This window comes from Streptomyces sp. Z26, from assembly GCF_003665095.1.
GTDB lineage: Bacteria > Actinomycetota > Actinomycetes > Streptomycetales > Streptomycetaceae > Streptomyces > Streptomyces phytohabitans.
On the sequence record NZ_RCHV01000002.1, the window covers coordinates 3475914 to 3887500 of the forward strand.

At 72.8% G+C, this 411587-nt stretch carries 344 protein-coding genes, 4 tRNA genes, 1 other RNA gene, 11 pseudogenes and 1 riboswitch (1 of these 361 only partly in view); of the genes and pseudogenes, 168 read left to right on the forward strand and 192 right to left on the reverse strand.

Going from position 1 to position 411587, the window contains the following annotated elements; translation table 11 throughout:
* Positions 1–107: 107 nt before the first annotated feature.
* Positions 108–881 carry a PH domain-containing protein gene (locus tag D7M15_RS15475; protein ID WP_240649661.1) on the forward strand — a complete coding sequence of 258 codons (774 nt, stop codon included), beginning with the start codon at positions 108–110 and terminating at the stop codon, positions 879–881.
* A gap of 23 nt (positions 882–904) precedes the next feature.
* On the opposite strand, the gene D7M15_RS15480 is transcribed toward D7M15_RS15475, so the two are convergent.
* Positions 905–3223, reverse strand: coding sequence for an excinuclease ABC subunit UvrA (locus D7M15_RS15480; protein ID WP_121518054.1), 2319 nt, complete (start codon positions 3221–3223; stop codon positions 905–907).
* Positions 3224–3474: 251 nt separating this feature from the next.
* On the opposite strand from D7M15_RS15480, the gene D7M15_RS28485 reads away from it, so the two are divergent.
* The 6 genes from D7M15_RS28485 (at position 3475) to D7M15_RS15505 (ending at position 9243) form a co-directional block, all read left to right on the forward strand.
* A complete protein-coding gene (locus D7M15_RS28485; RefSeq protein WP_165906263.1) occupies positions 3475–3651 on the forward strand; it encodes a hypothetical protein in 177 nt (58 codons plus the stop codon).
* Positions 3652–3659: 8 nt separating this feature from the next.
* Positions 3660–4400, forward strand: coding sequence for a hypothetical protein (locus D7M15_RS15485; protein ID WP_121518055.1), 741 nt, complete (start codon positions 3660–3662; stop codon positions 4398–4400).
* Complete coding sequence (locus D7M15_RS15490) at positions 4397–5644, forward strand: hypothetical protein (protein WP_206337371.1); 1248 nt, start codon at positions 4397–4399, stop codon at positions 5642–5644. Before D7M15_RS15485 ends, D7M15_RS15490 begins: the two co-directional genes overlap by 4 nt.
* Complete coding sequence (locus tag D7M15_RS15495; protein ID WP_121518056.1) at positions 5641–6588, forward strand: hypothetical protein; 948 nt, start codon at positions 5641–5643, stop codon at positions 6586–6588. The genes D7M15_RS15490 and D7M15_RS15495 overlap by 4 nt, the downstream gene beginning before the upstream one ends.
* Positions 6589–6731: 143 nt before the next feature.
* Positions 6732–7853: a serine hydrolase domain-containing protein gene (locus D7M15_RS15500; protein ID WP_240649662.1), complete on the forward strand. Its 1122-nt coding sequence runs from the start codon at positions 6732–6734 to the stop codon at positions 7851–7853.
* Between the two features lie 136 nt (positions 7854–7989).
* On the forward strand, positions 7990–9243 hold the full coding sequence (locus tag D7M15_RS15505) for a lactonase family protein (protein ID WP_240649323.1): 1254 nt from the start codon (positions 7990–7992) through the stop codon (positions 9241–9243).
* Positions 9244–9276: 33 nt separating this feature from the next.
* Here D7M15_RS15505 and D7M15_RS15510 read toward each other — a convergent pair whose 3' ends face one another.
* From D7M15_RS15510 to D7M15_RS15560, 11 genes and pseudogenes are all read right to left on the reverse strand, one after another.
* Positions 9277–10548: a beta-ketoacyl-[acyl-carrier-protein] synthase family protein gene (locus tag D7M15_RS15510; RefSeq protein ID WP_121518058.1), complete on the reverse strand. Its 1272-nt coding sequence runs from the start codon at positions 10546–10548 to the stop codon at positions 9277–9279.
* Entirely contained in the window at positions 10545–11582 is a 1038-nt protein-coding gene (locus tag D7M15_RS15515; RefSeq protein ID WP_121518059.1) for an acyl-ACP desaturase, read from the reverse strand. The genes D7M15_RS15510 and D7M15_RS15515 overlap by 4 nt, the downstream gene beginning before the upstream one ends.
* Positions 11579–11917 (reverse strand): acyl carrier protein, encoded by a 339-nt coding sequence (locus D7M15_RS15520; RefSeq protein WP_121518060.1) that lies wholly within the window; start codon positions 11915–11917, stop codon positions 11579–11581. The genes D7M15_RS15515 and D7M15_RS15520 overlap by 4 nt, the downstream gene beginning before the upstream one ends.
* A gap of 191 nt (positions 11918–12108) precedes the next feature.
* Positions 12109–13134, reverse strand: coding sequence for a 3-oxoacyl-[acyl-carrier-protein] synthase III C-terminal domain-containing protein (locus D7M15_RS15525; protein ID WP_240649324.1), 1026 nt, complete (start codon positions 13132–13134; stop codon positions 12109–12111).
* Positions 13135–13230: 96 nt separating this feature from the next.
* A complete protein-coding gene (locus D7M15_RS15530) occupies positions 13231–14292 on the reverse strand; it encodes an NAD-dependent epimerase/dehydratase family protein (RefSeq protein ID WP_121518061.1) in 1062 nt (353 codons plus the stop codon).
* Positions 14289–16106 (reverse strand): fatty acid CoA ligase family protein, encoded by a 1818-nt coding sequence (locus D7M15_RS15535; RefSeq protein WP_127201755.1) that lies wholly within the window; start codon positions 16104–16106, stop codon positions 14289–14291. Before D7M15_RS15535 ends, D7M15_RS15530 begins: the two co-directional genes overlap by 4 nt.
* Positions 16099–17097: an alpha/beta fold hydrolase gene (locus D7M15_RS15540; protein ID WP_121518063.1), complete on the reverse strand. Its 999-nt coding sequence runs from the start codon at positions 17095–17097 to the stop codon at positions 16099–16101. The genes D7M15_RS15535 and D7M15_RS15540 overlap by 8 nt, the downstream gene beginning before the upstream one ends.
* A 322-nt stretch (positions 17098–17419) precedes the next feature.
* Positions 17420–18765, reverse strand: a pseudogene (locus D7M15_RS15545) (ABC transporter permease).
* A 452-nt stretch (positions 18766–19217) separates the two neighbouring features.
* Positions 19218–19976, reverse strand: a pseudogene (locus D7M15_RS15550) (ABC transporter ATP-binding protein); the annotation flags it as partial.
* 447 nt (positions 19977–20423) lie between these two features.
* Complete coding sequence (locus tag D7M15_RS15555) at positions 20424–21110, reverse strand: class I SAM-dependent methyltransferase (protein WP_121518064.1); 687 nt, start codon at positions 21108–21110, stop codon at positions 20424–20426.
* Positions 21111–21506: 396 nt separating this feature from the next.
* On the reverse strand, positions 21507–22430 hold the full coding sequence (locus D7M15_RS15560; protein WP_121520836.1) for a MerR family transcriptional regulator: 924 nt from the start codon (positions 22428–22430) through the stop codon (positions 21507–21509).
* A 242-nt stretch (positions 22431–22672) separates the two neighbouring features.
* Here D7M15_RS15560 and D7M15_RS15565 point away from each other — a divergent pair, with 242 nt between their 5' ends.
* The gene (locus D7M15_RS15565; RefSeq protein ID WP_121518065.1) at positions 22673–23269 is read left to right on the forward strand and encodes a CrcB family protein; all 597 of its coding nucleotides are present in this window, start codon (positions 22673–22675) and stop codon (positions 23267–23269) included.
* Positions 23266–23640 carry a fluoride efflux transporter CrcB gene (gene crcB, locus D7M15_RS15570; RefSeq protein ID WP_121518066.1) on the forward strand — a complete coding sequence of 125 codons (375 nt, stop codon included), beginning with the start codon at positions 23266–23268 and terminating at the stop codon, positions 23638–23640. Before D7M15_RS15565 ends, crcB begins: the two co-directional genes overlap by 4 nt.
* A 504-nt stretch (positions 23641–24144) precedes the next feature.
* Here the strand turns inward: crcB and D7M15_RS15575 are convergent.
* Complete coding sequence (locus D7M15_RS15575) at positions 24145–25110, reverse strand: alpha/beta hydrolase (protein WP_121518067.1); 966 nt, start codon at positions 25108–25110, stop codon at positions 24145–24147.
* Between the two features lie 119 nt (positions 25111–25229).
* Positions 25230–25688 carry an Rrf2 family transcriptional regulator gene (locus D7M15_RS15580; protein WP_121518068.1) on the reverse strand — a complete coding sequence of 153 codons (459 nt, stop codon included), beginning with the start codon at positions 25686–25688 and terminating at the stop codon, positions 25230–25232.
* An 82-nt stretch (positions 25689–25770) separates the two neighbouring features.
* Between D7M15_RS15580 and D7M15_RS15585 the strand changes: the two genes are divergently transcribed.
* Positions 25771–26628 carry an NAD(P)H-binding protein gene (locus tag D7M15_RS15585; RefSeq protein WP_121518069.1) on the forward strand — a complete coding sequence of 286 codons (858 nt, stop codon included), beginning with the start codon at positions 25771–25773 and terminating at the stop codon, positions 26626–26628.
* 106 nt (positions 26629–26734) lie between these two features.
* Here the strand turns inward: D7M15_RS15585 and D7M15_RS15590 are convergent, their stop codons facing one another.
* A complete protein-coding gene (locus D7M15_RS15590; protein ID WP_121518070.1) occupies positions 26735–27370 on the reverse strand; it encodes a TetR/AcrR family transcriptional regulator in 636 nt (211 codons plus the stop codon).
* A 353-nt stretch (positions 27371–27723) separates the two neighbouring features.
* Between D7M15_RS15590 and D7M15_RS15595 the strand changes: the two genes are divergently transcribed.
* The 3 genes from D7M15_RS15595 (at position 27724) to D7M15_RS15605 (ending at position 31544) form a co-directional block, all read left to right on the forward strand.
* Entirely contained in the window at positions 27724–29805 is a 2082-nt protein-coding gene (locus tag D7M15_RS15595) for a glycoside hydrolase family 97 protein (RefSeq protein WP_165906264.1), read from the forward strand.
* 140 nt (positions 29806–29945) lie between these two features.
* Positions 29946–30599, forward strand: a complete 654-nt coding sequence (locus tag D7M15_RS15600; protein ID WP_121518072.1) for a GPP34 family phosphoprotein — start codon at positions 29946–29948, stop codon at positions 30597–30599.
* A gap of 273 nt (positions 30600–30872) precedes the next feature.
* Positions 30873–31544: a DUF3159 domain-containing protein gene (locus D7M15_RS15605; RefSeq protein ID WP_346428811.1), complete on the forward strand. Its 672-nt coding sequence runs from the start codon at positions 30873–30875 to the stop codon at positions 31542–31544.
* A 60-nt stretch (positions 31545–31604) separates the two neighbouring features.
* Here the strand turns inward: D7M15_RS15605 and D7M15_RS15610 are convergent, their stop codons facing one another.
* Positions 31605–31817 carry a M23 family metallopeptidase gene (locus D7M15_RS15610; protein WP_206337372.1) on the reverse strand — a complete coding sequence of 71 codons (213 nt, stop codon included), beginning with the start codon at positions 31815–31817 and terminating at the stop codon, positions 31605–31607.
* A 90-nt stretch (positions 31818–31907) separates the two neighbouring features.
* Positions 31908–31992: transfer RNA gene (locus D7M15_RS15615), tRNA-Ser, on the reverse strand.
* 75 nt (positions 31993–32067) lie between these two features.
* Here D7M15_RS15615 and ffs point away from each other — a divergent pair.
* From ffs to D7M15_RS15640, 5 genes are all read left to right on the forward strand, one after another.
* Positions 32068–32158, forward strand: an RNA gene (gene ffs, locus D7M15_RS15620) — signal recognition particle sRNA small type.
* Between the two features lie 147 nt (positions 32159–32305).
* Positions 32306–34633 carry a DNA polymerase III subunit gamma and tau gene (locus D7M15_RS15625; RefSeq protein WP_165906265.1) on the forward strand — a complete coding sequence of 776 codons (2328 nt, stop codon included), beginning with the start codon at positions 32306–32308 and terminating at the stop codon, positions 34631–34633.
* A gap of 333 nt (positions 34634–34966) precedes the next feature.
* Positions 34967–35293 carry a YbaB/EbfC family nucleoid-associated protein gene (locus D7M15_RS15630; protein WP_121518075.1) on the forward strand — a complete coding sequence of 109 codons (327 nt, stop codon included), beginning with the start codon at positions 34967–34969 and terminating at the stop codon, positions 35291–35293.
* Positions 35294–35520: 227 nt separating this feature from the next.
* Positions 35521–36120 carry a recombination mediator RecR gene (gene recR / locus D7M15_RS15635; RefSeq protein WP_121518076.1) on the forward strand — a complete coding sequence of 200 codons (600 nt, stop codon included), beginning with the start codon at positions 35521–35523 and terminating at the stop codon, positions 36118–36120.
* The gene (locus tag D7M15_RS15640; protein WP_121518077.1) at positions 36113–36781 is read left to right on the forward strand and encodes a DUF5063 domain-containing protein; all 669 of its coding nucleotides are present in this window, start codon (positions 36113–36115) and stop codon (positions 36779–36781) included. The genes recR and D7M15_RS15640 overlap by 8 nt, the downstream gene beginning before the upstream one ends.
* Here D7M15_RS15640 and D7M15_RS15645 read toward each other — a convergent pair.
* A complete protein-coding gene (locus D7M15_RS15645) occupies positions 36762–38177 on the reverse strand; it encodes an ROK family protein (RefSeq protein ID WP_121518078.1) in 1416 nt (471 codons plus the stop codon). The genes D7M15_RS15640 and D7M15_RS15645 overlap by 20 nt on opposite strands.
* A gap of 52 nt (positions 38178–38229) precedes the next feature.
* Between D7M15_RS15645 and D7M15_RS15650 the strand changes: the two genes are divergently transcribed.
* Positions 38230–39585 (forward strand): MFS transporter, encoded by a 1356-nt coding sequence (locus D7M15_RS15650; protein WP_206337373.1) that lies wholly within the window; start codon positions 38230–38232, stop codon positions 39583–39585.
* Between the two features lie 107 nt (positions 39586–39692).
* On the opposite strand, the gene D7M15_RS15655 is transcribed toward D7M15_RS15650, so the two are convergent.
* From D7M15_RS15655 to D7M15_RS15665, 3 genes are all read right to left on the reverse strand, one after another.
* Positions 39693–40634 (reverse strand): hypothetical protein, encoded by a 942-nt coding sequence (locus tag D7M15_RS15655; RefSeq protein ID WP_127201756.1) that lies wholly within the window; start codon positions 40632–40634, stop codon positions 39693–39695.
* Positions 40635–40725: 91 nt separating this feature from the next.
* On the reverse strand, positions 40726–41112 hold the full coding sequence (locus D7M15_RS15660; protein ID WP_240649664.1) for a VOC family protein: 387 nt from the start codon (positions 41110–41112) through the stop codon (positions 40726–40728).
* Between the two features lie 89 nt (positions 41113–41201).
* Positions 41202–42215, reverse strand: a complete 1014-nt coding sequence (locus D7M15_RS15665) for a helix-turn-helix domain-containing protein (RefSeq protein ID WP_240649325.1) — start codon at positions 42213–42215, stop codon at positions 41202–41204.
* Between the two features lie 190 nt (positions 42216–42405).
* On the opposite strand from D7M15_RS15665, the gene htpX reads away from it, so the two are divergent.
* The 9 genes from htpX (at position 42406) to D7M15_RS15710 (ending at position 51922) form a co-directional block, all read left to right on the forward strand.
* Positions 42406–43314 (forward strand): zinc metalloprotease HtpX, encoded by a 909-nt coding sequence (gene htpX, locus D7M15_RS15670; protein WP_121518080.1) that lies wholly within the window; start codon positions 42406–42408, stop codon positions 43312–43314.
* 10 nt (positions 43315–43324) lie between these two features.
* Positions 43325–43930 (forward strand): hypothetical protein, encoded by a 606-nt coding sequence (locus tag D7M15_RS15675; RefSeq protein ID WP_121518081.1) that lies wholly within the window; start codon positions 43325–43327, stop codon positions 43928–43930.
* Between the two features lie 230 nt (positions 43931–44160).
* A complete protein-coding gene (locus D7M15_RS15680; RefSeq protein ID WP_121518082.1) occupies positions 44161–45210 on the forward strand; it encodes a hypothetical protein in 1050 nt (349 codons plus the stop codon).
* Between the two features lie 137 nt (positions 45211–45347).
* A complete protein-coding gene (locus D7M15_RS15685; RefSeq protein WP_121518083.1) occupies positions 45348–45926 on the forward strand; it encodes a Uma2 family endonuclease in 579 nt (192 codons plus the stop codon).
* A 326-nt stretch (positions 45927–46252) separates the two neighbouring features.
* Entirely contained in the window at positions 46253–47551 is a 1299-nt protein-coding gene (locus D7M15_RS15690) for an aspartate kinase (protein ID WP_121518084.1), read from the forward strand.
* Between the two features lie 95 nt (positions 47552–47646).
* Positions 47647–48675, forward strand: a complete 1029-nt coding sequence (locus tag D7M15_RS15695; protein ID WP_240649665.1) for an aspartate-semialdehyde dehydrogenase — start codon at positions 47647–47649, stop codon at positions 48673–48675.
* Positions 48676–49057: 382 nt separating this feature from the next.
* Positions 49058–49645, forward strand: a complete 588-nt coding sequence (locus D7M15_RS15700) for a SigE family RNA polymerase sigma factor (protein ID WP_121518086.1) — start codon at positions 49058–49060, stop codon at positions 49643–49645.
* Positions 49642–50946, forward strand: coding sequence for a DUF4232 domain-containing protein (locus tag D7M15_RS15705; protein ID WP_121518087.1), 1305 nt, complete (start codon positions 49642–49644; stop codon positions 50944–50946). Before D7M15_RS15700 ends, D7M15_RS15705 begins: the two co-directional genes overlap by 4 nt.
* Positions 50947–51019: 73 nt before the next feature.
* The gene (locus D7M15_RS15710) at positions 51020–51922 is read left to right on the forward strand and encodes an SURF1 family protein (RefSeq protein WP_121518088.1); all 903 of its coding nucleotides are present in this window, start codon (positions 51020–51022) and stop codon (positions 51920–51922) included.
* Here the strand turns inward: D7M15_RS15710 and D7M15_RS15715 are convergent.
* The gene (locus tag D7M15_RS15715) at positions 51813–53681 is read right to left on the reverse strand and encodes a prolyl oligopeptidase family serine peptidase (RefSeq protein ID WP_121518089.1); all 1869 of its coding nucleotides are present in this window, start codon (positions 53679–53681) and stop codon (positions 51813–51815) included. The genes D7M15_RS15710 and D7M15_RS15715 overlap by 110 nt on opposite strands.
* Before the next feature lie 224 nt (positions 53682–53905).
* Here D7M15_RS15715 and D7M15_RS15720 point away from each other — a divergent pair, with 224 nt between their 5' ends.
* The 4 genes from D7M15_RS15720 to D7M15_RS15735 all read left to right on the forward strand — a co-directional run bounded on the left by D7M15_RS15720 (position 53906) and on the right by D7M15_RS15735 (position 57919).
* Complete coding sequence (locus tag D7M15_RS15720; protein WP_121518090.1) at positions 53906–54319, forward strand: rodlin; 414 nt, start codon at positions 53906–53908, stop codon at positions 54317–54319.
* 390 nt (positions 54320–54709) lie between these two features.
* Positions 54710–56140 (forward strand): precorrin-6y C5,15-methyltransferase (decarboxylating) subunit CbiE, encoded by a 1431-nt coding sequence (gene cbiE, locus D7M15_RS15725; protein WP_121520846.1) that lies wholly within the window; start codon positions 54710–54712, stop codon positions 56138–56140.
* Positions 56137–56886: a precorrin-4 C(11)-methyltransferase gene (gene cobM / locus D7M15_RS15730; RefSeq protein WP_121518091.1), complete on the forward strand. Its 750-nt coding sequence runs from the start codon at positions 56137–56139 to the stop codon at positions 56884–56886. Before cbiE ends, cobM begins: the two co-directional genes overlap by 4 nt.
* A 160-nt stretch (positions 56887–57046) precedes the next feature.
* Positions 57047–57919 carry a cobalt-precorrin-6A reductase gene (locus D7M15_RS15735; RefSeq protein ID WP_121518092.1) on the forward strand — a complete coding sequence of 291 codons (873 nt, stop codon included), beginning with the start codon at positions 57047–57049 and terminating at the stop codon, positions 57917–57919.
* Between the two features lie 54 nt (positions 57920–57973).
* On the opposite strand, the gene D7M15_RS15740 is transcribed toward D7M15_RS15735, so the two are convergent.
* The gene (locus D7M15_RS15740) at positions 57974–59095 is read right to left on the reverse strand and encodes an aldo/keto reductase (RefSeq protein ID WP_121518093.1); all 1122 of its coding nucleotides are present in this window, start codon (positions 59093–59095) and stop codon (positions 57974–57976) included.
* A 196-nt stretch (positions 59096–59291) separates the two neighbouring features.
* Between D7M15_RS15740 and D7M15_RS15745 the strand changes: the two genes are divergently transcribed.
* Positions 59292–60155, forward strand: a complete 864-nt coding sequence (locus tag D7M15_RS15745; RefSeq protein WP_240649326.1) for a helix-turn-helix transcriptional regulator — start codon at positions 59292–59294, stop codon at positions 60153–60155.
* Positions 60156–60259: 104 nt separating this feature from the next.
* Here D7M15_RS15745 and D7M15_RS15750 read toward each other — a convergent pair whose 3' ends face one another.
* The 3 genes from D7M15_RS15750 to D7M15_RS15760 all read right to left on the reverse strand — a co-directional run bounded on the left by D7M15_RS15750 (position 60260) and on the right by D7M15_RS15760 (position 64196).
* A complete protein-coding gene (locus D7M15_RS15750) occupies positions 60260–61816 on the reverse strand; it encodes a precorrin-2 C(20)-methyltransferase (RefSeq protein WP_240649666.1) in 1557 nt (518 codons plus the stop codon).
* Positions 61817–61944: 128 nt separating this feature from the next.
* Positions 61945–62595 (reverse strand): precorrin-8X methylmutase, encoded by a 651-nt coding sequence (locus D7M15_RS15755; RefSeq protein ID WP_121520848.1) that lies wholly within the window; start codon positions 62593–62595, stop codon positions 61945–61947.
* Positions 62596–62702: 107 nt separating this feature from the next.
* A complete protein-coding gene (locus D7M15_RS15760) occupies positions 62703–64196 on the reverse strand; it encodes a hypothetical protein (protein ID WP_240649327.1) in 1494 nt (497 codons plus the stop codon).
* Positions 64197–64460: 264 nt separating this feature from the next.
* A riboswitch (cobalamin riboswitch) is annotated at positions 64461–64536 on the forward strand.
* Between the two features lie 95 nt (positions 64537–64631).
* Here D7M15_RS15760 and cobN point away from each other — a divergent pair.
* From cobN to D7M15_RS15795, 7 genes and pseudogenes are all read left to right on the forward strand, one after another.
* Complete coding sequence (gene cobN / locus D7M15_RS15765) at positions 64632–68426, forward strand: cobaltochelatase subunit CobN (protein WP_121518097.1); 3795 nt, start codon at positions 64632–64634, stop codon at positions 68424–68426.
* Positions 68427–68728: 302 nt separating this feature from the next.
* Positions 68729–70027 carry a saccharopine dehydrogenase NADP-binding domain-containing protein gene (locus D7M15_RS15770; RefSeq protein WP_121518098.1) on the forward strand — a complete coding sequence of 433 codons (1299 nt, stop codon included), beginning with the start codon at positions 68729–68731 and terminating at the stop codon, positions 70025–70027.
* Positions 70028–70355: 328 nt separating this feature from the next.
* On the forward strand, positions 70356–70919 hold the full coding sequence (locus D7M15_RS15775; protein WP_121518099.1) for a GNAT family protein: 564 nt from the start codon (positions 70356–70358) through the stop codon (positions 70917–70919).
* Positions 70920–71444: 525 nt separating this feature from the next.
* Positions 71445–72568: pseudogene (locus D7M15_RS15780) on the forward strand (NADH:flavin oxidoreductase).
* Positions 72569–72848: 280 nt separating this feature from the next.
* The gene (locus tag D7M15_RS15785) at positions 72849–73403 is read left to right on the forward strand and encodes a hypothetical protein (protein WP_121518100.1); all 555 of its coding nucleotides are present in this window, start codon (positions 72849–72851) and stop codon (positions 73401–73403) included.
* 116 nt (positions 73404–73519) lie between these two features.
* Positions 73520–73804 (forward strand): antibiotic biosynthesis monooxygenase family protein, encoded by a 285-nt coding sequence (locus D7M15_RS15790; RefSeq protein WP_121518101.1) that lies wholly within the window; start codon positions 73520–73522, stop codon positions 73802–73804.
* Positions 73805–73949: 145 nt separating this feature from the next.
* Complete coding sequence (locus D7M15_RS15795; protein ID WP_121518102.1) at positions 73950–74411, forward strand: RICIN domain-containing protein; 462 nt, start codon at positions 73950–73952, stop codon at positions 74409–74411.
* A 47-nt stretch (positions 74412–74458) separates the two neighbouring features.
* Here the strand turns inward: D7M15_RS15795 and D7M15_RS15800 are convergent, their stop codons facing one another.
* Positions 74459–75316, reverse strand: coding sequence for a LysR substrate-binding domain-containing protein (locus D7M15_RS15800; RefSeq protein WP_121518103.1), 858 nt, complete (start codon positions 75314–75316; stop codon positions 74459–74461).
* Between the two features lie 197 nt (positions 75317–75513).
* On the opposite strand from D7M15_RS15800, the gene D7M15_RS15805 reads away from it, so the two are divergent.
* A complete protein-coding gene (locus D7M15_RS15805) occupies positions 75514–76677 on the forward strand; it encodes a kelch-like protein (protein WP_121518104.1) in 1164 nt (387 codons plus the stop codon).
* 45 nt (positions 76678–76722) lie between these two features.
* On the opposite strand, the gene D7M15_RS15810 is transcribed toward D7M15_RS15805, so the two are convergent.
* The 3 genes from D7M15_RS15810 to D7M15_RS15820 all read right to left on the reverse strand — a co-directional run bounded on the left by D7M15_RS15810 (position 76723) and on the right by D7M15_RS15820 (position 78832).
* A complete protein-coding gene (locus tag D7M15_RS15810) occupies positions 76723–77121 on the reverse strand; it encodes a VOC family protein (protein WP_121518105.1) in 399 nt (132 codons plus the stop codon).
* Positions 77122–77130: 9 nt separating this feature from the next.
* Positions 77131–77376, reverse strand: a complete 246-nt coding sequence (locus tag D7M15_RS15815; RefSeq protein WP_121518106.1) for a hypothetical protein — start codon at positions 77374–77376, stop codon at positions 77131–77133.
* 160 nt (positions 77377–77536) lie between these two features.
* Positions 77537–78832: a helix-turn-helix transcriptional regulator gene (locus D7M15_RS15820; protein WP_121520850.1), complete on the reverse strand. Its 1296-nt coding sequence runs from the start codon at positions 78830–78832 to the stop codon at positions 77537–77539.
* Between the two features lie 186 nt (positions 78833–79018).
* Between D7M15_RS15820 and D7M15_RS15825 the strand changes: the two genes are divergently transcribed.
* The gene (locus D7M15_RS15825) at positions 79019–79483 is read left to right on the forward strand and encodes a hypothetical protein (RefSeq protein ID WP_121518107.1); all 465 of its coding nucleotides are present in this window, start codon (positions 79019–79021) and stop codon (positions 79481–79483) included.
* A 111-nt stretch (positions 79484–79594) separates the two neighbouring features.
* Positions 79595–80290: a class I SAM-dependent methyltransferase gene (locus tag D7M15_RS15830; protein WP_240649328.1), complete on the forward strand. Its 696-nt coding sequence runs from the start codon at positions 79595–79597 to the stop codon at positions 80288–80290.
* A 45-nt stretch (positions 80291–80335) separates the two neighbouring features.
* Here D7M15_RS15830 and D7M15_RS15835 read toward each other — a convergent pair whose 3' ends face one another.
* Positions 80336–81832, reverse strand: coding sequence for an alpha/beta hydrolase (locus tag D7M15_RS15835; protein ID WP_121518109.1), 1497 nt, complete (start codon positions 81830–81832; stop codon positions 80336–80338).
* 227 nt (positions 81833–82059) lie between these two features.
* Between D7M15_RS15835 and D7M15_RS15840 the strand changes: the two genes are divergently transcribed.
* Positions 82060–82800, forward strand: coding sequence for a MerR family transcriptional regulator (locus D7M15_RS15840; protein WP_121518110.1), 741 nt, complete (start codon positions 82060–82062; stop codon positions 82798–82800).
* Positions 82801–82809: 9 nt separating this feature from the next.
* Here D7M15_RS15840 and D7M15_RS15845 read toward each other — a convergent pair whose 3' ends face one another.
* Positions 82810–83175 (reverse strand): helix-turn-helix domain-containing protein, encoded by a 366-nt coding sequence (locus tag D7M15_RS15845; RefSeq protein ID WP_121518111.1) that lies wholly within the window; start codon positions 83173–83175, stop codon positions 82810–82812.
* A gap of 96 nt (positions 83176–83271) precedes the next feature.
* Here D7M15_RS15845 and D7M15_RS15850 point away from each other — a divergent pair, with 96 nt between their 5' ends.
* From D7M15_RS15850 to D7M15_RS15875, 6 genes are all read left to right on the forward strand, one after another.
* Positions 83272–84207 (forward strand): enoyl-CoA hydratase/isomerase family protein, encoded by a 936-nt coding sequence (locus D7M15_RS15850; protein WP_121518112.1) that lies wholly within the window; start codon positions 83272–83274, stop codon positions 84205–84207.
* Between the two features lie 127 nt (positions 84208–84334).
* Positions 84335–84829, forward strand: a complete 495-nt coding sequence (locus D7M15_RS15855) for a nuclear transport factor 2 family protein (RefSeq protein ID WP_121518113.1) — start codon at positions 84335–84337, stop codon at positions 84827–84829.
* Positions 84830–84953: 124 nt separating this feature from the next.
* Positions 84954–85652 carry a TetR/AcrR family transcriptional regulator gene (locus D7M15_RS15860; RefSeq protein ID WP_121520852.1) on the forward strand — a complete coding sequence of 233 codons (699 nt, stop codon included), beginning with the start codon at positions 84954–84956 and terminating at the stop codon, positions 85650–85652.
* 89 nt (positions 85653–85741) lie between these two features.
* A complete protein-coding gene (locus tag D7M15_RS15865; RefSeq protein ID WP_121520854.1) occupies positions 85742–86923 on the forward strand; it encodes a UDP-N-acetylglucosamine--N-acetylmuramyl-(pentapeptide) pyrophosphoryl-undecaprenol N-acetylglucosamine transferase in 1182 nt (393 codons plus the stop codon).
* A gap of 203 nt (positions 86924–87126) precedes the next feature.
* Entirely contained in the window at positions 87127–87771 is a 645-nt protein-coding gene (locus tag D7M15_RS15870) for a DinB family protein (RefSeq protein WP_121518114.1), read from the forward strand.
* Complete coding sequence (locus D7M15_RS15875; RefSeq protein ID WP_121518115.1) at positions 87768–88229, forward strand: VOC family protein; 462 nt, start codon at positions 87768–87770, stop codon at positions 88227–88229. Before D7M15_RS15870 ends, D7M15_RS15875 begins: the two co-directional genes overlap by 4 nt.
* A gap of 118 nt (positions 88230–88347) precedes the next feature.
* Here D7M15_RS15875 and D7M15_RS15880 read toward each other — a convergent pair whose 3' ends face one another.
* Together D7M15_RS15880 and D7M15_RS15885 are read right to left on the reverse strand one after the other, a co-directional pair.
* Positions 88348–88683 (reverse strand): hypothetical protein, encoded by a 336-nt coding sequence (locus tag D7M15_RS15880; protein WP_240649329.1) that lies wholly within the window; start codon positions 88681–88683, stop codon positions 88348–88350.
* 112 nt (positions 88684–88795) lie between these two features.
* Complete coding sequence (locus tag D7M15_RS15885) at positions 88796–89392, reverse strand: DUF1772 domain-containing protein (RefSeq protein ID WP_121518116.1); 597 nt, start codon at positions 89390–89392, stop codon at positions 88796–88798.
* Between the two features lie 81 nt (positions 89393–89473).
* Here D7M15_RS15885 and D7M15_RS15890 point away from each other — a divergent pair, with 81 nt between their 5' ends.
* On the forward strand, positions 89474–90517 hold the full coding sequence (locus tag D7M15_RS15890) for an AraC family transcriptional regulator (protein WP_121518117.1): 1044 nt from the start codon (positions 89474–89476) through the stop codon (positions 90515–90517).
* Here D7M15_RS15890 and D7M15_RS15895 read toward each other — a convergent pair.
* From D7M15_RS15895 to D7M15_RS15905, 3 genes are all read right to left on the reverse strand, one after another.
* Positions 90507–92552 (reverse strand): ABC transporter permease, encoded by a 2046-nt coding sequence (locus D7M15_RS15895; protein WP_121518118.1) that lies wholly within the window; start codon positions 92550–92552, stop codon positions 90507–90509. The genes D7M15_RS15890 and D7M15_RS15895 overlap by 11 nt on opposite strands.
* Positions 92549–93391: a molybdate ABC transporter substrate-binding protein gene (modA, locus tag D7M15_RS15900; protein ID WP_121518119.1), complete on the reverse strand. Its 843-nt coding sequence runs from the start codon at positions 93389–93391 to the stop codon at positions 92549–92551. Before modA ends, D7M15_RS15895 begins: the two co-directional genes overlap by 4 nt.
* 73 nt (positions 93392–93464) lie before the next feature.
* Positions 93465–93860 (reverse strand): helix-turn-helix transcriptional regulator, encoded by a 396-nt coding sequence (locus D7M15_RS15905; protein WP_121518120.1) that lies wholly within the window; start codon positions 93858–93860, stop codon positions 93465–93467.
* A 259-nt stretch (positions 93861–94119) separates the two neighbouring features.
* Here D7M15_RS15905 and D7M15_RS15910 point away from each other — a divergent pair, with 259 nt between their 5' ends.
* Positions 94120–94539, forward strand: coding sequence for a TOBE domain-containing protein (locus D7M15_RS15910; RefSeq protein ID WP_121518121.1), 420 nt, complete (start codon positions 94120–94122; stop codon positions 94537–94539).
* A gap of 153 nt (positions 94540–94692) precedes the next feature.
* Positions 94693–95064: a hypothetical protein gene (locus D7M15_RS15915; protein WP_121518122.1), complete on the forward strand. Its 372-nt coding sequence runs from the start codon at positions 94693–94695 to the stop codon at positions 95062–95064.
* A 41-nt stretch (positions 95065–95105) separates the two neighbouring features.
* On the opposite strand, the gene D7M15_RS15920 is transcribed toward D7M15_RS15915, so the two are convergent.
* Positions 95106–95768, reverse strand: coding sequence for a YdcF family protein (locus D7M15_RS15920; protein WP_121518123.1), 663 nt, complete (start codon positions 95766–95768; stop codon positions 95106–95108).
* Positions 95769–95988: 220 nt separating this feature from the next.
* Here D7M15_RS15920 and D7M15_RS15925 point away from each other — a divergent pair, with 220 nt between their 5' ends.
* Positions 95989–96393 carry an MYXO-CTERM sorting domain-containing protein gene (locus tag D7M15_RS15925; protein WP_121518124.1) on the forward strand — a complete coding sequence of 135 codons (405 nt, stop codon included), beginning with the start codon at positions 95989–95991 and terminating at the stop codon, positions 96391–96393.
* A gap of 108 nt (positions 96394–96501) precedes the next feature.
* On the opposite strand, the gene D7M15_RS15930 is transcribed toward D7M15_RS15925, so the two are convergent.
* From D7M15_RS15930 to D7M15_RS15965, 8 genes are all read right to left on the reverse strand, one after another.
* Positions 96502–97257 carry a response regulator transcription factor gene (locus D7M15_RS15930; protein ID WP_121518125.1) on the reverse strand — a complete coding sequence of 252 codons (756 nt, stop codon included), beginning with the start codon at positions 97255–97257 and terminating at the stop codon, positions 96502–96504.
* Between the two features lie 224 nt (positions 97258–97481).
* Positions 97482–99287, reverse strand: a complete 1806-nt coding sequence (locus D7M15_RS15935) for a histidine kinase (protein WP_121518126.1) — start codon at positions 99285–99287, stop codon at positions 97482–97484.
* A gap of 413 nt (positions 99288–99700) precedes the next feature.
* A complete protein-coding gene (locus D7M15_RS15940) occupies positions 99701–100561 on the reverse strand; it encodes an abortive infection family protein (RefSeq protein ID WP_121518127.1) in 861 nt (286 codons plus the stop codon).
* An 86-nt stretch (positions 100562–100647) separates the two neighbouring features.
* Positions 100648–101451: an aminoglycoside phosphotransferase gene (locus D7M15_RS15945; protein WP_240649668.1), complete on the reverse strand. Its 804-nt coding sequence runs from the start codon at positions 101449–101451 to the stop codon at positions 100648–100650.
* Between the two features lie 120 nt (positions 101452–101571).
* The gene (locus D7M15_RS15950) at positions 101572–101784 is read right to left on the reverse strand and encodes a hypothetical protein (protein WP_121518129.1); all 213 of its coding nucleotides are present in this window, start codon (positions 101782–101784) and stop codon (positions 101572–101574) included.
* Positions 101781–102884 (reverse strand): radical SAM protein, encoded by a 1104-nt coding sequence (locus D7M15_RS15955; protein ID WP_121520858.1) that lies wholly within the window; start codon positions 102882–102884, stop codon positions 101781–101783. The genes D7M15_RS15950 and D7M15_RS15955 overlap by 4 nt, the downstream gene beginning before the upstream one ends.
* 53 nt (positions 102885–102937) lie before the next feature.
* Complete coding sequence (locus D7M15_RS15960) at positions 102938–103390, reverse strand: ATP-binding protein (protein WP_121520860.1); 453 nt, start codon at positions 103388–103390, stop codon at positions 102938–102940.
* Between the two features lie 8 nt (positions 103391–103398).
* Complete coding sequence (locus D7M15_RS15965; RefSeq protein WP_165906266.1) at positions 103399–103827, reverse strand: hypothetical protein; 429 nt, start codon at positions 103825–103827, stop codon at positions 103399–103401.
* A 154-nt stretch (positions 103828–103981) separates the two neighbouring features.
* Here D7M15_RS15965 and D7M15_RS15970 point away from each other — a divergent pair, with 154 nt between their 5' ends.
* Positions 103982–105106, forward strand: coding sequence for a helix-turn-helix domain-containing protein (locus D7M15_RS15970; protein ID WP_121518131.1), 1125 nt, complete (start codon positions 103982–103984; stop codon positions 105104–105106).
* The gene (locus D7M15_RS15975; protein ID WP_121518132.1) at positions 105103–105771 is read left to right on the forward strand and encodes a YdcF family protein; all 669 of its coding nucleotides are present in this window, start codon (positions 105103–105105) and stop codon (positions 105769–105771) included. The genes D7M15_RS15970 and D7M15_RS15975 overlap by 4 nt, the downstream gene beginning before the upstream one ends.
* 90 nt (positions 105772–105861) lie before the next feature.
* Here D7M15_RS15975 and D7M15_RS28490 read toward each other — a convergent pair whose 3' ends face one another.
* The 4 genes from D7M15_RS28490 to D7M15_RS15995 all read right to left on the reverse strand — a co-directional run bounded on the left by D7M15_RS28490 (position 105862) and on the right by D7M15_RS15995 (position 108421).
* On the reverse strand, positions 105862–106002 hold the full coding sequence (locus D7M15_RS28490; protein ID WP_165906267.1) for a hypothetical protein: 141 nt from the start codon (positions 106000–106002) through the stop codon (positions 105862–105864).
* 200 nt (positions 106003–106202) lie between these two features.
* Positions 106203–106276 (reverse strand) — tRNA-Pro (locus tag D7M15_RS15985).
* 86 nt (positions 106277–106362) lie between these two features.
* Complete coding sequence (locus D7M15_RS15990; RefSeq protein ID WP_121518133.1) at positions 106363–107301, reverse strand: metallophosphoesterase; 939 nt, start codon at positions 107299–107301, stop codon at positions 106363–106365.
* 181 nt (positions 107302–107482) lie between these two features.
* Complete coding sequence (locus D7M15_RS15995; RefSeq protein ID WP_121518134.1) at positions 107483–108421, reverse strand: serine hydrolase; 939 nt, start codon at positions 108419–108421, stop codon at positions 107483–107485.
* 188 nt (positions 108422–108609) lie between these two features.
* Between D7M15_RS15995 and D7M15_RS16000 the strand changes: the two genes are divergently transcribed.
* Positions 108610–109074 (forward strand): GatB/YqeY domain-containing protein, encoded by a 465-nt coding sequence (locus tag D7M15_RS16000; RefSeq protein ID WP_121518135.1) that lies wholly within the window; start codon positions 108610–108612, stop codon positions 109072–109074.
* Positions 109075–109261: 187 nt separating this feature from the next.
* Here D7M15_RS16000 and D7M15_RS16005 read toward each other — a convergent pair whose 3' ends face one another.
* From D7M15_RS16005 to nth, 4 genes are all read right to left on the reverse strand, one after another.
* Positions 109262–111574, reverse strand: coding sequence for a transglycosylase domain-containing protein (locus D7M15_RS16005; RefSeq protein WP_121518136.1), 2313 nt, complete (start codon positions 111572–111574; stop codon positions 109262–109264).
* Between the two features lie 150 nt (positions 111575–111724).
* Complete coding sequence (locus D7M15_RS16010) at positions 111725–112924, reverse strand: MarP family serine protease (protein WP_121518137.1); 1200 nt, start codon at positions 112922–112924, stop codon at positions 111725–111727.
* 45 nt (positions 112925–112969) lie between these two features.
* Positions 112970–113671, reverse strand: a complete 702-nt coding sequence (locus D7M15_RS16015) for a CoA pyrophosphatase (RefSeq protein ID WP_121518138.1) — start codon at positions 113669–113671, stop codon at positions 112970–112972.
* A gap of 88 nt (positions 113672–113759) precedes the next feature.
* A complete protein-coding gene (gene nth, locus D7M15_RS16020) occupies positions 113760–114641 on the reverse strand; it encodes an endonuclease III (protein ID WP_165906268.1) in 882 nt (293 codons plus the stop codon).
* A gap of 252 nt (positions 114642–114893) precedes the next feature.
* Between nth and D7M15_RS16025 the strand changes: the two genes are divergently transcribed.
* Entirely contained in the window at positions 114894–115568 is a 675-nt protein-coding gene (locus tag D7M15_RS16025; protein WP_121518139.1) for a Crp/Fnr family transcriptional regulator, read from the forward strand.
* Between the two features lie 79 nt (positions 115569–115647).
* Here D7M15_RS16025 and D7M15_RS16030 read toward each other — a convergent pair whose 3' ends face one another.
* From D7M15_RS16030 to D7M15_RS16045, 4 genes are all read right to left on the reverse strand, one after another.
* Positions 115648–116496 (reverse strand): MBL fold metallo-hydrolase, encoded by an 849-nt coding sequence (locus tag D7M15_RS16030; RefSeq protein ID WP_121518140.1) that lies wholly within the window; start codon positions 116494–116496, stop codon positions 115648–115650.
* Positions 116493–117410 (reverse strand): NUDIX hydrolase, encoded by a 918-nt coding sequence (locus tag D7M15_RS16035; protein ID WP_121518141.1) that lies wholly within the window; start codon positions 117408–117410, stop codon positions 116493–116495. Before D7M15_RS16035 ends, D7M15_RS16030 begins: the two co-directional genes overlap by 4 nt.
* Before the next feature lie 96 nt (positions 117411–117506).
* On the reverse strand, positions 117507–117974 hold the full coding sequence (locus D7M15_RS16040) for a RidA family protein (protein WP_121518142.1): 468 nt from the start codon (positions 117972–117974) through the stop codon (positions 117507–117509).
* Positions 117971–118132, reverse strand: coding sequence for a DUF4177 domain-containing protein (locus tag D7M15_RS16045; protein WP_003975360.1), 162 nt, complete (start codon positions 118130–118132; stop codon positions 117971–117973). Before D7M15_RS16045 ends, D7M15_RS16040 begins: the two co-directional genes overlap by 4 nt.
* A 64-nt stretch (positions 118133–118196) precedes the next feature.
* Between D7M15_RS16045 and D7M15_RS16050 the strand changes: the two genes are divergently transcribed.
* Both D7M15_RS16050 and D7M15_RS16055 read left to right on the forward strand, forming a co-directional pair.
* A complete protein-coding gene (locus D7M15_RS16050) occupies positions 118197–119195 on the forward strand; it encodes an ArsA-related P-loop ATPase (RefSeq protein ID WP_121518143.1) in 999 nt (332 codons plus the stop codon).
* The gene (locus D7M15_RS16055) at positions 119192–120661 is read left to right on the forward strand and encodes an ArsA family ATPase (protein WP_206337375.1); all 1470 of its coding nucleotides are present in this window, start codon (positions 119192–119194) and stop codon (positions 120659–120661) included. The genes D7M15_RS16050 and D7M15_RS16055 overlap by 4 nt, the downstream gene beginning before the upstream one ends.
* Here the strand turns inward: D7M15_RS16055 and D7M15_RS16060 are convergent.
* The 7 genes from D7M15_RS16060 to D7M15_RS16090 form a co-directional block, all read right to left on the reverse strand.
* Complete coding sequence (locus tag D7M15_RS16060; protein ID WP_121518144.1) at positions 120640–120990, reverse strand: WhiB family transcriptional regulator; 351 nt, start codon at positions 120988–120990, stop codon at positions 120640–120642. The genes D7M15_RS16055 and D7M15_RS16060 overlap by 22 nt on opposite strands.
* A gap of 597 nt (positions 120991–121587) precedes the next feature.
* On the reverse strand, positions 121588–121773 hold the full coding sequence (locus D7M15_RS29060; protein WP_121518145.1) for a hypothetical protein: 186 nt from the start codon (positions 121771–121773) through the stop codon (positions 121588–121590).
* Positions 121774–121906: 133 nt separating this feature from the next.
* Entirely contained in the window at positions 121907–122845 is a 939-nt protein-coding gene (locus D7M15_RS16070; RefSeq protein WP_121518146.1) for an alpha/beta hydrolase, read from the reverse strand.
* Positions 122842–123318 (reverse strand): phage holin family protein, encoded by a 477-nt coding sequence (locus D7M15_RS16075; protein WP_121518147.1) that lies wholly within the window; start codon positions 123316–123318, stop codon positions 122842–122844. Before D7M15_RS16075 ends, D7M15_RS16070 begins: the two co-directional genes overlap by 4 nt.
* A gap of 419 nt (positions 123319–123737) precedes the next feature.
* Positions 123738–125702 (reverse strand): acetate--CoA ligase, encoded by a 1965-nt coding sequence (gene acs, locus D7M15_RS16080; protein WP_121518148.1) that lies wholly within the window; start codon positions 125700–125702, stop codon positions 123738–123740.
* 132 nt (positions 125703–125834) lie between these two features.
* Complete coding sequence (locus tag D7M15_RS16085) at positions 125835–126023, reverse strand: hypothetical protein (RefSeq protein ID WP_121518149.1); 189 nt, start codon at positions 126021–126023, stop codon at positions 125835–125837.
* A complete protein-coding gene (locus D7M15_RS16090) occupies positions 126014–128413 on the reverse strand; it encodes a SulP family inorganic anion transporter (RefSeq protein WP_121518150.1) in 2400 nt (799 codons plus the stop codon). Before D7M15_RS16090 ends, D7M15_RS16085 begins: the two co-directional genes overlap by 10 nt.
* A gap of 248 nt (positions 128414–128661) precedes the next feature.
* Between D7M15_RS16090 and D7M15_RS16095 the strand changes: the two genes are divergently transcribed.
* Positions 128662–129924 (forward strand): hypothetical protein, encoded by a 1263-nt coding sequence (locus D7M15_RS16095; protein ID WP_121518151.1) that lies wholly within the window; start codon positions 128662–128664, stop codon positions 129922–129924.
* An 86-nt stretch (positions 129925–130010) separates the two neighbouring features.
* On the opposite strand, the gene D7M15_RS16100 is transcribed toward D7M15_RS16095, so the two are convergent.
* On the reverse strand, positions 130011–130994 hold the full coding sequence (locus D7M15_RS16100; protein ID WP_121518152.1) for an ATP-binding protein: 984 nt from the start codon (positions 130992–130994) through the stop codon (positions 130011–130013).
* A 105-nt stretch (positions 130995–131099) separates the two neighbouring features.
* Here D7M15_RS16100 and D7M15_RS16105 point away from each other — a divergent pair, with 105 nt between their 5' ends.
* Positions 131100–131924 carry a Fic family protein gene (locus D7M15_RS16105; protein ID WP_121518153.1) on the forward strand — a complete coding sequence of 275 codons (825 nt, stop codon included), beginning with the start codon at positions 131100–131102 and terminating at the stop codon, positions 131922–131924.
* 348 nt (positions 131925–132272) lie between these two features.
* On the opposite strand, the gene D7M15_RS16110 is transcribed toward D7M15_RS16105, so the two are convergent.
* Complete coding sequence (locus D7M15_RS16110; RefSeq protein ID WP_240649669.1) at positions 132273–133088, reverse strand: HAD family hydrolase; 816 nt, start codon at positions 133086–133088, stop codon at positions 132273–132275.
* 465 nt (positions 133089–133553) lie between these two features.
* Between D7M15_RS16110 and ssd the strand changes: the two genes are divergently transcribed.
* Both ssd and D7M15_RS16120 read left to right on the forward strand, forming a co-directional pair.
* On the forward strand, positions 133554–134783 hold the full coding sequence (ssd, locus tag D7M15_RS16115) for a septum site-determining protein Ssd (RefSeq protein WP_121518155.1): 1230 nt from the start codon (positions 133554–133556) through the stop codon (positions 134781–134783).
* Positions 134780–135469, forward strand: a pseudogene (locus D7M15_RS16120) (ATPase, T2SS/T4P/T4SS family); the annotation flags it as partial. The gene ssd and the pseudogene D7M15_RS16120, both read left to right, overlap by 4 nt.
* A 155-nt stretch (positions 135470–135624) precedes the next feature.
* Here D7M15_RS16120 and D7M15_RS16125 read toward each other — a convergent pair.
* The 5 genes from D7M15_RS16125 to D7M15_RS28495 all read right to left on the reverse strand — a co-directional run bounded on the left by D7M15_RS16125 (position 135625) and on the right by D7M15_RS28495 (position 137610).
* Positions 135625–135867: a hypothetical protein gene (locus tag D7M15_RS16125; RefSeq protein ID WP_121518157.1), complete on the reverse strand. Its 243-nt coding sequence runs from the start codon at positions 135865–135867 to the stop codon at positions 135625–135627.
* A 32-nt stretch (positions 135868–135899) separates the two neighbouring features.
* Positions 135900–136361 carry a hypothetical protein gene (locus D7M15_RS16130; RefSeq protein WP_121518158.1) on the reverse strand — a complete coding sequence of 154 codons (462 nt, stop codon included), beginning with the start codon at positions 136359–136361 and terminating at the stop codon, positions 135900–135902.
* A gap of 387 nt (positions 136362–136748) precedes the next feature.
* Positions 136749–137225: a hypothetical protein gene (locus D7M15_RS16135; RefSeq protein ID WP_121518159.1), complete on the reverse strand. Its 477-nt coding sequence runs from the start codon at positions 137223–137225 to the stop codon at positions 136749–136751.
* A complete protein-coding gene (locus tag D7M15_RS16140) occupies positions 137222–137443 on the reverse strand; it encodes a hypothetical protein (RefSeq protein ID WP_121518160.1) in 222 nt (73 codons plus the stop codon). The genes D7M15_RS16135 and D7M15_RS16140 overlap by 4 nt, the downstream gene beginning before the upstream one ends.
* Complete coding sequence (locus D7M15_RS28495) at positions 137440–137610, reverse strand: hypothetical protein (protein ID WP_165906269.1); 171 nt, start codon at positions 137608–137610, stop codon at positions 137440–137442. The genes D7M15_RS16140 and D7M15_RS28495 overlap by 4 nt, the downstream gene beginning before the upstream one ends.
* A gap of 145 nt (positions 137611–137755) precedes the next feature.
* On the opposite strand from D7M15_RS28495, the gene D7M15_RS16145 reads away from it, so the two are divergent.
* Positions 137756–139009 carry a helix-turn-helix transcriptional regulator gene (locus D7M15_RS16145; protein WP_121518161.1) on the forward strand — a complete coding sequence of 418 codons (1254 nt, stop codon included), beginning with the start codon at positions 137756–137758 and terminating at the stop codon, positions 139007–139009.
* Between the two features lie 68 nt (positions 139010–139077).
* Here D7M15_RS16145 and D7M15_RS16150 read toward each other — a convergent pair whose 3' ends face one another.
* The 58 genes from D7M15_RS16150 to D7M15_RS16415 form a co-directional block, all read right to left on the reverse strand.
* Entirely contained in the window at positions 139078–139359 is a 282-nt protein-coding gene (locus D7M15_RS16150) for a hypothetical protein (protein WP_121518162.1), read from the reverse strand.
* A complete protein-coding gene (locus tag D7M15_RS16155; protein WP_121518163.1) occupies positions 139349–139834 on the reverse strand; it encodes a hypothetical protein in 486 nt (161 codons plus the stop codon). The genes D7M15_RS16150 and D7M15_RS16155 overlap by 11 nt, the downstream gene beginning before the upstream one ends.
* A gap of 1 nt (position 139835) precedes the next feature.
* Positions 139836–140060 (reverse strand): holin, encoded by a 225-nt coding sequence (locus tag D7M15_RS16160; protein WP_121518164.1) that lies wholly within the window; start codon positions 140058–140060, stop codon positions 139836–139838.
* Positions 140061–140071: 11 nt separating this feature from the next.
* The gene (locus D7M15_RS16165) at positions 140072–140998 is read right to left on the reverse strand and encodes an N-acetylmuramoyl-L-alanine amidase (protein ID WP_121518165.1); all 927 of its coding nucleotides are present in this window, start codon (positions 140996–140998) and stop codon (positions 140072–140074) included.
* 67 nt (positions 140999–141065) lie between these two features.
* Complete coding sequence (locus tag D7M15_RS16170) at positions 141066–141527, reverse strand: hypothetical protein (protein WP_121518166.1); 462 nt, start codon at positions 141525–141527, stop codon at positions 141066–141068.
* A gap of 13 nt (positions 141528–141540) precedes the next feature.
* Positions 141541–144024 (reverse strand): right-handed parallel beta-helix repeat-containing protein, encoded by a 2484-nt coding sequence (locus D7M15_RS16175; RefSeq protein WP_121518167.1) that lies wholly within the window; start codon positions 144022–144024, stop codon positions 141541–141543.
* 3 nt (positions 144025–144027) lie between these two features.
* A complete protein-coding gene (locus tag D7M15_RS16180; RefSeq protein WP_127201757.1) occupies positions 144028–144636 on the reverse strand; it encodes a hypothetical protein in 609 nt (202 codons plus the stop codon).
* Between the two features lie 15 nt (positions 144637–144651).
* Entirely contained in the window at positions 144652–145575 is a 924-nt protein-coding gene (locus D7M15_RS16185; RefSeq protein WP_121518169.1) for a hypothetical protein, read from the reverse strand.
* On the reverse strand, positions 145575–146678 hold the full coding sequence (locus D7M15_RS16190; RefSeq protein WP_240649330.1) for a phage tail protein: 1104 nt from the start codon (positions 146676–146678) through the stop codon (positions 145575–145577). The genes D7M15_RS16185 and D7M15_RS16190 overlap by 1 nt, the downstream gene beginning before the upstream one ends.
* A gap of 64 nt (positions 146679–146742) precedes the next feature.
* Positions 146743–147621 carry a hypothetical protein gene (locus D7M15_RS16195; protein ID WP_240649670.1) on the reverse strand — a complete coding sequence of 293 codons (879 nt, stop codon included), beginning with the start codon at positions 147619–147621 and terminating at the stop codon, positions 146743–146745.
* 25 nt (positions 147622–147646) lie between these two features.
* A complete protein-coding gene (locus D7M15_RS16200; protein WP_240649331.1) occupies positions 147647–149590 on the reverse strand; it encodes a transglycosylase SLT domain-containing protein in 1944 nt (647 codons plus the stop codon).
* A gap of 46 nt (positions 149591–149636) precedes the next feature.
* Positions 149637–150521 (reverse strand): IS982 family transposase, encoded by an 885-nt coding sequence (locus D7M15_RS16205; RefSeq protein ID WP_121517663.1) that lies wholly within the window; start codon positions 150519–150521, stop codon positions 149637–149639.
* 54 nt (positions 150522–150575) lie between these two features.
* Complete coding sequence (locus D7M15_RS16210) at positions 150576–152801, reverse strand: phage tail tape measure protein (RefSeq protein ID WP_127201758.1); 2226 nt, start codon at positions 152799–152801, stop codon at positions 150576–150578.
* Between the two features lie 18 nt (positions 152802–152819).
* Positions 152820–153179 carry a hypothetical protein gene (locus D7M15_RS16215; RefSeq protein ID WP_121518173.1) on the reverse strand — a complete coding sequence of 120 codons (360 nt, stop codon included), beginning with the start codon at positions 153177–153179 and terminating at the stop codon, positions 152820–152822.
* A 17-nt stretch (positions 153180–153196) separates the two neighbouring features.
* On the reverse strand, positions 153197–153553 hold the full coding sequence (locus D7M15_RS16220; RefSeq protein WP_121518174.1) for a hypothetical protein: 357 nt from the start codon (positions 153551–153553) through the stop codon (positions 153197–153199).
* A gap of 90 nt (positions 153554–153643) precedes the next feature.
* A complete protein-coding gene (locus D7M15_RS16225) occupies positions 153644–154609 on the reverse strand; it encodes a hypothetical protein (protein WP_240649332.1) in 966 nt (321 codons plus the stop codon).
* Positions 154610–154673: 64 nt separating this feature from the next.
* Positions 154674–155078, reverse strand: a complete 405-nt coding sequence (locus D7M15_RS16230; protein ID WP_121518175.1) for a hypothetical protein — start codon at positions 155076–155078, stop codon at positions 154674–154676.
* Positions 155075–155416 carry a hypothetical protein gene (locus tag D7M15_RS16235; protein WP_121518176.1) on the reverse strand — a complete coding sequence of 114 codons (342 nt, stop codon included), beginning with the start codon at positions 155414–155416 and terminating at the stop codon, positions 155075–155077. Before D7M15_RS16235 ends, D7M15_RS16230 begins: the two co-directional genes overlap by 4 nt.
* Entirely contained in the window at positions 155413–155754 is a 342-nt protein-coding gene (locus D7M15_RS16240) for a hypothetical protein (protein WP_121518177.1), read from the reverse strand. The genes D7M15_RS16235 and D7M15_RS16240 overlap by 4 nt, the downstream gene beginning before the upstream one ends.
* Positions 155754–156305 carry a hypothetical protein gene (locus D7M15_RS16245; protein ID WP_121518178.1) on the reverse strand — a complete coding sequence of 184 codons (552 nt, stop codon included), beginning with the start codon at positions 156303–156305 and terminating at the stop codon, positions 155754–155756. The genes D7M15_RS16240 and D7M15_RS16245 overlap by 1 nt, the downstream gene beginning before the upstream one ends.
* Position 156306: 1 nt before the next feature.
* A complete protein-coding gene (locus tag D7M15_RS16250) occupies positions 156307–156627 on the reverse strand; it encodes a hypothetical protein (RefSeq protein WP_165906270.1) in 321 nt (106 codons plus the stop codon).
* A gap of 21 nt (positions 156628–156648) precedes the next feature.
* Positions 156649–157587, reverse strand: a complete 939-nt coding sequence (locus D7M15_RS16255; RefSeq protein ID WP_240649671.1) for a major capsid protein — start codon at positions 157585–157587, stop codon at positions 156649–156651.
* A gap of 45 nt (positions 157588–157632) precedes the next feature.
* Entirely contained in the window at positions 157633–158331 is a 699-nt protein-coding gene (locus tag D7M15_RS28500) for a hypothetical protein (protein ID WP_165906171.1), read from the reverse strand.
* A gap of 66 nt (positions 158332–158397) precedes the next feature.
* Positions 158398–158649: a hypothetical protein gene (locus D7M15_RS16265; protein WP_127201759.1), complete on the reverse strand. Its 252-nt coding sequence runs from the start codon at positions 158647–158649 to the stop codon at positions 158398–158400.
* Between the two features lie 120 nt (positions 158650–158769).
* Complete coding sequence (locus D7M15_RS16270; RefSeq protein ID WP_121518182.1) at positions 158770–159744, reverse strand: hypothetical protein; 975 nt, start codon at positions 159742–159744, stop codon at positions 158770–158772.
* Positions 159741–161204 carry a phage portal protein gene (locus D7M15_RS16275; RefSeq protein WP_240649333.1) on the reverse strand — a complete coding sequence of 488 codons (1464 nt, stop codon included), beginning with the start codon at positions 161202–161204 and terminating at the stop codon, positions 159741–159743. The genes D7M15_RS16270 and D7M15_RS16275 overlap by 4 nt, the downstream gene beginning before the upstream one ends.
* 22 nt (positions 161205–161226) lie before the next feature.
* Positions 161227–162966 (reverse strand): terminase TerL endonuclease subunit, encoded by a 1740-nt coding sequence (locus D7M15_RS16280; protein WP_240649334.1) that lies wholly within the window; start codon positions 162964–162966, stop codon positions 161227–161229.
* Entirely contained in the window at positions 162944–163531 is a 588-nt protein-coding gene (locus D7M15_RS16285; RefSeq protein ID WP_121520872.1) for a phage terminase small subunit P27 family, read from the reverse strand. The genes D7M15_RS16280 and D7M15_RS16285 overlap by 23 nt, the downstream gene beginning before the upstream one ends.
* 104 nt (positions 163532–163635) lie before the next feature.
* The gene (locus D7M15_RS16290; RefSeq protein ID WP_121518183.1) at positions 163636–163917 is read right to left on the reverse strand and encodes a hypothetical protein; all 282 of its coding nucleotides are present in this window, start codon (positions 163915–163917) and stop codon (positions 163636–163638) included.
* Positions 163918–164284: 367 nt separating this feature from the next.
* Entirely contained in the window at positions 164285–164545 is a 261-nt protein-coding gene (locus D7M15_RS16300) for a hypothetical protein (protein WP_121518185.1), read from the reverse strand.
* Positions 164542–164763 carry a hypothetical protein gene (locus tag D7M15_RS16305; RefSeq protein WP_121518186.1) on the reverse strand — a complete coding sequence of 74 codons (222 nt, stop codon included), beginning with the start codon at positions 164761–164763 and terminating at the stop codon, positions 164542–164544. Before D7M15_RS16305 ends, D7M15_RS16300 begins: the two co-directional genes overlap by 4 nt.
* 265 nt (positions 164764–165028) lie before the next feature.
* Entirely contained in the window at positions 165029–165211 is a 183-nt protein-coding gene (locus D7M15_RS16310; RefSeq protein ID WP_121518187.1) for a hypothetical protein, read from the reverse strand.
* Positions 165212–165280: 69 nt separating this feature from the next.
* Positions 165281–165448, reverse strand: coding sequence for a hypothetical protein (locus tag D7M15_RS28505; protein ID WP_165906271.1), 168 nt, complete (start codon positions 165446–165448; stop codon positions 165281–165283).
* Positions 165449–165709: 261 nt separating this feature from the next.
* Positions 165710–165946: a hypothetical protein gene (locus D7M15_RS16315; protein WP_121518188.1), complete on the reverse strand. Its 237-nt coding sequence runs from the start codon at positions 165944–165946 to the stop codon at positions 165710–165712.
* A 93-nt stretch (positions 165947–166039) separates the two neighbouring features.
* Positions 166040–166717: a hypothetical protein gene (locus D7M15_RS16320; protein WP_127201760.1), complete on the reverse strand. Its 678-nt coding sequence runs from the start codon at positions 166715–166717 to the stop codon at positions 166040–166042.
* 46 nt (positions 166718–166763) lie between these two features.
* Positions 166764–167240, reverse strand: a complete 477-nt coding sequence (locus tag D7M15_RS16325) for a hypothetical protein (RefSeq protein ID WP_121518190.1) — start codon at positions 167238–167240, stop codon at positions 166764–166766.
* 14 nt (positions 167241–167254) lie between these two features.
* Positions 167255–167923, reverse strand: a complete 669-nt coding sequence (locus D7M15_RS16330; protein WP_121518191.1) for a hypothetical protein — start codon at positions 167921–167923, stop codon at positions 167255–167257.
* Entirely contained in the window at positions 167920–168192 is a 273-nt protein-coding gene (locus D7M15_RS16335) for a hypothetical protein (protein ID WP_121518192.1), read from the reverse strand. Before D7M15_RS16335 ends, D7M15_RS16330 begins: the two co-directional genes overlap by 4 nt.
* Complete coding sequence (locus D7M15_RS16340; protein ID WP_127201761.1) at positions 168186–168701, reverse strand: helix-turn-helix domain-containing protein; 516 nt, start codon at positions 168699–168701, stop codon at positions 168186–168188. Before D7M15_RS16340 ends, D7M15_RS16335 begins: the two co-directional genes overlap by 7 nt.
* Complete coding sequence (locus tag D7M15_RS16345) at positions 168695–168895, reverse strand: hypothetical protein (protein WP_240649335.1); 201 nt, start codon at positions 168893–168895, stop codon at positions 168695–168697. The genes D7M15_RS16340 and D7M15_RS16345 overlap by 7 nt, the downstream gene beginning before the upstream one ends.
* Before the next feature lie 60 nt (positions 168896–168955).
* On the reverse strand, positions 168956–169126 hold the full coding sequence (locus D7M15_RS28510; protein ID WP_165906272.1) for a hypothetical protein: 171 nt from the start codon (positions 169124–169126) through the stop codon (positions 168956–168958).
* The gene (locus tag D7M15_RS16350; protein ID WP_121518195.1) at positions 169126–169341 is read right to left on the reverse strand and encodes a hypothetical protein; all 216 of its coding nucleotides are present in this window, start codon (positions 169339–169341) and stop codon (positions 169126–169128) included. The genes D7M15_RS28510 and D7M15_RS16350 overlap by 1 nt, the downstream gene beginning before the upstream one ends.
* Positions 169338–169472 (reverse strand): hypothetical protein, encoded by a 135-nt coding sequence (locus D7M15_RS29425; RefSeq protein WP_276314458.1) that lies wholly within the window; start codon positions 169470–169472, stop codon positions 169338–169340. The genes D7M15_RS16350 and D7M15_RS29425 overlap by 4 nt, the downstream gene beginning before the upstream one ends.
* Positions 169469–169774, reverse strand: a complete 306-nt coding sequence (locus D7M15_RS16355; RefSeq protein WP_121518196.1) for a hypothetical protein — start codon at positions 169772–169774, stop codon at positions 169469–169471. Before D7M15_RS16355 ends, D7M15_RS29425 begins: the two co-directional genes overlap by 4 nt.
* A 132-nt stretch (positions 169775–169906) precedes the next feature.
* Positions 169907–170134, reverse strand: a complete 228-nt coding sequence (locus D7M15_RS16360) for a hypothetical protein (protein ID WP_127201762.1) — start codon at positions 170132–170134, stop codon at positions 169907–169909.
* Positions 170135–170175: 41 nt separating this feature from the next.
* The gene (locus D7M15_RS28515) at positions 170176–170349 is read right to left on the reverse strand and encodes a hypothetical protein (RefSeq protein ID WP_165906273.1); all 174 of its coding nucleotides are present in this window, start codon (positions 170347–170349) and stop codon (positions 170176–170178) included.
* Entirely contained in the window at positions 170346–170990 is a 645-nt protein-coding gene (locus tag D7M15_RS16365) for a hypothetical protein (protein ID WP_121518198.1), read from the reverse strand. Before D7M15_RS16365 ends, D7M15_RS28515 begins: the two co-directional genes overlap by 4 nt.
* Complete coding sequence (locus D7M15_RS28520) at positions 170987–171160, reverse strand: hypothetical protein (protein WP_165906274.1); 174 nt, start codon at positions 171158–171160, stop codon at positions 170987–170989. The genes D7M15_RS16365 and D7M15_RS28520 overlap by 4 nt, the downstream gene beginning before the upstream one ends.
* On the reverse strand, positions 171157–171765 hold the full coding sequence (locus tag D7M15_RS16370; RefSeq protein WP_121518199.1) for a GNAT family N-acetyltransferase: 609 nt from the start codon (positions 171763–171765) through the stop codon (positions 171157–171159). Before D7M15_RS16370 ends, D7M15_RS28520 begins: the two co-directional genes overlap by 4 nt.
* Before the next feature lie 5 nt (positions 171766–171770).
* Positions 171771–173402 (reverse strand): YfjI family protein, encoded by a 1632-nt coding sequence (locus D7M15_RS16375; RefSeq protein ID WP_121518200.1) that lies wholly within the window; start codon positions 173400–173402, stop codon positions 171771–171773.
* Positions 173402–174271 carry a toprim domain-containing protein gene (locus D7M15_RS16380; RefSeq protein ID WP_121518201.1) on the reverse strand — a complete coding sequence of 290 codons (870 nt, stop codon included), beginning with the start codon at positions 174269–174271 and terminating at the stop codon, positions 173402–173404. Before D7M15_RS16380 ends, D7M15_RS16375 begins: the two co-directional genes overlap by 1 nt.
* Positions 174272–174355: 84 nt before the next feature.
* Entirely contained in the window at positions 174356–174754 is a 399-nt protein-coding gene (locus D7M15_RS28525) for a hypothetical protein (protein ID WP_165906275.1), read from the reverse strand.
* Positions 174751–174957: a hypothetical protein gene (locus D7M15_RS16390; RefSeq protein WP_121518202.1), complete on the reverse strand. Its 207-nt coding sequence runs from the start codon at positions 174955–174957 to the stop codon at positions 174751–174753. The genes D7M15_RS28525 and D7M15_RS16390 overlap by 4 nt, the downstream gene beginning before the upstream one ends.
* Positions 174954–175388: a hypothetical protein gene (locus D7M15_RS16395; protein ID WP_121518203.1), complete on the reverse strand. Its 435-nt coding sequence runs from the start codon at positions 175386–175388 to the stop codon at positions 174954–174956. Before D7M15_RS16395 ends, D7M15_RS16390 begins: the two co-directional genes overlap by 4 nt.
* Complete coding sequence (locus D7M15_RS16400) at positions 175385–175585, reverse strand: hypothetical protein (RefSeq protein WP_121518204.1); 201 nt, start codon at positions 175583–175585, stop codon at positions 175385–175387. The genes D7M15_RS16395 and D7M15_RS16400 overlap by 4 nt, the downstream gene beginning before the upstream one ends.
* Positions 175582–175908, reverse strand: a complete 327-nt coding sequence (locus D7M15_RS16405) for a hypothetical protein (protein ID WP_127201763.1) — start codon at positions 175906–175908, stop codon at positions 175582–175584. The genes D7M15_RS16400 and D7M15_RS16405 overlap by 4 nt, the downstream gene beginning before the upstream one ends.
* 5 nt (positions 175909–175913) lie before the next feature.
* Positions 175914–176786: a hypothetical protein gene (locus D7M15_RS16410; protein WP_121518206.1), complete on the reverse strand. Its 873-nt coding sequence runs from the start codon at positions 176784–176786 to the stop codon at positions 175914–175916.
* 15 nt (positions 176787–176801) lie between these two features.
* The gene (locus tag D7M15_RS16415; protein ID WP_121518207.1) at positions 176802–177140 is read right to left on the reverse strand and encodes a helix-turn-helix transcriptional regulator; all 339 of its coding nucleotides are present in this window, start codon (positions 177138–177140) and stop codon (positions 176802–176804) included.
* A 195-nt stretch (positions 177141–177335) separates the two neighbouring features.
* Here D7M15_RS16415 and D7M15_RS16420 point away from each other — a divergent pair, with 195 nt between their 5' ends.
* On the forward strand, positions 177336–177776 hold the full coding sequence (locus D7M15_RS16420; protein WP_121518208.1) for a helix-turn-helix transcriptional regulator: 441 nt from the start codon (positions 177336–177338) through the stop codon (positions 177774–177776).
* Complete coding sequence (locus tag D7M15_RS16425; protein ID WP_121518209.1) at positions 177773–178297, forward strand: hypothetical protein; 525 nt, start codon at positions 177773–177775, stop codon at positions 178295–178297. The genes D7M15_RS16420 and D7M15_RS16425 overlap by 4 nt, the downstream gene beginning before the upstream one ends.
* Positions 178298–178321: 24 nt before the next feature.
* Here the strand turns inward: D7M15_RS16425 and D7M15_RS16430 are convergent, their stop codons facing one another.
* Positions 178322–179818 (reverse strand): recombinase family protein, encoded by a 1497-nt coding sequence (locus tag D7M15_RS16430; protein WP_121520874.1) that lies wholly within the window; start codon positions 179816–179818, stop codon positions 178322–178324.
* A 41-nt stretch (positions 179819–179859) separates the two neighbouring features.
* Here D7M15_RS16430 and D7M15_RS16435 point away from each other — a divergent pair.
* Positions 179860–180138: pseudogene (locus D7M15_RS16435) on the forward strand (ATPase, T2SS/T4P/T4SS family); the annotation flags it as partial.
* A gap of 464 nt (positions 180139–180602) precedes the next feature.
* Here D7M15_RS16435 and D7M15_RS29065 read toward each other — a convergent pair.
* Entirely contained in the window at positions 180603–180800 is a 198-nt protein-coding gene (locus D7M15_RS29065; RefSeq protein ID WP_121520876.1) for a hypothetical protein, read from the reverse strand.
* Positions 180801–180977: 177 nt separating this feature from the next.
* Between D7M15_RS29065 and D7M15_RS16445 the strand changes: the two genes are divergently transcribed.
* The 3 genes and pseudogenes from D7M15_RS16445 to D7M15_RS16455 all read left to right on the forward strand — a co-directional run bounded on the left by D7M15_RS16445 (position 180978) and on the right by D7M15_RS16455 (position 182591).
* On the forward strand, positions 180978–181232 hold the full coding sequence (locus D7M15_RS16445) for a hypothetical protein (protein WP_121518210.1): 255 nt from the start codon (positions 180978–180980) through the stop codon (positions 181230–181232).
* On the forward strand, positions 181210–181719 hold the full coding sequence (locus tag D7M15_RS16450; RefSeq protein WP_121518211.1) for a DUF6879 family protein: 510 nt from the start codon (positions 181210–181212) through the stop codon (positions 181717–181719). The genes D7M15_RS16445 and D7M15_RS16450 overlap by 23 nt, the downstream gene beginning before the upstream one ends.
* 24 nt (positions 181720–181743) lie before the next feature.
* Positions 181744–182591, forward strand: a pseudogene (locus D7M15_RS16455) (helix-turn-helix transcriptional regulator).
* Between the two features lie 55 nt (positions 182592–182646).
* Here the strand turns inward: D7M15_RS16455 and D7M15_RS16460 are convergent.
* The 9 genes from D7M15_RS16460 to D7M15_RS16500 form a co-directional block, all read right to left on the reverse strand.
* Positions 182647–183195: a transfer protein spdA gene (locus D7M15_RS16460; protein WP_240649336.1), complete on the reverse strand. Its 549-nt coding sequence runs from the start codon at positions 183193–183195 to the stop codon at positions 182647–182649.
* Between the two features lie 53 nt (positions 183196–183248).
* A complete protein-coding gene (locus D7M15_RS16465; RefSeq protein ID WP_127201764.1) occupies positions 183249–183461 on the reverse strand; it encodes a hypothetical protein in 213 nt (70 codons plus the stop codon).
* 1466 nt (positions 183462–184927) lie between these two features.
* Positions 184928–185392, reverse strand: coding sequence for a hypothetical protein (locus D7M15_RS16480; RefSeq protein WP_121518215.1), 465 nt, complete (start codon positions 185390–185392; stop codon positions 184928–184930).
* Positions 185393–185394: 2 nt separating this feature from the next.
* Positions 185395–185739: a hypothetical protein gene (locus tag D7M15_RS28235; RefSeq protein WP_127201765.1), complete on the reverse strand. Its 345-nt coding sequence runs from the start codon at positions 185737–185739 to the stop codon at positions 185395–185397.
* Between the two features lie 21 nt (positions 185740–185760).
* Positions 185761–185907 carry a hypothetical protein gene (locus tag D7M15_RS28530; protein WP_165906277.1) on the reverse strand — a complete coding sequence of 49 codons (147 nt, stop codon included), beginning with the start codon at positions 185905–185907 and terminating at the stop codon, positions 185761–185763.
* An 805-nt stretch (positions 185908–186712) separates the two neighbouring features.
* Positions 186713–187096 (reverse strand): hypothetical protein, encoded by a 384-nt coding sequence (locus D7M15_RS16485; protein ID WP_121518216.1) that lies wholly within the window; start codon positions 187094–187096, stop codon positions 186713–186715.
* 708 nt (positions 187097–187804) lie between these two features.
* A complete protein-coding gene (locus D7M15_RS16490; protein ID WP_240649672.1) occupies positions 187805–187954 on the reverse strand; it encodes a hypothetical protein in 150 nt (49 codons plus the stop codon).
* A gap of 1 nt (position 187955) precedes the next feature.
* Positions 187956–188444, reverse strand: coding sequence for a sigma factor (locus D7M15_RS16495; protein WP_165906278.1), 489 nt, complete (start codon positions 188442–188444; stop codon positions 187956–187958).
* Positions 188445–188497: 53 nt separating this feature from the next.
* Entirely contained in the window at positions 188498–190048 is a 1551-nt protein-coding gene (locus D7M15_RS16500) for a recombinase family protein (protein ID WP_121518219.1), read from the reverse strand.
* 45 nt (positions 190049–190093) lie between these two features.
* Between D7M15_RS16500 and D7M15_RS16505 the strand changes: the two are divergent.
* The 6 genes and pseudogenes from D7M15_RS16505 to D7M15_RS29430 form a co-directional block, all read left to right on the forward strand.
* Positions 190094–190411: pseudogene (locus D7M15_RS16505) on the forward strand (ATPase, T2SS/T4P/T4SS family); the annotation flags it as partial.
* On the forward strand, positions 190408–191319 hold the full coding sequence (locus tag D7M15_RS16510; RefSeq protein WP_121520878.1) for a type II secretion system F family protein: 912 nt from the start codon (positions 190408–190410) through the stop codon (positions 191317–191319). The pseudogene D7M15_RS16505 and the gene D7M15_RS16510, both read left to right, overlap by 4 nt.
* Positions 191316–192110, forward strand: a complete 795-nt coding sequence (locus tag D7M15_RS16515; RefSeq protein ID WP_240649337.1) for a type II secretion system F family protein — start codon at positions 191316–191318, stop codon at positions 192108–192110. The genes D7M15_RS16510 and D7M15_RS16515 overlap by 4 nt, the downstream gene beginning before the upstream one ends.
* Before the next feature lie 119 nt (positions 192111–192229).
* Positions 192230–192445 (forward strand): DUF4244 domain-containing protein, encoded by a 216-nt coding sequence (locus D7M15_RS16520; protein WP_121518220.1) that lies wholly within the window; start codon positions 192230–192232, stop codon positions 192443–192445.
* On the forward strand, positions 192432–192833 hold the full coding sequence (locus tag D7M15_RS16525; RefSeq protein ID WP_121518221.1) for a TadE family type IV pilus minor pilin: 402 nt from the start codon (positions 192432–192434) through the stop codon (positions 192831–192833). Before D7M15_RS16520 ends, D7M15_RS16525 begins: the two co-directional genes overlap by 14 nt.
* A 125-nt stretch (positions 192834–192958) precedes the next feature.
* Positions 192959–193276: pseudogene (locus D7M15_RS29430) on the forward strand (Rv3654c family TadE-like protein); the annotation flags it as partial.
* A gap of 78 nt (positions 193277–193354) precedes the next feature.
* Here D7M15_RS29430 and D7M15_RS16535 read toward each other — a convergent pair.
* Entirely contained in the window at positions 193355–195682 is a 2328-nt protein-coding gene (locus D7M15_RS16535) for a DEAD/DEAH box helicase (RefSeq protein WP_240649338.1), read from the reverse strand.
* Between the two features lie 201 nt (positions 195683–195883).
* On the opposite strand from D7M15_RS16535, the gene bldG reads away from it, so the two are divergent.
* The 11 genes from bldG to D7M15_RS16590 all read left to right on the forward strand — a co-directional run bounded on the left by bldG (position 195884) and on the right by D7M15_RS16590 (position 212289).
* Positions 195884–196225 carry an anti-sigma factor antagonist BldG gene (gene bldG, locus D7M15_RS16540; RefSeq protein ID WP_019547857.1) on the forward strand — a complete coding sequence of 114 codons (342 nt, stop codon included), beginning with the start codon at positions 195884–195886 and terminating at the stop codon, positions 196223–196225.
* A 152-nt stretch (positions 196226–196377) separates the two neighbouring features.
* Positions 196378–196827 carry an ATP-binding protein gene (locus D7M15_RS16545; protein ID WP_121518223.1) on the forward strand — a complete coding sequence of 150 codons (450 nt, stop codon included), beginning with the start codon at positions 196378–196380 and terminating at the stop codon, positions 196825–196827.
* A gap of 226 nt (positions 196828–197053) precedes the next feature.
* A complete protein-coding gene (locus D7M15_RS16550; protein ID WP_121518224.1) occupies positions 197054–199546 on the forward strand; it encodes a sodium-translocating pyrophosphatase in 2493 nt (830 codons plus the stop codon).
* 211 nt (positions 199547–199757) lie between these two features.
* Positions 199758–200330 (forward strand): small secreted protein, encoded by a 573-nt coding sequence (locus D7M15_RS16555; protein WP_121518225.1) that lies wholly within the window; start codon positions 199758–199760, stop codon positions 200328–200330.
* 290 nt (positions 200331–200620) lie between these two features.
* A complete protein-coding gene (locus tag D7M15_RS16560; RefSeq protein ID WP_121518226.1) occupies positions 200621–202246 on the forward strand; it encodes a methyltransferase in 1626 nt (541 codons plus the stop codon).
* 136 nt (positions 202247–202382) lie between these two features.
* A complete protein-coding gene (locus D7M15_RS16565; RefSeq protein WP_121518227.1) occupies positions 202383–202580 on the forward strand; it encodes a hypothetical protein in 198 nt (65 codons plus the stop codon).
* 148 nt (positions 202581–202728) lie between these two features.
* Positions 202729–205611: a type I DNA topoisomerase gene (topA, locus tag D7M15_RS16570; protein ID WP_121518228.1), complete on the forward strand. Its 2883-nt coding sequence runs from the start codon at positions 202729–202731 to the stop codon at positions 205609–205611.
* 118 nt (positions 205612–205729) lie between these two features.
* A complete protein-coding gene (gene tmk / locus D7M15_RS16575) occupies positions 205730–209014 on the forward strand; it encodes a dTMP kinase (RefSeq protein ID WP_121518229.1) in 3285 nt (1094 codons plus the stop codon).
* Between the two features lie 168 nt (positions 209015–209182).
* A complete protein-coding gene (locus tag D7M15_RS16580) occupies positions 209183–210391 on the forward strand; it encodes a DNA polymerase III subunit delta' (protein WP_121518230.1) in 1209 nt (402 codons plus the stop codon).
* A 106-nt stretch (positions 210392–210497) separates the two neighbouring features.
* On the forward strand, positions 210498–212105 hold the full coding sequence (locus tag D7M15_RS16585; protein WP_121518231.1) for an alpha/beta hydrolase: 1608 nt from the start codon (positions 210498–210500) through the stop codon (positions 212103–212105).
* 110 nt (positions 212106–212215) lie between these two features.
* Positions 212216–212289, forward strand: a tRNA-Thr gene (locus D7M15_RS16590).
* Positions 212290–212384: 95 nt separating this feature from the next.
* Here the strand turns inward: D7M15_RS16590 and D7M15_RS16595 are convergent.
* Positions 212385–212781 (reverse strand): annotated as a pseudogene (locus D7M15_RS16595) (tyrosine-type recombinase/integrase); the annotation flags it as partial.
* A gap of 138 nt (positions 212782–212919) precedes the next feature.
* Complete coding sequence (locus D7M15_RS16600; protein ID WP_127201766.1) at positions 212920–213795, reverse strand: GIY-YIG nuclease family protein; 876 nt, start codon at positions 213793–213795, stop codon at positions 212920–212922.
* A gap of 122 nt (positions 213796–213917) precedes the next feature.
* Between D7M15_RS16600 and dcm the strand changes: the two genes are divergently transcribed.
* Positions 213918–215234, forward strand: a complete 1317-nt coding sequence (dcm, locus tag D7M15_RS16605) for a DNA (cytosine-5-)-methyltransferase (protein WP_121518234.1) — start codon at positions 213918–213920, stop codon at positions 215232–215234.
* A gap of 395 nt (positions 215235–215629) precedes the next feature.
* Entirely contained in the window at positions 215630–216013 is a 384-nt protein-coding gene (locus D7M15_RS29075) for a very short patch repair endonuclease (protein WP_240649339.1), read from the forward strand.
* Positions 216014–216320: 307 nt separating this feature from the next.
* Here the strand turns inward: D7M15_RS29075 and D7M15_RS16615 are convergent, their stop codons facing one another.
* The 5 genes from D7M15_RS16615 to htpG all read right to left on the reverse strand — a co-directional run bounded on the left by D7M15_RS16615 (position 216321) and on the right by htpG (position 224813).
* Entirely contained in the window at positions 216321–218888 is a 2568-nt protein-coding gene (locus tag D7M15_RS16615) for an ABC transporter permease (protein WP_121518236.1), read from the reverse strand.
* A gap of 204 nt (positions 218889–219092) precedes the next feature.
* On the reverse strand, positions 219093–219920 hold the full coding sequence (locus tag D7M15_RS16620) for an ABC transporter ATP-binding protein (RefSeq protein WP_121518237.1): 828 nt from the start codon (positions 219918–219920) through the stop codon (positions 219093–219095).
* 271 nt (positions 219921–220191) lie between these two features.
* Positions 220192–220965, reverse strand: coding sequence for a response regulator transcription factor (locus D7M15_RS16625; protein ID WP_240649340.1), 774 nt, complete (start codon positions 220963–220965; stop codon positions 220192–220194).
* On the reverse strand, positions 220962–222704 hold the full coding sequence (locus D7M15_RS16630; RefSeq protein WP_121518238.1) for a histidine kinase: 1743 nt from the start codon (positions 222702–222704) through the stop codon (positions 220962–220964). Before D7M15_RS16630 ends, D7M15_RS16625 begins: the two co-directional genes overlap by 4 nt.
* A gap of 138 nt (positions 222705–222842) precedes the next feature.
* Positions 222843–224813, reverse strand: a complete 1971-nt coding sequence (gene htpG / locus D7M15_RS16635) for a molecular chaperone HtpG (RefSeq protein ID WP_121518239.1) — start codon at positions 224811–224813, stop codon at positions 222843–222845.
* A 342-nt stretch (positions 224814–225155) separates the two neighbouring features.
* On the opposite strand from htpG, the gene D7M15_RS16640 reads away from it, so the two are divergent.
* The 4 genes from D7M15_RS16640 to D7M15_RS16655 all read left to right on the forward strand — a co-directional run bounded on the left by D7M15_RS16640 (position 225156) and on the right by D7M15_RS16655 (position 231037).
* Positions 225156–226289, forward strand: a complete 1134-nt coding sequence (locus tag D7M15_RS16640) for a chitinase (protein ID WP_121518240.1) — start codon at positions 225156–225158, stop codon at positions 226287–226289.
* A 335-nt stretch (positions 226290–226624) separates the two neighbouring features.
* Positions 226625–229189: a glycoside hydrolase family 2 protein gene (locus D7M15_RS16645; RefSeq protein WP_121520884.1), complete on the forward strand. Its 2565-nt coding sequence runs from the start codon at positions 226625–226627 to the stop codon at positions 229187–229189.
* A 69-nt stretch (positions 229190–229258) separates the two neighbouring features.
* Positions 229259–230323 carry a glycosyl hydrolase gene (locus D7M15_RS16650; RefSeq protein ID WP_121518241.1) on the forward strand — a complete coding sequence of 355 codons (1065 nt, stop codon included), beginning with the start codon at positions 229259–229261 and terminating at the stop codon, positions 230321–230323.
* A 156-nt stretch (positions 230324–230479) separates the two neighbouring features.
* Positions 230480–231037 (forward strand): DinB family protein, encoded by a 558-nt coding sequence (locus D7M15_RS16655; RefSeq protein ID WP_121520886.1) that lies wholly within the window; start codon positions 230480–230482, stop codon positions 231035–231037.
* A gap of 47 nt (positions 231038–231084) precedes the next feature.
* Here D7M15_RS16655 and D7M15_RS16660 read toward each other — a convergent pair whose 3' ends face one another.
* The 3 genes from D7M15_RS16660 to D7M15_RS16670 all read right to left on the reverse strand — a co-directional run bounded on the left by D7M15_RS16660 (position 231085) and on the right by D7M15_RS16670 (position 233696).
* Positions 231085–231591, reverse strand: coding sequence for a DUF6624 domain-containing protein (locus D7M15_RS16660; protein WP_121518242.1), 507 nt, complete (start codon positions 231589–231591; stop codon positions 231085–231087).
* A 244-nt stretch (positions 231592–231835) separates the two neighbouring features.
* Positions 231836–232822, reverse strand: a complete 987-nt coding sequence (locus D7M15_RS16665) for a dihydrodipicolinate synthase family protein (RefSeq protein WP_121518243.1) — start codon at positions 232820–232822, stop codon at positions 231836–231838.
* Positions 232823–233003: 181 nt separating this feature from the next.
* The gene (locus D7M15_RS16670; protein WP_240649341.1) at positions 233004–233696 is read right to left on the reverse strand and encodes a FadR/GntR family transcriptional regulator; all 693 of its coding nucleotides are present in this window, start codon (positions 233694–233696) and stop codon (positions 233004–233006) included.
* A gap of 325 nt (positions 233697–234021) precedes the next feature.
* On the opposite strand from D7M15_RS16670, the gene D7M15_RS16675 reads away from it, so the two are divergent.
* From D7M15_RS16675 to D7M15_RS16690, 4 genes are all read left to right on the forward strand, one after another.
* Positions 234022–235227 carry a sialidase family protein gene (locus D7M15_RS16675; RefSeq protein ID WP_121518244.1) on the forward strand — a complete coding sequence of 402 codons (1206 nt, stop codon included), beginning with the start codon at positions 234022–234024 and terminating at the stop codon, positions 235225–235227.
* Positions 235228–235275: 48 nt separating this feature from the next.
* On the forward strand, positions 235276–236601 hold the full coding sequence (locus tag D7M15_RS16680; RefSeq protein ID WP_121518245.1) for an extracellular solute-binding protein: 1326 nt from the start codon (positions 235276–235278) through the stop codon (positions 236599–236601).
* 2 nt (positions 236602–236603) lie between these two features.
* Positions 236604–237515: a sugar ABC transporter permease gene (locus tag D7M15_RS16685; protein WP_240649342.1), complete on the forward strand. Its 912-nt coding sequence runs from the start codon at positions 236604–236606 to the stop codon at positions 237513–237515.
* Between the two features lie 122 nt (positions 237516–237637).
* Complete coding sequence (locus tag D7M15_RS16690) at positions 237638–238447, forward strand: carbohydrate ABC transporter permease (RefSeq protein ID WP_121520888.1); 810 nt, start codon at positions 237638–237640, stop codon at positions 238445–238447.
* Between the two features lie 31 nt (positions 238448–238478).
* On the opposite strand, the gene D7M15_RS29530 is transcribed toward D7M15_RS16690, so the two are convergent.
* The gene (locus D7M15_RS29530; RefSeq protein WP_346428812.1) at positions 238479–238955 is read right to left on the reverse strand and encodes a helix-turn-helix transcriptional regulator; all 477 of its coding nucleotides are present in this window, start codon (positions 238953–238955) and stop codon (positions 238479–238481) included.
* Positions 238956–239191: 236 nt separating this feature from the next.
* A pseudogene (locus tag D7M15_RS29535) lies at positions 239192–239458 on the reverse strand (AraC family ligand binding domain-containing protein); the annotation flags it as partial.
* A gap of 122 nt (positions 239459–239580) precedes the next feature.
* Here D7M15_RS29535 and D7M15_RS16700 point away from each other — a divergent pair.
* Together D7M15_RS16700 and D7M15_RS16705 are read left to right on the forward strand one after the other, a co-directional pair.
* Complete coding sequence (locus tag D7M15_RS16700; protein ID WP_121518247.1) at positions 239581–240438, forward strand: phytanoyl-CoA dioxygenase family protein; 858 nt, start codon at positions 239581–239583, stop codon at positions 240436–240438.
* A gap of 93 nt (positions 240439–240531) precedes the next feature.
* Positions 240532–241329 (forward strand): VOC family protein, encoded by a 798-nt coding sequence (locus D7M15_RS16705; RefSeq protein WP_121518248.1) that lies wholly within the window; start codon positions 240532–240534, stop codon positions 241327–241329.
* A gap of 22 nt (positions 241330–241351) precedes the next feature.
* On the opposite strand, the gene D7M15_RS16710 is transcribed toward D7M15_RS16705, so the two are convergent.
* Positions 241352–242557, reverse strand: coding sequence for a DUF2855 family protein (locus D7M15_RS16710; RefSeq protein ID WP_121518249.1), 1206 nt, complete (start codon positions 242555–242557; stop codon positions 241352–241354).
* Positions 242558–242625: 68 nt separating this feature from the next.
* On the opposite strand from D7M15_RS16710, the gene D7M15_RS16715 reads away from it, so the two are divergent.
* Positions 242626–243318 carry a TetR/AcrR family transcriptional regulator gene (locus D7M15_RS16715; RefSeq protein ID WP_121518250.1) on the forward strand — a complete coding sequence of 231 codons (693 nt, stop codon included), beginning with the start codon at positions 242626–242628 and terminating at the stop codon, positions 243316–243318.
* Positions 243319–243346: 28 nt separating this feature from the next.
* Here the strand turns inward: D7M15_RS16715 and D7M15_RS16720 are convergent, their stop codons facing one another.
* Positions 243347–243883, reverse strand: a complete 537-nt coding sequence (locus D7M15_RS16720; RefSeq protein WP_121518251.1) for a universal stress protein — start codon at positions 243881–243883, stop codon at positions 243347–243349.
* A gap of 236 nt (positions 243884–244119) precedes the next feature.
* Here D7M15_RS16720 and D7M15_RS16725 point away from each other — a divergent pair, with 236 nt between their 5' ends.
* From D7M15_RS16725 to D7M15_RS16740, 4 genes are all read left to right on the forward strand, one after another.
* Positions 244120–244509: a VOC family protein gene (locus D7M15_RS16725; RefSeq protein WP_121518252.1), complete on the forward strand. Its 390-nt coding sequence runs from the start codon at positions 244120–244122 to the stop codon at positions 244507–244509.
* A gap of 184 nt (positions 244510–244693) precedes the next feature.
* Positions 244694–246073, forward strand: coding sequence for an alpha-lytic protease prodomain-containing protein (locus tag D7M15_RS16730; RefSeq protein ID WP_121518253.1), 1380 nt, complete (start codon positions 244694–244696; stop codon positions 246071–246073).
* A gap of 129 nt (positions 246074–246202) precedes the next feature.
* Positions 246203–246276 (forward strand) — tRNA-Met (locus D7M15_RS16735).
* A gap of 332 nt (positions 246277–246608) precedes the next feature.
* A complete protein-coding gene (locus D7M15_RS16740) occupies positions 246609–246812 on the forward strand; it encodes a hypothetical protein (protein ID WP_127201767.1) in 204 nt (67 codons plus the stop codon).
* 27 nt (positions 246813–246839) lie between these two features.
* Here the strand turns inward: D7M15_RS16740 and D7M15_RS16745 are convergent, their stop codons facing one another.
* From D7M15_RS16745 to D7M15_RS16755, 3 genes are all read right to left on the reverse strand, one after another.
* Entirely contained in the window at positions 246840–247955 is a 1116-nt protein-coding gene (locus D7M15_RS16745; protein ID WP_121518255.1) for a rod shape-determining protein, read from the reverse strand.
* Between the two features lie 55 nt (positions 247956–248010).
* Positions 248011–250005, reverse strand: coding sequence for an ABC transporter ATP-binding protein (locus D7M15_RS16750; protein WP_121518256.1), 1995 nt, complete (start codon positions 250003–250005; stop codon positions 248011–248013).
* 111 nt (positions 250006–250116) lie between these two features.
* Entirely contained in the window at positions 250117–251175 is a 1059-nt protein-coding gene (locus D7M15_RS16755) for a DUF3048 domain-containing protein (RefSeq protein WP_121518257.1), read from the reverse strand.
* A 494-nt stretch (positions 251176–251669) separates the two neighbouring features.
* Between D7M15_RS16755 and D7M15_RS16760 the strand changes: the two genes are divergently transcribed.
* A complete protein-coding gene (locus tag D7M15_RS16760) occupies positions 251670–251909 on the forward strand; it encodes a DUF397 domain-containing protein (protein ID WP_121518258.1) in 240 nt (79 codons plus the stop codon).
* Between the two features lie 162 nt (positions 251910–252071).
* On the opposite strand, the gene D7M15_RS16765 is transcribed toward D7M15_RS16760, so the two are convergent.
* Positions 252072–252710, reverse strand: coding sequence for an ATP-binding protein (locus tag D7M15_RS16765; RefSeq protein ID WP_121518259.1), 639 nt, complete (start codon positions 252708–252710; stop codon positions 252072–252074).
* A gap of 345 nt (positions 252711–253055) precedes the next feature.
* Here D7M15_RS16765 and D7M15_RS16770 point away from each other — a divergent pair, with 345 nt between their 5' ends.
* The 8 genes from D7M15_RS16770 (at position 253056) to D7M15_RS16805 (ending at position 262399) form a co-directional block, all read left to right on the forward strand.
* Positions 253056–253895 (forward strand): helix-turn-helix transcriptional regulator, encoded by an 840-nt coding sequence (locus tag D7M15_RS16770; RefSeq protein ID WP_206337492.1) that lies wholly within the window; start codon positions 253056–253058, stop codon positions 253893–253895.
* A 263-nt stretch (positions 253896–254158) separates the two neighbouring features.
* Complete coding sequence (locus D7M15_RS16775; RefSeq protein WP_121518261.1) at positions 254159–254713, forward strand: DinB family protein; 555 nt, start codon at positions 254159–254161, stop codon at positions 254711–254713.
* Between the two features lie 131 nt (positions 254714–254844).
* Positions 254845–255456 carry a PadR family transcriptional regulator gene (locus D7M15_RS16780; RefSeq protein ID WP_121518262.1) on the forward strand — a complete coding sequence of 204 codons (612 nt, stop codon included), beginning with the start codon at positions 254845–254847 and terminating at the stop codon, positions 255454–255456.
* Between the two features lie 86 nt (positions 255457–255542).
* On the forward strand, positions 255543–256598 hold the full coding sequence (locus D7M15_RS16785) for an ATP-binding cassette domain-containing protein (protein WP_121518263.1): 1056 nt from the start codon (positions 255543–255545) through the stop codon (positions 256596–256598).
* Positions 256595–257389 (forward strand): ABC transporter permease, encoded by a 795-nt coding sequence (locus D7M15_RS16790; protein WP_121518264.1) that lies wholly within the window; start codon positions 256595–256597, stop codon positions 257387–257389. The genes D7M15_RS16785 and D7M15_RS16790 overlap by 4 nt, the downstream gene beginning before the upstream one ends.
* Before the next feature lie 106 nt (positions 257390–257495).
* Positions 257496–258263, forward strand: coding sequence for a MerR family transcriptional regulator (locus D7M15_RS16795; RefSeq protein WP_121518265.1), 768 nt, complete (start codon positions 257496–257498; stop codon positions 258261–258263).
* 254 nt (positions 258264–258517) lie between these two features.
* The gene (locus tag D7M15_RS16800; RefSeq protein WP_121518266.1) at positions 258518–260161 is read left to right on the forward strand and encodes a threonine/serine exporter family protein; all 1644 of its coding nucleotides are present in this window, start codon (positions 258518–258520) and stop codon (positions 260159–260161) included.
* 477 nt (positions 260162–260638) lie between these two features.
* Entirely contained in the window at positions 260639–262399 is a 1761-nt protein-coding gene (locus tag D7M15_RS16805; protein WP_240649674.1) for a SpoIIE family protein phosphatase, read from the forward strand.
* Positions 262400–262500: 101 nt separating this feature from the next.
* Here D7M15_RS16805 and D7M15_RS16810 read toward each other — a convergent pair whose 3' ends face one another.
* Positions 262501–262995 carry an inorganic diphosphatase gene (locus tag D7M15_RS16810; protein WP_121518267.1) on the reverse strand — a complete coding sequence of 165 codons (495 nt, stop codon included), beginning with the start codon at positions 262993–262995 and terminating at the stop codon, positions 262501–262503.
* Positions 262996–263080: 85 nt separating this feature from the next.
* Between D7M15_RS16810 and dacB the strand changes: the two genes are divergently transcribed.
* From dacB to folE, 6 genes are all read left to right on the forward strand, one after another.
* Complete coding sequence (gene dacB / locus D7M15_RS16815; RefSeq protein ID WP_240649343.1) at positions 263081–264661, forward strand: D-alanyl-D-alanine carboxypeptidase/D-alanyl-D-alanine-endopeptidase; 1581 nt, start codon at positions 263081–263083, stop codon at positions 264659–264661.
* Between the two features lie 119 nt (positions 264662–264780).
* Positions 264781–265938: a zinc-dependent metalloprotease gene (locus tag D7M15_RS16820; RefSeq protein WP_121518269.1), complete on the forward strand. Its 1158-nt coding sequence runs from the start codon at positions 264781–264783 to the stop codon at positions 265936–265938.
* Between the two features lie 143 nt (positions 265939–266081).
* Positions 266082–267101 (forward strand): tRNA lysidine(34) synthetase TilS, encoded by a 1020-nt coding sequence (gene tilS, locus D7M15_RS16825; protein ID WP_121518270.1) that lies wholly within the window; start codon positions 266082–266084, stop codon positions 267099–267101.
* Positions 267102–267154: 53 nt separating this feature from the next.
* On the forward strand, positions 267155–267694 hold the full coding sequence (gene hpt / locus D7M15_RS16830; protein WP_121518271.1) for a hypoxanthine phosphoribosyltransferase: 540 nt from the start codon (positions 267155–267157) through the stop codon (positions 267692–267694).
* Between the two features lie 217 nt (positions 267695–267911).
* Complete coding sequence (gene ftsH, locus D7M15_RS16835; RefSeq protein WP_121518272.1) at positions 267912–269945, forward strand: ATP-dependent zinc metalloprotease FtsH; 2034 nt, start codon at positions 267912–267914, stop codon at positions 269943–269945.
* A gap of 140 nt (positions 269946–270085) precedes the next feature.
* Complete coding sequence (folE, locus tag D7M15_RS16840) at positions 270086–270691, forward strand: GTP cyclohydrolase I FolE (RefSeq protein WP_121518273.1); 606 nt, start codon at positions 270086–270088, stop codon at positions 270689–270691.
* On the opposite strand, the gene D7M15_RS16845 is transcribed toward folE, so the two are convergent.
* From D7M15_RS16845 to D7M15_RS16860, 4 genes are all read right to left on the reverse strand, one after another.
* Positions 270678–271253 carry an ATP/GTP-binding protein gene (locus D7M15_RS16845; protein ID WP_240649675.1) on the reverse strand — a complete coding sequence of 192 codons (576 nt, stop codon included), beginning with the start codon at positions 271251–271253 and terminating at the stop codon, positions 270678–270680. The genes folE and D7M15_RS16845 overlap by 14 nt on opposite strands.
* Before the next feature lie 121 nt (positions 271254–271374).
* Complete coding sequence (locus D7M15_RS16850; RefSeq protein ID WP_121518275.1) at positions 271375–271749, reverse strand: DUF742 domain-containing protein; 375 nt, start codon at positions 271747–271749, stop codon at positions 271375–271377.
* A complete protein-coding gene (locus D7M15_RS16855) occupies positions 271746–272159 on the reverse strand; it encodes a roadblock/LC7 domain-containing protein (RefSeq protein ID WP_121518276.1) in 414 nt (137 codons plus the stop codon). The genes D7M15_RS16850 and D7M15_RS16855 overlap by 4 nt, the downstream gene beginning before the upstream one ends.
* Positions 272156–274165, reverse strand: coding sequence for an ATP-binding protein (locus D7M15_RS16860; RefSeq protein WP_121518277.1), 2010 nt, complete (start codon positions 274163–274165; stop codon positions 272156–272158). The genes D7M15_RS16855 and D7M15_RS16860 overlap by 4 nt, the downstream gene beginning before the upstream one ends.
* A 529-nt stretch (positions 274166–274694) precedes the next feature.
* On the opposite strand from D7M15_RS16860, the gene D7M15_RS16865 reads away from it, so the two are divergent.
* The 6 genes from D7M15_RS16865 to D7M15_RS16890 all read left to right on the forward strand — a co-directional run bounded on the left by D7M15_RS16865 (position 274695) and on the right by D7M15_RS16890 (position 312839).
* Positions 274695–284306, forward strand: a complete 9612-nt coding sequence (locus D7M15_RS16865; RefSeq protein WP_127201768.1) for a type I polyketide synthase — start codon at positions 274695–274697, stop codon at positions 284304–284306.
* Positions 284307–284352: 46 nt separating this feature from the next.
* Entirely contained in the window at positions 284353–294399 is a 10047-nt protein-coding gene (locus tag D7M15_RS16870) for a type I polyketide synthase (protein ID WP_121518279.1), read from the forward strand.
* Between the two features lie 7 nt (positions 294400–294406).
* A complete protein-coding gene (locus tag D7M15_RS16875; RefSeq protein WP_121518280.1) occupies positions 294407–300385 on the forward strand; it encodes a type I polyketide synthase in 5979 nt (1992 codons plus the stop codon).
* 105 nt (positions 300386–300490) lie between these two features.
* Positions 300491–301423, forward strand: coding sequence for a proline iminopeptidase-family hydrolase (locus tag D7M15_RS16880; protein WP_121518281.1), 933 nt, complete (start codon positions 300491–300493; stop codon positions 301421–301423).
* A gap of 7 nt (positions 301424–301430) precedes the next feature.
* Positions 301431–311552: a type I polyketide synthase gene (locus tag D7M15_RS16885; protein ID WP_165906279.1), complete on the forward strand. Its 10122-nt coding sequence runs from the start codon at positions 301431–301433 to the stop codon at positions 311550–311552.
* A gap of 42 nt (positions 311553–311594) precedes the next feature.
* Positions 311595–312839, forward strand: coding sequence for a cytochrome P450 (locus tag D7M15_RS16890; protein ID WP_121518282.1), 1245 nt, complete (start codon positions 311595–311597; stop codon positions 312837–312839).
* A 136-nt stretch (positions 312840–312975) separates the two neighbouring features.
* Here the strand turns inward: D7M15_RS16890 and D7M15_RS16895 are convergent, their stop codons facing one another.
* Entirely contained in the window at positions 312976–314679 is a 1704-nt protein-coding gene (locus D7M15_RS16895) for an MFS transporter (RefSeq protein ID WP_121518283.1), read from the reverse strand.
* Between the two features lie 99 nt (positions 314680–314778).
* Here D7M15_RS16895 and D7M15_RS16900 point away from each other — a divergent pair, with 99 nt between their 5' ends.
* Positions 314779–315375 (forward strand): TetR/AcrR family transcriptional regulator, encoded by a 597-nt coding sequence (locus D7M15_RS16900; RefSeq protein WP_121518284.1) that lies wholly within the window; start codon positions 314779–314781, stop codon positions 315373–315375.
* Here D7M15_RS16900 and D7M15_RS16905 read toward each other — a convergent pair.
* Positions 315358–316881 carry an AMP-binding protein gene (locus D7M15_RS16905; RefSeq protein WP_121518285.1) on the reverse strand — a complete coding sequence of 508 codons (1524 nt, stop codon included), beginning with the start codon at positions 316879–316881 and terminating at the stop codon, positions 315358–315360. The two genes, D7M15_RS16900 and D7M15_RS16905, sit on opposite strands and share 18 nt — an antisense overlap.
* Before the next feature lie 118 nt (positions 316882–316999).
* Between D7M15_RS16905 and D7M15_RS16910 the strand changes: the two genes are divergently transcribed.
* Positions 317000–317236, forward strand: coding sequence for an acyl carrier protein (locus D7M15_RS16910; protein WP_121518286.1), 237 nt, complete (start codon positions 317000–317002; stop codon positions 317234–317236).
* Positions 317237–317263: 27 nt separating this feature from the next.
* Here D7M15_RS16910 and D7M15_RS16915 read toward each other — a convergent pair whose 3' ends face one another.
* A complete protein-coding gene (locus D7M15_RS16915) occupies positions 317264–318205 on the reverse strand; it encodes an ACP S-malonyltransferase (RefSeq protein WP_121518287.1) in 942 nt (313 codons plus the stop codon).
* A gap of 246 nt (positions 318206–318451) precedes the next feature.
* Here D7M15_RS16915 and D7M15_RS16920 point away from each other — a divergent pair, with 246 nt between their 5' ends.
* The 5 genes from D7M15_RS16920 to thiO are packed head-to-tail and all read left to right on the forward strand — an operon-like array spanning position 318452 to position 334445.
* Entirely contained in the window at positions 318452–320044 is a 1593-nt protein-coding gene (locus tag D7M15_RS16920; protein WP_121518288.1) for an AMP-binding protein, read from the forward strand.
* Positions 320045–320087: 43 nt separating this feature from the next.
* Complete coding sequence (locus D7M15_RS16925; protein WP_165906280.1) at positions 320088–330665, forward strand: type I polyketide synthase; 10578 nt, start codon at positions 320088–320090, stop codon at positions 330663–330665.
* A gap of 2 nt (positions 330666–330667) precedes the next feature.
* Positions 330668–331231 (forward strand): FcoT family thioesterase, encoded by a 564-nt coding sequence (locus D7M15_RS16930; protein ID WP_121518290.1) that lies wholly within the window; start codon positions 330668–330670, stop codon positions 331229–331231.
* Positions 331232–331260: 29 nt separating this feature from the next.
* Positions 331261–333357: a type I polyketide synthase gene (locus D7M15_RS16935; RefSeq protein ID WP_121518291.1), complete on the forward strand. Its 2097-nt coding sequence runs from the start codon at positions 331261–331263 to the stop codon at positions 333355–333357.
* Positions 333354–334445, forward strand: coding sequence for a glycine oxidase ThiO (gene thiO / locus D7M15_RS16940; protein WP_121518292.1), 1092 nt, complete (start codon positions 333354–333356; stop codon positions 334443–334445). The genes D7M15_RS16935 and thiO overlap by 4 nt, the downstream gene beginning before the upstream one ends.
* A 306-nt stretch (positions 334446–334751) precedes the next feature.
* On the opposite strand, the gene D7M15_RS16945 is transcribed toward thiO, so the two are convergent.
* From D7M15_RS16945 to D7M15_RS16950, 3 genes and pseudogenes are all read right to left on the reverse strand, one after another.
* The gene (locus D7M15_RS16945; protein WP_121518293.1) at positions 334752–346145 is read right to left on the reverse strand and encodes a type I polyketide synthase; all 11394 of its coding nucleotides are present in this window, start codon (positions 346143–346145) and stop codon (positions 334752–334754) included.
* Positions 346146–346394: 249 nt separating this feature from the next.
* Positions 346395–346514 (reverse strand): annotated as a pseudogene (locus D7M15_RS29085) (leucine zipper domain-containing protein); the annotation flags it as partial.
* Between the two features lie 168 nt (positions 346515–346682).
* Entirely contained in the window at positions 346683–349529 is a 2847-nt protein-coding gene (locus D7M15_RS16950; protein WP_121518294.1) for a helix-turn-helix transcriptional regulator, read from the reverse strand.
* A gap of 2242 nt (positions 349530–351771) precedes the next feature.
* Here D7M15_RS16950 and D7M15_RS16955 point away from each other — a divergent pair.
* Positions 351772–352542, forward strand: coding sequence for an alpha/beta fold hydrolase (locus D7M15_RS16955; protein ID WP_121518295.1), 771 nt, complete (start codon positions 351772–351774; stop codon positions 352540–352542).
* A gap of 119 nt (positions 352543–352661) precedes the next feature.
* Here D7M15_RS16955 and D7M15_RS16960 read toward each other — a convergent pair whose 3' ends face one another.
* Together D7M15_RS16960 and folP are read right to left on the reverse strand one after the other, a co-directional pair.
* Positions 352662–353117 (reverse strand): nuclear transport factor 2 family protein, encoded by a 456-nt coding sequence (locus D7M15_RS16960; RefSeq protein ID WP_121518296.1) that lies wholly within the window; start codon positions 353115–353117, stop codon positions 352662–352664.
* Complete coding sequence (folP, locus tag D7M15_RS16965) at positions 353114–353974, reverse strand: dihydropteroate synthase (RefSeq protein ID WP_121518297.1); 861 nt, start codon at positions 353972–353974, stop codon at positions 353114–353116. The genes D7M15_RS16960 and folP overlap by 4 nt, the downstream gene beginning before the upstream one ends.
* A gap of 440 nt (positions 353975–354414) precedes the next feature.
* Here folP and folB point away from each other — a divergent pair, with 440 nt between their 5' ends.
* The 3 genes from folB to D7M15_RS16980 are packed head-to-tail and all read left to right on the forward strand — an operon-like array spanning position 354415 to position 355869.
* On the forward strand, positions 354415–354774 hold the full coding sequence (gene folB / locus D7M15_RS16970) for a dihydroneopterin aldolase (RefSeq protein WP_121518298.1): 360 nt from the start codon (positions 354415–354417) through the stop codon (positions 354772–354774).
* A complete protein-coding gene (gene folK / locus D7M15_RS16975) occupies positions 354771–355370 on the forward strand; it encodes a 2-amino-4-hydroxy-6-hydroxymethyldihydropteridine diphosphokinase (protein ID WP_121518299.1) in 600 nt (199 codons plus the stop codon). Before folB ends, folK begins: the two co-directional genes overlap by 4 nt.
* A 13-nt stretch (positions 355371–355383) precedes the next feature.
* Positions 355384–355869, forward strand: coding sequence for a DUF3180 domain-containing protein (locus tag D7M15_RS16980; RefSeq protein ID WP_121518300.1), 486 nt, complete (start codon positions 355384–355386; stop codon positions 355867–355869).
* A 92-nt stretch (positions 355870–355961) separates the two neighbouring features.
* On the opposite strand, the gene D7M15_RS16985 is transcribed toward D7M15_RS16980, so the two are convergent.
* Positions 355962–357134 carry a betaine/proline/choline family ABC transporter ATP-binding protein gene (locus D7M15_RS16985; protein ID WP_121518301.1) on the reverse strand — a complete coding sequence of 391 codons (1173 nt, stop codon included), beginning with the start codon at positions 357132–357134 and terminating at the stop codon, positions 355962–355964.
* 67 nt (positions 357135–357201) lie between these two features.
* Between D7M15_RS16985 and D7M15_RS16990 the strand changes: the two genes are divergently transcribed.
* The 5 genes from D7M15_RS16990 to D7M15_RS17010 all read left to right on the forward strand — a co-directional run bounded on the left by D7M15_RS16990 (position 357202) and on the right by D7M15_RS17010 (position 362103).
* Positions 357202–357885, forward strand: a complete 684-nt coding sequence (locus D7M15_RS16990; RefSeq protein WP_121518302.1) for an ABC transporter permease — start codon at positions 357202–357204, stop codon at positions 357883–357885.
* A complete protein-coding gene (locus tag D7M15_RS16995; protein ID WP_206337378.1) occupies positions 357882–358658 on the forward strand; it encodes an ABC transporter permease in 777 nt (258 codons plus the stop codon). Before D7M15_RS16990 ends, D7M15_RS16995 begins: the two co-directional genes overlap by 4 nt.
* A 159-nt stretch (positions 358659–358817) precedes the next feature.
* Positions 358818–359768, forward strand: a complete 951-nt coding sequence (locus tag D7M15_RS17000) for an ABC transporter substrate-binding protein (RefSeq protein ID WP_240649344.1) — start codon at positions 358818–358820, stop codon at positions 359766–359768.
* A 119-nt stretch (positions 359769–359887) separates the two neighbouring features.
* Entirely contained in the window at positions 359888–360916 is a 1029-nt protein-coding gene (locus D7M15_RS17005) for a hypothetical protein (RefSeq protein ID WP_121518304.1), read from the forward strand.
* Entirely contained in the window at positions 360916–362103 is a 1188-nt protein-coding gene (locus tag D7M15_RS17010; RefSeq protein WP_121518305.1) for a beta-eliminating lyase-related protein, read from the forward strand. The genes D7M15_RS17005 and D7M15_RS17010 overlap by 1 nt, the downstream gene beginning before the upstream one ends.
* Before the next feature lie 46 nt (positions 362104–362149).
* On the opposite strand, the gene D7M15_RS17015 is transcribed toward D7M15_RS17010, so the two are convergent.
* Positions 362150–362830 carry a response regulator transcription factor gene (locus D7M15_RS17015; RefSeq protein ID WP_121518306.1) on the reverse strand — a complete coding sequence of 227 codons (681 nt, stop codon included), beginning with the start codon at positions 362828–362830 and terminating at the stop codon, positions 362150–362152.
* Positions 362831–362908: 78 nt separating this feature from the next.
* Positions 362909–364132, reverse strand: a complete 1224-nt coding sequence (locus D7M15_RS17020) for a sensor histidine kinase (protein ID WP_121520896.1) — start codon at positions 364130–364132, stop codon at positions 362909–362911.
* A 240-nt stretch (positions 364133–364372) separates the two neighbouring features.
* On the opposite strand from D7M15_RS17020, the gene D7M15_RS17025 reads away from it, so the two are divergent.
* Positions 364373–365359, forward strand: coding sequence for an SAM-dependent methyltransferase (locus D7M15_RS17025; RefSeq protein WP_240649676.1), 987 nt, complete (start codon positions 364373–364375; stop codon positions 365357–365359).
* 36 nt (positions 365360–365395) lie between these two features.
* Here D7M15_RS17025 and D7M15_RS17030 read toward each other — a convergent pair whose 3' ends face one another.
* Positions 365396–366796 carry a PH domain-containing protein gene (locus tag D7M15_RS17030; RefSeq protein WP_121518308.1) on the reverse strand — a complete coding sequence of 467 codons (1401 nt, stop codon included), beginning with the start codon at positions 366794–366796 and terminating at the stop codon, positions 365396–365398.
* Positions 366793–367398: a PH domain-containing protein gene (locus tag D7M15_RS17035; protein ID WP_121518309.1), complete on the reverse strand. Its 606-nt coding sequence runs from the start codon at positions 367396–367398 to the stop codon at positions 366793–366795. The genes D7M15_RS17030 and D7M15_RS17035 overlap by 4 nt, the downstream gene beginning before the upstream one ends.
* 80 nt (positions 367399–367478) lie before the next feature.
* On the opposite strand from D7M15_RS17035, the gene D7M15_RS17040 reads away from it, so the two are divergent.
* From D7M15_RS17040 to D7M15_RS17085, 11 genes are all read left to right on the forward strand, one after another.
* Positions 367479–368621 carry an NADH-quinone oxidoreductase subunit D gene (locus D7M15_RS17040; protein WP_121518310.1) on the forward strand — a complete coding sequence of 381 codons (1143 nt, stop codon included), beginning with the start codon at positions 367479–367481 and terminating at the stop codon, positions 368619–368621.
* A 217-nt stretch (positions 368622–368838) separates the two neighbouring features.
* Positions 368839–369801 carry a DUF2520 domain-containing protein gene (locus D7M15_RS17045; RefSeq protein ID WP_121520898.1) on the forward strand — a complete coding sequence of 321 codons (963 nt, stop codon included), beginning with the start codon at positions 368839–368841 and terminating at the stop codon, positions 369799–369801.
* Positions 369798–370754 carry a pantoate--beta-alanine ligase gene (panC, locus tag D7M15_RS17050; RefSeq protein ID WP_121518311.1) on the forward strand — a complete coding sequence of 319 codons (957 nt, stop codon included), beginning with the start codon at positions 369798–369800 and terminating at the stop codon, positions 370752–370754. Before D7M15_RS17045 ends, panC begins: the two co-directional genes overlap by 4 nt.
* Entirely contained in the window at positions 370751–372571 is a 1821-nt protein-coding gene (locus D7M15_RS17055) for an L-aspartate oxidase (protein WP_121518312.1), read from the forward strand. The genes panC and D7M15_RS17055 overlap by 4 nt, the downstream gene beginning before the upstream one ends.
* The gene (gene nadC / locus D7M15_RS17060; protein WP_121518313.1) at positions 372568–373674 is read left to right on the forward strand and encodes a carboxylating nicotinate-nucleotide diphosphorylase; all 1107 of its coding nucleotides are present in this window, start codon (positions 372568–372570) and stop codon (positions 373672–373674) included. Before D7M15_RS17055 ends, nadC begins: the two co-directional genes overlap by 4 nt.
* Positions 373675–373676: 2 nt before the next feature.
* Positions 373677–374474, forward strand: coding sequence for a type III pantothenate kinase (locus D7M15_RS17065; protein WP_121518314.1), 798 nt, complete (start codon positions 373677–373679; stop codon positions 374472–374474).
* A gap of 159 nt (positions 374475–374633) precedes the next feature.
* Positions 374634–375413: a hypothetical protein gene (locus tag D7M15_RS17070; RefSeq protein ID WP_240649345.1), complete on the forward strand. Its 780-nt coding sequence runs from the start codon at positions 374634–374636 to the stop codon at positions 375411–375413.
* A gap of 139 nt (positions 375414–375552) precedes the next feature.
* Positions 375553–375702: a hypothetical protein gene (locus D7M15_RS28535; RefSeq protein ID WP_165906282.1), complete on the forward strand. Its 150-nt coding sequence runs from the start codon at positions 375553–375555 to the stop codon at positions 375700–375702.
* A gap of 31 nt (positions 375703–375733) precedes the next feature.
* The gene (locus D7M15_RS17075) at positions 375734–376123 is read left to right on the forward strand and encodes a BlaI/MecI/CopY family transcriptional regulator (RefSeq protein ID WP_121518315.1); all 390 of its coding nucleotides are present in this window, start codon (positions 375734–375736) and stop codon (positions 376121–376123) included.
* Between the two features lie 9 nt (positions 376124–376132).
* The gene (locus tag D7M15_RS17080; protein ID WP_121518316.1) at positions 376133–376660 is read left to right on the forward strand and encodes an amino-acid N-acetyltransferase; all 528 of its coding nucleotides are present in this window, start codon (positions 376133–376135) and stop codon (positions 376658–376660) included.
* 144 nt (positions 376661–376804) lie between these two features.
* Complete coding sequence (locus tag D7M15_RS17085) at positions 376805–377143, forward strand: Lsr2 family protein (protein WP_121518317.1); 339 nt, start codon at positions 376805–376807, stop codon at positions 377141–377143.
* Here D7M15_RS17085 and D7M15_RS17090 read toward each other — a convergent pair.
* Complete coding sequence (locus D7M15_RS17090) at positions 377074–377712, reverse strand: SCO3374 family protein (RefSeq protein ID WP_121518318.1); 639 nt, start codon at positions 377710–377712, stop codon at positions 377074–377076. The genes D7M15_RS17085 and D7M15_RS17090 overlap by 70 nt on opposite strands.
* A gap of 552 nt (positions 377713–378264) precedes the next feature.
* Between D7M15_RS17090 and D7M15_RS17100 the strand changes: the two genes are divergently transcribed.
* Positions 378265–380790: an ATP-dependent Clp protease ATP-binding subunit gene (locus D7M15_RS17100; RefSeq protein ID WP_121518320.1), complete on the forward strand. Its 2526-nt coding sequence runs from the start codon at positions 378265–378267 to the stop codon at positions 380788–380790.
* 183 nt (positions 380791–380973) lie between these two features.
* On the opposite strand, the gene D7M15_RS17105 is transcribed toward D7M15_RS17100, so the two are convergent.
* The 5 genes from D7M15_RS17105 to D7M15_RS17125 form a co-directional block, all read right to left on the reverse strand.
* Positions 380974–383652, reverse strand: coding sequence for an NACHT domain-containing protein (locus D7M15_RS17105; RefSeq protein WP_121518321.1), 2679 nt, complete (start codon positions 383650–383652; stop codon positions 380974–380976).
* Between the two features lie 172 nt (positions 383653–383824).
* Positions 383825–387007 carry an NACHT domain-containing protein gene (locus D7M15_RS17110; protein ID WP_121518322.1) on the reverse strand — a complete coding sequence of 1061 codons (3183 nt, stop codon included), beginning with the start codon at positions 387005–387007 and terminating at the stop codon, positions 383825–383827.
* A gap of 46 nt (positions 387008–387053) precedes the next feature.
* On the reverse strand, positions 387054–387674 hold the full coding sequence (locus tag D7M15_RS17115) for a GNAT family N-acetyltransferase (protein WP_121518323.1): 621 nt from the start codon (positions 387672–387674) through the stop codon (positions 387054–387056).
* Between the two features lie 79 nt (positions 387675–387753).
* Positions 387754–388314: a GNAT family N-acetyltransferase gene (locus tag D7M15_RS17120; protein WP_121518324.1), complete on the reverse strand. Its 561-nt coding sequence runs from the start codon at positions 388312–388314 to the stop codon at positions 387754–387756.
* 215 nt (positions 388315–388529) lie between these two features.
* Complete coding sequence (locus D7M15_RS17125; RefSeq protein WP_121518325.1) at positions 388530–389087, reverse strand: TetR/AcrR family transcriptional regulator; 558 nt, start codon at positions 389085–389087, stop codon at positions 388530–388532.
* Positions 389088–389231: 144 nt separating this feature from the next.
* Here D7M15_RS17125 and D7M15_RS17130 point away from each other — a divergent pair, with 144 nt between their 5' ends.
* Both D7M15_RS17130 and D7M15_RS17135 read left to right on the forward strand, forming a co-directional pair.
* Positions 389232–390926, forward strand: a complete 1695-nt coding sequence (locus tag D7M15_RS17130; protein WP_121520900.1) for an MDR family MFS transporter — start codon at positions 389232–389234, stop codon at positions 390924–390926.
* A 272-nt stretch (positions 390927–391198) separates the two neighbouring features.
* Entirely contained in the window at positions 391199–391654 is a 456-nt protein-coding gene (locus D7M15_RS17135; protein ID WP_121520902.1) for a VOC family protein, read from the forward strand.
* A gap of 55 nt (positions 391655–391709) precedes the next feature.
* On the opposite strand, the gene D7M15_RS17140 is transcribed toward D7M15_RS17135, so the two are convergent.
* From D7M15_RS17140 to D7M15_RS17160, 5 genes are all read right to left on the reverse strand, one after another.
* Positions 391710–393236, reverse strand: coding sequence for a HAMP domain-containing sensor histidine kinase (locus tag D7M15_RS17140; RefSeq protein ID WP_121518326.1), 1527 nt, complete (start codon positions 393234–393236; stop codon positions 391710–391712).
* A 244-nt stretch (positions 393237–393480) separates the two neighbouring features.
* A complete protein-coding gene (locus D7M15_RS17145) occupies positions 393481–394248 on the reverse strand; it encodes a response regulator transcription factor (protein WP_121518327.1) in 768 nt (255 codons plus the stop codon).
* Between the two features lie 11 nt (positions 394249–394259).
* Positions 394260–395162 carry a hypothetical protein gene (locus tag D7M15_RS17150; RefSeq protein ID WP_121518328.1) on the reverse strand — a complete coding sequence of 301 codons (903 nt, stop codon included), beginning with the start codon at positions 395160–395162 and terminating at the stop codon, positions 394260–394262.
* Entirely contained in the window at positions 395150–395659 is a 510-nt protein-coding gene (locus tag D7M15_RS17155; RefSeq protein ID WP_121518329.1) for a SigE family RNA polymerase sigma factor, read from the reverse strand. The genes D7M15_RS17150 and D7M15_RS17155 overlap by 13 nt, the downstream gene beginning before the upstream one ends.
* A 228-nt stretch (positions 395660–395887) precedes the next feature.
* Positions 395888–396814, reverse strand: coding sequence for an A/G-specific adenine glycosylase (locus D7M15_RS17160; RefSeq protein ID WP_121518330.1), 927 nt, complete (start codon positions 396812–396814; stop codon positions 395888–395890).
* 266 nt (positions 396815–397080) lie between these two features.
* Here D7M15_RS17160 and D7M15_RS17165 point away from each other — a divergent pair, with 266 nt between their 5' ends.
* Both D7M15_RS17165 and D7M15_RS17170 read left to right on the forward strand, forming a co-directional pair.
* A complete protein-coding gene (locus D7M15_RS17165) occupies positions 397081–397791 on the forward strand; it encodes a response regulator transcription factor (protein ID WP_240649346.1) in 711 nt (236 codons plus the stop codon).
* 230 nt (positions 397792–398021) lie between these two features.
* Complete coding sequence (locus D7M15_RS17170) at positions 398022–398852, forward strand: hypothetical protein (RefSeq protein ID WP_121518331.1); 831 nt, start codon at positions 398022–398024, stop codon at positions 398850–398852.
* A 102-nt stretch (positions 398853–398954) separates the two neighbouring features.
* On the opposite strand, the gene disA is transcribed toward D7M15_RS17170, so the two are convergent.
* The gene (disA, locus tag D7M15_RS17175) at positions 398955–400094 is read right to left on the reverse strand and encodes a DNA integrity scanning diadenylate cyclase DisA (RefSeq protein ID WP_121518332.1); all 1140 of its coding nucleotides are present in this window, start codon (positions 400092–400094) and stop codon (positions 398955–398957) included.
* A gap of 259 nt (positions 400095–400353) precedes the next feature.
* Complete coding sequence (radA, locus tag D7M15_RS17180) at positions 400354–401841, reverse strand: DNA repair protein RadA (protein WP_240649347.1); 1488 nt, start codon at positions 401839–401841, stop codon at positions 400354–400356.
* Positions 401842–402071: 230 nt separating this feature from the next.
* Between radA and D7M15_RS17185 the strand changes: the two genes are divergently transcribed.
* Entirely contained in the window at positions 402072–403727 is a 1656-nt protein-coding gene (locus D7M15_RS17185) for a hypothetical protein (RefSeq protein WP_121518333.1), read from the forward strand.
* 21 nt (positions 403728–403748) lie between these two features.
* On the opposite strand, the gene D7M15_RS17190 is transcribed toward D7M15_RS17185, so the two are convergent.
* Complete coding sequence (locus D7M15_RS17190; RefSeq protein WP_121520906.1) at positions 403749–404480, reverse strand: hypothetical protein; 732 nt, start codon at positions 404478–404480, stop codon at positions 403749–403751.
* Positions 404481–404729: 249 nt separating this feature from the next.
* Between D7M15_RS17190 and D7M15_RS17195 the strand changes: the two genes are divergently transcribed.
* The 8 genes from D7M15_RS17195 to D7M15_RS17230 form a co-directional block, all read left to right on the forward strand.
* On the forward strand, positions 404730–405662 hold the full coding sequence (locus D7M15_RS17195) for a Ppx/GppA phosphatase family protein (protein WP_121518334.1): 933 nt from the start codon (positions 404730–404732) through the stop codon (positions 405660–405662).
* A gap of 109 nt (positions 405663–405771) precedes the next feature.
* Positions 405772–406614: a sugar phosphate isomerase/epimerase gene (locus D7M15_RS17200; protein ID WP_121518335.1), complete on the forward strand. Its 843-nt coding sequence runs from the start codon at positions 405772–405774 to the stop codon at positions 406612–406614.
* A complete protein-coding gene (locus D7M15_RS17205) occupies positions 406611–407255 on the forward strand; it encodes a TetR family transcriptional regulator (RefSeq protein ID WP_121520908.1) in 645 nt (214 codons plus the stop codon). The genes D7M15_RS17200 and D7M15_RS17205 overlap by 4 nt, the downstream gene beginning before the upstream one ends.
* A 134-nt stretch (positions 407256–407389) precedes the next feature.
* Positions 407390–409234, forward strand: coding sequence for a dihydroxy-acid dehydratase (gene ilvD, locus D7M15_RS17210; RefSeq protein ID WP_121518336.1), 1845 nt, complete (start codon positions 407390–407392; stop codon positions 409232–409234).
* 81 nt (positions 409235–409315) lie between these two features.
* A complete protein-coding gene (locus D7M15_RS17215; protein WP_240649348.1) occupies positions 409316–409909 on the forward strand; it encodes a hypothetical protein in 594 nt (197 codons plus the stop codon).
* 145 nt (positions 409910–410054) lie between these two features.
* The gene (locus D7M15_RS17220) at positions 410055–410456 is read left to right on the forward strand and encodes a winged helix-turn-helix domain-containing protein (RefSeq protein ID WP_121518337.1); all 402 of its coding nucleotides are present in this window, start codon (positions 410055–410057) and stop codon (positions 410454–410456) included.
* Positions 410453–410743, forward strand: a complete 291-nt coding sequence (locus D7M15_RS17225) for a hypothetical protein (protein ID WP_121518338.1) — start codon at positions 410453–410455, stop codon at positions 410741–410743. The genes D7M15_RS17220 and D7M15_RS17225 overlap by 4 nt, the downstream gene beginning before the upstream one ends.
* A 122-nt stretch (positions 410744–410865) precedes the next feature.
* Positions 410866–411587, forward strand: partial view of an ABC transporter ATP-binding protein gene (locus D7M15_RS17230; protein WP_240649349.1) — the 5' portion only. It continues 55 nt past the right edge of the window; the window shows 722 of its 777 coding nt (coding positions 1–722); the start codon lies at positions 410866–410868; its stop codon lies beyond the right edge, outside the window.

Sequence of the window (411587 nt, forward strand, 5' to 3'; positions counted from 1 at the left end):
ACCGCCGTATCCGTGCGGACGCCGTACGGGAAGCGTGCGGGGCCCGTGCGGGCTTCCGTCGCCTCGGGACCCCTCCCCGCGCGCCACGGCTACTGTCGCCGCTCGTGATGGCAGACGGAATGAACCCCCGCCGTGAGTACCCCTTCACGGGAAGCACCGGCGCGCTCTGGATCGGGCTCGCCCCGCTCGTCCTTGGCGCGGCGGCGCTGGTGCGCGACATCGCCACGGACGACGGGGTGCCCGCCGCCGTGGCGCTGGCGGTCGGGGCGTTCTTCGTCGCCCTGTTCGGCCTCGCGGCGACACTGGTCGTACGGACGCCGGGAGTGACGACGCGGTGCGACGAGCACGGCGTGACGGCCCGCGCGGCGTTCGGCACCCGTACGACGGCGTGGCCGGACGTACAGGGCATCGAGGTCGACGCGCCCCCGTCCGGCCAGATCGCGGCGGAGGGCACCCCCCGGCGGTTCGCCGTGGTCTACGACGCGACGGGCAGGCGCTACTCCCTGCCGAACCTCGACGACCGCCGCTGCGCCGCCCTCGACCACGAGGTGGACCACCTCCGCGCCGTGTGGCAGCGGCACCGCGGCGCGGACTGGCAGCCGCTCACCGAGGTCCAGGACCGGATCACGCGCAGGCGGCACGTGAACGCGCGGGTGGGCCTGGCGCTGATCGTCTTCGTCACGGCGATGTCCGCCTTCGTGGTGGGCCTGGTGCTGTGCGTGGGCCTGCTGATCGGAGGCGCGTACCCGCAGATCGGAGACCCGGACCCGGGATTCGTCGTGGGCACGCTGCTGCACCCGGCGGCGCTGATGGGCGGCCTGCCCGTACTGGCCACGGCGGTTGCCGTGACGATCACCCTGCTCCGCCGCCGGAGCCACTGAACGGTCCGCGCGCCGGCACGCGCTCAGCCGCCCACGTACTCCCGCAGGTGACGGGCCGTCAACGTGTCGCCGTTCGTGACCAGTTCGCGCGGCGTGCCCGCGAAGACGACCTGGCCGCCGTCGTGGCCCGCGCCGGGGCCGAGGTCGATGATCCAGTCGGCGTGGGCCATCACCGCCTGGTGGTGCTCGATGACGACGACGGTGTTCCCGTCGTCCACCAACCGGTCCAGCAGCGCGAGGAGTTGGTCCACGTCGGCCAGGTGCAGCCCGGTCGTCGGCTCGTCCAGGACGTACGTCGCGGACTTCTCCGCCATGTGGATCGCGAGCTTCAACCGCTGCCGCTCGCCGCCGGACAGGGTGTTGAGGGGCTGGCCGAGCCGGAGGTAGCCGAGGCCGACGTCGTTCAGACGGCCGAGCACGGCGCGGGCCTGCCCGGTGGTGAACACCTCGGCGGCCTCGGCCACCGACAGCCCCAGCACCTCGCTGATGTCCATGCCGTGCAGCTTGTACGTGAGGACCTCGGGCGTGAACCGCTTCCCCTCGCACTGCTCGCAGACGGACGCGACCCCGGCCATCATGGCGAGGTCGGTGTAGACGAGCCCGATGCCGTTGCACTTCGGGCAGGCACCCGCCGAGTTGGCGCTGAACAGGGCGGCCTTGACGCCGTTGGCCTTGGCGAAGGCCGTACGGATCGGGCCGAGCAGCCCGGTGTACGTCGCCGGGTTGCTGCGCCGCGAGCCGCGGATCGGCGCTTGGTCCGCGACGACGACGCCGTCGCGCGGGGCGACGTACCCGTGCACCAGGGAGCTCTTGCCGGAGCCCGCGACGCCGGTGACGACGGTCAGCACGCCCAGCGGCACGTCGACGGCGACGTCCCGCAGGTTGTGCAGGTCGGCGCCCGTGACGGACAGGTGCCCGAGGGGTTCGCGCACGGTCGGGCGCAGCCGGGCGCGGTGCTCCAGGTGGCGGCCGGTGAGGGTGTCGGAGGCGCGCAGCCCGGCGAGGTCGCCGCTGTAGCAGACGCGCCCGCCCGCCGTACCCGCGCCGGGGCCGAGGTCCACGACGTGGTCCGCGATGGCGATGACCTCGGGCTTGTGCTCGACCACGAGCACGGTGTTGCCCTTGTCGCGGAGCCGCAGCAGCAGTTCGTTCATGCGCCGGATGTCGTGCGGGTGCAGGCCGGTGGTCGGCTCGTCGAAGACGTACGTGACGTCCGTGAGGGACGAGCCCAGGTGCCGGACCATCTTGACGCGTTGGGCCTCGCCGCCGGAGAGGGTGCCGGAGGGGCGGTCCAGGGAGAGGTAGCCGAGGCCGATCTCGACGAGCGAGTCGAGGGTGTGCCGCAGCCCGGCCACGACCGGCGCCACGGACTCGTCGTCGACGTCGCGCAGGAAGTCGGCCAGGTCGCTGATCTGCATGGCCGAACACCGGGCGATGTTCACGCCGTTGACGGTCGAGGAGAGCGCGGGCGCGGCGAGCCGGGTGCCGCCGCAGGCTTCGCAGTCCGCGAAGACGACGGCCCGGTCCACGAACGCTCTGATGTGGGGCTGCATCGAGTCCCGGTCCTTGCTCAAGTACGTCCGGTGGATCTTGTTGACGAGGCCCTCGTACGAGATGTTGAGCCCCTCCACCCTCACCTTGGTTACCGGCTTGTGCAGCAGGTCGTGCCACTCGGTCTCGGTGTAGTCGCGGAGCTTCGTGTCCGGGTCGTAGAAGCCGGACTTGGCGAGCACCTGCCAGTACCAGGAGTCGACCTGGAAGCCCGGCGCGGTGACGGCGCCCTCGTTCAGGGACAGGTCGCGGTCGAGGAGTTGGTCGAGGTCGATCCGCGAAGTGCGGCCCATGCCCTCGCAGTCGGGGCACATGCCCTCGGGGCTGTTGAAGCTGAAGGCGGTCGAGGTGCCGATGTGCGGGGTGCCGAGGCGGCTGAAGACGATGCGCAGCATCGTGTACGCGTCGGTCGCGGTGCCCACGGTGGAACGGGAGTTGGCGCCCATCCGCTCCTGGTCCACGACGATGGCCGCGCTGAGGTTGTGCAGGCTGTCCACGTCGGGGCGGCCGAGGTCGGGCATGAACGACTGGACGAACGCGGTGTACGTCTCGTTGATCAGGCGCTGCGACTCGGCGGCCACGGTGCCGAAGACCAGCGACGACTTCCCGGAGCCCGACACCCCGGTGAACACGGTGAGTCGGCGCTTCGGGATGTCGAGGGAGACGTTCGCGAGGTTGTTCTCGCGGGCGCCGCGCACCTGGATGACGTGGTTCGCGTCGGCGGTCGTGACGGGCGCGGGCGCCTGCGTGACCTGCGGAGACGGCTGAAGCAGGGGCGGTTGGGCGGGCATACGGGCGCTCCGGGGGAAGTCGGGGGAGGGCGTCGGGGCGGGCGGCGGCCAGGTGACGCTACTCGGCGCGGGCCCGGTGGGGCGAGCGGATTGCGCGGGAGCGGGCGCGGTGCTGGGCCCGTACGGAGCCGTCGTGCGCGGGCCGAGGGGCGGGCGCCGTGGGGACCTGTCCGGCTGCGTTTGCGAATCGGACATAAGGGTCTTTTACTGGACATGCACGACGTAATCGAGTGCTACAGGAGTGATCCAGGATGTCGGTCGAGACAACTCTCCCCCTCGCGACAGAAACCATGGCGGACGACGTCGAAGCCCTGCTGAACCCGACGGAGGCGGACGGCACGTTCCGTGACTCGGCCGAGTGCGCGGTGCTGCTCCTCGCCGGAGGCAAGGTCCTCCTCGCGCCCCCGACCCCGCGTCCGAAGGGCTGACGCGGATCGTGGAAGCGCAGCGTTCCGACGCCACGAGCCGACTCCCGGACGTGGTGCAGGAGTTCGCGTCAGCGGTCGTCCCCGCCCTTCGGGGCGGGGACGGCCGTTTCGACGTGGTGGGCACGGTGCTCACCCCGGCGGACGACCCGGTGGCGGTGGCGGCCGTACGCGTACTCGGCGCCGACGTACTGGCACCGCGCACGCTCGCCGGGCGGACACCGACGGAGGCCGACCTCGCGCTGTTCGAGCACGCGGTGCGGGCGTTCCCGCCGAAGGCGGGAGGGTCGGCGCTGAGCGCGTGGAGCCACCGCGGCATGCGCGCGGCGCTCGCGGCGGCGCGGGCCGACGGCACCGCGAGAGCGGGCGACGGCGACGTACCCGACACCGCGTGGGTCGCCGAGCTGAGCTGGCAGCGGATGACGCACCAGCTCGCGCAGTTGGCCGCCCTCGCCGTACCCGGTCTGGCGCCGCCCCTCGCGGAGGCCGTCGCCGCCCGCCCGGTGGACCTGGCACGCGGCTTCGTACGGGCCGTACGCCGCCGCGACTGGCTCCAGGCGGCCGGTGCGGGGCGCTGGCTGGCGATGACGCCCGGTACGCCGGAGTCCCTCGGGCTGGCCACGGGGCTCGACTTCGTGCACCACATGGGCGGGGCCGACGCGCGCGTCGCCCTGCACGTGCAGGCCGCCGCGGTGCTGCGGTCGCGGGGCGACGGAGCGGCCACGCCGTACGCCGGGTCGGTGCGCGCGTGACGGCCCCGGGCGGCGGGCCGCCGGGGCGCGCACGGGAGCCGGGTCCGAACCCGCGGAACGGGTCCGGGCAGGGGCGGGGGAACGAGCCGGGGCCGGGCGCCGAGCGGCACGGTGAGGAGACGCCCGGCCCCCCGCCCGCCCTGCTGGAACGCGTGTCGCTCGCCGCCCTGTCCTGGCTGCGCGCGCACCTGACCGACTTCCGGCTGCCGGAGCGGGTCACCGACCCGCACGTCGACCGGAACACCACGCTGAAACCCCTCGGCGAACTCGCCCAACTCACCCTCTCCACTCTCCGGTCCAGCCCGCCCGGCAGCGAACAGCACCGCCTGTCACGGGAGATGCTCGACTTCGCGTGGCGCGAGACGGGGCGCGGCGACCTGTTCCTCAGCCTCGTACGGGGCGAGCCGCACGCCACGTACCCCATGGAGCTGTACGGCGCGTTCGCGGAGGCCGGTCTGCGGCACGCGGCGTTCGAGGAGTACGCGCGTTTCGCCGTCACCACGCGCGCGTGGCAACTGTGCGAGTACGAACCGACGCGCGCGCTGGGCCTGTTCAACACCCTGCGCCGGATGGGCGTCGCGACCCACGGCTCGGTCGGCCTCGGCGGGACCGAGGCCGCGGAGCACGCCGAACTGGCACGTCGTACGTGGCTCGGCGGGCTGGCCGAACCCTGGGCCTTCGAGGTGCACGCCGGGTACGCGATGACGCACCACGTCTTCCACGTCACCAACTGGGGCGAGGCGCCCGCCCAACTCCCCGCCGACCTCGGTGAACACCTCGCGCGCTGGCTGCCGCCCTGGCTCGACGGGTGCGTCGAGTGCGAACAGTGGGACCTCACGGGCGAACTCCTCGCCGTGGCCGCCTGCCTGCCCGAGCCGTACGCGCGGGCGGTGCCCGTCGCGGACGCCTGGCACGCCTTCGCGGGCGCGCAGAACGTCGCGGGAGCCGTGGCGGAGGACGGGCCGCCGCCCGTACGGGAGACCGCCGACACGTTCCTGGACTGCTACCACTCCACGCTGGTCGCGGCGTTCGCGGGCGTGCTCGCCGCCGACCGGCTCCGTACGCCCGCGAGCGCGCCCGCCGGAACGGGCGCGGGTACGCCCGCCGGAACCGGCGGGGGCGGCGACCCCGGGCACGCGCCCGCGCCCGCACCCGTACGGCACCGCGCCGCCGCCGCGCCCACCGGCGCGGGCCCGCACGCGCCGCACGTGACCACGACCGCCCCCGGTGGAGGACGCCCATGACGACGCCCACGGCCCCCGCGACGGCGAGCCCCCAACTCCTGCACCAGGTCGGTGCCGGAGCGCTCGACTGGCTCGCCGCGCACCGCACGTACTTCCGCGCCCGTACCGACGCGGACACCCCCGGACTGGAGATCATGGAGCGGTTCAAGCCGCTCGGTGAACTGGCCATCATCGGGAAGGTCCTCTTCCGCGAGGGAGTGGCCGGTTCGCAGCAGTCCGTGCTCGTCCGCGACCTGCTGGACTACGCCTGGCGGGAGCTGCTGGAGGGCGGCGAACTCCTCGTGTGGGCACAGCAGAAGGAGTTCCTGTCGCCCGTCTCGCTGGAGCTGTACGCCCCCTTCAACGAACTCGGCTACCACCACCCGCGGGTCGAGGAGAACGCCCGCCTCGCCCGCGCCACCGCCAGCTGGGCCGCCGTCGAGATGCACCCGAACCGGCGCCTGGGCATGTCCCGTGTCGAGGCCCGCGCGGGGCTGGCGCCGAGCGTCGACGTGGCGGAGGCCGCCCGCCGCACCTGGCTGGGCCGTACGCCCGAACCGTGGTCGGTGGAGTACCACATCGCGTACGACATCACCCACACCGTCTTCCACCTCACCGACTGGGGCGAGCACCCCGAGGGGCTGCCCGCCGACATGGCCGACTACCTCGCGCTGTGGCTGCCCGTCTGGATCGACGACTGGGCCGACATCGGGCACTGGGACCTGCTCGGCGAACTCCTCGTCGTGGACGCCTGCCTGCCACGGCCCGCGCTCGACGCGCGCGCCTGGGAGCGGTACGCGGCGGCGCAGACGCCCGGCGGGGCCATGCCCGTACGGGGGCCACTGCCGGAGGGCGACCCGTCGGACGTGTTCGACGTGGTGTACCACCCCACGCTCGTCGCCGCGTTCGCGTCCGTCATGGCCACCTCGCGCGCCATGTCGGCGCTGACGGGGGCACCGTCGTGAGGGAGGCCACCGGGCAGGAGGTGACCGGGCGCGAGGCGACCGGGCGGGCGCCGGGCACGGACGGATCTCCGCGCGCGCGGGCCGCGTTGCCCGCGGCGGGCGCCACGGGTGTCTCCGACGCGGCCGTCTGCGGCGACCGTACGGTGGCGGAGCGGCTGCGCGCCGTCGCCGCCGAGGTGGACGCCCCGGACGTCGTCCTCGCGTACAGCCGCCACGGCGACCGTACGGTCGTCACCGGCGGCACGGCGCCCTGCCCGGCGACCGCGCGCGAGGAACTGCGGTACGAGATCGGGTCCGTGTCGAAGACCTTCACCGGCCTCCTGCTGGCCGTGCTCGCGGACCGCGGCGACCTGCGCCTCACCGACCGCGCCGCCGCGCACCTGCCCGGCCCGTCCGGGGCACCTCGTACGGCGGGCCACCGGCGCGGCCGCCACCGGCGCACGTCGCGCCCGTACCCGCACCCGCGCCCGTACGTGCCGCCGCCCGCGCCACTGCCCCTGGCGGCACGGGCACGCGCGCACCCGCACCGGGACGCGATCACGCTGCTGCACCTGATGACGCACACCGCCGGACTGCCCGCGCTGCCCCGGGACTTCTACCCGCAGGGGCTGCCGCGCTGGAACACCGCCCCGTACGCGGGCTACGGCACCGAACGCCTCCTCGACGCGTTCGCGCGCAGCCGCCCCCGGCACGCGCCCGGCAGCCGCTGGCACTACTCCAACTTCGGCGTCGCGCTCCTCGGCACCGCCACCGCGCGCGCGACCGGCACCCCGTACGCGGAGCTGCTGGCACGGCACGTACTGGCGCCGCTCGGGCTGTGGCACACGGGGCTCGCCCCGGCGGGGCCCGGCGTGGACGCGACGGGGCGGCGGAAGGACGGGGTCACCGAGCTGCCGCCGTTCGAGGCCGGGGCGTTCACGGCGGCGGGCGGCGTCCGGGCCGCCCCCGGTGACCTGTTGACGTTCCTGGAGGCCCAACTGCGGCCGGAGGAGACGCCGTTGCACGCTGCGCTGACCGCCGTACGGCTGCCGCTGCTGCGCCGTGGTCTGGGGCACCGGCACACGCACACGTTGACGTGGTTCCAGCACTCCGCCGGGGACGGCCCGCTGTACTTCCACGGGGGCGCCACGCTCGGGCAGGAGGTGTTCCTCGGCTTCCGGCCCGACACGGGCACGGCGCTCGTCGCCCTCGCCACCCGCCGCCACACGCACGCGTCCGTGCTCGCGCGAAGGGCGTACGACCTGCTCGCGGAGGCGCCGCTCTGACACCTGCGCGCGGCGGACCGGGGACGTCCGGGCCGTGCGCGGCGCACCGTTCCGCGGCAATGGTCTGGACCTCCTGCCCGTAGCGGTCCATGCTTCTGGTCGGTACATGCCATGCCGTCCCGTGAAAGGCCGCAACGTGTCCCCACGACCCGAGCGCACCCCCCACGCGCACCCCGGCACCACACCCGCCCCCGAGAACACCCGCGGCCCCGGCCGCCGTGCCGTCCTCGGCGCCGCCCTCGGCGCGGGCGTACTGGGCGCCGGAGTGCTCGGCGCGACCGGCTCCGGCGGCGCCTCCGCCGCCCAGCCGAACCCGGCCGGACGCCCCGCGGACGCCCGCCGCGGCGCCGCCGAGACGAAGGCCGCGTTCCTCGGCACCTTCGGCGCGGGCATCGTCAGCTGCACCTACGACACCGCCACCGGCGCGCTGACGCAGACCGGCAGCTTCACCGAGGTGACCGATCCGACGTTCCTCGCGCTCGGCCCGTCCGGCGACGTCCTGTACGCCATCGACGGCGCCGGACCCGAGGGCGCCGTACGGGCGTTCGGCGTCGGGGAGGACGGCGCGCTCACCCCGCTGGGCTCGGCGCGGTCCACCGGCGGCGCCGGAGTCACCCACCTGTCGGTGCACCCCGGCGGCGGCCACCTGCTCAGCGCCAACTACGAGGCGGGCAGCGTCGCCGTGCACCCCCTCGGCGACGACGGGGCGCCCGGCGAGCGCACCGCGCTCGTCCAGCACGAGGGCTCCGGGCCCGACCCCCGGCAGGAGGGCCCCCACGCCCACCAGGTCGTCACCGATCCGGAGGGCGCCTGGGTCTTCGCCGTCGACCTCGGCACCGACCGGGTCTACACGTACAAGCTGGACACCGGCAGCGGCGCCCTCGAACCCGTCTCGGAGGCCGCGTCGGAGCCGGGCGCGGGCCCGCGGCACCTGGTGTTCCACCCCACGGAGCCGTACGCCTACGTGGCCAACGAGCTGGACAGCACCGTCACCGCGTACGCCTACGACGCCGCGACCGGCAAGCTCACCCCCGGCGAGTCCTGGCCGACGCTCCCCGACGGTGAGGACCCCGGCGACCGCAACTACCCGGCGGAGGTGGTCGTCTCGGCCGACGGGAAGTACCTGTACCTCTCCAACCGGGGGCACGAGAGCGTCGCGTGGTTCGCCGTCGAGGACGGCGGCGCGAAGCTCGCGATCGCCGGGACCGTACCGTGCGGCGGCTCCTGGCCCCGGCACATCAGCCTGTCGCCGTCCGGCGGCGTGCTCTTCTCCGGCAACGAGAAGGGCAACAACGTCGGCGTCTTCACCGTCGACAAGGAGAGCGGCGAACCGACCGCGTCCGGCGACCCGTTCGCCACCGCGTCCACCGGCTGCGTCCTGCCGACCTGAGCCGCGCCGCGCCCATCCGACCCACGAGAGCGCCTACGCGGTGGTGAACAGCGCCGCGTAGTTGTGCCCGCCGAAGCCGAACGAGCAGTTCAGCGCGGCGGACATGGCGACGGGGCGCGGGACGGCGGCCACGACGTCCAGTTTGTGGTCGCCGTCCTGGTGCCCGAAGTTCGCGGTGGGCGGCACCAGTTGGTGTTCCAGCGCCAGCACCGTGTACGCCGCCTCGATCGCGCCCGCCGCCCCCAGGGCGTGCCCGATGACGCCCTTGGGCGCGGTCACCGGCGGCGGCCGGTCCCCGAACACCCGCGTCAGGGCGGCGGCTTCGGCGTCGTCGTTCAGCCGTGTCGACGTACCGTGCGCGTTCACGTGCCCGACGTCCTCCGGTACGCAGCCCGCGTCCCGCAGCGCCGCCCGTACCGCGCGCACCGCGCCCGAGCCGTCCGGCAGCGGCGCGATGGGGTGGTACGCGTCGGTGGACGCGCCGCAGCCGCGCAACAGCGCCCGCGTACGCGCGCCGCGCGCCCGCGCGTCGGCCTCCCGCTCCAGCACCAGCACCGCCGCGCCCTCCCCGAGGACGAAGCCGTCCCGGTCGGCGTCGAACGGGCGCGACGCCAGCTCCGGCCGCTCCCGCCGCCCGGACAGCGCGCGCATCCGCTGGAAGCAGGTGGCCGCCATCGGGGACCGCGACGACTCGCTGCCACCCGTCAGCACCACGTCGCACGTACCGGCGCGCAGCAGATCGCGCGCCACACCGATCGCCGTGGCCCCGGACGCGCAGGCGCTGGCCGTGGTGAACGAGGGCCCGCCCGCGCCGAGATCGATGGCCACCTCGCCCGCCGCCATGTTCGGCACGCTGCGCGGCAGCGCCAGCGGCGACACCCGGTGCGGCCCGCCCTCCGCGAGATGCCGGAACTCGCCCAGGTACGTCTGGAGGCTGTTGGAGCCCACGCCGAGCACGACCCCGACGCGCTCCCCGCACCACGTACGGGCGTCCAGACCCGCGTCCGCCACCGCCCGGCGCGCGGCGACCAGGGCGAGGCAGCCGAACCGGTCGATACGGCGGGCGCGGGACCGGCCCAGCTCGGCCACCGTGTCGAACTCGGGCACGCGGCACGAGAAGTCGACCGGCAACCCGGCCAGTTCGGGGTCGCGGGCGGCGACCGAGCGGCCCGCGCAGAGGGTCGCCCAGTTCTCCGCCACGGTGAGCCCGGCGGGCGTCAGCAGCCCGAGGCCGGTCACGGCGACGGCGTCCGCGCGCGCGGACGTGGCGGTGGACGGGGTGGCGGGGTGCGCTGCGGTGGTCACGGGTGTTCCCCAGGGGTGCGGGCCACGGCGGCGCGTGACGCGGGCGGGGCAGGGGTCGGGTCCGGGCCCGGTCGCGGGTCCGGCGTCGGGCCGTCCGGGGGCGCCGTACGGCTCGTACCACCCGTACGGCGGGACAGGCGGGCGTCCAAGTCGTCGAGGTGGCGGCCGAGTTCGTCGCGGGCCCGCTCGCCCTCGGGCCCGAGGCCGGTCCGCTCCAGCAGCGACAGCGCCCGCACCAACGGCCGCAGCACCCGGTCGAGATGCGTACGCGGGTCGTAGATGCCCGCGACCGCCATCCGCGCCGCCTTGCCGGTGAAGCCGGGCATGCCGTGGCCGGGCATCCGGAACGTCCGCACCACGTCCGTGAACGCCCGCAGGAACGCGTCCGGCACCAGCTCCACCGCGTGCCGGCACAGGTCGCGGTAGAAGACCATGTGCAGGTTCTCGTCCGCCGCGATCCGCGCCAGCAGCCGTTCACCCGCCGGATCGCCGCACGCCAGACCGGTGTTGCGGTGGCTGATCCGGGTCGCCAGCTCCTGCACGGTGACGTACGCGAGACCGTGCAGCAGGGTGGGCTGCTCCAGCGCGTAGCCGCGCGACAGGTGGCGCATCCGCGCCTCCTCCAGCGCGACCGGGTCCACCGCGCGCGTGACGGTGAGGTACGACCGCAGGGCGTGGCTGTGCCGGTCCTCCTCGGCGGTCCACCGGTGCACCCACGTGCCCCAGGCGCCGTCCCGGCCGAACCGGCGGGCGATCTCGTGGTGGTAGCTCGGGAGGTTGTCCTCGGTGAGCAGGTTGACGACGAGCGCCTCGCGTACGGCAGTCGGCAGCGCCGACTGCTCCGGCCGCCACGGCTCGCCGCCCAACGGCCCGTCGTAGGGGCGCCCTTCGCCCCAGGGCACGTACTGGTGCGGGAACCAGGGCCGCGCGGCGGCCAGATGGCGGTCGAGGCCGCGCGCCACGTACGGCTCCAGCTCCACGGCCACGTCCAGCCGCCCGGCGCCGGTCACGGTGCCGGGCCCGACACCGGTCACGGGGCGGGTACGGCGGGCGCGCGACCGGCCTCGGCGTCCGTACCGGCGTCCGTACCGGCGGGCGCGTCCGTACCGGCGGCCTCGGCCGCGTCCGTGCCGTGGCGTTCCAGCAGGGCGGCGGCCTCCGCCAGGGTGCTGGTGGGGCCGAGGTCCGCGTCGGTGTCGGCGAGGACCATGCCGAGTTCGCCCTCGGCCACCACCAGCATCTCCATCAGCGCCAGCGAGTCCATCTCCAGGTCCCCGAAGGTGGTTTCGGGGAGGAGCCGCGCGCGGTCGAGGTCGAAGTGCTCGGTGAGCAGGTTCGCGAGGGTGTCGAAGACGGGCTGCTGTTCCATGGTGAGTGCCCTCCGGATAGGGGGAGTTCGGGTCTCGTACGTCGAAGTGCCGGGTACGTGTGGTGAGTCGGTCGGGTCGCTGGGGTGCGCCGCGGTGCGGGGTGGTGCGGTCGGGTGCGGTCGTGGGGAGCGTCACGCCGGGCGGCGGCCGTACGCCTCGCGCGCGCCCACCGCCCGTACGGCTCCGCCCGTCACAGCCGCAGCAGCGCCAGGCCGACGCTGAAGCCGCTCGCCAGCCCGACGAGCGCCACCAGGTCGCCGGGCCCCGCCCGCCCCGACTCCCGGGCCAGGGCCAGTTGGAGGGGCAGCGAGGCGGAGGCGACGTTGCCGTGCTCGACGACGGTGGCGAGGCTGCGTTCCACCGGCAGGCCGAACTCGGCGCAGCAACGCCGGTACTGCGGCAGCGAGATCTGGTGCACCGCGACGAACGCGCTCTCCCGCGCCCGCGCGACCTCCTCGGCGTGGGCGTCGAGGAAACGCGGCACGTGCCGCCGCCCGGTCTCCACCAGGTCGCCGTTGAGCCGCAGGGTGCACACCTCCTCGTCGTCGCCGCGCGGATGCATCGAGCCGCCCGCCATGACGGTGCACACGTCCCAGGAGGCGGAGTCGGCGCTGAACACCGTGGCGAGGACGCCCGGTTCGCCGTCGCCCGCCGGTCCGGCGGTGAGCAGCAGGGCGGCGCCCGCGTCGCTGACGGTGTAGCCGGGGGAGGCGGTACGGAACGCGCGCAGGTCCGGCAGGTGCCAGCGGACGGCGAGCGTCGGGGCCTCGCCGCAGGCGATCAGCACCGTGCCGTACTGGCCGGTCTCGATCAGGGCGCGGGCGACCTGGAGGGCGTTCAGCACGCTGTTGCAGGCGTTCTTCACGTCGAACGCCGGGCAGGTGGCGCCGAGTTTGGCGGCGACCACGTGCGCGGTGGCCGGTTCGATCAGGTCCTGCCCGGAGGACGCGAACAGCAGCAGGTCGACGTCCGCCACCGTCACCCCCGCCTCCTCGAGGGCCTTGCCCGCGGCGGCCACCGCCAGGTCGGAGCACTGCTCGTCCGGTTCCTTGACGTGGACGCCCCGGATGCCGGACAGCTCCAGCGCGCCGGGCGGCGGGACGAACGGGCTGCCCGCGGCGGCGATACGCGCCCGTGTCTCCGCCATGGTCCGGTACCCGTGCGGGAGATGGACCGAGGTCGCCAGCAGCCGGGCTTGTGAGGAGCGCTTCAGCACCGGTTCACCGTAGCGCCGTGTGACCCGTTTCACCTCTTCTGCGGGAGTATCCGGCTGGATGCAACACAGGAGAGTGAATAGGTGTGTTGTACCGCTTTACCGCGTGCCCGTCGCCCGCCCGTACGCCGTCCCCCGCCCGGTCCCGTACGCCGCACCGCGCGCTCTCCCGCGCGCCCTCGCGTACGCCTCCGCCGTGCGCCGCAGACCCTCCTCCGTGGAGACCTCCGGCACGTGACCGAGGTCGCGGCGCGCCGCCGAGACGTCGAACCAGTGCGCCGTGCACAGGTAGTCCACCAGGCCGCGCGTCACCACCGGTTCGCCCGGCAGCCGCAGGACGCGGTGCGCGGGCTCCAGCACGGCGCCCGCGGCGCGCACGAGGACCGGCGGCACCGACCGTTCCACGGGCGGCAGACCGGCAGCGGCCAGCAGGGAGTTGAGGCAGTCCCGTACGGTGCGCGGCTCGCCCTGGCTGACGAAGTACGCGCGGCCCGCCGGGGGCGCCCCCGGCGCCAGCAGCGCCAGCGCCCGCACGTGCGCGTCGGCGGCGTCGTCCACGTACACCGTGTCCGTCAGTTTCCGGCCGCCCCCGGGGAGGCGCAGCAGCCCACCGCGCGCGCGGCGCACGATCCGCGGCAGGAAGTGCGGGTCACCCGGCCCCCACACGAGGTGCGGCCGCAACGCGACCGTGCCCAACCGGGCCGGGTCGGCCGCCAGCACGAGCCGTTCCGCCACCGCCTTGCTGCGGGCGTACGGGGTGGTGTGGCGGCGCGGGTACGGGTGCGACTCGTCGACGCCCGCCAGGTCGCCGCCGCCGAAGACGACGCTCGGCGTGGACGTGTGGACCAGCCGGGGCACGCCGTGGTGGAGGCAGGCGGCGACGACGTTCCGGGTGCCCGTCACGTTGACGGACCGGAACTCGTCGGGCGGCCCCCACAGCCCCGCCCGCGCCGCGCAGTGCACCACCGCGTCGCACCCGGACACCGCGGCGGCGACCGCGTCCGCGTCGCGCACGTCGGCGAGGTGCTGCCGTACGGCGAGGGCGTCCGGCAGCGCGTGCGGCGTACGGCTCAGCCCGTGCACCTCGTGGCCCGCCGCGGCGAGCCGCGCGCACACCGCGCCGCCGAGGAAGCCGGAGGCGCCCGTCACCAGGACCCTCACCGGAACCGTCCCCCACGCAGCCCACGGGCGGCCCAACGGGCCAGCCGCGGACGGTCGATCTTCGAGTTGTGCCGTACGTCGACCGGCAGCCCCGGGTGGAACAGCACGTGCCGTACGGCCCGGGTGTGCGGGAACTCGTCGAACCGCGCCAGCACGTCCGCCGCCAGCCGCCGCCGCTCCTCGCGGTCCGGCCGCCCCTCCGCCTCGACGCACAGCACCGGCACGTACGCGACGGGTGCGCCCGCCGCGTCCCCGGCGTCCTCCGGGGCGACGCCGACCAGCGCGCTGCGGCGCACCCCGGGGACGGTGTGCGCGACGGGCTCCACCTGCTCCGGGTACAGGTCGCCGTCGGCCGTCCGCACCCGCTGCACCGCGCGCCCGCACAGCCACAGCCTCCCGTGCTGGTCGAACCGGCCCAGGTCGCCCATGCGGTGCACCGTGCGCCCGCCCTCGCGGATCTTGGCGAGCGCGGTGCGGTCCGGCAGGCCCTCGTAGCGCTCGGTGGTGCTCGGCCCGGCGACGGTGATCTCCCCGACGGTGCCGGGCGGCACCTCCAGCCCGTCGTACCACTCCGGCAACGGGCCGGGGGTGTCGACGATGACCCGTACGGTGCTCTCCCGCAGCGGCCACCCCACGCACGTACCGTGCCCGGCCTCGGTCAACCGCCTTACGTCGCCCAGCAGTTCACGGCTCTCCAGGGCGCTCACGGGCATCACCTCGGTCGCGCCGTACACGGACGTGACCATCGCGTCCACCGGCAGGAACGGGCGCAGCCGCTCCGCCGTACGCGGATCGAGGGACGCGCCGCCGCACACCACCGCCCGCAACGAGTCGAGCACGACGCCGTGTTCGGCGCAGTACCGCGACAGCCGGTCCAACGGCACGGGCGACGCGAACAGGCCGACGACACCGAAGCGGCGGATGTCCCGTACGAGCAGCGCCGCGTCCATCGTCGCCGGGTGCAGGAAGTCCATCTCCGGGACGACCATGCTGTAGCCCAACGCCGAGCCGCCCAGCGCGAACGCGGGCAGCGTCGACATGCCCACCTCGCCCGGCTCCAGCGGCCACACCTCGCCCGCCATGCGCAGCTGCGCGGACATGTGGCGCGCGCGGTACTCGACGGCCTTGGGGAGCCCGGTGGCGCCCGAGGTGAAGGCGAGCATCGCGACGGGGTCGGAGTCGGGGTCGGGCGCCGGTACGTCCGTATCCGGCGCGAACTCCCCGTCCCCCGCCATCCGTTCGGCGTCCGCGTCCTCCGGCGACACCTCCCGTTCCGCCGCCGCGCTCCGCGCGCACAGCCGCTCCAGCGGCACCCCGTACAGGCGCGACGCCTGCCCGCCGACCACGATCGGCAGCCGTACGCTCCGCCGCCCCCACCCGAGCAGCAGCCGCGCCGCGTGGGCGCGCGGGACGCCGATGAACGCCTCCGGCGCCACCCGTTCCAGGCACGCCTTCACGGCGGACTTCGCGATCCCCGGGTCGATCAGCACCGGCACCGCGCCGATCCGGCTCAACGCACCCGCCAGCGCCACCAGTTCGGCACCGGGCGGCACCATCAGGCACGTACGGGTGCCGGGCCGCAGCCCGCCGTACGCCAGCGCGCGGGCGTACGTGTCGCAGCGCGCGCTCAGCTCCCCGTACGTCGTCTCCGTGTGCTCGCCGTCGCCCGTCGGACGGCGCAGGGCGACCGCGTCCGGGTGGTCGCGTGCCATCTCCTCGACGACCGCGAGGAGTTCGGCCGCGCGGGCCACCCCGGCGTCCGGGCCCACCGACCCGTCCGCCGCACCGTTCCGTCCCTCCAGCCCGTCAAGCACGCGTCCCCCCAGGGGTGTTCGCTGCGTCCGTCGTGCCCGTCGTGCCCGCCACTCCCGCCGTCTCCGCCAGGAACGCCCGTACGTCCCGCGTCACGCCCGACGGCGCGTCCTCCAGCAGCAGATGGCCCGCCTCCGGGTACAGCCGCGGCCGCGCGTGCGGCATCCGGCGCAGCCACTCCGCCAGCACCCGGTCGTCGAAGACCGGGTCGCGCATGCCCCAGCACAGCAGCGTCGGCACGTCCCGCAGCACCTCCAGCCCCTCACCCAGCCGGTGCGCCAGGTCCCAGCCGGGGTCGGCCGGGCGCAGCGGGATCGCCCGTACGAACTCCTCGACGGCGCGCCGCTCCTCGACCCGCGCGTACGGCGCGAGGTACGCGCTGCGCACCGCCCGCGGCATCCGCGTCCGCAGCCCCAGGTACGTGACGCCGCGCGCGAACAGGTTCCCCCGGTGGCTCAGCCGCGCCAGCGCCGCCGAACCCCGCACCGCCCGCAGCCCCCAGTGCAGGCGGTGGCCCTCCGGCCACGGGAACGCCATGGAGTTGAGGACCACCAGCCGCGCCACCCGCTCCGGACGCGCGCACGCCCAACGCAGCCCCAACGGCCCGCCCCAGTCGTGCACGACGAGCGTCCAGCCGTTCTCCGGCGCGCCCTCCTCCCGTACGAGATGCCGGACGAGCCCCTCCACCCGTTCCGCGCGGGCCTCGAAGCCCTCCGGCGTGAACGGCTCCGCGGGACGGCTGGAGAGGCCCATCCCGCCCAGGTCGGGGGCCACGCAACGGTGGTCGGCGCGGAGGCCGCCGACGAGGTGGCGCCAGTAGTAGCTCCAGGTGGGGTTGCCGTGCAGCATCAACACGGGCGGGGCGCCCGAGGGGCCCTCGTCGACGTAGTGCTGCCGTCCGGCGGAGCTGTCGAACCAGCGGCTGCGGAAGGGGTAGTCGGGGAGGACGCGGGGGCGCGGCCGTGCCGTACCGGCCGTCAACTGGTCTGTCATCGCTTGAACAATGGCAGCGCCGGGGCGGCGGCGACCGCCCCACGGAGCGCCGCACCCGGCATTTCACGCGATGGGATGACCGCGGACGCGACGGCCTGACGGCGGGCCCGGAAACACGTACGGCCGACACCGCCGGACCACCTCGGGTGGGGTCCTGTGCTGCGGGCGTCGACCGGAAACTCGTCGCGGGTTGGGTGTGACGGGGTGGTGTGGGTGTGTGTCGTAAGGGGGTGGGGCGGTGTGTGTGCATGGGTGGAGGGCAGCCCCCGGGGGTGTGGGCTGCCCTCCTGTCTGTGGGCCGGTGTGTCCGGCTGGTGGCTGTTCAGACGGCCGCCGTGATGGTGTCGACTGCGGGGGTCTGGAGGGAGCGGCGGGTGGTGCCGAGGCTGGTGAGGAAGGTGACGGTGGCGGCGAGGGCGGTGACGGTGATCCAGGTGCCGGGGCCTTGTTCGGGCCAGACGGTGTCGGTGCGGACGATGTTGTAGGGGAGGATCCCGACGATTCCGGCGAGGGTGCCGAAGGTGACGCCGGTGGCGGTGAGGACGAGGGATTCGACGGCGACCATGATCTGGACCTGGCGGGGGGTGGCTCCGGCGAGGCGTTGGCCGCCGAATTCGCGGTTCCGGTAGGAGGTCGCGGCGTAGAGGGTGTTGATGAGCATGATGCAGGCGAAGGCGATGATGATGCCGACGATGACGAGGTTGAGGGATTCGAGGTTCTTGTCGTCGGCGGTCTTTTGGACGCCGTTGGCGTCGAGGGCGTCGCTGGCGATGAGTTGCATGTAGAGGGTGGCGATGGCGACGCCGGTGAAGAGGATCATCGGCATGAGGATGCCGGCGAGTTGGTCGGCGCGGCGGCGCATGTTGTGGACGGTGAGGTATCCGGCGACTCCGGCGAGGAGTTGGATGGGGCGTCCGTAGATGGCCAGGAGGGCGCGCAGGAGGTGGGGGAGAAGACGGCGAAGCCGATGGAGGTCATGACGGCGGCGTAGGCGGCGGGTGCCATGAGGGCGGGTTCGGTTTCGTCGATGGCGAAGGTGGTGGCGGCTGCGCCGGCGGCGAGGACGAGGGCGGTGATGCCGCCGATGGTGCGCCAGCGGGCGCGGGCGGCGTCCTTGGCGGCGGTGGTGGTGGGGTCGCTGGTGGCGCGGCGGACGGCGAGCCAGGCGGCGCCGACGGAGGACAGGAGGGTGATGGAGGTGCCGGTGGACAGGGCGATGGAGCCGAAGGCGTAGTCGACGTTGTCGGCGACCTGGTTGGAGTCCTTGAAGGAGGAGACCAGGAGGCGTCCGGCGAGCATGGCGGGGAGGATGGCGAGGGTGGTGGCGATGACGGCGACGAAGGCTGCTTCGCCCATGATCATGCGTTTGATCTGTGCGGGGGTGGCGCCGGAGCAGCGCAGGAGGTGGATCTCGTCGCCGCGTTGGCGGACGTTGACGGTGAGGGTGGAGGCGACGGCGAAGAAGACCAGGAGGGTGCCGTAGCTGCCGACGACGCCGCCGGTGGTGGAGAGGATCTCCTCGCTCTGGGCGTCGATCCCGGCTTGTGCGGCGGTGTCGTGGAGGGAGTTGAACATCATCACGATGCCCGCTCCGAGGAACGCGGAGAGCAGGGTCGCCGCGAATCGTCCCGGGCGTTCCTTCACGGAACGGAAAGCCAGCTGCAACATCAACCTCACGCACCCATCCGCAGAACGCTGTAGTCATCGAACCGGTAGTCGTTCTTGTACGGGTTGTCGTAGACGGGCGCCGCGTAGAGGGGCGTCGAGTACGTCGGGGCGCTGTGCACCGCGGCGGCGGGCGCCGGCGGGGCGGGCGGCGGGAACGGCATGACGATCGTGGGCTCGTCGTAGGTGGGGGCGCTGTACGTACGGGGGCGGTGCGTACGGGCGGCGGCGGGCGCGGCGGCAGCGGCGGGCGTACCGGCCGTACCGGGCGCGGACACCGTGGCCATCCGGGACATCGGCCGTACCGAGGGCATCGGCGGCACCGACGCGAGGGGGGAGGCGGGGGCGGGGGCGGCCGGGGCGACCCGGATGCCCGAACCGCCGTCGTCGCGACCGCCGTCGCCGTGGTGGCCACCGCGCGGCCCGCCGTGGTGGGGGGTGGTGTCGTGGTCGGGGTCGCCGAGGTGGGCGAGGCGTTCCGCGACGGCGTCGGCGGTCGGGGCGGTCATCTGACCGGCCAGCTTGCCGTCCGCGAGGAAGATCACCGAGTCCGCGTACGACGCGGCGACCGGGTCGTGGGTCACCATGACCACCGTCGCCCCGTGGAACCGCACCGTCTCCTGCAACAGGCTCAACACGTCCCGCGCACTCCGGGTGTCCAACGCCCCGGTCGGCTCGTCCGCGAAGATCACGCTCGGGTCGGTCACCAACGCCCGCGCCACCGCGATCCGCTGCCGCTGACCACCCGACAACGTGTCCGGACGGTGGTGCAGCCGGTCACCCAACCCCACCTGCCCCAGGATCCGTTCCGCCCGCGCCCGGTCGATCCGCCGACCCGCCAACTTCAACGGCAACGTCGTGTTCTGCACCACGTCCAACGTGGGCAGCAGGTTGTACTGCTGGAAGATGAACCCGATCCGGTCCCGACGGAACCGCGTCAACTGCGCCTCCGTGGCGCCCGACATCCGCTCACCGTCGACCAGGACCATCCCCTCGTCCGCCCGGTCCAACCCCGCCGCGCACTGCAACAGCGTGGACTTGCCCGAACCCGACGGACCCATCACCGCGGTGAACGATCCCGACGCAAGACTGAGGCTCACATCGTCCAACGCCTTCACCGCGTTCTCCGACGTGCCGTACGACTTCGTGACATTCACAAGACGCAGCGCCTCCGCACTCTTGACGGCACCCGCCCCACTCTTGCGACCAAACATCACTACCCCAATCCGTCGGACGCTCTCTGCGCCACACCCACAACCTACGCAGCCGCAACCGCCCACACATGGGGCCCACAACCCAAACCCGGGGTGGTGTTACGTACACCCCTACAGCCGTTCGACAACCCCTGTTCGGGGGGTGTGCGGCGCCGACAGGGGAACCGTTTCGGCACCCGGGGGACGGGGCCGGCCCACGGGTGCGCCGGGCCGGAACGGGTGTGAGCAGGCGCAACGCGGCGGACGTACGGGTGCGGGGTCGCGCGGGCGTACGGGGCGCGGGCGGGCGGCGGTGGCGGGCGCGCGGGGACGGCCGGTCGGCGGGCGGGGGGACGTACGTACCCCCACCGCGAGCGCGTACGGGAACGGGGCGGGGGCGCGTACGGGGACAGGGACGGAGGCGGGCCCGCCGGGGCAACGGGGCGGTCGCGTGCGGGAGTTCGCGCGCTACGCCGCGTCGCCCGCCGCCGGGGGCTTCCGCGCCAGCAGGAACGCCTGCGCCGTGCGCTCCGCGAACGGTCCCTCCTCGTCGCGCTCGCGCGAGAGCCGCGCCCGTACCGGGAGCCCGGCCCCCGCCAGCAGCTCCTCGATCCGTTCCGGGCGCCGCCGGTGGAAGTCCAACGACACCGGGTGGCCCCATGCCTCCGTCAGCCGCAGCGGCTCGTCCCCGACCTGGAACGCCAGCAGCAGATGCCCGCCGGGTGCCAGCACCCGGCTGAACTCCCCGAAGACCGTGGGCAGTCGGTCCAGCGGGATGTGGATCACCGAGTACCAGGCGAGGATGCCGCCGAGCGTGCCGTCCGGCACGTCCAGCGCCTCCATCGAGCCCACCTCGAAGCGGAGTCCGGGCTCCGTCTGCCGCGCCACCCCGATCATCCCCGGCGACAGGTCCACCCCGGACGCGGTCAGCCCGAGCCCGGCCAACTGCGCGGTCATCCGCCCAGTACCGCAGCCGACGTCGAGCACCGGCAGACCGCCCTCCGTGCCGTGGCCGCGCACCAGCTCCGCGAAGGACGCGAGCATCGCGCGGTCGAGGGGCTTGGCCGCCAACTCCCCGGCCGCGCGCCGGGCGTACTCGGTGGCGATGGTGTCGTACGAGGCGCGGGTGTCGCGCGCGTAGTCCGGTTCGGTCACGCCGGGACCCTACTCCCGCCGCGGACCCGTGGTCGGCGCGGGGCGGCGCCCGCCCGACGCCCCCGTACGGGGTGCCGGGCGGACGCCCACCGGGTACACGGCGGTCGCCGGACCTGCGACGACGCCGCGTCGCGGCGCGCGGCGCGGGGGCGCGCGGGACGCGCCGTGGACCGGGTCGAGGCACGCGGCGGGCGAGGGGCGCACGGGAGCGCGGCAGGGAGCGTACGCGAGGCGGTACGGGGGTGCCGGCGGCGGACGGCCGTACGGGACACCCGATCCGGCACCCGCACGGCGCGCACCTCGGCGCCGACTCCGGCCGCGCGCCCGCCGACTGCCCCGACATCCGTTCGCCGTCCGCCCGACGCCCCGCCCGACGCCCGTCCGCCGCGTGCTCGTTCAGGCGGCACGCAGAGCCGCGACGAACCACTCGAAGGCCGGTACGGACTCCGGGAACGGCGGCCGTCCGTTGAGCACGCCCAGCAACTGCCAGTAGCGCTCCACGCGTCGGTCCGTGAAGGTGTCCACCTGGTCGGCCAGACGCAGCCGTTCGGCCCGCGGCAGGTCCGCCGTCAGGACGTGGCCCAGCACCGCGCGGGCCTCCGCGCCGCCCGGGTCGGTACCCGCCGCCAGCGCCGCCCCCGCGTGCTCGACGACCCGCGCGGGGTCGTACGGCATGGCCGCCGGTCCACCCGCCGCGCCGTCCGCGTCCCGCGTGCCCGCCTGCGCCATCTCCCGTACGCGCTGCCGGAATCCGGCGTCACCGACCAGTTCGGCCAGCTCCACCCAGGCGTCGACCTGCTCCCGGGTCGGGTCCTCGGGCAGTTCGGCGGGCAGTTGCCGCATCGCCTCGGCCAGCCCGGCGCCCGGCGCGTCCGGGTCGATCCCGTCGAAGACGCGGTCGACGAAGTCGTCGACGACGCGCTGCCGTTCCGCCGCGGACAGTTGCGCGAGCTTGTGCATGAGTGCCATCTCCTCGGTCGTGTCGTGTCGTTCGGCGACCGACCACAGGACCGCGCGGCGCAGCTTGAGCGTCCGGATCTCCGCGTCCAACGCGAGGGCGTGGCGGCGCGCGATCTCCCCGACGCCCACCCGCCCGTCCAGCACCCGCCGTACGGTCTCCAGCCCGAGCCCCAGCTCCCGCAGCGTCCGTACGAGGTCGGCGCGGGCCGCGGCCTCGACGCCGTAGCAGCGGTAGCCGCCGGTCGTACGGGCGGTGGGCGGGACGAGCCCGAGGTCGGACCAGTAACGGATGGTGCGCACGGGGATACCGGTGCGGGCGGAGAGCTGTCCGATGGTGAACAGCTCGCTGTGGTCGTTCACGGACACACCCTCGGCCTTCCAGCGGCTGGAGACTCAAGTCGCTTTCAGGGAAGCACAGCCGCAGCCGGTAACGTGGCCCCGCGAACCACGGTGGCCCGTCGGCCACCGACGGCGGTCCCACGGGCCGCCGTACGGCGGTGGGGCCCGCCGTACCCGAACCGCGGCACCGGCGCCGCCAACGGTCCCTGCTTGCGGTGGACGCACCCGTGCGCGGGTGCCCTGCGGGTGGGAGGAGTGTGTCCGTGGAAGCCAGACGTTCCCGAGCGGTGAACGAGCCCGTCGACCCCGACGTGGACCCCGTCGGCCCCGGTGAGGGCGGGGAGCGGGACCCCGGCGCGGGCCCGCCCGCGCCCCCCGCACGCGGGGAGGCGCCCGTCGTGGCGGCGGTCGCGCTGGGCGGCGCCCTGGGAGCCGCCGCCCGCTACGGGGCGTCGCTGCTCTGGCCGACCCCGGACGGCGCCTTCCCGTGGACGACGCTCGCCGTCAACGCCGCCGGGTGCGCGGTGATCGGCGCCTTCATGGTGCTCCTCAGCGAGGAGTGGTCGGCGCACCGGCTGGTACGGCCGTTCTTCGGCACGGGCGTGCTCGGCGGCTTCACGACGTTCTCCACGTACGCGGTGGACGTACGGCAGCTGGCGGACGCGGGCGCGGGGCGTACGGCGCTGGCGTACCTCGGCCTGACCCCCCTGGTGGCCCTCGCGGCGGTGTGGACGACGGCGGTGGCGACCCGCCGCGCGCTGGCGCGGGGGCGGTCGGCGCGTACGGGCGGCGGGGCGGACGGAGACGGCGACGGTACGGGCGCTGGCGCGCGGGACGGCGAGGGGGAGGCGGGCACGTGAACTGGCTCCTCGTCCTCCTCGGCGGCGCCCTCGGCGCCCCCCTCCGTTACCTCACCGACCGCGCGCTGCGCCGCCGCTTCGGCCCGCACTTCCCGTGGGGCACGTTCGCCGTGAACGTCGCGGGCTGCCTCGCCCTCGGCCTCCTCACCGGCGCCGCCGCGGCGGGCGCCGCCTCGTCCGACCTGCGCCTGTTCGTCGGTACGGGCCTGTGCGGGGCGCTCACCACGTACTCCACGTTCAGCTACGAGACCCTGCGGCTCACCGAGGAGGGCGCCCCGCTGCTCGGCGCCGCCAACGTGGCGGGCACCCTCGCCGCGGGCATCGCCGCCGCCTTCGCGGGCGCCGCGGCGGCCGGGGCGCTGTGGGGGTGACGCGCGGTGGGCCGGGCGTATGCGGCGCTGCGGGGCGGACACCCGTGAGCGGTCACCGTGCGTGTGCTCGCGCGCCGCACACCGTAGGGGTGACGTTCACCGTGCGCAGGCGAGCGGTGCCGTACGGAAGTGGTTGACGGGAAACCGTGTGGCCTTGGTCACGTCGGGTCGCGCTCCGGGACTGTCCTAGTGCAGAGTCCAGCAGCGAGGACGCCGTTCGACGAGCGGCTGTCCTAGTACACCCGGCCCGTTCCCGCTGTTCGGGAGCTGCCGTGGAGGTCACCGTGTCGAGTACGTTCTGCCTGCGGCTCCGATCGGGACTTCCACCGACGGGCGTTGCCGCACCGGCTCCACAGCGGGCTGCTCCGCCTTCGTCTGCCGGTGAGCGCGGAGCGGGCTCCGGCTGCCGTGACCGCCAGGAGGGGAGCGGTCACGGTGGTCGGAGCCGGTCTCCCGCCCGCGCGGCGGGACCGGCCCCGCGCCGCCCGCCCGCCACCGGCCCGCCTACGCGCCCGCGGCCTCCGCCGCACCACCGGCCCCTGACGTACCGCCCGCCTCCGCCGTACCACTCGCTTCCGCCGTACCGCCCGCCTCCGCCGTGTCCGTACCGGCGAGGACCGCGCGCAGCCGGTGTGCGAACTCCTCCGGCTTCCCCTCGAACCCGAACTCGCCGCCCACGAACCCCCCGTGGTGGCTCGGGAACACCACCGCCCGCCGCCCGAACAGCGCGGCCGTCGCCTCCGCCGTGCGCGCCGTCAGCGTGCCCGACGACTCCTCGCCCACCGCGAGCACGACCCGCGTCGGCGCCGCGCGCAGCGCCGCCACGTCCGGGTGGTGACCGCTCACCGCCCAGCAGCGGTCGGACAGCAGCGGGTCGTCGCGCGTGCCGTCGTCCTCCGTCGGCAACCCGAACGTGGCCGGGTCCGGAGCGGGCTGGGCGAAGTACGCCTCGGTCAGCTCGCCCTGCCACGACGTCATCGCGATGAACGCGGCCATGCCCGCGCCCCAGCCCCCGGCCTCGTACGCGTCCCGTACGCCCGCCCGTGCGCGCAGCGACGCCTCGGCGTCCGGCAGGACGGGCAGCAGGGGCGGTTCGTGGGCCACGAGGGTCGTCACGTCGTCGGGGTACGCCGCCACCAGCGCGAGGGCGACCACCGCGCCGCCGCTGCTCGCGAACATCTCCACCGGTCCCGCGCCCAACGCCCCGATGAGCGCGTGCACGTCACCGGCCTGCGTCTCGGGCGTCTGGTCGACGCGGCCGTCCTTGCGGGAGCTGCGGCCGAGGCCGCGCGGGTCGTACGTGACGACGGTGCGGTCGGTGAAGTGCGCGCTGAGCGCGCGGAAGCCGCTGGCGTCCATGGGCTGGCCGATCATGAACAGCGGCGGCCTGCCGTCGGCGGTGGGCAGTGGGCCGTGGACGTCGTAGACGAGGTCGGCGCCGGGGGTCGCGAGTGTCTGGGTGTGCGTCATGCCCGTGCAGACCCGGGCGGCGTCCGGAACTCATCGCGGCGCGCCCCCGGCCCACCGTTCGCCGCCCCGCCCGCCGTACCGCCGTCCGCCGTACCGGGGTGACCCTCACCCGCCGCCCGTCACCCGCCGTCGCGGGGAGGTGCCGTGAGTCCGTGCTCCGGCACGGGCAGCCCGTGCAGCACGTCGCGGACGGTGAAGCGCCGCAGCTCGGCGGAGACCGCGGCGGCGACCCTGCGGTCCAGGTCGGTGAGCATCGACTGGATGTTCCGGCCGACGGGGCACTCCGGTGCGGGTCCGTGCAGGCCCAGGACCGGGTCGTCGCCCTGGAGCAGCTGCCAGACCCGTTCCAGCGTGATGTCCCCGGCGTCGGCCGCCAACTCCCAGCCCCCGTGGGCCCCCGGGCGCGACCGCACCAGCCCGGCGCCGCGCAGCGGGCCGAGGACGCGGCGTACGTAGACGGGGTTCACGTTCGTGCTCGCGGACAGCTCGTCCGAGCTGACGACGCGGCCCTCCGCGCCGCCCAGGTACGTCAGCACGTGCACCGCGACGGCGAACTGGGTGTTGGTGGATCTGGCCATGGAGCCATCTTGCCATTTCGCAATCACTGTGGCTACGGTTGGGTCATTCGTAACCACGGCGATTACAGATCGGAGCTCCACCATGATCGGCATCACCGGCGCGTCCGGCCCCCTGGGGCGGGCCACCACCGAGTTCGTCCTGAAGACCGTCGACCCGTCCCAGGTCGTGCTCACCACACGCAGGCCGGAGGCCCTCGCCGACCTCGCCGCCCGCGGCGTGCAGGTGCGGCGGGCCGACTTCGAGGAGCCGGACACCCTCGGCCACGCCTTCGAGGGCGTCGACCGCCTGCTGCTCATCTCCACCGACGCCGTCGGCGCCCGCCTCGCACAGCAGCAGGACGCCATCGAGGCGGCGGTGAAGGCGGGCGTCAGCCACATCGTGTACACGTCGGTGCCCGAGCCCGTCCCCGGCAACCCGGCCGCCGTCGTCGACGACCACGCGGGCACGGAGCAGGCGCTGCGCGAGAGCGGCGTGCGCTGGACGTCGCTGCGCAACAACCTCTACGCCCACATGCAGGTCGCCACCGTCGAGCAGGCCGCCGCGTCCGGCCGCCTCGTCACCAACAACGGCGCGGGCGCCGCCGCGTACGTCACCCGCGAGGACTGCGCGGCGGCGGCAGCCGCGGTGCTGACCCGCGGCGGGTACGAGGACCAGGCGCTGGACATCACCGGCCCCGAGGCCGTCACCGTCCAGCAACTGGCCGCCCTCGCGAAGGAGTTCGGCGGACGGGACGTCGAGGTGGTGGAGGTCGACGACGAGGCGTACACGGCGGGGCTGACCGAGCACGGACTGCCGGAGCCGGTGGCCCGGGTCGTGGCGTCGTTCGGCGCGTCGATCCGCGGCGGCCACCTCGCGCACGTCAGCGGCGCCGTTGCCGAACTGACGGGCACGGCCCCGACGCCGCTCGCGGAGGTCGTACGGGCGGCGCGCACGTCCTGACCCGTACGGGGCCTCGCGGGGCCGCTCCCCCTCCCGGACGCCACGTCCGGGCAGGGGGCCGTAACCGGTGGCGCGACCGCTCCCGAGGAGTGGCCGCCCCGCCGTCTCAGTCCTGGGCCGCGTCGCCCACCGCGTTGCCCACCGCGCCGCTGGTGGCGGTCCGTACGGCGCGCGCGATGCGGTCCGGGGCGTCCACGAACTGCGCGGGGTCGGCGCCTCCCAGGAGGGCGGCGCCGATGTCCTCGTTGATGACCCGCAGCGCGGCCGAGGTCGCGGCGGCGTGCAGCCGTACCTCGATGCTCTCCGCCGGGAGGCCCAGCCGTTTCCCGACGATCTCGGCCAGCTCGCCCTCGACCTGGTCGCAGGCCATCAACCAGGCCGTACGGAGCGCCGGTTCCTTCTCCGCCAGCAGCACCATCTGCGTCGCCAGGATGGTGTCCACCTGCTCGACGGTGGACGACTCGCGCGCGAACCTGGCCGTCTCCTCCTTGAAGTGCTCCTCCAGGGAGAGGTGCGGGGGCCAGTTGCGCAGGACGGCCATCTCCCACTCGACGCTCCACGCGACGATCGGCTCGGCGCAGCTCTCCTTGCTGCGGAAGTGGCGCCAGATGGTACGGGTCGACAGCCCCACGGCCTCGGCGATCTGGTCACCCGTGGTGCCGTCGACGCCCTGCTTCCAGAAGAGCCGCGCCGCCTCCCGGGAGATCTCCATCCGTACGCGATGGCGCCGCTGCTCGCTCATCCCGCCTCCGCCGCTCCTGGCCGCTGCCACTTCCTGGACCTCCGGTTCCCGTGTGCCGTCCCCCGGGTGCCAGTCTGGCAGTAAGTGACACCGTGCGGCCAGTGCCGCATCCGTGCGCGCCGTTCCCCGTACCCCTCCGCGCCCGTTTCCCGCGTCCCTCCGCGCCCGTTTTCCGCATCCCTCCGCAGCCGCCCGCGCGCCCCTCCGCCGGAAAAGCGACCGCCGCGCGCGCGGAGAGCACGTTCCGGCGGGAGGGGCTACGGAATCGTTGCCGCGCGCGGGGTGTCGAGGACAGGATGACTCCCGTCCGGCGCCGTGTCGGGCATGTCGGGTTGATCGTGATGGAGGGTGACGTGGTCAGCAAGCCGAATCGCCGCAGGGTCCTGGGAGCCGCCGCGGGCGGCGCGTTCGCCGGCGCACTCGCGGGCCCCGCCGCCGTGGCCGCCCCCTCCGCCGGAGGAGCCCCCGCCGCGCCCGCCACCGCGCCGTACACCCGCCGCCCCGTCACCGTCCGCTCCCCGGACGGCGCCCTGCGCGTCACCCTCCGTGTCACGCACGGCCGCCTCACGTACGAGGTGCGCCGCCGCGGCCGTACGGTCGTCGCCCCCTCCGGACTCGGCCTCGACCTGGCCGGACTGCCGTCGCTGACCGGCGGCCTGGTGGTCACCTCCGTACGCCACCGGACGATCGACGAGCGCTGGCGCCCCGTGTGGGGCACCGACGCGACCGTCCGCAACCACGCGCGGGAGTGCGTGCTCCGCACCGTGCAGGCGGCGAGCGGCGTACGGCTCGACCTGGTCGTACGGGTCTTCGACGACGGCGTCGGCATCCGCTACCACCTCCCGCGGCAGGCGGCGCTCGGCGACACGTACACGGTGACCGCCGAACGCACCGAGTTCGCGCTCCCGCCCACCGCCACGAGCTGGTCACTGGCCGCGGGCACCGACTGGAACGCCGACGAACGGCACTACGGACGCGCCCCGTTGGCCGAGGTGCGAACCGCGCAGACACCGCTGACCCTGGTCACCGGGGGCGGCGACCACGTGGTGGTCCACGAGGCGGCGCTGATCGACTACCCGAGCATGACGCTGGCGGCGGACGCGGACCGGCCGGGCACGTTCACCAGCGAGCTGATCAGCCTGCCCGACGGTACGAAGGCACGGCTGTCGGGCGAGTTCTCCACACCGTGGCGGACGTTGACGATCGGCGGCCGCCCCGGCGACCTCGCCGAGTCGCACCTGATCGAGAACCTGAACGAGCCGTGCGCCCTCGCGGACACCTCGTGGATCACGCCCGGCACGTACGTCGGCGTGTGGTGGGAGCTGCAACGCCGCCACACCACCTGGACGGAGGGGCCGCGGCACGGGGCGACGACGGAGCGCGTCAAGCAGTACATCGACCTGGCGCGCGAGGCGGGCGCCCGCCACGTACTGGCCGAGGGGTGGAACACCCGCGCGGGCGGCGAGTGGACCGGCCAGGACTTCCTCACCCCGCAACCGGACCTCGACCTGCCCGAAGTGCTGCGCTACGCCCGCGAGAACGGCGTCGGCTTCGTCGCCCACAACGAGACCCGCGGCTACGTCGACGACTACGAGCGCCACCTCGACGAGATCTTCGCGCGCTACGAGGAGTGGGGCGTCCACGCCGTCAAGACCGGCTACGCCACCCGCTTCGAGCTGGGCGGCGTCCAGCGCAGCCACTACGACCAGGAGGCCGTACGCCACTACCAGCGCGTCATCGAGACCGCCGCCCGCCACCGCATCGTGGTCAACGCGCACGAGGCCATCAAGCCGACCGGTCTGGCGCGCACGTACCCGAACATGATGACCGGCGAGGGCGTCGCCGGGATGGAACAGCACAACTACAAGGGGAAGAACGGAAATCCGCCGGAGCAGGCGACGATCCTCCCCTTCACCCGCTACATCGGCGGGCCCGCCGACTACACGCCGGGCGTACTGGACGTGACGTGGGACCCGGCCGGACTCGGCACCCGCGTACAGACGACGTCGGCGGCCCAACTCGCCCTGTACTCGGTGTTCTTCAGCCCGTTGCAGATGCTGGCCGACACGCCGGAGAACTACCGGGCGCACCCCGGGTTCGCGTATCTGAAGGACATGCCCGCCAGTTGGGACGAGAGCCGGTTCCTGGACTGCGTGATCGGTGACCACACGGTGGCGGCCCGCCGCAAGGGCGACACCTGGTACCTGGGCGCGCTCACCGACGAGCACGACCGCACGCTGCGGGTGCCGCTCCGCTTCCTGGGGCGCGGGCGGTACGTCGCGGAGATCTACCGCGACGCCGCCGACACCGACTGGCACGACAACCCGCTGCCCGTGGCGGTGGAGACGCGGACCGTACGCGCGTCCGCGGCGCTCACCCTCCGGCTCGTCGCGGGCGGCGGCGCGGCGGTCCGCTTCCGCCCGGCGCGCTCCTGAGGGACGGGCGGGCCATCCTCGCCCGATGTGTCACCAAGTGCTACGTTGTCATTTGGTGACACTCGCGATCCCGGTCGCCGTACCGCTCGTACGGCACCCGGGATCGCCGCCCCGACCGGCCCCGGACGTGAGGAAGACCCATGCCCCAGACCCTGCCGCAGCGGCTCTACCTGCTCTGCTACACCGTCGACAAGGGCAAGTTCGAACTCGACAGCATCCAGGGCCGCGGCCAGCTGCTCCGCGCCGGAGCCCTGACCGAACTGGCCCTGGCCGGGCTCATCGGCACCGAGGGCGGCAAGGTGCTGCGCCTCCCCGCCGCGCCGCCGCCCGAACCGTTCGCCGCCCAGGTCTGGCACGACCTGCCCACGGAGAAGCCGAAGAACTGGCTCCGGTTCCTCCACAACAAGGCGCACCTGGCGGAGACCCCCGTACGCGACCAGCTGGTGGCCGACGGCGCCGTCGGCGTCACGCGCACGAAGGTGCTCGGCGTACTGCCCGCCGACCGCGTCGTCGTACACGAACCGGAACGGGTCGCCGCCCTCCAGAAGACCGTACGCGCCGCGGTCGCGCCCGGCGCCGACCCGGCGGCGCTCCCGTTCGACGAGCTGACCATGGCCGTACTCGCGGCGGAGGTCGAGGTGACGAGCGTCTTCGCGCGGAAGGAGCTGCGCGAACACAAGGCGGCGCACGAGGAGTTGGCCGCGCGTTTCGACAAGGTGGTGCCGGGGCTCCGCAAGGCGCTGCGCGACTCGTACCTGTCGAGCCGGGCGGTCGGCGGCGGCTGGAGCGCCTGAGTCCCGCTGGGGTGTACGGGGCCGGTCGCGTACGGGGGTCGGGATCGACCGTACGCCCGCGCGGGGGATGGGCGGGCGAAGTGGGGGCACGTGGACCGCATCCGCGCGACGGCGGGTGCGGTCCTTCGCCGTCCCGTCCCGGCCTCCCGAGCTGACGTGTGACCCAGGTCACTCGACTCGGGGTGGCCATGAGTGTCACTTAATGCCAAGATGGCATTAAGTGACTGCACGGGATCGTGACCGCGTCCCCACCCGAACCCGGAGAACCTCACCATGAACACGCCGCGCACCGAAGAGACCATGACCCTCACCCCGCCCCAGCAGGCCCCCGCGCACCGCCGCAAGCAGGCGACACCGCTGGACCAGATGGGCGGCACCCGGGGCCTCGTCTACTCGACGTTGCCCGTCGTGACCTTCGTCGCCGCCAACGGCGCCCGTGGCCTCAGGACCGCGACCATCGCCGCCATGGCGGTGGCGGTCGGCATCGGCGTCGAACGACTCTGGCGCAAGGAATCCGTACAGCCCGCCCTCGGCGGCGTGTTCGGCGTCGCCGTCGCCGCGGGCGTCTCCTGGTACACGGGCTCCGCCAAGGACTACTTCCTCATCGGCATCTGGGCCAGCCTCGGCGGCGCACTCCTCTTCCTCGCCTCGGTCCTCGCCCGCCGCCCCCTGGCCGGCGTCCTCTGGAACGCCGCCACCGGCCACGGCGACGCCTGGCGCACCGACCCCGTCTCGCGCCGCTACTACGACATCGCCACCCTCGTCCTCGCCACCGTCTTCGGCGCCCGCTTCGCCGTCCAGCTGTACCTCTACGAGGCCGACGAGGTGGGCTCCCTCGGCGTCGCCAAGGTCGTGATGGGCTACCCGCTGCTGGGCCTCGCCCTCCTGGTGGTCGCCTGGGCGGCCCGCAAGTCCAAGCACCGCCTCGCCACCCTCCCCGCCTGACCCCCCCACCCCCGTCGGGCCCCGTCGCGCGAGCGACGGGGCCCGACGGGCGTGTACTCCTCAAGCCGGGGGTGGGGTGAAGTACGTGCCGTCCTTCGGGACTCGGGTGTGCTCCGCCCGCTCGTCGTCGAGGTACTGCCACTCGAAGTGCAGGCCCCGCGCGACCTCCGAGTCGGGGCCTGCCCTGAGTGGGAAGTGCACGTGCGGCTCGGAGGAGTTGCCGGAGTTGCCGCACTCGGCGAGCGCCTGCCCCGTACCGACCCGGTCGCCCACGGCGACCGGCAGTGGTCGTCGCGGGCCAACGACGAAGGCCCCGACCGGCGGACCGGTCGGGGCCTTCGTGACAGCCCGGTGAAGGCTGGGCGGAGGATACGAGATTCGAACTCGTGAGGGGTTGCCCCCAACACGCTTTCCAAGCGTGCGCCCTAGGCCACTAGGCGAATCCTCCGTGGAGAACAGTACAAGACGTCGGAGGGTGCTCGCGAACTCGATCCCCGGTGCCGTCATCGGGTACGGTGAGCGCAGCCCCTCACGTGGCGCTATCTCTCTGAACTCCCCCAGGGCCGGAAGGCAGCAAGGGTAGGAGGGCTCTGGCGGGTGCGTGGGGGGTCCTTGCGTTCCGGGGCTGCGGGCGTGCGGGTCGCGCGTACGGGTCCCACCGGCCGTACGGCCGGTCCGTGCGGCCCGCCGGGTGGTGCGGGTGTGCGGTCGGGGGCCGTGGCCGGACCCGGATGTCGGTGGCGGCCTATATCGTCGGTGTCGTGTCGTCCCTCGCCCTGTATCGCCGCTACCGCCCCGAGTCCTTCGCCGAGGTCATCGGCCAGGAACATGTCACCGACCCCCTCCAGCAGGCGCTGCGCAACAACCGGGTCAACCACGCGTACCTCTTCAGTGGGCCGCGCGGCTGCGGGAAGACGACCAGCGCGCGCATCCTGGCCCGGTGCCTCAACTGCGTGCGGGGGCCCACGCCCACGCCCTGCGGGGAGTGCGACTCGTGCCGCGACCTGGCGCGGAACGGCCCCGGTTCGATCGACGTGATCGAGATCGACGCCGCCTCGCACGGTGGTGTCGACGACGCGCGTGAGCTGCGCGAGAAGGCGTTCTTCGGCCCGGCAGCCAGCCGCTACAAGATCTACATCATCGACGAGGCGCACATGGTCACCTCAGCGGGCTTCAACGCCCTGCTGAAGGTGGTCGAGGAGCCGCCCGAGCACCTCAAGTTCATCTTCGCGACGACCGAGCCGGAGAAGGTCATCGGCACGATCCGTTCGCGGACGCACCACTACCCCTTCCGGCTCGTGCCGCCCGGCACCCTCCGCGACTACCTGGCGGAGGTGTGCGCGAGCGAGTCGATCGCGGTGGACGAGGCGGTGCTGCCGTTGGCCGTACGGGCGGGCGCGGGGTCCGTACGGGACTCGATGTCCGTCATGGACCAGCTGCTGGCGGGCGCGGCGGAGGACGGCGTCACGTACGCGATGGCGACTGCCCTCCTCGGCTACACGGACAGCGCCCTGCTGGACTCCGTGGTCGAGGCGTTCGCGACGGGGGACGGCGCGGCGGCGTTCGAGATCGTGGACCGGGTGGTCGAGGGCGGCCACGAGCCGCGCCGTTTCGTCGCGGACCTGCTGGAACGGTTGCGGGACCTGGTGATCCTGGCGGCCGTCCCGGACGCGGTGGAGAAGGGCCTGCTCGAAGCGCCCGGCGACGTCGTCGAGCGGATGCGGAGCCAGGCGGAGGTCTTCGGCGCGGCGGAGTTGAGCCGGGCGGCGGACCTGGTCAACGCCGGGCTGACGGAGATGCGCGGTGCCACGTCGCCGCGGCTCCAGCTGGAGTTGATCTGCGCGCGGGTGCTGCTGCCGGCGGCGTACGGGGACGAGCGTTCCACGCAGGCGCGCCTGGACAGGTTGGAACGGGGCGTGCCCGGCGGTGTCGGCGGCATGGCCGGTGCGCCGGGTGCGGCCGGGATGCCGGGCCCGGCCGTCGCGCCGCCGCCCCCCACGCCCGCACCCGCACCCACGCCCCACGCCCCGGTGGACGCGCCGCCCCCCGCGCCGACTCCGCCCCCCGCCGCCCCGCCCACGCCGCCCCCCGCGGCCGCCGAGCCCGCCCCGGCGGGCGAGGCGCGGCGCCCGGGTGCCTGGCCCGGCGCCACCGCCCCCGCCGGCGCGGGCGCCGGGACCCCGCCCCCCGCGGAGGGCGCGCGCCGACCCGGCGCGTGGCCGGGTGCCGGTGGCGGCGCGGGGGCGAACTCCCCGGCGGCGCCCGCCGGTACGGGCCCGGCCCCCGGCGCGGGTACGGGTGCGGGTACGGCCCCTGCCCCCGGCACGTCGCCAGGACCCGCCGTCAGCGCGGACAGCGCCCAGGGCGCCGCGCAGGTGCGGCAGATGTGGCCGCAGATCCTGGAGGCCGTGAAGAACCGCCGCCGCTTCACCTGGATCCTGCTCAGCCAGAACGCGCAGGTCGCCGGGTTCGACGGTACGACGCTCCAGGTCGGCTTCCCCAACTCGGGCGCGCGGGACAGCTTTTCGAACGGCGGCAGCGAGGACGTACTCCGCCAGGCCCTCTCCGACGCCCTCAACGTGCAGTGGAAGGTCGAGGCCATCGTCGACCCGTCGGGCGGCGCGGGCCACGGCCAGCCGGAGGGCGGCCGGGGCGGCGGCTTCGGCGGAGGTCACGGCGGTGGCCACGGTGGTGGCCAGGCCCCGCCGCCGGGCGGCGCCGGTACGGGAGGCTTCGGCGCGGGCGGTACGGGCGCGGGCGGCGCACCGGGCCCCGGCCCCGGCGCGGGCCCGGCGTTCCCGCCGGGGCAGCCGCCCCAGGCGCCGCCCGGCGGCTCCGGCCCGACCGGCGGTGGCGGCGGCGCGGCCGGTGCGCGCCAGGCCCTGGCGTCGGCGCAGGCCGCCCCCGCGGCCCCGGCCGCACCGGCCGGGGGCCCGGCGGCCTCGGCGCCCGCGCCGCGTCCGGCGTACGACGACGACATGCCCGCCGAGGACGACGCGGACCTGGACGAGTCGGCCCTGTCCGGCCACGACCTGATCGTCCGCGAGCTGGGCGCGACGGTGATCGAGGAGCTGCACCACGACGGGTGAGCGCCGTCGGACGCGTTCGCGCGGACGGCCGCGCCCGTCGCCCGTTCCGGTGAACGGCCGGGGGACGTACGGCCGTTGCGCGCGGTACGGGAGCCGGGCCGGGCGGACCGTACGCGCGCCCAGCACGTTCCCGCACGCCCCCAGCCCCCGTACGTCACCTCCGCGCCGTGCCACCGCCCCGCCCGCCCCCCGCCGCGCGTCGAACGCCCCCTTCCCGAGGGAAACCGGGCGGAACGGACCACCGCGGCGGCGCACCACGTAGGCTCGGGCGCGGACATACGTCGTCGACGAGCCAGGAGCCCAGTCGTGATTCCCGGTGGTGGCCAGCCCGACATGCAGCAGCTGTTGCAGCAGGCCCAGAAGATGCAGCAGGACCTCGCCGCGGCGCAGCAGGAGCTGGCCGAGACGCCCGTCGAGGGGAGTGCGGGCGGCGGCCTGGTGAAGGCGACCGTGAACGGCTCGGGCGACCTCCAGGGCCTCGTCGTCGACCCGCAGGCGGTGGACACGACGGACGCCACCGCCGAGGAGGTCGCGGAGACCCTCGCGGACCTCGTCGTCGCCGCCGTGCGCGACGCGAACGCCGCCGCGCAGGCGCTCCAGCAGGAGAAGCTCGGCCCGCTCGCGCAGGGGCTCGGCGGCATGCCGGGGATGCCCTTCTAGGGACATCGCCTGGGCCGCCCGCCCGGACGGTCCCAGGCGCGTCGCCCGGACATCGCCTAGTCGGAGGCTGCTCCGGGCAACTACGGTACGGATACGGTACGGAGAGCTGTTCCGGCGGTGTTCCGGCCGGTGCGCGGCGTGCCGTGCGCCGTGCCCGTACGCTCCGCGCGCCACGCGACGCGGGGAACCGTCGAAGCGTGGTCCGGCGAGAGGAAGGAGGGAGATCCGTGTACGAAGGCGTGGTCCAGGACCTGATCGACGAGTTGGGCAGGTTGCCCGGCGTCGGTCCCAAGAGCGCGCAGCGGATCGCGTTCCACATCCTCCAGGCCGAGCCCGCCGACGTCCGGCGCCTCACGCACGTGCTCGCGGAGGTGAAGGACAAGGTCCGCTTCTGCGCGGTCTGCGGCAACGTGGCGCAGGAGGAGCGCTGCCGCGTCTGCGCCGACCCGCGCCGTGACCCGGCGGTCATCTGCGTGGTCGAGGAGTCGAAGGACGTCGTCGCGATCGAGCGGACGAGGGAGTTCCGCGGTACGTACCACGTGCTGGGCGGCGCCATCAGCCCGATCGACGGCGTGGGCCCGGACGACCTGCGGATACGGGAGCTGCTGGCCCGGCTCGCGGACGGTTCCGTCACCGAGCTGATCCTCGCCACCGACCCGAATCTGGAGGGCGAGGCCACGGCGACGTATCTCGCGCGTCTGGTCTCCGCCATGGGCCTGAAGGTCACCCGCCTGGCCAGCGGTCTCCCTGTCGGGGGAGATTTGGAATATGCCGACGAGGTCACGCTTGGGCGGGCCTTCGAGGGGAGGCGAACGCTGGATGTCTGACGCCACGCTGAACTCGATCAAGGACGACCCCGACGACTTCGCCGTGCAGATCGCCGACCAGGTCGAGAGCTTCCTCGTCTCGGTCGCCGAGGTCGCGAAGGGCGACGACCCGGACAGCGCGGTCCCGTACCTGCTGCTGGAGCTGTCCCAACTGCTCCTCGCCGGTGGCCGGTTGGGCGCGCACGAGGACATCCTGCCGGACGAGCGGTACGAGCCGGACGTCGGTCCCGAGGCGGACGTCGACGAGATGCGGCTGCGGCTCGCCGCGCTGCTGGAGCCTATCGACGTCTACACCGAGGTCTTCGACCCGTACCAGCCGCGCAGCGCGCCGGTCGCCTGCCGGATCTCCGACGACCTCGCGGACGTCGTCACCGACCTGCGGCACGGCATGGCGCACTACCGCGCGGGGCGGGTGACCGAGGGCCTGTGGTGGTGGCAGTTCTCGTACCTCTCCAACTGGGGCCCCACCGCCTCCGCCGCGCTGCGCGCCCTCCAGTCCCTGGTCGCGCACGTACGGCTGGACACGCCGCTGGACGAGCTGAACGGCCTCGACACCGACAGCAACGCCGAGGGCGACGACGGCGAGCTGGAGGCGGAGGCCGGAGCGGTGATGGCGGCGGAGATCGCCGCGCCGCTGGGCATCAAGCCGGGCCGCTCGTAGGGCCGTCGCCGCCGGTACGGGCCTCGGCGGTGGTACGGGCGTCACCGGCCGCCGTCGGCGCCGTACGGCCCCGGGTCCCGGGTCCCGTACGCCAGGCCGCCAAGCCCTCCGGGGTGAGGAACGCGTCGAAGACGGCCTCCATCGCCCCGGTCAACGGCCCGCCGTGCGCGCCCGGTCGGCGGTCCGCGCCGAGCGCGGAGGGGACGACGCGGGCGGGCGCGCGGCGATGGACGTCCATCAGACCGTCGAGGTAGGCGGCCGTGAGGGTGTCCCCGGCGAGCGCGTGGAGCGGGACGCCGAGGCCGGAGAGGGTGACGGCTTCGGGGTCGAGGGCGTTCACGAGGTTGCCGATGCCCGTGCCGAGGGCGTGCGCGGTCGCCTCGACGGCGGCCACGGCGGCGGCCCCGGACAGCGGGACGTCCCCCACGTCGGCACCGCCCGCCCCTGACGGTTCCGTCCCTGCCGCCCCTGCCCCGCCTCCCGTACGCCCCGCGCGTACCTCCCGCTCCGCCCGCGCCCGCGCGAGGATGCGTTCCGCCGTGTCCCAGCCGCGTCCGCCGCCCGCTTCGAGGCCCGCGTGCTGCAGCAGCGCGTTCCCGCCGACCTCCAGCCCCCAGCACCCGCGCGCCCCGCAACGGCAGCGCCCGTGCCCGCCGGTGAGCCGCATGTGCCCGAACTCGCCCGCGGTGGCCGTGGCCCCGTCGAGCGGTCTGCCGTCGACCAGCAGCGCGCCCCCGAGGTCGAACGCCACGTGCAGGTGCACCCCGACCCCGACCCCGCGCAGCGCCCCGCGGCGCGCCTCGGCGAGCCCGGCGAGGCGGGCGTCGTTGCCGAGGTGGAGCGGCGGGGCGTACGGGCCGAGGGCGAGCAGGGCGGCGACGTCCACGTCGCGCCAGCCGAGGTGCGGGATGTCCAGCAGCCGCCCGCCGCGTACGGGCCCGGCGGCCGACATGCCCACGCCCACGACGCGCGTCCCGGCCTCCCCGGCGAGCTGTTCGCGTACGGCGGCGCCCAGCGGCCGTAGCGCGCCCCCGGGGGTGCCGTCGTGCGGGCGTCCGGCGACGACGGTGGTGGCGTGCCCGCCGAGGGGGCAGAGGGCCAGGTCCCAGGTGTCCTCGCGCAGGTCGACGGCGAGGGCGAGCGGGCCGTACGGGTGCGGGCCGGGCACCTGGGTGGGGCGTCCGCGGGCGGGGGCGGCGGCAGGGGCCTCGTCGAGCAGCCGTTCCTCGTGGAGCCCGGCGACGAGGACGGAGGCGGTGCCGCGGGCGAGGCCGAGTTCGCGGGTGAGGCGGGAGCGGGTACGGGTCGCGCCGCAGTCGTGCACGGCGCGCAGGAGACGTACGCGGTTGTGTTCGCGGAGTTGGCCGCTGGTCCGAGCCGGGGCGTCGTCGTTCACGGGGTCATTGTGGCCCCTGTGCGGAGGCCCCTCGCCGCATTATGCTCTTGGCGTGAACATAAAAGCCCCCGCGCCTTCCGCGCCCGACGCCGCCGCGCGCCGCGCGCGCGGCGGAGTCTTCGCCTTCTTCGCACTCAACGGCTTCGTCATGGGCATGTGGGCGTCCGGACTGCCCGCCCTCGACGACCGGCTCGGCCTCGGCCCAGCGCGGCTCGGCTCCGTACTGCTGCTCGTCTCCGGCGGCGCGCTGGGCTCGATGCTCGTCGCCGGACGGCTCGTCGACGCCTGGTCCAGCGCGCGGATCTGCCGGGTGGCCGGACCGCTCTCGGCCGTCGTGCTCCTCGGGCCCGCGCTGGCCGGTTCGTACGCCACGCTGGCGGTGCTCGCCGTCGTCTTCGGGCTGGGCGTCGGCATCATCGAAGTGGCCATGAACGCCCACTCGGTGGAGGTCGAGCACCGCTACGGGCGGCCGATCGTGTCCGCGTTCCACGGCGTGTGGAGCCTCGGCGGCGCGGCGGCGGGCGGTCTCACCACGCTCGGCCTGAAGGCCGGTGCCGACGGGCGGACGCTGCTGGTCGCGGTGGCGCTGGTGGTCCCGCTGGCGTTCGTACCGGCCGCGCGGGCGCTCCTGCCGGGGGCGCCGCCCACGCCGGACGGCGCGGCGGCGGGCGCCGCCGACCCGAAGGGGGACGGCGGCGGGAACGGCTCCGGGTTGCGCTGGGGGCTCGTCGCCCTGCTCGGCGTCGTGGCCTTCTCCGGGCACATGAGCGAGGGCGCGGCGATGGACTGGGCCGCGCTGCACGCCCGTTGGGTGCTCGACGTGGACGCGTCCGTCGCCCCGCTCGCGTACATGGTGTTCGCCGTGGCAATGACGACCGTACGGCTGCTGGGCGACCCCGTACGCGCCCGGCTCGGCGCCGTCCGTACGATCCGCCTCGCCGGGCTGCACGCCTGCGCGGGGTACGTACTGGTGCTGGCCGCGCCGTTCGCCCCCGAACCGCTGCGCGTGGTCTGCGCGTGGACGGGCTGGGCGTGCGCGGGGATCGGGCTGGCGACGGTGGTGCCGGTGCTGTTCAGCACCGTCGGCGCCGCGGGCGGCTCCGTGGGGCGCGCGCTGGCGCTGGTCACGGCGTGCGGCTACACGGGGCTGCTGCTGGGGCCCGCCGTCCTCGGCTACGTCGCCGAGCACACCTCGCTGCGCGTCGCGCTGGTGATCCCTACGCTGACGGCGTTCCTGGTGGCGCTCGTCGGCAGCCCGGCCGTACGGCGCCTGCTGGCCGTGGAACGGCCGTCGCGCACGGTCCGTACGGGTACGGGCGCGGGCTCGGGCTCGGGCTCGGGCTCGGGCTCGGGTGACGCCGGAGGCGGCGCCCCCGGTGGCGTACGGGCGGGGAGCGTCGACGGCTGAACGCAGGGCGGCGGCCGTACGGCACGGGCGCCGGGGCGCGGGTCACCCCGCTGCCCCGGCGCCCGCGTACCCGCCGCACCGTGTGCCGTACGCCGCCCGGACGGTTCCTAGGCCGCGCCCTCGATCTCGTCGTGCTCCTCCAGCCGCGGCTTCGCCGCCAGCCGCAGGTGCGGTTTCACGGGCTCCGGTGCCGCTTCCGGCTCCTCGGCCTCCTCCGACGCGGACTCGGCCTCGGCGGCGACCTCGGTGTCCGCCCCGGCCGTCACCGGCTCCGGCACGGCTTCCCGTTCCGCCGCCGCGTCGTCGACCAGGGCGTCGTCGGCCTGGTCCTCCAGCTCGGCCTGGACCACCGGGTCCGGCGTCTCGCGCTGCGCCTCGTCGACCTCGGTCCAGCTGTCCGCGCCGTGGCCGTCCTCCTCCAGCTGCTGGAGGATGAGCCGCGCCCGCGCGTCGCCCGCGACCGCGGCCGCGCGCATCCACGTGAACGCCTCAGTGGCGTGGGATTCGTGGGCGGTCTGGTCGGTGGCCTTCTCCGCGCGCTCGAAGGAGAGCACGGCCAGCTCGCGCGCGCAGGCCCCGTGGCCGCGCTCGGCGCCCTGGCGGAGCCACTCGTCGGCCTCGACGTCGAGGCCGCGCTCACGGAGCGCGATGCCGAGGTACTCGCAGCAGCGGTCGTCCTGGAGCTCGCGTGCGGCCATCCGCCACCAGCCCTCGGCGGCCTCCGTACGTCCCTCGCTGCGGAGCTGCGTCCCCGGGCCGTGGGCCCGGAGCCCGGCCCGCAGGGACTTGAGGCGCCACCACCACAGCAGGGCCTCGGTGTACTGCCCGTCGCAGCAGAGCGCGAGGACCATACCGGCGGTCGCGTCGTTGTTGCCGCCTTCTGCCATCTCGCGCCATATGGCCATGGCTTCCGGCAGATTGTCCTGTTCGTAGTGGGACTGGGCTATGTCGTTGCGCACGCTGGATATCGGGTCGGCGAGGTTGTTGGTGTCCTTCTTCTCCTCGGCTCGCCGATCCGGTCCCTTACTCCTCTTGAACCAGCTCGTCATGTTTCCCCTGTGCTCTGTCCCCGGGTTGTGACAAGGACAGCAGATGCTCACCGCGCTGGCCAGAGGACATAGAGGGAGGAACCGGGAGAGTTCAACGGATCGACGGCTGAGGTTCCCCCGCGTACACACCGAATGACCACATGTTGCCCTCGGGGTCCTTGATCGAGAACTCCCTGTTCCCGTAGTCCTGGTCCGCGATCTCGCGGACCATCTCGACGCCCGCGGCGCGCAGTCGCGCGTGCAGCGCGTCGACGTCCGCCGTCACGACGTACGCGCCGAACGTGCCCGGCGGCTGCGACCACGCGGCGTCCTTCCGGTACGAGCCGAGCATCACGCCGCCGCCCTCCGGCCAGTCGAGTTGGGCGTGCGCCACCCGGTCGCCGTCCGCGTGCACGGCGGTGCGCAGGAAGCCGACGGTGCCGGTCAGGAAGTCGATCAGCGCGGACGCGTCGTGGGCCTGGAGGCACGGCCACACCATCGGGGGCCGCGCCGCCGTCGTGTCGGCCGTGGGCGCGGTGGGGGCGGTGTCCGCCGGGGTCGTCCCGTGCGTTTCGTTCGCGGGTGTGTTCATGGGGCCCACTCTTCGTCGTTCCGGTGTCCGCCCGCTTGGATATTCCGGTGCTCCTCGGCGATCCACGCTGTCGGGCTCAACCCCGTGAACTGCCGGAAGTCCCGCACCAGGTGCGGGTGGTCGTAGAAGCCGCAGTCCGCGGCGACGGCGGACAGGTCGAGCCGCGCGCCGCCCCGCAGCGTGTCCGCGATCCGCCGTCGCGCGTGGTCGAAGCGCATCAGGCGCCCCGCCTCCTTCGGTCCGACCCCGAACTCCCGCCGGAACAGCGTGCTCAGCTGTCGCGGGCTCAGCGCCACGTGCGCCGCCAGCCCGTCCACCGAGGCGGCCCCCCGGTGCCGCGCCAGCCAGCGCCACGCCTCGGCCACCTCGGGCCGTACGCCCGCACCGGCCGCGTCGCCCGCGCCGGGGGCGTGGTGTTCCGTACGGGCGCGCAGATAGCCGGTGAGGACGGCGAACCGCTCGTCCCAGCCGTCCAGCGCGCACAGCCGCTCCCGTACGCGGGCGGCCTGCGCGCCGAGCACGTCCGCGCCGTCCGCCGTCAGCCGGTGCAGCTCGGCGGCGGGCATGCCGGTGAGGGCGCGGGCGGCGAGGGGGTGCACGGCGAGCTGCACGCCCGCCTCGCGGCGCGGGCGGCGTACGAACGCCGGTGTGCGGTGCAGTCCGGCGAGGAGGACGTCCGCGCGGTACGCGTCCGGGCCGCGCGCCTGCTCGGCCGTGTCCCCGCTGACGACGGGCTCGTGGAGGGAGAAGATCAGCGTCAGGTACGGCGAGGGCAGGCCGCGGTGCAGCGGCTCCCGCGCGGGGTCCCCGGGGTGGTGCGTGGAACGGCCGTCCGGCGCGCGGCCCGCCGCCTCGCGTTCCACCTCGTAGCCGACCGTGGACGCCACCATGCCGCCGAGTCCGGGCAGCCGCGGGGCGCGGACGAAGGCGTACGGGTCGGCAGCCGTCCCCGCCTCCGCCCGCGCGTCCGGGCTCCGCCGGGGGCGCGGGCCCGTCGCGTTCGCAGTCATGCGGCAAGTATGCGGCGGGCCACCGACATCCGCCCGACGCCCGTTCGCCGCCCTGCGTGCGCCCGTTCGCCGCCCGCGCCCGGTGGCACCGCAGTGACCCGCAGAGAGTCTTTATCGCCAGAAAACAGGCAAGGCGTACAGTCCGGAGAAGAGGGTGCATTCCCGCCCGCGAGCGCGACCGGAGGGCCCCATGGCAGCAGCGCGTACCCGCTTCGCCCCGGACCGGGGGCTCACCAGCCGCATGGTGGCGACGATGTTCCTGATCGGACTGCTGTACGTCGTCCTCGTCGGCGGGCTGCTCGTGGTCGCGAAGGGCGCGTGGCCCCTGGTGGTGCTGCTCGCGGGCGGGATGTTCGTGGCGCAGTTCTGGTTCAGCGACCGGATCGCGGCGTACAGCATGGGCGCCCGCGAGGTCACCCCCGAGCAGGCGCCGGAACTGCACGGCGCCGTCGACCGGTTGTGCGCGCTGGCGGACATGCCGAAGCCGCGCGTGGCCGTCGCCGAGTCCGACGTGCCGAACGCCTTCGCCACCGGCCGCAACCAGCGCAACTCCCTCGTCTGCGCCACCACCGGCCTGCTGCGGCGGCTGGAGCAGGACGAGCTGGAGGGCGTGCTCGCGCACGAGTTGTCCCACGTGGCGCACCGCGACGTGGCGGTGATGACGGTGGCGTCGTTCCTCGGCGTACTGGCCGGGACCCTCACCCGTGTCGCGCTGTGGAGCGGCCTCGCACGCGGCGGCCGGAACAGCAACCTCGGCCCGCTGGTCCTGCTCGTGCCGCTGGTCAGCGCGGTCGTCTACGCGTTGAGCTTCCTGCTGACCCGGCTCCTCTCCCGCTACCGCGAGCTGACCGCCGACCGCGCCGCCGCGTTCCTCACCGGGCGCCCGTCGGCGCTCGCCGCGGCGCTGACGAAGATCAGCGGGCAGATGGCGCGCATCCCGACGCGGGACCTGCGGCAGGCCGAACCGTTCAACGCCTTCTACTTCGCGCCCGCCCTCGCCGCCCGCGGCGGCATGGGACGGCTCCTCTCCACCCACCCGACGCTGGAACAGCGCCTGGACCAGCTGAGCCGCATCTCGGCGCAACTCGGCCGACCGTAGGGGGACGCGCGTGGGATTCCTGGACAGGCTCCTCGGCCGCTCCGAGCCGGTACGCCCCGACCTCGACCGCCTCTTCGCCCTGCCGTCCGCGGCCGTCACCCTGCGGGCGGCCGCCGGCTTCGCGCCGACCGGCCTCGGCTCCGTCTGCTTCGCCAGCGTCGAGGGCGGCGCGTTCGCCCGGCTGCGGCAGGACGTACGGGAGCTGCTGGACGCGGACACCGAACGCGGGGGCGTACCCGTGGAGTTCAGCAGGGACGCGTACGGCTACACCTGGCTGCTCTCCCGGCATCCCGCCGACGCCCCGGAGGACACCGTCAACGACCTGCACGCCGTCAACACGCTGCTCCAGGACGGCGGTTTCGGGCCGCAGCTGCTGTGCTCCCTGATGGGCTTCGCGCGCGTGGGCGACGGCCGTCCGCTCGCGCTCGTCTACCTCTACAAGCGCGGCACCTTCTATCCCTTCGCCCCGATCCCCGGCTCCGGGGGCGACGGCCCCGGAGCCGGGAAGCGGGACAACGCGCTGGAGCTGGAGGTGCGCGCCACGGTGGCGGACGACCTCCGCGTCGAGCCGGACCTGTCGCGCTGGTTCCCCGTATGGGGCGCCCCCGGACTGTGAACGGGTGGCCGCGCGGAAACACGTGACAGCGCGCGTGGGAACACATGACAGGGCGCGCGGAAGACGCGTCCGCGCGCGCGGCGCGTTTTCGGGCTCCCTCCGCACACTCTCCGCTCCGCGTCCCGGCCCGCCTGTGCGCGATCCGCGGGTGACGGACGGCCGCCGGGAGTTTGCCGTTCCGCGTCCGGGAAACAGCGGCCACCAGCCCGAACGCAAGGAGGATGACGACGATGGACCTCGCGAGCCTGCGCCCCGTGTACGAGCACGACGGCCCCTTCGCCACCGTCTACCTGGAGGGCCGCGCGCCCGGCGAGGACGCCGCGCAGCAGGTGCGGCTCCGCTGGCGCGCCCTGCGCGAACGCCTGGAGGCGGACGGCGCGGACGCGCGCGCGGTGGACGCCGCCGAGGAGGCGATCCGTACCGGCACCCCCGGTGCCGACCAGGCCGACGGCCGCGTCGTCGTCGCCCACCCGGAGGCCGGTGTCGTCCTGGACGAGCGCTGGGACGCCGCCCTCGGTACGGGCGACGCCGCGTACTGGGGCCACCTCCCGGAGCTGGGCGCGTACGGTCGCGAGGCGGCCCGCGCCGTACGGGCACTGGTCGTACTCGCCGACCAGGAGGGCGCGCAGGTACGGCAGGAGGTCGTCGCGGAGCAGCACACGCCGCAGGTGCGCGCCGAGGAGGACGTCGCGGGCGGCGCACAGGAGGGCGTGCACAAGCCGCGGGAGGGCGGCCTCTCCCACCGGGTGATCCACCACCGCGCGGAGAACGCCGTCAGCCGCAACGCGCAGGACGTCGCCGACCACGTGGCCCGTACCGCCGAGTCCTTCCACCCGCGCGTGGTGATCCTCGCGGGCGAGGTGCGGGCCCGCGCGGCCGTACGGGACGCGCTGCCCGCGTCGTTGCACGTCCCCGTGGCCGAGACGTCCCGCGGCGGCGCGGGCGCGGGCGCCTCCGACGAGGCGCTGGACGACGAGGTGCTGCGGATCGCCGCGCACGAGAGCACATCCGACGCGGAGCACCGCGTCGAGCAGCTGCGCAGCGGCCTCGCCCACGACCGCGCGGCCGAGGGCGGCCGGGCCGTCGCCGCCGCCGCGGAGATGGGCGCCGTGGACACGCTGCTGCTGGAGGACGGTGCGGTGGCGGCCCGCGAGGCGTTCCTGCTGCGGCACTGCGCGGACAGCTCCGCCACCCTGGCGGTCGCCCCGGCGGGGACGGGCCTGAAGGACGGGGTCGGCGCACTGCTGCGCTTCCCGCTGGAGCAGTCCACGCCGGGCTGAACCGGCCGCTCCCCCCAGCCGTTCCGAGCGCGTACGCGGTCACTCCGCGTACGCGCTCACCCGTCCGGGCGAACGGTGGCCGGTCTCCGACGGGTAGCCTGAAGCGGTCGGCCAGTATCCCGCCCATGGGAGCAACGATGAGTGTCGAGCCCGAGTACGAGTGGCCGCAGCCGCCGGTGGGCGGCTACACCGCCGACGACCTGGACCGGCTCCCCAATCTGCCTCCGCACACGGAGCTGATCGACGGGAGCCTCGTCTTCGTGAGTCCGCAGTCCAAGTTCCACATGCGTGCGATGCGTGTGCTCGAGGGGTGCCTGGTGCAGGCCGCTCCCGAGGAGTACGAGATCGTGCGGGAGATGACCATCGGCCTCGGTCGGAACAACAGGCCCGAGCCGGACCTCATGGCGGTGCGGGCCGAGGCGGACACCGGCCTGCGACAGACCACCTACGCCCCCGAGGACGTGCTGCTCGCCGTGGAGGTCGTGTCGCCCGACTCGGTGGACCGCGACCGGGACGCCAAGCCGCGCAAGTACGCGGCGGCGGGCATCCCGCACTTCTGGCGGGTGGAGGACGACGGCGGGCGGCCCGTCGTGTACGTCTTCGAGCTGGAGCCGGCGACCCGCGCGTACGTCGTCACGGGCGTCCACCGGGACGAGCTGAAGGTGACCGTGCCGTTCCCCGTCGTGATCGATCTCGCCGCCGTCGACCGCCGCTGACCGCCGCCGACCTCCCCCGTCCCGTACGAGGAGGCCGTACGCCGGGTCCGTCCGGCGGGTCCCTGTGAGGTGCCGCACGTTTCCGTGTGCAATGTCCGGGAGCGGGGCAGGGTCGTTGCCGGGCGGGTGCGACGAGGCTCCCGCCCACTGCGTTGTGCCCGGCCGGATCTCCGGCCCGTGGCCGGCGGGGCGGCCGTCCGTGGACGGCTCCGCCGCCCGTCTCACAGCGTGAGAGCGGCGGGGTCCTGCCCGCCCGCTCGGTAAACTGAGCCGTACGCGGACCCCGGCCGAAACGGGTCCCGGTGAGTTTCGAGGAGCGAGCACACGTGGGCCTTGTCGTGCAGAAGTACGGCGGCTCCTCCGTTGCCGATGCCGAGGGCATCAAGCGCGTCGCCAAGCGGGTCGTCGAAGCCAAGAAGAACGGCCATCAGGTCGTCGTGGTGGTCTCGGCGATGGGTGACACGACGGACGAGCTGATCGATCTCGCGGGAGAGGTGTCCCCGGTCGCGTCCGGGCGCGAATTCGACATGCTGCTGACCGCCGGGGAGCGCATCTCCATGGCGCTGCTGGCGATGGCGATCAAGTCGCTGGGGCACGAGGCGCAGTCGTTCACCGGCAGCCAGGCGGGACTGATCACGGACTCCGTGCACAACAAGGCGCGGATCCTCGACGTGACCCCGGGGCGTATCCAGAGCTCCGTGGACGAGGGCAACATCGCGATCGTCGCCGGGTTCCAGGGCGTCTCGCAGGAGAGCAAGGACATCACGACCCTCGGTCGTGGCGGTTCGGACACCACGGCGGTGGCGTTGGCGGCAGCGCTGGAGGCGGAGGTGTGCGAGATCTACACCGACGTCGACGGGGTGTTCACCGCCGACCCGCGCGTGGTGAAGAAGGCGCGGAAGATCGAGTGGATCTCGTTCGAGGACATGCTGGAGCTGGCGAGTTCGGGCTCCAAGGTGCTGCTGCACCGTTGTGTGGAGTACGCGCGGCGCTACAACATGCCGATTCACGTACGGTCGTCCTTCTCCGGCATGCGGGGCACTTGGGTAAGCAGCGAGCCGCCGGGCGGTCGCGACGGGCAGAGCGGACAAGGGGAACAGTCGATGGAACAGGCGCTCATCTCCGGGGTCGCGCACGACGCCTCGGAGGCGAAGGTCACGGTCGTCGGGGTGCCGGACAAGCCCGGTGAGGCCGCGCTGATCTTCCGGGCGATCGCGGACGCCGAGATCAACATCGACATGGTGGTGCAGAACGTCTCCGCCGCGACCACCGGCCTCACGGACATCTCGTTCACGCTGCCGAAGACCGAGGGCCGCAAGGCGATCTCCGCGCTGGAGAAGGCGCAGGCCGGTATCGGCTTCGAGTCGCTGCGCTACGACGACCAGGTCGTGAAGATCTCGCTCGTCGGCGCCGGGATGAAGACCAACCCGGGCGTCACCGCGACGTTCTTCGAGGCGCTGTCCAACGCGAACGTCAACATCGAGCTGATCTCCACCTCCGAGATCCGGATCTCCGTGGTGACCCGCGAGGACGACGTGAACGAGGCCGTACGGGCCGTGCACACCGCGTTCGGCCTCGACAGCGAGACCGACGAGGCCGTCGTCTACGGAGGCACCGGCCGGTGACGTCCACTCCCACGGACAGCGGCGGTTCCGGCGCTGGTCACGGCGCCGGTTCCGGCGGCGGACCGCGCGCCGTCGACCACGGCGGCAAGCCGACCCTGGCGGTCGTCGGGGTGACCGGCGCCGTCGGGTCGGTGCTGCGCGGGCTGCTGTCCGAGCGGGAGAACGTGTGGGGGGAGATCCGGCTGATCGCGTCGCCGCGTTCGGCCGGTACGAAGCTGGCGCTGCGCGGTGAGCAGGTCGAGGTGCTGGAGCTCACCGAGGAGGCGCTCGACGGCGCGGACGTGGTGCTGCTGCACGTGCCGGAGGAGCTGGCGCAGCGCTGGGCGCCGGTCGCGGTGTCCAAGGGCGCGGTGGTGGTGGACAGTTCGGCGGCGTTCCGCGCCGACCCGGACGTGCCGCTGGTCGTCCCGGAGGTCAACGGGCACACGGCACGCGTCCGTCCGCGCGGCATCGTGGCCCATCCGGACTGCGTCACCCTCGCCATGATCGTCGCGGTCGGCGCGCTGCACTCGGAGTGGGGCCTCGACGAGCTGATCGTCTCCTCGTACCAGGCGGTCTCCGGCTCCGGCCCCGAGGGCGTACGGGCGCTGCGCGAGCAACTGGCCCTGGTGGCGGGCTCGGAGCTGGGCACGAAGCCGGGGGACGTACGGCGTGCGGTGAGCGGGACCGCGCCGTTCCCCGCGCCGATCGCGTTGAACGTCGTGCCGTTCGCGGGTGAACTCGCCGCCGACGGCTGGACCTCGCAGGAGCTGCGGCTGCGCGACGAGACGCGCAAGGTGCTGGATCTGCCCCGGCTGCGGGTGCACGCGACGTGCGTACGGGTGCCGGTCGTGACCGGGCACTCGCTGTCGGTGCACGCGCGGTTCGAGAGCGAGGTGTCGGTGGCGGCGGCGCACGAGATCCTGGCGAACGCGCCCGGGGTGGTGCTGTGCGACGACCCCGCCGAGGGCGAGTTCCCCACGCCCGCCGACGTGGCGGGCACCGACCCGACGTGGGTCGGCCGGGTGCGGACCTCGCCGGACGACCCGCGGGTGCTGGAGTTCTTCGTCTGCGGCGACAACCTCCGCAAGGGCGCCGCCCTCAACACGGTGCAGATCGCGGAGTCCGTCGCGGCCGGGCTCTGAACGGGCCGCCCCCGGGGGGCCTTTCTCGGGGCCCCTCCGCAGGGACCGCGCACAGTCGTGAAGGAACTGTGACCAGCCGACAGGTCCAGACCGTTGGTGGTCGGCGCGTAGGGTGATCCCGAATTCGCTCTCCCTCTCCGCAACCGGCGGTCGGCGGGGGAGCGTCTTTGATGTAACCGAAATCTCCGTTGTCAGGGCACGGGCCGCTGCGAGTTTTTGGGTCACGGGAAGAGCTGGTACGCGTGAGGGCGATTGATGCGGAAAGCAGGCGGGGCGCTCAGGCGTACAACCCTGACGGGGGGATGGGTGTCCAACAGGCGTGGCAGAGGTACTCAAGTTCGCGACAGCTCCCGGGCCCGGCGTACGCGTCGGCAGCGGAGGCATGCCCGTGATCGCGCCGTGGTCGGCGACCCGGCCGGGGCAGCATCCCGCGTCTGTGCAGACGGAACGCGGGGGCGCTGACGACGCGATGACAGCGGGCACCACAGTCGATCACCTCACCGAGACCTACCGCACCCACTACCGTTCGCTCCTCGGGCTCGCGGCGCTCCTCCTCGACGACACCGCGTCGTGCGAGGACGTCGTCCAGGAGGCGTTCATACGGGTGCACTCCGCGCGCAAGCGCGTCCGCGACCCGGAGAAGACCCTCGCGTACCTGCGGCAGACGGTCGTCAACCTGTCGCGTTCCACGCTGCGTCGGCGCATCCTCGGCATGAAGCTGCTGTCGAAGCCGATGCCGGACATGGCGAGCGCGGAGGAGGGGGCGTACGACCGGATAGAGCGCGACGAGCTGAAGAAGGCGCTCCGCGGTCTGCAACGGCGCCAGCGCGAGGTGCTGGTGCTCCGCTACTTCGCGGACATGACCGAGTCGCAGGTCGCCGACGTGCTGGGACTCTCCCTCGGCTCGGTGAAGGCATACGGTTCCCGCGGTATCGCCGCGCTCAGAGTTGCCATGGAGGCGGCCTCATGAGTGACCGTGGTGAGGGTGCCGAGAGGCACGGCCCCGAGCGGAACGAGCCGGGCGGCCACGACGAACTCCCCCTGTCCGGCGCGCGGTCGGACGCGGACGGCGACGACGGTACGGAGGCGGGCCACGACGGCGCTGCCGGTACGGTCCCGGGCCGCGACGCCGCCGACGACACCCTGGTGGACGGCGCCCCCGTGGTCGGGGCCGGCTCGGACGGCGGCGGGAGCCCCCGTACCGGCGAGGACCCGGCCGACCTCGACGAGTTGACGCTCCGCCGTCTCCTGCACCAGACGGTCGGTGACCTGGAACCGTCCCCCGACACCCTCGAACACCTCCACCGCGCCGTACCGCACCGCCGCGCCCGTAAGCGGCAGGCGCTGGTCGGCGCGGCGGCGGCCGTCGTCCTCGGTGGCGCGGCGATACCCGCGGTGCTGCACACGGACCTCGTGCCGGGCGGCGGCGGGGAGAAGCCGATCAGCGCGGCCAGCCACTCCGAGACCCGCGGCCCCGGCGAGGAGCACGGCGGCCGGACCGGCGGCAGCGACGCGCAGAGCCCGCAGCCCGGCGAGGAGACGGCGGGCGAGGAGGGGCAGGAGACCGCGGGCAGCGACTCCGCCTCCCCGACGGCGGGCGGCGACAGCGAGGGCACGGCCACCGCCGACATCTACGCCTCGGCGCCCACCTGCGCGCCCGACCAGCTCGGCCAGGGCACGGCAGACGTCGGGCAGCCGGACGGCGAGGGCCGTATCTACGGCTCGTTCGAGGTCACCAACACGTCGGCGGACCCCTGCGCGGTCGAGGGCGAGGGCATCGTCGGCGTCAGCGCGCTCGGGCGCGCCAACAAAGGCAACCTCCAGGTCGTCGACCACATCGCGGGCGACGGCACGGCGCTGCCCGATCCCGGGGTGGCGGCCGAGGAGCTGGTGCTCCAGCCCGGCGACGCGTACATGGTGAAGTTCGCCTGGGTGCCCCGCGAGGGCGGCGGCCAGACCGGCTGCGACACGGCCACCTCGCCGCCGCCGGAGAGCGGCGACACCTCGGAGGGCGGCGACGGCACGCCCGCTTCGGGGCAGCCGTCCGAGGGCGGCGACGGCACCCCGGACGCCAGTGGCGGTTCGGGCACGTCGGGCGGCGGTACGAACGGGGGCGGCGGTTCGGACGGCGGCAACGGCGGTCCGGGCGGCGGCGCGGGCGTCTCCGTGAGCCACACCCCGGACGTCGGCCCCTCGGCGGCCGCGAGCACCGTACTGCCCGGCGCGTGCGCGGGCACCGTCTACCGTACGGGCGTGATCGCCGCGTCGTGACGGCCGCGCGCGGGGGCGGCCCACCGGCCGCCCCGGAGGCGGGCGGCGGGCGGGGGAGCCGTACGGTGGGGATGTGTACCGGTTCCTGCTGACCCCGCGGTGGTGGGGGATCAACCTCTTCGTGGTGCTGTCGATCCCCGTGTGCCTCTTCATGGGCACCTGGCAGCTCGGCCGCTTCGACGCGCGCGTGGACAACCACCGCGAGCAGGAGCGCGCCGCGGCCGAGGCCGACCACGCGCGTGCCGAGCCGCTGGCCGGGCTGCTGCCGGTCACGCAGGAGACCAGCGGCCGTACGGCGCGGGTGACCGGGCGGTACGACGCGCGGCACCAACTCCTCGTCCCGGACCGTCGGTTGGACGGCGCGCGCGGCTTCTACGTGCTCAGCCTGCTGCGTACGGCGGACGGTGGCGGCGCCCGGTCGGACGCCCCCGCCCTGCCCGTCGTACGCGGCTGGCTCCCCGGCGACGCCGACCCCGCGCGCGTACCCGAGCTGCCGCGCGGCGAGGTGACGGTGACCGGCGCGCTCCAGGCGCCCGAGTCGCAGGGCACCACGGGCGCCACGCCGGGCGGCCTGCCGGAGGGGCAGCTCGGCATCATCAGCGACGCGACCCTGGTGAACCTGGTGCCGTACGGGGTGGAGCGCGCCTGGATCACGCTGCGCGACGCGGCGGCGCCGATGAAGCCGGTGCCGCCGGTCGCCCCCGCCAACTCGGGCCTCGACATGAAGGCCTTCCAGAACCTGGGCTACACCGCCGAGTGGTTCGTCTTCGCGGCGTTCGTGGTGTTCATGTGGTTCCGGCTGTTCCGGCGCGAGGTGGAGCTGGTGCGGGACGCCGAGCTGGGCCTGCTGCCCGACGTCCCGCGGGTCAGCGGCCCGTCGGGCCCGGCTGGCCGGCCGGACCCGGCTGATCCGTCGGACCCGTCGGCGTCCCCAGATGACGGGTCGCGAACTCGATCTCCAAGCGGAGCTGCTTGATCCGCTCCTCCACGACCAGCGAGCCGTGGCCCGCGTCGTAGCGGTAGACCTCGTGCGGGTGGTCCCGCCCGGCCAGCCGCTCCACGTAGTTCTCCACCTGCCGGATCGGGCAGCGCGGGTCGTTGACGCCCGCCGAGATGTAGACGGGCGCGCGCACCCGGTCGACGTACGTCAACGGGGACGACGCCGCGTACCGCTCCGGAACCTCCTCCGGGGTGCCGCCCAGCAGCGTGCGGTCCAGGGACTTGAGCGCCTCCATCTCGTCCTGGTACGCCGTCACGTAGTCCGCCACCGGCACCGCCGCCAGCCCGACCGCCCACGCGTCGGGCTGCGTGCCGAGGCCGAGCAGCGTCAGGTAGCCGCCCCAGGAGCCGCCCGCCAGCACCAGCCGCTCCGGGTCCGCGAGGCCCGACGAGACCGCCCACTCCCGTACGGCCGCCACGTCCTCCAACTCGATCAGGCCCACGCGGTGCTTCAACGCGTCCGTCCAGGCCCGCCCGTAGCCCGTCGAGCCGCGGTAGTTGACGCGTACGACCGCGAAGCCGTGGTCCACCCAGGCCGCGGGCTGGCTCGCGAACGCGTCGCTGTCGTGCCAGGTCGGGCCGCCGTGCACGTCGAACACCGTGGGGAACGGGCCCTCGCCCGCCGGCCGCTGCACCAGCGCGTGCACCGTGCCGCCCGGACCCTCCACCCAGGCGTCCTCGACCGGCACGGACGGCGGCGCCTTCATGCCCGGCGGGTCGAGCACGACCTCGCCCGTCGTGGACCGCACCTGCGGCGGCAGGGCCGCCGACGACCACAGGTACTCGACGGTGCCGTCCGGCCGCGCCGTCGCGCCCGACACCGAACCGTCCGGGGTCGGCACCCGTACGAGGTCGCCGGTCGCCGTCTCGTACCGCCACATCTCGCTGCGCGCCTGGTGGCTGTGGACGACGAGCAGCGCGCTGCCGTCCGGATACCACTCGGCGCCGACATCGCCCGGCAGGTCGATCGCCAGGTCCGTGGTCTCCCCGGTCAGCGGGTCCCAGATCATCGGCTCCCAGCGGCCCCGCCGCTGGTGCCCCACGAGCAGGCGGCTGTCCCCGGCGACGGGCGCGAACCCCAGCACCGTCAGGCCCAGTTCGCGGGTGCCGCCCGCCGAGTCGTCCAGTTCCGCGACGGTCGTGCCGTCGGGCCGGACCACGCGCAGCGCCGAGTGCATCGCGTCGCCGTGCTCGGTGTGCTCCACGGCGACCAGCCCGCCGTCGTGGCTCAGGTCACCGACGCCCGCGGACTCCGCGTGCCGGTAGATCTCCACGGGCTCGGCCCCGGGCCGTACGACGTGCAGCGTCGAGCCCTCCTCGTCCGTGGAACGGCCCACCACGGCGCCGCCGTCGCGGCCGAGCGCGAGCCCCGCCGGGTAGGCGGCGGCCAGGCCGGGCGTCGCGGGCTCGTCGTCGCCGCCGCCGAACGGCTGGCGCATCCACACGCCGAACTCGTCGCCGTCCGTGTCCGAGAACCACCAGATCCACTCGCCGTCCGGGGTGAGGACGCCGTCGGTGGTGCCGTTCGGCCGGTCCGTGACCTGCCGCTGCCCGCCGGTCGCGCGGTCCCAGGCGTACAGCTCGAAGGTGCCGGTGGCGTTCGAGACGAACAGCGCCCGGTCCGGGGCGTCCTCCGCCCAGTCGGGCAGGCCGGTACGGGGGGCGCGGAACCGCTTCTCCCAGTTCGGCAGGGCGTCGGCGGGGTCGCTGCCCGTGGGTTCTGTCTGCTGCGTCATGCGCCCATTCTCCGTCCCGTACGTCGCCGTGCCGCGCCCCGGGGTGCCGCGGGTGCGGCCGTACGCGGGCGGCGGGGCCAGGGGGGAACGGGTAGCCCGGCAAGTACGCCCATGTGGGTGCCCAAACGGAGCCGTACGAGTGAAGGCCGAGAACTTCCGGCGGGTGGCGCAGTTGTTCAGTGCGCTCCGGCAGCGGGGCATTCCATGATCCGGAAGGAAGACTCGTGCTCAAGAAGGTTCTTGCTACGGCTGCTGTGGCCGCCTCCGTCGTCGGTGTCAGCGGTGCCATCGCGGCCCCCGCCATGGCGGTGGGTGACGAACACGGTGGCCAGGAGTCCGTCACCGGCAACGGCTCGATGGAGATGTACGGCAACACCACCACGGGCGGGAAGATGAGCCCGAACATGGCGCTGGTCAACGGCTCCCTGAACAACGTCTGCGTGGGTGTCCCGATCAACAAGGTGGACGCCACCAGCCTGGTCGGCCTCGTGCCGGTCGGCGTTCAGGACCTGCTCACCAGCTCCAACAACCAGAACTGCGCGGACAACTCCACGCAGATCGACGGCGACGACCCGCTGTCGCACCTTCTCGAGGACATCCCGGTCCTCTCCGAGAACGGTGCCAACACGGCCAGCTGACGGCCTCACGCTCCCGGGCCGCCGACCCCCCTCGGCGGCCCGGGTACAGCACCCCGGGCCCGGACGGCCGCCTTGTCGGCCGTCCGGCCGGGACAGCACCACAACGGGTCCGGTCCCTCCCTCCAAGCGACCGGTGACCCCGCCCCCCACGGCCCCCCGGGCCGGAACGTTCCGTTCCGAGCCGGGGGGCCGTCGCGTGCGCGGGCGGAGCCGCGCCGTACAGTGCGGAGACGTCCCAGGTCGCCGCCGTACGCCGGTGCCCTCCGCACCCTCGGCGCCGTACGGCGCTCCCCCGCGCGGAGCGCGCCGACGCCGTACGCGGTGGCCGTACGCTCCCGCCGGAGGCGTGCCCGCCGCCCTCCGTGCGCCGAACGACTGAGGTTGCCCACCGTGAACTCCGCGCCTGTGCCGGACGCTTCGGACGCGCCCGTGGTGGTCACCGTCGTCGGCATCGGCGCCGACGGGTGGGGCGGGCTCACCGACGCCTCGCGTGACGTGCTGCGCGCCGCCGGTGTCGTGGTCGGCGGCCCCCGGCAACTGGCGCTGCTGCCGCCGGAGTGCGTGGGGGAGCGTGTGCCGTGGCCGTCGCCGCTGCGCCCCGCCGTACCGGGACTGGCCGCCGCCCACCGCGACCGCGGGCTCGCGGTGCTGGCCAGCGGCGACCCCCTGTTCCACGGCATCGGGCGCACCCTCGTCGACGTCCTCGGGGCGGACGCGGTGCGGGTGCTGCCGCACCCGTCCTCCGTGTCGTACGCCTGCGCCCGGCTCGGCTGGGCCGTGGAGGACACCGTCGTCGTCACGGTCGTCGGGCGCCCGACGGCGCGGCTGGCGGCCGCCCTCCACGACGGACGGCGGGTACTCGTCCTCAGCGCCGGGTCCGCGACCCCGGCCGAGGTCGCCGCGCTGCTGCGCGCGCGGGGCTTCGGGCCCAGCCGGTTGCGGGTGCTGGAGCAGTTGGGCGGGGCGCGCGAGCGGAGCCGGGAGGGGACGGCGGACACGTGGGGCGGCGTCTCCGAGGGTGCCGCTTCCGCGGGCGCGGGCACGGGTGCGGGCGCGGGGAGCGGTGCGAGCGGGCCGGTCGACCCGCTGAACGTCGTCGCCGTCGACTGCCGCCGCGCCCCCGACGCCCTCCGCCTCGGCGCCGTACCGGGCCTGCCCGACGCCGCGTACGAGCACGACGGCCAGCTCACCAAGCGCCACGTGCGCGCCGCCACCCTCGCCGCCCTCGCGCCCGCCCCCGGCGAACTGCTGTGGGACGTCGGCGGCGGCTCCGGCTCGATCGCCGCGGAATGGCTGCGTACGCACCCCTCGTGCCGCGCCGTCAGCGTCGAACGGGACCCGGAACGGGCGGCCCGTATCGCCCGGAACGCCGACACGCTCGGCGTCCCCGGCCTCGACGTCGTCACCGGCGCGGCGCCCGCCGCGCTCGACGGACTGCCCACGCCCGACGCGGTGTTCGTCGGCGGCGGGCTCACCGCGCCCGGCCTGCTCGACGCCTGTTGGGCGGCGCTGCCCGAGGGCGGGCGGCTCGTCGCGAACACGGTGACGCTGGAGTCCGAGGCGCTGCTCGCGGACTGGTACCGGCGGCACGGCGGCGAACTCGTACGCCTCGCCATCGCACACGCCGTACCCGTCGGCGGGTTCACCGGCTGGCGGCAGGCGATGCCCGTGACGCAGTGGTCCGCCGTACGCGGGCCACATGCCGTGGGGGACGGGCGTGGTGCGGGTGCGGGTGCTGGCGTGGCGGCTGGTGCGGGTGGGGGAGACAGGGCGGCCGGGGCCGCCGTAGGCGAAGGGACCGGAGGCGGCGCGACACCATGACCGTGTACTTCATCGGCGCCGGACCGGGCGCCGCCGACCTGATCACCGTGCGCGGCGCGCGTACGCTCGCCGCCTGCCACGTCTGCCTGTACGCGGGCAGCCTCGTACCGCCCGAACTGCTCGCCGAGTGCCCGCCCGGCGCACGCCTCGTGGACACCGCGCAACTCGACCTGGACGAGATCACCGCCGAGTTCACGCGCGCGCACGCCGCCGGGCACGACGTGGCGCGGCTGCACTCCGGCGACCCGTCCGTGTTCAGCGCCGTCGCGGAGCAGATGCGGCGGCTGGACGCGGCGGGCGTGCCGTACGAAGTGGTGCCGGGCGTGCCCGCGTTCGCCGCTGCCGCCGCCGCCCTCAAGCGCGAACTGACCGTGCCCACGGTCGGGCAGACCGTCATCCTCACGCGCGTCGCCCAGCGTGCCACGGCCATGCCCGAGGGCGAGGACCTGGCGACGCTCGGCCGCAGCGGCGCGCTCCTCGTACTGCACCTGGCGACCGGCTACGCCGACCGCGTCGCCGCCGAACTCCTCCCGCACTACGGCGCGGACTGCCCCGCCGCCGTCGTCGCCCTCGCCAGCCGCCCCGGCGAACTCGTCCTGCGCGGCACCCTCGCGGACATCGCCGACCAGGTCCGGGAGGCGGGCGTGAAGCGTACGGCGGTGATCCTCGTCGGACGTACGCTCGCGGCGGAGCACTTCGGTGACAGCCACCTCTACTCGGCGGCGAGGCACCGACCGGGACGCTGAGCTCGTCCGAGCGTTCGCGGAGGAACGTTCGCGGAGGGGTCTCCGCAAACGGACCTTCGCGGAGGGTTCTTTGCGAAGAACCCTTTGCGGAGGGTTCTTCGCGGACGACTCTTCGCGGACACTTCCGTGCAGACGCCGCCCACCCACGAGAGGCCGCCGGATGCCCGCCGCTCCCCGGACCCCCGAACCGTCGCCCCCCGCGCGGGAGGCGTTGCGACACGTGCTGATCCTCGGCGGTACGACCGAGGCGCGTCGTCTCGCCGAGGTGCTGCACGCCGACCACTCCGCCGCGGACGGCTCCGACCCGGACGGCGTCCGCGCGCGCGGTGGCGGGCTGCGGGTGACGACCTCCCTCGCGGGGCGCGTCGCCCGGCCCGTGCTGCCGCCCGGCGAGGCGCGGACCGGTGGCTTCGGTGGCACCGAGGGGCTCGTACGCTGGCTGCGCGAGCACCACGTGCACGCACTTGTCGACGCCACCCACCCCTTCGCCGGGACGATCAGCCAGCACGCGGCCCGCGCCGCCGCTGCCGCCCGCGTCCCGCTGCTCGCCGTGCGCCGACCCGGCTGGGTCCCCGGCGAGGGCGACGACTGGCACCCGGTGGACTCCCTGGAGGAGGCCGCCGCGCTGCTCCCCACGCTGGGGCGGCGGGTGTTCCTGACGACGGGACGTACGGGACTCGCCGCGTTCACCGGGCCGGAAGGGCGGGACGGCCCGGACGGGCAGCACGGCCCGGACGGGCTGTGGTTCCTCGTACGGTCCGTGGACCCGCCGGAGGGCGAGCTGCCCGCGAACGCCGAAGTGCTGCTGGACCGCGGCCCGTTCACGCTCGACGGGGAACGCGCCCTGCTGCGCGCGCACCGCGTCGACGTGCTCGTCACCAAGGACAGCGGCGGCGCCGCCACCGCCCCGAAGCTCACCGCCGCGCGCGAGGCGGGGCTGCCGGTGGTGGTCGTACGGCGGCCCGCGCCACCCGAGGGCGTACGGGCCGTGGCCACGGCCGAGGAGGCGGCCCGGTGGGTACGGGGCGGGTGAGGCGGCGGGTCCGGCCCCACGCCCCCCGGCCCCTCCCGGCCCGCCCCGCCCGGCTCAGCGGCGCGGTTCCAGCCGCAGGTCGCCCGCCATCACCCGCCGGGTGTGCGCGCTGTCCAGCATGTCGTGCGGGTAGCCGAGGGTGACCGCTCCGGCGGCGTCGAGGCGTTCCAGCTGGTCGGCGGTGAACTCGACGTCCAGCGCGCCCAGGTTGTCGGCCAGCTGTGCCGGGGTGCGCGCGCCGACGACCGGTGCGGTCACCGCCGGGTTCTGGAGCGTCCAGGCCAGGCCGACCTGGGCGGGTGTGTGGCCGAGTTCCGCGGCGACCTCGCGTACGGCGTCGGCCACGGCGAGGTTGCGTTCGGTGACCGTGCCGAGGGCGAGGTTGAAGCCCTTGCGGGTGCTGTCGCCGGACGCCGCCCCGTCCCCCGTACCGGCCGCCCCGCTCCCCGTACCGGCCGTGTCCGCCGTACCGCCCGCCCCCGCCGCGAGGTCCGCGCGGCTGTACTTGCCGGTGAGCACGCCGCCCGCCAGCGGCGAGTACGGAATCACGCCGAGCCCCATCTCCCGTGCCATGGGGATGAGTTCGCGTTCGGCGCCGCGCTCGACGAGGTTGTACTCGACCTCCAGCGCGACCAGCGGCGACCAGCCGCGCAGGTCCGCGATGGCTTGCATGCGCGCCACCTGCCAGGCCGGTGCGTTGGAGATCGCCACGTACAGCACCTTGCCCTGCCGTACGAGGTCGTCCAGGCCGCGCAGGATCTCCTCGACGGGGGTGGTGAAGTCCCACACGTGCAGGTAGAGGAGGTCGAGGTAGTCGGTGTCCAGGCGGCGCAGGCTGGACTCGACCGAGGCGAGGAGGTTCTTGCGGTGCGCGCCGCCGGAGTTGGGGTCGCCGGGGCGGCGCAGCGTCGTGTACTTGGTGGCCAGTACGAGGCTCTCGCGGCGGTCGCGGGCGAATTCGCCCAGCAGGCGTTCGGAGGTGCCGTCGGTGTACGTGTCGGCGGTGTCGAGGAAGTTGCCCCCCTGCTCGACGTACTGGTCGAACAGCTTGCGCGCCTCGCCCCGTTCGGCGCCCCAGCCCCACTCTTCGCCGAAGGTCGCCGCGCCCAGCGCCAGCGGGGAGACGCGCAGTCCGGAGCGGCCCAGCAGCCGGTAGGTGTCGAGGGTGAGCGCCATGGTGTCCTCCTGTGCTCGCGTACGTGGGGACGTACGTGTCGGTGTCGTTGCCGGGCACCACACTCCGGCCGCCGTGGGGTGGGGGGTAAGGGAAGCCGCTTCCTGGGAACACCGGTCCCACCCTCGCTGTTGGACCGGCCATGACGAAGGACCCTCCGGCCACGACGAAGGCCCCGCTGTGCCGCCCGGAACGGCCGTGACCGCCGGACCCGCCGGGGCGGCGCCCGCCGTGGACACGGCGCGTGAGCTGGCCGCGTTCCTCCGGGGACGGCGCGAACGCCTCGACCCGGCGGACGTAGGCCTGCCGCCGCACGGCCGTTCCCGCCGCACCCCGGGGCTGCGCCGGGAGGAGGTCGCGGAGCTGGCCGGGGTCAGCGTCGACTACGTCGTACGGCTGGAGCAGGCCCGCGGGCTGCGGCCCTCGGCGGACGTGGTCGAGGCGCTCGCCCGCGCGCTGCGGCTGACGCCGGAGGAGCGCGCGTACCTCTACGACCTCACCCGGCACCGGCCCCGCGACCCCGAGGGGCCCGCCACGACCACGGCCGCGCCGCCCCTCGCCCGGCTCGTCGCGGACCTGTCACCGCTCCCGGCCATGGTGATGAACCACCGCTACGACATCCTCGCCTGGAACGACCGGATGGCGTCCCTGCTCGTCGACTTCGGCACGCTGCCGCCCGCGCGGCGCAACGCGATGTGGCTGTGCCTCGCCCACCCGCCGACCCGCGGCCTGTACGTCGACCGCGCGCGCGTCGTACGGGAGGGGGTCGCGCATCTGCGTACGGCGTGGGCCGCGCATCCCGACGACCGCGTGCTCGCCGGGCTGGTCGCCGAACTCTCCGAGCGGGACGAGGAGTTCGCGCGGCTGTGGGCCGAACGGGACGTGCGCGCCAACGGGCGGGGCAGCAAGGCCATGCGGCACCCCGAAGTCGGGCCGCTCGCCGTGCACTTCGAGGTGCTGATGCCGCTCCGGAACACCGACCAGCGGCTGATGATCTGCCGCGCGGCGGACGACGGCAGCCAGGCGGCGCTGGACCGGCTGCCGGTGGCGGCGGCGGCCTGACGCCGTTCCCGGCCCGCTCGGCCCCGGCGCCCGTACGCCGCCGGTGCCGTACGCCCGTACGCCCGTACGCCCGTACGCTCGTACGCCTGTGTGCCGTCCGCCCGTCAGCCGCCCGTCGGGCCGCCGTCCGCCGGGTAGCGGCGCGGGGTCCAGACCGTCTCCGTGCCGTCGCCGCGTCGCGTCACCCGGGTCTGCGACGAGCCGACGAGCAGGATGGTGCGCATGTCGACCTGCGCCGGGTCGAGTTCGGCCAGCCGCACGGTCCGTACGGACTCCTCCGGGCCGCCCACGTCGCGCGCCACGACGACGGGGGTGTCGGGGGCGCGGTGTTCCAGCAGCAGTTCGCGTGCCTTGCCGACCTGCCAACCGCGGCTGCGGGAACCGGGGTTGTAGAGCGCCACCGCCAGGTCCGCGGCGGCGACGGCGTGCAGGCGGCGTTCGATGACCTCCCACGGCTTGAGCCGGTCGGAGAGGGACAGCGCGGCGTAGTCGTGCCCGAGCGGGGCGCCCGCGCGCGCGGCGGCGGCGTGGGCGGCGGTCACGCCGGGCAGCACCCGTACGGGTACGTCCGCGTACGCGTCCTGCACCGCGACCTCCAACACGGCCGTCGCCATGGCGAACACCCCCGGGTCGCCGCCGGAGACGACGGCCACGCGGGCGCCGCGCCGGGCGAGTTCGAGGGCGAACTCGGCGCGTTCCGACTCCACCTTGTTGTCGGAGCCGTGCCGCCGCTGCCCGGGGCGTACGGGGACGCGGTCCAAGTACGTGGTGTAGCCGACGAGTTCGTCGGCCGCCGCCAGCGCGCCGCGCGTCTCGGGGGTGAGCCACAGCGGACCGGCGGGCCCGGTGCCCACGACGACCAACTCCCCACCGGCGGTGGCGGGTCGGCGGATTGCCGCGTCGTCGTCCGGCGCTGCCTCGGTCCGGTCGTCCGCCGCCTGCCGCGGTGGCGCGTCGGTGAGGCGGCTGGGCAGGACGGCGACGGAGAAGTACGGCACCGAGCCGGGGTCCGTGTCCGCGAGCCGCCCGGTGCGTTCCCCGGCCATCGTGGCCCGTTCCACGTACAGGGCGTCGTCCAGGCGCCCGGCGCGCTCCAACGCCCGCCGCACGTCGGGGAACGTACGGCCCAGCTTCATCACCACCGCCGTGTCCGTACCGGCCAGCCGCGCCGTCAACTCCTCCTCCGGCAGCGTGCCGGGAAGGATCGTCAGCACCTCCTCGGCCTCGACCAGGGGCGTGCCCAGCCGGGCGGCGGCGGCGCTCACGGAGGTGACGCCGGGGATGACCTCGGTCGGGTAGCGGTCGGCCAGCCGTTTGTGCATGTGCATGTACGAGCCGTAGAACAGCGGATCGCCCTCGGCGAGCACCGCGACCGTCCGCCCGGCGTCGAGGTGCGCGGCGAGGCGGGCCGCCGCCTCGGTGTAGAACTCCTCCAACGCGCCCCGGTAGCCGCCGGGATGGTCGGTGCCCTCGGTGGTGACCGGGTAGACCAGCGCCTCCTCGACGTGGTCGGGGCGCAGGTGCTCGGCGGCGATGGCGCGGGCGATGGAACGGCCGTGGCGCGCGCTGTGGTACGCGATCACGTCCGCCTGCTCGATGGCCCGTACGGCGCGCACGGTCATCAGCGACGGGTCGCCGGGCCCGAGCCCGACGCCGTACAGCCGCCCGGAGCCCGTACCGCCGCTTCCCGTACCGCCGCTGTTCGTGCCGCCGCTTCCCGTGCCGCTGCCGCTGCCGCTGCCGCTGCCGCTTCCCGTGCCCGCCGCCCCCGGCGGGGTCCCGTGCGCGCTCACTCCTCCTCGCTCGCGATCGCGTTGAGCGCCGCCGCCGCCATGGCGCTGCCACCGCGGCGACCCCGTACGACGAGGTGCGGCACGCCCGCGGGGTGGGCCGCGAGGGCGTCCTTCGACTCGGCGGCGCCGACGAAGCCGACGGGCACGCCGATCACGGCGGCGGGGCGCGGGGCTCCCGCGTCGATCAGTTCGAGGAGGCGGAAGAGGGCGGTCGGCGCGTTGCCGATCGCGACCACCGCGCCCGCCATGCGGTCGGGCCACAGCTCCAGGGCGGCGGCGCTGCGGGTGGTGCCGAGTTCGGCGGCGAGGGCGGGCACGGACGGGTCGTTGAGGGTGCACACCACGTCGTTGTCGGCGGGCAGCCGCTTGCGGGTGACGCCGCTGGCGACCATCGCCGCGTCGCACAGCAGCGGCGCGCCGTCGCGCAGCGCCTGCCGGGCGGCGGCCACCACGCCGGGCGCGTACCCGAGGTCGCGTACCAGGTCGACCATGCCGCACGCGTGGATCATCCGCACCGCGACCTGCGCGACGTCGGCGGGCAGCCCGGCGAGGTCGGCCTCCGCCCGGATGGTGGCGAAGGACTGCCGGTAGATCGCGGCGCCGTCCTTCTCGTACTCGTGGCGGAGGGGCGGGTCCTGGTACGGCATGGGTGGTTCGCTCATCTCGGTGGGGTGCGCGGCCCGTCGGGGGTCCGCGGCCGGTGCGGGGTGGGCGGGGTCGGTGGGGTCGGTGGGTTCCACGGGGTGGGCGGTGGTCACGGGGGCGGGCCCGTCGTACGGGCCGCCGCGACGGCCGCGGCGAGCCGCGCCGGGTCGGTCACGGCGGTGGCGGCCGGGGCGCGTACGGGGCCACCCACGACGGTGACGTCGTAGCCGCCCGGGGTGGCGACGACGTCCACCCAGGCGCCGCCCTGCGGGTGGCCGCAGCGGCGCTCGCACCCCGACCAGTGGACGGGCAGCGCGCGGGCCCCGGAGGGTTCGGCGGGTTCGGCGTCGGCCGCGCGTACGGCGTGACCGCGCACGTCCGTACGGGACTTGGCGCACCCCGGCCGCCCGGCGCAGGCCCCGACCCCGGCCAGGGGCGCGTACGGGCCGGTGACCAGCCCGGCGTCGGCCAGCTCCGCGAGCCGGTCCGGCGCCGTACGGGACGGGGCGCCGGGCAGGCCCGGTACGACGACGCCGCGCCACGGGGTGACGCGCAGCCGGCCGTCCCCGTCGCGCGCGGCGGTCGCGGCGAGCCGCCGCCACTGGTCGGTGGTGAGGCGGCCGAGGGGCGCGGTGACGCACAGGGCGGTACGGGCGGCGCGTGCCGTACGGGTGCCGGGTGCGCTGTCCGGGGCGGGGTGCAGGCCGGGGGCGGCGCCGGGCTCCCGTACGGCGTCCGGGGCGACTTGGGTGTGCGGTTCCGCCAACTCCCTTGCGGTGCGCAGGCGTCGGGTGACGCCACGGGCCATGAGGGCGGCGGCGCCGGGCAGTTCGCGTACGCGCCAGCAGGGGGTGCCGCCGTCGCGGACGGCGGCGAGGAAGAGTTCGGCGGCGAGGAGGGCGGCGCGGGGGGCCTCGGCGGCGGATACGTGGAGGACGGCCGTGCCACCCGGCTCGTCCCGGCCCGGTCCGTGCCCCAGCCCGTCCCCCTGCCCCGAGGGTGTGTCCGGACTCACGCCGTCGATCCGCAGCTCGGCGGTTTCCGCGTCCCGTGCGACAAGTGTCACGTCCGCGCCGAGCGCCGCCACGTCGCCCCGGCCGTCGTCGCACGCGAAGAGGAAGCGGCCCGACAGCCCGGCCGCCGCCGCGCTCGCGCACAGCAGCCGGTCCAGCTCCCGTACCCAGGGGGCGACGTCGAGGTGCCCGCGGCCGTCGAGGCCGGAGAGGGGGGAGGCGACGATGTTGCGGACGCGTTCGTGGCGGGCGGAGGGGAGGAGTCCGATCTCCGCGAGGGTGTCGGCGAGTTCGCGACCGCACCCGTTGCTCCCGGCGTCACCGCCGAGCCCGCCCGTGTCCCCGCGACCGAGGCCGCGCAGCTGTACGTTGCCGCGCGAGGTGAGGTGCAGCGCACCGTCACCGAGCCGGTCCGCCGCGTCCGCCAGCGCGTCCGCCTGCGTGGCCGTGAGCAGGCCGCCGGGTATCCGTACGCGGGCGAGCGCGCCGTCGTCCGCCGTGTGCAGTCGCAACGTCCCCGGGCAGGCGTCGTCGCGCTCCCGGCGGGAGGCGGGCTCCCGGGGTGCGGACGGGGTGGGGACGGCGGACATGGCGGCGAGCATACCGACCATGTCCGGACCCGTACGGTCCGGATCTCGCCGCCCGCCCCGCGCGCACCTCCCCGCGCCCCGTGCCGCGATCGACCCCGCGTACGGCCCCGCCCCGGCCCCCGTACGGCACCCGCCCCGCGCCCGTCCCGCACCCCCGCCACCCCCCGTACCGGCCCCTCCGGCCCTGGTCCGCGCGCGGACCCCGGCGGCTACGATGCCGGTGGCGGGCCTTCCGGTCCGCCACCGCCGGAGACGGCGGCAGGGGAGGAAGCCCGGTGCGATTCCGGCGCGGTCCCGCCACTGTGAACCCGGAGCGGTCGGCCGGGTGAGTCAGGAACTCCCGCACCTTCCCCGCCCGGTGCCGTCCGCGCCGAGCCGGGGACAGCCCATGACACCGCCCGGGGCGTGGACACCCCGAGGAAGGCCAGACGCCGCATGCTGCTGCTCCTGTCGACCTCCGACACCGACCTGTTGAGCGCGCGTGCCGCGCAGGGCCCGGTCCCGTACCGCTTCGCGAACCCCTCCCGCATCGCCCTCGACGGCGGGAGCGACGGCCGTCCCGACGACCTCACCGCCCTCCTGGACGGCGCCGAACTGGTCGTCGTACGGCTCCTCGGCGGCGTACGCGCCTGGCAGGACGGGTTGGACCGGCTGCTCGCGACGGGCCTGCCCGTCGTCGTGCTCACCGGTGAACAGGCCCCCGACGCGCAGCTGATGGAGTCCTCCACCGTCCCCGTCGGCATCGCGGCCGAGGCCCACGCGTACCTCGCGCACGGCGGCCCCGCCAACCTGGAGCAGCTGGCCCGCTTCCTCTCCGACACGGTGCTGCTCACCGGCCACGGCTTCGAGCCGCCCGCGCCCGCGCCCACCTGGGGCCAGTTGGAGCGCACCGCGCGGACGACGGAACCCGCGCCGGGCGACGGCGGTACGGGCCGGGGCGAGACCGTCGTCCCCACCGTCGCCGTGCTCTATTACCGCGCCCACCACATGAGCGGCAACACCGCCTTCGTCGAGGCCCTGTGCGCCGCCGTCGAGGACGCGGGCGGCCGCCCGCTGCCGCTGTACGTGGCGTCGCTGCGCACCCCCGAACCCGAGCTGGTCGAGGCCCTCCGCCCGGCCGACGCCGTCCTCACCACCGTCCTCGCCGCGGGCGGCACCCGCCCCGCGGAGGCGTCGGCGGGCGGCGACGACGAGTCGTGGGACGCGGGCGCGCTCGCCGGGCTGGACGTGCCGGTGCTCCAGGCGCTCTGCCTGACGAGTTCGCGCGCCGCCTGGGAGGAGAACGACGAGGGCGTCTCGCCGTTGGACGCGGCGACGCAGATCGCGGTGCCCGAGTTCGACGGGCGGCTGATCACGGTGCCGTTCTCGTTCAAGGAGATCGACGAGGACGGCCTCCCCGCGTACGTCCCCGACCCCGAACGCGCCGCCCGCGTCGCCGGGTTGGCCGTACGCCACGGCCGTCTGCGGCACGTCCCGGCGGCGGAGAAGCGGCTGGCGCTGGTGCTGTCCGCGTACCCGACGAAGCACTCCCGCATCGGCAACGCCGTCGGCCTCGACACCCCCGCCAGCGCCGTGGCGCTGCTGCGCCGCCTGCGTGCCGACGGCCACGACTTCGGGCCGGAACGGGCCGACGCGACCGACGACACCGAACTCCCCGTCCCCGGCCTGGAGTCGGGCGACGGCGACGAGCTGATCCGCGCCCTCATCGAAGCGGGCGGCCACGACCAGGACTGGCTCACCGAGGAGCAGTTGGCCCGTAATCCGGTACGTGTCCCGGCCGCCGACTACGCGCGCTGGTTCGCGACGCTGCCCGCCGCCCTCCGCGACGCCGTCGAGGAGCACTGGGGCCCGCCGCCCGGCGAGATGTTCGTGGACCGCAGCCGCAACCCGGAGGGCGACATCGTGCTCGCCGCCCTCCGCCGCGGGAACCTGCTGATCCTCATCCAGCCGCCGCGCGGCTTCGGCGAGAACCCCATCGCGATCTACCACGACCCCGACCTGCCGCCCTCGCACCACTACCTCGCCGCGTACCGCTGGATCGCCGCCCCCCGCGCGGACGGCGGTTTCGGCGCGGACGCGATGATCCACCTCGGCAAGCACGGCAACCTGGAGTGGCTGCCCGGCAAGAACGCGGGCCTGTCCGCCGCCTGCGCCCCCGACGCGGCGCTCGGTGACCTGCCGCTGGTGTACCCGTTCCTCGTCAACGACCCCGGCGAGGGCACCCAGGCGAAGCGCCGCGTGCACGCCACCCTCGTCGACCACCTGGTGCCGCCGATGGCCCGCGCCGACAGCTACGGCGACATCGCGCGCCTGGAGCAACTCCTCGACGAGCACGCCCAGATCGCCGCCATGGACCCGGCGAAGCTCCCGGCCGTACGGGCGCAGATCTGGACGCTCATCCAGGCCGCGAAGCTCGACCACGACCTGGGCCTGGAGGACCGGCCCGACGACGACGGATTCGACGACTTCCTGCTGCACGTCGACGGCTGGCTGTGCGAGATCAAGGACGCGCAGATCCGCGACGGCCTGCACGTCCTCGGCGGCGCCCCCACCGGTCCCGAACGCGTCAACCTGGTGCTGGCCATCCTGCGCGCCCGCCAGATCTGGGGCGGTACGGCCGCCCTGCCCGGCCTGCGCGAAGCCCTCGGCCTCGACGAGTCCGCGGCGACCCGTACGGGCGCGGACGAGGCGGAGGAACGGGCGCGGGACCTCGTCCAGGCCATGGAGGACGCGGGCTGGGACCCGGGCGCGGTCGCCGGGGTCGTGGCGGCGCGCGTGCCGGGCGGCCCGTCCGGGTCCGGTGATCCGGCCGGGTCCGCTGGGCCGTCCTCCCCGGGTGATCCGGCCGGGTCCGGCGCCCAGCCCGAACAGGTCGCCGCCGTCCTGGAGTTCGCCGCCCGCGAGGTCGTACCGCGGCTCGCCGCGACCACCGACGAGATCGACCACGCCGTACGCGCCCTCGGCGGCGGCGCCGTCCCCGCCGGTCCGTCCGGCTCGCCCCTGCGCGGCCTCGTCAACGTGCTGCCGACCGGCCGCAACTTCTACTCCGTCGACCCCAAGGCCGTCCCCTCCCGGCTCGCCTGGGAGACCGGCCAGGCCCTCGCGGACTCCCTCCTCCAGCGCTACCGCGACGACAACGCCGACTGGCCCACCTCCGTCGGCCTGTCCCTCTGGGGCACCAGTGCCATGCGCACGGCGGGCGACGACATCGCGGAGGCGCTGGCGCTGCTCGGCGTACGGCCCGTGTGGGACGACGCGTCGCGCCGCGTGACGGGCGTCGAGCCGGTGCCGTACGAGGAGTTGGGGCGACCGCGCGTCGACGTGACGCTGCGCATCTCCGGCTTCTTCCGCGACGCGTTCCCGCACGTCGTCGGGCTGCTGGACGACGCCGTACGGCTCGCCGCGTCCCTGGACGAGCCGCCGGAGCGGAACTTCGTGCGCGCCCACACCCAGGCCGACCTGGCCGAGCACGGCGACGAACGGCGCGCCACGACCCGTATCTTCGGCTCCCGGCCGGGCACGTACGGCGCGGGCCTGCTCCAGCTCATCGACAGCCGCGACTGGCGTACGGACGCCGACCTCGCGGAGGTCTACACGGTGTGGGGCGGCTACGCGTACGGCCGCGGCCTCGAAGGGACGCCCGCCCGCGAGGAGATGGAGACCGCGTACGCGCGGATCGCCGTCGCCGCGAAGAACACCGACACGCGCGAGCACGACATCGCGGACTCGGACGACTACTTCCAGTACCACGGCGGGATGGTCGCCACCGTCCGCGCGCTGAAGGGCACCGCCCCCGAGGCGTACATCGGTGACTCCACGCGCCCCGAGACCGTCCGCACCCGCAGCCTCGTCGAGGAGACGTCCCGCGTCTTCCGCGCGCGCGTGGTCAACCCGCGCTGGATCGAGGCGATGCGGCGGCACGGGTACAAGGGCGCGTTCGAGCTGGCGGCCACCGTCGACTACCTCTTCGGGTACGACGCCACGACGGGCGTCGTCGCCGACTGGATGTACGACAAGCTCACCGAGACGTACGTCCTCGACCCCGTCAACCGCGACTTCCTCCAGCGGGCCAACCCGTGGGCGCTGCACGGCATCGCGGAACGCCTCCTGGAGGCGGAGTCGCGCGGCATGTGGGCCGAACCCGACCCGGCGATGGTGCAGGCGCTGCGCGACGTGCTGCTGGAGGCGGAGGCCGACCTGGAGGGCGAGGCCGAGGGCGCCGAGGGCTGACGCGCCGCCGGGGCGGGGCCGTACGCGCGGGCGGGGCGCGGGGTTCGCGGCGGGGGTTCGCGGCGCGACCGCGCGCGGCGTCGCGCTCCCGCGCGCGGGGTGCGGCGCGGCCTGGAGGTCTTCGTCCGTGGCCAGGCCGTGTCGCGCTCCCGCGCGCGGGGTGCGGCGTATCGTCGCCCCGGCGGGGGCGGCGACGCCCCGCCCGCGCCTGAACCGTACGACCCCGTACGCCCGGTGCGTACGGCCACGGCCCGCCCGACCCGTACGCGCCCCGTACGCCGTCGGCGGGCGAAGGAGCCCGCATGCCGCACGACGACCCGACGACCCCCCACGACGACGCGACTCCGCACGGCGAGGCGGTGACCGGCGAGGAGGCTGCCCGCCACCCGCGCTACGACGTCGTCCTCTTCGGCGCCACCGGATTCACCGGCCGCCTCACCGCCCGCTACCTCGACCGGCACGCCCCGCCCGGCTGCCAGTGGGCGCTCGCCGGACGCGACCGTACGAAGCTGGCCGCCATACGCGACGAACTGGCCGCCCTCCGCCCGCCGGACGCCACCGAACCCGAACTCCCCCTGCTCCACGCCGACGTGGACGACCCGGCGTCCCTCCACCGCATCGCGGCGGACGCGAAGGTCGTCATCAGCACCGTCGGCCCGTACCTCCGCTACGGCGAACCCCTCGTCGCCGCCTGCGCCGAGAACGGCACCGACTACGTCGACCTGTCCGGCGAACCGGAGTTCGTGGACGCCATGTACCTGCGGCACCACGAGACCGCCCGCCGCACCGGCGCCCGACTGCTGCACGCGTGCGGCTTCGACTCCGTCCCGTACGACCTCGGCGTGCTCTACACCGTGCGGCAACTGCCCGCGGGCGTACCCCTCCACGTCGACGGCTACGTACGCACCGACGCCGCGTTCTCCGGCGGTACGTTCGCCTCCGCGCTCGGCGCCATGTCGCGCGGGCCGCAGATGCTCAAGGCGGCCCGCGACCGCCGCCGCGCCGAGGGCCCGCCCGACCCCGACCGCCGCGTCAGCACACCGCCCGGCGGGCTGCGGCACACCGCGCTCCTCGACGCGTGGGGCGTACCGATGCCGACCATCGACCCGCGGATCGTGGGCCGTTCGGCCGCCGCCCTGGACCGTTACGGTCCGGACTTCCGCTACCGCCAGTTCGCCGCCATGGGCACCCTCCCCGTCGCCCTCGGCGCCGTCGCGGGCGCCGCGGGCCTGCTCGCGCTGGCCCAGGTACCGCCCGCGCGGCGCTGGCTGTCCGCCCGTACGCCCCCCGGTGAGGGACCCAGCGAGGAACGACGGGCGCGCAGCACGTTCTCCGTACGGTTCCTCGGCGTGGGCGGTGGGCAGCGCGTCGCCACGGAGGTCGCGGGCGGCGATCCGGGCTACGACGAGACGGCGAAGATCCTCGCCGAATCGGCCCTCTGCCTCGCCTTCGACCCCGACCTCCCGCCCACGTCCGGCCAGACCACGACGGCGGCCGCGATGGGCGACGCCCTGACGCGCCGCCTCGTACGGGCCGGGCTGACGTTCCGGGTGACGCACCGGGGACGGCAGCACGCGGAGGAGCACCCGGCCGAAGGGTGAACGGCCGCCCGGCGGTGGCCCGTTGGGGCGGGTACGGGGGCAACGCCCCGTACCCGCCCGGCAACTGCTCGCGCCCGCCGCACGTCCTTGAGGCATGACCCCCTTACGCCCGGACACCCGTCCCGCAGCTCCGCCGGACTGGCAGTACTGCGGCCACGACGCTGATCCGACGACCGCACCGGTCGGCTGCCGGGGGTACGGGTGGGGGAGCATGCCGAACGTCTCCGCAGCCGCGTGAAGCGCTGATCCCGCCTCGGGCACCGCGTGCGGCACCCGGCTGCCGGGAATGCGTTTGTCGGCCCGCCCGGACTGCGGCAGCATCCGGAGCATGGACGAGCCCGCCGAACTCCTCACCTCGGAACGCGTGGAGCTGCGCCAGTGGCGCGTGAGCGACCTCGACGCGCTGGACCGGGCGATCCGCGAGTCACGGGACCACCTCCTGCCGTGGATGCCGTGGGCGGCCGACCACAGCCGCCGGAACACCGCCGAGTTCCTCGCGCGCAAGCGGGAGGAATGGACGACCGGGCAGACGTACGACTACGCGATCCGCGTGGATTCCACGGTGGTCGGCAGTTGCGGTCTCATGCGCCGTATCGGGGCGGGCGGGCTGGAAATCGGCTATTGGCTCCACCCCGGTTGGTGCGGGCAGGGTGTGGCGACGACGGCAGTGCGGCTTCTCGTGGGCCAGGGATTCCGGTTGGCGGATGTCGACCGTATCGAGATCCACCACGACGCCGCCAATTCGGCCAGCGGCGCCGTCGCGCACCGCGCGGGATTCACCGAGGTCGCGCGTGCGGAAAAGCCCGAAGGGCCCACCGCGCCGGGTGAAGTGGGCACCGAGGTCGTCTGGCGGATGACGGCGGATGAGTGGGCTGACGGCGAATTCCGGTAACCGCCGTTCCGCTTTCCCCTCTCCGCGCCCGTTCCGCCTTCTCTCCCGGCCCGCAGGTGGGCGCCGAGACCCCGCCTGGCCACTCAACACTCCTGCCCCGAGGGTCGATCGGGCACGTCCGGGTGTGTTCTCGCCCACTCTCGTACGTCCGTCACGGTGGCGGAAAAATGGCCCGTGGTGCGAACTGGCCTAGGACACGACCGGAACTGCCGCAGTGCACTTCCGCTTTTCCCTGCGTGTTATCCGGAACTGCCGTAGCGCAGTTCCGGATTACCGGATCTGCGCTATGACAGGCGCCTGATTCCGGAGGGAAGTATTCGGGAGACAGTGCTGTCGGAGTGTCCTAAGGTGCGCCGAGTGCCTTAACGCGACAACGCCTTGCCGCGACAACGCCGTACCGGAAAACGCCGTACCGGGAAAGGTATTCACCTCCTCCGAGTCATCGCACCGCGCTGCCGCTGGGTTTCCCGGGGATTCACCCCGCGCATCGACCCAGCACCACCTTCCGTCAGTTGAGGAGTCGTCATGACCACCGCCACCTCGATAGCCGAACGTGCTGCCGCAACCTTCTCCCGTCCCGCCGTGATCAAGGTCTGAAGATCCCCAACCGGATCGCGATGGCCCCGATGACCCGTATGTTCTCGCCGAACGGGGTTCCCGGTGCCGACGTCGCGTCGTACTACGGTCGCCGCGCCGCCGCCGGAGTCGGGCTCGTGATCACCGAGGGCACGTTCGTCGGTCACCCGTCGGCCGCGCAGGGCGACCGGGTGCCGCGGTTCCACGGTGAGGAGCAGCTCGCGGGCTGGCGGCGGGTGGCCGAGACGGTGCACGCGGCGGGCGGCAGGATCGTGCCGCAGCTGTGGCACGTCGGGATGGTGCGCAACGACGGTGACCCGCCGTTCGCGGACGCGCCCGCCATGGGGCCGTCCGGGGTGCGGATCGTCGGAAAGGAGACGGGGCGCGCGATGACCCGTTCCGACCTGGACGACGTGATCGGCGCCTTCGCGGAGGCGGCGGCCGAGGCGGAGCGCCTCGGCTTCGACGGTGTCGAACTGCACGGCGCGCACGGCTACTTGCTGGACCAGTTCCTGTGGGAGCACACCAACCGGCGTACGGACGCCTACGGCGGCGACGCCACGGCGCGTACGCGGTTCGCGGTCGAGGTCGTGGCGGCCGTACGGGAACGGGTCGCGCCCTCCTTCCCGGTCCTGTTCCGCTTCTCGCAGTGGAAGCAGGACGCGTACGACGCTCGACTGGCGCACAGCCCGCAGGAGTTGGAGGCGCTGCTCGCCCCGCTCGCGGCGGCCGGGGTGGACGCCTTCCACGCCTCGACGCGGCGGTACTGGAAGCCGGAGTTCGACGGCTCCGCGCTCAACCTGGCGGGCTGGGCGAGAAAGCTCACCGGGCTGCCCACGGTGACGGTCGGCTCCGTCGGCCTGAACGGCGACTTCATCAGCGCGTTCCTGGGGGACGACTCCAGCGTCCGCGGTCTGGACGACCTCGTGGAGCGCCTGGAGGCGGACGAGTTCGACCTCGTCGCCGTCGGCCGTTCGCTGCTCCAGGACCCGACGTGGGCCGCGAAGGTCCTCGCGGGCCGCCTCGACGAACTCGCCCCGTACGACGCGGGCTCGCTCGCGTCCCTCAGCTAGTACGCGGGGCCGGGGCCGCGCCCATGTCCGGCCCGTACTGCCGGAACCCCACAGGGGAGGGTTCCGGCAGTACGGGCCCGGCGGGCCGGGGTGCTCCCGTCGCGGCCGATGAGTTCCGCGCGTTGTCCGCCGACCCGATCGAGTCGGACCGGATCGGGAGGGGCGCATGCCAGCGTCGGCGCGCCTCTCCCCCCACCCTTGCGCTCTTGCGCCGCTGTGCAACGAAGCGAAGAAGATCGATCGCTTCGTCCACGCCCACAGCCACTAGGGAGGCCACGAGGTGGAATGGAATTTCGGCGTCCTGCTCAAGCAGCCCGTCACGCACGAGCAGGCCGACGCGTTCGACCACTGCGACGCCCTCGCGGACGGTGCGATCTCGTACACCCTCGCCCCCGACGCCCCCGACGCTCACCCGCACGCCGTCGACCCGGTTCCGCTGCACACGCTGAACTGCGACATCGAGGCTCCGACGCTCCTGGACGCGGTCGCTGAAGCCGTACGTCGCATCCGGCTCGTCGACGGGCTGCGCGCCGTCGGTGTGTCCCTGCCCGCCACCGTGACGCTCGACGAGGCCGCTCAGCGCAGCGGGCTCGGCGCGCGGGCGCTGGGGGCCTTGTCCCGGGAGCCCGGGTTCCCCGACCCCGTGGCCGTGGAGGGGACCGTGTTCTACGACTGGGACCGGGTGGCGGCCTTCCTACGGGACATCGGTGAATCCGTTCCCGACGTGCCTCGGGACCTGGCGATCGCGGAGCACGCGCTGCGCCTCGCCGACGCCCTCGACGGCGCGGAGGTCCAGCCCGGGCTGCTCAAGGCCCTCGGCCTGCCGACCACTTGAGGACCGAAGGGTCCGGCGCGGGGCGCGCGACCGATGAGTTCCGCGCGTCTCCAACGTCTGCCCCTGTACGCCGCGCCGCCGCTCCGGGCGCGCGGGCCGCGAAGGGGAGGAACGCCGTGATCGTCATCGCCGGGCACCTGCGGGTGGACGCCGCCGCCCGCGACACGTACGTCGCCGGGTGCGCGGCGGTGGTCGCGCAGGCGCGGGCCACCGCCGGCTGCCTCGACTTCGCGCTGTCCGCCGACCCGGTGGAGCCGGACCGGATCAACGTGTACGAGCGTTGGGAGACCGACGAGGCCCTCGCCCGCTTCCGTGGGGCGGGCCCGGAGGCGGAGCAGGCGGCGCAGGTCCGTTCGGCGGAGGTGAGCCGGTACCGGATCTCCGCCGTCGAGGCCGCCTGACGATGCCCTGGCAGGCATCCGAACCCGCAGCGGCCACGAGGATTCGAGCGTGCTCGAATCCTGGCCTCCTCCCCGCCCGGCCTCCCTAACGTGATGAGGGAGCGCCGGAGAGACCGGACAAGGCAGTGAAGTCTGGGGGGACTTGATGCGAAGAGGGATGTGCGGGGCGGCCGTCACGGCCGTGATGGGACTCGCGTTGCCCGTCGCGTTGGCACCGCAGGGGCAGGCGGCGTCGTCGGACGCGGTCAACACGTTCAGGAACCAGGAGACGGGGCAGTGCCTGTCGGCGGGATTCGGCGGCCCCTACGCCTCCGCCTGCAACGGTTCGCCGCCCGGCGTGGAGAGTTGGAACGTGCACGTCTGGAATGACGGAACGCGACGGCTCCAGAGCCGCTTCAGCGGGAAGTGCCTCGACGACAGCGCCGCCTACGGCCTGCGCATGTTCGACTGCAACTCCGAGACGTTCCAGAGCTGGTACGTCAAACGATGGAACGACGGCACCATCGAGTTGCGCAACCAGGCGACGGGCAAGTGCCTCGACCACAGCGCCGCTTACGGCTTGCGGACCTTCTCCTGCAACAGCAGCCGCTTCCAGAGCTGGTTCTAGGCGCGTCCGCTCCCGGTTCCCGTGACCCGCCCGGCCCCCCGGCCGGGTCAGGGCTCCCGGAGCGTGGCTTCCGTGAGGGCCACGAACGACCGTACGTACGCCCGCTGTTCGCCCTTCGCGCAGGCCACCACGCGGGGGCTGGGCGGCAGGTCGGTCAGTGGCACCAGTACGAGGCCCTCGGCCGGTACGTGGTCGAGCGGGGCCAGGCCGACCGTCCCGTTCCAGAGCACCGCCTGGCGGCATTCCGTGACCGCCCGTACGAGGGGGCCGGTACGCGGCTCGCCGCCGTTCCAGTACGACTGCCACCGCGCGTCGGTGCCGTCCGGGAAGCGGAACCACCGGCGCGCGGACAGGTCGGCGAGGGCGAGGCGGGACCGTACGGCCAGCGGGTCGTCGGCGCGCAGCAGCGCGGCCACCGGGTCGGTGCCGAGGGTGGCGACCCGTAGCCCGGTCTCGTCGAACGGGCCGCGGGTGAGCGCGACATCGACGCGCCCTGCCGCCAACCCGCAGGTGGGGTCGGTGAGATCGGCCTCGCGTACGCGCACCTCCACCCGGGGGTGCCGGCGGCGGAACGCGTCCACGAGGTGCGGGGTGCGGCCGCCCGAGTCGCCGTCGCCGAGCACCCCGAGGGTGAGGACGGCCGGGCCGGAGAGCGCGGTGAGGCGCGTACGGGTGCGGGCGGCGTGTTCCAGCAGTGCGCGCGCCTCGTCGAGGAGTACGGCCCCGGCGGGCGTCAGTGCCACCCCGGCCGGGGTGCGGTCGAACAGCGTGACGCCCAGGTCGGTTTCGAGGTTCCGGATCGCCCGGCTGAGCGGCGGCTGCCGGATGTGCAGGCGGGTGGCGGCGCGGCCGAAGTGCAACTCCTCGGCCACGGCGACGAAGTAGCGCAGCAGCCGCAGGTCCATCGGCACACGATACCCGCCGGGTATCGGTGGCCCGGAAGAAGTCTTGGACAGCGCGTGCGGGCGGGCGGTGGAATCGGGCCGTGGGCACGGGCCGGTGGGGAGGCCGTTCCCGCAGGGTGCGGGCCGTGCGCGACGCACGGCCGACCACCCGCGGCACGCGAACCACGAACCGTACGACCGAGAGGGCTGATGCCGTGATGAGGACCGCGCACGAGGAACGCGGCGAGCCGGGACCCGGCCCCCGGCGGCGCGGGGTCGTCCGGGCGCTGGCGGCGGGCGGCGTACTGGCGGCCGGGGCCGCGACCGTACCGTTCCGCCCGGCCGCGACACCCGCGCGTGCGTCCGAAGTCCCGCCGGGCGCACGCCCGTTGCGGGCACGTTGGCGGACGCGGAACCCCCTGCCGGTGGCGCGGGCGGAGGTCGCGGTGGCGGCGCTGGGCGGTCGCGTGTACGTGGTGGGCGGCACCACGCAGCGCGACGGCGAGGCACCCGTGTGGGCCACGACCACCGTGCACGCGTACGACCCCCGCCGCGACCGCTGGACCGAACGCGCCCCGCTGCCAAGGCCGTTGACGCACGTCGGCGTGGCCGCGCTGGACGGGCGGCTGTACGCGTTCGGCGGCTTCACCACCGCCGTGCACCTGAACCCGCAGCCCGACGCGTACGTCTACGACCCGCGCCGCGACCGCTGGCACCGGCTGCCGGACATGCCCGAGGCGCTCGGTTCGGTCGGGGTGGCGGCCGTCGGCGGAAGGCTGCACCTGCTGGGCGGCCGGGACTCGCGGCGGGTGGTGACCCCGCCGGGTTCGCCGGTGTCACTGGGGATGGGGACCGTACGCAGCCACCACGTGTACGACCCGCGGCGCCGCACGTACGCGCCCGCGCCCCCGCTCCCCGGCGACGCCCGGGACCACGCCGGGGTGGCCGTACTCGGCGGCCGGGTGCACGTCGTCGGCGGCCGGGTGGAGGACATCGTCGACAACCTGACCCGGCACGACGTGTACGACGCCGCCCGCCGCACCTGGTCACGGGCCGCACCGCTGCCCGTCGCCCGGTCGGCGGGGGCGGCCGTGGTGCTCGACGGGCGACTCGTGTACGCGGGCGGCGAGTGCCGACCGGGCGCCGACGACGGTACGGGTGAGGGCGGTGGCGGCGGTACGGGCGCTGGCGGCGGAACGTACGGCGACGTCACCGTCTACGACCCGCGCGCGGGCCGCTGGGACACGGTCGCGGGCCTGCCGGGCAGCCGCCACGGCTTCGGCGCGGCGGCGCTGGACGGCCGCGCGTACTTCACCGCGGGTTCCCCCGACTGCGGCGGCGGCGCGAGCACCGGCACCCTCCAACTCGCCCTGCACCGCTGACCGTTGCCCGTTGACGGTCGTCGGGCGGCACGGTGGGCCGGGCGTTCAGGCGCCCGGTCCGCCGCTCCCGCTGGGGGCGCGGCTGAGGTCCACGACGCAGAAGACGTTGCCGTCCGGGTCGGCGAGGACGACGAAGTCGGGCTCGGGCGGGTACAGCTGCCAGTCGACCGTACGGGCACCGAGCCCCACCAACCGCCGTACCTCCGCGCGCTGTTCGTCCCCCGTCTCCGTGAGCAGGTCCAGGTGCAGGCGGGGGCGCGGTTCCGGGGGCGAGTCGCTGCGCATCAGCGCCAGCGCCCGGCCGGAGCCGTCGGCGTGGTCGAGCGTCCGCCACGTCTCGCTCCGCCACTCCTCGGTGGCGACGAGACCCAGCGCCGCCGTCCAGAACGCCACCGCGCGGGGAAGGTCCGTGACGCCGAGGACGGGGAATCCGAGTCGCAGCATGGCCGCAGCCTAGGGCTCCTGGAGCGGGTCGGGTGGGAGGCCCCAGCGTTCGGGGTCGGTGGTGATCTCGTCCAGGACCGCGTCGCGGGAGGGGTCGTGGACGTCCCAGGAGTGCGGGGGCGGGTGGTCGGCGTAGAGGCCGCACGTCTCGTCGTCGCCGCGGAGGGCGGTGCACCGTTCGAAGGACTCGACAGACCCGGTGGCGGCTTGACCGTTGCTGGGATACGGCCAGCTCCCGATTCGGGCGGATGGCACGGACGCTCGGGGTGACCTTCCCAACTCACGGGCTTGTGTCGGCGGTACGGGTTGGTCCAGCTGACCGCAGTCGTGCGGCCGACCTGAATGCCCAAGCCAGGATGCCTACGCGGTCGCGGAGGTGCGGAGCAACGCGATGGTCATGAGGCGCTGTGACGCGTTAGGAAGGTTGGGCCACTGCCGCGTGCAGTTCGCGTACTCCGGCGATGCGCGGATGTCGCTCGGTCAGGTCAGTGACGATTTGCCGGATCGCAGGCCGGTCCCTCACCTCGCCAGGACTTGCCCGGTAGGCGTCGAGCAGGGCGTGGACAGCCTGCTCGGGTCGTTGCCATGCCCACCATGCCCGCGCCATATCCGTGCCCAGGCGGGCCTTCCGCTCGGCGGTGGGGAACTGCTCGGGCTTCAGGTCTTTTCCGGACTCCAGTGCCGCGCCCGCGTCTCCCAGCGCCCAATGAATGCTGACGGCGTAGAGGTCGACCGCAGCTGGAGTGACGTTGAAGAGGCGGCCTGTCGACGCCACCGGAGGGAGGCGGCGGGCCGCAATTCGTGCTTCCTCGGCCATGGACAGCGCTTCGCTTCGCTGACCACCGCGCGCGGCTGTGTACGCCAGGGTGCTCAACATCTGCGCGTATGCCGCGGTATACACCTCGGTGTGCAAACCCGTGGCCTCCACATCCGCAGCCGCTGAGGTCATGACCCGCTGTGCGTCGGCGTGTTGGTTGTGGTGACGGAGCACGATTGCCCATTCCCGCGCGGCAGCCGCCGCTGCGAGAGGGGACCCGGATACCTCCGCCCAGGTGCGGGCCCGATCCGCCGTGGACCGAGCTCGGCCGTAAGCGCCCATCTTTACCAGCACGGCGGAAGCGAGACTGTAGATGGAGGAAAGCCGGGCCTGGTCGAGGTCGCGTCGGGACAGGGCAGCGGAGTGGCCGTCAGCGATGAGACCAGGAAGAGCGGAAAGAAGGTGCTGGTGGGCGCCCCTGTCGTACAACTCTTGCGCCATCGCCGCGCGGGCATCCAGCGGGCTGGCACTCCGTGTCGGACCCGGCGTGCTGGCCAACGCTTCGTCCAGGCCCGTCAGTAAGGCAGCCGGTCCGGCGGCCGCCGAGGCGGTGAGCAGCGTACGGCGGCGCATGGGGTCCTCCTCGGCGTCACGCAGACTGGCCGTCACTCTAGTGGCCAGCCGGGCTCCGGCGGAGGGTGGCGCGAGCGACGCCATCAGGACGTGTCGCGGCACGCCGACTTCGCGAGCCGCCCGGTGAATGAGTGTCAGGTCGATGATCCGAGTCCTGCGCTCCAGCCGGGAAACCGTGGCAGGTGAACATCCCAGCCGAGCCCCGAGCGCGGCCAGCGTCCATCCACGGTTCTCACGGCCGAGCCGGATCAACGCGCCTGGCCGCCGCTGTTCGGCTAACTCACACACTTTCGAAGTGGACCAGAGCGGGTCAGTAGGCATCGGCCACTCCCACGCCACACGACCGGGTTCCTTCACGGTACGGGCGCTGGACACCTCGGTCGAGACCGTTTGCACAATGTGCAAACTCGTTGCACGGCATGGTAATTGGTCGCCGCTAGACCGCATCGCGCGCTGTGCTGGATGGACAGCCTCGATCGCCGAGGCCCCGTTCATCGGAGGCAACTCATGGCAACCACAGCTGCGTTTCCCTCGACGGCCGACTCCACGACCGGCCCGGCCCGGCTCGTGCGCGACGTGGTGCCGACCTGCTTGTGGGACAAGCAGGTCGGGCTCCTCATGCGCGACTACCCGTACGACTCGATCATGGCAGCCCGTGTCCTGGGGCAGGGCTACGCCTACCTCCTGACCGCGATGGAGCACCGAGGAGAGAAGCTGGGTCTCGCCCCCAGCAAGCTTGTCGACATCGGGGTGCACACAATCATCCTTGACACCGTGGCCTACGCCGAACTGTGCGACCGCTTCAACGCCGGGCACTTCCTGCACCACGTACCCAAGGTCGCTGTGAAGAACGACGGTTCGGTGATGAAGACGGCACACCGCGTCGCGGCCGATGGCTGGGAGGTCGACCTGACCCTGTGGGCGGACGCAGCTGAGTGCGGTCCGTGCCATCCCGGCAACAGCTCACATTGACCCGTCCCAGCCGGTACGGGGCCTCGGCCACATCGGTCGAGGCCCCGAAGGCAGGGTGACGTTTGCTGAAGCGGTGCCCGGTGCCGGGCCGCGCCCGTCAGGATGAGGCGGGTGACAGGTACTACCGCAGACCTATGGCACCACTACGGCCGCAGCCGCGCCGACCATGAACGTGCCGTTCCTGACTCCTTCCGCTGGGCCTGGAGCCAGCGCGGCGGGCCCGGTCCGGAACTCCTCCAGGACCTGGCCGGGCGGACCGCCGCCGATCTCGGGGCCGGAGCCGCCCGGCACGCCGCGTACCTGGCGGTCCACCACCGGCCCGCCCGCATCGACGCGATCGACGCCTCACCGGCCCAGCACGCCATGGCCACGGGCCGGTACGCACACCTCGCGCCGCAACTCCGTATCGTCCACGCGGACGTGGTGGAGCACCTGCGCGCGCGGCCCTCCTCTTACGACGTGCTCTACAGCGTCTTCGGTGCCGTCTGCTTCACCGACCCGTACGTACTGCTGCCGACTGCCGTGTCCGCGCTGCGCCCCGGTGGGCGGCTGGTCTTCTCCACCCTGGGCCACTACCTGAACGGGACACCCGCCCGGACCGACGTCGCGCACGCGGACATCCCCGCGAAGACCCCGGAGGGCGACGCGACCACGATGCGCCGTTGGGTTCTCCAAGGCCACGTGTGGGCCAAGGCACTTGAGGAGGCCGGGTTCGTCGACGTCGGCGTCGACACGGTGCCGGCGGCCGAGCGCGGTCCGCGTACCGCCGACACGCTCGTGGTGACCGCCTCCCGCCGCCGCGCCTGAACTCCGGGGCTCTGTCGGTGCCGTACGGGTCGCGGCTGACGTACGTCAGTCCGCGCGGCAGAGCGTGTCGCGCTTCGGCATCGTGCCGTCGACCAGGTAGCGCGAAGTGGTGTTCAAGGCGCAGGAGTTGTCGCCCAGGACGTACGCGCCGTGGCCCGTGTCGTCCACGCTGAGCAGGCGGGAGCGGTGCGCGAACTTCTGCCGCATCAGCTTGCCGCCGTCGTGCGGGGTCGACACGTCGCGCTGGTTCTGGACGACGAGGATGTTGCGCGGGCCGTCGTCGTCGACGGCCACGGGCGGTTCGGCCGGGGCGTACGGCCAGTAGGCGCACGGTGTGATGTTGGCGGCGGCGGCGCCGAACAGCGGGTGGCGTGCGCGGTCCTCGGCGACGGCCTTGCGGTACGTGTCCACGTCGCGGGGCCACTTGACGTCGTTGCAGGTGACCGCCGCGAACACCGCCAGCGGGTTGTCGACCTCGGGCCCCGCCGCCCCCGCGGCCCCGTCCGCCGCTGCCCCCTCCGGCTCCCCCGCGCGCAGGTCCTGCAACTGCTGCGCCAGTTTGGGGTACTGCGTCTCCTGGAACAGCTGCCCGAAGACGTACTGCCGCAGCAACCCGCCGTCGAATCCGCCCACCGGCTCCTCGTCGAGCCGCGCGGCCAGCGCCACGTACGTCCGGCGCACCTCCCCGGCCGTACGCCCCAGCCCGTAACTGCCGTGCCGGGCCGCCGCCCACGCGGCGAAGTCGGGGAACGCCTCCTCGACGCCCTGGGCGTAGCGGCGCAGGCCGTCGCGGGTGAGGTGGGTGTCGCCGAGGTTGCTGTCGAGGACGACGCGGTCGGAGCGTTCGGGGAACATCGAGGCGTACGCGGCGCCCAGCGCGGTGCCGTACGAGTAGCCGAGGTAGCTGGTCCGCTCCTCGCCCAGGGCGGCCCGTATCCGGTCCAGGTCGCGGGCGGTGTTCGCGGTGGTGAGGTGGGGCAGCAGGCCCTTCTCGTCGTGGCGGGCGCACTGCTCGGCGGCCTGTTTCGCGACCTTCGCGCGCGCGGTGACGGCCGCGTCGTCGACGGCGTACGGCGGGATGTTGGCGGTGTACGGGCCGTCCAGCGTGAACCCGCAGCCGACCTTGCCCGAGTGGCCGACGCCGCGCGTGTCCATGCCGATCAGGTCGTAGCTGTCGAGGACGTCGGCGGGGATGCCGCGGGAGGCCAGCAGCGCGGGCTGGGCGAGTCCCGAGCCGCCGGGGCCGCCCGGGTTGAGCATGAGCGTGCCGCGCCGCTTGCCGGGGTCGGTGCTGGCCAGGCGGGAGACGGTGAGGTCGATCCGTTCGCCGTCGGGGTCGGCGTAGTCGACCGGTACGGGCACGGTGGCGCACCGCAGCACGGTGGGGGCCGCCTCCGCGACCACCTCCTTCGGGCAGGCGCCCCAGTCCACGCGCGCGTCGTCCGTACCGTCCGCGGCGGCGTGCACGGCGTACGTGGAGCCGCCGAGGCCGAGTACGGCCGCCACGGCCAGACTTCGGGCGAGGGTGCCTTGTCGTCTCATGTTCCGGTCTCCGAACGGGTCTCGCGGTTGCCGTCGCGGACCATGGCATTCCGTGCCCTCGGGGCATGGTCAACCCGAACGCCCCGCCCGTGCGCGGAACGGTGTTGACCGTGCCCCGAGGGCACGGTCTTGAATGGGCCTCCAGGGGGAGAGCCGGGCGGGTGCCCGGCGGGACGTAGGGCACGTACGGCACGTACGGCACGTACGGGAAGGACGGGGGCGCCGGGGTGGCCTGGAGCACGAGCCAGCTTGCCGAACTCGCCGGTACGACGCTGAAGACCGTCCGCCACTACCACCGCGTCGGCCTGCTGGCCGAGCCGGAACGCGCGCCCAACGGCTACAAGCGCTACGGCGTCGAGCACCTCGCCCGGCTGCTGCGCATCCGCAGGCTCGTCGACCTCGGCGTGCCGCTCGCGGACATCCCCGCGGTCGAGGCCGCCGACGGGGACGCGGAACAGATCCTGCGCGCCCTCGACGCGGAACTGGCCGCGAGCATCGAACGCCAGCAGCGCGTACGGCGCGAACTCGCCGCCGTACTCGACCGCCGCGCTCCCCTCGACCTGCCCGCGGACCTCGCGTCGTCCGCCGAACCGCTGCCGGGGCCCCAACGGGACCTGCTGCTCGTCTACTCCAGCTTCCTCACCCCGGCGGCGATGTCCGTGGTCCGGGAGGGGGCGGCGGGTCCGCGTGGCGGGGTGGCCGCCGAGTTCGAGGAGCTGCCGGAGGACGCGCCGGAGGACGTACGGGAACGGGTCGCGCGGCACCTCGCGCCCGAGGTGCGCGAACAGCAGCGCAACCACCCGTTCCTGCGGGACCTGGAGGCGTCGTCGCGCCGGGGGAAGGCGCTCACGGAATCGGTCGTCGCGCGGGCGCTGGTGGGCTACTACAACGCGGCCCAACTCGACGTCCTGCGCCGCGTCCACGACCTGCTGGCGTCGGACACGGACCCGGACGCCGCACCGGAGTAGCGGCGGGGCTCAGTGCGGCGGGTGCGCGCGGCGGGTGTCGTACGTGGTGCGGGCCGTCTCGACCGTGGCGAGGTGGTCGGAGATCCAGGTCAGCATCGTCTGCAACGGCGCCTGGAGGCCGCGGGCGAGCGGGGTGACGCGGTACTCGACGGCGACCGGTTCCGTGGACAGGACGACGCGTTCGACCATGCCGTTGCGCTCCAGCCGCCGTAGGCACGCGGTCAGCGACTTGGGCGTCACGGCGGGGAGGAGCTGCCGCAACTCGTTGAAGCGCCGGGGCTGTTCGCAGAGCGCGTCGAGCACCAGCAGCGACCACTTGTCGAAGAGCTGGTCGAGCAGGCGGCGCCCGTCGTCGTCGAGTGGCAGCCTCGGCATGCCGGTCTCCTTCGCGGTACCTGGTTTCGTTGAAGTGTCTTTCCACTACTAGGTATACAGGGGATACCTCTACGGCGACCAGTGAAGGCGGCACCCATGACCGACCAGACCGCGACCGACCAGGCCTCGACCGACCGGACCGCGACCGACCGGACCGCGAACGTCCCGGCCGCGAACGGCGTGACCGGCCCGTACGCGACGCTCCGCGTCTCCGTCGCCGACGGCGTGGCCCGGGTCGTGATCGACAACCCGCCGCTGAACCTGTACGACGCGGGGGTGCTCGTCGACCTCGACCGGTTCGTGGACGCCGTGGGCGGGGACGACGACGTACGGGTGATCGTCTTCGACAGCGCCGACCCGGACTTCTTCCTCGCGCACGGCGACATGACGACCGTCGACGACCCCGACGCGTTCGCCCGGCTCCCCGTCGCGACGGGCGGGAACGGGGAGATGAACCCGATGATGCGGCTGCACGAGCGCGTACGGGCGCTGCCGCAGGTCACCGTCGGCGTGCTGCGCGGCCTGGCGCGCGGGGGCGGGGCGGAGCTGCTGTCCGCGTTGGACATGCGGTTCGCGGCGCTGGAGCACGCGGGTCTGTCGCAGGTGGAGTGCGGGATGGGCATCATCCCGGGGGCGGGCGGCACCGCGTACCTGCCGCGACTCGTCGGCCGGGCCCGCGCGTTGGAGATCGTCCTCGGCTGGCAGCTCGTCGACGCGGCCACCGCGGAACGCGTCGGCTGGGTGAACCGGGCCGTGCCGGGGGCCGAACTCGACCACGTGGTCGACGCGTTGGCGGCCCGCGTCGCCGCGCTGCCGCCCGGTGTCGCGCGGACCGCCGTCGCGGCGGTGGACGCCGCGGCGGACGACCTCGCGCACGGGCTGCGGGAGGCGAACGCGGGCTTCGGCGCCCTCTTCGCCGAGCCCGCCGCCGCCGAACTCACCCGGGCCGCCCTCGCCGCCGGGGCGCACACCCGGGAGGGGGAGCGCCGCCTCGAAGCGGTCGTCGCGGGGCTGCGGAGGGACGGGGTGTAGGGACCGGGACCTCTGGGCCGGGGCTCCCGCGGCGGGGTGCGATTGCTTTTTACGACAACCCGTCGTAACGTTTTTTGCGACAGGTTGTCGTATAAGAACGCACTCCCGACCCCGGAAGGGGCCCCGCATGAGCGTGACCAGCACCCGTACCGACCGTGACCGCACCGACAGCGCCGAGATCGTCGAACTGCTCGGCCGGTACGCCGACATGGCGGACCTCAAGGACTTCGACACCCCCGAGCGCGTCTACGCCGACGAGGTCGCGCTCGACTTCGAGTCGGTCGTCGGGGTGCCGCCCATGACGGTGCCCCTCGACCAGTACGTCGAGGTGCTGCGCGGCGCCTTCGCGCCCTTCGCCGCGACGCACCACGTCATCAGCGGGCACGTCGTCGCGCTGGACGGCGACCGCGCCACGGTCCACGCGCACGTACGCGCCGAGCACTGGCTCCCCGCCGAGTCCGCCGCGGGCGGGCCCGACTGCTGGCTGGTCGTAGGCTTCTACGACAACGAGGCCGTCCGCACCCCCGACGGCTGGCGCCTCAGCCGCGTGAAGCTCACCGCGACGCACCAGGAGAACCCCCAACTGGCGGGCGGCGGCGGCCCCGTGGGGCAGGCCGGCTGACGTCGGACGCGCGGGGACGCGGGGCTCGTACGCGGTCGTAGGGCTCGTACGAGGGGGCGCGGAGCCCGTACGGGCCGTGGAGCGGCGAGGCCGGAACGCGACGGAGAAGGGGAGCGGGGACGCCATGCCGAAGATCCGGGGCGCCAGCATCGAGGAGCACCACGAGCGGGTGTGGGCCGATTTGGCCGAGGCGCTACGGCAGTTGCTGCGCGAACGCGACTACGGCTCCCTCACCATGGGCCACATCGCGGCCCGCGCGGGGCTCGCGCGCAACACCCTCTACAACTACGGGCGCGACAAGGACGTACTGGTCAGGGCGCTCGCCCAGCGCGCCGCCCGCCCCCTCGTCGCGCGCGTGGCGGCGCTCGCGGCGCAACCCTCCGTACCGGCGGCGGAACGGCTGCGGGAGATCGTCGCGGCCGTCCTGGAGGCGTCGACCGAGCCCGGCATGCAGCTGATGTTCCAGCTGGGCCCCGGGCTGCCGGTGGCGGACTGCTTCGAGGAGCGGTCGGCGGGGGAGCCGCGCGGGGACGCCCCGGAGAACCCGTTCCACGCGGTCGCCGTGGAGGTGCGGCAGGTCGTACGGGACGGCGTCGCGCGCGGCGAGTTCCGCGACGTGGGCGGCGTGAGCGCAGCGGACGAGGCCGGTACGGCGGGTGCGGGCGGTATGGACGGTACGAGCGGCGTGGACCTGCTGGTGGAGCTGCTGTCCGGCGTGCTGCGTTCCGGCGGTGAACGGCTCGGCCGCGACCCGTCCCTGCTGGCCGCCACGACCCGTACGGCGCAGGACATCGTCCTCGCGTCGCTGGCTCGCCACCCGTAGCGGCCGCTGCCGGGCACCCGCCGCCCCATCTCGCCCTCCCTCGGCTGGAATTCGTGCCTCGGTGGCTGGGACGCACTAGGGTGCGCGGCGTGAATCAACCTGCTTCCCGTTCGTCGAGCACCTTCCGCCTGATCGTCTCGGGAGGAGGTACGGGCGGGCACACGTATCCGGCGCTGACCGCGATCCGGGCGTTGCAGGCCCGCCTGACCGCCCAGGGCCGGGCCCTGGACGTGCTCTGGATCGGTACTCCCACCGGCCTGGAGGCGCGTGTCGCCCCCGCCGAGGGCATCCCCTTCACGACGGTCGCCACGGGCAAGATCCGCCGCGCCGCGAACCCGCTGAAGATGGTGTCCCCCGCGAACGTCAAGGACATGGCGCGCGTCCCGCTCGGTGTGGCACAGGCGCGCAAGACCATCAGCGATTTCCGGCCGGACGTCGTCCTCGCCACCGGCGGGTACGTCGCCGTCCCCGCCGGGCTCGCCGCGCGGCTCTGCAAGCGCCCGCTGGTGCTGCACGAGCAGACCGTACGGCTGGGGCTGGCCAACCGTAAGCTCGCCGGTTCCGCCGCCCGGATCGCCGTCTCGTCCGAGTCGACGCTGCCGCTGCTGCCGGAGGCCGTACGGTCCGTGGCCGTCGTCACCGGCAACCCGGTGCGGCCCGAGGTGCTGACCGGGCACGCGGACAAGGCGTTCACCGCGCTCGACCTGTCCGGTTTCGACCGCCGCCTCCCGACGGTCTACGTCACCGGCGGCGCGCAGGGCGCCCAGCAGATCAACGGTGTCGTACGCGACTCGCTGCCCTGGCTGCTGGAGCACGCCAACGTGGTGCACCAGTGCGGCCCCGCGAACGTCGACGAGCTGCGCGCCAGCGCCGCCGCCCTCCCCCCGGCGCTGGCCGGGCGCTACCACATCACCGGCTTCGTCGGCCCGGAGCTGCCCGACATCCTGGCGCTCGCGGACGTCGTCGTGTCCCGCAGCGGCGCGGGGACCCTGGCGGAGCTGACGGCGCTCGGCAAGCCCGCCGTGTTCGTACCGCTGGCGTCCGCCGCCGGGAACGAACAGGCCCACAACGCACGGCACTTGGAGCAGACCGGCGCGGCCGTCGCCCTGGAGGGCGAGGCCACCCCGGACCGGCTGCGGGCCGCCCTCGGGCCGCTGCTGACCGACCCGGCGCGGCGCGCGGGCATGGCCGAGGCGGCGCGCGCGCACGGCCGCCCGGACGCGGCGGAACGCCTCGTGGACGTACTGCTGGCCGCCGCCTCCCCGGCCTGACCGGGACCACGCGACTACGCGACTACGCGACCACGCGACCACGCGCGCCGACCGGGCCGCCCGTACCCTTCGGGGCGCGGGCGGCCCGGTCCGTACGGCGGGGGCCCGCTCGGGGGTCCGCTCGGCGGCGCCACCGGGGGGAAGTACGGGGACACTCGCGCTCGCGGACCGTTCCTGACCGCAAGGGGTGCCAGCGTGACCCCATGAACGAGAACGCGGACACGCACGAGAACACGGACACGCGCACGGCGGGCGCCCCCGCGCCCGGCTGGAACCACTCCCTGCGCGAGCAGTGGGAGTTCCACTGGAACCACCAGCTCCGGGCGCGGCTCGACGGGCTCACCGACGCCGAGTACCTCTGGACGCCCGCCCGCGACGACCGCACCTGGAGCGTACGGCCGCGCGGCACCTCCACCGCGCCCGTGCAGGCGGGCGCGGGGGCCTTCACCATCGACTACGGCTTCCCCGAGCCCGACCCGGCGCCGTTCGCCACCATCGCGTGGCGGCTCGGCCACGTCGTCGTCGGCGTGCTCGCGATGCGGAACGCGTCGCACTTCGGCGCGCCGCCCGCCTCGTACGAGGACTGGGAGTACGCGGGCGACGCGGCCACCGCCCTGGCCCAGCTCGACGAGCAGCTCGACGTCTGGCTGACGGGCGTACGCGGCCTCGGCGAGGACGGGCTGCTGCGGAAGGTGGGCGACGCCGAGCCGTACCCCGAACTCACCATGGCCGACCTCGTGCTGCACATCCACCGCGAGCTGATCCACCACCTGTCGGAGGTCTGCCTGCTGCGCGACCTGCACCTGCACACGGTCGGCGCGGCCGGTACGGCTGGGGGCGCGGCATGAGTCGACAGGTGCAGATCACGTTCGACGCGTACGCCCCCCGCGCGCTCTCCACGTTCTGGCGCGACGCCCTCGGGTACGTCATCCCCGGCCCGCCCGGCGTCACCCTCGCCGACGGCGCCGACCCCCTCGCAGCCTGGGACGACTTCCTCACGCGGCTCGGCGTACCGGCGGAGCAGCACACCGCCCGGTCCGCCGCCGAGGACCCGGAGGGGAACGGCCCCCGGCTGTACTTCCAGCGGGTGCCGGAGGAGCGGGCGGGAAAGAACCGCCTCCACCTCGACGTCCGCGCCGCCCCCGGCCTGGACGGCGCGGAGCGCATGGCGGCGCTGGAGGCGGAGTGCGCGCGGCTCGTCGCGCTGGGCGCGACGCGCGTACGCCGGGACGAGCCGGAACCGCCGTTCGGCGCGGGGCACATCGTCATGGCGGACCCGGAGGGGAACGTGTTCTGCCTCGACTGACGCGGGGGCGTGACGCGCGCGCGGCACGACGTACGGGCGCGGGCGTGCGTACGCCGTACGGGCGCGGGCCCGGTCACGGCCCGCCCGAGGGCCGCCCCCCGCACGCCCCGCCCGCGGGTCACGCCGGGCCGGGCTGCTCCGTGGCGGCCAGCACCAGCCGGTTGGCGTCGGTGAGGCGGATACCGCCGGGGACCGCCTCCCGCAGCGCCTTGACGGACGCGACGTGGCCCGACTCGGGCGTGATCCCCGCGTCGGCCAGGACGCCGCGCACCCAGCGCGACTGCACCTCCTCGTCCGTCAACCGCTCCTGCGCGGCGATCAGTTCGGCGGCGCGCTCCAGGCCGGGCCGTTCCTCCGGGCTCGCGGTGGCCAGCGCTTCCCGGACGGCGTCGCCCACGGTTCCGGCCTCACGCAGGACGACGAACGGCATGGGCCGCTTGACCGCTTCGAACACGGGACTTCTCGTTTCCTCGACGGTGTGGCGTCCGATCATGCGGACAACCCGCCCGTGCGGCAAGGGTTCTGAGCCCCGTCGTACGGCAGCCCCGCCGTACGGCGCCACGGCGTCACCACGTCGGTACGTCGTCCGCCCGGTCGCCGGGGCGGTGCAGCACGAGCGTCCAGGCGAGGCAGCCGAAGGCGAGGGTGGCGGCCACCGCCCGCACGGTGTTCCAGGCGAGCCAGCGCGCCTCGTCGAGCAGTGCGCGTACGGCCGCCGGATCACCGTCACCGCCGGGGCCGCCAGCCGTACGGAGCCGCTCGTTCAACGGCTCGTGCACGCCGAACGTCACCGCCCACACCACCAGGCAGCACACCAGCGCCGCCCCGAGCCAGGCCACCGACTCCCGCCGCCCGGAACGGAGTTGGAGCACCAGGGCCCAGGCCGTGAGCAGCAGGGAGCCGGTGAAACCGGCGCCGAGGAAGAGGGGGTTGGTGATCGAGGCGTCCAACGCGCGGTAGGCGGCGACGAACGTACGGTCGTCGACCCCGGCGAGGGCGGGCATGATCGCGTTCGACCAGTCCGCGAAGACGCCCGCCGTCAGCCCGGCCGTCAGGGTCGCGGCCAGCGGCACCCCGGTCCGCAGGGCGCCGCCGTGAGGGGAGGGGGCCGTCGCGGTACGTGTCGTGGCGGTACGTGTCGCAGTCGTACGTATCCAGGTCATGTGTCCAGGGAAGTCCGGTCCGGCGAGATCATCCATTGCCCGAAGGCGCACTTCCCTGTGAATCCGTCTACGGTGTCCCCCGTGGACGCCCTGACCGCCCTGCTGAACGCCCCGCGCGCGCACGGCGCGTTCCTGCTCCGCGTGACCATGACGGCGCCCTGGGCCGTACGCGTCGAGGACGAGGCGCCGCTGTCCGTCGTCGCCGTCACGGCGGGCACCGCGTGCTACGCGCCGGACGGCGCCCCGCCCGTCCGCCTCGCCGCCGGTGACCTGCTGCTCGTCGCCCGCCCCGACCCGTACCTCTTCGCGGACGGCGGCGCCGACCCCGCGACCCGTACGCCCCAGGCCGTGATCCACCCCGGCGGCCGCTGCGCGACGCCCGGCGGCGGGCACCTGGAACTGCCGGCCCACCAGGGCGTACGGACCTGGGGGAACGCCGCCGAGGGCCGTGACGTGCTGCTCGTCGGCACCTACCCGCGTGTCAGCGAGGTCGGCGCGCGGCTGCTCAGGGCGCTGCCGCCCGCGCTGGTGGTGCGGGCGGCGGAGCACCGTACGCGGCTGATCGACGTCCTCGCGGACGAGATCCGCGGCGAGGGCATCGGGCAGGCCAGCCTGCTGGACCGGCTGCTGGACGGCCTTACCGTCAGCGCGATCCGCCACTGGGCAGCCTCCCCGGCCTCACCCGCCGCACCCGCCTCACCGGGGCCGCCGGGCTGGCTGCGGGCGGCCGGTACGGACCCGGTGGTCGGCGCCGCGCTGGACCTCGTGCACGAGGAACCCGCGCAGCCGTGGACCGTCGCGTCGCTGGCGCGGCGGGTGGGGATGTCGCGCGCCGGGTTCGCGCGCCGGTTCACGGCGGCGGTCGGTGAGCCCCCGATGACGTATCTGACGTCGTGGCGGCTCGCGGTCGCCGCCGACCGGCTGCGCGAGGACGACGCGCCGGTGTTCCGGGTGGCGGCGGAGGTGGGCTACGCGAGCCCGTTCACGTTCAGCACCGCGTTCAAGCGGCACCACGGCGTGAGCCCGCTCGCGTACCGGCGGCAGGGCGCCGCCGCTCGGGACGGGGCGGCGGACGCGCCCGGCGGGGCGCCGGACGTGGCCGAGGAGGGCCCCGTCACGTCGTGACGAGCGTGACCTCCGTCGCCTTCACGCTCGTCCAGACGAACGTACCCTCCACCAGGCCCAGTTCGGCCGCCGCCTGCGGCGTGACCTCCGCGACCAGGTCCGGTGCCGACTCCGACGCGACCAGCACCCGCAGGCGGCTGCCGACGCCGGTGACCTCCCGTACGGTGCCGGGCCAGACGTTCCGCGGGCTGCCCGACGGGCGCTCCAGGTGCAGGGACACCGCCTCCGGGCCGATGATCGCCAGCGCGCGCGCACCCGCCTCCACCGGGTCGGCGGCCACGAGCCGCCCACCGTCCGCCAGTTGGAGACCGCCGTCCGAAGTGCCCGTACCGGCAAGGGCGTTGCGCCCCAGCAGCCGGGCCACCCACGGCGAGCGCGGATGGCGGGTCACCTCGGCGGGCGCCGCGTACTGGAGCGCGCGCCCGTCCTCCAGCACCAGCACCCGGTCCGCCAACGACACCGCCTCCACCGGGTCGTGGGTGACGATCAGGCACACCCCGCCGAACTCCGCGAGATGGGCGCGCAACGTGTGCCGTACGTGCGCCCGCGTCGTCTGGTCCAGCGCCGCCAACGGCTCGTCCAGCAGCAGCAGCCGGGGGCTGGGCGCCAACGCCCGTGCCAGCGCGACCCGTTGGGCCTGCCCGCCGGACAACTGCGCGGGCCTGCGGTGCGCGAGGTGCCCGACGCCGAGCCGGTCGAGCCAGCGTCGCGCCGTACGACGGGCCTCGGCGCGGGGCACGCCGCCCGCGCGCAGCCCGTACGCGGTGTTGGACAGCGCGCTCAGATGCGGGAACAGCGCCCCGTCCTGCGGGACCCAGGCGACGCCGCGCCGGTGCGGGGGCAGCGCGGTCACGTCCGCGTCACCGAGGCGTACGTCGGCGCGGGCCCGTACGGTCAGCCCGAGGAGGGCCCGCAACAGGGTCGTCTTGCCCGCGCCGTTGGGGCCGACGACGGCGACGGTGGTGCCCGGGTCGGCGTCCAGGGTGAGGTGCGTGAAACCGGTGACGTCCGCGCGCAGCGGCCAACGCGGGGGAGAGGAGGGGGACTTGGCCGGTACGTCGGACGCGTCGCGCGACGCCCCCGCCGCCGGGCCCGCGTCCGAGTGACCCTCCCCGTCGTCCCCGTCCGCCCGCTCCTCCCCGTCCCCCTCGCGGAGGGTGTCCGGCCGCGCCCCCGTACGGCCCGGCACGCCGCTCCCCGCCCAGCGCCCGCGCAGCGCGACCAGCACCCCCATCGCGATGGCGAGCAGCAGCAGGGACACGGACGTCGCCGCCTCGGGCCGGTCCTGGAGCAGCAGGTAGACCTGGAGCGGCAGGGTCTGCGTCGTCCCCGGCAGGTTCCCCGCGAAGGTGATCGTCGCGCCGAACTCGCCCAGCGCCCGCGCCCACGTCAACGCCGCCCCCGCCGCCAGCCCCGGCGCGACCATCGGGAGGGTGACGGTGAGGAAGACCCGTACCGGCGAGGCGCCCAGCGACGCCGCCGTCTCCTCGTACGCGGGCCGCATCCCCGCCAGCGTCCCCTCCAGGCTGATCACCAGGAACGGCATCGCCACGAACGTCGCCGCCACCACCGCGCCCGCCGTACTGAACGGCAGCACCACCCCGAAGCCGTCCTCCAGCCACGACCCCAGCAGCCCGCGCCGCCCGAAGCCCAGCAGCAGCGCCACGCCCCCGACCGTCGGCGGCAGCACCATGGGCAGCAGGACCAGCGACCGTACGAGCACCTTGCCGGGGAAGTCGACGCGCGCCAGCAGCCACGCCAGCGGCACCCCGAGCACCAGCGACAGGCCGAGCGCCCAGAACGACACGTACAGCGACAGCCGCAGCGCCTCCGTCACCTCCGGGCTCGTCAGATGGCCGGGCAGCTCACCCCAGGCCGTACGGCTGAGGATGCCGACGAGCGGCAGGAGCAGGAACGCGACGGCCAGCAGCGCGGGTACGGCGAGGGCGACGGGGGCGCGCGGGGTGGGCGTACGGTGCGTGGGCGTACGCCGTGCGGGCGTACGCGCGGGGCGGGGGCGGCGCCGAGGGGTCACGGCTGCTGGAAACCGGCGTCCCGCAGGATCTTCTGCGCCGCCGCCGAACTGAGCCACTCCACGAACTCCCCCGCCTCGTCCCCGTGCTTCGAGCCCTTGAGGGCGGCGGCGGGGTAGGACGCGAGGGCGTTCTGATCGTCGGGGATGTCGACACCCTCGGCCTTGCCCTTGGCGGCCGTGACGTCCGTCTTGTAGACGAGCCCGGCGTCGGCCTCGCCGAGCTGGACCTTGGACAGGACGGCCCGCACGTTGGGCTCCTGGGAGACCGGCTTGACGGCGACCTTCCGCGCGTCGAGGACCTCCTTGCTGTAACGGCCGACGGGCACCTCGGACGCGGCGAGCACGACCTTCAGCCCCGACGCGTCCAGGTCGTCCAGCGCCTCGACCTTCTTGGGGTTGCCCTTGCCGACGGCGATGACCAGGCGGTTCTTCGCGATGACGGTCGGCTCGCCCGTCTCCCCCGACAGGTCGTCCATGGTCTTGGTGTCCGCGGTGACCAGCGCGTCCGCGGGCGCGCCCTGCCGCACCTTGGCGGCCAGCTCCTGCGAACCCTCGAACGAGAAGCGGAGCGTCGTCCCCGGGTGCTCCTTCTCGTACGCGTCGCCCGCCGTCTCGAACACGTCCGTGAGGGAGGCGGCGGCCAGCACCGTCAACTCGGTCTTCCCGCCGCCCTTCGCGCCGCTGCCGGAGTCGTCCTCGTCGTCGTCGCTGCCGCCGCAGGCGGCGAGCGGCGCGAGCAGGGCGACGGCGGCGAGGGCGGTCGCGACGCGTCGGGTTCGGGTGCCGGTGCCGGTGCCGGTGCCGGTGCTGGTACGGGGGAGGCGGGGTGTGCGGGACATGGGCGGGGACTCCTCGGGCCGGGCGAACGGGGCTGCGGATCGCGGCAGTTGACGACGCGTCAGGTGTGGGGCGTCACGTGCGGTCGATGTGGACGCTGGTGGCCTTGACGCGGGCGGTGGCCTCCATGCCGACCTCCAGGCCGAGTTCGTCGACGGCTTCACGGCTCAGCAGGGAGACCAGCCGGTGCGGGCCCGCCTGGATCTCGACCTGCGCCGCGACGTCGCCGAGCTTCACGGCGGTGACGATGCCGGGGAAGGCGTTGCGCGCCGAGGTGTACGACGCGTCCTCGTCACCGCCGCCGCCCTGCCCGACCTCCACGGAGAACGCGGCCAGGTCGCGGCCGTCGATGAGCCGCCGCCCGCTCTGGTCGCGGTGGGTCGCGACGCGACCGGCGTCGGCCCAGCGGCGCGCGGTGTCGGGGCTGACGCCGAGAAGGCGGGCGGCCTGGCCGATCGTGTAGGACTGCATATGCGAAACGGTAACCGCCTCGCTCTCGCATATGCAATCGATTGTCGGATGAGCCATGGCAGATGCCATGCGGGTCGGAGAAAGTCACAACCGGTTGCGGAAGCCGCCCGGCCGACGCGCTCCCCGGCGCGCGTACGGGCGCGGGCGCGCCGGGTGGGTACAGTGCGCGGGGCGCGGCGGACGTACCAGGCGAAACCGGTCACCCCGTACGGCGGCCCGCGCCCGCCCCCGTACCCGCGCCCGTACCTGTGAGGCCGCCATGAGCCTGAGCATCCGGAACCAGTTCCCCGGCACCGTCGCCGCCGTCACCCCCGGCGCGGCCATGGCGGTCGTCGCGGTCCACCTCGACGGCGGCGGGCGGCTCACGGCCGCCATCACCCGTGAAGCGGTGGGGGAGTTGGGCCTCACCGAAGGGGCCGCCGTACGCGCCCTGGTGAAGTCCACCGAAGTCGCGCTCGCCACCGGTCCCGTCGACGGACTGTCGATCCGGAACCGGCTGCCGGGCACCGTCACCGCCGTCGCCACCGGCGGGGCGATGGGCTCCGTCAAGGTCGACACGGGGAGCGGCGCGCTCACCGCCGCGATCACCGTGGACGCGATCACCGAACTCGGCCTGGCGTCGGGCACCCCCGTGGTCGCGCTCATCAAGTCGACGGAGGTCTCCCTCGCCACGCCCTGACGGCCGGGACCGCCGTCCACGCTCAGCCGCCGTTCACCCTCCGGCACCGGCCCCGGACCATCGCGATGCGGACCCCGTACGAGAACCGGCCTCGCGGATGCCGTTCGCGAGCGGACCGCCCGACGTGTCGAGCCTCCGCTGTACGCTGCACCAATGACGAATCAGCCCGCGTGCACGGGCCGTTGCGACGGCTCCGGTTCCGTCCTGTCGCTGTGGTCGAAGGACTCGGTCCTCTCCATCGGCTCGGTCGGCTCGGTCCTGTCGGTGGGGTCGGTCGGCTCGGCCCTCTCGGTCGGCTCGGTGGCCAGCGTCCTCTCGGCGGGCTCGATCGGGTCGGCCCTGTCGCTGTGCTCCGGCGCCTCCTGGCTGAGCACGGGGTCGCTGCTCTCCGCGCAGTCCAGGTGGTCGGTTCTGTCGTGGCGTTCGCACCGCGGCCTCTTGGCGGCGGGCACGCTGGGCGCCGTGACGGGAACGGTCCTCCTGGCGGCACACCTCCACGGGGGCGGCGGCTCGCGTACGCGCTGACCCGACCGGTCCCGCCCGTACGGGTACCCGCGGGTCCGCGCCTACCGCGTGACCTCCTGCGGGATCAGCCGACCGGTGAACCCCTCCGCGACGAGCCGCTCGTACGCGGCGAGCACCTCGGCGGGCACCTCCTGGGCGATCATGAACCCGAACTCCGGATAGAGCAGCAGCCGTTGGAGCGCGCCCACCAGCATGTCGAGCACCAGCCGCGCGTCCCCCACGGAGTCCACGTAGTCGGTGAGCGACATCGGCGAGGAGGCGCTGACGATCCGTACGCCGGGCCAGAACATCCGGGCCGTCGCGTACGCCCGCCGCTCCTCGTACGGCTTGCTCACCAGCAGCACCGACTCCACCGCCACACCCCGCTCGTCGAGCAGGGAGCGGCTGAAGCGGATGTTCTCCGCCGTGTTGCGGGCGTACGGCTCGACGAGCAACGCGCCGTCGGGCACGCCCAGTTCGAGCGCGCGCTCCCGGTAGTGCTCCGCCTCACCGCGCGGCATGCGGGCACGGGTCGTGGCGCTGTTGGCGCCGCTGAAGACGAGCAGCGGCGCCAGCCCGCGCTCGTACAGCGCGACGGCGGCGTCCGCGACCCCCAGGTCATGACTGCCGAGCCCGACCGCCACCGAACACGGCTCCGGCTCGTGACGCATCCGGTGATACGCCCACACCACCCGTGCGTCCCCCCAAGCCTGCGCGGAAATCACTACGCCCACCCCACCCTTCCGTCCTGCTCGTGCGCCGTGGGTACACCCGGCCACGATCCAGGTGATCATCTGCGGGGCATTCTCCCGTTGGCCGTTCGGACACCGCCACTGGCCGGTCGGTCAGACTTCGAGCACCCCTCCCCGTACGGGCGTTCCGGGGCGCACCGCCGGGTAATCGCTGGCCACGATCGGACCGAGCGTCACCACGGAGGTAGCGAAGATGGCAACACCCCACGGGCACTCCCAGCAGCGACCCGCCCCGGCCGGTACGGCGCCCAGTCCCCGTAACGGGTTCGGCGTCGCGGCACTGGTCCTCGGACTGCTCGCCCTGATCACGTTCTGGACCATCTTCGGCGGGATCGCGCTGGGAGTCCTGGCCCTGGCGTTCGGCGTCCTGGGCCACCGCCGCAAGCGCCGGGGCGAGGCCACCAACGGCACGATGGCGCTCGTGGGTGCGGTGACGGGACTGCTGGCGCTCCTGGCCTCCTCGGTCATGCTCATCGCCGGGCTCACGTTCTTCAACAGCGAGGAGTTCAAGGACTACCAGGACTGCGCCGACCACGCCGACACCCAGTCCGAACGCGAGAAGTGCGCCGAGGACTTCGGCGAGGACGTCACCGAGTGACCGCGGTGCGCGGGAAGCCGTAGCGCGGGCGCCGCGCGCCGGTGTCGGTATCGCGGCCGGGGAGGGGGAGGGCAACGAGCGGCACGGCCCGCCGCCGCCCACGGAGCCCTATGCCGCCCCGTCCGCCCCGGCCGCGCCGTCCCCCGCCCCGCCGTCCGTCCGGCCGCCCGCGGCACCGGACGGCGGCCCGTCGCCCGCGAGAAGGCCCGCCTCGTGGGCGACGATGGCGGCGCGCACCCGGTTCTCGCAGTCCAGCTTGGTCAGGATCTGACGGACGTCGGCCTTGACCGTCCCTTCGCTGACGTGCAGCCGACCCGCTATCTCGGCGTTGGCCAGTCCGGCACCCACGTGCACCAGCACCTCCCGCTCCCGCGCGCTGAGCCGGGCGACCAGAGCACGCGCCGCCGCACGCGGCACCTCCTGCTCCGCGTAACGGTCGAACAGTTGCCGGGTCATCTGCGGTGACACCACCGCGTGGCCGCGTGCCGCCGAGCGGACGGCCGCGATCAGGTCGGCCGCGGGGATGTCCTTCACCAGGAAGCCCGCCACGCCCTCCGCCAAGGCGCGGGACAGGTGCCGTTCCTCGGTGAACGTCGTCAGCACCAGGCAGGCCGTCCGCGGGGACACGGCAGCCAGCCTCGCGGCCGCCGCGATCCCGTCGGCGTGCGGCATGCGGATGTCGAGGAGCGCCACGTCCACCCGGTGGCTCAGGGCCAGTTCGACGGCCTCCGCGCCGTCCGTCGCCTCCGCGACGACCTCCAGGTCGTCGGCCTGGGCGAGGATGAGCCGGATGCCCGTCCTGACGAGCGCCTCGTCGTCGGCGATCAGGACGCGTACGCGGTCGTGCGCTTCGGGAGACCTCACGGCGGCATCATTCCACCGCCCGGCCCGTACCCCGGACCGGTCGCCGTACCGCCCGCCCGCCGTACGCACCGTCCCGGCCGCCTGCCGTCCCCCGACCGGACCCGGGCCGACCCGCGTGCCCTCCGGTGTGGCCGGTCGGCCACACCGCCCCGTACCCGGGGCGGATGCGTACGCCACCGCGTGGCCCGTCACGGGCGGACGATGGGTCTCGGACGGGGCCGGGGTCACCGCTTCTCGGCCGCCGTCCGGTAGCTGCGCTTCTCCACGAGACGGTCGTCCCGGAAGCAGAAGCGGTACGAGAGCGCGCCGTCGTCGTCGCGGCCCATCCGGTAGAGGCAGTCGGCACCCTCCGGCCGGGGCGGCTCGTCGGCGCGCAGCTCCCGCCGTACGTCCGCGCCGGGCTCGCGGCCCAACACGGCCTCCACCTCCGCCCGTTCCATGCCCGTGCGCACCCGCTCGTAGCGGTGGTTGTTGGCACCGGTCTCGCGGATCTGCTCGCGCATCCAGAAACCGGCCGCCGCCAGGCCCACGATCACCACCAGGAGGAGGGCACCGCAGCCGAGGAGCCCGCGCCCACGACCCGTCCGCCGGGCTGCGGCCGGTGGCGCCGTACCGCCGCGGTCGTCGACGAGGCCGCCGTCCTCCGTGCCCCCGTCCTCCGGGCCGGGGTCGTCGGGGGAGTCCGTACGGTCCCCGCCGACCGTCGGGGCCGCCGCGGCGTCCAGCGGGATGCGGGCGGTCACCGCGAAGCCGCCACCGGACCGGGGACCGGAGGCGAGGGTGCCACCGAGCAGCCGGACGCGCTCCTGGAGCCCCACCAACCCGCTGCCCGTCCCCTGACGCACCTCGTCCGGCGGTGCCGTACCGCTGCCCTCGGCACCGCCGTTGCGGACCTCCAGCCGTACGGCCGCCCGGTCGATGCGCACCTCCACCTCCACACCGGAGGTGTCCGGCGCGTGCTTGTGGATGTTCGTCAGCGACTCGCGCACCAACCGGTGCACGGCACGGCGCACCACGGGGGAGGGAGCGGGGGAGCCGTCCTCGGCCCAGTCCAGCCGTACGGCGAGACCCGCCCGCCCGGAGGCGTCGACCAGGGCCCGTACGTCCTCCTCCGTGCCGGTCGCGTCGCTCCCCGCGGCCCCGGCGACGACCCCCGCGGCGTCCGTACCACCGACGGCCCCGGCCGCACCGCCTTCGGCCTGTACGGCCCGTACGGCCTGGTCGTCGCGCAACACCCCGAGCAGGTCGCGGAGTTCGCCCATCGCCGTCCGCGCGGTCGACGCGATCAGCGCGGCCTCGCCGCTGAGCCGCGGCGACTCGCGGGAGGTGCTGACCTCCATCGCCCCCGAGTACAGCGAGATGAGCGTCAGCCGGTGGCCCAGCAGGTCGTGCATCTCCTGGGCGATACGGGCGCGTTCGCGGAGCCGGGCGCGGCTCTCGGCCAGCCGGCTCGCCCGCTCCAGGTGGTGGTTGCGCTCCCGCAACGTCCGCAGCAGCCGCTGCCGTTGCCCCACCAGCACCCCACCCACCGCCGGTGCCACCAGGAACAGCAGCGTCACCGCGGCGACCCACACGAACGTCGACGGTACGAGCTGACGCGACTCCCACACGCTCCGTACGGCCGTCAGCACGAACGCCACCGCGGTGGCCGACGGGACCACGAACGAGGGTGAACGGCGCCACGGGGACGGCCCGTCGGCCGTGATCCGGCGTGCCGCGCCGTACACCATCACCGGCGTGGCGAACGGCAGCACGGACCAGGCGCCCAGCACCGCGCATCCGTACAGCGTGACCACCGGCAGCAGCCGGCGCAGCGGCAGCACGGCCGCGACCAGCAGCGCGCCCCCCACCGCCCCGGCCACGGAACGGAGGTCCCCCGCGGGCCCGTCAGCCGTCCACTCCAGCACCGCGACCGCGATGACCAGCGCCCCTTCGCCTGCCCAGACGCGGGCCGACGCACCTGCCGCGCGTCGGCGCCACTGCCCGAGCAGGTGGGACACGGACCGACGGGCCCGTAGGTACGGGGGCATGGGGGCGTCCTCCGGGGGATGGCGGAGCAGGGCGGGCGGCGCCCGGACGGGACACCGTGACGTACACGTGGGCACCGGAACCCGTTCCCCCGCCCGCGACGACGACACCGCCGCCCCCGCCACTACCCCACAGCGGGGGCCCACCACGCAGCAGGGCCGGTCCCTCTCACGAGGAACCGGCCCTGAACTACTGCTTCTCTGTCGGGGTGGCGGGGTTTGAACCCGCGACCTCTTCGTTCCGAATGAGGGTCGGTCAAGATCGAAGGCCTTCTCCGCAGTCCTGCCGACGAGGGCGTGCCCGGCCTGCGGGCTTCCTGCACACGGAGGGCATCGGCTCCTAGCCTGCAAGTTGCATGACGGAAGCAAGTTCGCGGGGTCCGGCAAGCGAGGCTGCACCTATACGGGCGGGGCGGCTAGATCCTGGCCCTGTGCCACGGTGCGGTGGGGTCCGACAGGGTGTCGAGGATCAGCTCGCACCAGGTGACGGCAGCGTTGACCGTGAGTCGGGCGTGGCGTACTCCAAGCCCGGACGGTGCGCTCACCTGGCCGTGACCGCTGCCGAAACCCTGGTTGCGCAGTTCGGCGACTCCGACGGCGATGTTCACCGAGCCCGAAAGGATCTTCTTCACGGCCTTGCTGCCGTCTGGTCCGTCAGGCGCCGAGCCGGCGTCAAGCCTCAACACTTTCTGGACAGTGCTGATCAGAGCGGGAAGGGCGGCGTTCTTGTCGACCTCGATACCGAGTTCGTTGAGAGCCGTCTTTGCGGTCGCCTCGATGAGCTGCTTGGCTGCGCCAATGGCACCGTGGGGATCTGTGGTGAGGTCTCTACGGATACGCTCCAACTCGATCGTGATGCCTGAGGCGTCGCCCAGGCCACTCAAATCACGGACCAGCACCGGCGGGTTGGACCAAGAGATTCTGCCCTCCTGATCGAGAGCGAAGCCGTCCCGTGCCAGGCGCACCTTGATGTCGTCCAACCACTTGGGTGTGCCCTGATCGCCGGGGTCGCGGTACGCGCGAACGAAGTCCTCGAAAACCAGGAGCGCACGCCGCACCTGGTTAGAGTCTGACCAGTCGACACCTTCCGCGTAGAGCATGAACTCGGTTCGACGCTGGCCCGAGTCCTGATACTTCAGCTCGTCAGGGGGGATGGGAGCGAACCCGTGGTCCTCCCACAGCTCGGCCACGATGCGGATGGTCAGGTCTGTGGCCAGAGAACGAAAGGCGTTACGGGTCGCCGGGCTCACCAGATCCCGCCGCGCGGTGACGGTCATAGTCTGAAGATAAGAGCAGGCGCTGGCCCTCGTTTCGGTCTTTTCGCAGTGGGACGTTTATCGCTGACGAACGTCGCCCCCTGGGCCTATGCCTCTCTGAGGAGTGCGAGCCTGAACGCAGCGGCCCGCTTGGCCATCCTCTGCTTCCAGGGCGTTGGGTCCTCCTCGGCGATCTCCTGCCACAGCGCGGCAGATGCGGAACCGAATGCCGTCAGCGCCTCCGGATCGGTGTTCCGCCACGACGGGAAGCGGCCTGCGAACACGATCGCGTCCTCCGCCGGGTGGCCGGCGTCCATGAGCCTCAGTGCCAAGGTGCCTGGATCGATCCACGCCGCACCGCGCGTTGGCCACGCCCAGTCGATGAGGCGGGCACGCCCGTCGGCGATCAGGACGTTGTGCGGTGCGAAATCGGTGTGCAGCAAGGTGTTGCCGTTGAAGTGCTGGAGCTTTCCGGACGGAGCGTAGTCCGCCCAGCGGTCCACCGCGTCCTTGATCTCGATGTCGGCCGGAGCGGTGATCCGTTGCAGTTCGGTGAGCGCGGCTTCTACGAGCACCAAGTCGGCGGAGCCGGGGCTGTAGTCGGCGTGGCGACCGCTGAGGGCCTCGCATCCGAGAAGGCTCCATCCACCGACTTCCAGGTGCCAGTACAGGCGGGGACAGGACGTGGGCAGGTGGGGGGCGATCTCCGCCTCACGGCGCTGTGCTGCGACCTGCGCATGATCACTCGCGATGCCCTTCACGAAAACGCTACCGCTCTCGGTCTCCAGGACAGAGGCGACACCGGAGTTCATGCCGCCGGTCATGGTCACCGCCTGATGCACGGCGCCGGTCTTGTCGGTGACAGCCTGGCGGACGTCGGCGGGGAGCTGATCGAAGGGAATGCGAGACATGGACACGCGCGGTTCCTCATGGGGCTCGGAGACAGGGGAGTGCCGCCCCAGTCAGGGTATGACCGGGGCGGCACTCATGGGGTGCGTACGCGAGCGGTGCGCCGCCCGCCTGCGGTGTATCTAGTACGGCTGGTCGTCGCCGGCAGAGCAGCTGCACTCGGCGCCTTCGGCGGCCTCGTCCAGGTCGGCGATGATCTGGACCTCGTCGTCGCGGATGGCCGTGGCCAGCAGTGGCACGGGCAGCGAGCCGGATGCTCCGTCGGTGGGGCGCCGGCCGATGGTGAGCAGCAGCGGTTCGCGCGGCGGGGTGAGGGTTGTGGTGGGAGGGGTCATGATCCGTAACCTCCGTGTTGGCAGTAGAGCTCTCGTCGGTCCCCCGCATCCTGGTAGAGCTTGGCCAGCGGCCGGCAGGTACGGCAGGTGCCGACCTTCGTGCAGCCGGAGCATCCACCGGTGCGGAGCTGTAGGGACTCGGCGATGGCGCCGAGCCGGGGAAGAGCGGCGACACCCTCGGTCACGAGGTTCACGCTAGGGTCGCGGCCGACCTTGCAGACGGACGCGATGCCGTGCGGGTTGACGTGGAAGAACGTCCGGCCCGCGTTGCATCCGGTGAAGATGCTCCGGGCCTTGATGTGATCCTCGGCCTGCGTCGCCAGCGGGTTAGCCTCGCCGTCGATCGTCGGCGACATGTTGGTGAACACCTGGTGGGGGAAGCCGTAGCGCTCGCACAGGGCGACCATGGCGTCGAGTTCGTGTGCGTTGTCTTCGGACACGATCACGTTGAGCCGGACCGGTAGCTGGTCCTGGTGGGCGGCGTCGAGGCCCTGGATGAACCGGCCGAACGCACCGCGGTTGCGGGTGACCTTGTCGTACGTGCCCGCGCTCGCGCCGTAGACGCTGAGCGTGAGCCGGTACGGGCGGCGGCGGGCGAACAGGTCATGGATCGGCCTCTTCCGGAGGGACGACCCGTTCGAGGAGACCTGGACCATCATCCCGAGTTGGTGGGCGTACTCGTAGGCCGCGCCGAACTCGCGGTCGATCAGCGCCTCGCCGCCCGTGATCTGCAGCCAGAGCACCCCGGCGTCCCGCATCGTCTCCAAGAGCTGCTGCTTGCCCGTCCAGTCCAAGCCCTCGAAGCGCTTCTCGCCGAGGTAGCAGAACTCGCAGTCGTAGTCGCAGCCGAGGTTGATCTCCCAGGACGCCTTCGCGTATCCGTACGGAGACCGCTCGCGGACGAGGAGGACATCGCCGACCGGCCCGTACGGCAGCTCAGTGCCCCACGCCTGCCGCGCGGCATCAACAAGCCAGGCTGGCGCGGGGCCTCCGACGCGGCTCGCGGCGCGCAGTTCCTCATAGCGGGTCCCAGGAATGCGCACACCGACCGCTCGGCCTGGCTGAAGAAGAAGGTGCTGGGCGAGGAACGGGCTGGCGATGAGACGCGTGCTTGACGCGGCAGACGCCACCCGATCCGGTGTGCCGGTTACGGTCATCGGACCTCCAGAGGGCAGTCGTCGCGGTTTGGGACGGGAGGGCTGATCGACTGTGCGGCGTCGCCCACGGTCTTGAAGCGGGACCAGATGATCTTCCCGAGCGGGGTGCGGTCCCTCACTCCCCACTCGTCGGACAGCGCGGCCACCAACGTCAGGCCCCTCCCGGAGACGTCTGTGGCGGCCGGCTCGCGTACGACGGGCTGCTGGCGACGACTGTCGTGCACTTCCAGGCGTACGCAGTTGTCGTCGATGTCGAGCCGGACGAGGAAGCCGTGCCCGGGGGCGGTGCCGTGGAGAACGGCGTTCGTGGCGAGTTCGGAGACGCACAGGCGGATGTCCTCGGTGCGGCTCGTCAGACCCCAGCCGTCCAGCGCTCTGGTGGCGAACTCCCGTGCTTTGCGTACGGACTGGCGGCGGGCCTCGAAGAACTGCTGAAGCGACTCGGGCATGGGGTGCCTCATGACTCCGTGCTCAGGAGGAGGAGTGGCGCGGGGAAGCGGCGGTGGGCGGTCCGCTGGCGAGGAACGTGGCCAGGCCCGATGCGGGGGCGGCGGGCCAGCAGCAGGCGGGCGCCGGCGGCCCCGATAAGGCGGGTGCGTTCGGCGGCGAGGTGCTTCGGCCCCAGGTGAGACAGGGCGGGGGCGATGACGCCGTAGACGTCAGGAAGGGTTAGCGCGTCCAGCAGGCCGGTGAACGCGGGGGAGCTCGGTTCGGTCGTCGCGAGCCTGTCCTTGAAGACGCCGGAGAGCTGCAGCTCATGGATCCGGCAGTACTCCGTCAGTGCCGCCTGTAACGCCGTTTGACGGGCTGCGGAGACTCCGGCCAGCCGCAGGAAGCCGTAGACGACGGGCCCGTTGACAGGGCGGTGCTCGGTAAGGAGTTCCATGCTGGTGACCGTCCAAGGGACTCGGCGAGAAGAGACCCTTTGAGCGTCGCCGTACCTCAATGCGCAGGGAATCACCGGCTGTTCCACTTGCGCTCTACTTCCGCCCCACCGGCCGCACGCTTCTGCTTCCATGGCTGGTGGAAGGGAGCGACGCGTGGCGACCGTGCACCACTGGACCGGCCTGGAAGCCAGAGCCCTACGGCTCGCCCTCCGCCTGAGCGTGCGTGCTTTCGCCGAGCGCCTCGGTCTCGCCGTCGCGACCATCTCGAAGTGGGAAAAGCTCCGGTCCGCGACCGAAACCCGCCCCGACACGCAGGCCATTCTCGACACCGCGCTCGGTCGCGCCGATGCCTCCGTGCACCTGCGCTTCGAAACGCTCCTGTCGGAGATGGCCGGCCCCGGGCGGGTGGCAGCCGGACGCCGGGTGACGGCTGCCGGGCCCAGAGCCTGGGAGTACGAGTCGTGGACCGACGACCTGGACCGTGCCGTCGTCGCCTTGTCCCGGCAGAACTTCACCTTCGCCGACAGCCTGCTGGGCCGATGGCTCAACCGTTTCACGGCCGCCGAACTCGACGACAAGGGCCTGTACCTCTACGCCCGATCCACCGCGTTACTCGGAGACCTCAAGCGCGATCAGGGCGCGGTGCTCGGACCACTGTCCGCACGCCACTCCTACGCGGGCGCGCGCTCGATCTTCACCCAGCTCGACATTCCCCGCCGTGTCGCCCAGCTCGATCTGTCCCTCGCGGTTGTCGCGGAGATGTCCGGTGACCTGGAGACGTCGGCCCGTACGTACGAGACGCTCGCCGTCGACGACCGGCTCTCTCGCCGTGACCGGGCCAGGGCCCGCTTGTGGGTGGGCACCGCACTCAGCAAGGACGGCAACCACGACTACGCGACCCGCGTGATGCAGGCCGCGACCCGTGAATTCGAGGACCTCACCGAACCCGACGACTGGTCGGTGGCCCATCAGAAGCTCGCCCTGGCCCGCCGGGGCGTCGGAGACCTCACTCAAGCCCTGCACTTCATCGACATCGCCCGAAGCAGCGGGAGCAGCGACTCACCGATGCAACGCGTGCGACTGGATACCGCTCACGGCCACATCCTGCTGTCCGACGCGGCGACCCGCGATGATGGGCTACGCGCTCTCGGCCAGGCCACTCGGACGGCCGCGCAGTACGGCCTCGTGCACCAACTGAGCAGTATCGAGAGCGTCAAGGCCAGCAGTGAAGGGCCGCCCGGGGCCCCGCCGACGGTGATCAGGGAGACGAACGCATGAGTGACAGCCAGCAGGTCATCACCGAAGACCAGTGGCACCAGGCCAAGGCGATCTGGGACTACCACCAGATGCACCACCAGGCCCACCCCGTGGACGTGGCGATCGGCCTGGGCAGCCACGACCTGGGGGTGGCCACGCGCGCCGCCGAGCTATACCACGCGGGTCTCTTCCCCACGCTGGTCTTCACCGGCGGCAACAGCCCGACCACCGCGAAGGTCTTCCCACGCGGCGAAGCGGTCCACTTCCGCGAGCACGCCATCGACCTCGACGTTCCCGCCTCCGCGATTCTGCTGGAGCCGCTGGCCGCGAACACCGGCCAGAACATCACCCTCGCCCGCGAGGTCCTTAGCGACGCCGGCATCACCCCGAAGAAGGTGCTGCTGGTCTCCAAGCCCTACATGGAACGGCGGTCGTACGCCACTGCTCGCAAGCTATGGCCCGAGGCCGAGATGGTGTGCGCCTCGGAAACCCTGGAATTCGACGACTACCTCAAGTCCATCGGCGACGAGAAGCTCGTGGTGGACATGCTCGTCGGCGACCTCCAGCGGGTGATCGAGTATCCGAAGCTCGGGTTCGCCATCGAGCAGGAGGTCTCGGAGGACGTGCATGCTGCGTACGCATCCCTCATCCACGCCGGCTTCACCAGCCGCCTCATCGCATCCTGAACTCTCCTCCCCGGGCAGCCTGTGCGCCATCCACCAGCCCAACTTCATGCCCGGCTAACCAAGCTGTTCGCGGCGACCACCCGGATCCTCCTAGACGATGTGCAGTTCGTCCGCCGCGACGACCAGCGCCCCTTCGCCTGCCCAGACGCGGGCCGACGCATCTGCCGCGCGTCGGCGCCACTGACCGAGCAGGTGGGACACGGACCGACGGGCCCGTAGGTACGGGGGCATGGGGGCGTCCTCCGGGGGATGGCGGAGCAGGGCGGGCGGCGCCCGGACGGGACACCGTGACGTACACGTGGGCACCGGAACCCGTTCCCCCGCCCGCGACGACGACACCGCCGCCCCGCCACTACCCCGCAGCGGGGGCCCACCACGCAGCAGGGCCGGTCCCTCTCGCGAGGAACCGGCCCTGAACTACTGCTTCTCTGTCGGGGTGGCGGGATTTGAACCCACGACCTCTTCGTCCCGAACGAAGCGCGCTGCCAAGCTGCGCCACACCCCGAAGCAACGAGCACAACCTTAGCCCAGGCCGGCCCGGACGCGAAATCCGGTTTCCCGGTACGGCGGCGGGCCCGGCCCGGGGCGGGGTTACGGGCGGTCGTCCCGTTCCGTGAGGGTGAGCAGCGTCGCCTCCGGGGGGCAGGCGAAGCGGGCCGGGGTGTAGCGGTTGGCGCCGCAGCCCGCGGAGACGTGGAGGTACGAGCGGTGGCCGCCCGCCTGGTGCGTCGAGAGGCCCTTCACGCGGTCCGTGTCGAGGTCGCAGTTGGTGACCAGCGCCCCGTAGAAGGGGATGCAGAGCTGCCCGCCGTGCGTGTGCCCGGCGAGGATCAGCGGGTAGCGGTCGGCGGTGAACGCGTCCAGGACGCGCAGGTACGGCGCGTGCACCACGGCGAGGGACAGGTCGGCGTCCGTCTCGGGGCCGCCCGCGACCTCGCCGTAGCGGTCGCGCTTGATGTGCGGGTCGTCGAGCCCCGTGAACGCGATCTCCTGGCCGCCCGGCAGCTTCAGCCGTCCGCGCGCGTTGGAGAGGCCGATCCAGCCTGCGGCGTCGAACGCGTCCCGCAGGTCCTCCCACGGGTTGTGGATGGCGCCGACGGCGGGCGGGTTGCCGTTCAGGCCGTGGCGGCCCTGGGCCTTCTCGAAGAGGTAGCGGGCGGGGTTGCGGAGGCGGGGGCCGTAGTAGTCGTTGGAGCCGAAGACGTACGCGCCGGGGAACTCCATCAGCGGCCCGAGCGCGTCCAGCGTCGCGGGGACGCCTTCCGGGTCGGAGAGGTTGTCGCCGGTGTTCACGACGAGGTCGGGGCGGAGTCCGGCGAGGGACTGGAGCCAACGCTCCTTGTGGCGCTGCCCGTTGACCATGTGCACGTCGGAGATCTGGAGGACGCGCAGCGGGTGCATGCCCCGTGGGAGGACGGGCACGGAGACGCGCCGCAGGCGGAAGGAGCGGGGCTCGACCGCCGTCGCGTAGCCGAGGCAGGCCGCCCCGAGTGCCGTGATGCCGAGGGGAATTCCGTATCGCGCGCGCATACCCCCATCGTCGCAGACGTGGCGCGCCGTGCGCAGCGCGTGAGCGCGCCATCCCCGACGGTACGGGCCCGGGTACGGGTACGGGCCGGGGAAGCGGTACGCGTACGGGCCCGGACCGCCGTCGTACGCGGTCCGGACCCGTGGTCCTGGCCTGGTCGAGCCGGGCTCGACCGGCCGGGGATCAGTCGCGCTGGGCGCCCGCGGGCAGCTCGCGCAGCTTCATCTGCTTCGTCTGCGTGCCGTAGGCCCAGTCCAGCATGGCCTTGGCGTCGGTGTAACGGGCGGCCGCGCTCTTGCTGTACAGCACCACGCCGACCACCGTCTTCCCGTCCCGCTTCGCGGCGAAGACGAGGCACGGCCCGGCGGCGGTGCCGCTGCCGGTCTTGACGCCGATGGCGCCCTTGTACGAGCCGAGGAGCTGGTTGGTGTTCGTCCAGGTGTAGGTGCGGCCGTTGGTGGCCACCTCCTTCGCCGTGGTCGTCTTCACGGTCGAGGCGAAGGTCGTGTTCTTCAGGGCGTGTTGGGCCATCTTGGCCAGGTCGCCGGGCGTCGTGTAGTTGTCCCCGCCGGGGGAGATGCCGTCGAACGAGTCGAACTCGGTGTTCTTCAGGCCCAGTTCGTCGGCGGTCTTGTTCATCTTGCCGATGAACGACTTGGTGCGCGCCTTGACCGACGAGCCGCTGCCGATCGCGTCCGCGATGGCGTACGCGGCGTCGCAGCCGGACGGCAGCATGAGGGCGGGGAGGAGCTGCTTGACCTTGAGCTTGTCACCGGTGCGGAGGTCGGCCGTGCTGGCGCCCTCGCGCGTGACGTAGTCGCGGTACTCCTGCTTGACCGTGATCTGCTTGTCCAGCGCGCCCTTGGTCTGGAGCGCGACGATCGCCGTCATGATCTTCGTCGTGCTGGCCATCTGGCGCTTCGTGGTGTCGCCCTTGCTCCACAGCTTCTTTCCGCTGCCGGCGTCGAGCAGGTACGCGCCCTTGGCGCCGACGCCGGAGGGCGCCGCCGCGGCCGTTCCGGCCGCCTGTGCCGGGGTGCCGGTCGCCAGTACGGTCACGGTGGTGGCGACGGTCGTCAGACCGATGCCCCAGCGGCGCGCAGATCTCGTGGCAATGGGCATGACTGCTCCTGTGGTTCGTGGTTCCCCTCACGACCCGGGCCGCCGTCGGCCGCCTCGCAGGGACGCGCAGCGGCGGCGGTGCGGGAAGTCGTGAAGCGGAGACTACTCACCCCGTCCGCCCCCCCGGGGACCCGGCCCGCGCGGAAACGCGCTGGGGGACCGTCGCGCGTGCTGGCAGACTGAGCGGCATGACCACGCTCAAGTCCCGGCTGAAGGACGACCTGACCGCCTCCATCAAGGCGCGTGACGAGCTGCGTTCGGCCACGCTCCGGATGACGCTCACCGCGCTCACCAAGGAGGAGGTGGCGGGCACCGAGGCCCGTGAACTCTCCGACGAGGAGGTGCGGAAGGTGATCGCGCGCGAGGCGAAGAAGCGCCGTGAGGCCGCGGACGCCTTCGCGGAGGGCGGCCGTGCCGCGCAGGCGGAACGGGAGCGGGCGGAGGGCGAGGTCCTCGCGGAGTACCTGCCGCAGCAGCTGTCCGACGACGAGTTGGACGCGTTCGTCGGCGAGGCCGTCGCGGAGGCGCGGGCGGCCGGGGCCGAGGGGCCGCGGGCGATGGGCGCCGTGATGAAGCTCGTGAACCCGAAGGTGGCGGGCCGCGCCGAGGGCGGCCGGGTCGCCGCGGCGGTGAAGCGGCACCTCGCGGGCTGACGGCCGTACGGGCCCGCCGTACGCGCGTCCGCGCGCCCGCAGCAGTACGACCCGACACCCCCGCACCCGTACGACGGAGGGGCGCTCCCCGTGGCCGTGGCCCGGGGAGCGCCCCTCGTCCGTTCGTCCCGCCGGGCAGCCGTACGCGTACGCCCGTACCGCCCGCGCCCGTACTACCGCCCGCGGCCTACGGCCAGCCGCCGTTGCCGCCGCCGTTCTGCCCGCCGCCGATCATGTCCGGCGGGAGGCTCGGCTCCGGCCAGCCGTCGCCGGGGCGCGGGAAGTCCGGCAGGTCCGGGGTGTCCGGCGGCCTCGGGTCGTCCCGGTCGTCCCGGTCGCCTCGGTCGTCGTCCCCGTCGTCGTCACCGCGGTCACCTCCGCGCCCGCGGTCGCCGCCCTTGTCGTCGTCCCCGCCCTTGTCGCGCTTCTCCTTCTCACCGCGTATCGGCACCGTCGGCAGCTTCGTCGACGGCTTGCCGTCGAGCGCGCCCGTCATCGCGTCGCGCCAGATCGGGCCGGGGACGCTGCCGCCGAAGACCTTGTCGTGCGGCTGGCCGCCGATGGTGATGTCCACCATCCGGCGCTGGTGCTGCGGGTCGCCGACCCAGACCGCGCCGGACATGTTCGGGGTGTAGCCGACGAACCAGGCGGCGTACCGCTCGTCCGACGTACCCGTCTTGCCCGCGCTGTCCCGCCCGCTCAGCCCCGCCTTCTTGCCGGTGCCGTCCTCGACGACGCCCCGCAGCAGCGAGTTCACCGTCTTCGCCGTACGGCTCGACATGGCGCGTTCGCACGTCGACTTGGGCACGCGGAGCGCGTTGCCCTGCGCGTCGGTGATCGACTCGATGGCGATGGGGGTGCAGTGCACGCCGTCGTTGGCGAACGTCGCGTACGCCTCCGCCATCGTCAGCGGCGACATCTCCTGCACGCCCAGCGTCATCGACGGGACCTGCTCCAGCTCCTTGCCGTCCGACCGCTCCAGGCCCATGCTCTCCGCCATGTCCCGTACGGGGCACAGGCCGATGTCGCTGATCAGCTGCACGAAGTAGGTGTTGACGGAGAGGGCCGTGGCCTCCTTCATGCGGTACGGGCCCCGCTCGCTGCGGTTCTCGTTCGCGACGGTCGAGCCGCTGCCGCTCCACTGCTTCCCGTCGCACATGCTGACCGGGCTCGGGTACGGCATCTCGTACGGCGCCGAGTAGCGCTGGTACGGGCTCTTGCCCTTCTCCAGGGCCGCCGCCACCACGATCGGCTTGAAGGTCGAACCGGGCTGGTAGCCGCTGCCGCCGCCCATGGAGCGGTTCACGGAGAGATTGATCTGCGTCTCGTTCTTGCCGAAGCCGTACGGCCGCGACTGGCCCATGCCGAGGATCTTGCCGGTGCCGGGCTCGACGATGCTGACGGCGGTGGCGACGTCGTCGTCCTGGTTGACGTGGTCCTGTATCGAGTCCTGGACCGACTGCTGCGCCTGCGGGTCGAGGGTCGTCTTGACGGTCAGGCCGCCCTGGTTCCAGCGCTTGGCCCGCTCCTTCTCCGTCTTGCCGAACGACTTGTCGCCGAGGAAGACCTGGCGCACGTAGTCGCAGAAGAAGCCCGCGCCCTTCACCGCCGTGATGCAGCCGTTCTCGGGCTTGCTCACCTTCAGGCCCAACGGCTTGGCCTTGGCCGCGTCGGCGTCCTTGCGGCTGAGGTCGCCGAGCTGGGCCATGCGCTCCAGCACGATGTCGCGCCGCTTCTTGCCCTCGTCCGGGTCGTTCGTCGGGTCGTAGCGGCTGGGGGACTGGACGAGACCGGCGAGGAGCGCCGACTGCTCGACGGTGAGGTCCTTCGCGGAGGTGGAGAAGTACCGCTGGGCGGCGGCCTCGATGCCGTACGCCTGCTGCCCGAAGAAGGTGATGTTGAGGTAGTTCTCCAGGATCTGCTTCTTGCCGAGCGACTCCTCGACCTTGATCGCGTACTTCAGTTCGCGGATCTTGCGGCCGATGCCCTTGGCCCCGGACTGCTGCGTGGCCTCCGCGATCTTCTCCGGGTCGTCGCCCGCCTCCTCGACGAAGACGTTCTTCACGTACTGCTGCGTCAACGTCGACGCGCCCTGCGTGGTGCTGCCCGCCTGCCGGTTCTGGTTGAGGGCGCGGAGGACGCCCTTCAGGTCGATGGCGCCGTGCTCGTAGAAGCGCGAGTCCTCGATGGCGATGATCGCCGCCTGCATCGACGGGGAGATGTCCTTCAGGTCCACGACGGTGCGGTCCCGCGAGTAGACCTTCGCGATCTCGTCGCCGTTCACGTCGAGGATCGTCGTGCGCTGGCTCAGCGGCGGGCGCTTCATGTTGGCGGGGATCTCGTCGAATCCCTCGACGGAACCCTTGGCCGCGAGGCCGACCAGGCCGACCGCGGGCAGCGCGATCCCGGCGAGCACGGCACCGGAGAGGACGCTCACCCCGACGAACTTGGCGGCCTGTTGGGGGACGGTCAGGCCGTCGCCCGCGCGCTTCGTAGGCATGGTGCGCAGCCTACGGGGTGGGGGCGCGCGGAGGGCAGGGGTGTCGGCCGAGTACGGCGGCGCGCCCCCGGCCCGTACGCCCGCGCCCCGGCGCTCGTACGTGCCCGCGCCCGTACGCCCGCGCCCCGGCACGCCCGTACGCCCCCCGCGTCACATCGCGCAGCCCTCGCTGTCCACCTGCCGCTCCGCCACCCGCCCCCGCTCGATGTCCTCCCGCACCTCGTCGGCCGTGAGCGCGTACCCGGTGTCGTCGTCCTCCAGGGACTTGGCGAACACCACGCCGTACACCTCGCCCTCGGGCGTGAGCAGCGGGCCGCCGGAGTTGCCCTGGCGGATCAGGGTGTAGAGGGAGTAGACGTCGCGGCGGACGGTGCCGCGGTGGTAGATGTCCGGGCCGTTGGCGTTGACCCGGCCGCGGACGCGGGCGGCCCGCACGTCGAAGCCGCCGTTCTCCGGGAAGCCCGCGACGATCGCGTCGTCGCCGCTGGCCGCGTCGCCCTCGGCGAAGCGCAGGGCGGGGGCGTCCAGGCTGGGCACGTCGAGTACGGCGATGTCGCGCTTCCAGTCGTAGAGCACCACCGTCGCGTCGCGCAGCGGGCCCTCGCCGCCGATCTGCACGGTCGGCTCGTCGACGCCGCCGACGACGTGCGCGTTGGTCATCACCTTGCCGTCCCCGAAGACGAAGCCGGTGCCCTCCAGCACCTTCCCGCAACCCGTCGCCGTGCCCACCACCTTGACGATGGACCGCTTGGCCCGGTCCACCACCGGGTCCCGGGCCAGCCGCGGGTCGGGCGCGGGGACGGACGTGATCGGCTCGTTGGAGAACGGGGAGAAGACCTGCGGCAGCCCGTTCTGCGCGAGGACCGACGAGAAGTCCGCGAACCACGTGTTGGCCCGCTCCGGCACCACCCGCGAGACGCCCTGGAGCACCTGCGAGGCCCGTACCTCCTTGCTGACCGTCGGCAGCGCCGTGCCCGCCAGCGCCGAACCGATCAGCCAGGCGACGACCAGCATGGCCAGCACGTTGACGAGCGCCCCGCCCGTGGCGTCCAGCGCGCGGGCCGGTGACCAGGTGATGTAGAGCCGCAGCCGGCTGCCCAGGTGCGTGGTGAACGCCTGCCCGACGGAGGCGCAGACGACGACGAGCCCTACGGCCAGCACCACCCCGAGGGTGCCGGGCGACGCGTCGTCGGTCATCTCGCCCCAGACGACGGGCAGTACGAGGATCGCGACGAGCCCGCCGCCGAGGAAGCCGATGACGGAGAGGATGCCGACGACGAAGCCCTGCCGGTATCCGACGATCGCGAACCACACGGCGGCGAGCAGGAGGAGTATGTCGAGCACGTTCACCGCATCAGCCTCGCAGAGATGTCGCCGCGCACGGGGCCACTCCGGTCACGAGTGCCAGTCGAGGGGGACGAGGTTCTCGCGGTCCCACGGCCGTTCCCAGCCGGAGAAGTGCAGCAGCCTGTCGATCACGCCCGCGGTGAAGCCCCAGACCAGCGCCGAACCCACGGTGAACGCCGGGCCGCGGTAGCCCCGCGGGTGCACCGTCGTCGCGCGGTTCGCCGGGTCCGCCAGCTCCGCCACCGGCACCGTGAACACCCGTGCGGTCTCCGCCGGGTCGACGGGCGCGACGGGCGTACGCCGGTGCCACCAGCCGAGCACCGACGTCACCACGAAGCCGCTCACCGGGATGTAGAGCGCGGGCAGCGTCCCGAAGACCTGCACACCCGACGGGTCCAGCCCGGTCTCCTCCTCCGCCTCGCGCAGCGCGGCGCGCAACGGCCCCTCGCCGTCCGGGTCGCCGTCCTCCGGGTCGAGCGCGCCGCCCGGGAACGAGGGCTGCCCGGCGTGCGAGCGCAGCGTCGTCGCCCGTTCCATCAGCAGCAGGTCGGGGCCCCGCGGGCCCTCCCCGAAGAGGATCAGCACGGCGGACGGGCGGCCCCCGCCACCGGCGGGCGGCAGGAACCGGCTCAGCTGGGTGGGCCGCACCGTACGCGCGGCGCGGTCGACGGGCTCCAGCCACTCGGGCAGGCCCTCGCTGGTGACGACGACGGGGGCGTCGCCGTGCCGCTGGGGGCGCGCGTGCGTCACACGCACCTCCCGGCGGAGGCGGCGTTACGTACGGGCGCGGCGGTACGTACGCCCGCGAGACGTACGGCGGAAAGGTGCGGCGCGGCGGTCATCGGCCCTCCAGCCGGGGCGCGGGCGGGCCCGGATAGTCCGGCGGCGGTTTCAGCCGCTGGCCGGGCTGGCCGCCCAGCTCGTACTTCAGCAGCTTCCGCGCCTTCTCCGGGTCCAACTCGCCCTCCCCGTACGCCGGGCAGAGCGGCGCCAGCGCGCACGCGCCGCAGGCGGGTCTGCGGGCGTGGCAGACGCGGCGGCCGTGGAAGATGACGCGGTGCGAGAGCATCGTCCACTCGCCACGCGGGAAGATGTCGGCGATCTCCGCCTCGACCTTCTCCGGGTCCTCCTGCTCCGTCCAGCGGAAGCGGCGCACGAGCCGTCCGAAGTGCGTGTCGACGGTCAGGCCGGGGACGCCGAAGGCGTTGCCCAGCACCACGTTCGCCGTCTTGCGGCCGACGCCGGGCAGCGAGACCAGGTCGTCGAGACGGCCCGGCACCTCCCCGCCGAAGCGGTCGCGGAGCGCGGCGGACAGTCCCTGCACGGACTTCGTCTTGGCGCGGAAGAAGCCGGTGGGCCGCAGCAGGTCCTCCAGCACTTCCGGGTCGGCGGCGGCCATCTCCTCCGGGGTGGGGTAGGCGGCGAAGAGGGCGGGCGTCGTCTGGTTCACCCGCAGGTCCGTGGTCTGCGCGGAGAGGACGGTGGCGACGAGCAGCTGGTACGGGTTCTCGAAGTCCAGCTCCGGGTGCGCGTACGGGTACAGCTCGGCCAGCTCGCGGTTCATCCGGCGGGCGCGGCGCACCATCCCGAGACGGGTCTCCGGCTTGGCGGCGGGGCGTCTCGCGCCCTTCTTCGCGGCCTTCTTCGCCGCGCCGCCCGCCGAGCGCTTCGCGGCACCCTTCGCCACGTCCGTACGCTCCGCCGACCCCTGTTCGCCCACAGCGGAATCTCCCGAGGTGGTCACCCGCCCGGCCCCCTTCCTGCGCGCTCTACCGGCCTGTCCGACACCCGGCCAGACTAGAGGGGGCGACCGACATTCGCGCCGCCCGCAGGTGATTCACAGCCCAATCGGCCCCCTGACGTAGGGGCGCCGGGGGGAGTACGTCAAACTTGTGACCGATCGCACTGTTTTACCGTCCGGCATCATGGGGGCCGAAAGGCACCCCAGGGCAGGTCGACAAGGAGAGAACTCGTGGACGACGTTCTGCGGCGCGCACCGCTCTTCGCGGCGCTCGATGAGGAGCAGGCGGCTGAGCTGCGCGCCTCCATGACCGAGACAACGCTCGCCCGCAGCGACGCGCTGTTCCACGAAGGCGACCCCGGGGACAGGCTGTACGTCGTCACCGAGGGAAAGGTGAAGCTCCACCGCACCTCACCGGACGGCCGGGAGAACATGCTGGCGGTCCTCGGGCCGGGCGAGCTGATCGGCGAGCTGTCGCTCTTCGACCCGGGCCCCCGTACGGCCACGGCGTCCGCGCTCACCGAGGTGAAGCTGCTCGGTCTGGGCCACGGCGACCTCCAGCCCTGGCTGAACGTGCGCCCCGAGGTGGCCTCCGCGCTGCTGCGCGCCATCGCCCGGCGGCTGCGGCGCACCAACGACTCGATGTCCGACCTCGTCTTCTCGGACGTGCCGGGCCGGGTCGCCAAGCAGCTCCTCGACCTGTCGCGCCGCTTCGGCGTGCAGTCGGAGGAGGGCATCCACGTGGTGCACGACCTCACGCAGGAGGAGCTGGCCCAGCTGGTCGGCGCGTCCCGCGAGACGGTCAACAAGGCGCTCGCCGACTTCGCGGGCCGCGGCTGGCTCCGCCTGGAGGCGCGCGCGGTGATCCTGCTGGACATCGAGCGCCTGGCGAAGCGCAGCCGCTGAGCCCGCAGACCGTACGGACCTCCGGGGCGTACGGGTACGGGTACGGGCGCGGATCGCGGCGTACGGGTACGGGCGGGCGTCAGGTCAGCCCGTGCTCGTCCAGGTAGTCGAGCTGCGCCCGTACGGACATCTCCGCCGCGGGCCACAGCGTGCGGTCCACGTCGGCGTACACGTGCGCGACGACCTCCGGCGCCGTGCGGTGCCCGTTCTCCACGGCCGTCTCGACCTGCGCGAGGCGGTTCGCGCGGTGCGCGAGGTAGAACTCGACGACGCCCAGCGCGTCGGACAGCACCGGCCCGTGGCCGGGCAGCAGCGTGTGTACGCCCTCGTCGGCGGCGAGCGAGCGCAGCAGGCGCAGCGCGTCGAGGTAGTCGCCGAGCCGCCCGTCGGGGTGCGCCACCACGGTCGTGCCGCGTCCGATGACCGTGTCGCCCGTCAGCAGCGCCCCGTCCGCGGGCAGGTGCAGGCAGACCGAGTCGGCGGTGTGGCCGGGCGTCGGTACGACGCGCAGCTCCAGGCCGCCGGTCGTGATCACGTCACCGGCCGCGAGGCCGCCGCCGCCCTCGCCGTCGGCGCCCGCGTGCCGGTACGCGGGGTCTACCGCCCGTACGGGCGCCCCCGTCAACTCCGCGAAACGGGCCACCCCGTCGGAGTGGTCCGGGTGCCCGTGCGTGAGCACGGTGAGCCCCACGCGGCGGCCGTCGCGGGCGACGGACTCGACGACGTTCCGCAGATGGCCCTCGTCCAGCGGGCCCGGGTCGACGACGACGGCCAGGTCGGAACCGGGCTCCGCGACGATCCAGGTGTTCGTGCCGTCGAGCGTCATCCCGGACGGGTTGGGCGCGAGGACGCACCGGGCGCGGTCCGTGCCGGAGCCGTGGATGGGGCCGTCGAGGGGGCGGCCGGGCGGTGCGGTTGCTTCGGTCACGGGGCGACTCGTTTCGTGAATTCGTCGTGTCCAGGCCAGCTCAGCACGATCTCGCCCGCCTCCAGGCGGGCCTGTGCGAGTACGGGTGCCAGGTCCTGTTCCGCGGCGGCGGCCAGGGCGTCGGCGGCGGTGGCGTACGGCTGGAGGCGGCGCAGGGTGGCGATGGTCGGCGGCATCATCATCAGCTCCCCGCGGTCGTAGCCCGCGGCGGCCTCGGCGGCGCCGGTCCACACCGTGCGGTCGGCCTCCGTCGAGGCGTTCCGCGTGCGCTGCCCCTCCGGCAGGACGGCCACGAAGAACCAGGTGTCGTAGCGCCGCGCCTCGAACTCCGGCGTGATCCAGCGGGCCCACGCGCCGAGCAGGTCGCTGCGCAGCAGCAGGCCGCGGCGGGCGAGGAAGTCCGCGAACGACAGCTCGCGGGCGACGAGCGCCGCCCGGTCGGCCTCCCAGTCGGGGCCGCTGGTGTCCGCGACGACCGTACGGGCGTCGGGCCCGGCGAGGAGGACGCCCGCCTCCTCGAAGGTCTCGCGCACGGCGGCGCAGACGACGCCCTGCGCCGTCGCCTCGTCCGTGCCGAGGCGGGCCGCCCACGCGGCGCGGGACGGGCCCGCCCAGCCGAGGGCGTCCGCGCCCTCCGTACCGCCCGCGCCTTCCGTACCGCCGCCCGCCGCCTCGTCGCGCGGGTCGACGGAGCCGCCCGGGTACGCGTACGCGCCCCCGGCGAAGGCCATGGAGGCGCGTCGGCGCAGCATGTGCACCTCGGGCGGCGCGCCCGCCCGGTCGCGGAGCAGCAGCACCGTCGCGGCGCGGCGCGGCGTGACCGGCGTCAGCTCCCCGGCGGCCAGCGCGCGGATGCGCTCGGGCCACTCGGCGGGGTACCACTGGCCGTTCGGCCGACCGTTCGTTGCGGACATGTCCCGGATGCTACGGGGCGTCGCGCCGATGTTCGAGAGCGCTCCGCCCCGCCCGTACGCCCGCCGCCCCGGCCGCCGGTACGCCCGCCCGTACGGTCAGTCCGCCAGCTCCACCAGCAGCTCGACCTCCACCGGCGCGTCCAGCGGCAGCGCCGCCACGCCCACGGCGCTCCGCGCGTGCCGCCCCTTCTCGCCGAACACCTCGCCGAGCAGCTCGCTGGCGCCGTTGAGGACGCCCGGCTGACCGGTGAAGTCCGGGGTGGAGGCGACGAATCCGGTGACCTTGACCACCTGCGCGATCCGGTCCAGGTCGCCCGCCACGGTCTTGACGGCGGCCAGCGCGTTGAGCGCGCAGACGCGGGCGAGTTCCTTGCCGCGCTCCGGCGAGACCTCCGCGCCGACCTTGCCCGCCGTGGGCAGCGCGCCGTTCACGAACGGCACCTGGCCCGCCGTGTACACGTACACCCCGGACCGCAGCGCCGGCACGTACGCGCCCGCCGGGGCCGGTACGTCCGGCAGGGTCAGACCCAGCTCCGCGAGCCTCGCCTCGACCGTCCCGCTCATGCCTGCTTCTCCCGCTTGAGGTACGCCACGAGCTGCTCCGGGTTGTTCGGCCCGGGGACGACCTGGACCAGCTCCCAGCCGTCCTCCCCCCAGGTGTCCAGGATCTGCTTGGTGGCGTGCACGAGGAGCGGCACGGTCGCGTATTCCCACTTCGTCATGGCACGACCCTAAGCCCTTTCCCCGAGCGGCCCCCGGGGTGCCCGACGGTTTAGGCTCCACAGCGTGAGCAGGCTGCACGTAGTGACGGGTAAGGGCGGTACGGGCAAGACGACGGTCGCCGCCGCGCTGGCGCTGGCTCTCGCGGGCGAGGGCCGCCGTACGCTGCTGGTCGAGGTCGAGGGGCGGCAGGGCATCGCGCAGCTCTTCGAGACGGAGGCGCTGCCGTACGAGGAGCGCAAGATCGCCGTCGCGCACGGCGGCGGCGAGGTCCACGCGCTCGCCATCGACGCCGAACGGGCCCTGCTGGACTACCTCCAGATGTTCTACAAGCTCGGCGGCGCCGGCCGCGCCCTCCGCAAGATCGGCGCGATCGACTTCGCCACCACCATCGCCCCCGGCCTCCGCGACGTGCTGCTGACGGGCAAGGCGTGCGAGGCCGTACGCCGCCGGGACCGGCGCGGGCGCCCCGTGTACGACGCGGTGGTCATGGACGCGCCGCCCACCGGCCGCATCACCCGCTTCCTCGGGGTGAACGACGAGGTCGCCGGGCTCGCCAAGGTCGGGCCCGTGCACCACCAGGCGCAGGCCGTCATGCGGGTGCTGAAGTCCCCGGAGACGGCCGTGCACCTGGTCACGCTGCTGGAGGAGATGCCCGTGCAGGAGACCGTCGACGGCGTCGCCGAACTGCGCGCCGCGGGCCTCCCCGTGGGCGGCGTCCTGGTCAACATGGTGCGCCCGCCGCTCCTCGACGAGGAGTTGGCCGGACTCGCGGCGGCCGGACCGGACGCGGACCCCGCCCTCCGTACGGAACTGGCCGCCGCCCTCTCCCGCGCCGGTCTCGGCGGAGCCCAGCGCGGCGGCCGCGCGGAACGCCTCGTCACCCCGCTGCTGCGGCAGGGCCGCGAGCACGCCGAACGGCTCGCCCTGGAACGCGCCCAGCGCGCCGAGATCGACCGGCTGGAACTGCCGGTGTACGAGCTGGAGTTGCTCACCGACGGCGGCGACCTGGCGGGCCTCTACGGCCTGTCGGCCGCCCTGCGCGAACAGGGGGCGCACAAGTGACCGCGGACCTGGCGGACGTACCCGCACTGCGCGTCGACCCGCTGCTGGACGACCCCGGCACCCGCATCGTGGTCTGCTGCGGCGCGGGCGGCGTCGGGAAGACGACCACCGCCGCGGCCCTGGGCGTACGGGCGGCGGAACGGGGGCGCCGTACGGTCGTCCTCACCATCGACCCCGCCCGCAGGCTGGCCCAGTCGATGGGCCTGACGGAGCTGGACAACACCCCGCGCGAGGTGCCGGGGATCGACCGCTCGGCGGGCGGCGCGCTGCACGCCATGATGCTCGACATGAAGCGCACGTTCGACGAGATCGTCGAGGCGCACGCGGACCCGGGCCGGGCCCGCGCGATCCTGGAGAACCCGTTCTACGAGTCGCTGTCGGCGGGCTTCGCGGGCACCCAGGAGTACATGGCGATGGAGAAGCTCGGGCAGCTGCGGGCCCGCGACGAGTGGGACCTGATCATCGTCGACACCCCGCCGAGCCGTTCCGCGCTCGACTTCCTGGACGCGCCGAAGCGCCTCGGGTCGTTCCTCGACGGCACGTTCATCCGGATGCTGTCCGCCCCGGCGAAGGCGGGCGGGCGCGCGGGGATGAAGTTCGTGCACCTGGGGATGGCCGGGCTGTCGATGTTCACGGGCGCGCTGAACAAGCTGCTGGGCGCGGGGCTGCTGCGGGACGTGCAGACGTTCGTGGCGGCCATGGACACGATGTTCGGCGGCTTCCGCACGCGCGCCGACGCCACGTACCGGCTGCTCCAGGCCAACGGCACCGCCTTCCTGGTGATCGCCGCGCCGGAACGGGACGCGCTGCGCGAGGCCGCGTACTTCGTGGAACGCCTCGCCGCCGACCGCATGCCCCTCGCGGGCCTGGTGCTCAACCGCGTGCACGGCGGCGGCGCCGCCGCACACCTCAGCGCGGAACGGGCGCTGGCGGCGGCGGAGGGCCTGACCGAGGGCCTGGAGGAGGGCGGCCGTACGGACGGGGGACTGGACGGCGAACGGGACGCGGAACGCGGGGGCCCGGGGCGGGAGGACGCCGGTGGGGAAGCCCCCGTACGGGCGGGCCCGGCACGGGAGGACGTGCGGGCGGAGCCTGGAGCGAAACGATCCGCCGCAGACCCGGAGCGGGCCGAGGCGACGGCGGGCACGCCCGGCGGACCGGACGGTGCGGCCGGGGACGCCGCCCGGGACGGGGCGGAACGCCTGACCGCGGCGCTGCTGCGCCTGCACGCCGCACGCATGCGCGTGCTCGCACGCGAGCGTCGCACGCGGGACCGGTTCGCGGCGCTGCACCCGGAGGTGCCCGTCACGGAGGTCGCCGCGCTGCCCGGCGACGTGCACGACCTGGCGGGTCTGCGCACGATCGGCGAACGGCTCGCGGAGTCGACGGAGGGACCGGGAGGACCGGCGGGGCCCGCGGACGCGGGGCCGGGCGGTCCGGGCGGTCAGCCCGCCGCTACGGCGTAGGTGTCGTAGTCCTCCTCCATCGAGTCGAGGTCCATGGGCAGTCCGCCCGTGTCCCGCTCGTACTCGGAGCGCGCCGTCTCCAGCAGCCTGCGCCACGAGGTGACCGTCGGACGCCGACGCAGCAGTGCGCGCCGTTCCCGCTCGGTCATCCCTCCCCACACGCCGAACTCCACCCGGTTGTCCAGGGCGTCCGCGAGGCACTCCGTACGCACCGGACATCCGGTGCAGACCGCCTTGGCGCGGTTCTGGGCCGCGCCTTGCACGAACAGTTCGTCCGGATCGGTGCTGCGGCAGGCCGCCTTCGTACTCCAGTCGGTTACCCAGCTCATTGCCGGTGCCGTCCTCTCCCGAATCGAGGCTCCCCCACGGCGGCGAACGGCATATTCACCGTTGCCAGTTGAGGACGTTACGGAAGGCGAGCAGGGTGCAACACCCCCGGGGGGCCCAATCTTGAATGGCCCGAACGGACTATGGGTGCGCGACAGATCACCCACCGGAGTGACGTGGCGGCGAGCTGAACGTTCCGCCAGGTACGACGCGGCGCGACGAGCGCGGAAGTCGCACGTCAGCCAGGGGTGTTCGGAGAGTGAAGCGCAGGCGCCGGGGCGCAGGTGTTCCAGAGTATGCGAACAGGTGCGCCCCTGTCCGGAGAACGGCGCACTCCTGTGCGCCGGTGGCGCGCGACCAATGCGCGGGGCCGTGCGCCGGGACGCCGCTGAGTGAGCCTCAGCCCCACGGTTGTGCCCGCCGGGCACGGCTCAGCGCCGCACGGCGGCGGCGTACGTCAACGGGCGCCGTACGTCAGCCCGCGCCCGTACGGCCCCCGGCGCACGCAGACCCGCGTACGGCCGCCCCACGGCGCGCCTGTGCGACGGCCCGCGCCCGGAGACCCGGGACGGTGCCGCTCCCGCCCGCCGCGCCCGCGCTCAGCTCCGCGTGTGCCGGAGCCGTGCTCCGAACCAGCGGGCCCTGCGTTGGAGGATGCGGGGGATTCCCAGCGCGGAACTCCGCGCGGGTCGGTCCAGGGGACCACCGGCGCGCCGTACGGAACGTCGCCCCCTCGGAGCGATGCGCCTGCGCGCCACGTCACGATAGTCGTGCGTCCAGCCCATACCCCGGACTCTGCCCCTGCCCCAAGGTCGGTAACCGCGCCCGCGCCACGCTTTCGGCCTATGTCGCGGGCACATGTGCGACGCCCGGACCGCGCCCCGTGGGCGCTTGATGACGGGCCGTCACACGGCCCTGTCAGCGGTCCGGTTCCGGGTCCCGCAGCCAGTCGATCAGCTCGCCGGAGAACGCCGCCGGGTCCTCCTCGTGCGGGAAGTGCCCCAGCCCGTCGAACAGCCGCCAGCGGTACGGCGCCTCCACGTACTTCCCCGACCCCGCCGCGCTGCGCGTCCGCAGCACCGGGTCGAGCGAACCGTGCAGGTGCAGCGTCGGGACCCGCACCGGCCGCTTCATCCGCCGGTTGAACTGGATGCCGTCCGGCCGGGCCATCGAGCGCACCATCCAGCGGTACGGCTCCACCGAGCAGTGCGCCGTCGACGGGATGCGGATGGCCCGCTCGTACGCCGCCACCGCCGCGTCGTCGCCCGCCAGCTGCTCGCGGCGCGGCCCCGACCACTCCCGTACCAGCCTGCCCGCCAACGCGCCGTCGTCCGCGACCAGTTGACGCTCCGGCAGCCACGGCCGCTGGAAGCCCCAGATGTACGAGCCCGCCGCCGTCTGGCGTACGTCCCCGAGCATCGCCGCCCGCCAGCGCCGCGGGTGCGGCATCGACGCCACCGCCAGCCGACGGATCAGCTTCGGCCGCATCACGGCCGCCGTCCACGCCAGATAGCCGCCGAGGTCGTGCCCGACCAGCGCCGCGTCCGGCTCACCGAGGGAACGGATGACGCCGGTGACGTCCAGCGCGAGGTTCGCCGGGTCGTAGCCACGCGGCGTACGGTCGCTGCCGCCCACCCCCCGCAGGTCCATCGCCACCGCGCGGTAGCCCGCGTCGGCCAGCGCGGGCAGCTGCTCCCGCCACGTCCACCAGAACTGCGGGAAGCCGTGCAGCAGCAGCACCAGCGGCCCCTCGCCCATCTCGGCGATGTGGAACCTGGCCCCGTTGGCCGCCACGTCCCGGTGGACCCAGGGGCCTTGGAGCCGTACGGGATCTGCGGAGCTGTCGGGGAGCGTCATACCGAAGAGCGTGTCACAACGTCCGGCTTGTCGAGGCTCGGACCCGGGCGCACGTCGGCGCCGACGGTGAGCGGGCGCGGGTGCGGCTTGACGTTCGACAGCACGGCCGCGGACTCCTTCGCCGAGGCGATCGAACGCTTCGGCGGCTCGATGCGCTTCAGCACGATCTTCGCCACCAGCCCGAGCAGCAGGGCCAGCACGATGAACGCGCCACCCACGATCAGGAACGACCACGCGAGCCCGAGCCCCAGGTTGTGGATGCCGTACGCCGCGGCGAAGCTCAGCACCGGCAGCGAGAAGAGGACCAGCACCCCGGCCACGACCAGGGCACCGCTGCCGATCGCCCCGCGCTTCACGTCCTGCCGCAGCTCGGCCTTCGCCAGCGCGATCTCGTCGTGCACGAGTGCGGACAGCTCGGTCGTGGCCGAGGCGACCAACTGGCCGAGGCTGCGGCCGTCGTCGGCTGCGCTCATCGGTGTCTCCCTGTCTCTCTGTTCTTCGTCTCTCTGCCCTGGATGCCCGGGTCCACCCCCCGGCCGTCCGACGCGCGGTGACGTTCCTCCAGCGGGGCGGCGCCCGTCGGTTACCCGTCGGTCAGATCATGCCGGACCATCATCGTCCGTCGAGCCCCCGCCCGTTGCCACTTCGGCGGCCCGACCGCCGCGCGGGCGGGCGGTGGTGGCGCGGGCGGTGGTGCCCTCGGGCACGACCGTACGCGCTGTCCGTACCGCCGGGGGCGCCCCACGCCCCGTCAGCGCCGGTGTCGGTGTCGGTGTCGGCGTCAGGGGGAAGCGGAAGGGGCACCCGGGCGTACGGCCTGTGGCGGCCGTACGCCCGGATGCCCCTGTGGTGCCGCGACCCGGGGGTCGCCGCTCCCGCCGTACGGGCCCGGTCAGTCCTCGCTGGCCGCGCCCGGCAGCTTGGCCTGGATGAGGTCCATCACCGACGAGTCGGTCAGCGTGGTGACGTCGCCCAGGGCGCGGTTCTCCGCCACGTCGCGCAGCAGCCGCCGCATGATCTTCCCGGAGCGCGTCTTCGGCAGCTCCGCCACCGGCAGGATGCGCTTCGGCTTGGCGATCGGCCCGAGCTGCTTCGCCACGTGCTGCCGCAGCTCGTCGACGAGACCTTCCTCCGCCGCGGCCTCGCCGCGCAGGATGACGAACGCGCAGATCGCCTGCGTCGTCTGCGGGTCGGTCGCGCCGACCACGGCCGCCTCGGCGACCTTCGGGTGCGCGACGAGCGCCGACTCGACCTCCGTGGTGGAGATGTTGTGCCCGGACACGAGCATCACGTCGTCCACCCGGCCCAGCAGCCAGACGTCGCCGTCGTCGTCCTTCTTGGCGCCGTCGCCCGCGAAGTACTTGCCCTCGAAGCGCGACCAGTACGTGTCCAGGAACCGCTGGTCGTCACCCCAGATCGTACGGAGCATCGACGGCCACGGCTCCGTGAGCACCAGGTAGCCGCCGCCCCCGTCGGGCACCTCCCGCGCCTCGTCGTCCACGACGGTGGCCGAGATGCCCGGCAGCGGCACCTGCGCCGAACCCGGCTTGGCCGTGGTCACGCCCGGGAGTGGGCTGATCATGATGCCGCCGGTCTCCGTCTGCCACCAGGTGTCCACGACGGGCGTACGGTCGCCGCCGATGTGGTGCCTGTACCACACCCACGCCTCCGGGTTGATCGGCTCGCCCACCGAGCCGAGCACGCGCAGGCTGCTCAGGTCGAACTTCGCGGGGATCTCGTCGCCCCACTTCATGCACGCCCGGATCGCGGTCGGCGCGGTGTAGAGGATCGTGACGCCGTACTTCTGCACGACCTCCCACCAGCGGCCCTTGTGCGGGGTGTCGGGGGTGCCCTCGTACAGCACCTCGGTGGCGCCGTTGGCGAGCGGCCCGTAGACGATGTACGAGTGGCCCGTCACCCAGCCGACGTCGGCCGTGCACCAGTAGACGTCGGTCTCCGGCTTCAGGTCGAAGACGGCGTGGTGGGTGTAGGCGACCTGCGTGAGGTAGCCGCCCGTGGTGTGCAGGATGCCCTTCGGCTTACCGGTGGTGCCCGAGGTGTAGAGGATGAACAGCGGGTGCTCCGCGTCGAACTGCTCCGGCGTGTGCTCCTCCGACTGCCGGTCGACGACCTCGTGCCACCACACGTCGCGGCCCTCGGTCCAGGCGACGTCCTCCTGCCCGGTGCGCCGTACGACCAGCACGTTCCCCACGCAGTCCGTGCCCGGCCGCGTCAACGCCTCGTCCACGGCGGGCTTGAGCGCGCTGGCGCCGCCCTTGCGGTAGCCGCCGTCCGCGGTGATGACCAGCTTGGCGTCGGCGTCCACGATGCGGGTGGCGAGCGCGTCCGCCGAGAAGCCGCCGAAGACCACCGAGTGCGGGGCGCCGATACGGGCGCACGCCAGCATCGCGAAGACCGTCTCCGGGATCATCGGCATGTAGATCGCGACCCGGTCGCCCGCCGTGACGCCCAGCTCCAGCAGCGCGTTGGCCGCCTGGGAGACGGCGCGCTGGAGGTCGGCGTAGGTGATCGTGCGGGTGTCGCCGGGCTCGCCCTCGAAGTGCAGCGCGACCCGGTCGCCGTGTCCGGCCTCGACGTGCCGGTCCACGCAGTTGTACGCGACGTTCAGCTTGCCGTCGGCGAACCACTTCGCGAAGGGCGGGTTCGACCAGTCCAGCGTCTCGGTCGGCTCCGTGCCCCAGCTCAGACGGCGCGCCTGCTCGGCCCAGAAGCCCAGCCGGTCGGCACCCGCCTGCTCGTAGGCCGTGGCCTGCACGTTGGCGGCGGCGGCCAGCTCGGCGGGCGGCTCGAACCTCCGCTCCTCCTTGAGCAGATTGGCCAGGCTCTCGTTGCTCACGACTGCTCCCATTCCCGGGTGTCCGATGTGTCCCGGCGCCTAGCTCATCAGCCGGGGTGCCTCGTGACAAGGGCCCTGTGGAAAATTGGTGTAGACCTGTTGCGGCGGCGGCGGCGGTCCGGTCCCGGCCGGTCAGGAGCTGACGCACGGCCACTTCCCGTCCGCGCGCGCGGACAAGGCGGCGGTCCGTACGGGAGTGTCGGCGGCGGCCCGTACGGAGGAGGCGTGCCCGTACGAGCCGTGCGGCACGCGCACCCGGAGGCGGGAGGACGCGACCCGCGCGCGGGTCGCGTCCTCCCCGGACCACCCGGTCAGGGGCATCCCGGTCCCGCGCGCCGCGTACGGGCCGCACCCGGCACCAGGGCCCGGAAGCCGCCCCGTACCTCCTCCGGGTGCACGGGCGTGAACACGGCGGGCCGCCGCGCCGTCCCGTCCGTATGCGTGCCGGTGTCCGGGTGGTCGAGCACGTAGCCCTGGGCCTCGCCGACGTGGAAGTACATGCCGTGCAGTTCGAGGCGGCCCTCCGCCAGACGCCGGGCCACGCACTCGTGCGCGGCGAGGTGTTCGAGCTGCTGCACCACGTTCGTCAGGCAGAGCAGCTCCGTGCCCTCCAGCTCGCGGGTCGCCAGCCGCGGCGCCGCGCCGCCCTGGGCGGCCAGCCGCCGCACGCTCGGCGCGCCGTGGCGCAGCCAGCGGCCCAGCGGTGTGCCGGGGCCGCCCGGGGCGCCCGCGCCCGCCGCCCCCTCGGTGAGGGCGGAGTGCAGCGCGCCCATCGCGCCGCAGCCCGAGTGCCCGCACACGGTGATGGAACCGACCTTCAGCACGTCGACCGCGTACTCGATCGCCGCCGCCACCGAGTCGTCCGCGCCGTCCTCCCCGGGCAGCGGCACCAGATTGCCCACGTTCCGCACGGTGAAGAGGTCGCCGGGGCCGCTCGACGTGATCATGCTGGTGACCAGGCGCGAGTCCGCGCAGGTGAGAAAGAGCTGCGACGGCTGCTGGCCCTCGCGCGCCAGCCGCGCCAACTCCTCCCGTACGAGGGGCGCGGTGGTCCGCTGGAAGTTCCGTACGCCGCCGAGCAACTGGCCGCGGCGCGGCGTCTGCTCGGCGTGCTCCTCCGGCGGGCTGGTGCACTGGTGGTTCCGCCAGGGCGTCCAGGGCGAGCAGCTGTGCGCGGCGTCCGGCTCGGCGATCTGCCTGCCGGAACGGCTCGTCAGCCGCGCGCTCCCGCCCTGCGCCTCGTGGGCCGCGCACCACTCCTGGAGCGTCTCGAAGGCGGCGTGGTCCATGAACGACCCGTCTACCTCCACCACCGCGTCCGCCCCCTCGGGCACCTGGCCGAGCGTACGGCTCAGCCGGGGCACCGCCAGGAACGTCAACTGCCCGCGCACCCGGACCCGGTGGACCCCGTCCGCCACCTCGGAGGTGACGCGCGTACGGGTGAGCCGCCGCAGCGCCAGGACGACCGCCACCGCGCCGCCGATCGCGATGCCCTCCAGCACGCCGAGCAGGACCACCCCGAGCGTGGTCGCCGCGTGCACCAGTGACTCGCGGTGCCGGGTGACCGTACGGATGTGGGTGATGCTGACCATCTGCACGCCGACGACCATCACCAGCGCGGCCAGCGCGGCCAGCGGGATCAGCTCCAGCACTCCCACCAGCAGCCCGGCGGCGAGCAGCACCCACACGCCGTGCAGGATCGCGGAGTTGCGGCTGACGGCGCCCGCCGCCACGTTCGCCGTGCTGCGCACGGCGACCCCGGCGACCGGCAGCCCGCCGAGGGCGCCGGACACGATGTTGGACATGCCGAGGCCGCGCAGCTCGCGGTCGAAGTCGGTGGTGGGGACCCGTTCGTCCCCGGTGCGCTTCGCCGTCAGCTTGTCCACGGCCACGGCGGAGAGCAGCGTCTGCACGCTCGCCACCAGGGCGACCGTCAGCACGGCCGCGATCATGCCGAACACGGGCCCGTCCGGCGCCTCCGGCAGGGCGTGGCTGCGCCAGGACGGCAGGTGCACCAGCGGCACGCTCATCCCGGAGAGCACGGCGACGGCGGTGGCCAGGGTGACCGCCGCGAGCGCGGCGGGCACGCCGCGGACGACCTTGCCGAGGACACCGCCCGGCGCCCACCGCTGCCGCAGCCGCGGCCAGCCGAGGAGGACGACCACGGTCACCGTGCTGACGGTGAGGGCGGCCGGGTGCGGGTCGGCCAACTGGCCCGGCAGCGCCAGGGCGTTGTCGATCGCGGACTCGGCCGGGTCGCCGCCGAGCACGATGTGGACCTGGGCGAGCGCGATGGTGACGCCGATGCCCGCCAGCATGCCGTGGACGATCGCCGGGCTGACCGCCAGCGCGGAACGGGCCACGCGCAGGAAGCCCAGGGCGAGCTGGGCGAGTCCGGCGACGACGGTGAGGGCGCAGGTGGCCCGCCACCCGTACACGTGGATGAGGTCGGCGGTCACGATCGTGAGCCCCGCCGCGGGCCCGCCGATCTGGAGGGGGGAGCCGCCGAGCCGACCGCCGACGATCCCGCCGACGGCGGCGGCGACCAGCCCCGCCTGGAGGGGCGCGCCGGCGGTGAGCGCGATGCCCAGGGACAGCGGCAGGGCGATGAGGAAGACGGTCACGGACGCGGAGAGGTCCGCTGCGTTCAGAGGGGCGGGTTTGCCGAGGGGGCCGCGGGTGGCGGTGCGGGCGGGGGTGTGGGCGGACATGGGTCCGTCATCTCCTCCGGAAGCGCGTCACGGGACACAGCTGATTTATCACTTCAAGTCTCAGTAAACGGTTCGTAATGGAGCGTAAAGACTTGGAGAAGTCGATGGCGATGGCTGCGGCTGATCTTCCGCCCAAGGAGTGAATAAGTATGAAGATCGGCTTGTTGTCCCGGTTTCTCACCTCAGGCATGCCACTTTGGTTCCGCAAAAGTGCGCTTGTCATACAAGTCATATGAATGAGGTGAGTCATGACAGCCAGTCGGCGCTGGGCCGCGTACACGGCGGCACTGACCGCACTGACGACGATCCTGGCCGGGTGTGCCAGCGGCAAGGACGAGGGCGAGAGCACCGGCGGTGACCTGAAGGCCGCCCCCGACGCGCAGGCCGAGGGCCGCAACGCGGGTCCGCCCCCACGCCTCCTCGGCGACGGCTCCACCTCCGTCACCGGCGCGCAACCCCACCAGCCGACCCCACGGAAGCTCCAACCCGGCGAGAAACCACCGCAGTTCGTCGTCTTCTCCTGGGACGGCGCCGGAGAGGACGGCAACGCCCTCTTCTCCCGCTTCCGCGAGGTCGCGAAGAAGAACGACATCTCCATGACGTACTTCCTCAGCGGCATCTACCTGCTCCCCGAGAAGGAGCGCGAGCGCTACCGCGCCCCCGGCCACGACGCCGGAGCCTCGGACATCGGCTACCTCCGCGACCGCAACATCCGGTCGACGCTCCGCCAGCTCCGCGGCGCCTGGCTCGACGGCAGCGAGATCGGCACCCACTTCAACGGGCACTTCTGCGGCCCCGAAGGTGTCGACAGCTGGTCCACGGAGGACTGGAAGAAGGAGATCGGCCAGGCCAAGTGGTTCGTCAAGAACTGGCGGACGACGACCCGTTGGACCGACGAGAAGGCGCTCCCCTTCGACTACGAGAAGGAACTCGTCGGCGGCCGCACTCCTTGCCTGGAGGGCCGCAAGAACCTCCTCCCGGCCGCGAGGGAGATGGGGTTCCGCTACGACTCCAGCGGCAACGGCACCCAGGTCTGGCCCGGCAAGGAGAAGGGCCTGTGGGACGTGCCGCTCCAGCAGGTGCCCATGCCGGGCCGCGCGTTCGAGACGCTGTCCATGGACTACAACTTCCTGGTCAACCAGTCCGGGACGGTCAACGGGCCCGCCGCGATGCACGACACGTACGAGAAGCAGATGTACGACGGGCTGATGCGCGGCTTCCGGCGGGCGTACGAGGGGAACCGCGCGCCGATGATCGTCGGCAACCACTTCGAGCAGTGGAACGACGGCATCTACATGGACGCCATCGAGGACGTGATCGAGGACACGTGCGGCAAGAAGGACGTCCGCTGCGTCTCGTTCCGGCAGCTCGTCGACTGGCTCGACGCGCAGGACCCGAAGACGCTCGCCAAGCTCCGTACGCTCGAGGTGGGCGAGAAGCCCTCCGGTGGCTGGCAGCAGTTCCTCGCGCCAGGGAAGAAACGTTCCGCCTCGGCGCCGCCGAGCGCCTGAGCACGCGTACCCGGCGCGGATCCCGTGCCGGTGCGGCGGCCGTCCGCACCGGCACGGGGCCCGGTGGTGCGGACGGCCGCACGGCCTCAGGCCGGCTGCGCCGCCGCGTGCTCCCGCAGGACGAAGCCGGGGTCGACCTGGGCGGCGAGGTCGGCACCGGTCTTCGCGTTGCCCCAGCTCTCCGCGTTGCGCAGGTGGAAGTGGACCATCTGCCGCGTGTAGCGGTCCCAGTCGCGCCGCGCGTACGACGCGTCCGCCGTCTCGTGCAGGACGCCGAGGGCCAGCTTGTTCGTGTCCTCCAGCTCCGCCAGCGGGCGGGGGCGCCCCTTCTCCATCGCGCGGACCCAGTCCGAGTGCCCGAACGTGACCAGCAGGTCGTCACCCACCTCGTCCTGGAGGAAGGCGAGGTCGTCGGGGCTCTGCACCTTGTTGCCGACGACCTGGAGCGCGACGTCGAAGTCGCTCGCGTACTCCTTGTACTGCCGGTAGACGGCGATGCCCTTCCGGGTCGGCTCGGCCACCAGGAACGTCATGTCGAAGCGCGTGAACATCCCGGAGGCGAACGAGTCGCTCCCCGCCGTCATGTCGACCACCATGAACTCGTCGCGCCCGTCGACCAGATGGTTCAGGCACAGCTCCACCGCGCCGACCTTCGAGTGGTAGCAGGCCACCCCCAGGTCCGCCTCGGTGAACGGGCCGGTCGCCAGCAGCCGTACGGTGCCGCCCTCCAGGGGGACGGCGCGGGCGCACGCGTCGTAGACCGGGTTCTCCTCCATGACGCGCAGCAGCCGGGAACCCTCGCCGGGCGGGGTCGTCTTGATCATCGTCTCGGCGGACATGATCCGCCGGTTGTCGCCGCGCAGGTACTCCTTGATCAGGGGGAGATGGGCCCCCAGCGAGGGCAGTGCGGCGGACGTGTCCTCGGTCAGTCCCAGGGCGGCGCCCAGGTGTTGGTTGATGTCGGCGTCCACGGCGAGCACGGGGACGCCGTGCGCGGCGAGACGGCGGACGAACAGCGCGGACAGCGTCGTCTTGCCGCTGCCGCCCTTGCCTACGAAAGCGATCTTCATGTTCGTCAGCGTAATCAGGTGAACGCGCTGAGTGGTGACCGCGAGTGAAGAAGACCACTCGATCGTGGTGCCGCGGCGTCCGGCCGGGTGCGTAGGGTCTTACGCATGAGCAACGCCCAGGACCCGCTGGCCCCGTTGGGCGCGCTGCCCGGCGTGGCCGAGGCGGTGGAGTCCGTACGGAAGGCCACCGACCGGCTCTACGGGCACCGCGTGATGCGCCGCCGCAGCAGCGAGGTGAGCGCCGAGGCCGCCCTGCGCGGCGCCCGCGGCTCCGCCGCGCTGGACGGCGCCGACTGGGGGCTCGAAGAGGTGCGGCGGCGCAGCGACTTCGGGACCGAGAGCGAGGCCCGTACGGTCGGCGCGGCGCTCCGGGTGACCGCGGAGGCCGGTCAACTCCTCGACGTGTGGCGGCAGTCGCCGCTGCGCGTCCTGGCCCGGCTGCACCTGGTGGCCGCGGGTGGGGACGCCGCGCGGGACACCGTGGGCAGGCCGCGGCTGGCGGGCGAACCGGTCGACGAGCCGGGCGGGCCCGGTCCCGCGCTGCCGGACGCCGCCGAGGTCTCGGCCCGGCTGGACGGGCTGGCGGAGCTGGTCGTCGCCGGTTCGGCGGCTCCCGCGCTGGTGACGGCGGCCGTGGTGCACGGCGAGCTGCTGACGCTGCGTCCGTTCGGCTCGTACAACGGGGTGGTGGCGCGGGCCGCGGAACGCGTCGTCCTGGTCGGCAGCGGCCTCGACCCCAAGGCGGTGTGCCCCTCGGAGGTCGGGCACGCGGAGGCGGGCGCGGAGGCGTACGGGCGCGGCCTCGCCGGTTACGCCTCGGGCACGCCGGCGGGCATGGCGGAGTGGATCGCCCACTGCGGCCGAGCGGTCGAGCTGGGCGTACGGGAGAGCACGGCGGTCTGCGAGGCGATGCAGCGCGGCGCCGCGTAGGCGGCGGGTGGCGGGCGCCGGACACGACATTGCGGCGGCACCGCTCGGAAGCGGTGCCGCCGCTGGCATGTCCACCGGGTTACCAGTGCGTGCACGAAATTTCGTCCATCAGGTCGGGACTTCGCCCGTCACCTGGTGCGACTGGCCCGAATCGCGGGTCGGCTGCGCGTGGGTGCCCGATATTCATGCTGACGGTCCGTGGGGCCTGGTGCGTACTGCGGAATCCTCCCGGATGCCGTTGGTCTCGCGGGCCGTTGAATCCTTTGTACTCCCGGCGGCCGATGAACGGAACCCCCTGCTGCGGAACTTTACTTTTCCGGGCAAACAGCATGATCGGAGCAATCGACGTCAAGCGGTACGAGTGCGCCGCTTACCGACGTACCACACGGCTCCCGCCGCTGCGGCCGCCGCCGTCACGGCCGCCGCGGCGACGGTCATGGCCGAGCGGGACGGCATGGTGAGGCCGGGCATCCGCTGCTTCAGCCGGACCGGGCGGGAGAAGGTGAGCACGGGCCACTCGCGCGCGAGCGCCTCCTTGCGCAGGGCGCGGTCCGGGTTGACGGCGTGCGGGTGGCCCACGGACTCCAGCATCGGCAGGTCGGTGGCGGAGTCGCTGTACGCGTAGCAGCGGCTGAGGTCGTACCCCTCCGACTCCGCGAGTTCGGCGATGGCCTCCGCCTTGGTCGGGCCGTAGGCGTAGTACTCCACCTCGCCGGTGAAGCAGCCGTCCTCGACCACCATCCGGGTCGCGACCACGCGGTCGGCGCCGACCATCCGCCCGATGGGCTCGACCACCTCCATCCCGGACGTGGAGACGATGACCACGTCGCGCCCGGCGAGGTGGTGCTGCTCGATGAGCGAGGCCGCCTCGTCGTAGATGATCGGGTCGATGAGGTCGTGGATCGTCTCGGCGACGATCTCGCGCACCTGCTGGACGTTCCATCCCCGGCACATCGCGGAGAGGTGTTCCCGCATACGCTCCATCTGGTCGTGGTCGGCGCCGCCGGCCAGGAAGACGAACTGGATGTAGGCGGTGCGTAGGGCGGCTCGGCGATTGATCAGGCCACCTTGATAGAAGGACTTGCCGAAGGTGAGTGTGCTCGACTTCGCGATGACCGTCTTGTCCAAGTCGAAGAACGCGGCAGTACGGGGCAGCGACGGGATTTCCACAGGTTGAGCATAGGCGCCAACCGTTCGGCGTAAGCTCGGGCGCGTTGGTTTGCTTGAGAAGGCCCTCGGGTACACCATGGAAGTCACGGATCGTTCGCGACCGTGCTAACCCGGTCCGACTCCTCCCCCCCGAGTCGGCCGTGGGGACGACCCCCGCTCTCCCCCCCGGCGGGGGTCGTCGCACGTCCGGGCACGTTTCCCGGTCCAAGGGGGCTTCTCCTTCCCGCCCTTCGGCCCTTCGGGCCGTCTTTCGGCGTCTGATCGATCAGTTACTCAGTGTAATCGACGGGCTGCTCTCCGGAAGTCGCTGGTTTGAGCGAGCAAGTTATCCACAACTGCTGAGTTGTCCACAGTTTTCGACCATGATCACCAGCTTTCTCCGGATGCCCGCACGGTGTTTCCCAGCGGGGTCCACGGGATTTCGCGGACCTGTCTTGACATTCGCGGAGGTATTGGATCATGGCCGAAACTATTCTGATCGTCACCGAGGACGCGGACCTTCTCGACGACCTCCTCCGCCTCTGCGCCGCCGCGGGAGCGGAGGCCCGAGTGGCGCACGGGGCACCCGAGAGCCGCGCGGGCCGGGCGGGCTGGGCGAGTTGGACCGCGGCGGAGGCGTGGCGGACGGCGCCGCTGATCCTCGTCGGCGACGACTGCGCCGGAGCGGGGAGCGGCCTCGCGGCGTCGGGCACGGGACCGCCCGGCGGACGACGTAGGGCGGGCGTCCTCCTCGTCGGCCGCGACCTGGACGACTCCGGGGTGTGGGAGCGAGGGGCGTGGATCGGTGCCGAGGGCGTGGTCGTCCTGCCCGACGCCGAGGGCTGGCTGGCGGGCCGCATCGCGGACGCGGCCGAGGGCATCGCGGACCCCGCGCTGACGGTCGGGGTGATCGGCGGCCGGGGCGGCGCCGGGGCCTCCGCGCTCGCGTGCGCGTTGGCGGTCACGGCGGCGGACGCCGGTGCCGGTGCCCGTGCGGGAGCGAGGGCGCGTACGGGCACCGGCGCGGGCCGGAGCGCGATGCTGATCGACGGCGACCCGCTCGGCGGCGGACTCGACGTACTGCTCGGCGGCGAGCGTACGGAGGGGCTGCGGTGGCCCGCCTTCGCGGAGTCGCGGGGACGGGTCGGCGGCGCCGCGCTCGACGAGTCGCTGCCGAAGCTGCACGGCTTGAGCGTGCTCAGCTGGGACCGCGGCGACTCGGCCGCGGTCTCCGGGGACGCGATGAAGTCCGTCCTGGAGTCCGCCCGGCGGCACGCCGGAGTCGTCGTCGTGGACCTGCCCCGGCGGATGGACGAGGCGACCGCCGAGGCGCTCGCCCAACTCGACGTCGGCCTGCTGCTGGTGCCCGCCGAGCTGCGTGCGGTGGCGGCGGCGCACCGGGTCGCGGGCGTCACCAGGATGGTGCTGAAGGACCTGCGGGTGGTGGTGCGCACGCGTACGGGGGCGGGCACGGGACCGGGTGCACGGCGCGGCGGCGCGGGCGCACCGGGCCTGGACGAGGACGAGGTCGCACGGCTGCTCGGGCTCGACCTCGCGGGCGAACTCCCCTGGGAGCCGGGGCTGTTGGAGGCAGCCGAGCGGGGTCGGCCCCCGGGCTCCGCGGAGTCGGGCGCGTTCGCCCGCTTCTGCCGTGCCTTCTGGGACCGGTCGCTGGCGGCCTGCGGTGGCGCGGGGGGTGCGGTCGTATGAGCCGGGTCGGACCCGATTCCACGCAGGGGCACCGCCCGGCCACGGTCGGTGTGCGAACGGACGCCGGTCCAGGGGCCGTTGAGCTGTGCGGACCTCAGGAACCAGCCACCGGGCCCGCGCTGCTGGACGCCGTACGGGTGCGCCTGGCGGAGACCGGGGCCGAGCCGACCCCGGCACGGGTGGCCGCCGCACTGCGGTCGCAGGGGCGGCTGCTCGGGGACCGCGCGGTGCTGCGGGTGGTGCAGACGTTGCGTTCGGAGATGGTCGGCACGGGGCCGCTGGAACCGCTGCTGGCTGACCCGGAGGTCACCGACGTCCTGGTCACCGGGCCGGAACAGGTGTGGGTCGACCGGGGCGACGGCCTGGAACGCACCGGCATCCGCTTCCCGGACGCCGCGTCCGTGCGCCGCCTCGCCCAGCGGCTCGCCACGTCGACCGGGCGGCGCCTCGACGACGCGCGGCCATGGGTCGACGCCCGGCTGCCCGACGGGACCCGGATGCACGCCGTGCTCCCGCCGGTGGCCGTCGGGGCCACCTGCCTGTCGCTGCGGGTGGTGCGCCCCCGGGCCTTCCGGCTCGACGAGCTGATCGCCGCGGGCACGGTGCCGCCCGGCGGGGACCGGCTGCTCGGGGCGATCCTGAACGCGCGGCTGTCGTTCCTGGTCAGCGGCGGCACGGGCTCCGGCAACCCAGAACCGAGTTCAAGACACCCCTAGGTGAATGTCACGGTGGGTCACCGGTCTCCGGAGTGACCGCCCTTGCCCGCAACACGCCCCTGACCACGTGAAACGGCCCCGGCCGCGCGCGGTGGGCGCGGCCGGGGCCTCGTGCTCGGGAGAGGTCAGCTCGGGACGATGAAGCCGCGCCGCGCGTGCCCGCCAGCTGGCAGCGTCGGAGCGTTCTCCGCCTCGTCGATCAGCGCGTCAAGCACTTCGCCGGTGATGTCGCGGCGGAGCGCTGGCTCGGCCCGGTCGAAGATGGCCCACTCCCCATCCGGGTCGCCCGCGTTCACGGGCGCGGCAACCCCCGGCCGTCCCATGCGGTGCAGCATCCTCTGCACCCGGCACGCTTCGGCTTCGGTCACGTCATCCCTCCTTGCCTCTGGTTCGGCAGACCCTACGCGCCCGACGTGACGGGCGGCTGCGGTGTCGGCATGGGCCGGATCGCGCACTCCGGCGCGTGCTGGCACTTCGCGGCGACCGGGACGGCGCCGTCGTCGGGCGCGCGCCACAGCTCCGGGTCGACGGTGTACCCGGCCTGTTCGATCGCGGCGCGGGTCCGGTCGAGGATCGCCGGGTCGTAGTGCGTGGGGTCGTAGCCGGGGTGGTGGTCGACGAACCGGCCGTGGCGGGCGCACAGGTCGCGGTAGAGGGCGGTGTGCAGGATCAGGGCGTGCCAGCCCTCGTCGACCGTGCGGGAGGGCGCCAGGGGCAGGTCGTACTGGGCGCCGGCGGCCACGAACTTGGCGGCCTCGCCGACGACGCGCCGGGCGGTGGGCTCGTCCATGCCGGGGTTGTTGTCGCGGATGGTGACCAGGACGCGGGTCATCTGGTCGGTGGAGAGCAGTGCATCGGTCATGTGCGTTCCTCTCTCGGTGGGTTGTGCTGTGCGGGTCCCGTGCGCGGCGTACGGCTACCGCTGTGCGCCGGGCACAGGGGCGGTCATCAGAGGAAGATCGTCCTGTGGCAGTTGCGGCAGACCATGCGGTCGTTCCGCTTGTCCCAGTCGCAGGGCCTGCCGGTGACGCGGCACATGAGCTTCCTCTCGGTCGGTGGGTGGTGCCCGCTCCCCGGCCGCGCGCGGTGGTCAGCGCGGCCGGGGGCGGGATGGGGTTCCGCCGCGCCGCGGGGGAGCACCACGGCGGAACCGATCTCGGGCCCGGTCAGCCGGGCGTGCTGTAGATCAGCAGCGGTATGAGCACCGCGGCGACGGCGGCCACGTACAGGACTTGAGCCACCACCTGCCTCACCGCGGCCTCCCCTCCGTGGCTCGGCGCCGGGCGGGTAGTTCCTCGCGGAACGCCAGCCGGTACGAGCCGCGATCGAAGCGGAGCAGCTTGTCGAGGCTGGCCTTCCGCAGGTCCCGCACGGTGTGCGTCTGCCCGTCGACGAGGACCAGGTCGCCCACGCGGATCGAGTCGCAGTCGACCGTCAGCGGGACCCAGTCCGTACGCCCCGGGGGCGGCTCGGGGAAGCGCAGGGTGGACGGCTTCGCGCGCGGCGCGGCCAGGTGCGGTTGGCGCGGCTCGCGGAGCGGCACGTCGGCCTCGGCCAAGAGCTTGTAGACGAGGTGCATGCTCCGGCCGGTGGCGCGGATGATTGCGGCGACGGTGTGCCCGGCGAGGTACGCGGCGACGACCTTGTCCCGTACGTGCGCCCGGTCTTCGCCCATCAGGCGGACGGTGGGCGGGATGCGCGGCACGTCCAGCGGCGCGGCCGTCACCGCGTACCCCGTCGGGCGTCGATGTCGTCGAGGAGGCCGACGAGCCAGTCCGGGGCGTACGGGCCCGTGGCGCGGATGCGGGCGCAGGGCAGGCAGCCGTACGCGGAGCCGCCCGGACCGGACCCGGTCTCGACGATTGCGATGGTGACCCGTTCGTCGACCCAGGCGTGGCACCTGTCGCACTCCCCGCCCGGCTGGATGCCGCTCCCGGCGGTCATCGGGTGACCGCCGCGGCGGCGGGGTGCGACGCCAACTCGGCGGCGAGTGCCGCCGCCTCCCCCTCGTAGGTGGCGTTCGCCAACTGCCGGGCGAGCGCGCCGCACACGTCGCACTCCGGCGCGGATTCGCCCTCCGCGGGGGCGGTCGAACTCGTATGGTTCTGCACGTCGATGCTCCTCGGAAGCGTCGGCCAAGCCCCGGACCGTTCGCGCGGTCGCGGGGCACCGTTCGCTCATGGAAGCGGCGCACGTGGGGTCCAGGGAGGTGCCCGGGGAGGGGCCAGAGGGGGGCCTGCGGGGTAGCTTGACCCCATGCAGAACGCCGACCCACGCGAGCAGTTCGGCGTCTACCTGGCCGGACTCCGCAAGCGCGCGGGTCTCTCGCAGCGGTCGCTCGCCCTGCGTCTGTGCGCCGCGTCCGGGATCAGTACCCTCACGCGGAACGAGGTGTCGCGGTGGGAGCGCGGCGGGCGCATCCCGGATGCGTGGCTGGCCGCGCTGGCGCACGTCCTCGGGGCGCCGCTGCGTGAGTTGGAGCAGGCCGCCGCGTACGCCCGTGGTGAGGGCGCGACGCTGCCGGGGGCCGCGGCCACCCTCGCGGACCTGCTGCCCGGCGGCGACACCCTGGAGCGTCTGTCGGTGCCCGCCGGTCGCCGGATTGCCCTCCCCGAGGTGCACGGGCTGGCGGCCCGCGTGCACGGGCTACGGCTCGCCGACGATGTACTCGCGGGCGGGGACCTGATCGCGCCCGCGGTCCGCGAACTCCGCTCGGCCGTACGTCTGTTCCGCGAGTCCAGCCACGACGAGGACACCGGCCGGGCACTGCTCGTGCAGATCGGGGAGCTGGGGCAGATCGCCGGGTGGATCGCGTCGGACGCTGGCCGCGGCGACGACGCGGAGCGCGCGTACGAGCTGGGGCTCACGGCGGCGCGGCAGGCCGGGGACGCACCGCTGGTGGCACAGCTCGCCGGGAGCCTCGGCTACCACCTGTCGAACAACGGCCGTACGCGCGAGGGCCTTGCGCTGGCGACGGCCGCCGTCGTCGAGGCGGGCCCGGACGCCCCGGCGAAGACGCGCGCCCTGTTCTTCGACCGGGCCGCGTGGGCGCACGCGCAAGCAGGGCAGCAGCAGCCCGCCCTTCGCGCGCTCGGCCAGGCGCACGCCGCGCTCGACAACGCCGACGACGAGCCTGCCCCGTCGTGGGCGTACTGGGTGAACCGTGAGGAGTTGGAGGTCATGGACTCCCGCGTGTTCACCGAGCTGCGCCGGCCGCTGCGTGCCGTGCCCCTGCTCCAGGACGTGTTGGGCCGGTACGACGCCACCCACGCCCGGGAGGTGGCGCTGTACCGGTCGTGGCTGGCGGTGGCCCTGGCGGACGCGAACGAGCCGGAGCAGGCCGCAGAGCAGGCGCAGCACGTCATCGCTGCCTCGGGGGACATGTCGTCGGAGCGTACGACTGAGCGGGCCCGTGTCGTGCTCCGGCGCCTGGCGGACTTCGAGGACGTACCCGAGGTGCGCGAAGTGCTGACCGATCACGGACACCTGCTCGTGCCGGGGCCTGGCTGACCCCGGACGCGCCGAAGCGCCCCCGCCCTCCCGAAGGAGAGCGGGGGCGCGCGTACGTATGCGGCGGGTCAGGGTTCGTCTGCCGTGCGGATCAGGTCGGCGTCGCCCGGGTCGGCCGGTTCCGGCGGGACCGCGCCCAACACGATGATCGCGGCGCGCAGTTGCCGTACGTACCGGCGCAGCGCCCGTACGAGCCGGGTCTGCTCGCCCGCCAGATCGGCCAGGGACTCCAGCGCCGTCCCGGCCGCCGCCTCCGCCGGGTCTCCGCGCCCCCGGGAGATCCACGCCACCGCGACCGCGACCACGCCGCCCACCAGGACGTTGGCGAAGCTGACCAGCTCAGATCCCATGGCGGCCGCCTCTCTCGGGCCCGGACGCCGCGGCCAGCCTGCACCGCACCAAGCTCAACTCGCGGCGCTGGGCGAGGATCTTCCGCGTCGCCGCCGCCAGGATCGCCAGCAGGCCCGGCGTCACCGCCCAGGTGATGCCGGAGTACCAGCCCTGCGGGTACGCGTCCACGGCACGCGCCGTGGTGTAGGCGAGCGCCCACCACGCGGGCGGGGCCGCCGCCGCGCCCCACCCCCACCAGTCCCTCCGGCCGGGCCGGGTCGCGGCCACGACGGACAGGGCGCCGGAGGTGATCCACACGGCGCCCCACCCGGCGATCGGCATGATGTTGGTCAGGGCCTCGACGCCGCGTACGGTCCCGTACCGCGGGTCCTCGACGAGGCCGATGCCGTAGTTGATCCAGCCGAGCCCGCACAGCAGGAGGGCGGCGCCGCGGTAGCTCAGGCGGTGCCCCAGCCGCCGTACCGCCGCCCGCACGTCACACCCCCCGCGTACGGCGGGGGGTGTGCTTCGCACCCCATCCGGCGACGCCGGTGATGGCGGCCGGGACGAGCGCGAGCACGAACGGTTCGAGGACGTCCGGGAGGCTGCTGACCAGCCCGGCGTTGTCCTGGACGGCGGTGAGCATCGCGAGCAGGCCGGTACTCCCGAGGTACGCGGCCGCCGTGCTCGCCTTGACCTTGGTCTCGATCGGTTCGGACATGGGGTTCTCCTTCAGTCGACGAGGTCGAAGCCGTGCTTGCGGCCGAGCTTGGTGGCGGAGTCGCGGCCGGGGATGCCGTCGGCGCCCTCGCCCGGCTTCCGGCCGCGGTAGCCCAAGCGCTCCTGCCACTCGGACGTCGCGGTCAGGGTGGCCGTGCCGAAGTGGCCGTCCAGGAGCTGCTTGGCGAGGAGGCCCTCATCGACGAGCGCCGCCTCATACGTACGGACACCGGAGTAGGTGACGGGCTGGCCCTTCGCCTTCGGGTTGGAGCGGGCGGCGGCGACCAGCTTCTTCAGCGACACCTTCGGGCGCTTCGGTGCCGGGAGCTGCGGCCGCGGCGTCGGCTTGCCCCCGAGTCGTTCCGCGATCCGGTCGCGCATCCCGTCCATGCCGAAGCCACGCGGGTCGACCTTGCCCGGCTGCCACTCCAGATGCCCGAGCACGGATGCGGCACTCCAGCCGTGCGCCCGGCAGAGCGCGGCGGCGGCCTTCTCGATGGCCTCCAGCTGGGCCGCCGGCCACGGGTCCTCGCCGTCCCCGAGGTTCTCGCACTCGAAGCCGTAGAGACGGGAGTTGCCGTCGGTGTTGGCCTCGTCATCGCGCGGCAGATCCCGTTCGGCGATCACCGCGCGCAGTACGTCGTCGTCCCCGAGGCCCGCGTGGTTGGCGCGGCCGTACCCGACGACGTGCACCGTGCCGTCCTTGGTGATGACGCCGTGGCAGAGCGGGCCGGGCAGGCTGGAATAGCCGTCGCGGCAGATGTCGACCGTGCGCTGGGAGCCCTTGGTCACGGTGTGGTGGATCACGACGCCGTGGACCGGGCCCCAGGCGCCCTGCTTGTTGCGGTTGTGCCGCGCGGCGTCCCCGACGACCTTGACGGTGACGCCCTCGTCGCGCATGGCGTCGACGAAGTTGGTGAAGGTGAGCGGTGTGGCCATGATCAGCCCCCTTCCAGGGCAGGGGTGAGCACCCCGGGCCGGTGTGGCGCGGGGAGTTGAGGAGGGGTCAGGCGTACGCGGTGACGTCCACGTACGCGCCCGCCGCGACGAGCAGGGACGCGGTGACGCGCACGGTGAGCCCGGCTGGCGTACGACTGCCCGGCACCACGGTGAGCGCAGCGCGGCCGACGAGCCCGGCCCCGGCGACCGCCTCGACCCGGTAGCTGGCCGACGGCATCGGCGACGACCACGCGACGGGCTGGTCGTAGACCGCGCCGACCGCGATCAGCGGCAGCGGCATCAGCGCGCGGCGCAGCGTCACGGCGGCCGTCTCGGCGGCGGGGATCGCGGCCGGGTAGGCGATGGCCATGCCGGGCATCACGATCGCGCGCCCGTACCCGGCAGCGTCCGTACCGAGGGTCGCGTTCAGCTCGTCGGCCGCTGCGAGCGCGGCGTCGAGGTCGGTGTAGATGTGCGGGGACCCGGCCACGCGGTAGCAGGCCATGACCTGATCACGGGAGAACGCCACGAGTCGCCCCCTCTCAGGCCGCGTAGCCGTACGCCAGCAGGCCCGTGTTCCCGCCGAACGCCGCCGCGGTGAACCCGGCGCCGGAGACGGTGGGCGGGGTCGACATTCCCGTGTTGGTGTCGCCGAAGCCCGGCGCGACGCCGGAGCCTGCGCCCATCGAGCCCTCCCCGGCGATGCTGGGCATGGTCGTGGCCTTCACCATGATCCCGAGGTAGTGCAGGCCCTCGTACGTCGTGGTGTACGAGCTGGCCGTGCCCGCCGTGGTCTGCGCGATCGCGAGGGTCTTGACGGTCGACGCGGCCCACGCCGTCGTGGTCTGGTCGGCGCTGCGGGCGAGGGCCTTGCGGTCCTTGTCGTGCAACGTGAACCAGTAGTTCGTCGGCGTCCCCGCGGCAGTGCCGCCGGAGACGAACGAGATGCTGCTGATGGCCACTCCCTTGGGCAACCACACCGGCACGAGGTACAGCACGCCCGAGGTCATCGCGGCGGACGACGTCCCCACGCGCAGCCGCGAAGTCGTCTCGTACCGGCTCGGCGGGCGCATCGCGTCTTCGAGGGCGCCCTGCCCCGAGTCGAACGGCGACGTCGCGGTGGGCGTCGTCGTGGCGTCCGCGATCGAGCCGGTGTTGCCGTACCGGCGGGCGTCCGTCACGGTGCTGGTGAGGCTGACTCCGGCGAGCGTCGTGCCCTTCGCTCGAACGTTCCGTACGACCGGGCGGGCGGTGTTGGTGGAGACCTGTACGCCGTAGCCGGTGAGGTCGTGCAGGTCGCAGTCGTCGATGACGATGTCCGCGCCGTCCCAGCAGTGCACGCCGTTCGCGGCGGTCCCGGCGATCTGGCAGCGGGAGACGGTGACGTCCGTCGCGGTGGCGGCCGGTGTCGAGCGCGAGTCGATCGTGATCCCGGCGCCGCCGGAGCCGTTGACCTCGCTGTCGGTGATCTGCCCCCGGCGGGTGCCCAACGTCGAGATGGCGGTCGCGCCCGTGGTGTGCGCGACCACGTCGCTGACGACGTAGTCCTCGACGAACTCGGCGCGTACGGCCTGCTGCCCGACGGATCGCGCGACGACGCGGCCGACGGCCACGTCCTGGACGTAGCCCGTCGCCTCGCCCACGACCTCGACGGCGGCCCCGTACGCGCCGCCGCCCGTCATCGTCACGTCCGAGACGACGACTCCGGCGAGGGGCTGCGACCCGGCGATGGTCGGGCTGGAGCCCCCGGCCGGGGTGCGGTGCGACGCCTTGCTGGAGTCGAGCGTCTGCACCCGTACGCCGCCGCCGCAGTCCCGCGCCTGCACCCCGGAGATGACGCACGACTCCCACGTGTACGCCCCGACGACCCACTGCGCGCAGCCCTCCGCGCGCAGGTCCCGTACCCGAATGTCCCGGTGCGGCTTCCCCGGGGACGCGGAGTGCGAGCCGATCGCGCGCGGCCACGACGTGGTGCCCGGCGTCCCGGACGGTCCGACCGCGCAGCCCTCGATCAGAACGTCCACGCACGGGCAGTCGTCGTACGGCCCGAAGCCACCGAAGTACGCCGAGCCTTTCGCCAAGTCCGGCTGGATGAACTCGCTGAAGTCCCGCCCGCCGGGGTTGTAGTAGCCCAGCCCGCGCACGTTCCGCATCACCGCGTGCCGGACGGCGTTGATCTCGATGCCGTGGTACCCCGACACGTCCCGGATCGTCAGGTCGCGGATGAGGATGTTCTCGGCGTGGCCGAGGGACATGCACATCGCGGACGCGGTGTAGACCGCGCCGCGGCAGTCCCACACGCCGCCCTCGATGACGAGGTCGCCGTGACCGGAGTACCCGCCGTACGCCTGCGCGCTGTCGCCGTTGAGGAGCATCGTGCCGTTCGCGCCGCGGCGGATGGTGGCGCCGGGGGCGAGCGTGAGGCGGGTGCCGCGGCGGATGCGCAGCGGCAGCGTCGCCACCACGTACGTGCCCGGGGGGACGAGTACCTGCCCGCCGCCCGCCGCGTACGCGGCGTCCATCGCGGCCTGAATGCCGGGGGCGTCGTCGCCCGCGCCGGAGCCGGTGGCGCCGAAGCGGCGGACGTCGAACAGCCCGGCGCCGCGCAGCCCGTCGAGGGGCTGCCCGCCCTGGAGGATCTGCCCGCCCACGTCCAGCGCCCCGACGATGCCGAGGTTGCCGGTGATGACGCCGCCCGCGATGGGCAACTTGTCGGCGCCGGACACGGCCGCGATCTCCCGCGGCTGCTGGTACCAGCGCACCGGGTCGCCGTTCGGCGCGTTGTACTCGTACTCGATCGCGATCACGCCGTCGGCCTTGAAGGGGCGGATCGCGCCGGGCTGGGTGCTGCCCGCGGGGTTGGTGCGCAGCTGCGCGATGGGCGTCGTCCCGTCCGCCTCGTACAGGGCGGTGACCTGCTGGCCGGTCCCGGCCGCCCGCACAATCAGCGGGTAGTCGGGGATGACGTTCCCGGCCTGGTCGGTGAGCACTTCGGCGGGGCTGCCCCCGTAGGTGAACAGCGGCATGTGTCAGTCCATCCAGTAGAAGCCGGAGATGTCCATCCAGGGGGTGCCGCCGGGGCCCTGGTACCACAGGAGGATGTCGCCCGCCTCGCCGCTGGAGCTGGAGGTGTTGGCGCCGAGGACTTCCAGGCGCGCGGCGGCGAGCGTCGTCTCGCCGCCCAGGGAGCAGGTCGCCGCGTAGCCGCGCAGCGCCGTCGGGATGCAGTCGGCCGGGACGGAGCCGATGTTGATCGCCGCGTCCGGGCTGTTGATGTTGCCGGAGGTGGCGTTGACGCGGCCCTTCAGCGACACGAACGTGCCCTGCGTGCGGCGTACGCCGAGGTTCACGGCGTTCTGCTCGTACCCGGCCTTGAGGGTGATGCCGCGCCAGGCCGGTACGGGCTCGTAGAGGGTGACCCACGTCGAGGCGGCGCGCCACCAGGCGGTGCCGTCCGCGGCGATGACGAGCGTCCCGGGCGGAGCGTCGGCGAACTCCTCGTCACGGTCCGCCTGGTCGCCCACGCGGTGGACGAGGCGCGGGTCGAGGGCGGTCGCCAGCGCGGCGAGCGCGGCCGGGCCGAGCGGCCCGTCGCCGCCGCCGGGCACGGGAAGGTCTGCGTATCCGATGGTCGCCACCGTGGGCGCCCCCTCTCAGGCGGAGAAGCTGATGGAGATCGAGCCGCCGCCGAACCCGGCGTAATCGCTGCGGCCGGAGTCGTAGATCGCGAGGCCCCGCGCGGAGCCGGAGGCCAGCGCGTTGCGCCACGAGGCGGGCAGAGTCGCGGTGCCTTTGGCGCCGACGGACAGCCGCAGCAACTCCTCCGGGCCGGAGCCGAGCGTGAGTTGCCCGCCGGGGGGCTGCTGGTAGTCGTGCAGGTACAGGTGCATCGGCACCCGGGCGTTGCGGCCGGAGCCGCGGCGCCGAGTGAAGGACACCCGCATGCTGCTGACGGTCTTGCCCTGGCACGCGGTGGCGATCTTCGCTCCGTAGAACCAGCCGCCGCGCCTGTTGCCGCCGCCGGTCCAGTCGCCCTGCATCGGGGCGCTGGCGTAGTCGTCGGGCCTGCCGCCCCGCCAACTGCCCGAGCTGTTCGGGGTGATGGTCACGGACCGCGGGGCCTTCGCGCTGCTGGGCGGGGAGGTGTCGGAGGCGGTGCCCAGCTGGAAGTAGACCTCGGTGCGGCCGTCGCCACTCTTCCGTACCCATGGGGTGGTGGCCTGCTGCCAGCCCGAGCCGGACGGGGCCGCGGTTCCCCACGTCGCCGCGCTGACGGCGGCCTCGTCGACCGCGACCTCGCGCGCCAGCTCGCGTACGGACGCCTCGTTGGCCGAGCCGGGGTCGTCGCCCACCGCGTACAGCACCACCGGTTTCGCGCCGGGGCGGACGTGGACCAGGTCCCCGGCCTGCCTGCCGCGGTACGCCGTCGAGCACTGCACGTCGAGAATCAACGCGCCGCCGTAGTCGAGGTTCACGCGGCCGTCGTCCGTCACGTCCACGACGCGGCACTGCACGGTCTGCACCCGGGGTGCGGGGCCGCGCGCCATGTCGGCGCCCATGTCCTCGCGTACGCCCATCACAGCCTCCTCGTGCTCGTGCGGGTCTGGCAGGTGAGCGTCGCGCCGCCCAGGCGCCGGGGGCAGGCGTCCACGATGTGCGTCTCCCACGCGTCGGGCGTGACCTCAACTCGGACGACGTCGCCGGGCTCGACACCCGGGTGCGCGAACGCCGTGAACGACAAGGTGGACTGGACGCGGAGGGAGTCGGCGAGCTTGGCCCGGCCGACCGTGTACGCCTGCTCCTCGCTGGCGATGAGCGGGCTGGAGTAGCGGGCGACGCGCGGCCGTACGTGGAACAGGCCGTCGCGCTGCGGCGCGAGCGGGTCGCCCACGGGGTCCGGCCCGGCGTACGTGAGGCTGCTCGGGTCGTCGTCCCACACGTACACGGGCCCGACCGGCGCCGACGCCGCGGTGCCCTCCGTGTCCTCCTCGCCGGAGATCACCCACACGTTCGCCAGGCCCTCGGACGACTGGGCGGCCTCGGGCTCGACGATGCCCTCGCCATACGGCAGGACCCACGCCACCGGGTCGGTCAGCGTCGGCACCGGGGCGAACACGATGACGCCGCGGGCGTCCGCGTACACCTCGGCACCCAGGCTCGGGGCGATACCGGTCGACGCGCCGCCTTGGTCGGTGCCGCCCGACAGGGCGCCCCACCGGTCCTCGTCGATGACGAACGCGGGCAGGCGAGTGTCCGCGCGTACGCCCGCCCGCCAGGACACCGACGCCCACGGCATCGCCTCCGCGACGAGGGTCTGCGCCGTCGACCGGGCGGTGTCCCGCGGCACCGACCGGGCCACTGGCAGCGCGGCCTCCCGCAGGATGTCCTCCATCCCCAGCAGGTCGCACGCCAGGCCGCCGCCGCGCAGGATCGCCTTCGTCCCGTCGACCACGTACCGCCCGGCGGGCACCCGGTAGGGGCTGCCCCGGGTGACGGTGATCTCCTCGAACAGCCTCACCTGCGTGCTCACCGAGTTGACGCCGATCCGGCCCGGCGGGACTTCCAGCAGGTCGACATTGGCGGCCCACCGGCACTCGGCGGTGCGGTCCGGCCGTACCTCGGCGTCACCCACCCGCACCGGCAGCCAGCTCTGTCCGCCGTCGTTGGACCACTCAGCCACGGGACGGCGCCGTGCGGTGCCGCGGCTCAGTGCGTTCACGATGTCGACCGGTAGGCGCTGCACGTCACACCCGCCCGTTGGTGGCCAGCGCCGCCCACGACGGGAACGCGGCGGCGACCGCATCCCAGTCCGCGAACGCGGCGGCGACCTGGTCCCACGACCAGCCTGGCAGTCGCATCGGCTGGTCCTCGGGGGCCGGGCGCTCGACCGGCTGCACCGTGAAGCCGACCGCGTACCCGCCCGTCGCCCCGAGCTTGCCGGTGGCCTTCTCCGTCCAGTCCCCGGGCACGAAAAACGCGTCGGGCTGCTGGTAGCCGGGCCGGGTCTGCGCCAGCAGCACCCCGCAGTCCATCAGCTCCCGCACCTGCTCGATCTGCTCGGGTGGCACGTCCACCACCGCCGCGACGCTCGGGGCGGCGTGCACGTCGTACCCGACCAGCGCGTACGGGGAGCCGGAGCGCGAGGCGACGTCCTGCCGCCCAGCAGACTCCCGCTCGCCCCAGGAGGTGATGTGCACCCGCAGCGACAGGCCCGGCTCGTCGACGGACTTGAGCCACAGGTCCCGGATCGCCCCCGGCGCCGGGGCTGGCACCTCGACGGCGAGGCTGGAGACGGGCCCGGACGTGCCGTCCGCGTACTCCGGTGTCGCCCGGTACACCACCGGGACGCCGAGCGGCGGCTCATGGTCGTAGGCGACGCCGACGCCCTCGATCGCCCACGCCGGGGCGGCCCCGCGTACGGGCACCTCGACGCCGTCCGGGCCTACGCGCACGATCCGCACCCGGCGCACGTCGGCTGCGGCCGGGAGCGGCGTGCCCGCGGTGGCGTCGTAGCTGAGCACGACCCCGGCCCACGGCTCATCGACGATGGCGGCCAGCCACCCGTCCGGCGAGACGACGCGATCCGGGACGGTGACCGGGGGAGCCCCCGGCAGCACGATCATCGGCACCGACGTGCCTCCCTTCTGGTCAGCCCTTCGAGCCCGCGCGGGCCCGCGCCCGCACTGTGGTGAGCGCCCCGTCGACACGGTCGTCCACGTACGCGTCCATCTCCCGGTCCCCGACGACGAGCCGGATACGGTCCCCGTGCTGCACGCCGCGCCCCGCAGGCTGCGGGGCCGTGGCGCGCGCGGTGACGGGCGCGATCCGCCCGGCCGGGACCGCCGCGGCGGCCATCCGGTCCGCCTCGGCGCGGACCGCGGGCAGGGTCGCGGCCATGCCCTCCACCACTCCGGCGCCGACCTGCGCGCCGACCTCGTCCCGGGTCCTCCGAGAAGGGCTCTTGATCTTCAAAGACCGCTTGATGGACTTCACCATCCCGGCGCCCAGCCGGTTCATCTGGCTCTGGAGCGCCTTCTCCTGCGACTTGAGCCCCGCGAGGATGCCGCGGCCCGCCTGGCTGCCCGCGTCGTACAGGAAGTCGCCCATCGTCGCGCCGTAGCTCGCGCTGAGCTTCGCGCCGCTCTTGGAGAGCTGGTTGAGCGCGAGGATTTGGCCCTTGTTCGCCCCGGCGAGCACGCCCGCCAGGCCGGATTCCGGACCCATCCCGATCAGCTGCCCGAGGTAGCTGTTGGCCAGCCCCTTCTTCTTCAGCGCCGCGATCGAGCCCCGGAAGCTGGCCGTGGTGTCCTGCCGCGCCTTGAGCCCGGCGAGGACGTCCGCGATGCTCGTGGACTCGCCGAGCTGGCTGACCGCGATGTAGTCGGACGCGGCCGTCTTCTGCTCGCCGACGTACGTGTTGGCTGCGGCGATCTTCTTGGCGATGGCGTCGCGGCGCCCGGCCAGGCCGAGCAGCTTCTTCGCCGTCGAGTCGGTGCTCTTGGCGAGGCGCTTGCCCGCGCCGCCCGCCGCGCGCAGGTCCACGGCGAGGGACTTCGCCGCGGACTTGATCTGCGACGCCGAGCCGGTGAGTGCCTTCGTCCACGCCTTCAGGTCGCCGGGCAGCTCGCCCCGGGCGCGCTTCGCCCCGGACGTGCCGGACGCGAAGCCGCGCGCGCCGATCCCGGCGGCCATGCCCATCGAGGTGCGGCTGTCCCAGATGCGGGCGCTGCCCCTCCCGAGCTGCATCAGCTCGGGGCCGCGCTCGCCCACCCAGAACGTCTCACCGACCTTCGGGCGTCCGCCCGAGGCGTAGCCGCCCGGACGGTTGTACGCGCTGGCGAGACTGCCGTACCTCGACAGCGCGTACCGCATGGACGCGTAGATGTTCGCGAGCGGGTCCCAGATGCCGCGGCCGCGCAGCTTGCCCGCGTACGCGTTGAACGTGCCGGGGATCGTCTGCATCAGGCCACGACTCGCCATCCCGGCCTTGGCGTTGGAGTCCCAGAGATTGATCGCGCGCGGGTTTCCGCCGCTCTCCTGGTTCATCCGGCGCAGCACGACCGGCAGCAGACTCGCGGGCTGCCCGACGAGCTTGAGCGCCTGGAGCACGACGCCGGACCAGCGCTTGACGCCGGAGCCGCCGATGGAACCCGAGCCGCTTCCGAAGTCGAACGCCGACTTCGCCGACGAGACGAGCTTGTCCTTCAGCTTCCCGACCATCTCGACCGGTACCTTGCCGACAGCCCGCGCCCACGGATGATCGGCGAGGGACTTCGCCTTGCCGAGGACGCCGCTCGTCAGCTTCTTCCACGCCGCGGCGGGGTCGGTCAGCATGTCGACCGCGTCGAGGGCGAAGCCCTTCACGGCCTTCGCGCCCGAGACGACCTTGTCCTTCAGGCCGCTGACGAACCCGCCGACGTCGTACCCCGGGAGCGTGCCCGTCCTGTTCATGTGGTCGAGCAGCCCCGGGTGTCGGCGCTCGATCCGCCGCGTCGAGGACGCGCGGGTGACGAACTCGTTCGCGTGGACGATGCCCGCAGGCTTCAGTCGCCCGCCCGGCCCGGTGTGTCCGCCACGGTCGAACCCGGGCACGGCCTTCAGCTCGTCGAGCCCAACTAGATGAATGAGTCCGATGTCTTCAGTGGTCGTAGGCGATCAGTGATCGTTTGATGGGTGCGCCGGTGGTCCAGTTGTGCCAGATGCCGGCGGCGAGGGCGAGGAGTCGTTGTCCGGTGCGGGCGAAGACTCCGGCCGGGGTTCTGCCGCCGTGTTGTTCGAGGCTGAGCTGGCCTTTGAGGGTGTCGATGACGGCTTCGATCCACTGGCGGACCCGGGCGATCTTCCCGTGCCGGACCGGTTCGTCCTTGCGGTCCGGCCGCACCAGGTGTGCGCCGAGCCGCTCGGCGACGAACGCTTCGAACTCCTTGCCCGCGAAGCCCTTGTCCGCGAGGATCACCTGCCCTTGGCGGACGAGGTGGTGTTCGCGTTCCAGGAGCGCGGTCATCACCTCCCGTTCGCCGAGTTTCGGGTTGGCCAGGCACCAGGTGACAGGCATGCCCTCGGCGGTGGTGACCAGGTAGAGGCGGAAGCCCCAGAAGAAGCGGGAGTGGCTGCGGCAGAAGCCGTAGCCGCAGTGCCCGGCCAGGTCGGAGCGTTTGACGGTCTCGCGGGAGGCCGCGCAGGGCAGCGGGGTGGAGTCGATCAGCCGCAGGTCGTCGTTCCAGGTCGGCACCTGCCTGGCCAGTGCCTCGATCACGCGGCTGATGAGCGGACCTGCGGCGTTGAGGCGCTTGTTGTAGGCGGACTGTTGGGGCAGGTAGCGGAAGAGGTGGCCGAGGCGGGCGTGGGCGAAGCGGATCCAGTGCCGGGTCGAGGGGAACCCGAGGAGGACCTGGGCCACGGCCAGGCACATCAGTTCGGCGTCCGTCAGCTTCGGCGGTCGCCCGATCCGGCGACAAGGCGCCACGTGGTCGTCGATGAACACGTACAGTGCCGCCAGAAGGGCGTCCAGGTTTGTCTTCACACACTGACCAACGGGCGCCCTTCGCCATGGTCGCGACCAGGACGGACATCGGACTCACTCATCTAGGCCCGCGACCTTGTTCCAGACGCGGCGGATGCCGTTGTTGTAGACGGTGTTGACCACGAACCCGACCGGCTTCTTCGCCAGGTCGCGGATCTGCCCAAACGCCTTGCCGATGCCGTTCTTCGCCGTGACGAACGCGCTCGCCATGCCGCGCGCCGCCGCGCGCGCGCCCGACGTTGCCGGGCGGATCGCCTTGTCCTGCATCCACCGCGCGCCTGCGCCGATACCCCGGAACGCGGGCATCAGCGCCGTATTGAACAGCCACTTCCCGGCGGCGCCGAGCTGGCGCATGGCGCCCATCGCGCCGCGCATCGCGCCCTGCACCACCGCGCGGAAGGTGGCGCTCTTCTTGTAGGCGAGGACCAGCCCGGCGCCCAGCGCTACGAGCGCGGTGATCACCAGCCCGATGGGGTTGGCGCGCATCGCGGCGTTGACCAGCCACTGACCGGCCGCGAGGATCTTCGCGCCAGCGGCAGTCGCCAGCATCGCGACGCGCTGCGCCGCCAGCGTCGCCGTTGCCCGCGCTGTCGCCGCCGCCGTACGGGCCTGCGCCACCGCCCACGCCGCGCCCGTACGCGCCGCCGCACCCGTTGCCGAGGCCGCCGTCGCCGCGAAGCTCCCGACCGCGCGGGCGCGCGCAGCAGCCCACCCCGCCCCGGAGCGCACCGCGGCCACGGTCCACGTCACGCCGGTACGGGCCGCGTGCACCACCGCGGTCGCCGCGGTCTGCGCCATCGCCGCACCAGCCCGCGCACGCGCCACCGTCCAGGCCGCACCGGACCGTACGGCCGACGCGGTCCAGGCCGCGCCCGTACGTACGGCGGTCACGGCGCTGGCGGTCCCGATGACGGTGTAGTACCGCAAGGCGAACGCCGCGAAGCGGATCGCCCCTCCCGCCGTGCGGGCCGCTGCGACCGTCGCCCGCAGCCCACCCACCACGGCCGTCCCGACCTTGACTGCGGCGACGGCGCCGCCGATCGCGAGCAGGGCGGTGGCGGTCGCCTGCATCCGCGCGGGGTCCGCCGAGAGCCACGTCCACAGGTCCCGTACGGGCGCGACCGCGGTCGCCGCTACCGGCGCGATGTCCCGCAGCGCGGGCACCACATCGGTCATGATCACCCCGGCCAAGCCCATCAGCGCCTGCCGCTTGAAGACCTCGAACTGCACGGCCGTGTTGTCCCGCAGGTCCTTGCCTGCGCGCTGGGCGGACCCGGAGAGGTCCCCCATGCTCTTGCCCGCTTTGTCGACATTCAGCGTGAACAGGGCGGCGCCCAGGTCCTCGCCGGGGCCGCCGAACAGCGCGCTGACGATCTGCGTGCGCTCGGCGGTCGCGGGCATCTCCCGTAGGGAGTCGAGGACGTCGTCGAGGGCGCCCTTCGCCCGCGGCCCCCCGGCCGCGATGTCCGCGCCCATCTGCTTGCCGTCGAGCCCCAGGGCCTTGAACGCGTCGGAGACCGACTCGCTGCCCTCGGTGGCCTTGAGCGTGAACTCCTTGATGGAGTCGCCGAGCTTGTCCGTGTCCCACGCGCCGCCGTCGAGGGCCTGGGACATCAGCCCCAGGGACTCCTTCGCGCTCAGCCCGACCTGCTTGAGGAACGGGCTGTACTCGTTGAAGGTCTCGACGACGTCCTCGCCCTTGTCGCCGAACCGCGACAGACCAGCAGTCATCACGTCGAACGCCTGCGTCGCGTTCTTCGCCAGGCCCGTACGCACCATGCTGGCGGCGCCCTTGGCCGCCATGGTGACGTCCTGGTCGAACATCGTCGCCAGGTCCTGCGCGGCCGTGCTGATCTTCCGGATCTCGCCCGTGGACGCCTTCGAGTCGACGAGGTCGACGCCCATGACGGCCTTGACCGCCGCCGCGCCCTCCTCGATGGAGTCGGTGACCGCACCGGCGTACAGGTCCCCGGCGACCTTGCCCGCCCGCTTCGCCTCGGGCCCGGTGAGGTTGAGCTGAGCCTTCAGCTTGCTCGTGGCCCGCTCCGCCTCCAGACCGGTCGTCAGACCTGCGGTGAGCGCGGCCCCGGCGGCGACGCCGATCGCCGCCGCCCCTGCCTTCAGCCGGTCGCCCATCGCGGACGAGGCCGCGTCACCCGCATCGTCACCAGCACGGCGACCGGCAGTCGTCAGGGGCTCGGACAGCTGCCGACTCAGGCCCCTGCCGAACCTCGACATGTTCGGCAGGACGTCCAGCCACACCGCACCCGCACGTGCCACGACAGCCCCCTCGGTTCGTCAGATCCGCCCGGGGGCCACCTGGGCGACGATGTCCTCGTAGCCCTCACGTGCCGCGCGCTTCTCGCGCTTCGCGGCCTTCGCCTTCTGCTTCGGCGTCGGGTCACCCGGCCGCGGCACCGGGTCGGGCCACGGCAGCTCGGGGGCAGACTCGGCCCGGTTGGCGTTGTACGTCGCGACGAACAGGCGGCCGAGCACGTCCAGCGTGTCGGCGTCCCGCATGTCCGCCAGGGTCCATGCGTGGCCGCTCGCCGCGCGCCCGAGCGCACCGTCCGGCGGCAGACCCTCGATCAGGACGCGGAGCCGCCGCAGCGTGATGTCCCCGCGGTAGAAGTCCCCGATCGGGTCCCCGCCGTACACCGCGGCGAGGTCTGCCTCTACCGCTTCCGGGTGCCGCCCGAGGACGTCGAGGACCGAGTAGGGCGCCCGTTCTTGAGCGACCCTTGCATGTCTTCACGCAACGCCATGTTCAGCAGGACCATGTCCGTCGGGTCACCGCCCGCCGCCTCGAACGTGGCCCACTGCTCCTCGCCGAGCATGGCGCGCGCCTGGCCCTCGTCGTCGTCGGCCGCGTCGACCGCTTCCTTCCACTCCTTCGGGGCGAACAGCGGGTGCGGCATCGTGTACTCGACGCCGCCCGGCCCCTCGAAGGTGACGTCCTCGCCGCCGACGGCCTCGGCATACTGGCCGCGGACCTCGGCGAGGATGTACCGCTTCTTGTTGGGCTTGCTCATGATCGTGCTCTCTCTCTGGGTGAGCCGGGGTGAGTCAGAGGTGCGGGGCGGCAGGACTCACCCAGACCGCCGCCCCGCACCAGCCGTGGGTCAGGCGCCGCCCGGGGTGACGGTGGACACCGTCACAGCCGGGGTGGTGCCGCCGGTCAGCCCGGTGCCGGACGCCGTCATCTGCTGCACGTCCGTACCGCCCAGGGCGCCCTGGAACGTGACCGTGATCGCGCTGCCCGGGTGCGGGCCGCCCGAGCAGAAGACGTTCGCCGTACCACCGATGCTGGACAGGGCCGCGAGCGCCGCCCGGACCTGCGCTGCCGTCGCCGAGTACGGGATCGCGGCCGTGGTCTGCCCGGCGTACGTCAGCGTGTAGGTGCCGCCCGTCGGCGTCCCGGTGATCGCGATGCTCTGCACTTCGTTCGAGAGCGGTGCCAGGTCACGCCAGCCCGGCCCGTCGATCCAGGTCTCGCAGTCGGTCCCGGCGATCTCGTCGTAGTACGCCTGGTAGGTGACGCCACGGGCGATCTCCGCGGTGCGCTGCCACTGCTCGTCCTCGCGGTCCGAGCGCAGCGCCGAGGGCATGTGCCGCACGATGTAGATCGGCTGGCCGGTGGTCTTGTTGAGGTCGCGCGCGATGAACACCAGCCGCCGGTAGAGCGTCGGCGGGACTTGCGGGCGGCGCCAGTGCCATGCGGCGGAGCCCATCGCGGGGAACTCGTCGAGCGGCAGGTTCTCGTACAGGCAGATGGCGACCGCGTTCGTCTCCTGCGGTGTCCACTTGGCGGTCTGGGTGTCTGTCTCGACGTCGCTTCGCGTGGGGGTGGCGGACTGGCCCGACTCGACGTCGGACATGGACAGGTCGCCGGAGAACTGGACGCCGTCCGAGGTGGTGTAGCCCGCGGGGAGGTACCCCTCCGGGAGGGTCTGGAGGACGCCGTTCTCGTCGAACGGGTCGGTCAGTGCGGGCGCATCTGCGTCCGCCGCGAGGATCGCGTAGCTCAACGCCTTGCGGATCAGGCTCGTCCGCAGGTTGGCCACCACGTTGAAGTTGGCCGCGGGCATACCGCGCCCCCTTTCGTGACGGAGCCCCGCGCGCGGGTGCGGGCGGGGCGTGGATGGGTGCGCGTCAGGCGGGGGCCTGGGCGCGGCTGGTGAGCCGGTAGGTGGCGACCGCCCGCCGCAGCAGGGGGTTGCCGTAGTCGACGTGCGCCGGGCGCACCTCGGTCGTGGCGGTGTCGATGACGAGGCCGCCCACGTGCCGGCCTGCGAGCGCGAGCATGCTCGTGCGCGCCTGCCGGGCCAGCGTCCACATCGCGGTGCGGTCCGCGGCGAACGCGTCCAGGTCGATCAGGCAGGACTCGGTGACCTCGCCGCCGTCGCCACCGCCGGGGGCGACCTGGACCTGGAGCAGCGGCAGCTTCTCCTCGAGCTTGCTGGGCAGCTCGTTGACGACCCGTACGCCGGGGTGCCGGGACCGGAGCCACACGGCAACCGCCAGTTCGACGTCGCCCCAGTCCAGTTCGGGCGTCACGACTCCTGCCGGTTGGACCGGTCGCGGAGGATCGTCTCCGGCTGCACCGCGCCCGCGCGCCCCAGGATGCGGCGGCGCTGGGTGTTGGAGCTGCCCCACTCCTGCCCCTCCGCGTCCGAGCGGCGGGCCTCGACCTTGGCCACCGCGCGGCCCGAGGGGCGGATCTCCTCGACGACCCCGATCTGCGAGGCGAAGTCGTCGTCCACTTCGGCGGCCGCGATGGAGCGGGCACGCCCGGCGATCTCCTCGGCGCGCTCCTTCAACGCCGCGCGTACGGGCGGCAGGCGGCGGATCTCGTCCATGCCGCGCCGGTCCCACTGGATACGTGGCTGGCTCATCCCGTGTACTCCTTCAGGATCGCGCTGGTGTGGGCGAGGAACGGCGCCAGGGACCGGACGATGCCGGGCTTCCCGTCGACCTCGTACCGGGCGCCGTCCACCGCGATCAGGTCGGTGCCGGACAGGCCCATGTCGGGCGGGCCGAAGAACTGCCACCTGCTGACGATCTGGTTCGAGGCGCTGGTCAGGTACTCGACGGAGTCCAGCGGCTGCACCGAGCAGCGCTCGACGTCGACCGGATCGGCCTCGATCCACGCATCGTTGCCGCGGTCGTCCTCGCCCTCGTGGCGGGCGATGTGCTGCACGGTCTGGTCGAGCAGGGGCGAGGCGCCGAACATCAGCGCCCCCAGCGTGAGACGGGGGCGCGGACCGTGCGGTACCGGGCCAGCTTGTCGACCTCGACCTGCGCCAGCGACGTCGCCAGCGTCTCGGCCGCGAACGTCACCGACCGCTGGCCCGCGCTCTCCTGGCGCAGGTTCTTCGGGTTCACGCACCCGCGCACGCCCACGTCCAGGACCAGGCCCACGATCTCCATGGGCACCACGGGCCAGCCGTGCTCCCACGTCACCGTCGCCCGGCGGCGCGCGGTGGGCGGGATGTGGAGGGTGTCGCCGTCCAGCTCGTACGCGGAGGGCTGGATCTGGACGCCCTCGACGACGACCGTCTCGACGGAGACGACCGGGCCGGGCAGGTCCACGCGGCAGCCGTCGACCACGCGCAGCGCCACGGTGCTGGTGCGGCGGGTGAAGGTCTGCCGTGCCTCCCGCCGCACCATGTCCGACGCGATCTCCAGGGCGAGGCTCACCGTGTTCACGGGCGCGCTGCCGCGCGGCACCTGCAACCAGTCCTCCAGTTGCTCGACGGTGGCCAGCGGCGGCAGCTGCGGCACGTCAGCCGTCCTTGACCGTGGACTCGCCGGTCTCGATGTTCCGCTCGACGGTCACCTCGGTGCCGTCGGGGCGGGTCGCCGGGTAGGTCTCGGTGCGGTCCTTGCCCGTACGCTTCGCCGCGGTCTTCTTCGGCGCGGGCAGTACGGCGTTGACGGTGCCGTGCCCGGCCAGAGCCGCGGCGCCCTTGTCCGGCGTCGCGGAGACGGCGCGCTCGTCGGGGTCGGTGGTGTCGGCCGGGCCGTCGCCGGGCGCCGTCGTCGAGGGCGCGTCGAGGTGCGTGTCGAGCCGGGTCTCGTCCGGCGTGCTGTTCTTGGCGGCCATGATGGCGCGCTCCCTTCAGGGTCAGGCGGTCAGGACGCCGCGGAGTCGGGCTGCGGCCTTGCCGGAGAAAACGGCGAGGCCGGTGTAGAACTCCAGGCGGGTGCGGTAGGCGGGCTTCTCCTGGAGTTCGCCCAGGTCGTAGACCTGGACGCCGCCGTTGGTCAGGCCGGTGACGCCCTTGTCGCCCTCGTCCTGGCCGAACTTCACGGCGTAGATGGACGAGGCCACGCTGCTGGAACCCTGCGTCTCCGTGCGGGGCAGGATGTCGACGCCAGCCGGGGTCTGGCCCGGGTCGATCAGCGGGATGCCGTTGTAGGTGGCGACCATCTTCTGGGTCAGGGCCTCGCGGACCATCTCCACGCCGCCGAGCCGCCGCGCCGAAGACTTGATCTTGGCGATGATGGCGCGGTTGGCGTAGATCGCGCCGTTCGAACCGTTGAGACCGTCGACCTGCGCCACCAGGGCGTCGAGCAGGTCGAAGAAGTCGTGCGTCCCGGCGACCGGGCCCATGCCGTTGGTCGCGGCGTCGATGACCTGCGCGCCCGTCAGGCGCTTCTTCAGGCCGTCGAACGCCTTGGCGTCCACGGCCACGTCGCCGTTGAAGAACGTGTCCTGGAACTTGTAGCTGGCGGCCTTGACCTTCATGCGGGTCTGCACCGCGCGCTGATCGTTGAGGTTGCCGCGGGTGCGGACGATGAAGCGGTCCACGTCCGCGTCGCCACCGAGGATCACCAGGCTCTCGGACTTCTGGTTCACCGTGCCCGTGGACTCGGTGTACGCCTCGTTGACCGACCGGAAGGCGACGCCGGGCAACGTGGCTTCCTCGTTGTACGAGTAGGCGTTGCCCTCGATCGTCATGAACGGGATGCGGTCCAGGATCGCGCTCTCCTGCACGAACGTCTCGATGACGCCGCGCTGGAGCTGGGTCTGAGACAGCTTCGCCGCCTCGACAAGGGTCATGGCCACGACGGGCCCTCCTTACGTGGGCCCGCCGTGGCGGGCCGGTTACTTGGTCTTGGACTCGGTCTCGTAGGCGTGCCGGAGGCGGCCCATGCCGGGTTCGACGTCCGCGGGCGGGGTGTCGCGCCCGCCGCCGCCGACGTCGCCCCAGCCCTGCGCGCTGGCGCCCAGGTAGGGCTTGTCCTTCAGCAGGTCCTCGATGGCCTTCTTGATCTGCTTGGCGTCGGGGTCGCCGTCGGCACCGATCTTGATCTTGGCGAGGTCGATGAACTTCGGGGCGTCGGCCGGGTCGGCGAGCTTGCCCGCCGCGGCGGCCTTCACCTCCGCGCGGATCAGCCGCGCGTTGGTGTCCGCGGTGATCTCGTCGCGGACCTCCTTCTTCATCGTCTCCAGGTCCGGCGGGGGATCGCCCTTGCCGCCGTCCTTGCCGCCGTCACCCTTCGGCTTCCGGCTCAGCCGGGCCTCGAGGTCGCGGACCTTCTCCTCGGCGGCCTGGCGGGCGTCGCGCTCCGCCTTCAGGGCCTTCTTGCCGCCCTCGCCGAGCTGGTCGTCATCACCCTCGCCACCCCCGTCGCCGCCTCCGCCGCCGGAGCCTCCGCCGTCGCCGCCCTTCCCGGCGTCGCCGTCCCCGCCTCCGCCGTCGCCGCCGTCGGCGTACAGGAAGGGCGACATCGGGCCGCGGCCGTAGGGGTGGGACCAGCCGCCACCGATGACGGCCAGGGTGTTCTTGCGTGTGCGGAGCATCGCGCTCCCCCTTCTCAGTCCGCGCGGCATCGCGCCGCGCGCGCCCCGGGCCTCGCGCCCGGGAGGTCAGCGGTCGAGCAGGTGCAGGGGAATGCCCGCCTGCTCGGCCATGTCGTGCACCGCCTCGGTGATCACGCGCTCGTACGCGGCGAGGTCGGTCTGCGGGACGTAGCACTTGTCGTTGACGTACACCCAGAGGGCGCCAGGCATGGTGCAGTCGGCGGTCATCGGGTGCCGGTCGGCGTACACCCAGCGTTCCTGGATCAGCTGCATGTGCTCGGCGCAGGTGACGGAGTTGTCCAGCTGGGCATCCCACATGACGTGCCACACGCCTGGCCTGCCGCAATCTGTGGTGGCCGTGGCTGGCTTGTAGCCGCAGGTCTGGCCGCTCAGCGGGCGCGGATCGCCCTTGGGCGCGAACGGGTCCATGCGGCCCCCTCAGTAGATGTAGCCGTGCTTCTTCAGCAGCCGCAGCTGGTGGTCGCGGTCGTCGGCCAGACGCAGGATCTCCTCGGGCATCAGCCGCGGAGTGTTCGAACGGCGGTACCGCTGGCCGGGCACCTTGTCGGCGCCCGCGTCCACGGACAGGCGCTTCCCGGCGATACCGCGCACCGTGCTGCCCTCGGTGGTGGCCGCCACCTTCCGGCCGTGCACGGTCATCGTCTGCATCCCGCGGCGGGCGTTGACGACCTGCGCCAGGTCCGCGCCCTTCTCCAACGCGTCCACGGCCGCCGCGCCCAGCCGCTTGCGCTGCTCGGCCGGGGACATCTGCTTCACCAGGTCGTCGGGGCTGGGCACGTCGCCCCACCGCTCGATGTCGATCGGGTCCATGCCGCAGTCGCACTTGGGGTGCCGCTTGAAGCCGGTGCTGTAGCTGTACTGGCGCCCGGCGAGCAGGATGCACCGGCCGCACGCGGGCAGCTTCACCACGCGTACGTACGCGATGCAGCGTCGGTGCGCGGTCATCGACACCGACGTCGCGGCGCGCGAGGCGTCGGCGATCTGCGTGGCCACCATGCGGGCCATCTGGTTCATGCCCGCCAGCAGCGCCGTGCGCGGGTCCGCGCCCGCCGCGAGCGTCGTGTACGTGGTGATCGCGGGCTGGAACAGCAGCGTGGACAGCGGCCGTCCGTCGGAGGCGACGTCGGCGAGCGCGGCCGGGACCAGCTCGGCCGCAGGCCGCTCGGCGGCGCCCCGCTCGGCCATGGCCTGCGCGACGAACGCCTGCGCGCCCTGCGCCGCAGTCAACTGCCCGGCGACGACGGCGTCCAGGATCGCGGCGCCCTGGTCGCCCTGGAGCGCGGCGAGGATCTTCTCGGCGGATAGCCCGGACCAGATCGCCTGCACGTGCGCGACGACCGCCTGCGCGAGGGACTGCACCTGCCGGTACCGGGCGTCGGCTACGTCGCTCACGCCGCCTCCGCCTCGTCCTCCTCGCCGCCGTCCTCGGCGTCCTTGGGGCCGAACGAGGAGAAGGCTTGCGCGGCGGCCTGCGCTGCGGCCTGCGCCTGGGTGTCGCGCAGCCGCACCCATTCGTCGATCTGCTCGGGGTCGACGTCGGGGATCATCCGCCACAGCGCCTCGTCGGGCACGCCGATCGCCTTGTACTTGGTGAGGACGTCGGCGTACTGCGCTTCGCTGCGGAACTGCGCGTCGCGCCACACGGTGCGGCCCATGGCCAGGCTCTGCGCGCGGGCCGGGTCGCCGGAGACGAGGGCCTCCAGCCGCATGATCTCGCGCAGGTCCGCGCCGAAGTGCAGCTGCCGGTCCTTCGCCTTCGCCACGAGCCCGGACTCGGCGGCCTCGAGAGCGTCGGCGGCGATGTTCGCCATCTCGCCCAGCAGGTACTGCGGCGGGGTGCGGGTCTGCGCGGCGATGTGCCGCACCGCCTGCGAGATCACCTTGAGGTACGCGTCGAGGTCGGCGGCGGCGAACTGGCCGATCGCTGCCCCGGCCTTGGAGAGCCACAGCAGGCGGTCCCGGGAGTACTGCCCGAGCGGGACGTCCTCCTCGCCGATGATGTCGCCGGTCTCGGGGTCGACGAGATCCTTCGTCGGCTTGTCCATCCCCAGGACCACGCGCTGCGGCAGCGCCGCGAAGTCAGCCGCCGTGAACAGGTGCGCCCACAGCGTGTTCACCGCGTCCTGCAACGGCGCCACCGCCGCGATCTCCGACTGCGGACTGCCGTGCAGGCGCGCGCGGTTCGCGATCTCCACGAGGGGCACCAGCCCCGTCGGGTTGATCAGGTCCGTCGGCTCCGACGTCGGCACGCCGACCGTACGCGCGACCCACTCCCCGCCGTTCAGCGCCCGCTGCCGCCGGTAGGCCATCGCCCGCCCGGCCGCGCTCGCGCGCACGAACAGCGTCGCGAACTCGTGACTCCCGTCGCTCCAGACGCGCAGCCCGGCCCGGCGCACGCCGCGCGTGCCGGGGACGTAGTCGACGATGGCCTGCCCGGCGGGAATGAAGGTGATGTCCGACTCGCCGCGGGTGTTCCACACCAGGCCGTGACTGCGGGCGACCACCAGCGCGTCGAGGATCGCGAGACCGACCTCCACGTCCGCGCCGTTGCGACGCCACGCGCGCCCGGCCTCCTTGTCCGGCGTGCCGTCCTCGCCGTGGAACGCGACGACCGACAGCCGCTCCCGCAGCGTGTCCGGAACCGTCTTGCACCAGTTATCGGAGAAGTCCTCGAACAGGCCGCCGGTCTGCTCGGCAAACTCCGGGGACGCGTACTTCAAAGGGCGCTCCCCCTCGTACAGGTCGTTCCACTCCTTGACCTTCTCCTCGCGCCGGGACAGGCGCGCCCGGAGCTTCCGGATCATCACCTCGGGCCGGTCGTCGTCGGCCAACTGCGTACTGCCGTCGGGCAACACGGGCGCCCCCCTCCGCGCCTCACGCGCTCGATGCCTGGTCCCTGATCACCTTGCGGCGCAGGTAGCCGTCGACCGCCATCACCAGGGCGGCGACGCCGTCGATACGGGCAGTGGACTCATCACGCTTCGGCTTCACCGGGCGGATGTTGTCGTTGCCGTCGCGGATCACCTCGACGCACGACGCGTTCCAGCGCATGACCTTGTGCCCGTCGTGGACGAACGCCCGCTCCCGCAGCAGCCGCTCGACTTCCTTCGCGGCCGGGCCCATCCCCAGGTACGTCTGGTTGACGGGCACCACTTCCCCGATGCGGGTGTTCGCCTCGATGCGCTGGAGCGAGCCGCCCGTGAACATCCGGTCGTACGACACGCGCTGAATGCGGTACGTACGCGAGTCCGCGAGGATCTGCTCCTCGATCGCCGCGTAGTCGATCGCGTCGCCCTCGGTCAGCGTCAGCAGCCCGGCGTCAGCCCAATCCCGCAGCGGCATCTGGAGCTGGTGGCTCAGGTCGTCGCAACGGTCCTCCGGCACCCAGAACCGAGGGACGATCTCCAGCTCCCTGCCGCGCTGCCGCGAGCGGACCACCAGCACCCAGGCGGAGAGGTCGGAGACGGCCGACAGGTCCAAGCCGCCCCACGCGGGCTGGAAGCGCTGACGGCGGGCCTCGGTCAACGCGCCCTCGTTGGCATCCCACAGCGGCATCGGCAGCCACCGCACACGCGAGCGCATCCGGCGGTTCAGGTGCAGGCGGCAGAACGTCGGGAAGTACGACGGCGTCACGCGCGCCTTGTTCGCCTCCTTGCGGAGATACGCCAACGTCGGCGACACCCCAAGACCGGGGTTGGCCTTCCGCCACGTCTCCTCGGCGAACGGATCGTCGCCCTCTTCCGCCGCCCAGATCACCCCGTAGTGCGACGGGTCCTCGACGACCATCTCCGCGACGCGCACCGTGTACGTGTGCTTCTCGTCGTAGATCGTGCCCTCGTCGCCCTCGTCCGCCGTCGTGATGAAGATGATCAGCGGCTGATCGCGGGCGCCCGTACCGGTCTCGATCGCGTCGACCAGGTCGCGCCGCTTGTGTACGTGCACCTCGTCGATCACGCCACCGCTGACGTTGAGGCCGTGCGCCGTCTCCGCGATCTTCGACAGGGCCCGTAGGACGCCGCCCGTCCGCGGCGTCAGCAACACCTTGGCCCGCGCGTCCACGCGCCCGCGCACGGCGCGGCTCGTCTGCGCCATCCGCTTCGCGTCGTCGAAGACGCGGGACGCCTGGTCCAGCGAACCGGCCGCGGCGTACACCTCGGGGCCGATCTCCCGGTCCGCCAGCAGCAGCGTCAGCGCCGCACCCGAGGAGATCGTCGACTTCCCGTTCTTCCGGGGTACCTCGATCCACGCCGTGCGGATCACCCGCACCGGCCGCCCGGCCTCCTCGTCGTCGTACAGCCAGCCGAAGACGGGGGCGATGGCCCAGATCAGCTGCCACGGGTCGAGCAGCAGCGCGTTGCCACCCCACCGGCCCTTCGTGTGCTTGAACGACTCGATGGCGTTCTTCGCCCGCCGCGCGGCCGGGACGTCGAACCAGGCGCCGTCCCGGCGGTGTGCCTGGTTCGCGACGATCAGCGGCCGGGAGGCCAGCGCCTCGGCGATCCGCTCATCGGTCATGCCCAGTTCGTGCAGTGCGGCGCGCGGTACCGGCAGCTCGTCGGCCTCGTCCTGCTCGGTGAGCTGGAACCGTCCGTCAGTCGAACACGCCGTCGTCATCCGGGTCCCCGCCCTCCGGCGGCGCGATCCGCCCCCGAGACGACGGCGACAGCCCCAGCTCGCCGATGTACGCCTTCAGCTGCGTCCGGTACTGCGTCGCGACCGTCGTCAACGGGTTCCGGCACGGCCCGCGCTGCCCCATCGTGATCAGGCCCTCGGCCGACAGACGCCGCTCACACCACTCCAGCCGAGCCACGCACACGCAGTAGTCCACCGTCGTCGACCGGTCCACCGCCGACAGCCCGGCCGCCACCTGAAGGACCGGCACGACGCGCGCCCACTCGCGCGCCGCCACCGCCCGCGAGAAGTCGGCGGCCTCGCTGGCGAGCTTGACGCGCTGCCAGGCGTCGACCTCACGCCGGTACTCCCGCAGCTCCTCGTCGTCCGCGCCCCGCGGGGCCCTCGGCTTGGCCGGCACCTTCACGACGGGGAACAGCTCCGCCCAGTCCGGTTCGACCAGCTCGACCGGCGGGACCTTCACGCCCTCGCGCACCGGCCGGTGACCGGGGTTGCCCTCGCGGACGACCTCGAGGGCAGGCTTCGGCTTCCGTCCGGAGACGGCCACGACCACCACCCCCTATGTCCGATTTGACCTCGTGATCAGAAGGCTCCGAACCGCGGGTACAGGATTTTGCCTCCCCGGCGGGAGACCTCACGGGCCCGGGGGAGTCACCCCCCACCCCCCGGGGGCGGCGAGGGCCAGTGCTCGCGCGCGAGGTCGTTCGACAGGTCGCGCAGGTTGCCCTCGGACTGCCCGTGGGGCTCGTCCTTGGGGCCGTAGAGGACGTCGTCGATAGCCCTGGAGAGGGCCATGGTGCGCTCGGACTGGTCCGCGATGGCCTGGGAGAGCTTCGCGCGGGCCTCGGCTACGTCTGCCTCTCCGACGCTGACGTCGAGGTGGGCCCGCTGGAGCCGTTCGAGCTGTTCGGGCGTGGGCTGGTGCTTGGGCATCGGGGTGAGCCTCTCGGGTCGGGTCAGCAGGGGTCAGCGGGCGTTCCATCCGCCTGGTTGGAGCCGCGCTGTCTCGCTGCTGTGGCATGGGATGCACAGCGGTCGTAGGTGACGATCCGCATCGGGATCGGGATCGCGTCGAGCGATCAAGTCCTTTCGTGACACGGGGTAGTGGTCAGCGGTCTTGGATGCTCGACCACAGAGCACGCACCACGGATGGTGGTAGAGGTACGCGGCTCTGCGCTTGGCCCACCGTGTGTCGTAGCCACGCTCTGTGCTGCTGCCCCTGATCTCCTCGGCCTGGCGTGCGTGCTGCTCGCATCTGCCCTGAGTCACGGTCTGGGGGCATCCGGGGATGGGGCAGGGCTTACGGGGTCGGGTGGGCATGGGGATGGCCGTAGGCGTGCTGTACGTCCCCCATGCGCGCGAGCATGTGGTTCACGGTGTCCTGCACGCGCATGAGGTGTACCTCGTCGATCACGCCGTAGGTGGCGTTCGTGCTGAGGATGAAGCGCTGGGGTACGTGCCGGTACTGGAGCTGGGCGGAGTAGACCCGGACATGTTCGGTGTCGCCTCGCGCGACCTGGGCCCGAGCCTTCTCAACGTTGGGGTAAGGCGCGCACGTCATGAGTCATCCTCCGCCGAGTCGTCGTCTCGGCGCGCGCCCTTCTTCGCCATGTCGGTGCCCGCCTCCACCAGCAGGTGGCCGAGGGCCCGGTAGAAGTCCTGGTTGTAGACCGTGCCGTCGCGTACGGGCACGGTGACGGTGCCGACCTCTCCGCGGACCGGCGTTGTGCCGGGGAGATGGGCGATCACGCTCACGGGCACGGCGATCTCTGCGGGCATGGGTGAGCCTCCTCGACCTGGCCGTGCAGGGCGGGCAGCAGCACGCCTGTGTCATCCGCCCTGCACGGGGTTGGGTTGGGCCGCCGCCCGTACCTCCCCAGGCGCGGCGGGCGGCGGCCCTTCGGGCGCTCGACAGCGTCGGGGGTGCTGGAGCGGCCCGAGCATGGCGAAGGCCCCCGTACGTACGGGGGCCTCGGAGTGCGTGGTTCGCCCGGTTTCGGGCATGGCGATCTGCGGAGAGTGTTACAGCAGGTGACGGCGCTGGTCAAGCGGGCGCGGGTTGCTCGTCCGGTTGGAGTTCGTGCAGGTCGACGAGGGCGCGGCCTTGGTGGTCGTGGCCGTGTCGGGTGAGGGTGCCGCGGTGGAGGCGGACGCGGAGGGTGCCGGGGCGTATGCCGGTCGCCAGGTGCGCGGCGTAGATGTCGACGAGGACGGGCTCGGGGCTCATGCGTCCATGGTGCGCCAGACGGCCCGCCGCGCTCGCGTCAGTTCGGCGGGCCCTCGTGGTGCGGTTCGGTCACATGTCGAAGTGCGGCCCCGCGTAGAGCGGGTCGTCGGCGGGCTCCATGCGCCATGCGTCGTCGATGGCCTGCTCCCGGTCGAGTGGCGCGCAGTGGGCGCAGGGGCGGCGCCGGTCCGGGCAGTCGTTCCAGTGGGAGTCGATGTCGGGGTGCTGTTCGGGCATGGGTGTCACGGTCCTCTCGGGGTGGGGTGGTGCGGTAGGGGCGTACGGGTGCACGGCGCCGGTCGGGGTCAGCAGAAGTGCCGGATCGGGTAGTGGCCGCCGCAGCTGGCGCAGTAGTACAGCGGCGGCTGGTCGTAGGCGGTCTCCGGTGGCGGGGGTGTGGTCGTCGGCTCGGTGGGCATGATCGGGGTCTCCTGTTCCGTGATGGGGATGGGGAACCGGGGCGGCCGTCAGCTGCCAGGCGGGGGCCGCCCCGGGGGCTTAGATGTGGCGTACGAGCCAGTCGAGGAACACCAGGCCGACGAGCGCCAGGGCGCCGCATCCGGTGCGCCAGGAGGCGCGCTGGCGGATGCCGACGATCTCGACGCGCTCCCCGTCGGGGCGCTGCCCGTGGTGGGCGAGCTGCCGGTGACGGCCCTTCACGGCGGCCAGCTCGGGGCGGGTGGCGACGGCGCGTGCGGTGGTGCCGCAGTCGTCGCACCGGTACTGGTAGGCCATCTCGGTCGGGGTCCTCTCGGGGTGGGTAGGCGGGTAGGTAGGGGCCGGGTAGGAAGTGGGTAGGAACCGCTGTGACCTGCGGTTCCTACCGGCCTACTCGGGGCCGGGGTGGGGTCTGATCGGGGAGTGGTCGGCGGCCTCGGGGGCGGCCAGGAGGCGGGTGCTGACGGGGGTGTGAGCGGGCGGCTGGAGCGGGCCCGGGAGGGGCCCCTCGGCCGGGGCCGGGGCGGGGTCTTCCCCGAGTCCGGCGGGGAGGTCGCGGAGCAGCACTCCTTGACGGTTCAGCTGCCGCCCTCCGGCGTGCTTGAGGTTCAGGCTCTGGGTGATGGGCACCGCGGCGTCCTCGAGGGCGCGGCGTACGGCGGCCTTCGTGGCGCCGGGGATCTCGTCTGCGAGGTGGGCGAGGTGGACTCCGCGCTGTGCGGTGTCGGCGCAGATCTCGCGTACGGCGCGGGCGACGATGTCCGCGGCGGGGAGCGCCGGGGGCTCCGTGGTGGGCTGCTCCCCCGGCTCCCCCGTGTTTTGTTGATCTTGTTCGGGGGAGGGTTCCGCGCCGGGGAAGGGTGCCGCAGCCCATGCGGCGAGGGTCCACACGGCAGGCACCAGCCATCCCAGCGCGGGCGCCCGGGTGACCCCGGCCGTGGCCACCAGCGCGCCGCCGACGGCCAGCGTCGTCAACCTGCCGGCCCGCTCCTTCCCGTCGTCCGCGGTCACCCACTCCCATGTGGTGGTGACCAGGACGCGGCTGCCGGTCCACCATGCGGCGACCAACGGTCTCCCGGGCACGTACGGGCGGATCGCGTCGCGGGCGCGCACGTCACACGCCCAGGAACTTCGCGGTGGAGGCGACGATCGAGGCGGCGACGCCCCAGATGCCGCCCGCGCGCCCGGCGACGTACGCCGCGACGAACCCGAGGACGGCGACCTGCTTCAAGGTGAGCTTGCGCCAGTACAGGATCGCGGCGATGCAGCAGGCGACGGCGCCCATGCCGACGTTGCCGAGCGGACCCGTACCCCCGCCGACGCCGAACGCGGTCAGCAGCGACGCGAGGAGGTCGGCCGGGGTGGACCAGATGCCTCCGGCCCCGGCGTAGAGGGTGGCGGCCAGCGCGCCGAGGAACAGCGTGAGGTTCCAGGAGAGGGCCTTGCCCTTGCCGGTGGCCTTCACGCCCAGGACGAGGACGACCGTGACGACGAGCGCGGCGCCGCCCGCGCCGAGGTGGCCGAAGATCTCGCCATCTCCGAGGCCGGGCGAGGGCGGTGCGGCGGGGGCCGCGGGTGCAGCGGACAGCATGGCGTTTCTCCAGGTCAGAGGATGACGGGGGCATGTACGTCGGCCCCCAGGGCGGCGGCCGGGCTGTAGAGGCCCAGGGCGAGGACGGCGGAGGCGAGGGGGATGCGCGCGGCCCAGGCAAGCGGCGCATACCAGCCGCGGGTATGGCGGTCCCACTGCTGCCCGATCGCGGCGATGACGCCGATACCGACGAGCAGGGCGGGGACGACGCTGGTGTCTCGGCCGCACTCGGCGATCCAGTTGTGGATGGTGGGCACGAGCCGGGCCAGGTAGCCGACCCCGGCCGCGGACCCGTTGTAGAGCAGCACCACCGTGCGGTGGTCGAGGGCGAGGTGCTCGCGGGCCTGCGCGACCCGTTCCCGGGCGGGGGTACGGGCCGGGCGCTCGACGGCACCCTGCTCCGGCTCGTCTTCGTCGTCCTGGTCCTCCGCCGCCTCGTCCTCGTCGTCCTCGGGGTCCGGGTCGACGGCGGGCGCGGCCGGGCGGCGTACGGGCAGCGGCTGCTCGTCGGGCACGTCGGCCCACGGGGCCGCGGTCTCCTCGGGCTGGGCGAGGTCGATGGTCTGGCCGGTGCGCCAGTCGGGCAGCCGTGCGCCGCCTGCGGGCGGGCGTACGGGCGCGGCGCTGCCGGTGTCCGGGCGGGCGGGGTCGAACAGGTCGTCCCACCAGTCGTCGGCGTTCATCGGGGCTCCTCGCAGACGTGAGTGCGGGCGTCGGTGAGGGCGCGGCCGAAGCCCTGCGCGGGGTAGCCGGTGAGGACGTGGCGGCAGCCGGTGCAGCGCCAGGCGTAGCCGTGGCTGGTCCACCCGCCGCCGGGGTCGAGGTGGGTGTACTCGGCGCGGTGCAGGGTCACCGCGGTGTTGCTGGCGCTCGTCACGACGGTGACGACGCCCGAGACGGGCGGCGCGGGCCGGTACCCGGCGGGGAGCGGCGGGAGGGTCGTCGTCAGCACGTGGTGTCCTTCGCGGAGTCGTCGGCGAGGGCGTGCAGCCGCTCGGTGAGGTGGCGCAGCTGGTGACGCTCGACGGCGTCGAGGGGGCCGGTGTGCGCCAGCAGTTCGGTGGCGCGCGCCAGGGTGGCGCGCAGGTAGACGCGGGTGTGCGCCAGGTGGCGCACGGCGTCCGGGTCGAGGCCGTGGAGCGCGGCGCTGGCGCGTACGGCGTCGGGGTGTGCGCCGGGCAGCGGGGGCGGCGCGTCGGTGGCGCGCGCCGGGTGCGCCGCAGGTGGGGCGGGTGGCGCATCCGGGTGCGCCAGGTCCGGCGCGTCCGGCGCATCGTGGCGCGCGCCAGCGTCGGCCGGTGGCGCATCCTCGGGTGCGCCGTCGCGCGCCAGGGCGTCGAGGTCGCGGCGCACGGTGTCCTTGGAGACGCCGAGTTGCGCCGCGATGGCGCGCTGGCTCATGCCGGTGTGCGCCAGGTGGCGCACGGTGGTGCGCCGGTCGGCGGCGGCCGGGGTCACCACGAGACGTGTCCGGCGGCGCGGGCGACGAGGTGCGTGCACAGGCGTACCCCGGCGAGGTCGTGTCGGTGGGCGGCGAGGGTGAGGGCGTCGAGCAGCTGGTCGACGGACGGCAGGCTGCGGGGGGTGGCGTCGGCGGCGTGGATCGCGGCGTCCTCGGTGGGGCGGCGTACGGCGCGCGGGGGAACGAGCTTCACGAACTGCTCCTCGATGAGGGGCCGGGCCCGCGTTGGGGGGTCGCGGGCCCGGCGGGGTGATCAGGGCCTGCGTGCCTCGACGGCGGCGGTCACGGAGTCGGCGAGCGTGCGCTCGGGCCGGGAGGCGGCGCGGGCGCGGGACTCGGCGTGCTGCCGGTCGAAGGCTTCGGCGCGCTGCTGCGCGTCCTGCTGCCGGGCCTGCGGGCTGGAGTTCGCGGCGTGGCGGCCCATCACCGACCACCGCCAGCGGCTTCCACCGCGCGGAGGAGGGCGTCGAGCCGCATGGACAGGGCGACGGCCGCGCGGACCATGGCCTCGGGGTCGTGGATGTCGGCGCCTGAGTGCTCGGCGAGGGTGTCGTGCGCCATGTCGCACTCGCGGTCGACGTTGAGGGGCACGAGCGGCGGGCCGGTGATGGCGCGCAGCGAGGTGGTCTGGTCGCTCATCGCTGCCCCGTTCCGGAGCAGGGGGCGCAGCGGACCCAGTGCTGCCGGGTGACGCCGCCGCTGGAGGTGTCCTCGACTCGGCCGCCCTGGCCGTTGCAGGAGCCGCAGGGGCGCGGCTGGTCGGCGCTCACGCGGCACCACCCACGATCACCCAGATGTCGGGGCCGTACTGCGGGTGGGTCGTGCGGACGACGGTGAGCGGACGTCCCGCCGGGGTGGTGGTGTGCCACTCCTCGACGGTGCTGCCCTCGGGGGTGTCCGCGAGGTCGGCGGCGGCGTCCTGCGGGGTGGGGCGGCTCCAGACGCTGCCCCAGACGTCCCGGACGGTGATCTCGGCGGCGCCGTCGAGGGCGCGGCGCAGCGGGTCGTCGAGCCGGGCGGGCTCCGGGGTGATCGTCTCCGCGCGCAGCGGGGTACGGTTCTGCTGGTCCATGACGAGGTCTGCTCTCTGTCGTGGTCAAGTGCCCGGGGCGTTAGCGCGCCTCGGGGGCGTAGAGGGTCGGGCGGTGCGTACGCCTCCCGTGGTGTTCCAGCACCCGGGAGAGCTGCTGTCCGGCCCTCGTTGCTATTCGGTTGTCTGGTCCAGTGCGGACCGGTACTTCGCGATGGCCTTGCTGACGGCCTGTTGGGTGATGCCGAACTCGTTGCCGACGGCCGTCGCTGTTCCCAGCTCGGCGACCCCTTCGAGGAGTGCCGCAGCTCGGCGTTGGGACGCCTGCTTCGTCGCGGCGGCGAGCTGTTCCAGCAGCTCATCCTCCGCGCGAACCCGGTTCCGCCAGTCCGTCTCGGTCATCCCGAGAAGCATTACACAACCGGGGGTTGTGATGCAAGTGGTCACGGCTGCTCGTTCTCGCGGGTGTCGCGCGCGACCGCCGCGCCGACGAGCCGCTGCGCCGCGGCCAGGTGCCGGATGCACAGCAGCACCTCGCCGCCCGGGTCGACGGCCTCCGCCGTGCACTGCGTGTCGTACGCCTTCAGGTACCGGCACGTGATCCGTCGCTCCGTCATGACGCTTCCGCCCCCCTGTCGAACTTGATCAACGCCGCCAGCCGCAGCCACGACTCCGCCGGGTACACCGCCCCGCACCAGCGGCACGAGATGCTGCGGGCGCCCCGCATCCGCCGCAGGACCGCGCCGCACAACACCCCGTCCTCGTACGCGGCCGGGCAGTTGCCCACGCGCTCCCCGCGGTCCTCGGGCGGCTCGGGGTCCACCACGGACAGCGCGTCCCGCTCCAGGTCGCGCACCTCGCGCGCCAGTTCCCCGGCGGCCGGGTAGTCGGCGGCGATCCAGTCCAGCGTCATCCCGAGCCAGCGGGCCGCGACCCGCACCCGGTGGGCGGGGCGCCCCTCGGCGACGGGGAGGCCCCAGCCGCGGACGCGCTGCACGTCCTCGCGCCAGCCCTCCAGCACGCCGGGCATGTGCGCCACGTGCAGATCGAGGGCGCCCTCGTCGATGGGCATACGCGGGCCGGGCTGCCCGCGGCTGACGCGTTCGGTCGCACCGCGTACGGCGGGCGCCATGTGCGCGGTCAGCGCGTCGTGCAGGGCCGGTAGGCGTTCCAGGCGGGCGGCGGTGGCGGTGGCGCAGCTGCCGCACAGCTGGTCGTCGGTGTCGAGGTCGTTCTCGCACAGCCCGCAGGTGTTCACGGGGCCTCCGGTTCGTTGGTGCGTGCGGCTTGGTTGCGCAGCTTCTGGGCGTGGCGCTGGGCGAGGCCCTTCCGTCGTGCGGCGGCGCGGGCGACGCGCCGCCGCTTCGCTTCCTCGGCTCGGGCGCGGGCGGCGGCGATCCGCTCCGATATGACGTCGTCCACGTTCACGAGGCGCGCCCCGCGGGGGAGTGACCGAGCAAGCGGTCGGCGTTCTGTAGTGCCGTACACGTGTCGGTCACCATGACGGTCGCCATTCGCCGCAGCACCACCCGATAGCAGCGCGAACAGGGGCGCTGCGGGGAGCCCTTGCGCGGGTGCCGGCAGTTCTGGCGCATCGCGTCGTGGAGGGTGGCGACGGCCTGTTCGCCCTCCGTCTGCTCCTCAGGGGTGGCGATGGAGATCGGGATGTTCAGCCGCTCGGCGAGGGCCTGGCACGCGGGGCTCAACGGGGCCTTGATGTGCATCCGGCCGGGGCAGGTGGCGCGGAGGTCGTCGAGCAGTTGGCGGGCGATCCCGCGACGCCGGTACGCGGGCGCGACGTAGATCAGCTCGATGGCGTACCGGGCACGGTCGGCGGAGACGAAGCCCGCGGGCTCGCCGTCGACGTACAGGAGGGCCGTGTTCAGCCAGCTCGCGAACGGCACGCCGGAGGGGACGTGCCCGAGGCGGTCGAAGCCTTCGAGTAGGTAGCCCTCGAAGAGGTGCGTCAGGGCGCTGACGTCCCGGGCGGAGCGGTAGTCGAAGCGCGAGGGGGAGACCTGGGTTTCTGTCATTTCTGTCAGGCACTCCTTAGGTGTGTATCAGAGACTTCTTCTTCTTCTTTTCGCCATGACTTGTCCCAAATGAGGGGGTGCGGCATGTACCTGGGGGACGGCCTCCGCCCCCTCTGACCCTCTGCGCGTGGCTCCTCCGGTACGGGCGCGGCCCACCCGCGGTCCACCAGCACGTCGATGGCGGCGGTCACGGTCTCGGAGGTCACGCCCTCCGGCCCCCAGGCGTTTCCGTCGACCCCCCGCTGCGCGTCCCGGACGCTGAACGGCTGCCCGGCCTGTTCGGTCTTGCGGCGGCGCAGCCACTCCAGGACATCGCGGGCCGGGGCGAGCTGCCCGTCACGGTTCGCCCCCATCAGGTCGAGGCACAGGCGGGCGTGCTGGATGAAGTACGGGGCGAGGGCGACGGCCGCCGCGAACTGCTCGGCCGTGATGCTCTGCGTGGTGCTGTCCTCGTACAGGGCGAGCAGCCCGGCCACGCGCGCGATCTTCCCCGGCAGCTTGCTGCCCCAAGACGCCATCTGGTGCAGGTCCCCGCCCCTGCGCAGCCGCGGCTGAAGGCTTTCCTGGAACTGGTACATGGCCTCGCTGGCCTCGTCGGTGAACGCGATCACCCGCACGAGTCCGTTCTTCCACAGCTCGTCAACGAGCTGTTGCAGTCGCTCCTCCAGGTCCTGCACGAGGCGCCCCGGGATCGCGATGGAGCCGCGCGGGTCCTGGTGGCCGAGGCGGGACGACGGGAAGCTGTACAGGAACCGCTGCACGAACCCGTTGTGCAGCATCTCGTCGTCCTTCTTGCGGCCGAGCTGTTCGAGGATGACGGGCTGGATGAGCAGGCCAACGGCCAGGTGCGCCGACTCCATGGCGATGGAGTCGCGGCCGACGCGGTCGACCGGCATGGCCTTGCCGTCGTACGCGTCGAGCGCGAATCCCGTGTCGGAGGCGCCGCTGTTGTACAGGCCGCCCATCTGCTTGAGCAGCGTGCCCTCGGAGTGGATGACCGCCATCCGGCCCGCCTGCTGCGAAGCCTTCTGCGGCATGGCGGCGGGCGTGATGTCGCCGAACAGCAGCCGCGGCAGCGCCGGGACCGGGCCGAGTTCCGCCAACTGGCGCCGGGCGAGACGGGCCTCGTCCATCTTCAACTTGAAGGCGTCGGGCTTCGCCTTGACCGCGACCTTCTCCGCCTCGTCGAGCCGGGCCTGCGCCACCTTGAGCATCTGCTCCGCCTCTTCGATCTCCGGCAGGGCGTCCTCGCGCAGTCTCTTCTCGATCCGCCGCAACGCGTCACTGAACGGGCCCTCGGCGGCGCTCTTGCGCTCGCCAGCGCCCGCCACCGTGGCGGTCCACACGGACGACGCCTCGGTCCAGCCGGGGCGAATCCGGATCTGCACGCGCCCACCTACGGCGGTCGAGATGGCCGCGAGGGCGATCATCGCCGGAATGTCCGGGGCGACCTGCACCTGAGCGGTGACCGCGTCCACCACGGTCGACAGGCTGACCCCCAACAAGTCCGTGGGGAACGCGGTCAGGGCGGGGCGATCGATCGAGATCGGCTCCTCCCACACCCCCGAGAAGTGCCTGACAGAAATGACGGAATCCCCTTCGGGCTTCACGTCCTCCGTCCACTTCGGACCCGCCATCAGCCCACCACCGCCGCATCCTGCGGGTGCGGCGCGGGCGCCCACACCTGCACGAACTCGGTGTCGTTGTGGCCTGCCGCGAAGTGGTCGGCGGCGTCCTTCCCGGTGCGGGCCTGGACGACGTACACGGAGCGGGCCACGCCGAGCAGGGTCTCGACGACGGCCTCGGCGTGGGCCCGCCCCTTCTCGTCGCGGTCGGCGACGAGGGTGACGTCGGCGCCCTGGAGGTAGGCGGCGTGTTCGGCGGTCCACTTGCCGGCGCCCTGGGCGTTGCAGGTGGCGGCGAGCCCGTGGTCGACGAGGGCGTGTACGTCCTTCTCGCCTTCGGCGATCCAGATGACGCGCTCCTCGGCCTTCGCCTTCAGCAGCTCGGGGAGCCGGTAGGGGACGGTGGCGACGAGGCGGTTACCGCGGTCGTCGGTGAGGCGCCAGCGCCGCCCCGAGCGGGTGTCGTCGGCGGGCCGCCACTGCGCGAAGCACTTGTGGTCGCAGCGGGTGACGCCGTGGACGACGGCGCCGTGCTGGTCGCGGTACACGTACTGGGCGGTCCGCTTGTGGCCGCGGTCGTGGCAGGGAATCCACGTGTCGTCGGCGGGCCGGTCTCGGGGCCGGGGTTCGAGGGGCGCGTCGAACAGGTCGGATTCGGTCCAGCCGAGGGCGGCGAGGAACGCGGTGTTGCCGTCGCACTTGTGGCAGTGGATGACGACGCCGCCGTTGTTGCCGCGGCGGATGGCGACGGTTCCGGGGGAGTCGCCGTCGTGGCAGATGCCGCGGGTCCGCAGGCTGCCGCCTTGGTAGCGGGTGGGTTCGCCGCGGTCGCGGAGGAGGTCCGCGAGGCGGTTGAAGGCTACGGGGTCGTCGGAGTTCACGAACGTCTCTTCTCGTGCAGGTGGCTGGTGTCCGTGAGGGGCCGGGTCCGCGCCGTCGGGTGGACGGCGCGGGCCCGGCCGGGGTCAGCCCGTAGCGGGCGTGGTGTTCCAGGGGTCGGCCGTGGTGGGCGCGGCCAGATACCCGGGGACGGGTTCGGCGGCGGCCTGCCGGGCGAGACGCACCCAGCGGTCGACGCCTTCGACGAACAGCCGCCCGCCGCCGTGGGTGCCGGGGACCTCGATGTCGATGGAGGCGACCCCGTAGAAGGCGTGGGCGATGGCCTGTTCGAGGCGCATGCCGCCGACGCGGAGGGCGGTCGCGCCGATCTGGACGCGTACGTGCACGGCGTCGCCGAGGTGCCGGGACTGCTCGCGCAGGTCGGTGATGACCGCGCCGTGTTCCCAGTAGTCCTCGCTGGTGAGGTCGACGGCGACGACGTGCTGCACGCGCGGATAGGGGAAGGCGGGGTCCGGTGTGTTCACGACGGGTCCTCCGTCCGGTGGACCGGCCAGCCGGGGCCGGGTTGGGGTTCGGGGCGCCCGGCGAGGCGGGCCGGGGTGTGCTCGGGGCAGCGGTAGCCGATGACGTACCGGTGCACGTCGGTGCCGCTGCGGCAGTGGCGCCGCTCGTCGCCGATCCAGTGCCCGCAGTCGGGCGCGGCGGTGTCGCCGCTGGGGCTGTTCACTGCCGCCCCTTCTGGGCCAGGCGGTGCCGGAGGAGGTCGAGTTCGTCGAGGACGTTGGCGAGCGCGGAGGCGCATACGCCGTCGACTTCGGTGTCCTCGCGGATGGGCCGGGCCGGTTCCAGGGCGTCTTGGAGGACGTGTTCGTCGTCGAGCTGGAGGTAGGTGCCGACGGTGGCGGCCTGGGTGTCGAGCTGGGCGTACCGCTCCTCTTCGGAGAGGCGTACGAGGTAGGCGGTGAACAGCTCGTCGAGGGCCTGGGCGCGCTGCACGGGGGTGAGTTGGCGCCATGCCTCGTGTCCGATGAGGGTGACGTCGATGCCGCCGGGGTGGGCCCGGTGCATGGTGGCGCGCGCTTCCTGCATGGCCCCGTACAGGGTGGAGGTCGTCGACAGGTTGGCGGTGATGTCCTCGAACTGCTCGTCGTCGGTCACGCGGCGGCCCCCTGGGAGGTGCGGTTGCTGTGGAGGGCGGCGCGGATGCGGACCTTCTGCTCGTCGGTGAGGGGCGGGGCGGTGTCGACGATGGCGCGGACCCGTGCCCAGTACGCCTCGTCCTTGACGAGGACGGAGGGGGCCGGGCGGCCGGAGGTGGGGTCTCCGGCCGTCGCGGTCGTGGTGCTGTCGCTCATCGGTCACCGCCCGCGGGGGCGAGGGTGTGGGAGAGGATGTTGCCGCCGCCGTCGAGGTACGTGAACTCGACGTCGAGGCCGACCGGGGACGAGGCGACCTCGATGCCGCACACCTGGGTGACGAGGAAGCGCACCATGCGGTCGGCGGTGTCCGCCGCCATGCTGGACGGGACGACGATGATGAGGCGCCCGCTCTGGGTGTGGATCGCGGAGCCGTGGAATGCCGGGTCGTCGATGTCGACCGTGGTGAACTCGGCGCCGACCGCGTCGAGCAGTTCGGGCATGGGGAGGCCGAGGGCCTGGTCGATGGTGACGTTGCGCACGGCGATCACTCCCCGGCCTTCTCGGCGCGGGCGCTGGCGAGCAGCGCCTTCACCTCTTCGGCGGGGGCCTGGGCGGTGTCGAGGACGACATGTACGCCGCCGTCGCCGCGCTCGACGATGCGCATGGGCTCGCCCTCGGGCAGCGGGGCCACGGCGAGGGTGCCGCCCGTGGAGATGATGAGCTTCTTCGGGGGCTTCTCGTGCCAGGCGAGTTCGGCTCGCAGCAGGGGGTCGACGGCGTCCACGGTCGTCTGCCGGGGGTCGTACTTGGCGTGGAACGTGTCGTCGCGCCCGCTCAGGACGGCGAGGATGCCGGTGTCGTGCTGCTGCTCGTCGAGGTAGATGTGCGTGGTGCGGGCCATCTCGTCGACTCGCCTGGCGACGTCGAACAGCTTCTCGCGCTGCTCGGGGTCGGTGAGGGTGTCGGCGTACGCCCGGACGTCTGCGGCGGCGGCCCGCTGGTGGCCGATCCTGGTCGCGATCTCCAGCGTTTCGAGCCGGTCGGCCATGGCGCTCATCCGGACGAGGTGGGCGCGGATCTTGGTGATTTCGGCGCGGAGTCCGGAGGAGTTGAGGTCGGCCCATTCGCCGTCGCCCTCGAATCCGGCGCGGGGGCCGTCGCCGAAGTCGATGAGGTAGACGCCGAGGTAGCTCCTGGAGCGGCGCCCGGTGGGCGCGACGGAGATGGTCTCCGTCTGGTGGTCTCCGTGGTCTCCGGTCTCGATGCAGCCGGGGAAGGAGGCGCAGGCGGCGGAGGTGTTCGCGTCGCCCGCGTGCTCCCCAGCCCGGGAGCCTCGGCCGTGCGACTCGGTCGTGCCGTCGTGTTCGGTGTGGAGGACCTGGGGCCCCTCGTTGAGTGTGGCGATAACCTTGGACATGAGCCTTCTCGCCTTCTACTGAACCGTGGTGGACGTGCTGTTGTGCTCGCGTGACGTCGTCGGGGTGGCCGCCCCGACGACGTCCTTCTTGTTCTCCGGCCCGTTGCCGACCGGACGCTTCCTGTGCTGGCTCTGCCGCGTGCGCAGGATCTCGACCAGCTCCTCGACCGTCACCTCGTAGGCGTCGGCGAGCGCGAGGAGGGTTTCGGTGGCGGGACTCGCTACGCCGCGGCGCAGACGCGAGAGCGTCGACTGCGCGACGCCTGTGCGCTTGGCGATGGCGTAGCTCGTGTGGTCGCCCTTCGCGGCTGCCACTTCGGCGAGCCGCGTACTGGACAGGCGGTAATCGAGCATGGGCGTACTCCCCGTGTTGACTCGCACGCTATTGCGTACGTGCTAACAAGCACGCTACGCACACTAGGTGCGTGCTGGCAAGCACGTTAGGGGATGACCGAATGTCGTGCACGGCGTGTTAGCAGGGCTTTCTTTGTGTTACCGCTGGTCAGTGTGCGTCTTTGCAAGCATGCAAGTACTTGCTAGCGTGGACGTATGAGCCCACGCCACAGCCCCCCCACGTCCAGAGCCGAAGCGTTCGGAGCGTTCGTCTCCGCCGCGGCCCGCGACGCTGGATACGACATCGACAGCCCCCGCGGCGGCGGGAAGAAAGCCCTCGCGGAAGCGGCTGGCATGTCCCATGCGAGCGTGAGTCGCATGCTCGCGGGCATCAGCCTGCCCGACCCCGTGTTCTTCGAAGCCTTGGCGCGCGCCCTCAACGTGTCACTCGGTGAACTCCTGGTTCGGTCCGGGCTCGTATCCGAGGGGGCCAGCATCACCACCAACCCGGCTACGGGCGATATGACCGCCGAGGTTGCTGCGCGCGCCCTGGGGCTCCGTGATCCTCGCAGCATTTCCATGTTCCAAGCCATGGTTGAAAACCTGCGGGATCAAGAAGAGCAGTTCACCGACGAGCCGAGGAGGCGAAGCGCGTGAAGTATCACGAGGGATGTGACGGGTGCGAGAGCCGACGTGACATCAAGGAATTCATTAAGTCGGAAGTTGAGAACGGGAATTTCTCGAAGTGGGCCCATCGGACATACAGGGTAACGCAGGTCTACGGTTACACGATTTCTGTGGCTATGGTGATTTCCGGGTGCCTCAGCGCCTGGACCAGGTATGACGTCTTGCGGGCGCTCGCGGGCAGCAGTGGGAGCGATAAGTACTATGCGATCATGGTTGGACTGATCATGTTCTGGTTGGTCCGGCTCGTTGGTGAGCGAGTTACGGCGTCCTTTGTGATCAGGCGTGAGCGTGCCTTGCTTCGGGAAGAACGAAGGCTGTTCGCGGAGGAGCGGAAGGAATTGGTTAAGGAATGGGAGGAGAACGTCATCAAGGCATACCAAATTGCTTGGGACGGCTTGAGAAGGGAACGGAATGTCGACCCTGCGAACCCGCCCCGACTGCGAGTCGTCCGGCAACTGAACGACGATGACGGCGATACACGGGCCGGATAGCTTGAGTGACAGCGTCCCGCCTGGCTACCGTCGCCCCCGCTTCCAGTCGAAGTCGACGGAGTCGAGGTCGGTGTACGCGCCGCCGGGCATGCGCCCCGGGCGTCCCTTCCGCACGGTGACGGTGACGAGCGCGGCCAGGATCTCGCGCTGCTCCTCCAGCCCCAGGCCCTTCCACGCGGCACGCGGGTCGGGTGTGCCCACGACGACGGCCAGAGGGTCGCGGACCGCGGCGTCGGCGAGCTGGCGCCGTACGCCGTCCAACTGCCGCTTCGCGACTTCGCTTCCCGACGCGAGCTGCGCCGCGTCGATCTGACCGGCGCCGAACAGGCCGGACAGGTCCCCCAGGCGCTGCTGGATCTGCCCCGCCTCCGCCTGGAGGGCGGCGACGTCCACGTTCTCGGCCGCGGGCAGCAGCAGCTCGGCGGCATCGGGGCGGGACATGCGCTCCAGGATCACGTCCGTCACGTGCTCGTCGAGCTTGTCGGCCCGCCGGGAGACGTGCCCCAGGCGGCACCGGTACGACGGCCGTGAGGCGCCCCCGGACATTGAGCACACCATCGGGCCGGGGCAGCCGCAGCCGGGCACCCCGCAGCGGTACAGCAGCGACCCGAGCCAGCGCACCTGCCCGCCCGGTGTCGTACGCCGCCCCGGGTCGGTGAGCAGCGCGACGACGGCACGCCACTTCTCCTCGGGCACGATCGCCTGCCAGTTGCCGGCCCCGATCTCCTCGCCGCGGTAGACGGCGATCCCCGCGTTCCTCGGCCGCAGCAGTACGTCCCGCCACGACTGGTGCGTCCACGCGTTCCCGGCCGTCGTCAGCACGCCCTTGTCGTTGAGGTGCTTCACGCGGGAGCGCAGCGACGCCCCGCCGAGCAGCGCGTCGACCGAGTCGAGGACGCACCGGGCCTCGTCGGGCACGGCCTGGTCCATGTCGAGGACGGGCGCTTCGGTCTCGGCCCCGGTCTCGGCGTCCTTGACGGTGCGCGTCTCGCCCGTGGGCATGCCCCAGCCGAACGGCCGGAGGCCACCCGACCACTTCCCGGCCTTGGCCGCCTGGAGCCGGGCGCGGGCGACGCGCTCGGCCTTGTGCTCGGACTCGTGCCGGGCGACGGCCCCGAGGATGCGCGCGGTCATCCGCCCCGAGGGCGTCGACAGGTCGATGATCCCGGCCTGGCACGTGTGGGTGGACACCCCGCGCCGGTCGGAGATGTCGATGTACTCCTCCAACTCGGTGGGGGAGCGGTGGAGCCGGTCGGTGTGCCACGCGATGACGACGGTGGCGCGCCCGGCGTCGAGGTCGGCGAGCAGCTGCCGGTACCCCTTGCGGGGCTTCCCGGAGTAGGCGGACAGGTCGTTGTCGACGTAGGTGTCGACGATCTCCCAGCCGTTGCGCTCGGCGAGGGCCTGGCAGTCCTCGCGCTGGCGGTCGACGCCGAGGTGCGCGCCGGTCCGGTCCTGGCTGATGCGGACGTAGACGAGGGCGCGGAGCGGGGCTCCGGCGTCGCTTCGGGTGGGCGTCATGCCGTCCAGCATCGCACTAGAGGTGCTGTGGATAAAGTCTCGGGAAGACGACGCTGCTGAGCAGCCTGCTGGGGCTCGTCGGCCCGCGCGAACGGATCGTGCTGGCCGAGGACTCGGCGGAGCTGCGTCCCGACCACCCCCACGTCGTACGGCTGGAGTCGCGCGTCGCCAACCAGGAGGGCATCGGGCACGTCAGCCTGCGCGACCTCGTACGCCAGGCGCTCCGCATGCGACCCGACCGGCTGGTGGTCGGAGAGGTGCGGGGCAGCGAGGTGACCGACCTGCTCAGCGCCTTGAACACGGGCCACGCGGGCGGGTGCCTGCCCTAAGCGTACACGCATGAGTGCAGGTCAGGGGCCTACTCGGGGCCCTTAACTCTCGCGCGCATCCTGACCAGCAAGTTCCCCCAGTCCGCGCGCTGTTGGCTGGTCGCTCGGTCGTCCTTGTCGGCAAGGCTGGTGCGCTTGCCGTTGCCCTTCGGCGGACGCTTGCGCCCGGGTTTGCTCATCACAGTCTTCCTGTCAGCGCGGCAGCGACGATGAAGCCGCACAGTGCCGCTGAGATCGCTACGAATGTCGGCCACGCGATACGGCCCACAAGGCGTTTCACCATCGGATCGGCTCCCTCTTCCCGCCCGCGCACAGGGGGCACGGCACCTTGAACGTGTTGCGGCACGTGCGGCAGCCGAAGAACCCACAGCAGTCGGGACACCAGATCTCCCGCCATTCGGCGCAGCACCCGCAGTACGAGCGCACAGGCGCAGGCGCTTCCGGTGCGACTGTCACTAGTGCCCCTCCGGGTGTCTGCGGATGAATACGTTGCAGTCGCTGACAGTCGTCCCGTCTCCGCTGGCACGCGCCCAGCTACGCACCTTCGCTAGCTCAGCGCATCCGGCACAGCCTTCAACCGGCGCGGGCTCCAACTGGCCGAGTCGCAAGGGAAGTTCACCCGGAGCGCTCGGGTAGGTGTTCGGCTCACTCACGTCCAACCCCCTGGTTCGCTTCTGCCTGATGAGCAGTCAACGACCAGCCACGCGGGGCGCTCCACTGGCTTGCAGCGACTTGCACGCTGATTTTCCGCAGGCGGTCTTGACCGTACGCGTGAACGAGAGACGATGAGTGTGCAAGTCAGAGCAAGAGACCAGACAGGAGCGGGTGACATGTCGCTACGGTTCGTTGGAATCGACCCGAACACGGATGACGAGCACTGCCCGACAGTGTGGGTAGACGACGAAGCCGGGGAGTTGGTCATTCAAGGATGGAAGGTGTCCGCTGAGCTGAAAGCGGCATGCGAGTCCAACACCCCCGCGAAGGGCGGAGTGCCGGACTATGAAGAAATCGTCAGGATTCCGGCCCGCATGGTGCCGATGATCAAGGAAGCGTGCGACACCGTTGAGCATTCCGCCGTTCAGTGAACTTCTGGGGAAATGCCGTAGCTCGGCCGTGCATCTGGAAATGCGCGACGACTACGGCACCAACCCGAGACTAGAAGCCTGGCAGCGTGGCGAACTCGTGAACTGGGAAGACCACGCGGCGTGGTGGCGCCCGTTTCACGACAACATCGCAAGCGCCGTGTCCCGGGGTGTAGTTGTTCGGCGTGCCCGTGTCGTCTCAGAACCAGTGAGCGAATACATCCGCTGGGAACACTACGTGACACGGGCGAACCAGATTGCGGGTGAAGAAGTCCGCTGGCTCCCACGACGCCAGACAACGGACGTGCCCATGCCCGGCAATGACTTCTGGCTCTTCGACGGGACGCTACTTCGGGTGCACCACTTCGCGGGTGACGGGAGTCTAGTCAAGGACGAGCTGACGGACGACGCAAAGGCGTTGAAACTGTGCGCGTCCGCGTTCGAAGAAATCTGGAAGCGTGCAACTCCTCACGACCGATACTCCGTCTGACAGCAAGAACCGGGTAGCCAACTCATGCCTTCGTCTCCATCGTCCCGTGTGCAGGCAGCGAGGGAAGACGTAGCCGCTCGTCTCCGAGAGGCACGGCTAGATGCAGGACTAACGGGGCGTGAGTTGGCTACCCGCTGCAACTGGTCAGAATCCAAGTCATCGCGAATCGAGCATGCCAAAACCCCGCCATCTGACGCTGATATCCGCGCATGGTGCCGAGAATGCCGAGTAGAACACCTAGCGGACGACTTGATTGCCGTTAGCCGACACGCTGACTCAATGTACGTCCAGTGGAGGCGGCTACAGCGAACAGGAATGAAGCAACTACAGGAGTCGGGCGTATCGCTGTACCAGCAAACACGCCAATTCCACGTCTACTGTTCAAATGTTGTGCCGGGATTTTTCCAGACTCCCGGCTACGCGCATGCGTTGATGACTTCTATTGCGCAGTTTCGCGGCACGCCTGATGACGTTTCAGACGCCGTGGCAGCGCGAATGAATCGCTCCCGAGTGATCCGAGAAGGAGACCACCGATTCGCGGTATTGGTTGAGGAATCAGTGTTGCGGTACCGGATTGGAAGTGCCGAAGTGATGGCCGCCCAGCTAGGCCACTTGCTATCAGTCATGGCACTGCCCTCAATCTCATTGGGCATCATTCCATTCACGGCACCCCGGCAGGCATGGCCGCTCGAAACGTTCACCATATTTGACCGTCAGCGTGTCCACGTGGAAACCCTGTCAGCGGCCATTAAGGAAACTCAGCCCAGCGACGTTGCGCTGTACCTCAAAGCGTTCGGGAACTTGAAGGACGCTGCCGCCTACGGGCGGAAGCCCGTTCGCTCGTCACAGCGGCCATTGAAGCCGTGGGCTGAAACACGAAGAGCCCCATACCGGCCGCCAGTCAGGCAGCGGGTATGGGGCTCACAGTCATGCGGCCATTGCAAGGTAACGGCGGCCGGTTCGTTCGGACACTCCGAAATGATCAGCCACCATGCGGCCGGTCACGGGTCGGCCATTGCGGGATTCCAACACGGACATAGCCGCGCGGATGTCCTCAGCGGAAGGCGGAGTGTCCGTGGTGCTGTCCGGCTGGCTGTCAGCGAAGTCCTGCCATATGTCAGCGGGCGGCCAGACGCTCTCCGGGGCCTTGATGGGCTCAGAGTCCGTGGGCACGTCCGGCAGGCTCTCAGAGGGGCGCTCAGGGCTTTCCGCGCGATGCATCCGCCAGACGGTCAGCGGGAAGACGGCATGCAGTCCAGCGGCCACCCAGGTACCAACGGCGGCAAGTTCCTCGGTCGTGAGGACACCAGCCACATTCGCGGACACGGCAACGGACACGGCCAGCGCAACATCCCGGCGTGACCGGACAGCCCAGACCATGTACAGATCAACGGCCACGGGAACGGCCGGGGCAACGGACTTAGGGACGTCATGGGCCAGCGCCAGATCCCGCTGTGTCGCATAGGAAATCAGCATGGCCGCAGCAAGGGCCAGATACCGGACAACGTCCGTGAAAGACAGTCGCTTGGTCATTCGGTGTCGGCCCAATCGGTGACGCGCTGGTGCGCCTCTGGCATCTGGAATTCTTCGATATTGGAACGCTCAGCGAACTGACGCCGGGAACGGGCGGATATGAAAGCCCGGCGGTCGGCCGGGGCGATCTCCCACAGTGGACGCGCTAGCTCTTCGTCGCTGAGCGCCAAAAACGCGGTGAGGCGCGTTTTGTAATCAGTCATAGCCACCCTCAGGGCATAGAAAAGCCCCGGCTACCGAGTGGCGGCAGGGGCTTAGGGAATCAGCGGGGCGGGATCAGTCCCACACGTCAGAATCAGAATCAGCGCCGTTGTCCGGCGCAACAAGTTTCGTGGCTGCGGAAGGTGTAAGGCCCAGCTCACCCGCCAGGCGAATTAGCGCCATACGCGCTTGCGGAACGCTGGACAGAAGCGGGTGACGAACCTTGCTTTCACCACGGGCGCCAGGGACCGTAAAGCCGTCCTCACTGATCTGTCGGCTGATCTCCCGAAGCTGGACGGCCGTGACCACGAACTCAACGGCCGTGAAGCTCTGCGGATCAGTAAGGCCAGCGGAAGCAACCAGGGACGGGACGATACGGGCCCAAGTCTCGGCAGCCTCAGTTCGCATGGTCTCCGCTGCCTTGTTACGGCCGGGAAGAAGGGACCCCCAGTCAGGTTCCACAGGACTAACGGGTGCGAAGCGCACCCCTTCGGACTGCCGGTCCGGGCGAAATGTGCCTTCTCGCACGGACTGTAGGTGTGGCTTTCGATGCGCGGGCATTGTCGAGTGCCTTCCTGGATAATTGTCAGTGTGACGAGAACATGTTGAAGCGCCGTATCAGCGATCGCGCTCCCTCTCGATCTTCCACCAGGGCCGGAGGGGGTCCCCCGCCGGGTGCCAGGGTGGGTGGGTCAGGCTCGGACAGCGCGGAGGGTCAACTCAGCGTGATCGGCGTCGATTTGCAGTGACGAGCCGTAGTCACCGACGGGGACAGTGCGCGTACGTACCTGTCCTGATCGGGGTTCGTGATGCCCTCAGCGATAAGTGCCCTTCGGCTCTTCGGGAAATGTTCAACGGCCACTGACAGCGCACCACGCAGCACGCAATACCCGTTGCGGTAGATGTAGTCCTTGCGGAACGCAGTCCACTGTGGATCGTTGTACCTACTCGATGATGTTCCCTTGTATCGCTGCTTAGTTGCTTGCTTGCTGTGCTCGGGACATCGACCACCAGTCGTTGTCAACTCGGGACAACCAGGCTGAGAACATGGCTTCTTCGGCCTACTCGGCAAGGAGACTCCTAATGGGCTGTACGGCCCCATGCGGGCACAGGGTCGGCTAAGGGCCCTCGATGCACGGCAGGGGCTCACAGCGCCGCACAGGGGGCGGCAAGGTAGGGGCCGTGCCCCCTTAGAGACACGGCCCTATTCGCTGTTCATTCAGGCAAAATGACCGGAGGGAAGCTCATTCGAACCTCGCAGGCGGATCAATGGGGAAGCCATTGGCGTCACGCGGAGTCTGGTCGATGAGGTAACACCGACCGTTGCGCGTTACCGTGGTCATTCCCCGGGGCATCCGATTGCCGTGATAACCAACGGGGCACCGGTCAGACCAAGCGGGGCTACCGTCCGGCAACCGGGGAAAGTTGGGGTAGTCGCCATTCGGTCCGGGGTCGAGAGCATCGGAGGCCACGGCTATTCCACCTCGTAAGTGCTCAGCACGGCAGCCGAGAGGGTGTCCGCCTTCGTACGCCGAAGCTCATAGAGAGCGTCCGCCGTCCAGCGCCGCAGTTCCTCTGCCGGGTCAACCCAGCGAAGCTCAGTGATGCGGGAGTCATCCCGGTCTAGTAGCCGGGCGCACTGTCTGGCATGGTCGCGAAGCTTTTGCCGCGCATCCCGCCGGGCAAGGTAGTCACCAACCAGCGCGGGTAGGGTCCCCGCCTCCAGAGCCGTGGCCATTGCAGCGTGGCTCGGCTTCTCGCCTCTGACGCTGGCTTCCAGCCCCGGCAGGTCAGCTAGGAAGCGGGTGGCGGCTTCATGCTGGGCCGCACGGCGCTGTGCGGCTTCCTGCGCGGCCTTCTCGGCTGCCTCAGCCTCCACCTCAGCCAGCTTCGCGGCGGCAGCCTCAGCGGCCTTACGGGCGCTTTCAAGGGCAGTCATTCTCAGGCTCCATATCCGCGCGCGACGCGCTGTTCGGGGGTTAGGTTGCCAGTGGAAGGCTCAGACTCAGGATTCGGCGGCAGCGCGGCAAGCTGAGTGGCAGCCTTGCGGGCATGCGTGGCATAGCCCATGGACATCCGGACCTCAGCGGGAACGGCGACACCCTTAGCCTCTGCATCCCGAAGCTGAGCCGTAACAGCGTCGGCTTCTTCGCTGGCTAGTGCCGCGAGCCTCCCAACATGCTTTAGGTTGCGCTCCGCGCTGCCCTTGTCTGTGGCAGTGGTGTCCGTGGTGCGCATGTACCAGGGGGTATCTGTCATTTTCTTTTCCTTCTTGGAGTGGATCACCTACGAAAACTGGTAGGTGGGTCAGTGGCGCTCGTCGGCGTTTTCTTCCGCCGGGACCAGCCGACGCAGCACGGCGAAAGCGGCCATTACCTCGGCGCGCTGGGCTGCGTCCCGAGGTGTAGTGGTCTTGCGCTCAAGGATGCTGAGCGCCTGAGCGATCTCATTCACGGATTCGCCTTTCTGTGCTCTAGCGCGCATGCCTGCAATGCCGCCTCAGCGGCTGCAAGTTCGGCCACGTACCTCAAAAGCGCATGTGGCTTGTCGCCCGGCATCGGGCCGTCAGTGTCAATGCGGTCTAGCACAGCGCTTAGCGTCCGAGCGACACGAACTCTAAGCGGAACGCTGCGCGGGGGCATGTCGTTAGGCGTGGGCATGTGGATGTCTCCCGGGTATGGGAACGCCCCGCCGGGGCTGATTCCCGGCGGGGCATGTTTTGGTCTCCCCCGAGATCACGGGGTAGGCGGTGTTCCATCTTCGTACTTCAGGACGACTCCGCGCTTCGTGCGCTTACGAGAGAAGCCGAATCGGTCCGCCAACGCCTCGTTGAGTGCGCGGCGAGACAGCGGGCTGAGTGCACGAGCCCTACACCAGCGCAGGAAGTATTCGTAGACCTCTGCGGCGGGTGCTGAGCTACCCGGCGCCGGGGCAAGGTGCGCGACGAATGCCGGAAGTTCGCTTAGTGCCCTGTCTGCGCCAGTGAGCCGCCGCGTGTACGCCTTGTCCTTACACGCGTTAGAGCAGTAGACGCGAATGCGCCCCTTACCCGTGCGCGGAACGCTGGAACGGCAGACGGGGCAAGGCCCTTCCCCGCGCTGCTCGGCCGTGCGGGGCTTGTGGGGGTCGATCCCTCGCGCCCTCAGTTTGTCCCGGTGCGCGCCTTGCCGACAAGCGGCGGAGCAGTAAAGCGCTTTGGTTGACGGAACGTCTGCGTTCTTTCGACAGCGCGCGTACCGACATGACCAGTCAAACACGGTCACACCCCCGGCTCAATGTTGCCAAGTCCGATCTCTCTTGATCGCCAAAGCGCGTCGCACATCGCACGCATGACGGAGATCTCTTCTGGTAGGCGCTGATTCTCTCGCCTCATCTTCTCCGCGAAGGCAGTCAGCGCTTCCCGCCCCTTGGTCCGGAACGTCCTGTCGTATGCGCGGTGGTGCTTCCGGCACAGCGGGAAGTAGTAAGACGTGTTTTCACTCCACAGGTAGCCGTCGCGGTAGATCTCTCTCGGGTCCGCATGGTTGTAGGCCCAGTCGTCAGCGAACTTGCCGCAGAAGTCGCACGGCTTGTGTCTCGCTGGTCCCTTTACCTCTGCGACAAGGCTGTGAGCGCGGCGGTACTCGGATAGGGCTGCGGGCATGACGTGATGCCTTTCGGTGTGATGCCAAACGAAAACGGCCCTAGGTCCGGGACTCACCACAGCGGGGCATCACTACCGCTTGGGAATCAACCAGACCTAGGGCCGTTGAAGGAGGGTGCGTTACGAGCCCACCTAGCAAAACTGGTAGGTGGGCCTTCCGACGCACGGCGGAGAGCGAACCGGGGTGATGCCGTCCGCAGCGAGCAGGGGGCGCGTGCGCACCAAGTGCTCTCTACTGTGTATCTAGAGAGTGGACTGCCCCTACAGCGCGGAAAGGCGCGATTTCGGGCACAGGGGCCGAGGTTCGTTACGCTTCTGTTACATAGCCGTCGGTGGCGGGGTGTCGTGATGGCTACTAAATGGCGCTTGTCGGAAGCCTCTTGGGGGGTCTGACCAGGGGAAGTGACGGAACTCGGGTACCGTTACGGGTTTTGGGAATAGCACTAGTACTCCTAGTAGAGTCCGCAAACCCATAACAGAATACAACTCTGTCACTACTTGCAGGTCAGAGAGGGTCCGCCCCGCTGTAGCGCCGCCACTTCGTCGCCACAACGACACCAAGGCCCCCAGTGCCCGCCTAAGCGCCCAAAGGCTTCGCGCTGGCTTCCTGGTCCACTGGCCGCGCCAAAGGCGCTCACAGGGCCGCTGAGGGCGCGAGAAAGCCCCGCCCAGCCACAGGGGCCGAACGGGGCTTGGCCCGTATGAGTGTCAGCGGAACATGAAGCTACCGGCCGCCCGCTCTGCTAGCCGCTTCAGCGCCTTGTGCCGCACTGAGGCAATGCGCGCCTTCGGTACGCCCAGTGCCGTCGCTATCTCGCTGTCGCTCATCCGGCCGAAGTTGCCTAGGCCGTAGGTCATCTCAAGCACGGCGCGCTGCTGTGCCCCCAGACTCGCCAGCAGGGTCGTAGCGCGCCTCGTAGCGTCCTTCGAGGGCTTCACGGGGGCGGGGGGTGCCCAGGTGCTCCGGGAAGTCCTCAGGGGGTCTCACGGCGCTTCGTACCGCTTTCGCTGTAGCGGTGCTCATGCGCCATGCCAACTCGCCGGAACACGCCAGGCGTTCCGCTTGGTCTTCGTCGCCGTCACAACGCTTGAGTGCGGAAAGCCATAGCTTCGCCTCATCCTTGCTGATTCCCGGGTACCTAGCGGCGTAGCTCGCGTCGCGCATGGCGCCGGTCATCGTGCGGTCAGCGAACGTGAGGAACTGTGCGCGCGTGTTGCCCGCGAAACGACGGAGAGCCAACCAAAGTGCTTCTCGCCCGACTTGTTCGAGGTCTTCGGCGTTGTAGCGGTCAACCAGGCGTGCGCGTGCCCGCACAAGCCCCTCAAGGGCCGTAAGGATGGCTGTCACGGCTTCCGGGTCCCCTGCTTGCGCTGCCCGTAGTTGTGTCTCTGTGAAGGCGCTCATGCGGACAACCCCTCTTCCCTCGCGATGGCTTCAAGGTGTGCGCCTGCCGGATCAAGATCCCGCCACCAGGCGGGGCCCTCATAACTCGGTTTCACTCGCTGTGGATCGAACCGCTTAGGCGCACCCGCCTTTGCCGGATGGACGATTACGCGCGCGCCTAGATCAGCGAGAAGTGCCCGGCGCCCTGTGTCGTCTCGCCGCTGCCACTCGTCGGCAATGGCCCCCCCGGCGTCAACCCAGCGGCCTGAGGCGTGCTCCGCTTCTGCTGACAGTTCGCGCTGACGAGCTTCGAGGGCGTTGAGCTGCCCGATAGCCACGCGTGCCGCCGCGCCGTTCGGGTCAAGTTGTGCGAGGTTCCCGGCAAGGCGCTCGATTTGCCCGCTGACTTCGCTGAGTTGGAGTACCGCGCTGCCGTCAGCCTCAGCCCAGCGCATGAGCGCGAAGGCCCCGAAGCGCTTCAGATAGTCGGCGGTCACGAGTTCGTCCAGGTACCGGGCCGTGATGACGTTGGGCTTGTGGATTCCTCGTTTTCCGACGCCGTTTCGACATACGTAGGTGCTGTAGTCCTTGCCGTTCACCGCGCGGCGCTGCCTGTACATCGGCCCTTCGCATTCGGAACACAGTGCCACGTGTAGCAACAGCGCCTTACCGCTACGGGGAGCGCCCCGTCCCTTGGCCTTTCCGTCAAGGACAGCGCGAACCGCTGACCAGACTTCGGCACTGAGGATTTCCGGACCGGCGGATACGGGACTGCCATCGTCGTCGAGTACGGGCTGATTGCTGACGGCGCCGCGCTTCGTCCCGGGCACGGCCTGCACGAGCCAGCCGCGAAGTGCCGGGGTGTAGAGCACATCGCGCAGTGTTGTCAGGTGCCATTTGCCGCCGCGTAGCTTTCTTCCGTCGCGCTGTCGTGCGTGCTCCGCCGGGGGAAGAACTCCGCGCTCGTTGAGTTCACGGGCAAGCCCGGCCAGTGACGCACCATGGTTCACGAGTCGGTCAGCGCACTCACGGATGATTGCCGCCGCTGGCTCGTCAATGATCCATCGCTTGTTGTTCACGGGCCCGCAGACCATGTAGCCGTACGGCGCCAGCCCGCCCAGGTGGTTACCGCGCTTGCGGAAGTAGACCTTGCTCGCTGTGATTCGAGCCGTGATCATGTCCCGTTCGTACTCCGCGAACGCTGCAAGAACATTGATGATGATGGACGAATTCTCCGGGCTGACCACCCCGTCAGCGGTGACGATTGTCGTTGAGGTGGAGTCAGCGGCACGCAAGAGCCGCTGAAATTCGAGGACACTGCGCGCGTACCGGTCCAACTTCGCGGCAAGTACGTAGTCAGTGCGGGGAAGCCACGACAGGACTTCCCGCATCCCTTCGCGGTCTTCAAGTCTGCTTGCTCCGCTGACGTTGGTGTCCGTGGCGACGTGGACGACTTTCCACCCACGGGCTTCCGCGTAGGTGCGGCAAGCGTTGACGCGGTGGTCCGGTGCCTCTTCCGCGAACAGGCGGGACAGTCGGTCGTAGATGACGCACGTTGGTTGTCTCATGACGGCTTCCAAGCGAGTGGAACGCCTATGCAGTGCTAGGCGAGACACCCGGGCGGGTGCGGCACCGTGCACGCCAACGCTGCCGCGGACGTCCCGGCGCGGCTGGAGGCGCTGGCGGCGACCGCGGGGCTCGACCGGACTGCGCTGCACAGCCAGTTGGCGGCGGCACTGGACCTGGTCGTCCATCTCGTACGGGACCGCTCCGGGCTGCGCCGTATCGCGGAGGTCCACGTGCTGGAGCGGGACCGGTACGGCCTGGTCACGACCGTACCGGCCGCCGTGTGGGGCACCGAGGGCTTCCTGCCGGGGCCCGGCGGGCACCGGTTGGAGGCGCTGTGCGCCCGGGGCGGGGGCGTGCGGTGACGGGCACGGGGACGCTTCCGCTCTGGCTGGCGACCGTGTGCGTGGCGCTCTTCGCCTGCCTGACGGGCGCGCGGGACGAGGGGCTGCGCAGGTCGCGGCTGTTGCTCGCGGGCGGTGCCGAGGAGTCGGCCCGGGGTGGTGAACGGCCGGATGGTCCACGGGAGTTCGCCGCCTACTGCGCCGCGTCCTGTGCCGCTTCCGTACGGCGCTGGTGCGGGGGCCGGGTGGGGCCCGAGTGGTGGTGCCTGCCGGTCGGCGTACTGCTGGGGGCGCTGGGTGCGTCGCCGCTGCCGGTGGTGGCGGGCGCGCTGGCCGTTCCGTGGGCGCGGCGGGGCTTGAGGGCACGGCGGGAGCGGACGGCGGAGGCGGAACGGGAAGAGGCCGTCATCGAGTTGTGCGCCGCGGTGTCGGGTGAGCTGAGAGCAGGCACGCCGCCCGCGCGAGCGCTGGTGGCCGCCGGAGCGGACGGGCTCGGGGAGCACGGGGCCGCGCTGGTCGCCGCCGCGCGCTTCGGCGGCGACATCCCGACGGCGCTGCGCGCGTGCGCCGGACCACCGGGCGCGGCGGGGCTGCGCGGAGCGGCGGCGTGCTGGCAGGTCGCCGCCGACAGCGGCGCCGGACTGGCCGAGGGCATGGACCGTGTCGCGGCCTCACTCCGCGCCGAGCGGGACCAACGGGACGACCTCGCCGCGCAGTTGGCGGGACCGCGTACGACGGCGCTGCTCCTCGCGCTGCTCCCCGCGGCCGGGCTGCTGCTCGGCGGCACCATGGGCGCCGACCCGCTACGGGTGCTGCTGCACAGCACCGCCGGACTGGCCTGCCTGGCGGTGGGCGTCCTCCTGGAGATCGCCGGACTGGCCTGGGTGGCGCGGATCGTGCGCGCGGTCGAGCGGGGCGGTCCGTCGTGAGCGGCGTCGGTGTCCCCAGCCTGTGGACGGCGCTGCTGGCGGCGACGGGCTGCGTCGTCGCCTCCACCGGGTGGCGTCGGGAACGGTCCGCGCGGCAACGGGCCCGTGAACTGCTCGGCCCACCTTCCCCCGGCGGCCACGTACGGAGTGCGGCGCCGACCGCCGCCGTACCGCGACGGCTCCGGGACGCGCCCGTACGGCAGACCCTCCTCGCGCTCGGAGCCCTCCTCTTCGGCGTGGTGACCGTCGGTGGCCCGGTCGGGTGTCTGGCCGGAGCGGTCGGCGCCGCCGGGGCGTGGCGGTGGCTGCGGAGCGGCGGGGGCGGGGCCGACCGTGCGTCGGCGGCGGAGACGCGGGCCGTGGCCGACCAACTGCCGCTGGCAGCGGAGCTGTTGGCGGCGTGCCTCGCGACCGGCTCCGACCCGGGCCGGGCGGCCGAGGCGGTGGGCGGCGCACTCGGCGGACCGTTGGGCGACCGCCTCGTGCGGGCGTCGACCGAGCTGCGGCTCGGCGGCGAACCGGCGGCGGTCTGGGGGAGGTTCGGCGGGCCGCCCGGCTGCGAGGCGCTGGCCCGCTGCCTGGAACGGGCCGCGACGGTCGGCGTGCCCGCGGTGGAGCCGGTGACGCGCCTCGCGGCGGACGCGCGCGCCCGTACGTCCCGCGCGGCGGCGGCACGCAGCCGCAGAGCGGCGGTGCTCGTCACCGCGCCGCTGGGGCTGTGCTTCCTGCCCGCGTTCCTGGCGCTGGGCGTGGCTCCGGTGGCGCTCGGTCTCGCCGGATCGCTGCTCTGAAGGGATCGCCGCTCCGACAGCCCTGACAGATCTGACAGGCGTGAACGGCCGTGCCTACGCCCGTGGTTCGAGAACCGCTAGCGAAGACGACGGAAGAAACGGAAGAAGGAGGACGAAGAATGCTGGCACGAGTATGCCGAGCCGCCCGGAGCCGCTGGCAGCGGGCGCGAGGCGCCCGTACGGGCGGCGACCGCGGCATGGCCACCGCCGAGTACGCGATGGGCACCATCGCGGCAGCGGCCCTGGGGGCGGTGCTCTGCGACGTCGCCACCAGCGGCGTGATCCGCGGCGCCCTCCAGCGGATGATCGAAAGGGCCCTCGATGCGCCGGTCTGAGGGGGCACGGGAGGAGGAGGGTGTACGGACCGGTGGCGGGCACCGTACGCGCGACGGCGGTTACGTCACGGCGGAGACCGCCGTGGTCATCCCGTCGCTGGTGTTCCTCGTGCTGGCGCTGCTCTGGGGCGTCATGACGGGAGCCGCACTGGTCCGCTGCGTGGACGGCGCGGGTGTCGGCGCCCGCGCGGCCGCCCGTGGTGAGTCGCGGGACGCGGTGCTCCGCGCGGTGCGCGCGGTGGCGCCGGACGGCGCGGCCGTGGAGGTCGTACGGGACGGCGAGCTGGTGCACGTACGGGTCCGGGCCCGGTCGGTGGGCCCGGGACCGCTGACCCTGCCGGTCCAGTCCCGAGCCGTCGCCATGGCGGAGTCGGAGGAAGGGAGTTGAGGCCGGTACGGGTGGTGCGGGCCGGGCTCTCCCGGGTGGCGGTGTCACGGGCGGAGCCGTCCCGAGCCGCGGCGCTGCGTACGGCGGTGGTCCGTGCCGTGGTGGCACGCGTACGGCGCGGGGTGGTGGGCCCGGCGCGGCGCGACCGGGGCGCGGCCACCGTGTGGGCGGCGTGCTCGGCGCTGGCCCTGTGCGCGGTGTTCGGCGGTGTCCTCGCCCTGAGCCAGGTCGTCGCGGCCCGCCACCGGGCCGCCTCCGCCGCGGACCTCTCCGCGCTGGCGGCCGTCGGCCGCGCGCTGGAGGGCCAGCGGGCGGCGTGCGCCGCCGCCCGTACGGTCGCCGGGGCCCAGGGCGCCCGGGTGACCCGGTGCGTGCTGGAGGGCGAGGTCTGCGACCTGACGGTCAGCGTCCGCGCCGGGCCGTACGAACCCCGGGCCCGCTCCCGCGCGGGGCCGCCCGGAGCGGCGGAGGGGACGGCGTACGGGGAACGCGGGCGCGCCGCAGACCGTACGGGACCGCCGTCAGGCCGCACCCGCCAGGAGCTGGTCGAGCAGGCGGATGGCACCGGCCTTGTGCAGGGGCTCGTTGCCGTTGCCGCACTTGGGCGACTGGACGCAGGACGGGCAGCCCGCCTCGCACTCGCAGGAGGCGATGGCCTCGCGGGTGGCGGTGAGCCATTCCCGCGCCGTACGGAAGCCGCGTTCGGCGAAACCGGCGCCGCCGGGGTGACCGTCGTAGACGAACACCGTCGGCAGCAGGGTGTCCTGGTGCAGCGGGACGGACACGCCCCCGATGTCCCAGCGGTCGCACGTCGCGAACAGCGGCAGCAGCCCGATCGAGGCGTGCTCGGCCGCGTGCAGCGCCCCGGCGAGGATCTCCGGACCGACCCGGGCCGCGTCGAGCTGGTCCTCGGTGACCGTCCACCAGATCGCGCGCGTACGCAGGGTGCGCGGCGGGAGGTCGAGCTTCGACTCACCCAGCACCTCGCCCGTGACGAGCTTCCGCCGGAGGTACGAGACGACCTGGTGGGTGACCTCGACCGCCCCGAAGTGCAGCGTGCCGTCACCCCACGGGACCGCCGTCTCCGTTTCGAGCACGGAGATGGCCGTGGTGTCCCGCGCCACCGTGGACCACGGCGGGCTGGACTCCTCGACGAGGGCGACGGCGTCGTCCAGGTCGAGGCGGTTCACCACGTACGTGCGCCCCTGGTGCAGGTGGACGGCCCCCTCGTGGACGCTCGCGTGCGCCGCCCCGGCGTCGACCGTGCCGAGGAGGCGCCCGGTGCCCTCCTCCACCACCTGGAACGGCTTGCCGCCCCCACCCCGGATGTCGGTGAGGTCGGCGGCGCGCTCCCGCTTCGTCCAGTACCAGGACGAGCCCCGCCGCCGCAGCAGCCCGCGCCGCCCCAACTGCTCCAGCAGGCGCCCGTACTCGGGGCCGAACAGCTTCGCGTCCGCCTCGGTGAGCGGGGTCTCGGCGGCGGCGGCGCAGAGGTGGGGCGCGAGGACGTACGGGTTGTCGGGGTCGAGGACGGTCGACTCGACGGGGTGCCGGAAGAGCGACTCGGGGTGGTGCACGAGATACGTGTCCAACGGGTCGTCGCGCGCGACGAGTACGGCGAGCGCGCCCCTCCCCGTACGCCCCGCGCGCCCCGCCTGCTGCCACAGCGAGGCGCGGGTACCGGGATAGCCGGTGATGAGGACTGCGTCCAGGCCCGAGACGTCGACGCCGAGTTCGAGCGCGGTGGTGGCGGCGAGGCCGAGGAGTTCGCCGGAGTGCAGGGCCCGTTCCAGCGCCCGGCGTTCCTCGGGCAGGTAGCCGCCCCGGTAGGCCGCGACCCGCCCCGGCAGCGTCCGGTCCACATGGGCGAGGCGGTCCTGCGCGATGAGCGAGACGAGTTCGGCGCCGCGCCGGGAGCGCACGAACGCGACGGTGCGGACGCCCTGCGTCGCGAGGTCGGTGAGCAGTTCCGCGGTCTCGGCGGTGGCCGTACGGCGTACGGGTGCGCCGCGTTCGCCGTGCAGCTCGGTCAGGGGCGGCTCCCAGAGGGCGAAGACGAGTTCGCCGCGGGGAGAGGTGTCCTCGGTGACGGCGGTGACCGGGACGCCGGTCAGCCGGCCGGCGGCCTCCTCCGGGTCGGCGGAGGTGGCGGAGGCGAGGAGGAAGACGGGCTCGGAGCCGTACCGGGCGCAGAGCCGCCGCAGCCTGCGCAGGACCTGTGCGACGTGCGAGCCGAACATGCCGCGGTAGGTGTGGCACTCGTCGACGACGACGTAGCGCAGGGCACGCAGGAAGGAGGACCAGCGCGCGTGGGCGGGCAACAGCCCGCGGTGGAGCATGTCCGGGTTGGTCAGCACGTAGTTGGCGAAGAGGCGGACCCACTCGCGTTCCTCGAAGGGGGTGTCGCCGTCGAAGACGGCGGGGCGCACCGCCGTGCCCAGAGGCGCGGCCAGTTCGGCCACGGCCCGGCGCTGGTCGGCGGCCAGGGCCTTGGTGGGGGCGAGGTAGAGGACGGTGGCGCCGCGGCCGTTGGGCGCCTCGGCGCCGTCGAGGACGGTGCTCAGGGCGGGCACCAGGTAGGCCAGGGACTTCCCCGAGGCGGTGCCCGTGGCGACGACGGTGGAGGTGCCGGTGATCGCGTACGCGGCGGTGCGCGCCTGGTGCTCCCAGGGCCGCTCGATGCCGGCGGCGCGTACGGCGTCGATCACCTCGGGCCGTATCTGATCAGGCCAGTCCGCATGGCGGCCGAGCCTCGGGGGCACATGCTCCGTATGGGTGATGCGCGCGGCCCGGTCCGGTCCGGAGGCGAGACGTTCGAGCACTGTCAGGGGCTCGTGGGTGTTGGCCATCGGCATCGAGTCTGTCACCGCCGGGACGGACAATGACCGCAAGGCGTCGTGCGGCCCTGCTGGTAAGTGATTGAATGCTTCTGCGGCTGCCGATCCGTCCCCTGCCGTCGCCCGCCTCGGGCGGGAGACCACCGGAGGGGGCCCCAAAGCAAGGGGACGCCCCAGGGGCGGACCGCTCGATAGCAAGGTGCTGGAGGATCCGTGGACCTGTCCCTGTCGACCCGTACTGTCGGCGATCGCACGATCGTCGAGGTCGGTGGCGAGATTGATGTATACACCGCGCCCAAGTTGCGCGAGCAGCTCGTCGAGCTCGTGAACGACGGGAGCTACCACCTCGTCGTGGACATGGAAGGGGTGGACTTCCTCGACTCCACCGGTCTCGGTGTGCTCGTCGGTGGACTCAAGCGGGTGCGTGCCCACGAGGGCTCGCTCCGACTCGTCTGCAACCAGGAGCGCATTCTCAAGATCTTCCGTATCACGGGCCTGACCAAGGTGTTCCCGATTCACGGCTCCGTCGACGAGGCCGTCGCCGCCACCGACTGAGGTCACCCGCCGACTCGCCGCGCCGTCCGTACGGACCGTGGGGCGGCCGGAGCAGACACCGGAAGAGGGTTGCCGGGCCCGTGTCAGGGCCCGGCAGCCGTGAACGCGCATCCGTCGCACCCGTAACTCCGCCCGTACCCGAGGGGGATGGCATGGCCACCGTGGAACTCCGTTTCAGCGCGCTTCCGGAGCACGTGCGGACCGCGCGACTGGTGGCCGCGGCCGTGGCACGCCGTGCCGGAGTCGACGAGGCCGTGCTGGACGAGGTGCGGCTCGCCGTGGGCGAGGCCTGCACCCGCGCGGTGGGCCTGCACATGAGCAACGGCGTCGACAGCCCCGTACGCGTCGCCCTGATCGAGGACGAGAAGAAGTTCTCCATCGAGGTCGGCGACGAGTCCCCGGGCACCGTCGGCGCCCTCGTCCCGGGCGCCCGGGACGAGATCCCCGAGGCCCCGTCCGAGGACGAGGAGGCGGAGGCCGACAGCGAGATGGGGCTCGCCGTGATCAGCGGACTGGTCGACGACGTCGAGATCACCGCTGATGAGAAGGGCGGGATCATCCGTATGAGTTGGCCCGCGACCTCCGTCGCCACGCTTCCCTGAAAGATCGTTAAAAAGATCATTCCTCGGCCCGTCAATTCGGCCGACACCCTCGAATGAGGGAATTCCCGCCGCGCGCTCCATTCGATCTTCGCTGACCGACGGCTCATCGCCGCGGTCGCGCTCTGTTTTGATCCCGAGCCGCTACCTAGAATCCGTCCACCATCTTTGCAGCCGGACGCCTGGGCGTGCCTTGCGCGCGCCCGTGCGCCAGAGTCAAGGAGGACGAATGGCGGGGCATATCAGCCCACTTCAGAAGCACCAGCACCTCGCTGACGCCGCACTCACGAGCGGCAACCGCGCGCTCGTGATCGTGATCGCGCTCGTGGCGGTCGCGGCACTCGGTGTCGGTCTGGTGCTCGTCAGGCAAGTGCTCGCCGCCGGTGAGGGCACCGACAGCATGAAGAAGATCGCCGCGGCCGTCCAGGAAGGCGCCAACGCCTATCTGGCACGGCAGTTGCGTACGCTCGGCGTATTCGCCGTGGTGGTCTTCTTCCTGCTGTTCCTGTTGCCCGCCGACGATACGTCGCAACGGATCGGCCGTTCGCTGTTCTTCCTGGTCGGTGCCGCTTTCTCGGCGGCCACCGGCTATATCGGAATGTGGCTCGCGGTACGCAGCAATGTACGTGTGGCCGCTGCGGCCCGTGAGGCCACGCCGAACGGAAGTGGCGGCGCAAGCGAAAGCGCCAGTGGAATCGCGGGCAGTGACGCCGGCGGAAACGCGGGTGAGAACGCAGGCGGGAACGTCAGCGGAATCGGAAACGCGAACGGCGCCGGAAAATCCGTCGATCTCACCGCCGTCGCGCACACGGCGACGAAGATCGCGTTCCGTACGGGTGGCGTCGTCGGCATGTTCACCGTCGGACTCGGCCTGCTGGGCGCCGCCGTCGTCGTCCTCGTCTACGCGGACGACGCCCCCAAGGTGCTGGAGGGCTTCGGTCTCGGTGCCGCGCTGATCGCGATGTTCATGCGGGTCGGCGGCGGCATCTTCACGAAGGCCGCCGACGTCGGCGCCGACCTGGTCGGCAAGGTGGAGCAGGGCATCCCGGAGGACGACCCGCGGAACGCCGCCACCATCGCCGACAACGTGGGCGACAACGTCGGGGACTGCGCGGGCATGGCGGCCGACCTCTTCGAGTCGTACGCCGTGACGCTGGTCGCCGCGCTGATCCTCGGCACCGCCGTGTTCGGTGACGCCGGACTGGCGTTCCCGCTCCTCGTACCGGCGATCGGCGTGATCACCGCGATGATCGGCGTCTTCGCCGTCGCCCCCCGCCCCACCGACCGCAGCGGCATGACCGCCATCAACCGCGGCTTCTTCATCTCCGCGGTGATCTCGCTGGTGCTCGTGGCCGTCGTGACCGTCCTGTACCTGCCGTCCAGCTACGGGGGCCTGGAGAACGTCCCCGCGGCCATCGAGGGCCACGACGGCAACCCGCAGGTGCTGGCCGTGACGGCCGTCGCCATCGGCATCGTCCTGGCCGCGGTGATCCAGCAGCTCACGGGATACTTCACCGAGACGTCCCGCAAACCCGTGCAGGACGTGGGCAAGACGTCCCTGACGGGCCCGGCCACGGTGGTCCTCTCCGGCATCTCGCTCGGCCTGGAGTCCGCGGTGTACACCGCGCTGCTGATCGCCCTGAGCGTGTACGGGGCGTTCCTGCTCGGCGGTGGCACGCTGATGCTCTCGCTGTTCGCGGTCGCCCTCGCGGGCACCGGCCTGCTGACGACCGTCGGCGTCATCGTCGCCATGGACACCTTCGGTCCGGTGTCCGACAACGCGCAGGGCATCGCCGAGATGTCGGGCGACGTCGAGGGCGCGGGCGCGCAGGTGCTCACCGACCTCGACGCGGTGGGCAACACCACGAAGGCGATCACCAAGGGCATCGCCATCGCGACGGCGGTGCTGGCCGCGGCGGCGCTGTTCGGCTCGTACCGCATCGAGTTGTCGAAGGCGCTCGCGGAGGCGGGCGAGGGCGGCGCCGAGATGCTGGAGGTCCTGGACATCGCCCAGCCGAGCACCCTGGTGGGGCTGATGCTGGGGGCGAGCGTCGTCTTCCTCTTCTCGGGGCTGGCGATCAGCGCGGTGTCGCGTTCGGCCGGTTCGGTGGTCTACGAGGTGCGGCGGCAGTTCCGGGAGAAGCCCGGGATCATGGACTACACCGAGACCCCGGAGTACGGCCGCGTCGTCGACATCTGCACCAAGGACGCGCTGCGCGAGCTGACGACGCCGGGGCTGTTGGCGGTGTTCGCGCCGATCTGCGTGGGCTTCACGTTCGGGGTCGGCGCGCTCGCGGCGTTCCTCGCGGGCGCGATCGGCGCGGGCACCCTGATGGCCGTCTTCCTCGCCAACTCGGGCGGTGCCTGGGACAACGCGAAGAAGATGGTCGAGGACGGTCACCACGGCGGCAAGGGCAGCGAGGCCCACGAGGCCACGGTGATCGGTGACACGGTCGGCGACCCGTTCAAGGACACGGCCGGTCCGGCGATCAACCCGCTGCTGAAGGTGATGAACCTGGTGGCGCTGCTCATCGCACCCGCCGTCGTGCAGTTCAGCTACGGGGACGACGAGAGCGCGGGCGTACGTGCCGCTGTCGCCGTGGTGTCGGGCGCGATCATCGTCGGCGCGGTGTACGTGTCCAAGCGGCGCGGGATCGCCGTGGGTGAGGAAGGCAACACCGGGCAGTCGAAGCCGTCGGGCGCACCCGCCGCGACGACCTAGCCGCAGGCGGCTGACCTGGCACAACACCGGGGCGGGCGGGGCTTGTTGACGCTCCGTCCGCCCCTTCGTACGGGCATGTCGGCATGCGTCCCGGGTCTCGACGTGTGGTGCAAACGGATCAAACAGGCACAGAACGCTCGTCCGTCTCGCCGCCGATGCGTCCGTGCCGTGTAAGTTCCGGGCCGGGACTGCCACGGAAGGGACCGATCCGGTGAACAAGAAGCACACGGCTGTACTGTCCGGCGCGGCGGCACTCGTCCTCGCGCTGGCCGGATGCGGCGGCGAGGACGACAGCGGCAAGGAGGCGGACGACTGGGCCAAGAAGGTCTGCGACCAGGTGAAGCCCCAGGTCGGCAAGATCCAGAAGGCCAACACCTCCATCAACGAGGCGTCCCAGCAGAAGAAGTCGCCGGAGGAGGTCAAGAAGACCGACTCGGCCGCGTTCCAGGACATCTCCGAGGCGTACAAGTCCCTTGCCACGGCGGTCGACAACGCCGGTGAGCCGCCCGTCGACAAGGGCGAGAAGCTCCGTACGGACGCGGTGAAGGAGCTGAACGGGCTCTCGCGGCAGTACGGCGAGCTGAAGAAGAGCGTCGACAAGATGAACACGAAGGACCAGGCGAAGTTCGCCTCCGGGCTGAAGGAACTGGCCACCAAGCTCGGTGAGCTGGGGCAGAGCGGGGACGAGTCGCTCCAGAAGCTCCAGTCCGGTGACCTGGGCAAGGCCATGGCCGAGCAGGAAGGCTGCAAGCGCCCGTCCCCGGCGAGCACCTCGGACGCGTGACGCGGCGCGGAGCGCGTGACGCGGCGCGGGGCACGGAGTGCGCGGGTGTGACGGCCGTGGCGCGCGCGTGAGCTGACGGGCCGTCGGCCGGGTCCGGCGCGGCCCGGTGACCGGCGCGGACCGGCGTACGTGCCGGGGTGCGCGGTGGCGGAGGGGCGCGCGCGTACGGTTCCGGGCGGCGTACGGAGGGCCCGGCGGGCGTACGCCGTCCGGCGCGCGCACAGTCGGTCCGGGCGCGCTCGTCCCGACGCGCCCCGGCGTGAACGCGCGGTGGGCGCCACAATGGTTCCGTGACCCACCCGTTCCCCCTTCCCGAGCCCACGCCCGAGGCCGCCGACCGGCTCCGCGCCGCGCTGCTCGACGCCCGTTTCACCGCCGACGGCCTGCTGGACCTGCTCGGCGCCCCCGCCTACGCGGCCCTCTCCCGCAGCGAGACCGTGCCCGCGTCGCGCGCCACCCGCGGCGGCGGTCCGCTCGCGACGCTCGTCCGGCTGTTCCTGCTCCGGCAGCCCGTCAGCGCTGAGCAGGCGTACGCCGCGCTCCCGGGCGAGGAGGCCCTGGCGGACGGCTGGCTGGTCCGCGTCGAGCAGACGGGGGACGAGACGCGGGCGCGGGTGCCGTACGGCGCCGACGTGCCCGACGCCGTACGCGCCACCGTCGACATCCGCCCGTACAGCGGCCCCGCGGGCCAGGACTGGTGGATCGTCTCCGACCTCGGCCGAGCCGTGGGCGGCGCGGCGGGCGCCGGACGCGCCGGGGGCCCCGCGCCCGAACTCCCCGACCCGGGCGCCGACGTGGTCCTCGGCGTCGGCGGCGCCTCCACCACCCTGGCGGGCCTCACCGTCCGCGGGCCGGTCGCCCGCGCCCTCGACCTCGGAACGGGCTCCGGCATCCAGGCGCTGCACGCTGCCCAGCACGCCGCCCACGTCGTCGCCACCGACCTCAACCCGCGCGCCCTGCGCATGACCCGGCTCACGCTCGCGCTCTCCGGCGCCGCCCCCGCGGACCTGCGGGAGGGCTCCCTCTTCGAACCGGTCGCGGACGAGGGGCCGTTCGACCTGATCGTCTCCAACCCGCCGTTCGTCATCTCGCCCGCGCGCGGCGCCGAGGACCGCCTCACGTACCGCGACGGCGGCATGAGCGGCGACGACCTCTGCCGCACGCTCGTCGAGCGGGCCGCCGACCACCTGGCCGACGGCGGCTACTGCCAGCTCCTCGCCAACTGGGAGCACCGCGAGGGCGAGGACTGGCGCGACCGTGTCACCTCCTGGGTGCCGCCGGGCTGCGACGCGTGGATCGTGCAGCGCGAGGTGCAGGACGTCGCGCAGTACGCGGAGTTGTGGCTGCGCGACGCCGGGGACCACGTGGGCGGGGAACACGCCGACGGCCCGGAGGGGTACGCGGTGCGGTACGGCGCGTGGCTGGACGAGTTCGAGGCGCGCGGTACGACGGCGGTCGGCTTTGGCTGGATCACGGTGCGCGCGACGTCCGCCGAGACGCCGTCCGTCATCGCGGAGGAGTGGCCGCACCCGGTTGAGCAGCCGCTCGGCGACGTCGTACGCGCCCACTTCGACCGGCAGGACTTCCTGCGCGGCACCGACGACGCCGCGCTCCTCTCCTGGCACTTCCGGCTCGCTGACGAGGTCGTACAGGAACAGGTCGGGCTGCCCGGCGCCGAGGACCCGGAGCACGTGGTGCTGCGGCAGCACCGGGGGATGCGGCGCGCCACGAAGGTCGACACCGTCGGCGCGGGCTTCGCCGGGGTGTGCGACGGGTCACTTCCGGCGGGGCGGATTCTGGACGCGATCGCGCAGCTGCTGGGGGAGGACCCCGTACGGCTGCGGGACAGTACGCCGGAGCAGATCCGGGAGCTGGTCGCGCAGGGCTTCCTGCTGCCGGTGCCCGAGCCGTCCTGACGGTCGTCCCGCCGGGCGTCCGGACCCGTGCGCCGGGGGAGTGCGGGAGCGCGCGCCGGGGGCGGGTGGCGCTCCGGCAGCCTCGCGTTCATCCGGAGTTGGGACGGGCGCCCGCACCGCGTGTGAGGCTGCGCCCATGGACAGTGGACCCGCGGTGTTCGCCGGGGCGGTCTTCACCGCGTTCGGCGCCGGACTGATGCTGTGGACGGGCGCCCGCGCGGCGCGCGGCCTGCCCGTGGCGGAGGGCGTACGGCAGTCCACGGCCACCGTGGTCGGCGGCTGCTTCGGGCTGGCCACGGGCCTCGCGGGCCTCTGGACGCTGCTGTCGGGCTGACGCGCTGCGGGCACATCGGGCGGCAGGAAACTCGGATGTCGGGTTACCGTTCGAGTGGCGTTGCGGACTTTTCCCGTTTGACATGGGGGCGGGAGGTACGGTCACACTCCGCAGCGACACCGAAGCCGATCCGGAGAGAAGAGCGAAGTTGTCCCCGACCAGCGAGACCTCGAACGGCGGGCGTCGGCTCGTGATCGTGGAGTCGGCCGTCAAGGCCAAGACGATCAAGGGCTACCTCGGGCCCGGCTACTTTGTCGAGGCCAGCGTGGGGCACATCCGAGACCTCCCGAACGGCGCCGCCGAGGTGCCCGCCAAGTACAAGGGTGAGCCCTGGGCCCGGCTCGGCGTGAACGTCGACCACGACTTCGAACCGCTCTACGTCGTCAACAGCGACAAGAAGGACCAGGTCAAGAAGCTCAAGTCGCTTCTCGCCGAGTCCGACGAACTCCTCCTCGCCACCGATGAGGACCGCGAGGGCGAGGCCATCGCCTGGCATCTGCGCGAGGTCCTCAAGCCCAAGGTGCCGGTGCGCCGGATGGTCTTCCACGAGATCACCAAGCACGCCATCCAGGAGGCCGTCAACAACCCGCGCGACCTCGACCAGAAGCTCGTCGACGCCCAGGAGACCCGCCGCATCCTCGACCGCCTCTACGGCTACGAGGTCTCGCCGGTCCTGTGGAAGAAGGTCATGCCGCGCCTGTCGGCGGGCCGCGTGCAGTCCGTCGCGACCCGGCTCGTCGTCGAGCGGGAGCGGGAGCGGATGGCGTTCCGCACCGCCGAGTACTGGGACCTGACCGGCACCTTCGCCACGGGACGTACGGGCGACGCCTCCGACCCCGGCACCCTCGGCGCGCGACTGACCGCCGTGGACGGCCGCCGGGTCGCGCAGGGCCGCGACTTCGGGCCGGACGGGCAGCTGAAGTCCGGCAGTGTGGACGCCCGCGTGCTGCACGTGGACGAGGCCACCGCCCGGGGGCTCGCGGACGGGCTGCGGGACAGCGCGTTCGCGGTGCGCTCGGTGGAGTCGAAGCCGTACCGCCGCTCGCCGTACCCGCCGTTCCGTACGACGACCCTCCAGCAGGAGGCGAGCCGCAAGCTCGGCTTCGGCGCGAAGGCGACGATGCAGGTGGCGCAGAAGCTGTACGAGAACGGCTTCATCACCTACATGCGTACGGACTCCACGACCCTCTCCGACACCGCCGTCACGGCCGCCCGCGCGCAGGTCACGCAGCTCTACGGCGCGGACTACCTGCCGAGCAGCCCGCGTACGTACAGCTCCAAGGTGAAGAACGCGCAGGAGGCGCACGAGGCGATCCGCCCCTCCGGCGACCGCTTCCGCACGCCCGCCGAGACCGGGCTGACGGGCGAGCGCTTCAAGCTGTACGAGCTGATCTGGAAGCGGACCGTCGCCTCCCAGATGAAGGACGCCGTCGGCCAGTCCGTCACCGTGAAGGTCGGCGGGCGGAGCGCGGACGGGCGGGACGCGGAGTTCAGCGCCACCGGCAAGATCATCACGTTCCACGGGTTCCTCAAGGCGTACGTCGAGGGCGCCGACGACCCGAACGCGGAGCTGGACGACCGCGAGCGGCGGCTGCCGCAGGTCGCCGAGGGCGACCCGCTGACCGTCGCGGAGCTGACCGCCGACGGGCACTCGACGAAGCCGCCCGCCCGGTTCACCGAGGCGACGCTGGTCAAGGAGCTGGAGGAGCGGGCGATCGGCCGCCCCTCCACGTACGCCTCGATCATCGGCACCATCCTCGACCGGCGCTACGTCTTCAAGAAGGGCACCGCCCTCGTCCCGTCGTTCCTCTCCTTCGCCGTCGTCGGACTGCTGGAGAAGCACTTCGGGCGGCTCGTGGACTACGACTTCACCGCCAAGATGGAGGACGACCTCGACCAGATCGCGGCGGGCGAGGCCGAGTCCGTGCCCTGGCTGCGGCGCTTCTACTTCGGCGAGGGCGGCCCCGAGGGCGCGGCGGCCTCCGCCGCGTCGGCGGCCGGCACCGCGGCCGACTCCGGCAACGGCGACGGGGACCACCTCGGCGGCCTCAAGGAGCTGGTCTCCGACCTGGGCGCCATCGACGCCCGCGGGGTCTCGTCGTTCCCCGTCGGCGGCGGGATCATGCTGCGCGTCGGGCGCTACGGCCCGTACGTGGAGAAGCCGTCGGAGAACCCGGACGAGCCCGGCCAGCGCGCCGACGTGCCGGACGACCTGCCGCCGGACGAGCTGAGCGTGGCGTACGCGGAGGAGCTGCTCGCCAAGCCGAGCGGCGACTTCGAGCTGGGCACCGACCCGGAGACGGGGCGGCCGATCGTCGCCAAGGACGGGCGCTACGGCCCGTACGTCACCGAGGTGCTGCCCGAGGGGACGCCGAAGACGGGGAAGAACGCGGTCAAGCCGCGTACCGCCTCCCTCTTCAAGTCGATGTCCCTCGATTCGGTGACGTTGGCCGAGGCGTTGAAACTGCTGTCGCTGCCCCGCGTGGTCGGTGTCGACCCCGAGTCGGGCACCGAGATCACCGCGCAGAACGGGCGCTACGGGCCGTACCTCAAGAAGGGCACCGACTCGCGCTCCCTCGGCGAGGAGGAGCAGCTGTTCACCGTCACGCTGGAGGAGGCGCAGGCCCTCTACGCGCAGCCGAAGCAGCGCGGCCGGGCCGCCGCCAAGCCGCCGCTGAAGGAGCTGGGCAACGACCCGGAGAGCGGCAAGCCGGTGGTCGTGAAGGACGGGCGCTTCGGCCCGTACGTCACGGACGGCGAGACGAACGCCACACTGCGCCGGGACGACGAGGTCGAGACGATCACCGCGGAGCGCGGGTTCGAGCTGCTGGCGGACAAGCGCGCCAAGGGCCCGGTGAAGAAGAAGGCGACCGCGAAGAAGGCGCCCGCCAAGAAGGCACCGGCGAAGAAAGCCCCGGCCAAGAAGGCCGCGGCGAAGAAGACGACCGCCAAGAAGACGGCGGCGAAGACCGCGGCGAAGAAGGCCCCCGCGAAGAAGGCGGCGGCCGAGAAGGCCCCCGGGGCCGACTAGCCGCACGGCTGCCGTACGGGTCCACGCGGTCCCCGTGAGGCCACTCGCGTACGTGAGGCGCCGCCCAAATGTTCGGGCGGCGCCTCACGCTGTCGGCGGCTCCCGATACGCTGACGGAATGACGCGTGCAGAGCAGCCAACAGGCGTGGCCCCGGCCGGGCCCGCCGCAGACGACGCACTGGCCGCCGAGTCCCGCGAGCACGCCGTGCGCGCACTCCTGCGTCACGCACCGCTGCGGCGACTGTGGAGTGCCCAGTTCACCGGCGGGATCGGTGATGTCCTCTCCGTTCTCGTGCTGTTGCTCCTCGCGCTCCAGGCGGCCGTCGTCGTACCCCTCTCCGGCGGCCCCGAGGTCCTGGGCGGCGGATACCGGGGCGTGGCCTTCGCCGTGGCCGCGGTCTTCGGCGTACGACTGCTGGCCACGGCCCTCTTCGGCGCGGCGCTGCTCGGGCCCCTCGCGGCGCTGACGGCGCCCGGCGGCGCGCTCGACCGGCGCTGGACCATGATCGGCGCCGACGCGTTCCGTTCCGTCGCGCTGATCATCGCCCCGCTGTGGATCGACTGGACGCCGGACCACGCGTACGCCGCGGTCCTCGTCACCGTCTTCGTCACCGGCGTCGCGGAGCGCCTCTGGACCGTCGCCAAGGACAGCGCCGCACCGGCGCTCCTCCCGGCGCCGCCGCTGGAGGGCGCGGCCGTCCGGCCGCTCCCCGACCACCGGGAGGCGCTGCGCCGCCTGTCGGTCCGTACGGGCTTCCTGACGTTCCCGATCGCCGCCGCCGCGCTCGTCGCGGTGACCCTGGTGGGGAATCTCCTGGGGTCCGGCATCGACTGGTTCGCCGACCACCAGGCGGCCCTCGGGTCGTACGTGGCGGCCGGGCTGTTCGCCGGTTCGCTCTCCGTCCTGTACTTCCTGGAGCTGCCCGACACCGAGACGCGGCGCCCCCGTTCGCCGCTGGAGGGCCTGCGCCGCCCGAAGAAGGGCGACGCGCCCGACAAGGGCCGCACCGGCGCCGTACCGCTGCTCGTCCTCGCGTGCGCCGCGACCGCCGGGGCGATCGCGGCGGCCGTCGCGCTGGCCCCGTTCCAGACGGCCGACCTCGGCGGCGGCCCGGTGACGTTCGGCCTGCTGGTGCTCGGCCTGACGGGCGGCACGGTCGCGGGCATCCGGCTCGCCCCCCGTACGTTCCCCGCGCTGTCCCGGCGCCGACTGCTCGCCGTCGCCCTGGCCGTCACCGGCATCGCGCTGCTCGCCACCGGGCTCACGCCCGACACGGCGACGGTGATCGGCCTGTCGTTCCTCTCCGGCCTCGCCGCCGGTGTCGCCGCCCACACCGGGCACACGCTCCTCGACCAGGAGGTCGAGGAGTTCCGGCGGGCGCGTACGACCGAGCACCTGCACGCCGTCGTCGGCCTCGCGCTCGGCGTGAGCGCCGTCGTCGCCCCCGTGCTGGCCGGTCTCATCGGCCCGCACCGGATGGAGAACGGCGACTTCGTCTTCGACCACGGCGGCGGCGCCTTCGCGCTGATGCTGGTCGGCGCGCTGCTGCTGCCGGTCGCGGCGCTCGTCCTCGGGCGTACGGACGACCGGCAGGGCGTCCCGCTGCGTACGGACCTCAAGGCCGCGCTGAGCGGCTCCGGTTCCGGCGCCGGGGACACCGCGCAGGCGACCGCCGCGAACGGTTTCTTCATCGCCGTCGAGGGCGGCGACGGCGCGGGCAAGTCGACGCAGGCGGAAGTCCTCGCCGAGTGGATCAGGAACAAGGGCCACGAGGTCGTCGTCACCCGCGAGCCGGGCGCGACGCCGATCGGCAAGCGGCTCCGTTCGATACTCCTCGACGTCTCGTCGGCCGGGCTGTCCGACCGCGCCGAAGCCCTGCTGTACGCCGCCGACCGCGCCGAGCACATCGACTCGGTGGTGCGTCCGGCGCTGGAGCGCGGCGCCGTCGTCATCTCCGACCGCTACATCGACTCCTCCGTCGCCTACCAGGGCGCCGGACGCGAACTGTCCCCGACGGAGATCGCCCGGATCTCCCGCTGGGCGACGGACGGGCTCGTACCGCACCTCACGGTCCTGCTCGACATCTCGCCGGAGACGGCGCGCGAGCGTTTCACCGAGGCGCCGGACCGGCTGGAGTCCGAGTCGACCGCGTTCCACCAGCGGGTCCGGTCCGGGTTCCTCACCCTGGCCGCCGCCGACCCGGCGCGCTACCTGATCGTGGACGCCGGGCAGGAGACCGAGGCGGTCACCACCGTCGTACGGCACCGGCTCGACCAGCTGCTCCCCCTCTCCGAGGCCGAGATCAAGGCGGTCGAGGAAGCCCGTAAGGCCGCCGAGGAGGAGGCCCGCCGCAAGGCCGAGGAGGAGGCCGCGCGCAAGGCGGAGGAGGAGCGCCTGGAGCGCGAGCGGCAGGAGCAGATCGAGCGCCTGCGCCGCGAGGAGCAGGAACGCAAGCGCCGCGAGGAGGAGTTGGAGCGCCAGCGCGAGGAGGCCCGCAAGGCCGAGGAGGCGCGCCAGCGTGCCGAGGAGGCGCGGCGCGTGGCCGAGGAGGAGCGGCAGCGGCGCGAGGCCGAGGAGCAGGCCCGGCAGGACGAGCAGGACCGGCTGCGGCGGCTCGCGGAGGAGCAGCAGCGGCTCCGCAAGGAGGCCGAGGAGCGCCGCCTGGAGAAGCAGCGCAAGGCCGAGGAGGCCCTGCTGCGCGCGGAGCAGGCGCGGGCCGCCGAGGCGGCTACGCGGCAGGAGGCGCAGGGCGGCCGACAGGGTGGCGAGCAGGGCGGCGACAACGAGTCGACGACCCAACTGCCCATCTACGGCGAGGGCGTTCAGCAGGTCGGTACGGAGCAGGTGCCCGACGCCGCCTCCGGCACCGGCCCCGCCCGTGGCCACGGGCACGACCTGCCGGACGACTCGGCGCAGACCGTCCAGATCCCGCAGATGGACCCGTCCGAGCAGAGCCCGTCCGAGCGGACGCAGAGTCAGCCGCGCCCGGACGCCCCGGGGCAGGCCCCGGCTGCGGGCGCCGACCCGGACGGGCAGGAGACGACGCAGCTGCCCAGCTTCGGCGGGCCCGGCGGCGCGCTCGGCGCCCCCGGCGCCGCCCCGGTCGCCCCGGAGGAGGAGACGACGGTCATGCCCGCCGTCGACCCCGGCGCGGCCGCCGCTCCCGGGGCGCCGGGCGGCGCCCCGGAGGAGCTGGCGCGTACTGCCGAACTGCCGCAGGTGCCGGAGGCGGACGCGGCACCCCGCCCCCGTCCCCGCCCCGACTGGGCGGAGGAGACCCCGCTCGACGACATGCCGACGCTCGCCGACGAACTGCTCGGCCCGCACGGCGACGGCTCGTGGGACGACGACCGGGACGGCGGCGACCGTACGGGCGGGCGCGGGCGCGGCCGCAGGTCCTGACGGCGGGAGGAGGGGCGGGCACCGTACGGACGACGTACGGGTGCCCGCCCCTCCGGCGTACCGCCCCGGTACGCCTCGTACGGAGCGGCGCGGATTGTCAGTGGCGTCGCGGACAATGGGGACGTTGCCCGCACCGCCGCGCGGCAGCCGTGTGACGTCAGGAGAGCCATGGCCGTATGGGACGACCTGGTCGGTCAGGAGCGGGTGACCGTCCAGCTGACCGCCGCCGCGCGGGACGCCGACGCGTACGTCACCGCGGCCGCCGCGGGCGAGCCGCCCGTCCTGAGCGGCTCCGCGATGACGCACGCGTGGCTGTTCATCGGCCCGCCCGGATCGGGCCGCGCCACGGCGGCCCGCGCCTTCGCCGCGGCGCTCCAGTGCGTCAGCCCGGACCGGGCACTGGGCGGCGAGCCCGGCTGCGGGTTCTGCGAGGGCTGCCACACGGCGCTGATCGGCACGCACGCGGACGTCGAGGTGGTCCGTACGGACCTGCTCACCATCGGCGTCAAGGAGACCCGCGACCTGGTCCGCCGCGCGCAGCTGGCGCCCGCCGTCGGCCGCTGGCAGGTGATCGTCCTGGAGGACGCCGACCGCCTGACGGAGGGCGCGGCGAACGTCCTGCTGAAGGCCGTCGAGGAGCCCGCACCCCGTACGGTGTGGCTGCTCTGCGCGCCGTCCACCGAGGACGTGCTGCCCACGATCCGTTCGCGCTGCCGCACGCTCGGCCTGCGTACGCCCCCGGTGGAGGCCGTCGCGGACGTGCTCGTCCGCCGCGACGGCATCGAGCCGGACCGCGCCGCCGTCGCCGCCCGCGCCACCCAGGGCCACATCGACCGCGCCCGCCGCCTCGCCACGGACGAACGGGCACGGGCGCGCCGTTCCGCCGTGCTGCGGCTGCCGCAGCGGGTCGCGGACGTCGGGGAGGCGCTGAAGGCGGCGCAGGAGCTGGTCGACGCGGCGGCGGAGGACGCCAAGCAGGTCGGCGAGGAGCGCGACGCCAAGGAGACGGAGGAGCTGCGGGCCGCCCTCGGCGCCGCCGAGGGCAAGCGCCTGCCACGGGGCACGGCGGGCGCGATGAAGGAGCTGGAGGACCGGCAGAAGAGACGCGCGACGCGTACGCAGCGCGACTCGCTGGACCTCGCCCTCACCGACCTGACGGCGTTCTACCGGGACGTGCTGGCACGCCAGTTGGGCTCACCGGTCGCGATGGCCAACGAGGACGTGCGGGACGCCGTCGAGCAGATCGCGGCCCGTTCCCGCCCCGAGCACAGCCTCCGCCGGATCGAGGCGATCCTCGGCTGCCGCGACGCCCTCGACCGGAACGTGGCGCCGCTGCTCGCCGTCGAGGCGATGGCGATGTCGCTGCGCGAGGGGTGAGCCCGCCGCGGGCTACGCTCGACGGACCGTCCCGCGCCCCGAGGACCGCCGTACGGCCACGGGGCTCCGGGGACCGCCGTACAGCCACGGAGGGGTACCGCCCGTCATGCGCTCTCTGACCACCCGCCGTCTGCTCCGCTCCTCGTCGGCCGCCTGCCTGGCCGCCGTACTGCTGATGGCGGGCTGCTCCGGCGACTCCGACGGGGGTGAGGACTCCGCGAGCAGCCCCGCCCCCAGCCCCACCCGCGAGCCGGGCGGCGACGCCCCGCCGCTGGAGCCGCTGCCGGAGGGTACGCCCGCGGCGCTGAAGCCGTACTACGAGCAGCGGCTGAAGTGGCGCGAGTGCGGCACCATCGGCTTCGAGTGCACGACCCTGAAGGTGCCGCTGGACTACGGGAAGCCGGACGCCGAGGCCGAGTTGAAGCTCGCGGTCTCCCGCAAGAAGGCGACCGGGGACGGCGGGGAGAAGCGGCTCGGCTCCCTGATGGTCAACCCGGGCGGACCGGGTGGCTCCGCGATCGAGTACCTCCAGCAGGCCGCCGCCGTCGGCTTCCCCGCCGAGGTACGCGAGCGGTACGACGTCGTCGGCATGGACCCGCGCGGCGTGGCCCGCAGCGAACCGGTCGAATGCCTCTCCGACCGCGAGATGGACCGGTTCGTCACCACCGACCAGACACCGGACGACACGAAGGAGGCCGACGCGCTCGTCGCCGCGTACGAGGACTTCGCGGAGGGCTGCGAGCAGCGTTCCAGCGGCCTGCTCGGCCACGTCTCGACGGTGGAGGCGGCGCGCGACATGGACGTGCTGCGGGCGGCGCTCGGCGACGACAAGGTGTCGTACTACGGCGCGTCGTACGGCACGTTCCTCGGCGCCACGTACGCCGGGCTCTACCCCCGGCGCACCGGCCGCCTCGTCCTCGACGGCGCCCTCGACCCGTCGCTCTCCTCCCGCGACGTCAACCGCGAGCAGACGGGCGGCTTCGAGACCGCGTTCCGCGCCTTCGCCGAGGACTGCGTCAAGCAGTCCGACTGCCCGCTGGGCCGGAAGAGCGCGCGGGACGCGGGAGAGCGGCTCAGCGCCTTCTTCGAGAAGACCGACGCGAAGCCCGTGGCGACGGGCAGCTCCCGCGAGCTGACGGAGTCGCTGGCGACGACGGGCGTGGCGCAGGCGATGTACAGCGACGTGCTGTGGCCCGAGCTGCGTACCGCCCTGGGCGCGGCCATGAAGGGCAAGGGCAAGGACCTGCTGGCGCTCTCCGACGCGTACTACGAGCGGGACGCGGACGGCTCGTACGCCAACATCATGTACGCCAACCCCGCCGTCAACTGCCTCGACCTGCCACCGGCGTTCGCCGGGCCCGAGGACGTGGAGAAGCACGTGGGGTCGTTCGAGAAGGCGTCCCCGGTCTTCGGCCGGGGCTTCGCGTGGGCGTCGCTCAACTGCGCGTACTGGCCCACCAAGGCCACCGGTGAACAGCACTGCATCGAGGCGAAGGGCGCCCCACCGATCGTCGTCGTCGGCACCACGCGCGACCCGGCCACCCCGTACGCCTGGTCGCAGGGACTGGCGGGCCAACTGTCCTCGGGCCGCCTGCTCACCCGGGACGGCGACGGGCACACGGCGTTCATGCAGGGCAGCCAGTGCGTGGACGGCGCCGTCGCCGACTACCTGGTGAACGGCAAGGCACCGGAGGACGGCGAGCGCTGCACGTGAGACGCCGTACGCCCGCCCCCGGACCCCGACCCGCACCCGGGTCGGGGCACCCCCGGAAACCCTGTAGACTTGCTGCCGCTGCTCCAGCCACCATGGCGAGCGCGCAGCGTGCCGCCTTAGCTCAGTTGGCCAGAGCAACGCACTCGTAATGCGTAGGTCTCGGGTTCGAATCCCGAAGGCGGCTCACGAAATGCCTGGTCACAGGCCGTTTGTGTCACTGCCCGGTGGGTCTACCCGCCGGGCAGTACGTATTTAGTACACACCGCTTTTCGCTCTTGCTCACGCGGCGATAGCCATAGGCGCGGCGCTGACCTCGTCCTCTTCCCGCTCTTGCTGGGGCTCGTCGGCACGGCGCTCACGCAGCCCGGCGAGGAGGCCGCCGAACTTCGAGAGGACTTGGCGCCGCTCCAACAGGAGTTGGCGCCCCTCTTCGAGGCGGTCCGCCACCTCGTCGAGCCGGTCCGGCCAGAGGTGGCCGTACAGGTCGAGCGTCATGACGGCGGACTTGTGGCCCATCATCGTCTGCACGACCTTCACGTCCGCGCCGGCCGCGATGGCGAGCGACGCGGCGGTGTGCCGCAGCTCGTGCGGCGTGATCCCGGGGTCGCCGAGTCCGGCCGCCGTCACGGCCCCTGTCGAATACCCGCATGCGGAAGTTGCATTGCTGCGGCGGCCCGCTCCAATCGCGCCGCACACCGAGCCGGGGGCGTCGCCCGTGCCGAGGTGAAACGCGGCCGTGCTGACGTGGTGGTGTCCCTCGTCGCCCGCCCACGGCAGCATGCCGTGGGCGGGGCGCAGTTCTGGTTCGGCGAGATCACTCGTCGGAGTCGTCGACTTCGTCGTTGTCCTCGTCGTCAGCATCGTTCTTGCCAGGCTTCTTGGTCTCCGGGACCTGATCAGTGACTCCGTCGGGACGGTAGTAGCGCCGGGCACTGGGATAGGTCGAAGGACCGTCGTCGTACATGATCACCCAGCCGAGCAAGGCACAGATCTGCCACTTTTCGTCCAGGTGCTGAGCCACGAATCGAAACGCCTCGTCTACGGTCATCTCCACATCGGGGACGGTGACCATCTTCGCCTTGAAAGCAGCCGAGGGCTTGAAGCGAAAGAGGAACGGTATGCCGCGCTTGATCTCCCAAAGCACCGAGTGCAGCGACTGCACGCCAGGCGTCTGGCCCTTCACCTTGCGCGACAGGTCAACGGGAAACGCAAGATCAAAATGATTTGCCTTGATCTTGGTTCGATCTCGATTTCGCCCCGGATCGTTGTTGCCGAACCCGCGATTGTTCCAGACGACCTTCCCGGTCTTGAGGTGCTCTTTGATGAGCATCTTTTCCGGGGATACCGAAGAGAGATCCTCTTCGACGAACAAGCACTTGAACGACATCTCCTCGATGGAGATACCTTCCCTCCCGGACAATTTGTAGAGATGATTTCCGAGGCGCTCGGGGAGTGGCTCGTCGGCCTTTCCGACATAAGTGAGTTGGCGTTCTTCGCCGGGCTCCTGGCGGAAGAGTTGGTACACCCCGGCCATACTGGGAAGCCCGAGTTTCTCGGCCTGAGGGGCGAGGGCGTCCAGGTTCTCCCGTGTGAGGGGTGCGGGCTCTAGGCGGGCCAGGGCGGCGTACAACTGCTTACTCAGGGCCTCAGTGATGCTGAGGCGGAACTGATCGCTGAACCCATCGGCCATGTGGCACCCGTCCCCTATGTAGCTCCTGGTCGCGGCCACCTTATCTGGTGGTCCTGGGGGACACGCGAGGCAAGTTGCGGGAGATGTCTTCATGATCACAAACTCCGCGGTACGCTTCTCTCATGTCTGAGCTGCCCGAAGAACGCCAAGAGGTAGGGACGTGTGTCGAGCTGTTCGCCGGCGGCGGTGGGCTCGCCATGGCCGTACACGCGGCGGGCTTCCGTCCGCTCCTGGTGAATGAGTACGCCAAGCGGGCCTGTGAGTCGCTGAGCAACACCCCGCCGGACCCCGCCGAACCTGAAAAGCGTTGGCCCCTCGTGCCGGGCGACGTGCGGGACGTCGACTACGCGGACCACGTCAACGAGGAGGTCGACATCCTCGCGGGTGGACCGCCGTGTCAGCCGTTCAGTCTGGGCGGCGTCCACAAGGGCATGGAAGACGAGCGGAATATGTTTCCCGAGATGTTCCGTGCGATTCGGGAGCTCAAGCCCAAGGCGGTCATCTGCGAGAATGTACGAGGTCTTCTCCGCCCGTCCTTCAGGCCGTACTTTGGCTACATTCTGAATGAAATGCGTTTGCCGTTCGAGAAGCGAGACAAGGAAGCGACGTGGGAAGACCACAACGAAATCCTTGAGAAGCTGATCGCCAACGACACCGTTGACCCGTCGAAGCGCTATGTCGTGAAGGAGCTGGAGGTCAACGCGGCCGACTACGGCGTACCGCAAATCCGGAACCGAGTGATCATCGTCGCGTTCCGCGCCGACCTGGATGTCAACTGGGGCGAGTTCATGCCCAAGCAGACGCACTCCTACGAATCACTCATCCACTCCATGCGAGAAGGCGGACCCTACTGGACCGAGCGGCACAAGAACGTGGCCGCCGAAGTCCGCAAGCGCGTAATCGCCAACCTTCCTGAGCTCGACCACGAGGACCCGAAGGTCAAGGAGAAGCTCAAGCTGGCGCCGTGGCGCACACTGCGCGATGCCATCGCGGGAATCGACGAGAACGAGGGCAAGCCGCTTCCGTACGTCACGGAGGCAGCGGTCAAGGACAAGCTCGAAGTGGGCGGTATCCCTGATCACATCGGGTGGCCTGGAGCTCGTACGTACGCCGGGCACACCCCGAACGTGCTGGACCGGCCCGCGAAGACCGTGAAGGCGGGCGTGCACGGTGTGCCCGGCGGCGAATCCGTCATGCAGCTCGACGAGGTCGACTTCGTCAACGAGGGGGGCGGAACCGGGTACCGATACATGACCGTTCGGGAGACCGCGCGAGTCATGACGTTCCCGGACCATGTGGTCCTCGACGGGCCGAGGGGCGAGAAGATGAGGCAGTTGGGTAACGCCGTACCGGTGAAGCTCGGTGCGGTCTTCGCCAAGGCCGTCGCCGAAGCGCTGAAGTCCGTAGGGGCTCTGAAGGACCCGGAGAAGCGGAAGTGACTGAGGCCGCGCACGATCGGCAGAGGCGTTGGAAGGACCGAATGCCTCCCGATCGGGCGTGGAAGCCCCGTGTGGGGATGACTAGGGAATCCCGAGCGGCGGAACAGGACCGAGCCGCCGGCGGCCGCCACACGCGCGCTGTCGACGTTGGCGGTGGGCGATACGCGCGCGCCTCGATCGCGTTGCGCCTGTACCGCAGCACCCGACGCATCCGCGCGTACCTGCGGTGGTCGCAGGAGGGGGAGACGCGGGAACAGTACGTCGGCGAGGTGGACGCGGCGACTCGTGCCGCGAACTTGCGGCAGGCATGGTCAATGGCGCGCACCGCGGGCTACGTGACCACTGAGTCTCTGCCGTCCGGCTCGTGGGCGTCGTCCCCCGCTTCTCGCGCCGTCATGTCGGCGAACAAGGGCCGGGACACGAAGCCCGAACGTCTCCTCCGATCGGCCTTGCACCGTAAAGGGCTTCGCTACCGAGTCTCAGCGCGGCCCGTAGCGGACGTTCGACGCACAGCTGACGTCGTGTTCACCAAAGCCCGAGTCGCGGTGTTCGTAGACGGCTGTTTTTGGCACGGCTGCCCCGAGCATTACCGGCCCGCCACCAAGCGCGCCGAGTTCTGGCAAGGGAAGATCGAGGGAAATCAGACCCGAGACGCGGAGACGACGGCGACGCTCGAAGAGCGCGGCTGGGAGGTTATTCGTTTCTGGGCACACGAAGACCCAATGGAAGCGGCTGAACGGGTCAGCCAAGTCGTGAGAGAACGATCGGAAGGCACATAGCAGGCGCCCTGGCCTGACCGAGGCGCCTGCGTGCATATTGTCGCCGCGCAGTACGCCACCTCCGCGTCGTCGGGGAACATGCCGCTCAGCGCGAGGAGCTGGCTCCTGGCCTCCTCGGACCGGCCCCCTTCCCGTAGCCGTGCGACGTCAGCCAGCAGGTCCCTCGTGCTCCGTATGCTCATGCGCCCATCGTGGCGGTTCTGTTCCTTCGCCACCCACGGCTTTCACCGGGCCTGGTGTGATCGGGCACCCAATGCCCGCGCCCCCGGCTCGTACGGGCCGGGGGCACAGGCATTGGGCCTGGGGGTTACTGGGCGCTGATGGCCTGGAGGGTGTTCAGGCGGGCCGCGCGGCGGGCCGGCCAGATGGCCGCTAGGACGCCGATGGCCAGGCCCGCGAGCAGGAACAGGGCCAGCCGGGCCCAGGGCAGCACCGTCTCGTACGTGGTGAGGGAGCCGCCGGTGAGGCTGCCGCCCGTCCAGGCGAGGAAGATGCCGGTGCCGATGCCGAGGGCGGCGCCGAAGAGGGAGATGACCACCGATTCGAGGCGGACCATCTGCTTGACGCCCCGGTCGTCGAGGCCGATGGCGCGGAGCAGGCCGATCTCACGGGTGCGTTCGAAGACCGACATGGCCAGGGTGTTGATGACGCCGAGGACGCCGATGACGACGGCCATGCCCAGCAGGCCGTACATCATGTTGAGCATCGTGTCGATCTCGCCGGACTCGGCCTTGGTCAGCTGGTCCCGGGTCTGCACCTGGATCAGCGGGCTGTTGCCGAGGGCTTCGCGGATGTCCTGGTCGAGGTCGCTCCCGGCGTCGCCGGACGCCCGTACGAGGATGCTGTCGAGCTTGCGGTCGTCGGTGTGGGGGAGGACGTCGGCCAGGACGCCGAGGGCGTCGTCGAGGGCGCGGGTCTGCTCGTAGACGCCGGCGACGGTGAGCCGGGTCTGCGAGTCGCCGAAGTCGAGGGAGCCCTTGAACGTGTCGCCCGCGGTCAGGCCGGTCTCGTCGGCGAGCTTGTCGGAGAGGGCGATCTTGCCGGGCCCGATGTCGTCGAGGGAGCCGCTGGTGAAGTGGAGGTCGGCGACCTCGCCGAGCTGTCGCGGGTCGGCGCCCGCGAGGGTGCCGAAGGAGTCGCGTACGTTCAGGCTGCCGGACGCCACGGGGACCGCGGTGTCGACGCCGTCGACGGCGGCGACCTTCGGGGTGAGGCCGGGCTCGATGCCGTTGTACGCGGCGTTGGACACCTTGTAGTCGGCGGTGAGGTCCTGGACGGCCTCCTTCTGGATCGCCTCGTTCGCGGAGGCGCCGGCGACGCTGAGCCCGGTGATGAGGGTGAGGCCGATCATGAGGGCGGAGGCGGTGGCGGCGGTACGGCGCGGGTTGCGGAGGGCGTTCTCCTTGGCCAGCTTGCCGCTGACGCCGAACAGGCGGCTGGTGAGGGCCCCGGCGAGGTTGACCAGCGGCCGGGACAGCAGCGGGGCGAGGACGATCATGCCGGTCATGGTGAGGACCGAGCCGAGCATGGCGGGCGGCAGGTTCGCGTCGACGTCGCCGTCCTGCGCCGAGACGTAGAGCATGAGGAGGACGCCGAGAACCGTGAGCAGTCCGCCGAGGGTGTTGCGGACGACGAGGCCGCGCTTCGCGGGCGCCTGGTCGACGGTGCTCAGCGCCTCGATCGGGGCGATCCTCGCGGCCTTGCGGGACGGCAGCCAGGCGGCGAGCACGGTCACGCCGACGCCGACGGCGACGCTCCACAGCAGCGTCTCCGTGGAGATCACGAGGGACCCTTCGGGGAGGCCCGCGCCGCTGGCGTTGAGCAGCCCCGGCAGGACGGTGGCGATGCCGAGGCCGAGGGTGAACCCGGCGGCGGAGGCGAGGAGTCCGAGGACGCCCGCCTCGATCAGCACGGCGCGTACGACCTGGCGGCGGGAGGCGCCGACGGCGCGGAGGAGGGCGGTCTCGCGGCTGCGCTGGGCGATCAGCATGGTGAAGGTGTTGGCGATGATGAACACGCCGACGAACAGCGCGATCCCGGCGAAGACCAGCAGCATCTGCGTGAGCCACTTGGTGCTCTGGGCGATCTCGTCGGCCTGTTCGGCGGCGAGTTGCGCGCCGCTGTCGGCCTTGACACCGCCGTCGGGCAGGAGCCGGTCGATGGTGCCCGCGAGGGCGTGGTCGTCGCTGTCGGGGCCGGAGCCGACGACGAGTTCGTCGTACTGGCCCGGGTTGAGGAACAGCCGCTGCGCGGTCGCCGTGTCGAAGAGGGCGAGGCTGCCGCCCGCGGTCACGCGCGGGTCGTCGGTGTCGACGGTGCCGACGAGCTTCGCGGTGAGGGCGGGTCCCTCGGTGGCGAAACGTACGGTGTCCCCGATCGCGTACCCGGCCCGTTCGGCGGTCTCGTGGTCGAGGGCGATCTCGTCGCGGGACTGCGGGCCGCGCCCGTCGTGCAGGGGGTAGCGGGTGTCGCGGTCGCCGCCGGACTCGGCCGGTACGTAGTTGGTGGCGAGGTTCTGCCAGCTGGTGTCGGCGTTGAGGGGGCGGCCGTCCTGGTCGGCGAGGGTGGCGTTGCCGTTGACGACGGCCCGTACGGACGTGACGCCGGAGACGCCGCGCACCTGCCGTACGACGTCGTCGGACAGCTTCGTGGAACGGACGTCGGGTCCGCCGTCGGGGTCGAACTCGGACTCGGCCTGGACGGAGACGTCGACGTCCTCGAGGTTGGCGGCGGACGCGTCGCGCAGCGACTTGGCGACGCTGTCGCCGAAGACGAGCGTGCCGGAGACGAAGGCGACGCCGAGCATGACCGCGAGGGCGGTCATGATCAGCCGGGCTTTGTGCGCGAAGACGTTGCGCAGTGCGGTACGGAGCATGGTGGTCCCACTCCTGGCTGGGTGGCGGTGGTCCGGGCAGCGGCCCCGGGCGGGGCGGGCCGCGGTGAACGGGCCGCCGGGGACGGGCCGTTGCGGATGCGGACGGGAGGGCTGGGGCGAAAGGGCGTACGGCGGTGTGGCGGTGCGGGCGCCGCTGGCGTACGGCGTGCGGGGAGCCCGGCCGTACGGGAGGCGCCGGGGCGGTCAGCTGGTGCGCGCGTCGGTGTCGAACTGCCGCATCCGGTCGAGCACGGCCTCGGCGGTCGGGTCGTACACCTCGTCGATCAGCCGCCCGTCCGCGAGGAACACGACGCGGTCGGCGTACGAGGCGGCCACCGGGTCGTGGGTGACCATGACGACGGTCTGGCCCAGCTCCTGCACGGAGTCGCGCAGGAACGTGAGGATCTCCGCGCCGGAACGGGAGTCCAGGTTGCCGGTGGGCTCGTCCGCGAAGATGATCTCCGGCCGGGCGGCGATCGCGCGGGCCACGGCGACGCGTTGCTGCTGGCCGCCGGAGAGTTGGGAGGGGCGGTGGCCGAGGCGGCCGGAGAGACCGACGGTCGCGACCACGGTGTCCAGCCACTGCCGGTCGGGCTTGCGTCCGGCGATGTCCATCGGCAGCGTGATGTTCTCCAGCGCGGTCAGCGTGGGCAGCAGGTTGAACGCCTGGAAGACGAAGCCGACCTGGTCCCGGCGCAGCCGCGTGAGTTGGCGGTCGTTGAGGCTGGCCAGCTCGGTGTCCCCGATGCGGGCGGAGCCCTCGGAGACGGTGTCGAGGCCCGCCATGCAGTGCATCAGGGTCGACTTGCCGGAGCCCGACGGGCCCATGATGGCGGTGAAGCGGCCCCGCCCGAACTCCAGCGACACCGAGTCCAGCGCGACGACGCGGGTGTCGCCCTCGCCGTAGACCTTGCTGAGTCCGGTGGCGCGGGCGGCGGCGCCGATCCGCGTGCCCGCGTGGGCCCCGCTGGGCGCGGTGGGGTGCTGGGCGGCGGTCGCCGCGGTGGCTGCGGTGGCTGCGTGCGTCGGCATGACGGCTCCTGGAGGACGGGGACGAAGCGCTCTTGCGTGCTTCTCATCCTCGGTTCGCCACGGCCGCGAACCGTCGGCCTCAGGGCGTGGATACGGTCCCTGCCGAAGGTCCCGGGCGGGGCCGCGCGTACGTCCGGGGGCGGACGGGGCCTCTGCCGAGCGGCAGAGGCGGCCGGTACGGGGGGCGGACCCCGGGGGCGTACGTACGGCGCGCGGCGCGCGTACGGGAGCCACGCGCCGTACGGGGTCGGGGCACGAGGTCCGTACGGGGTCAGGTCACCAGGCCCGTACGGTACGCCAGCACCGCCGCCTGGACGCGGCTGTCCGAGCCGGTCTTCTCCAGGATGGCGCTGACGTGCGTCTTCACCGTGCCGACGCCGATGCCGAGGCGGCGGCCGATCTCCCCGTTGGCCAGGCCGTGGCCGAGGAGGGCGAGCACGTCGCGTTCGCGTGCGGTCAGGGCGGCCAGCCGCTGCTCCGGGCCGTGGGCCACGGCGGGCGCGGCGGGGCGCTGGGTACGTCCGGCGGGGGCGGAAGCGGGGGGCGGCGCGCTCGCCGTGCCCGGCCCGAAGCCGCCGCTGAGCATGCGCGAGATGACGGTGCCGGTGACGCCGGGGGAGAGGACCGCGTCGCCCGTGGCGGCCGCCCGTACGGCGCTGATCAGCTCCTGCGGGCCCTCGTCCTTCAGCAGGAAGCCCGTCGCGCCCGAGTGCAGCGCGCGCGTGACGTTCTCCTCGTCGCCGAAGGTGGTGAGCATGACGACCTGCGGCTTCGGGCGGAGCGCGAGCAGCCGTTCTATGGCGGCCAGACCGTCGAGGACGGGCATCCGGATGTCGACGAGCGCCACGTCGGGGCGGGTCTCGGTGGCGACCCGTACGGCCTCCTCGCCGTTCGCCGCCTCCCCGACCACCTCGATGCCCTCGGCGTGCCGGAGGATCAGCCGGACACCGTGCCGGATCATCTCCTCGTCGTCCGCGAGCAGGACCCGGACGGGACGGGGCCCGGACCCGGCGGCGGGGGGCTCGGTCATGGGGGGCTCGGTCATGGGGTCTCCCAGGGCGGTGTCTGCGACACCACCGGCACGGTGAAGCTGTCGATCGTGGCCAACGTGTCGCCGCGGAAACAGTACCGGGTGATCCGCAGATGGCCGGGGCCGTCGGTGAGGTCCGAGTCGTAGTAGTCGTCGGAGGCGATGGGCTTCCGGTGCAGCGGTACGAAGTCGTCGTACGGCACCTCCGGGTAGCGGCAGTGCGTCACCGAGTCCCGGCGGGGCGGCTCGTGCCCGGTGGCCGCCGCGCGCACGCCCTCGTCGTCGGAGCTGAAGACGGACTGCTCGAACTGCGCGCGGGACATGCCGATACGGGGCTCCTCGCGGTCCGGGTACGCCTCCTGCGGCCGGAACTCGCTGATCAGCATCAGCCCGAGGAGCATCATCACGCCCACGCCCACGAGCCCGAGCAGGCCCGTCAGACTGGCCACCACGCGGCGCTGCACCCCGGCCACCGCGCGCCCCGCGCGGGGCGCGGGCGAGGACTCGGCGGACGGCGCGTCCGTACCGGCGAGTGCCGCCGCCGGGTCCGGGTTGGCGGGCATGCGGGCCGTCAGGGAGTAGCCGCCGACCGGCGTCGGGCCCGCGTCGAGCGTGCCGCCGAGCAGGGAGACGCGCTCCCGCAGCCCGACGAGGCCGCGCCCGGTGCCCAGCCCGGTGGTGGCCTCGGGGGTGACGGGCGGGTGGCCGTTGCGGACGACGACCTCGACGCGGGTGTCGGTGTGGGTGACGGCGATGGTGACGTGCGCGCCGGTGGCGTACCGGTGCACGTTCGTCAGCGACTCCCGTACAACCCGGTGGACGGCGCGGCGCACCTGGGCGGTGCGTACGTCCAGGTCGGGGCCGTCCCAGGTGAGTTCGACGGGGATGCCGCCGTGCCGGGACTCCTCCGCCAGCGCCTCGACGTCGGCGCGGGTGCCGGTGGTGTCGGTCAGCGCGTCGGTGCCGGTGTCGCGCCCCAACGGGCCCAGCACGCCCAGCACTTCGCGCAGCTCCCGCATCGCGTCGCGGGTGACGCGGCGCAGCAGCGCGGCCTCGTCGCGCAGCTCGGGTGACTCGTTCTGGAGCGCCATCTCCAGGCCGCCGGTGTGCAGCGAGATCAGGCTGAGGCGGTGGCCGACGAGGTCGTGCATCTCGGCGGCGATACGGGACCGCTCGTGCGTACGGGACTCGCTGTCCGCGAGCCTGCGGGCGGCCTCGGCGGCGGCGGCCCGTTCGCGCAGGGCGACCAGCAGCCGTTCCTGCTGCCCGGCGGAGGCGCCGACGAGCCCCGGCACGACGAGGGTGGTGGTGGCGAGGACGCCGCCGATGGCCAGGCCGAAGCTGCGTTCGCCGAGCCCGAGGGCGGGCGCGGTGGCGGCGCAGAGCAGCGGTGTCAGGGCGGTGGAGGCGAGGAGCACGGCGCTGCGCTGCCGTGGTTCGGCCAGCAGCTTGGCCGAGGTGTACGCCGTCACCGCGGCGGCCATCCCGGCCGCGGGCAGCAGGCCCATGGTGGCGGCCATCCCGAGCAGGGCGGCGGTGGGCCAGCGGCGGCGTACGGCGAGCAGGCCGAGGGCGAGGCAGCTGAGGGGGACGAGCTGGAACAGGTTGAAGTGCCCGTTGCTCAGCTCCGACACCAGTTGCTGGGCGAGGAGCAGCATCAGCCCGCATCCGGTCACTTCGCCGAGCGCGCGCCACAGCCCCCGGCGGGTCTCGCCGGGGGCCGTGAAGGGGCTGCGTGTCGGGGTGGTGGCCATCGTCCCATTGTCGTGCGCGGGGTCCGGCCGGGGCTGCACCCTGGGGATGAGCCGGTGCTCTGCCGAAAGCCAGAGACCGGCGCGCGGGCCCCGTACGCACCGCGCGCCTGCCCCGCCCCGTACGTCAGCCGCCGCGCGTCAGAGGCCCGCCGCCAGCCGGGTCGCCAGCAGCCGGGAGAAGCGCGCCGGGTCGGCCAGTTCGCCGCCCTCCGCGAGGAGCGCCATGCCGTGAATCAGTTCGGCGGTCTCGGCGAGCGCCGGGTCCTCCTGGTCCGCGGCGTGCGCGGCGCGCAGCCCGGTGGTCAGCGGGTGGTCCGGGTTCAGCTCCAGGATGCGTTTGATGGGCGGCAGTTCCTGGCCCATGGCGCGGTACATCTTCTCCAGGTTCGGCGTGACGTCGTGCGCGTCACCGACGATGCACGCGGGCGACGTGGTGAGCCGCGACGACAGCCGTACCTCCTTCACGTCCTCGCCCAGCGTGCCGCCCAGCCACTCCAGCAGCGGCGCGAACTCCTCGTCCCGGCGCTGCTCCTCGGCGCGTTCCGCCTCGTCGCCCTCGGCGTCGGCGTCCCCGTCCAGGTCGACCTGGCCCTTGGCGATCGACTGGAGCGGCGTCCCGTCGAACTCGCGGATCTGCTCGACCCACACCTCGTCGACGGCGTCGGTGAGCAGCAGCACCTCGTACCCCTTGGCCTGGAACGCCTCGATGTGCGGGCTGTTCTCCAGGCGGGTACGGGACTCGCCGGTGAGGAAGTAGATGTGCTCCTGGCCGTCCTTCATGCGGGACTTGTAGTCGCGGAGGCCGGTCTGCTCCTTCGGGTCGTGCGTGGAGGCGAAGGAGGCGAGGTCGAGGAGGGTCTCGCGGTTGTCCTGGTCGGAGAGGAGGCCCTCCTTCACGGCGGGCCCGAACTCCTGCCAGAACGTGCGGTAGCGCTCGGGGTCCTTCGTGCGGAGCGACTTGACCGTGGACAGGATCTTCTTCACCAGCCTGCGGTGCATGAGCTGGATCTGGCGGTCCTGCTGCAACGCCTCGCGCGACACGTTCAGCGACAGGTCCTGCGCGTCCACGACGCCCTTGACGAAGCGCAGGTAGTCGGGGAGGAGGGAGGTGCAGTCGTCCATGATGAACACCCGCCGCACGTACAGGTGCACGCCCCGGCGCCCGCCCTGCTGGTAGAGGTCCAGCGGCGCGTGGGAGGGGATGAACAGCACGGCCTGGTACTCGAACGTGCCCTCCGCCCGCGTGTGGACGGTCTCCAGCGGGTCCATCCAGTCGTGGCTGACGTGCCGGTAGAACTCCTTGTACTCCTCCTCGGACACGTCGCCCTGGGAGCGGGCCCAGAGGGCCTTCATGGAGTTCAGCGTCTCGTACGCGTCGGCGGCGCCCTCGGCCTCACCCTCGCCCGTACCGTCGTCCCCCGCGTCGTCCTCGGTCTCCGTACGCTCCACCGCCGTACGCACCGGCCACGGGATGAAGTCCGAGTGCCTGCGCACGATCTGGCGCAGCCGACCCCGGTCCGCGTAGTCGAAGAGGCTGTCCTCGGTGTCCTCCGGCTTCAGGTGCAGCGTGACGGAGGTGCCCTGCGGGGCGTCGTCGAGGGTCTCCAGCTCGTACGTGCCCTCGCCCGTCGACTCCCAGCGCGTGCCCTGTTGTTCGCCCGCGCGGCGGGTCACCAGGGTGACCTTGTCGGCGACCATGAACGACGAGTAGAAGCCGACGCCGAAGCTGCCGATGAGGTCGGCGGAGGCGGCGGCGTCCTTGTTCTCGTTCGCCTCCTTCAGCTTCCGCGCGAACTCCGCCGTGCCGGACTTCGCGATGGTGCCGATCAGCCCCCGCACCTCGTCGCGGGACATGCCGATGCCGTTGTCCCGTACGGTCAGGGTGCGCGCCTCGGCGTCCGGCTCCAGGGAGATGTGCAGGTCGGAGGTGTCCGCGCCCAGCTCGCTGTCGCGCAGCGACTCCAGGCGCAGCTTGTCGAGGGCGTCGGAGGCGTTGGAGATCAACTCCCGCAGGAAGATGTCCTTGTTGGAGTAGATCGAGTGCACCACCAGCCTCAGCAGCTGGCGGGACTCCGCCTGGAACTCGTGTGTCTCGACCCTGCTGCTCACTGCGGTCCTCCTCGGGGAGTGCGTCGTGCTCGGGTACGGGGCGGGGCCGCCGCCTCCCCGTACGGCGGGCCGCCGGGGGGCGCGCGCCGCACCCCCACGGGGCCCGATCTTGCCTGTCCGGCGCCCGGCGGCGCCACTTTCCCGGGCGGGCCACCGGGTGGGTCACCGGTCGGGTCACCGGACGGGCAATTGGTCCAGACCTATTGACGTCGGGCCCGGTCCGTACTTGGTTGAGCACCGGTGACCCGCCTCCCGCGGTCCACCAGGCCCCGGCGTACGGGAATTTCGGCCCGCCCCTCCCGGCCGACCCGCGCCGGTCGCCACAGCCCGAAGGGAGCAAGCGTGATCAGACGGAAGGTACGGCTGCTGGGTGCCGGTCTGGCGGCGGCGTGCGCGGCGCAGCTGCTGGTCGCCGGGGTGACCGGCGCCGCGGAACCGGACGCGGTACGGGACGGCGGCGCGCGCGACGGCGTACGCGATGCCGTACGGGCCGGGGAGCCCGCGCCCGGCGCGCGGGACGCGGACTGCGCGGTGCGGGGCAAGCCCGAGGGCAAGGTCCTCCAGGGCTACTGGGAGAACTGGGACGGCGCCGCGAACGGCGTCCACCCGCCGTACGGTTGGACGCCCATCGACGACGCGGCCATCGGCCAGCACGGCTACAACGTGCTCAACGCGGCGTTCCCCGTGATCCGTTCGGACGGCACCGTCCTCTGGGAGGACGGGATGGACTCGACGGTCAAGGTCGGCACCCCCGAGGAGATGTGCGCGGCGAAGGAGGCCGGGCAGACGCTCCTGCTGTCCATCGGCGGCGCCACGGCCGGGATCGACCTCAGCTCGCGGGCGGTCGCGGACCGGTTCGTCGAGACGGTGGTGCCGATCCTGAAGGAGTACCACTTCGACGGCATCGACATCGACATCGAGACCGGCCTCTCCGGCAGCGGCGACATCAACCAGCTGTCGGCGTCGCAGGAGAACCTCGTCCACATCATCGACGGCGTACTCGCGGAGATGCCCGCGGAGTTCGGCCTGACGATGGCGCCCGAGACGGCGTACGTGACGGGCGGCAGCGTGACGTACGGCTCGATCTGGGGCGCGTACCTGCCGATCATCAAGAAGTACGCGGACAACGGCCGCCTGTGGTGGCTGAACATGCAGTACTACAACGGCAGCATGTACGGCTGCTCCGGCGACACGTACGAGGCGGGCACCGTCGAGGGCTTCACCCGGCAGACCGACTGCCTCAACGACGGGCTGGTGGTGCAGGGCACCACGATCAAGGTGCCGTACGACAAGCAGGTGCCGGGCCTGCCCGCCCAACCGGGCGCGGGTGGCGGCCACATGGACACGGGCCTCGTCGCGGAGGCGTGGAACCACTACGACGGCGCGCTGAAGGGCCTGATGACCTGGTCGCTGAACTGGGACGGGTCGAAGTCGTGGTCCTTCGGGGACAACGTCAAGGCGCTCCAGGGGCGTTGACGCGCGCGGCGACCGGCGCGGCGGGGAGCGCCGGGTGACGAACGACGGGCGGGGCCGCCCGGACCGCGTACGCGCGCGGTCCGGCGCGGCCCCGCCCTTCTGCGGTGCGCGGCGGGGGAGTTGGGCGACTCCGGTTCAGTCAACGTTCAGTAAAACGCTGAACCGCCCTGCCGTGGAGGGGAGAAGAAAAGGTAGACCGGTCCATGGACAGGCGACCGGCCCGCCCTCTACGTTGAGCGCCACGCCGACCGCCCCGCGTCGGCGTGCCCGCGACCCGCCAGCCGGGGACGGTGTACTCCACGCGTACCCGCGACCACGGCGAACGGAGCACCCGCATGCTGGACGAGACCCCCCTGACCGACGGCTGGACCCTGCGGCACGGCGCGGCGGAACTCCCGGCCCGCGTACCGGGTTGCGTCCACACCGACCTGATGGCGGCCGGGGTGATCCCGGACCCGTTCCTCTCGCGGAACGAGGACGACGTCGCCTGGGTCGGCCGCGCGGACTGGCGCTACGACACCGCGCTGCCCCCGCGTACGACCGCCCACGAGCGCACCGACCTGGTCTTCGACGGGCTCGACACGGTCGCGGAGGTCAGCGTCGGCGGCCAGGTGGTGGGCCGTACGCGGAACATGCACCGCTCCCACCGCTACGACGTGACCGACCTCCTCGCCGCCTCCTCCGGCACCGCCCTGACCGTGCGGTTCACCTCCGCGTACACCGAGGCGGAGGCCGTACGGGACCGGCTCGGGGACCGGCCCAACGCCTATCCGGAACCCTTCCAGTACATCCGCAAGATGGCCTGCTCCTTCGGCTGGGACTGGGGCCCGACGCTCGTCACCGCCGGGGTGTGGCGCCCGGCGCGGCTCGCGCACTGGTCGACGGCGCGGCTCGCGGACGTACGGCCGCTGGTCACCGTGGACGCCGACGGCACCGGGCGGGTGGAGGCGCGTTTCGCGCTCCGGCGTACGGAGTCGGGCGCGGACCGGCCGCTCACGGCGGTGCTGCGGCTGGGCGGCACCGAGGGGGACGTTCCGGCCGCCGAGGCGTCCGTACGGGTCGACGGCGCGCACGCCACCGTCACCGCCGAACTCCCCGACGCGGCCCTGTGGTGGCCACGCGGCTACGGCGAACAGCCGCTGTACGACTGCGAGTTGACGCTCCGGGACGCCGACGGCACCCCCCTGGACCGCTGGTCGCGCCGCGTCGGCTTCCGCACCGTACGCCTCGACACCACCGCCGACGCGGCGGGCAGCGCCTTCACCCTCGTCGTCAACGGCGCACCCGTCCTCGCCCGTGGCGTGAACTGGATCCCCGACGACGCCTTCCCCTCCCGCCTCACCCCCGCCCGCTACCGCGCCCGCCTCACCCAGGCCGCCGACGCGGGCGTCGACCTCGTACGGGTGTGGGGCGGCGGCCTCTACGAGTCCGACGACTTCTACGCCGTCTGCGACGAGTTGGGCCTCCTGGTGTGGCAGAACTTCCCGTTCGCCTGCGCCGCCTACCCGGAGGAACAGCCGCTGCGCTCCGAGGTGGAGGCGGAGGCGCGCGAGAACGTCGTACGCCTCATGCCGCACCCCAGCCTCGTCCTCTGGAACGGCAACAACGAGAACCTGTGGGGCTTCCGCGACTGGGAGTGGGAGGACGCGCTCGCGGGGGACTCCTGGGGCGAGGGCTACTACCTCGGGCTGCTGCCCCGCGTCGTCGCCGAGACCGACCCCACCCGCCCGTACTGGCCCGGCAGCCCCTGGTCCGGCTCCTGGGACCACCACCCGAACGACCCGCGGCACGGCACCACCCACTCCTGGGACGTCTGGAACCGTACGGACTACACCGACTACCTGCGTGAAGTGCCGCGCTTCGCCGCCGAGTTCGGCTGGCAGGCCCCGCCCGCGTACGCGACGCTGCGCCGCGCGCTGCCCGGCGAGACCCTGGCCGCGGACTCGCCCGGCATGCTGCACCACCAGAAGGCGGGCGACGGCAACGGCAAACTCGACCGGGGCCTGGCACGGCACTTCGCGCCGCCGGAGACGTTCGACCGCTGGCACTACCTCACGCAGGTCAACCAGGCGCGCGCCGTCGCCACCGGCGTCGAGCACTGGCGGTCGCACTGGCCGACCTGCGCGGGCACGGTCGTCTGGCAGCTCAACGACTGCTGGCCGGTGACCTCCTGGGCCGCGATCGACGGCGACGGGCGGCGCAAGCCGCTCTGGTACGCGCTGCGCCGGGCGTACGCCGACCGGCTGCTCACCGTGCAGCGGCGGGACGGCGGCCCGGCCGTCGTCGCCGTCAACCAGTCGGCGGGGACGTGGAGTACGGGCGTACGGCTGCGGCGGCTGACCGCGGACGGCCGTACGGTCGCGGAGGCGCACCTCCGACTCGCCCCGGCCGCCCGGACGGTGGCGTACGCGGCGGTGCCGGAGGCGCTGCTGCCGGACGGGCGCGCGGAGTTCCTCGTCGCGGACGCGGACGGGGGTGCGGGCGGCCCGGGTGCCGGTGCGGCCGAGGCGCTGCGGGCGGTCCACTTCCCCGTACGGGACCGGGAGTTCGCGTACCCGAGGCCCCGCTACGACGTGGAGCTGGTGCCGCACGGCGACGGCGGGCACGGGGCGTACGACGTCGTGGTGACCGCCCGTACCCTCCTGCGCGACCTGCTCCTCCAGGCCGACCGCCTGCACCCCGAAGCCACCGCCGACCGGGGGCTGTTGACGCTGCTGCCGGGGGAGCGCGCGACCGTCGTCGTACGCGGCTGGCGCGACGCGCCGCACGCGCCCGGTGGCCCCCTCCAAGCCGCCGAACTCGCCGTACGAGCCGCGCTGTTCGCCGTCGAGCCCGCCGAAGTGGCGTCCGATGAGGTGGCGTCCGTCGAGGCGGAGCCCGCCGAGGTGGAGCCCGGCTGAGCACCCACGACCGTACGACCCCGGCACCACCAGGCACGTCCCCAACCCCCCACACCCCAGGAGCACTTCATGCGCAAGCGCCCGCTCTCCCTCTGCGCCGCCGGTCTGCTGGCCCTCGGTGGCGCCGCGACCGCCGCACTCCCCACGGCGGGCGCGGCACCCGCACCCGCGCCCGTACCGGCGCCGTCCGGCGAACGGGCACCGGCCGCCGAGGCCGCGGGCCCGGCCGACGTCGTCGACTACCTCTCGTCCCTCACCGGCGAGCGCACGGTGACCGGCCAGCACAACCGCGAGCCCAACTCCGAGCCCTCCAAGTGGACTTCGGTGGTCCACGACATCACCGGCGAGTACCCGGGCCTGTGGGGCGGCGACTTCCTCTTCGCCTCCGACGACGTGGCCAACCGCCAGCGCATGGTCGACCAGGCCGAGACGGAGTGGCAGAACGGCTCCCTGCCCACCCTCACCTGGCACGTCTGCCCGCCCACCACCGGCTCGTCCTGCGGCTGGGACCCCGGCCAGGGCATCCAGGACGACCTCTCCGACGACCAGTGGAACGACCTGGTCAAGGACGGCACCGACCTCAACACCAAGTGGAAGCAGCGGCTCGACGAGGCCGTCCCGTACCTGAAGCAGCTCCAGGACGCGGGAGTACCCGCCCTCTTCCGCCCGGTCCACGAGATGAACGACGGCTGGTCCTGGTGGGGCGGTCGCCCCGGCGAGAACGGCAGCCGCAAGCTGTACCAGATCACGCACGACTACCTCACCGGCGAGAAGGGCCTCACCGGCCTCGTGTGGGTGTGGAACGTCAAGGACATCGACGTGGACGGGGTTAGCGCGTACTACCCGGGTGACGAGTACGTGGACGTCGTCTCCGTCGACGCCTGGGACCGGAACTTCCCGTCCGACGCGTACTACCAGGCGCTGGAGGACATCGCCGGGACCAAGCCGATGGCCCTGGCCGAGGTCGGCAAGGTCCCCTCGCCGGACGACCTGGCGCGGCAGCCGAAGTGGACGTACTTCATGGTGTGGGCGGAGTACCTCAAGGACCCCGCGTACAACTCGGACGACGCGGTGCGCGCGACGTACGGCGACGGGCGGGCCGTCAACCAGGGCGAGGTCGGCCCGATCGGCTGACGGCCGCGAGGCGCGGGCCCGCCGGTACGGGGGCCCGCGTACGCGCGCGGCCGTCCGGCGGCCGGGCGCGGCGGGTTCGGCACGCGCGCCGGGCGCGTAATGCGGTGGCGGGTGCGGACGCCACGCATCAGCATGACCCGTATGAGCGAACAGCAGCTGAGCGAGCAGCCCGAACGCTGGGGCAAGGCGTCCGTGTACCCGGACATGTGGGTCGACCCCGACGACGATCCGCGCGACAGCGGCAGTCCGAGCCCCGAGGGCGAGCGCGCGACCCTGCTGGACTTCCTGACCAGCTACCGCATGACGCTCCTGATGAAGTGCGACGGCCTCGACGCCGAGCAGCTCGCCCGCCGCTCCGTCCCGCCGTCGACCATGTCGCTGCTGGGCCTGCTGCGCCACCTGGCCGAGGTCGAACGCGACTGGCGCAACTGGATCACCGACGGCGAGCCGCTGCCGAAGCTCTACGGCGAGGGCGGCGACTTCGCCGGAGCCGTGGCGGACCCGGCCGTGGTCGACGAGGCGTACGCCACTCTCGCCCGCGAACAGGCCGCCCTCGACGCCGAGTTGGCCCGTCACGACGACCTGGGCGAGCGCTTGGGGCGGGAGGACGTCGCGCTGCGGGAACTGATGGTGCACGGCGTCGACGAGTACGCCCGCCACTGCGGCCACGCGGACCTGCTGCGGGAGTGCGTGGACGGCCGCGTCGGCCAGTGAGCCGTACGCCGTAGGGGCGGCCGGCCCCGTCCCCCGCCGCTGTGCGGTCAGTCGACGGTGAAGAGCGCCACGTACTCCTCGAACGGCGGAATGCCCACCTCGGCCCGCCGCTCGTCCAACCGCGCGGGGTCCACGCACGGCCAGGGCACGGGGGCGCCGCCGACCACATCGGCGATCTGGGTGCCGTAGACCTGCTCGCGTCCCTCGTTGACCAGCGTGCGGTCCCGCAGGAACGCCAACTCCCGTACCCCGGCCGTCCCTTCGCTCACGGCCTGCTCCATCAGCCGCAACGCCCGCCGCTGCACGTCCAGTTGCCGGTCGGCGTGCCGCGCGACCAGCCACGCGGCCTGCGCGGCCTCCTCACCGACGACGTTCGCGGTGGGCCAGCCGTACGCGTCCATCACCTCGGCCAACCGGTCCGCGTGCCGCGCGGCCAGCCGCCGCCAGGCCAACCGTTCGGCCACGTCCGCGCTGTTCGCCAGATGCGCCGCGCGGTGGTCCGCCGCGGCCATCTCCTCCAGCTCCGCCGCCACCGCGACGATCCCCGACACCATCCCCGCCCACTCCCCGTCGTCAACCCGCCCTGTCCTGCCGGTCGTCGGCAACAGTAGGCGCCGTCGGCCGCCCGAAGATCGTTCCGTGGAACGGCGACAGGGGCCGCCGTCCGGAGGGATACTGGACGTACACCACCCCGCCCGCCCTGGTGCCACCCGGCCGAGGGCCGCTCGGCGGCGTCCCGATCCGTCACCCGCAGGTCACGCGGACCGTGGCGGGGAGGCGGAGCACGACCCGTACGCGTCAGAGCAGGCCCGCGCGTTGCAGGGCGGTGTGGACGGAGCGCACCGCCTCCTCGTTCAGCGGGGTCTGCGGTGCCGCCGTCGCCGGGCAGTCGATCAGGCCGAGCAGGTGCAGCGCCGCCTTGAACGCGCCGAGCGCCGACGCGCCCGTGCTCATCCCCGGAGCCGCGCCCGCGCCCGTACCCGCCGCCGTGCCCGCCTCGATGACGCCGAACAGCGCGGCCAGCCGGTCCTGTTCCTCGGCGGCGTCGTCCCAGCGTCCGGCGGTCGCCGCCTCGTAGACGCGGAGGTAGCCCGCCGGGTCCACGTTGCCGAGGCCGGGGACCACGCCGTGTGCGCCCGCCAACAGGGCGCCGTCCACGGTGAGTTCGGAGCCGGTGAGCACGCTGAACGTGTCGAGGGAGCCCTGCGCCCGCAGTTCCACCAGCAGCCTGCGCAGCGCGCCGAGGTCGCCGCTGCTGTCCTTGAGTCCGGCGAGGGTGCCGTCCGCCGCGAGGGTGAGGACCGTACGGGCGGCGAGCTTGGTGTGGACGGACGCGGGGATGTCGTACGCGAACAGCGGCAGGTCCACCCCGTCCCGTACGCGCCGGAAGTGGTCGGCCGTCTCCAGCGGGTGCGTGGCCGCGTAGAACGGCGCCGTCGCCACCAGCGCGTCCGCGCCCGCGTCGGCCGCGGCGCGGGCCTGGTCGAGGACGCGGGCGGTGGAGGTGTCGACCACGCCGGCCAGTACGGGTACGCGTCCGGCGACGGCCTCGGCGACCGTACGGATCGTGGTACGGCGCCGCGCGTCGCTCAGGTGCGCGGTCTCGCCGGTGGAGCCGACGGCGAACAGCCCGTGCACGCCCGCCACCAACTGGTGCTCCACCAGGGCCCGCAGGGAACGCGTGTCCACGTCCCCGGTGGGCGTGAGCGGCGTGCACAGCGGCGGTACGACGCCGCGCAGGGGAGTGGGGAGGCGGGCGGCGGACGGGGACGTGGCGGGGGGCATGGCGCTCCAACGGGTCGGCCGCGGCCGAGGCGCGGGCGCGGCCGCGGGGCGCGGGCCACGGGCGTACGGTCGCGGGGCTGCCGGGTGGCCCATCGTAGGACGTCCCACGTCGGGGGGCTGGGACGCGGCGCGGGGCCGGGGACGGCGGCCCGAGGGCGCGAGCGGCGCGGGGACCGCCCCGTCAACTCCCGGTGGCCGCCAGCTCCCCGGCGTGCGCCACCCGCGCCCGTACGTCCGTGAAGTGGCGGCGCATCGCCTCCCGCGCCGCCTCCGCGTCACGCGTCCGCAGGGCCGCGACGATCGCCAGGTGGTTGGCGACGATCTGCTCGGCGCGGTCGACGGGGGGTTCGAGGGTGTTCTCCACCTCGTGGTAGACGCCCCAGAACAGCTGGATGAGCTGGAGCACGAGGTCGTTGCCGCACGACTCGTAGAGCAGCGCGTGGAACGCCCGGTCGGCCTCCGGGTCCTCACCCGTCCGGGCGGCCAGCGCCTCCAGGGCGGTGAGCCGGGCCGGGCTTATGGTGGCCGCGACCGTGCCGATCAGCCCCACCTCCATCAGCTCCCGCACCTCGACCAGGTCACCGAGCGCGGTGACCCCCGGCGCGGAGGAGCGGGTCCGGACGTGGAACGCGAGCGAGGGGGTGAGCACCGTGAGCGGCGCCTCGCCGACGAACGTGCCCCTGCCGTGCCGGATCTCCACGATGCCCAGGGCCTGGAGCGCCCGTACGGCCTCCCGCACGCTGTTGCGGCTCGCGCCCAGCTCCGCCATCAGCCGTGGTTCGGTGGGCAGGACCGCGCCGGGGGCGAGGCCCTGCTCGTGGATGAGGTCGACGATGCGGTCCTGGAGTGTGCGGGCGCGGTCCGGTCGGGTCACGGCGCCTCCTGCGGCACTGGGCGAGCGGCGGGGATGCGGGCTACGCGGGGGTGGCGAACATCCTACGACCGGCCGGGTCCGGCGGTCGACTCGGTGCGGACGGCTCCCTTGACGGCGGTCGGGCGCGTCCCTACTGTCCCCCCACGGGCACCGGACGTCCTACCTCTGCCGTACCCGTCCCCACCGTTGTCGCCACCGCCGCCACCGCCGCCACCGCCGACGTGACCGCCCCCGCCCCCGCCGGACGCCGTCCCACCGAATCCTCTGCCGCCCACCGTGCTGATTCCCCTGACGAGCAGGTACAGGACAGGTCCAGGAGGAGCCGATGACCTCGGAAGCGCCCCCGCCCGCCGCACCAGGGCCGCCCGCACCCGGCACGCGTACGCCCGACGCCCGTACGCCCGGACCGCGCCCCACCTCCGTGCCGTACGCCGCCGGGACCGGCGGCTACGCCAGCTTCCGCATCCCCGCCGTCGTGGCCACGGCGGCGGGCACGCTGCTGGCGTTCGCCGAGGGGCGGCGGGAGTCGGGCGAGGACCACGGGGACATCGACGTCGTACTGCGCCGCTCCACCGACGGCGGCCGCACCTGGGGCCCGACGACGGTGGTCGCCGCGAACGGCACCGACCTCGCGGGCAACCCCGCTCCGGTCGCCACGGCCGACGGCCGCGTCGTCCTCGTCGAGGTGCACAACGCGGCCTCCGCGACCGAGGACCGGATCCGGCGCGGCGAGGTGTCGGCGGAGGACGGGCGCCGCGTCCATGTGCGGGAGAGCACGGACGACGGTGTGACCTGGTCCCCGTCGCGCGAGATCACGGCGGAGGTGAAGCGCCCGGAGTGGCGCTGGTACGCGACGACCCCCGGGCACGCGATCGAGCTGCGGGAGCCGCCGTACGCCGGTCGGCTGGTCGTCCCGGCGAACCACTCGCTGCCGCCGGAGGGCGCCGACGACGGTACGGAGGGCCGCTACTACGGCGGCCACGACCTGCTCAGCGACGACGGCGGCGCCACCTGGCGGATCGGCTACGTGGACGACGCCCCCGACGGCCACGTCAACGTCAACGAGACCACCGCCGCCGAACTCCCCGACGGCACCGTCTACTTCAACGCCCGCCACGACTCCGACGGCCCCGGCACCCGCGCCGACGCGTACTCCCTCGACGGCGGCGCCACCCTCGAACGCCCCTTCCGCCCGCAGGCCGGGCTCACCACACCCGTCGTCCAGGGCAGCGTGCTCCAACTCCGCGACCCCGACCTGCTCCTCTACTCCGGCCCCGCCGCGCCGGACGCGCGCGCCCTGATGACGGTGCGGGCGAGCGCGGACGGCGGCGTCACCTGGCGCGCGGCGTACACCGTCAGCGGCCTGCCCGCCGCGTACTCCGATCTCGTACGGGTCGACGCGGACACCGTCGGACTCCTCTACGAGACGGGGGACTTCAGCGCGTACGCGACGGTCTCCTTCCTGCGCGTCCCGCTCCACGCGCTCGCCCCCGGCCTCACCCACGCCCCCACCCCCGACCCCGCCCCTTGACGCTCTCCCCTCGCACCGACCCGTAGACCGACGGCTCTGGAGGACGCGATGAACCCGGTCGGCACATCCCGACGCTCCCTGCTCGCCGCTTCGGCGGCGACCGCCGCCACCGGGCTCGCCGTCGCGGGCTGCGGCTCCGGCGACGACGCGACCGTCGCGCGACGCAAGCCCGGCCAGAGCATCCGGATGACGTTCTGGGCCTGGGTCCCCGGCATCGACAAGGCCGTCGACCTGTGGAACAGGAAGAACCCGGAGGTCCAGGTCGACCTGGAGAAGGTGTCGCCGCACAACAGCGCGCAGTACGCCAAGATGCACTCCGCGCTGAAGGCCGGGAACCCGCCGGACCTGGCCCAGGTCGAGTACATGAACATCCCCGAGTTCCTGCTGGAGCGGGGTCTCGTGGAGCTGGGCGAGTACGGGGCGGGCGCGCAGAAGGACAAGTTCGTCGGCTGGCAGTGGGAGCAGGTCGTCTACGACGGCGGGGTGTACGCGGTCCCGCAGGCGTCCGGCCCGATGGCGATGTTCCACCGCGCGGACCTGTACGAGAAGTGGGGCGTCGAACCGCCCGCGACCTGGGACGAGTACGAGGCGACGGCGCGGACGATCCGCAAGGAGGGCGCGTACATCGAGTCGTTCCCGGCGACCATGGGCCCGTGGTTCGCGGGGCTCGCGTGGCAGGCGGGCGCGGAGTGGTTCCGTACCGAGGGCGACACCTGGAAGATCGCCATCGACAGCGAACCGACGCGCAGGGTGGCCGACTTCTGGGAGGGGCTCGTACGGGGGAAGCTGGTGAAGACGGTGCCCGTGATGCAGAGCCCGTGGTACTCGGCGATCCAGTCCGGCGAGGTCGTCAGCTGGCTCAGCGCGTCGTGGGGCGACGCGCTGATCACCGGCAACGCGGCGAAGACCAAGGGGAAGTGGCGGGTCGCGCCGCTGCCGCAGTGGAAACGGGGCGCGGGCGCCTCCGCCAACTGGGGCGGCTCGACGACGGCCCTCTTCCGCGGCGCCAGGTACCCGCAGGACGCCATGGACTTCGCGGTCTGGCTGAACACCGACCCCGAGAGCGTCGACCTGCTGATCGCGGGCGGCTACGGCTGGCCCGCCGCGAAGAAGGGCTTCGAGGGCTCCCGGCTGGACCGGCCGAGCGACTTCTTCGACGGGCAGAAGTACAACGACGTGTTCGCCGCCTCCGACAAGGCCGTCGACACCAGCTGGAAGTGGGGTCCGACGACCGTCGCGATGATCAACCACATCACCGACGCGCTCAACGACGCCATCAACTCCAAGGGTTCGTTCACCGACGCGATGAGGAAGGTGCAGCAGCAGGTGATCTCCGACATGCGTGACAAGGGCCTGAAGGTGGAGGCGGCCTGACCGTGGCTCGTACCCGACCGCACACGGCACGGAACAGGGCGGCGGTGGGCTTCCTGCTGCCGTTCTGCGTCCTCTTCCTCACGACCTTCGTCGCGCCCATCTGCTACGCCGTCCACCAGAGCCTCTTCCGCGTCGAACGGAAGGGCGCGCTCGGACTTGGCGGCGAGACCGAGGTGTTCGCGGGCCTGTCCAACTACACGCACGCGCTGGAGGACAGCCAGTTCCTGGCGGGCTTCGGCCGGGTGCTGCTGTTCGGTGTGGTGCAGGTCCCGGTGATGATCCTGCTCGCCACGGTCCTCGCGCTGCTGCTGGAGGCGGCGTCGGCACGCGGAGTGGTGTTCTTCCGTACGGCGTTCTTCCTGCCGTACGGCGTCCCCGGCGTCATCGCGTCCATCCTGTGGGGCTTCCTCTACGTGCCGGGCATCAGCCCGATCGTCGAGATGCTCGACGGCGCGGGGCTCGACGTGGACTTCCTGTCCGACGGCACCCTGCTGTGGTCGATCGCGAACATCGTCACCTGGGAGTTCACCGGCTACAACATGCTGATCCTGATCTCCCAGCTGAAGGCGGTGCCCGACGAGCTGTACGAGGCGGCGCGCATCGACGGGGCCAACGCCTGGCAGGTCGCCGTACGGATCAAGCTGCCGCTGATCCGGCCCGCGCTGGTGCTGACCACGGTGTTCAGCATCATCGGCACGCTCCAGCTGTTCTCCGAACCGCTGGTGCTGAAGCCGCTCACCGGCAACATCGACACCGGTTACACGCCCAACGTGCACGCGTACAACGAGGCGTTCGGCGCCAACAACTACCACGTGGCGGCGGCGGAGGCGGTGCTGCTCGCGGTGGTGGCGTGCGTGCTGTCGTTCGGCTTCATGCGGCTGGTCGGACGGCGGGGGAAGGTGGGGGACGAGTGAGCGCGGCGGAGACGACGGAGACGGCGGAGACGGTCGGTACGGGCGCGGAGGACGCCGCCGCGCGGCGCGCGCGCCGGCGCGGCGGTCCGGGAGGGGCGCCGCTGCGCTTCCGCATCATCACGATGTCGCTGCTCACGGTGGCGGCGCTGTACTTCCTCGTGCCGGTCTACTGGCTGCTGGTCTCCTCGACCAAGAGCAGCTCCGACCTCTTCGGCACGTTCGGCTTCTGGTTCGCTGACCCGCGCCCGTTGGAGTACCTGGGCGACCTGCTCACGTACGACGACGGCATCTACCTGCGCTGGTTCGCGAACAGCGTGCTGTACGCGGGTGTCGGCGCCGCCGTCGCGACGCTGCTGTCGGCGGCGGCCGGGTACGCGCTGGCGAAGTTCGACTTCCGGGGCCGCGAGGCGGTGTTCAACGTCGTGCTCGCCGGGGTGCTCATCCCCGGTACGGCGCTGGCCCTGCCGCTGTACCTGATGTTCAGCGAGGTCGGGATCGCGAACACGTACTGGGCGGTGCTCGTGCCCAGCGTCGTCAGCCCGTTCGGTGTGTACCTGTGCCGGATCTACGCCGTCGCGTCCGTGCCGGACAGCCTGCTGGAGGCGGCGCGGATCGACGGGGCGGGCGAACTGACCGTGTTCCGCGTGCTGGTGCTGCGGCTGATGTCGCCCGCGCTCATCACGGTCTTCCTGTTCCAGTTCGTGCACATCTGGAACAACTTCTTCCTGCCGCTGGTCATGCTCTCCGACTCCGACCTCTACCCGATCACCCTCGGCCTGACGTCCTGGCAGGGCTACGCGGACCGGCAGCCGTTGCTCTACCAGCTGACCGTCGGCGGCGCCTTCGTCTCCGTGCTGCCGCTGATGATCCTCATGGTCGTGCTCCAGCGGTACTGGCGGACCGGCCTCACCGAGGGCAGCGTCAAGTCCTGAGCGGCGCGCGCGGGGCAGCTCACGTAAGGGCTCACGTACGGAAGCCCGTACGGAAGGCGCCCGGCGGCGCCCCGTACCGCGCCCGGAACAGGCGGCTGAAGTGCGACGGGCCGGCGAAGCCCGCGGCGGCGGCGACGCGGGCCACGGGCAGGTCCGTCATCTCCAGCAGCCTTGCCGCGTGCCGCAGCCGCGCGTCCCGTACGGCCTCCATGGGCGTACGGCCGAGCTGCGCGGCGAAGAGGTGCGCCAGCCGGGAGGGCGACAGCGCGACCCGTTCGGCCAGGGACGCCACCGTGTGCGGGGCGGCGGGGTCGGCGAGGAGCAGCGCCTCCGCGCGGCGTACGCGCGGGTCGACGCGGTCGCGCGCGGGCCCGCGCCCCTTCCCGTCGCCGTCGCCGTCGCCGTTTCCGGCCGTGCCCGGGTGCCGGGCCGCCGCGGCCGCCAGCACCAGCACCTCCTCGACGCCGCCGAGCGCCAGCTCCCGCGCCGCCGCGCCCTGCGCCGCCACGGCGCGGAACCGCGTACCGCCCGCCCCCGCACCCCCGCCTCCGGCTCCGGCGGCGCCCCGGCGCCCGCCCAGCGCGCGTCGGCGTGCACCCGCCGGAACGCCGCGTCCACCCGCACCCGTACGGCGTCCGGCAGGGACGTGATCGCGTACAGCCGGTCGGCCGCCTCGTACGGGCCCAGCCAGGAGCGCCACGCGACGCGCGGCAGGCAGTGCACCCACCAGAAGGCCCAGCGGTCGCAGCCGGGCGCGACCGCGTAGTCGTGCGGGACGCCCGGCCCGACCACCACCAGGTCGCCCGCGCGCGCCGCCACCTCCGCCGCCCCCTGCCGGAACCGGCCGCCGCCCGCGAGGGTCCAGGTCAGCAGCAGGCCGCGGGCGCCACCGGAACGGTGCACGGCGTAGCCGGGGGCCTCGTCGTAGCAGCCGGTCACCAGCAGCCCCGGGGGCGGCGCGGGCGGCTCCCCGGCAGCAGGAACGGGCACGTGCGCAGCGCTCATGGGCATCCTCCCGGCCCGGTCACCGGGCTAGCGTCGAAGACGGCGGCGGTACGGGGACGGCGGCGGCCGTGCGTACGGCGCGGGCGGCGGTGGCGGTGACACCCGGCGGCAGGACGAGAGGGGTTCCGATGACGACCGTCCAGGGGAGCGTAGCTCCGGGCGACGACCCGGCGAAGGGCGCGCGCGGGCGCGGCGCGGGCGACTGGGCCGAGGAGTTCGCGGAGCGGGGGTTCCTCGTGCTGCGCGGGCTGTTCGACCGGGCGGAGACCGACGCGCTGTGCGCGGAGTTCGCCGCCGTGCGCGAGGGCGGCCCGGTCCCCGGGCACTTTGAGCCGAAGCCGCAGCGGCCGAGCGAGCCGTTCGACCCGCTGCGCGCGTACCCGCGTGTGATGCACCCGCACCGCTTCAACGCGCTCGCCCGCTCCGTACTCCTCGACGACCGGCTGCGCACCGTCCTGGAGCGGCTGCTCGGGGAGGAGGCGCTGGCGGCGCAGAGCATGTTCTACTTCAAGCCGCCCGGCGCCCGTGGCCAGGCCCTCCACCAGGACAACTTCTACCTCCGCGTCGAGCCCGGCACCTGCGTCGCCGCCTGGATCGCGTGCGAGCCGATCGACCGGGAGAACGGCGGCCTCGAAGTCGTCCCCGGTACGCACCGGATGGACGTCTTCTGCCCGGAGGAGGCCGACCCGGGGCTGTCGTTCGCGCGGGAGTACGTGCCGCCGCCGCCCGGCCTGGAGCCCGTACCCGTCGACATGGGCCCCGGCGACGTGCTGTTCTTCAACGGCAGCCTGGTGCACGGCTCCGGCCCGAACCGCTCCCCGGACCGCTTCCGCCGCTCGTACATCTGCCACTACGCGGGCGTCTCCGCCGACCGCATCGGCACGTACTACCGCACCCTCGCGATGAGCGGCGCGCGCGTGGAGCTGGCGGAGAGCACCGGGGCGGGGCCGTGCGGCACGGAGTTCGACGCCCCGGCGCCGCACTGACCGGCCCGCGTCGGCGGGACCCGCGCGCGGGCGGATGTCGGTGGCGGGTGCCACCCTGGTGGCACAGGGTCCGGTTCCGCGAAGGGCAGTGCCATGATCACCACCGACTCCGTCCCCGGTTCCCCCGCCTGGCTCGACCTGGCCGTACGCGACACGGACGCGGCCGCCGCCTTCTACGGCCGGGTGTTCGGCTGGGAGCTGCTGCCCCTCGGCCCGGACGCCGGGGGGTACGGCTTCCTGCGGCTCGACGGCGCGACCGTCGCGGGCCTCGGCGCGCTCACCGAGGACGGCGCGCGCCCCGCCTGGACCGTCTACTTCCGGGTGCGTGACGCGGACCTCGCCGCCCGCTCCGTGGAGCAGCGCGGCGGCACCGTACGGGTCGCGCCGACGGACGTCGGCGGGCGCGGCAGGCTGGCGCAGTTCAGCGACCCGCAGGGCGGCCGGTTCGCCGTCTGGCAGCCCGGGGAGACCGCCGGTCTCGACACCGTCGACCGGCCCGGCAGCCTGACGTGGACGGAGCTGTGCACCCCGGACGCGGGCGGCGCGAAGGCGTTCTACGGCGGGCTGTTCGGCTGGGCCACCCAGGACATGCCGATGCCGGGCGACGGCGAGGGCACGTACACGCTGCTGTCGCCGGAGGGCGGCGGCGAGGAGCTGATGTTCGGCGGCCTGGTGGAGCTGCCCGCGGAGTACCTGGCGGGTACGGGCGGCGCGGCGTACTGGCATCCGGTGTTCGGCACCGACGACTGCGACGCCGCGCTGGACCGCGTCCGCGCGGGCGGCGGCAGCGTGCGCATGGGCCCGGACGACGCGGAGGGCGTGGGCCGGATCGCGGTGTGCGACGACCCGGCGGGCGCGGAGTTCGTGGTGCTCCAGCCGCCCGCGGGGTGAGGCGCGGAGCCCTCCGGCGCCGTCAGAGCGTCAGCACGTGGCCCGTACGGGGCGCGTCGTGGCCCGACAGCACGTCCCGCCAGACCCGTTCGAGCCCCTCGCGGCCCTCGTCGTGCACCACGTCCACCCACGAGCCGACGGCCGCGCCGAAGCGCTGCCACGCCGCGCCGAACCGCTCCTCCAGCCCCTCGCGCCCCCAGTCCCCGACGCGCTTGCGCATCTGGACGGGCGCGAAGAACATCGCCCGCCCGTGCCCGTCGCCGCCCGCCCCGGTGTCCGCCGCGCCGTCCTCGTCGCCACGGGACCCCGTACCGGCACCGGCCTCGGCGAGGCTGCCCGCGGGCGCCGCCTCCTGGTGCGTCACCCCCACCGTGGCGTGGCAGGTCAGCGCGCCGCCCAAGCGCTCCGCGAGGGTGGCGGCCAGCCGCCGGTCACCGGCGAAGTCCGCGTAGACGACGGGCCGTTCGGGGGAGAGGAGGGCGGTCTCGTCGTACGTCAGCACCCGGTCGTAGCACCCCAGGCTCTCGGTGAACGCGCGGTTGCGCGCCGAGGTGAGCCCGACGACGCCGTAGCCGCCGGGCCCGTCCGGGCCGCCCGCCCCGCCCGTCCGCCGCTCGCGGTGCGCGCGCAGCTCGAAGGCCGTGCCGTACGCGGTCTTGCTGGACGCGGACGACAGCACCACGTCCCGCGCCCCGCACAGCTCCTGGTCCACGAGCCAGTCCGCCAGCAGGAACGACGTCCAGAACAGCGGCCGGTACAGCGCCTGGACGTCCTCGCGGTCCGCCGCGTAGCCCGGGTCGCCGGTGGTGCGCGCGTAGCGGTTGTACGGGGAGGGCAGCTCGACGCGGTGCGGTGACACGTCGCGGAAGCCGAACGGGCCGACGCGGTCGGGGCGTACGAGGAGGTGGCTGCCGGACGGCAGGTAGCCGTAGAAGCGGTCGCCGGGCGCGACGCCGTCGGCCGCGGAGGCGACGACGTCGGCGAAACCCCACAGCGGCACGTTGCCCCAGCCGTCGGGGGCGGGGAAGAACTCCCAGTAGCGGAACGGGTCGCCGAGCGCCGCGTACGTCACGTTGTTCGCCGTGAGGCCGACCCGGTCGACCCGCAACAGGGCCTCGCCGGGCCCGACTTCGGGCACGGGGCCGGTGTCGGTGCGCGTCGTCGCCAGGTCGTCCCGGGAGACCAGCAGGCGCCAGGCTTCGGCGTCCCGGGGAGCGGAGGTGTCCATGCCGTCGACCGTAGGTGAATCCGGATTCGGATTCAATGCCGTGGCCCGACACGGCCTACGCTGGACGCATGCCGCCCTCACCCCCGCCCACCCCCTCCGGCACGGCCGCCGGGCCCCGCCGTACGCGGCGCGGCGCCCGGACGAGCGGCGCGCTCGTCGCCGCCGCGCGGCGGGTCTTCGAGCGCGACGGCTACCCGGAGGCGCGCATCGCGGACATCGCCGCCGAGGCGGGCGTCGCCACCGGCAGCTTCTACACGCACTTCAGCGGCAAGGAGGAGGTCTTCGAGGCCGTCCTCGCGGAGTTGCGGGACGAGATGCTGCACCCGGGCGCCGCACCCGACGAGGCGGACCTCCCCGACGCGCCCCGCGCCACGGACGGCCCCGCCCCGCCCGCCGACCCGGCGGAGCTGCGCCGCGCCGTGGAGGCCGCCAACCGCGCGTACCTGGAGTCGTACCGGCGCAACGCGGCGCTCATGGCCGCCCTGGAGCAGGCCGCCGCCCTCGACCGCCGCTTCCTGGACGTACGGCTGCGGCGCTCGCGGTCGTTCGTCGAACGGTCGGCGCGCGCGATCGTACGGCTCCAGCGCGCCGGTCTCGCCGACCCCGCGCTCGACCCGGACGTCACCGCGCGCGCGATCAACGCGATGGTGAGCCGCACGGCGTACACGGCCTTCGTGGCGGGCGACCCCGTGCCGTTCGAGGAGCTGGTCGCCACGCTGACCCGGCTGTGGATCAACGCCCTTGGCATGCCGCGCGGTTGAGCGTGCGCCCCCGCAGGGCGTACGCCCGTCAGTCGTCGCCCGGCACGTCCGCCGTCGCCGGGACGACCACCACCGGTACGTGCGCGTGGTGCACGACCTCCGTACTCGTCGAGCCGAGCGTCAGCCGCCCCCACAGGCCCGACCCGCGCGAGCCGACGACCAGCAGTCCGGCGTGCGCCGCCTGCGCGAGCAGCACCTCCGCCGGGCGGCCCTGCTGGGCCACCACCTCCACGTCCACGTGCGGGCCGCCCAGCTCCGCGCGCAGCTCCTCGATCGTCGCGCCGACGTCGGCCAGCGCGGTGTCGCGCAGCTGCGTGACGATCTCGCTCGCGGGGTTGGGGACGGTCATCCACCCGTAGGCGGAGTAGCGGTCGGGCGTGAAGTCGTAGGCGCACACGGCCCGTACGGGCACCCCGCGCAGCTGCGCCTCGCGCAGCGCGAAGAGGACGGCGCGACGGGCGTGCGCGGAGCCGTCGGTGCCGACGACGATCACGCGGGAACGTTCTGGGGCGGGCGTGAGGGACGGGCCGGAGTCGGGGGCGGGCGTGGCGGCTGGCTCGGTCATGGCTCTCTCCGTGGGGTGTCCGTTGGGAGGGCTGTCCGTCGTGGGGGACTGTCCGTACCCGGCGCGGGTACCACGGAGGCGGCCGTTCCACGCCGTACCGGCGCGGGCCGCCCTGGCCGGTACGGGCGCCGCGGGCGGAGAATGGGGACGGCCCTCATGCTCCTCCTCCCCTCCGCCCGGCGCGAGGCGGGAACCGGGCACCCGAGACACCCGCGAGTCACCAGAGAGGCTTCCCCATGCGCGTGACCGGCTTCGACCACGTCGTCCTCAACGTCCAGGACGCCGAACGCTCCCTCGCCTTCTACTGCGGCCCGCTCGGCCTCGCCCCCGTACGCGTCGACGAGTGGCGGTCCGGCGCGGTGCCGTTCCCGTCCGTACGGGTCAGCGCGGACACGATCATCGACCTCGTCGAGCAGCCGCGCGCCGACGGCAACGTCGACCACCTCTGCCTCACCGTCGAGCCGCTCGACTGGCGGGAGGTCGTGGAGTCCGGCGTGTTCACCGTCGTGGACGGGCCCGGCTCCCGCTTCGGGGCGCGCGGCGACGGCCAGTCGCTCTACATCCGCGACCCGGACGGCAACACGGTCGAGCTGCGCTGGTACCCGCAGGACGCCGCCCACGGCTGACCGCCCGTACGCCGCCGGGCCGGTCGGTGGGGGCCACGGCCCCGGTCGCCCGTACGCGGTGCGGGGCTCCGCCGTTCGACTCACGTTCCGGGCGCGGGGCGGGGGCGGGCCGTCGCGTCCGTTTGAGGACGCCGGGGGCGCGGTTACGGATGCGGCACCCCCCCCGAATCCGAGGAGACCCCCCATGCTCCACAGAAGCGTCACCGGTGTGTGCACGGCCGTCGTGGCGGCGGGCGCGCTCGCCCTGGCCGCGCTGCCGGGCGCGTTCGCGACGGCCGCCACGGCCGCCGAGCAGCCCCGCCCGACGGCCACCGCCGACCGCCCCGAACTCCCGGCCGGGATGCTCGACGCGATGCGCCGCGACCTGGGGCTGACCCCGTCGCAGGCCGAGAACCGCCTCGCCGGTGAGCGCCGGGCGGGCGCGGCCGCCGGGTCGCTGCGGCTCGCGCTCGGTGACGACTTCGGCGGCGCCTGGGTGGGGGACGGCGCCACCGCGAAGCTGACCGTGGCCACGACGGACCGGTCCCACGTACGGGCGATCACCGCGAAGGGCGCCCGCGCGAAGGTCGTACGGCACGGCCTCACGGAGCTGGGCAAGGCGAAGGAGGCGCTGGACCGGGCGGCCGAGCGGCGGAAACCCGCGGGGACGCCGGTCTGGTACGTGGACGTGCGCCGCAACAGCGTCGTCCTGCTCAGCTCGCGCCCGGCGGCGGCCGAACGCTTCGCGGAGTCGGCCGGGCTGAAGGGCGTACGGGTGCAGGTGCGGAAGTCCTCCGTCCAGCCGCGCCTGTACGCGGACCTGCGGGGCGGCGACGCGTACCACATCGGTGGCAGCTCCCGCTGCTCGATCGGCTTCCCGGTGACGAAGGGCGGCGCGTCCGGCTTCGTGACCGCCGGGCACTGCGGTGACACCGGCGACACCACGACCGGCGCCGACCGGCAGGAGCAGGGCACGTTCCGGGGTTCCAGCTTCCCCGGCGACGACCACGCGTATGTGGCCACGACCAGCGACTGGAAGTCCACGCCCGAGGTGAACGGCAGCCCCCAGCAGGTCGCCGGTTCCACGCAGGCCATGGACGGCGCGTCGGTCTGCCGCTCCGGTTCCACCACGGGCTGGCACTGCGGCACCGTCCAGCAGCTCGACACCAGCGTCACGTACCCGGAGGGCACGGTGAGCGGTGTGACCCGTACGGACGTCTGCGCCGAACCGGGCGACTCCGGCGGCTCGTTCGTCTCCGGCGACCAGGCCCAGGGCATGACCTCCGGCGGCTCCGGCGACTGCGACGCGGGCGGCACCACGTACTTCCAGCCCGTGAACGAGGCGCTGGACGTCTACGGCGTCGCCCTCACCACGACGACCGGCGCCGCCGAGCCCCGGCCCGGCGAGCCCGGCGCGGGGGAGCCCGGCCAGGAGGAGACGGACGGCACCTGGCGGAGCGCCACCGTGTACCGCGCGGGTGACGAGGTGACGCACGGCGGCCGGACGTACCACTGCCTCCAGGCGCACCAGGCGCAGCGCGGCGCGGAACCGGCGGAGCTGCCCGCCCTGTGGCAGCGCGCCTGACGGGTCTGACGCGCGGCGCGGGGCCGCCCGTACCTTCCCGGTACGGGCGGCCCCGCGCACCGTCTCCGGCCCCCGCGACCAGGCGATTTCCCATCGGGGCGCCACGTGACGTAGAGTCTGGTTCACCGACGCGGGGTGGAGCAGCTCGGTAGCTCGCTGGGCTCATAACCCAGAGGTCGCAGGTTCAAATCCTGTCCCCGCTACTGCACGAGGAAGGCCCGGCAGCCACTGCCGGGCCTTCCTCCTTTTCGTACCCTGTGTTCCTCCTCACCCCGCCTTTCCGCGCATGGTCCGGCGGCTGCGGGGAACGGCTGTGAAACCCCCTCCGACCTGCGAAGACGCCTGTCCGGTCGCGGTCGGTCCGTGGTCGGAAACGGCACCGGAGGCGGCTCCGGGGCGCTGGCCTAAACCGGCCACGCCAGAGGGCCGTTTTCCGTGGCGACCGGGCACCCGTCCCAGGCACCATCGGCCGTGAGCCGACAAACGGCGTAACGCAGCAAACCGGGTCGGACCCGGCAGTCAGCAGGAGGAACCCATGCGCGCACCCTTGATGTCCGTGATCCGCGTGTGCAGGGAAGTGGCGTACGGCATCGACACGATGCACGCGATCACCCACGGCAAGCGCCCGTCCGCGCCCCCGTACGCGGTGCCCCGCCGCGGTGCCGTCACCTTCCCGACGGCCGAGGAGGCGCGGGAGCCCCGGCGCGCGACGCAGGCGGGCCCGACCGCCCGCGGCTGACCCGGCCCGTACGCGGCGGAGGGGGGTTCAGCCCGCCTCCGCCGTCTGCTTCTCCGCGTCGGCCGTGCCCGCCACGTCCGCCGCGTCGACCGTGCCCGCGGCCCCCGCGCTCCGCGCGTGCGCGGCGGCCGAGCCGAACGGCCGCACCGCGCCGTCCGTCATGGCGGCGAGGCCCCGTACCGCGCAGGTCGCCGGGTCGTCCGCGATGTGCACCGCCATGCCGGTGTTCTCGTGCAGGCGCTGGTCCAGGCCCGGCAGCAGCGCCATGCCGCCCGTCAGCGTCATGCCCGACCCGGCCAGGTCGGCCACCAGGTCGGGCGGGCAGCGGTGCAGCACCCCCCGGATCGAGTCGAGCAGGCCGGTCATCGGCGCCTGCACGGCGGCGCGTACGTCCGCCGGGTCGATCAGGATCGTCCGGGCCCGCCCCGTCACCACGTCCCGCCCGTGCACCTCGGTGGGGCCGTCGCCGGGCGCGACGGCGCCGCTGAGGGCCTGGTGCAGGGGGCGTACGCCGTGCCGCGGGAGCATCAACTCGTGGTGGTTCCGCAGGTGTTGCACCAGCGCGTGGTGGATGGTGTCGCCGCCCATCGGGACCGTCGTCGCCGCGACGATCGCGCCCAGCGACAGCACCGCGACCTGTGTCGTGGTCGCGCCGCAGACCAGGATCATCGTGGCCTCGGGCTGCTCCACCGGCAGCCCGCAGCCGACGCCCGCCGCCGTCGGCGCGTCCACCAGCTCCACGCGCCGCGCGCCGACCCCGGCCAGCGTCTCGACGGCCGCGCGCCGCGCGAGCGGGTCGGCGTTGTGCGGGACGCAGACGGCGGCGCGCAGGCTCGGGCGGCGGCGCCAGGCCCGCCGTACCTTCTCGCCGACGAGCGCCCGCAGCATGCGCTGCGCCATCTCGATGTCCACCACCATCCCGCCGGTGACGGGCCGTACGACGCGGATGTGCTCCGGCGTACGGCCCGCCATCCGCTCGGCCGCGGTGCCCACCGCGATGAGTGCGCCCGAGTAGGTGTTGACGGCCACGGCGGAGGGCTCGTCGACGACCAGACCGGACTGTTTGATGTGGACGCGGGTACGGGCGGCGCCGAGGTCGACGGCCACGGTGCAGCGGCGGAGCCGGTCAAGGCTGAAGGGCACGGCGGAGGTCCTTCCCGAGATGGTCCGGGCCGCCGATCACCCCGCGGCCCCGGATTCATCGTGCGGGTGGCGCGACCGCCCCGCCCGCCGGGTTGGTCCGGTCGAGTCCCCCGGCGCCGCCCGCGCCCCCGTCGCCCTTCCCCGCGCCGTCGCCCGTACCGCCGTGCGCGCCGTCGCCCGCCCCGTACGGCTCCTCGCTGAACTGCGTGCGGTACAGCTGCTCGTAGCGCCCGCCCGCCGCCAGCAGCTCCGGGTGCGTGCCGCGTTCCACGACGCGGCCCTCCTCCAGTACGAGGATCTCGTCCGCCGCCCGTACGGTCGACAGCCGGTGCGCGATCACCACCGAGGTGCGTCCCGCCAGGGCCTCGGACAGCGCCTCCTGCACGGCCGCCTCCGAGGTGGAGTCCAGGTGCGCGGTGGCCTCGTCGAGGATCACCACGCGGGGCTGCGCGAGCAGCAGCCGGGCGATGGTCAGCCGCTGCCGTTCGCCGCCGGAGAGGCGGTAGCCGCGTTCGCCGACGACGGTGTCCAGGCCGTCCGGCAGGCCCGCGACGAGCCCGTCGAGACGGGCGCGGCGCAGGGCGTCCCACACCTCGTCGTCGGTGGCGTCGGGGCGGGGCAGCAGCAGGTTGGCGCGGAGCGTGTCGTGGAAGAGGTGCCCGTCCTGGGTGACCATGCCGAGGGTCCGTCGCAGGGACTCCGCCGTCAGGTCGCGTACGTCCGTGCCGCCGAGCCGTACGGTCCCGCTGTCCGTGTCGTACAGCCGCGGCGCCAGCTGCGCGAGCGTCGACTTGCCCGCGCCGGACGAGCCGACGAGCGCCACCATCCGGCCCGGTTCGGCGCGGAACGAGATGCCGTGCAGGACCTCCTCGCCGCCGCGGGTGTCGAGGGTGGCGACCTCCTCCAGGGAGGCGAGGGAGACCTTGTCGGCGGACGGGTAGCTGAAGCGCACGTCCTCGAACTCGACGGTCACCGGACCGTCGGGCACGTCCACGGCGTCCGGCTTCTCCCGGATCAGCGGCTCCAGGTCCAGTACCTCGAACACCCGCTGGAAGCTGACCAGCGCCGTCATCACCTCCATGCGCGCGCTGGCGAGCGCGGTGAGCGGCGCGTACAGCCGGGTCAGCAGCATCGCGAGGGCGACGACGGAGCCGGGGTCGAGGGAGCCGTCCAGCGCGAACCAGCCGCCGAGGCCGTAGACGAGTGCCAGCGCGAGGGCGGAGACGAGGGTGAGGGCGGTGATGAAGTAGTGCTGCACCATGGCGGTGCGGACGCCGATGTCCCGTACGCGCCGGGCCCGCGCGGCGAACTCCTCCGACTCCTCCCCGGGCCTGCCGAACAGCTTGACCAGCGTCGCGCCCGGCGCCGAGAAGCGCTCGGTCATCTGCGTGCTCATGGCGGCGTTGTGGTGCGTACGTTCCCGTTCCAGCCGGGCGAGCCGGGCGCCCATCCGGCGCGCGGGCAGCACGAACACCGGCAGCAGCACCAGCGCGAGCAGCGTGATCTGCCAGGAGATGCGGAGCATCACCGCGAGGGTGAGGAGCAGCGTGACCAGGTTGCTGACGACCCCGGAGAGGGTGTCGCTGAACGCGCGCTGCGCCCCGATCACGTCGTTGTTGAGGCGGCTGACCAGCGCGCCCGTACGGGTCCGGGTGAAGAACGCGACCGGCATGCGCTGCACGTGGTCGTAGACCGTCGTACGCAACTGGAGGATCAAACCCTCGCCGATGCGGGCCGACAGCCAGCGGGTGCCGATCCCGGCGGCGGCCTCCGCGACGGCGACCGCCGCGATCACCCCGGCGAGCACCAGCACCACGGACCGGTCGGAGCCGTCCACGATCGCGTCCACCACCCGGCCCGCGAGCAGCGGTGTGGCGACGGTGAGCAGCGCCAGCACGCTGCTGAGCGCCAGGAACCACGCGATCCGCCGGTGCTGGGGTCCCGCGAACCGTACGATCCGGCGCAGGCTCGCCCGTGAGAACGGGCGTTGGTCGTCCTGCGCGTACCTGGCGTGGTAGAGCGCGCTCCACGCCGTCATCTCCATGCTCATGTCCGTCCGCACCTCCGTCGGGGTCAACGGGTACGACGGTAGGAGTTGAACGACGCTTCAAGTCAAGCGGGGGCGTGCGCGGACGACCCCCCCGGGCGCCGCCCGTACGCCTCAGCGCGCCACGTACACCACCCACACCGGGCCCCGCGCGAACGGCATCCGCCGCCCGTCCGGCAGCGTGAACTCCGTACCGCCGCCCGCCTTCGCGCGCCGCCACCCCGCCTCGTACGCCGCCCCGTCGCGCAGCACCGTCGCCTTCCCGGAGCCGGTCGTCTCCACGTACGGGGTGACGGCGCCCGCCACGTCGCGGTAGCGCGACTCCCGTACGGTCACCCGCTGGACGACGACCGTCGCGGCGCCGAGCCGTTCCCCGGACGCCGTACGGGCCGGGGCGCCGTCCAGGGAGACCAGCCAACGGCCGCGCTCCGCCGACCAGTCGAAGCCGAAGCGCGCGGCCGGGTAGCGCACGGTGCGGCGCTCCTCCGGGGTGCCGCCCTTGGGCGCGGGCCCGAAGCGGTAGCCGACGTCGCGCGCGGCGCTCGCGCGGGGCGCGGCGGCCAGGGCCTTCGCCGGGCGCAGGTAGAGGTTGTGCGGGGCCGGGTGCGCGCCGGAGCGGAAGTACGCGCCGGGCGCGTCCGGGGGTGGCAGCGGGTACAGCGGCGCGCGCTCCAGCGCGTCCTGGAGCGCGGACCGTACGCCGGAGTACGCGAGCGCGGGGCGGCCGTACTGCCGCAGCAGCTCCAGGTCCGACTCGCGGGCGCTGCGTACGGGCCCCGCCTCCGCGGGCAGCTTCCCGGACCAGACGGCCAGCAGGCGGCTGAGGCCGCCCTCCACCGGCTCGGCGTGCACGACGTCGGCCGCCTCCAGGCCCGAGTGCGGGCGGGCGTCGCGCGCGTTGTCGATCTTCGCGGCGAGCACGGGCCGGTCGCGGGCGACCTCGTCGCCGGTGAGGGGCGAGCGGGCGGGGCCGGTGCTGGGGGCGCCGGTGGGGGTGCCGCCCCCGTCCGACGGGCCGTCGCAGGCGGCGGCCGGGGCGAGCAGCGCGGCGAGGGCCAGCGGGAGGGCGAGGGCGTCGCGCGTACGGGGGCGGGCGCGGCGGCGCGTACGGGCGGGCGCGGGCGTACGGGGGCATGCGGGGTCCGGCGGCGTGCGTGCGGTGCGCGCGGCCATCGTGGCCACCTCCCGGCGTCGGCTGCGTCCGCTCCCGTACCGGCGCGGTGCCGTGGGGACCGGCCGGTGCTGCGGACTGTCTCCATGCTGCGCCGCGCGGGCCTTTCCCACCCCTCGGGGGACGCGCGGCGACCGTGCCGCCGGGGGTGGCCGACGCGGTTTTCCGGGGGAGAACGGAAAGTCGGACGGAAAGGGAGGCGGGGGGCGCGGATATCGCGTCTCCCTTTCCGTGGCGGGCATTCGGCGGTGCCGCGAAGACGTTCCGCGGTCCGCTCGTCGCGGGTTCCGGCCCTACCGGTACGGTGGACTCCACTTGTGCCCTGGTCATATGCACAAGCTTCTGACCGGCTGTGATGACCCCGCGACAGGGCGTCGTGCACATGCACATGCGTATGCATCGGCACGTGAACAAGGGTTATGATCCAGGCCAGTTGAAGGTGTCCCGCCTTTCACGAGGGGCATCTCTCGCCCTCAGCGCCACCCGGGAGACTCCAGTGCCTCACGCGTACAACGGCATGGCCGCCAGGGACCTCCAGGGGGTCCGGTGGCAGAAGAGTCGGCACAGCAATTCGCAGGGCACGTGCGTGGAGTTCGCCAAGCTGCCCGGGGGCGACGTGGCGGTGCGGAACTCGCGTCATCCCGAGGGGCCGGCGCTCGTCTACACGATCGCGGAGGTCGAGGCGATGCTCCTCGGCGTCAAGGACGGCGAGTTCGACCACCTGGTGCAGAGCTGACGCGCGGCGGCCGTCCTGCTCGGCCTGTTCGTCCTGCCCGGCGTGTTCGACGGGCGAAGTCGGCGCCGGGGAGCGGCAGTCGGCGTACGGGCAGCCCGAAGCGGCCGTACGGGCGCGGGTGCGCGTACGGCGCGGGGTGCGGCGGCGCGGGCGCCGCGCGGGTTACGCGGCGGTCGGCCGGAGCCGGAACATCGCCCAGACGACCTTCCCGGAGAGCGAACCGGTGAGCCTGTGCCAACCCCAGTAGTCGCTGAAGGAGTCCACGAGCCAGAGCCCGCGGCCCGACTCGGCGGCGCAGTCGGCGAATCCGAGCAGTTCGTCGAACTCCTCGTTCCGGGCGACCGCGCGCGGCGCGTGGGCGCTGGGGTCGCGTACGGCGCAGACCAGCCGGGACGACCAACGCATCAGGTGCAGCCGTACGGGCGGGTCCCCCGCAACGCCCGTACGGGGCGCGGCGGTTGTCCCCGCCCCGGTGCCGGTGCCGGGACGGGCGGCCACCGCGGCGGAGCCGAGCGCCGCGCCGGCGCCCAGGGTGGCACCCGCGCCGGGCGCGGGGGGTGCCGACGGCACACCGTGCCGCAGCGCGTTGGTCACCAGCTCGGAGACGACCACGGCCACGCCGTCGAACTCCTGCTGGAGTTCCCACCGTTGGAGGGTCTTGTGGGTGAACGTCCGCGCGTTCTTCACCGCTTCGAAGCGTGCGGGCAGCGCGCACGAGGCAGAACCGGAGAGTGCCGCCGTGTCGAGCGCGGGGAGTCCATGCCATAACGGCTCGAGCACGGTTGGTCCATCGGTCCCCATGACGAGCCACTCCCAGAGCTTCTGCCGGTGACGATCCCTACGGAATCCGGTCCTCGGTGCTCCCCCGTGGAGCGCTCAAGACCCACAAACTTCGTAAAGTCTTCAACTTCCCTAGCACCGCGTGTACTTGTGCGATCCCATGGTTCACAAACGCCACGGCGGATGCAAGGGCAGATGCACGTGCATCAGGGACTTTCCCTCATGTGTAATCACACGGGCACGCAACGAAGCCCGGAGATGGCAGACTGCCCCCCTAGTAGGGGTGGAGGGTTAATCGAAATGAACACGAGACCGGCAAGCAGTGAGAGTTGCGGAGTGAACGGGACGAGTGGTTCCAGCGGTTCGATGGTTCGCCGCATCCTGCTCGGCTCCCAGCTGCGACGGCTCCGCGAGTCCCGCGGGGTGACCCGCGAGGCGGCCGGTTACTCGATCCGCGCCTCCGAGTCCAAGATCAGCCGGATGGAGCTGGGCAGGGTGAGTTTCAAGGCGCGCGATGTCGAGGACCTGCTCACCCTCTACGGGGTCACCGACGACGCCGAGCGCGAGCCCCTGCTCGGCCTCGCCCGCGAATCGAACAAGGCGGGCTGGTGGCACAGTTACAGCGACGTCCTCCCCGGCTGGTTCCAGACGTACGTCGGCCTCGAAGGCTCCGCCTCCCACATCCACACCTACGAAGTGCAGTTCATCCACGGCCTGTTGCAGACCGAGGACTACGCGCACGCCGTCGTCGCCAGCGGCCACCGGACCGGCCTGCCGGACGAGGAGATCGACCGCCGGGTCGCCCTCCGGCTGGAGCGGCAGAAGCTGCTCCTCGACGGGAGCGGCTCCCAGTTCCTCTGCGTGCTCGACGAGGCCGCGCTGCGCCGCCCGTTCGGCAGCCGCGCCGTGATGGACGCGCAGCTCGTCCACCTCGCGGAGGTCTCCGAACGCCCCAACGTCACCCTCCAGGTCGTCCCCTTCGAGCTGGGCGGCCACGCCGCCGAGAGCGGCGCCTTCACCCTGCTCCGCTTCCCCGAGCCCGACCTGTCCGACGTGATCTACCTGGAGCAGCTGACCAGCGCGCTCTACGTGGACAAGCGCGAGGAGGTCCAGCGCTACGACGAAGTCCTGTCCCGGCTCGTGGAGTTCAGCTACTCGCCCGCCCGCACCCGTGACCACCTCCAGAAGCTCCGCCAACTCCCCTGACGCGTACGTGGGATGACGTGCCCTCACCCCGGCACCCGGGCCCTCCCGACCCCCTCCTGAACGAGGCCGGGGCGGCTGAACGGCGATCAGCGCTGGAGGCGTTCACCGCCACGCGGTGGATCCCCATCCGGCACGGACGGACGCTCCTCCCGTTCTGAACGGACGCCCTCCGGAAGGGCATCGAGGACCGGAACTGACCGCAACACCCCCTAGCTTGGGTGTCACCGAAGGCCCCGCGCGGGCCCGACGAGAGGTGACGAACGATGCCCACGGTCCTGGCCGCCGAACAGCCCGGTGACGAGCGCGGCGCGCTGCTCACGTTCCTGGAGGGGCAGCGCGGCAACCTGCGGCGCACCCTGCACGGACTCACCGCCGCGCAGGCGTCGAGCACGCCGAGCGCGAGCGCCCTGTGCCTGATCGGGCTGGCCAAGCACGTCGCGGAGGTCGAACAGGGCTGGGTCCGCGACGCGTCCGGTGTCCCCCGGGCCGTACGGCGGGACCGGAGCAACTGGTCCGGCTGCTTCGAGCTGGAGGGGGAGGAGACCGTCGAGAGCGTCCTCGCGTACTGGGACGAGGTGGCGGCGGAGACCGAGGCGGCCGTACGGGCGCTGCCGTCCCTCGACGACACGTTCACGCTGCCCGAGGCGCCCTGGTTCCCGAAGGAGCCCCGCTCCTGGCGCTGGATGCTGCTCCACCTGATCAGCGAGGTCGCCCGGCACGCCGGGCACGCGGACATCGTCCGGGAGACGCTCGACGGGAAGACGGCGTTCGAGCTGGTCCGGGAGTCGGAGGCGGCGGCCCTCCCCGAGGGCGTCTGACGGCCGTGCCCCGTGGCGGCCGCGACCCGTGGCGGTCGCGGCCGGGAGGGGAGTCGCCGGACGGGCCCTCTAGGCTGGCGGCCGTACGGGCGCGGTGGTTCGCGCCCGCGGGAGAGGGTGACGGGCAGACGATGTCAGCGATCCGGCTGCTGGTGCTGGGGGCGGTGCGCCAGCACGGGCGGGCGCACGGCTACCAGATCCGCAACGACCTGGAGTTCTGGGGCGCCCACGAGTGGTCCAACGCCAAGCCCGGGTCGGTGTACCACGCGCTCAAGCAGATGGCCAAGGAGGGCCTGCTGCGCGCCCACGACGTCGCGCCGAGCACGGTGGGCGGCCCGCCGCGTACGGAGTACGAGCTGACACCGGACGGCGACACCGCCTTCCTGGAGCTGCTGCGGGCCGCGCTCACCACCATCGAGCAGAAGCCGGACATGCTCACGTCGGCCGTGGGCTTCGTGGTGGACCTGCCACGTGAGGAGGCCGTCGCGCTGCTGCGGCAGCGGGTGACGGCGCTGGAGGAGTGGCGCGACGAGGTCACGCGCCACTGGACGCCGCACGGCGCCCCGGAGGAGCTGGGGCACATCGGCGAGATCATGCGCCTCTGGGTCTACACGGCGGAGAGCGGTGCCGCCTGGGCGCGCGGTCTGATCGAGCGGCTGGAGAACGGCGCGTACGTGATGGCGGGGGAGGGCGGCCGTCGGCGGGACGTGCTGCCGCCGGGCGCGGAGAACCCGTTCAAGTAACCGGTAATCAACTTTGACTAGCTGGGGTGCGAGGTGTACCTTCGCGTGCCAGTAGTCAAGTTTGACTACGACGGGAGGAGAAGACCGTGACGCACGCTGACCACGCGATCGTCGTCGAGGACCTGAGGAAGGAGTACGGCACCACCCCCGCGCTCGACGGGCTGCGCCTGACCGTCCCGCGCGCCACCGTGCAGGGCGTCCTGGGGCCCAACGGCGCGGGCAAGACCACGCTCGTCCGCGTCCTCGCCACGCTGCTGCGCCCCGGCGGCGGCCGGGCGGAGGTCGCCGGGCTGGACGTGGTGCGGGACGCCGACGCCGTACGGGCCCGCATCGGCCTGCTCGGCCAACACGCGGCGGTGGACGAGGAGTTGAGCGGGCGGCAGAACCTGGAGCTGTTCGGCAGGCTGTACCACCTGGGCGGGCGCCGCGCGGCCTCCCGCGCGGGCGAGCTGCTGGAGCGCTTCGGACTGGCCGACACGGGCCGCAAGCCCGTCACGGCGTACAGCGGCGGCATGCGCCGCAGGCTCGACCTGGCCGCCAGCCTGATCATGGAACCCGAGGTCCTCTTCCTCGACGAGCCCACCACCGGCCTGGACCCGCGCGGCCGTACGGAGGTGTGGGAGGCCGTACGGGGCCTGGTCGGCGGCGGTACGACGGTGCTGCTCACCACCCAGTACCTGGAGGAGGCCGACCAGCTCGCGGACGCGGTCGCCGTCGTCGACCACGGCCGCGTCGTCGCGGAGGGCACGCCCGACCAGCTGAAGGCGGGCCTGGGCGCCGACCGTGTCGACGTCGTCGTACGCGACCCGGCGCGGCTCGCGGAGGCGGCGGCGGCCGTCGGCGGAGCGGCGGGCGCGGGCACGGCGGCTAGGGCGGGAACGGGCACGGCGGCGGACCCGGGCGGCGTGACCGTGGACCGGGACCGGCGCCTGGTCAGCGCGCCCGTACGGGACCGGATGGCGGCGCTCACCGCGACCGTACGCGCGCTGGACGCCGCCGGGATACGGGCCGAGGACATCGCCCTGCGGCGGCCCACCCTGGACGAGGTCTTCCTGCACCTCACCGGCGACGCCACCAGAAACGCGCGCACGACCGACACCACCGGCATGCCGGAAGCGACGACCGATGGGGCCGCCGTATGACCACCCACGTGCTGAACGGCCACGTGCTGACCGACTCCTGGACCATGACCCGACGCGGGCTGACGCACTGGGCACGGCACCCGGTCCGGGTCGTGGTCGGGCTGGCCTTCCCGGTGATGATGCTGGTGATGTTCGCGTACTTCCTCGGCGGCGGCATGGACGTCCCCGACTACCGCGAGTATTTGGTGCCGGGCATCCTCACGCTGACCATGGCCTTCGGCCTGGAGGGCACGATGGTGGCCCTCACCCAGGACCTCAACAAGGGCGTCATCGACCGTTTCCGCTCCATGCCCATGGCGCCGTCGGCGGTCCTCGTCGGCCGCAGCCTGGTCGACATGCTGGAGTCCGTGCTCAGCGTGCTGGTGCTGCTCGTCGTCGGGCTGGCCATCGGCTGGCGCTGGCACGGCGGAGCCGGGGAGGCGCTGGCGGCGGTGGGGCTGCTGCTCCTGCTGCGCTTCGCGCTGCTCTGGGTCGGGATCTACCTCGGCATGGTCGCGGGCAAGCCGGAGCTGGTGCAGGCGGTGCAGATCCTGGTCTGGCCGGTCGCCTTCCTCTCCAACGCCTTCACCTCGCCCGACACCATGCCCGGCTGGCTCGGCACGGTCGCGGAGTGGAACCCGATGTCCGCGACGGCGGCGGCGGTACGGGAGCTGTTCGCCAACCCGTCCTGGAGCGGCGGCGGTTCGTGGGTCACCGAGCACGCGGTGCTGATGGCGACGGTGTGGCCGGTGGCGCTGCTGGCGGTCTTCTTCCCGCTGGCCGTACGCCGCTACCGCGCGCTGGGGGCGTAGCGGCGGCGCCGTCGCGGGCCCGGGCGCGCGGGCCGGGAAACGGGCTTGCACCTCACGTAGCGTGAGGACCCACGGTGGGACACGTACGCGAGAGAAGGAGGCGGACGTGGGCTACTCCGTCGGCCAGGTCGCCCGTCTCGCCGGGATCACGGTGCGCACGCTGCACCACTACGACGAGATCGGGCTGCTGGCACCCGGGGAGCGCACCCCCGCGGGGCACCGGCGCTACGGCGACGCCGACCTGGACCGGTTGCAGCAGATCCTCTTCTACCGGGAGCTGGGCTTCCCGCTGGAGGAGGTGACCGCGCTGCTCGACGACCCGTACGCGGACCCCGTCGAGCACCTGCGCCGCCAGCACCGGCTGCTGGAGGCGCGCATCGGGAAGCTGCGGGAGATGGCCGCCGCCGTCGAACACGCCATGGAGGCACGGAAGATGGGCATCAGGCTGACCCCGGAGGAGAAGTTCGAGGTGTTCGGGGACTTCGACCCCGACGACCACGCGGAGGAGGTGGAACGGCGCTGGGGCGGCACCCCGGAGTACGCCGACGCGCAGCGCCGCGCCGCCTCGTACACGAAGGAGGACTGGCAGCGCATCCAGGACGAGCTGGACGACTGGAACCGCCGCGCGGTCGCGCTGCTGGACTCCGGCGCGGCGGCGGACTCGGCGGCGGCCGTGGAGCTGGCGGAGGAGCACCGGCAGCACATCCGCCGCCACCACTACGAGTGCTCGTACGAGGTCCACGCCTGCCTCGCGGACATGTACGTCGCGGACGAGCGCTTCCGCGCCCACTACGACGGGCAGCGCGAGGGGCTGGCGCGGTACGTGCACGACGCGATCAAGGCGAACGTGTCGCGGCGGTCCACGCCGTCGTGACCCGGCCACGTCAGGCCGCCGCGGTGACCGCTGCGGCGGCCTGACGTGACCACGCCCTCCGAGGGGCCCGTGCCGACCCGGCGCGGGCCCCTCAGGCGTGTCCAGGACAATCGACCTATGCTGCCGGGAGGCGCCGTTCTGTGAGGTAGATCGCCCTTTCCGGCCCCGGCGACCGGGAACGGCGGCCCCCGTGACCGGCGTTGTGGAACTCGGCGGCCGCGGTGGCCGGGCAGACGACCGAGAGCAGGAGGATAGTGGCCGGGGAGTCCAGAGCGAACGGGGTCGGCGCCGAGCAGGAGGCCGACGACGTCAGGCAGTTGTCGGACGAGACGCACAGCGCGTTCGTCCGGCCGTCCGGCGTACCCGCGACGCACGCGTACGAGGAGGACCACCCCTCCTCGGAGTTCGCCGTACCGGAAGGGCTGCTCGCGTCGCCGCCCGCCGAGTTCGCCAACGCGTTCACGCCACCGGACGGCATCCCCGTGGGCGTGCTCGACAAGCCGGGCCTGCCGTGGCAGGACCGGATGCGGACCATGATCCGCATGCCGCTGGCGGAGCGGCCCGCCCCGGAACGCGTCGGCCGTTCGGAGAACGAGGAGTCCGGGCCCCCCGTGCCCCGCGTGCTCGACCTGACGCTCCGTATCGGTGAGCTGCTGCTCGCGGGCGGCGAGGGCGCCGAGGACGTGGAGGCGGCGATGTTCGCCACGGCCCACGCGTTCGGCCTGGACCGCTGCGAGCCGACCGTCACGTTCACGCTGCTGTCCATCACCCACCAGCCGTCGCTGGTGGACGACCCGGTGACGCTCAGCCGTACCGTACGGCGCCGGGGCACCGACTACACCCGCCTGGCCGGCGTGTTCCGGCTGGTCACCGACATCACCAGCGGCGACCTCACGCTGGAGGAGTCCTACCGGCGGCTCGCCGACATGCGGCGGAACAGGCACCCGTTCAGCAAGGGCGCGCTCTCCCTGGCCAGCGGTCTGCTGTCGGGCGCGGGCTCGGTGCTGGTCGGCGGCGACTGGATGGTGTTCCTGCTGGCCGCCGCGGGCGCGATCCTCGGCGACCGGCTCGCGTGGTACTTCGCGGGGCGCGGGCTGCCGGAGTTCTACCAGTTCGTGGCCGCCGCGATGCCGCCCGCCGCCATAGGCGCCGCGGTGGTGCTCGCCGAGTCCGACGTGACCGGCGACCTCCTGGCGGGGGCGGTGATCACCGGCGGCCTGTACGCGCTGATCCCGGGCCGGGCCCTGGTCGCCGCGGTGCACGACGGGCTGACCGGCTTCTACATCACGGCCGCGGCCCGGCTGCTGGAGGCCGTGTACCTCATCGTCGGCATCGTGTGCGGCGTCCTCATCGTGCTGTACGCCGCCGGTGAGCTGGGCGCCAGGCTGGACCCGGAGGCGCTGCACCACCAGCAGCGGGCGGAGATCCAGCTGTTCGCGGCGATGCTGCTGGCGCTGGCGTTCTGCGTGCTGCTCCAGCAGGAGCGGCACACCGTGGTGCTGGCGACCCTGAACGGCGGTGTGGCCTGGCTGGTCTACGGCGCGATGCACGACGTCGGCAAGCTCGACCCGGTGGCCGCCACGTTCGCCGCCGCCGGGCTCGTGGGCCTCTTCGGGCAGTTGGCGTCGCGCTACCAGTTCGCGTCGTCGCTCCCGTACGTCACCGCGGCCATCGGGCCGCTCCTGCCGGGCAGCGCCACGTACTTCGGGCTGCTCAACATCGCGCAGGGCAACGTCGGTCCGGGCATCGAGAACATCGCCCGCGCCATCGCCCTCGCCCTGGCCATCGCCATCGGCGTGAACCTCGGCGGCGAGCTGGCGCGGCTGTTCATGAAGACGCCCGGTGTCGAGACCCCGCTCCCGGGCCGCCGCGCGGCGAAGCGCACGCGCGGCTTCTGACGGCGGGGTGTACGTACGGGGGCTTCCGTACGTACGCCCGCGTGCGGGGGCGTACGGCGCGGCGGGGCCCGTACGACCGTTCCTGGCCGGAAACGTACGGAAAAGCACGCGGAAAGTGCCCGTGCTGTCACCCACCGTCCGCAACGGGCGATTGGTCCCGACCAAGCCGTGCAAGGAGGGGTTGCGTACGCCCGTGCGTGGCTAGCATGGCGTCTCCCACGGGCGGTCCCGCCGACAGGCGGCGGCTCAGCCCCGGGGCGACACTTGAGCCACGAGTCGTCCGCGGACGGGACGGGACGGGAGGCCGGCACGGTGAACGGCGGCGGCAGCGGCGGGCGGCGCCGCTTCCGGTGGGCCCGGAGCCTCGGGCCGTTCCGACCGGGCCGCACGCCCGCACCCCCCGCCGACGACCACGACGCGCACGGCCGCGTCGCCTGGCTCAACGAGGCCGGGACCCGCATCGGCACCACCCTCGACCTGGAACGTACGGCGCAGGAACTGGCCGAGTTCGCCGTACCGCACCTCGCGGACGCCTGCGCCGTCGACCTGCTGGAGTCCGTCCTCCACGGCGAGGAGGGCGAGCGGTCCGGCGGCGGCATCCCGCCGATCCGGGCCATCGCCGTGCACACCGTCGACGCCCTGCTGGACCTCGAACCGGACCCGATCGGCTCGCCCGCCGCCCACCCCGGCGCCCTCCTCACCGACCGCTGCCTGCGGGAACGCCGTTCGGTGCTCGTCAGCGGCATGACCGACGAGGACTTCCGGCGCGTCACGCCCACCCCGCGCCGCGCCGCGAAGATGCGCGCGAAGGGCGTCCACAGCTACATGGCGGTGCCCCTGATGGCGCGCGGCGTGCTGCTCGGCACCGCCGACTTCGTACGGGCGGGCAGCAGCCCCCCGTTCACGCCCACCGACCTGGCGCTCGCGGAGCAACTCGCTTCGCGCGCCGCCGTGTTCATCGACAACGCACGCCTCTACGGCCGCGAGCGCGAACACGTCGTCTCCCTCCAGCGCAACCTCCTCCCGCGCGCCACCCCGCGCACCCCCGGCCTCGCCGTCTCCGCCTCGTACGCGCCCGCCGCCGACGCGCGGGGTGTCGGCGGTGACTGGTACGACGTGGTGGCGCTGCCCGGCGGGCGTACCGCCCTGGTCGTCGGCGACGTGATGGGCCACGGGCTGCCCGCCGCCGCCACGATGGGGCGGCTCCGCACGGTCGCGCGCACCCTGATGACGCTCGACATCGCGCCCGAACGCGTCCTCGCCAAGCTGGACCTGGCCACCCGCGACCTGGAGGACGACCAGGTCGCCACCTGCCTGTGCGCCGTCTACGACCCGGCGGACGCCGCGTACACCGTCGTCACCGCCGGGCACCCGCCGCCGCTCCTGGTGACGGCGGACGGCACCGCGTCGTACGTGGACCTGCCGGTAGGGGCGCCGCTCGGCGCGGGGGTCATCCCGTACGACGCCGTACGGCTGCCGGTGGCGGCGGGGAGCCGCGTGGTGCTGTACACGGACGGGCTGTTCAAGACGCGCGGCGACGACGTCGACGCGGAACTGGAGCGGCTGCGCGAGGCCGCCGCCGGGATGGGCCCGGCGCTGCTGGACTCGGGCGCGCTGATGTCCGCCGGGCAGGACGTGGACCGCCGCTTCGACGAGGCCGTGCTCATGGTCGCGGCGAGCGGCCCGGACCCGGGCCCGGGCGCGGACGGCACCGGCGACGACGCCCGCGAGGGGCGCGAAGCGCGCGGCGCGGACGGCGGGTTGCGCGTCTGGGAGCTGCCCTCGGACGGTACGGCGGCGGCCACGGCCCGCAAGCTGATCACCGAGCAGCTCGGGGACTGGGGCCTGGCCGACCTGGCCGACGTCACCGAACTCGTCGTCAGCGAACTGGTCGCCAACGCCCTGCGCTACGGCGACGGCCCCGGCACCCTGCGCCTGCTGCGCGCCGACCGGCTGCTGGTCGAGGTCTCCGACACCGGGCCAGACCTGCCGCAGATCCAGCACGCGGACGCCCAGGACGAGGGCGGGCGGGGGCTCCAGCTCATCAACATGCTGTGCAGGCGCTGGGGTTCGTGCCGTACGCACACCGGAAAGGTCGTCTGGGCGGAGCAGGACATCCCGCACGCGCTCACGGCCGCCGCGGCGGCGCCGGCACCGGAACCCGACGAGCCGCGCGACCCCTCAGGGCCCGACGACGCGCCCCGCGCGCCCGCCGCGCCCGCGGGCGCGACCGGCTGACCCGGCCCCCGGGGACGGCGGGGGAACCGGGGAGGCCGGGCCACGGCGGGCCCGGCCCCCACCCGTACGGGCGCGCGTACGCACCCGGACGCGCGTACGCGTCAGTGCGCGCCGCCCTGCGCCTCCAGGCGCTTCCGCGACGCCTCCACCTCGGCCTCGGCGTCGGAACGGCCGACCCAGTCGGCGCCCTCGACGGACTTGCCGGGCTCCAGGTCCTTGTAGACCTCGAAGAAGTGCTGGATCTCCAGCCGGTCGAACTCGCTCACGTGGTGGATGTCCCGCAGGTGCTCCATCCGCGGGTCCGACGACGGCACGCACAGCAGCTTGTCGTCGCCGCCCGCCTCGTCCGTCATGCGGAACATGCCGATGGCGCGGCACTTGATGATGCAGCCCGGGAACGTCGGCTCCTCCAACAGCACCAGCGCGTCCAGCGGATCGCCGTCCTCGCCCAGGGTGTTGTCGACGAAGCCGTAGTCGGCCGGGTACACGGTCGAGGTGAAGAGGTGACGGTCCAGCCGGATGCGACCGGTCTCGTGGTCCACCTCGTACTTGTTCCGCGACCCCTTCGGGATCTCGATGACGACGTCGAACTCCAAGGGAGGCTCCTCCGTGATCAACACATGTTCTGGTGATTAAGTGTCCCCTACGCACGTGTGTGCTTGCGAAAGGGGCTGGTCCGAGGTGCGTGACCGCGCGATCCGGGTAACCGCCGAGGCCGTCCGCCGACCCGTGCGACGGGTCCGGCGCCACTGGCGTACCGCGACACCGCAGCAGCGGCAGACCTGGCGGCTGGCGGCCGGTTCGGCCGCCGCCGGGCTCGCGGTCGCCGTCACGGTGGTGGCCGTGGCGGGACCGTGGGACCAGGGGCAGCGTACGGCCGAGCGGACGCGAGCGGTCGCCCGTGACGCGGGGAGTGGCGGGAACCACACCCCGGGGGACGTACGTCCCGCGCCGCGCGCCCCCGGCGTACTCACGGCGCTCGGCGGCGACGGCGGGTCCGGTGACGGCTCCGACGACGGGTCCGACGGCGACGAGGCCGCCGGGAACGGCGCCGACAACGTGCCGCCGCCCACCCCCGACGGCCTCGCGGACGCCCTGCGCCCGCTGCTCAAGGACCCCGCGCTCGGCCCCGTGCGCAGCGCCTCCGTCCTCGACGTCGGCAGCGGACAGCAGCTGTTCGCCGCCGACCCGACCCGCGCGGTCACCCCCGCCTCCACCGTCAAGCTGGCCACCGCCGTCGCCGCCCTGTCGGCGCGCGGCGCGGACCACCGGATCGCGACCCGGACCGTACGGGGGGACGGCGACAGCGTCGTCCTCGTCGGCGGCGGCGACCCGACGGTCACCGCCGAGGACCTGGACCGGCTGGCGGCGGCGACGGCCGAGAGCCTCAAGTCCGCGGCGGAGGAGGACGGCGAGGACGGCGCGAGGAAGGACGGCGCGGCCCGCCCCGAGGTCTCCGTCCGCTACGACACCAGCCGCTACACCGGCACCACCCGCCACCCCCTCGGCCCGAACGAGAACCTCGCCCCCGTCACCCCGCTCATGGTCGACGAGGGCCGCCTCGACGACAGCACCCACGGCCCCGCCCCCCGCTCCACCGACCCCGCCGGGGACGCCGCCGAGGCGTTCGCGGACCGGCTCGCGAAGGAGGGCGTCGAGGTCACCGGCGAGCCGCGGAAGGCCGAAGCGCCCGCGAAGGCCGAGCAGTTGGCCGTCCACCGCTCCGCCCCGACGTCGTCGCTCGTCGAACGGATGCTGACCCACAGCGACAACGACATCGGCGAGGCCCTCGCCCGCCAGACCGCCCTCGCGGACGGCGCGCCCGCCGACTTCGACGGCGCGGGCGACGCCGTACGCGACCGGCTCGCGAAGCTCGGCCTCCCCGTGAAGGGCGCGAAGATCGTGGACGGCAGCGGCCTGGACCGTACGGGCAAGGTCCCGGCCGAGCTGCTGACCCGCGTCCTCGCGCTGGCCGCCGACCCCGACCGGCCCGAACTGCGCCCCGCCCTCACCGGCCTGCCCGTCGCGGGCTTCTCCGGCACCCTCGACCGCCGGTACGCGGACGCCGAGCGCGGCGCCGGGCTCGTACGCGCCAAGACCGGCACGCTGACCGGCGTCAACACCCTGGCGGGCAGCGTCGTGGACGCGGACGGGCGACTGCTCGTCTTCGCGTTCATGACCACGGGCACCACCGACCGCGAGGGCGCGCAGAAGGCGCTCGACAAGCTGGCGTCGTCCCTCGCCAACTGCGGCTGCCGCTGACCCGCGCGCCCGTCCCGACCCGTTCCGTACGCCGCCGCACACCGGGCCGAGCCCCGGACCGTACGGCGGCGTACGGACGTCCGCTCCCGTCCGCACGCCGTGGCACGTACCGTGAAGTCATGACGAGTCCCGGTGGTGTGGAGATGGTCGACTGGAACCTCGCGGTCGCGACCGCGACCCGACTCGTGCGGCCCGGTCCCGAGGTGACCCGGGAAGAGGCGCGCGCGGTCGTCGCGGAGCTGAGGCGGCACGCGAAGGCGTCCGAGGAGCACGTCCGCGCGTTCACCCGGCTCGAACCGCCCGCCGCGGACGCCGAGTCCGCGGCCCTCGGCGCCGGGACCCCGCCGCCGGTCCTGGTCGTCGACCGTACGGGCTGGGTGAAGGCGAACGTCGCGGGCTTCCGCGAGCTGCTGTCCCCGCTGCTCGGCAAGATGGAGGAACGCCGCGCCGGGACCCCCGGCGGCGCCGTGCTCGGCGCGGTCGGAGGCAAGGTGACGGGCGTCGAGGTCGGGATGCTGCTGTCGTTCCTGGCGTCGCGCGTGCTCGGCCAGTACGAGACGTTCGCCCCCGCCACCCGCGACCTGCCCGCGGCCTCCGACGGCGGCGGCCGGCTGCTGCTCGTCGCGCCGAACATCGTGCACGTGGAACGCGAACTCGAGGTCGACCCGCACGACTTCAGGCTCTGGGTGTGCCTGCACGAGGAGACGCACCGCACGCAGTTCACGGCCGTCCCGTGGCTGCGCGACCACATCCGCGGCGAGATCCACTCGTTCCTGGAGGAGACCGACGTCGACCCGTCGACCCTCCTGGAGCGGCTGCGCGAGGCCGCCCAGTCGCTGACCGGCGCCCGGCCCACGGGCGAGGAGGGCGAGCCGGAGGGCGAGCGCAGCCTCGTCGAGCTGGTGCAGACGCCCGCGCAGCGCGAGATCCTCAACCGCCTCACCGCCGTGATGTCCCTCCTCGAAGGGCACGCCGACTACGTGATGGACGGCGTCGGCCCGCAGGTCGTCCCGTCGGTCGCGGAGATCCGCGAGAAGTTCCAGCAGCGCCGCGCCAGCGGCGCGGGCCGCCTCGACCAGGCGCTGCGCAAACTCCTGGGCCTGGACGCGAAGTTGCGGCAGTACCGCGACGGGGAGCGGTTCGTACGGGCCGTGGTGGACGAGGTCGGCATGGACGGCTTCAACCGCGTCTGGACGTCACCGAACACCCTGCCGACGAAGGCAGAGATCAGCGAGCCCGCCGACTGGATCGCGAGGATGCACCGAAAGGCGGGTTGATGCGGACGGGAAACCTCTCCAATCACCCATCCGAGGGACCGTGAGCGGCGGGCCAGCGTGCGATGCTCAGGGACGCAACCCGTCTCTGTCACCATCGACACACTCAGCGTGACCAACCCTCTCCCCGAGGAAGTGAATCGGACATGGGTCCCCATCCCGCGGTCGCCGCGATACGCCTGGCGGTCCGCCGCGTTCTCCACGACATCCTCAACGACCACCGCGCCCGTTCCACGGTGCCCGGCACCCCGCTCGCGCTCGTCGCCTGCTCCGGCGGCGCCGACTCCATGGCGCTCGCCTCCGCCGTCGCCTTCGAGGCCCCCCGTGTCGGCGTCCGCGTCGGCGGGGTGACCGTCGACCACGGCCTCCAGGCCGGTTCCGCCGAGCGGTCCCTCGACGTCACCGCCCGGCTCGCCGCCCTCGGCTTCGACCCGGTCGAGAGCGTCACCGTGGCGGTGGGCCGCGAGGGCGGCCCCGAGGCCGCCGCCCGCGACGCGCGCTACGCCGCGCTGGACGCCGCCGCCGAGCGGCACGGCGCCGCCGCCGTCCTCCTCGGCCACACCCGCGACGACCAGGCCGAGACCGTCCTCCTGGGCCTCGCCCGCGGCTCCGGCACCCGCTCCCTCTCCGGCATGGCCGCCGTGTCCGGACCGCACGGCCGCTACCGCCGCCCCTTCCTCGCCGTCGACCGGCAGACCACCCGCCGCGCCTGCATGGTGCAGTCCCTCCCGGTCTGGGACGACCCGCACAACGCCGACCCGGCGTACACCCGCTCCCGGGTCCGGCACGAGGCGCTGCCCATGCTGGAGAAGGCCCTCGGCAAGGGCGTCGTGGACGCCCTCGCCCGCACCGCCCAGCTCTCCCGCGACGACGCGGACGCCCTGGACGCCTGGACCGACGAGGCCGAGCGTTCCGTACGCGCCGACCCGGCGCTCCCCTGCGAGCTGGACATCCCCCGGCTCCGCACCCTCCCACCCGCCGTGCGCAGGCGGGTCCTGCGCCGTACGGCCATCGCCGCGGGCGCCCCCGCCGGGTCGTTGTTCGCCCGGCACATCGAGGAGATGGACCGCCTGATCACCGCCTGGCGCGGCCAGCAGGCCATCAACCTGCCCGGCCGGGTGGAGGCCCTGCGGCGGAATGGCAGACTGGTCGTCCGGCAGAGCTGACTGCGTCGGCGTACCGACTTCGAACGAGAGCGGCACGGGTGGACGAGAAAGACATGGGCACCGACCTGGAGTCGGTGCTCATCTCCAAGGAAGAGATCGACGCCAAGCTCGCGGAGCTGGCCGCCGAGATCGACGCCGAGTACGAGGGCGAGGACCTGCTCCTGGTCGGCGTCCTCAAGGGCGCGGTCATGGTGATGGCGGACCTGGCGCGCAGCCTGTCGAGCCCGGTCACCATGGACTGGATGGCCGTGTCGTCGTACGGCGCGGGCACCCAGTCGTCCGGGGTGGTGCGCATCCTCAAGGACCTGGACACGGACATCAAGGGACGGCACGTCCTGATCGTCGAGGACATCATCGACTCCGGTCTGACGCTGTCCTGGCTGCTGTCCAACCTGGGTTCGCGCGAGCCCGCTTCGCTGCGGGTCTGCACGCTGCTGCGGAAGCCGGACGCGGCGAAGGTGGCGATCGACGTGCGGTGGGTCGGCTTCGACATCCCCAACGAGTTCGTGATCGGTTACGGTCTCGACTACGCGGAGAAGTACCGGAACCTGCCGTTCGTGGCGACCCTCGCGCCCCACGTGTACGGCGGCTGAGCGGGTCCGACGCGGGAGGGCCGCCCGTTCCGCGGGCGGCGTACGCGCGGATTCCCGGCGGACGGGAACGTACGGGACCCGCCCGCCGTTGGACCGTGCGAGGGCGGGGAGGTTGACCGTCCTCGGCGGCGCCGGGCGACAATGCTGGGGTACCGTCCGAAGGTCAGGCTTTTTCAACTCACTGTGGCAGGAGGGACGGGGCGCTCGCGCCCCGTGGATGGACGTGAAGCGATACTTCCGTGGGCCGGTCATGTGGATCGTGCTGGCCGTCCTCGCCGTAGTCGTGTTGATGCAGGTCGTCGGCTCCTCCGAGGGCCACAAGACGGTGGACACCGGCCAGGTGGTCCAGGCGATCAACGATGACAAGGTCAAGTCCGCACAGCTCACGACGGGCGACGAGCAGATCGTCAAGATCGAGCTGAAGGACGGCCAAAAGGTCGAGGGCAGTGACAAGGTCAAGGCGAGCTACATCGGCGACCAGGGCGTCGACCTCGCCAAGCTCCTCCAGAACGAATACCAGAACAAGGACATCCCGGACGGCTACACGGTGTCGCCGTCCAAGCAGAACCCGTTCGTCGGGATGCTGCTCTCCCTGCTGCCGTTCGTGCTGATCATCGTCGTCTTCCTGTTCCTCATGAACCAGATGCAGGGCGGCGGCTCCCGGGTGATGAACTTCGGGAAGTCGAAGGCGAAGCTGATCACCAAGGACACCCCGAAGACGACGTTCGCGGACGTGGCGGGTGCCGACGAGGCGTGCGAGGAGCTGGAGGAGATCAAGGAGTTCCTCCAGGAGCCCGCGAAGTTCCAGGCCGTCGGCGCCAAGATCCCCAAGGGCGTCCTGCTGTACGGTCCGCCCGGCACCGGCAAGACGCTGCTGGCGCGCGCGGTCGCGGGCGAGGCGGGCGTCCCGTTCTACTCGATCTCCGGCTCCGACTTCGTCGAGATGTTCGTCGGTGTCGGCGCCTCCCGGGTCCGTGACCTGTTCGAGCAGGCCAAGCAGAACGCCCCGGCGATCGTCTTCGTCGACGAGATCGACGCCGTCGGCCGCCACCGCGGCGCGGGCATGGGCGGCGGCCACGACGAGCGCGAGCAGACGCTGAACCAGCTGCTGGTCGAGATGGACGGCTTCGACGTCAAGGGCGGCGTCATCCTGATCGCCGCCACCAACCGCCCGGACATCCTGGACCCGGCGCTGCTGCGTCCCGGCCGCTTCGACCGCCAGGTCGCGGTGGACCGCCCGGACATGCAGGGCCGGTTGGAGATCCTGAAGGTCCACCAGAAGGGCAAGCCGGTCGAGCAGGACGTCGACCTCGGCGCCGTCGCCCGTCGCACGCCCGGCTTCACCGGCGCGGACCTGAGCAACGTGCTGAACGAGGCCGCGCTGCTCACCGCCCGCAGCGACAAGAAGCTGATCGACAACCAGTTCCTGGACGAGGCGATCGACCGTGTCGTGGCGGGCCCGCAGAAGCGGACCCGGATCATGTCCGACAAGGAGAAGAAGATCACCGCGTACCACGAGGGCGGTCACGCCCTGGTCGCGGCGGCTTCGCCCAACTCCGACCCGGTGCACAAGATCACGATCCTCTCCAGAGGCCGCGCCCTGGGGTACACGATGGTCCTGCCCGACGAGGACAAGTACTCCACCACGCGCAACGAGATGCTCGACCAGCTCGCGTACGCGATGGGCGGGCGCGCGGCGGAGGAGCTGGTCTTCCACGACCCGACCACCGGCGCGTCGAACGACATCGAGAAGGCCACCGCGACGGCGCGTGCCATGGTCACGCAGTACGGCATGACCGAGCGGCTGGGCGCGATCAAGTTCGGCTCCGACAGCTCCGAGCCGTTCCTCGGCAAGGACATGGGCCACCAGCGCGACTACTCCGAGGAGGTCGCCGGGCTGGTGGACGAGGAGGTCAAGAAGCTGATCGAGACGGCGCACAACGAGGCGTGGGAGATCCTGGTGGAGAACCGGGACATCCTCGACAACCTCGTGCTGGAGCTGCTGGAGAAGGAGACCCTCAACAAGGAGGAGATCGCCGAGATCTTCTCCGCGGTCGTCCGGCGCCCCCCGCGTCCGGCCTGGACGGGCTCCTCGCGGCGTACGCCGTCGACCCGCCCCCCGGTGTCGGTCCCGGCCGCCGCGCTCACCAACGGCTCCACGCCCTCGATCGAGAAGGGCAAGGAGATCGGCCCGACGGACTCGGTGACCGACACGATCGATCTCGCGGAGGAGCCCCGTCCGGAGGGCTGAGCCCTCCCGGACACCTCCTGCTCCCCGGGCCGGCAGCGTCGCCGCCCGGACAGTGCGGAATGTCGGTCGCGCCCCACAGGTTCTAGCCTGTGGGGCGCGACCCATGTGGCGCGCGTGTGCGTCTGAGGAACGAGGAACTGATGACCGATCCCGTGACGGTGGACGTCGATGGACCCATAGGCGAGTTCGACGAGAAGCGCGCCGAGAACGCGATCCGCGAACTGCTGCTCGCCGTGGGCGAGAACCCCGACCGTGAGGGGCTGCGGGAGACACCGGCGCGGGTGGCGCGGGCGTACCGCGAGCTGTTCGCCGGTCTGCGGCAGCGCCCGGAGGACGTGCTCACCACGACGTTCGACCTGGGCCACGACGAGATGGTGCTCGTCAAGGACATCGAGGTGGTCAGCCAGTGCGAGCACCACCTGCTGCCGTTCCACGGGGTGGCCCACGTCGGCTACATCCCGGCGGCCACCGGGAAGATCACCGGGCTGTCGAAACTGGCGCGGCTGGTCGAGGTGTTCGCCCGCCGCCCGCAGGTCCAGGAGCGGCTGACGACGCAGATCGCGGACTCGCTGCTGAAGATCCTCGAACCGCGCGGCGTGATCGTGGTCATCGAGTGCGAGCACATGTGCATGTCGGTGCGCGGCGTCCGCAAGCCCGGTGCGAAGACCCTCACGTCGGCCGTACGCGGTCAGCTGCGCGACGCGACCACGCGGGCCGAGGCGATGAGCCTGATCATGGCGCGCTGAGGCTGCCACCGCCCGTCGACAGGGCGTAGAGGTGGTCGACGAGGGCGATCAGCACCTGCTTGCTGGACTTCCGGGAACGGGCGTCGCAGTCCACGATCGGGATGTCGTCGGGCAGGTCCAGGGCGTCGCGTATCTGCTCCGTCGTGTGGCGCTGCCCGCCGAAGTCGTTGTTGGCGACGATGAACGGCGTCCCGTGGTGCTCCAGCCGGTCGATGGCGTACCAGGAGTCGGCGAGGCGGCGGGTGTCGACGAGGACGACGGCGCCGAGGGTGCCGCTGAAGAGGCGGTCCCAGAGGAACCAGAAGCGTTCCTGGCCGGGGGCGCCGAAGAGGTAGAGCACGGCGCGTTCGTCGAGCGTGATGCGGCCGAAGTCGAAGGCGATGGTCGTGGTGGTCTTGTCCGCCACGGCGCTGGTGTCGTCGATGCCCTCGCCCGCCTGGGTCATCGTCTCCTCGGTGTTCAGCGGCCGGATGTCGCTGACGGAGCGGACCATGGTGGTCTTGCCGACGCCGAAGCCGCCGACGATCACGATCTTGAGGCCGTTGGCGGCGGTGCTGCTCAGCGGGGCACGCGCGTACGGCGCCGGGGCCGCGCCAGGGTCCGTACCCGCGCCCGGGTCCGTACGGGCGCCGGGGGCGGGCGCGGGGTCGGGGCCGACGGCGGTGGGGGCGGCGGCCGAACGGTCAGAGGTTGCGGAGTCCAACGAGCACCTGCTTCAGGACGTGGGGGTCGGGGAGGGCGCCCGCTCCGGGCGCCCTCGTCTGCGGATGGCGTGCCGTGATCCGGCCCGCGTCCAGCAGGTCGCCCAGCAGGATGCGGACGATGCTGACGGGCAGGCGCAGATCCGAGGCCAGCTCCACCACGGCCGTGGGGGAGCGGCAGATGCGCAGGATCATCGCGTGCTCGGACTGCATGCCGACCACGGGGTCGCACTCGCTGACGACGAGGGTCACCAGGTCGAACCGGCTGGCGTCGGAACGGCTGCGACCGCCCGTGACGGTGTACAGCCGGTCGGGGTCCTCGTCGCGTACCGAACGGCCGGGTCGGGGACGGCTCATGTGGGCGTGCTCCCGTCGAAGCGGCGCGGTGGTGAGCTGAGGTAGTCGCTGAGCTGCTCGACCAGTTCGTTCATGTTGTGGCCGACGACGCCGACGTCGGAGTCCTCGTGCGCGATGACGGCGAGGTGCGCGCCCTCGCCCGCCTCGACGACGAACAGGATGCCGCCGTAGAACTCGGTCATCGCCTGGCGTACGCCCCCGGTGCCGTCCCCGAACTCGAACGAGGCGCCGTGCGACAGGCTCTGGATGCCCGCGGCGATGGCGGCCAGTTGGTCGGCCTGGTCCTCGGTGAGTTCGGGCGTACGGCAGAGCTTCAGCCCGTCGCGGGACAGCACGAGGGCGTGCCGGGTGCCCGGGGTCTTCTCCAGCAGGTTCTCCAGCAGCCAGTCGAGCTTGCTGTCGGTGATCATTCGGTTTCTTCCTCCGGGCGCGGAGTGGAGCGGGCGGGGGACGAGGGGGCGGGGGAGGGGTGCGCGGCGCCGTCGGGGCCGTCACCGTCGCCGTCGCTGTCGCGCGGGGCGGCGGTGTCGTCGGGCCGGGCGCCCTCGCGGACGGCCCGGCGGAAGGCGCCGAAGCGGGAGCCGGACTCCTCCGGCGTACGGGAGGCGCGGGCCTCGCGCCCCGGCTCCTCGCGGCCCTCGTGGGGCGCGCGGGCGTCGGCCGTACGCGGCTCGCCGGGTGTGCGGCCGGGCGGTGCGGCGCCGACCGGCCGCCGGGAGGAGGCCAGGGTGCGGCCGCGCTGCCGCTTGGGCAGGCCGCTCTCGCCGTACCGCACGTCCGGCGCGGCGGGCCCGCCCGACGCGGGTGGGGGAGCGCCGTCGGCGCCGTCCGCCCCGCCCGTCGCGTCGGGTGCGGTGGCTTCGCTTCCGGTGGCGTCGGGGTCCGGGGCGGCGTTGCCGTGCTCGGGCGCCGGTTCGTCGGCCGTACGCGGGCCGACGGGCACCTCCAGCGCGTCGTCGGTGTCCGCGTCGGCGTCCGCGGCGCGTTCGGCGGCCCGGCGGGCCGCCTGGATGCTCGTGGCGTTGGCGGCGGCGCGCAGGGCGGCGTCGAGCCGTACGGGCACGGTGTCGGTGTCCACCCGCGGCCCGGTGGCCTCGTCCGGCGCGTGGCCGTCCGACGCGGGACCGGTGGCGCGCGCCGTACCCGTACCCGTACGGGCGTCGGCGGCCTTGGCTGTGGCCCCCACGGCGGCGCCCTTCGCGCTCGCGGTGGTGTTCGCGTCCGCACCGGTGGCGTTCGCACGGGAGCGCGCCCCCGCGCCGCGCCCGCCCGTACGCGTGATCACTTCGGGCGGGATGCGCAGCAGCACGCCGGTGCCGCCGTGCGCGGACGGCCGGAACGACACCGCGAGCCCGTGCTTCCGCGCGAGCCGCCCCACGACGGGCAGCCCGAGGCGGGTGCCGGAACGGGCGCTCAGCTCCCAGTTGACGGGCGCCACCGCCTCCTCGGCCCGGCGGAGCGCCATGTCGCTCATCGCCAGCCCGCCGTCCTCGACCATGACGACGATGCCCGCCGAGACGTCCTCGACGTACACGTGCACCTCGGCCGTGGGCGGGGAGAAGTTAGCGGCGTTGTCCATGAGTTCGGCCAGCGCGTGCATCACGCCCTCCGCCGCGTGGCCCGCGACGGCGGCCGTGCTGGTGGAGTGCAGCCGGATGCGCTGGTAGCCGCTGATGCGGCCCATCGCGCCGCGCAGGACGCTCTCCATGACGATCGGCTTGGCCCAGCGCCGCCCCGAACGGGCCCCGGTGAGCACGGCGATGGAGTCCGCGAGCCGCCCGGCCTGCGCCGTACGGTGGTCGAGGTGCAGCAGGTCGCCGAGGACCTCCTCGTCGCTGTGCCGGTGCTCCATCTCCCGCAGGTCGGCGGCCATGCTGGTGGTGAGGGCCTGGACGCGGCCCGCGGCGTTCGCGCACGCGGAGAGGGCCGCGGCGCGCATCGCCTCGCTGCGGGCAACCTCACCGGCGAGGGTGGTGAGGACGCGCCGCTGCGCGGTGTCGCCCGCCATGGGCACGGTGGCGAGCGCGGTCTCGGCGGAGTCGCCGGCGCGCAGCCGTTCGACGAGGGCGGGGACGGTCACATCCGCGAAGAGCGCGGTGTCGGTCTGTACGGCCTCGGCCGCCGCGTGCTGTGCGGCGAGGGCGCGCCGCAGCGTGCGGGCGGTCAGCAGGTGGTACGCGGCGGTGGTGACGGCCGCGCAGAGCGCGACGGCGGCTGCGCCGCTGCCCCAGGCGGTCTCGGGGCGCGCGGAGTGCGGGGCGAGGTACACCGCGAGCAGGCAGGCGGGACCGGTCACCAGCACCGCGCCGAGGAGGGCGAGGGCGGTGCCGACCCCCGTGCCGACACCTTGCTTGCCGAGACCGAGCGGCCCGGGGGGTCCGGGCGCGCGGCTCGATGGGGATATGTCGGGCGTCATTTTTCACGGTCCTTGTGGACAGGTCAGGTCCGGACGGGAAATGCTCTGTGGCCGATCAATGCCGCACCAATATAGGCGAGTTGGCCGTTATTTAGGGGTCAACCACTGGTGTTGGCCTGTCAAGTGTGGTTGAGTCCGGAGGTTTTCCGTGCTCAGGGCGTCACCAGCAACTTCCTGCCATTTTCCGGAGTGCGACCAGGAGACGTACCTCCTGGCCTTGAGGCCCGGTGCGAGAGGCGTGTGGCAACCGGCGCTGAGAAGGCGGGAGGGGCGGTGGAAACGGGGGTGCACCCTCGCGTTCCGGAGCCTTGTAAGGCAACATGTTCGTGACGATCATCACCTGTGCCGAGACCTGCGGTGCGTCCCCGAGAGGCGATGCAGAGATCACAGACCGCCGGAACGGGCGAGGTCGGAGCCCTGAGCACGTTAGGGGCGGGTAGGGGTTGGGGCTGCTTTTTCGCGCTACGTAGCGTTCCGGACAAGCGCGCGTCGTCAAGGGTCGACGCCTTCTCGATCCGGGGTGGCTTTGGTGGACGATCAGGAGAAGGTTCTTGACTACCTGAGGCGTGCGACCACGGACCTACGCGCCGCCCGTCGGCGAGTGACCGAGTTGGAACGCCGGGATCAGGAGCCGATCGCGATCGTCTCCATGGCGTGTCGTTTTCCTGGTGGTGTCGGGGCGCCCGAGGACCTGTGGCGCTTGGTCGACGAGGGCGCGGATGCCATCTCTGGTTTCCCGGAGGACCGGGGGTGGGATGTAGACGGCCTGTACGACCCTGAGCCCGGAAGGTCCGGCAAGTCCGTGACCCGCCAGGGTGGGTTTCTGTACAGCGCTGCCGACTTCGACGCCGGTTTCTTCGGTATCAGCCCGCGCGAGGCAGCCGAGACCGACCCGCAGCAGCGGTTGTTGCTGGAGACGTCGTGGGAGGCGTTGGAGCGCGCCGGGATCGACCCGACGGCGTTGAAGGGCAGTGCGACCGGCGTCTTCGCTGGCGTCATGTACCACGACTATCCGAAGCACAGTAGCGGCGGCAGCGTCGTCTCCGGCCGGGTCTCGTACACCCTGGGTTTGGAGGGGCCGTCGTTGACGGTGGACACGGCGTGTTCGTCGTCGCTGGTCACGCTGCACATGGCGGCTCAGTCGTTGCGCGCGGGGGAGTGCTCGCTCGCGCTGGCGGGCGGCGTGACGGTGATGTCCACACCCGACATGTTCGTGTACTTCAGTGAGCAGCGCGGCCAAGCCGCGGACGGCCGTTGCAAGGCGTTCGGCGAGGCGGCCGACGGTGTCGGCTGCTCGGAAGGCGTCGGCATGTTGGTGTTGGAGCGGTTGTCGGACGCGCGGCGGAACGGGCATCCGGTGGTGGCGGTGGTGCGGGGGAGTGCGGTCAATCAGGACGGCGCTTCCAACGGGTTGACGGCTCCTAATGGGCCTTCGCAGCGTCGGGTGATTCGGCAGGCGTTGGCGAACGCGGGTCTGTCGGCGTCTGATGTGGATGCGGTTGAGGCGCATGGTACGGGGACGACGTTGGGTGACCCGATCGAGGCGCAGGCGTTGCTCGCGACGTACGGCAAGGACCGTGCGGGGGGCGAGCCGTTGTGGCTGGGTTCGATCAAGTCGAACATCGGGCACACGCAGGCGGCGGCGGGTGTCGCGGGGATCATCAAGGTGGTCGAGGCGATGCGCCACGGCACCCTGCCGAGGACGCTGCACGTGGACGAGCCTTCTCCGCATGTGGACTGGTCTTCGGGTGGCGTTGAGCTGTTGACGGAGTCGCGTGAGTGGCCCGTCGTGGAGGGGCGTCCGCGTCGTGCGGGTGTCTCGTCGTTCGGCATGAGCGGCACGAACGCCCACGTGATCGTGGAGGAGGCGCCTGACGCTCCGGCCGAAGTGCCGGTGGAGCGGCGGGAGTTGCCCGCTGTGCCGCTGGTCGCCTCGGCGGGCACGGCGACGGCTCTCGACGCGCAGCTCGAAGGGCTCGCGGCTGTCGAGGAGGAAGCCCTCGACGTGGCGTTCTCGGCGGCGACGGGGCGTGCGGCGTTGGAGTTCCGTGCGGTGCGGGTGGGGGAGCGGACGGTGACCGGGCAGGTTGCCGGGGGCAAGGCGGCGTTCCTGTTCACGGGGCAGGGGAGTCAGCGGTTGGGTATGGGCCGGGAGTTGTACGAGACGTTCCCGGTGTTCGCTGCCGCGTTCGACGAGGCGTGTGGGGTGTTGGACCCGAAGGTCCGTGAGGTCGTGTGGGGTGATGAGGAGGCGCTGGGGCGTACGGAGTTCACGCAGCCCGCGATCTTCGCGCTTGAGGTGGCGCTGTTCCGGCTGGTCGAATCCTGGGGCGTACGGCCGGACTTCCTGGCGGGTCACTCCATCGGCGAGGTGGCCGCCGCGCATGTCGCGGGGGTGTTCTCGCTTGAGGACGCGGGTCGGTTGATATCGGCGCGTGGCCGGTTGATGCAGGCGCTCCCGGAGGGTGGCGCGATGCTCGCCCTCCAGGCCACGGAGGAGGAAGTTCTCCCGCACCTGGGTGACGAGGTGGGGTTGGCTGCCGTCAACGGGCCGTCGTCCGTGGTGGTTTCGGGTGTGGAGAAGGCCGTGGAGGCGGTCGCGGAGCGGTTCGCGGACCGTAAGCAGACGCGGTTGAAGGTCTCCCACGCGTTCCATTCGCCGTTGATGGACCCGATGTTGGAGGACTTCCGGAAGGTCGCGGAGACGGTCGCCTTCAACGAGCCGATGATCCGTTTGACGAAGGATGTGGGTTCGGCGGAGTTCTGGGTGCGGCACGTGCGTGAGGCGGTGCGTTTCGCGGATGACGTGCGGCTCCTGGAGTCCGAGGGTGTGACGCGTTATCTGGAGTTGGGTCCGGATGCTGTCCTGGCCGCCATGGTCCGGCAGACCGCCGACGACGTGACGGCGGGTGCGGTGCTGCGTCGTGAGCGTCCGGAGACGGAGAGCTTGTTCGCGGGTCTTGGTGCTTTGTGGGCGGCGGGTGTGGGGGTCGACTGGAATGCCGTCTTCGACGGCCGCGGCGCTCGGCGTGTTGATCTTCCGACGTATGCGTTTCAGCGTCAGCGGTATTGGGTTGTTGAGGAGCCCAAGGGTGTTGTCGGTGCTGATTCGGTTGAGCACCCTCTGCTGACGGCTTTGGTGGATCTGCCTGAGACCGGTGGTGTGGTGTTCACCGGGCGTCTGTCCCTTGCCACCCATTCCTGGTTGGTCGGCCATGAGGCTCATGGGGTCACGGTCGTGCCCGGCCAGGTCTTCGCGGAACTGGCTCTGTTCGCGGCTGAGGAGACCGGTCGTGGTCGTGTCGAGTCGCTGGAACTGCACGCTCCGTTGGTTCTCACCGACACCGATGATGTGTTGACGCTTCGTGTGACTGTTGGTGGTGAGGGTGCTGTCAGTGTGCACGCGCGTGCGGCCGCGGACGACGTTTGGACGAAGCATGCCAGTGGTGAACTGACGGCCGGGCCGGGTGAGTTCGTCTGGCCGCGTGACAGTGACACGTATCAGGTGCTGCTGGCCTCCGCGGCGGAGGTGGCCGACGCGGCGGTGTCTGGCGATGGTGAGCCGCTGTTCGCGCATGTCTGGCGTGGTGTCGCCGCGGCCGCCGGCGCGGATGGTGGCCCGGTTCTGTCGGCCGAGGTGGTCGAGGCCCGTGCGCTGACCGGGGTCGAGTTGCGGGCCCGTACTGGTGGGCGTGAGTCTCTTTACCACCTGGATTGGGTCGCGGCTCCTGCCTCTTCCGGGGTGGCGGGTGCGCGTGAGGTGTATGAGTGTCCGTTGCCGGAGGACGCGTCGCCCGCGGCTTTCCGTAGGGTCGCCGCGCGGGTGTTGGCCGACCTTCAGGAGTGGCTGGCCTCCGAGAAGTCCGCGTCGTCGCAGTTGGTTGTTGTCACGCGCGGTGCCACCGACGGCGGCGATCTCGGGCATGCGGCTGTGTGGGGTCTGGTGCGTTCGGCGGAGGGTGAGCACCCGGGGCGGTTCGTGCTGGTCGACCTGGAGCCCGGAGCCGAACTCCCGGACGAGGCATTGCGGTTGGACGAGCCGGAGATGTCCGTGCGTGGTGGGGAGTTGCGCGTCGCACGCCTCGCCCGCGTTCCGGTGGCGGCCCCGGCGGCCCCGGTGTGGGATCCGGACGGCACGGTGCTGGTCACCGGTGGTATGAGTGGTCTCGGTGCTCTCGCCGCCCGCCATCTGGTGCGCGCGCATGGTGTGCGGCATTTGGTGTTGACCAGTCGTCGTGGCGAGGATGCGCCCGGTGCGGGCGAACTCGTCGCTGAGTTGGCCGGGGCGGGCGCGAAGGTCGATGTGGCCGCTTGTGATGTGGCTGACCGTGACGCGTTGGCCGGGCTGTTGGCCGAGTATCCGGTGACGGCTGTGGTGCATTCGGCGGGTGTGTTGGATGACGCGTTGCTGGGTGAGTTGACGCCGGAGCGTTTGGACAAGGTCATGCGGCCGAAGGTGGACGCGGCTTGGTATTTGCACGAGTTGACCCGGGACATGGACCTGAGTGCGTTCGTGTTGTTCTCGTCCGTCGCGGGGACTCTTGGTGGTGCTGGTCAGGGCAATTACGCGGCGTCGAACGCGTTCTTGGACGCGCTCGCGGTGCATCGGGTGGCTGTGGGTCTGCCGGGTCTGTCTCTGGGGTGGGGTCCGTGGGAGCGGGTCGGTGGTATGGCTGACCGGTTGAGTGAGGTCGATTTCCAGCGGCTTCGTAGTTCGGGTATGCCGCCGTTGGGTCCGGATGAGGGTTTGGCGTTGTTGGACGCGGCGATGCTTCCGGGTCGTCCGGCGTTGACGTTGCCGGTGCGGTTCGATGTGGCGGTGTTGCGGGCGCAGGCGGAGGCGGGCACGTTGCCGGCGGTGGTCGGTGGGTTGGTGCGTGTTGGTCAGGGTCGGCGTGAGTTGAGCGGTCGGGCCGTGTTGGAGGGTCGTCTCGCTGGTTTGGATGATGCGGAGCGGATGCGGTTGTTGACGGATCTCGTGCGTGGTCATATCGCGCGGGCTCTGGGACATGACGGTGTTGAGGCGGTGACAGCGGAACGTCCGGTGAGTGAGTTGGGTCTGACTTCTTTGGGTGCGGTTGAGTTGCGGAATGTGCTCAATGCCGAGTCGGGTCTGTCGCTGCCGGCGACGTTGGTCTACGACTATCCGAACGCGGTGGCGATCGCGGAGTTGTTGTTGGACGGGCTGCGTCCTGGTGAGGCCGACCAGGCTGGACCGTTGTTGGCGGAGCTGGGCCGGATCGAGGAAGCGTTGGCGAAGCTCGGCGTCGACAACGACGAAGCCCACGCCAAAGTCACCGCCCGACTGGAAGCCGCAACACGCTCGGATCAGGAGCCGATCGCGGTTGTTGGGATGGCGTGTCGTTTTCCTGGTGGTGTCGGGTCGCCCGAGGATCTGTGGGGTTTGGTGGCCGGGGGTCGGGACGCCGTCTCTGGTTTTCCGGAGGATCGCGGGTGGGACTTGGAGCGGGTGTACGACCCGGATTCGGCTCGGGAGAACACCAGCTACGTCAACGAAGGCGGATTCCTGCACGGCGCGGGTGAGTTCGACGCCGGTTTCTTCGGTATCAGCCCTCACGAGTCCCTGCATATGGATCCGCAGCAGCGGTTGTTGCTGGAGACGTCGTGGGAGGCGTTGGAGCGGGCCGGGATCGATCCGACGGCGTTGAAGGGCAGCGCCACGGGTGTGTACGCCGGTCTCGTCTACCACGACTATCCGGGTACGTCGGTGCAGGGGGCTCTCGTTTCGGGGCGGGTGTCGTACTGCCTGGGTTTGGAGGGGCCGGCGTTGACGGTGGACACGGCGTGTTCGTCGTCGCTGGTCACGGTGGATCTGGCGGCTCAGTCGTTGCGCGCGGGCGAGTGCTCGCTCGCGCTGGCGGGCGGCGTCAACGTGATGTCGACCCCGATCACGTTCGTGGAGTTCAGCCGCCAACGGGGCTTGTCCTTGGACGGCCGTTGCAAGTCCTTCGCGGCGGCCGCTGACGGCACCGGCTGGGGCGAGGGTGTCGGCATGTTGGTGTTGGAGCGGTTGTCGGACGCGCGGCGGAACGGGCATCCGGTGTTGGCGGTGGTACGGGGAAGCGCGGTCAACCAGGACGGCGCTTCCAACGGCATCACGGCTCCTAATGGGCCTTCGCAGCGTCGGGTGATTCGGCAGGCGTTGGCGAACGCGGGGTTGTCGGCGTCTGATGTGGATGCGGTTGAGGCGCATGGTACGGGGACGACGTTGGGTGACCCGATCGAGGCGCAGGCGTTGCTCGCGACGTACGGGCAGGGACGCCCGGAGGGCGAGCCGTTGTGGCTGGGTTCGATCAAGTCGAACATCGGGCACACGCAGGCGGCGGCGGGTGTCGCGGGCATCATCAAGGTGGTCGAGGCGATGCGCCACGCCACTCTGCCGAAGACCCTGCACGTGGACGAGCCTTCTCCGCATGTGGACTGGTCTTCGGGTGGCGTGCGGCTGTTGACGGAGTCGCGTGACTGGCCTGCTGTGGAGGGGCGTCCGCGTCGTGCGGGTGTCTCGTCGTTCGGCATCTCCGGCACGAACGCGCACGTGATCATTGAGCAGGCGCCTGACACTCCGGCCGAAGTGTCGGTGGAGCGGCGGGAGTTGCCCGCCGTGCCGCTGGTCGTGTCGGCGAAGTCGCGTGAGGCTTTGGACGCGCAGTTGGAGCGGTTCGGTGCGGTGGAGGGGGCCGCGTTGGACGTGGCGTTCTCGGCGGCGACGGAGCGTGCGGCGTTGGAGTTCCGTGCGGTGCGGGTCGGTGAGCAGACGGTGACCGGGTCGGTCGCCGGGGGGAAGACGGCGTTCCTGTTCACCGGTCAGGGCAGCCAACGGCTGGGTATGGGCCGGGAGTTGTACGAGACGTTCCCCGTCTTCGCGACCGCGTTCGATGAGGCGTGTGCGGTGTTGGACCCGAAGGTCCGTGAGGTGGTGTGGGGTGACGAGGAGGCGCTGGGGCGTACGGAGTTCACGCAGCCCGCGATCTTCGCGCTTGAGGTGGCGCTGTTCCGGTTGGTGCAGTCGTGGGGTGTGAAGGCGGACTTCCTGGCGGGTCATTCCATCGGTGAGGTGGCTGCCGCGCATGTGGCCGGGGTGTTCTCCCTCGAAGACGCGGGTCGGTTGATATCGGCGCGTGGCCGGTTGATGCAGGCGTTGCCGGAGGGGGGCGCGATGCTCGCCCTCCAGGCCACCGAGGAAGAGGTCGTCCCGCATCTGGGTGACGAGGTCGACCTCGCTGCCGTCAACGGGCCGTCGTCCGTGGTGGTTTCGGGTGTGGAGAGGGCGGTGGAGGCGGTTGCGGAGCGGTTCGCGGATCGTAAGCAGACCCGCTTGAAGGTGTCCCACGCGTTCCACTCGCCGCTCATGGACCCGATGTTGGAGGACTTCCGCAAGATCGCGGAGGGCGTCACGTTCAACGAGCCGACGATCCGTCTGACGAAGGACGTGGGTTCGGCGGAGTTCTGGGTCCGGCACGTGCGTGAGGCGGTGCGTTTCGCGGACGACGTACGGCATCTGGAGGCCGAAGGCGTCACCCGCTACCTGGAGTTGGGCCCCGACCGCGTGCTGGCCACCATGGTCGAGCAGACCGTCGACGGCGTGACCGCCGGAGCCACCCTCCACCGTGAACGTCCGGAGACCGAGAGCCTGTTCGCCGGGCTCGGTGCTTTGTGGGCGGCGGGTGTGGGGGTTGATTGGAACGCTGTCTTCGACGGGACCGGCGCTCGGCGTGTTGATCTTCCGACGTATGCGTTTCAGCGTCAGCGGTATTGGGTTGTTGAGGAGCCCAAGGGTGTTGTCGGTGCTGATTCGGTTGAGCACCCTCTGCTGACGGCTTTGGTGGACCTGCCCGAGACCGGCGGCGCTGTCCTCACCGGCCGCCTCTCCCTCGCCACCCACCCCTGGTTGGCTGACCACGAGGCCCACGGGGTCACCGTCGTGCCCGGCCAGGTCTTCGCGGAACTGGCCCTGTTCGCGGCTGAGGAGACCGGTCGTGGTCGTGTCGAGTCGCTCGAACTGCACGCTCCGCTCGTCCTCACCGACACCGACGACGTGCTGACGCTGCGCGTGACTGTTGGTGGTGAGGGTGCTGTCAGTGTGCACGCGCGTGCCGCTGCGGACGACGCCTGGGTACGGCACGCCAGCGGTGAACTGACCGCCGAGCCGGGCGAGTTCGCCTGGCCGCGCGACCCCGACACGTACCAGGCGCTGCTGGCCTCCGCCGCCGAGGCCGCTGGCGCGGCGCCCGTCGACGGCGAGCCGCTGCTCGCGCACGTCTGGCGCGGCGTCGCCGTCGCCACCGGTGCCGACGGCGCCCCGGTTCTGTCGGCCGAGGCGGTCGAGACCCGTGCGCTGACCGGGGTCGAGTTGCGGGCCCGTACTGGTGGGCGTGAGTCTCTTTACCACCTGGATTGGGTCGCGGCTCCTGCCTCTTCCGGGGTGGCGGGTGCGCGTGAGGTGTATGAGTGTCCGTTGCCGGAGGACGCGTCGCCCGCGGCTTTCCGTAGGGTCGCCGCGCGGGTGTTGGCCGACCTTCAGGAGTGGCTGGCCTCGGCCGAGTCCGCGTCGTCGCAGTTGGTCGTTGTCACGCGCGGTGCCACCGACGGCGGCGATCTCGGGCACGCCGCTGTGTGGGGTCTGGTGCGTTCGGCGGAGGGTGAGCACCCGGGGCGGTTCGTGCTGGTCGACCTGGAGCCCGGAGCCGAACTCCCCGACGAGGCATTGCGGTTGGACGAGCCGGAGATGTCCGTGCGTGGTGGGGAGTTGCGCGTCGCACGCCTCGCCCGCGTTCCGGTGGCGGCCCCGGCGGCCCCGGTGTGGGATCCGGACGGCACGGTGCTGGTCACCGGTGGTATGAGTGGTCTCGGTGCTCTCGCCGCCCGCCATCTGGTGCGCGCGCACGGCGTACGGCATTTGGTGTTGACCAGTCGTCGTGGCGAGGATGCGCCCGGTGCGGCTGAACTCGTCGCTGAGTTGGCCGGGGCGGGCGCGAAGGTCGACGTGGCCGCTTGTGATGTGGCTGACCGTGACGCGTTGGCCGGGCTGTTGGCCGAGTATCCGGTGACGGCCGTCGTGCACTCGGCGGGTGTGCTGGACGACGCGCTGCTGGGCGAGTTGACGCCGGAGCGTTTGGACAAGGTCATGCGGCCGAAGGTGGACGCGGCTTGGCATTTGCACGAGTTGACCCGGGACATGGACCTGAGTGCGTTCGTGTTGTTCTCGTCCGTCGCGGGGACTCTTGGTGGTGCTGGTCAGGGCAATTACGCCGCGTCGAACGCGTTCTTGGACGCGCTCGCGGTGCATCGGGTGGCTGCGGGTCTGCCGGGTCTGTCTCTGGGGTGGGGTCCGTGGGAGCGGGTCGGTGGTATGGCTGACCGGTTGAGTGAGGTCGATTTCCAGCGGCTTCGTAGTTCGGGTATGCCGCCGTTGGGTCCGGATGAGGGTTTGGCGTTGTTGGACGCGGCGATGCTTCCGGGTCGTCCGGCGTTGACGTTGCCGGTGCGGTTCGATGTGGCGGTGTTGCGAGCGCAGGCGGAGGCGGGCACGTTGCCGGCGGTGGTCGGTGGGTTGGTGCGTGTTGGTCAGGGTCGGCGCGAGTTGAGCGGTCGGGCCGTGTTGGAGGGTCGTCTCGCTGGTTTGGATGATGCGGAGCGGATGCGGTTGTTGACGGATCTCGTGCGTGGTCATATCGCGCGGGCTCTGGGACATGACGGTGTTGAGGCGGTGACAGCGGAACGTCCGGTGAGTGAGTTGGGTCTGACTTCTTTGGGTGCGGTTGAGTTGCGGAATGTGCTCAATGCCGAGTCGGGTCTGTCGCTGCCGGCGACGTTGGTCTACGACTATCCGAACGCGGTGGCGATCGCGGAGTTGTTGTTGGACGGGCTGCGTCCTGGTGAGGCCGACCAGGCTGGACCGTTGTTGGCGGAGCTGGGCCGGATCGAGGAAGCGTTGGCGAAGCTCGGCGTCGACAACGACGAAGCCCACGCCAAAGTCACCGCCCGACTGGAAGCCGCAACACGCCGGGCGCGGGACGCCCGGAGTGGGGCGGAGACGGACAGCGAGTCCGACAGCGGTCTGGGGTCCGCGTCAGACGATGAGCTGTTCGAGGTGTTGAACAAGGAACTTGGCTTGTCCTGACGGACGCCGCCCGAACATCCTGGACCTCAAGGACGGATTGATTTCGATGTCGAACGGCATGCAGGACGAGCGCCTCCGCGAGTATCTGAGGCTTGCCACCGGCGAATTGCAGCAGACCCGGCGGCGTCTGCGTGAGGTCGAGGACAAGCATCAGGAGCCGATCGCGATCGTTGGGATGGCGTGTCGTTTTCCTGGTGGTGTCGGGTCGCCCGAGGATCTGTGGGGTTTGGTGGCCGGGGGTCGGGACGCCGTCTCTGGTTTTCCGGAGGATCGCGGGTGGGACTTGGAGCGGGTGTACGACCCGGACTCTGCTCGGGACAACACCAGCTACGTCAACGAAGGCGGATTCCTGCACGGCGCGGGTGAGTTCGACGCCGGTTTCTTCGGTATCAGCCCGAACGACGCGCTGGTCATGGATCCGCAGCAGCGGTTGTTGCTGGAGACGTCGTGGGAGGCGTTGGAGCGGGCCGGGATCGATCCGACGGCGTTGAAGGGCAGCGCCACGGGTGTGTACGCCGGTCTCGTCTACCACGACTATCCCGGTGCGTCGGCGCAGGGGGCTCTCGTTTCGGGGCAGGTGTCGTACTGCCTGGGTTTGGAGGGCCCGGCGTTGACGGTGGACACGGCGTGTTCGTCGTCGCTGGTCACGGTGGATCTGGCGGCTCAGTCGTTGCGCGCGGGCGAGTGCTCGCTCGCGCTGGCGGGCGGCGTCAACGTGATGTCGACCCCGACCACGTTCGTGGAGTTCAGCCGCCAACGGGGCTTGTCCTTGGACGGCCGTTGCAAGTCCTTCGCGGCGGCCGCTGACGGCACCGGCTGGGGCGAGGGCGTCGGCATGTTGGTGTTGGAGCGGTTGTCGGACGCGCGGCGGAACGGGCACCCGGTGCTGGCGGTGGTACGGGGAAGCGCGGTCAACCAGGACGGCGCTTCCAACGGCATCACGGCTCCTAACGGGCCTTCGCAGCGTCGGGTGATCCAGCAGGCCCTCGCCAACGCACGTCTCTCCGCCGACCAGGTCGACCTTGTCGACGGGCATGGTACGGGTACGACGTTGGGTGACCCGATCGAGGCGCAGGCGTTGCTCGCGACGTACGGCCAGGACCGTGTGGAGGGCGAGCCGTTGTGGCTGGGTTCGATCAAGTCGAACATCGGGCACACGCAAGCGGCCGCGGGTGTCGCGAGCATCATCAAGGTGGTCGAGGCGATGCGCCACGCCACCCTGCCGAAGACCCTGCACGTGGACGAGCCTTCTCCGCATGTGGACTGGTCTTCGGGTGGCGTGCGGCTGTTGACGGAGTCGCGTGACTGGCCTGCTGTGGAGGGGCGTCCGCGTCGTGCGGGTGTCTCGTCGTTCGGCATCTCCGGCACCAACGCGCACGTGATCATTGAGCAGGCGCCTGACACTCCGGCCGAAGTGTCGGCGGAGCGGCGGGAGTTGCCCGCCGTACCGCTCGTCGCCTCGGCTGGCACGGCCACGGCCCTCGACGCGCAGCTCGAAGGGCTCGCGGCCGTCGAGGAGGAAGCCCTCGACGTGGCGTTCTCGGCGGCGACGGAGCGTGCGGCGTTGGAGTTCCGTGCGGTGCGGGTCGGTGAGCAGACGGTGACCGGGTCGGTCGCCGGGGGGAAGACGGCGTTCCTGTTCACCGGTCAGGGCAGCCAACGGCTGGGTATGGGCCGGGAGTTGTACGAGACGTTCCCCGTCTTCGCGACCGCGTTCGATGAGGCGTGTGCGGTGTTGGACCCGAAGGTCCGCGAGGTGGTGTGGGGTGACGAGGAGGCGCTGGGGCGTACGGAGTTCACGCAGCCCGCGATCTTCGCGCTTGAGGTGGCGCTGTTCCGGTTGGTGCAGTCGTGGGGTGTGAAGGCGGACTTCCTGGCGGGTCATTCCATCGGTGAGGTGGCTGCCGCGCATGTGGCCGGGGTGTTCTCCCTCGAAGACGCGGGTCGGTTGATATCGGCGCGTGGCCGGTTGATGCAGGCGTTGCCGGAGGGGGGCGCGATGCTCGCCCTCCAGGCCACCGAGGAAGAGGTCGTCCCGCATCTGGGTGACGAGGTCGACCTCGCTGCCGTCAACGGGCCGTCGTCCGTGGTGGTTTCGGGTGGAGAGAAGGGTGTGGAGGCGGTCGCGGAGCGGTTCGCGGATCGTAAGCAGACCCGCTTGAAGGTCTCGCACGCGTTCCACTCGCCGCTCATGGACCCGATGTTGGAGGACTTCCGCAAGATCGCGGAGGGCGTCACGTTCAACGAGCCGACCATCCGTCTGACGAAGGACGTGGGTTCGGCCGACTTCTGGGTCCGGCACGTACGGGAGGCGGTGCGTTTCGCGGACGACGTACGGCACCTGGAGGCCGAAGGCGTCACCCGCTACCTGGAGTTGGGCCCGGACGCTGTTCTGGCCGCCATGGTCCGGCAGATCGCCGACGACGCCACGGCGGGCGCGGTGCTGCGCCGTGAACGTCCGGAGACCGAGAGCCTGTTCGCCGGGCTCGGCGCCCTGTGGACCGCGGGCGTACGCGTCGACTGGAACGCTGTCTTCGACGGCCGCGGCGCCCGCCGCGTCGACCTCCCCACGTACCCGTTCGAGCACAAGCGGTACTGGCTGAAATCAACTGGCCAAGAGGACGCCCCGTACCACCCGCTGCTGGAAGCCGCAATCGCTGTCGCGGGCTCTGACGAGATGGTGCTCGTGGGACGGTTGTCGGTCGGGGCACAGCCCTGGCTCGCTGACCACGTCGTCGCCGGCAACGTCATCTTTCCCGGTACAGGTTTCGTCGAGCTCGTCGTGCGCGCGGGTGATGAGGTCGGCTGCGGTCGTGTCGGCGAGTTGACCATCCACCAGCCGATGGTCCTCAGCCCACACGGCGCCACCTCCGTACAGGTCGTGGTCGGCGCCGGCGACGCGTCGGGCAGTCGCCCGGTGACGGTGTACTCGCGCGCCCAAGATGCGCTCGACCTGCCCTGGAACGAGCACGCCACCGGCCTGTTGACCGCCGGTGGTCAGGGCACCGGGAGTGACCTGACCGCCTGGCCCCCGCCCGGGGCCGAACCGTTGGACCTGGACACCGACAGCCTGTACGCCGAAATGGCCGGAGCGGGCATGCGCTTCGGGCCGACGTTCCGGGGCGTACGGGCTGGTTGGCGCCTTGGCGACGACGTGTACGCCGAGGTCAGCCCGCCGGAGGATATCGAGGCGGACGTGTACGGACTGCACCCGGCACTGCTCGACGCCGGCCTGCACCTGATCGCCCTGTCCCCCGCGGGTGCCGGGCAGACGGCCATGGTGCCGTTCTCCTGGTCGGGCGTGGAGTTGCACGCCTCCGGCGCTCGCGCTCTGCGCGTGCGCATCAGCTCTCGCCAGGACGGCGTGGTCGCCCTGGCTTTCGCGGACGAGACCGGTTCGCCCGTCGCGACGGTTGATTCGTTGATGTCGCGGCCCGTCGCGGACGTGCAGGCCACGGTGCGTACAGAGCCGCTGTACCGTGTCGCGCTCACCCCGGTGCCCGTGACCGCCGACGCCTCCGAACTGCCAGACGGCACCGAGGTCCTACGTGTCGTGGGAGGCACGGACGTGCGCGCCGCGCTGAACGAGGTGCTGGTGGCGCTCCAATCCGCTGAGGGCCGCCTCGCCGTGGTCACGCGCGGCGCCGTACCGGGTGAGGGGGAGGACGTCGCCGACCTGGCCGCCGCCGCCGTGTGGGGTCTGGTGCGCAGCGCGCAGACGGAGGACCCCGATCGCTTCGTGTTGGTCGATCTCGACCCCGGCACCGACACGGGTGCCGCCGAGGACCGGGGGGTCGCGCTGGCCCTGGCGTGCGGTGAGCCGCGCTGCGTCGTACGGGGCGACGCCGTGTACGCGCCTCGGCTCGCCCGCATGCCTGCGCTGACCGCGGGATCCGACGGCGCAACCGATCCCGTCACAGGGGCCGGCGCGTCCTTCGGCGACAGCGTGCTGATCACTGGTGGTCTCGGCATGCTGGGCGGGCTTGTGGCGCGGCACCTCGTTACCGCGTATGACGTACGCCATTTGCTGCTGACCGGTCGTAAGGGTGCCGAGACGCCAGGAGCGGCCGAGCTGGTCGATGAACTGACGGAGCTGGGCGCTCAGGTCGAAGTTGCCGCGTGCGACGTTTCCGACCGTGACGCGCTGGCCGGATTGCTCAAGGACCGCAGGCTCACTGGTGTCGTGCACGCCGCGGGTGTCTTGGACGACGGGGTCATCGGATCGCTGACGCCGGAGCGTCTGGACCGGGTGTTGCGCCCGAAGTCGGATGCGGCATTGCACTTGCACGAGCTGACCCGCGGCATGGACTTGAGCGCGTTCGTACTGTTCTCATCCGCGGCCGGTGTCATCGGCTCCCCGGGGCAGGGCAACTACGCGGCTGCCAACGCCTATCTGGACGCTCTCGCCCAGCACCGCAAAGCTCTCGGCCTGCCCGCGCAGTCCCTCACATGGGGCCCGTGGGCTACCGACTCGGGCATGGCGGGCCAGCTCGATGAGGCCGACCGCTCCAGGATGGGGCGAGGAGGCGTGCTGTCACTCACGGTCAACGAGGGACTTGAGTTGTTCGACGCGGCCGTCCGCGCGGACGAAACCGTGGCCGTGCCCCTGAAGCTGGACCTCGCGGCCGTACGCGCCGGTGGTGTCGTCCCCGAGCTGCTGCGTGGCCTCGTTCCCGTGGTGATGCGCGGTGCCGCCCAGACGGGTGCCGACGCGGACGGCCTGCGCGCGCGGCTGGCCGGACTGACAGCGGAGCAGCAGCTGGACACCGTGATGACTCTCGTCCGGTCCCAGGTCGCGACCAACCTCGGCTACGAGGGAGCGGAGGCCGTCGACCCGGACCGGGCGTTCCGCGACCTCGGGGTGGACTCCCTGGCCGCGATGGAGCTGCGTAACGGCCTGAGCCAGGCAACGGGCGTACGGCTCCCGGTCACCCTCGTCTTCGACTACCCGACGTGCACCGACCTCACCCGCCACCTCCTGGAGGAGGTTTCCGGCTCGGTGCACGGTGCTTCCGCTGCGGAGGTCGCGAAGCCGGGTGTCGAGAGCGACCCCATCGTGATCGTCGGTATGGCCTGCCGCTATCCGGGCGAGGTGAACTCGCCCGAGGATCTGTGGCGGCTGGTGGACGGAGGCACGGACGCCATCTCGCCGTTCCCCTCGAACCGTGGCTGGAACATGGGTCGGATCTTCGACCCGACCGGCACGCGACCCCGTACGAGCTACGTCGACCATGCCGGATTCCTGCACGACGCGGGTGACTTCGACGCCGCGTTCTTCGGTATCAGCCCGAACGAAGCGCTGACCATGGATCCGCAGCAGCGGTTGTTGCTGGAGACGTCCTGGGAGGCGCTGGAGCGGGCCGGGATCGACCCGACGGTGTTGAAGGGCAGCGCCACGGGTGTGTACGCCGGTGTGATGTACCACGACTACACGTACAACAGCAGCACCGGTGCCATCGCCTCCGGGCGGGTGTCGTACTGCCTGGGTTTGGAGGGGCCGGCGTTGACGGTGGACACGGCATGTTCATCGTCGCTGGTCGCCCTCGACCTCGCAGTCAAGGCGCTGCGCTCGGGGGAGTGCTCACTCGCACTGGCGGGCGGTGTGGCCGTGATGGCCGCACCCGACAACTTCGTGGAGTTCAGTGAGCAGAAGGGCCTGTCGCGCGACGGTCGTTGCAAGTCGTATGCCGCGGCCGCTGACGGCACCATCTGGGCTGAGGGTGTCGGCATGCTCGTGGTGGAGCGGTTGTCGGACGCGCGGCGGAACGGGCACCCGGTGGTGGCGGTGGTGCGGGGGAGTGCGGTCAATCAGGACGGCGCTTCCAATGGGTTGACGGCTCCCAACGGGCCTTCGCAGCGCCGGGTGATTCGGCAGGCGTTGGCGAACGCGGGGTTGTCGGCGTCCGATGTCGCTCTTGTCGAGGGGCATGGTACGGGGACGACGTTGGGTGACCCGATCGAGGCGCAGGCGTTGCTCGCGACGTACGGGCAGGGACGCCCGGAGGGCGAGCCGTTGTGGCTGGGTTCGATCAAGTCGAACATGGGGCACACGCAGGCGGCGGCGGGTGTCGCGGGCATCATCAAGGTGGTCGAGGCGATGCGGCATGGTGTCATGCCGAGGACGTTGCACGTGGATGAGCCCTCGCCGCACATCGAGTGGGACGCGGGCGACGTTGAGCTGTTGACGGAGTCGCGTGACTGGCCTGCTGTGGAGGGGCGTCCGCGTCGTGCGGGTGTCTCGTCGTTCGGCATCTCCGGCACCAACGCGCACGTGATCATTGAGCAGGCGCCTGACACTCCGGCCGAAGTGTCGGTGGAGCGGCGGGAGTTGCCCGCCGTGCCGCTGGTCGTGTCGGCGAAGTCGCGTGAGGCTTTGGACGCGCAGTTGGAGCGGTTCGGTGCGGTGGAGGGGGCCGCGTTGGACGTGGCGTTCTCGGCGGCGACGGAGCGTGCGGCGTTGGAGTTCCGTGCGGTGCGGGTCGGTGAGCAGACGGTGACCGGGTCGGTCGCCGGGGGGAAGACGGCGTTCCTGTTCACCGGTCAGGGCAGCCAACGGCTGGGTATGGGCCGGGAGTTGTACGAGACGTTCCCCGTGTTCGCTGCCGCCTTCGATGAGGCGTGTGCGGTGTTGGACCCGAAGGTCCGTGAGGTGGTGTGGGGTGACGAGGAGGCGCTGGGGCGTACGGAGTTCACGCAGCCCGCGATCTTCGCGCTTGAGGTGGCGCTGTTCCGGTTGGTGCAGTCGTGGGGTGTGAAGGCGGACTTCCTGGCGGGTCATTCCATCGGTGAGGTGGCTGCCGCGCATGTGGCCGGGGTGTTCTCCCTCGAAGACGCGGGTCGGTTGATATCGGCGCGTGGCCGGTTGATGCAGGCGTTGCCGGAGGGGGGCGCGATGCTCGCCCTCCAGGCCACCGAGGAAGAGGTCGTCCCGCATCTGGGTGACGAGGTCGACCTCGCTGCCGTCAACGGGCCGTCGTCCGTGGTGGTTTCGGGTGTGGAGAGGGCGGTGGAGGCGGTTGCGGAGCGGTTCGCGGATCGTAAGCAGACCCGCTTGAAGGTGTCCCACGCGTTCCACTCGCCGCTCATGGACCCGATGTTGGAGGACTTCCGCAAGATCGCGGAGGGCGTCACGTTCAACGAGCCGACGATCCGTCTGACGAAGGACGTGGGTTCGGCGGAGTTCTGGGTCCGGCACGTACGGGAGGCGGTGCGTTTCGCGGACGACGTACGGTATCTGGAGGCCGAAGGCGTCACCCGCTACCTGGAGTTGGGCCCCGACCGCGTGCTGGCCACCATGGTCGAGCAGACCGTCGACGGCGTGACCGCCGGAGCCACCCTCCACCGTGAACGTCCGGAGACCGAGACCCTGTTCGCGGGCCTCGGCGCCCTGTGGACCGCGGGCGTACGCGTCGACTGGAACGCCGTGTTCGACGGGACCGGCGCCCGCCGCGTCGACCTCCCGACCTACGCCTTCCAACGCCATACGTACTGGATCGAGTCCGGAACCGGACAGGAGACGACTGGGCATCCGCTGTTGGACACCGCAGTCGTCGTCGCGGGCGCCGATCAAACCGTGTTGACCGGCCGGCTGTCGGTCGGGGCACAGCCGTGGCTGGCGGAGCACACCGTCGCGGGCAACGTCATCTTCCCCGGCACAGGCTTCGTCGAGCTGGCCGTTCATGCGGGTGACGAGGTCGGCTGCGGCCGTATCGATGACCTGATCATTGAGACCCCGCTCGTCCTCAGCGCGAAGGGGGCCACGTCCGTGCAGGTCGTGGTCGACGCGGAGGACGAGTCGGGCCACCGCGACGTCGAGGTGTACTCCCGCCCGGAGGACGACCTGAATCAGCCGTGGCTCCGCCACGCCGCTGGCAAGGTCACCCCCGGTGCGGTCGGCATCGCCGACTCCGCAGCGCTGGCACAGTGGCCGCCGCCGCTGGCGGACGCGGTGGACGTGAGTGGCCTGTACGAGGCGCTGGCTGAGAGCGGGTTGGAGTACGGTCCGGCGTTCCAGGGGCTGAAGTCGGCCTGGCGACGCGGCGACGAACTGTTCGCCGAGATCGTGCTGTCCGGCGCCCCCGGCCTGTTCGGGCTGCATCCGGCCCTCTTGGACGCGGCTCTGCACACGATTCCGTTGCTGTCCGACGAGGAACGCGTCGTGCTGCCGTTCTCCTGGTCGGGCGTGGAGTTGCATGCCACCGGCGCCGCCTCCCTGCGGGTACGGGTGACGCCCACGGGCCAGGACCAGGTGAAGGTCGAAGCCGCGGACGGAGCGGGTCAGCCCGTGTTCTCCGCCGAGACCCTCACACTGCGCCCGCTGTCGGGGCAGTCAGTGACCCGTGTCGACTCGCTCTACCAGGTGGATTGGCTGTCCGTGACGTCCGCGGACGCCGCGATGCCGGAAGACCTGCACGTGTGGCATCCCGAGGGGAACAGCGACGGTGCCGGTGTACTGAGCACACTGCATTCCCTGCTCCAGCTGTTGCAGGAGGAGAGCGGCCCGCTGGCCGTGGTGACTCGCGGTGCCGTACAGGTCGACGATGAGGCCGTCACCGACCTGGCCGGTGCGGCTGCCTGGGGCTTGGTGCGTAGCGTTCAGGCGGAAGATCCCGACCGAGTGTTCCTCGTGGACGTGGCCGGTGTGCCCGACGGCGCCGAGAACGAGGCGATCAGGCTCGCGCTGGCGTCAGGCGAGCCGCAGGTGGCCGTACGGGACGGCAAGACGTATGTGCCTCGGCTGCGACCCGCCACGATCACGGAGGCCGAGCCGTCGTCGGTCTACGGCGACGAGGTGTTGATCACCGGTGCGTCGGGTTCCCTCGGTGGGCTGGTCGCCCGGCACCTGGTGAGGGAGCACGGCGTGCGCCGTCTGCTGCTCACCAGCCGCCGCGGCCCGGCCGCTCCAGGCGCCACGGGGCTGGTGGACGAGCTGACGGGTCTCGGCGCCGAGGTCGAGTTCGCCGCGTGCGACGTCTCCGATCGCGAGGCGTTGGCCGCCCTGCTCAAGGGACGCAGGCTCACCGGCGTCGTGCATGCCGCGGGTGTGCTGGACGACGGCCTGATCGCGTCGCTCACGCCTGAGCGGCTTGACCGTGTAGTGGTCCCCAAGGCGTTGGCCGCCCTCAACCTGCATGAGCTGACCCGCGACATGGACCTGGGAGCGTTCGTACTGTTCTCCTCGACCTCCGGTGTCCTCGGGGCGCCGGGCCAGGCCAATTACGCGGCTGCCAACACCCTGCTGGACGCGCTCGCCCAGCACCGCCGCGCCGAGGGCCTGCCGGCACAGTCCCTCGCCTGGGGCCTGTGGTCCACCGAGGCCGGTATGGGTGGTGAGCTGGCGGACGAGAACCGACAGCGTATGGATCGCACGGGCGTCGTCGGCCTCACCGCTGACGAGGGGCTGCGACTCCTGGACGCGGCGGGAGCCCTGGACAAGGCCCTGCTGGTGCCGCTGAGCCTCAACACCCAGTCGCTCGACCCGGCTGAGGTACCCGCGATTCTGCGAGGTCTGGTTCGTGGTTCGACACGGCGCGTGGTGTCGGCGGACAGCGCGGGAGGTGCTGATGGGCTTCGGCAGCGGATGGTGTCGCTTCCCGCTGACAAGCGGTACGACGAGCTGCTGCGGATCGTGCGTACGATCGCGGCAGGCATCCTCGGGCATGCCGGTCCGGGGGCCATCGAGCCGGAGCGTGCCTTCGGCGACCTCGGGTTCGACTCGCTGGGCGCGGTGGAGTTCCGCAACACCGTGAACGGGGAGACCGGGCTGCGGCTACCGCCCTCGCTGATCTTCGACTATCCCAACCCCAGGGTGCTGGCCGAATACCTCCTGGAGGAACTCGCGCCCGACGACGCCGACGGTACGGGTGACGAGGAGGAGACGGTACGCCGACTGCTCCAAACGATCTCCCTGAACCGACTGCACGACGCGGGAATCATGGACACCCTCCTGGAGCTCGCCGGTGCCGCGCCCGCGCGCGCCGTGGCCGAGGAAGCCGCTCCGGAGCAGGAATCCATCGACGCGATGGACATGGACGCCCTGATCAGCATGGCGCTCCAGGACACCGACCTGGACGACGCGACGCGAGAAGCCTGAGGACACGATGGCGGAGAACGACCAGAAACTCGTGGCGGCGCTGCGCGCGTCGCTCAAGGAGACCGAGGAACTGCGCGCACGCAACCGCGCGTTGCAGGCCGCCTCGCGTGAACCCATCGCGATCGTGGCGATGAGCTGCCGTTACCCCGGCGCCGACTCGCCCGAGGAGTTGTGGCGTCTGGTCGCCGACGGGCTGGACGCCGTGTCGCAGTTCCCGACCGATCGAGGTTGGGACGAAGCCGCGATCTACGATCCGGAGCCGGGACGGCCTGGCAAGACGTACTCGCGCGAGGGCTCGTTCCTGCACGACGCGGCTGATTTCGACGCGGAGTTCTTCGGTATCAGCCCGAACGACGCGCTGGTCATGGATCCGCAGCAGCGGTTGTTGCTGGAGACGTCGTGGGAGGCGTTGGAGCGGGCCGGGATCGACCCGACGGTGTTGAAGGGCAGCGCCACGGGTGTCTTCGCCGGGATGATGTACCACGACTACACGTACAACAACAGCTCCGGCGCCATCGCCTCCGGCCGTGTCGCGTACACCCTCGGTCTCCAGGGCCCGGCGGTCACGGTGGACACGGCGTGCTCGTCGTCGCTGGTCGCCTTGAACTGGGCGATCCAGTCGCTGCGTTCGGGCGAGTGCACCCTCGCACTCGTGGGTGGTGTGGCGGTGATGGCGACGCCCGATACCTTCATCGAGTTCAGTCACCAGCGCGGCCTCGCCTCTGACGGTCGTTGCAAGTCCTTCGCGGCGGCCGCTGACGGTACCGGCTGGGGTGAGGGTGTCGGCGTGCTCGTGGTGGAGCGGTTGTCGGACGCGCGGAGGCACGGGCATCCGGTGCTGGCGGTGGTGCGGGGTACGGCCACCAACCAGGATGGCGCCAGTAATGGCATGACGGCTCCCAACGGGCCTTCGCAGCGCCGGGTGATCCAGCAGGCCCTCGCCAACGCACGTCTCTCCGCCGACCAGGTCGACCTTGTCGAGGGGCATGGTACGGGTACGACGTTGGGTGACCCGATCGAGGCGCAGGCGTTGCTCGCGACGTACGGCAAGGACCGTGCGGGGGGCGAGCCGTTGTGGCTGGGTTCGATCAAGTCGAACATGGGGCACACGCAGGCGGCGGCGGGTGTCGCGGGGATCATCAAGGTGGTCGAGGCGATGCGGCATGGTGTCATGCCGAGGACGTTGCACGTGGATGAGCCCTCGCCGCAGGTCGACTGGTCTTCGGGCGGGGTGCGGCTGCTGACGGAGGCTCGTGAGTGGCCTGCTGTGGAGGGGCGTCCGCGCCGTGCGGGTGTCTCGTCGTTCGGCATCTCCGGCACGAACGCGCACGTGATCATCGAGGAGGCCGTGCCCACGGCGGAGTCGGGCACCGGGGAAGTGGCGGCACCGTACTCCGTAGCCGACCGGTTGCTGTGGCCCGTCTCCGCTCGTAGCCAGGAAGCCCTGCGTGCCCAGGCCGAGCGGCTGCACACCCACGTCGCACAGCGGCCGGAACTGCCCCCGGCGGACGTCGGCCTGTCCCTCGGCGTCGGCCGCGCCGCGCACGAGCACCGTGCGGTGATCGTGGCGAAGGACCGTACGACGCTGCTGGCAGGTCTCGAGGCGCTGGCAGAGGGCGACACGGCACCGGCGGTCGTCACGGGCAAGAAGCACGAGGGCAAGACGGCGTTCCTGTTCACGGGGCAGGGGAGCCAACGGCTGGGTATGGGCCGGGAGTTGTACGAGACGTTCCCCGTGTTCGCGTCCGCGTTCGACGAGGCGTGTGGGGTGTTGGACCCGAAGGTCCGTGAGGTTGTGTGGGGTGATGAGGAGGCGCTGGGGCGTACGGAGTTCACGCAGCCCGCGATCTTCGCGCTTGAGGTGGCGCTGTTCCGGCTGGTCGAATCCTGGGGCGTACGGCCGGACTTCCTGGCGGGTCACTCCATCGGCGAGGTGGCCGCCGCGCACGTGGCCGGGGTGTTCTCGTTGGAGGACGCGGGTCGGTTGATATCGGCGCGCGGACGTCTGATGCAGGCGCTCCCGGAGGGTGGCGCGATGCTCGCGCTCCAGGCCACCGAGGCCGAGGTCGCCCCGCACCTGGGTGACGAGGTGGGGTTGGCTGCCGTCAACGGGCCGTCGTCCGTGGTGGTTTCGGGTGGGGAGAAGGCCGTGGAGGCGGTCGCGGAGCGGTTCGCGGACCGTAAGCAGACGCGGTTGAAGGTCTCCCACGCGTTCCATTCGCCGTTGATGGACCCGATGTTGGAGGACTTCCGGAAGGTCGCGGAGACGGTCGCCTTCAACGAGCCGACGATCCGTCTGACGAAGGATGTGGGTTCGGCCGACTTCTGGGTCCGGCACGTACGGGACGCGGTGCGCTTCGCGGACGACGTACGGCTCCTGGAGTCCGAAGGTGTGACGCGTTACCTGGAGTTGGGTCCGGACGCCGTCCTGGCCGCCATGGTCCGGCAGACCGCCGACGACGCAACCGTCGTGGCCGCCCTGCGCCGTGACCGTCCCGAGGCCGAGCTTCTGCTCACCGCGGTGGCCCGACTGCACGTCGCGGGTTCCTCGCCCGACTGGCCCGCCTTCTACGCGGTCCACGGCGCCCGCCGCGTCGACCTGCCGACCTACGCCTTCCAGCACCGTCGGTACTGGCTGGCGGAACCGCTGGAGGTCGGGGGCGGCAATGCGGCGTCGATGGGCCTCACCTCCTTCGACCACCCACTGGTGAACGCCGAGACGGTCGTGCCCGGCGCCGACATGGTGGTCTTCACCGGGCGCCTCTCCACGGACACCCACCCCTGGCTGGCCGATCACGTCGTGCTCGGCGCGACGCTGCTGCCCGGTACGGCGTTCGTCGAACTAGCCGTACGCGCGGGCGACCGCATCGGTTGTCGTGCCCTGGATGAACTTACGCTGCACGCGCCGCTGGTCCTCCCGGAGGGCACCGGCGTACGGCTGCGGCTGGTCGTCGGCGCCCCCGTCGACGACGACGGTCGCCGTCCCGTGACCGTGCATTCCCACTCTGAGGACGGTGACCACGAGCCTGCGTGGACGCTGCACGCCGAGGGTGTCCTGGGGCCTGACGCCGCCGCCCCGGAGCGCTTCGACGTGACGCAGTGGCCGCCCGACGGCGCCGCCTCCCTCACCGGGAGCGGCGTGTACGACGGTCTCGTCGACCTTGGATTCGAATACGGCCCGGCCTTCCAAGGGCTCAGGGGCGCATGGAAGTCCGGCGGTGAGACGTTCGCGGAGGTGGTATTGGACGACGAGGTCGACGCCGAGCGGTTCGTGCTGCACCCGGCGCTCCTCGACTCGGCCCTGCACGCGTTGATGCTCGACGCGGGTGAGGACGACGGGCCGTCGCTGCCGTTCGCCTGGAAGGGGGTCCGCGTTCACGCCGCCGGTGCCAGGGCGGCACGCGTACGACTGACGCCACGTGGTGAGAGCGGTATGGGGATCATCCTCGTCGACTCCGACGGTCGCTCCGTTCTCTCCGTGGATTCCCTGGTGTCGCGTGAGGTCTCGGCCGAGCAACTCGCGTCGGCCGGTTCCGGGCCCGCCGACTCGCTGTTCCACATCGACTGGAGCCCGGTGGCCGCGACCGCCGACGCGTCCGACACGGAGTGGACGGTCGTCACCGACCTCGCCGAGCTGACCGGGGACGTGCCCGGCACGGTCGCGCTGGAACTGTCCCCCGGTACCGGCGATCTCGCCGCGGATGTCAGAGCGGTCAGCGGCACGGTGTTGCGCGCGGTGCAGGACTGGTTGGCGGAGGAGCGCTTCGCGGGCCGTCGGTTGGTCGTGGTCACCCGTGGCGCGACCGACGGCACCGACCTGGCGCAGGCCACTGCCTGGGGTCTCGTACGGGCCGCGCGGGCGGAGGACTCCGAACGCTTCACGCTGTACGACGCCGATCCCGGCACCGATGCGGCGGCCCGTGTCGACGAGGCTTTCGCACGTGCGGTCGCCTCCGGTGAGCCCGAGCTGCGTATCCGCGGTGGTGCGCTTCAGGTGCCGCGTCTGGCACGTGCCGGGACACCACCCTCGGGAGCGGACGCACCCGCCTGGGATCGAGCGGGCCCTGTGCTGATCACCGGCGGTACGGGCGGGCTCGGCGCGCTCGTCGCCCGCCATCTCGTGGTCGAGCACGGCGTCCGCGACCTCTTGCTGACCAGCCGTCGTGGCCCTGCGGCGGAGGGTGCGGAGGAGTTGCGACGGGAGCTGACCGGGCTGGGGGCCACCGTCGAGATCGCCAAGTGTGACGTGGCGGACCGTGAGGCAGTACGGGCCCTGTTGGCCGGTCGCGCGCCCGGTTCCGTCGTCCACACGGCCGGTGTACTGGCCGACGCGATGATCTCCAACCAGACGGAGCACGGCTTCGAGCAGGTGTTGCGACCCAAGGTCGACGGAGCTCTGCACCTGCACGAGTTGACCCGCGGCCACGATCTCGCCGCTTTCGTCCTCTTCTCGTCGTCCGCGGGCGTGCTCGGCTCGGCCGGGCAGGGGAACTACGCTGCGGCCAACACCTTCCTGGACGCGCTTGCTGTGCACCGTCGTGCCGAGGGGCTGCCCGCGCAGTCCCTCGCGTGGGGATTGTGGGGCGATGACGGCGGCATGGGGGGCGCCCTGGCCGATGCCGACCGCCGCCGTATGGCGCGCCAGGGTGTGCCCGTGCTGACGTCCGTCGACGGCCTCGCGCTGTTTGACGCCGCGTGCACCCGTCCCGAGGCCGTACTGGTCCCGATGGGACTCGACCTGCGAGTGCTGCGGAGCGGCGACGCCGGGGATCTCCCGGTGCTGCTGCGCGGTCTGGTGCCCGCCACCAGGCGTCGTGCAGCGGGCGGTGATCCGGAGGTGTTGCGGCGCGAGCTGGCAGCGATGTCGGCCGAGCGGCGTGAAGAGGCCGTGCGCGACCTGGTGCTCACCCTCTCCGCGACGCTGCTCGGGCACGCCGGACCGGGCGACGTGGACCCCGACCGTGACTTCCTGGAGTCCGGCTTCGACTCGCTCAGCGCGATGGAGCTCCGCACCTCGCTGAACACCGCCACCGGCCTGAGCCTGCCGCCGATGGCGGTGTTCGACAACAAGAATCCGACGCACCTCGCGCGCGCCGTCGTGGAACATCTGGAGTCGGGGTCCGTCGCCGTCCCCGAGACGCGTACGGACACCGCCGACGACGTGACCGATATGTTCCGGCAGGCCATCGCGGACCACAAGACGCAGGAGGGGCTGAACCTCATGGCGTCGGTTGCGGCGCTGCGGCCACGCTTCGCCACCGTGGAGGAGTTGGAGCACAAGCCGCAGGCCGTACGAATGGCCGATGGCCCCGCCCGTACCCGACTCATCTGCCTGGCGACACCGATGGCCGTCGGCGGTGTGCACCAGCACGCGCGGCTCGGCGCCGAGTTCCGGGAGGTGCGGCCCACGTACGCGATGCCGCTGCCCGGCTTCGCCGCGGGTGAGCCATTGCCGGACTCCGTCGAGGTGCTGTCCCGCGTGTTGGCGGACGCGGTGCTGGCCGCTGCGGACGGTGAGCCGTTCGTGTTGCTCGGCTACTCCTCGGGTGGGATCATCGCCCACATCCTCGCCCGCTACCTGGAGGAGCTGGGTGGCCCCCGGCCCGCCGGCCTGGTCCTCGTCGACACGTTCCGCGTCGAGGACACCGCGATGAAGGTGGGCCTCAACCAACTCCTGCGGGAAGTGCTGATGATGGAGGACACCTTCGGGCGGTACGATGCCGCGCGACTTTCGGCCATGCGCCAGTATTTCGATGTGCTGGGCGGCTTCGACCCCGTGAAGCTGGATGCCCCGGCTCTGTTCGTCCAGGCGTCCGAGCCGTTCGTCGCGCCTCCCGAGGGAGTCGACCCGGCCGACATGCGGGCACGGCCGTGGGACCCGGATCATGTGCTGCGCACCGTCGAAGGCAACCATTTTTCGCTCGCGCAGGAGCAGGCTTCGGTGACTGCACGCACCATCGACGAGTGGCTGGGGACGCTCGACTGACCGGTCTCATGTCGGCACCGGCCCGGTGCCGACACCCTCAGGGGCCCCACGCCGCACGCGCGCGGGGAAGCGCTGCCGAGAACACGAACTTAGGTGACTGAAGAGATGTCCACGACGCCCACGGTCAAGGGGACCATCCCTTTCCGGGAGCACAAGACCTGGTTTCGCGTGAGCGGACGATCCGATGAGGGCCGTCCGGCGCTCGTCGTCGTGCACGGAGGCCCCGGCAGCACGCACGACTACCTGATCGGCCTCTCCGTCTTCGCCGAACGCGGCTGGAACGTCGTGCACTACGACCAGATCGGGAGTGGCGGCTCCACGCACCTGCCGGATGCCGACCCGGAATTCTGGAACCCGCAGTTGTTCTTCGACGAGCTGGACAACCTGCTGCGTACTCTCGACATCACGGACTACGTCCTCTTCGGGCAGTCCTGGGGCGGCCTTCTCGCGGCCTGGCACGCCTCGACCCGTCCGCCAGGGCTGCGTGGCCTGGTCATCGCGGACTCGCCGGCGTCCTACCCGCTATGGCTGTCGGAGATGAAGGTGCTGCGCTCGCAGCTGCCGCCCGGCGTGGACGAGACGCTGCTGCGTCATGAGGCGGCGGGTACCACCGAGAGCGACGAGTACCGCGAGGCGATGCAGGTCTTCTACGCCAGGCACGCCTGCCGGCTCGACCCGTGGCCGCCGGAGCTGATGGCGACCTTCATCGAGGCGAACTCCGATCTGACGGTGTACAGCACCATGAACGGCCCCAACGAGTTCCATGTCATCGGCAGCCTGCGCGACTGGGGTGTGATCGAGTACCTGCCCTCGATCGACGTGCCGACGCTGATCCTCTCCGGTCGATACGACGAGGCCACCCCGGTCACCGTGCAGCCCTACAAGGACCTCATCCCCGACTCCCACTGGGAGATCTTCGAGGAATCCAGTCACGTCCCCCACCTCGAGGAACCGGAGCGCTTCTACCAGGTGCTCGGCGCATATCTTGACAAGGTCGGCGCGAACGGCGCTCCGACCACGACGGTGAACGGAGGCTGAGCCGGCGGTGGATGCGAACGTCGAGGAGATCGTCGAGGCCCTGCGCGGCTCGCTGGTCGAGAACGAGCGGCTGCGCAAGGACAACGAGAGCCTGCGCGCCGGTGCCAGCGCGGCGGCCGAGCCCATCGCGATCATCGGTATGGCCTGCCGTTTCCCCGGCGGCGTCGCCTCACCCGAGGACCTGTGGGAGCTGGTCGCGGAGGGCCGCGACGCCATCGGCCCGTTCCCCGCGGACCGCGGCTGGGACCTGAGCGCGGTCTACGACCCGGAGCCCGGCAAGCCCGGCAAGAGCTACGTCCGGCACGGCGGGTTCCTGTACGAGGCCGGGGAGTTCGACCCCGAGTTCTTCGGCATCAGCCCCCGCGAGGCCCTGTCCATGGACCCGCAGCAGCGGCTGCTGCTGGAGGTCAGCTGGGAGGCCATGGAGCGCGCCGGGGTCGACCCGGCGTCGCTGCGGGGCACCCGTACGGGCGTGTTCGCCGGTGCGATGTACCACGACTACGGCATCACCAGCAGTGACGGCAGCCTCGTCTCCGGCCGCGTCGCGTACACCCTGGGCCTGGAGGGCCCGGCGATCACCGTCGACACGGCCTGCTCGTCGTCGCTCGTCGCCATGCAGTGGGCCGCTCAGGCCCTGCGTACGGGGGAGTGCACCCTCGCGCTGGCGGGTGGCGTCAGCGTCATGGCGACCCCCGAGACGTTCATCGAGTTCAGCGAGCAGCGCGGCCTGTCGCCCGACGGCCGCTGCCGCGCGTACTCCTCCGGCGCCGACGGCACCGGCTGGGGCGAGGGCTCCGGCATGCTGCTGCTGGAGACGCTCTCCGAGGCGAAGCGGAACGGGCACCCCGTGCTCGCCGTCGTCAAGGGCATGGCGGTCAACCAGGACGGGGCGTCGAACGGCTTCACCGCGCCCAACGGCCCCTCGCAGCGCCGCGTCATCAAGCAGGCGCTCGCCTCGGCCGGGCTGAAGGCCGCCGACGTGGACCTCATGGAGGGCCACGGCACCGCCACCTCCCTCGGTGACCCGATCGAGGCGCAGGCGCTGCTCGCGACGTACGGGCAGAAGCGCGAGCGGCCGCTGTGGCTCGGCTCGATCAAGTCGAACATCGGGCACGCGCAGGCCGCCGCCGGTGTCGCCGGTGTCATCAAGATGGTCGAGGCGATCCGCCGCGGCACCCTGCCGAAGACCCTGCACGCCGAGGAGCCGTCGCAGCAGGTCGACTGGGAGGCGGGCGACGTACGCCTCCTCACCGAGGCCCGCGACTGGCCCGAGACCGACGGCCCGCGCCGGGCCGCCGTCTCGTCGTTCGGCGTCAGCGGCACCAACGCGCACGTGATCATCGAGCAGGCCGAGGCGGCGGACGACGCCGACGTGCCCGCCGCCCGCCCGGCCACCGGCACGCCCGTACCGCTGCCGCTGTCCGCCCGCTCCGAGGCCGCGCTCCGCGCGCAGGCCCGGCAGTTCGCGGACCTGCTGCGCGCGGACACCGCGCCCGACCCGGTCGACACGGCGTACTCCCTCGCCACCGGCCGCGCCGCGCTGCCCCGCCGCGCCGTCGTCGCGGGCCGCGACCGGGCCGCGCTCGTCGCGGAGCTGACCGCGTTCGCCGACGACCCGAACCCGGTCGGCGGCACCGCCCGCGGCACCGGCCTGACCGCGTTCCTGTTCACCGGGCAGGGGAGTCAGCGTCTCGGCATGGGCCGTGGGCTGTACGAGGCGTATCCGGTGTTCGCCCGCGCCCTCGACGAGGTGTGCGCGGAGTTGGACCCGAAGGTCCGTGAGGTGATGTGGGGTGATGAGGAGGGGCTGAATCGTACGGAGTGCACGCAGCCGGCGATCTTCGCGGTGGAGGTGGCGCTGTATCGGCTGTGGGAGTCGTGGGGTGTCACGCCGGACTTCGTGGCGGGTCATTCCATCGGTGAGGTCGCCGCCGCGCACGTGGCGGGGGTGTTCTCCCTCGCGGACGCCGCGAAGCTGATCACCGCGCGTGGTCGTCTGATGGGCGCGCTGCCGGCGGGTGGCGCCATGGTCGCGGTCGAGGCGGCGGAGGACGAGGTCCTGCCGCTGCTGACCGACGGCGTGGCGGTCGCCGCCGTGAACGGCCCGCGTGCGGTGGTGCTCTCGGGTGAGGAGGCGGCCGTCGCGGCTGCCGTGGCGAAGCTCGAAGGGCGTCGTACCAACCGGTTGAAGGTGTCGCACGCGTTCCACTCGCCGTTGATGGACCCGATGTTGGAGGACTTCCGCAAGGTCGCGGAGGGCGTCACGTACGCCGAGCCCGCCGTCCCCGTCGTCACCGAGGGCGGCGCGGTCACCGACCCGGGGTACTGGGTGCGGCACGTACGGGAGGCCGTGCGTTTCGCGGACGTCGTACGCCGTCTGGAGTCCGAGGGCGTCACCCGTTACCTGGAGTTGGGTCCCGACGCGGTCCTCACCGCCATGGCCCGGCACAGCCTCACCCGTACCGCCGAGACCGCCGCGCTCGTCGCCTCCCAGCACCGCAAGCGGGAGGAGACGGAGGCGCTGACCGCCGCCCTCGGGCAGGCGTACGGCGCGGGCCTGGAGCTGGACTGGAACGGCGTCCTCGCCGAGTTCGGCGCCGAGCCCCGGCGCGTGGACCTGCCGACGTACCCGTTCCAGCGGCAGCGCTACTGGATGGACAAGGGCCGTTCCGGCGGCGACGTGTCCTCCGCCGGACTCGACCGGCCCGACCACCCGCTGCTCGGCGCGATGGTCCGGCTGCCCGGCACCGACGGCGCCGTCTTCACCGGCCGCCTCTCCACCGGCGCCCACCCGTGGCTGGCCGACCACACCGTGCTCGGCACGGTGCTGCTGCCGGGTACGGCGTACGTGGAGCTGGCCGTACGGGCGGGCGACGAGGTCGGCTGCTCCCGCATCGAGGAACTGACGCTCAGCGCGCCCCTGTTGCTGGCCGAGGACAGCGGCGTGCACGTCCAGGTCGCCGTCGACGCGCCGGACGCGGAGGGCCGCCGCGCGGTCGCCGTGTACTCCCGCGCGGACGACGCGCCGCTGGACCACGAGTGGGTGCAGCACGCGCAGGGCACCCTCGCGCCCGACGCGGGCACCCCGGCCGCCGAACTGGTGGCCTGGCCGCCGCGCGACGCCGAGGAACTGACCGTCGACGGGCTCTACGACCGGCTGGAGTACGGGCCCGCGTTCCAGGGCCTGCGCGCCGCCTGGCGCCGGGGCGACGAGCTGTCCGCGGAGATCGCCCTCCCCGAGGGCGTCGACGCCGGGCGCTTCGGCCTCCACCCGGCGCTGCTCGACTCGGCGCTGCACGCGCTCGACCTGACGGACGGCGACGCGAACGCGCTGCCCTTCTCCTGGTCGGACGTCACCCTGCACGCGGAGGGCGCCACCGCCGCCCGCGTACGCTTCCACCTCCGCGCCGAGGGCACCGTCTCCCTCGAACTGGCCGACGCTTCCGGGCAGCCCGTCGCCACCGTCGGCTCGCTGACGCTGCGCGCGGTCTCCGCCGACAGCCTCGCGCTGGCCTCCGCCCGCGTCGGTGACTCCCTCTTCCGCGTGGACTGGGTGCCCGCGTCCGAGGGCGCCGCCGCGAGCGCCGCCCCGGTGGACGGCACCGTGACCGTCCACACCTGCCCGGCGCCGACCGGCGACCCGCTGGCCGACGTCCGCGCCGCCACCACCGGCGTACTGGAGGCCGCGCAGGCCGCCGTACGCGACGACGCCACGCTCGTCGTCGTCACCCGCGGCGCGACCGACGGCACCGACCCGGCGCACGCCGCCGTGTGGGGCCTCGTACGGGCGGCGGAGAGCGAGAACCCCGGCCGCTTCGTCCTCGTCGACGCCGACGTGCCCGTCGAGGCGGACGCCGTCCTCGCGTACGGCGAGCCCGAGTTGCTCGTACGGGACGGCGGGACGCGCGTCTCCCGCTTCGCCCCGGTGCCGCCCGGCGAGGCCGCGCCCGTCTGGGACCCGGCACGCCCCGTGCTGATCACCGGCGGTACGGGCGCCCTCGGCGCCGTCGTCGCCCGCCACCTGGTCACCCGGCACGGCGTGACCCGCCTGCTGCTCACCAGCCGCCGTGGCCCGGACGCCCCGGGCACGGCCGAGCTGGTGGCCGAACTCACCGACCTGGGCGGCGACATCGAGGTCGCCGCCTGCGACGCGGCCGACCGCGACGCGCTCGCCGCGCTCCTCGACGGCCGGGAACTCGGCGGCGTCGTGCACGCGGCGGGCGTCCTCGACGACGGCGTCATACCGTCGCTCACGCCCGCGCGCGTCGACCACGTGCTGCGCCCGAAGGCGGACGCCGCCTGGCACCTGCACGAGCTGACGCGTGACATGGACCTGAGCGCGTTCGTGCTGTTCTCGTCGGTCGCCGCCGTCCTCGGCGCGCCCGGCCAGGGCAACTACGCCGCCGCCAACGCCTGGTTGGACGCCCTCGCGCGGCAGCGCCACGCGAGCGGCCTGCCCGCGCTCTCCCTGGCCTGGGGCCCGTGGGCGGGCGACGGCATGGCCGACGGCCTCGACCAGGGCGGCCTCGGCACCCTCGCGCCGGAGGAGGGCCTCGCCCTCCTCGACGCCGCCGCGTCCGCCGGACTGCCCGCGCTGGCACCCGTACGGCTCGACCCGGCGGCACTCAGCACGGCCCCGGCGATCCTGCGGAACCTGGTGCGCGGTCGCTCCCGCCGCGTCCTCGACGGCAGCTCCGCGCCGACGACGGACGCCCTGCGGCAGCGCCTCGCCGGGCTCACCGACGACGAGCGCCTGGAGGAGCTGCTGGCGCTCGTACGGGCCCAGGCCGCCGCCGTGCTGCGGCACGCCGGGGCCGACGCCGTCGACCCCGAACTGGCCTTCCGCGACCTCGGGTTCGACTCGCTGACCGCGATCGAGCTGCGCAACGTGCTGGGCACCAGCACCGGCCTGCGGCTGCCCGCCACGCTCGTCTTCGACTACCCGACGCCGTACGACCTCGCCCGCCACCTGCGCGCGGAGCTGTCCGGCGTCGTGGAGCAGGTCACGGCGGCGCGCACGGTGGCGTCGGCGGACGACGACCCGATCGCGATCGTCTCCATGGCCTGCCGCTACCCCGGCGGCGTCGCGTCCCCCGAGGACCTGTGGCGCCTCGTCGAGCAGGGCGTGGACGCGGTCAGCGGCTTCCCCGAGGACCGTGGCTGGGACATCGACGGGCTGTACGACCCGGAGCCGGGCGTACCCGGCAAGACGTACGTCCGCGACGGCTCGTTCGTGCACGAGGCGGCCGACTTCGACGCCGAGTTCTTCGGCATCAGCCCGCGCGAGGCGCGCGACATGGACCCGCAGCAGCGGCAGCTGCTGGAGACGTCCTGGGAGGCGCTGGAGCGGGCCGGGATCGACCCGACGTCGCTGAAGGGCAGCGCGACCGGCGTCTACGCGGGCGTCATGTATTACGACTACGGCCCCGGTGGCAGCACCGGCAGCCTCATCTCCGGCCGCGTCTCGTACACCCTGGGCCTGGAGGGCCCGGCCGTCACCATCGACACGGCGTGCTCGTCGTCGCTGGTCGGCCTGCACATGGCGGCGCAGGCACTGCGGTCCGGCGAGTGCTCGCTGGCGCTGGCGGGCGGCGTCACCGTCATGGGCTCGCCGCAGACCTTCGTCTACTTCAGCGAGCAGCGCGGCCTGTCGCGCGACGGCCGCTGCAAGTCGTTCTCGTCCGACACGGACGGCACCGGCTGGGGCGAGGGCACCGGTGTGCTCGTCGTCGAGCGGCTGTCGGACGCGCGGCGGAACGGGCACCCGGTGCTGGCGGTCGTACGGGGTACGGCCACCAACCAGGACGGCGCGTCCAACGGCATCACCGCCCCCAACGGTCCGTCCCAGCAGCGCGTCATCCGCCAGGCCCTCGCCAACGCGGGCCTGTCGACCACCGAGGTCGACGCGGTCGAGGCGCACGGTACGGGGACGACGCTGGGCGACCCGATCGAGGCGCAGGCGCTGCTCGCCACGTACGGCAAGGACCGCCCGGAGGGCGAGCCGTTGTGGCTGGGCTCGATCAAGTCGAACATGGGGCACACGCAGGCGGCGGCCGGTGTCGCGGGCATCATCAAGATGGTCGAGGCCATGCGCCACGGCACCCTGCCCCGGACGCTGCACGTGGACGAGCCGACCCCGCAGGTCGACTGGGAGGCCGGGGACGTACGGCTGCTGACGGAGGCCCGTGACTGGCCCGCCGTCGAGGGGCGTCCGCGACGCGCGGGTGTCTCGTCGTTCGGCATCTCCGGTACGAACGCGCACGTGATCGTGGAGGAGGCGCCCGCCGCCCCGGCCGAAGTGCCGGTGGAGCGGCGGGAGTTGCCCGCCGTGCCGCTCGTCGCCTCGGCGGGCACGGCGACGGCTCTCGACGCGCAGCTCGAAGGGCTCGCGGCTGTCGAGGAGGAAGCCCTCGACGTGGCGTTCTCGGCGGCGACGGGGCGTGCGGCGTTGGAGTTCCGTGCGGTGCGGGTGGGGGAGCGGACGGTGACCGGGCAGGTTGCCGGGGGCAAGGCGGCGTTCCTGTTCACGGGGCAGGGGAGTCAGCGGTTGGGTATGGGCCGGGAGTTGTACGAGACGTTCCCGGTGTTCGCTGCCGCGTTCGACGAGGCGTGTGGGGTGTTGGACCCGAAGGTCCGTGAGGTCGTGTGGGGTGATGAGGAGGCGCTGGGGCGTACGGAGTTCACGCAGCCCGCGATCTTCGCGCTTGAGGTGGCGCTGTTCCGGCTGGTCGAATCCTGGGGCGTACGGCCGGACTTCCTGGCGGGTCACTCCATCGGCGAGGTGGCCGCCGCGCATGTCGCGGGGGTGTTCTCGCTTGAGGACGCGGGTCGGTTGATATCGGCGCGCGGACGTCTGATGCAGGCACTCCCCGAGGGCGGCGCGATGCTCGCGCTCCAGGCCACCGAGGCCGAGGTCGCCCCGCACCTGGGTGACGAGGTGGGGTTGGCTGCCGTCAACGGGCCGTCGTCCGTGGTGGTTTCGGGTGGGGAGAAGGCCGTGGAGGCGGTCGCGGAGCGGTTCGCGGACCGTAAGCAGACGCGGTTGAAGGTCTCCCACGCGTTCCATTCGCCGTTGATGGACCCGATGTTGGAGGACTTCCGGAAGGTCGCGGAGACGGTCACGTTCAACGAGCCGACGATCCGTCTGACGAAGGATGTGGGTTCGGCCGACTTCTGGGTCCGGCACGTACGGGACGCGGTGCGCTTCGCGGACGACGTTCGGCACCTGGAGGCTGAAGGGGTCACGCGTTACCTGGAGTTGGGCCCGGATGCTGTCCTGGCCGCCATGGTCCGGCAGACCGCCGACGACGTGACGGCGGGTGCGGTGCTGCACCGTGAACGTCCGGAGACCGAGAGCCTGTTCGCGGGTCTCGGCGCGCTGTGGACGGCGGGTGTACGGGTCGACTGGAACGCCGTCTTCGACGGGACCGGCGCCCGCCGCGTCGACCTCCCCACGTACCCGTTCGAGCACAAGCGGTACTGGATCGCGCCCGTACGCGCCCAGGAGGCCGCCGGGCACCCGCTGCTCGGCACCAAGGTCGTGCTGCCCGACACCGGCGGCGCCGTCTTCACCGGTCACCTCTCCACCGACGCGCAGCCCTGGCTCGCGGACCACGACGTGCTCGGCACGCTCCTGCTGCCCGGCACCGGCCTGGTCGAACTCGCGCTCCAGGCCGCGTCGGAGCTGGACTGCGGCACCGTCGACGAACTGACCCTCGAAGCGCCGCTGACCGTGCCCGAGAAGGGCGGCGTCGCCGTCCGTACGGTCGTCGGCGGCGCCGACGGCACCGGCACCCGCACCGTCGAGGTCTACTCGTCGCAGGACTCCGACGACGAGGACACCTGGACCCGCAACGCCACCGGCACCGTCTCCCCGGCCGCCACGGACCCCGGCCCCGGCCTGGAGTCCTGGCCGCCGAGCGGCGCCGAGCCGCTGCCCGTCGAGGGCGCGTACGAGCGGCTGCTCGCGCGCGGCTACGACTACGGGCCGACGTTCCAGGGCCTCAAGGCCGCCTGGAAGCGCGGCGACGGCGAGGTGTTCGCGGAGGTCGCGCTGCCCGAGGGCGCCGACGCCGCCCGCTTCGGCGTGCACCCGGCCCTGTTCGACGCGGCCATGCACGCCGGGCTGATCGACGAGGGCGGCGAGCCGGGCGTACCGCACCTCCCGTTCTCCTGGAACGGCGTCTCCCTCCACCGCTCCGGCGCCTCCTCGCTCCGCGTCCGGCTGACGCACCCGGGCGAGGGCGACGGCGGGGGAGTGCTCGTCACCGACGAGACCGGCGCCCCCGTGCTGTCCGTCGAGACCCTGGTCGCCCGGCCCGTGTCGGTGGAGCAGCTGCGGGCGGGCGGCGGCGCGCACGAGTCGCTGTTCACCCTCGGCTGGACGAAGGCCGCCGCGCCCGCCGTGGCGGCGCCCGCCGCCGTGTACGAGGTGCCGCGCGCCGTCGGGGACACCCCGCAGGTCGTACGGGCCGTCGCGGACGAGGTGCTGGAACGCGTACAGGCGTGGCTCGCCGAGGACGGCGAGGAGGGCACGCTCGCGGTCGTCACGCGGCGCGCGGTCTCCGTCGCCGGTGAGGACGTCGACCTCAGCCAGGCACCCGTGTGGGGCCTGGTGCGGTCGGCCGCGGCGGAGAACCCCGGCCGGTTCACGCTGGTCGACCTCGACGGCGAGGGCCCCGTGCCGGAGCTGGTCGACGAGCCCGAACTCGCCGTACGCGACGGGGAACTCCTCGTCCCACGGCTCACCCGCGTCCCCGCCGCGGCGGTCGACGCGGAACGCACGCCCTGGCGGCCCGAGTCGACGGTGCTGATCACCGGCGGCACCAGCGGGCTGGGCGCGCTCGTCGCCCGGCACCTGGTCGCGGAGCACGGCGTGGAACGCCTCGTGCTCACCAGCCGCCGCGGCGCGGACGCGCCCGGCGCGGCCGAACTCCGCGCCGAACTGTCCGAACTCGGCGCCCGCGTCGCCGTCGAGGCGTGCGACGTGGCCGACCGCGACGCGGTCGCCCGCGTGCTGGCCGCCCACCCGGTCGACGCCGTGGTGCACGCGGCCGGTGTCGTCGACAACGGCCTCGTGCGCGGGCTCACGCCCGAGCGCATGGCGGCCGTGCTGCGGCCCAAGGTCGACGGCGCGTGGAACCTGCACGAGCTGACGGCCGACCGCGAGCTGTCCGCGTTCGTGCTGTTCTCCTCCGTCGGCGGGCTCGTCCTGGCCGCGGGCCAGGGCAACTACGCGGCGGCCAACGTGTTCCTCGACACCCTCGCCCAGCACCGCCACCACGCCGGACTGCCCGCGCACTCGCTGGCGTTCGGGCTGTGGGACTCCCGTACGGGCATCGGCGAGCTGGAGGAGGCCGACCTCGAACGCATCCGGGGCATGGGTCTCACCGTCCTCTCCGAGGCGGAGGGCCTGGGCCTCCTCGACGACTCGGTGCGCACGGCCGGACTCCCGGCCCTCGCCCCGTTCGGCGTGGACGCCGCCGCGCTCCGGGCCCGCCCGGCCGAGCGCGTCCCGCATCTGCTGCGGGGCCTCGTACGCGGCCAGCGCCGCGCCACCGCCGGTACGTCCACGGGCGCCGGCGACAACGGCGCCGAGCTGCGGCGCAACCTGGCGGCCCTGCCCGACGCGGCGGAACGCGCCGCGTTCCTGCTCCAGTTCGTACGGGAGCGGGTCGCGTCGGTGCTGGGGCACGACGGCGCGGACTCCGTACGGGCCGACCGGCAGTTCAAGGACCTCGGGTTCGACTCGCTCACCGCTGTGGAGCTGCGGAACGGGCTCCGCGCGGCGACCGGGCTGAAGCTCCCCGCCACCCTGGTGTTCGACCACCCGACGCCCGCCGCCATCAGCGACGAGCTGTTCGCGCTGCTGGGCGACCAGGACGGCGGGGCGGCAGCGGCCGTACCGCCGCTGGAGGCCGAGCTGAACCGGCTGGAGTCGCTGCTCAACTCGGCGACACCGGACGAGGAGACCTACGGTCGAGTGGTGGACCGGCTGCGTGCCCTGACGGCGGGCTGGACGGAGACCCACCGGCCCGACGACGGAGAGGACGCCGACGTGAACTCGCTGTCCGCGGACGAGCTGTTCAACGTCCTCGACGACGAACTGGACACGCGATCCGGCTGGTAGCAGGCACGGACCGCGCAACCCCGAACAGAGGAAGATCACTTCATGACCACCCAGTCACCCGCAGCGACGCACCAACAGGCCGACGAAGCACTGATACAGCTCCTGACCCCGCCGCACCCGAAGAACCCGTTTCCCCTGTACGAGACGATCCAGTCCGCGGGCAAGGTGCACGACAGCTCCGCGACGCTCGGCATCTGGGCGCTCTTCGGGTACGAGGAGATCAACCAGTTCCTGAAGCGACCCGATGTGCTCAGCGGCGCCCGCGCCGCCGCCCTCCGGAACGAGAACTGGGAGGACCACTTCGCTCTCCGTCTCCACTTGAAGACCATGCCGACGCTGAACCAGCCCGATCACGGCCGTATCCGCGGCCTGGTCACCAAGGTGTTCACGGCTCGGCGCATCAACGCGATGCAGCCCATGGTGGAGCGCGTGACCCGCCGGATGGTCGACGAGCTGGCCGCGGCCGCCGAGGGCGGCGAGGTCGTCGACCTGGTCGACGTGCTGGCCAACCCGTACCCCGTGGCCGTCATCAGCGAAGTGCTGGGCCTGCCCTACGAGGACGGCAAGTACCTGTGGGAGAAGGCCGACACCTGGTCCAAGATCTGGTCCGGGATCTACCCTGACGAGGTTCTGCAGCCGGCCAACGAGGCAGCGGAAGAGCTGTACGCGTACTTCCAGAAGATGTCCCAGGAGCGTCGGACCTCGCCGCGTGAGGACCTGGTGAGCAAGCTCGTCGCTGAGGCCGATGACGGCCGCATCGACGAGGACGAGCTGATGGGCATCATCATGCTGCTCTTCACCGCGGGCTTCGCCGCCACGACCAACGTCATCACCAGCGGCGTCCTGGCGCTCAAGGAGCACCCGGAGGAACTGGCCCGCTGGCGCGCGGACAAGAGCATCACGCCGCTGGCCGTCGAGGAGCTGCTGCGTCACACCATGCACAACACCGCAGCCAGCCGGGTCACCAGCAAGCCGACCGTCATCGCCGGTAAGGAGATCCCCGCGGGCGTGCACGTCTTGACGATGCTCGCCGCGGCGAACCGCGACCCGTTGCAGTTCCCGGACCCGCACCGATTGAACCTGACGCGTGACGACGGCCCGCACATGAGCCTCAGCGGCGGTTCGCATTTCTGCTTCGGTGGCAGCCTGGCCCGGGTCGAAATCGCGGAGCTGTTCCCGATGCTGATCGACACCTTCTCGACGATCGAGGTCGCCGGTGAGCCGGAGCTCCAGACGGTGATGGGGCTGACCTCGTACTCCAGCCTCCCTGTGCGACTGGGGCGCTGACCCCCGGGGGAAGAGCAAAAAGGAGTCCCTGCGCGACCTGGAGGTCGCGCAGGGACTCTTCCCTTGCGAGGCGGGGGTCCTCACTCGGGGCTTCGGGACATGTCGGCATGCCACGGGGACGGGCCGCCGACAGCGGTCACAGGCTTGGCGGTCGTCCGTTCCACCCGTCGGTCTTGAGCGTCACGGTCTTACGTTCGCCGCCGGCCGGCATCCGCGGCGCCTGGGTGGCACCGACACCGGCGGGCTGCTGCTGCGGCAGATCGTGGGCGAAGTTCTTGCCGACGCGGAAGGTCAGAGTCAGGGTCGTCTCCGAGGAGTACTCGGGCTCCGACTCGTGGCCCTTCACGTCGCGCATGAGGAACAGCGCGAGGAGCGCGCCGAGCAGCATCACGATGCCGCCGCCCATCGCGGCCGTGGTCATGCCCTCCGTGAACGCGTCGGAGGCCGTGGCGAACAGCGGGTCGCCCACCGTGTCCGGCAGGTGCTTGGCGACCTCGGCGGCGCCGCCCAGCGACCCCTCGGCGGCCTCGACGGCCTCCGGGGGAAGGCCGGAGGGGATGTTGTCCTCCATCTTGCTGGTGTAGATGCTGGACCCGACAGTGCCCAGGATGGCCACACCGAGCGCGCCGCCAAGCTGGTTGCTCGTCTCGGGCAGCGCGGACGCGGCGCCCACGCGCTCGGGCGGGGCCTCGGACACGATGAGGTCCGCGGTGAGCGGGATCGCCATGCCGACACCGCCGGAGAGCACGGAAGCACCCACGATGATGACCCAGAGGTCCGAGTCGGCGGAGAGCTGCGTCATGATGGCGAAGCCGATGGTGGCGATGAAGAGACCGATGCTGATGATGTAGCCGGGCCGTACGGTCTTGGCGAGTATGGCCGCTATCGAAGTCGTCACACCGACGGCGACGGGTGCCGGTAGCGTCCACAGCGCGGCCTTGAGCGGGCTCAGCCCGTGCACCAGTTGGAGCCACTGGGTGGAGAACAGCAGGAAGCCGACCATCGCGAACAGTGCCACGAGATTGACCAGCAGGGACATGCTGAAACCGCGACTGCGGAAGAGTTCCAGATCGAGCATCGGATTCGCGGACTTCTTCTGCCGCAGCACGAACAGCACACCGATGCCGACGCCGGCGAGCATGATCGCCGTGTACTGGATGGAGAATCCGTCGTCCGCCAGCTCCTTCAGGCCGTACGTGGCCGGGAGGAGCGCCCCGAGCGACAGAACGGAGCTGAGGAAGTCGAACTTGCCGGGGTTGGGGTCGCGCGACTCCGGGAGCAGCAAGGGACCCAGTATCAGCACCAGCACCATGATGGGAATGTTGATGAGGAACACCGAGCCCCACCAGAATTCCTCCAACATGACGCCCGACACGATCGGGCCCAGCGCCGACCCACCACCGAGTCCGGCGGTCCAGACAGCGATGGCCGTACGCCGCTGGTCGGCGTGGTGGAACATGTTGCGGATCAGGGAGAGCGTGGAGGGCGCGAGTACGGCGCCGGCGATACCCAGGACCGCACGAGCCGCGATGAGCAACTCGGCGCTGTCGGCGTAGGAGGCGGCGAACGACGCCACACCGAAGACGAGCGAACCCAACATGAGGAGCAGGCGCCGCCCGATGTGGTCACCCAGGTTGCCCATCATGACGAGAAGACCGGCCAGCATGAACGGGTAGATGTCCACGATCCACAGCTGCTGGGTGGCCGTCGGCTCCAGCTCCGCGCTGAGGAACGGCACGGCGAAGTACAGCACCGTGATGTCCATCGACAGCAGCAGTACGGGGAGAACGAGAACGGCAAGGCCGATCCACTCTCTCCGGCCTGCTCGTGGGTGGTTCATGGCACCTCACTCTAGATCTGTGTGATTAATCTGTCTAGGTCAAAATCTGTTTAAACCGTTTGTTCCAGATAACTCTGCGTATCGTCTAGGCTTCTGCGTATGGGACATCGAGAGGACCTGCTCGTCGGGGCGAAGCGCTGTCTATATGCGAAGGGTTACGCCCGTACCACGGCTCGGGACATCGTCGAGGAGTCTAAGACGAACCTCGCGTCCATCGGCTACCACTACGGAACCAAGGAAGCCCTCCTCAACGCCGCGATCATGGAGACATTGGAGGAGTGGGTCGCGGAGCTGAAGCGTGCCCTCGCCGACGCGGCGGACCTGCCGGACGACCCACTGGGGCGCTTCGAGTTGGCCTGGACGCGCGTGGTCGAGCTGTTCGAGCGCCATCGCCCCGTCTGGGCGGCACAGTTCGACGCGATCTCGCAGGTCGACCACGTACCCGAGGTACGTACCTTCTTCGTCGAGGCGCAGCGGCACGCTCAGCAAGGTCTGGTCGAACTGTTCCTGGGCGATGTCGACCTGCCCCCGCACACTCGGGCCGCGGTCGGGCAGTTCTACCACGCTCTGCTCAGCGGCGTGATGATGCAGTGGTTGGTCGCGCCCGACCGTGGTCCGACAGGTGAGTCGCTCGCCGAGGCCCTGCGCACCGTGCTTGACGGAGTCCAACGTTCCGGCTCAGGCTCGCCCCTCTGACAGAGCGGCTGCTTGACGGGTCAGCTCCTTCTTGTCGACCTTCCGGTTCGAGTTCAGGGGAAACTCGTCGATGTGGCGGTACGTCTTCGGCACCATCGCTTCGGGTAGCACGGCGGCGAGTTCGCGGCGGAACGTCGCCGCGGGCATCCGCTCGCCCGTGTAGTAGAGGACGAGCTCCAGCTCGCTGCCGGGCGTGGGTCGGGTGACGGTGACCGCGTTCTCCACGGTCGGCAACTGCCGTGCGGTGTGGTCGATCTCGGCCAACTCCACACGGAAGCCCCGGATCTGGACCTGCGCGTCCAGGCGGCCGATGTAGGTCAGCTCGCCGTCTTCGAACTGCCGCACCCGGTCCCCCGTACGGTAGTAGCGGCGCCCGCCGCGTTCCAGGAACCGACCCTCGTTGTCGGAGGAGTCCAGGTAGCCGGGCGTCATCTGTGGCCCGGAGACGCACAGTTCGCCCTCCTCCTCGGACTCCTCGTCCCCGTCGAGCAACAGGTACTCGTGGCCGGGATGCACGGGACCGATCGGCACGACGCCGTTCGCGGCCCTCTTCTCGGAGGTCTCCGGATTCCAGCGGTGTCCGGCGATGGTGATGGTCAGCTCGGTCGGACCGTAGAGATTCTCCACGTGTGAACGCGGGGCCGCGGCCTGCCAGTCGGCGGCATCCTGGCACAGCAGTGCCTCACCGGCGAAGAAGCTGTAGCGCAGAGTCGGCATCGCCCCTTCCGACAGTCCGCTCATCTGCCTGATGAACGTGATGCCGCTCGGTGCGGAGAACCACACCGTCATGCCCCGCTCGGCGAGGAAGGCCGGCAGGTCCCGGTGTGCCACCGGCGGGATGGCGTGGACGGCCGCGCCGTTGCCCCAGGCGCAGAACAGCTCGAACATCGCGCAGTCGAAGTTGAGGCCGACGTTCTGCGAGAAGACGTCGTCGGGGCCGAAGTCGTAGCGCTGGTCCAGCAGGGCGAAGTAGTGCGCGTTCGCGGAGTGCGGGATCGGCACGCTCTTGGGGCGCCCGGTCGATCCCGAGGTGAACAGCACGTACGCCACGTCGGACGGCTCGACGGTGCGCGGGAACTCCAGCGGGATCGCCGCCGACTCCTCTTCCAGAACCGGCAGGTCCAGCCCGGTGGCCTCCAGCGCGGCGCGGCCGGTCGCGTCCGCGACGACCGTCGAGACCTTCGCGGCGGCCAGCATGCGGCGGGTGCGCTCGGCGGGGAACAGCGGGTTCAGCGGCACGACGGTCGCGCCCGCGTAGAGCGCGGCGAGGATGCCGACGTACGCCGTCAGGCTCTTCTCGGCAAGGACGGCGACCGCGTACCCGTCCTGCGGGCCCTTCGGGGCCAGGGCCAGGAGACCGCCCGCGCGCCGGAGCGCCAGCTCGTGCGTCTCCTCGTACGTGAGGCTGTCCGCGTCGACGCGTATCGCGGTACGGGTGGGGGACAGCGCCAGGCCGCGCAGGAACCGCTCGTGGAGCGCGTGGCCGGGGATGGGGATCTCGGTCATTGTCCTTCCTCCGGGAAGAAGAGGGGTGGATAGGGGGTGTCGCCTCGCGAAGTGCGGGACTTAAGGTCGGCGTGACGTCGACTATTCGGCGGCCATCGGCAGAATCACGGGAGTCCGCATGTGGGACCAGGCATTCGAAGAACTGCTCCGGAAGCACCTTTCGTTGCTGGAGCCGGAGGACGAGATCACCGCTGACCTCAGTCTGCGTGACTTCGGTCTCGATTCCATGGGAATGGTCGCGCTTCTGTCCGGCCTCGAAGACGCGTACAACGTCCGGTTTGTCGACGACGCGCTCAATTTTGAGAACTTCGCCACGCCTGCGACGCTGTGGAAGACCGTGTCAGCCATGCGCTGACCCCCTCCTTTCCTCTGGCTCCGGTGTTCATGCGATCGTGCTGCGACGGCGCGGTCGCATCGCCGTCTCCGGCTTCACCGGCACGACCTTGAACGCCTCGGTCATCGCCTCCACCCGGCCCCACAGGGCGTCCTGCCCGGTGACGTGCACGCGTTCCACACCCATCCCTTGGAGCGCCTTCGCCACGGTCGGCCACTGCACCGCCTTCGTCGCCGCGTCCAGCAGCAACTCCCGTACCCCGTCGCCCGTTTCCACCAGCGAGCCGTCGTGGTCGGAGACGACGGGCACGACCGGGTCGGTGAACGGGATCCCGGCGGTCACCTCCGTCGCCAACTCCTCGCGCAGGTCGCCGAAGAGGGCGGAGTGCATCGGCGGACGCATCACGTACAGCGGTAGGCCACCCGCCGTACGCAGGCGCTTCTGGAGCCGGTCCACCGAGTCCTCGCGGACGGACAGCAGGTGGAACTCGCGGTCGACGTGCCCGGCTATCTCGTTCCACTCGCCGCGCTCGTCGAGTTCGGCGCGGATCTCCGCGAGCCGGTCGGGGTCGACGCGGGCGAACGACTGGGTGACGATGTCGCGGTGGGAGCGGGCGAAGTACTCGTCGACGCGGCGGCCCCACTCGGCGGTCATCGTCAGCGCGTCGGCGAAGGGCAGCGCCCCGGCCCGCACCGCGGCGGGCGTACCGCCGAAGCTGGCGCCGGTGACGGCGACGGGCTCCAACTCGTACTCGGTGACGGCCCATTCGGCCAGCGCCAGGCAGTTGACGAGGAAGGCGACACGGATCGGCTCGGGGTACTCGCTCGCGTCACCGGCGTTCTCCGCCTCGCGGCAGCGCGCGACGAGGGAGTAGCCGAGGACCTCGTCCGCCTCCGCGACGAACCTGCGCGCCACCGGGTGGGACACCATGAACTGTGCCGAGTCGGCGAACCGCGTCGGGCCGATTCCGGGAAAGACAATCGCCGACATATTCTCGTTCTCCCTTATCGTGGCGCTCATCGTGTCGATTCGCCGTCGAGGCCGTCGGGTTCATTGCGCGGGGCTGGCAGCGCGATCCTATAGTTTCCGGTCAGTGTTGTGGCTCGCAGGTAGCCGCATAACCCCTAACGCCCCCTAGTTCGGAGGCCAGGTGGCGAGGGTTCTTGTGGGGATCAAATGCCCCCTGTTAGAGATGACTCGGTATTCGCTGCGAAGGCTGAATCGGAAGGGTGGCGCATGAGCGCGAATGGAGTGCGTCCGGCCCGGGCACACGCGTCGGTGGACAATCTGCGCACGTATCTGCTGGCCGCCGCCCGGCAGGCCCCCGACCGTCCCGCGGTGATCCAGGCCGCCGACTCCGGGCTGGAGACGGTGACGTACGGCGAGCTGGAGCGGCGTACCGACCGGATCGCGGAGCAGCTGGACGCGCTGGGTCTCGACGTCGGGGACCGCGTGATCCTCGAGGCCGACACCGACGCGGACACCGTCGCCACCTTCCTCGCCTGCGCCACCGTCGGCCTGGCCTTCGTACCGGCGAGCCCCGAGGCCCCGGACGAGCGGTTGCTGACGATCATCGAGAGCGCCGAACCCGCCCTCCACCTCCAGTCCCTCCAGGGCAAGCGCGACTGCGTGCCCGACTCCGTCGGCACGGCCCGCTTCGGCCCCGACGGCCTCGTCGTGGAGCGGGCGCCGGAGCCGCGCGTACGGCGTCGCCGGGCCGTGACGCCCATCGACACCGCGTACATCACGTTCACCTCCGGCACGACCGGCCGCCCCAAGGGCTGCGTCATGCCGCACCGCGGGATCATCGCGTTCCTGCGCGGCGCGGCGGCCGAGGAACTGATCACCCACGAGGACCGGGTGGCGAGCACCGCGCCGTTCCAGTTCGACTTCTCCCTCTTCGACATCGGCTTCACCCTGAGCCACGGCGCCACGTTGGTGCCCGTGCCGCGCGCCCGCCTGAACTGGCCGCGCCGCTTCCTCGGCCACCTGAACGACGCCGGGGTGACGCAGGTCGACGGAGTGCCTTCGGTGTGGCGTCCGGTGCTCCAGCACGAGTCGGAGCTGCTGTCCGACCTCGGTGACAGCGGACCTTTGCGCCGCGTTCTGTTCTCGGGTGAGGCGTTCCCGATGGACGAGCTGCGCACCATGCAGAAGCTGCTGCCGAAGGTCGCGTTCACCAACGGTTACGGTGCCACCGAGACGATGGCCGCGTCCCTCACGTCCGTCCCCAACCCGTTGCCGGAGGGTGTCGAGCGGCTGTCGATCGGTCACGCGGTCGCCGGCGCCGAGTGGACGCTGGTCGGCCCGGACGGCGCGATCGTGGACGGGGCGGGGGCACTCGGCGAGATCTACCTGCGCACCCCGTCGCTGTTCTCCGGTTATTGGAACGATCCCGAGGCCACCCGCGCCTGCGTCGTGCCCGACCCGCTGGACACCGCGTCGGGCCGCGTCGTGTTCAAGACCGGCGACCTCGCCTCGATGGGCGAGGACGGCGAGCTGTACTTCCACGGCCGCGCCGACTCCCAGGTGCAGATCCGCGGCAACCGCGTGGAGCTGGGCGAGATCGAGCTGCGCGTCAACCAGTTCGACGGCGTCACCGGCGCCGTCGCCCTGGTGCTGCCGCGTGCCGACGGCGACCCGCGGCTGCACGCGTTCGTCACCACCGCGGGGGGTGTCGAACCGGACACGAAGGAACTGATCGCGTTCTGCCGCGCGGCGCTGCCCGCGTACATGATCCCGCAGGGAGTGCATGCGGTGGGCGAGTTCCCGCTGACCCCGAACGGCAAGGTCGACCGCGCCAAGCTGTCGGCGCTCGTGGCCTCCTGACCATCCCGACCGTCTCCACGTCTCTTCGTTGCGGAGTATGCACATGACCGAGCAGTCGCGGGCCGCGATCCTGGAACTGGTGCTGTCGGAGGCCGCCGACGTGCTGCGCGCCGCCGACCCCGACGGGTTCGACGCCGCACAACTGGCCGCCGACAGCCCCTTCCTGGCGACCGGCCTGGACTCGCTGGGCCTCGTCCGCCTGCACCAGCGCCTCGTCGCGGAGCTGGGCGTGGACCTGCCCGTCACGATCGCGTTCGACCACCCGACGCCGATCGCCCTCGCCCGCCACCTGGCGGAGCTGAGCGGCGACGGCGAACCGGAGGAGTCGGCCGTGGCCGACGCCGCGGTGCCCGTGGCGTCGGACGAGCCGATCGCCGTCGTCGGCATCGGCTGCCGCTTCCCGGGCGGGGTCAACTCGCCCGAGGACCTGTGGCAGGTCGTGGCCGACGGACGGCACGTGCTGACGGACTTCCCGTCGGACCGCGGCTGGGACCTGGAGGCGCTGTACGACCCGGAGGCGAGCGCCCCCGGTACGAGCTACGTGCGCAAGGGCGGGTTCCTCGACGACGCCGCCGACTTCGACGCGGGCTTCTTCCAGATCAGCCCGAAGGAAGCGCTGGCCATGGACCCCCAGCAGCGGCTGCTGCTGGAGACCTGCTGGGAGGCGCTGGAGCACGCGGGCATCGACCCGGGCCGCCTGCACGGCACCCAGTCGGGCGTGTTCATCGGCGTGGAGCCGCACGAGTACGGGCCCCGTACGCACGAGGCCCCCGATGGCGTCGACGGCTACGTGCTGGGCGGCAGCCTGCCCAGTGTCGTGTCCGGCCGGGTCGCCTACACCCTGGGCCTCGAAGGCCCGACCCTCACCGTCGACACCGCCTGCTCCGGTTCGCTGACGGCCCTGCACGTGGCCGTACGCACCCTCCAGCGCGGCGAGTGCGGCGTCGCGCTCGCGGGTGGCGTCACCGTCATCTCGACGCCCGGCACGTTCACCACGTTCAGCCGCCAGCGCGGGCTGGCGCCCGACGGGCGCATCAAGGCGTTCGGCGCGGGCGCCGACGGCACGTGCTTCGCGGAGGGCGCGGGCGTGTTCGTGCTGACGCGCCTGTCGGACGCCGTACGCGACGGGCACCCGGTGCTCGCCGTCATCCGCGGCTCCGCCATCAACCAGGACGGCGCCAGCGTCAGCCTCACCTCCCCGAACGGTCTCGCGCAGCAGCGCGTCATCCGCGCGGCGCTCGGCGACGCCGGGCTCACCGCCGCCGACGTGGACGTGGTCGAGGCGCACGGCACCGGCACCGAGCTGGGCGACCCCATCGAGGGCCAGGCCCTGGTCGCCGCGTACGGGCGGGAGCGTACGGCCGACAAGCCGCTGTGGCTCGGCTCGCTGAAGTCCAACATCGGGCACACGGGCGCCGCCGCGGGCGCCGCCGGCATGATCAAGATGATCATGGCGATGCGGAACCGCACCCTGCCCCGTACGCTCCACGCCGACGAGCCCACGCCGCACGTCGACTGGTCGGCCGGCACCGTACGGCTGCTCACCGAGCACCTCCCGTGGGAGACCGACGGGGCACCGCGCCGCGCGGGCATCTCGTCGTTCGGCGCGAGCGGCACCAACGCGCACGTCGTCATCGAGGAGCCGCCCGCCACCGCGCCGGAGCCCGCCACCGAGGAGGCGCCGGAGACCGGCCGCCCCGTGCCGGTCGTCCTCTCCGCGCTCGGCCAGGACGCGCTCCGCGGGCAGGCCGCCCGCCTGCTGGCCGTCGCGGACCGCGAGTCGCCGCTCGACCTGGCGTACTCCACCGCCACCACCCGCGCCGCGCTCCGCGACCGCGCCACCGTCGTCGCCGCCGACCGCGACGAGCTGGTACGCGGTCTGACCGCGCTCGCGGAGGGCACCACCGCGCCCGGCCTGGTCACCGGTACGGCCGTCGCCGCCGGGCGGACCGCGTTCCTCTTCACCGGCCAGGGCAGCCAGCGCCTCGGCATGGGCCGCGAACTGGTCCGCGCGTTCCCGGCGTTCCGCGAGGCCCTCCAGGACGTCGCCGACCACCTCGACCTGCACCTCGACGAGCCGCTGGGCGACGTGCTGTTCGCGGAGCCCGGCACGCCCGGGGCGGAGCTGCTGAACGAGACGCGCTACGCGCAGGCCGCGCTGTTCGCCGTCGAGGTGTCCCTCTTCCGGCTGCTGGAGTCGTGGGGCGTCACGCCCGGCTTCCTCATCGGCCACTCCATCGGCGAGATAGCCGCCGCCCACGTCGCCGGGGTCATGTCCCTGGCCGACGCGGCGATGCTCGTCGGCGCCCGCGGCCGCCTCATGCAGGAGCTGCCCGAGGGCGGCGCCATGGTCGCCGTACAGGCCGAAGAGGCCGAGGTGACCCCGTACCTCACCGAGCACGTCGGCATCGCCGCCGTCAACGGCCCCACCTCGCTGGTGCTCTCCGGCGAGACCGAGGCCGTGCGGGCCGTCGCCGCCCGCTTCGCCGAACAGGGCCGCAAGACACGGCAGTTGCGCGTCTCGCACGCGTTCCACTCGTCGCTCATGGACCCGATGCTGGAGGAGTTCCGCGGGGTCGCGGAGATCGTCGCGTACGCGCCGCCGCGTATCCCCGTCGTCTCCAACGTGACCGGCGAGCCCGTCACCGCCTTCGACGCCGACTACTGGGTGCGGCACGTACGCGAGCCCGTACGGTTCGCCGACGGCATGCGGCACCTCGCCGCCCGCGGCGTCACCACGTACCTCGAACTCGGCCCCGACGCCGTGCTGTCCGCCATGGGCCGCGAGTGCCTCGGGGACGACGGCGCCGACGCCGTACTCGTGTCGCTGCTGCGCGACAAGCACGGCGACGAGCGCCAGACCGTCACCGCCCTCGGCCAGGCCCACGCCAACGGCACCACCGTCGACTGGGACGCCTTCCACGCCGGACGCGGCGCGCGCCGCGTCGGGCTGCCCACGTACGCGTTCCAGCGCCGCCGCTACTGGCTGGACGTGGTGAGCGGGCCCGCCTCCGGCGTCGGGCACCCGATGCTAGACAGCGCCGTCAGCCTCGCCGGCGCCGACGGGCTGGTCCTCACCGGCCGCCTGTCGACCCGCGCGCAGCCCTGGCTCGCGGACCACGTCATCGCGGACACCGTCCTCGTACCCGGCACCGGCCTCGTCGAGCTGGCCGTACGCGCCGGTGACGAGGCGGGCTACGCCGTCCTGGACGAACTCACCCTGGAAGCACCCCTGGTGCTCACCGGCGACGACGCCGTCGAGGTCCAGGTCTCCGTCAACGCCCCCGACGCCTCCGGGCGCCGCCCCGTCGAGATCTGGTCCCGCGCCGCGCGCGGCGGCGACACCTGGTCCCGGCACGCCAGCGGCGTACTGGCCGAACGGTCCGACGGCCCCGCGCCCGACCCGTCGGCCCTCGCCCAGTGGCCGCCCGCCGACGCCGAACCCCTCGACGTGGACGGCCTCTACGAGCGCCAGGCCGCGCAGGGCTACGGCTACGGCCCCGTCTTCCAGTGCGTACGCGCCGCCTGGCGCCGCGGCACCGAGGTCTTCGCGGAGGTCGCCCTCCCCGACGGCGAGGACGGCTCCCCCTTCGGGCTGCACCCCGCGCTGCTGGACTCCTCGATGCACGCCTCCGAGAACGCCGACGACGACGGCGAGGTGCGCCTCCCGTTCGCCTGGGTCGGCGTCGAACTGCACGCCTCCGGCGCCTCCGCCGCCCGCGTCCGACTGACCCCGAACGGGCCCGACGACCTGTCCGCGCTGCTGGCCGACAGCACCGGCGCCCCCGTCGCCAGCATCCGGTCGCTCGTGCAGCGGCCCGTGGCCAAGGGCGGCCTCGGCGCCTCCGGCGGGCGGCGCGACCCGCTGCTGCGCGTCGACTGGACCGAGGTCCAGGCACCCGCCGAACCGGACGACGCCGCCGAGCGGTTCACCCTCGCGTACGTCCCCGAGACGTTCTCCGGCGCCCCCGCCGAGGCCGCGCGGGCCGCGACGGAACACGTCCTGGAGCTGGTACGGGGCGCCCTGCGCGACGACGCGCGGCTCGCGCTCGTCACCCGCGGCGCGCGCGGCGACCTCGCCCTCGCGCCCGCCACGGCGCTGGTGCGCGCCGCGCAGGCCGAACACCCCGGGCGCTTCGTCCTCGTGGACACCGACCGCGAGGTCTCCGAGCACGAGATCCGTACGGCCCTCGCCACCGGCGAGCCCCAACTCGCCCTGGACGGCGGCACGGTACGCGTACCGCGACTGGCCCGCGTCGAGGTGCCGGAGGAGTCCGGCACCTCGGTGTGGGGCCCCGACGGCACTGTGCTGATCACCGGCGGCACCGGCGGCCTCGGCGGGCTCGTCGCGCGGCACCTCGTACGGGAGCACGGCGTACGCCATCTGCTGCTCACCGGGCGGCGCGGCGCGGACACCCCCGGCGTGACCGAACTCGCCGCCGAGCTGCGGGAGTCGGGCGCCGAGGTGACCGTCGCCGCGTGCGACGTCGCGGACCGCGACGCGCTGGCCGCGCTGCTCGCGACCGTCCCCGAGGAGCACCCGCTGACCGGCGTCGTGCACAGCGCGGGCGTCGTCGCGGACGGCCTCGTGGACTCGCTGACGCCCGAGCAGGTCGGCACCGTCTTCCACGGCAAGGCCGACGGCGCCTGGCACCTGCACGAGCTGACGCGTGAACTGCCGCTGACGGCCTTCGTGTTGTTCTCCTCCGCCGCGGGCACCCTGGAGGCCGCCGGGCAGGGCAACTACGCCGCCGCCAACGCGTTCCTCGACGCCCTCGCCGGGCACCGCGCCGCGCGCGGCCTGCCCGCCACGTCCCTCGCCTGGAACCTGTGGGCCGGGGAAGCGGGCATGGGCGCCCGCCTGGACGAGGTCACCCTGCGCCGCGCCGAGCGGTCCGGGCTGCCCGCCCTGACCGCCGACGAGAACCTGGCCCTCTTCGACCAGGCCCTCACCACCGACGCACCGGCCCTGGTGCCGCTCCGCTTCGACGCCGCCGCGCTGCGCAACCGCGCCGACGGCGTACCGCATCTGCTGCGCGGCCTGGTCCGCGCCCCCGCGCGGCGGCAGGCCGCCGCCGTGGCGGCCGGTGCCGCCGGGGGCTCGCTGGCCGAACGGCTGGCGGGCAAGCCGGACAACGAGCGGGACCGCATGGTCCTCGACCTGGTCCGTACGCAGATCGCGGCCGTCCTCGGCCACGACAGCGGCAACTCGGTCGACGCGCGGCGCCAGTTCACCGAGCTGGGCTTCGACTCGCTGGCCGCCGTCGAGCTGCGCAACGCGCTCACCGCCGCCACCGGCCTGCGGCTCACCTCGACGCTGATCTTCGACCACCCGACGCCGCGCGACCTCGCGGACCACGTGCTGGAGACCGTACGGGGGGCCGCGCCCGCGACCGCAGCCGTCCGCGCCCCGTCGCGTGCCACGGCGGACGAGCCCATCGCGATCGTCGGCATGGCCTGCCGCTTCCCGGGCGGCGTCACCTCGCCCGAGCAGCTGTGGCAGCTCGTCGCGGACGGCACCGACGCGATCGGCCCGTTCCCCGAGGACCGCGGCTGGAACGTCGACGAGATCTTCGACCCCGAGCCCGGCAAGCACGGCCGTACGTACACCCGCGACGGCGGATTCCTCTACGACGCCGCCGAGTTCGACCCGACCTTCTTCGGCATCAGCCCGCTGGAGGCCCAGGCGATGGACCCGCAGCAGCGGCTGCTGCTGGAGGTCGGCTGGGAGGCGCTGGAACGCGCCGGGATCGACCCGCGGTCCCTGAAGGGCAGCCCCACGGGCGTGTTCGCCGGGATCATGTACCACGACTGGGCGCCGCGCTCGTCCCAGGTGTCCGAGGACCTGGCCGGCTTCACCGCCGCGGGCAGTCTGGGCAGTGCCGCATCAGGTCGTGTCGCCTACACCCTCGGCCTCCAGGGCCCCGCGATCACGGTCGACACGGCTTGCTCATCGTCGCTCGTGGCGATGCACCAGGCCGCACAGGCCCTCCGGCAGGGCGACTGCACGCTCGCTCTCGCGGGCGGCGCGACCGTCATGGCCACCCCCGAGACGTTCGTCGGCATGAGCTTGCAGCAGGGCCTGTCCACCGATGGCCGCTGCAAGGCGTACGGGGAGGGAGCCGATGGCACCGGCTGGTCCGAGGGCGCCGGCTTCGTGCTGCTCGAGAAGCTTTCCGACGCGCGCCGCAACGGGCATCCCGTGCTCGCCGTCGTCCGCGGCTCAGCCGTCAACCAGGACGGCGCGTCCAACGGCATGGCCGCGCCCAACGGCCCCGCCCAGACCCGGGTCATCCAGCAGGCGCTGGGGGTTGCCGGTCTGCGGCCCGCCGACGTCGACGTGGTCGACGGGCACGGTACGGGAACGACGCTCGGCGACCCCATCGAGGCCCAAGCGCTGATGGCCGCCTACGGCCAGGACCGGGAGGACCGCGACCCGCTGTGGCTCGGCTCGCTCAAGTCCAACCTGGGGCACGCGCAGGCCGCCGCCGGCGTCGGCAGCGTCATCAAGATGGTGATGGCGATCCGGAACGGCGTCATGCCGCGCACCCTCCACGCGGACACTCCGTCCCCCCACATCGACTGGACCGAAGGTGCCGTCGAACTCCTCCAAGAAGCGCGCGCCTGGAACCCGGAGGGCCGTCCACGCCGTGCCGGTGTCTCCTCGTTCGGCGTCTCCGGGACCAACGCGCACCTCATCCTGGAGCAGGTCCCCGCTGAGCCGCGGGCCGATGTACCACGCGGTGACCGGCTGCCGGTGGTGCCGCTGACCGTTTCCGGCACGACCCCGGCCGCAGTGCGCGACCAGGCGGCGCGCCTCGCCGAGCACCTGCGCGATCACGCGGATGTGGACGAACTCGACGCCGCCGTCTCGCTCGTCCGCGGCCGAGCCGCCCTGGAGCACCGCGCCGTCGTCTTCGACGCGGACCGGGACGGACTGCTCTCCGGTCTCGACGCGCTGGCGGCCGGTGGCTCCGCCGCCTCCCTCGTGCAGGGGGTGCAGCGCGGCGACGCGCGCGCCGTCTTCGTCTTCCCCGGCCAGGGGTCGCAGTGGCAGGGCATGGGCGTCGAACTGCTGGAGCACTCGCCCGCGTTCGCCACCCGCCTCGGCGAGTGCGGCAAGGCGCTCGAACCGTATGTCGAGTGGGACCTGCTCGACGTCCTGCGCGGCGCCCCCGGAGCTCCTGCCCTGGACGCGGTCGACGTCGTGCAACCCGTCCTCTGGGCCATGATGGTGTCGCTCGCCGAGGCGTGGCGCGCGGTCGGTGTCGAACCGGCCGCCGTCGTCGGCCACTCGCAGGGCGAGATCGCGGCGGCTTGTGTGGCCGGCGCGCTCTCCCTGGAGGACGGCGCTCGCGTCGTCGCTCTGCGCAGTCAGGTGATCCGCCAGGATCTGGCGGGCCGTGGCGGCATGATGTCGGTCGCGCTGTCCGAGGACCGCGTTGCCGAATACGCCGCCCAGTGGGGCGACCGCCTCCAGCTCGCCGTCGTCAACGGCCCCAGCTCGGTTGTCGTGTGCGGCGACCCGGACGTCCTGGACGAGTTGAAGACGAAGTTGGACGACGACGGGGTGCAGGCACGCCGAATCCCCGTGGACTATGCCTCCCACTCGGTGTTCGTCGAGGAGATCCGCGAACGCCTCTTCGCCGAGCTGGGCGAATTGGAGCCGCGCGTCCCGAGCATCCCCTTCTACTCCACGGTCACCGCCGGCCGACTCGACACCGCCGGTCTCGACGCCGAGTACTGGTACACCAATCTGCGGCAGACCGTGCGGTTCGAAGAGACGACGCGGGCGCTGCTCGCCGACGGCTTCGAGATCTTCGTGGAGACCAGCCCGCATCCCGGTCTCCTCGTCGGGCTGGGCGAGACGGCCGAGTCCGTGGGCGCGAACCCCGCGCTCGTCGCCACGCTGCGCCGCGACGAGGGCGGCCCGCGCCAGTTCGTGAACTCCCTGTCGGAGGCGTACGCGCAGGGTGCGACCGTCGACTGGGTGACGTACCTCGCCGGTACCGGCGCCCGTCACGTCGACCTGCCCACGTACGCCTTCCAGCGCCGTCGCTACTGGCTGGACCTCGCCGAGTCGGGCGGGGACGCCTCCCAGGTCGGCCAGGTCGCGACCGGCCACCCGCTCCTGGGCGCCGCGGTGCCCGTCGCCGGAGCCGGCGGTGTGCTGCTCACCGGACGCCTCTCGGTGTCGGCGCAGCCGTGGCTCGCGGATCATGTCGTGGACGGCGCGGTCCTCTTCCCCGGTGCCGGATTCGTCGAACTCGCGGTACGGGCGGGCGACGAGATCGGCCGTGGTGGCGTGGACGAACTGACCCTGGAGGTACCGCTCGTACTGCCGGAGCGTGGCGGCGTGGCCATCCAGGTCATCGTCGACGCGGACCTGTGCGGCGTCTCCATCCACTCCCGCCACGAAGGTGCCCCCGTAGACGTCGGCTGGACCCGGCACGCGCACGGCACCCTCGTGGAAACGCGACCCGAGCCCGCCGCCGATACCTCGGTGTGGCCGCCCCCGGGCACCGAACCGGTCGATCTGGAGAACTTCTACGACGCCTCTCCGGAGGGCGGTCTGGCGTACGGTCCCGTGTTCCAGGGCTTGCGCGCTGCCTGGCGTAACGAGGGTGGCGAGGTGTTCGCGGACGTCGCGCTACCGGAGAGCGTCACCGGCGAGGCCGGGCGCTACGGGTTGCACCCCGCGGTGCTGGACGCGACTCTGCACGCCACGGCGCTGCTGCCGGGCGGCGACGACCGGGTCACGCTCCCGTTCCTCTGGACGCGGGTCGATCTGTACGCCGCGGGCGCCTCTGCTCTCCGGCTGCGGATGACGCCCCTCGGCGGCGACGAGGTGGCGCTCCGCCTGACCGACACGGCCGGCCGTCCCGTCGCCGATGTCGAGTCCCTCGTCCTGCGACCCGTCACCGACGGGTTGATCGCGGGGGCCGGCACCGCTCACGAGTCGCTGTTCGACCTGGTGTGGTCAGCCGCGCCGCTGCCGGACGAGTGGCCCGTCACCACGCCGGCCGTTCTCCGTAGCGCGGCCGGCAGTACCGCGGAGGAGGTCCACGCCGCGACCGCCGCCGCTCTGGACTTCCTCCAGCGCGGACTGGGCGACGACGGGGACCTCGACACCACGCTGGCCGTCGTGACGCGCGGCGCGGTCTCCGTCGCCGGTGAGGATGTCGTCGACCTGGCCGGAGCAGCCGTGTGGGGCCTGGTGCGCAGCGCCCAGACGGAGAATCCGAACCGGATCGTCCTCGTCGACCTCGACCCGTCCGTCGTGGACGGCGACGAGTTCGACCGTGTCCTCGCCGCGGCACTGTCCGCCGGGGAGGAACAGGTCGCGGTCCGCTCCGGCACGTACCACCGGCCGCGTCTGGTCCGCTGGACCGGTGACCGGTCCGGTACGCCCGCCAGCGTCTTCGGCGAGCGGCCCGGCACCGTGCTGATCACCGGCGGCACCGGCACGCTGGGCAGCCTGTTCGCCCGGCACTTGGTCACCGCGTACGGCGTCACCGACCTGCTGTTGACCAGCCGCCGTGGCTCCGCCGCCACGGGTGCCGCCGAGCTGGCCGAGGAGCTGACCGGCCTCGGAGCCAACGTGGAGATCGCCGCCTGCGATGCGGCCGACCGAAACGCGCTGGCCGCCGTACTGGACGGCCGGACTCTTGCAGGTGTCGTGCACACCGCGGGTGTGCTGGACGACGGCATCATCCCGTCGCTCACGCCGGAGAAGCTGACATCCGTGATGCGCCCCAAGGTGGACGCGGCGCTCAACCTGCACGAGCTCACCGCTGACCAGGACCTCTCGGCGTTCGTGCTCTTCTCCTCCGCCGCCGGTGTGACCGGCGGCGCCGGGCAGGGCAACTACGCTGCGGCCAACACCTTCCTCGACGGCCTCGCCGCGCACCGGCGCGCCCAGGGGTTGCCCGCGCAGTCGCTGGCCTGGGGCCTGTGGGCCGAAGCCAGCGGCATGACGGGCGCCCTCGGCGCCGGGGATGTCTCGCGGATGGAGCGCGACGGCGTCCGGGGCATGTCCAACGAGGAGGGTCTGGCGCTGCTGGACACGGCGAGCGCCGCCGACCGTACGCTCCTGGTGCCGGCCCGGATCGATTTGGCCGGGCAGCGCCGCGCAGAGGTCCCGTACCTGCTGCGTGATCTGGTGCGCGCGCCGGCGCGGCGCGTCGTCGAGGCCGGTACCGCATCCGCCGAGGCGGCCGAGAGCCTCCGGGACCGGCTCTCAGGACTGGCACCGGCCCGCCGTGAGAAGGCGATGCTGGACGTCGTGTGCGCCCAGGCCGCCGCGACGCTCGGCTATGACGGTGCGGACGAGGTCGACCCCGAACGCTCCTTCCGCGACATGGGCTTCGACTCCTTGGCCGCCGTCCGCTTCCGTAACGCTCTCGGCGAGAGCGTCGGCGAACGCCTCCCGGCGACGCTCGTGTTCGACCACCCGACACCGCTCAGCCTGACGCGGCACCTCCTGGAGGAGCTGGCACTCGACGGGCCGACAGACGAACCCGAGGCGAACACCGACGTAGCCGACGACCGTACGGAGGAGATCCAGGGGATGAGCCTGGCCGAGCTCCTCCGTGCCGCCTCGCAACGATCAGGAGAGTAGAGATGAGCCAGTTGCTCGACGACGTCGAACAGCGTTCCTTCCCGACTGACGAGGAGCTGCTGCACCGTGTGCTGACGCCGTACCGGGCGAAGCGGTGCGAGTACCTGACCTCGGCCACGGTCACCGCGCAGGGCGATCCGCGCGAGGGCGGACGGCTCGCGGCCACCTGTACGTTCGAGATCCCCGAGTCGTGCTATATCGACGACACCGGACATTTCAACTCGGTGGAGTTCAACATCTGCTTCAACCAGATGGCGTACTACCTGATGGCCAAGTCGGTGAAGGAAGGGCTGGCCGACCCGTTCTCCCGGTGGACGCTGGACCAGTTCTGGACCCGGCAGCTCGCCGACGTGTTCATCACCGACTTCAAGAGCAGCTTCCGCAGGGCGATGCGCGGCCCCAGCTTCACCGGTGAGATGCGGATCGTGGACATCGCCGAGTGGGGCGCCAGCGACCTGCGCGAGGCGCTCGTGATGCTGCGCACCACGTGCCACTACGCGGACGAGTACGGCGCCGAGAGCCATGGTGAGGTCACCGCCGCCATCACCAACCCGCCCGAGAACTGATCCCGTTCGGCCCCTCGCGAAGGAAGAACATGCCCAACGCTGAACGGCCCGGGCCGCCCCAAGAAGCCCGACAGGTCGACATCGCACACGTCTACGATCGGTTGGCTGATCGCGGGCTCCAGTACGGTCCGGCGTTCCGCGGCCTGCGCTCCGTGTGGTCCCACGGCGAGGAGGTCTACGCGGAGGCCGTCCTCGAAGCGGGCACTCTCGACAACGCGGGCGGCTACCTGCTGCACCCCGCGTTGTTCGACGCGGCGTTCCAGACCGCGCTGGTGCCAGGGCTCGACGAAGAGGGAAAGACCTTTCTCCCGTTCGCTCTGCGCGGGGTCCGCGTGTACAAGGCGGGCGCCGGCGCCGTCCACGTGCACACGGCACCCGGCGACAACGGCAGCATCACGTTGTCGCTCACCGACGCCGACGGCCAACAGGTCGCCACGGTCGAAAGTCTCGTCCGGCGACCCGTCACCGCCGACCAGCTGGAGGCCGCGACACAGCGCACGTACCTGCTGCGGCTCGCGTGGAAAGCGCTCCCGCAGTCGGCGGCCGCCTCGGAGCGGCAGCGTTGGGCGTTCCTCGGTACCGACCACCTCGGACTCACCGGCGCGCTGAAGTCCCTCCGCCCGTCCTTCGAGGTGCACCCGTCGCTGCACGCCTTGGACGACGCTCTCTGCGCGGGCGCGCCGGTGCCCGAGGTGGTCGTCGTCTCCTGCACGGACGATTCCTCGTCGGTGTACTCGGCGGCACAGCGCGCGCTGATGCTCGTACAGGAGTGGTTGGCCGACGCGCGCCTCGCCGACTCCAGGCTCGTCCTCGTCTGCCGCGGCGCCGCCGCCACGGGCCCGCACGAGGATCAACCCGACATGTCGGGTGCTGCCGTGTGGGGCCTGCTCCGGAGCGCCCAGTCGGAGCACCCTGGCCGCTTCACGCTGGTCGACATCGACGACCCAGCCGAATCCGCCCACGGTCTCGTCGCCGCGGTCGACTCCGGGGAGCCGCAGCTCGCCGTACGCCAGGACGCACTGTTCCGACCGCGCCTCGTCCGCGCTCCGACACCCGCCCGCAGCACGACACTCACCGGTACGGTGGTTCTCACCGGCGGTACCGGCGCCCTCGCCAGGGCGGTCGCCCGCCACTTGGTCACCCGGCACGAGGTACGGCATCTGGTCCTGCTCAGTCGCCGCGGCCCGAAAGCCGTCGGCGCCGATGAGCTCACCGCCGAATTGACCGAGCACGGAGCGCGGGTCGACGTCGTCGCCTGTGACACCGCCGACCGCGACGCCCTGGAGGCGGCGCTGGGACGCTTTCCCGCGCCGTCCGCCGTCTTCCACACCGCGGGCGTGATGGCCGATGTCGCCGTCGACACGCTCACCCCCCACGGGCTGGATCGGGTGCTGCGTCCCAAGGCGGATACCGCACTCCACCTGCACTCCCTGATCCAGGATCCGGAGTGCGCATTCGTGATGTTCTCGTCCGTGGCGGGCCTCACCGGCAACCCGGGTCAGGCCAACTACGCCGCGGCGAACGTGGTGCTCGACGCACTCGCCCACCACCGTAGGGCACTCGGCCTACGCGGGCTCTCCCTTGCCTGGGGCCTGTGGGAAAGCGACGGCGGCATGGGTTCCGAGCTGTCCGCCACGGAGTTGAGCCGTATCAAGCGCTCTGGACTCTCCCCGCTCACGCAGGAACAGGGCCTGCACCTTCTCGATGCCGCACTCGCCAGCGACGAGGCCGTGCTGTCACCGATCCGGCTGAGCGAGGCCGGGTTGACCGGGGACATGCCGCCCATTCTGGCGGAGCTGGCACCCGCGCGGTCCGACCGTCACGACCCTGCCGACTCCCTGGTAGGGCTGCTGGCCGAACTACCCGAGTCCGAACGGAGCGCCGCAGCCGTGGATTTCGTACGCGCTGCCGCTGCCGCTGTGCTCGGCTTCGACGGCCCAGACGACGTAGACGCGGACCGCGAGTTCAGCGCCGTCGGGCTGGACTCCATCGGCAACCTCGAACTCAGCCGCAGCCTGGCGAAGTCCACCGGGCTCCAGCTGCCCGTAACCCTGACCTTCGACCACCCGACCCCCGTAGATCTCGCAGCCCATCTGCGGCGTCTTCTCCAGGAGAACGAATCGTGAACACCGTAGTCGTCGGTGGCGGCGTCATCGGCCTGGCTGTCGCCTGGCGCGCCCAGCAGGCCGGTCTCAACGTCACCGTGATCGATCCGGAGCCGGCCAGTAAGGCCTCGCATGTGTCAGCGGGCCTGCTGGCACCCGGGAACGAACAGCTCTACCGGATGGAGGAGCTCCTCCGGTTGTCCCTGGCATCCCGCGCGCTGTATCCGACGTTCGTCGCGGAACTAGAGGAGTTCGCCCCCGCCGGCTACCGGCGTGACGGCGTGCTGGACGCGGCCTTCGACGAGGAGGCCCTGGCCGGACTCGACCGGCAGCAGGCGTTCCAGGAGGATCTTGGCATCAGCACCGAGCGCCTCACGTCCGAGGAGTGTGCCAAGCTCCAGCCCGCGTTCGGCCCCGTTCTGGGCGGTCTGCTGTCGCCCGACGACGGCGCCATCGACCCGCGTGTCCTGACCGCGGCGCTGCTCACGGCGATCGACGCGCTCGGTGGCACCGTCGTCCGGCAGCGTGTCGTACGGGTCGACGACCACTCCGTGCTCCTTGACGGCGGCGAGTCCGTCGCCTTCGACCGCCTCGTGCTGGCCGCCGGCTGCTGGACGCACCAGATCGAGGGTCTGCGGAAGGCTGCGGTCCCGGAGATACGGCCGGTCAAGGGCCAGATCCTCCGCCTCCACTCCGAGACCCCGCTGCTCAACATCACGGCGCGCGCCCGTACCGGAGAGCGCTCGCTCTACCTCGTGCCCCGTCTGGACGGCGAGCTTGTCGTGGGTGCCACGTACGAGGAGCGCGGCTACGACGACACGGTCACCGCCGATGGCACCCGTGAGTTGCTGACCCGTGCCGCGCAGTACCTCCCCGGTGTCGGCGACCTGGAGCTGCGCGAGATGAGCGTCGGCCTCCGCCCCGGCTCGCCCGACGAACTGCCGTTCATCGGCCCCACGAACGTGCCGGACGTCTTTCTCGCCTCGGGCCACTTCCGGATCGGCATCCAGCTCACACCGATCACGGCCGACATCATGCTGTCCTACCTCACCGACAGCGCGCCGCACGCGGCCGCGGAGCCGTTCAAGCCCTCCCGCCTGATGGGCTGACCACCGGATCGGCCGCGTGCCCGCGGCGGCAGTGCCGTCTCATCGACACCCTCCCCGTACTACGACGTAGTACGGGGAGGGTGTCGATCCTTATGCAGTCCCGGGAGCTGGGGAGGTCCCGGTGGGGACGGTGCGGGTGGCTTGAGAGGCGCTCCCGAGGGGGCAGCCCGACGGTTCGGGCTTACGACGATCCGCCCGAACCGAACGGCCCACTGACACCACTTCGCCCCGCCGCAGGGCGACGGGGCGAAGAACAGAGCCGGCGATCGAGACGACCACGTCCCCGTTCGCGGGGCCTCCGGCGGGTCAGTCAGCCTTCACCAGCGAGTCGTTCAGCGTGCCGGTGGCATTCTCCGTCCACTTGTGGTCTTCCTCCGAACGTGACCTGATCGTGAGCGAGCGGCCGGTGCCCGGTTCTTCCGGGCCGACGATCACTTGGAGCAGCGCGCCTTCTTCAGGACCGAAGGCGACGGGGGCGTTCAGGACCATCTCTGCGATCTCGTCGAGACCCACCGTCTGCGCGGCGTGCAGGGCGAGTTCCACGAACGCGGTGCCCGGCAGGATCACTTTCCCGATGACCACGTGGTCGCGGAGCCACGGATGCGTGTTCAGCGTCACGCGGCCGGTGAAGAGGTGGCTGCCGTCGGGGAGTTCGGTCGCCGTGGCCAGCAGCGGGTGGGTGGCGGACTCCAGGCCCAGCCCGGCTGCGTTGCCCACCGATTCCTGCGCCTCCAGCCAGTACCGACGACGCTGGAAGGCGTACGTCGGGAGTTCGACGCTCAGGGCGCCGCTTCCGCCGAGGAACTTCTCCCAGTCGATGGGCACCCCGCGCCCGTGCAACTGTCCCACTGCCTCCATCAGACTCGTCGCCTCGTCGTGCCGCGACCGCAGCACGGGCACGGCCGCGGACTCGGGCAGTGCCTCCCTGGCGAGCGCGGTCAACACCGCGTCAGGACCGATCTCCAGGTAGGTGGTGATGCCCTGGTCGTGCAGCGCGAGCAACCCTTCGTGGAAGCGGGTGGTGTTGCGCGCGTGCCCGATCCAGTAGTCCGGGGTGGCGATGTCAGCGCCCGCGAGCTCACCCGTGACCGTGGAAACCAGGGGGATGGCCGGTACCTCGTACGACGAACCCTCCGCGACGCTCCGGAACTCCGCCAGCATTCCCTCCATGTGGTGCGAGTGGAACGCGTGGCTGACGGTCAGGCGCCGCGTGCGCCGACCTTCCTCGGCGAACCGCGTGGCGATGGCCAGTACGTCCGCCTCGTCGCCGGACAGGACCACCGCCCGTGGGCCGTTGATCGCGGCGATGCTGACGGTGTCACCCAGCTGTGGGGTGATCTCCTCCTCGGTGGCTTCCACCGCGACCATCGCGCCGCCCCCGGGCAGTGCCTGCATCAGAGTGCCGCGAGCGGCGACCAAGCGTGAGGCGTCCTCGAGGGAAAGGACACCCGCGGTGTGGGCGGCGGCGAACTCGCCCAGGGAGTGGCCGATCACGTGGCTCGGTGTGACGCCGAAGTCGTCGGTCAACAGCCGGGTCAGCGACGTCTGGAGCGCGAACAGCGCGGGCTGCGTGTAACGAGTCTGGTTGAGCATCTCGGGGTCGTCGTCGAAGACGACGTCCTTCAGGGACTTCTTGCCGTCGAGGTGCCGGTCCAGGATGGCGCAGACCTGGTCGAACGCGGTCCGGTAGGTCGGGTACGTCTCGTACAGCCGCTTGCCCATGCCCGCGTGCTGGGCGCCTTGGCCGGTGAACAGGAACCCGACCTCTCCTGACGAGGGGCCGACCCGGATCACCGACGGGTTCGGGGTCCTCGCGATCACCTGGAGTTGTGTGAGCAACTCCTCGCGGGTGCTGCCCACGGCCGACGCGTGGTGTTCGAAGGTGGTCCTCCGTGTCGCCAGCGAGTACGCGACGTCTGCGGGACGCACGTCCGGGTGACTGATGACGTGGTCCAGTAGACGCTTGGCCTGGTCCCGGAGTGTTTCCTCGGTCTTGGCCGACAGGATCCACGGCAGCGGCCCGTCGGGGGTGTGCGTGATCGTGGCGGTGTCGGCCTCGACCGGTGCCTGTTCGAGGATCAGGTGCGCGTTGGTGCCGCTGATGCCGAAGGAGGAGACGGCGGCGCGGCGCGGGTGGTCGGTCTCGGGCCAGGGGCGAGCCTCGGTGAGGAGCTTGACGTTCCCCGACTCCCAGGCGACGACCGGACTTGGCTCGTCCACGTGCAGGGTCTTCGGGAGCATGCCGTGACGCATGGCCTGAACCATCTTGATCACGCCACCGACACCGGCCGCAGCCTGAGCGTGCCCCAGATTCGACTTCAACGACCCCAGCCACAGCGGCTCTTGGCGGTCCTGGCCGTACGTGGCGAGCAGCGCCTGCGCCTCGATCGGATCGCCGAGCGGGGTGCCCGTGCCGTGGCCCTCGACCGCGTCGACCTCGTGCGGCGCGAGACCGGCGTTGGCGAGCGCGGTCCTGATGACCCGTTGTTGAGCGGGCCCTCGTGGTGCGGTCAGACCGTTGGACGCGCCATCCTGGTTGACGGCGGAGCCGCGGATGAGGGCGAGGACCGGATGCCCCTTGGCTTTCGCGTCGGACAGGCGTTCCAGGACGACCATGCCGGCGCCCTCGGCCCAGGCGACGCCGTCGGCCGCGGCGGCGAAGGACTTGGAGCGTCCGTCCGGAGCAAGACCGCGCTGGCGGCTGAACTCCAGGAACATGCCCGCGTTCGCCATGACGGTGGCACCGCCGGCGAGCGCCATGTCGCACTCGCCCTGTCGGATCGCCTGGCAGGCGAGGTGGAGCGCCACGAGGGAGGAGGAGCAGGCGGTGTCGACCGTGAGGGCCGGGCCTTCGAGGCCGAGGCTGTAGGCGACACGGCCGGAGGCGACGCTCGCGGTCGTACCTGTCAGCAGGTAGCCCTCGACGCGCTCCGCTCCCTCGTGAGTCAGCGACACGTACTCCTGCGTCACCACACCCGTGAAGACGCCCGTGGAGCTGGCTTGGAGGCTCATCGGGTCGATGCCGGCGGTCTCCAGGCTCTCCCACGCGGTCTCCAGCAGCAGGCGCTGTTGGGGGTCGAGGGCCAGCGCCTCGCGGGGGCTGATGCCGAAGAACTCGGGGTCGAACTTGTCGGCGTCGTAGAGGAAGCCCCCCTCACGCGCGTACGTCTTGCCGCTCGCGTCGGGGTCGGGGTCGTAGAGTCCCTCGACGTCCCAGCCGCGGTTCTCCGGGAAGCCACCGACCGCGTCCCGCTCCTCGGCGACCAGTTGCCAGAGGGCGTCCGGGGTGTCGGCGCCGCCGGGGAAGCGCGAACCCATGCCCACGATCGCGATCGGCTCGTCGTCGAGGAGGGGCGCCGCAGGGGTGTCCGCCTCGGTGGCGGCTTCCGGAGCGGCCTCCTCATCGACCAGCTCGTCCCGCAGGTGGGAGATGAGCGACTCGGGAGTGGGGCGGTCGAAGAGCATGGTGGGCGGCAGATGCAACCCCGTCTCCTCGCTCAGCTCCATGAGGAGCTCGATGCCGCTGAGGGAGTCGAAGCCCAGATCCTTGAACGGGCTGCTGGGGTCGATGACCGGCGTCGAGGTGTGCCCGAGGACGGTCGCGATGCGCTCGCTGAGGAATGCCAGCAACAGCCTCCGCTGCTCGCTCTCGGTGAGGCCGGCCAGCTGTTCGGCCAGCGAGCCCTCCGCGAGGGCCACCGGTCCGGACTGTTCCGCCTCCGTCGTGGCCTGTACCGGTGCGGGCACCAGGTCGGCGAGCACCGGGGACAGCGCGCTCGACGCCCGCTGTGTACGCGCCTGCGACAACTCCAGCTCCGCGGGCACCAGGACCGCGTGGTCCTTGGCGAGGGCCGCGTCGAACAGGGCAAGGCCGTGTTCGGCGGGCATGGGCACGAGGCCACCGCGGCTCATTCGGGCCCGGTCGGCTTCGTCGAGGGTGTCGGCCATGCCGTTGTCCCACAGCCCCCAGGCCAGGGAAGTGGCCGGGAGGCGATGGGTGTGGCGGTGGTGGGCGAGTGCGTCGAGAAAGCTGTTGGCGGCCGCGTAGTTGGCTTGTCCGGGCGAGCCAAAGGTGCCGACGACGGAGGAGAAGAGGATGAAGTGGTCGAGTGGGGTGTCTCGGGTGGCGTGGTGGAGATTCCAGGCGCCGTCGACCTTGGGGCGGAGGACCGTGTCGATTCGTTCGTGGCCGAGTGCGGTGACGATGCCGTCGTCGAGGGTGCCGGCGCAGTGGATGACAGAGCCGAGGGGGTGTGCGAGGGGGATGGTGGCGAGGAGACCGTCGAGCGCGGCGGCGTCGGCGGCGTCGCAGGCGGCAACGGTGGCGTGGGCGCCGAGCGAGGTGAGTTCCTGGACGAGATCGCCCGCTGCTTCGGGGCCGCGGCGGCTGGTGAGCAGCAGGTGCTTGACGCCGTGCTCGGTGACCAGGTGACGGGCCAGGAGTGAACCCAGGCCACCGGTACCTCCGGTGATCAGCACCGTCTTTCCCGCGTCGAAGGACGTGGCTGCCCTGGGGGCCGTACTCAGGCGTGCCAGACGCGGGACGAGGAATCGCCCCTCGCGCAGGGCGACTTGCGGCTCATCCGCCACCACGGCGACGGACAAGGCGTCGCGGGAGGGCGACGTGCCGTCCAGATCGATGAGGGCGAAGCGGTTCGGGTTCTCCGACTGCGCCGTGCGGACCAAGCCCCAGACGGCCGCCGCGGCCGGGTCGGCCGCCATGCCGTTCTGCCCGGAGTTCGGACCGGTGACCATGGCGTCGTGGGTGAGAACGACGAGCCGTGTGTCGGGCGTGCCGTCGGCCAGTACCGCTTGGACCAGGTCCAGGGCTTGGTGAGTGGCGGAGTACGCGGCCTCCACAGGTCGTTCGACGCCGGTTCCGGCGGGGTCGGTGACGCATGGCGCGACGATGGTCGACGGTCGGTCCGCGTCGGAGCGGAGCGCGTCGCGCAGGGCGGCGGCGTCCGGGTAGGCCACGGCCGAGGAGCCGAGCACGGCCAGTACGGCGGCCACCCGCTCGTCCTCCGTGTCGCCGACGAGGGCCCAGCCGGCCCCGTCGACGGTTTCGGCACGCTGCGGTGCGGGCACCGGGCGCCAGGTCAGTTCGTGCAGGCCGCCGAGGTTGCTCGGCCGGGCCGCTTCGAGCTGTTCGCGGCCGACGGGCCGCATGGCCAGGGAGTCCACGGTCAGTACCGGGGCGCCGGACGGGTCGGTGACCCTCAGCGAGACGGTCTCCGCCGACGGGCGGGTGATGCTGACCCGCAGGGCCTGCGCGCCGGGGGCGTGGAGGGTCAGGCCGCTCCAGGAGAACGGCACGTTGAGCGTGCTGTCCGCCGCGGAGACGCCCGCTGCCAGGGCGAGAGGGTGCAGCGCGGAGTCGAGCAGGCCGGGGTGGACGCCGTAGCCGCCCGCAGCCGTACCCGTGGGGAGGGCCACCTCGGCGTAGAGCGCGTCATCGTCTTGCCAGGCGGCATGGAGCCCCTGGAAGAGCGGGCCGTAGCCGAAGCCGGCCTCGGCGATCCGGCGGTAGAAGCCGTCGGTGTCGAGGACGTGGGCGGACGCCGGGGGCCACGCTGCGTCCGCGGTCACGGGCGCGGTCACGGGCGCGGGCGCGCCGAGGGCACCGGTGACGTGGCACGTCCAGTCGGCTCCCAGTGGGGCGTCCTCGGGACGGGAGTGCACGGCGAAACCACGCCGCCCGGAATCGTCCACGGGCCTTACGTGCACCCGCAGTTGCAGCGCGCCCTGTTCCGGCAGCGCCAGGAACGTGTGGTGCGTCAGCTCCTCGACGCGGGGGCTGCCCACCATCGCGGCGGTGTGCAGCATCATGTCCACGAAGGCCACGCCCGGCATCACCGGGGTGTCGAACACGGCGTGTTCGCGGGCCCAGACGGGGGACGAGGCGTTGACACGACCGCTCAGCACCAGGCCGCCCGGATCGGGCAGTTCGGTCGCGGAGGTCAGCAGCGCGTGGCCGGTCTCGGCGAGCCCCAGCCCGTCGGCGCTACCCACGGCCTTCGGAGTTGCCAGCCAGTAGCGCTGCCGCTGGAAGGGGTACGTCGGCAGGGTGACTGGACGGCCATCGGGGGCGCCGTACACGCCGAGCCAGTCCACCGCGACGCCCGCCGCGTGCGCTTGGCCCAGCGCGGTAAGCAGCGCACGCCGCTCCTCGCGGTTCCGGCGCAGGCCCGGAATGAGGGCGGCGCTGTCGGAGCCCCCGGTGAGGTTGTGTCGGGCCATGGCGGTGAGGACCGCGTCGGGGCCCAACTCCAGGTAACGGGTGACGCCTTCGGACTCCAGACGGCGTACGACGTCCGCGAAGCGGACGGCCTCCCGGACGTGCCGCACCCAGTACCCCGGGTCGGTGACCTCACCGCCCTCGGTGACCACGGGCACCGCGGGCGCGGCGTACGTGACACCCTCCGCGACCTTCCGGAAGTCCTCCAACATCGGGTCCATCAACGGCGAATGGAACGCGTGCGACACCTTCAACCGGTTGGTACGACGCCCTTCGAGCTGCGCCACAGCGGCCGTGACGGCCGCCTCCTCACCGGAGAGAACCACAGCGCGCGGGCCGTTCACGGCGGCGACCGCCACACCGTCGGTCAACAGCGGCAGGACCTCGTCCTCCGCCGCCTCGACCGCGACCATGGCGCCACCCGCGGGCAACGCGCCCATCAGACGCCCACGCGCGGTGATCAGCCTCGCGGCATCCGCGAGGGAGAACACCCCCGCCACGTGCGCCGCGGCGACCTCACCGATGGAGTGGCCCGCCACGAAGTCCGGGGTGACGCCCCACGACTCCCACAGGCGGTACAGCGCCACCTCCACCGCGAAGATCGCGGGCTGCGTGCACTCCGTACGATTCAGGGCCTCCTCATCACCCCACATCACCTCGCGGACCTTCGGGTCCAGCTCCGCGCACACCTCGTCGAAGGCACGAGCGAACACCGGATACGCCTCGTACAGCCCACGGCCCATACCAAGACGCTGACTCCCCTGCCCGGTGAACAGGAACGCGGTCAGCCCGGCACGCGGTGTGCCGCGCACCACGTCGGGGGTGGTGTCCCCGCGGCTGAGAGCATCCAGGGCCTGGTCGAAGCCATGCCGATCGGCGGCGACGACGACGGCGCGGTGCGGCAGGTGCGACCGGGTCGTGGCGAGCGAGCGGCCGACTGCGGAGGGCCTCAGCCCGGGTTGTGCGACCAGGTGCGCGCGCAGTTGCCGGGCTTGGTCCCGGAGGGCCTCCTCGGTCTTGCCGGAGATGACCCAGGGCAGCTCGGTGTTCTCCGGCGACTCCTCCGTCGGCGTCTGGCCAACCGTCACCAGATCGGGCCCGGACTCCAGGATGAGGTGGGCGTTGGTGCCGCTGATACCGAACGACGAGACGGCGGCCCGACGCGGGCCGTCCGTCTCGGGCCAGTCACGGGCCTCGGTGAGGAGCTTGACGTTGCCCGTGGACCAGTCGATACGTGGGCTGGGCTCGTCCACGTGCAGCGTGCGGGGGAGGCTGCCGTGGCGCATGGCCTCGATCATCTTGATGACACCGGCGACACCGGCGGCGGCCTGCGCGTGCCCGATGTTGGACTTCAGCGAGCCGAGCCACACGGGCTCCTCTCGGCCCCGGCCGTACGTGTTGAGCAGTGCCTGCGCCTCGATCGGATCGCCCAGAGAGGTGCCGGTGCCGTGGCCCTCGACTGCGTCGACCTGGTCAGGGGTGAGCCCGGCGCTGGCCAGCGCGGTCTGGATGACGCGCTGCTGGGAGGGGCCGTTGGGGGCGGTGAGGCCGTTGGACGCGCCGTCCTGGTTGACGGCGGAGCCGCGTACGAGGGCCAGCACCTGGTGGCCGTTGGCGCGCGCGTCGGACAGCCGTTCCAGCAATACCAGACCGACGCCCTCGGCCCAGCTCGTACCACCCGCCGCAGCGGCGTACGAGCGGCAGCGACCGTCGGCGGCGAGTCCACGCTGTTGGCCGAACTCGACGAACAGGCCCGGCGTCGCCATGACGGTGACGCCGCCCGCGAGCGCGAGTGAGCACTCGCCCGCGCGCAACGCCTGTGCCGCCTGGTGCAGTGCGACCAGCGACGAGGAGCAGGCCGTGTCGACCGTCACCGCGGGGCCTTCGAGGCTGAACGTGTAAGCGAGCCGGCCGGAGGCGACGCTCGCGGTGGTGCCGGTGAGCAGGTAACCGCCGAGGCCGTCGTCACCCTCGTGGAGCCGCGGGCCGTACTCCTGGGACATCGCGCCGACGAACACGCCGGTGTTGCTGCCGCGCAGCCCGTCCGGGTCGATTCCCGCGCGTTCGAACGTCTCCCAGGCGGTCTGGAGCAGGACCCGTTGCTGCGGATCCATCGCGAGGGCCTCGCGCGGGCTGATGCCGAAGAACTCGGCGTCGAACTCGGCGGCACCGTCGAGGAATCCACCGTGTCGGGCGTACGTCTTGCCGCGTACGCCCGGCTCCGGGTCGTACAGGGCGTCCAGGTCCCAGCCACGGTCATCGGGGAAGGGTCGGATCGCGTCGGTGCCCTTGTCGACGAGTTGCCACAGCTCCTCGGGAGAGTCGACGCCGCCCGGGTAGTGGCAGGCGGTGCCGACGATGACGATCGGATCGTCCGCGTCCACGGCCGTTGCTGTCACCGGGGCGACCGAGCCTGCGGTGGTGTCGCCCACGGCCAGGACGCACAGCCACTCGGCGAGCCGTGAGGGGTTCGGGTGGTCGTAGACGATGGTGTCGGCCAGCGAGAGGCCGGTCGCGCGGCTGAGTCGCTGCCGTACCTGGACCGCCAGCGTCGAGTCCATGCCCAGCTCGCGGAAGGTGTGCTCCGCGTCCACCGCGTCCGTGGTCAGGTGGCCGAGCACCATCGCGGTCTGAAGGCGCACCAGTTCCAGTGCCTCGTGGCGCCGGGCATCCGTCGGCAACCCGGCGATCCGATCCGCCCAGGTGACGGTGGCGGCCTCGGTGGGCGCCGTCGCCTCCTCGACCGGTTCGGCCGTGCGCGCGGTGGACTCGTACTCCGTGGACACCTCGGGCCAGTGGCGCTCGCGTTGGAAGGCGTACGTGGGCAGGGGCACGCGCCGTGGCGTACGCCCGTGGAAGAGGGCGGACCAGTCCACGGCCACGCCACGCACGTGCAGTTCCGCGAGGGAGGCCACGACCGGCGGCCAGGGAGACTCGTTGCGGCGCAGCGAGTCCACGACGAGTGTGTCCGGCAGCGTTTCGCGCAGGGCGCGGGTGAGGACGGGGTGCGGGCTCGACTCGACGAACGTGCCGAAGCCCTCCTCCGCCATGGTGCGCAGTGTCGACTCGAAGAGCACGGGCTGGCGCAAGTTGGCGTACCAGTACTCGGCGTCCATGTCGGCCGTGTCGATGGCGCCGCCGGTGACGGTCGAGTAGAAGGCGGTGACGCAGGAGCGCGGCGTCACCCCGGCCAGTTGCTCCAGTAGTTGCTCGCGGATGCGTTCGACGGCCGGCGAGTGTGAGGCGAAGTCCACCGGCACGGCCTTGGCGCGTATGCCTTCGGCTTCGGCGGCGGAGACCAGCTCGGTGACGGCCTCGGGGGTACCGGCCACGATCGTGGTGCCGGGGCCGTTGACGGCCGCGATGCCCAGGGCGTCGCCGAACGGGGCGATGCGCTCGGTCACCTCGGCCGCGGGGAGGGGCACGGACGCCATGCCGCCGGTTCCCGCGAGCGTCATGATCGTACGGCTGCGCAGCGCCACGATCCTCGCGGCGTCCGCCAAGCTCAGCGCGCCCGCGACGTGCGCGGCGGCCACCTCGCCCTGCGAGTGGCCGACGACCGCGTCGGGTCGGATACCCAGGGACTCCCACAGCCGTGCCAGCGACACCATCACGGCGAACAGCGTGGGCTGGATGACGTCGGTGCGTTCCAGGTCGGCGGCTCCGTTGCCACCGTGCAGCGTGTCCAGCAGCGACCAGTCGGTATGCGGTGCGAGTGCCTTGTGGCACGCCTCGATCGACGCGCGGAACACCTCGGAGGTGGCGAGGAGTTCCCGTGCCATGCCCTCCCACTGGGAGCCCTGGCCAGGGAAGACCAGGGCGAGCTTCCCGGTGTCGCTCCGGACGCCGGTGATCAGGCCGGGGGCCTCGCCGCCGTCGCGCAGTGCCGCCAGCTGGGCGTCGTGGTCGGGTCCGAGGGCTACGGCGCGGTGCTCGAAGTGCGTACGGCTGCCTGCGAGGGACCACCCGAGGTCGTACGCTTCGGCATCCGGCAGGCGCTCGTCCCGCAGGCGTCCGGCTTGGGCGCGCAGCGCGGCGGCGGTGCGGCCGGAGACGGTCCAGGGAATCAGCGGTATCCGGGACGCGTCCGAGGCGGCGCCGTTCCGCTCCGGCTCCTGCTCCGGCGCGTCCGCGGAGACACCTGTGCCGGGCGCCTCCGCGAGCACGACGTGGCAGTTGGTGCCGCCGACACCGAAGGAGCTGACGCCTGCCAACAGCGGTGCGTTCGGCCAGGGGCCGGAGGCGGTCTGGACCCGGAGGTTCAACGCTTCCGGGTCGATGCGCGGATTGGGATTCTCGTAGTTGAGGCTCGCCGGTATCTCCCGGTGCCGGATGCTCAACACCGTCTTGAGCAGGCCGACGATGCCCGCGGCGCCCTCCAGATGGCCCACGTTGGTCTTGGCCGAGCCGACGACGACGGGTTCACCCGCGGGCCGCGCGCTGCCGTAGACAGCGGCGATGCCTGCCGCTTCCAGTGGGTCACCGGTTGGTGTTCCCGTACCGTGCAGCTCGACGTAGTGCACCTCGGACGGGTCCACGCCCGCATCCTGGCATGCCTGTCGCAGTACGGTCGCCTGCGCTTCGGCGCTGGGCACGGTCAGGCCCTCGGTGGCACCGTCGTTGTTGACCGCGCTGCCGAGGACGACGCCGTACACGGTGTCGCCGTCCTCCACCGCCCGGGCCAGCGGCTTGAGGACGACGACGCCGCCGCCCTCCCCGCGTACGAAGCCGTTGGCGCGCTCGTCGAAAGTGAAGCAGCGCCCATCCGTCGACAACCCGCCGAAACGTGCGGCGACTTCGGCGCTCTCCGGCGTGAAGTTCAGTGCCACACCACCGGCCAGGGCCAGTGTGCTCTCACCGCGCCGCAGGCTCTCCACCGCGAGGTGGACCGACAGCAGGGAGGAGGACTGCGCCGAGTCGACCGCCATGCTGGGGCCGTGCAGGCCGAGGACGTACGAGACGCGGTTGGCGATGACGCCGCGGTTCAGTCCGGGCAGGGAGTGCTGTGTGACCGCGCCGCCGCGCTGGGCCAACGTCGCGTAGTCGTTGCTGATGGCACCGACGATGACGGCCGTGGCGCTGCCACGCAGCGACTCGGGTACGATCCCCGCGTCCTCCAGCGCCTCCCAGGCCAGTTCGGCGAAGAGGCGCTGTTGCGGGTCGACCGCGACGGCCTCGCGGGGCGAGATGCCGAAGAAGCCGGCGTCGAAGCTGTCCACCTGCTCCAGGAAGCCGCCGTACCGGAGTGCCGCACGATGCGCCTCGGGAGCGTCCGGCAACACCTTCTCCGGGTCCCAGCGCCCGGCCGGTACCTCCCCGATGGCACTACGGCCCGTGCGGAGCACATCCCAGAAGGCACCGACGTCTGGCGCTTGAGGGAGGCGGCACGAGGCGCCGATGATGGCGATGGCGTCATTACTGTGAACACGATCACTCGTCATGGTGGCGAGTGCCTCCCTCATCGCATACGTGCGAAACGTCGGTACTGCCGACGTTCATCCTGGGGAGATCGTCAGCCCCGCCGCATGCCCCTAGCTACCCGTAGCGCCCCCTAGCCGCTCGGCGAGGTCTTCACATCCGTACGGACGGTCGGGGGGGCTGGGTTCGGTCGAACCACGGTCGGCTGTCGTGCGTGCTGACGATCCCCGCTCACGCGGTGTCCGCGGCGGAGGTGACCGGAGCGGTGTGCACACGGGCCCGTGTGCTGTCCGTGCGGTGGACCGGGACATGACCACCCCGGCAGCGACATGTGCCACCGGCACGCTCGTACGGGCTCGTTCGGCCGCCAACAGTCTGCCGTGAACGGTCAGCCGGGCATAGGGGTGGGACACGAAGATCTCCGTGCGGTGAAGACTCGACACCTCCACCACACCGGAGGCCTTCCCCACGCTCAAGCCCTGTCAGGGTTGACGACGTACATGAGCGATACGGCTGAGCCGTAGCCGTGGGAGTGGTCTCCGTGCGGACCCCGCCGGCCGTGCCCGGTACGAGCACACTGCTCAGGCGGTCTTGTAGCTGACCGCGTGAGCCTCCAGAAGTTGCTCGCGGTTGCGGACACCCATCTTGCGGTACACGCGGGTCAGGTGCTGCTCGACCGTGCTGACCGTGATGAACAGCTTGTCCGCGATCTCGCGATTGGCGTACCCCTGCGTGGCCAGGGTCGCCACACGCCGCTCTGATGCGCTGAGTTGGCCGAACGCGTCCTGGTCGGCGCGCGGCGGAGCGCTGGGACCGGTTTTCTGCTCGGAGATGACGCTCCGAGGCAGCGAGGTCGGTAGCAGCGACTGGTAGCGGGCCTCGGCGCCGCAGCTCTTGACGAGCCGCCAGGCGCGGCGGGCGGTCTGCCGAGCCCGCGCCTTCTCGCCCAGCTCGTGGTAGACGTGGCTGAGATCGGCCAGGACGGTCGCCGCCTCGTAGCGTGCGCCCGTGCTCTCCAGTAGCCGAAACGCGTCCCGCAGGATCGAGGGCTGCTTGACGGTTGGTTGGACGAGAGCCCAGCTGTGCAGCGTCATTCCGCGTGAACGGGTCGGTCCGCTGTCCGATCTCGCGCGCTGCTCCTCCACCGCCCGTACCGCCCGATCCCGCTCACCCAGCTTGAGCCACGCTTCCGCCTCGCCAAGCCGCCAGGGCGCCACGGTGGGGGTGTCTATGTTCCAGCGGCGCATCAAGGCGCCGCACGCCAGAAAATCGGAGAGAGCCATACGGGGATTGCCTGTGGCGAGGTGGTGTCCGCCACGCGCGTACAGGTAGTGGAGCCCCGTACGGGTGAGGAAGAGGTCCGAGGGCGGCTCGGGTGCCAGGTACTTGGCGGCGATCTCGTGGTTGCCCATGGCGGTGTGCGCTTCCACGAGCAGGGCTACAGCGAAGGCGTTGCCGGTGTTCCAACGGGATCCTGACAACTGCTCGTACGCCGACTCCGCGCGTCGCGCCGCGTCGGACAGCTGTCCGCTGCGCAACGCGATGAGGGCGCCGGCGCTCTCCAGCATGCCCTGCCAGGCGGGCGCGTCGTACCGGTGCTTCTCGTCACCCAGTATCTCGTACCACTTGGCGGCGGAGTCGAGCTGGTCCGTGTAGCAGAGGGTCATCAGCGCGGCGGGCATGCCCATGAGCTGCCAGGCCGACTGCGTACGGCTGCCCTGGAGGACCTGCTCGGCCAGGGCGATCGCGTACTCGTCGGCGCCCCGCTCCAGCGCGAGGGCGAGGGCGTGCCGGGAACGCAGCTCCGCCGTGGACGTCGCGGACGGCGCGACCTTCGGCAGCGGCAGGCGCGGGCGGTCCAGCACCCCCAGGAACTCGGACACCATGAACAGCCGGGTGCCCTCCAGCGCGGTCGACGTGTCGTCGTCCTCACCGTCGTTGACCTGGTCGACGACCTCCAGCGCGGAGTCGAAGTCGAGGTGGAACATCATGCCCTCGGCGATGCGCACCGCGTCCGGGCCCGGCAGCTTCCGGCTCATGATGGGGCGCTTGAGCGACATGAAGTGCTGCGCGGAGTCGGCGGGGCGGAGCTGCCACTGCCCGAACGCGTAGTGGGCGAGGACCGAGGCGCGCCCCGTCTCGTCGGTGCGGCACTCCCGGGCCAGCTCCAGGCAGCGGATGTTGAACTGCATGTCGCCGTGGGCCAGCGCGTGGCAGGCGGCCTCCTGGAGCACCGGTACGACCCAGTCCTCGTGCAGCGGGTCGACGCTGAGCAGGTGGGCCGCGACGGCGTGGGCCGGGGCGCCGCTCTCGTGCAGCAGCCGGGCCGCGTGGTAGCGCAGCTCCGTCGCCTTGTCGTGCGGCATCTCGGTGAGCACCGCCTGCCGTACGTCCTCGCGCCGCAGCCGCGCGCCGTCGAGGACGCCGGTGCTGGTGAGCAACCGCAGGTAGCGCGCGACGAGTTCGGCGTCGATCGCGCTCAACTGGCTGACCAGGGACGGCGTCGCGGCCTCGTCCAGCAGCGCCACGCAGCGGGCGATGCGCACGGCGCGCGGCCCGAGCCGGTGCAGGCAGGACAGAACGGCCTGGTGGAAGGCGTGCCCGGGGGACAGGCCGTCGGGGCTCGTACGGGCGACGACGTCGGTGGCGGGGTGCGTGCCGGAGCCGTTGACGGACTCCAGCACGGGGCGCAGCCCGCGCTCCTCGACGAGGGCCTGCACGAGCAGCGGGTTGCCGCCGCTCAGCGCGTGCACCTCGGAGATGAAGCGGTCCGAGGCGGCCGACGGGACGCGGCACTCGACCAGCTCGCGGATGCCCTCGGAGGACAGCGGGCCGAGATGGAAGCGCCGCACGTTGGTCTGGTACAGGAAGTCCTGGAGGCTCTGCGAGGGCTGGCCCTCGACCGGCGTGCCGTGCGTGAAGACCAGCGCGACCGGGAGCTGTCCGAGGCGCTGCGCCAGGTAGCGCAGGCAGGTGAGCGTCGCGGCGTCGGTGTACTGGATGTCGTCGACGGCGATCAACAGGTGCCGCTCGGCGGCCAGTTCGGAGATGATCCGGTGCGCGCGCTTCGCCACCTCCAGGGAGTCGTCGCGCGCGTCGAGCGACGCGATGGGCGTGCCCTCCGGGCCGCCGGTGCCCCCGTGCCCCGACATGCCCACGCCGGGCACCCCCGTGTCGGGCGTACGGGTGTCGACGGACGTGAGCAGCTGCGTCAACGTGTCGTACGGGACGTGGCGCTCCTGCGGTGAACTCACCACCCGCAGCACGGTGCTGCCCGCCTCGGTCGCCCGGTCCGCCAGTGCGTCGAGCACCGTGGTCTTGCCCATCGCGGTCAGGCCGCTGATTGCGGCGACCGTGCCCCGCCCCTGTGCGGACTGTCTCAGTAGGCCGTCGAGATGGTCGAGTATCTCTGCGCGTTCTACGAACATGGCTGAGCTTCCCCCCGCTGGTATGCATCACCAAGTTGGTCTGTGGCCAGTGACAGGTCAAATGATAGCGGACGCGTCGCCGTGGGAAGTCTGTATCAATCAATGATCAGGACACGACGAAAGCTTATTCTGCGTCCCGCCCGCGGGCGCCCCTAGACCCCGCTAGGGGCTTCTAGGGGTCTCCCTAGTCCGCCCTCGCGGGCATCCGGTGAGGGAAGTGGCTGGTCCGCCGCCGAAGGCTGTCAACGGTATTTCCATTGACCGCGCTCGGTGGTCATCCCGGCGCCCTGCGCATACGTGGGCGGTGACTCCGTCTAACGCCGACCGGATCGTCAGCTCCAAGACATCAGTAGTTAATGTCGACGGGCATTACCGCGGTCGTTCGCAAGGGGTGCCGCAGAGTGTACCGCTCGGGCCCCGTATATTGGCAGGTCAGACCGGGGATCAGGGCGGGTCGGGGAAGGCCGTCGACGGTAGCGGGAATTCCGCTTTTGTCCGTCGGCCACCCGGAGGCGGGCGGGGAACGGGCGCGGAACGGTCGGAAGCGGGCACCGCCGCCGCCCGCCGCGGACCGGGCCCCGGGGCGTTCCCCGAGGTGGGGCCTGCCGTGGCGGAGCCGCTGCCAGCGGCTCCGCCACGCGGCCCGCGCCTCCCGTCATCCGCGTGCTGCCGGGGCCCGCGACCGTACGGCGCCCGCGGGAGCCCCGTACGACCGCCTTCGGGGTGATTCACCTCACCTGGGGTGGAAGACGTGGCGTACGTCACGCGTCCCGGCGGTTCCGCCGAGCGCCGCGCGATGCGTCCCCGGGGAACGTGACAGCGGCTTGTAAAGCCGCTGTAAACAGCTGCCGACAGCTCTTGACACGTAAGGCGGTCGAGGTGCGCGGGCTTTACCGCATTCCCTTTGTCCAATGGTTGTGAACGGTTCTCCCTTACAGCTGGAATGCGGGGAGCGGCCGGTGTGTAAGCACCCCGATGGGAAGTTTCGCTTTGTCGGCGCATTGCCAAGCTCAATATCCGGCTTTACGCGACGGGTGAAGTGCGCGAGGTGATTTCACGAGCACTCTTCCGGTGATTCTATACGGGAATGCGGGACGCGCGGTATTCGATCGTCCGTTTCTCTTTTCCCCGCGCGATTAGGGGGTGGGTCCGACAGGGGTCGTTGGTGCGCTCTCCGTGTGTCCGGTGACGAACTCCGTTTTCCTCGCGGGCTCTTGCGCGCCGCCACGGGAAAACGTCCTGGTTCGTTTTCCGTACGGTCCCGGGCCCGCTCGCCGGGTGCCTTTCGCGGTGCGCCGGGAAGATCGCGCGCGGGTTCTCCCCGTGCCCTTCCCGGCTCCTTCCGGCGGCCGTTCCGCGGCCCCTTCCCGGGGCCCTTCCCGTGCCGCGCGGTTCGGCGCGCGCGGGGCGCGGAAGGCCGGGGTGGCCAGCACCGATGCCCTGGCGTGCGCGGGCGGGGGGCGGTGGTGCGGTGGTCGTGTGCGTCGGGTCGGGCGGCGTCCGGGTGGGGCGTCGCGGGTGCGGCGGGGGTGTGCCCAGGGGGTATCGCGCGGCGTTCTTCCAGGTCGCGGCTACCCGGCGGTAGGGGCGGACGTGGTCGTGATTGCGAGAGGTAGAGCTCTAGGTAGAGGACAACGCTCTGTGGATCTCGGACATCCCCTGGACCGGGGGCTGTTGATGAGTGGGGACGAGAGCGCATCCGGTGTGATTAGCCCCCGTCGCCTCCGGGTACAACAAGGGGTTTTCGAAAGACCACGCTGACGCCCGGTAAGGCTCCCCTCACAGCTTTGCCCCGAGGGCTCCCCGTGCGAATGGGGCCCGCACCGGCGCGTGTTCTCCGCCGACACCGAAGCGCCTCTCCGAGGTGATCCCCGCGCGGGACGGCCCGCCGCGCGATATGCCCCCGGGATCTTCGGCCGACCGCGCCGCCCGTACGCCGGGAGGGAGTGCGCGGGATATCCCCGTACCCCACCCGTACACGTGAACGGACCCCGCCCCAGGAACCCCTACCGGCCCCCGGGTGTACCTGAGTACCGCCCGTCAGGTGTACGTAACCACCCCCTGTCCGGTGTACGTGGACGGCGGATGTAGGGGGTCGAAACGGCTTTTCAGGGGGGTGGTGCCCGGTGCGCGGGCCCCTGACGTCGGCCGATACTCGAAGGGTCGTACGGGCCGCCCGGCCCCGCGACGGTGCCCGGAACCAGCCGCAGCGCAGACGAGACCCGAAGGGACCGGAACACCCATGGTCGGAGCAACCCTGCAAGCGAACGCCTGGGTACGGCGGTTCCACCCCGCGCCCGACGCCGCCACGAGGCTGGTCTGCTTTCCGCACGCGGGTGGCTCGGCGTCGTTCTACTTCCCCGTCTCCAGGGCGCTGTCGCCCGAGGTGGACGTGCTCGCCATCCAGTACCCGGGGCGCCAGGACCGCCGTACGGAGGCCCCGGTCGGCAGCATCCACACCCTCGCGGACCGCATCACCGAGGACCTGCTGGACTGGTCCGACCGCCCGCTGACCCTCTTCGGTCACAGCATGGGCGCGCTCCTCGCCTACGAGGTCGCGACCCGGCTGGAGGAGCGCGGCGTCAACCCGCTCGGCCTGTTCGCCTCCGGGCGGCGCGCGCCGTCCACGTACCGCGGCAGCGAGCGCGAGGACCCGGGCAGCGACGAGAGCCTCATCCGGGAGATGAAGAAGCTCAGCGGCACCGACGTGGAGGTCTTCGCCAACGACGACCTGCTGCGGATCATCCTCCCGGCGATACGCGGCGACTACCGCGCCGTGCAGACGTACCGGCACCGTCCCGCGCAGCCCCCGCTGAGCTGCCCCGTCATCGCCCTCAACGGCGACGACGACCCGCAGGTGACGCCCGCCGAGGTGCGCGCGTGGGAGCGGCACACCTCCAACACGTTCCGGACGCGCACCTTCTCCGGCGGCCACTTCTACCTCAACGCGCAGGCGCCGTCCGTGCTCGCGGAGGTCTCCTCGTTCATCGACATGGCGACGCTGCGGGTCTGACGGCCCGTCGGCACACCGCCCCCGCCGCGCCGGTCTCCGGTGCCCCGGTCAACTCCGGGGCGCCGCACCGGGGTTGAGGGGGCGGCGTACGGGCGTACGGGCGGGCGCGGCGGCGTGGCTCACAGCTCGTCCTCTTCGCCGTCCTCGTCCTCGCCCTCCACCAGCACGGGCGAGCCGTGGTGCGACCACACCTTCCAACTCCCGTCCTCCGTACGGCGGAAGAGGTTGGTCGCCACCACCAGGCCGCCCACCAGCGGGCCCGCGGAGCCGTCGTCCTCGGCCGGGCCGCCGCTGAGGATGTTCTCGGTGCAGCTGACCAGCGCGGTGTCGCCCTCCACGGACACCTCCACGTCGGTCAGGAAGAACTGGATGTACTCCGTGTTCGCCATGATCAGGGCGTACGAGCGCAGCACCTCGTCCCGCCCCGTCAGCACCGGCCAGCCCGGGTGCACCACGCTCACCCCGTCGTCCAGCCACAGCGCGCCCATGGCGTCCGCGTCGCCGTTCTCCACCGCGTCGTAGAGCGCGGTGTTGGCCGCCTCGACCGCCTCGACGTCCGTACGCGCCCCGCTCACGCGGCGCCCTCGACGGCCCGCGCGACCCGTACGGCGTCGGCGCTCGCCCGTACCTCGTGCACCCGTACCGCCCACGCGCGGTCCCGCGCCGCGAGCGCGGAGACCGCGGCGGTGGCCGCGTCGCGCTCCCGCGCGGGCGGCGGACCGGCGTCGTCCGGGCGGGTCAGCACATGCCCGAGGAACCGCTTGCGGGACGCCGCCACCAGCAGCGGGCGGCCCAACTCGGCGCGCAGCCGGGGCAGTTGGGCGAGCAGCGCCAGGTCGTGCTCGGCGCGCTTGGCGAAGCCGAGCCCCGGGTCCACGACGATGCGGTCCGCGTCGACGCCGCCCGCGACGGCCCGGTCCAGGGAGGCGCGCAGCTCGGTGAGGACCTCGGTGACCACGTCCCCGTACGACGCCCGGTTGTTCATGTCGATCGACCGGCCGCGCCAGTGCATCACCACGAACGGCACCCCGGCCGCCGCGACGGCGGGCACCATGGCCGGGTCGGACAGGCCGCCGCTCACGTCGTTGACCATCGACGCGCCCGCCTCCAGGGCCTGTTCGGCCACGCGCGCCCGCATCGTGTCGACGCTCACCGGCACCCCGCCGGACGCCAGCCCGCGCACGACGGGCAGCACCCGGCGCAGCTCCTCCGCCTCGTCCACCCGCGCGGCGCCGGGCCGGGTGGACTCGCCGCCCACGTCGACCAGATCGGCGCCCTGCGCGGCGAGGTCCAGGCCGCGCTTGACGGCGGCTTCGGCGTCGAACCACCGGCCGCCGTCGGAGAAGGAGTCCGGCGTGACGTTCACCACGCCCATCACCGCACACCGGTCCAGGTCCGGCAGACCGGCGATCCGGCCGCGCAACGCACTCATGGGTCCAGCGTAGTGCCGCCGTACGCCGGCGCCGGGCCCGCCCGCCCCCGCCCGTACGCGCCGCCGCGAGCCACCCCTTTCGGGTGCTTCGCCGTACGGGCGGTGCGCGGAACCACCCGTACGGGAGCGGCCCGGCGGCGGCGCGGGGGAGTGCCGCCGTCCGGTTCCGGGTAAGCGGCCGGAACCGCCGCGGGCGGGGCGGCCCGCGGGCCGTCACCCCGGAGGCGGGGCGGGCGGGTGCCCGCGGGTAGATTTCGACGCGCCCGCGTCGCCCGACCGCCGACCGGGCAGGACAGGACCGCGCAGGACCACGCACCACCGCGCACGACCACGTACCACCAGCGCACGACCACACCAGGCGGGCCGGGACGAGCACGGCCACAGCAAGCACGGCGCGCCCCACGGGGCGCGCACGGACGTAACGACGGGAGTGTTGCCGCGTGGACCGCGTCGCACTGCGCGGGCTCAGGGCCCGCGGGCATCACGGCGTGTTCGAACGGGAACGGGAGGAAGGGCAGACCTTCGTCGTGGACGTCGTGCTCGGCCTGGACACGCGGCCCGCCGCCGAGGGTGACGACCTCACCCGCACCGTCCACTACGGCGTCGTCGCGGAGGAGGTCGTCGCGGTGGTGGCGGGCGAGCCCGTCGACCTGATCGAGACGCTCGCGCAGCGCGTCGCCGACACCTGCCTCGCACACCCGGAAGTACAGGAGGTGGAGGTGGTCGTGCACAAGCCGGAAGCCCCGATCACCGTCCCCTTCGACGACGTGACCCTCACTATCAAGCGGAGCCGCGCATGACACCGAACAGCGACCCGACCGTACAGCCGGTACCCGCTTCCGTGGTGCACACGGTCGACGCGGCCGACGCCACCCTCCACAACCCGCGCCGCGCCGTCGTCGCGCTCGGCAGCAACCTCGGCAACCGGATGGAACGCCTCCAGAGCGCCGTCGACGCCCTCGCGGACACGCCGGGACTGCGTGTGAAGGCGATCTCGCCCGTGTACGAGACGGAGCCGTGGGGCGTCGAGCCGGGGAGCCAGCGGGCGTACTACAACGCGGTGGTCCTCGTGAAGACGACCCTGCCGCCCTCGTCCCTGCTGGAACGGGGCCAGGCCATCGAGGAGGCGCTCGATCGGGTGCGCGGCGCCCAGCGGTACGAGCCGCGCCCGATCGACGTGGACATCGTGACGTACCAGGACGTCGTCTCCGACGACCCCGTGCTCACGCTGCCGCACCCGCGCGCGCACGAGCGGGCGTTCGTACTGGTGCCGTGGCACGACGTCGACCCGGAGGCGGAGGTGCCGGGCCGAGGGGCGGTGGCGGAGCTGCTGGCGGAGGTCGGCCGCGAGGGCGTCACGCCGCGCACCGACATGGAACTGACCATGCCCGACTGACGTTGGTGAGCACGTGAGACAACTGCGCATCAGGACGTTGGCCGGTCTCTTCGCCGTGGCCGCCGTCCTGTCCTGGGCCGGTGCCCGGATGCTCGACGCGCTCGACGCGCTGCCGAGCGTGCCCGTCGCCGCGCCCGTGGTGCTGGCGCTGATCGCCGCCGTGCTGCTGGCGACGGCGCTGTCGCTGCGGTCGCGGCTGCGGGCGCAGCGGGAGCGGGTGCCCGGGGCGAAGGGCGTCGAGCCGATGATGGCGGCGCGCGCCGTGGTCTTCGGGCAGGCGAGCGCGTTCGTGGCGGCGCTGGTGGCGGGGACGTACGGCGGCACGGGCGTGTTCCTGCTGCTGAACGACCTGGATCTGGCGGCCCGCCGTGAGCAGGCGCTGTACGCGGGGCTGTCCGTGCTGACGGGCGTCGCCGTGGTCGCCGCGGCGGTCTTCCTGGAGCGGGTGTGCCGACTCCCCGAGGACGACGACGACACCCCGCGGGCGGCGACGGCGTAGCGGGGCGCGGGCACGGCGTACGACGTAGCGGGGCCCGTACGGCAGGGTGAGTCCCTGTCGTACGGGCCCCTGTCGTAGGAGTCCCGCCCGGCTCAGGCGTCGGCGGCGTCCGACACGGAGACGACCTCCCGCGGTTCGTCCCCCTTCAGCTGCCCCACCGAGTGCCGCAGCGCCTCGTGCAGCGCGGCGGGGGTGAGGACGCCCGCGAACAGCTCGTTCTCGTCCAGCACCGCGATCCACCCCGCGTCGTGCTGGAGCATCGTGCTGAACGCCTGCTTGAGCGACGCGTCGAACGGCAGCCACGCCGTCATCCGGCGCGTGAACGGCTCCACGGTCTCCGCGCCGTCGGCCTCCTTCGAGGCCAGCGACCCGGCCGACACCCAGCCGCGCAGCTCGCCCTTGCCGTCGAGGACGACCGCCCACCGCGAGTCGGCCTCGCGCAGCCGCGCCGCCGCGTCGCGCGGCCGGTCGCCGAGGCGGATGACCGGCGGCTGTTCGAGGTCGTCCGGCTGGATCTGCGTCACCGCGAGCCGCTTCAGCCCCCGGTCCGCGCCGACGAACTCGGCCACGTAGTCCGTCGCGGGGGAGTCCAGCACCCGGGCGGGGGCGTCGAACTGCTCGATGCGCCCGTGCCCGTAGACGGCGATGCGGTCCCCGAGGCGTACGGCCTCCTCGATGTCGTGGGTGACGAAGAGGATGGTCTTGCGCACGGTCTCCTGGAGGTTCAGGAACTCGTTCTGGAGGTGCTCCCGTACGAGCGGGTCCACCGCCCCGAACGGCTCGTCCATGAGCAGCACCGGCGGGTCGGCCGCCAGCGCCCGTGCCACGCTGACGCGTTGGCGCTGGCCGCCGGAGAGCTGGTCGGGGTAGCGGGGGCCGTGCACCGCCGGGTCCAGCCCGACGAGTTCGAGGAGCTCGGCCGCGCGGGTGCGGGACGCCGCGCGTTTCCAGCCCAGCAGGCGGGGCACGGTCGCGGTGTTCTCCAGCACGGTCTTGTGCGGGAGCAGCCCGACCTGCTGGATCACGTATCCCATCTGGCGGCGCAGATCGACGGGGTCGATCGTCGCGATGTCGGTGCCGTCGAGGAAGATCCGGCCTTCCGAGGGTTCGATCAGGCGGTTCACCATTTTCATCGTCGTCGTCTTGCCGCAACCGGACGGACCGACGAGCGTGACCAGTTCACCCTCCGCGACCTGGAAGGTGAGGTCGTTCACAGCCACGGTTCCGTCGCGGTAGCGCTTGCTGACCTGTTCGAAACGAATCACACTTCATAGTGACAGTATTCCGAGCAGTTAGGTCGGGAACGATCGTTGAGCGCCATGGATGTGACCTGTGACCAGCACGGATTGTCTCGCCGCCAACGAGTGGATATGCGGGGAGTACGTCCGCACCCGTAAGGAGGAGCTGCTCGACGCCACCGCCCAGCACGTGGGGATCGCCCTGTCCGCCGTGCTCATCGGCCTGTTGGTGGCCTTCCCGCTGGCCCTCGCGGCCCGCCGCTGGGGCCAGGGGCCGGTGCTCGGACTGACCACGGTGCTCTACACCGTGCCGTCCCTCGCGATGTTCGCGCTGCTGCTGCCCGTCTTCGGCGTCTCGGCCGCCGTCGTCGTCACGGGCCTCGTGCTCTACTCGCTGACCGTCCTCGTACGGAACATCCTCGCCGGACTCGACGCCGTCCCGCGCGACGTGCGCGAGGCCGCGCAGGGCATGGGCTACGGGCGGCGGCAGCTCCTCCTCGGAGTCGAACTCCCCCTCATCCTCCCCGCGTTGCTCGCGGGCGTCCGGATCACCACCGTGTCGGCCATCTCGCTCACCACCGTGGGCGCCATCGTCGGCTACGGCGGCCTGGGCAACCTCATCTACAGCGGCATGGAGAGCTTCTTCAAGGCAGAAGTCCTGACCGCCTCGGCCATCTGCGTACTGCTCGCCGTGGTGTCGGACGTCCTTCTGCTCGGACTGCAACGGGTGCTGACGCCGTGGGTGCGGCACCGTGCCGGAGCGGAGAGCGCGCGGTGAACCTCGGAACGATCCCCGACGTCTGGACCTGGCTGACCGACGGCTCCAACTGGTCGGGCGCCGACGGCGCGTGGCAGCGCGTGACGGAGCACGTCTTCCTCACCGTGACCAGCCTCGGCCTGGCCTGCGCCCTCGCCCTGCCGATCGCCTTGTGGCTCGGCCACGTCGGCCGGGGCGGCGCCCTGGCCATCAACATCTCCAACGCGGGCCGCGCCGTACCCACGTTCGCCGTCCTCGTCCTGCTCACCATGAGCCCCCTGGGCAAGCACGGCGACTGGGCGACGACGATCGCGCTGGTCCTCTTCGCCGTACCGCCGCTGCTCACGAACGCGTACGTGGGCATCCGCGAGGCCGACCGCGACGTCGTCGAGGCCGCGCGCGGCATGGGCATGTCCGGGCGGCAGCTGCTGTCCCGGGTCGAGGTGCCGCTCGCGTTCCCGCTGATCATGGCGGGCGTACGGTCGGCGGCCGTGCAGGTCGTCGCCACCGCGACGCTCGCGGCCCTGCCCGGCGGCGGCGGCCTCGGCCGGATCATCACGGCCGGTTTCCAGACGTACGACACCCCGCAGGTGGTGGCCGGGGCCGTGCTCGTCGCGCTGCTGGCCCTGGCCGTCGAGGGCCTGATGGTCGTCGTGGGCCACCTGGTCGACCCGCTGCGCAAGCGCGCGGTACGGGGAGCGGCCGCCGCGCCCGGCGCGGACGCCGTACCCCCGGCGACCGGCGGGACCGGCGCGGCCGAGGTGCGGCAGCCGGAGAAGAGCGCGGCCCCGTGACGGCGGCCGAGTCGGCCGCGGTGACGGCCGCGCGGCGCGCGAAGTCCCCGAGTCCTTTCCCGATACGAGCAACCGGACGGAATCACAGTGAACGCAACGACCCCCACGCGCACCTCCGCGCGCACCGCTCCCGTACGCCGTAGAGCAGGCAGGGCAGGCGTGGCCCTCGCGGTCGGCGCCCTGGCCCTGACCCTCGCGGGCTGCGGCGGGGACAGCCTGGAGTCGAAGGACGACGAGGGCTCGTCCGGCGGCGACTCCGGCGGCTCCAAGAAGTCGCTCACGGTCGGCTCGGCCGGGTTCACCGAGTCGAAGATCATGGCGAACCTCTACGCCAAGGTGCTCTCCGACGCGGGCTTCGACACCGACATCAAGACGCTGAGCAACCGCGAACTGTACGCGCCCGCCCTGGAGAAGGGGCAGATCGACGTCGTACCGGAGTACGCCGCGACCCTCGCCGAGTTCCTGAACGCGAAGGTGAACGGCGCCGACGCCGCCACCGAGGAGCCGGTCGCCTCCAGCGACGTCGACAAGACCGTCGCCGCCCTGACCAAGCTCGCCGAACCGCGTGGCCTGAAGGTGCTGGACAGCGGCGAGGCCGTGGACCAGAACGCGTTCGCGGTCACGGAGAAGTTCGCGAAGGAGAACAAGCTCAAGACGCTCACCGACCTGGGGAGGGCCGGGGTCGAGGTCAAGGTGGCGGCGGGCGAGGAGTGCGCGGAACGCCCGTTCTGCCGCCCGGGGTTGGAGAAGAAGTACGGCATCGACGTCACCGGGATCGACCCCAAGGGCGTCGGCACCGTCCAGTCGAAGCAGGCGGTCAAGGACGGCACCGACCAGATGGTGCTGACGACGACCACGGACGGCACCCTGAAGGACTTCGGGCTGGTGGTGCTGGAGGACGACAAGAAGCTCCAGAACGCGGACAACGTGCTGCCGGTCGTCAACGCCAAGGACGCGGGTGGCGCGGACGTCGCGGAGGCGCTGAACAAGGTCACCGGGGCGCTCACCACACAGGACCTCGTCGAGATGAACCGCAGCGTGGACTCGCAGCGGGAGAAGCCGGAGGACGTGGCCGAGGAGTTCCTCAAGTCGAAGAAGCTCATCGGCTGAGCGCGGGGCGCGGGGGCGTACGGGCCGGGCGGACGGGCCGCCCGTACGCCGTCCGCGGGCGGAAACAATGCCTCGTACACGCTGTCGCGGATCGGGGTACACACGGTAAATTTCAGGCCATGCCACGTGGACGCCATCGCCATTCGCCGTCTCTGCACCGGCTCCTGCCCGCGGCGGCCGTCGGCGCCGGCGCGCTGGTCTGCGCGGGCGCGGCCTGGCTGGTCGGCGGGCCCGGTTCCGGTGACGGCGACACGGTCGCGCTGCGCGTCCTCGCCACGGCGGCGGCGCTCACCGGCGTCGCGGGCGCGACGCTGGCCCGGCGGTGGGACCGCACGGCCGGGCGGCGCGTCACGGAGCTGAAGGCACGGCAGGCCAGCACGGAGTGGCGGGCCGAGGAACGCCAGGCCGACCTGGAGGGCGATCTCGCCGAGTCCCGCGAGGTGCGGACGCGGCTGGAGACCAGGCTGCGCGACAAGCGCGCCGAACTGGCCCGCCTGCGCACGGAGCACGCCGCGCTCCTGCGGCGGTACGCGCACGCCGAGGCGGGCCGCGCCAACGCCCTGGAGGGGCGGCGGCTGCTGGCCCTGGAGGCGGCCGAGCCGACCCGCGCCCTCACGGCGGGCGCCACCGACCACCGCAAGCCCTCCGGGGCGCCCACCCCGCTCACGTACCTCCAGGCCGACGACGCCCTCCGGCACCTCAAGCGGAACGCCGAGCGCCAGGCGGAGCGGCGCGCGGCGGAGACCGCGCGCGTCGAGCGGGAACGGGCCGAGGCGGAGCGGCGGGCGGCGGCGCCGAGCCGGGAGATCGGCGGCTTCGACTTCTTCGGTACGGGCGGTGCCGCCCCGCGAGGGTCCGCACCCGCGGCGGGCGGGTCGACCGGGGGCGGGCCGGAGGCGGAAGCGGAGGCGGAACCGGGACGGATACCCGGCGGGCCCGGCGCGCGGGACGTACGGGCCGACGCGGCGCGGGACGTACGGGTGGAGGACGTACCGGCGGACGCGGAGCCCGCGCCCGACGCGCCCCACGGAACCGACGCGCCCGACGCGCCCCACGGAACCGACGCGCCCGACGCGCCCGAGGCGGTGGACGCCCCCGACGAGCCCGCCGCCCTCGACATCGCGGAGCTGCGGAGCGCGATCCCCTGATGCCCGACGCCCCGTCGCCCGACCCCCAGGACCTCGCGCACCGCCGCCGCCTCGCCGCCTGGGCCGGAGCCACGCGCCGCCTCGCGGACGGCCCCGTCTCCGGCACCCTCGCCCAGCGGCTGGCCCGGCTGGCGGACGAGGCGCCGTCGGCGTACGACCTGGACGACTGGACCGACGTCTACGGCGACGGTGTCGTCGCCGCCCTGGAACGCCGTACCGCCGACCTCCTCGGCACCGAAGCCGCCGCCTTCTTCCCCTCCGGCACCATGGCGCAACAGGTGGCGCTCCGCTGCTGGGCGGACCGCACCGGCAACCGTACGGTCGCCATGCACCCGCTCGCCCACCCCGAACGCTGGGAACGGGACGCCCTCACCCAGCTGACCGGCCTCCGCGTGGTCCACCCGACGAGCGCGCCGCGCAACCCGACCGGGGACGAAGTACGCGACCTGGCCGAGCCGTTCGGCACCCTCGCCCTCGAACTTCCCCTGCGCGACGCGGGGTTCGTCCTGCCCGACTGGGACGAGCTGACCGGCGCCGTCGACGCCGCGCGCGACCGGGACGCCGTCGTCCACCTCGACGGCGCGCGGCTCTGGGAGTGCACCGCGCACTACGGGCGCGGGCTGCCGGAGCTGGCCGGGCTCGCGGACAGCGTGTACGTGTCGTTCTACAAGTCGCTGGGCGGCCTGTCCGGCGCCGCGCTCGCCGGCCCCGCGTCGCTGGTCGAGGAGGCGGTGGCCTGGCGGCACCGGTACGGCGGCCAGCTGTTCCAGCAGTGGCCCGCCGCGCTGTCCGCGCTGGTCGGCCTCGACCGCGAGCTGCCCCGGCTGCCGGAGTACGCGGCGCGGGCGAAGGTCGTCGCGGCGGCGCTGCGCGAGGCGTTCGGCGGCGGGGCCGGGGGCGCCGGGGGTTCCGGGTCGGCGGCCGGCCCGGTGCCGTGGTTCCGGATCGGGCCGGAGGTGCCGCACACGCACCAGTTCTCGGTGTGGCTGCCGTACGACGCGGAGGTGCTGACGGAGGCGTCCGTGCGGCTCGCGGAGGAGACCGGCACCGTGCTGTTCCGCGGCTGGTCGGACGCCGGGCCGCCGGGTGTCGCCGTCGCCGAGGTGACGGTGGCCGCGCCCGGCCTGGCGTGGACGGCGGCGGACGTGGCGGAGGCCGCGGCGGGGTTCCTGGCGCGCGTCCGCTGACCCGCGCCGGGACGCCGGGACCGCGCGCCCCCTACCCCGTACGGGCTCAGCGCCCGCCCGCGCGCACCAGCCCCGTCTCGTACGCGAGCACCACGGCCTGCACCCGGTCCCGCAGCTCCAGCTTGGTCAGGATGCGGCCCACGTGCGTCTTCACGGTGGCCTCCGACAGGACGAGGTGCGCGGCGATCTCGCCGTTGGACATGCCCTGCGCGACGAACGTCAGCACCTCCCGCTCGCGTTCCGTCAGCCGCTCCATGCCGTGGCTGAGCGGCGCCGGGGTGGCGGCGGGCAGCACGGTGGAGAAGCGGTCGATGAGCCGCCGGGTGGTGCTCGGCGCGACGACGGCGTCACCGCTGTGCACGGCGCGGATGGCCGTCAGCAGCTCGCCGGGCGGCACGTCCTTCAGCATGAAGCCGCTGGCCCCGGCCTTGAGCGCGGTGAACGCGTACTCGTCCAGGTCGAACGTGGTGAGGATCAGCACCTTCGGCTGCCCCGGGCCGCCCTCGCCGCGTTCGCAGATCCGGTGGGTGGTCTCGACGCCGTCCAGGTTCGGCATGCGGACGTCCATCAGGACGACGTCCACGCTCGTGGCGCGCAGGATGTCCAGGGCCTGGAGCCCGTCCCCCGCCTCCGCGACCACCTCCATGTCGGGCTGCGCCGCCAGCACCATGCGGAATCCGGTGCGCAGCAGCGCCTGGTCGTCGACGAGCATCACGCGGATGGCCATGCGCCGCGCCCTCCCTCTCTGCCTGGGGTGAAGTCTCTCCGTGCGGTACGCGCCGGGGCGCGCCCCCGGCCGTTGGGGTCAGGGCGCGCTCTTGAGCGGCAGCACCGCGCAGATCCGGAAGCCGCCGCCCGGCCGGGGACCGGCCTCCAGGTTCCCGCCGACCATGCCGACGCGTTCCCGCATGCCGATCAGCCCGTGCCCGAGGCCGTCCGTACCGCCGTCCTCGTACACGTCGCGCTGCGCGCCCCGCCCGTCGTCCTCCGCGAGGAGCGCCAGCTCGCCGTCGCCGTACCGCAGCCGCACGTTCGCCCCGACGCGGGGACCGCCGTGCTTGCGGGTGTTGGTGAGGGCCTCCTGCACGATGCGGTACGCGGTCAGCTCGACGCTGCTCGGCAGCGGACGCGGGGTGCCCTGGATCTCGAACGCGACCGTCAGGCCCGTCCCGCGCACCTGGTCCACCAGCTCGTTCAGCTGCTCCACGCCGGGCTGCGGCACGTACTCGCCGCTCTCCTTGGACTGCTCGCCGGTGCGCAGCACGCCCAGCAGGCGGCGCATCTCCGCGAGTGCCTGGCGGCCGGTGCCGGAGATCGTCTCCAGCGCCTGCCGGGTCTGGTCGGGCGCGGTGTCCAGCACGTACGCGGCGCCGTCTGCCTGCACGACCATCACCGAGACGTTGTGCGCGACGACGTCGTGCAGCTCGCGGGCGATCCGGGCGCGTTCGGCGGCGACGGCCACCTTGGCCTGCGCCTCCCGCTCCTTCTCCAGGCGCGCGGCGCGCTCCTCCAGCTGCTTGTAGTACGCCTGCCGGGTGCGCAGCGAGTCGCCCATCACCCAGGCGAGGACGAAGCAGGCCGTCATCAGTATGGCGCCGAGGGCGTCCTCGAAGGCGTCCTGGTTGGGGCTGGGCCAGCGGAACGTGGCGATCGTCGGCGCCAGGAACGCCCCGGCGAGGGCGAGCCGCGACGCCCACGGCACGGTCCGTGAGGCGACGGTGAAGATGATCACGAGGAACGCGAAGTTCCCGACGAACACCTGGACGTTCGTCACGAGCTGCACCAGCCCCGTGGCACACGCCAGCACCAGCATCTTCTCGGGGAGGCGGCGGCGGAGGGCGACGACGAGGCTCAGCGCCAGCGAGACGGGGACGGCGGCGACCTGCTCCTTCGTGCCCAGCGCCGCCCCCTCGAAGTCGGCCTGGGTGCTCGCGATGATCCATGCGGCGGACAGCGCCAGGAGGAGGACGGCGTAGAAGCTGTCCACCCACGTGGGGTGTCGGCGGATGAAGTCATAGATGCGATGCACGTCACCCAGCGTATGCACGGTGAGTACGTTCAGGGTCAGCCGGACGGGCGATCCGTGGACCGCTCACCTACTCCCCAAGGTGGAGGCGGACCGTCCGCGGGGCCCGGGTCTGGCGCCGTACGCCGCGCGGGGTGCCCGTACGGTGGCGGCGTGCACGAGGACGGTACGGACGGGCCCGGCGCGGCGCCCGGCGCCCGGGGCGACGCGCCCGTCGGCTGGCGGGACGCGACGGAGCGGGCGCTGTACGGGCCGGGCGGGTTCTTCGTACGGGAGGAGCCGGGGGCGCACTTCCGTACGTCGGTGCACGCCTCCCGCCTGTTCGCGCGCGCCGTCGCCCGGCTGACGGACCGGGTGGACGCCGCGCTGGGGCGGCCCGCCGAACTGGCGCTGCTGGACGTCGGCGCGGGGCGCGGCGAGCTGCACGCGGGCGTGCTCGACGAGGTGGACGGCGCGCTCGCGCGCCGCCTGCGCCCGTGCGCCGTGGAGCGCGCGCCCCGGCCGCCCGCGCTCGACGCGCGCGTGGAGTGGCGGGACGCGCTGCCGCCGCCGGGTTCGGTGACGGGGCTCGTGTTCGCCAACGAGTGGCTGGACAACGTGCCGCTGGACGTCGCGGAGGTCGACGCGGACGGCGTCGCGCGCTACGTACGCGTGGACCGTACGGGCCGCGAGCGGCTCGGCGGCCCGGTCGGCGGCGCGGACGCGCGCTGGCTGGAACGCTGGTGGCCGCTGGGCCCGGAACCGGGGCTGCGCGCGGAGATCGGGCGGACGCGCGACGAGGCGTGGGCGGCCGCCGCGGGCACGCTGGCGCGCGGCCTCGCCGTCGCCGTCGACTACGCGCACACGCGCGCCGACCGGCCGCCGTTCGGCACCCTCACCGGCTACCTCGACGGCCGCGAGGTGCGCGCCGTCCCCGACGGCGGCCGCGACCTCACCGCGCACGTCGCGCTCGACGCGTGCGCCGCCGCGGTCGGCGCCGGCGGTGGCGGCGACGGCGCGGGCGGCGCGCACGCGGGGCGCGGCGGCACGGCGTACACGCAGCGCGCCGCGCTGCACGCGCTCGGCGTGCACGGCGGGCGGCCGCCGCTGTCGTGGGCGACGACGGACGCGGCGGCGTACGTGCGCGCGCTGGGTACGGCGGGGGAGGCGGCGGAGCTGACCGACCCGGGCGGGCTGGGCGGGTTCACGTGGCTGGTGTGCCCGGTGGGGATGGCCGACCCGTTCGCCTGAGGCGGTCGGCGCCCGCCCCGCCCCGGCCCGTACGGATCACGCGCCCGCCGCGCCCGTACCCGTACCCGCCGCCCCCGCGTCGCCCGTCAGCCACCGTTCCGGGGCCGCCTCGCGGCGCCCCGTACGGGAGCGCTCCGCCTGGGCCGCGACGAACGCGTACGCCTCCGCCTCGTCCCGCTGCCGCCCCGCCGCCCAGCCCCGCGCGCCGTGGTCCACCACGACGTCCGCCAGCCCCAACCGCCGCTGCCACGGCCCCTGCCGCAGCCGTACGGACTGCACCTTGGCGTGCGGCACCAGCTCCGTACGGCGCCGCAGCAGGCCGTTCCGGGTGACGAACACCGCGTCCGTCACCCCCTGCCCGTAGCCGCGCCTGCGGACGGGCGCCGACCAGCGAGACCGGTCCGGGGACCGGACGGCCGCCGCCTCCGCCGCCGCCAGGTCGGCGCCCGGCAGTACGCGCGCCAGCACCCGGGCCGCGTCGGCGCGCGTCGCGACGGGCAGCAGGACGCCGTTCGCGCCGCCCTTGTCGCCCTTCGCCGCGCCCGCGACCTCCAACTCGACGCGCACCCAGCCGCGGCGGCGCCACAGCAGCGGTTCGCTGACCCGTACGTACTGCACGCGGCCCGGCGGCACCGTCGCGTGCTCCCGGTCGAGCAGGCCGTGGTCGAGGCGGAGGCCGTCGGGCGACTCCGCCACCGTCCAGTCGAACTCGGTCAGGAAACGCCCCAGGCTGCTCGTCCACACCCCGCCCAGCAGGGGCAGCCCGACGGCGAGCGCGGGCCAGGGGCTGCCCGCCACCAGGTAGACGACCGGCGGCACCGCCAGCGCCGCGGCCAGCGCCGCCCAGACGCCGCCGCTCAGCAGCAGCGCGGTGACGAGCGTGCCCGTACGGACCCGCAGCAGCTCGCGCGACGGCGCCTCGCCCGCCAGCGGCGCGGCCTCGGGCGCCATGCCCGCGGCGCGCGCGAGGAGTTCGGCGCGGAGGGCGACGGCGTCGCGTTCGCCCAGGTACGCCAGTTCGTCGCGGGCCTCGGTGCCGACGACGTCCAGTTTCAGCTTGGCGACCTGCGCGACGCGGGCGAGTAGCGGGCGGCTCACGTCGACGCCCTGGACGCGGTCCAGCCGGATGTGGGCGGTACGGCGGAAGAACAGGCCGGTACGGATGCGGAGTTCGGTGTCCGTCACGGAGTAGCGGGTGAACCACCAGGAGAGGAAGCCGTACGCGCCCGCCACCGGCAGCAGGACGGCGAAGCCCAACAGCAGCCAGCCCAGGGTCAGTTCGGTGAACCACCGGCGGGCGCGCTCGAAGTCCTGCACCGCGAAGACGGCGATGCCCGCGACCGGCGCCCACGCCCGCCGCCACGGCGTGACGGGGTGCAGGCGGCGGCCCTCCGACGGGGCGGGCGCCGTGGGCGCGGGCGGCCGGGGCGCGTTCACAGCCCCGCCGAACGGGCCTCGCCCAGCTCCGTGAGCCGGTCCCGCAGCCGCTCCGCCTCGGCGGGCGACAGCCCCGGGATGGTGGCGTCGGTGGTCGCGGCGGCGGTGTGCAGCTGGAGGCGGGCGAGGCCGTGCCGGCGCTCCAACGGGCCGGAGGTGACCTCGACGAGCTGCATCCGCCCGTACGGCACCACCGTCAGCCCGCGCCACAGCACGCCGCGCGAGATGAGCAGGTCGTCGGCGCGCTCCGCGTAGCGCCACGAGCGCCAGTTGCGGGCCAGCGCGCCCCAGCCCCACCCGGCCGCGGCCAGCGGCGGCAGCGCGCACAGCGCCCAGACGGGGGCGGCGAACACGGCGGGGAGCACGCCCGCGAGGGCGGCGGCGGGGAGGAGCGTGCCGAGCAGCACGAGGCGGCGCAGCCGGAGGAGGGCGGGCTCGACGGGGCGCCAGGGGGTGTCGGCGTACGGGTCCGGGGCCGGGTCCGCCGTCGGTTCCGGAGCGGCGTCCGCCCCCGGGTCCGTACGCCCGCCCGCGCCCGTACGTGTCCCGGCGCCCGTACGTATCCCCGCGCCCGTACCGTCCCTGTCCCCGTCCGTGGTCATGCGTGCAGCGTAGGCCCGTCCCCGCGCGGGCGGGCGCTCCCGGGGGAGCGGGACCGGCGGCGGGTGCCACACTATGGGCCATGACGGAGACGACGGTCGGCATCGGAGGCGCCGCCGAGAGCACCGACATGGTGCTCAACATCGGCCCGCAGCACCCCTCCACCCACGGCGTGCTGCGGCTGCGCCTCGTCCTGGACGGCGAACGGATCACCGCCGCCGAACCGGTCGTCGGCTACATGCACCGCGGCGCGGAGAAGCTGTTCGAGGCCCGCGACTACCGGCAGATCATCGTCCTCGCCAACCGGCACGACTGGCTGTCCGCGTTCTCCAACGAACTCGGCGTCGTGCTGGCCGTCGAGCGGATGCTCGGCATGGAGGTCCCCGAGCGCGCCGTCTGGACCCGCACCCTGCTCGCGGAGCTGAACAGGGTGCTGAACCACATGATGTTCCTCGGCTCGTACCCCCTCGAACTCGGCGGCATCACCCCGGTCTTCTACTCGTTCCGCGAGCGCGAGGAGCTCCAGAACGTGATGGAGGAGGTCTCCGGCGGGCGCATGCACTACATGTTCAACCGCGTCGGCGGCCTCAAGGACGACCTCCCGGCCGGTTGGACCGCCCGCGCCCGCGCCGCCGTCGCCGCCGTCCGCTCCCGCATGGACGTCTACGACCGGCTGGTGCTGGGCAACGAGATCTTCCGCGGCCGTACGGAAGGCGTCGGCGTCCTCACCCCGGAGACCGCGCACGCGTACGGCGTCAGCGGCCCCATCGCCCGCGCCTCCGGCGTGGACTTCGACCTGCGCCGCGACGAGCCGTACCTCGCGTACGGCGAACTCGGCGACGTGCTGCGCGTCGCCACCCGCGACACCGGCGACTGCCTCGCCCGCTTCGAGGTCCTCCTCGAACAGGCCCACAACTCCCTCGCGCTGGCCGACGCCTGCCTCGACCGGCTCGCGGACCTCCCGCCCGGACCTGTCAACCAGCGGCTGCCGAAGGTGCTCAAGGCACCCGAGGGCGCCACGTACGCCTGGACGGAGAACCCGCTCGGCCTGAACGGCTACTACCTCGTCTCCAAGGGCGAGAAGACCCCGCACCGGCTGAAGCTCCGCTCCGCGTCGTTCAACAACATTCAGGCGCTCGTCGAGCTGCTGCCCGGGACGCTCGTCGCGGACATGGTGGCGATCCTGGGGTCGTTCTTCTTCGTCGTGGGCGACATCGACAAGTGAGCCGGGCGCGCCCGTCTGCCGCCGGGGCGGCCCGCGCGCGGTACGGGCGGGCGGCGGCGCTCACGTAGCATGGCCGGGCATCGTCACATCGTCCGGTACCCCGCGCGGACCGGAACGGAAGACGGAAGGTCAGCACCCCGTGAACGCACACCCCGAGCCCGATCCCGCGTCCGGGCCCGCCTCCCCGCACGACGCCTCCCCGCCCGGTGCCGAGCCGCTGCCCGTACGGGCCGAGGACCGCCCCGCGCGGCTGGACGTCGGCGTCGTCGGCACCGGCCGTGTCGGCCCCGCCCTCGCCGCCGCGCTGCGGCTCGCCGGACACCGGCCGGTGGCCGCGTCGGGCGTCTCCGAGGCGTCCCGCACCAGGGCCGCCGCGCTGCTCCCGGACGTACCCCTGGTGGAGCCCGCCGAGGTGCTGGCGCGCTGCGACCTCGTCCTCCTCACCGTCCCTGACGACGCGCTGCCCGCCCTGGCCAAGGGCCTCGCGGAGACCGGTTCCGTACGGCCGGGGCAGCTGGTCGTGCACGCGTCCGGGCGGTACGGCACGGACGTGCTGGAGCCGGTGCTGCGCGCGGGCGGACTGCCGTTGGCGCTGCACCCGGTGATGACGTTCACGGGTACGCCGGTCGACGTGCAGCGGCTCGCGGGCTGCTCGTTCGGCGTCACCGCGCCCGAGGAGCTGCGGCTCGCCGCCGAGGCCCTGGTGATCGAGATGGGCGGCGAACCGGAGTGGATCGCGGAGGACGCCCGCCCGCTGTACCACGCGGCGCTCGCCCTCGGCGCGAACCACCTGGTGACGCTCGTCGCGCAGGCCATGGAGCTGCTGCGGTCGGCGGGCGTGGCCGCCCCCGACCGGATGCTCGGGCCGCTGCTCGGCGCCGCCCTCGACAACGCGCTGCGCTCCGGCGACGCCGCCCTCACCGGCCCGGTGGCGCGCGGCGACGCGGGTACGGTCGCCGCGCACGTCGGCGAGCTGCGGGCGCACGCGCCGCACGCCGTCGCCGGGTACCTGGCGATGGCCCGTACGACCGCGGACCGCGCGCTCGCGCACGGGCTGCTCAAGCCGGAGCTGGCGGAGGACCTGCTGGACGTGCTGTCCGGGCCGGGCGGCTCGGGCGGGAGCGGTGGCCCGGCCGGTTCCGGCGGCTCCGCGCGCCCCGGTGGGGAGGACGGGCGGTGACGGCCGCCGCCCCCGGGCCCGGCACCCCGGCCGCCGCCCCCGCCGCGTCGCTCCGGCTCGCCCGTACGGCCGCCGAGCTGCCCGCGCCGCCCGACCGCGCGCGCGGCGTCCGCCGCGCCGTCGTCATGACGATGGGCGCCCTGCACGACGGCCACGCCGCCCTCGTCCGTGCCGCCCGCGCGCGGGTCGGCGCCGACGGCCAGGTGGTGGTGACGGTCTTCGTCAACCCGCTCCAGTTCGGGCCGGGCGAGGACCTCGACCGCTACCCGCGCACCCTCGACGCCGACCTCCGCGTCGCCGCCGACGCGGGCGCGGACACGGTCTTCGCGCCCGCCGCCGACGAGGTGTACCCGGGCGGCGAGCCGCAGGTACGCGTCGCGGCGGGCCCCATGGGCGCCCGGCTCGAAGGCGCCCACCGGCCCGGCCACTTCGACGGGATGCTCACCGTCGTCGCCAAGCTGCTCCACCTCACCGCCCCCGACGTCGCGTACTACGGGCAGAAGGACGCGCAGCAGCTCGCCCTCATCCGCCGCATGGCCCGCGACCTGAACTTCCCCGTCGAGATCGTCGGCGTCCCGACCGTACGGGAGCCCGACGGCCTCGCCCTCTCCAGCCGCAACCGCTACCTCGACCCCGCCGGACGCCGTACCGCCCTCGCCCTCTCCCGCGCCCTCACCGCGGGCGCCGCCGCCGCGCACGAGGGCCCCGAGGCGGTCCGTACGGCGGCCCGGCGCGCGCTGGCGGAGTCCCGGGACGCGGCGCCGCCGCTGGAGACCGACTACCTGGCGCTCGTCGACCCGGCCGACTTCCGCGAGGTGACCGGGGAGTTCGCGGGCGAGGCGGTCCTCGCCGTCGCGGCGCGCGTCGGCGCCACCCGGCTGATCGACAACGTACGCGTCCCGCTCACCCCGCCCGGCGCCGCCGGGGACCCGCTGACGGAGGGCACCCCATGACCGCGCTGCCCGCGCCCCCGCCCGGCTGGACGCTCGACGCGGACGTCGTCGTCGTGGGCTCCGGCGTCGCCGGACTGACCACCGCGCTCCGCTGCGCGGCGGCGGGCCGCCGTACGGTCGTGGTGACCAAGGCCCGCCTCGACGACGGCTCGACGCGCTGGGCGCAGGGCGGCATCGCCGCCGCGCTCGGCGACGGCGACACCCCCGACCAACACCTGGACGACACGCTCGTGGCGGGCGTGGGCTTGTGCGACGAGACGGCCGTACGCACGCTGGTCACCGAGGGGCCCGACGCCGTACGCCGCCTCATCGCCACCGGCGCCCGCTTCGACGCGTCCCGCGACGGCGGCATCGCGCTGACCCGCGAGGGCGGCCACCACCGCGACCGCATCGCGCACGCGGGCGGCGACGCGACGGGCGCGGAGATCTCGCGGGCGCTGGTGGAGGCCGTACGGACCGCGGGCCGCGCCGGGCAGGGCGCGGACGCGGGTACGGACCCCGCGCCCGGCACCATCCGCACCGTGGAGAACGCCCTCGTCCTCGACCTGCTCACCGCCCCCGACGGCCGCACCGCCGGCGTCACCCTGCACGTCATGGGCGAGGGCCAGCACGACGGCGTCGGCGCGGTGCACGCGCCCGCCGTGGTGCTCGCCACCGGCGGCATGGGCCAGGTCTTCTCCGCCACGACCAACCCGGACGTGTCCACCGGCGACGGCGTGGCGCTGGCGCTGCGCGCGGGCGCGGAGGTCAGCGACCTGGAGTTCGTGCAGTTCCACCCGACGGTCCTGCACCTGGGGCGGGGCGCGGAGGGGCAGCAGCCGCTCATATCCGAGGCCGTGCGCGGCGAGGGCGCGCACCTCGTCGACGCCGACGGCGTCCGCTTCATGCTCGGGCAGCACGAACTCGCCGAGCTGGCCCCCCGCGACATCGTCGCCAAGGCCATCACGCGCCGGATGCGCGAGCACGGCACAGACCACATGTACCTCGACGCCCGCCACTTCGGTGCCGACATGTGGGCCCGCCGCTTCCCGACGATCCTCGCCGCGTGCCGCGCCCACGGCATCGACCCGGTGACCGAGCCGATCCCGGTCTCGCCCGCCGCGCACTACGCGTCCGGCGGCGTCCGCACCGACCGGTACGGCCGTACGACCGTCCCCGGCCTCTACGCCTGCGGCGAGGCCGCCTGCACCGGGGTGCACGGCGCGAACCGGCTCGCGTCCAACTCCCTGCTGGAAGGGCTGGTGTTCGCGGAGCGCATCGCCCAGGACATCGCGGCGGCCCCGCCCGCCCCGCCCGTCCCCGTGGCCCCGGCGAACGCCTCCGCCGAGCCCGTACGGCTGCTGCCCGCCGACTCCCGTACGGCGATCCAGCGGACCATGACGGAGGGCGCGGGCGTGCTGCGTTCCGGCGCCAGCCTCACCCGCGCCGCCGAACGGCTCGACGCGCTCCACGGGGAGACGGCGCACAAGCCCGCCGAACCGGGCGTCGACACCTGGGAGACCGCCAACCTGCACCTCGTCGCCCGCGTCCTGGTCGCCGCCGCCCTCCGCCGCACCGAGACGCGCGGCTGCCACTGGCGCGAGGACCACCCGGAACGGGACGACGCCGCCTGGCGCCGCCACCTCACGCTGTCCCTGCGCCCGGACGGCGCCCCGCACCCCGACGGCAGCGGCCCCGCCGAGGCGGCCCTCGACGTGCGTACGACCGAGGGCACCGCGTTCCCGCCCGTCCTGCCCGGACCCGCGCCCGTACCGGCGCCCGCGCCCGCACCCGTACCGCCCGGAAGCCGGACCGCCGCCCCCGAGGAGACCCCTTGACCAGCCCCACCCCCGACGACGAGCACCGCCCCGAGCCCGTGGACGTGCCCCTGCTCCACATCGGCGGCGCCCCCGCCGCGGCCACCCCGGGGGGCGGAGGCTGCGGGGACGACTGCGGCTGCGGCGCCGACTCCCCGTACGCCGCCGGGCGCGACTACGGTCTCGACCCCCTCGACTGCGGCCTCGACCAGGGCCTCGCCCGGCTCCTCCAGGAGGCGGGCCTCGACCCGGTGCAGGTCGAGGACATCGCGCACCTCGCCATCGAGGAGGACCTCGACCACGGCGTGGACGTCACCACCGTCGCCACCGTCCCCGAGGACGCCGTGGCCACGGGCGACTTCACGGCCCGCGAGGCCGGTACGGTCGCGGGCCTGCGCATCGCGGAGGCCGTCCTCTCCGTCGTCTGCACCGACGAGCTGGAGGTGGAGCGGCACGCCGAGGACGGCGACCGCGTCGTCCCCGGCCAGCCGCTGCTGACCGTCCGCGCCCGCACCCGCGACCTGCTCACCGGCGAGCGCGGCGCGCTCAACCTCCTGTGCCGCCTCTCCGGCATCGCCACCGCGACCCGCGCCTGGTCGGACGTGCTGGAGGGGACCCGTACGCGCGTCCGCGACACCCGTAAGACGACTCCGGGGCTACGGGCGCTGGAGAAGTACGCGGTCCGCTGCGGTGGCGGGGTCAACCACCGCTTCTCGCTGTCCGACGCGGCGCTCGTCAAGGACAACCACGTGATCGCGGCGGGCGGCGTCGCCGAGGCGTTCCGCAAGGTGCGGGCCGCGGCGGCGGAGTTCGGCGCCGAGGGGCTGCCGATCGAGGTGGAGGTCGACCGGCTCGACCAGCTCGAACCCGTTCTCGCCGAGGGCGCAGACCTGCTGCTCCTCGACAACTTCACGCCCGAGCAGACGGCGGAGGCCGTCGCGCTCGTCGCGGGCCGCGCGCTGCTGGAGTCCTCCGGCAGGCTGACGCTCGCGACGGCACGCGCGTACGCCGACACCGGGGTCGACTTCCTGGCCGTCGGCGCGCTCACGCACTCCGCGCCGATCCTCGACATCGGCCTGGACCTGCGCGAGGACGCCCGCGACGCGGCGGCGGAGGTCGGCTGAGCATGCTGCTGACGATCGACGTCGGGAACACCCACACCGTCCTCGGCCTGTTCGACGGGGAGGAGATCGTCGAGCACTGGCGGATCTCCACGGACGCCCGCCGCACCGCCGACGAACTCGCCGTACTCCTCCAGGGGTTGATGGGCATGCACCCGCTCCTCGGGGAGGAGCTGGGCGACAACATCGAGGGCATCGCGATCTGCTCGACGGTGCCGTCCGTCCTGCACGAGCTGCGCGAGGTCACCCGCCGCTACTACGGCGACATCCCGGCCGTACTCGTCGAACCGGGCGTGAAGACCGGCGTGCCCGTCCTCATGGACAACCCGAAGGAGGTCGGCGCCGACCGCGTCATCAACGCGCTCGCGGCCGTGGAGCTGTACGGCGGCCCGTGCGTCGTCGTGGACTTCGGCACGGCGACGACGTTCGACGCCGTGTCCGCGCGCGGGGAGTACGTCGGCGGGGTCATCGCGCCGGGCATCGAGATCTCGGTCGAGGCGCTCGGCGTCAAGGGCGCGCAGCTCCGCAAGATCGAACTGGCCCGCCCGCGCAGCGTCATCGGCAAGAACACCGTCGAGGCCATGCAGTCCGGCATCCTCTACGGCTTCGCGGGCCAGGTCGACGGCGTGGTGCGGCGCATCTCCCGCGAACTGGCCGACGACCCCGACGACGTGACGGTCATCGCCACCGGGGGACTGGCCCCGATGGTGCTCGGTGAGGCGTCGGTCATCGACGAGCACGAGCCCTGGCTCACGCTGATCGGCCTCCGCCTCGTCTACGAGCGGAACGTGGCCCGCGCGTAGGGCGCGTACGGCCTGCGGGGAAGGCGCGACGGGCGTACGGGTCCGGGCGGTGCGACGTACGGCGGCGGGGGCCGCAGAACGTACAGATCGCCCGGACACCCCCTAACACGCCAAATCGGGCTAAGGCGATTTAGTGCGCGAGACGCCTAATATCCCCCCATGCCCACGCCCTATGGTTCCCGAGGCGGCATGGCCTTCAGCGCGGACGAGCTGCGTGTGCTCCGCGGCGCCCTGGCCGTAGCCCTCCAGCCCGCCGCGGCCCCCGCGGCCGCGGGCGAGCCCGGCGAGTACCTCCGGCTCGCCGAGTCGCTCGACGAAGCCGTGCGCGAGGGGAGCAGACTCCGCTCCTTCCTGCTGGCCGACCTCGCCCGCTACCGGGCGGCCCTCCCCGGCGCCGCCGCGGGCTACCTCGAACAGCTGGAGGACGCCCTCGCGGCGGGCTACCTGCCGCGCCCCGACGACCTCGCCGCGCTCCGCCTCCTCTGCGGCGAGCCGTCCGGCGAACGCGAGGCCAAGCGCCGCGCCGAACTGCTCCGCCGTGGCGAACGACTGGCCGAACAGGCCGTACGCGCCCGGCTGTTGGTCCTCCCCGGCGGACGCTCGGCGGGGACGACGGCCCGCGCGGGGCGCGGGGTGGAGGGCGCGCCCGGGGGGTCGGCCGAGGCCGAGTCCGGTGCCGCCGCCGACGCGGGTGCCGAAGCGGCGTCCGACGCGGCGCCGGAGCGGTCCCCGGCGAAGCGGCCGGACGAGCGCCCCGCGCCCGCCCCGTCCCCGTCGGCCCCCTCCCCGGCTCCCGCGGAGCCGCCGTCGCCACGCCCCGTACCGACGCCCGCCGAGGTCTTCCCGCCCCGCCGCCGCGGCCCCGACCCCGGTGACCCCGACCCGGACGCGGCGCCCGACCCGGCGCCCGAGGGGGCCGTGCACGCCCTCCCGGCCTGACGCCCGCGCCCGCCGCGTGCCCGCCCCGTACCCGCCGCGCCGCGCCGCGCGCGGTCACGCGCGGTGGCCTGCCGCCGTACGCGTGCGGGCGCGGGGCTACGCTGAGTGGAACCCGCGTCGCCCGAGGAGGCCCGACATCATGGAATACGTCGCAGCTCTGACCCCGCCGGTCGTGATGGCGATCGCCTTCACCGCACTGGTCGTGACCATAGTGAAGAGCCAGGGTGGCGCGAACAAGGCCAAGGAGGACGCGATCGTGGACGCGGCCACGCGGAAGACGGACGGCTGAATTCGCGACATCTCCGCCTATTATTCTCCCCGTGCCTCGGCCATTGGGAGAGTTGGAAGACGCCGTCATGACGCGGGTATGGCAGTGGAACCGCCCGGTCACCGTGCGAGAAGTCCTCGAAGACCTGCAACGGGAACGGACCATCGCCTACACCACGGTGATGACCGTAATGGACAACCTTCATCAGAAGGGCTGGGTGCGGCGCGAACAAGAGGGCCGCGCCTATCGATATGCCGCGGTCTCCACCCGGGCCGCCTACTCCGCCGCTCTCATGCACGAGGCGTGGTCGGCCAGTGACAACTTGGCAGCCGCTCTCGTGGACTTCTTCGGCATGATGTCCGCGGCCGAGGGGGAAGCTCTCAGAGACGCTCTCCGCGTCGTACAGGTGAGCGGTGTGCGCCCCGACGCGACGGGGAGATAGCGTCCGAGCATGCCCGATCATCAGAACCCGGCGAGCGAGGTGACCGTTCGGCGGGCACGCACGAGTGATGTACGCGCGGTCTGTCGTCTCGTGGAGACCTACTCGCGTGAGCGCATCCTCCTCGGCAAAGCCACCGTGACGCTTTATGAGGACATCCAGGAGTTCTGGGTCGCGGAACGGGACCATGATGCGGAGGTGGTCGCCTGCGGGGCTCTCCACGTGATGTGGGAGGACCTGGCGGAGGTGCGAACTCTGGCCGTGGACCCGGCGCTCAAGGGCACCGGGGTGGGCCATGTGGTGCTGGAGAAGCTGTTGCAGACCGCCCGTTGGCTCGGTGTGCGCCGTATTTTCTGCCTCACCTTCGAAGTCGACTTCTTCGCCAAGCACGGCTTCATCGAGATCGGTGAGACCCCGGTCGACGGTGATGTCTACAGCGAGCTGCTGCGTTCACCCGACGAGGGTGTCGCCGAGTTCCTCGGGCTCGAACGGGTGAAGCCCAACACCTTGGGCAACAGCCGCATGCTGCTCCATCTCTGAGGCTTCCGCTATGTCCGAAAGATCCCGGGAATCCTCCTGGCCCGGGAGTCAAACTCCGTCGAGGGTTTGTGTTTCCCGCAGAAAAGCGGTTTGCTTTCGTCGGCAGTATCAGTAATCGGTTATCGATGACGAATGGAGTTACCGGTGGCACAGAAGGTTCAGGTTCTTCTGGTCGACGACCTCGAAGGCGGCGAAGCCGACGAGACCGTGACGTTCGCGCTGGACGGCAAGAGCTATGAGATCGACCTCAACACCACCAACGCGGACAAGCTCCGTGACGCGCTCGCCGACTTCGTGAAGGCGGGTCGACGCACCGGTGGCCGTTCGGGACGGGGAAAGGCCGGGCGTACCGCCACCGCTTCGCCCGCCGGTCAGGACACGGCGAAGATCCGCGCCTGGGCGAAGGAGCAGGGCTACGAGGTGAATGACCGGGGTCGCGTTCCGGCCAACATTCGCGAGGCGTACGAGAAGGCCAACGGCTGATCCGCGGCGACCGTCGTACCGGAGCCGGCACCGGCACCGGTGGCGCCGTACGGGCGCCGCAACAGCGCGCGGTGACACTCCGTCGCCGCCGCGGCGACCAGACGGACCAGGTCGGGAGTCCCCGCGTCCCCTCCGATCCCCAGTGCGGGCAGGTCCCGCCCGCAGTCCCGCCCCGGCCGGGGCGGCAGTACCCAGGTGGCGTCCCCCGGGTCCTGCGCACCCGGCACCGGGGCGGGCACACGCCCGCCCGCTCCGACCGCCCGGAGCCCGAGCCCGTCGGCGAGCGTCCCCCAGTCCAGCCAGCGGAGCAGCCCCGGCACCTCAGCCGCGGCCCCCTCGGCGATCAGCAGCCACACGTCCGCCCCGGCCCGCAGCGCCGGGCCCGCGTCGCGCGTGCGCGCGAGCAGCGGCAGGCCCGCGTCGGCGGGCAGCCGCAGGGCGTCGAACCGCGTCCCCGTGACCAGCTCGGGCGGCTCCCCGCGTACGGTCCAGCCCAGCTCCCGCTCGTACCACCCCGGCTCCCGCCCGTACGGGCCGCGACCGGTGTCCACTCCGCGCTGGCGGGGCATCGTGCGGGTGAAACCCGTCCTCGTACGGGTCGCCGGGGCACTCACGGGCCCGCCCGTACGTCGTTCCAGGGGAGGAGTCGTCATGCGTGGACAACGGGGGAACGGCCCCCGCGTCACGCTGTGTTGACACCCGGCGGCACCTTGTGACGACGCGTGCGCGCAATGGTGTTCGCCGGTAGCGGATGCCTACGGTGTCACGGCATGGACTGTCAGTGGCAGCGGGTAGGAAGTGCCTAGTGGATCGGGGGTGTGGGCAGCGGTGGACGGGACGCGCGGGCCGTCCGTCGGCGGTGCGTTCGCCGTCGGCGTACTGGAACCAGGTGAATACGCCTGGCCTGCGGGAACATCGTCCTCCAGCATCGGGTTGGAACTGTTGACGGCTGCTCGGGACGCGAGACTCGACGTGAGACCCGTGGTCCCCGCCCGCGTAGGGGCGATCCGGGCAGGTGTCGGCAGTTGGAATGAGCGGTCCCCGGTCGCGGGACTAAGCTGCGGAAGGACAGGGAGGGGACCGACCCCTCACTGCCCGACCGCTCTGAGGAGCGATTAACGATGTTCGAGAGGTTCACCGACCGCGCGCGGCGGGTTGTCGTCCTGGCTCAGGAAGAAGCCCGGATGCTCAACCACAACTACATCGGCACCGAGCACATCCTTCTGGGCCTGATCCACGAAGGAGAGGGTGTCGCCGCTAAGGCACTGGAGAGCCTCGGGATTTCGCTCGAGGCGGTCCGCCAGCAGGTGGAGGAGATCATCGGCCAGGGCCAGCAGGCCCCGTCCGGCCACATCCCCTTCACCCCCCGTGCCAAGAAGGTCCTGGAGCTGTCGCTCCGCGAGGCCCTTCAGCTCGGCCACAACTACATCGGCACGGAGCACATCCTGCTCGGCCTGATCCGCGAGGGCGAGGGCGTCGCCGCCCAGGTCCTCGTGAAGTTGGGCGCCGACCTCAACCGGGTGCGGCAGCAGGTCATCCAGCTGCTCTCCGGTTACTCGGGTGGCAAGGAGGCCGCCACCGCCGGCGGCCCCGCCGAGGGCACGCCCTCCACGTCGCTCGTCCTGGACCAGTTCGGCCGCAACCTCACGCAGGCCGCCCGCGAATCCAAGCTCGACCCGGTCATCGGGCGCGAGAAGGAGATCGAGCGGGTCATGCAGGTGCTGTCCCGCCGTACGAAGAACAACCCGGTGCTCATCGGTGAGCCCGGCGTCGGCAAGACCGCGGTCGTCGAGGGCCTCGCCCAGGCGATCGTCAAGGGCGAGGTGCCCGAGACCCTCAAGGACAAGCACCTCTACACCCTGGACCTGGGTGCCCTGGTCGCCGGCTCGCGTTACCGCGGTGACTTCGAGGAGCGCCTGAAGAAGGTGCTCAAGGAGATCCGCACGCGCGGCGACATCATCCTGTTCATCGACGAGCTGCACACCCTGGTCGGCGCGGGCGCCGCCGAGGGCGCGATCGACGCCGCCAGCATCCTCAAGCCGATGCTGGCCCGCGGTGAACTCCAGACCATCGGCGCGACCACGCTCGACGAGTACCGCAAGCACCTGGAGAAGGACGCCGCCCTGGAGCGTCGTTTCCAGCCGATCCAGGTCGCGGAGCCGTCGCTGCCGCACACGATCGAGATCCTCAAGGGCCTCCGGGACCGGTACGAGGCGCACCACCGCGTGTCCATCACGGACGCCGCGCTGGTCGGCGCGGCCACGCTGGCCGACCGTTACATCTCGGACCGCTTCCTGCCGGACAAGGCGATCGACCTGATCGACGAGGCCGGTTCGCGGATGCGCATCCGCCGGATGACCGCGCCGCCGGACCTGCGCGAGTTCGACGAGAAGATCGCGAACGTCCGCCGGGACAAGGAGTCCGCGATCGACTCGCAGGACTTCGAGAAGGCCGCCTCCCTCCGTGACACGGAGAAGCAGCTCCTCGCCCAGAAGGCCAAGCGGGAGAAGGAGTGGAAGGCCGGCGACATGGACGTCGTCGCGGAGGTGGACGAGGACCTGATCGCCGAGGTGCTCGCCACGGCCACCGGCATCCCGGTCTTCAAGCTGACCGAGGAGGAGTCCTCCCGGCTGCTGCGCATGGAGGACGAGCTGCACAAGCGCGTCATCGGCCAGAAGGACGCCATCAAGGCGCTCTCGCAGGCCATCCGGCGTACGCGTGCGGGCCTCAAGGACCCGAAGCGCCCCGGCGGTTCGTTCATCTTCGCCGGTCCGTCCGGTGTCGGTAAGACGGAGCTGTCGAAGACGCTCGCGGAGTTCCTGTTCGGTGACGAGGACGCGCTGATCTCCCTCGACATGTCGGAGTTCAGCGAGAAGCACACCGTCTCCCGGCTGTTCGGCTCGCCCCCCGGCTACGTCGGGTACGAGGAGGGCGGCCAGCTCACCGAGAAGGTGCGCCGCAAGCCGTTCTCCGTCGTCCTCTTCGACGAGGTGGAGAAGGCCCACCCGGACATCTTCAACTCGCTGCTCCAGATCCTGGAGGACGGTCGTCTGACCGACTCCCAGGGCCGGGTCGTCGACTTCAAGAACACGGTCATCATCATGACGACCAACCTCGGCACCCGGGACATCTCCAAGGGCTTCAACCTCGGCTTCGCCGGTCAGGGTGACGTCAGCACCAACTACGACCGCATGAAGAACAAGGTCAACGAGGAGCTGAAGCAGCACTTCCGGCCCGAGTTCCTGAACCGTGTCGACGACACGGTCGTCTTCCACCAGCTGACCCGCGACAACATCATCGAGATCGTGGACCTGATGCTGGCCCAGGTGGACGAGCGCCTGAAGGACCGGGACATGGGCATCGAGCTGAACACCGAGGCCAAGGAGCTGCTGGCGAAGAAGGGCTACGACCCCGTGATGGGCGCCCGGCCGCTGCGTCGGACGATCCAGCGCGAGATCGAGGACCCGCTGTCCGAGAAGATCCTCTTCGGGGAGCTGCTGCCGGGCCACATCGTGGTCGTCGACACGGAGGGCGAGGGCGAGGCGAAGACCTTCACCTTCCGCGGCGAGGAGAAGTCGGCGCTGCCCGACGTCCCGCCGGTCGAGTCCGCGGCGGGCGGCGGCCCGAACCTCTCCAAGGACGCGTGACCCCGGCCCCGTCCGGCGCTCACGGAGCGCGGGACGGGCGGGCGTAGGGACGGAACGGCACGTGGGACCGGCATCGTGAGGATGCCGGTCCCACGGCCTTTTCCGGGGGCGTACGGGCGCGGGCACGGCGTACCGCCACACGTACGGTCCGTGCCGGGCGTGGTGCCCCGGCGCGGGCCGCCGTCAGACGATGCGGATGCCCTCCGGCACGCCTTCGACGCGCGGCAGCCGTGGCATCACCCGCAGCGTCGTCAGCCGCGGGAACCGCGCCAGCCACTCCATCGACACCCCCAGGTCGTACGCCAGCCAGAGGTGCGCCACCCGGTCCCGTACGAGCCCGTCCAGCAGCTCGTCCGGCGTGAACGGCCCGGCGATCTGCACGCACTCGCGCCCGCCCATCTTCGCCAGCGCGTCCAGCTCGACCCGGTCGGTGAGCGGGAAGTACAGCCCTTCGGGGTCGAGGTGGCGCAGGACCTCCTCGGCGTAGTGGTCGGTGTCGAAGTTGTGCCAGCCGCGGGCGAGTTCGGCCCGTACGGTCAGGGAGCCGTGGTGCCGCAGCTGCGCCAGGTAGTGGATGGCCGCGTCGTCCCGGATACGGGTGGCGGTGACCGCGAGCCGGTGCGCCTCCTCGTCACCGACCTTCGTCGGGTCGGGCAGCATCTCCAGCACGATGGGCCCGACCCAGCCGAGGCCGCGGGCGGCGGCGAGGGTGGTCGGGCGCACCATGTTGCGGGTCTCGCGCCGGATGCGGGCGAGTACGTCCGGGTCCAGCTCCGTGACGTGCTCCAGGCAGGCGGCGGCCAGCAGGCGGCGCCGGTTGCGCTTCATGCCGGTGCGGCCCGGCGCGATGAGCCCTTCGAGGAGGACGGCGCACTCCTGCGGCCGGGCATGCGCCACGGCCATGCGGATGACCTCCTCCCAGTCCGGTTCGTGCGCGTGGTCGAGGAGCAGCTGGAACGTGCCTCGCTCGACGGCCTCCTTCGCCGCGAGGTAGTCCTGCACGGTGCGGTGGATGAACTCGACGGTGCCGTCCGTGCCCTCTCGCAGCAGACCCGTACGCAGCAGCAGGTGTTCGTAGATCTGCCGCGGGGTGCCCTGGCCGGTGACGGAGGGGATGGCGGGTGTGTGGGTCTCTATCTCGTCGAGCGCCGCCTGCGTCTCCAGCACGGAGCGCTCCTCGACGAGCATCCGGTACGCCAGCTTCCGCAGCAGCCGTTCGCGGGGCGCGCGGTCCAGCTTCACGTCGTCGGCGTGCAGGACGCGGCGTTCCGGGTCGCGGCGCTGGAGGAGCATCTCCATGGCGGCTTCGTAGAGTTCGCGGCGGCCCTGCGGCAGTGAGCCGTTCCGGTCCCGGTTGAGGGCGCAGATCAGGCCGCACATCAGGGGGTTGGTGGCCAGGCCGCGCAACTCGCGGTAGAGCGGGATGGATTGGAGGAGGCGTTCCCGGTAGTCCTCCAGGTGCTGGTGGTCGCGGCCGTCGTCGGTACGGGCGGCGTTGTGCCACGCGTTGATGAACCGGGAGATCTGGTCGCGGCTCATCGGCGCCAGGGTCAGTTCGGTGAAGCCCTCGTCCGCGAGCCAGGCCGCCTCGACCGCCGGGGGCCGGGTCGTGACGAGGCAGATGTTGCCGCTGTAGATCCGCAGGATGCGGCGCAACTGCTCGCCCAGCTCGGCGCGTTGGTGCTCGGGCGCCTCGTCCATGCCGTCGATGAGGAGCAGCGCGCGTTCGTCCGCGAGGACCCGGGCGGCCCAGCCGTCCGGCGCCTCGGCGGCCAACGGGTGGTGGATGGCCCGGAGGAAGTCGTCGGGCGCGGGGAAGCCGGTGCGGGCGAACCGCCGTACCGGCAGCAGGAACGGGATGCGCCCCTCCAGCGGCTCCAGCCCGTCGGGCACCCCGCCGCGCGCCGTGGCGACGGCGAGCCGCTGGATGAGGGTGGTCTTGCCGGAACCGGCGACACCGCGGACGAGGAGGCGTTCCTGCGTGGTGAGGGCGCGTTCGGCGGGCATCAACGGCAGGGCGGGCTCGGCCGGTTCGACGTCGTCCGCCCCGTCCGGACCGCGGGGCGCGGCGGCTGCGGGGGTGTCGAAGCGGGCGCCGAGACTGAGGTACGTCGTCTCCAGCGGCCACGTGTCCGGCGTGTGCGGGTTCGACAGCTCGATGCCGTGGATCGTCACCCGGTTGTGCCGCTCCACGACCGACCGCAGGTAGCGCTCCTCGAACGCCGTGTCCCCGGCCGACGGCGCGGGCCGACGCCGTACGACCGCGACATCGCCCAGGTCGACCAACTGGCGGATGTGGTGGCTCCGTTCGGGCAGCCGCTCGGCCAGGTGAGGGAAGCGGTCGAGCAGCAGGTTCAGTGCGTGCAGGCAGACGGCGACGAGCAGGCTGTCGTGGAACGAGGCCGCCTCGGGCGACAGCTCCCGGTCCGCGCCCGGGGCGCCCGTACGCAGCAGGCGCGCCCAGTCCTGCGGGCCCATCCGCAGCGCCTGGAGGTCGGTGGTGTCCAACTCGCCCAGCACGGACAGGGTCCGGGCGAGCACGGTGCCGACCCCCGCCGACTCGCCGCGGAAGAGGACGGCGGGGACCAGGCCGAGACGTACGAAGCGGGTGGCCAGGCGCTCCAACTCGGCATAGCCGCAGGAGGGGTTGGCGCCGCGGAAGGAGACGAGCCCGGCGATCAGCTGTCCGCCCGGCGGCGGCGCCGACGGTGGCGGCGGCGTGTGCGGGTCCGGGGGTCTCGGGTGCCGAGGGGAGTGCGGGGTGCCGGTGGTGCGCGGGGTGTCCGTGGGTGCCGGTAGCGGCGCGAACAGCCGCTGGACCAGCGGAGCCGCGTCGACTGAGGGCAGGCGGACGGGTTCCATGAGGCTCCCCCCGGTGGCCTTCTCGCTCGTGTGCGGCGGCGCTCGGCTGTCGCTGCCGTGTGTGACCAAGCCTATGCGTACGGCGGCGCCCCGGCTATCGCCCGCGGGCTGCCGTTCGGGACGGGCCGGGGCGGGGTGGCCCGGGTCGTGGCGGGTCCGGGCGGCGGGGCGGTCAGCGGACGGTGAGGTGCGTGAGGTCGACGTACGGGGGGAGGCGGTGGGCGTTCTCGACCTGCCGCGCGGACACGAAGACGCTTTCGAGGGAGTCGAGTTCGACCAGTGGTGCGAGGTCGGCGTACCCGGCGCGGTTGAGGGCGACGTGGACGAGTCCGGGGAAGAGGGCGGTCACGGCCGCCAGGTCGCACTCCTCGTCGTCGACCAGGAGGTAGAGGCGGGACAGCCGGGGCATGGGCAGGCGCGCTGCCGCGAGGTCGAGGACGTCGGTCGGGCGCAACGCCAGTTCCCGTAGGCCCGGGTGGGCCGCGACGGCCGCCCAGTCGGAGACCCGGGGTGGCACGGTGAGATCCCACAGCCCGAGGTAGGTCAGGGAGGGCAGCAGTTCGAGGCCCTCCAACTCGCTTCCGTGGCGCGGCAGCTGGAGATGGCTCAGGGGTGCCGTACGGGGGAGGGCGGCGGCCCCGGGCCAGTGCACGTCCCTCGACAGCCCGAGGTACCGGAGTCGGGTGAGCGCCGCCGCGCCGCGCAGGTCCCGCAGCCCCGCCATGTCGCGCAGCGTGAGGTGGGTGACGTGCGTGTCCTCCAGCGGGGACAGGTCCGTGACGGCCGGGCAGTCCGCGAGATCGAGGGAGTGGAGGGAGGAGTACGCGCTGAGGAACCCGAGGTCGGTGAGCAAGGGGTTCTTCGCGAGACGCAGTTCCGCCAGGGCGTCCGGATCGAGGGCCGAGGCGATCCGGTCCGGTGTGAACTCCCCGTGCACCGCCACGCTCACGGCACCGCCGAGCGCCCGCAGGCGGTCCAGCTCCTCGTTCGAACGCGCGGTGAGGAAGGCGTTCGGCCTGTCGGTGAGGTGGGCGAGGACCTCGCGGGCGTACGTCTCCGTGTCGAACCGGTCCCAGTGGCCGCCGAGTTGACGCGCCACACCGTCGTACGCGTGGTCGCGGAAGCGCAGCAGCACGGGCAGCGCGGCGTCCCCGCCGACCTGCGCGGCGGTGTGGACGACGTCCACGGCTTCCGCGACGGTCAACTCCCCGGGCCCCGGCAGCAGTTCGAGGACGGCCGGACCGATCCGGGCGAGCGCCTTCGCCTCGTCGAGGCCGCGCGGCGGGACGAGTGCGGCCGTACGGCGCTCGACCCCGGCCCGTACCGCCGGGTCCAGCTTGGTGGCGTGCTCCAGGCAGGCGGCGGCCAGGACGTGCAGGCGGGTGCGGTGGTCCGGCTCCCGGTCGCCGCGCTCCACCAACGTCCCCAGCAGCCGGGCCCGTTCGTCCGGTCGGGCGTGCGCGACCGCCATCCGCAGGACGTCCTCCCACTGGTCCAGGTGCGCGTGCCGGACGAGCAGGTCGATGTCGCGTTCCTCGACGGCCTCGCGCGCGCCCAGGTAGTCCTGGAAGGTGCGGTGGACGAAGTCGACGGTGTCCGGGGCCGGTTCGCGCAGCACCCCGGACCGTACGAGCAGGTGCTGGAGGACGTCGGCGGCCGAACCCCGCGCCGCCACCTGCGGCATGGCGGGCAGGACGCGGGCCAGCAGCTCGACGGCGTCCGAACGGTCCAGCTCGGCACGGCCGTTGCGGATCAGCCAGTACGCGAGCTTCTGCAACAGCTCGACCTGCGACTCCTCGTCCAGGTCGGCGCCGTCGGGGTGGTGGATGTCGCCGCGTTCCCGGTCGCGCCGTTCCAGGAGCATGCTGAGCGCCGCGTCGTACAGCGCCTTCCGGCCGCGCGGCAGGAAGCCGCGGCGCTCCCGGTGGAGGGCGCAGATCAGCCCGCACATCAGCGGGTTGACGGCGAGCCGCGCGAGGTCCTGCTGACCGCGTACGGCCGTCAACAGGGCTTCGCCTAGGGCTGGTTCGGCGCCCGCCGCGTGGTGCCAGCGGTGGACGAACGCGGCCACGTCGGTACGGCTCATCGGGGCGAGCGACAGCTCGGCGAAGCCGGCCGCGTCGAGCCAGTCGTCGGTCACGGCGGAGGGGCGGGACGTGACCAGCCAGAGGTTGCCGGGGAAGGCGGTGACCAGGTCGCGCAGCCAGCGCCGCGTACGGTCGCGCTCCTCGGCGGGCACCTCGTCGACGCCGTCGACGAGCAGCAGCGCGCGTCCGGCGTCCAGCACCCGTTCCGCCCAGCCGGGCGGCTGCGCGCCCGCGACCGGGCAGCTGGTCGCGGCGAGGAAGTCGGCGGGGACGGGGAGTCGGGCGCCGCCGCGCGTCAGCGTACGCAGCGGCAGCACGAACGGGACCCGGCCCAGCAGGTGCGCCGTCCCCGGCGCCGCGTCCTGCCGCGCGGTGCTGACCGCGAGCCACTGCACGAGCGTGGTCTTGCCGGAACCGGCGTCGCCGCGCAGCAGCACCCGTTCGTGGTCCACGAGCACGCGGTCGGCGGGGAGCGTCGTGGTGTGGGGCGCGACGCCGGGCGGCGCGCCGTTCCCGGCTGGCGGTCCCGCCGGCGGCTGTGGCGTGCGTTCGGTGGCCTCCAACGTCAAGTACGCGGTGTCCAGGGGCCATTCGCGCCGCTGCCGCAGGTCGAGACCGTGGATGGTGAGCGTGCCGTGCTTGCCGACGAGGAAGTCCGCGTAACGCCGCTCGAACCGTACGTCCGCCGCGTCCTGCGCCGGTACGCGCGCCACGAGCACGTCCAACGTCCGTACCAGCCCGTCCAGTTCGCGGCTCTGCTCGACGAGCGAGCGGGCGACGAACGTGGAACGCCGGGTGAAGAAGTGCAGGACGTGCAGGCAGGCGGTGTCCAGCAGCGACCCGTACAGCCGCGTCGCGTCGGCCGACAGGCCGCGCTCCGCGCGCGGCGCGCCCGCGCGCAGCACCCGGGCGAACTCGCGGTGCCCCAGCCGTACGGCCTGCACGTCCTCCATCCCCACGTCCCCGAGGGCGAGCAGCGTACGGGTCAGCGCGAACGCGACGGCCCGTTCCTCGTCCTCGGGCACGGGACGTTCGGCGGGCGGCACGTCGCGGCACGCGCGCCGCACCAGCTCCGTGGTGAGCTTCCCCAACTGCGCCTCGCCGAGCGCGCGTTGCTCCCCACGGAACGAGACGAGCGCGGAGATCCGTACGGGCTCCGCCACGAGCCCGGCGCCGGGCTCGTCCTGGACGAACAGCCGCTTCACCAGGGGTACGAGCAGGGTCGACGCCAGCCGCGTCCCCACCGCTCCGGCCGCTCCCGGTTCCATGCGCCCCCCACGGGTGGTGACCTGGTGCCACTGTGCGCTGCCGAGCCTACGGGCGCGCCCCGCCCGCGCGCAGCCACTCCTCCCGCGTGACGGCGTACTCGACCTCACCGTGCTCGGCGCCCTCGATCGGGTCCGGCCACGACTCGTGGAAGGTGCGCCGGAAGGTCAGGCCGACCTTCTCCATGACGTGCCGGGACGGGGAGTTGACCGCCATGGTGTACGCGACGACGCGCCGTACGCCCCACTCCGTGAAGCCCTTGCGCAGCAGGGCGCGCGCACCCTCGGTGGCGTAGCCGTGGCCCCACGCGGCGCGGTGCAGGCGGTAGCCCAGCTCCACCACGTCGGGGCGCTCCTCGGCCAGCGGCCGGAACTCGAACCACCCGAGGAAGAGCGGGAGTTGGTTCGCGTCTCCCGGTTCGGTGACCCGTTCGACGGCCCAGTAGCCGCGCCCGCCGTGGCCCGCGAGGCAGGGGTGGTCGTGCAGCATGCGCGGCAGCGCGTCCGCCCGTACGGCCTCGCGGGTGACGGGCCTGCCGCCGTTGAGGTAGCGCATGACGCCGGGGTCGTTGTCGAGCGCGACGAGCCGGTCCAGGTCGCCGGGGGTGAAGGGCCGCAGCCGCAGCCGGGGCGTGCGGAGGAGGATGCCGGGGGAGTCGGGTGCCACCATCCCCCGATCATCGACCGCGCCCACGCACCACGGCCACCACTTTCCGGCCCGGCGGGGGCGCGGCCCGTCCCGTACGGGGTCAGGGGGCGTGGAGGTCCAGGCGCCAGTTGTGGCAGCGCATCATGTGGCCCGGTGGGTACTCGACGTCGCACTCACCGAGGAGCGAGAAACCGGCCTTGCGGCAGATGGCGTTCGAGGCCGGGTTGTCGGCGGCCGGGTACGCGTGGAGGTGCCGGTGGCGGCGTTGGGCGCGGACGCGGTCCACGGTGAGGGCGGCGGCGCGGGCGGCGATGCCGCGGTGCTGGTACTCGGGGAAGACGTTCCAGCCGGTCTCGTAGACCGGGCGGCCCTCCCAGAGCCGTTCCCAGTAGCCGATCGTGCCGACGGGGGTGCCGCCGGGCAGCAGGACGACGCTGTACATGACGCCGGTGACGGGGTCGGCCGCCGCGAGGTAGCGCTCCTGCCGGTCGCGGAGCCGCTCCTCGGACTCGGGGCCGCCGAGGTGCTCGGTCATGCCGGGGGTGTTGGCGCGGTGCAGCAGCCCGAAGTCGTCGGGTGTCCACGGCCGCAGCCCCACGCGGGCCGGCTCGCCCGCGCCGCCCGGACCGCCCGCGGCGGGGTGGTTCGTCGGTACCGGCATCGCACACGCCCTCTCGTACGTCGTCCCCGCGCCTCGACCCGCCCCGTACGGTCGCGGTGCGCGGCCTCCGTACGTACCGCGTCCCGCGCGGCGGCGCGGTACCGCCAGCATCTCAGGGCACGCCCGTATCGGCACCGGTGCGTCCGCACGCCGCACGCCACGTCCGCACGCCCCTCCCACACGCCCCCGTACGAACCGTACGAGGGGCCGGGGCCCTACTCCCCGTGGTGCGCCGCCGTGATCATCTCGTGCGCGACGGTCAGCACCGCCTCCCGCCGCTCCTCCGGGTCGTCCTCCAGGCCGCGCAGCGCGAACGTGCCCGCGTGCATGGTGAACAGCGAGGTGGCGGCGCGTACGCGGTCCACCAGCGCGGCGTCCGGTTCGACGAGGAGGTCGGACAGACCGAGCATGCGCTTCTTCATCTGGTCGCCCAGGCTGAGGTCGCGGATCGTGGCCTGGTTCTCCTGCATGAAGCGGAAGAGGGGCTGGGCGCGGTGCAGCACGTCGCTGTAGCGGCGGAGGATCTCCTTCTTCGTCTCCAGGGTGCGCGGCTGCTCGCGGCCCCATTCGATCAGCTCGGTGACCGGCCGGTTCGCGGCGTCGAAGATGCTGAGGAGGATGTCCTCCTTGGTCTTGAAGTGGTAGTAGAGGGCGGCCTTGGTGACCCCGAGGCGCTCGGCGATCTCCCGGAGGGAGGTCTTGTCGTAGCCCTGGGCGACGAAGAGCTCCAGCGCCACGTCCTGGATTCGCTGGTGGGTGTTTCCCCTGCTCATGACCGCTCCCTAAAAACTTACTTGACGCCCGGCTAGTAGACAGCCTACCTTCTCTACCGTACTCAACTAGCCGGGCGGCAAGTAAGTTTCCGTACGTGCCCGGCCCGCACGCGCACGAACGACGTGGAACCGGGGAAGAACATCATGGCTGACCCAGCGCAGGACCAGGAAAGGGCCGGGGCGATACCCGCGGCCCCGCAGGAGAAGGGCGGCAAGGGCCCCCAGCCCCGCAGCGTGCGCGTCACGCTGTCCGCGCTGATGATCGCCGTCATGCTGGCCATGCTCGACAACATGATCATCGGCACCGCCATGCCGACCATCGTCGGCGAACTGGGCGGCCTGGAGCACCTCTCCTGGGTCGTCACCGCCTACACCCTCACCACCGCCGCCTCCACCCCGCTCTGGGGCAAGCTCGGTGACATGTACGGGCGGAAGGGCGCGTTCCTCACGTCGATCGTGATCTTCCTGCTCGGCTCCGTCACCTCCGGCGCCGCCCAGACCATGGGCCAGCTCATCGGCTTCCGCGCGCTCCAGGGACTCGGCGCGGGCGGCCTGATGGTCGGCGCCATGGCGATCATGGCCGACCTGGTGCCCCCGCGGGAACGCGGCAAGTACATGGGCATGATGGCCGGCGTCATGTCCCTCGCCATGATCGGCGGGCCGCTGGTCGGCGGCACCCTCACCGACCACCTCGGCTGGCGCTGGGCCTTCTACATCAACGTGCCGCTCGGCGGCGTCGCCCTCGCCATGGTCATCACGCTGCTGCACCTGCCGAAGAAGCGCGTCGGCGGCCGTATCGACTACGTCGGCGCGGCGCTCCTCACCACGGCGATCACATCGGCGGTGCTGGTCACGAGCTGGGGCGGCACCGAGTACGCGTGGGGCTCCGCGACGATCGTCGGGCTGGCCGCGCTGGCGGTCGCCGCGCTCGCGGGCTTCGTCTACGTCGAGGGCCGGGTCGCCGAGCCGATCATGCCGCTCGCGATCTTCCGGAACCGCAACTTCTCCCTCGTCGCGCTGATCGGCTTCCTGCTGGGCTTCGTGATGTTCGGCGCGATGACGTTCCTGCCGCTGTTCCAGCAGTCCGTACAGGGCGCCTCCGCCACCAACTCCGGGCTGCTGCTCCTGCCCGTACTGCTGCCGATGATGATCGTCTCGGTCGTCACCGGCCGCGCCACCTCGGCCTCGGGCCGGTACCGCATGTACCCGATCATGGGCGGTGCCCTCATCCCCGTCGGCCTGTTCCTCATCGCGCAGATGGACCTGGGCACCAGCCGGTTCACGTCCGGGCTCTACATGATGGTGCTCGGCGCGGGCATGGGCTTCCTGATGCAGCTCACGATGCTCATCGCGCAGAACAGCGTGGAGGCCAAGGACATGGGCGTCGCGTCCTCGTCCGCGACGCTGTTCCGTACGATCGGCGGCTCGTTCGGCGTCGCGCTGATGGGCACCGTCTTCGCGAACCGCGTCGAGAGCACCATGACCGAACGGCTCGGCGCCGAGGGCGCGGGGGCCGCGGGCGGTTCGGCGCAACTGGACGCGGCGTCGCTGGCGAAGCTGCCGGACGGGGTGCGGAACGCGTACGAGCACGCCGTCGCGGACGGTACGCACTCGGTGTTCCTGCTGGTGGCGGCCTTCGCCGTGGTGATCTTCGCGGCGGCCTGGTTCATCGAGGAGGTGCCGCTGCGCGGGGCGGAGAGCCCGGCGAAGGCGGACGCGGGCGCGGACGCCCCGGCCGGTACGGCGTCGGGTACGGGTACGGGGTCGGACTCCGCTGCCGGGGCGGCGGGCGACGCGGACGCCGTCGGTGACCGGGGGACTCTCAGCGTCAAGGCATGACGTGGTGACCGGCCCGGCGGGGCTCCGTGCCCTCCGCCGGGCCGATCCGTACGGGCCCGGCCGCGAGGCGGGTACCCGCCGGGGCCAGTGGGGCGAGTGGTACGGCCGGGGCAGGCGGAACGGGCGCTTCCGCTGAAACCGTAGGGAGCGGCGGCAAATTGGGTGACTCCGGAGGGAAGCGGACCGCTGTGTCCCTGCTTACTGTGTACCGCACACGGCCCCCGTCCGGGGCCGGACTCACCGCGGACACGGCAGGCACCCGGGAGCGCCACATGATCAAGAGCCTCGCACTCACCACCGTCTGGTCCACCGACCAGGAACGCGACAAGGAGTTCTTCGTCGAACTGCTCGGCTTCGAGGAGCGGGCGGACACGCACCTGGGCGGGATGCGGTGGATCACCGTGTCGCCCAGGGGGCAGCGCGACGTGCAGCTCGCGCTGATACGCCCGGACGGGCCGGGGCTGGACCAGGAGTCGTCCCGGGCGCTGACGGAGCTGGTGGCCAAGGGAGTGCTCGGCGCGGGCGCGTTCCGTACGGACGACTGCTACGCGGAGTACGCCGAACTGAAGGGCAGAGGCGTCGAGTTCATCCAGGAGCCGCAGGAGCGCCCGTACGGGATCGAGGCGATCTTCCGGGACCCCTCCGGCAACTGGTACTCGCTCACGCAGGATCGCCCCGACGACGAGCCGGACCGGTCCGAGCCGCGGAGCGGCGGACGCGCGGACTGAGGCGCCCGGCCTCCCCGCCGCGCGTCCGTCACCCCTCCGTCCCCCGCCCGCCGGGTCAGCGCCGGAGGCGGCGGCGCGGTCGTTCCACGACGGGCACCCCGCCGGGCGGCGTGCCCGGGTCGGTCGGCGCCGCCTCCGGCAGCCACAGCACCGCCACCGCGCCGGTACGGGCGCCGGGCACGCCGCCCGTGTCGGGCCCGGGTACGCGGGCCGGGCGCCCCGCGTCCGCCCCCTCGTTCCCGCCCGGCCCGGCCTGGCTCTCGTCCCGCCCGCGCTGCCCGTCCGGCCCGTCCGCCGCCTCCGCGCCGCCCGCGCCCGCCGCCACCGCGCCCGTGCTGCCCGTACCGTCCGGCGGCCCCTGCCAACTCGGCTCGCCCGGACCGGCGTTGCGGAACGTCAGCCGCGCCCCCAGCACCCGCGCCTGCCCCGCCGCGATCGTCAGCCCCAGCCCGTGCCCCGGCCGCGAACGGTCGTCGCTGCCCGTACGGAACCGCCGTACCCCGTCCGCCAGCAGCCCCACCGGGAAGCCCGGCCCGTGGTCGCGTACGCGGATACGCCGCCCGTCCACCGTCACCACGACCGGCGGTCGACCGTGCCGGGCGGCGTTCGCGAGGAGGTTGCCCAGGATGCGTTCCAGCCGCCGCGGGTCGGTGACCAGCCGCGCGTTCCGCGCGATCTGCACCTCCGCGTCCGGGTCCACGACCGCCACGCGCCGCCGGATGAACTCGCCGAGGTCCACCTCCTGCAACTCCGCCCGCTCCCGCGCCCCGTCCAGCCGCGCCACCTCCAGCACGTCCTCGACGAGCTGCCGCAGCACCTGCGCCCGGTCCCGTACCAGCTCCGTGGGCCGCCCGTCCGGCAGCAGCTCGGCCGCCGTGAGCAGGCCCGTCACCGGGGTGCGCAGCTCGTGCGCGATGTCCGCGGTGACCCGGCGTTCGGCCTCCAGCCGGGCCTGGAGGGCGTCGGCCATGCCGTCGACGGCGTCCGCGAGTTCGTCCGTCTCGTCGCGTACGCGCACCCGGCCGCCGATCGCGTCCCGCACCCGTACGCTCGTGTCGCCGCTCGCCACCTCGCTCGCCGCGTCCGCCGTCATCCGCAGCCGCCGCGACAGCTGGCCGCCGACGAGCACCCCCAGCGCGCAGCCGCCGAACACGACGGACAGCGAACCGATCAGCAGCGACCGGTCCAGGTCCGCGAGCACCGCGAAACGGTCCGAGAAGCGCGTACGGAGCGACAGCACCCGGTCGTCCGGCAGCGGCGTCGCGGCCCACACGACGGGCGCCCCGTGCGGCGCCTCCTCCAGGTACGTGACGCGCCGACCCGACAGGGCCGCCTCGCGCAGCGCGGACGGCAGTTCGGGGTCGTCGATCTTCGCGCCGAACGGCACCTGCCCCGTCGAGTCGTAGATCCGGCTCGCGTACTGGAGGCGCTCGTCCTGCACGTCACGGCTGCTGTTCTGCATGGTGCTGCGCGCGGCGTTGTGCACGACGAGGCTGAGGGCGACCGCCACCAGGGCGCTGACCAGCGCGATGGCGGCGCTCAGCTTCCAACGGAGGCCGGTGCGGAGGGAGATGCGCTTCACGGTGGGTGCTTTCGGGGCGGGGCGTCCTGGGGGTACGGGGGGTGGCTCACCGGGGGGTGGGGGTCAACGGAGGCCGGTGCGGAGGGAGATGCGCTTCACGGTGGGTGCTTTCGGGACAGGGCGTCCTGGGGGTACGGGGGTGTGGCGGAGGTCGGCGGCTTCCCGGCGGTGGCGTTCCCGTGGCGGCGTACCGGCGCGGGCCCGGGGCGGACCGGCCACCCGGGCCGAAGCCCGGCCGCCCCGCCTACCCCCGCAGCTTGTAGCCGAAGCCGCGGACCGTCTCGATCCGGTCCTGGCCGATCTTGCCGCGCAGCCGCTGCACGTGGACGTCCACGACGCGCGTGTCACCGCCCCAGCCGTAGTCCCACACGCGTTCCAGCAGCCGGTCGCGGGAGAGCACCGTGCCGGGGGCCGAGGAGAACTCCAGGAGCAGCCGCATCTCGGTCGGTGTCAGGGACACGAGGCGGCCCGCGCTGCGGACCTCCATCCCCTCCGTATCGACTTCCAGTTCGCCGAAGCGCAGGACCTCGCCGCCACCCGGCGGCCGGTCCTGGCCGCCGTCGCCGTACCCGCCCTGCCCGCCGTGGGCACCGCCGTGCCCGCCGTTCGGCCCGTACGCGCCGCCCATGCCCTGCCCGCTCGCGTGCCCGAAGCGGCGCAGCACCGCGCGGATACGGGCGACGAGCACCGCGCCGTCGAACGGCTTCGTCACGTAGTCGTCCGCCCCGGCCTCCAGGCCGAGCACCACGTCGATGCTGTCCGCGCGCGCGGACAGCATGATCACGGGGACGGTGGACGCGTCCCTGATGCGTCGGCACAGGCTGACGCCGTCGAGCCCCGGCACCATCACGTCCAGCAGCGCGATGTCCGGCTGGTCCGCGCGGAACGCCTCCAGCCCGGCCAGCCCGTCGCCGACGGCCGTGACGGCGTACCCGTCGCGTTCCAGCGCCAGCTGCGTCGCCTCCCGGATGACGTCGTCGTCCTCGACGAACAGCACGTGTGTCTCGGCCATGCCCGCCTGTCTCACTCCTCCCACCTCCACGGCTCCGCGGTCGACGGTACGGGCGGTCCGGTGTCGCCGCCCCCGCTGCCGCCGTCCGCGCTCTCGGCCTCGACACCGCCGTCGTCGCCGTCCCCGTCCCCGTCGCTCGTCCTGCGGCCGACCTCCCGGAAGACGTCGTCCTGCCAGGCGTACGTGATGACGTCGCGCCCGGAGGGGCAGCACAGCGGCTCGTCGCCGACGTACACGTCGCGGGTGACCACCAGCATGCCGTCCTGGAAGACGGCGGAGACGGGCGGCTGTTCGGCCGCGAAGACGTTGACGAGGGCGCCGTTGGTGCTGCGCCGGTAGACGTACGCGCCGACGCCGACGCTGTCCGAGCAGGACGTCACGTTGACGACGACGTCGGCCTGTTCGCCGCTGGTGGCGCGGGCGAAGTCCATGCCGACCGGGTACTCGTCCTCGACGCACGGCTTCAGGCCGCGCTTCACGTGGCTGCTGACCTTCGGGTCGCGTTTGATGACGGAGACGACCTCCGTCTCGCTGACCTCTCGCACCTCGCCGCTCTCGGAGTACGAGGCCGTGCCGTCGCCGACGACCTCGGGCTCGCGTTCCGGTTCCGGTTCCGTTTCCCGTTCCGGCGCGGTCCGCGACGGGCTGTCGTGGTCTTCCGGCGGGTCGCTGGACGGCGTCGTGCGTACGGGCGCGGTGTGCGTCGCCGTGCCCTCGACCCGTACGCCCCCGGCGGTCGTGCCGCACGCCGTGAGGCCGGTGAGGAGGAGGGCGGCCAGCGCCGCGACCCCCGCGTACGCGCGCCTGCCGCCCGCCGCCCGCGCGCGCCCCGTACGTCCCGCTTCCCCGTCCCCGTCCCCGTTCCCGCCCCCGAGGTCACCGCTCCCGGCGGTGCCCGCCGTCAGGCGGCGCACTCCGCGGACCTCCGCCGGAGTTCCTCGCGCATGCGCGCCAGCGAACGGTGCAGCGTGCTCTTGACCGTGCCGGGCGACATGCCCAGCGCTCGTGCCGTCTCCACGGTGCTCATCTGCTCCCAGTGCCGCAGGACGACCACCCGCTGCTGCTTGGGCGCCAGGGTGCCCAGCACCTCCATCAGCAGCTCGCGGTCCGCCCGCTGGTCCGCCCCGTCGTCGACACTCGCCACGTCGGGCAGGTGCTCCGTCGGCACCTCCTGGAGCCGCCGGGTGCGCCACCACTCCGTACGCGTGTTGATCATCACGCGCCGCAGGTAGGCGTCGGCAAGGGACTTGTCCGCTATTCCGTCCCAGCGACCATACGTGCGGACCAGGGCCGTCTGCAGCAGATCCTGCGCCTCCATGGGGTCCGTCACCAGGCGGCGCGCGCTGCGCAGCAGGGCGTCCTGCCGGGTACGCACGTACTCCTCGAAGTCCAGAACCTCTGCCGCGGCCATGTCTGCCTCCCCGTTCTGCGACGTCGACGCGTTCGCGATACGTCCCAGAACCTAGGCAGCGGGTGTTGCGGGTGCGCCCGCAGTGAACCGACGGGGAGCCTGCGGCTGCCCATCGGTTGTGTAACAGCCGGGCCGCACCCGCCCCGCGGCCCCCGCCGTACGGTGTCCCGCGCGCGCCGCGGCCACGACGCGCGCGGTCCTCCGTACGTCCTCCGGCGCGGCGCCGGGTCAGCCGCGGCTCTGCGGCAGCCGGTACTCGCCGCCCGCCAGCGGCTCCACCAGCCCGTCCGCCACCAACCCGTCCAACGCGCGGGCGCGCTGCACCGGTTCGTGCCACACGCGGTCCAGGACCGCCTGCGGCACCGGCGTGTGCGACTCCCGCAGCACGGCCAGCAGCCGTCCGCGCACCTGGCGGTCCGTACCGGCGTACGTCTGCGTGCGGCGCGGCGGCCCCTCGTACTCCGGGGCGCCCGCTTGCTGCCACGCGCACCGGTCGGCGATCGGGCAGCGCCCGCAGTCCGGCGTACGCGCCGTGCACACCAGCGCGCCCAGCTCCATCGTGGCGGCGGCCCAGCGGGCGGCGGTCGCGTCGTCCGCCGGTACGAGGGCGCGGGCGAGCTTGCGTTCGGCGGCGGTCGTGGCGTTCGGCGGGTACTGCCGCCCGTTGACGGCGCGCGCGAACACCCGGCGCACGTTCGTGTCGAGCACCGCGTGCCGCTGCCCGTACGCGAACGAGGCGACCGCCGCGGCCGTGTACTCGCCGACGCCCGGCAGCGCCAGCAGCTGCGCGTGCCCCTTCGGTACGTCGCCGCCGTGCCGTTCCGTTATGGCGGCGGCCGCGCCGTGCAGCCGCAGCGCGCGGCGCGGGTAGCCGAGGCGGCCCCAGGCGCGTACGGCCTCGCCCGACGGCTCGGCCGCCAGGTCGGCGGGGCGTGGCCAGCGCTCCAGCCACTGCTCGTACACCGGGAGCACGCGGGAGACGGGGGTCTGCTGGAGCATGAACTCGCTCACCATGACCCCCCAGGCGCCCGCCTCGGGGCGGCGCCAGGGCAGGTCGCGGGCGTGTGCGTCGAACCAGTCGACGACAGGGGCGTGGAGAGCGGTGCGGTCGTGGTCCGGGGCGGCTGTCGCGGCGTCTTCAGTGGTCGCAGTCATGGCAGGCACGATCCTGACACGGAGCGTCCCGGGGCCGAAACGACCACGCGGCGCGGAACGCGCGACGTCCCCCGGGGGAGCGCCGGGGTGGGCCGGACAGCCGTCAGGGGGCGGGGCGGTGCCGGGCGGGCGTACGGTCCTGGGGCGTACGGGCGCACCCGCGCGCCCCGGCCCCTCTTCCCGACGCCCCGGCCCCCTTCCGGGCGGGTGCGCCGGGGCGGCACGCTGGCCGGGAGGAACGTGAACCAGGGAGCGGGAGAGCCACCGTGAACATCCGTGTGCTGCTGGCCGACGACGAGGAGACCGTACGGGCGGGGGTGCGGGCGCTCCTCGCCGCCGACCCCGACGTCGAGGTCGTCGCCGAGGCCGCCGACGGCCGTACGGCGGTCGAACTGGCCCGCGCCCACCGTCCGGACGTCGCCCTCCTCGCGTTGGGCCTGCCGCGGCTCGACGGGGTCGCCGCCGCCGAGGAGATCCTCCGCGCGCGGGACGGCGCGGAGACGGCGGTGGCGCTCCTCGCGGCCTCCGCCGGGGACGCCCGCCTCGGCCGCGCCCTCGGCTGCGGCGCCACCGGCTTCCTCCTCCGGGACGGCGACGGCGCCCGGGGCAGCGGGGACGGCGGTCCGCACGAACTCCTCGCCGGTATACGGGCGGTGGCCCGCGGCGGCGCCTTCCTGTCCCCGCGGATCGCCCGGCACGCGCTCGCGGCGGCGGGCGGCGACGAGCGGGACGGCGGCGCGGCGGACGGCGGCCTCTCGCGCGGCGCGCGGGCCCGCGCCCGTACGGACGGGCTGACCACGCGGCAACGGGAGGTGCTGGCGCTGGTCGCCCGCGGCCTGGCCCCCGCGGACGTCGCCCGCCGCCTGCACCTCGTGGAGGACGCGGTCCGGGGGCACATGAGCGCGGTCCTGGACCGGCTGGGCGCGGAGAACCGGGTGCAGGCGGCGCTCGTCGCGTACGAGGCGGGCCTGGCGTGAGCCGTACGGGTCCGGTGTGCGCCCGTACGGGGGTCGGCGCGGGCGCGTACGGGGGCCCGTACGGCTCGTCCCAACGGCCGCCCGCGCGGCGCGACTTCGCCGCCCCGGCGGTGAACACCGGCCCCGCCGGGCCCCTCTGGCGCCCCGTCCGTCACATCAATCACAAAAGTCCTGGCCCCGAACGGCGGGTACGTCCCTGTGCCGGGGACCGCGTCTCGTAAGGTTTCCGCGTGGGATCACTGCGCAATCCGATCGGGCCGCTCCCCTCCTCCATCTACTGGCGACGGAGGGCAGTCGCGGTGGTCATCGTCGCGCTGCTCGCGCTGCTCGCCGTGTGGGCGTTCAGTCTGGGCGGCGGTGACGGCGACGACCGCGGGGACTCCGGCCGCGGCGGGCCGGACGGCCAGGGGCCGACCGACTCCATCACGCCCGGCCCCACCACGTCCGAACCCCCCAACGACGACCGCCCCGGCGGCCGCGACGAGGTCGACGGCGGCGCCGGTTCCGGCGGCGGGGGCGACGACGAGGGCGGCGGCGACGAGAAGGACGACGGGGGCGGCGGCGGGTCCGAGGGCGGGGCGGACGGCGGCGCCCTCTCCGGCTCCGGCGGCAACGTCACCGGCGGCGACGCGATGCCCGCCGGGGACAGCCTGCCGGTCTGCGCGCCCGGCGCGGTCGAGGTGACGCTGACCAGCGTCAAGAACGATTACGCGCCGGACGAGACGCCCCGCTTCAAGCTGACCGTCAAGAACGGCGGCGGGGACGACTGCCGGATCGACCTCGGCCGTACGGCGACCGTCCTCACGATCTCGGACACCGATGACGGCGGCGGCGACCAGGTCTGGTCCTCCGCCGACTGCCCGCCCAGCCGCGCCGCGGCCTACGTGCAGGTGCCCGCGAAGGGCTCGACCGTCCAGACGCTGGAGTGGAACCGCAAGGCCAGCGAGCCCGAGTGCGGCAAGGCGCCGAGCGGCGCGGTGAAGGCCGGCACGTACCTGGCGAAGATCGAGGTCGAGGGGCTCCCGGCGAAGCAGGTGTCGCTCAGCCTCACGAAGGACTGAGCGAGGGACCGACGGCGGGCGGCCGCACGAGCCGTACGAGCACCACGGACCGTACGGCCGCCCGGTGCGTACGACCGGTACGGCCGCCCGTACGCCCGCGGGTCAGACGTAGCGCTCCAGGATCGACGACTCCGCGAGCCGCGACAGGCCCTCGCGGACCGAACGGGCCCGCGCCTCGCCCACGCCGTCCACCGTCTGGAGGTCGTCCACGCTCGCCGCGAGCAGCTTCTGCAACCCGCCGAAGTGGTCGACCAGCCGGTCGATGACGGTGCCCGGCAGCCGCGGCACCTTCGCCAGCAGCCGGAAGCCACGCGGCGAGACGGCCGAGTCCAGGGTCTCCGGGCTGCCGGAGTATCCCAACGCCCGCGCCACCGTGGACAGTTCGAGCAGCTCGGTGTGGCTGAGCCGGTCCAGCTCGCCCAGCGCGTCGGAGACCGTACGCGAACGGCGGCCCGCCGTGCCCGGCTGCGGCACGTAGTCGCGCGCGACCAGTTCCCGTTCCGGCTCGACGCCCGCGATCAACTCGTCCAGCTGGAGCGACAGCAGACGGCCGTCGGTGCCCAGCTCGACCACGTACTCCGCGATCTCCGTGGCGATCCGCCGCACCATCTCCAGCCGCTGCGCGACCGCCGTGACGTCGCGGACCGTCACCAGGTCCTCGATCTCCAGGGCGGAGAGCGTCCCGGCGACCTCGTCGAGCCGCAGCTTGTAGCGCTCCAGGGTGGCCAGCGCCTGGTTCGCCCGGGACAGGATCGCCGCCGAGTCCTCCAGGACGCGCCGCTGCCCGTCCACGTACAGCGCGATGAGCCGCATCGACTGGCTGACCGACACCACCGGGAAGCCGGTCTGGATGGACACGCGCTGCGCCGTACGGTGCCGGGTGCCCGTCTCCTCCGTCGGGATCGACGCGTCGGGCACGAGCTGGACGCCCGCCCGCACGATCTTGGTGATGTCGTGGTCCAGGACCAGCGCGCCGTCGAGCTTGCACAGCTCGCGCAGGCGGGTCGCGGCGAACTCCACGTTGAGCACGAAACCGCCGCTGCACAGGGACTCGACGGTCCTGTCGACACCGAGGACGATCAGCCCTCCCGTGTTGCCGCGCAGGATGCGTTCGAGGCCGTCGCGCAGGGCGGTGCCGGGAGCGACCGCGCTGAGAGAGGCGCGCATCAGGCCGTCGGCGCGGGAACTCCCCTGGTTCCCGCCGGCCCTGCCGGGAGCTGGTGCCCGGTCGTTGGCTGCCACTGCTCTCCTTCGGTCGTGGGTGTGCCTTGTCGGCATCGCGGTTGGCATCGCGTCGTACGCATGTTCTTGACGCGGGACACCGCTGACGGGTGAGACCGGGGCAAAGTCTACCGGCGGGACCACGCCGTCGTGCGGTCTGCTCCGCACCGACCTGTGTGGGCATCCGGACCGCGTCCCGCGCGGGACGCGGCGCGGCCCGGACCGCGCCCCGCGGGCCCTCCGGGCGGGTTCCGCGCCGCGGCGGGGCGGTGGCGGCGGGTCAGGACGCGGCCGGCGCGGCCCGTTCCGCACGGGCGGAGCGTGCCGGGCGCTCCGTACGGGCGGCGCCGTCGGGCCGCTCCGTACGGTCCGCACGCTCCGAACGGTCCGGGCGCGACGGCAGCACCCGCAGCGCCTCTCCTATGTCCGCCACCTCCAGCACCCGCATCCCGTCCGGCACCTTCCCCGGGTCGGCGGGCACCAGCGCGTGCGTGAAGCCCAGCCGGGCCGCCTCCGCGAGCCTGCGCTGCACACCCGTCACCCGGCGCACCTCGCCCGCCAGACCCACCTCCCCGACCGCCACCAGGTTCTGCGGGAGGGGGCTGTCGCTCGCCGCGCTCGCCAACGCCAGCGCGATCGCCAGGTCGGCGGCGGGCTCCGACAGCCGTACGCCGCCGACCGTCGCGCTGTAGATGTCGCGCTTGCCCAGCGCGCTGATCCGCCCCCGCTGCTCCAGCACCGCGAGCATCATCGACACCCGCGACGTCTCCAGCCCGGACGTCGTACGCCGCGGGGACGGGATCTGGCTGTCCACCGTCAGCGCCTGCACCTCCGCGACCAGCGGGCGGCGCCCCTCCAGAGTGACCGTCAGACAGGTGCCGGGCACCGGGGCGTCGCGCCGGGTGAGGAACAGGCCGGAGGGGTCGGCGAGTCCGGTGATCCCCTCGTCGTGCAGCTCGAAGCAGCCGACCTCGTCCGTCGGCCCGTAGCGGTTCTTCACGCCGCGCACCAGCCGCAGCCTGTTGTGCCGGTCGCCCTCGAACTGGAGCACCACGTCCACCAGATGCTCCAGCAGCCGTGGCCCGGCGATCGCCCCGTCCTTCGTCACGTGCCCGACGAGCAGCGTCGCCATCCCGCGCTCCTTCGACGCGCGGATCAGCGCCCCCGCCACCTCGCGCACCTGCGCGACGCCGCCGGGGGCGCCGTCGATCTCCGGCGACGCGACCGTCTGCACCGAGTCCAGCACGAGCAACGACGGGTCCACCGCCTCCAGATGGCCCAGCACCGCCGACAGGTCGGTCTCGGCCGCCAGATACAACCGGTCGTGGATCGCGCCGATCCGGTCGGCCCGCTGCCGCACCTGGGCGGCGGACTCCTCCCCGGTGACGTACAGGGTGCGGTGTTCCCCGCCCGCCCCGGCGGCCTTGGCGGCGACGTCCAGCAGCAGCGTCGACTTGCCCACGCCCGGCTCGCCCGCGAGCAGCACCACCGCGCCCGGCACCAGCCCGCCGCCGAGCACCCGGTCCAGCTCCGGCACGCCCGTGCCGCGCGCCGTGGCCTGCCGCCCGTCCACCTGCCCGATGGGCAGCGCGGCGGCGGAGACCCGGCCGGGCGCGGTGGTGCGGACGGCCGGGGTGCCGCCCGCCTCCTCGACCGTGCCCCAGGCCTGGCACTCCGGGCAGCGGCCGAGCCACTTGGCGGTGGTCCAGCCGCACTCGGTGCAGCGGTAGGAGGGGCGGTCCTTGGCGGAGGTCTTACGGGCAGCCATGCGCGCCACCGTATCCGTGCCCACCGACACCGGGCCCGCGCCCGGCACCGTTCCTCACGCCGGGCCGCGCGCCGTACGGGCGCGGGCGCGCGCCGAGGCGCGTGTGACCGCGCGTGAGGACAGCAGGACACACCGCCGGTTGTCCCCTTTTGAGGGAGATGGTCACCCGTAAGGATTAAACCTGACCGAGCTGGTCGGGAGGACGCCGTCAGCCGTCCTACGGTCGCCGGATGAGCCGGACGAAAAGCAGCAGGCGCGAGCACCCCCCGCACACCACCGGCGCGCACCGGGCACACTCGGCGCGGCGACCGTCCCAGGACCGGCGCTCCGATCGCTACGGACCGTATCTCGACGGCCTGTTCACGTACTGCCTTTCGGTGATGTGCGACCACGACGCGGCCACCGCCGCGCTGGGCGAGGCCCTCGCCGTCGCCGAGCGGCAGTGCGACCGCGACCGCGCGCCCGCCGACCGCGGCCTGCGCCGTCCCTGGCTCTACGCGCTCGCCCGCTGGGCCTGCCTGCGTCGGCTCTCCGACGGCGGCGACGGCCGTACGGCGGCCCCCGCGCCGCAGCTGTCCGGCGGTGCCGCGACCCAGCGCCGCCGCGAACTCGCCGCGCTGGCCTGGCCGGAGGCCGCGGGCACCACGCCCGAGCAGCGCGAGGCGCTCGAACTGGCCGTCCGGCACGGCCTCACCGGCGACGAGGTCGCCGCCGTCCTGTCGCTCAGCGCCGAGGCCGCCAGCGAGCTGCTCACCAGCGCCGCCTGCGAGGTGGAGCGGACCCGCGCCGCCCTCGCCGTCGTCGAGTCCGGCGGCTGCCCGGCCGTCGCCCGGCTCGCCGGGGACGACCGGCTGCTGCTCGGCACCGCGCTCCGCCGCGAGCTGGTGCGGCACGTGGACGACTGCGCCGAGTGCCGCCGCGTCGCCGAACGGGCCATGGCCGGGGTGTCCTGGCCGGGCACCGCGCCCGTCGGCGCGGCGCCGCTGGCCGTGCTCCAGGCGCCGCGCCCGGCGGTGCACGCCGCGCTGCACGCCGTGCAGCGGGCCCGCGCCACGCACAGCCCGCGCTTCGGCCGCAACGGCTTCCCGGTCGAGCTGAAGCACCGGGCCGCGCGCCGCGACCGCATCCGCAGCCGCGCCGTCACCACCACCGTCGTCGCGACGGTGATCGCCGCTCCCGTGCTCGCCCTCTGGGCCGCCTACCGCAGCGCCCCGCTCACCGGCGAGGGCCGGGACTCCTCGGTGTCGGCCACCGACCGCGAGGGCGACAGCATCAACGGCGACCCGTACGAGAACGCGGGCCGCTTCAGCCGCGAGACCGCCGCCGGGAAGCGCGGGGAGAAGGACCTGTCGGTGGGCGTGGAGGAGTCGGACGGCCCCGGCGCCGCCGCGTCCCGTACGCCGGACGGCACGGCGAAGCTGCTGGTGGAGGCCCACCGCGCGGGTGGCGCCACGGTGGTCACGTTGACGGCGGCGGGGCCGTCGCCGGTGCGCTGGTTCGCGTCGACGGACGCGTCGTGGCTGTCCCTCAGCCGTACGTCGGGGGTGCTGCGCCCGGGGGAGAGCACGCAGTTCGCGGTGTACGTGGACGAGGGGCGCGAGCCGCCCGGCCGCTGGTCGGCCCGTATCCACATCGCCCCGGCGGGCGCCGTCGTCACCGTACGGGGGCAGGGGCGGGGGACGCCCACGCCGCACGACCCGCCCGGTTCCGAGGACCCGTCCCCGTCGGACCCGGCGCCGGGCCCGACGCGTCCGGACCCGCGCCCGTCCGACCCGGGCCCCTCCGACCCCGACCCGGAGCCGTCCGACCCGACCCCGACCGACCCGCCGTCCTCGGAGGACCCGAGCCCGTCGGACCCGGAGCCGTCGTCGCCGTCCCCGAGTTGACCGCCTCCGGCAGGGCGGTGCCTACGGCCCGTCCGCCGGATGCGGTGCCAGCAGCGGCAGTTGCGACGCCGTGCGTGCCGCGCACAGCTCCGCCAGCCGCTCGTAACCGGCCTGACCCATCAGCTCGACCAGCTCCGGGCGGTACGACTCGTAGACCGCCTTGCCCGCGCCGTGCGCCGACGGCGCCGAGGTGCACCACCAGTGCAGGTCGTGGCCGCCGGGGCCCCAGCCGCGCCGGTCGTACTCACCGATCGTGACGTAGAGCAGCTGCTCCCCGTCCGGCAGCTCCACCCACTCGAAGGTGCGCCGGATCGGCAGCTGCCAGCACACGTCGGGCTTCGTCTCCAACGGTTCGCGGCCCTCGCGCAGGGCGAGCGTGTGCAGGGCGCAGCCCGCGCCGCCGGGGAAGCCGGGACGGTTGTGGAAGATGCAGGCGCCCTGCCAACGGCGGGTCTGGCGGTCGCCGTCCTCGTCGAGCTGGGTCCATCCGGACGTGGTGCCGACCTCGTGGAACTGCCAGGTCTCCGGCGTCAGTCGGGCCGCGTGCCCGGCCACGCGCTTCTCGTCGTCCTCGTCGGAGAAGTGCGCGCCCAGCGTGCAGCAGCCGTCGCTGGCGCGGCCGGCGCTGATGCCCTGGCAGCCGCTGCCGAAGACGCAGTTCCACTTCGAGGTCAGCCAGGTCAGGTCGCAGCGGAAGACCTGCTCGGCGTCGTCCGGGTCGGGGAACTCCACCCAGGCGCGGGCGAAGTCCAGCCCCGTCTCCTCGGCCCGTGGCCCCTCGGCGCCCGTCGCCGCTTCCGTCCCGGCGTCGGCGTCCGCGCCGTCGTCGTCCCCGGCGCCGTCCCGTACGGCCGCGTCCGCTCCGCCCCCGGTGTCCCGCACGCCCTGCTCGTCACGCTTCTTACGCTTCGCCGCTTTCGTCTTGCCCACGCCCCCAGCGTAACGGCCTTACGGGGCACGGGAGTGCGGTTGGCCGGGGCGGGGGCGGATAGCGTGAGGGGTATGAGACTCGGTGTCCTCGACGTGGGCTCGAACACGGTCCACCTCCTCGTGGTGGACGCGCACCCCGGCGCGCGTCCCCTGCCCGCCTACTCCCACAAGGCGGAGCTGAAGCTGGCCGAACTCCTCGACGAGGACGGCGCCATCGGCTCCGACGGCGTCGACCGGCTCACCGAGACGATCCGCGTGGCGCGGGACATCGCGGAGGACAAGGGCGTCGAGGAGATCCTCCCGTTCGCCACCTCGGCCGTACGGGAGGCCGCGAACGCGGAGGGCGTGCTGGCCCGCGTCGCCCAGGAGACGGACGTCAAGCTGGAGGTGCTCAGCGGCGAGGACGAGGCGCGGCTGACGTTCCTCGCCGTACGCCGCTGGTTCGGCTGGTCGGCCGGGCGGCTGCTGGTCGTCGACATCGGCGGCGGCTCGCTGGAGATCGCGTACGGCCTCGACGAAGAGCCCGACGCGGCCGTCTCGCTGCCGTTGGGCGCGGGCCGCCTCACCGCGGGCTGGTTGCCGGGCGACCCGCCGGACGCGGAGCAGGTGCGGGCGCTGCGGCGGCACGTACGGGCGGAGGTCGCGCGCAGCGTCGGCGTGATCAGCCGCTTCAGCCCGCCGGACCACGTGGTGGCGACGTCCAAGACGTTCAAGCAGCTCGCCCGGCTCGCCGGGGCGCCCGGTTCGAGTGAAGGTCTGTACGTGCAGCGGGAGTTGAGCCGCGAGTCGCTGGAGCAGTGGGTGCCGCGGCTGGCCGCGATGCCGACCGCGGAGCGCGCGGAGCTGCCGGGCGTGTCCGAGGGGCGCGCGGGCCAGCTGCTCGCCGGGGCGCTGGTGGCGGAGGCCACGATGGACCTGTTCGGCATCGAGGCCGTCGAGATCTGCCCGTGGGCGCTGCGCGAGGGCGTGATCCTGCGGCGGCTGGACCACCTGCGGGCGGCGTGACGGCCGGGTGACGACGGCCTGACGCGTACGGGGAGCCCTTGCCGTACGGGCGCGGGGCGCGCCGGGGTGCGGCGCCCGGGGCGCGCGGCGGCGGTCGTACGCTGTCCCCGTGGTTCAACCAGCGCGCGCACCGGTGGCGAAGGTCGGGCTGTCCACGGCGTCGGTGTACCCGGAGTCGACGGCGGCGGCCTTCGAGATCGCCGGTCGCCTCGGCTACGACGGCGTCGAGGTCATGGTGTGGACCGACCCCGTCAGCCAGGACGTGGAGGCGCTGCGCCGCCTCGCGGACGCGCACGGCGTACCGGTGCTGGCCGTCCACGCGCCGTGCCTCCTGATCACCCAGCGCGTCTGGTCGACCGACCCGTGGACGAAGCTGGAACGGGCCCGTTCCGCGGCCGAACGGCTCGGCGCGTCCACCGTCGTGGTGCATCCGCCGTTCCGCTGGCAGCGGGCGTACGCGCGGGAGTTCGTCGCCGGGATCTGGCGGATGGCGGACGAGACGGACGTGCGCTTCGCCGTCGAGAACATGTACCCGTGGCGCTACCGCGACCGCGAGATGCTCGCGTACGCCCCCGACTGGGACCCCACCCGGGACGACTACCGGCACTTCACGATCGACCTCTCGCACACCGCCACCTCGCGCGCCGACACCCTGGCCATGCTCGACCGGATGGGCGACCGGCTCGGGCACGTGCACATCGCGGACGGCAACGGCTCCGCCAAGGACGAGCACCTCGTGCCCGGCCGCGGCGTCCAGCCCTGCGCCGAACTCCTCCAGCGGCTGGCCGCCCGCCGCTTCGACGGCCACGTCGTGGTGGAGGTCAACACCCGCCGCGCGATGTCCGCCGCCGAACGCGAGGCCGACCTCGCGGAGGCCCTGGCGTACACCCGGCGGCACCTCACGCCCGCCCCGTACGGCACCCACGACCCCGCCGGGACGTGGCGCCCGTGACCGTCGCCCCCGGCGGCGGGCGGCGCGGGCGGGGCCGCCCGGCGACCGCGGAGCGGGTCGAGGGACGGCCCGGCACCCGCGACCGCATCCTGGCGTCGGCCCGCGCGGAGTTCGCCGCCCGCGGCTACGACAAGGCGTCGATCCGGGCGATCGCGCGCGGCGCCGAGGTGGACCCGGCGCTGGTGCACCACTACTTCGGCAGCAAGGAGCAGGTCTTCGAGGCCGCGCTGGAGACGGCGTTCGCGCCGGTCATCGGCGCCCCCGACCAGTTCGCTGCGGAGGGTTCGGCGCACGTGGGCGAGCAGATGACGCGCTTCGTCCTCGGCGTCTGGGAGAACCCGGCGACGCGCGAGCCGGTGCTCGCCGTGGTCCGTTCCGCCATGAACAACGAGACCGCCGCGCGGATCTTCCGGCAGATGATCACCCGCCACCTGCTGTCCCGGCTCGCCCGCGAGGTACGGCTGCCGGACGCCGACGTACGGGTCCAGCTGGCCGTGGCGCAGCTCGTCGGCACCGCCATGCTGCGCTACGTGATCAAGGTCGAGCCGCTGGCCTCCGCCGACCCCGAGGAGCTGGTCGCCCGGCTGGCCCCGGTCGTGCAGCACCACCTCACCGGCGACGCGCCGCCGGGCGACGGCTGACGCGGGGGCCACCCCGTACGGGTCTCACGATCCGATCGACGTGTCCGGATCTTGGGCAACGGGCGTACCCTCGGAGGTCTCGAACGTCCTACCGCGCGTGTCCGCACGCGCGAACCCGAGGGAGTGGAGCAGCCATGCCCGAGCTGAGGTCCCGTACCGTCACCCACGGCCGCAACATGGCGGGCGCCCGTGCCCTCCTCCGCGCCGCCGGCGTGGAGCGGGAGGACTTCGGCAAGCCGATCGTGGCCGTGGCCAACAGCTTCACGGAGTTCGTCCCCGGGCACACGCACCTCCAGCCGGTCGGCCGGATCGTCTCGGACGCGATCAAGGCGGCGGGCGGCATCCCGCGCGAGTTCAACACGATCGCGGTCGACGACGGCATCGCCATGGGCCACGCCGGGATGCTCTACTCCCTGCCGTCCCGCGACCTGATCGCGGACTCCGTCGAGTACATGACGGAGGCGCACTGCGCCGACGCCCTGATCTGCATCTCCAACTGCGACAAGATCACCCCCGGCATGCTGATGGCGGCCCTCCGGCTGAACATCCCCGTCGTGTTCGTCTCCGGCGGCCCCATGGAGGCGGGCAAGACCACGCTGGTCGACGGCACCGTCCGGTCCAACCTCGACCTGGTGCACGCCATGTCCGAGGCCGTCGCGGACAACGTCTCCGACGAGGACCTGACCCGTATCGAGGAGGCCGCCTGCCCGACCTGCGGCTCCTGTTCCGGCATGTTCACCGCCAACTCCATGAACTGCCTGGCCGAGGCCCTCGGCCTGGCCCTCCCCGGCAACGGCTCGGTGCTGGCCACGCACACCGCGCGCAAGGAGCTGTACGAGGCGGCGGGCCGTACGGTCGTCGAGATCACGAAGCGCCACTACGAGCAGGACGACGCGACGGTCCTGCCGCGCGCCATCGCCTCCCGCTCCGCGTTCGAGAACGCCATGGCCCTGGACGTCGCCATGGGCGGCTCCACCAACACCGTGCTGCACCTGATGGCCGCCGCCCAGGAGGCCGAACTGTCCTTCACCATGGAGGACATCGACGCCGTCTCGCGCCGCGTCCCCTGCGTCTGCAAGGTCGCGCCCAACGGCGCGTACCACATGGAGGACGTGCACCGAGCCGGCGGCATCGCCGCGATCCTCGGTGAGCTGCACCGCGGCGGCCACCTGCACGAGGACGTGCACGCGGTGCACTCCCCGACGCTCGCGGACTGGCTCAAGCAGTGGGACATCCGCGGGGGTTCGCCGTCGCCGGAGGCGCTGGAGATGTTCTACGCGGCGCCCGGCTGCGTCCGTTCCGCCACCGCCTTCTCGCAGTCGGAGCGCTGGGACACCCTGGACACGGACGCGGAGAACGGCTGCGTACGGGACGTCGCGCACGCGTACTCCGCCGACGGCGGCCTCGCCGTCCTCTACGGCAACCTCGCGGAGAACGGCTGCGTCGTGAAGACCGCGGGCGTCGACGAGTCCATCCACACCTTCGAGGGCAAGGCCGTCGTGGTCGAGTCGCAGGAGGAGGCCGTCGACGCGATCCTCACCAAGAGGGTCGCGGAGGGCGACGTGGTGGTGGTGCGCTACGAGGGGCCGAAGGGCGGTCCAGGCATGCAGGAGATGCTGTACCCGACCGCGTTCCTCAAGGGCCGCGGCCTCGGCGCCAAGTGCGCGCTGGTCACCGACGGCCGCTTCTCCGGCGGCACTTCGGGCCTCTCCATCGGCCACGTCTCGCCGGAGGCGGCGGCGGGCGGCACCATCGCGCTGGTCGAGGACGGCGACGCGATCCGCATCGACATCCCCGCCCGCACCATCGAGCTGAAGGTCGCCGACGACGTGCTGGCGGCCCGCCGGGCGGCCCTCGGCGGCCGGTACGCGCCGCGCGACCGCGACCGCAAGGTGTCCACGGCGCTGCGGGCGTACGCGGCGATGGCGACCAGCGCCGACCGGGGCGCGGTCCGCGACCTGTCGCAGTTCGGCGCCTGAAGCGGGCGGCGCGTACCGGGGCGTACGGGTGCGCGCCCCCGGCCCGTACGGGTGGCGCGGCCCACGGCGATAATCGGCGGCATGAGCGACACGCAGCGCCCCGAGGGGGCCGAGCCCGCGCACCGGCCCGCGGCCGAAGCGGACGCCCCCGTGCCCGAGCCGGTCCGCTTCTTCGGCACCACCTGGGTCGACCGCGGCGGCGGCTACGCCCTCCGCCGCGCCGCCGTCGTCCTCGGCGGCCTGGCGGGCGCCGCGCTGGGCGCGTACGCGCTGCGCCTCGCGTACGAGGGCGTCGCCATCGCGGAGCTGGGCGACTGGGCGCGGGTGCTGCTCGTGCTCGTCTTCGCCGTGTGCAGCGCCGTCGGCTTCTCCCGTACGCTCACCGGCTTCAGCCACCGCCCCGACCCCGCCGGACCGGTGGACGCGGGGCAGGAGCGGTCGATGCGCAGCATGGTGCACGTGGGGTTCATCGGGGTGCTGCTCGCGTACGCGCTGCGCGCCCTGGTCGAGGCGCCGGGGGAGAAGCTGCGCCGCACCGAGTACGAGGAGGCGCTCGGGCAGTACGCACGCCGCCGCTCCGCCCGTACGCGCAACCCGGCGCACCGTACCGGCGGCCCGCAGCAGCCGAAGGCCCGCCCGAACGCGCGCCCGAAGCGGAAGCCGAAGCGTCGCTGAGCGGGCGGTACGCCGTGACCCGGGTCGGGGTGAACCCTGAGAGACCCCGAGGGACCCTGAGTCGACCCGGACATGTGTCAGAAGTCTTTGACGGGTCCCGTCGCCACGTGTCAGCTTTTTCTTACACACAGGGAGAGGCGTCGCGATGACCGCGGTCGGACCCCCGCCGGGAGAAGCACCCCCCACGGGAGACGAACTGCTGAAGGTCCTGTCCGCGCTCGGCAACCCGCACCGCATGCGGATCGTCCAGGCGTTGCACGGCGGCCGGAACTACGTGAGCAGGCTCGCCCGCGAGATCGGCATGAGCCGCCCGCTGCTGCACATGCACCTCCAGCGACTGGAGGCGGCCGGACTCGTCGTCGGGTCGCTGGAGGTCTCGGCGGGGGGCAAGGCGATGAGGTTCTACGAGGTCGCGCCGTTCGCGTACGCGCTGACCCCGGAGACCGTCGCCACCGCGGCCGGAACGCTCACCGGCGACACCCCTCCCAAAGACGGCGACCCCGCCGGGCGCGGCACGGCGGGACGTGAGACGGAGGGTACGAGATGAACTACGGGCAGCCGACGGTGCTGGCGGACGACCCGGCGGGCGTGTGGGCGGCGGGGCTCGGCACCGCGGGGTTCTTCGCGCTGCTGATCGTGGTCGTCTGGCAGATCGCCGCGACGTGGCGGGCGCGGATGCTGGCGGCGCGCGAGGAGGAGTACCGCAAGCTCGCCCACCGTTACGCCGAACTCCTCGACGACAACGTCGAGTTGCACCGCCGCAGCATCGAGGAGCTGACGGAGGCGCGGAAGTCGATCGCGTCGATGGAGCGGATGATGTGCGAGATCGAGTAGCGGGTGCCCCGCCGTACCCCGCTCCGCATCTCCTTTACGCCCGGCCCGCCTCCCCAGGCGGGCCGGGCGTTCGCGTGGCGCCGCGCTTGACGGCCCGAGGGCACCGGAGGATTATTCAACGCATGATGAATAACGAGGGCGGGCCCCCCTCCGCCCCGCCCGCCATCCGCGCGCGCGACCTCCGCGTCGTACGCGGCGGCCGTACGGTCCTCGACGGCCTCACCTTCGACGTCGCCCCCGGCACCGTCACCGGCCTCCTCGGCCCCTCCGGCTGCGGCAAGTCCACGCTGATGCGCGCCGTCGCGGGCACCCAGGCCCACGTCACCGGCACCCTCGACGTCCTCGGCACCCCCGCCGGAGCCCCCGCGCTGCGCCCCCGCGTCGGGTACGTCACCCAGGCCCCGTCCGTCTACCTCGACCTGTCCGCCCGCCGGAACCTCGCCTACTTCGCCGCCGTCCTCGGCACCCCCCGCCGCGACCGCGCCGAGCAGGTCGAACGGGCCCTCGCCGACGTGGACCTCACCGCGCACGCCGACGCCCTCGCCGGGAACCTCTCCGGCGGCCAGCTCGGCCGCGTCTCCCTCGCCGTCGCCCTCCTCGGCGCCCCCGACCTGCTCGTCCTCGACGAACCCACCGTCGGCCTGGACCCCGTCCTCCGCCGCGACCTGTGGGACCTCTTCCACCGCCTCTCCGCCGAACGCGGCGCGACCCTGCTCATCTCGTCGCACGTCATGGACGAGGCCGACCGCTGCGGCCGTCTGCTCCTGCTGCGCGCCGGGCGGCTGCTGGCCGACGACACCCCCGGCGCCCTGCGCGCCCTCACCCCCGGCGGCACCGTCGAGGA

Coding starts and splice junctions, on each gene's coding strand:
- D7M15_RS15800 (WP_121518103.1), bottom strand. CDS start 75,316: ATGGACCTGCGGCTGCTGCGCTACTTCGTCGCCGTGGCCGAGGAGTTG.
- D7M15_RS16430 (WP_121520874.1), bottom strand. CDS start 179,818: ATGACGCCCACCCGAAGCGACGCCGGAGCCCCGCTCCGCGCCCTCGTC.
- D7M15_RS16420 (WP_121518208.1), top strand. CDS start 177,336: ATGAGCCCACGCCACAGCCCCCCCACGTCCAGAGCCGAAGCGTTCGGA.
- D7M15_RS17130 (WP_121520900.1), top strand. CDS start 389,232: ATGGCTGACCCAGCGCAGGACCAGGAAAGGGCCGGGGCGATACCCGCG.
- D7M15_RS16310 (WP_121518187.1), bottom strand. CDS start 165,211: ATGAGCCCCGAGCCCGTCCTCGTCGACATCTACGCCGCGCACCTGGCG.
- D7M15_RS17120 (WP_121518324.1), bottom strand. CDS start 388,314: ATGCCGGTACCGACGAACCACCCCGCCGCGGGCGGTCCGGGCGGCGCG.
- D7M15_RS16360 (WP_127201762.1), bottom strand. CDS start 170,134: ATGACCGAGACGGACTGGCGGAACCGGGTTCGCGCGGAGGATGAGCTG.
- D7M15_RS16185 (WP_121518169.1), bottom strand. CDS start 145,575: ATGGGCGTACGCGAGGACATGGGCGCCGACATGGCGCGCGGCCCCGCA.
- D7M15_RS16370 (WP_121518199.1), bottom strand. CDS start 171,765: ATGACAGAAACCCAGGTCTCCCCCTCGCGCTTCGACTACCGCTCCGCC.
- D7M15_RS28510 (WP_165906272.1), bottom strand. CDS start 169,126: ATGGGCCGCCACGCCGCGAACTCCAGCCCGCAGGCCCGGCAGCAGGAC.
- D7M15_RS15740 (WP_121518093.1), bottom strand. CDS start 59,095: ATGGCGCTCACCCTCGACACCTACCGGCTGCTGGGCCGCTCCGGACTG.
- D7M15_RS16565 (WP_121518227.1), top strand. CDS start 202,383: ATGGACAGTGGACCCGCGGTGTTCGCCGGGGCGGTCTTCACCGCGTTC.
- D7M15_RS15965 (WP_165906266.1), bottom strand. CDS start 103,827: ATGGAACTCCTTACCGAGCACCGCCCTGTCAACGGGCCCGTCGTCTAC.
- D7M15_RS16860 (WP_121518277.1), bottom strand. CDS start 274,165: ATGACGCCCGACATATCCCCATCGAGCCGCGCGCCCGGACCCCCCGGG.
- D7M15_RS16165 (WP_121518165.1), bottom strand. CDS start 140,998: ATGGCCACACCGCTCACCTTCACCAACTTCGTCGACGCCATGCGCGAC.
- D7M15_RS15950 (WP_121518129.1), bottom strand. CDS start 101,784: ATGACCCCTCCCACCACAACCCTCACCCCGCCGCGCGAACCGCTGCTG.
- D7M15_RS15935 (WP_121518126.1), bottom strand. CDS start 99,287: ATGCCCCCGTACCTACGGGCCCGTCGGTCCGTGTCCCACCTGCTCGGG.
- D7M15_RS16945 (WP_121518293.1), bottom strand. CDS start 346,145: ATGAGGGAGGCACTCGCCACCATGACGAGTGATCGTGTTCACAGTAAT.
- D7M15_RS15480 (WP_121518054.1), bottom strand. CDS start 3,223: ATGCCCGCCCAACCGCCCCTGCTTCAGCCGTCTCCGCAGGTCACGCAG.
- D7M15_RS16460 (WP_240649336.1), bottom strand. CDS start 183,195: ATGCTGATTTCCTATGCGACACAGCGGGATCTGGCGCTGGCCCATGAC.
- D7M15_RS16900 (WP_121518284.1), top strand. CDS start 314,779: ATGGGACATCGAGAGGACCTGCTCGTCGGGGCGAAGCGCTGTCTATAT.
- D7M15_RS15975 (WP_121518132.1), top strand. CDS start 105,103: ATGAGTGACAGCCAGCAGGTCATCACCGAAGACCAGTGGCACCAGGCC.
- D7M15_RS16525 (WP_121518221.1), top strand. CDS start 192,432: ATGCGCCGGTCTGAGGGGGCACGGGAGGAGGAGGGTGTACGGACCGGT.
- D7M15_RS16915 (WP_121518287.1), bottom strand. CDS start 318,205: ATGTCGGCGATTGTCTTTCCCGGAATCGGCCCGACGCGGTTCGCCGAC.
- D7M15_RS15805 (WP_121518104.1), top strand. CDS start 75,514: ATGAGGACCGCGCACGAGGAACGCGGCGAGCCGGGACCCGGCCCCCGG.
- D7M15_RS15940 (WP_121518127.1), bottom strand. CDS start 100,561: ATGACCGTCACCGCGCGGCGGGATCTGGTGAGCCCGGCGACCCGTAAC.
- D7M15_RS16500 (WP_121518219.1), bottom strand. CDS start 190,048: ATGAGACAACCAACGTGCGTCATCTACGACCGACTGTCCCGCCTGTTC.
- D7M15_RS15705 (WP_121518087.1), top strand. CDS start 49,642: ATGAGTGACCGTGGTGAGGGTGCCGAGAGGCACGGCCCCGAGCGGAAC.
- D7M15_RS16100 (WP_121518152.1), bottom strand. CDS start 130,994: ATGAAGATCGCTTTCGTAGGCAAGGGCGGCAGCGGCAAGACGACGCTG.
- D7M15_RS16750 (WP_121518256.1), bottom strand. CDS start 250,005: ATGAGCATGGAGATGACGGCGTGGAGCGCGCTCTACCACGCCAGGTAC.
- cobN (WP_121518097.1), top strand. CDS start 64,632: ATGCTGCTGCTCCTGTCGACCTCCGACACCGACCTGTTGAGCGCGCGT.
- D7M15_RS17225 (WP_121518338.1), top strand. CDS start 410,453: ATGAACTACGGGCAGCCGACGGTGCTGGCGGACGACCCGGCGGGCGTG.
- D7M15_RS16600 (WP_127201766.1), bottom strand. CDS start 213,795: ATGGCCGATGGGTTCAGCGATCAGTTCCGCCTCAGCATCACTGAGGCC.
- ssd (WP_121518155.1), top strand. CDS start 133,554: ATGGCCGAAACTATTCTGATCGTCACCGAGGACGCGGACCTTCTCGAC.
- D7M15_RS17090 (WP_121518318.1), bottom strand. CDS start 377,712: ATGCCCCGCCAGCGCGGAGTGGACACCGGTCGCGGCCCGTACGGGCGG.
- D7M15_RS16350 (WP_121518195.1), bottom strand. CDS start 169,341: ATGAGCGACCAGACCACCTCGCTGCGCGCCATCACCGGCCCGCCGCTC.
- D7M15_RS15855 (WP_121518113.1), top strand. CDS start 84,335: ATGAGCGTGACCAGCACCCGTACCGACCGTGACCGCACCGACAGCGCC.
- D7M15_RS15795 (WP_121518102.1), top strand. CDS start 73,950: ATGCGAAGAGGGATGTGCGGGGCGGCCGTCACGGCCGTGATGGGACTC.
- D7M15_RS17160 (WP_121518330.1), bottom strand. CDS start 396,814: ATGACTGCGACCACTGAAGACGCCGCGACAGCCGCCCCGGACCACGAC.
- D7M15_RS16090 (WP_121518150.1), bottom strand. CDS start 128,413: ATGTCCGCCCACACCCCCGCCCGCACCGCCACCCGCGGCCCCCTCGGC.
- D7M15_RS17115 (WP_121518323.1), bottom strand. CDS start 387,674: ATGGTGGCACCCGACTCCCCCGGCATCCTCCTCCGCACGCCCCGGCTG.
- D7M15_RS16485 (WP_121518216.1), bottom strand. CDS start 187,096: ATGCCCGCAGCCCTATCCGAGTACCGCCGCGCTCACAGCCTTGTCGCA.
- D7M15_RS16680 (WP_121518245.1), top strand. CDS start 235,276: ATGAACCCGGTCGGCACATCCCGACGCTCCCTGCTCGCCGCTTCGGCG.
- D7M15_RS16075 (WP_121518147.1), bottom strand. CDS start 123,318: ATGAGCGCAGCCGACGACGGCCGCAGCCTCGGCCAGTTGGTCGCCTCG.
- D7M15_RS15655 (WP_127201756.1), bottom strand. CDS start 40,634: ATGACGAGCTGGTTCAAGAGGAGTAAGGGACCGGATCGGCGAGCCGAG.
- D7M15_RS15905 (WP_121518120.1), bottom strand. CDS start 93,860: ATGCAGTCCTACACGATCGGCCAGGCCGCCCGCCTTCTCGGCGTCAGC.
- D7M15_RS16315 (WP_121518188.1), bottom strand. CDS start 165,946: ATGGCCTACCAGTACCGGTGCGACGACTGCGGCACCACCGCACGCGCC.
- D7M15_RS15835 (WP_121518109.1), bottom strand. CDS start 81,832: ATGAGACGACAAGGCACCCTCGCCCGAAGTCTGGCCGTGGCGGCCGTA.
- D7M15_RS16585 (WP_121518231.1), top strand. CDS start 210,498: ATGCGCTCTCTGACCACCCGCCGTCTGCTCCGCTCCTCGTCGGCCGCC.
- D7M15_RS15995 (WP_121518134.1), bottom strand. CDS start 108,421: ATGCCCATTGCCACGAGATCTGCGCGCCGCTGGGGCATCGGTCTGACG.
- D7M15_RS15925 (WP_121518124.1), top strand. CDS start 95,989: ATGGCAACACCCCACGGGCACTCCCAGCAGCGACCCGCCCCGGCCGGT.
- D7M15_RS17195 (WP_121518334.1), top strand. CDS start 404,730: ATGAGACTCGGTGTCCTCGACGTGGGCTCGAACACGGTCCACCTCCTC.
- D7M15_RS15585 (WP_121518069.1), top strand. CDS start 25,771: ATGATCGGCATCACCGGCGCGTCCGGCCCCCTGGGGCGGGCCACCACC.
- D7M15_RS16105 (WP_121518153.1), top strand. CDS start 131,100: ATGAGCAACGCCCAGGACCCGCTGGCCCCGTTGGGCGCGCTGCCCGGC.
- D7M15_RS16145 (WP_121518161.1), top strand. CDS start 137,756: ATGCAGAACGCCGACCCACGCGAGCAGTTCGGCGTCTACCTGGCCGGA.
- D7M15_RS16720 (WP_121518251.1), bottom strand. CDS start 243,883: ATGACCGAGCCAGCCGCCACGCCCGCCCCCGACTCCGGCCCGTCCCTC.
- D7M15_RS15590 (WP_121518070.1), bottom strand. CDS start 27,370: ATGAGCGAGCAGCGGCGCCATCGCGTACGGATGGAGATCTCCCGGGAG.
- D7M15_RS16950 (WP_121518294.1), bottom strand. CDS start 349,529: ATGTTCGTAGAACGCGCAGAGATACTCGACCATCTCGACGGCCTACTG.
- D7M15_RS16175 (WP_121518167.1), bottom strand. CDS start 144,024: ATGCCGCTGTTCACCTACGGGGGCAGCCCCGCCGAAGTGCTCACCGAC.
- D7M15_RS16400 (WP_121518204.1), bottom strand. CDS start 175,585: ATGAGCGACAGCACCACGACCGCGACGGCCGGAGACCCCACCTCCGGC.
- D7M15_RS15820 (WP_121520850.1), bottom strand. CDS start 78,832: ATGCCTACTGACCCGCTCTGGTCCACTTCGAAAGTGTGTGAGTTAGCC.
- D7M15_RS16755 (WP_121518257.1), bottom strand. CDS start 251,175: ATGGCCGCGCGCACCGCACGCACGCCGCCGGACCCCGCATGCCCCCGT.
- D7M15_RS16290 (WP_121518183.1), bottom strand. CDS start 163,917: ATGCCCAAGCACCAGCCCACGCCCGAACAGCTCGAACGGCTCCAGCGG.
- D7M15_RS16765 (WP_121518259.1), bottom strand. CDS start 252,710: ATGGGGACCGATGGACCAACCGTGCTCGAGCCGTTATGGCATGGACTC.
- D7M15_RS17110 (WP_121518322.1), bottom strand. CDS start 387,007: ATGGAACCGGGAGCGGCCGGAGCGGTGGGGACGCGGCTGGCGTCGACC.
- D7M15_RS15495 (WP_121518056.1), top strand. CDS start 5,641: ATGACGACGCCCACGGCCCCCGCGACGGCGAGCCCCCAACTCCTGCAC.
- D7M15_RS16870 (WP_121518279.1), top strand. CDS start 284,353: ATGTCGAACGGCATGCAGGACGAGCGCCTCCGCGAGTATCTGAGGCTT.
- D7M15_RS15575 (WP_121518067.1), bottom strand. CDS start 25,110: ATGACGCACACCCAGACACTCGCGACCCCCGGCGCCGACCTCGTCTAC.
- D7M15_RS15885 (WP_121518116.1), bottom strand. CDS start 89,392: ATGACCTGGATACGTACGACTGCGACACGTACCGCCACGACACGTACC.
- D7M15_RS16820 (WP_121518269.1), top strand. CDS start 264,781: ATGACGAGTCCCGGTGGTGTGGAGATGGTCGACTGGAACCTCGCGGTC.
- htpX (WP_121518080.1), top strand. CDS start 42,406: ATGGCAGCAGCGCGTACCCGCTTCGCCCCGGACCGGGGGCTCACCAGC.
- D7M15_RS16730 (WP_121518253.1), top strand. CDS start 244,694: ATGCTCCACAGAAGCGTCACCGGTGTGTGCACGGCCGTCGTGGCGGCG.
- D7M15_RS17015 (WP_121518306.1), bottom strand. CDS start 362,830: ATGGCCATCCGCGTGATGCTCGTCGACGACCAGGCGCTGCTGCGCACC.
- tilS (WP_121518270.1), top strand. CDS start 266,082: ATGGGTCCCCATCCCGCGGTCGCCGCGATACGCCTGGCGGTCCGCCGC.
- D7M15_RS16480 (WP_121518215.1), bottom strand. CDS start 185,392: ATGACTGCCCTTGAAAGCGCCCGTAAGGCCGCTGAGGCTGCCGCCGCG.
- D7M15_RS16225 (WP_240649332.1), bottom strand. CDS start 154,609: ATGCCCGCGGCCAACTTCAACGTGGTGGCCAACCTGCGGACGAGCCTG.
- D7M15_RS15850 (WP_121518112.1), top strand. CDS start 83,272: ATGACCGACCAGACCGCGACCGACCAGGCCTCGACCGACCGGACCGCG.
- D7M15_RS16535 (WP_240649338.1), bottom strand. CDS start 195,682: ATGGCCAACACCCACGAGCCCCTGACAGTGCTCGAACGTCTCGCCTCC.
- D7M15_RS15870 (WP_121518114.1), top strand. CDS start 87,127: ATGAACGAGAACGCGGACACGCACGAGAACACGGACACGCGCACGGCG.
- ilvD (WP_121518336.1), top strand. CDS start 407,390: ATGCCCGAGCTGAGGTCCCGTACCGTCACCCACGGCCGCAACATGGCG.
- D7M15_RS29060 (WP_121518145.1), bottom strand. CDS start 121,773: ATGGGCTGGACGCACGACTATCGTGACGTGGCGCGCAGGCGCATCGCT.
- D7M15_RS16130 (WP_121518158.1), bottom strand. CDS start 136,361: ATGACCGATGCACTGCTCTCCACCGACCAGATGACCCGCGTCCTGGTC.
- D7M15_RS16630 (WP_121518238.1), bottom strand. CDS start 222,704: ATGGCCACCACCCCGACACGCAGCCCCTTCACGGCCCCCGGCGAGACC.
- D7M15_RS28505 (WP_165906271.1), bottom strand. CDS start 165,448: ATGCCCGAACAGCACCCCGACATCGACTCCCACTGGAACGACTGCCCG.
- D7M15_RS15845 (WP_121518111.1), bottom strand. CDS start 83,175: ATGCCGAGGCTGCCACTCGACGACGACGGGCGCCGCCTGCTCGACCAG.
- D7M15_RS28485 (WP_165906263.1), top strand. CDS start 3,475: ATGTCGGTCGAGACAACTCTCCCCCTCGCGACAGAAACCATGGCGGAC.
- D7M15_RS16740 (WP_127201767.1), top strand. CDS start 246,609: ATGCGCGCACCCTTGATGTCCGTGATCCGCGTGTGCAGGGAAGTGGCG.
- D7M15_RS17005 (WP_121518304.1), top strand. CDS start 359,888: ATGCCACGTGGACGCCATCGCCATTCGCCGTCTCTGCACCGGCTCCTG.
- D7M15_RS16035 (WP_121518141.1), bottom strand. CDS start 117,410: ATGTCCGCAACGAACGGTCGGCCGAACGGCCAGTGGTACCCCGCCGAG.
- D7M15_RS17215 (WP_240649348.1), top strand. CDS start 409,316: ATGAGCGACACGCAGCGCCCCGAGGGGGCCGAGCCCGCGCACCGGCCC.
- D7M15_RS16895 (WP_121518283.1), bottom strand. CDS start 314,679: ATGAACCACCCACGAGCAGGCCGGAGAGAGTGGATCGGCCTTGCCGTT.
- D7M15_RS16325 (WP_121518190.1), bottom strand. CDS start 167,240: ATGCTGTCCGCTGCACCCGCGGCCCCCGCCGCACCGCCCTCGCCCGGC.
- D7M15_RS16620 (WP_121518237.1), bottom strand. CDS start 219,920: ATGCCGACGCACGCAGCCACCGCAGCCACCGCGGCGACCGCCGCCCAG.
- D7M15_RS17080 (WP_121518316.1), top strand. CDS start 376,133: ATGCCCGATCATCAGAACCCGGCGAGCGAGGTGACCGTTCGGCGGGCA.
- cobM (WP_121518091.1), top strand. CDS start 56,137: ATGACCGTGTACTTCATCGGCGCCGGACCGGGCGCCGCCGACCTGATC.
- D7M15_RS16490 (WP_240649672.1), bottom strand. CDS start 187,954: ATGACCTACGGCCTAGGCAACTTCGGCCGGATGAGCGACAGCGAGATA.
- D7M15_RS28500 (WP_165906171.1), bottom strand. CDS start 158,331: ATGCTCCGCACACGCAAGAACACCCTGGCCGTCATCGGTGGCGGCTGG.
- D7M15_RS16070 (WP_121518146.1), bottom strand. CDS start 122,845: ATGACGCTCCCCGACAGCTCCGCAGATCCCGTACGGCTCCAAGGCCCC.
- D7M15_RS16095 (WP_121518151.1), top strand. CDS start 128,662: ATGACAGCCAGTCGGCGCTGGGCCGCGTACACGGCGGCACTGACCGCA.
- tmk (WP_121518229.1), top strand. CDS start 205,730: ATGACGCGTGCAGAGCAGCCAACAGGCGTGGCCCCGGCCGGGCCCGCC.
- D7M15_RS16780 (WP_121518262.1), top strand. CDS start 254,845: ATGTCAGCGATCCGGCTGCTGGTGCTGGGGGCGGTGCGCCAGCACGGG.
- D7M15_RS16955 (WP_121518295.1), top strand. CDS start 351,772: ATGGTCGGAGCAACCCTGCAAGCGAACGCCTGGGTACGGCGGTTCCAC.
- D7M15_RS15945 (WP_240649668.1), bottom strand. CDS start 101,451: ATGTCTCGCATTCCCTTCGATCAGCTCCCCGCCGACGTCCGCCAGGCT.
- D7M15_RS15680 (WP_121518082.1), top strand. CDS start 44,161: ATGGACCTCGCGAGCCTGCGCCCCGTGTACGAGCACGACGGCCCCTTC.
- D7M15_RS15735 (WP_121518092.1), top strand. CDS start 57,047: ATGCCCGCCGCTCCCCGGACCCCCGAACCGTCGCCCCCCGCGCGGGAG.
- D7M15_RS16665 (WP_121518243.1), bottom strand. CDS start 232,822: ATGCCCCCCGCCACGTCCCCGTCCGCCGCCCGCCTCCCCACTCCCCTG.
- D7M15_RS16550 (WP_121518224.1), top strand. CDS start 197,054: ATGGCGGGGCATATCAGCCCACTTCAGAAGCACCAGCACCTCGCTGAC.
- ftsH (WP_121518272.1), top strand. CDS start 267,912: ATGGACGTGAAGCGATACTTCCGTGGGCCGGTCATGTGGATCGTGCTG.
- D7M15_RS15700 (WP_121518086.1), top strand. CDS start 49,058: ATGCCCGTGATCGCGCCGTGGTCGGCGACCCGGCCGGGGCAGCATCCC.
- D7M15_RS17070 (WP_240649345.1), top strand. CDS start 374,634: ATGCCCACGCCCTATGGTTCCCGAGGCGGCATGGCCTTCAGCGCGGAC.
- D7M15_RS16675 (WP_121518244.1), top strand. CDS start 234,022: ATGACCTCGGAAGCGCCCCCGCCCGCCGCACCAGGGCCGCCCGCACCC.
- D7M15_RS16910 (WP_121518286.1), top strand. CDS start 317,000: ATGTGGGACCAGGCATTCGAAGAACTGCTCCGGAAGCACCTTTCGTTG.
- D7M15_RS16580 (WP_121518230.1), top strand. CDS start 209,183: ATGGCCGTATGGGACGACCTGGTCGGTCAGGAGCGGGTGACCGTCCAG.
- D7M15_RS16140 (WP_121518160.1), bottom strand. CDS start 137,443: ATGACCGCCGGGAGCGGCATCCAGCCGGGCGGGGAGTGCGACAGGTGC.
- D7M15_RS15715 (WP_121518089.1), bottom strand. CDS start 53,681: ATGACGCAGCAGACAGAACCCACGGGCAGCGACCCCGCCGACGCCCTG.
- D7M15_RS16930 (WP_121518290.1), top strand. CDS start 330,668: ATGAGCCAGTTGCTCGACGACGTCGAACAGCGTTCCTTCCCGACTGAC.
- D7M15_RS16415 (WP_121518207.1), bottom strand. CDS start 177,140: ATGCTCGATTACCGCCTGTCCAGTACGCGGCTCGCCGAAGTGGCAGCC.
- D7M15_RS16280 (WP_240649334.1), bottom strand. CDS start 162,966: ATGACGACGGCGTGTTCGACTGACGGACGGTTCCAGCTCACCGAGCAG.
- D7M15_RS17040 (WP_121518310.1), top strand. CDS start 367,479: ATGACGGAGACGACGGTCGGCATCGGAGGCGCCGCCGAGAGCACCGAC.
- D7M15_RS15580 (WP_121518068.1), bottom strand. CDS start 25,688: ATGGCCAGATCCACCAACACCCAGTTCGCCGTCGCGGTGCACGTGCTG.
- D7M15_RS16790 (WP_121518264.1), top strand. CDS start 256,595: ATGACCACCCACGTGCTGAACGGCCACGTGCTGACCGACTCCTGGACC.
- D7M15_RS16625 (WP_240649340.1), bottom strand. CDS start 220,965: ATGACCGAGCCCCCCATGACCGAGCCCCCCGCCGCCGGGTCCGGGCCC.
- D7M15_RS15770 (WP_121518098.1), top strand. CDS start 68,729: ATGCCGCACGACGACCCGACGACCCCCCACGACGACGCGACTCCGCAC.
- D7M15_RS17105 (WP_121518321.1), bottom strand. CDS start 383,652: ATGGAACCCGTCCGCCTGCCCTCAGTCGACGCGGCTCCGCTGGTCCAG.
- D7M15_RS15665 (WP_240649325.1), bottom strand. CDS start 42,215: ATGACTGCGAACGCGACGGGCCCGCGCCCCCGGCGGAGCCCGGACGCG.
- D7M15_RS16935 (WP_121518291.1), top strand. CDS start 331,261: ATGCCCAACGCTGAACGGCCCGGGCCGCCCCAAGAAGCCCGACAGGTC.
- D7M15_RS15660 (WP_240649664.1), bottom strand. CDS start 41,112: ATGGTGTGGCCGTGCCTCCAGGCCCACGACGCGTCCGCGCTGATCGAC.
- D7M15_RS16645 (WP_121520884.1), top strand. CDS start 226,625: ATGCTGGACGAGACCCCCCTGACCGACGGCTGGACCCTGCGGCACGGC.
- D7M15_RS16250 (WP_165906270.1), bottom strand. CDS start 156,627: ATGGCCGCCAAGAACAGCACGCCGGACGAGACCCGGCTCGACACGCAC.
- folP (WP_121518297.1), bottom strand. CDS start 353,974: ATGAGTGCGTTGCGCGGCCGGATCGCCGGTCTGCCGGACCTGGACCGG.
- D7M15_RS17100 (WP_121518320.1), top strand. CDS start 378,265: ATGTTCGAGAGGTTCACCGACCGCGCGCGGCGGGTTGTCGTCCTGGCT.
- D7M15_RS16445 (WP_121518210.1), top strand. CDS start 180,978: ATGTCGCTACGGTTCGTTGGAATCGACCCGAACACGGATGACGAGCAC.
- D7M15_RS16545 (WP_121518223.1), top strand. CDS start 196,378: ATGGCCACCGTGGAACTCCGTTTCAGCGCGCTTCCGGAGCACGTGCGG.
- D7M15_RS16330 (WP_121518191.1), bottom strand. CDS start 167,923: ATGAACGCCGACGACTGGTGGGACGACCTGTTCGACCCCGCCCGCCCG.
- D7M15_RS16875 (WP_121518280.1), top strand. CDS start 294,407: ATGGCGGAGAACGACCAGAAACTCGTGGCGGCGCTGCGCGCGTCGCTC.
- D7M15_RS16355 (WP_121518196.1), bottom strand. CDS start 169,774: ATGGACCAGCAGAACCGTACCCCGCTGCGCGCGGAGACGATCACCCCG.
- folE (WP_121518273.1), top strand. CDS start 270,086: ATGACCGATCCCGTGACGGTGGACGTCGATGGACCCATAGGCGAGTTC.
- modA (WP_121518119.1), bottom strand. CDS start 93,391: ATGTCCCGCACACCCCGCCTCCCCCGTACCAGCACCGGCACCGGCACC.
- D7M15_RS16715 (WP_121518250.1), top strand. CDS start 242,626: ATGCCGCCCTCACCCCCGCCCACCCCCTCCGGCACGGCCGCCGGGCCC.
- D7M15_RS17065 (WP_121518314.1), top strand. CDS start 373,677: ATGCTGCTGACGATCGACGTCGGGAACACCCACACCGTCCTCGGCCTG.
- D7M15_RS15600 (WP_121518072.1), top strand. CDS start 29,946: ATGCCCCAGACCCTGCCGCAGCGGCTCTACCTGCTCTGCTACACCGTC.
- D7M15_RS16410 (WP_121518206.1), bottom strand. CDS start 176,786: ATGTCCAAGGTTATCGCCACACTCAACGAGGGGCCCCAGGTCCTCCAC.
- D7M15_RS16770 (WP_206337492.1), top strand. CDS start 253,056: ATGGTTCGCCGCATCCTGCTCGGCTCCCAGCTGCGACGGCTCCGCGAG.
- D7M15_RS17010 (WP_121518305.1), top strand. CDS start 360,916: ATGCCCGACGCCCCGTCGCCCGACCCCCAGGACCTCGCGCACCGCCGC.
- D7M15_RS16085 (WP_121518149.1), bottom strand. CDS start 126,023: ATGCCCCTGACCGGGTGGTCCGGGGAGGACGCGACCCGCGCGCGGGTC.
- D7M15_RS17220 (WP_121518337.1), top strand. CDS start 410,055: ATGACCGCGGTCGGACCCCCGCCGGGAGAAGCACCCCCCACGGGAGAC.
- D7M15_RS16160 (WP_121518164.1), bottom strand. CDS start 140,060: ATGTCCGAACCGATCGAGACCAAGGTCAAGGCGAGCACGGCGGCCGCG.
- D7M15_RS16255 (WP_240649671.1), bottom strand. CDS start 157,587: ATGACCCTTGTCGAGGCGGCGAAGCTGTCTCAGACCCAGCTCCAGCGC.
- D7M15_RS16700 (WP_121518247.1), top strand. CDS start 239,581: ATGACGACCGTCCAGGGGAGCGTAGCTCCGGGCGACGACCCGGCGAAG.
- D7M15_RS16850 (WP_121518275.1), bottom strand. CDS start 271,749: ATGAGCCGTCCCCGACCCGGCCGTTCGGTACGCGACGAGGACCCCGAC.
- radA (WP_240649347.1), bottom strand. CDS start 401,841: ATGGCTGCCCGTAAGACCTCCGCCAAGGACCGCCCCTCCTACCGCTGC.
- D7M15_RS16195 (WP_240649670.1), bottom strand. CDS start 147,621: ATGATCGTGCTGCCGGGGGCTCCCCCGGTCACCGTCCCGGATCGCGTC.
- D7M15_RS15760 (WP_240649327.1), bottom strand. CDS start 64,196: ATGTCCGCCGTCCCCACCCCGTCCGCACCCCGGGAGCCCGCCTCCCGC.
- D7M15_RS16000 (WP_121518135.1), top strand. CDS start 108,610: ATGACCACGCTCAAGTCCCGGCTGAAGGACGACCTGACCGCCTCCATC.
- D7M15_RS17155 (WP_121518329.1), bottom strand. CDS start 395,659: ATGGCCGCGGCAGAGGTTCTGGACTTCGAGGAGTACGTGCGTACCCGG.
- D7M15_RS15910 (WP_121518121.1), top strand. CDS start 94,120: ATGAGCCTGAGCATCCGGAACCAGTTCCCCGGCACCGTCGCCGCCGTC.
- D7M15_RS16060 (WP_121518144.1), bottom strand. CDS start 120,990: ATGAGCTGGGTAACCGACTGGAGTACGAAGGCGGCCTGCCGCAGCACC.
- D7M15_RS16240 (WP_121518177.1), bottom strand. CDS start 155,754: ATGTTCGGCGCCTCGCCCCTGCTCGACCAGACCGTGCAGCACATCGCC.
- D7M15_RS15860 (WP_121520852.1), top strand. CDS start 84,954: ATGCCGAAGATCCGGGGCGCCAGCATCGAGGAGCACCACGAGCGGGTG.
- D7M15_RS15775 (WP_121518099.1), top strand. CDS start 70,356: ATGGACGAGCCCGCCGAACTCCTCACCTCGGAACGCGTGGAGCTGCGC.
- folK (WP_121518299.1), top strand. CDS start 354,771: ATGACACCGAACAGCGACCCGACCGTACAGCCGGTACCCGCTTCCGTG.
- D7M15_RS15810 (WP_121518105.1), bottom strand. CDS start 77,121: ATGCTGCGACTCGGATTCCCCGTCCTCGGCGTCACGGACCTTCCCCGC.
- D7M15_RS16040 (WP_121518142.1), bottom strand. CDS start 117,974: ATGAGCGGGACGGTCGAGGCGAGGCTCGCGGAGCTGGGTCTGACCCTG.
- D7M15_RS15875 (WP_121518115.1), top strand. CDS start 87,768: ATGAGTCGACAGGTGCAGATCACGTTCGACGCGTACGCCCCCCGCGCG.
- D7M15_RS16920 (WP_121518288.1), top strand. CDS start 318,452: ATGAGCGCGAATGGAGTGCGTCCGGCCCGGGCACACGCGTCGGTGGAC.
- D7M15_RS16905 (WP_121518285.1), bottom strand. CDS start 316,881: ATGACCGAGATCCCCATCCCCGGCCACGCGCTCCACGAGCGGTTCCTG.
- D7M15_RS15755 (WP_121520848.1), bottom strand. CDS start 62,595: ATGCCGTACCAGGACCCGCCCCTCCGCCACGAGTACGAGAAGGACGGC.
- D7M15_RS16220 (WP_121518174.1), bottom strand. CDS start 153,553: ATGAGCAAGCCCAACAAGAAGCGGTACATCCTCGCCGAGGTCCGCGGC.
- D7M15_RS16725 (WP_121518252.1), top strand. CDS start 244,120: ATGCGCGTGACCGGCTTCGACCACGTCGTCCTCAACGTCCAGGACGCC.
- D7M15_RS16925 (WP_165906280.1), top strand. CDS start 320,088: ATGACCGAGCAGTCGCGGGCCGCGATCCTGGAACTGGTGCTGTCGGAG.
- D7M15_RS28535 (WP_165906282.1), top strand. CDS start 375,553: ATGGAATACGTCGCAGCTCTGACCCCGCCGGTCGTGATGGCGATCGCC.
- D7M15_RS16045 (WP_003975360.1), bottom strand. CDS start 118,132: ATGACGAAGTGGGAATACGCGACCGTGCCGCTCCTCGTGCACGCCACC.
- D7M15_RS16690 (WP_121520888.1), top strand. CDS start 237,638: ATGTCGCTGCTCACGGTGGCGGCGCTGTACTTCCTCGTGCCGGTCTAC.
- D7M15_RS16710 (WP_121518249.1), bottom strand. CDS start 242,557: ATGGACACCTCCGCTCCCCGGGACGCCGAAGCCTGGCGCCTGCTGGTC.
- D7M15_RS16265 (WP_127201759.1), bottom strand. CDS start 158,649: ATGTGGGATGCCCAGCTGGACAACTCCGTCACCTGCGCCGAGCACATG.
- D7M15_RS16300 (WP_121518185.1), bottom strand. CDS start 164,545: ATGACGTGCGCGCCTTACCCCAACGTTGAGAAGGCTCGGGCCCAGGTC.
- D7M15_RS16615 (WP_121518236.1), bottom strand. CDS start 218,888: ATGCTCCGTACCGCACTGCGCAACGTCTTCGCGCACAAAGCCCGGCTG.
- D7M15_RS16705 (WP_121518248.1), top strand. CDS start 240,532: ATGATCACCACCGACTCCGTCCCCGGTTCCCCCGCCTGGCTCGACCTG.
- D7M15_RS15825 (WP_121518107.1), top strand. CDS start 79,019: ATGGCAACCACAGCTGCGTTTCCCTCGACGGCCGACTCCACGACCGGC.
- D7M15_RS15520 (WP_121518060.1), bottom strand. CDS start 11,917: ATGGAACAGCAGCCCGTCTTCGACACCCTCGCGAACCTGCTCACCGAG.
- D7M15_RS16235 (WP_121518176.1), bottom strand. CDS start 155,416: ATGAGCCAGCCACGTATCCAGTGGGACCGGCGCGGCATGGACGAGATC.
- D7M15_RS16305 (WP_121518186.1), bottom strand. CDS start 164,763: ATGCCCGCAGAGATCGCCGTGCCCGTGAGCGTGATCGCCCATCTCCCC.
- D7M15_RS16520 (WP_121518220.1), top strand. CDS start 192,230: ATGCTGGCACGAGTATGCCGAGCCGCCCGGAGCCGCTGGCAGCGGGCG.
- D7M15_RS16775 (WP_121518261.1), top strand. CDS start 254,159: ATGCCCACGGTCCTGGCCGCCGAACAGCCCGGTGACGAGCGCGGCGCG.
- D7M15_RS16150 (WP_121518162.1), bottom strand. CDS start 139,359: ATGGGATCTGAGCTGGTCAGCTTCGCCAACGTCCTGGTGGGCGGCGTG.
- D7M15_RS16660 (WP_121518242.1), bottom strand. CDS start 231,591: ATGGTGTCGGGGATCGTCGCGGTGGCGGCGGAGCTGGAGGAGATGGCC.
- D7M15_RS29075 (WP_240649339.1), top strand. CDS start 215,630: ATGTCGGCGAACAAGGGCCGGGACACGAAGCCCGAACGTCTCCTCCGA.
- D7M15_RS15990 (WP_121518133.1), bottom strand. CDS start 107,301: ATGCGCGCGCGATACGGAATTCCCCTCGGCATCACGGCACTCGGGGCG.
- D7M15_RS15630 (WP_121518075.1), top strand. CDS start 34,967: ATGCAGCAGCTGTTGCAGCAGGCCCAGAAGATGCAGCAGGACCTCGCC.
- D7M15_RS16375 (WP_121518200.1), bottom strand. CDS start 173,402: ATGGCGGGTCCGAAGTGGACGGAGGACGTGAAGCCCGAAGGGGATTCC.
- D7M15_RS16005 (WP_121518136.1), bottom strand. CDS start 111,574: ATGCCTACGAAGCGCGCGGGCGACGGCCTGACCGTCCCCCAACAGGCC.
- D7M15_RS15960 (WP_121520860.1), bottom strand. CDS start 103,390: ATGCCCGAGTCGCTTCAGCAGTTCTTCGAGGCCCGCCGCCAGTCCGTA.
- hpt (WP_121518271.1), top strand. CDS start 267,155: ATGGGCACCGACCTGGAGTCGGTGCTCATCTCCAAGGAAGAGATCGAC.
- D7M15_RS17035 (WP_121518309.1), bottom strand. CDS start 367,398: ATGACCACGGACGGGGACAGGGACGGTACGGGCGCGGGGATACGTACG.
- D7M15_RS15640 (WP_121518077.1), top strand. CDS start 36,113: ATGTCTGACGCCACGCTGAACTCGATCAAGGACGACCCCGACGACTTC.
- D7M15_RS16855 (WP_121518276.1), bottom strand. CDS start 272,159: ATGATCACCGACAGCAAGCTCGACTGGCTGCTGGAGAACCTGCTGGAG.
- D7M15_RS15685 (WP_121518083.1), top strand. CDS start 45,348: ATGAGTGTCGAGCCCGAGTACGAGTGGCCGCAGCCGCCGGTGGGCGGC.
- D7M15_RS17135 (WP_121520902.1), top strand. CDS start 391,199: ATGATCAAGAGCCTCGCACTCACCACCGTCTGGTCCACCGACCAGGAA.
- D7M15_RS15605 (WP_346428811.1), top strand. CDS start 30,873: ATGAACACGCCGCGCACCGAAGAGACCATGACCCTCACCCCGCCCCAG.
- dcm (WP_121518234.1), top strand. CDS start 213,918: ATGTCTGAGCTGCCCGAAGAACGCCAAGAGGTAGGGACGTGTGTCGAG.
- D7M15_RS15540 (WP_121518063.1), bottom strand. CDS start 17,097: ATGACAGACCAGTTGACGGCCGGTACGGCACGGCCGCGCCCCCGCGTC.
- D7M15_RS15915 (WP_121518122.1), top strand. CDS start 94,693: ATGACGAATCAGCCCGCGTGCACGGGCCGTTGCGACGGCTCCGGTTCC.
- D7M15_RS16650 (WP_121518241.1), top strand. CDS start 229,259: ATGCGCAAGCGCCCGCTCTCCCTCTGCGCCGCCGGTCTGCTGGCCCTC.
- D7M15_RS17185 (WP_121518333.1), top strand. CDS start 402,072: ATGAGCCGGACGAAAAGCAGCAGGCGCGAGCACCCCCCGCACACCACC.
- D7M15_RS16880 (WP_121518281.1), top strand. CDS start 300,491: ATGTCCACGACGCCCACGGTCAAGGGGACCATCCCTTTCCGGGAGCAC.
- D7M15_RS28515 (WP_165906273.1), bottom strand. CDS start 170,349: ATGACGGAGCGACGGATCACGTGCCGGTACCTGAAGGCGTACGACACG.
- D7M15_RS17125 (WP_121518325.1), bottom strand. CDS start 389,087: ATGAGCAGGGGAAACACCCACCAGCGAATCCAGGACGTGGCGCTGGAG.
- D7M15_RS16890 (WP_121518282.1), top strand. CDS start 311,595: ATGACCACCCAGTCACCCGCAGCGACGCACCAACAGGCCGACGAAGCA.
- D7M15_RS17055 (WP_121518312.1), top strand. CDS start 370,751: ATGACCGCGCTGCCCGCGCCCCCGCCCGGCTGGACGCTCGACGCGGAC.
- D7M15_RS28490 (WP_165906267.1), bottom strand. CDS start 106,002: ATGCCCCCGTACCTACGGGCCCGTCGGTCCGTGTCCCACCTGCTCGGT.
- D7M15_RS15475 (WP_240649661.1), top strand. CDS start 108: ATGGCAGACGGAATGAACCCCCGCCGTGAGTACCCCTTCACGGGAAGC.
- D7M15_RS17145 (WP_121518327.1), bottom strand. CDS start 394,248: ATGGCCGAGACACACGTGCTGTTCGTCGAGGACGACGACGTCATCCGG.